Origin of the sequence: Metabacillus sp. FJAT-52054 (assembly GCF_037201815.1) — a bacterium.
Lineage (GTDB): Bacteria > Bacillota > Bacilli > Bacillales > Bacillaceae > Metabacillus_B > Metabacillus_B sediminis.
This window is the reverse complement of the sequence record NZ_CP147407.1, coordinates 1,949,226-2,410,598: the sequence shown is the minus strand read 5'-3', so window position 1 is coordinate 2,410,598 and position 461,373 is coordinate 1,949,226. Positions and strand designations below refer to the sequence as shown.

General features: G+C 43.2%; 474 protein-coding genes, 1 other RNA gene, 5 pseudogenes and 3 riboswitches (2 of these 483 running past the window's edge). Of the genes and pseudogenes, 337 read left to right on the top strand and 143 right to left on the bottom strand.

The genetic code is table 11. From position 1 onward, the window contains the following. The 21 genes from WCV65_RS12635 to lysA all read left to right on the top strand — a co-directional run. Positions 1 to 480, top strand: the final stretch of a protein-coding gene (locus WCV65_RS12635) for an endonuclease Q family protein (protein ID WP_338776913.1). The gene continues 687 nt to the left of window position 1, outside the view; only the last 480 of its 1,167 coding nucleotides appear in the window; its start codon lies beyond the left edge, outside the window; it ends in the stop codon at positions 478 to 480. Between the two features lie 311 nt (positions 481 to 791). After that, positions 792 to 3,212 (top strand): alkaline phosphatase PhoX, encoded by a 2,421-nt coding sequence (locus WCV65_RS12630; protein WP_338776911.1) that lies wholly within the window; start codon positions 792 to 794, stop codon positions 3,210 to 3,212. A 258-nt stretch (positions 3,213 to 3,470) separates the two neighbouring features. Beyond that, on the top strand, positions 3,471 to 4,121 hold the full coding sequence (gene spoIIM / locus WCV65_RS12625) for a stage II sporulation protein M (protein ID WP_035404218.1): 651 nt from the start codon (positions 3,471 to 3,473) through the stop codon (positions 4,119 to 4,121). Between the two features lie 113 nt (positions 4,122 to 4,234). Continuing rightward, complete coding sequence (locus WCV65_RS12620; protein ID WP_035404220.1) at positions 4,235 to 4,699, top strand: Fur family transcriptional regulator; 465 nt, start codon at positions 4,235 to 4,237, stop codon at positions 4,697 to 4,699. A gap of 124 nt (positions 4,700 to 4,823) precedes the next feature. Next, positions 4,824 to 5,051, top strand: coding sequence for a YqzK family protein (locus WCV65_RS12615; RefSeq protein ID WP_035404222.1), 228 nt, complete (start codon positions 4,824 to 4,826; stop codon positions 5,049 to 5,051). A gap of 6 nt (positions 5,052 to 5,057) precedes the next feature. Then, positions 5,058 to 5,948, top strand: a complete 891-nt coding sequence (gene xerD, locus WCV65_RS12610; protein ID WP_338776909.1) for a site-specific tyrosine recombinase XerD — start codon at positions 5,058 to 5,060, stop codon at positions 5,946 to 5,948. A 191-nt stretch (positions 5,949 to 6,139) separates the two neighbouring features. Further along, positions 6,140 to 7,324 carry a phosphopentomutase gene (deoB, locus tag WCV65_RS12605; RefSeq protein ID WP_338776908.1) on the top strand — a complete coding sequence of 395 codons (1,185 nt, stop codon included), beginning with the start codon at positions 6,140 to 6,142 and terminating at the stop codon, positions 7,322 to 7,324. Positions 7,325 to 7,337: 13 nt separating this feature from the next. Beyond that, positions 7,338 to 8,174, top strand: a complete 837-nt coding sequence (locus WCV65_RS12600) for a purine-nucleoside phosphorylase (RefSeq protein ID WP_035411269.1) — start codon at positions 7,338 to 7,340, stop codon at positions 8,172 to 8,174. After that, positions 8,171 to 9,475, top strand: a complete 1,305-nt coding sequence (locus WCV65_RS12595) for a pyrimidine-nucleoside phosphorylase (protein WP_035411266.1) — start codon at positions 8,171 to 8,173, stop codon at positions 9,473 to 9,475. The genes WCV65_RS12600 and WCV65_RS12595 overlap by 4 nt, the downstream gene beginning before the upstream one ends. Before the next feature lie 269 nt (positions 9,476 to 9,744). Next, positions 9,745 to 10,905 (top strand): D-alanyl-D-alanine carboxypeptidase family protein, encoded by a 1,161-nt coding sequence (locus WCV65_RS12590; RefSeq protein ID WP_338776906.1) that lies wholly within the window; start codon positions 9,745 to 9,747, stop codon positions 10,903 to 10,905. 95 nt (positions 10,906 to 11,000) lie between these two features. Further along, a complete protein-coding gene (spoIIAA, locus tag WCV65_RS12585) occupies positions 11,001 to 11,354 on the top strand; it encodes an anti-sigma F factor antagonist (protein WP_035411260.1) in 354 nt (117 codons plus the stop codon). Further along, positions 11,354 to 11,794, top strand: coding sequence for an anti-sigma F factor (gene spoIIAB / locus WCV65_RS12580; protein WP_035411257.1), 441 nt, complete (start codon positions 11,354 to 11,356; stop codon positions 11,792 to 11,794). The genes spoIIAA and spoIIAB overlap by 1 nt, the downstream gene beginning before the upstream one ends. Before the next feature lie 11 nt (positions 11,795 to 11,805). Continuing rightward, a complete protein-coding gene (gene sigF, locus WCV65_RS12575) occupies positions 11,806 to 12,564 on the top strand; it encodes an RNA polymerase sporulation sigma factor SigF (protein ID WP_035411255.1) in 759 nt (252 codons plus the stop codon). 309 nt (positions 12,565 to 12,873) lie between these two features. Then, positions 12,874 to 13,491, top strand: coding sequence for a stage V sporulation protein AA (locus tag WCV65_RS12570; protein WP_338776903.1), 618 nt, complete (start codon positions 12,874 to 12,876; stop codon positions 13,489 to 13,491). Further along, complete coding sequence (locus tag WCV65_RS12565) at positions 13,481 to 13,903, top strand: stage V sporulation protein AB (protein ID WP_035411249.1); 423 nt, start codon at positions 13,481 to 13,483, stop codon at positions 13,901 to 13,903. Before WCV65_RS12570 ends, WCV65_RS12565 begins: the two co-directional genes overlap by 11 nt. A 13-nt stretch (positions 13,904 to 13,916) precedes the next feature. Continuing rightward, positions 13,917 to 14,372: a stage V sporulation protein AC gene (spoVAC, locus tag WCV65_RS12560; protein WP_035411247.1), complete on the top strand. Its 456-nt coding sequence runs from the start codon at positions 13,917 to 13,919 to the stop codon at positions 14,370 to 14,372. Positions 14,373 to 14,384: 12 nt separating this feature from the next. Beyond that, positions 14,385 to 15,404, top strand: coding sequence for a stage V sporulation protein AD (gene spoVAD, locus WCV65_RS12555; RefSeq protein WP_035411244.1), 1,020 nt, complete (start codon positions 14,385 to 14,387; stop codon positions 15,402 to 15,404). Continuing rightward, positions 15,404 to 15,754, top strand: a complete 351-nt coding sequence (spoVAE, locus tag WCV65_RS12550) for a stage V sporulation protein AE (RefSeq protein WP_035411241.1) — start codon at positions 15,404 to 15,406, stop codon at positions 15,752 to 15,754. The genes spoVAD and spoVAE overlap by 1 nt, the downstream gene beginning before the upstream one ends. Before the next feature lie 9 nt (positions 15,755 to 15,763). Next, positions 15,764 to 16,342 carry a stage V sporulation protein AE gene (locus tag WCV65_RS12545; protein WP_035411238.1) on the top strand — a complete coding sequence of 193 codons (579 nt, stop codon included), beginning with the start codon at positions 15,764 to 15,766 and terminating at the stop codon, positions 16,340 to 16,342. Beyond that, positions 16,320 to 17,795, top strand: a complete 1,476-nt coding sequence (locus tag WCV65_RS12540) for a spore germination protein (protein WP_035411235.1) — start codon at positions 16,320 to 16,322, stop codon at positions 17,793 to 17,795. Before WCV65_RS12545 ends, WCV65_RS12540 begins: the two co-directional genes overlap by 23 nt. A gap of 253 nt (positions 17,796 to 18,048) precedes the next feature. Beyond that, positions 18,049 to 19,365: a diaminopimelate decarboxylase gene (gene lysA / locus WCV65_RS12535; protein ID WP_338776896.1), complete on the top strand. Its 1,317-nt coding sequence runs from the start codon at positions 18,049 to 18,051 to the stop codon at positions 19,363 to 19,365. A gap of 70 nt (positions 19,366 to 19,435) precedes the next feature. Here the strand turns inward: lysA and WCV65_RS12530 are convergent, their stop codons facing one another. Then, complete coding sequence (locus WCV65_RS12530) at positions 19,436 to 20,320, bottom strand: DUF1002 domain-containing protein (RefSeq protein ID WP_035411229.1); 885 nt, start codon at positions 20,318 to 20,320, stop codon at positions 19,436 to 19,438. Between the two features lie 231 nt (positions 20,321 to 20,551). Between WCV65_RS12530 and WCV65_RS12525 the strand changes: the two genes are divergently transcribed. Both WCV65_RS12525 and WCV65_RS12520 read left to right on the top strand, forming a co-directional pair. Then, on the top strand, positions 20,552 to 20,989 hold the full coding sequence (locus WCV65_RS12525) for a peptidylprolyl isomerase (protein WP_035411225.1): 438 nt from the start codon (positions 20,552 to 20,554) through the stop codon (positions 20,987 to 20,989). Positions 20,990 to 21,138: 149 nt separating this feature from the next. Further along, positions 21,139 to 21,735: a CAP domain-containing protein gene (locus WCV65_RS12520; protein WP_338776892.1), complete on the top strand. Its 597-nt coding sequence runs from the start codon at positions 21,139 to 21,141 to the stop codon at positions 21,733 to 21,735. Positions 21,736 to 21,978: 243 nt separating this feature from the next. Here the strand turns inward: WCV65_RS12520 and WCV65_RS12515 are convergent, their stop codons facing one another. Next, positions 21,979 to 22,665, bottom strand: a complete 687-nt coding sequence (locus WCV65_RS12515) for an HAD-IA family hydrolase (protein ID WP_338776890.1) — start codon at positions 22,663 to 22,665, stop codon at positions 21,979 to 21,981. A gap of 119 nt (positions 22,666 to 22,784) precedes the next feature. Beyond that, a riboswitch (FMN riboswitch) is annotated at positions 22,785 to 22,929 on the top strand. A 141-nt stretch (positions 22,930 to 23,070) separates the two neighbouring features. Between WCV65_RS12515 and ribD the strand changes: the two genes are divergently transcribed. The 5 genes from ribD to WCV65_RS12490 all read left to right on the top strand — a co-directional run bounded on the left by ribD (position 23,071) and on the right by WCV65_RS12490 (position 27,034). Further along, entirely contained in the window at positions 23,071 to 24,165 is a 1,095-nt protein-coding gene (gene ribD, locus WCV65_RS12510) for a bifunctional diaminohydroxyphosphoribosylaminopyrimidine deaminase/5-amino-6-(5-phosphoribosylamino)uracil reductase RibD (RefSeq protein ID WP_338776888.1), read from the top strand. After that, positions 24,166 to 24,816, top strand: a complete 651-nt coding sequence (ribE, locus tag WCV65_RS12505; protein WP_338776886.1) for a riboflavin synthase — start codon at positions 24,166 to 24,168, stop codon at positions 24,814 to 24,816. 26 nt (positions 24,817 to 24,842) lie between these two features. Continuing rightward, complete coding sequence (locus WCV65_RS12500; protein ID WP_338776884.1) at positions 24,843 to 26,036, top strand: bifunctional 3,4-dihydroxy-2-butanone-4-phosphate synthase/GTP cyclohydrolase II; 1,194 nt, start codon at positions 24,843 to 24,845, stop codon at positions 26,034 to 26,036. 22 nt (positions 26,037 to 26,058) lie between these two features. Next, positions 26,059 to 26,526, top strand: a complete 468-nt coding sequence (gene ribE / locus WCV65_RS12495; protein ID WP_338776882.1) for a 6,7-dimethyl-8-ribityllumazine synthase — start codon at positions 26,059 to 26,061, stop codon at positions 26,524 to 26,526. 142 nt (positions 26,527 to 26,668) lie between these two features. Beyond that, the gene (locus WCV65_RS12490; protein WP_035411204.1) at positions 26,669 to 27,034 is read left to right on the top strand and encodes a GNAT family N-acetyltransferase; all 366 of its coding nucleotides are present in this window, start codon (positions 26,669 to 26,671) and stop codon (positions 27,032 to 27,034) included. A 36-nt stretch (positions 27,035 to 27,070) separates the two neighbouring features. Here WCV65_RS12490 and WCV65_RS12485 read toward each other — a convergent pair whose 3' ends face one another. Both WCV65_RS12485 and WCV65_RS12480 read right to left on the bottom strand, forming a co-directional pair. Then, the gene (locus WCV65_RS12485) at positions 27,071 to 27,604 is read right to left on the bottom strand and encodes a DUF309 domain-containing protein (RefSeq protein WP_338776878.1); all 534 of its coding nucleotides are present in this window, start codon (positions 27,602 to 27,604) and stop codon (positions 27,071 to 27,073) included. Positions 27,605 to 27,701: 97 nt separating this feature from the next. Next, positions 27,702 to 27,797, bottom strand: a complete 96-nt coding sequence (locus tag WCV65_RS12480) for a YjcZ family sporulation protein (protein ID WP_082883685.1) — start codon at positions 27,795 to 27,797, stop codon at positions 27,702 to 27,704. A gap of 179 nt (positions 27,798 to 27,976) precedes the next feature. On the opposite strand from WCV65_RS12480, the gene WCV65_RS12475 reads away from it, so the two are divergent. From WCV65_RS12475 to WCV65_RS12395, 17 genes and pseudogenes are all read left to right on the top strand, one after another. Further along, positions 27,977 to 28,747, top strand: coding sequence for a segregation/condensation protein A (locus WCV65_RS12475; protein WP_338776872.1), 771 nt, complete (start codon positions 27,977 to 27,979; stop codon positions 28,745 to 28,747). Continuing rightward, entirely contained in the window at positions 28,744 to 29,334 is a 591-nt protein-coding gene (scpB, locus tag WCV65_RS12470) for an SMC-Scp complex subunit ScpB (RefSeq protein WP_269449381.1), read from the top strand. The genes WCV65_RS12475 and scpB overlap by 4 nt, the downstream gene beginning before the upstream one ends. 200 nt (positions 29,335 to 29,534) lie before the next feature. Beyond that, the gene (locus WCV65_RS12465; RefSeq protein ID WP_035411196.1) at positions 29,535 to 30,023 is read left to right on the top strand and encodes a YpuI family protein; all 489 of its coding nucleotides are present in this window, start codon (positions 29,535 to 29,537) and stop codon (positions 30,021 to 30,023) included. Between the two features lie 205 nt (positions 30,024 to 30,228). Continuing rightward, a complete protein-coding gene (locus WCV65_RS12460; protein ID WP_231889895.1) occupies positions 30,229 to 31,338 on the top strand; it encodes a D-alanyl-D-alanine carboxypeptidase family protein in 1,110 nt (369 codons plus the stop codon). Continuing rightward, complete coding sequence (locus WCV65_RS12455; protein WP_035411193.1) at positions 31,331 to 31,924, top strand: nucleoside recognition domain-containing protein; 594 nt, start codon at positions 31,331 to 31,333, stop codon at positions 31,922 to 31,924. The genes WCV65_RS12460 and WCV65_RS12455 overlap by 8 nt, the downstream gene beginning before the upstream one ends. Next, entirely contained in the window at positions 31,924 to 32,454 is a 531-nt protein-coding gene (locus tag WCV65_RS12450; protein WP_035411190.1) for a spore maturation protein, read from the top strand. The genes WCV65_RS12455 and WCV65_RS12450 overlap by 1 nt, the downstream gene beginning before the upstream one ends. Positions 32,455 to 32,552: 98 nt before the next feature. Beyond that, entirely contained in the window at positions 32,553 to 33,287 is a 735-nt protein-coding gene (locus tag WCV65_RS12445) for a pseudouridine synthase (RefSeq protein ID WP_338776862.1), read from the top strand. 161 nt (positions 33,288 to 33,448) lie between these two features. Beyond that, positions 33,449 to 33,604: pseudogene (locus WCV65_RS12440) on the top strand (undecaprenyl-diphosphate phosphatase); the annotation flags it as partial. A 483-nt stretch (positions 33,605 to 34,087) separates the two neighbouring features. Then, positions 34,088 to 34,612: a thiol-disulfide oxidoreductase ResA gene (locus WCV65_RS12435; protein ID WP_338776860.1), complete on the top strand. Its 525-nt coding sequence runs from the start codon at positions 34,088 to 34,090 to the stop codon at positions 34,610 to 34,612. Positions 34,613 to 34,628: 16 nt separating this feature from the next. Then, entirely contained in the window at positions 34,629 to 36,293 is a 1,665-nt protein-coding gene (locus tag WCV65_RS12430; protein WP_338776858.1) for a cytochrome c biogenesis protein ResB, read from the top strand. Further along, positions 36,280 to 37,455: a c-type cytochrome biogenesis protein CcsB gene (ccsB, locus tag WCV65_RS12425; protein WP_338776856.1), complete on the top strand. Its 1,176-nt coding sequence runs from the start codon at positions 36,280 to 36,282 to the stop codon at positions 37,453 to 37,455. Before WCV65_RS12430 ends, ccsB begins: the two co-directional genes overlap by 14 nt. A gap of 370 nt (positions 37,456 to 37,825) precedes the next feature. Beyond that, a complete protein-coding gene (locus WCV65_RS12420; RefSeq protein ID WP_035408553.1) occupies positions 37,826 to 38,548 on the top strand; it encodes a response regulator transcription factor in 723 nt (240 codons plus the stop codon). Next, complete coding sequence (locus tag WCV65_RS12415) at positions 38,545 to 40,368, top strand: ATP-binding protein (RefSeq protein WP_035408555.1); 1,824 nt, start codon at positions 38,545 to 38,547, stop codon at positions 40,366 to 40,368. Before WCV65_RS12420 ends, WCV65_RS12415 begins: the two co-directional genes overlap by 4 nt. Next, positions 40,365 to 40,946: a cob(I)yrinic acid a,c-diamide adenosyltransferase gene (locus WCV65_RS12410; protein ID WP_338776851.1), complete on the top strand. Its 582-nt coding sequence runs from the start codon at positions 40,365 to 40,367 to the stop codon at positions 40,944 to 40,946. Before WCV65_RS12415 ends, WCV65_RS12410 begins: the two co-directional genes overlap by 4 nt. 162 nt (positions 40,947 to 41,108) lie before the next feature. Then, positions 41,109 to 41,654 carry an RNA polymerase sigma factor SigX gene (sigX, locus tag WCV65_RS12405; RefSeq protein ID WP_035408790.1) on the top strand — a complete coding sequence of 182 codons (546 nt, stop codon included), beginning with the start codon at positions 41,109 to 41,111 and terminating at the stop codon, positions 41,652 to 41,654. Then, a complete protein-coding gene (locus tag WCV65_RS12400) occupies positions 41,635 to 42,864 on the top strand; it encodes a hypothetical protein (RefSeq protein WP_338776849.1) in 1,230 nt (409 codons plus the stop codon). The genes sigX and WCV65_RS12400 overlap by 20 nt, the downstream gene beginning before the upstream one ends. A gap of 103 nt (positions 42,865 to 42,967) precedes the next feature. Continuing rightward, complete coding sequence (locus tag WCV65_RS12395) at positions 42,968 to 43,780, top strand: histidinol-phosphatase (RefSeq protein WP_338776846.1); 813 nt, start codon at positions 42,968 to 42,970, stop codon at positions 43,778 to 43,780. A 124-nt stretch (positions 43,781 to 43,904) separates the two neighbouring features. Here WCV65_RS12395 and serA read toward each other — a convergent pair whose 3' ends face one another. After that, entirely contained in the window at positions 43,905 to 45,476 is a 1,572-nt protein-coding gene (gene serA / locus WCV65_RS12390) for a phosphoglycerate dehydrogenase (RefSeq protein WP_338776844.1), read from the bottom strand. Positions 45,477 to 45,679: 203 nt separating this feature from the next. Beyond that, positions 45,680 to 45,814: riboswitch (FMN riboswitch) on the top strand. Positions 45,815 to 45,959: 145 nt separating this feature from the next. Here serA and WCV65_RS12385 point away from each other — a divergent pair. Next, positions 45,960 to 46,535, top strand: a complete 576-nt coding sequence (locus WCV65_RS12385) for an ECF transporter S component (protein ID WP_035408792.1) — start codon at positions 45,960 to 45,962, stop codon at positions 46,533 to 46,535. 50 nt (positions 46,536 to 46,585) lie between these two features. On the opposite strand, the gene WCV65_RS12380 is transcribed toward WCV65_RS12385, so the two are convergent. Further along, complete coding sequence (locus WCV65_RS12380) at positions 46,586 to 46,834, bottom strand: ferredoxin (RefSeq protein ID WP_035408566.1); 249 nt, start codon at positions 46,832 to 46,834, stop codon at positions 46,586 to 46,588. A 268-nt stretch (positions 46,835 to 47,102) separates the two neighbouring features. On the opposite strand from WCV65_RS12380, the gene WCV65_RS12375 reads away from it, so the two are divergent. From WCV65_RS12375 to fni, 20 genes are all read left to right on the top strand, one after another. Then, positions 47,103 to 48,140: a helix-turn-helix domain-containing protein gene (locus WCV65_RS12375; protein WP_338776842.1), complete on the top strand. Its 1,038-nt coding sequence runs from the start codon at positions 47,103 to 47,105 to the stop codon at positions 48,138 to 48,140. 7 nt (positions 48,141 to 48,147) lie between these two features. Beyond that, positions 48,148 to 49,632 carry an ATP-dependent DNA helicase RecQ gene (locus WCV65_RS12370; protein ID WP_338776840.1) on the top strand — a complete coding sequence of 495 codons (1,485 nt, stop codon included), beginning with the start codon at positions 48,148 to 48,150 and terminating at the stop codon, positions 49,630 to 49,632. Next, positions 49,613 to 50,200 carry a CPBP family intramembrane glutamic endopeptidase gene (locus tag WCV65_RS12365; protein ID WP_338776838.1) on the top strand — a complete coding sequence of 196 codons (588 nt, stop codon included), beginning with the start codon at positions 49,613 to 49,615 and terminating at the stop codon, positions 50,198 to 50,200. Before WCV65_RS12370 ends, WCV65_RS12365 begins: the two co-directional genes overlap by 20 nt. A gap of 4 nt (positions 50,201 to 50,204) precedes the next feature. Next, complete coding sequence (locus WCV65_RS12360) at positions 50,205 to 50,939, top strand: LysM peptidoglycan-binding domain-containing protein (protein ID WP_338776836.1); 735 nt, start codon at positions 50,205 to 50,207, stop codon at positions 50,937 to 50,939. 104 nt (positions 50,940 to 51,043) lie between these two features. Further along, positions 51,044 to 51,502, top strand: a complete 459-nt coding sequence (locus WCV65_RS12355) for a YpbF family protein (protein WP_338776834.1) — start codon at positions 51,044 to 51,046, stop codon at positions 51,500 to 51,502. Beyond that, a complete protein-coding gene (locus WCV65_RS12350) occupies positions 51,465 to 52,295 on the top strand; it encodes a metallophosphoesterase (RefSeq protein ID WP_338776832.1) in 831 nt (276 codons plus the stop codon). Before WCV65_RS12355 ends, WCV65_RS12350 begins: the two co-directional genes overlap by 38 nt. A 100-nt stretch (positions 52,296 to 52,395) precedes the next feature. After that, complete coding sequence (locus tag WCV65_RS12345; RefSeq protein WP_035408582.1) at positions 52,396 to 53,313, top strand: MerR family transcriptional regulator; 918 nt, start codon at positions 52,396 to 52,398, stop codon at positions 53,311 to 53,313. A 122-nt stretch (positions 53,314 to 53,435) separates the two neighbouring features. After that, on the top strand, positions 53,436 to 54,023 hold the full coding sequence (locus tag WCV65_RS12340; protein WP_035408584.1) for a genetic competence negative regulator: 588 nt from the start codon (positions 53,436 to 53,438) through the stop codon (positions 54,021 to 54,023). A gap of 243 nt (positions 54,024 to 54,266) precedes the next feature. Continuing rightward, a complete protein-coding gene (locus tag WCV65_RS12335; RefSeq protein WP_035408586.1) occupies positions 54,267 to 55,538 on the top strand; it encodes a Glu/Leu/Phe/Val dehydrogenase in 1,272 nt (423 codons plus the stop codon). 131 nt (positions 55,539 to 55,669) lie between these two features. Further along, positions 55,670 to 56,641, top strand: coding sequence for a YpdA family putative bacillithiol disulfide reductase (locus WCV65_RS12330; RefSeq protein WP_338776830.1), 972 nt, complete (start codon positions 55,670 to 55,672; stop codon positions 56,639 to 56,641). Next, a complete protein-coding gene (locus tag WCV65_RS12325; protein ID WP_035408590.1) occupies positions 56,638 to 57,609 on the top strand; it encodes an asparaginase in 972 nt (323 codons plus the stop codon). Before WCV65_RS12330 ends, WCV65_RS12325 begins: the two co-directional genes overlap by 4 nt. Positions 57,610 to 57,693: 84 nt before the next feature. Continuing rightward, positions 57,694 to 58,347, top strand: a complete 654-nt coding sequence (prsW, locus tag WCV65_RS12320) for a glutamic-type intramembrane protease PrsW (RefSeq protein WP_338776828.1) — start codon at positions 57,694 to 57,696, stop codon at positions 58,345 to 58,347. Positions 58,348 to 58,637: 290 nt separating this feature from the next. Beyond that, entirely contained in the window at positions 58,638 to 59,567 is a 930-nt protein-coding gene (sleB, locus tag WCV65_RS12315) for a spore cortex-lytic enzyme (protein WP_035408595.1), read from the top strand. A 15-nt stretch (positions 59,568 to 59,582) separates the two neighbouring features. Then, complete coding sequence (gene ypeB, locus WCV65_RS12310; RefSeq protein ID WP_338776825.1) at positions 59,583 to 60,932, top strand: germination protein YpeB; 1,350 nt, start codon at positions 59,583 to 59,585, stop codon at positions 60,930 to 60,932. Between the two features lie 132 nt (positions 60,933 to 61,064). After that, positions 61,065 to 61,724, top strand: coding sequence for a flagellar brake domain-containing protein (locus tag WCV65_RS12305; RefSeq protein ID WP_338776822.1), 660 nt, complete (start codon positions 61,065 to 61,067; stop codon positions 61,722 to 61,724). Between the two features lie 209 nt (positions 61,725 to 61,933). After that, positions 61,934 to 62,107 carry a YpfB family protein gene (locus WCV65_RS12300; RefSeq protein ID WP_338776820.1) on the top strand — a complete coding sequence of 58 codons (174 nt, stop codon included), beginning with the start codon at positions 61,934 to 61,936 and terminating at the stop codon, positions 62,105 to 62,107. 80 nt (positions 62,108 to 62,187) lie between these two features. Then, positions 62,188 to 62,859 carry a (d)CMP kinase gene (gene cmk, locus WCV65_RS12295; protein WP_338776818.1) on the top strand — a complete coding sequence of 224 codons (672 nt, stop codon included), beginning with the start codon at positions 62,188 to 62,190 and terminating at the stop codon, positions 62,857 to 62,859. 5 nt (positions 62,860 to 62,864) lie between these two features. Further along, positions 62,865 to 63,446 carry a lysophospholipid acyltransferase family protein gene (locus WCV65_RS12290; protein ID WP_035408604.1) on the top strand — a complete coding sequence of 194 codons (582 nt, stop codon included), beginning with the start codon at positions 62,865 to 62,867 and terminating at the stop codon, positions 63,444 to 63,446. 150 nt (positions 63,447 to 63,596) lie between these two features. Further along, the gene (gene rpsA / locus WCV65_RS12285; RefSeq protein WP_035408798.1) at positions 63,597 to 64,745 is read left to right on the top strand and encodes a 30S ribosomal protein S1; all 1,149 of its coding nucleotides are present in this window, start codon (positions 63,597 to 63,599) and stop codon (positions 64,743 to 64,745) included. A 12-nt stretch (positions 64,746 to 64,757) separates the two neighbouring features. After that, positions 64,758 to 65,810 (top strand): type 2 isopentenyl-diphosphate Delta-isomerase, encoded by a 1,053-nt coding sequence (gene fni, locus WCV65_RS12280; RefSeq protein ID WP_338776813.1) that lies wholly within the window; start codon positions 64,758 to 64,760, stop codon positions 65,808 to 65,810. Positions 65,811 to 65,870: 60 nt separating this feature from the next. Here the strand turns inward: fni and WCV65_RS12275 are convergent, their stop codons facing one another. Beyond that, the gene (locus WCV65_RS12275; protein WP_066098912.1) at positions 65,871 to 65,999 is read right to left on the bottom strand and encodes a YpzI family protein; all 129 of its coding nucleotides are present in this window, start codon (positions 65,997 to 65,999) and stop codon (positions 65,871 to 65,873) included. A 388-nt stretch (positions 66,000 to 66,387) separates the two neighbouring features. Between WCV65_RS12275 and WCV65_RS12270 the strand changes: the two genes are divergently transcribed. From WCV65_RS12270 to WCV65_RS12240, 7 genes are all read left to right on the top strand, one after another. Further along, positions 66,388 to 66,834: a hypothetical protein gene (locus WCV65_RS12270; protein ID WP_338776810.1), complete on the top strand. Its 447-nt coding sequence runs from the start codon at positions 66,388 to 66,390 to the stop codon at positions 66,832 to 66,834. A 354-nt stretch (positions 66,835 to 67,188) separates the two neighbouring features. Further along, positions 67,189 to 68,499: a ribosome biogenesis GTPase Der gene (gene der / locus WCV65_RS12265; protein WP_035408800.1), complete on the top strand. Its 1,311-nt coding sequence runs from the start codon at positions 67,189 to 67,191 to the stop codon at positions 68,497 to 68,499. A 36-nt stretch (positions 68,500 to 68,535) separates the two neighbouring features. After that, positions 68,536 to 69,573 (top strand): NAD(P)H-dependent glycerol-3-phosphate dehydrogenase, encoded by a 1,038-nt coding sequence (locus tag WCV65_RS12260; protein ID WP_035408610.1) that lies wholly within the window; start codon positions 68,536 to 68,538, stop codon positions 69,571 to 69,573. A gap of 309 nt (positions 69,574 to 69,882) precedes the next feature. Continuing rightward, positions 69,883 to 70,086, top strand: coding sequence for a DUF2768 domain-containing protein (locus tag WCV65_RS12255; protein WP_338776808.1), 204 nt, complete (start codon positions 69,883 to 69,885; stop codon positions 70,084 to 70,086). An 18-nt stretch (positions 70,087 to 70,104) separates the two neighbouring features. Next, on the top strand, positions 70,105 to 70,821 hold the full coding sequence (locus WCV65_RS12250; protein ID WP_051860706.1) for a hypothetical protein: 717 nt from the start codon (positions 70,105 to 70,107) through the stop codon (positions 70,819 to 70,821). 182 nt (positions 70,822 to 71,003) lie between these two features. After that, entirely contained in the window at positions 71,004 to 72,482 is a 1,479-nt protein-coding gene (gene spoIVA / locus WCV65_RS12245) for a stage IV sporulation protein A (RefSeq protein WP_035408616.1), read from the top strand. A 282-nt stretch (positions 72,483 to 72,764) separates the two neighbouring features. Then, on the top strand, positions 72,765 to 74,114 hold the full coding sequence (locus tag WCV65_RS12240; protein ID WP_338776805.1) for an ArsB/NhaD family transporter: 1,350 nt from the start codon (positions 72,765 to 72,767) through the stop codon (positions 74,112 to 74,114). Positions 74,115 to 74,147: 33 nt separating this feature from the next. On the opposite strand, the gene WCV65_RS12235 is transcribed toward WCV65_RS12240, so the two are convergent. From WCV65_RS12235 to WCV65_RS12225, 3 genes are all read right to left on the bottom strand, one after another. Continuing rightward, positions 74,148 to 74,807, bottom strand: a complete 660-nt coding sequence (locus tag WCV65_RS12235; protein WP_035408620.1) for a hypothetical protein — start codon at positions 74,805 to 74,807, stop codon at positions 74,148 to 74,150. Between the two features lie 33 nt (positions 74,808 to 74,840). Beyond that, the gene (locus WCV65_RS12230) at positions 74,841 to 75,842 is read right to left on the bottom strand and encodes a DUF2642 domain-containing protein (protein WP_338776802.1); all 1,002 of its coding nucleotides are present in this window, start codon (positions 75,840 to 75,842) and stop codon (positions 74,841 to 74,843) included. 124 nt (positions 75,843 to 75,966) lie between these two features. Beyond that, positions 75,967 to 77,070 (bottom strand): CotH kinase family protein, encoded by a 1,104-nt coding sequence (locus WCV65_RS12225; RefSeq protein ID WP_338776800.1) that lies wholly within the window; start codon positions 77,068 to 77,070, stop codon positions 75,967 to 75,969. A 160-nt stretch (positions 77,071 to 77,230) separates the two neighbouring features. Between WCV65_RS12225 and WCV65_RS12220 the strand changes: the two genes are divergently transcribed. The 31 genes from WCV65_RS12220 (at position 77,231) to ypjB (ending at position 109,617) form a co-directional block, all read left to right on the top strand. Then, positions 77,231 to 77,695, top strand: coding sequence for a hypothetical protein (locus tag WCV65_RS12220; protein WP_338776798.1), 465 nt, complete (start codon positions 77,231 to 77,233; stop codon positions 77,693 to 77,695). Positions 77,696 to 78,070: 375 nt separating this feature from the next. Next, positions 78,071 to 78,349 carry a non-specific DNA-binding protein Hbs gene (gene hbs, locus WCV65_RS12215; protein ID WP_035408626.1) on the top strand — a complete coding sequence of 93 codons (279 nt, stop codon included), beginning with the start codon at positions 78,071 to 78,073 and terminating at the stop codon, positions 78,347 to 78,349. Between the two features lie 260 nt (positions 78,350 to 78,609). Then, the gene (gene folE / locus WCV65_RS12210; RefSeq protein ID WP_035408628.1) at positions 78,610 to 79,179 is read left to right on the top strand and encodes a GTP cyclohydrolase I FolE; all 570 of its coding nucleotides are present in this window, start codon (positions 78,610 to 78,612) and stop codon (positions 79,177 to 79,179) included. Between the two features lie 30 nt (positions 79,180 to 79,209). After that, the gene (mtrB, locus tag WCV65_RS12205) at positions 79,210 to 79,437 is read left to right on the top strand and encodes a trp RNA-binding attenuation protein MtrB (protein WP_035408631.1); all 228 of its coding nucleotides are present in this window, start codon (positions 79,210 to 79,212) and stop codon (positions 79,435 to 79,437) included. A gap of 173 nt (positions 79,438 to 79,610) precedes the next feature. Next, positions 79,611 to 80,426 carry a heptaprenyl diphosphate synthase component 1 gene (locus tag WCV65_RS12200; protein ID WP_051860708.1) on the top strand — a complete coding sequence of 272 codons (816 nt, stop codon included), beginning with the start codon at positions 79,611 to 79,613 and terminating at the stop codon, positions 80,424 to 80,426. 2 nt (positions 80,427 to 80,428) lie between these two features. Next, positions 80,429 to 81,139, top strand: coding sequence for a demethylmenaquinone methyltransferase (locus tag WCV65_RS12195; RefSeq protein WP_338776795.1), 711 nt, complete (start codon positions 80,429 to 80,431; stop codon positions 81,137 to 81,139). A gap of 24 nt (positions 81,140 to 81,163) precedes the next feature. Continuing rightward, a complete protein-coding gene (hepT, locus tag WCV65_RS12190; RefSeq protein WP_035408637.1) occupies positions 81,164 to 82,126 on the top strand; it encodes a heptaprenyl diphosphate synthase component II in 963 nt (320 codons plus the stop codon). Between the two features lie 94 nt (positions 82,127 to 82,220). Beyond that, entirely contained in the window at positions 82,221 to 82,670 is a 450-nt protein-coding gene (gene ndk / locus WCV65_RS12185; RefSeq protein ID WP_197491558.1) for a nucleoside-diphosphate kinase, read from the top strand. Between the two features lie 120 nt (positions 82,671 to 82,790). Next, complete coding sequence (locus tag WCV65_RS12180) at positions 82,791 to 83,558, top strand: protein-glutamate O-methyltransferase CheR (protein ID WP_338776792.1); 768 nt, start codon at positions 82,791 to 82,793, stop codon at positions 83,556 to 83,558. A gap of 93 nt (positions 83,559 to 83,651) precedes the next feature. Beyond that, entirely contained in the window at positions 83,652 to 84,824 is a 1,173-nt protein-coding gene (aroC, locus tag WCV65_RS12175; RefSeq protein WP_338776790.1) for a chorismate synthase, read from the top strand. Then, positions 84,824 to 85,915, top strand: coding sequence for a 3-dehydroquinate synthase (aroB, locus tag WCV65_RS12170; protein WP_035408648.1), 1,092 nt, complete (start codon positions 84,824 to 84,826; stop codon positions 85,913 to 85,915). Before aroC ends, aroB begins: the two co-directional genes overlap by 1 nt. Further along, entirely contained in the window at positions 85,912 to 86,280 is a 369-nt protein-coding gene (aroH, locus tag WCV65_RS12165) for a chorismate mutase (RefSeq protein ID WP_035408651.1), read from the top strand. The genes aroB and aroH overlap by 4 nt, the downstream gene beginning before the upstream one ends. A 306-nt stretch (positions 86,281 to 86,586) precedes the next feature. After that, a complete protein-coding gene (trpE, locus tag WCV65_RS12160) occupies positions 86,587 to 88,125 on the top strand; it encodes an anthranilate synthase component I (RefSeq protein ID WP_338776788.1) in 1,539 nt (512 codons plus the stop codon). Further along, positions 88,097 to 89,113, top strand: coding sequence for an anthranilate phosphoribosyltransferase (trpD, locus tag WCV65_RS12155; protein ID WP_035408656.1), 1,017 nt, complete (start codon positions 88,097 to 88,099; stop codon positions 89,111 to 89,113). Before trpE ends, trpD begins: the two co-directional genes overlap by 29 nt. Continuing rightward, positions 89,106 to 89,864, top strand: a complete 759-nt coding sequence (gene trpC / locus WCV65_RS12150; RefSeq protein ID WP_035408659.1) for an indole-3-glycerol phosphate synthase TrpC — start codon at positions 89,106 to 89,108, stop codon at positions 89,862 to 89,864. Before trpD ends, trpC begins: the two co-directional genes overlap by 8 nt. Continuing rightward, positions 89,861 to 90,514: a phosphoribosylanthranilate isomerase gene (locus tag WCV65_RS12145; RefSeq protein ID WP_338776787.1), complete on the top strand. Its 654-nt coding sequence runs from the start codon at positions 89,861 to 89,863 to the stop codon at positions 90,512 to 90,514. Before trpC ends, WCV65_RS12145 begins: the two co-directional genes overlap by 4 nt. Continuing rightward, positions 90,492 to 91,721, top strand: coding sequence for a tryptophan synthase subunit beta (gene trpB / locus WCV65_RS12140; protein WP_156505822.1), 1,230 nt, complete (start codon positions 90,492 to 90,494; stop codon positions 91,719 to 91,721). Before WCV65_RS12145 ends, trpB begins: the two co-directional genes overlap by 23 nt. Next, positions 91,687 to 92,487 carry a tryptophan synthase subunit alpha gene (gene trpA / locus WCV65_RS12135; protein ID WP_035408664.1) on the top strand — a complete coding sequence of 267 codons (801 nt, stop codon included), beginning with the start codon at positions 91,687 to 91,689 and terminating at the stop codon, positions 92,485 to 92,487. Before trpB ends, trpA begins: the two co-directional genes overlap by 35 nt. 15 nt (positions 92,488 to 92,502) lie before the next feature. After that, complete coding sequence (gene hisC / locus WCV65_RS12130; RefSeq protein ID WP_338782275.1) at positions 92,503 to 93,582, top strand: histidinol-phosphate transaminase; 1,080 nt, start codon at positions 92,503 to 92,505, stop codon at positions 93,580 to 93,582. A gap of 357 nt (positions 93,583 to 93,939) precedes the next feature. Continuing rightward, a complete protein-coding gene (locus WCV65_RS12125; RefSeq protein ID WP_338776785.1) occupies positions 93,940 to 95,043 on the top strand; it encodes a prephenate dehydrogenase in 1,104 nt (367 codons plus the stop codon). Positions 95,044 to 95,054: 11 nt separating this feature from the next. Further along, positions 95,055 to 96,338 (top strand): 3-phosphoshikimate 1-carboxyvinyltransferase, encoded by a 1,284-nt coding sequence (aroA, locus tag WCV65_RS12120; RefSeq protein ID WP_338776783.1) that lies wholly within the window; start codon positions 95,055 to 95,057, stop codon positions 96,336 to 96,338. 436 nt (positions 96,339 to 96,774) lie between these two features. After that, entirely contained in the window at positions 96,775 to 97,671 is an 897-nt protein-coding gene (locus WCV65_RS12115) for a hypothetical protein (RefSeq protein WP_338776781.1), read from the top strand. 15 nt (positions 97,672 to 97,686) lie between these two features. Next, a complete protein-coding gene (locus tag WCV65_RS12110; protein WP_338776780.1) occupies positions 97,687 to 98,958 on the top strand; it encodes a tetratricopeptide repeat protein in 1,272 nt (423 codons plus the stop codon). A gap of 74 nt (positions 98,959 to 99,032) precedes the next feature. Further along, complete coding sequence (locus WCV65_RS12105) at positions 99,033 to 99,572, top strand: ReoY family proteolytic degradation factor (protein ID WP_035408680.1); 540 nt, start codon at positions 99,033 to 99,035, stop codon at positions 99,570 to 99,572. 170 nt (positions 99,573 to 99,742) lie between these two features. Beyond that, positions 99,743 to 105,391: a type I pullulanase gene (gene pulA / locus WCV65_RS12100; RefSeq protein WP_338776779.1), complete on the top strand. Its 5,649-nt coding sequence runs from the start codon at positions 99,743 to 99,745 to the stop codon at positions 105,389 to 105,391. Between the two features lie 106 nt (positions 105,392 to 105,497). Next, on the top strand, positions 105,498 to 105,950 hold the full coding sequence (locus WCV65_RS12095) for a DUF2487 family protein (protein ID WP_035408683.1): 453 nt from the start codon (positions 105,498 to 105,500) through the stop codon (positions 105,948 to 105,950). 144 nt (positions 105,951 to 106,094) lie between these two features. Then, entirely contained in the window at positions 106,095 to 106,601 is a 507-nt protein-coding gene (locus WCV65_RS12090) for a ubiquinol-cytochrome c reductase iron-sulfur subunit (protein ID WP_035408685.1), read from the top strand. A gap of 3 nt (positions 106,602 to 106,604) precedes the next feature. Beyond that, entirely contained in the window at positions 106,605 to 107,279 is a 675-nt protein-coding gene (locus tag WCV65_RS12085; protein ID WP_035408687.1) for a cytochrome b6, read from the top strand. A 45-nt stretch (positions 107,280 to 107,324) separates the two neighbouring features. Beyond that, positions 107,325 to 108,092, top strand: a complete 768-nt coding sequence (locus WCV65_RS12080) for a c-type cytochrome (protein WP_338776774.1) — start codon at positions 107,325 to 107,327, stop codon at positions 108,090 to 108,092. 71 nt (positions 108,093 to 108,163) lie between these two features. Next, a complete protein-coding gene (locus tag WCV65_RS12075; protein WP_035408817.1) occupies positions 108,164 to 108,757 on the top strand; it encodes a DUF1405 domain-containing protein in 594 nt (197 codons plus the stop codon). 71 nt (positions 108,758 to 108,828) lie between these two features. Continuing rightward, positions 108,829 to 109,617 (top strand): sporulation protein YpjB, encoded by a 789-nt coding sequence (gene ypjB / locus WCV65_RS12070; RefSeq protein WP_035408694.1) that lies wholly within the window; start codon positions 108,829 to 108,831, stop codon positions 109,615 to 109,617. A 90-nt stretch (positions 109,618 to 109,707) separates the two neighbouring features. On the opposite strand, the gene WCV65_RS12065 is transcribed toward ypjB, so the two are convergent. Continuing rightward, positions 109,708 to 110,577 (bottom strand): YitT family protein, encoded by an 870-nt coding sequence (locus WCV65_RS12065; protein ID WP_035408696.1) that lies wholly within the window; start codon positions 110,575 to 110,577, stop codon positions 109,708 to 109,710. Between the two features lie 139 nt (positions 110,578 to 110,716). Between WCV65_RS12065 and WCV65_RS12060 the strand changes: the two genes are divergently transcribed. From WCV65_RS12060 to WCV65_RS11975, 18 genes are all read left to right on the top strand, one after another. Beyond that, the gene (locus WCV65_RS12060) at positions 110,717 to 111,049 is read left to right on the top strand and encodes a nucleotide pyrophosphohydrolase (RefSeq protein ID WP_338776771.1); all 333 of its coding nucleotides are present in this window, start codon (positions 110,717 to 110,719) and stop codon (positions 111,047 to 111,049) included. Positions 111,050 to 111,052: 3 nt separating this feature from the next. Then, the gene (gene dapB / locus WCV65_RS12055; protein ID WP_338776770.1) at positions 111,053 to 111,853 is read left to right on the top strand and encodes a 4-hydroxy-tetrahydrodipicolinate reductase; all 801 of its coding nucleotides are present in this window, start codon (positions 111,053 to 111,055) and stop codon (positions 111,851 to 111,853) included. A gap of 13 nt (positions 111,854 to 111,866) precedes the next feature. Beyond that, a complete protein-coding gene (gene mgsA, locus WCV65_RS12050; protein ID WP_338776769.1) occupies positions 111,867 to 112,289 on the top strand; it encodes a methylglyoxal synthase in 423 nt (140 codons plus the stop codon). Further along, the gene (gene bshB1 / locus WCV65_RS12045; RefSeq protein WP_338776767.1) at positions 112,279 to 112,959 is read left to right on the top strand and encodes a bacillithiol biosynthesis deacetylase BshB1; all 681 of its coding nucleotides are present in this window, start codon (positions 112,279 to 112,281) and stop codon (positions 112,957 to 112,959) included. The genes mgsA and bshB1 overlap by 11 nt, the downstream gene beginning before the upstream one ends. Beyond that, on the top strand, positions 112,956 to 114,092 hold the full coding sequence (gene bshA, locus WCV65_RS12040) for an N-acetyl-alpha-D-glucosaminyl L-malate synthase BshA (protein ID WP_338776765.1): 1,137 nt from the start codon (positions 112,956 to 112,958) through the stop codon (positions 114,090 to 114,092). Before bshB1 ends, bshA begins: the two co-directional genes overlap by 4 nt. A gap of 4 nt (positions 114,093 to 114,096) precedes the next feature. Next, the gene (locus tag WCV65_RS12035) at positions 114,097 to 115,302 is read left to right on the top strand and encodes a CCA tRNA nucleotidyltransferase (RefSeq protein WP_338776763.1); all 1,206 of its coding nucleotides are present in this window, start codon (positions 114,097 to 114,099) and stop codon (positions 115,300 to 115,302) included. Continuing rightward, positions 115,278 to 116,267, top strand: coding sequence for a biotin--[acetyl-CoA-carboxylase] ligase (locus WCV65_RS12030; RefSeq protein WP_338776761.1), 990 nt, complete (start codon positions 115,278 to 115,280; stop codon positions 116,265 to 116,267). Before WCV65_RS12035 ends, WCV65_RS12030 begins: the two co-directional genes overlap by 25 nt. A gap of 296 nt (positions 116,268 to 116,563) precedes the next feature. Continuing rightward, positions 116,564 to 117,403 carry a 3-methyl-2-oxobutanoate hydroxymethyltransferase gene (panB, locus tag WCV65_RS12025; protein WP_035408714.1) on the top strand — a complete coding sequence of 280 codons (840 nt, stop codon included), beginning with the start codon at positions 116,564 to 116,566 and terminating at the stop codon, positions 117,401 to 117,403. Further along, on the top strand, positions 117,400 to 118,260 hold the full coding sequence (gene panC / locus WCV65_RS12020) for a pantoate--beta-alanine ligase (RefSeq protein WP_338776759.1): 861 nt from the start codon (positions 117,400 to 117,402) through the stop codon (positions 118,258 to 118,260). Before panB ends, panC begins: the two co-directional genes overlap by 4 nt. A 24-nt stretch (positions 118,261 to 118,284) precedes the next feature. Then, entirely contained in the window at positions 118,285 to 118,671 is a 387-nt protein-coding gene (panD, locus tag WCV65_RS12015; protein ID WP_035408721.1) for an aspartate 1-decarboxylase, read from the top strand. Between the two features lie 129 nt (positions 118,672 to 118,800). Continuing rightward, a complete protein-coding gene (gene dinG, locus WCV65_RS12010) occupies positions 118,801 to 121,596 on the top strand; it encodes an ATP-dependent DNA helicase DinG (RefSeq protein WP_338776757.1) in 2,796 nt (931 codons plus the stop codon). A 203-nt stretch (positions 121,597 to 121,799) separates the two neighbouring features. Next, positions 121,800 to 121,970, top strand: coding sequence for a YpmA family protein (locus WCV65_RS12005; protein WP_066098909.1), 171 nt, complete (start codon positions 121,800 to 121,802; stop codon positions 121,968 to 121,970). A 12-nt stretch (positions 121,971 to 121,982) separates the two neighbouring features. After that, positions 121,983 to 122,504: a PepSY domain-containing protein gene (locus tag WCV65_RS12000; protein ID WP_338776751.1), complete on the top strand. Its 522-nt coding sequence runs from the start codon at positions 121,983 to 121,985 to the stop codon at positions 122,502 to 122,504. A gap of 14 nt (positions 122,505 to 122,518) precedes the next feature. Beyond that, a complete protein-coding gene (locus WCV65_RS11995) occupies positions 122,519 to 123,703 on the top strand; it encodes a pyridoxal phosphate-dependent aminotransferase (protein WP_338776749.1) in 1,185 nt (394 codons plus the stop codon). 123 nt (positions 123,704 to 123,826) lie between these two features. Continuing rightward, positions 123,827 to 125,119 (top strand): asparagine--tRNA ligase, encoded by a 1,293-nt coding sequence (asnS, locus tag WCV65_RS11990; RefSeq protein ID WP_338776746.1) that lies wholly within the window; start codon positions 123,827 to 123,829, stop codon positions 125,117 to 125,119. 202 nt (positions 125,120 to 125,321) lie between these two features. Further along, on the top strand, positions 125,322 to 126,023 hold the full coding sequence (locus WCV65_RS11985; RefSeq protein ID WP_338776744.1) for a DnaD domain-containing protein: 702 nt from the start codon (positions 125,322 to 125,324) through the stop codon (positions 126,021 to 126,023). A 38-nt stretch (positions 126,024 to 126,061) separates the two neighbouring features. Further along, entirely contained in the window at positions 126,062 to 126,727 is a 666-nt protein-coding gene (gene nth / locus WCV65_RS11980) for an endonuclease III (protein WP_338776742.1), read from the top strand. Then, a complete protein-coding gene (locus WCV65_RS11975; RefSeq protein ID WP_338776741.1) occupies positions 126,717 to 127,247 on the top strand; it encodes a YpoC family protein in 531 nt (176 codons plus the stop codon). The genes nth and WCV65_RS11975 overlap by 11 nt, the downstream gene beginning before the upstream one ends. Before the next feature lie 27 nt (positions 127,248 to 127,274). Here WCV65_RS11975 and WCV65_RS11970 read toward each other — a convergent pair whose 3' ends face one another. Beyond that, positions 127,275 to 129,896, bottom strand: coding sequence for a PBP1A family penicillin-binding protein (locus tag WCV65_RS11970; protein WP_338776739.1), 2,622 nt, complete (start codon positions 129,894 to 129,896; stop codon positions 127,275 to 127,277). Positions 129,897 to 129,949: 53 nt separating this feature from the next. After that, positions 129,950 to 130,552, bottom strand: a complete 603-nt coding sequence (gene recU, locus WCV65_RS11965; protein WP_338776736.1) for a Holliday junction resolvase RecU — start codon at positions 130,550 to 130,552, stop codon at positions 129,950 to 129,952. 79 nt (positions 130,553 to 130,631) lie between these two features. Between recU and WCV65_RS11960 the strand changes: the two genes are divergently transcribed. From WCV65_RS11960 to WCV65_RS11950, 3 genes are all read left to right on the top strand, one after another. Further along, positions 130,632 to 131,669: a DUF2515 family protein gene (locus tag WCV65_RS11960; protein ID WP_231889894.1), complete on the top strand. Its 1,038-nt coding sequence runs from the start codon at positions 130,632 to 130,634 to the stop codon at positions 131,667 to 131,669. Between the two features lie 308 nt (positions 131,670 to 131,977). Further along, on the top strand, positions 131,978 to 132,232 hold the full coding sequence (locus tag WCV65_RS11955; protein WP_035408738.1) for a hypothetical protein: 255 nt from the start codon (positions 131,978 to 131,980) through the stop codon (positions 132,230 to 132,232). 37 nt (positions 132,233 to 132,269) lie between these two features. Further along, positions 132,270 to 132,632 carry a DUF1798 family protein gene (locus WCV65_RS11950; RefSeq protein WP_338776731.1) on the top strand — a complete coding sequence of 121 codons (363 nt, stop codon included), beginning with the start codon at positions 132,270 to 132,272 and terminating at the stop codon, positions 132,630 to 132,632. A gap of 282 nt (positions 132,633 to 132,914) precedes the next feature. On the opposite strand, the gene WCV65_RS11945 is transcribed toward WCV65_RS11950, so the two are convergent. Beyond that, positions 132,915 to 133,073, bottom strand: coding sequence for a hypothetical protein (locus tag WCV65_RS11945; protein ID WP_338776729.1), 159 nt, complete (start codon positions 133,071 to 133,073; stop codon positions 132,915 to 132,917). A gap of 169 nt (positions 133,074 to 133,242) precedes the next feature. On the opposite strand from WCV65_RS11945, the gene WCV65_RS11940 reads away from it, so the two are divergent. Further along, the gene (locus WCV65_RS11940; RefSeq protein ID WP_338776727.1) at positions 133,243 to 133,698 is read left to right on the top strand and encodes a YppG family protein; all 456 of its coding nucleotides are present in this window, start codon (positions 133,243 to 133,245) and stop codon (positions 133,696 to 133,698) included. 186 nt (positions 133,699 to 133,884) lie between these two features. Here the strand turns inward: WCV65_RS11940 and WCV65_RS11935 are convergent, their stop codons facing one another. Continuing rightward, on the bottom strand, positions 133,885 to 134,037 hold the full coding sequence (locus tag WCV65_RS11935) for a hypothetical protein (protein WP_338776725.1): 153 nt from the start codon (positions 134,035 to 134,037) through the stop codon (positions 133,885 to 133,887). A gap of 73 nt (positions 134,038 to 134,110) precedes the next feature. Then, the gene (locus tag WCV65_RS11930; protein ID WP_338776723.1) at positions 134,111 to 134,551 is read right to left on the bottom strand and encodes an Hsp20/alpha crystallin family protein; all 441 of its coding nucleotides are present in this window, start codon (positions 134,549 to 134,551) and stop codon (positions 134,111 to 134,113) included. 200 nt (positions 134,552 to 134,751) lie between these two features. On the opposite strand from WCV65_RS11930, the gene WCV65_RS11925 reads away from it, so the two are divergent. The 13 genes from WCV65_RS11925 to WCV65_RS11865 all read left to right on the top strand — a co-directional run bounded on the left by WCV65_RS11925 (position 134,752) and on the right by WCV65_RS11865 (position 149,453). Then, positions 134,752 to 135,252 carry a PTS glucose transporter subunit IIA gene (locus WCV65_RS11925; protein WP_338776721.1) on the top strand — a complete coding sequence of 167 codons (501 nt, stop codon included), beginning with the start codon at positions 134,752 to 134,754 and terminating at the stop codon, positions 135,250 to 135,252. Positions 135,253 to 135,529: 277 nt separating this feature from the next. Next, the gene (locus WCV65_RS11920; RefSeq protein ID WP_156505820.1) at positions 135,530 to 137,830 is read left to right on the top strand and encodes a DEAD/DEAH box helicase; all 2,301 of its coding nucleotides are present in this window, start codon (positions 135,530 to 135,532) and stop codon (positions 137,828 to 137,830) included. Continuing rightward, positions 137,799 to 139,076, top strand: a complete 1,278-nt coding sequence (locus WCV65_RS11915) for a ribonuclease H-like domain-containing protein (RefSeq protein ID WP_338776718.1) — start codon at positions 137,799 to 137,801, stop codon at positions 139,074 to 139,076. The genes WCV65_RS11920 and WCV65_RS11915 overlap by 32 nt, the downstream gene beginning before the upstream one ends. Positions 139,077 to 139,395: 319 nt before the next feature. After that, on the top strand, positions 139,396 to 139,620 hold the full coding sequence (locus WCV65_RS11910) for a CotD family spore coat protein (protein WP_082883677.1): 225 nt from the start codon (positions 139,396 to 139,398) through the stop codon (positions 139,618 to 139,620). 56 nt (positions 139,621 to 139,676) lie between these two features. Continuing rightward, complete coding sequence (locus WCV65_RS11905) at positions 139,677 to 140,225, top strand: DUF1273 domain-containing protein (protein WP_338776715.1); 549 nt, start codon at positions 139,677 to 139,679, stop codon at positions 140,223 to 140,225. Between the two features lie 251 nt (positions 140,226 to 140,476). After that, positions 140,477 to 140,773 (top strand): cell division regulator GpsB, encoded by a 297-nt coding sequence (gene gpsB, locus WCV65_RS11900; protein ID WP_035408751.1) that lies wholly within the window; start codon positions 140,477 to 140,479, stop codon positions 140,771 to 140,773. A 97-nt stretch (positions 140,774 to 140,870) separates the two neighbouring features. Next, positions 140,871 to 141,263, top strand: an RNA gene (gene rnpB, locus WCV65_RS11895) — RNase P RNA component class B. Positions 141,264 to 141,398: 135 nt separating this feature from the next. Continuing rightward, positions 141,399 to 142,541 carry a class I SAM-dependent RNA methyltransferase gene (locus WCV65_RS11890; protein ID WP_338776714.1) on the top strand — a complete coding sequence of 381 codons (1,143 nt, stop codon included), beginning with the start codon at positions 141,399 to 141,401 and terminating at the stop codon, positions 142,539 to 142,541. Positions 142,542 to 142,598: 57 nt separating this feature from the next. Continuing rightward, positions 142,599 to 142,793, top strand: a complete 195-nt coding sequence (locus WCV65_RS11885; RefSeq protein ID WP_035408755.1) for a hypothetical protein — start codon at positions 142,599 to 142,601, stop codon at positions 142,791 to 142,793. 473 nt (positions 142,794 to 143,266) lie between these two features. Beyond that, on the top strand, positions 143,267 to 145,204 hold the full coding sequence (locus tag WCV65_RS11880; protein ID WP_338776711.1) for an ATP-dependent DNA helicase: 1,938 nt from the start codon (positions 143,267 to 143,269) through the stop codon (positions 145,202 to 145,204). 288 nt (positions 145,205 to 145,492) lie between these two features. Continuing rightward, on the top strand, positions 145,493 to 146,995 hold the full coding sequence (locus WCV65_RS11875) for a carboxypeptidase M32 (RefSeq protein ID WP_338776710.1): 1,503 nt from the start codon (positions 145,493 to 145,495) through the stop codon (positions 146,993 to 146,995). Positions 146,996 to 147,357: 362 nt separating this feature from the next. Beyond that, positions 147,358 to 147,459: riboswitch (purine riboswitch) on the top strand. A gap of 105 nt (positions 147,460 to 147,564) precedes the next feature. Then, complete coding sequence (locus WCV65_RS11870) at positions 147,565 to 148,149, top strand: xanthine phosphoribosyltransferase (protein ID WP_338776707.1); 585 nt, start codon at positions 147,565 to 147,567, stop codon at positions 148,147 to 148,149. Further along, positions 148,146 to 149,453 carry a nucleobase:cation symporter-2 family protein gene (locus WCV65_RS11865; RefSeq protein WP_338776704.1) on the top strand — a complete coding sequence of 436 codons (1,308 nt, stop codon included), beginning with the start codon at positions 148,146 to 148,148 and terminating at the stop codon, positions 149,451 to 149,453. The genes WCV65_RS11870 and WCV65_RS11865 overlap by 4 nt, the downstream gene beginning before the upstream one ends. A 62-nt stretch (positions 149,454 to 149,515) precedes the next feature. Here WCV65_RS11865 and WCV65_RS11860 read toward each other — a convergent pair whose 3' ends face one another. Beyond that, entirely contained in the window at positions 149,516 to 149,929 is a 414-nt protein-coding gene (locus WCV65_RS11860; protein ID WP_051860713.1) for a chemotaxis protein CheX, read from the bottom strand. Positions 149,930 to 150,079: 150 nt separating this feature from the next. Here WCV65_RS11860 and WCV65_RS11855 point away from each other — a divergent pair, with 150 nt between their 5' ends. The 10 genes from WCV65_RS11855 (at position 150,080) to WCV65_RS11810 (ending at position 159,656) form a co-directional block, all read left to right on the top strand. Beyond that, entirely contained in the window at positions 150,080 to 150,625 is a 546-nt protein-coding gene (locus WCV65_RS11855) for a GNAT family protein (RefSeq protein WP_338776700.1), read from the top strand. Positions 150,626 to 150,943: 318 nt separating this feature from the next. Next, positions 150,944 to 152,044: a 3-oxoacyl-[acyl-carrier-protein] synthase III C-terminal domain-containing protein gene (locus WCV65_RS11850; RefSeq protein ID WP_338776697.1), complete on the top strand. Its 1,101-nt coding sequence runs from the start codon at positions 150,944 to 150,946 to the stop codon at positions 152,042 to 152,044. Further along, positions 152,041 to 152,589, top strand: a complete 549-nt coding sequence (locus WCV65_RS11845) for an isoprenylcysteine carboxylmethyltransferase family protein (protein WP_338776695.1) — start codon at positions 152,041 to 152,043, stop codon at positions 152,587 to 152,589. Before WCV65_RS11850 ends, WCV65_RS11845 begins: the two co-directional genes overlap by 4 nt. Before the next feature lie 284 nt (positions 152,590 to 152,873). Beyond that, positions 152,874 to 156,449: a dynamin family protein gene (locus WCV65_RS11840; RefSeq protein ID WP_338776693.1), complete on the top strand. Its 3,576-nt coding sequence runs from the start codon at positions 152,874 to 152,876 to the stop codon at positions 156,447 to 156,449. 180 nt (positions 156,450 to 156,629) lie between these two features. Further along, entirely contained in the window at positions 156,630 to 156,896 is a 267-nt protein-coding gene (locus WCV65_RS11835) for a DUF2533 family protein (RefSeq protein ID WP_035408780.1), read from the top strand. A 58-nt stretch (positions 156,897 to 156,954) separates the two neighbouring features. After that, positions 156,955 to 157,092, top strand: a complete 138-nt coding sequence (locus WCV65_RS11830; RefSeq protein WP_197491556.1) for a hypothetical protein — start codon at positions 156,955 to 156,957, stop codon at positions 157,090 to 157,092. A 118-nt stretch (positions 157,093 to 157,210) separates the two neighbouring features. Continuing rightward, a complete protein-coding gene (locus WCV65_RS11825) occupies positions 157,211 to 158,104 on the top strand; it encodes a 5'-3' exonuclease (RefSeq protein ID WP_338776690.1) in 894 nt (297 codons plus the stop codon). A 145-nt stretch (positions 158,105 to 158,249) separates the two neighbouring features. Then, the gene (locus WCV65_RS11820) at positions 158,250 to 158,741 is read left to right on the top strand and encodes a hypothetical protein (protein WP_338776689.1); all 492 of its coding nucleotides are present in this window, start codon (positions 158,250 to 158,252) and stop codon (positions 158,739 to 158,741) included. After that, positions 158,713 to 159,252 (top strand): hypothetical protein, encoded by a 540-nt coding sequence (locus tag WCV65_RS11815; protein WP_338776687.1) that lies wholly within the window; start codon positions 158,713 to 158,715, stop codon positions 159,250 to 159,252. Before WCV65_RS11820 ends, WCV65_RS11815 begins: the two co-directional genes overlap by 29 nt. Before the next feature lie 134 nt (positions 159,253 to 159,386). After that, entirely contained in the window at positions 159,387 to 159,656 is a 270-nt protein-coding gene (locus tag WCV65_RS11810; protein WP_035413563.1) for a DUF6123 family protein, read from the top strand. A 65-nt stretch (positions 159,657 to 159,721) separates the two neighbouring features. On the opposite strand, the gene WCV65_RS11805 is transcribed toward WCV65_RS11810, so the two are convergent. Beyond that, positions 159,722 to 160,111 (bottom strand): reverse transcriptase-like protein, encoded by a 390-nt coding sequence (locus WCV65_RS11805; RefSeq protein ID WP_035413570.1) that lies wholly within the window; start codon positions 160,109 to 160,111, stop codon positions 159,722 to 159,724. Positions 160,112 to 160,267: 156 nt separating this feature from the next. Here WCV65_RS11805 and WCV65_RS11800 point away from each other — a divergent pair, with 156 nt between their 5' ends. Both WCV65_RS11800 and WCV65_RS11795 read left to right on the top strand, forming a co-directional pair. After that, positions 160,268 to 160,924, top strand: a complete 657-nt coding sequence (locus WCV65_RS11800; protein WP_035413561.1) for a reverse transcriptase-like protein — start codon at positions 160,268 to 160,270, stop codon at positions 160,922 to 160,924. A gap of 15 nt (positions 160,925 to 160,939) precedes the next feature. Continuing rightward, complete coding sequence (locus WCV65_RS11795) at positions 160,940 to 161,116, top strand: zinc-finger domain-containing protein (RefSeq protein WP_066099115.1); 177 nt, start codon at positions 160,940 to 160,942, stop codon at positions 161,114 to 161,116. A gap of 162 nt (positions 161,117 to 161,278) precedes the next feature. Here WCV65_RS11795 and WCV65_RS11790 read toward each other — a convergent pair whose 3' ends face one another. Beyond that, a complete protein-coding gene (locus WCV65_RS11790; RefSeq protein ID WP_035413559.1) occupies positions 161,279 to 161,545 on the bottom strand; it encodes a DUF2564 family protein in 267 nt (88 codons plus the stop codon). Between the two features lie 191 nt (positions 161,546 to 161,736). Between WCV65_RS11790 and WCV65_RS11785 the strand changes: the two genes are divergently transcribed. Continuing rightward, positions 161,737 to 161,913: a hypothetical protein gene (locus tag WCV65_RS11785; protein WP_156506007.1), complete on the top strand. Its 177-nt coding sequence runs from the start codon at positions 161,737 to 161,739 to the stop codon at positions 161,911 to 161,913. A 61-nt stretch (positions 161,914 to 161,974) separates the two neighbouring features. On the opposite strand, the gene cspD is transcribed toward WCV65_RS11785, so the two are convergent. Continuing rightward, complete coding sequence (gene cspD / locus WCV65_RS11780) at positions 161,975 to 162,175, bottom strand: cold-shock protein CspD (RefSeq protein WP_035413557.1); 201 nt, start codon at positions 162,173 to 162,175, stop codon at positions 161,975 to 161,977. Positions 162,176 to 162,494: 319 nt separating this feature from the next. Between cspD and WCV65_RS11775 the strand changes: the two genes are divergently transcribed. The 3 genes from WCV65_RS11775 to WCV65_RS11765 all read left to right on the top strand — a co-directional run bounded on the left by WCV65_RS11775 (position 162,495) and on the right by WCV65_RS11765 (position 164,119). Then, positions 162,495 to 162,647, top strand: a complete 153-nt coding sequence (locus WCV65_RS11775; protein ID WP_156506006.1) for a hypothetical protein — start codon at positions 162,495 to 162,497, stop codon at positions 162,645 to 162,647. A 75-nt stretch (positions 162,648 to 162,722) separates the two neighbouring features. Continuing rightward, positions 162,723 to 163,424: a class I SAM-dependent methyltransferase gene (locus WCV65_RS11770; RefSeq protein WP_338776679.1), complete on the top strand. Its 702-nt coding sequence runs from the start codon at positions 162,723 to 162,725 to the stop codon at positions 163,422 to 163,424. Further along, positions 163,424 to 164,119 (top strand): AIM24 family protein, encoded by a 696-nt coding sequence (locus tag WCV65_RS11765; RefSeq protein WP_338776677.1) that lies wholly within the window; start codon positions 163,424 to 163,426, stop codon positions 164,117 to 164,119. The genes WCV65_RS11770 and WCV65_RS11765 overlap by 1 nt, the downstream gene beginning before the upstream one ends. A gap of 34 nt (positions 164,120 to 164,153) precedes the next feature. Here the strand turns inward: WCV65_RS11765 and WCV65_RS11760 are convergent, their stop codons facing one another. The 3 genes from WCV65_RS11760 to metA all read right to left on the bottom strand — a co-directional run bounded on the left by WCV65_RS11760 (position 164,154) and on the right by metA (position 167,489). Beyond that, a complete protein-coding gene (locus tag WCV65_RS11760) occupies positions 164,154 to 165,146 on the bottom strand; it encodes a metal-dependent hydrolase (RefSeq protein ID WP_338776675.1) in 993 nt (330 codons plus the stop codon). A 62-nt stretch (positions 165,147 to 165,208) separates the two neighbouring features. Then, on the bottom strand, positions 165,209 to 166,369 hold the full coding sequence (locus tag WCV65_RS11755) for a diglucosyl diacylglycerol synthase (protein WP_338776673.1): 1,161 nt from the start codon (positions 166,367 to 166,369) through the stop codon (positions 165,209 to 165,211). A gap of 196 nt (positions 166,370 to 166,565) precedes the next feature. After that, on the bottom strand, positions 166,566 to 167,489 hold the full coding sequence (gene metA, locus WCV65_RS11750) for a homoserine O-succinyltransferase (RefSeq protein WP_338776671.1): 924 nt from the start codon (positions 167,487 to 167,489) through the stop codon (positions 166,566 to 166,568). A 177-nt stretch (positions 167,490 to 167,666) separates the two neighbouring features. Here metA and WCV65_RS11745 point away from each other — a divergent pair, with 177 nt between their 5' ends. The 14 genes from WCV65_RS11745 (at position 167,667) to WCV65_RS11680 (ending at position 179,500) form a co-directional block, all read left to right on the top strand. Beyond that, on the top strand, positions 167,667 to 169,352 hold the full coding sequence (locus WCV65_RS11745) for a formate--tetrahydrofolate ligase (protein WP_338776669.1): 1,686 nt from the start codon (positions 167,667 to 167,669) through the stop codon (positions 169,350 to 169,352). Further along, positions 169,352 to 169,876 carry a hypothetical protein gene (locus WCV65_RS11740; protein WP_051860618.1) on the top strand — a complete coding sequence of 175 codons (525 nt, stop codon included), beginning with the start codon at positions 169,352 to 169,354 and terminating at the stop codon, positions 169,874 to 169,876. Before WCV65_RS11745 ends, WCV65_RS11740 begins: the two co-directional genes overlap by 1 nt. Continuing rightward, positions 169,873 to 170,370: a glutathione peroxidase gene (locus WCV65_RS11735; RefSeq protein WP_338776667.1), complete on the top strand. Its 498-nt coding sequence runs from the start codon at positions 169,873 to 169,875 to the stop codon at positions 170,368 to 170,370. Before WCV65_RS11740 ends, WCV65_RS11735 begins: the two co-directional genes overlap by 4 nt. A gap of 75 nt (positions 170,371 to 170,445) precedes the next feature. Further along, entirely contained in the window at positions 170,446 to 171,033 is a 588-nt protein-coding gene (locus WCV65_RS11730) for an HD domain-containing protein (protein ID WP_338782274.1), read from the top strand. Positions 171,034 to 171,107: 74 nt separating this feature from the next. Further along, positions 171,108 to 172,235 (top strand): conserved virulence factor C family protein, encoded by a 1,128-nt coding sequence (locus tag WCV65_RS11725; protein ID WP_338782273.1) that lies wholly within the window; start codon positions 171,108 to 171,110, stop codon positions 172,233 to 172,235. Between the two features lie 156 nt (positions 172,236 to 172,391). Next, the gene (gene ilvD / locus WCV65_RS11720) at positions 172,392 to 174,107 is read left to right on the top strand and encodes a dihydroxy-acid dehydratase (protein WP_338776665.1); all 1,716 of its coding nucleotides are present in this window, start codon (positions 172,392 to 172,394) and stop codon (positions 174,105 to 174,107) included. A 103-nt stretch (positions 174,108 to 174,210) separates the two neighbouring features. Then, positions 174,211 to 174,645 carry a BrxA/BrxB family bacilliredoxin gene (locus tag WCV65_RS11715; RefSeq protein WP_035406176.1) on the top strand — a complete coding sequence of 145 codons (435 nt, stop codon included), beginning with the start codon at positions 174,211 to 174,213 and terminating at the stop codon, positions 174,643 to 174,645. 22 nt (positions 174,646 to 174,667) lie between these two features. Further along, positions 174,668 to 175,486 carry a class I SAM-dependent methyltransferase gene (locus WCV65_RS11710; RefSeq protein ID WP_338776663.1) on the top strand — a complete coding sequence of 273 codons (819 nt, stop codon included), beginning with the start codon at positions 174,668 to 174,670 and terminating at the stop codon, positions 175,484 to 175,486. A 28-nt stretch (positions 175,487 to 175,514) separates the two neighbouring features. Continuing rightward, the gene (locus WCV65_RS11705; protein ID WP_338776661.1) at positions 175,515 to 175,643 is read left to right on the top strand and encodes a YuzL family protein; all 129 of its coding nucleotides are present in this window, start codon (positions 175,515 to 175,517) and stop codon (positions 175,641 to 175,643) included. Between the two features lie 252 nt (positions 175,644 to 175,895). Next, on the top strand, positions 175,896 to 176,450 hold the full coding sequence (locus tag WCV65_RS11700) for a YpjP family protein (RefSeq protein ID WP_338776659.1): 555 nt from the start codon (positions 175,896 to 175,898) through the stop codon (positions 176,448 to 176,450). Between the two features lie 18 nt (positions 176,451 to 176,468). Beyond that, a complete protein-coding gene (locus WCV65_RS11695) occupies positions 176,469 to 176,999 on the top strand; it encodes a phosphatidylglycerophosphatase A (RefSeq protein WP_338776657.1) in 531 nt (176 codons plus the stop codon). An 83-nt stretch (positions 177,000 to 177,082) separates the two neighbouring features. Next, on the top strand, positions 177,083 to 177,856 hold the full coding sequence (locus tag WCV65_RS11690) for a TerC family protein (RefSeq protein WP_035406185.1): 774 nt from the start codon (positions 177,083 to 177,085) through the stop codon (positions 177,854 to 177,856). Positions 177,857 to 178,223: 367 nt separating this feature from the next. Continuing rightward, positions 178,224 to 179,018: a thymidylate synthase gene (locus WCV65_RS11685; protein WP_035406188.1), complete on the top strand. Its 795-nt coding sequence runs from the start codon at positions 178,224 to 178,226 to the stop codon at positions 179,016 to 179,018. Beyond that, positions 179,015 to 179,500 carry a dihydrofolate reductase gene (locus WCV65_RS11680; protein ID WP_338776651.1) on the top strand — a complete coding sequence of 162 codons (486 nt, stop codon included), beginning with the start codon at positions 179,015 to 179,017 and terminating at the stop codon, positions 179,498 to 179,500. The genes WCV65_RS11685 and WCV65_RS11680 overlap by 4 nt, the downstream gene beginning before the upstream one ends. Before the next feature lie 98 nt (positions 179,501 to 179,598). Here WCV65_RS11680 and WCV65_RS11675 read toward each other — a convergent pair whose 3' ends face one another. Together WCV65_RS11675 and WCV65_RS11670 are read right to left on the bottom strand one after the other, a co-directional pair. Beyond that, positions 179,599 to 180,240 carry a hemolysin III family protein gene (locus tag WCV65_RS11675; RefSeq protein WP_035406194.1) on the bottom strand — a complete coding sequence of 214 codons (642 nt, stop codon included), beginning with the start codon at positions 180,238 to 180,240 and terminating at the stop codon, positions 179,599 to 179,601. A 15-nt stretch (positions 180,241 to 180,255) separates the two neighbouring features. Continuing rightward, positions 180,256 to 182,283, bottom strand: coding sequence for a sigma 54-interacting transcriptional regulator (locus WCV65_RS11670; RefSeq protein ID WP_338776648.1), 2,028 nt, complete (start codon positions 182,281 to 182,283; stop codon positions 180,256 to 180,258). A 169-nt stretch (positions 182,284 to 182,452) separates the two neighbouring features. Between WCV65_RS11670 and iadA the strand changes: the two genes are divergently transcribed. Beyond that, complete coding sequence (gene iadA / locus WCV65_RS11665) at positions 182,453 to 183,625, top strand: beta-aspartyl-peptidase (protein ID WP_338776645.1); 1,173 nt, start codon at positions 182,453 to 182,455, stop codon at positions 183,623 to 183,625. Between the two features lie 139 nt (positions 183,626 to 183,764). Here iadA and WCV65_RS11660 read toward each other — a convergent pair whose 3' ends face one another. After that, the gene (locus WCV65_RS11660; RefSeq protein WP_338776643.1) at positions 183,765 to 183,983 is read right to left on the bottom strand and encodes a hypothetical protein; all 219 of its coding nucleotides are present in this window, start codon (positions 183,981 to 183,983) and stop codon (positions 183,765 to 183,767) included. Positions 183,984 to 184,118: 135 nt separating this feature from the next. Between WCV65_RS11660 and ilvA the strand changes: the two genes are divergently transcribed. From ilvA to ypmT, 8 genes are all read left to right on the top strand, one after another. Next, the gene (gene ilvA, locus WCV65_RS11655) at positions 184,119 to 185,393 is read left to right on the top strand and encodes a threonine ammonia-lyase IlvA (protein ID WP_338776641.1); all 1,275 of its coding nucleotides are present in this window, start codon (positions 184,119 to 184,121) and stop codon (positions 185,391 to 185,393) included. A 15-nt stretch (positions 185,394 to 185,408) separates the two neighbouring features. Continuing rightward, positions 185,409 to 186,059 carry an SOS response-associated peptidase gene (locus WCV65_RS11650; protein ID WP_338776639.1) on the top strand — a complete coding sequence of 217 codons (651 nt, stop codon included), beginning with the start codon at positions 185,409 to 185,411 and terminating at the stop codon, positions 186,057 to 186,059. A 91-nt stretch (positions 186,060 to 186,150) separates the two neighbouring features. After that, complete coding sequence (locus WCV65_RS11645) at positions 186,151 to 186,402, top strand: DUF2535 family protein (RefSeq protein WP_035406211.1); 252 nt, start codon at positions 186,151 to 186,153, stop codon at positions 186,400 to 186,402. A 328-nt stretch (positions 186,403 to 186,730) separates the two neighbouring features. Continuing rightward, a complete protein-coding gene (locus WCV65_RS11640) occupies positions 186,731 to 187,573 on the top strand; it encodes a DegV family protein (RefSeq protein WP_338776636.1) in 843 nt (280 codons plus the stop codon). 34 nt (positions 187,574 to 187,607) lie between these two features. After that, positions 187,608 to 188,195, top strand: a complete 588-nt coding sequence (locus WCV65_RS11635) for an SCO family protein (RefSeq protein ID WP_338782271.1) — start codon at positions 187,608 to 187,610, stop codon at positions 188,193 to 188,195. Positions 188,196 to 188,388: 193 nt separating this feature from the next. Beyond that, positions 188,389 to 189,177, top strand: coding sequence for an SGNH/GDSL hydrolase family protein (locus WCV65_RS11630; protein WP_035406217.1), 789 nt, complete (start codon positions 188,389 to 188,391; stop codon positions 189,175 to 189,177). A 10-nt stretch (positions 189,178 to 189,187) separates the two neighbouring features. Continuing rightward, entirely contained in the window at positions 189,188 to 189,766 is a 579-nt protein-coding gene (locus WCV65_RS11625; RefSeq protein WP_338776633.1) for a YpmS family protein, read from the top strand. Positions 189,767 to 189,918: 152 nt separating this feature from the next. Next, the gene (ypmT, locus tag WCV65_RS11620; protein WP_035406223.1) at positions 189,919 to 190,134 is read left to right on the top strand and encodes a protein YpmT; all 216 of its coding nucleotides are present in this window, start codon (positions 189,919 to 189,921) and stop codon (positions 190,132 to 190,134) included. A 244-nt stretch (positions 190,135 to 190,378) separates the two neighbouring features. Here the strand turns inward: ypmT and WCV65_RS11615 are convergent, their stop codons facing one another. Further along, complete coding sequence (locus WCV65_RS11615) at positions 190,379 to 191,140, bottom strand: DUF4397 domain-containing protein (protein ID WP_338776630.1); 762 nt, start codon at positions 191,138 to 191,140, stop codon at positions 190,379 to 190,381. 174 nt (positions 191,141 to 191,314) lie between these two features. Here WCV65_RS11615 and WCV65_RS11610 point away from each other — a divergent pair, with 174 nt between their 5' ends. Then, a complete protein-coding gene (locus WCV65_RS11610) occupies positions 191,315 to 192,121 on the top strand; it encodes an alpha/beta hydrolase (protein WP_035406227.1) in 807 nt (268 codons plus the stop codon). A gap of 89 nt (positions 192,122 to 192,210) precedes the next feature. Here the strand turns inward: WCV65_RS11610 and WCV65_RS11605 are convergent, their stop codons facing one another. The 3 genes from WCV65_RS11605 to WCV65_RS11595 form a co-directional block, all read right to left on the bottom strand. Continuing rightward, positions 192,211 to 192,468, bottom strand: coding sequence for a hypothetical protein (locus tag WCV65_RS11605; RefSeq protein ID WP_035406230.1), 258 nt, complete (start codon positions 192,466 to 192,468; stop codon positions 192,211 to 192,213). A gap of 139 nt (positions 192,469 to 192,607) precedes the next feature. After that, positions 192,608 to 194,203, bottom strand: coding sequence for an MDR family MFS transporter (locus WCV65_RS11600; RefSeq protein WP_338776625.1), 1,596 nt, complete (start codon positions 194,201 to 194,203; stop codon positions 192,608 to 192,610). A gap of 39 nt (positions 194,204 to 194,242) precedes the next feature. Then, positions 194,243 to 194,671, bottom strand: coding sequence for a MarR family transcriptional regulator (locus WCV65_RS11595; protein ID WP_156505941.1), 429 nt, complete (start codon positions 194,669 to 194,671; stop codon positions 194,243 to 194,245). 190 nt (positions 194,672 to 194,861) lie between these two features. Between WCV65_RS11595 and msrA the strand changes: the two genes are divergently transcribed. Both msrA and WCV65_RS11585 read left to right on the top strand, forming a co-directional pair. Continuing rightward, positions 194,862 to 195,818 carry a peptide-methionine (S)-S-oxide reductase MsrA gene (gene msrA, locus WCV65_RS11590; RefSeq protein WP_338776617.1) on the top strand — a complete coding sequence of 319 codons (957 nt, stop codon included), beginning with the start codon at positions 194,862 to 194,864 and terminating at the stop codon, positions 195,816 to 195,818. A gap of 734 nt (positions 195,819 to 196,552) precedes the next feature. After that, positions 196,553 to 198,544, top strand: a complete 1,992-nt coding sequence (locus WCV65_RS11585; RefSeq protein ID WP_338776615.1) for a hypothetical protein — start codon at positions 196,553 to 196,555, stop codon at positions 198,542 to 198,544. A 707-nt stretch (positions 198,545 to 199,251) separates the two neighbouring features. Here WCV65_RS11585 and WCV65_RS11580 read toward each other — a convergent pair. Then, the gene (locus WCV65_RS11580) at positions 199,252 to 199,968 is read right to left on the bottom strand and encodes a glycosyltransferase (RefSeq protein ID WP_338776612.1); all 717 of its coding nucleotides are present in this window, start codon (positions 199,966 to 199,968) and stop codon (positions 199,252 to 199,254) included. 200 nt (positions 199,969 to 200,168) lie between these two features. On the opposite strand from WCV65_RS11580, the gene WCV65_RS11575 reads away from it, so the two are divergent. The 11 genes from WCV65_RS11575 to WCV65_RS11525 all read left to right on the top strand — a co-directional run bounded on the left by WCV65_RS11575 (position 200,169) and on the right by WCV65_RS11525 (position 210,541). Then, the gene (locus WCV65_RS11575) at positions 200,169 to 201,233 is read left to right on the top strand and encodes a glycosyltransferase family 4 protein (protein ID WP_338776610.1); all 1,065 of its coding nucleotides are present in this window, start codon (positions 200,169 to 200,171) and stop codon (positions 201,231 to 201,233) included. A 504-nt stretch (positions 201,234 to 201,737) separates the two neighbouring features. Continuing rightward, complete coding sequence (locus WCV65_RS11570) at positions 201,738 to 202,094, top strand: hypothetical protein (RefSeq protein WP_035406246.1); 357 nt, start codon at positions 201,738 to 201,740, stop codon at positions 202,092 to 202,094. A 692-nt stretch (positions 202,095 to 202,786) separates the two neighbouring features. After that, positions 202,787 to 203,875 carry a UDP-N-acetylglucosamine 2-epimerase (non-hydrolyzing) gene (gene wecB / locus WCV65_RS11565; protein WP_035406249.1) on the top strand — a complete coding sequence of 363 codons (1,089 nt, stop codon included), beginning with the start codon at positions 202,787 to 202,789 and terminating at the stop codon, positions 203,873 to 203,875. Continuing rightward, on the top strand, positions 203,868 to 204,854 hold the full coding sequence (locus WCV65_RS11560) for a polysaccharide biosynthesis protein (RefSeq protein ID WP_035406250.1): 987 nt from the start codon (positions 203,868 to 203,870) through the stop codon (positions 204,852 to 204,854). Before wecB (WCV65_RS11565) ends, WCV65_RS11560 begins: the two co-directional genes overlap by 8 nt. Further along, complete coding sequence (locus WCV65_RS11555) at positions 204,855 to 205,685, top strand: SDR family oxidoreductase (RefSeq protein WP_338776605.1); 831 nt, start codon at positions 204,855 to 204,857, stop codon at positions 205,683 to 205,685. Further along, the gene (locus WCV65_RS11550) at positions 205,678 to 206,568 is read left to right on the top strand and encodes an NAD-dependent epimerase/dehydratase family protein (protein WP_338776603.1); all 891 of its coding nucleotides are present in this window, start codon (positions 205,678 to 205,680) and stop codon (positions 206,566 to 206,568) included. Before WCV65_RS11555 ends, WCV65_RS11550 begins: the two co-directional genes overlap by 8 nt. 225 nt (positions 206,569 to 206,793) lie before the next feature. Continuing rightward, positions 206,794 to 208,008, top strand: coding sequence for a glycosyltransferase family 4 protein (locus WCV65_RS11545; RefSeq protein WP_338776601.1), 1,215 nt, complete (start codon positions 206,794 to 206,796; stop codon positions 208,006 to 208,008). A 13-nt stretch (positions 208,009 to 208,021) separates the two neighbouring features. Further along, positions 208,022 to 208,579, top strand: coding sequence for a hypothetical protein (locus WCV65_RS11540; protein ID WP_035406264.1), 558 nt, complete (start codon positions 208,022 to 208,024; stop codon positions 208,577 to 208,579). A 37-nt stretch (positions 208,580 to 208,616) separates the two neighbouring features. Continuing rightward, positions 208,617 to 209,534, top strand: a complete 918-nt coding sequence (locus WCV65_RS11535) for an NAD-dependent epimerase/dehydratase family protein (protein ID WP_338776598.1) — start codon at positions 208,617 to 208,619, stop codon at positions 209,532 to 209,534. Positions 209,535 to 209,625: 91 nt separating this feature from the next. Next, on the top strand, positions 209,626 to 210,318 hold the full coding sequence (locus tag WCV65_RS11530) for a DUF1796 family putative cysteine peptidase (protein ID WP_338776596.1): 693 nt from the start codon (positions 209,626 to 209,628) through the stop codon (positions 210,316 to 210,318). A gap of 106 nt (positions 210,319 to 210,424) precedes the next feature. Continuing rightward, positions 210,425 to 210,541 (top strand): YjcZ family sporulation protein, encoded by a 117-nt coding sequence (locus tag WCV65_RS11525; RefSeq protein ID WP_082883834.1) that lies wholly within the window; start codon positions 210,425 to 210,427, stop codon positions 210,539 to 210,541. Between the two features lie 41 nt (positions 210,542 to 210,582). Here the strand turns inward: WCV65_RS11525 and WCV65_RS11520 are convergent, their stop codons facing one another. Next, on the bottom strand, positions 210,583 to 210,969 hold the full coding sequence (locus WCV65_RS11520) for a hypothetical protein (RefSeq protein ID WP_338776592.1): 387 nt from the start codon (positions 210,967 to 210,969) through the stop codon (positions 210,583 to 210,585). A gap of 378 nt (positions 210,970 to 211,347) precedes the next feature. Here WCV65_RS11520 and WCV65_RS11515 point away from each other — a divergent pair, with 378 nt between their 5' ends. From WCV65_RS11515 to WCV65_RS11430, 18 genes are all read left to right on the top strand, one after another. Then, positions 211,348 to 212,811 carry an NAD(P)/FAD-dependent oxidoreductase gene (locus WCV65_RS11515; RefSeq protein ID WP_035406272.1) on the top strand — a complete coding sequence of 488 codons (1,464 nt, stop codon included), beginning with the start codon at positions 211,348 to 211,350 and terminating at the stop codon, positions 212,809 to 212,811. A 212-nt stretch (positions 212,812 to 213,023) separates the two neighbouring features. Next, the gene (wecB, locus tag WCV65_RS11510; RefSeq protein WP_338776588.1) at positions 213,024 to 214,142 is read left to right on the top strand and encodes a UDP-N-acetylglucosamine 2-epimerase (non-hydrolyzing); all 1,119 of its coding nucleotides are present in this window, start codon (positions 213,024 to 213,026) and stop codon (positions 214,140 to 214,142) included. 18 nt (positions 214,143 to 214,160) lie between these two features. Next, positions 214,161 to 215,267, top strand: a complete 1,107-nt coding sequence (locus WCV65_RS11505) for a glycosyltransferase (RefSeq protein ID WP_338776586.1) — start codon at positions 214,161 to 214,163, stop codon at positions 215,265 to 215,267. Further along, on the top strand, positions 215,254 to 216,786 hold the full coding sequence (locus WCV65_RS11500; RefSeq protein WP_338776584.1) for a glycosyltransferase family 2 protein: 1,533 nt from the start codon (positions 215,254 to 215,256) through the stop codon (positions 216,784 to 216,786). The genes WCV65_RS11505 and WCV65_RS11500 overlap by 14 nt, the downstream gene beginning before the upstream one ends. Positions 216,787 to 216,902: 116 nt before the next feature. Then, positions 216,903 to 217,889 (top strand): biotin synthase BioB, encoded by a 987-nt coding sequence (gene bioB / locus WCV65_RS11495; protein WP_338782269.1) that lies wholly within the window; start codon positions 216,903 to 216,905, stop codon positions 217,887 to 217,889. A gap of 239 nt (positions 217,890 to 218,128) precedes the next feature. Continuing rightward, positions 218,129 to 219,469 (top strand): aspartate aminotransferase family protein, encoded by a 1,341-nt coding sequence (locus WCV65_RS11490; protein WP_338776582.1) that lies wholly within the window; start codon positions 218,129 to 218,131, stop codon positions 219,467 to 219,469. A 3-nt stretch (positions 219,470 to 219,472) separates the two neighbouring features. Beyond that, positions 219,473 to 220,174 (top strand): CoA transferase subunit A, encoded by a 702-nt coding sequence (locus tag WCV65_RS11485; protein ID WP_338776580.1) that lies wholly within the window; start codon positions 219,473 to 219,475, stop codon positions 220,172 to 220,174. After that, positions 220,147 to 220,803, top strand: coding sequence for a 3-oxoacid CoA-transferase subunit B (locus WCV65_RS11480; protein ID WP_338776578.1), 657 nt, complete (start codon positions 220,147 to 220,149; stop codon positions 220,801 to 220,803). Before WCV65_RS11485 ends, WCV65_RS11480 begins: the two co-directional genes overlap by 28 nt. A gap of 13 nt (positions 220,804 to 220,816) precedes the next feature. Continuing rightward, a complete protein-coding gene (locus tag WCV65_RS11475; protein WP_035406290.1) occupies positions 220,817 to 222,097 on the top strand; it encodes a peptidase in 1,281 nt (426 codons plus the stop codon). A gap of 50 nt (positions 222,098 to 222,147) precedes the next feature. Then, a complete protein-coding gene (gene gabT / locus WCV65_RS11470) occupies positions 222,148 to 223,416 on the top strand; it encodes a 4-aminobutyrate--2-oxoglutarate transaminase (protein WP_231889935.1) in 1,269 nt (422 codons plus the stop codon). Between the two features lie 178 nt (positions 223,417 to 223,594). Beyond that, positions 223,595 to 224,428 (top strand): putative beta-lysine N-acetyltransferase, encoded by an 834-nt coding sequence (ablB, locus tag WCV65_RS11465; protein ID WP_338776575.1) that lies wholly within the window; start codon positions 223,595 to 223,597, stop codon positions 224,426 to 224,428. Between the two features lie 74 nt (positions 224,429 to 224,502). After that, the gene (ablA, locus tag WCV65_RS11460) at positions 224,503 to 225,915 is read left to right on the top strand and encodes a lysine 2,3-aminomutase (protein WP_338776570.1); all 1,413 of its coding nucleotides are present in this window, start codon (positions 224,503 to 224,505) and stop codon (positions 225,913 to 225,915) included. Continuing rightward, the gene (locus WCV65_RS11455) at positions 225,905 to 226,180 is read left to right on the top strand and encodes a YokU family protein (protein WP_035406298.1); all 276 of its coding nucleotides are present in this window, start codon (positions 225,905 to 225,907) and stop codon (positions 226,178 to 226,180) included. The genes ablA and WCV65_RS11455 overlap by 11 nt, the downstream gene beginning before the upstream one ends. Before the next feature lie 79 nt (positions 226,181 to 226,259). Next, positions 226,260 to 226,481: a YozE family protein gene (locus WCV65_RS11450; protein ID WP_035406302.1), complete on the top strand. Its 222-nt coding sequence runs from the start codon at positions 226,260 to 226,262 to the stop codon at positions 226,479 to 226,481. A gap of 103 nt (positions 226,482 to 226,584) precedes the next feature. After that, a complete protein-coding gene (locus WCV65_RS11445) occupies positions 226,585 to 227,580 on the top strand; it encodes an ATP-binding cassette domain-containing protein (RefSeq protein WP_338776566.1) in 996 nt (331 codons plus the stop codon). Between the two features lie 15 nt (positions 227,581 to 227,595). After that, positions 227,596 to 228,384, top strand: coding sequence for an ABC-2 family transporter protein (locus WCV65_RS11440; protein ID WP_338776563.1), 789 nt, complete (start codon positions 227,596 to 227,598; stop codon positions 228,382 to 228,384). Between the two features lie 9 nt (positions 228,385 to 228,393). Next, positions 228,394 to 229,185, top strand: a complete 792-nt coding sequence (locus tag WCV65_RS11435) for an ABC-2 family transporter protein (protein WP_338776561.1) — start codon at positions 228,394 to 228,396, stop codon at positions 229,183 to 229,185. Between the two features lie 98 nt (positions 229,186 to 229,283). Beyond that, the gene (locus WCV65_RS11430; protein WP_035406416.1) at positions 229,284 to 229,964 is read left to right on the top strand and encodes a hypothetical protein; all 681 of its coding nucleotides are present in this window, start codon (positions 229,284 to 229,286) and stop codon (positions 229,962 to 229,964) included. Position 229,965: 1 nt separating this feature from the next. Here the strand turns inward: WCV65_RS11430 and WCV65_RS11425 are convergent, their stop codons facing one another. Beyond that, entirely contained in the window at positions 229,966 to 230,112 is a 147-nt protein-coding gene (locus tag WCV65_RS11425; protein ID WP_338776559.1) for a hypothetical protein, read from the bottom strand. Between the two features lie 134 nt (positions 230,113 to 230,246). Between WCV65_RS11425 and WCV65_RS11420 the strand changes: the two genes are divergently transcribed. Continuing rightward, a complete protein-coding gene (locus WCV65_RS11420; protein WP_035406311.1) occupies positions 230,247 to 230,435 on the top strand; it encodes a YozD family protein in 189 nt (62 codons plus the stop codon). On the opposite strand, the gene WCV65_RS11415 is transcribed toward WCV65_RS11420, so the two are convergent. Then, complete coding sequence (locus WCV65_RS11415) at positions 230,432 to 231,520, bottom strand: DUF2515 family protein (protein WP_338776557.1); 1,089 nt, start codon at positions 231,518 to 231,520, stop codon at positions 230,432 to 230,434. The two genes, WCV65_RS11420 and WCV65_RS11415, sit on opposite strands and share 4 nt — an antisense overlap. A 104-nt stretch (positions 231,521 to 231,624) precedes the next feature. Between WCV65_RS11415 and WCV65_RS11410 the strand changes: the two genes are divergently transcribed. The 9 genes from WCV65_RS11410 to WCV65_RS11370 all read left to right on the top strand — a co-directional run bounded on the left by WCV65_RS11410 (position 231,625) and on the right by WCV65_RS11370 (position 237,288). Then, complete coding sequence (locus WCV65_RS11410) at positions 231,625 to 231,792, top strand: hypothetical protein (RefSeq protein ID WP_338776556.1); 168 nt, start codon at positions 231,625 to 231,627, stop codon at positions 231,790 to 231,792. A 2-nt stretch (positions 231,793 to 231,794) separates the two neighbouring features. Then, positions 231,795 to 232,544 (top strand): protein kinase, encoded by a 750-nt coding sequence (locus WCV65_RS11405; protein WP_338776555.1) that lies wholly within the window; start codon positions 231,795 to 231,797, stop codon positions 232,542 to 232,544. Between the two features lie 11 nt (positions 232,545 to 232,555). Next, the gene (locus tag WCV65_RS11400) at positions 232,556 to 233,326 is read left to right on the top strand and encodes a sporulation protein (RefSeq protein WP_035406317.1); all 771 of its coding nucleotides are present in this window, start codon (positions 232,556 to 232,558) and stop codon (positions 233,324 to 233,326) included. Positions 233,327 to 233,535: 209 nt separating this feature from the next. Continuing rightward, positions 233,536 to 234,150, top strand: coding sequence for a phosphatase PAP2 family protein (locus WCV65_RS11395; protein WP_338776551.1), 615 nt, complete (start codon positions 233,536 to 233,538; stop codon positions 234,148 to 234,150). Between the two features lie 70 nt (positions 234,151 to 234,220). Beyond that, positions 234,221 to 234,535, top strand: coding sequence for a YodL domain-containing protein (locus tag WCV65_RS11390; RefSeq protein ID WP_035406320.1), 315 nt, complete (start codon positions 234,221 to 234,223; stop codon positions 234,533 to 234,535). A gap of 187 nt (positions 234,536 to 234,722) precedes the next feature. Continuing rightward, a complete protein-coding gene (locus tag WCV65_RS11385; protein WP_338776550.1) occupies positions 234,723 to 235,088 on the top strand; it encodes a hypothetical protein in 366 nt (121 codons plus the stop codon). Positions 235,089 to 235,157: 69 nt separating this feature from the next. After that, on the top strand, positions 235,158 to 235,862 hold the full coding sequence (gene deoD, locus WCV65_RS11380) for a purine-nucleoside phosphorylase (protein WP_338776549.1): 705 nt from the start codon (positions 235,158 to 235,160) through the stop codon (positions 235,860 to 235,862). 131 nt (positions 235,863 to 235,993) lie between these two features. Then, positions 235,994 to 236,776, top strand: a complete 783-nt coding sequence (locus WCV65_RS11375; RefSeq protein WP_082883836.1) for a M15 family metallopeptidase — start codon at positions 235,994 to 235,996, stop codon at positions 236,774 to 236,776. An 11-nt stretch (positions 236,777 to 236,787) separates the two neighbouring features. Further along, positions 236,788 to 237,288 carry a mismatch-specific DNA-glycosylase gene (locus tag WCV65_RS11370; protein WP_338776548.1) on the top strand — a complete coding sequence of 167 codons (501 nt, stop codon included), beginning with the start codon at positions 236,788 to 236,790 and terminating at the stop codon, positions 237,286 to 237,288. Positions 237,289 to 237,529: 241 nt separating this feature from the next. Here the strand turns inward: WCV65_RS11370 and WCV65_RS11365 are convergent, their stop codons facing one another. From WCV65_RS11365 to WCV65_RS11355, 3 genes are all read right to left on the bottom strand, one after another. Beyond that, entirely contained in the window at positions 237,530 to 237,775 is a 246-nt protein-coding gene (locus WCV65_RS11365; protein WP_035406428.1) for a hypothetical protein, read from the bottom strand. Positions 237,776 to 237,878: 103 nt separating this feature from the next. Next, positions 237,879 to 238,577 carry a class I SAM-dependent methyltransferase gene (locus WCV65_RS11360; protein ID WP_338776547.1) on the bottom strand — a complete coding sequence of 233 codons (699 nt, stop codon included), beginning with the start codon at positions 238,575 to 238,577 and terminating at the stop codon, positions 237,879 to 237,881. 71 nt (positions 238,578 to 238,648) lie between these two features. After that, positions 238,649 to 238,921, bottom strand: a complete 273-nt coding sequence (locus WCV65_RS11355; RefSeq protein ID WP_035406332.1) for a hypothetical protein — start codon at positions 238,919 to 238,921, stop codon at positions 238,649 to 238,651. A 258-nt stretch (positions 238,922 to 239,179) separates the two neighbouring features. Between WCV65_RS11355 and WCV65_RS11350 the strand changes: the two genes are divergently transcribed. The 3 genes from WCV65_RS11350 to WCV65_RS11340 all read left to right on the top strand — a co-directional run bounded on the left by WCV65_RS11350 (position 239,180) and on the right by WCV65_RS11340 (position 242,806). Next, positions 239,180 to 240,571, top strand: a complete 1,392-nt coding sequence (locus WCV65_RS11350; protein ID WP_338776543.1) for a S41 family peptidase — start codon at positions 239,180 to 239,182, stop codon at positions 240,569 to 240,571. 150 nt (positions 240,572 to 240,721) lie between these two features. Beyond that, complete coding sequence (gene wrbA / locus WCV65_RS11345) at positions 240,722 to 241,330, top strand: NAD(P)H:quinone oxidoreductase (protein ID WP_035406434.1); 609 nt, start codon at positions 240,722 to 240,724, stop codon at positions 241,328 to 241,330. Between the two features lie 231 nt (positions 241,331 to 241,561). Further along, on the top strand, positions 241,562 to 242,806 hold the full coding sequence (locus WCV65_RS11340; protein WP_338776539.1) for a pyruvate kinase: 1,245 nt from the start codon (positions 241,562 to 241,564) through the stop codon (positions 242,804 to 242,806). Positions 242,807 to 242,914: 108 nt separating this feature from the next. Here WCV65_RS11340 and WCV65_RS11335 read toward each other — a convergent pair whose 3' ends face one another. The 3 genes from WCV65_RS11335 to WCV65_RS11325 form a co-directional block, all read right to left on the bottom strand. Then, positions 242,915 to 243,691, bottom strand: a complete 777-nt coding sequence (locus WCV65_RS11335) for a 3-hydroxybutyrate dehydrogenase (protein WP_338776536.1) — start codon at positions 243,689 to 243,691, stop codon at positions 242,915 to 242,917. Positions 243,692 to 243,768: 77 nt separating this feature from the next. Further along, positions 243,769 to 245,055: a GntP family permease gene (locus WCV65_RS11330; protein WP_338776533.1), complete on the bottom strand. Its 1,287-nt coding sequence runs from the start codon at positions 245,053 to 245,055 to the stop codon at positions 243,769 to 243,771. 128 nt (positions 245,056 to 245,183) lie between these two features. Next, entirely contained in the window at positions 245,184 to 245,807 is a 624-nt protein-coding gene (locus tag WCV65_RS11325; RefSeq protein ID WP_338776531.1) for a nitroreductase family protein, read from the bottom strand. A 150-nt stretch (positions 245,808 to 245,957) separates the two neighbouring features. Between WCV65_RS11325 and WCV65_RS11320 the strand changes: the two genes are divergently transcribed. The 4 genes from WCV65_RS11320 to WCV65_RS11305 all read left to right on the top strand — a co-directional run bounded on the left by WCV65_RS11320 (position 245,958) and on the right by WCV65_RS11305 (position 247,768). Next, entirely contained in the window at positions 245,958 to 246,263 is a 306-nt protein-coding gene (locus WCV65_RS11320) for a winged helix-turn-helix transcriptional regulator (protein WP_338776528.1), read from the top strand. Between the two features lie 14 nt (positions 246,264 to 246,277). After that, positions 246,278 to 247,018, top strand: a complete 741-nt coding sequence (locus WCV65_RS11315) for a glucose 1-dehydrogenase (protein WP_338776526.1) — start codon at positions 246,278 to 246,280, stop codon at positions 247,016 to 247,018. A gap of 15 nt (positions 247,019 to 247,033) precedes the next feature. After that, positions 247,034 to 247,396, top strand: a complete 363-nt coding sequence (locus tag WCV65_RS11310) for a DUF2188 domain-containing protein (RefSeq protein ID WP_338776524.1) — start codon at positions 247,034 to 247,036, stop codon at positions 247,394 to 247,396. Positions 247,397 to 247,480: 84 nt separating this feature from the next. After that, positions 247,481 to 247,768, top strand: a complete 288-nt coding sequence (locus WCV65_RS11305; protein ID WP_338776522.1) for a hypothetical protein — start codon at positions 247,481 to 247,483, stop codon at positions 247,766 to 247,768. Positions 247,769 to 247,968: 200 nt separating this feature from the next. Here WCV65_RS11305 and WCV65_RS11300 read toward each other — a convergent pair whose 3' ends face one another. Continuing rightward, a complete protein-coding gene (locus WCV65_RS11300) occupies positions 247,969 to 248,433 on the bottom strand; it encodes a hypothetical protein (RefSeq protein ID WP_035406359.1) in 465 nt (154 codons plus the stop codon). Positions 248,434 to 248,556: 123 nt separating this feature from the next. Here WCV65_RS11300 and rarD point away from each other — a divergent pair, with 123 nt between their 5' ends. The 4 genes from rarD (at position 248,557) to bshB2 (ending at position 250,926) form a co-directional block, all read left to right on the top strand. Next, complete coding sequence (gene rarD / locus WCV65_RS11295; protein ID WP_338776520.1) at positions 248,557 to 249,495, top strand: EamA family transporter RarD; 939 nt, start codon at positions 248,557 to 248,559, stop codon at positions 249,493 to 249,495. A gap of 18 nt (positions 249,496 to 249,513) precedes the next feature. Further along, on the top strand, positions 249,514 to 249,789 hold the full coding sequence (locus WCV65_RS11290; protein WP_035406364.1) for a hypothetical protein: 276 nt from the start codon (positions 249,514 to 249,516) through the stop codon (positions 249,787 to 249,789). 102 nt (positions 249,790 to 249,891) lie between these two features. Beyond that, entirely contained in the window at positions 249,892 to 250,242 is a 351-nt protein-coding gene (locus tag WCV65_RS11285) for a YojF family protein (protein WP_338776517.1), read from the top strand. Between the two features lie 18 nt (positions 250,243 to 250,260). Continuing rightward, entirely contained in the window at positions 250,261 to 250,926 is a 666-nt protein-coding gene (bshB2, locus tag WCV65_RS11280) for a bacillithiol biosynthesis deacetylase BshB2 (protein ID WP_035406370.1), read from the top strand. Between the two features lie 41 nt (positions 250,927 to 250,967). On the opposite strand, the gene WCV65_RS11275 is transcribed toward bshB2, so the two are convergent. Continuing rightward, positions 250,968 to 252,335 carry an MATE family efflux transporter gene (locus WCV65_RS11275; protein ID WP_338776516.1) on the bottom strand — a complete coding sequence of 456 codons (1,368 nt, stop codon included), beginning with the start codon at positions 252,333 to 252,335 and terminating at the stop codon, positions 250,968 to 250,970. Positions 252,336 to 252,633: 298 nt separating this feature from the next. Here WCV65_RS11275 and cdaS point away from each other — a divergent pair, with 298 nt between their 5' ends. From cdaS to WCV65_RS11165, 22 genes are all read left to right on the top strand, one after another. Beyond that, complete coding sequence (gene cdaS, locus WCV65_RS11270) at positions 252,634 to 253,257, top strand: sporulation-specific diadenylate cyclase CdaS (protein WP_051860628.1); 624 nt, start codon at positions 252,634 to 252,636, stop codon at positions 253,255 to 253,257. A 77-nt stretch (positions 253,258 to 253,334) separates the two neighbouring features. Continuing rightward, positions 253,335 to 254,657, top strand: coding sequence for an NCS2 family permease (locus WCV65_RS11265; protein ID WP_338776515.1), 1,323 nt, complete (start codon positions 253,335 to 253,337; stop codon positions 254,655 to 254,657). Between the two features lie 157 nt (positions 254,658 to 254,814). After that, on the top strand, positions 254,815 to 256,038 hold the full coding sequence (locus tag WCV65_RS11260; protein ID WP_338776514.1) for an MFS transporter: 1,224 nt from the start codon (positions 254,815 to 254,817) through the stop codon (positions 256,036 to 256,038). 2,215 nt (positions 256,039 to 258,253) lie between these two features. Then, positions 258,254 to 259,303 carry a LysM peptidoglycan-binding domain-containing protein gene (locus WCV65_RS11255; RefSeq protein ID WP_338776513.1) on the top strand — a complete coding sequence of 350 codons (1,050 nt, stop codon included), beginning with the start codon at positions 258,254 to 258,256 and terminating at the stop codon, positions 259,301 to 259,303. 152 nt (positions 259,304 to 259,455) lie between these two features. Continuing rightward, on the top strand, positions 259,456 to 260,034 hold the full coding sequence (locus WCV65_RS11250) for a superoxide dismutase family protein (RefSeq protein WP_338776510.1): 579 nt from the start codon (positions 259,456 to 259,458) through the stop codon (positions 260,032 to 260,034). Positions 260,035 to 260,154: 120 nt separating this feature from the next. Next, positions 260,155 to 261,024 (top strand): MoxR family ATPase, encoded by an 870-nt coding sequence (locus WCV65_RS11245; RefSeq protein ID WP_338782264.1) that lies wholly within the window; start codon positions 260,155 to 260,157, stop codon positions 261,022 to 261,024. 9 nt (positions 261,025 to 261,033) lie between these two features. Beyond that, entirely contained in the window at positions 261,034 to 262,956 is a 1,923-nt protein-coding gene (locus WCV65_RS11240; protein WP_338776508.1) for a VWA domain-containing protein, read from the top strand. Positions 262,957 to 263,509: 553 nt separating this feature from the next. Beyond that, positions 263,510 to 266,359 carry a 2-oxoglutarate dehydrogenase E1 component gene (sucA, locus tag WCV65_RS11235; RefSeq protein WP_035406670.1) on the top strand — a complete coding sequence of 950 codons (2,850 nt, stop codon included), beginning with the start codon at positions 263,510 to 263,512 and terminating at the stop codon, positions 266,357 to 266,359. A gap of 13 nt (positions 266,360 to 266,372) precedes the next feature. Continuing rightward, a complete protein-coding gene (odhB, locus tag WCV65_RS11230) occupies positions 266,373 to 267,653 on the top strand; it encodes a 2-oxoglutarate dehydrogenase complex dihydrolipoyllysine-residue succinyltransferase (RefSeq protein ID WP_338776506.1) in 1,281 nt (426 codons plus the stop codon). Positions 267,654 to 267,815: 162 nt separating this feature from the next. Beyond that, positions 267,816 to 268,232 carry a hypothetical protein gene (locus tag WCV65_RS11225; protein WP_338776504.1) on the top strand — a complete coding sequence of 139 codons (417 nt, stop codon included), beginning with the start codon at positions 267,816 to 267,818 and terminating at the stop codon, positions 268,230 to 268,232. A 243-nt stretch (positions 268,233 to 268,475) separates the two neighbouring features. Further along, entirely contained in the window at positions 268,476 to 269,285 is an 810-nt protein-coding gene (locus tag WCV65_RS11220; RefSeq protein WP_338776502.1) for a protein phosphatase 2C domain-containing protein, read from the top strand. A gap of 80 nt (positions 269,286 to 269,365) precedes the next feature. Continuing rightward, the gene (locus WCV65_RS11215; RefSeq protein ID WP_338776500.1) at positions 269,366 to 269,569 is read left to right on the top strand and encodes a DUF6501 family protein; all 204 of its coding nucleotides are present in this window, start codon (positions 269,366 to 269,368) and stop codon (positions 269,567 to 269,569) included. Between the two features lie 67 nt (positions 269,570 to 269,636). Continuing rightward, a complete protein-coding gene (locus WCV65_RS11210) occupies positions 269,637 to 270,407 on the top strand; it encodes an STAS domain-containing protein (protein WP_338776498.1) in 771 nt (256 codons plus the stop codon). Positions 270,408 to 270,601: 194 nt separating this feature from the next. Next, a complete protein-coding gene (locus tag WCV65_RS11205; protein WP_338776496.1) occupies positions 270,602 to 271,597 on the top strand; it encodes a LacI family DNA-binding transcriptional regulator in 996 nt (331 codons plus the stop codon). A gap of 280 nt (positions 271,598 to 271,877) precedes the next feature. Further along, on the top strand, positions 271,878 to 272,675 hold the full coding sequence (proC, locus tag WCV65_RS11200; protein ID WP_338776494.1) for a pyrroline-5-carboxylate reductase: 798 nt from the start codon (positions 271,878 to 271,880) through the stop codon (positions 272,673 to 272,675). A gap of 447 nt (positions 272,676 to 273,122) precedes the next feature. Beyond that, a complete protein-coding gene (locus WCV65_RS11195) occupies positions 273,123 to 273,320 on the top strand; it encodes a cold-shock protein (RefSeq protein WP_035406654.1) in 198 nt (65 codons plus the stop codon). A 618-nt stretch (positions 273,321 to 273,938) separates the two neighbouring features. Further along, complete coding sequence (gene proC / locus WCV65_RS11190; RefSeq protein WP_338776492.1) at positions 273,939 to 274,778, top strand: pyrroline-5-carboxylate reductase; 840 nt, start codon at positions 273,939 to 273,941, stop codon at positions 274,776 to 274,778. Between the two features lie 18 nt (positions 274,779 to 274,796). Further along, positions 274,797 to 275,921 carry a glutamate 5-kinase gene (gene proB / locus WCV65_RS11185; RefSeq protein WP_035411285.1) on the top strand — a complete coding sequence of 375 codons (1,125 nt, stop codon included), beginning with the start codon at positions 274,797 to 274,799 and terminating at the stop codon, positions 275,919 to 275,921. A gap of 18 nt (positions 275,922 to 275,939) precedes the next feature. Continuing rightward, positions 275,940 to 277,202: a glutamate-5-semialdehyde dehydrogenase gene (locus WCV65_RS11180; RefSeq protein ID WP_035411288.1), complete on the top strand. Its 1,263-nt coding sequence runs from the start codon at positions 275,940 to 275,942 to the stop codon at positions 277,200 to 277,202. A gap of 265 nt (positions 277,203 to 277,467) precedes the next feature. Then, complete coding sequence (locus WCV65_RS11175) at positions 277,468 to 278,319, top strand: Cof-type HAD-IIB family hydrolase (protein WP_338776487.1); 852 nt, start codon at positions 277,468 to 277,470, stop codon at positions 278,317 to 278,319. Between the two features lie 22 nt (positions 278,320 to 278,341). After that, entirely contained in the window at positions 278,342 to 279,367 is a 1,026-nt protein-coding gene (gene cobT, locus WCV65_RS11170; RefSeq protein ID WP_035412001.1) for a nicotinate-nucleotide--dimethylbenzimidazole phosphoribosyltransferase, read from the top strand. A 401-nt stretch (positions 279,368 to 279,768) separates the two neighbouring features. Next, positions 279,769 to 280,134, top strand: a complete 366-nt coding sequence (locus tag WCV65_RS11165) for a helix-turn-helix transcriptional regulator (RefSeq protein WP_035411293.1) — start codon at positions 279,769 to 279,771, stop codon at positions 280,132 to 280,134. Between the two features lie 15 nt (positions 280,135 to 280,149). On the opposite strand, the gene WCV65_RS11160 is transcribed toward WCV65_RS11165, so the two are convergent. Further along, positions 280,150 to 280,725, bottom strand: a complete 576-nt coding sequence (locus tag WCV65_RS11160) for a DUF2179 domain-containing protein (RefSeq protein WP_231889980.1) — start codon at positions 280,723 to 280,725, stop codon at positions 280,150 to 280,152. Positions 280,726 to 280,938: 213 nt separating this feature from the next. Here WCV65_RS11160 and WCV65_RS11155 point away from each other — a divergent pair, with 213 nt between their 5' ends. From WCV65_RS11155 to WCV65_RS11135, 5 genes are all read left to right on the top strand, one after another. Next, entirely contained in the window at positions 280,939 to 282,255 is a 1,317-nt protein-coding gene (locus WCV65_RS11155; protein WP_338776479.1) for an MFS transporter, read from the top strand. A 95-nt stretch (positions 282,256 to 282,350) separates the two neighbouring features. Further along, positions 282,351 to 283,226 (top strand): DMT family transporter, encoded by an 876-nt coding sequence (locus WCV65_RS11150; RefSeq protein ID WP_035411300.1) that lies wholly within the window; start codon positions 282,351 to 282,353, stop codon positions 283,224 to 283,226. A 76-nt stretch (positions 283,227 to 283,302) separates the two neighbouring features. Continuing rightward, a complete protein-coding gene (locus WCV65_RS11145) occupies positions 283,303 to 284,226 on the top strand; it encodes a ketopantoate reductase family protein (RefSeq protein WP_338776477.1) in 924 nt (307 codons plus the stop codon). Positions 284,227 to 284,270: 44 nt separating this feature from the next. Then, entirely contained in the window at positions 284,271 to 284,636 is a 366-nt protein-coding gene (locus WCV65_RS11140) for a DUF393 domain-containing protein (RefSeq protein ID WP_035411306.1), read from the top strand. Between the two features lie 575 nt (positions 284,637 to 285,211). Then, positions 285,212 to 286,048, top strand: a complete 837-nt coding sequence (locus tag WCV65_RS11135) for a VanW family protein (RefSeq protein WP_338776475.1) — start codon at positions 285,212 to 285,214, stop codon at positions 286,046 to 286,048. Positions 286,049 to 286,149: 101 nt separating this feature from the next. Here the strand turns inward: WCV65_RS11135 and WCV65_RS11130 are convergent, their stop codons facing one another. Further along, the gene (locus WCV65_RS11130; RefSeq protein ID WP_338776473.1) at positions 286,150 to 286,902 is read right to left on the bottom strand and encodes a (S)-benzoin forming benzil reductase; all 753 of its coding nucleotides are present in this window, start codon (positions 286,900 to 286,902) and stop codon (positions 286,150 to 286,152) included. A gap of 75 nt (positions 286,903 to 286,977) precedes the next feature. Between WCV65_RS11130 and WCV65_RS11125 the strand changes: the two genes are divergently transcribed. Continuing rightward, positions 286,978 to 287,622, top strand: coding sequence for an SGNH/GDSL hydrolase family protein (locus WCV65_RS11125; RefSeq protein WP_338776471.1), 645 nt, complete (start codon positions 286,978 to 286,980; stop codon positions 287,620 to 287,622). 156 nt (positions 287,623 to 287,778) lie between these two features. Here WCV65_RS11125 and WCV65_RS11120 read toward each other — a convergent pair whose 3' ends face one another. Next, positions 287,779 to 288,165, bottom strand: coding sequence for a sporulation protein (locus WCV65_RS11120; protein WP_035411313.1), 387 nt, complete (start codon positions 288,163 to 288,165; stop codon positions 287,779 to 287,781). Positions 288,166 to 288,403: 238 nt separating this feature from the next. Here WCV65_RS11120 and WCV65_RS11115 point away from each other — a divergent pair, with 238 nt between their 5' ends. The 6 genes from WCV65_RS11115 (at position 288,404) to WCV65_RS11090 (ending at position 292,439) form a co-directional block, all read left to right on the top strand. Continuing rightward, positions 288,404 to 288,694 carry a putative quinol monooxygenase gene (locus WCV65_RS11115; protein WP_338776469.1) on the top strand — a complete coding sequence of 97 codons (291 nt, stop codon included), beginning with the start codon at positions 288,404 to 288,406 and terminating at the stop codon, positions 288,692 to 288,694. A gap of 92 nt (positions 288,695 to 288,786) precedes the next feature. Further along, the gene (locus WCV65_RS11110; protein WP_338776467.1) at positions 288,787 to 289,401 is read left to right on the top strand and encodes a TetR/AcrR family transcriptional regulator; all 615 of its coding nucleotides are present in this window, start codon (positions 288,787 to 288,789) and stop codon (positions 289,399 to 289,401) included. Between the two features lie 73 nt (positions 289,402 to 289,474). Continuing rightward, on the top strand, positions 289,475 to 290,131 hold the full coding sequence (locus WCV65_RS11105) for a peroxiredoxin-like family protein (RefSeq protein ID WP_338776465.1): 657 nt from the start codon (positions 289,475 to 289,477) through the stop codon (positions 290,129 to 290,131). Positions 290,132 to 290,191: 60 nt separating this feature from the next. Then, positions 290,192 to 290,866, top strand: a complete 675-nt coding sequence (gene rpiA, locus WCV65_RS11100) for a ribose-5-phosphate isomerase RpiA (RefSeq protein WP_035411323.1) — start codon at positions 290,192 to 290,194, stop codon at positions 290,864 to 290,866. Positions 290,867 to 290,877: 11 nt separating this feature from the next. Continuing rightward, positions 290,878 to 291,840, top strand: a complete 963-nt coding sequence (locus WCV65_RS11095; RefSeq protein ID WP_338776463.1) for a quinone oxidoreductase — start codon at positions 290,878 to 290,880, stop codon at positions 291,838 to 291,840. 74 nt (positions 291,841 to 291,914) lie between these two features. Beyond that, entirely contained in the window at positions 291,915 to 292,439 is a 525-nt protein-coding gene (locus WCV65_RS11090; RefSeq protein WP_338776461.1) for a DUF6241 domain-containing protein, read from the top strand. Here the strand turns inward: WCV65_RS11090 and cls are convergent. Together cls and WCV65_RS11080 are read right to left on the bottom strand one after the other, a co-directional pair. After that, positions 292,431 to 293,642, bottom strand: a complete 1,212-nt coding sequence (gene cls / locus WCV65_RS11085) for a cardiolipin synthase (protein ID WP_338776459.1) — start codon at positions 293,640 to 293,642, stop codon at positions 292,431 to 292,433. The genes WCV65_RS11090 and cls overlap by 9 nt on opposite strands. 125 nt (positions 293,643 to 293,767) lie before the next feature. Beyond that, the gene (locus tag WCV65_RS11080) at positions 293,768 to 294,760 is read right to left on the bottom strand and encodes an LLM class flavin-dependent oxidoreductase (protein WP_338776457.1); all 993 of its coding nucleotides are present in this window, start codon (positions 294,758 to 294,760) and stop codon (positions 293,768 to 293,770) included. Positions 294,761 to 294,896: 136 nt separating this feature from the next. On the opposite strand from WCV65_RS11080, the gene WCV65_RS11075 reads away from it, so the two are divergent. The 4 genes from WCV65_RS11075 (at position 294,897) to WCV65_RS11060 (ending at position 299,956) form a co-directional block, all read left to right on the top strand. Next, the gene (locus WCV65_RS11075; RefSeq protein ID WP_035411334.1) at positions 294,897 to 295,622 is read left to right on the top strand and encodes a YqcI/YcgG family protein; all 726 of its coding nucleotides are present in this window, start codon (positions 294,897 to 294,899) and stop codon (positions 295,620 to 295,622) included. Between the two features lie 129 nt (positions 295,623 to 295,751). Continuing rightward, a complete protein-coding gene (locus WCV65_RS11070; RefSeq protein WP_338776453.1) occupies positions 295,752 to 297,227 on the top strand; it encodes a TerD family protein in 1,476 nt (491 codons plus the stop codon). Positions 297,228 to 297,270: 43 nt separating this feature from the next. Continuing rightward, positions 297,271 to 298,353 (top strand): PQQ-dependent sugar dehydrogenase, encoded by a 1,083-nt coding sequence (locus WCV65_RS11065; protein ID WP_338776451.1) that lies wholly within the window; start codon positions 297,271 to 297,273, stop codon positions 298,351 to 298,353. A gap of 1,063 nt (positions 298,354 to 299,416) precedes the next feature. After that, entirely contained in the window at positions 299,417 to 299,956 is a 540-nt protein-coding gene (locus WCV65_RS11060) for an N-acetyltransferase (protein ID WP_338776449.1), read from the top strand. A 261-nt stretch (positions 299,957 to 300,217) separates the two neighbouring features. Here the strand turns inward: WCV65_RS11060 and WCV65_RS11055 are convergent, their stop codons facing one another. Both WCV65_RS11055 and WCV65_RS11050 read right to left on the bottom strand, forming a co-directional pair. Continuing rightward, the gene (locus WCV65_RS11055; RefSeq protein ID WP_338776447.1) at positions 300,218 to 301,819 is read right to left on the bottom strand and encodes an APC family permease; all 1,602 of its coding nucleotides are present in this window, start codon (positions 301,817 to 301,819) and stop codon (positions 300,218 to 300,220) included. A 489-nt stretch (positions 301,820 to 302,308) separates the two neighbouring features. Continuing rightward, positions 302,309 to 302,746: a DUF2512 family protein gene (locus WCV65_RS11050; RefSeq protein WP_035411352.1), complete on the bottom strand. Its 438-nt coding sequence runs from the start codon at positions 302,744 to 302,746 to the stop codon at positions 302,309 to 302,311. A gap of 175 nt (positions 302,747 to 302,921) precedes the next feature. On the opposite strand from WCV65_RS11050, the gene WCV65_RS11045 reads away from it, so the two are divergent. The 3 genes from WCV65_RS11045 (at position 302,922) to WCV65_RS11035 (ending at position 304,623) form a co-directional block, all read left to right on the top strand. Beyond that, the gene (locus WCV65_RS11045) at positions 302,922 to 303,947 is read left to right on the top strand and encodes an LLM class flavin-dependent oxidoreductase (RefSeq protein ID WP_338776444.1); all 1,026 of its coding nucleotides are present in this window, start codon (positions 302,922 to 302,924) and stop codon (positions 303,945 to 303,947) included. Between the two features lie 23 nt (positions 303,948 to 303,970). Next, positions 303,971 to 304,273: a heme biosynthesis protein HemY gene (locus WCV65_RS11040; protein WP_035411357.1), complete on the top strand. Its 303-nt coding sequence runs from the start codon at positions 303,971 to 303,973 to the stop codon at positions 304,271 to 304,273. Between the two features lie 62 nt (positions 304,274 to 304,335). Then, complete coding sequence (locus WCV65_RS11035) at positions 304,336 to 304,623, top strand: DUF3219 family protein (protein ID WP_338776440.1); 288 nt, start codon at positions 304,336 to 304,338, stop codon at positions 304,621 to 304,623. A gap of 13 nt (positions 304,624 to 304,636) precedes the next feature. Here the strand turns inward: WCV65_RS11035 and WCV65_RS11030 are convergent, their stop codons facing one another. Then, positions 304,637 to 305,632, bottom strand: a complete 996-nt coding sequence (locus WCV65_RS11030) for an LLM class flavin-dependent oxidoreductase (protein WP_338776438.1) — start codon at positions 305,630 to 305,632, stop codon at positions 304,637 to 304,639. A gap of 165 nt (positions 305,633 to 305,797) precedes the next feature. Between WCV65_RS11030 and WCV65_RS11025 the strand changes: the two genes are divergently transcribed. Next, complete coding sequence (locus tag WCV65_RS11025; RefSeq protein ID WP_338776436.1) at positions 305,798 to 306,127, top strand: PadR family transcriptional regulator; 330 nt, start codon at positions 305,798 to 305,800, stop codon at positions 306,125 to 306,127. After that, positions 306,124 to 307,314, top strand: a complete 1,191-nt coding sequence (locus WCV65_RS11020; RefSeq protein WP_338776434.1) for a DUF2812 domain-containing protein — start codon at positions 306,124 to 306,126, stop codon at positions 307,312 to 307,314. Before WCV65_RS11025 ends, WCV65_RS11020 begins: the two co-directional genes overlap by 4 nt. Positions 307,315 to 307,355: 41 nt before the next feature. Here the strand turns inward: WCV65_RS11020 and WCV65_RS11015 are convergent, their stop codons facing one another. From WCV65_RS11015 to WCV65_RS11005, 3 genes are read right to left on the bottom strand one after another with little or no spacing between them, the layout of a single operon-like run. Further along, positions 307,356 to 308,303, bottom strand: coding sequence for a DNA-3-methyladenine glycosylase (locus WCV65_RS11015; RefSeq protein ID WP_051860808.1), 948 nt, complete (start codon positions 308,301 to 308,303; stop codon positions 307,356 to 307,358). Further along, the gene (locus WCV65_RS11010) at positions 308,263 to 308,820 is read right to left on the bottom strand and encodes a methylated-DNA--[protein]-cysteine S-methyltransferase (protein ID WP_338776430.1); all 558 of its coding nucleotides are present in this window, start codon (positions 308,818 to 308,820) and stop codon (positions 308,263 to 308,265) included. Before WCV65_RS11010 ends, WCV65_RS11015 begins: the two co-directional genes overlap by 41 nt. Further along, on the bottom strand, positions 308,817 to 309,398 hold the full coding sequence (locus tag WCV65_RS11005; protein WP_338776428.1) for an Ada metal-binding domain-containing protein: 582 nt from the start codon (positions 309,396 to 309,398) through the stop codon (positions 308,817 to 308,819). The genes WCV65_RS11010 and WCV65_RS11005 overlap by 4 nt, the downstream gene beginning before the upstream one ends. Before the next feature lie 170 nt (positions 309,399 to 309,568). Between WCV65_RS11005 and WCV65_RS11000 the strand changes: the two genes are divergently transcribed. Next, complete coding sequence (locus WCV65_RS11000; protein ID WP_338776425.1) at positions 309,569 to 310,309, top strand: TIGR02206 family membrane protein; 741 nt, start codon at positions 309,569 to 309,571, stop codon at positions 310,307 to 310,309. Between the two features lie 232 nt (positions 310,310 to 310,541). Then, on the top strand, positions 310,542 to 311,039 hold the full coding sequence (locus WCV65_RS10995; RefSeq protein ID WP_338776423.1) for an ATP-binding protein: 498 nt from the start codon (positions 310,542 to 310,544) through the stop codon (positions 311,037 to 311,039). 176 nt (positions 311,040 to 311,215) lie between these two features. On the opposite strand, the gene moaC is transcribed toward WCV65_RS10995, so the two are convergent. The 5 genes from moaC to WCV65_RS10970 form a co-directional block, all read right to left on the bottom strand. Then, positions 311,216 to 311,698, bottom strand: a complete 483-nt coding sequence (gene moaC, locus WCV65_RS10990; protein ID WP_338776421.1) for a cyclic pyranopterin monophosphate synthase MoaC — start codon at positions 311,696 to 311,698, stop codon at positions 311,216 to 311,218. A gap of 12 nt (positions 311,699 to 311,710) precedes the next feature. Next, on the bottom strand, positions 311,711 to 312,289 hold the full coding sequence (locus WCV65_RS10985; protein WP_338776418.1) for a molybdenum cofactor guanylyltransferase: 579 nt from the start codon (positions 312,287 to 312,289) through the stop codon (positions 311,711 to 311,713). Next, positions 312,286 to 312,780 carry a MogA/MoaB family molybdenum cofactor biosynthesis protein gene (locus WCV65_RS10980; protein ID WP_338782262.1) on the bottom strand — a complete coding sequence of 165 codons (495 nt, stop codon included), beginning with the start codon at positions 312,778 to 312,780 and terminating at the stop codon, positions 312,286 to 312,288. The genes WCV65_RS10985 and WCV65_RS10980 overlap by 4 nt, the downstream gene beginning before the upstream one ends. 94 nt (positions 312,781 to 312,874) lie before the next feature. Beyond that, positions 312,875 to 313,183: a hypothetical protein gene (locus WCV65_RS10975; protein ID WP_338776416.1), complete on the bottom strand. Its 309-nt coding sequence runs from the start codon at positions 313,181 to 313,183 to the stop codon at positions 312,875 to 312,877. After that, a complete protein-coding gene (locus tag WCV65_RS10970; RefSeq protein ID WP_338776414.1) occupies positions 313,176 to 314,315 on the bottom strand; it encodes an FAD-binding oxidoreductase in 1,140 nt (379 codons plus the stop codon). The genes WCV65_RS10975 and WCV65_RS10970 overlap by 8 nt, the downstream gene beginning before the upstream one ends. 176 nt (positions 314,316 to 314,491) lie before the next feature. Between WCV65_RS10970 and WCV65_RS10965 the strand changes: the two genes are divergently transcribed. The 4 genes from WCV65_RS10965 (at position 314,492) to WCV65_RS10950 (ending at position 318,364) form a co-directional block, all read left to right on the top strand. Beyond that, positions 314,492 to 314,833 carry a metal-sensitive transcriptional regulator gene (locus WCV65_RS10965; RefSeq protein WP_338776413.1) on the top strand — a complete coding sequence of 114 codons (342 nt, stop codon included), beginning with the start codon at positions 314,492 to 314,494 and terminating at the stop codon, positions 314,831 to 314,833. Positions 314,834 to 314,842: 9 nt separating this feature from the next. Beyond that, on the top strand, positions 314,843 to 315,052 hold the full coding sequence (copZ, locus tag WCV65_RS10960; protein WP_156505979.1) for a copper chaperone CopZ: 210 nt from the start codon (positions 314,843 to 314,845) through the stop codon (positions 315,050 to 315,052). 84 nt (positions 315,053 to 315,136) lie between these two features. Beyond that, positions 315,137 to 317,551: a heavy metal translocating P-type ATPase gene (locus WCV65_RS10955; RefSeq protein WP_338776412.1), complete on the top strand. Its 2,415-nt coding sequence runs from the start codon at positions 315,137 to 315,139 to the stop codon at positions 317,549 to 317,551. Positions 317,552 to 317,563: 12 nt separating this feature from the next. Continuing rightward, positions 317,564 to 318,364 (top strand): hypothetical protein, encoded by an 801-nt coding sequence (locus WCV65_RS10950; RefSeq protein ID WP_051860811.1) that lies wholly within the window; start codon positions 317,564 to 317,566, stop codon positions 318,362 to 318,364. Between the two features lie 80 nt (positions 318,365 to 318,444). Here WCV65_RS10950 and WCV65_RS10945 read toward each other — a convergent pair whose 3' ends face one another. From WCV65_RS10945 to fdhF, 3 genes are all read right to left on the bottom strand, one after another. Then, positions 318,445 to 319,485 carry a P-loop NTPase gene (locus WCV65_RS10945; protein WP_338776406.1) on the bottom strand — a complete coding sequence of 347 codons (1,041 nt, stop codon included), beginning with the start codon at positions 319,483 to 319,485 and terminating at the stop codon, positions 318,445 to 318,447. Between the two features lie 330 nt (positions 319,486 to 319,815). Continuing rightward, positions 319,816 to 320,298 carry a DUF1641 domain-containing protein gene (locus WCV65_RS10940; protein WP_338776404.1) on the bottom strand — a complete coding sequence of 161 codons (483 nt, stop codon included), beginning with the start codon at positions 320,296 to 320,298 and terminating at the stop codon, positions 319,816 to 319,818. A 13-nt stretch (positions 320,299 to 320,311) separates the two neighbouring features. Continuing rightward, on the bottom strand, positions 320,312 to 323,254 hold the full coding sequence (gene fdhF, locus WCV65_RS10935; protein ID WP_338776402.1) for a formate dehydrogenase subunit alpha: 2,943 nt from the start codon (positions 323,252 to 323,254) through the stop codon (positions 320,312 to 320,314). A 331-nt stretch (positions 323,255 to 323,585) separates the two neighbouring features. Here fdhF and WCV65_RS10930 point away from each other — a divergent pair, with 331 nt between their 5' ends. From WCV65_RS10930 to modB, 11 genes are all read left to right on the top strand, one after another. Further along, entirely contained in the window at positions 323,586 to 323,930 is a 345-nt protein-coding gene (locus WCV65_RS10930) for a DUF2294 domain-containing protein (RefSeq protein ID WP_338776400.1), read from the top strand. 18 nt (positions 323,931 to 323,948) lie between these two features. Then, the gene (gene fdhD / locus WCV65_RS10925) at positions 323,949 to 324,749 is read left to right on the top strand and encodes a formate dehydrogenase accessory sulfurtransferase FdhD (RefSeq protein WP_035411407.1); all 801 of its coding nucleotides are present in this window, start codon (positions 323,949 to 323,951) and stop codon (positions 324,747 to 324,749) included. 22 nt (positions 324,750 to 324,771) lie between these two features. After that, positions 324,772 to 325,782, top strand: coding sequence for a GTP 3',8-cyclase MoaA (gene moaA / locus WCV65_RS10920; RefSeq protein WP_338782260.1), 1,011 nt, complete (start codon positions 324,772 to 324,774; stop codon positions 325,780 to 325,782). Positions 325,783 to 326,004: 222 nt separating this feature from the next. Continuing rightward, positions 326,005 to 326,808, top strand: a complete 804-nt coding sequence (locus tag WCV65_RS10915) for a formate/nitrite transporter family protein (RefSeq protein ID WP_338776397.1) — start codon at positions 326,005 to 326,007, stop codon at positions 326,806 to 326,808. Positions 326,809 to 326,883: 75 nt separating this feature from the next. Continuing rightward, complete coding sequence (locus tag WCV65_RS10910) at positions 326,884 to 327,900, top strand: MoeB/ThiF family adenylyltransferase (protein WP_338776395.1); 1,017 nt, start codon at positions 326,884 to 326,886, stop codon at positions 327,898 to 327,900. An 11-nt stretch (positions 327,901 to 327,911) separates the two neighbouring features. Then, positions 327,912 to 329,195 (top strand): gephyrin-like molybdotransferase Glp, encoded by a 1,284-nt coding sequence (gene glp, locus WCV65_RS10905; RefSeq protein ID WP_338776394.1) that lies wholly within the window; start codon positions 327,912 to 327,914, stop codon positions 329,193 to 329,195. Then, positions 329,165 to 329,695, top strand: a complete 531-nt coding sequence (gene mobB / locus WCV65_RS10900; RefSeq protein ID WP_338776393.1) for a molybdopterin-guanine dinucleotide biosynthesis protein B — start codon at positions 329,165 to 329,167, stop codon at positions 329,693 to 329,695. Before glp ends, mobB begins: the two co-directional genes overlap by 31 nt. Then, positions 329,676 to 330,149 carry a molybdenum cofactor biosynthesis protein MoaE gene (locus WCV65_RS10895; RefSeq protein WP_338776392.1) on the top strand — a complete coding sequence of 158 codons (474 nt, stop codon included), beginning with the start codon at positions 329,676 to 329,678 and terminating at the stop codon, positions 330,147 to 330,149. Before mobB ends, WCV65_RS10895 begins: the two co-directional genes overlap by 20 nt. Next, positions 330,146 to 330,379 (top strand): molybdopterin converting factor subunit 1, encoded by a 234-nt coding sequence (moaD, locus tag WCV65_RS10890; RefSeq protein WP_338776391.1) that lies wholly within the window; start codon positions 330,146 to 330,148, stop codon positions 330,377 to 330,379. Before WCV65_RS10895 ends, moaD begins: the two co-directional genes overlap by 4 nt. Before the next feature lie 32 nt (positions 330,380 to 330,411). Next, complete coding sequence (gene modA, locus WCV65_RS10885) at positions 330,412 to 331,182, top strand: molybdate ABC transporter substrate-binding protein (protein ID WP_035411431.1); 771 nt, start codon at positions 330,412 to 330,414, stop codon at positions 331,180 to 331,182. Next, on the top strand, positions 331,182 to 331,847 hold the full coding sequence (gene modB, locus WCV65_RS10880; protein ID WP_035411434.1) for a molybdate ABC transporter permease subunit: 666 nt from the start codon (positions 331,182 to 331,184) through the stop codon (positions 331,845 to 331,847). Before modA ends, modB begins: the two co-directional genes overlap by 1 nt. A gap of 176 nt (positions 331,848 to 332,023) precedes the next feature. Here modB and WCV65_RS10875 read toward each other — a convergent pair whose 3' ends face one another. Beyond that, the gene (locus tag WCV65_RS10875; protein WP_338776387.1) at positions 332,024 to 332,518 is read right to left on the bottom strand and encodes a fasciclin domain-containing protein; all 495 of its coding nucleotides are present in this window, start codon (positions 332,516 to 332,518) and stop codon (positions 332,024 to 332,026) included. A 268-nt stretch (positions 332,519 to 332,786) separates the two neighbouring features. Between WCV65_RS10875 and WCV65_RS10870 the strand changes: the two genes are divergently transcribed. The 16 genes and pseudogenes from WCV65_RS10870 to hutG all read left to right on the top strand — a co-directional run bounded on the left by WCV65_RS10870 (position 332,787) and on the right by hutG (position 351,603). Further along, positions 332,787 to 333,161: a nucleotide excision repair endonuclease gene (locus tag WCV65_RS10870; protein WP_035411437.1), complete on the top strand. Its 375-nt coding sequence runs from the start codon at positions 332,787 to 332,789 to the stop codon at positions 333,159 to 333,161. 29 nt (positions 333,162 to 333,190) lie between these two features. Further along, positions 333,191 to 333,451 (top strand): DUF1292 domain-containing protein, encoded by a 261-nt coding sequence (locus WCV65_RS10865; RefSeq protein WP_338776384.1) that lies wholly within the window; start codon positions 333,191 to 333,193, stop codon positions 333,449 to 333,451. A gap of 52 nt (positions 333,452 to 333,503) precedes the next feature. After that, positions 333,504 to 334,448, top strand: coding sequence for a methyltransferase domain-containing protein (locus tag WCV65_RS10860; protein ID WP_338776382.1), 945 nt, complete (start codon positions 333,504 to 333,506; stop codon positions 334,446 to 334,448). Positions 334,449 to 334,677: 229 nt separating this feature from the next. Beyond that, positions 334,678 to 336,414, top strand: a complete 1,737-nt coding sequence (locus WCV65_RS10855; protein WP_338782258.1) for a Xaa-Pro dipeptidyl-peptidase — start codon at positions 334,678 to 334,680, stop codon at positions 336,412 to 336,414. Positions 336,415 to 336,652: 238 nt separating this feature from the next. Continuing rightward, positions 336,653 to 337,576 carry an N-acetylmuramic acid 6-phosphate etherase gene (murQ, locus tag WCV65_RS10850; protein ID WP_035411448.1) on the top strand — a complete coding sequence of 308 codons (924 nt, stop codon included), beginning with the start codon at positions 336,653 to 336,655 and terminating at the stop codon, positions 337,574 to 337,576. Further along, positions 337,573 to 338,430 (top strand): MurR/RpiR family transcriptional regulator, encoded by an 858-nt coding sequence (locus WCV65_RS10845; protein WP_338776377.1) that lies wholly within the window; start codon positions 337,573 to 337,575, stop codon positions 338,428 to 338,430. Before murQ ends, WCV65_RS10845 begins: the two co-directional genes overlap by 4 nt. Positions 338,431 to 338,457: 27 nt before the next feature. Then, entirely contained in the window at positions 338,458 to 339,825 is a 1,368-nt protein-coding gene (locus tag WCV65_RS10840) for a PTS transporter subunit EIIC (protein ID WP_338776376.1), read from the top strand. Further along, positions 339,822 to 340,838: a MupG family TIM beta-alpha barrel fold protein gene (locus WCV65_RS10835; RefSeq protein WP_338776374.1), complete on the top strand. Its 1,017-nt coding sequence runs from the start codon at positions 339,822 to 339,824 to the stop codon at positions 340,836 to 340,838. Before WCV65_RS10840 ends, WCV65_RS10835 begins: the two co-directional genes overlap by 4 nt. Positions 340,839 to 340,956: 118 nt before the next feature. Continuing rightward, a pseudogene (gene pbp4b, locus WCV65_RS10830) lies at positions 340,957 to 342,224 on the top strand (penicillin binding protein PBP4B). Positions 342,225 to 342,300: 76 nt separating this feature from the next. After that, a complete protein-coding gene (locus WCV65_RS10825; protein WP_338776371.1) occupies positions 342,301 to 344,253 on the top strand; it encodes a glycoside hydrolase family 3 protein in 1,953 nt (650 codons plus the stop codon). A gap of 22 nt (positions 344,254 to 344,275) precedes the next feature. Then, positions 344,276 to 345,511 carry a DUF1343 domain-containing protein gene (locus tag WCV65_RS10820; protein ID WP_338776370.1) on the top strand — a complete coding sequence of 412 codons (1,236 nt, stop codon included), beginning with the start codon at positions 344,276 to 344,278 and terminating at the stop codon, positions 345,509 to 345,511. A gap of 178 nt (positions 345,512 to 345,689) precedes the next feature. Further along, entirely contained in the window at positions 345,690 to 346,127 is a 438-nt protein-coding gene (hutP, locus tag WCV65_RS10815) for a hut operon transcriptional regulator HutP (protein WP_338776369.1), read from the top strand. Between the two features lie 92 nt (positions 346,128 to 346,219). Continuing rightward, positions 346,220 to 347,758, top strand: a complete 1,539-nt coding sequence (hutH, locus tag WCV65_RS10810; RefSeq protein ID WP_338776367.1) for a histidine ammonia-lyase — start codon at positions 346,220 to 346,222, stop codon at positions 347,756 to 347,758. Further along, positions 347,740 to 349,407: a urocanate hydratase gene (gene hutU / locus WCV65_RS10805; RefSeq protein WP_338776366.1), complete on the top strand. Its 1,668-nt coding sequence runs from the start codon at positions 347,740 to 347,742 to the stop codon at positions 349,405 to 349,407. Before hutH ends, hutU begins: the two co-directional genes overlap by 19 nt. Before the next feature lie 5 nt (positions 349,408 to 349,412). Beyond that, complete coding sequence (gene hutI / locus WCV65_RS10800; protein WP_338776364.1) at positions 349,413 to 350,708, top strand: imidazolonepropionase; 1,296 nt, start codon at positions 349,413 to 349,415, stop codon at positions 350,706 to 350,708. Then, positions 350,662 to 351,603: a formimidoylglutamase gene (gene hutG / locus WCV65_RS10795; protein ID WP_338776362.1), complete on the top strand. Its 942-nt coding sequence runs from the start codon at positions 350,662 to 350,664 to the stop codon at positions 351,601 to 351,603. The genes hutI and hutG overlap by 47 nt, the downstream gene beginning before the upstream one ends. 6 nt (positions 351,604 to 351,609) lie before the next feature. On the opposite strand, the gene WCV65_RS10790 is transcribed toward hutG, so the two are convergent. The 5 genes from WCV65_RS10790 to WCV65_RS10770 form a co-directional block, all read right to left on the bottom strand. Beyond that, positions 351,610 to 352,047: a hypothetical protein gene (locus WCV65_RS10790; protein ID WP_338776360.1), complete on the bottom strand. Its 438-nt coding sequence runs from the start codon at positions 352,045 to 352,047 to the stop codon at positions 351,610 to 351,612. A 116-nt stretch (positions 352,048 to 352,163) separates the two neighbouring features. Continuing rightward, a complete protein-coding gene (locus tag WCV65_RS10785) occupies positions 352,164 to 353,507 on the bottom strand; it encodes an amino acid permease (protein WP_338782256.1) in 1,344 nt (447 codons plus the stop codon). 364 nt (positions 353,508 to 353,871) lie between these two features. Then, positions 353,872 to 354,942: a Ger(x)C family spore germination protein gene (locus WCV65_RS10780; RefSeq protein WP_338776358.1), complete on the bottom strand. Its 1,071-nt coding sequence runs from the start codon at positions 354,940 to 354,942 to the stop codon at positions 353,872 to 353,874. Then, positions 354,939 to 356,024: a GerAB/ArcD/ProY family transporter gene (locus WCV65_RS10775; protein ID WP_338782254.1), complete on the bottom strand. Its 1,086-nt coding sequence runs from the start codon at positions 356,022 to 356,024 to the stop codon at positions 354,939 to 354,941. The genes WCV65_RS10780 and WCV65_RS10775 overlap by 4 nt, the downstream gene beginning before the upstream one ends. A 23-nt stretch (positions 356,025 to 356,047) precedes the next feature. Next, positions 356,048 to 357,544, bottom strand: a complete 1,497-nt coding sequence (locus WCV65_RS10770; protein WP_338776356.1) for a spore germination protein — start codon at positions 357,542 to 357,544, stop codon at positions 356,048 to 356,050. Between the two features lie 191 nt (positions 357,545 to 357,735). Here WCV65_RS10770 and WCV65_RS10765 point away from each other — a divergent pair, with 191 nt between their 5' ends. The 7 genes and pseudogenes from WCV65_RS10765 to WCV65_RS10735 all read left to right on the top strand — a co-directional run bounded on the left by WCV65_RS10765 (position 357,736) and on the right by WCV65_RS10735 (position 361,988). Then, entirely contained in the window at positions 357,736 to 357,996 is a 261-nt protein-coding gene (locus WCV65_RS10765) for a metal-sensitive transcriptional regulator (protein ID WP_338776354.1), read from the top strand. Positions 357,997 to 358,206: 210 nt separating this feature from the next. Continuing rightward, a pseudogene (locus WCV65_RS10760) lies at positions 358,207 to 358,686 on the top strand (DsrE/DsrF/DrsH-like family protein). Positions 358,687 to 358,707: 21 nt separating this feature from the next. Continuing rightward, complete coding sequence (locus WCV65_RS10755) at positions 358,708 to 359,274, top strand: sulfurtransferase TusA family protein (protein WP_338776351.1); 567 nt, start codon at positions 358,708 to 358,710, stop codon at positions 359,272 to 359,274. 41 nt (positions 359,275 to 359,315) lie between these two features. Next, positions 359,316 to 360,443, top strand: a complete 1,128-nt coding sequence (locus WCV65_RS10750; protein WP_338782104.1) for an MBL fold metallo-hydrolase — start codon at positions 359,316 to 359,318, stop codon at positions 360,441 to 360,443. Between the two features lie 26 nt (positions 360,444 to 360,469). Beyond that, positions 360,470 to 360,697 carry a sulfurtransferase TusA family protein gene (locus tag WCV65_RS10745; protein ID WP_035411514.1) on the top strand — a complete coding sequence of 76 codons (228 nt, stop codon included), beginning with the start codon at positions 360,470 to 360,472 and terminating at the stop codon, positions 360,695 to 360,697. Positions 360,698 to 360,747: 50 nt separating this feature from the next. Continuing rightward, positions 360,748 to 361,518, top strand: a complete 771-nt coding sequence (locus tag WCV65_RS10740) for a sulfite exporter TauE/SafE family protein (RefSeq protein ID WP_338782102.1) — start codon at positions 360,748 to 360,750, stop codon at positions 361,516 to 361,518. A gap of 44 nt (positions 361,519 to 361,562) precedes the next feature. Further along, positions 361,563 to 361,988 (top strand): OsmC family protein, encoded by a 426-nt coding sequence (locus WCV65_RS10735; protein ID WP_338782100.1) that lies wholly within the window; start codon positions 361,563 to 361,565, stop codon positions 361,986 to 361,988. 278 nt (positions 361,989 to 362,266) lie between these two features. Here the strand turns inward: WCV65_RS10735 and WCV65_RS10730 are convergent, their stop codons facing one another. Then, on the bottom strand, positions 362,267 to 362,884 hold the full coding sequence (locus WCV65_RS10730; RefSeq protein WP_338782098.1) for an acetate uptake transporter: 618 nt from the start codon (positions 362,882 to 362,884) through the stop codon (positions 362,267 to 362,269). Positions 362,885 to 363,287: 403 nt separating this feature from the next. Here WCV65_RS10730 and WCV65_RS10725 point away from each other — a divergent pair, with 403 nt between their 5' ends. The 10 genes and pseudogenes from WCV65_RS10725 to WCV65_RS10680 all read left to right on the top strand — a co-directional run bounded on the left by WCV65_RS10725 (position 363,288) and on the right by WCV65_RS10680 (position 375,030). Then, a complete protein-coding gene (locus WCV65_RS10725) occupies positions 363,288 to 364,313 on the top strand; it encodes a cyanophycinase (RefSeq protein WP_338782096.1) in 1,026 nt (341 codons plus the stop codon). 19 nt (positions 364,314 to 364,332) lie between these two features. Beyond that, the gene (locus WCV65_RS10720; RefSeq protein ID WP_338782094.1) at positions 364,333 to 366,855 is read left to right on the top strand and encodes a cyanophycinase; all 2,523 of its coding nucleotides are present in this window, start codon (positions 364,333 to 364,335) and stop codon (positions 366,853 to 366,855) included. Between the two features lie 287 nt (positions 366,856 to 367,142). Beyond that, positions 367,143 to 367,556 (top strand): VOC family protein, encoded by a 414-nt coding sequence (locus WCV65_RS10715; RefSeq protein WP_338782092.1) that lies wholly within the window; start codon positions 367,143 to 367,145, stop codon positions 367,554 to 367,556. A gap of 246 nt (positions 367,557 to 367,802) precedes the next feature. Next, positions 367,803 to 368,801, top strand: a complete 999-nt coding sequence (gene mgrA, locus WCV65_RS10710; protein ID WP_338782090.1) for an L-glyceraldehyde 3-phosphate reductase — start codon at positions 367,803 to 367,805, stop codon at positions 368,799 to 368,801. Positions 368,802 to 369,024: 223 nt separating this feature from the next. After that, positions 369,025 to 369,354 carry a PadR family transcriptional regulator gene (locus WCV65_RS10705; RefSeq protein ID WP_035411539.1) on the top strand — a complete coding sequence of 110 codons (330 nt, stop codon included), beginning with the start codon at positions 369,025 to 369,027 and terminating at the stop codon, positions 369,352 to 369,354. A gap of 13 nt (positions 369,355 to 369,367) precedes the next feature. After that, positions 369,368 to 370,234, top strand: coding sequence for a pentapeptide repeat-containing protein (locus tag WCV65_RS10700; RefSeq protein ID WP_338782088.1), 867 nt, complete (start codon positions 369,368 to 369,370; stop codon positions 370,232 to 370,234). A 12-nt stretch (positions 370,235 to 370,246) separates the two neighbouring features. Continuing rightward, a pseudogene (locus WCV65_RS10695) lies at positions 370,247 to 370,651 on the top strand (ATP-binding cassette domain-containing protein); the annotation flags it as partial. Further along, positions 370,648 to 371,025 (top strand): annotated as a pseudogene (locus WCV65_RS10690) (ABC transporter permease); the annotation flags it as partial. The pseudogenes WCV65_RS10695 and WCV65_RS10690, both read left to right, overlap by 4 nt. A 465-nt stretch (positions 371,026 to 371,490) precedes the next feature. Then, entirely contained in the window at positions 371,491 to 373,812 is a 2,322-nt protein-coding gene (helD, locus tag WCV65_RS10685; RefSeq protein ID WP_338782086.1) for an RNA polymerase recycling motor HelD, read from the top strand. 225 nt (positions 373,813 to 374,037) lie between these two features. Further along, on the top strand, positions 374,038 to 375,030 hold the full coding sequence (locus WCV65_RS10680; RefSeq protein ID WP_338782084.1) for a VanZ family protein: 993 nt from the start codon (positions 374,038 to 374,040) through the stop codon (positions 375,028 to 375,030). 779 nt (positions 375,031 to 375,809) lie between these two features. Here WCV65_RS10680 and WCV65_RS10675 read toward each other — a convergent pair. From WCV65_RS10675 to WCV65_RS10660, 4 genes are all read right to left on the bottom strand, one after another. Beyond that, complete coding sequence (locus tag WCV65_RS10675) at positions 375,810 to 376,784, bottom strand: rhodanese-related sulfurtransferase (protein WP_338782082.1); 975 nt, start codon at positions 376,782 to 376,784, stop codon at positions 375,810 to 375,812. A gap of 146 nt (positions 376,785 to 376,930) precedes the next feature. Then, the gene (gene fetB, locus WCV65_RS10670) at positions 376,931 to 377,722 is read right to left on the bottom strand and encodes an iron export ABC transporter permease subunit FetB (protein ID WP_338782081.1); all 792 of its coding nucleotides are present in this window, start codon (positions 377,720 to 377,722) and stop codon (positions 376,931 to 376,933) included. Continuing rightward, a complete protein-coding gene (locus tag WCV65_RS10665) occupies positions 377,712 to 378,344 on the bottom strand; it encodes an ABC transporter ATP-binding protein (RefSeq protein WP_338782079.1) in 633 nt (210 codons plus the stop codon). The genes fetB and WCV65_RS10665 overlap by 11 nt, the downstream gene beginning before the upstream one ends. 113 nt (positions 378,345 to 378,457) lie before the next feature. Beyond that, positions 378,458 to 379,873, bottom strand: a complete 1,416-nt coding sequence (locus tag WCV65_RS10660) for an alanine/glycine:cation symporter family protein (protein WP_338782077.1) — start codon at positions 379,871 to 379,873, stop codon at positions 378,458 to 378,460. A 148-nt stretch (positions 379,874 to 380,021) separates the two neighbouring features. Between WCV65_RS10660 and WCV65_RS10655 the strand changes: the two genes are divergently transcribed. After that, the gene (locus WCV65_RS10655; RefSeq protein WP_338782075.1) at positions 380,022 to 380,348 is read left to right on the top strand and encodes a hypothetical protein; all 327 of its coding nucleotides are present in this window, start codon (positions 380,022 to 380,024) and stop codon (positions 380,346 to 380,348) included. A gap of 170 nt (positions 380,349 to 380,518) precedes the next feature. Here WCV65_RS10655 and WCV65_RS10650 read toward each other — a convergent pair whose 3' ends face one another. The 4 genes from WCV65_RS10650 to WCV65_RS10635 all read right to left on the bottom strand — a co-directional run bounded on the left by WCV65_RS10650 (position 380,519) and on the right by WCV65_RS10635 (position 386,172). Then, positions 380,519 to 380,890, bottom strand: a complete 372-nt coding sequence (locus WCV65_RS10650) for a DUF1499 domain-containing protein (protein WP_051860816.1) — start codon at positions 380,888 to 380,890, stop codon at positions 380,519 to 380,521. A gap of 105 nt (positions 380,891 to 380,995) precedes the next feature. After that, the gene (gene parC / locus WCV65_RS10645; RefSeq protein WP_035411568.1) at positions 380,996 to 383,428 is read right to left on the bottom strand and encodes a DNA topoisomerase IV subunit A; all 2,433 of its coding nucleotides are present in this window, start codon (positions 383,426 to 383,428) and stop codon (positions 380,996 to 380,998) included. Between the two features lie 3 nt (positions 383,429 to 383,431). Then, the gene (gene parE, locus WCV65_RS10640) at positions 383,432 to 385,396 is read right to left on the bottom strand and encodes a DNA topoisomerase IV subunit B (protein WP_035411570.1); all 1,965 of its coding nucleotides are present in this window, start codon (positions 385,394 to 385,396) and stop codon (positions 383,432 to 383,434) included. A gap of 368 nt (positions 385,397 to 385,764) precedes the next feature. After that, the gene (locus WCV65_RS10635; RefSeq protein WP_066099109.1) at positions 385,765 to 386,172 is read right to left on the bottom strand and encodes a CoA-binding protein; all 408 of its coding nucleotides are present in this window, start codon (positions 386,170 to 386,172) and stop codon (positions 385,765 to 385,767) included. 155 nt (positions 386,173 to 386,327) lie between these two features. Between WCV65_RS10635 and plsY the strand changes: the two genes are divergently transcribed. Together plsY and WCV65_RS10625 are read left to right on the top strand one after the other, a co-directional pair. Further along, complete coding sequence (plsY, locus tag WCV65_RS10630) at positions 386,328 to 386,921, top strand: glycerol-3-phosphate 1-O-acyltransferase PlsY (protein ID WP_035411579.1); 594 nt, start codon at positions 386,328 to 386,330, stop codon at positions 386,919 to 386,921. A gap of 115 nt (positions 386,922 to 387,036) precedes the next feature. Then, positions 387,037 to 388,158: a CapA family protein gene (locus WCV65_RS10625; RefSeq protein WP_338782072.1), complete on the top strand. Its 1,122-nt coding sequence runs from the start codon at positions 387,037 to 387,039 to the stop codon at positions 388,156 to 388,158. Positions 388,159 to 388,178: 20 nt separating this feature from the next. Here the strand turns inward: WCV65_RS10625 and WCV65_RS10620 are convergent, their stop codons facing one another. The 7 genes from WCV65_RS10620 to WCV65_RS10590 form a co-directional block, all read right to left on the bottom strand. Next, positions 388,179 to 388,811: a response regulator transcription factor gene (locus WCV65_RS10620; protein WP_338782070.1), complete on the bottom strand. Its 633-nt coding sequence runs from the start codon at positions 388,809 to 388,811 to the stop codon at positions 388,179 to 388,181. Beyond that, positions 388,808 to 389,857 carry a sensor histidine kinase gene (locus WCV65_RS10615; protein WP_338782068.1) on the bottom strand — a complete coding sequence of 350 codons (1,050 nt, stop codon included), beginning with the start codon at positions 389,855 to 389,857 and terminating at the stop codon, positions 388,808 to 388,810. The genes WCV65_RS10620 and WCV65_RS10615 overlap by 4 nt, the downstream gene beginning before the upstream one ends. Next, positions 389,854 to 390,525: a cell wall-active antibiotics response protein LiaF gene (gene liaF, locus WCV65_RS10610; RefSeq protein WP_338782066.1), complete on the bottom strand. Its 672-nt coding sequence runs from the start codon at positions 390,523 to 390,525 to the stop codon at positions 389,854 to 389,856. The genes WCV65_RS10615 and liaF overlap by 4 nt, the downstream gene beginning before the upstream one ends. Before the next feature lie 126 nt (positions 390,526 to 390,651). Next, positions 390,652 to 391,299 carry a PspA/IM30 family protein gene (locus WCV65_RS10605; RefSeq protein WP_035411592.1) on the bottom strand — a complete coding sequence of 216 codons (648 nt, stop codon included), beginning with the start codon at positions 391,297 to 391,299 and terminating at the stop codon, positions 390,652 to 390,654. A gap of 18 nt (positions 391,300 to 391,317) precedes the next feature. Continuing rightward, positions 391,318 to 391,668 (bottom strand): flagellar basal body rod protein, encoded by a 351-nt coding sequence (locus tag WCV65_RS10600; protein ID WP_338782064.1) that lies wholly within the window; start codon positions 391,666 to 391,668, stop codon positions 391,318 to 391,320. A 396-nt stretch (positions 391,669 to 392,064) separates the two neighbouring features. After that, a complete protein-coding gene (locus tag WCV65_RS10595; protein WP_035411595.1) occupies positions 392,065 to 392,682 on the bottom strand; it encodes a class F sortase in 618 nt (205 codons plus the stop codon). Further along, the gene (locus tag WCV65_RS10590) at positions 392,657 to 393,457 is read right to left on the bottom strand and encodes a DUF4397 domain-containing protein (RefSeq protein WP_338782062.1); all 801 of its coding nucleotides are present in this window, start codon (positions 393,455 to 393,457) and stop codon (positions 392,657 to 392,659) included. The genes WCV65_RS10595 and WCV65_RS10590 overlap by 26 nt, the downstream gene beginning before the upstream one ends. Positions 393,458 to 393,798: 341 nt before the next feature. Between WCV65_RS10590 and WCV65_RS10585 the strand changes: the two genes are divergently transcribed. Continuing rightward, complete coding sequence (locus WCV65_RS10585; RefSeq protein WP_338782061.1) at positions 393,799 to 394,098, top strand: HesB/YadR/YfhF family protein; 300 nt, start codon at positions 393,799 to 393,801, stop codon at positions 394,096 to 394,098. A gap of 10 nt (positions 394,099 to 394,108) precedes the next feature. Here WCV65_RS10585 and WCV65_RS10580 read toward each other — a convergent pair whose 3' ends face one another. From WCV65_RS10580 to WCV65_RS10545, 8 genes are all read right to left on the bottom strand, one after another. Next, complete coding sequence (locus WCV65_RS10580) at positions 394,109 to 394,411, bottom strand: hypothetical protein (protein WP_035411605.1); 303 nt, start codon at positions 394,409 to 394,411, stop codon at positions 394,109 to 394,111. Further along, positions 394,411 to 394,836, bottom strand: coding sequence for a YbgC/FadM family acyl-CoA thioesterase (locus WCV65_RS10575; RefSeq protein WP_338782060.1), 426 nt, complete (start codon positions 394,834 to 394,836; stop codon positions 394,411 to 394,413). The genes WCV65_RS10580 and WCV65_RS10575 overlap by 1 nt, the downstream gene beginning before the upstream one ends. Positions 394,837 to 394,983: 147 nt before the next feature. Next, positions 394,984 to 395,220, bottom strand: a complete 237-nt coding sequence (gene tlp, locus WCV65_RS10570; protein WP_035411609.1) for a small acid-soluble spore protein Tlp — start codon at positions 395,218 to 395,220, stop codon at positions 394,984 to 394,986. Positions 395,221 to 395,249: 29 nt separating this feature from the next. After that, positions 395,250 to 395,393 carry an acid-soluble spore protein N gene (locus WCV65_RS10565; RefSeq protein ID WP_035411612.1) on the bottom strand — a complete coding sequence of 48 codons (144 nt, stop codon included), beginning with the start codon at positions 395,391 to 395,393 and terminating at the stop codon, positions 395,250 to 395,252. Positions 395,394 to 395,448: 55 nt separating this feature from the next. Further along, entirely contained in the window at positions 395,449 to 395,574 is a 126-nt protein-coding gene (locus WCV65_RS10560) for an FbpB family small basic protein (protein ID WP_066099097.1), read from the bottom strand. Positions 395,575 to 395,642: 68 nt separating this feature from the next. After that, complete coding sequence (locus WCV65_RS10555) at positions 395,643 to 396,152, bottom strand: TlpA disulfide reductase family protein (protein ID WP_035411614.1); 510 nt, start codon at positions 396,150 to 396,152, stop codon at positions 395,643 to 395,645. A 126-nt stretch (positions 396,153 to 396,278) separates the two neighbouring features. After that, the gene (acnA, locus tag WCV65_RS10550; protein ID WP_035411618.1) at positions 396,279 to 399,005 is read right to left on the bottom strand and encodes an aconitate hydratase AcnA; all 2,727 of its coding nucleotides are present in this window, start codon (positions 399,003 to 399,005) and stop codon (positions 396,279 to 396,281) included. A 305-nt stretch (positions 399,006 to 399,310) separates the two neighbouring features. Then, entirely contained in the window at positions 399,311 to 399,577 is a 267-nt protein-coding gene (locus tag WCV65_RS10545; RefSeq protein ID WP_035411621.1) for a hypothetical protein, read from the bottom strand. Positions 399,578 to 399,694: 117 nt separating this feature from the next. Between WCV65_RS10545 and WCV65_RS10540 the strand changes: the two genes are divergently transcribed. The 5 genes from WCV65_RS10540 (at position 399,695) to WCV65_RS10520 (ending at position 401,400) form a co-directional block, all read left to right on the top strand. Further along, entirely contained in the window at positions 399,695 to 399,841 is a 147-nt protein-coding gene (locus WCV65_RS10540; RefSeq protein WP_066099099.1) for a small acid-soluble spore protein P, read from the top strand. Positions 399,842 to 399,933: 92 nt separating this feature from the next. Then, positions 399,934 to 400,320: an Hsp20/alpha crystallin family protein gene (locus tag WCV65_RS10535; protein ID WP_338782054.1), complete on the top strand. Its 387-nt coding sequence runs from the start codon at positions 399,934 to 399,936 to the stop codon at positions 400,318 to 400,320. Positions 400,321 to 400,476: 156 nt separating this feature from the next. Then, positions 400,477 to 400,710 (top strand): spore germination protein, encoded by a 234-nt coding sequence (locus WCV65_RS10530; RefSeq protein ID WP_338782251.1) that lies wholly within the window; start codon positions 400,477 to 400,479, stop codon positions 400,708 to 400,710. 46 nt (positions 400,711 to 400,756) lie between these two features. Then, the gene (locus WCV65_RS10525; protein WP_082883912.1) at positions 400,757 to 400,912 is read left to right on the top strand and encodes a DUF2639 domain-containing protein; all 156 of its coding nucleotides are present in this window, start codon (positions 400,757 to 400,759) and stop codon (positions 400,910 to 400,912) included. A gap of 62 nt (positions 400,913 to 400,974) precedes the next feature. Then, a complete protein-coding gene (locus tag WCV65_RS10520) occupies positions 400,975 to 401,400 on the top strand; it encodes a DUF2621 domain-containing protein (protein WP_338782052.1) in 426 nt (141 codons plus the stop codon). Positions 401,401 to 401,435: 35 nt separating this feature from the next. Here the strand turns inward: WCV65_RS10520 and WCV65_RS10515 are convergent, their stop codons facing one another. From WCV65_RS10515 to WCV65_RS10505, 3 genes are all read right to left on the bottom strand, one after another. After that, positions 401,436 to 401,921 (bottom strand): cytochrome c biogenesis protein CcdC, encoded by a 486-nt coding sequence (locus tag WCV65_RS10515; protein ID WP_035411630.1) that lies wholly within the window; start codon positions 401,919 to 401,921, stop codon positions 401,436 to 401,438. A 142-nt stretch (positions 401,922 to 402,063) separates the two neighbouring features. Further along, positions 402,064 to 402,423 carry a response regulator gene (locus WCV65_RS10510; RefSeq protein ID WP_035411632.1) on the bottom strand — a complete coding sequence of 120 codons (360 nt, stop codon included), beginning with the start codon at positions 402,421 to 402,423 and terminating at the stop codon, positions 402,064 to 402,066. A 102-nt stretch (positions 402,424 to 402,525) separates the two neighbouring features. Then, entirely contained in the window at positions 402,526 to 403,230 is a 705-nt protein-coding gene (locus WCV65_RS10505; protein ID WP_035412074.1) for a cytochrome c biogenesis protein CcdA, read from the bottom strand. 241 nt (positions 403,231 to 403,471) lie between these two features. Between WCV65_RS10505 and WCV65_RS10500 the strand changes: the two genes are divergently transcribed. Then, complete coding sequence (locus WCV65_RS10500; protein WP_082883931.1) at positions 403,472 to 403,636, top strand: aspartyl-phosphate phosphatase Spo0E family protein; 165 nt, start codon at positions 403,472 to 403,474, stop codon at positions 403,634 to 403,636. A gap of 58 nt (positions 403,637 to 403,694) precedes the next feature. Here WCV65_RS10500 and WCV65_RS10495 read toward each other — a convergent pair whose 3' ends face one another. The 7 genes from WCV65_RS10495 to WCV65_RS10465 all read right to left on the bottom strand — a co-directional run bounded on the left by WCV65_RS10495 (position 403,695) and on the right by WCV65_RS10465 (position 408,770). Continuing rightward, positions 403,695 to 403,898 carry a hypothetical protein gene (locus WCV65_RS10495; protein ID WP_035411638.1) on the bottom strand — a complete coding sequence of 68 codons (204 nt, stop codon included), beginning with the start codon at positions 403,896 to 403,898 and terminating at the stop codon, positions 403,695 to 403,697. 358 nt (positions 403,899 to 404,256) lie between these two features. Beyond that, the gene (locus WCV65_RS10490; protein WP_035411641.1) at positions 404,257 to 404,478 is read right to left on the bottom strand and encodes a YneF family protein; all 222 of its coding nucleotides are present in this window, start codon (positions 404,476 to 404,478) and stop codon (positions 404,257 to 404,259) included. A gap of 85 nt (positions 404,479 to 404,563) precedes the next feature. Next, a complete protein-coding gene (gene sirA / locus WCV65_RS10485) occupies positions 404,564 to 405,010 on the bottom strand; it encodes a sporulation inhibitor of replication protein SirA (RefSeq protein WP_338782045.1) in 447 nt (148 codons plus the stop codon). 156 nt (positions 405,011 to 405,166) lie between these two features. Beyond that, positions 405,167 to 407,176, bottom strand: coding sequence for a transketolase (gene tkt / locus WCV65_RS10480; protein WP_338782043.1), 2,010 nt, complete (start codon positions 407,174 to 407,176; stop codon positions 405,167 to 405,169). A gap of 108 nt (positions 407,177 to 407,284) precedes the next feature. Continuing rightward, positions 407,285 to 407,515: a DUF896 domain-containing protein gene (locus WCV65_RS10475; protein ID WP_338782041.1), complete on the bottom strand. Its 231-nt coding sequence runs from the start codon at positions 407,513 to 407,515 to the stop codon at positions 407,285 to 407,287. Between the two features lie 266 nt (positions 407,516 to 407,781). Further along, positions 407,782 to 408,441: a recombinase family protein gene (locus tag WCV65_RS10470; protein WP_035411654.1), complete on the bottom strand. Its 660-nt coding sequence runs from the start codon at positions 408,439 to 408,441 to the stop codon at positions 407,782 to 407,784. Positions 408,442 to 408,449: 8 nt separating this feature from the next. After that, positions 408,450 to 408,770, bottom strand: coding sequence for a LysM peptidoglycan-binding domain-containing protein (locus WCV65_RS10465; RefSeq protein ID WP_035411657.1), 321 nt, complete (start codon positions 408,768 to 408,770; stop codon positions 408,450 to 408,452). 151 nt (positions 408,771 to 408,921) lie between these two features. Between WCV65_RS10465 and lexA the strand changes: the two genes are divergently transcribed. After that, the gene (gene lexA / locus WCV65_RS10460) at positions 408,922 to 409,545 is read left to right on the top strand and encodes a transcriptional repressor LexA (protein WP_338782040.1); all 624 of its coding nucleotides are present in this window, start codon (positions 408,922 to 408,924) and stop codon (positions 409,543 to 409,545) included. Positions 409,546 to 409,645: 100 nt separating this feature from the next. Then, positions 409,646 to 411,079 carry a hypothetical protein gene (locus WCV65_RS10455; RefSeq protein ID WP_338782039.1) on the top strand — a complete coding sequence of 478 codons (1,434 nt, stop codon included), beginning with the start codon at positions 409,646 to 409,648 and terminating at the stop codon, positions 411,077 to 411,079. 36 nt (positions 411,080 to 411,115) lie between these two features. On the opposite strand, the gene cysI is transcribed toward WCV65_RS10455, so the two are convergent. The 11 genes from cysI to hflX all read right to left on the bottom strand — a co-directional run bounded on the left by cysI (position 411,116) and on the right by hflX (position 423,648). Then, positions 411,116 to 412,828, bottom strand: coding sequence for an assimilatory sulfite reductase (NADPH) hemoprotein subunit (gene cysI / locus WCV65_RS10450; protein WP_338782038.1), 1,713 nt, complete (start codon positions 412,826 to 412,828; stop codon positions 411,116 to 411,118). A gap of 16 nt (positions 412,829 to 412,844) precedes the next feature. Then, a complete protein-coding gene (locus tag WCV65_RS10445) occupies positions 412,845 to 414,656 on the bottom strand; it encodes an assimilatory sulfite reductase (NADPH) flavoprotein subunit (protein WP_035411667.1) in 1,812 nt (603 codons plus the stop codon). Between the two features lie 299 nt (positions 414,657 to 414,955). Then, entirely contained in the window at positions 414,956 to 415,252 is a 297-nt protein-coding gene (locus WCV65_RS10440) for a putative quinol monooxygenase (protein ID WP_035411670.1), read from the bottom strand. Positions 415,253 to 415,298: 46 nt separating this feature from the next. Then, the gene (locus WCV65_RS10435) at positions 415,299 to 415,928 is read right to left on the bottom strand and encodes a nitroreductase family protein (protein WP_035411672.1); all 630 of its coding nucleotides are present in this window, start codon (positions 415,926 to 415,928) and stop codon (positions 415,299 to 415,301) included. A gap of 43 nt (positions 415,929 to 415,971) precedes the next feature. After that, positions 415,972 to 416,412, bottom strand: coding sequence for a MarR family transcriptional regulator (locus tag WCV65_RS10430; RefSeq protein WP_338782037.1), 441 nt, complete (start codon positions 416,410 to 416,412; stop codon positions 415,972 to 415,974). A gap of 369 nt (positions 416,413 to 416,781) precedes the next feature. Continuing rightward, positions 416,782 to 417,804 (bottom strand): Gfo/Idh/MocA family oxidoreductase, encoded by a 1,023-nt coding sequence (locus WCV65_RS10425; protein WP_338782036.1) that lies wholly within the window; start codon positions 417,802 to 417,804, stop codon positions 416,782 to 416,784. Positions 417,805 to 417,887: 83 nt separating this feature from the next. Next, a complete protein-coding gene (locus WCV65_RS10420; RefSeq protein WP_338782035.1) occupies positions 417,888 to 418,742 on the bottom strand; it encodes an alpha/beta hydrolase in 855 nt (284 codons plus the stop codon). Positions 418,743 to 419,079: 337 nt separating this feature from the next. Then, entirely contained in the window at positions 419,080 to 420,414 is a 1,335-nt protein-coding gene (gene glnA, locus WCV65_RS10415) for a type I glutamate--ammonia ligase (RefSeq protein WP_338782034.1), read from the bottom strand. A gap of 59 nt (positions 420,415 to 420,473) precedes the next feature. Then, positions 420,474 to 420,872 carry a MerR family transcriptional regulator gene (locus tag WCV65_RS10410; protein WP_035411682.1) on the bottom strand — a complete coding sequence of 133 codons (399 nt, stop codon included), beginning with the start codon at positions 420,870 to 420,872 and terminating at the stop codon, positions 420,474 to 420,476. A 232-nt stretch (positions 420,873 to 421,104) separates the two neighbouring features. Then, positions 421,105 to 422,373 (bottom strand): methionine gamma-lyase family protein, encoded by a 1,269-nt coding sequence (locus WCV65_RS10405; RefSeq protein WP_338782033.1) that lies wholly within the window; start codon positions 422,371 to 422,373, stop codon positions 421,105 to 421,107. Beyond that, positions 422,374 to 423,648 carry a GTPase HflX gene (gene hflX, locus WCV65_RS10400; RefSeq protein ID WP_035411688.1) on the bottom strand — a complete coding sequence of 425 codons (1,275 nt, stop codon included), beginning with the start codon at positions 423,646 to 423,648 and terminating at the stop codon, positions 422,374 to 422,376. A 142-nt stretch (positions 423,649 to 423,790) separates the two neighbouring features. On the opposite strand from hflX, the gene WCV65_RS10395 reads away from it, so the two are divergent. Beyond that, positions 423,791 to 424,414 (top strand): trimeric intracellular cation channel family protein, encoded by a 624-nt coding sequence (locus WCV65_RS10395; RefSeq protein WP_338782031.1) that lies wholly within the window; start codon positions 423,791 to 423,793, stop codon positions 424,412 to 424,414. 29 nt (positions 424,415 to 424,443) lie between these two features. On the opposite strand, the gene WCV65_RS10390 is transcribed toward WCV65_RS10395, so the two are convergent. The 31 genes from WCV65_RS10390 to WCV65_RS10240 form a co-directional block, all read right to left on the bottom strand. Continuing rightward, a complete protein-coding gene (locus tag WCV65_RS10390; RefSeq protein WP_035411693.1) occupies positions 424,444 to 425,262 on the bottom strand; it encodes a carbohydrate ABC transporter permease in 819 nt (272 codons plus the stop codon). Then, the gene (locus WCV65_RS10385) at positions 425,259 to 426,194 is read right to left on the bottom strand and encodes a sugar ABC transporter permease (protein ID WP_231889985.1); all 936 of its coding nucleotides are present in this window, start codon (positions 426,192 to 426,194) and stop codon (positions 425,259 to 425,261) included. Before WCV65_RS10385 ends, WCV65_RS10390 begins: the two co-directional genes overlap by 4 nt. A gap of 16 nt (positions 426,195 to 426,210) precedes the next feature. Further along, a complete protein-coding gene (locus WCV65_RS10380) occupies positions 426,211 to 427,479 on the bottom strand; it encodes a sugar ABC transporter substrate-binding protein (RefSeq protein WP_338782027.1) in 1,269 nt (422 codons plus the stop codon). Between the two features lie 235 nt (positions 427,480 to 427,714). Beyond that, complete coding sequence (spoVK, locus tag WCV65_RS10375; RefSeq protein ID WP_338782025.1) at positions 427,715 to 428,671, bottom strand: stage V sporulation protein K; 957 nt, start codon at positions 428,669 to 428,671, stop codon at positions 427,715 to 427,717. Positions 428,672 to 428,900: 229 nt separating this feature from the next. Beyond that, complete coding sequence (hfq, locus tag WCV65_RS10370) at positions 428,901 to 429,125, bottom strand: RNA chaperone Hfq (protein ID WP_035411703.1); 225 nt, start codon at positions 429,123 to 429,125, stop codon at positions 428,901 to 428,903. Between the two features lie 39 nt (positions 429,126 to 429,164). Next, on the bottom strand, positions 429,165 to 430,106 hold the full coding sequence (gene miaA, locus WCV65_RS10365) for a tRNA (adenosine(37)-N6)-dimethylallyltransferase MiaA (RefSeq protein ID WP_338782020.1): 942 nt from the start codon (positions 430,104 to 430,106) through the stop codon (positions 429,165 to 429,167). Positions 430,107 to 430,184: 78 nt separating this feature from the next. Beyond that, on the bottom strand, positions 430,185 to 430,604 hold the full coding sequence (locus WCV65_RS10360; RefSeq protein ID WP_338782018.1) for a YmaF family protein: 420 nt from the start codon (positions 430,602 to 430,604) through the stop codon (positions 430,185 to 430,187). Positions 430,605 to 430,673: 69 nt separating this feature from the next. Next, on the bottom strand, positions 430,674 to 432,515 hold the full coding sequence (gene mutL, locus WCV65_RS10355) for a DNA mismatch repair endonuclease MutL (RefSeq protein WP_338782016.1): 1,842 nt from the start codon (positions 432,513 to 432,515) through the stop codon (positions 430,674 to 430,676). A gap of 22 nt (positions 432,516 to 432,537) precedes the next feature. Continuing rightward, positions 432,538 to 435,135, bottom strand: a complete 2,598-nt coding sequence (gene mutS / locus WCV65_RS10350; RefSeq protein ID WP_338782014.1) for a DNA mismatch repair protein MutS — start codon at positions 435,133 to 435,135, stop codon at positions 432,538 to 432,540. A 186-nt stretch (positions 435,136 to 435,321) separates the two neighbouring features. After that, positions 435,322 to 435,861, bottom strand: coding sequence for an outer spore coat protein CotE (locus WCV65_RS10345; RefSeq protein WP_035411710.1), 540 nt, complete (start codon positions 435,859 to 435,861; stop codon positions 435,322 to 435,324). Positions 435,862 to 436,750: 889 nt separating this feature from the next. After that, the gene (locus WCV65_RS10340; protein WP_035411711.1) at positions 436,751 to 437,179 is read right to left on the bottom strand and encodes a RicAFT regulatory complex protein RicA family protein; all 429 of its coding nucleotides are present in this window, start codon (positions 437,177 to 437,179) and stop codon (positions 436,751 to 436,753) included. After that, positions 437,176 to 438,711, bottom strand: a complete 1,536-nt coding sequence (gene miaB, locus WCV65_RS10335) for a tRNA (N6-isopentenyl adenosine(37)-C2)-methylthiotransferase MiaB (protein WP_338782011.1) — start codon at positions 438,709 to 438,711, stop codon at positions 437,176 to 437,178. Before miaB ends, WCV65_RS10340 begins: the two co-directional genes overlap by 4 nt. A gap of 164 nt (positions 438,712 to 438,875) precedes the next feature. After that, on the bottom strand, positions 438,876 to 440,051 hold the full coding sequence (locus WCV65_RS10330) for a glycine C-acetyltransferase (protein ID WP_338782009.1): 1,176 nt from the start codon (positions 440,049 to 440,051) through the stop codon (positions 438,876 to 438,878). 19 nt (positions 440,052 to 440,070) lie between these two features. After that, complete coding sequence (gene tdh, locus WCV65_RS10325; RefSeq protein ID WP_338782007.1) at positions 440,071 to 441,111, bottom strand: L-threonine 3-dehydrogenase; 1,041 nt, start codon at positions 441,109 to 441,111, stop codon at positions 440,071 to 440,073. 637 nt (positions 441,112 to 441,748) lie between these two features. Then, a complete protein-coding gene (locus tag WCV65_RS10320; RefSeq protein WP_338782005.1) occupies positions 441,749 to 442,165 on the bottom strand; it encodes a VOC family protein in 417 nt (138 codons plus the stop codon). A 142-nt stretch (positions 442,166 to 442,307) separates the two neighbouring features. Beyond that, positions 442,308 to 443,174, bottom strand: coding sequence for a 2-oxoacid:ferredoxin oxidoreductase subunit beta (locus WCV65_RS10315; RefSeq protein WP_338782004.1), 867 nt, complete (start codon positions 443,172 to 443,174; stop codon positions 442,308 to 442,310). Next, the gene (locus WCV65_RS10310) at positions 443,174 to 444,913 is read right to left on the bottom strand and encodes a 2-oxoacid:acceptor oxidoreductase subunit alpha (RefSeq protein ID WP_338782003.1); all 1,740 of its coding nucleotides are present in this window, start codon (positions 444,911 to 444,913) and stop codon (positions 443,174 to 443,176) included. The genes WCV65_RS10315 and WCV65_RS10310 overlap by 1 nt, the downstream gene beginning before the upstream one ends. Before the next feature lie 115 nt (positions 444,914 to 445,028). After that, entirely contained in the window at positions 445,029 to 445,946 is a 918-nt protein-coding gene (locus WCV65_RS10305) for a membrane dipeptidase (RefSeq protein WP_338782002.1), read from the bottom strand. 122 nt (positions 445,947 to 446,068) lie between these two features. After that, positions 446,069 to 446,329, bottom strand: coding sequence for a stage V sporulation protein SpoVS (gene spoVS, locus WCV65_RS10300; RefSeq protein WP_010193268.1), 261 nt, complete (start codon positions 446,327 to 446,329; stop codon positions 446,069 to 446,071). Positions 446,330 to 446,512: 183 nt separating this feature from the next. Further along, on the bottom strand, positions 446,513 to 447,307 hold the full coding sequence (locus WCV65_RS10295) for a TIGR00282 family metallophosphoesterase (protein WP_035411726.1): 795 nt from the start codon (positions 447,305 to 447,307) through the stop codon (positions 446,513 to 446,515). 245 nt (positions 447,308 to 447,552) lie between these two features. Next, positions 447,553 to 449,112, bottom strand: a complete 1,560-nt coding sequence (gene rny, locus WCV65_RS10290) for a ribonuclease Y (RefSeq protein WP_035411728.1) — start codon at positions 449,110 to 449,112, stop codon at positions 447,553 to 447,555. A 351-nt stretch (positions 449,113 to 449,463) separates the two neighbouring features. Then, a complete protein-coding gene (gene recA, locus WCV65_RS10285; RefSeq protein WP_035411730.1) occupies positions 449,464 to 450,504 on the bottom strand; it encodes a recombinase RecA in 1,041 nt (346 codons plus the stop codon). A gap of 320 nt (positions 450,505 to 450,824) precedes the next feature. Beyond that, positions 450,825 to 452,078, bottom strand: a complete 1,254-nt coding sequence (locus tag WCV65_RS10280) for a competence/damage-inducible protein A (protein WP_338781987.1) — start codon at positions 452,076 to 452,078, stop codon at positions 450,825 to 450,827. Positions 452,079 to 452,096: 18 nt separating this feature from the next. Further along, positions 452,097 to 452,675 (bottom strand): CDP-diacylglycerol--glycerol-3-phosphate 3-phosphatidyltransferase, encoded by a 579-nt coding sequence (pgsA, locus tag WCV65_RS10275; RefSeq protein WP_035411734.1) that lies wholly within the window; start codon positions 452,673 to 452,675, stop codon positions 452,097 to 452,099. A 76-nt stretch (positions 452,676 to 452,751) separates the two neighbouring features. Further along, on the bottom strand, positions 452,752 to 453,636 hold the full coding sequence (locus tag WCV65_RS10270; protein WP_035411736.1) for a RodZ domain-containing protein: 885 nt from the start codon (positions 453,634 to 453,636) through the stop codon (positions 452,752 to 452,754). An 18-nt stretch (positions 453,637 to 453,654) separates the two neighbouring features. Then, complete coding sequence (locus tag WCV65_RS10265; protein ID WP_338781984.1) at positions 453,655 to 454,446, bottom strand: YmfK family protein; 792 nt, start codon at positions 454,444 to 454,446, stop codon at positions 453,655 to 453,657. A gap of 331 nt (positions 454,447 to 454,777) precedes the next feature. Then, complete coding sequence (locus WCV65_RS10260) at positions 454,778 to 455,044, bottom strand: DUF3243 domain-containing protein (RefSeq protein WP_035411740.1); 267 nt, start codon at positions 455,042 to 455,044, stop codon at positions 454,778 to 454,780. An 86-nt stretch (positions 455,045 to 455,130) separates the two neighbouring features. Beyond that, positions 455,131 to 455,850, bottom strand: a complete 720-nt coding sequence (locus tag WCV65_RS10255) for an SDR family oxidoreductase (protein ID WP_338781983.1) — start codon at positions 455,848 to 455,850, stop codon at positions 455,131 to 455,133. Positions 455,851 to 455,908: 58 nt separating this feature from the next. Next, positions 455,909 to 457,207, bottom strand: a complete 1,299-nt coding sequence (locus tag WCV65_RS10250; RefSeq protein ID WP_338781982.1) for a pitrilysin family protein — start codon at positions 457,205 to 457,207, stop codon at positions 455,909 to 455,911. Beyond that, the gene (locus WCV65_RS10245) at positions 457,200 to 458,489 is read right to left on the bottom strand and encodes a pitrilysin family protein (protein WP_338781981.1); all 1,290 of its coding nucleotides are present in this window, start codon (positions 458,487 to 458,489) and stop codon (positions 457,200 to 457,202) included. The genes WCV65_RS10250 and WCV65_RS10245 overlap by 8 nt, the downstream gene beginning before the upstream one ends. A 367-nt stretch (positions 458,490 to 458,856) precedes the next feature. Next, positions 458,857 to 461,373, bottom strand: partial view of an MMPL family transporter gene (locus tag WCV65_RS10240; RefSeq protein WP_338781980.1) — the 3' portion only. The gene runs 603 nt beyond the window's last position; only the last 2,517 of its 3,120 coding nucleotides appear in the window; the start codon falls outside the window, past its right edge; it ends in the stop codon at positions 458,857 to 458,859.

The window sequence follows — 461,373 nt, the reverse complement described above, 5'->3', positions numbered from 1 at the left end:
ATGGAACCTTCCTTTAAAGAATTACTGCTGGCTCTTAAAAATGAGAAGGGGAGAACGATCCTTGCAAATTACGGTCTTAATCCGCTTCTCGGAAAATATCACCACACTGTATGTGAAGGCTGTGGTGCAGTCATGACCAATGTAGTCACAGTCTGCCCAAAATGCCACTCAAAGAAAGTCGTGAAGGGCGTCAGTGACCGACTAAAGGAACTTGCAAATTCACCTGGAAATCTAGACATGCGTCCGCCATATATCCACCAGGTACCTCTTCAATTCATACCAGGAGTGGGACCGAAAACGCTAATGAAGCTGAAAGACCATTTCGGTACAGAAATGGATATTCTTCACCGTGTTGCGAAGGATGATCTTGCTCGTATTATTCCTAAAAAGATAGCAGGACTTATCGCTGACGCAAGATCTGGGAAGCTTGCTGTATTAGGCGGCGGAGGCGGTGTGTACGGCAGAATTGATCAAACGTAAATAAGGTAAGCGAAAAAGGCAGCCGGTGCAAAATGATCCGGCTGCCTTTTTGCATCGAATTTAGAGAGTGTCCCTGACTCCTTAAGGAAGGTCCGCATTATAGCTCCTTCTATCTATTCATTTTCCCTTCGTGATCATTGAATTTTTTACTCTAACCACGATTTTTCATGATTTTGAGTTTAAGAGATTAAAAATAGGCTGTTATGCTGATTGAAAATTTAGATAAAATTATACAAAAGGTAACAAAAAATTTACAATCCTTTGATTAAATGAAGGGTGTAAAGCATTTACATACTTTTAGGGGGATGGACATGAAAAAAAGAATGGCAGCGGCACTGACTATTAGTTTAATGGTACCGGTTTTCACTTCTGCGGGAGCTGCAAGCGGACCAGTAACAGTAAAATCGGTTGAATACAAAGGCATGCAGGCACCAAAGACGATTCCTGAAATGGTGGACACTTATACAAAAGCATCCATCGAAGTGACATACAGCAACGGCCTAAAAGAAAATTACCCGCTTTCTTATAACCGCCTCTTCAAATCTGAGGACAAAGTGGCTGTGAACAAAGGAGAAATGATTGCTGCAGGCGCTCCAATCGATGTGAATGGAAACGTCATTATGGATAACAGCGTTGAAGGAAAACCGACTCCTTACGTTTCCGATGCCCCTGATTCCAACAGCATGCTGCGTGTAGGAAATGAAATTTATATGATTACGCACTATGAATATCAAACATTTGATGCTGCAGGTAAATCAGCATATGGCCTGGTGCCGGCGTCCATGTCCCTTTCAAAAATGAAGCAGGATCCAAAAACGGGGAAATTAACTCCTGAAAAAGTGGAGAAAATCGATTTTTCTGATGTGAACGGAATCTGGATTCCCTGCAACGGGTCTCTATCTCCGTGGGGCACACATTTAGGATCAGAGGAATATGAGCCGGATGCCAGAAGCTTCGAAGATACAAAATCCAAAACTTATGCACAAACAGCCAGTTTCGCTAAGCTTTACTTCGGAGATGAAAAGAAAGCCAACCCATACTACTATGGTTGGATTCCTGAAATTACAGTGAAAGAAGGCGGAGAGACTGAAGTGGTTAAACACTACAGCACAGGCCGCTTTTCACATGAGCAAATGACGGTCATGCCTGACTACCGCACGGCGTTTTTCGGTGATGACGGCGGGAATACGATGATGTTTATGTATGTAGCCGATAAGGAAAAAGATCTATCTTCAGGAACACTTTATGCGTCTAAATTCAAACAGACTGGAACCGAAAATGGGGGTTCCGGTGACATGGAATGGATTCGCCTGGGCCATGGAACGGATGCCGAAGTGAAGCAGATCATCGACAGCGGTACAAAATTTAGCAGTATTTTTGAAGTTTCCGATACACCGAAAGAGGGCTTCACAGCAGTTAAAACATATGCAAATGCAAACACTGAATACCTGAAGCTGAAACCAAATATGGAAAAAGCAGCTGCTTTCCTGGAGCCCCGCCGCTATGCAGCCATGATGGGTGCTACTTCCGAATGGAATAAAATGGAAGGTTTGGCGTTCAATCCAAAGGAAAATAAAGTATATGTAGCTATGTCTGATGTGTCTAAAACAATGGAGAAAGATGCAACAGGAAAAGAGCCTGCAGATCATATCCAGCTGCCGAAAATTAAATCCGGTGTAACCTATGAATTAAATCTTGCAGAAGGACAAAAAGATCAGACTGGCGCACCGATTAACAGTGCCTATGCAGCTAAATCGATCAATGGTCTTCTGACTGGTGAAGATATGACTCAAGCGGACGCCTACGGAAATACGGCGAATCCTGATAAAGTGGCTAATCCGGATAACCTGACGTATTCAGCTGAAATGAACGCCCTTTTAATTGGGGAAGACAGCGGAATGCACACGAACAATTTTGTATGGGCATATGACCTTGACAAGAAAAAACTTGAGCGTCTTTTATCGGTTCCTGCCGGTGCAGAAGCGACAGGTCTTCGCATGATTGAGAACATGATGAATCACTCTTATATGCTAAGTAATTTCCAGCATCCAGGGGATGGATTAAAAGACTTCCCGATCACTGCGGTGAACAAAGATCAGCTGATTGCCGAAATGGAAAAACAAATCGGGATTAACAAAACGGGGGGCGTAGGCTATGTCGATGGTTTCCCATCCGTTAAAGCCGGCAGCGTCGCTGTCCACAACTATCCGATTGGCCGTATGAACGTGAATAAACCGGTACAAATGTATAAAATGGATGCCTCGGGCACAATGACAAAAGCAGCTTCTCTTAAAAAAGGATTCTACCGGGTATACGGAGAAATGAAAGATTACTATAATGTCGGCGGCAGCTATTATGTGAAAAAAGACGAAGCAGGGGCCGTTTATAACGGAAGAATCCTTCTTAAATCGTCAATGGAGATGTATTCAGCTGACGGAAAAGTATTTAAAACTCTTAAAGCTGGAGAAGCCATTCGAGTGTACGGTATGGAAGACGGCAAATATAACGTTGGCAATGGCTACTACGTAAAGCAAGACCGCAAGGCTTTGTACTACGAAGGAATGGTTATGCTGAAGAAAGACGTTTCTATAATGAAGGATGGAAAAACCGCTAAAACGCTGAAAAAAGGCAGCATGGCGCGTGTTTATTCTGTAGATGGCAACAAGCTTCACGTTGGCGGAGGCTATTATATTGATGCAGATAAAGCCTCCATCGCTTATATGAAAAACTAAATGTCCGACTTAGGAAGCCTCTTAAGGATTAAATTCCTTAAGGGCTTTTCTATTTTTTTAAAAGCGTGCCGTTACGAATTGCTGGCCGGAAAGAAAAATGGACACCCAGCCGTTATGAAAGGTACGTGCACGGATGCTTAAATGACATTCTCCATCCGCCTACATATATGGCAGTAAAATTTGCGAAAGCCGCTTTTCTTGCATACAATCCTTTCAGCCGCATAAACTCTATTAAATTAAGGTTGGGAGGACATGCATATGAAAAAACAGCCGATGAAAGTATTCATCGCGAATCACATAAAACAGCAATCATCCATTTATTTATTTGTATGTGTACTGTTCATGATGGGGGTTATATTCGGCGCGATCATTGTAAACAGCATGACCTTCACACAGAAGGAAGACTTGTTTTTTTACCTCAGCCGATTTTTTGGACAGGTTACGGACGGAAAAGTTGCAGATTCCACCGAAATGTTTCAGCAAAGCTTTATGCACAACATTAAATATCTCGGGTTAATTTGGATTCTCGGTATTTCCATTATTGGGCTTCCTATTATTCTCATTATGCTGTTCCTGAAAGGAATGGTAGTCGGATTTACCGTCGGTTTTCTTGTTAATCAAATGGGCTGGAATGGGTTCGTCCTCTCGTTTGTTTCCATCCTGCCGCAAAATATTCTGATCATTCCGGCCTTTATCGTGCTGAGTGCTGCAGCCATCTCTTTTTCTCTTAAACTTGCCATGTACTTATTAAATAAAAAGAGAAATCTGCTTGACTCTCCGCTTCAATCCTTTTCGAAGTACGCAGCTGTGTTTGCAGGAATCATGGTTATGATTGCTGGAGCATCTGTGCTGGAAGCATTTGCTTCTCCGGAACTTATGAAGGCTGTCGTGCAGCTTGTTAATAAATAATAGTTATTTTCTTTTTATAATTATTATAAAGTTCTAATTGTAATTATTTTAGTTGGAACCCTTTCGCTCTTCTGCTATAATGGTTGAGGAAGCGGCGAGGGAGGAAATCGTTCATGGAAAACCGCATTGACCGGATAAAAAAGCAGCTCCATTCTTCTAGCTATAAGTTAACGCCACAGCGTGAAGCGACCGTTCGGGTTTTGCTCGAACATGAAGAAGACCATCTGAGTGCCGAAGATGTTTACCTCCTCGTTAAGGAAAAATCTCCGGAAATAGGATTAGCAACGGTCTATCGGACGCTTGAATTACTGACTGAACTGAAAATTATCGATAAAATAAACTTTGGTGATGGTGTATCCCGTTATGATTTGCGAAAAGAGGGAGCAGCTCATTTTCATCACCACTTAGTGTGCATTGAATGTGGAGCAGTAGCTGAAATTGAAGATGACTTGCTTGAGGATGTAGAAGAAATCGTGGAAAGAGATTGGAAGTTTAAAATAATGGACCACCGTCTTACCTTCCACGGAATCTGCGTAAAATGCCAGCAGAAAAAAGAAGATCAGGAACAAAGCGAATAAGAATACATAAGACCTTTCCCTACACGGAAAGGTCTTTTTTCTTGCCTTCCGTGTCGTATAAAAGCAAGGCGTTCCGGCATATAATGAAGTATCAAAAAAATGAGACAAGACTTCGGAGGGCGTCATGAAACGATATTTGCAGACGGGACTGGACATGTTTAAAGTATTCATCGTCTTTACTGGATTTACGATTCTCTTCTACTATGCTATTATTTGGATTAACTTAGAGTATCAGGATTACCATCGGTATGATCCTCCTGAAGGATCGGCGCTGAAGGTAACAAAGATGGTTGAGAATCAGCCTGATCAATGGCTGAACCGTCTTTTCTTCTTTTATTCAGATGGGGAGTAGAGGAATGTGAATGATCAGCTGAAAGATTTCATTCATTATATGGTCGTAGAACGGGGTTTATCGCATAATACCGTTGTATCCTATGAAAGAGATTTAAAAAATTATCTTCGTTTTTGGGCTGGGCAGGAATTGGACAGCCTGAATAAGGTGTCAAGAGTCCACATTATCCATTTTTTAAAGATGCTAAAAGAGAGCGGCAAATCGAGTAAGACCATTGCACGTCATATTGCTTCCATAAGGGCTTTTCATCAATTTCTGCTTCGTGAACGAGCTGTTGATCAGGATCCTTCTGTCCATATTGAAACACCACAGGTTGAACGGACCCTTCCTAAAGTTTTATCCCTTGAGGAAGTTGAGAAACTGATGGACACGCCGCTCATGAATTCCCCCTTTGGATACAGAGATAAAGCGATGCTTGAACTCATGTACGCAACAGGAATACGTGTCAGTGAGATGACGGAGCTTAATTTAGCAGATGTGCATTTGGAAATGGGCTTTATCCGCTGCTTTGGGAAAGGAAGCAAAGAGCGCATCGTGCCGATTGGACGTACAGCGGCCGGTGCCATACATGATTATTTAGAAAAAGGCCGTGTCAAGCTTGCCAGCAGAAAAGAAACGACGGACGCTCTTTTTCTGAATCACCACGGCAAACGCATTACCAGACAGGGTTTCTGGAAGAATCTTAAGAAAATTTCTCTTGAAGCTGGGATTCAAAAGGAATTGACACCTCATACATTAAGGCATTCATTTGCAACGCACCTGCTCGAGAATGGAGCAGATTTGCGGGCTGTACAGGAAATGCTTGGCCACGCAGATATTTCAACTACACAAATTTATACACATGTGACAAAAACCAGATTAAAAGATGTGTATCAGCAGTTTCATCCAAGAGCGTAAACCCCTTTCTTCGGAAAGGGGATTTTTTATGGCCAGGGAATAGTTGTCATTCTTCTCGAAATTATAGGAATACTGCTTATATACGGGATTAAGATTGTCAGGCAGTTTGTAACCGGTTTATAATGAGGTTGTCAGACTTCTGACAGGATGGCTTCGTAAAGAATAAATCCCGATTTTGAGGAGGGTTTCGATTGAGTAACTATACATATAAAAGGGTGTTTGTTGTAGTCCTTGATTCAGTTGGCATTGGGGAAGCACCGGATGCAAAAGACTTCAACGATGAAGGCGCGGATACTTTAGGGCACATAGCCGAACGTATGAACGGCCTGAATATGCCGAATATGGCCAAGCTCGGGCTTAGCAATATTCGAGAAATAAAAGGTATTCCCGTTCAGGAGCAGCCAAAGGCTTTTTATACGAAAATGCAAGAGGCTTCAAGCGGTAAAGATACAATGACTGGGCACTGGGAAATCATGGGGCTGAATATCACTGAACCATTCCAGGTTTTTCCTGAGGGGTTTCCAAAGGAATTGACCGATCAGCTTGAAAAGGAAACAGGCAGAAAAATTATTGGAAACAAGCCGGCTTCCGGTACAGAAATTCTGGATGAACTGGGAGAACAGCATGTGAAAACGGGAGATTTAATTGTATACACCTCCGCTGATTCCGTGCTGCAAATTGCTGCTCACGAAGAGATTGTGCCGATTGACGAATTATATGATATTTGCGAGAAGGCAAGAAAGCTGACAATGACTGAACCTTTTAAATTGGGACGGGTCATTGCAAGACCGTTCATCGGGGAACCAGGCAAATGGACAAGAACATCAAACAGACATGATTACGCGTTAAAGCCATTTGGCAGAACGGTATTGGATGAGCTGAAGGATGCGGATTACGATGTGATCGCTATTGGGAAAATTTCCGATATTTACGACGGAGAAGGAATTACAGACTCCATCAGGACGAAATCAAACATGGATGGAATGGACCAATTTATTGATGTGATGGATCGACCATTTACTGGAATCAGCTTTTTGAACCTTGTGGACTTTGATGCATTGTTTGGCCACCGCCGCGATCCTGAAGGATATGGAAAAGCACTCGAGGAGTTCGATGCCCGTCTTCCGGAGGTTTTTGGAAAATTGACAGAAGATGATTTGCTCTTGATTACGGCAGATCATGGCAATGATCCGATCCATCACGGAACCGATCATACGAGAGAATACGTTCCATTATTAGCCTACAGTCCGCGGATGACACAGGGTCAGGAAATACCGGTTAGAAAAACATTTGCTGATCTTGGGGCTTCCATTGCAGACAACTTTAAGGTGAAGATGCCTGAATACGGAACGAGCTTCTTAAAAGAGATAAAATGAGGAGGGCTAAGCAGTGAATCGAAATGAAATGAGCAGTGCAGCGGAGTATATTCAAAAGAAAATCGGACAGGCGCCGGAGATCGGGCTAATCCTTGGATCTGGCCTTGGAGTTCTGGCAGATGAAATTGAAGAGCCGGTTAAAATTCCATATGGAGAAATACCTGGTTTTCCTGTGTCCACTGTAGAAGGGCATGCAGGCCAGCTTGTATACGGAAAGCTGAGAGGCACAACCGTTATTGCCATGCAGGGCCGGTTCCACTTTTATGAAGGGTACGATATGCAAAAAGTTGTCCTTCCGGTACGTGTGATGAAGCAAATTGGAGTTAAGACGTTGATTGTTACGAATGCAGCGGGCGGTATTAACGAAGGATTTGAACCGGGCGACCTCATGCTAATCAGCGATCACATTAATAATATGGGGACCAATCCTTTAATTGGTCCGAATGATAAAGAATTTGGTGTTCGTTTTCCTGATCTTTCACAGGCATACAGCAGAGATTTGCGTGCTTTAGCGAAGGAAACGGCAAATGAGCTGAACATTAAAGTACAGGAAGGTGTTTACGTAGCCAATACAGGTCCGGTTTATGAAACTCCTGCAGAAATAAAAATGCTTAGAGTTCTTGGCGGGGATGCAGTAGGAATGTCGACTGTTCCTGAAGTAATTGCAGCTCGCCACGCTGGCCTTGATGTGCTGGGCATTTCCTGTATATCCAATATGGCTGCCGGGATCCTGGATCAGCCGTTATCTCATGATGAAGTCATTGAAACGACAGAAAAAGTAAAATCAAGCTTCCTTAGCCTTGTTAAAGGGGCAGTTGAAAAAATTTCGAAAGCAGGTGCGACAGCATGAGAATGGTAGATTTGATTCAAAAGAAACGCGACGGCAAGCTCCTTGCAAAAGAAGAAATTGAATACGTAGTGAACGGATATAAAAATGATACCATTCCTGATTATCAAATGAGCTCCTTTTTAATGGCTGTTTATTTTAAAGGAATGACAAAGGAAGAGGTGTCCTATTTAACAGATGCGATGGTTAACTCAGGCGAAACGGTTGATTTATCAGGCATTAAGGGCATTAAAGTAGATAAGCACTCTACAGGAGGAGTAGGCGATAAGATTAGCTTGATTGTGGCTCCTCTCGTTGCTTCTGTTGGTGTTCCTGTTGCGAAAATGTCCGGCAGAGGTCTTGGACACACTGGAGGAACCATTGATAAACTGGAAGCCGTTGAGGGCTTCAGTGTGGAATTAAGCGGCAAACAGTTTATCGATAATGTTAACAAGCACGGAATTTCCATCATTGGGCAGTCCGGTGACCTGGTACCTGCGGATAAAAAAATCTATGCACTGAGAGATGTTACAGCAACCGTTGATTCCATTCCTCTAATCGCAAGCAGTATCATGAGTAAAAAGATCGCAATGGGCGCGGATGCCATCGTGCTTGATGTAAAAACAGGCGCGGGTGCTTTCATGAAAACACTGGATCGTGCAAAAGATCTGGCTTCCACAATGGTAGAGATCGGCAGCCACTTAAACCGTAATACAATCGCAGTCATTACGGATATGAATCAGCCGCTTGGATATGAAGTGGGCAACGCGAATGAAATCAAGGAAGTTATTGAGGTCCTAAAAGGCAAAGGTTCAGAGGATTTGATTGAAATCTCAATGGCAATCGCTGTACAAATGTCCATTCTTGGCGGCATTTATCAAACACAAGAAGAAGCTAGAGCAGGGCTTAACGAGGCAATTGAGTCAGGAAAAGCTTTGGAAAAATTCAAAGAATTTGTAAGCTCCCAAAACGGAAATGCTGATCAAATTGATTCAATCGATTTGCTTCCGCAAGCACAACATCATGTGGAAGTAAAATCAAAGCAATCCGGCTACGTAAAAGACATTGACGCAGAGGCTATTGGAGTAGCAGCCCTTCTTTTAGGAGCTGGAAGACAAACAAAAGAAGACAAAATTGATTATGCTGCAGGCGTTTCCTTGAAAAAGAAGGCTGGAGACGAAGTTGCAGAAGGGGAAGTAATCGCTATCCTTCATTTCAACAAAGATGATCATCAGCAGGCAATGGATACATTATACGATGCATTCTCCTATTCAAATGAAAAGCCTGAAAAACGCCCGTTTGTATATGAAATCATTTCAAAATAACCGTTCGGTAAAAGAGGCGAGGATCACTCGCCTCTTTTTTGTATTTGTGAAATACAGCATTCAATAACCCTTCATTATGCTAAACGGCTTACCTAAAAGGAAAGCCGTTTTTTTTATGTTGTTCAGGAAATGAAGTAATGCAGATCAGTATTCCTGGAGAATCTGGTTCCGCTCCCAACCCTTGAGGTGAGAAGCCTTAAAGAATCAAATTGTATAAATTCCCTCTTATTGGACAAAATGGAGTGTATCTTAATTGGGAGGGTTTGGAAATGAAAAAAAGTTTTTCCATGCTATTAATTGTTTGCTTCCTATGTATGACTGCACAAGGAGCATTTGCAAAAGAAAACAGCCTGAATTTGGCGCCGCAGGCAAAGTCTGCTGTGCTTATTGAGCGGGATACAGGCAAAATCCTCTATGAAAAAAATAGTGATGAACAGCTTCCGCCGGCAAGTATGACGAAAATCATGACAATGATTCTTATAATGGATGCGTTTGATAAAGGAAAATTAAAGCTTACTGACAAAATCCGTACAAGTGAATATGCAGCGTCAATGGGAGGATCACAAATTTTCCTTGAGCCGGGCGAAGAAATGTCGGCAGATGAAATGCTGCGCGGAATTGCGATTGGATCAGGGAATGATGCCTCCGTTGCTATGGCTGAGCACCTAGGCGGTTCAGAGGACGGATTTGTTGAGCTGATGAATAAAAAGGCAGCTGAACTCGGGCTTAAAAACACTCATTTTGAAAATACAACCGGCTTGCCTGAAAAAGGCCATTACAGCACAGCGCATGACATGGCAGTCATGGGGAAAGAACTCTTGAAATATGAAAGCATCACGAAGTATACAGGAAAGTATGAAGATTACTTAAGAACAGACACAGATAAGAAATTCTGGCTTGTTAATACGAACCGGCTTGTGAAATTCTACCCTGGAGTAGATGGAGTGAAGACCGGATTTACGAATGAAGCGAAGTATTGCCTGACAGCTACTGCGAAAAAAGGAAACATGAGAGTCATCGCAGTCGTAATGGGCGCTGAAACGCCTAAGGACCGGAACAATCAGGTTACGAAGATGCTTGATTATGCTTTCAGTCAATATGAAACCCATCCGCTTTACAAGAGAAGTGAAGTAATCGGTGTTCAGAAGGTGAGCAAAGGCAGCGATCAAACCGTAAATCTGGTAACATCCGAGCCCATCTCTCTTTTAACGAAAAAGGGAGAAAATACGAAAACTATTACAAAAGAAGTAATCCCTAAAAAGAATTTGGCTGCGCCTTTGAAAAAAGGTGATGTCCTTGGAATGCTTGTCCTTAAAAAGGACGGAGCGGTTGTAGCGAAGAGCCCTCTTATGGCAGAAAAGGATATTAAAACTGCAAGCTGGTGGTCCTTATTCAAACGGGTCATGGCTGACTTCACAAAAGCTGGCTAATTGTGCCGAAAGCCCACTAGTTTTGTCAACGGGCAGGAAAACGCATAAGGAAAAACGAAAGACTCATACAAGCACTGAACAAGGAGGAATTGCAGATGAGTCTAGCCGTTGAACTTAGCGTTCGAGAGTCCGTGCTGTGCATTCGTCTATCGGGTGAATTAGATCATCACAGTACTGACGAATTACGGTCAAAGGTAAATGAAATATTAGAAGAGGGCCAAGTGAAGCATATCATCCTGAATCTTGGGAATCTCATGTTTATGGACAGTTCAGGTCTTGGTGTCATCCTGGGCCGTTATAAGCAAATCAAGCAGCTCGGAGGAGAAATGGTGGTATGCTCGATCTCGCCGTCCATTCAGCGCCTCTTTGATATGTCGGGTCTGTTTAAAATTGTCCGTTTGGAAGAGGATGAAGAAAAAGCGCTTCAGACACTGGGGGTGGCTTCATAATGAAAAATCAAATGGAGCTGCAGTTCTCGGCCCTCAGCCAAAATGAATCGTTCGCAAGGGTGACCATCGCTGCATTCATTGCCCAGCTTGATCCGACTATGGATGAGCTGACGGAAATTAAAACCGTCGTATCCGAGGCAGTCACTAATGCAATTATTCACGGATACAACAATGATCCGAGCGGCATCGTCTATATTACAGCTTCTCTGGAAGAAGAAGTTGTCCAATTGACGATCCGCGATGAAGGCATGGGCATTCATGATCTGGAAGAAGCGCGGCAGCCTCTGTTCACTACAAAACCTGAGCTTGAACGGTCCGGAATGGGATTTACGATAATGGAAAATTTTATGGATGACATTCAAGTAGAATCTGCCCCTTCTCTAGGGACATCGGTTAAATTAACAAAGCATTTATCAAAAAGTAAAGCTTTGGTTAATTAAGGAGACGAGCCATGGATGTGGAGGTTAAGAACGAACAGAAGAACGTTCAGTTAAAAGACCACGAGGTGAAAGAGCTGATTCTAAAAAGTCAGCAGGGTGACCAGCAAGCGAGGGACACAATCGTACAGCGCAACATGAGACTCGTCTGGTCGGTCGTCCAAAGATTCTTAAACCGGGGCTATGAGCCGGATGATCTTTTTCAGATTGGCTGCATCGGATTGCTTAAATCAGTAGACAAGTTTGATTTGTCCTACGATGTCCGATTCTCTACGTATGCAGTGCCGATGATTATCGGTGAAATTCAGCGCTTTATACGGGATGACGGAACGGTAAAGGTCAGCCGGTCGCTTAAAGAGCTTGGAAATAAAATCAGGCGTGCAAAGGACGAATTATCCAAAACATTGGGCAAGGTGCCGACAGTCACAGAAATTGCCGCTCATCTTGAGATTTCACCTGAAGAGGTTGTTTTAGCACAAGAAGCTGTCAGAGCTCCTTCCTCCATTCATGAAACCGTCTACGAAAACGATGGGGATCCCATCACATTGCTTGATCAAATAGCCGATCATACCGATTCAAAATGGTTTGATAAAATTGTCTTAAAGGAAGCAATCGAGGGCCTTGATGAAAGAGAAAAGCTGATTGTGTATTTAAGATATTATAAAGATCAGACTCAATCGGAAGTAGCAGAACGGCTTGGGATCTCGCAGGTTCAAGTGTCGAGATTGGAAAAGAAAATATTAAGTCAGATGAAAAGTCTGATGGGCGGATAGCCGTGAAAAAAGCGAATCCTTCGGGTTCGCTTTTTTATTTTGGCTCTGCTAAAGCCTGGTGTTGATTTATAACACCAGGTAATTGGGACGGGAAGCGTTCGCCCGCTGGCTGCAATCAACAGCCAAGTTTAACAGAGCCATGATTTTGAATGTAGGCTTATGAAGGAATTGCAGGTTGTATTTAAAAGCAAGTAAACCAAAATGGGTTTATTAAATGGTAATTTGTGTATATAACGACTGTCTGCATGTTTGAAAGACGTACATAGCATACTACTTATACACTGAGTATCATCATGGGATGTGAAGAATGTGGCTAAAACGGTTTACATAAGGCTGAGGCATCGGATTCAAACGGCCCCTGAGACGTCCTTAGTTTTAGCGGATCTGGCTCAGGTGATTGATTCGGAGGAAGATTCTTCATTAAAAAAACTGGATGTATATAAGGTGTCGGCAAGTGACCGGAATATGGTCGTTGTGGACGTGATGCACGTCATTAAAGTGATTAAAAGAACGGAACCCGATGCAGAAATTCAATCCATTGGCCCAACGCAAACGGTTGTGGAAATTGTTTACGAAAAAAAGAAAAGGAAGCTTATCTATTTAATTCTAGTATGGATGCTTCTGTTTGTTGGGGCCGCAATGGCCATCATCAATTTTCACGAAGATGTCAGTATGCAGGCGGTGCATCAAAAACTGTACTTCATGCTGACAGGCGACAGAATTGAAAAACCGCTTCTGCTGCAAATTCCTTATTCGATTGGTTTAGGTTTGGGAATGATTTTATTTTTTAATCATGTCTTTAAAAAACGGATTAATGAAGAACCAAGCCCTCTGGAAGTCGAGATGTTCAAATATCAAATGGATTTGGATCAATACGTTGCGATGAATGAAAACAAAGAGAGTGTGAAAAAGCTGCATGATCATTAGCATGCTCTTCATTATTTTTTTAGGTTTATCCTGGGGTTTTGCTGTCGGTGCAGGGTTTGTCGCGTTTCTCGCGGTTCTTGGAATTATACCAAGACTAAGCCAGCTGACAAAAACGATGGCTTTTATTCAAACGTACGAATGGAGTGTAGTTACGGGTGCAGCAGCAGGCGGATGGATCAGTTTAAGAAACACGGTTTTACATCTTCCTGCATTTTTCTCCGTACCTATTGGTTTAATGGATGGTATGTTCATTGGCCTTTTAGCAGCAGCCCTAACTGAGGTGCTGAATGTGCTTCCGATTCTTGCAAAACGAATCGGTATGGCTGAACAAATTCTCATCATACTTATGGCCATTGTACTTGGTAAGGTATGCGGATCACTCTATCATTGGATATTTTTTGTGGATCAATAAAGGAGGAAGCTACATGTCAAAGCTGAAAGATCATTATTCAGATAACATCAAGGCCTATCAGCCAAAACCAAACTACTTTCTAAATTGTTTAAAAGCATTTGTAGTCGGCGGGATTATTTGCGTCATTGGCCAGGCCATCAGCAATTTCTATATGACTTTTTTCAATTTCACAGAGGATACGGTCGGCAACCCTACAGTAGCCACCTTAATCCTTATTTCATCCTTGTTAACGGGAATCGGGATTTACGATCGAATTGGTCAATTTGCAGGGGCAGGATCTGCAGTTCCGGTTACCGGATTTGCAAACTCAATGACGAGCGCCGCACTTGAACATAAAAGTGAAGGATTGGTGCTTGGTGTCGCAACGAATATGTTTAAGCTAGCGGGAAGTGTCATTGTATTCGGTACAGTAGCCGCTTATATCGTAGGAATTATCCGATATTTCTTCGGACTGCTGATAGGATCGTAAGGAGGAAATGTCATGAAACTGACTGGAAAGCAAACATGGATTTTTCAAAATAATGTATATGTCACCTCCGTCGGCACGGCTGTCGGTCCAAAAGAAGCAAAAGGCCCTCTTGGAAATCTGTTTGATGAAACACATGATGACCTTCATTGCGGGGCAGACAATTGGGAGCTTGCTGAGCGCAAGCTGATGGAGCAGGCAATCGGCCATTCACTCAGCAAAGCGGGCATAAAAGAAGATCAGGTTGATTTCATGCTTGCGGGAGATTTATTAAATCAAAATGTAACCTCCAACTATACGGCTCGGCATCTTGGAATTCCGTTTATTTGTATGTTTGGTGCTTGCTCTACATCTATGGAAACGACAGCACTTGGGTCTTTGCTCGTTGATGGAGGATATGCAAGCAAAGTAATCGCGGCCACTAGCAGCCACAATGCCACAGCCGAGCGTCAGTTCAGAAATCCTACTGAGTACGGCGGACAGAAGCCGGGTACATCCACCTCAACCGTAACAGGATCTGGTGCCATGCTTATTACAAACGAACCCAGTGAAATCCGGATTACAGCTGCTACAATTGGGAAGGTGCAGGATCTGGGAATAAAGGACGCCAATGATATGGGTTCTGCTATGGCTCCGGCAGCCGCTGATACGATACAGAGGCATTTGGAAGATATGAATCGTACACCGGAAGATTATGACTTGATTTTAACAGGTGACTTGTCAGGAGTAGGGAGTCCGATCCTGATCGATCTTCTTAAAGAAGAAGGCATTCAAATTTCCTCAAAGCATCAGGATTGCGGTCTTCTTGTGTACCGTCCTGATCAAAATGTATTTTCTGGAGGAAGCGGTTGTGCGTGCTCTGCTGTAGTTACCTACAGTCATATCTTTAATGAAATAAAGGCTGGGAATCTGAAACGTGTGCTTGTAGTGGCAACGGGTGCTTTGCTTAGCCCAACCATGATTCAGCAAAAGGAAACAATTCCAACAATTGCTCACGGGGTCGTTTTTGAAAGAGCTGCGGGAGGGATGGCGTAATGGAGTATGTACTTGCCTTTGTTTGCGGAGGATTGATTTGCGTGGTTGGTCAAATTCTTTTGGATAAATTCAAACTGACCCCTGCCCATGTTATGAGTTCCTTTGTTGTGATCGGGGCGATTCTCGATGGGTTTGGGATCTATGATAACTTTATCGATTTTGCCGGTGCCGGAGCGACTGTGCCGATCACGTCGTTTGGACATTCCCTGCTGCATGGAGCGATGGAGCAGGCGAATGAGCATGGATTTATCGGGATTGCGATGGGAATATTTGAGTTAACATCAGCAGGTATCTCATCTGCGATACTTTTCGCCTTTATCGTAGCGGTTATTTTTAAACCGAAGGGGTAGGATGCACTCATGAAAAGGAAGGTCATATTGGTGACAGATGGAGACGTGTACGCGGCCAAGACCATCGCCTATACAGCGGAGCAAATAGGCGGGCGCTGGATTTCTCAGTCCCAGGGAAATCCATCTATACTCACCGGGAAAGAATTGGTCGCTTTGATCCTCCAAACACCATATGATCCGGTCTTTGTTCTATTTGATGATTGCGGAATGCCTGGTGAAGGTCCTGGTGAGAAGGCGATGCTTTACGTGGCAAAACATCCGTCTATTCAGGTTCTCGGGGTTATCGCAGTCGCTGCTAAGACGAGGCAATCAGATTGGGCAAGAGTTGATGTGTGCATTGACCGCGATGGGGAGCTGACAGGGCATGGAGTGGATAAAAGCGGGATTCAGGAACTTGAAGACGGAAGAATCAACGGCGATACAGTCTACAGCCTGGACCGGCTCGATATCCCGATTATCGTTGGCATCGGAGATATTGGAAAAATGGCCAGAAGAGATGATGTTGGAAAAGGGTCGCCGATTACAATGAAGGCGGCTGAACTTATTTTAGAAAGGAATGGGATAGATGCCTGGAAACATAAAGAGTGAGTCCCCGATTTCACCGAAACTATATGAAAATGAAAATTATTTTAAAGAGTTCGTCGGGATGGGAACGAGCTTTGACCTGGGGGTAAGGAAATTTACCATCATGGGCAAGGGAGTCAATCTTTACTATGTAACGGGTCTTTGCGACTCCCAGTACCTGATGCTTTTGCTGACGGCTCTTTCTGAAATTAATGATACGGACCAGGATCTGGATAAGTTTAAGGAAATTGTTGAGAACCGTCTTGTGCATCAGCAGGTAACGAAAGTACAAACCATTCAAAAAACAGTTACAGAAGTTCTGTCAGGCCTTGTTGCCATTATGCTTGAGGGCGCTGATTATGCGCTTGTGGTCGATGTAAGGAGCTATCCTGGGAGAAACCCGGAAGAGCCGGATACGGAGAAGGTCGTCAGGGGAGCAAGGGACGGTTTTGTTGAGAATATCATCGTCAACACCGCTTTAATCAGAAGACGGGTCCGCGATGAGCGGCTAAGGTATGAGTTAATTAAAGTTGGAGAACGCTCTAAGACGGATGTATGTGTCGCATACATAGAGGATATTGCAAGCAAAGACCTGGTTGATTTGATCAAGAAAGAACTGAAGGAAATTCAAGTAGACGGAATTACGATGGGAGATAAAACGGTTGAAGAGTTTCTTGTGAAACAGGGATTTAATCCATTTCCGATGGTCCGGTACACTGAAAGAGCAGATGTGGCTGCGAACCATTTAGTAGAAGGTCATGTGATTGTCATCGTAGACACTTCTCCAAGCGTCATCATAACTCCTACCACTCTCTTCCATCACGTTCAGCATGCTGAGGAATATCGCCAGGCTCCTGCAATCGGTACATTTTTACGGTGGATCCGTTTTCTGGGCATCTTATCCTCGACATTCCTGCTGCCTTTCTGGTTTCTGTTTATCCTGGAGCCTTCGCTGCTTCCAAAAAGCTTATCTTTCGTAGGACCAAATGAACAAACGAACATTCCTGCCGTTGCTCAAATCTTTTTAGCGGATTTTGGAATTGAATTCCTGCGGATGGCAGCCATCCATACTCCGACAGCACTATCGACAGCAATGGGATTGATTGCGGCTGTATTAATCGGGCAGATTGCTATTGACGTAGGGTTGTTTGTCCCTGAAGTTATTTTATACGTTTCGATTGCAGCAATCGGAAGCTTTACTACTCCAAGCTATGAACTAAGCGTTGCCAACAAGATTGTCAGACTTTTGCTCCTTGCCGTAACTGCTATTTTTCATGTAAAAGGATTTATAATTGGTGTGACCGCCTTTATCTTGTACCTTGCATCAACAAGAACACTGAATACTCCATACCTGTGGCCGTTTCTTCCATTTAATGCTTCCGCATTTAAACAAATTGCAATTCGAACCTCTGTGCCGGGAGCGAAACTGCGGCCGAGCATCGTTCATCCTCAGGACATTATGAGACAGCGTAAATAAAAATGAGCATTGAATCCTGCCAATAATTGTGATAATGTATGTTTAATTCTTTTAAGGGCTTTTACAAAAAGCAGTTGATAACCATATGTTGTTGGCTGCTTTTTTTCTTTATCCCGCCTCAAGACTTGAGAAAATCGGCGGTTGATAGACTGCCCGTGAAAGCCCGATTGGTTCAGCCCGCCGTATAGGGGGATGAAGAAACCTTCTTTATCGGGGGTTTCACTTTAATGCAGATAGAAAGAGGGAATGAACGGTGTATCTACACGGTACGAGCAAAATTAACAATTTGGGTCATCTCGAAATCGGCGGAGTCGACACAGTCGGGATTGCCGAGCAATATGGTACGCCTGTATATGTCTACGATGTGGAACTGATCCGTAAGCGCGCCCGTCAATTTAAACAGGCGTTTGAGAACGAAAATGTCAAAGCACAGGTAGCTTATGCAAGTAAGGCATTCTCGTCTGTTGCCATGTTTCAGCTTGTACAGGAAGAAGGCCTATCCCTGGATGTCGTATCTGCAGGCGAACTTTATACAGCTTTACGAGCAGGCTTTTCTCCGGATAAAATTCATTTCCACGGAAACAACAAGAGTGAAGAAGAGCTCAAAATGGCGATGGAGGCAGGCATTGGCTGCATCGTTGTCGACAACTTTTATGAAATCCATCTCATAGCTCAGCTTGCCAAGGTACATCAGCAAACAGTATCGATCCTCCTGCGGGTCACCCCAGGTGTGGAAGCCCACACTCACGATTACATAACAACTGGCCAGGAGGATTCCAAATTTGGTTTTGACCTGCAAAACGGGCAGATTGAACGGGCGATGGAACTGGTTCTTGCCGACTCTAGCTTTAATCTTTTAGGGGTCCATTGCCATATTGGATCTCAAATCTTTGATGGGGCTGGATTTGTTCTGGCTGCAGAAAAGATTTTCAAAAAAATAAAAGAGTGGAAGGAGACTTTTGGCTTTACGCCATCAGTGGTAAACCTTGGCGGAGGCTTCGGAATCCGCTATACCTCTGAAGATGAGCCTCTTCATCCTGCTTCGTACGTTGAACAAATGATTCAAGCAGTAAAAGCACAGTCCAAGCTTCTTGAAATGGACATTCCGGAAATATGGATTGAGCCTGGCCGTTCGCTAGTAGGGGATGCCGGCACGACTTTGTACACCATCGGGTCTAAAAAAGAAGTTCCGAACATCCGCGAATACATTGCAGTTGACGGCGGAATGAGCGATAACATCCGCCCGGCCCTGTACCAGGCAAAATACGAAGCCGCCCTTGCTAACCGAATGAAAGATGTCTGTTCAAAAGAGGTTTCCATCGCCGGTAAATGCTGCGAGAGCGGTGACATGCTGCTATGGGATATCGAACTTCCTGAAACCTCTGCTGGTGATTTGCTGGCCGTTTTCTGCACAGGTGCTTACGGATATTCAATGGCGAACAATTATAACCGGATTGCCAGACCCCCAGTCGTATTTGTTGAAAATGGGGAAGCTCAGCTTGTTATCAGAAGAGAATCCTTTGAGGATTTGCTGAAGCTTGATCTTCCGCTGTCAGCGAAGGTAAGGTAATTGGCTGTCCCTGAAAATAAGCAAGAAAGCCCCCAGGCGGTATGCCTGGGGGCTTTCTGCTGAAATTTTATTAAGCGTTTTGCTGACCGCCGGTGAAAATGGAGACAATAGCGTTCCACAGGGCAGCGAAAAATTGAATAACCTGGTCAATAAAGTTTTTACCTTCCTCAGAATCAAGGAATTTCGTAATCTTTTCTTTCGCCTGATCCAGCTGCTGGCTTACTTGATTCCAATCAATATTGGCATCTTTCATTTTATTAAACAATGAAATTAAGCTATTGATTTCCTCATCAGATAAGGTAATGCCAAGTTCTTTAGCTGCATTCTCAATCATCGTGCGAAGCTCTTCATCGTTTGCCGGCACACCGTTTTTAGCAACTTCTTCTTTCACTTTCGCCATGAGAGCAGAAGCATTTTCCTGGCCATGTTTTTGGCCAAGTTCAGAAGTTGTGACCAGTTCTTCGTTTGCTACTTGCTTAACATCCTCAGGAATCACTTCATTCGAGCTCACTTCATAAGCTTTAATTAAACCTGTCAATGCGGCGGTTCCGGATACTTCAATTGGTGCAGTTACCTGAACCGTCGCATCCTTTACACCAGCCGTCATTAATGCATTCAAATACATTTCATCTGTAATCACATTGATGTTTTTCGTTTTTACTTCAAGGCCCGATCCTGCCTTTTCAATCGTAATCGATGAAGAGGAGAGAGCTTTTGTTCCAATTTGGCTTTTCGGAATATATTGGCCAAGATATTTATGTTCTTCTTTGTTTGAAACTGTAACCGTCTGAGCATTTTCAGGTGCATTCAAATCCTGCAATACGGTTTGTTTTTGCTGCGGAGTCAGATTTTCTCCAAGTGTAACGATAACATCCCCGACAGCGGCGTCTGCCAGTCCAATCTGGGGAACGGCGATCATGCACGCGGCAATCATCGCTGCAAATACTTTCTTCAAGTAAATACCCTCCTTTAAAGGTAAAAAGATCTTGCGGGTCACCACACCATTATAGCCGTTTTCAATTGGACGTCATAGCATATTTTTTTCCAGCCTCTATTTTTCAGCTTAGTATGGGACTTCAAAAACGTTAGACGGAATGAGGTCCGGAAAAGTTTCAAGTCCGTCTTTTTTAAGAAAGTCACCTTTTGTGCTATAATATGGCTGATTAACTCTAAAGGAGAGATTACAATGGCTAAAAAAGGATACATACAAATGGAAAACGGAGAAAAAATCGAATTCGATCTTTTCCCGGCAGAAGCACCAAACACAGTGGCGAACTTTGAAAAATTAGCGAACGAAGGATTTTATAACGGTGTAACATTCCACCGCGTAATCCCTGGTTTTGTTTCACAAGGAGGAGATCCTACTGGAACAGGTGCCGGCGGACCTGGCTACAGCATTGATTGCGAAACGGAAGGAAATCCGCATAAGCACGAAGAGGGAAGCCTTTCAATGGCACATGCAGGAAAAAATACAGGCGGAAGCCAGTTCTTCATCGTACATGAGCCGCAGCCTCATCTAAACGGAGTTCACACCGTTTTCGGTAAAGTAACATCAAACGTTGCGGCAGCGAAAGCCATGAAAAACGGCGACAAAATGGAAAAAGTAGAAGTGTTCGAAGCTTAATTTTGCAGGAGTGAGGGGCGGATAGCCTCTCTTTTTTTTGTCTTTTTACCAATTATTGATGATTGATAGGGCCGGCGGAATGTAATTTAATTAATAGAGTATTCAGCTGATTTACACAAAAACTACATACTTCTTTAGGGGGAAATCTTGTGTTAAAGAAAATCATTCCATCTGCTTTGGCTTTATCCTTAATTTTGCCTGCCGCCGCTTCTGCAGCAAGTACATACACGGTTGTAAAAGGGGATAGTCTATGGAAAATAGCCGCGAAAACAAAGACAGGCGTATCTGAATTAATTCAGGCCAATCCTCAGCTTAAAAACCCGGATCAGATCAATGCCGGCCAAAAAATTAATATACCTGCAAATGCGGAGGCATCCACTGAGGCAGAAGTGGTTTCCCTAGTTAACAAAGAGCGGGCGAAGGCTGGCCTAAAACCTCTTGCAGCAGATTGGGAGTTAGCCAGAGTAGCAAAATATAAATCTCAGGATATGCATGATCTCCGTTATTTTGATCACAACAGTCCTACATACGGAACGCCTTTTAACATGATGAAAAGCTTCGGCATCAAATATAAGACTGCTGGAGAGAACATTGCACAGGGCCAGACCAGCGCTCAGGCTGTTATGACAGCGTGGATGAACAGTTCAGGCCATAGAGCCAATATCCTGAATGCTTCCTATACTCATATCGGAGTCGGCTATGTAAAAGACGGAAACTATTGGACTCAACAATATATCAGTAAGTAAGAGAGGGCTGTTTACCTCTCTATTTTTTTTTTTTTTATGAGGATATTTGTTGAAAAGTCGATATATCAAAATTTCGGCCGATATATTTAAATAATAGACGATAAAATAAAATAATAGCCGATATAACAGAGTAATAGCCGATAATATAAAATAATAGCTGATATAACAGAATAATAGCCGATATATCATTATTACGGCCGGTATACGCCCAAAAGCAGCCTGCCAGCTCAATATTTCTTCTTGTTACATGCTGAATTTGAATTTTCCATTTATCTTTTCCACCAAATTTGGAATTTCATCAAGCACATCGATTGCATAATCAGCCGAACCATCTCCATTTCTGCCGTTTCTCTTCCAAATCGTTTTCATGCCTGCTTGACGGGCAGCTTTTACATCATTCTCGATATGATCTCCGACAAAAATGCTCTCTTCCGGTAACACATGTAATTTCTCTAATCCTCTAAGAAAAATTTTCGGATCAGGTTTTTTGATGCCTTCCCACTCAGAAAGTAAAATGACCTTAAAATACTCTTCGATTCCAAGTGCTTGAATCGTACGCAGCTGAAACGCTCCGTACCCATTTGAAATGATTCCAAGGGAATAGGCAGATAATGAACGAAGCATAGAATCAAGATGACAAAAAGGAACACAGCTTACGTGAAAAAATTCAATGTAATCGCTAAAGAGCGCTTCCCATGAAATACATTGGATATCAAATTCTTCTGCAAGCTGCTGATAAACCTTGTCTTTCCACACGTAACCTCCAGCATCCAATTCAATAAACCTTTTGCAATAGTGCTCTTTCGAAATTTTGTCCTGGTCTTGGAGAAGCCGGTCATATTGATGATCTGCAAACTTCTCAACAGAGGCATCTCGGTTCAGCAGGGTATTATCCAAATCAAAAAGAATAGCATGTATCAACCTTGCCACACCCTTTCATCATGAACTTTTCAATGAAAATAGCAGAATTCCTTCTTTTCTTATCAGCATTACAATTGCAAAAATTTCAACTAAAGGCTAAAATGGCTTCAAGACAATTAAATAATTTGATTATCCTTCGGGGCAGGGTGGAATTCCCTACCGGCGGTGATGAGGCGCAATGCTTCAAAGTCCGTGACCCGGTGGCGCATGCCAGCGGTGGATCCAGTGAGATTCTGGAGCCGACAGTTAAAGTCTGGATGGGAGAAGGATCGAACGTGCTAATGCAGACACGGGTATTGCAAATTCTGAAAATATGAGTTTGCGGTACTCTTATTTGATATGCCTTCGTGACTATTCCAGCCCCGGAAACCATTCCGGGGCTTTTTATATTCAAAAAAAAGGGGGGGAGTAAACATGCGGGATGAAGTGTTTATGAGGCTTGCTTTAGAGCTTGCACAGCAAGGGATTGGACAGACATCTCCAAATCCTGCCGTAGGGGCTGTGGTTGTGAGTGACGGGAAGGTAGCCGGAATCGGTGCCCATCTCAAGGCTGGAGAAGCGCATGCAGAGGTGCATGCCATTCAAATGGCTGGTGAAAAGGCGAGAGGCGCAGAAATTTATATTACGCTTGAGCCCTGCAGCCATCATGGAAAAACACCGCCGTGTGCTGAGCTTATCATCGGGTCCGGAATAAAAAGGGCAGTGATTGCCTGCCAGGATCCAAATCCTCTCGTAGCAGGAAATGGGATAGCCCTTCTTGAAGCCGCCGGGATAGAAGTAACGAAAGGCGTCTTGGAAAAAGAGGCATCAAATCTGAACAAATTTTTCTTTCATTACATACTCACAGGAACACCTTACGTCACCTTAAAAGCTGCATCCACAATGGATGGAAAAACAGCAGCCAGATCGATGGACAGCAAGTGGATTACAGGCGAACCTGCAAGAGAGGATGCCCATCGCTACCGGGAGATGCATGATGCGGTTTTAGTTGGGGTCAACACGGTTCTTTTTGATAATCCCAGCCTGACTTGCCGATTGGAAAAACCAAAGAAACAGCCCATCCGGATTATTCTTGACAGGGAACTGAAGACCCCTCTAAATTCACAAGCAGTAACGGACGGACAAGCGGAAACATGGATCGTTGCGTCTGAGCAGGCTGATCCAGGGCGAGCTTCCGCACTTAAAGATCTAGGGGCAATCATAATTTCTGTACCACGGGCGCATTCATTAGAAGACATCCTAAGAGAGCTTGGAGACCGGGGAATTACGTCTATTCTCGCTGAAGGCGGTTCAGAAATACATGGTTCCTTTATTAAGGAAGGCTGCTTTAACGAAATGGTTTTATATATCGCACCCAAGCTGCTTGGGGGTAGAGAGAGTCTTTCTATTTCCGGCGGCCCCGGATTTGAATGGATGAAGGATGCAATCGATCTTGAATTTCAGGAAACAGCCGTTTTGGGGAAAGATATAAAAATCACCGCAATACGTTCATGGAAGGAAGGGGAATAGATGTTTACCGGTATTGTAGAAGAGCTTGGGACGGTAGAGAGAATTGCCTCAGGCGGGAAAATGATGTCTTACACCATCAAAGCGTCTCTTGTTCTTTCGGATGTTAAACTCGGTGACAGCATTTCTGTCAATGGAGTCTGTTTGACAGTCACGAGGTTCACAAAAAATGACTTCACTGTGGATGTGATGCCGGAAACCGTCAAAGCATCAAGTATCCATCAGTGGAAAAGAGGAACACCGGTTAATCTGGAGAGAGCCATGAGTGCTAACGGGAGGTTCGGCGGGCATATGGTGAGCGGCCATATTGATGGAACGGGCGTTATTGTCTCGAAAAAACAGGATCAAAACGCAGTATACTTCGAAATCGATACGGCCTCTGAGATTACAGACACTCTGGTTATGAAAGGGTCGATTGCGATTGATGGCATCAGTTTAACCATTTTCGGCTTGGAGGATGGGAAGGTAAAGGTCTCAATTATCCCACATACCTTGTCTGAAACGGTCCTTGGAAGCAAGGAAGCTGGGGATATGGTGAATGTAGAGTGCGATATCATCGGGAAATACGTACGAAAATTCATGGCTGCTTCCAAGCCTGATTCTTCCAGAGCACCGATCTCTGAAGGTTTTCTTGAAATGCATGGGTTTAAATAACTGTAACTGAACTGGAGGCATGCTGGATGTTTCATTCAATTGAAGAAGCACTTCATGATTTAAAATTAGGGAAGCCGGTCATTGTAGTTGATGATGAAGACCGCGAAAATGAAGGCGACTTTGTCGCGCTTGGTGAAATGGCCACCCCTGAGGTAATAAACTTAATGGCTACATATGGAAAAGGTTTGATTTGCACGCCGATGACGGAAGACCGGGCTGAAAAATTGAATTTGAAACCCATGGTCGAGCGAAATACTGATCCGCATGGGACGGCTTTTACCGTTAGCGTTGATTATAAAACAACGACTACAGGCATAAGTGCGTTTGAACGATCAGAAACAATCCGGGCGTTTTTGAGCCCGGATGCAGAGGGACATGATTTTAAACGGCCTGGCCATGTATTCCCTTTAATTGCAAAAGATGGCGGGGTTCTGAGAAGAGCTGGTCACACGGAAGCGGCTGTCGATTTGGCAAAACTTTGCAGTTCTGAACCAGTCGGAGTTATTTGTGAAATTATGAGTGAAGACGGTTCAATGGCCCGTTTGCCGGAGCTTGAAAAGCTTGCTGAGAAAATGGATTTGAAAATTATTTCTATAGAAGATCTTATTTTATATAGAAACCGCACAGACCGGCTTATCCATAGAGAGATTGAAATCAATTTGCCCACAGAATTCGGCAGCTTTAAAGCAATCGGCTATACAAGCGTAGTGGATGAGAAGGAGCATATTGCCCTTGTAAAAGGAACGATTGATCCTGAAAAACCAACGCTTGTACGGGTGCACTCAGAATGCCTCACGGGAGATGTGTTCGGTTCCCGCCGCTGCGACTGCGGTCCTCAGCTTCATGCAGCGCTTGCTCAGATTGAAGAAGAGGGAAGCGGTGTTCTCCTTTATATGCGGCAGGAGGGCAGAGGAATTGGCCTGCTCAATAAAATGAGAGCCTATAAACTGCAGGAAGAGGGTTATGATACCGTCGAGGCGAACGAAAAGCTGGGATTTGGAGCAGATCTTCGCGACTACGGCATCGGAGCCCAAATATTAAAGGATCTTGGGTTGAGAGAACTGCGTCTTTTAACAAATAATCCGAAAAAAATTAAAGGTCTGGAAGGCTATGGGATGAAAATTGCTGACCGTGTGCCAATTCAAATGCCGCACAGTAAAGAGAACGAAAAGTATTTAAAAACAAAGCACGGCAAATTAGGACACTTGCTGAATTTTTAAAAGAAATGGGAGGACGAGGAAAATGACAAAGATTTATGAAGGCAACTTAGTAGCAACTGGGTTAAAAATAGGAATTGTGGTTGGAAGATTTAATGAATTTATTACAAGCAAGCTATTGGGCGGTGCGCAGGATGCTTTAAAGCGGCACGGGGCAGAGGACGAAAATGTGGACATTGCCTGGGTGCCTGGAGCTTTCGAACTGCCGCTTATTGCTAAAAAAATGGCGGAGTCAGGCAAGTATGATGCGGTTATTACCCTTGGAACTGTAATCCGCGGATCGACGAGTCATTATGACTACGTCTGCAGCGAGGCGGCGAAAGGCGTGGCAAATGCTTCGGCAGCGAGCGGCATCCCGGTTATATTCGGGGTACTCACAACCGAAACAATCGAGCAGGCCATTGAACGTGCCGGAACGAAAGCTGGAAACAAAGGCTGGGAAGCGGCGGTTTCAGCCATCGAAATGGCCAATCTTCTTAGTTCATTCGAATAAAATTGGCGAAAAGTGTTTAAAATAGCGGAAATTCTGTTTATAATGTTACTTGGAGTGACTCAATTATTCATTCATTATAAGATTTCCAGAATTGCTATTATCGCTCTGCTTGCAGAGCCATTTCGCTAATCGAGGGGTACTTATGCTAATTCGCTTTAAGAAAAGCTTTGAAAAGATTGCGATGGGATTATTATCTTTCATGCCAGCTGAAAAAGAACTGAAAACTCTTCAGCAGACCATAAAGAGCTATGAAACAGAAAAAGACTGGCAGCTGTTTTTATGGAAAGAAGAAGAGGATATTATCGGTGCACTTGGTGTTCATTTAAAAGAAAATGACGAAGTGGAAATTCAGCATGTTAGTGTGAATCCTTCCTATCGGCAGCAGGGAATCGGTAAAAAGATGGTCTTGGCTCTTAAAGACGTCTATAAGAATAAGACGATTGTTCCGAATGAACATACACAATCCTTTTTTGAAAAATGCCGGGAGACTGGCCAGGAAGAATTGTAAAAGCAGAGGGTCTTCTCCTCTGCTTTTTTTGTACACTTATTCGAATCCTCTGCGTGTTTTTTGTCTCTCGGCGAGCTGGTTTAGCCTTTCTGCAATGACGTCAGAGCGGTCACGCAGCTTGTGCCGGTTAATCATGCCTTGATCCTTTAAATCACTTAACGACTGCCATTCCATTTTTTTCGCTTCCGACAGAACCTTGCATTCATGCTCAAGCTTCAAATCTGAAATTGGCAAGTGGATACTCGTGTAAGGTACGCCCTTTTGAATATCCGAGAGCCTTTGGGAAAGAAGATTTGCGAGGACTTCTTCCTGTAGCCCGAGCTCTTCCATGGATCCAGGATTTTTCTTAATGAAATTTATCGAATTTGCAAGCAGCCGTTCTGCTCCTTTAAAGTTTCCTCTTCTATGATGGTATAGACTTACAGCGATTTGAATGAGGCTGACCCATACGGGATCCCGTTCAGAAGCAGGCGCTTTTTTCCAGAACTCCTCAAGCAATTCATGACACTCAAAATAGTCTCTGTCTCCATGAAAATGAACAAGATACTCTATGTAAGCTTTAGGATACATTGCCATCACTCCAGTTTCTGATTGCCAAAATTGTATCATAGATCAGATTTCCATTAAAACAAAAGAAAGCGCCTGCTCGGCGCTTTTGGAATCATCATTAGTACAGCCAAGCCGCTCCAACAATAATTAGCAAAATGAAAAGTACTACAATCAAAGCAAATCCGCCGCCGTATCCGAATCCTTTTTCACCCATTTTTATTTCCTCCTTCAAAATCATGCTCTTTTCCTTCGTATCATATGTGCGGATGCCTCAGTTGTCTGGGCGTTCGCCCGGATGAATTAAAAAAAGATCATTTTTCGATTCTTGCTAATTTTGTATTGGACTATATGTTGGATTGTTCTATACTATAGGATAGCGCAGTTTATAGAAGGATGTTGGTGAAATTTAATTTGGAATATCAAGTGAAAATAGATGCATTTGAAGGGCCATTAGATCTTCTTTTGCACTTAATTAACAGACTGGAAATTGACATATATGATATACCTGTTTCGCAAATAACAGAGCAATATTTGCTCTATATACACACAATGAAAGAGCTTGAACTGGATGTCGCATCGGAGTACCTTGTCATGGCAGCAACCCTTCTTTCGATTAAAAGCAAAATGCTTTTACCGAAACAGGAGGAAGAGCTTTTCGATGAGGAATTCGGATTGGAGCCTGAAGAAGATCCCCGTGACGAACTGATGAGAAGGCTGATTGATTACAGGAAATATAAAGAAGCCGCCATTGAGCTGAAATCCCGTGAAGAGGAGAGAGCGCTTGTTTACACAAAGCCGCCAAGCGACCTAAGTGAGTTTGCACAGGAAACCTCTCCTGATAGGACTCCTCTCGATGTTTCCGTTTACGATATGCTGAGTGCTTTTCAGAAAGTGCTGAGAAGAAAGAAGCTGCAAAAGCCGCTTCAGACAAAGATATCCAGACAGGAAATTCCAATTGAAAGACGGATGAATGAAATTCTTGACGATTTAAAAACCAGACCAGGCCGCCGAAACTTCATGGAATTATTCCCTGATGATTCGAAAGAATACCTGGTTGTAACGTTCTTGGCTGTATTAGAACTGATGAAATCGCAGCTTATTATGATTGAACAAGAAGGAAACTTTTCAGATTTATATATTACAGGGAGTGGAAAAAGCAATTGACAGGAATCATCCAGTGGAAATCCATCGTAGAAGCGCTGCTCTTTGCTGCAGGAGACGAAGGGCTGTCCGTTAAACAGCTTATGAATGTATTGGAAGTTGAAGAACCTATAGTCAAGGATATCATGAACGAACTTATGCAAGAGTACGAGATGGAGGAGCGGGGCATTGAGATAGCCGAAGTGGCTGGTGTCTATCAGCTGACGACTAAAAAAACGCATGCGCCATACCTGAAGAAATTGGTGGAAACCCCCGGAAGCCAATCCCTTTCTCAGGCAGCTTTGGAGACCCTTGCCATTATCGCATACAAACAGCCGCTTACCAGAGTGGAGATCGAGGAAGTACGCGGCGTGAAAACAGAGAGGCCTCTTCAAACTTTAGTGGCAAAAGCGCTCATTAAAGAAGTGGGGAGAGCGGAAGGTACAGGAAGAGCCATCCTGTACGGCACTACAGGCGATTTTTTAGAATATTTTGGACTGAATTCTATTCAAGATCTTCCGCCTCTGCCGGAGGACAGTGATGAAAATGTTCAGGAGGAAGCAGACCTGTTTTTCGAAAAGTTCAGCCAGACGATGGAAGAGCTAAAATAAGCAGATTAAATAGTCAGAAAATATGGTACTATTAAAGGGAAGAACATGTAAGCTTGTGTAAACTAGTTTAAACAGGGTATACATAAATAGAAAACTAGAGTTTTTATTTCAAAATAAGCATGAATCAACAAAAAAAGAGATATGTATGATTACAAAGACAGCCTGCTGAAAATGATTGCTTTGAGAGGACGTGAATAGAATTGGGTAATTCAATGGTAAAATTGCAAACGGAGCAAACAGCCGATTTTCTAAAAACAGTGGTTTTCGGACTTTCGAAGCATTTAAATTCGGTAACCACCGATTCAATGCTTGAAGAAGAGCCTGGAGACCGCCTTTTTTATGAAGAATTGCTGAGTAACTTCCGCCGATTGACCGTATTCTGCGAAGAAGGGCTTGAGGCCTGCAGCATTATTACGCAAACCGAACCTTTCCGTAAGGCTGCGGCCGAAAAAATCCTCTATAGGGTTTACCATCAGTGCATTGAGGAATTTTTCCAGCCTAAACATGATGTATGGTATGAAGACAGCCGTTCAGCCTATACCGGAAAGAATGCCATTAAATTCAGACAGCCGGTTCCTCTTTCTGTGAAGCAGCTGGTTGCTGAACTGGAAAGCCAGTTCCAGCAGACGCGGGAAGAATTGGAATATTACGAAACAGATTACCGGACAAAAATGATGCAATCGAGATGAACAGCCTGTTAAGGGCTGTTTTTTTGCTTTTTAAACCATTCTCCTGATCAGGAAACCCCGCAGCCCGCGATCCTCACCTCAGACAGAACTTTCAATGTCATAAGTCATCTTCCGCCGCATAAACTTGTACAAATAAGGACAAGGGACGTGGATGCAGATGAAAGGAATGAAAAAAATAATAGCCGCTGTATTACTTTTGACAGTGATGATTCCAGGATTTGCACGAGCTGAAGTGTCTAAAACGGCAAATGTCAGTGCTAAAAGCGCGATTCTTATAGAGCAGGCAACCGGCAGAGTCCTTCTTTCCAAAAACGAAAACGAAAAGCTCAGAATAGCGAGCATTACAAAAATAATGACGGCAATTCTTGCGATTGAATCAGGAAAGCTGGATGATGATGTGACCGTCAGTTCCAGAGCGGTTTATACGGAAGGATCCTCGGTATATTTGCAGGCTGGGGAGAAAATAAAACTCCGTGAGCTTGTATACGGATTAATGATGAGATCCGGAAATGATGCGGCAGTTGCAATTGCAGAACATGTAGGTGGGAGCCTTGAAGGCTTTGTCTATAAAATGAATCAAAAAGCGGAAGAAATCGGGATGTCTAATTCGGAATTTGCGAATCCTCATGGACTGGATGATCATGAAAATCATTATTCGACTGCTTATGATATGGCGCTGCTTATGAGATACGCCATGAACAATCCTGTTTTTAGAGAAATCTCAGGGACTAAGATACATAAATCGCCAAACCCGGAGGAGAAGTGGGACAGGGTTTGGAAAAATAAGAATAAGCTTCTGACTAGCCTCTACCAATATTGTACGGGCGGAAAAACCGGCTACACAAAGCGGGCTAAACGGACTCTCGTCACCACTGCATCTAAGGATGGATTAGATTTGATTGCGGTTACCATTAATGCCGGTGACGACTGGAACGATCATATCGGAATGTATGAATATGGATTTGATCATTATGATTTATATAAAGTAAAGCCTAAAGGTGATTTAGGATCACTCAATGACACCTTCTATCAAAATAAAGCGTTCATTCAACGGGATGTATTTTATCCTCTTACAAATGAAGAAAAGGATTCAATCCGGACAGAAGTAAGGTTGCAAAAGCCTGAAAAATCATGGAAGGATCCGGAAAAGGTTCCTGCCGTTGTCGGTCAGATGAAAGTTTTCGTGAAAGATGAATCTGTATTGAATGTGCCAGTCTATTATGATAACGGTCATACAAGAAAGCCGGAAACTTCTCTCTGGGAATCCGTCAAACGACTATTCTTTGCTCTGGCAGGGGCTAATACGGATGGTTAATTATATATGGGTGGGTATGATTGTTATTGGAATTGTTTACGCTTTGTTCAATGGTACAATGGATCTTGTAAATGCAGCCATTTTCCAAGGAGCTAAAAATGCGGTAACTATCGCTTTTGGCTTAATCAGTGTCCTCGTCTTCTGGCTGGGACTTATGCGGATCGCCGAAAAGGCGGGTCTATTGGAGGCGCTTGGGAAGCTGTGCAGACCGGTTGTTAAAAAAATTTTTCCTGAAGTTCCCCCCGATCATCCGGCAATGGGATATATTCTCTCTAATACGATGGCGAATATGTTCGGGCTTGGAAATGCGGCAACTCCGCTTGGGATTAAAGCGATGGAGGAACTAAAAAAACTAAATCATGGAAAAGAAACTGCCAGCCGGTCCATGATTACGTTCTTAGCTGTAAACACATCAAGTATTACTCTTGTGCCGACGACGGTAATAGCAGTAAGAATAACATATGGCTCCGCTAACCCCGCCGACATCGTTATGCCAACGCTGATTGCTACCATTATATCCGCAATCGGAGCATTGCTGATTGACCGGTATTTTTACCATAAACGAAAGCGGAAAGGGGGAGCCTGATGGAATGGATCAGCCTTCTGTCCTTATGGCTTATTCCGTTGATTATCGCCTTTATCCTTATATATGGTACCTTCAAGAAGGTTCAGACATATGAAGCATTTGTTGAAGGCGGAAAAGAGGGGATTGAAATTTCCTTCTCTATTATTCCGTATCTCGTAGGCATGCTCGTCGCCATAACCATTTTCAGAGCATCAGGGGCCCTCGATTTTTTATTAGATCTTATTAAACCTGCTCTATCCATAATCGGCGTACCTTCAGACATTGTACCGCTTGCTTTTATCCGTCCAATTTCCGGAACAGCTGCATTAGGTATGACAACCGATTTAATTTCAAGCAATGGTCCGGATTCGTTTATTGGCAGATTGGCAGCAGTTATGCAGGGAAGCACAGATACGACACTTTATATCTTAACAGTCTATTTTGGAGCGGTTGGAATCAGGAAAATGGGAGACGCTCTTAAAGTTGGCCTTCTTGCAGACCTGATAGGTGTAATCGCCTCCATTGTGGTCGTATCGCTTTTATTTCCATAAATTTAACCCCAGCAGAGAAACAGGGGTTATTTTTTTGTCTCTTTGTGTGCTTGTTTAATGGACGGGAAACAAGTAAGATGTACAAAGAGGTGAATAGTATGGAACGATTGCAAAAAGTGATTGCTCACGCGGGAATTGCATCAAGAAGAAATGCGGAGCAGCTAATATTAGACGGCAGAGTGACCGTCAATGGAAAAACCGTAAGAGAACTTGGCATTAAAGTATCAGGAAACGACAGGGTTGAAGTGAATGGAGTTCCTTTGCAAAAGGAAGCACCCGTCTATCTTCTTTTATATAAACCAAGAGGCGTAATATCTGCAGCGCAGGATGATAAAAACAGAAAAATTGTGACAGATTTCTTCCCGTATATTCAAGAACGGATCTATCCGGTCGGCCGACTGGATTATGATACCTCCGGCTTGATTTTGCTGACAAATGACGGAGAATTCGCGAACCTTTTAATGCATCCGCGTTATGAAATCGATAAAACGTATGTAGCAAAAGTTCAGGGAATTCCGCCAAGAGGAATTTTAAAAACAATGGAAAAGGGCGTTAAGCTCGAGGATGGAATGACCGCTCCGGCAAAGGTTAAAATGCTGTCCCTTGATAAAAAGAAAGAAACCAGCATTGTAGAAATTACCATTCATGAAGGCCGCAATCATCAAGTGCGCCGCATGTTTGAAGCAATGGGTCATCCAGTGACTAAACTGAAAAGAGAAACGTATGCCTTCCTCGATCTGAAGGGCTTGAGTACTGGCGACTCTAGAGAGCTTACTCCGCATGAAGTGAAGCAGCTTCGTGCTCTTGCAGAGACAGGGAAAGTTGGTTTTTAAAAAACAGCACCGTTATTTCAAACGGTGCTGTTTTTTTTATTGGAATTATTTGAAAAAAATTCTATTTTAGTATATAGATAGAAATAGAGGATTTTTTGGATCCTTTATATTTTCGAGATATGATAAGGCAAATGATTGGATGCAGCCAAAAGGAGATCATTATGAACGATATATTGATAGGGATGATCATGGGTTTCGTAGAAGGCATGGCAGAGTTTCTGCCGATTTCCTCAACCGGACATTTAATATTAACTGGACATTTATTGGGATTTGAGGGAGTGCGGGCAACCACTTTTGAAGTATTTATTCAGTTCGGGGGCCCGCAGGATGCGGGTCAGTTCTGCGTTGCGGCAGGACGCCGCGCTCTTAGCAGAACTTCCTTTTAAGAGAGCGCCCCTCGGTTGAGAGCTCCACCGTCTAGTCCCTCGAGGTCATAAGCTGCTCAACCTGCGGATGGATTGAGAAGCAGGCTTCGTGCCGAGAGAAGAGGATTCTTTTAAGAACTGGTTTGGACTTAGTTTCAGACTTAGTTTCTGTGTCTAGCTCCGGGCGCTAACCCTTGGGCCGCTTCGCTCTCTCGGGCCCGCAGGACGCGGGTCAGTTCTGCGTTGCGACAGGACGTCGCGCTCTTAGCAGAACAACCTTACTTGGCGCCCCTCGGTCGAGAGCTCCACCGTCTCTCAGGGCTGAGCAAGCGCCCTCCGCTTTTCTTTTTTCACACAACCTTCAAACAAATGATTTTGAGAGCGTTTACGTAGTGATATAATGATAGGAAATAGATACATAATAGGGGAGTTTTTATGGAGAAAAGAAAGAGGCTGGTTCTGAGGAGTGCAATTCTCTTTGTGCTGGCTGCGGCTTTGGCTTATACGCTGTACTCCAATTTTTTTGCCAATAAAGAGAGGGTGAAGGTAGGGAGTGAGGCACCGGATTTTGTCGTAACGGATCTGAAGGGTGAATCCCATCAGCTTTCTGATTACAGGGGCAAAGGAGTTCTTTTGAATTTCTGGGGAACGTGGTGCGAGCCGTGCAAAAGAGAAATGCCATATATGGATAATCAATATGAGCATTATAAAAATTTAGGTGTTGAAATCATTGCTGTGAATATAGCGGAGTCAGACGTAGCTGTAAACAGTTTTGTTAAGCAGTATGGATTGACTTTCCCTATCGGCATTGATAAGGATAGGCAGATCCTTGATGAATACGGAGTTAAACCGCTGCCGACAACGTTTCTGATTGATAAAACTGGAAAAGTTACCGATATTGTAAAAGGTCAGCAAACAGAACGGAATATAAGAGATATGATGGAATCTATCAAACCTTAGACAGGGAGTCATGCACATGGAAGAATTGAAGTGCGAGTGCGGACACATCAATCCTCCCGGGACCCTGCTATGCGAGTCCTGCGGAAAGCAGCTGGCAGATTACGAGAATCCGGTCACCGATTCCGGTCCTCTGCTTGACATGAGGTACGATGGCAGTGCGAGAAGATCTCAAACGTACAGAACAACATGGATTGATAAAGTGTGGAACTTTTTTTCATCGGTGAAGGTCGGGGTTTGGCTAATCGTTCTTACATTGGCAGCTTCGGCAGTCGGAACAGTTTTTACTCAAGTGGAATATATTCCTTCCAATGTCCTTCCGGAAGATTATTACAAAAACGAATTTGGCGTACCCGGAGAAGTCTACTACATGCTTGGTTTTCATAATCTTTATGGCTCCTGGTGGTACATTTCCCTGATTGCCTGTCTTGGAATTTCATTAGTTGTAGCAAGTCTTGATCGTGTGATTCCTCTTTACCGGACGCTTAACGTGCAGGGAATCACGAAAAATACAGCTTTTTTAAAAAGGCAGCGTTTATATGGTGAACGGGTTCTTGATAAGGATAACGATCTGCAAGCTGTCAAAGCAAAGCTGGAGAAAAAACGGTATAAAGTCATGACTGAGAACGGAAATTTAATGGCTGAAAAAGGACGATTCTCCAGATGGGGTCCGTATGTTAATCATGTGGGACTGATCATTGTTTTAATTGGTGCAATGCTAAGGTTTGTACCCGGGATTTACGTAGATGAAAACATGTGGCTTAGAGAAGGCCAGGTTGCAGCCATCCCCGGAACAGATGGGAAGTACTTTCTTAAAAACGAAAAATTTACAATCGAAACATATGAATCCGGTAAAGAAAAAGCTGTATTCCAGAAAGCCATTAATGAAGCAGGTGAGGGAAATGTGGCGAAAAATTTCCAAACAGATGCCGTGCTTTATGAACGAGTCGGCGATGCGCTTCCCGGTGAGAAACCAGAGCTTAAGGAAGTAAAGCGGGATGCGATAAAAGTGAATCATCCGCTTCAGTTTGAATCATTTGGTTTATATCAAAACAGCTATTCAACAGGAGCATTAAAGGAATTAAAATTTAATCTATTAAACAAAGATTCAAAGCAAACGTTTGGGCCAATTACAGTGGACCTGGATGAACCTGAGTCAGAGTATGATCTTGGGAAAGGATACAAAGTCGAGGTCCTCACCTACCTGCCGGATTTTTATATGAATGAGGAGGGGAAACCAGACACAAAATCCCGGGCACCAATCAATCCGGCTTTTGTATTTAATATGATATCCCCGGAAAAACCTGAAGGAGAGGTAAGCTTCGTCGGAATTCAGATGAATTTGGAGCCAAACGGCGAAAATAAGATGGCAATGAAATTTGCCGGTGTTGAGACGACAAGCCAATCCCTCCTTACAGTTAAAAAGGACATGACCATATGGGTCATCGCTCTTGGCGGTTTGATCTTTATGATTGGCGTGTGCCAGGGAATGTACTGGAACCACCGCCGGATTTGGTTTAAGAGAGAGAATGGCATGATGATGGTGGCTGGCCATACGAATAAAAACTGGTACAGTTTGAAAAGAGAGATTGAGGATGCAGTAGAAGGAACGTCCTTCCCGGCGCCTTGGGATCAAAAAAATAGCGAGATACGAAGTGGAGGGGTTGGAGTTGGCGGAAATTAGCAGCGGATTTTTATTTGCAGCTTTCATTTTATATCTTGTTGGGACCTTTCTTTTCGGCGGATCCATAAGGGATAAACGCCAGACCGCAGCGGGGCCGAATCGGTGGGCGAAAGCAGCAGTGGCGGTTACGGTCACTGGATTCGCTGCCCAATTGGTTTATTTCATTACCCGGTGGATGGCTTCAGGTCATGCGCCTGTCAGCAATATGTATGAGTTCACCACTTTCTTTGGAATGATGCTGGTTTTAGCCTTTATCATTATCTATTTTATGTATAAGGTTTCAATTCTTGGATTGTTCACTCTCCCGATTGTCCTATTAATAATTGCTTACGGGAGCATGTTTCCGTCCTATGTCACTCCGCTGATTCCTGCATTGCAGAGCCAGTGGCTGCACATTCATGTTACAACGGCTGCTCTTGGACAGGCTATTTTAGCCCTAAGTTTTATAGCCGGCCTTATTTATCTTCTGAAAAACGTAGATCAGTCAAAGCCGTCGAAAAAAACATTCTGGCTGGAAGCAATCATGTTTATTCTTATTATGACTCTTGGCTACATACTGATCACAACCGGCTTCCGTCTCGCAAACTATGAAACGGAATTTTCTTGGATAGACAAGCGGGGCCAGGCAGATACAATGGTGTACCATTTGCCGGCAATCGCTGGTCCGCATGAGTGGAAGCTTGCGGCAGAAGGAGCTATGAAGCCGCTATTTTCCTTGCCTGCCATCATCGATGGAAGTAAATTCAATACTGTGTTGTGGTCTTTGCTTGCCGGTATCATCCTTTATGGATTATTCAGGCTGATTGCGAGGAAAAGAATATCAGCTGTTCTTCAGCCCTTAACGAGAAAAGTCAATCTTGATTTAACAGATGAGATTGGCTACCGTTCTGTTACCATTGGATTCCCGGTGTTTACGCTTGGGGCGCTCATATTTGCTATGATTTGGGCCCAGCTTGCCTGGAACCGCTTTTGGGGATGGGATCCTAAAGAGGTTTGGGCTTTGATAACATGGCTTTTTTACGCCGCTTACCTTCATTTGCGTTTATCAAGGGGCTGGCATGGTGAGAAATCAGCGTGGCTTGCTGTAATTGGCTTTGCCATCATCATGTTTAATCTTATTTTTGTGAACATGGTTATCGCGGGACTTCATTCATATGCATAATCGTAAAGGGGCCGGTACTTCATTGAACCAGTCCCTTTATGTTTAGATCTGTTCAATTTGGCTGTTGATTGCAGCTAGCCGGCGTTAGCTTATCCTTGGGCGGGCTGCTTGAGCCACCAAGCGCTATGCGCCTTCGGGGCCTCACGCCTTCCGCTCCAATCAACAGGTATTAAAAATTAACTCGAATTTAAATGGTTTTTACGATTGATGCTGCTAGCCTGTTTGGCGAATTGCAGCACAAAGAAAGCTGCATTAAATTAAAAAAGCCTTTTTTATTATGTAAAAAGGCTCTTCGTTGCAGGAGTGGTATGTTAATTAGTATGATGAACACATACATATCCGAACTGAAGTTTTAAAGGAGGAAGTAATGATGGAAGAAATGATCAACGGAAAAATTTTAGTAGTGGATGATGAAGACCGAATTAGAAGACTTTTGAAAATGTATTTAGAACGGGAAGGCTATACAACAGAAGAAGCTGAAAATGGGGACGAAGCGCTGGAGTTAGCCCTTGCAAATGATTATGATCTGATTTTGCTTGATCTAATGATGCCTGGGATTGATGGTGTTGAAGTATGCCGTCAGCTTCGTGAAAAAAAAGCTACACCAGTGATTATGCTGACTGCAAAGGGCGAAGAAGCTAACAGAGTACAGGGGTTTGAAGTAGGGACGGATGATTACATTATTAAACCGTTCAGTCCGAGAGAAGTCGTTTTGAGAGTAAAGGCCTTATTGAGGAGATCTTCTTCTACAAGCTTCTTAAAAACCGAAACAAAGGCGAAAAACGTCATTGTCTTCTCACACTTAACGATTGACCATGACGCTCACCGTGTGACGGCTGACGGAAAAGAAGTCAGCCTTACACCGAAGGAATACGAGCTGCTTTATTTCCTTGCCCGGACTCCGGACAAGGTTTACGACCGTGAACAGCTGCTAAAAGAAGTGTGGCAGTATGAGTTTTTTGGAGACCTGCGAACGGTTGATACGCACGTGAAGAGGCTGAGAGAAAAATTAAACAAAGTATCACAGGATGCAGCAAAAATGATTGTGACGGTTTGGGGAGTAGGCTATAAATTCGAGGTTGGCAATGAATGAGACTTTGGCGCAGTGTAGTAGGTAAGCTTTGGGGAACCATACTTCTGCTCGTTGCGTTCGTCCTTCTCGTTCTGACGATTCTCTGGTTTGAATTCATTGAAAATTATCAGACCAATCAGGCAGAGAGCGAATTGTCACAAATGGCAGACAAAATATCAGGTATTTTAGAAAATCATCAAGACATCCATGATTCTGCGGAGCTTGCCCGGTCCATCGCCCTTGAGCTTTCCGATGAAAAGACAGGAATCATGATAGTGGATGAGAACGGGAAAGCATGGTATTCCTCAAAGGGGAATGGCAGTAAGCAGCCTTATATCAGCCTGGAGACGATTAGGAATGACCGTGAGCTTTCTGCCGTGTTAAAAGGAACCGGAGAAAGCATGAAAACCATCACAGCAGATGAAGAAACAGGCCATAAAAAAGAAAAGGTTCTTCTTCAGGGAGTGCCATATCAGTTATCAGAAGGGGAGCACGGTGCTGTTTTTGTATCGCAATCCTTAGCATCAATCAGGGAAGCGACTGCAAGCACAACACGCTACACTTTCATTGGAGCTGCGGTAGGACTTATTTTGACAACGGTTTTCGCTTTTTTCCTTTCGACAAGAATTACCTATCCGCTTAGAAAGATGAGAGAGGCCGCCCTTGAGCTTACAAAAGGGAAATTTGATAAAAAAGTTCCGATTTTAACCGGGGATGAGATTGGGGAGCTCGCAGCGGCTTTTAATCAGATGGGGCGCCAGCTGAAATACCATATTAATGCCCTGAATCAGGAGAAAGAGCATTTAACAAGCATTCTCAGCAGTATGGCAGATGGAGTGATCACCTTAAATATAGATGGGACCATTCTCGTCACGAATCCCCCTGCTGAACGGTTTTTGCAGGCCTGGTATTACGAGCAGCAAATGGATATAAAAAGCGGGGAAGAGCTTCCTCCTGAAGCAAAAGAGCTATTTAGAAGAGTGGTGAACACAGAGAAAGAACAAGTGATTGAACTGACGCTTCAAGGGCGATTCTGGGTGATGGTCATGGGGCCTTTATATGATCAGGATTACGTCCGCGGTGCGGTAGCTGTGTTAAGGGATATGACAGAAGAACGGCGTCTTGATAAGCTGAGAAAAGACTTTATTGCAAACGTCAGCCACGAATTGAGAACCCCGATTGCTTTGCTTCAGGGTTATAGTGAAGCGATTGTCGATGACATAGCGAGCACAGATGAGGAAAAGAAGGAAATCTCAAAAGTCATCTATGAAGAATCTCTCCGAATGGGAAGGCTCGTTAATGAGCTGCTTGATCTTGCGAGAATGGAAGCCGGGCATGTAACCCTTCTCTATGAAGACGTACATGTATCTGAGCTGGTAAATAAGATTTCAAGGAAATTCCAGGGCATGGCCCGCGACAAAACGATTGAGTTGTCCACTTCACTTAACATAGAACATGACACGTTTGTGATGGACTCCGATAAAATAGAGCAAGTGCTCACCAATCTTGTGGACAATGCCATCAGACATACGGATGAAGGCGGGAAAGTAACGTTTTCTGTTCAATCAGCTGACAAAGGTCTAAGATTTGATGTGACGGATACTGGAACAGGGATTCCAGAAGAAGATCTTCCTTTCGTATTCGAACGGTTTTATAAAGCGGATAAGGCAAGGACAAGGGGCAGGGCCGGGACAGGACTTGGTCTTGCTATAGCCAAGAATATTATTGAAGCCCATCATGGAACCATCACGGTTCACAGTAAAATACATGAAGGAACAACGTTTACGTTTTACTTAACAAAAGCAGATGAAACACAAATGAAGGGGGAGACGGATTCGTGAATTTATATACGAGAACGGGAGATAAAGGCCAGACCAGTCTTGTCGGGGGAAGAGTAGACAAAGACGACATTCGCGTGGAGGCTTATGGAACGCTGGATGAGCTGAATGCGGTTGTCGGCCAGGCAATGACATTGCTCACGGATGATAAATTTGAGGATATTTATAACGAGCTGGAAAAAGTCCAGCATGAGCTGTTTGATTGCGGGGGAGACCTTGCATCTGTACTGAGTGCGGAAAAGCGCAAAGATAAAACGAATCCGGAAATGATTTTGTTTTTAGAGGAGAGAATTGATGAATATGTGAAAGAAGCTCCACCACTGGAACGGTTCATTTTGCCTGGCGGCACACAGGCGGCAGCCGTTATTCATTTGGCTAGAACAGTGGCCAGAAGGGCTGAACGAAGAATCGTCACGCTTCAAAAGCATTCTGAAATCAATGAAGATGTCCTGAAATATGTGAACCGGCTGTCAGACTATCTTTTTGCGGTCTCCAGGGTAATCAACTTTCGATCCGGAACAAGTGATGTAGAATATGAAAGAAGCGCCATCGTTTTTAGAGGGAAAAATAAAGAATCGTAAATTTTTGTGAAAAAGGAAGGAAGCACCTTCCTTTTTTTTGTTGCAAAGGTATAATTTTTACTGTAATCATATATTTCAAATATTACAGATTTACAGCACCTGGCTATAGGTGTAACTTTTAAAATGTCTGAAACGACTAAGCAAATGAACGGAGGGGTTTCCATGGAAGAAGCCTTTCAGACTTTATATGAAAAGTATCATCAGGATTTGTTCCAATTCCTTTTTTATATGGTGAAAGACCGTGAGCAGGCGGAAGACCTTGTTCAGGAGGTTTATATCCGCGTTTTGAAATCCTACGATAAGTTTGAAGGCAGAAGTACTGAAAAAACTTGGCTGTTCTCCATCGCGAGGCATGTTGCAATCGACTGGTTCAGGAAGCAAAAAACCATTCGCCAGCGTTTGGTTGAAAAGTTTGACTGGGATACAAATCAAGTGAAGGATCAATCTCCCATGCCTGATGAAATAGCATTGCAAAACGAGCAAATTCAATGGATTTATCAATCACTTGATGCCTGTACACTGGATCAGCGGGCGGTCATAATTATGAGATACATACAGGGTCTTTCCATACAGGAGACTGCTGAAGCGCTTTCATGGTCAGATAGCAAGGTGAAAACCACCCAGCATCGGGCCATAAAGGCATTGAAAAAGAGCATGGCTCATCTCAGCGAGAAGGAGGGAGCAAATAATGAAAAAATCCGAGTATAATGAAGAGCACATACAAGAGCTGCTGTCAAAGCTTCCTGAAATAAGAGATAAACGCTCCCGGGATGAAGTGTATAAAAGGGCATCGGAAAGCCGTCCTTTTAAACAAAGGAAAATTTGGATTGGCCCTTTAGTTGCAAGCTTTGCAGCTCTATTTATATTAGCGGTTATTTCCCCCTTTTGGATCAGTCAGTTTCAGTCAGGCGGTTCGGGTAATGACTCACTTCAAATGACGGAAGAAGATAAAGGAGCATCCTCCGGGGAGCCGGCTGATGAAAAAGAAAGTCTGGCACAAGACAATCAAGAGACGGCTGAACGGAAGAAGCCTGCAGATTCTTCACCTAAGACAGCTGTTCCGGAAAGCAAAGAAGAAAAAAAGGCAGAACAACGGCCGGCTCCCCCTGTAGAACCCAATGTTACATTTACAGCAAAAGAAGATCAGCGCGATCAATCACTTGTCCTCGCTTATTCTGACAGCAGTGCCAATTATACAATCCCTGTAACACTTATATCATCCGGGGGCTCTATTCAAGCTGAACAATTTAATGAGCTGCGTGCTTTTTTTGATGAAGAGAAGTGGGGTTTATCTGATTACTTCCAGGACATCGAGATTAGAGAGTCGGAAAATCCTCAGCATATTGAAATTCACATGAGCGAAAACCGAAAAATCCTCAGCTCATCGGATGCACTTTTAGCCGAAATCATCCAGGCTTCATTCGGTGGAAAAGGGTATACCGCAGCAGAACTGTATACAGGGGACAGTCCAGGTATTGACATGGGTCCATTGGGAGTATTGAATGAACTCGAGCTCCATCCATCTGATAAACGAGCATTTTTTAAATATGAGAATCAAAGCAAAAAGTCTCTTTTTGTTAAGTCCAATATATCCTATGATTCCTTCAGCGATGCCTATACGGATATGACTGAAAATATCGGCAGCGGGCTTCAGTCTGTTATGATAGAAGGCGCCAAAATTGAGAATGTTCAAGAACAGGGAAATGAACTTATTTTAACTTTTAACACATTTGAATTTCAGAACAATGAAGACACAGTCTTTATGCTGGAAGCGCTGCTTCTCACTGCAAAAGAATTCAATTTTGAAACGGTCTCGTTTCAAAATATAAACTTAGATAAAGTAGGGACACTTGAGGTTGATAAGCCAATTACAGTCCCATATGGCCCAAATCCAATTCAAATTGAAATGAAGAAATAGCAGCTATCTGCTTGCCTATAGAAATTGTCGAAAAATTCACCATTTTTCTTAACTCTCTCCCTTTAATATGTTAAAGTGAAGAAAGAAAAAGGGAGGGAACACTATGCTGACTGATTATCATAATCATTTAGAACGAGGAACACTCACTTTAGACTACTTAAAAAAATTCACCGATGAAGCAAAACGAAAGAACATTGAGCATTTTGGGATTTCGGAGCACGCTTATCATTTTTATCAGACCGCAGATATATTAAGCAATCCCTGGGTCGATGAACGAAGATTTTATGATATGAACGATTACACCTCACTTTTCCAGGAAGCCGAAAAGGCTGGGATTGATGTAAAAATGTCCATCGAAATGGATTATACACCAGGCAAACATGAGGAAATGGAGCGTTTTATCCGCCAATATGATTTTGATTATGTAATTGGCTCCATTCATTGGGTAGACGACTTCGGCATTGATTTGAAGGAGTTCATTCACGAGTGGGATAAGCGGGATGTATATGATACATACAGAAAATATTTTGACCAGGTCGTAACCCTCGCAGAGTCGAATCTATTTGATATTATCGGACATTTGGACTTAGTGAAAATTTTTAACTACGTTCCTGAAAAAGAAGAATTTTTACTGGAGCAATATGATAGAGCTGCAGCAGCCCTTTCCAAAAGCAAAACTTGTGTGGAAATCAGTACAGCGGGATTAAGAAAGCCGACAGGCAAGCTTTATCCTGATGAAAGACTGCTGAAAATGTGCTATGAAAAAGGGGTGCCGATTGTCCTTTCATCTGATGCTCATCAGCCAGAGGATGTAGGGGCTAATTACGATCAGGCGCTTGCGCTTGCAAAGGAAACCGGCTATGAAACCATTGTGACGTTTTCCAAGGGTGAAAGAACCGTTGTACCAATTGGATAAATCAAAAAGGGGTCTTCTGCGGAAGACCCCTTTTTAATTGGCTATGTTAATGCATAATGTTGATTTTTTGAAGCCTGTACCTGCTTAGCTGCAATCAACAGCCAAGTTAAACAGAGCTAATTAATTAAAGCTCAATGGCTTTTACAAACACGATTTCATCAAGCTCAGTCAAAGCGGATAATATAGGCTGATCAAGCGGACGGTCAAACGACAGCATCATGATGGCTTCACCGCCTTTTTCTTTCCGCCCCACCTGCATCGTGGCGATATTCACGGAATGATTGCCAAGGATTCTTCCAACATTTCCGATTACTCCCGGAACATCGGTATGCTGAATATAAAGCAGATGGCCTGATGGATGAAAATCAATTGAAAATCCGTTGACCGATACAATTCGCTCTCCGAAATGGGGGATAGAGGTGCCTTTTATCTCTGAAGTGGTTTGTTCCCCGTGAATGGTAACCTTCATGCTATTAGAATATCCTGAGTTTTGATCGGACACTTTTTCAATAAATTGAATGCCGCGTTCTCTTGCAAGCACTCCGGCATTCACCGTATTAATATTTATGTCCATGCGCTGTTTAAGGAAAGAGGCAATCATACTTTTCGTCACATAGGCCGTTTCAATTTCAGCAGCCGTACCCTCGTATTCAATCGTAATGCTCTGAACCGGCTGATTCATATATTGTGAAAGAAAAGATCCGATTTTTTGCGCCAAAGAATCATAAGGAGCTACTTTCTGATAAGCTTCGTCAGACATGGCAGGGAGGTTAATAGAGGTTGTTACCTGCTTCCCCTGAATAAATAACAGCACTTCCTTTGATACCTGATAAGCAACATTCAGCTGCGCTTCTTTTGTAGAAGCGCCCAGGTGGGGTGTTGCTATGACCTGTTCAAATTCTAGAAGGCGTGTATGCTCGGGAGGCTCGACTTCAAATACGTCCAGCGCCACTCCACGCACATGACCGTTCTCGAGATATGTACACAGCGCATCTTCATCAATGATGCCTCCCCGGGCACAATTGACAAGGTAAACCCCTTTTTTCGTTTTGCTGATCGTTTCTTTATTCAAGAGACCTTTCGTTTCTTTTGTCAGCGGGGTATGAACGGTAATGATGTCCGCTTGAGTAAGAAGCTCTTCAAAGTCATGTTTTTCGACCCCGATTTTTTCAGATCGCTCTTTCGTCAAAAAGGGATCGAACACGGCCACTCTCATCCCAAATGCCTTCGCCCGTCTAGCAAGCTCCGTCCCAATTCTTCCTAGTCCCACAATACCCAGCATTTTACCGTGCAGTTCGCTTCCTACAAAGGAAGACCGTTTCCACTCCCGGTTTTTTACAGACATATTTGCCTGTGGTATATGCCGGACGAGAGAGGCAATCATCGCAAAGGTATGTTCGGCAGTTGAAATCGTATTCCCATCAGGTGCATTAATGACTATAATGCCTTTTCTTGTAGCCTGATCGACATCAATGTTGTCAACACCGACTCCTGCTCTTGCGACGATCTTTAACTTTGGCATTTGATTCATCAATTCTTCCGTAACTTTCGTAGCGCTTCTAACAAATAGTGCATCATATTGAGCCAAATTTTCTTCTTCGGATACGTTTTTTTGAACGATTTCTATATTATTCGCTTCAAGCAGCGGTTCAAGACCATCTCTGCTTATTGGATCTGAAACAAGAACTCTAAACATAAAGCATCTCCTCCGGTTGCAATTTGTTAGATAATTTATCATATTGAGAATAGTGTAACAATACAAATCAGTGCGGTAAAGGGTGAAAGCGGTTTCTTGGGCGATATTTTTTTCATGAAGATTGAAAAAGTGGCTTACAAGACTTTTTCCTATACAAATGATGAAAAAGCCGATATACTTACTTGGAATACAAATTAAATATGATCATTCTTCGGGGCAGGGTGTAATTCCCTACCGGCGGTGATGAGGCGAAAGTCTCTAAGCCCGCGAGCCTGATAAGGGCAGGATCTGGTGTGATTCCAGAGCCGACAGTATAGTCTGGATGGGAGAAGATGGTGGCTGAACGCTGAAAAAATATGTATTTTTTCACGTTTATTCAGATTGCACTTTAACTCCCTCTGTCCAAAACGGCAGGGGGTTTTTTGGCAAATCAGAACAGCCCTTCTTTTCAAGAGAGAGATCATGAAAAGGAGAGAAACAGATATGGTTCAAAACAAACTAAGAAAAAGAGTCATTACAGCAGTATTAAGCAGCATTGCATTTTTGCTGATGATGCTCGAAATCCCTTATCCGGGAAGTGCATTTTTAAAAATTGATTTCAGCGATCTTCCAGCTCTGGCGGCGCTGATTTTATTCGGACCGGGTTCGGCGATGGCGGTGGAAGCACTTAAGAATATTTTGCACTACTTCATTCAGGGCAGCGGAACAGGCGTACCAATAGGGGAAGCTGCGAACTTTGTTTCAGCAGCATTGTTGATTTTGCCCGCATGGTTTTTTTACAAAAAAAATCAGACTGTGAAAGGCCTGTTGATTGGGATGGCATCCGGAACAATTGCAATGGCAGTTTTGATGTCGGTATTTAACTATTATGTGATCCTTCCGGCTTACACCTATTTCTTAGGGGCGCAGCAAATGAATGCGGAACAAATTTATCAATTCATCATTCTGGGAATTCTCCCGTTCAATCTTATAAAAGGTATTCTGATTTCTGCTATCTTTACAATGGTCTATGTAAGAATGAAAACCTGGTTTGAACAAAAATCCATCCAAACTGGATGATACAATAAAAAAACCCCCCGGCTTAATCGGCCGGGGGGTTTTTTTGAACTCTATTCGAATTTAAGTGCGTCGCCTTCAAATGGCTCATCAGCCACTTTAATGGAATCTGTAGGACAGCCTTCGTAAGCGTCCATCATATCTTCCTCAAGTACGTCTGGAATTTCAACGATTCCCTGATTTTCATCAAGTGTAACGAATGCGATACCTTCATCATCATAATCATAAATATCCGGTGCTGCTGCTCCGCAAGCTCCGCAAGCAATGCAAGTGTCTTTATCAACGATTGTATACTTTGCCATGTAAAATACCTCCTGGATCATTCTTAGGACTAAACGGATAAAGGTCCGATAAACCACATTTTTTGGATGTGAAGTCCTTAACTTATACCTATTGTATAGGTGTTGTATGAACTTTTCAATAAAAAAGTCGATGAGAATTCTTATCATAACAACGTTTCTAATCCTTACCGTACCCTTTTGCTTAAGCTTTAAACATCTCAGGCCGATAAAAAATCTGCTAGAATATAATCAAGTATTGTCAGAATCTGCGAAGCGCTGGTGATTAAATATGGTAGTGACAGGATATTCATACATTTGTCTTTTGTGCCTGGATCGTTTTAACGGGGAGAGATCTTTTTCCGCTATTTATCATCTGTTGAGAGGGAAAAAGACGTCCCAAACCCTTCAGGATATGCAGCTGTTTGGGCTTTCGGGTTTTTTTTCACTTTTTCCGCAGATCAACAGAGAAACGATTGAAGATGCATGCAGGAGCCTGGAAACGAAAAAGTTAATTGGGAACAACGGGAAATTAACATCATCTGGGAAAGAAGCCTTGCATCATTCCTTAACAGCCATGCCGATTCCAAAAGAGCTGAACAGCTGGAAGCATGGCAGGGGAGGCAGGGAGGCTTGGGTCAGATTATCACTGCTGATCCAGACCGTAACCCATTTGATTCGTAATAAGTCGCGGTTCCTGCCCGTAACCTCTGATGAAGATGCGCAGCAGTGGATAAAATCATTTTTGGCAGAATCAAATTCAGACAGAGCAGGTCTTGCATTAAAATTAAATGAAGAGCTGAATTTATTTCTTTCAGGCAAACAGGATTTCATGGCAGAACTTTTTGTCTATAGGCTCACAACACCTGAGCGGGCTGGATTGACCTATGATCAGCTGGCAGAGAAGCTTGAGAAGGACCCGGTATACTTGGAGTTGTGTTTCTGGAGCTTAATGCATGATTTACTGGAAAATGCGGTGGCCTCAAACGCTGTATTGCTCTCAAAACTTAGTAGGGAGGTGCCCGATTCCCTACCCCTCACGCAATCTGCCAAACGAACATATATGCTGCTTAAACAGGGGAAAAGCAAGGAAGATGCCTGTAAAATCAGGAACCTGAAGATGAGTACAATAGAAGATCATCTTGTAGAAATTGCCATGCAGGACCCAAGCTTTAACATCAATCCTTATCTGCTTCAAGTCGAAAAAGAGGAAATAGCAGAAGCCATTGAACATTTGAAAACCAAGCAGCTTAAAAATATTAAGGAACATTTAGATCATAAATATACCTATTTTCAAATCAGGCTCGGAATGGCTGTCGCAAAGAGGTGAAATACAATTGCTGAATTTAAATGCTGTATTAAAAAAGCACTTTGGGTTTGATGCCTTCAGGGAAGGGCAAAAGGAGATTATCGAGGACCTTGTCAATGGAAGGGATGTTATTGCCATGCTCCCGACTGGAGGAGGAAAATCTTTATGCTATCAGCTTCCGGGATACATTCTGGAGGGAGCTGTAGTTATTATATCTCCATTGCTTGCTTTAATGGAGGACCAGGTTGCCCAGCTTAAAATGAATGGGGAAAAACGCGCGGTTGCCCTGAATAGTTTCTTATCATTTGATGAGAAAAAGTCAGCTCTTTATCATCTGCCTGAGTATCGGTTTATCTTCCTTTCTCCCGAGAGCCTCAAGCATGAAAGGGTTCTGAATGCGCTGAATAAAATTCATATCTCGCTGTTTGTAGTCGATGAAGCTCATTGCATTTCACAATGGGGTCACGATTTCAGACCGGATTATTCATTAATCGGCCAGGCAAGAGGGAAGCTGAATAAGGCTCCTTGCCTTGCTATGACAGCAACTGCAACCAAAGAAGTTCTCAAAGATATACATTTATCTTTACATATGACAGATCCTATCCGGCACGTATATTCAGTTAACCGGCCGAACATATCAATCATGGTTAGTGAAGCAAGAGGTCTTGAGGATAAACTCAATCAATTATCAGAGCTTGTTGGCAGGCTGGAAGGGCCGGGGCTAATTTACTGCGGGGGGAGACAATGGAGTGAAAAAGCAGTTTCATATTTGAAAGAAAAAGGGTTTAAGAGAATTGCCTTCTATCATGGAGGTATGGAAAATGAACAGCGGATGCTGATTCAGCAGCAATTTATTAATGGACAGCTTGAACTCGTCTGCTGTACAAATGCTTTCGGAATGGGTGTGAATAAAAACAACATCCGTTATGTCATTCATTTTCATATACCTGCAAGAATGGATGCATATATGCAGGAAATCGGAAGAGCGGGGCGCGACGGACTGCCAGCTATTGCAATTACCTTGTATGATCCTGAAGATGTGCAGCTGCCTCTTTTTATGATTGAAAAAGAATTCCCTGCACGTGATGAATTGCAAGCTTATCTGTCTTCAAAAGAAATCGATCCATCCTTTAAGCTTGAGATTGAGGAAACACATGAGCGATTTATTCTTCATCATGCTGAAAAGCTTAAGAGTGAGAATTGGGAAGTAAAAGTGGATCAAATCTGGAAAAAAATTCAGGAGCGCCAGCAAAATAAAACCGAAAAGCTATGGAATATGATAAAATGGTATTCGACAGAAACGTGCAGAAGAAGCGGAATCCTGGCACATTTCGGTGAAAAAAGCGATTCTCCATCATTTACACGCTTCTGCTGTGATTCGTGCGGAATGGACATTGAAGCCTATTATGGCCAGACCAAGGCTTCATCCGGCTATGAAACGGCAGAGGGATGGAAAAACGAACTTAAAATGATGTTTAAAGTGAGTGAACCGATTGTTCAAAAGACAAAATGAACTGATTCATACACTGACAGACCGTCAGATGATTCAGCAGCTTTATCTGACTCAGCTTCTCTTAGCTATTACCGGCCTTGCTGGCTCCTATTTATTTCTGGGAGGCTGGTTTGTCCCTGCTGAGAAAATGAATTTTACATTTATGGGTCTTGCGGCCGGAGCAGGAGCTGCAGCAGCTGTTATTTTATTGGATTTAGTGGTAATGGGAACAGCTCCCCAGGCTTGGTATGATGACGGGGGAATTAATGAAAAGCTTTTCAGAAGCTGTTCCATTCCGCATATTGTATTAATGACTGCCATTATTGCCTTTGCGGAAGAATGGTTATTCAGAGGCGTTTTACAAACAGAATTCGGATTGATTGCTGCAAGCTTGTTTTTTTCCATCTTGCATATTCGCTATCTATCAAAATTTCTTTTATTTATAATGGTTACGGCAGTCAGCGTTCTGATAGGTATTTTATTTGAACTTACAGACAATCTGCTTGCTGCTGTCACTGCCCATTTTCTGATTGATTTAGTGTTTGGTATTCAAATCAGATTAAAGTATCTAAATAGAGGTGAATCTTAACCCCATGAACAGGAGAATGAATTCCTCCGGAAGAAACGGTCAAATAAAGGAGCAATTGGCTGCAGATAGTAAAGAAAAGAATGGCCAGTATCCTTCAAGAAGTGAGATTCACAAAACCAGGCGGCGTGCGAAGAAAACCGGGAAAAAAGTAGAACTAAAATATCCGCTTATCAGCTTATTGGCGCTATGTTTTATCCTTTTGCCCATATTATTCCTGTCATTTACATACTATTATGAAAAAGATGGAACGACTTTGGATAACGGGCAGAAGCTCAAAGATTACGAGTCGATTATTATTGATAATAATCGGTCAAATAATGAAGCTCCTGAAAAATCTGAGCCGGTAAGGGAAACAGACGAAAGCAGTTCTCCGCAGGATGCCCAATCATCTCAAGATACCGCATCTGCTTCCGGGACTGAGGAGGAAGTGGAAGATCCAGGAGAGACAGCGGGCCCGCAGCAGCAGGAAACGCCTGAAGAACCCGCTGTACCATCTGAAGCTCCGGATTCTGCACCCGCCGAAGGGGAAAAAACCTCTAAAACGGCAGACCCTGCAGCAGATGACAAGCCAGCCGGTAAAGTAGTTGAGCATGTGGTGAAACCTAAAGAAAACTTATATCGCATTTCGCTTAAATATTTTAAAAGCAGGGAAGGCGAAGCCATTATTAAAGACTATAATCAGCTCTCAGCCAATGAGGTATATGCGGGACAAGTGCTTGAAATTCCTTTGAAGCAGTGATAATCTTCGTTCAAGTGAACGAAGATTATTTTTGTCTCCTCTTCTTCATACCCTGTCCCCTTTTTGAATAAATATTAGAAAAGTCCAGAGGCAGGGTGATTAAGATGGAAAAAGCGATTGAGCAGCTTGAGCCGATCACGGATGAGCCGACAAAAAAAATGCTCCAAAGTTTAGTTGATAAAAAGAGAAAGTTTGAAAATCTGAAGAAAAAAGTGCTGAGCCTTCAGCTTGCTGCATTCGTATGTATGATTATTTTTATGGTTTATTTTTACAATGTGATTGTCCTGACAAGCGACAACAGTCTTTCCATCGTGGTGTCCCGTTTTGTCGACGAATCTTTTCATCTATATTTTATCGTAGCTATAGCGGGTGCTTATGCAACAGCCCTTTACTTTAAAAAGAAGGAAGTCAAAGCTGAAACAGAATATCATGCTTTACGGTGCGAGGTTATTCGGAAAAGCGGAGAATTATGGCCGCAGCCATATCATTGGAAGAAAAGAACGTCCGTTTTTCAAATGATGAAGAATGAATTTGATATTAATCTTTTTTACGAAAGCAAATGAGCGGAAATCAGGTGATTACATGATTTATCTAATAGCTGGGGCTGTTCTGGTTCTCTTTATGACTTCTGTCATGTTTATAAAAGCTCATGGAAACCGATTGGATAGACAGAAGCTTAAATTTCAAGATTTTCCGAGCGGGCATGGCGAATTGAGTATCCTTTTCATTTCCGATATCCATAGAAGAAGGGTTTCAGAGAGATTGATGGCGAAATTGCCAAAGAAGCCTGATCTGGTTTGTATTGGAGGAGATTTAACAGAAAAGGGAGTGCCGCTTGAAAGAATTCGCCGTAATTTACGGAGATTAGGAGAAGAAGGGCCAGTTGTTATGGTCCTCGGAAATAATGACCCGGAATGTGACCTGCTTGAGCTGAAGCGTTTATTGAAAGAGGAGAATGTTAAGCTCCTTGAAAATCAAGCGCACTCGATTCCTTCAATATCCGAAAAAAAGATAAGCCTCCTTGGCGTTAGCGAAATAAAGTTCAGGTGGGACAGGCTCGACCAGGCGTTAAAGGAATCAAAAAACGCAGATTTCCGGATTTTGCTTTGCCATAACCCTGATATTGATAAACAAATAAATAAAGAGCACGGCATCCGGCTTGTTTTATCAGGACACACGCATGGCGGACAAATAAGACTGTTCGGATTCGGATTATATGAAAAAGGAAAGTTACATAATAAAGCTTACGGAGCCCAGCTTATCAGCAATGGATATGGCACTACCCAGCTTCCATTTCGACTTGGTGCACCTGCAGAAGCACATTTTATTACCATTACAGCAGATAAAGTTGATTAACAATACTTATACAAAGTTTACACAAAGTGTTCATTTCGATATAATTTAAAAAAGAAGTTTTTGCATATATGTTTTATTGTGCGGTGATGGAGGATAAACAATGCCGAATCCAGAAGAAGGTAAATATAATATTAAAGCTGTTTCAAAAATGCTGGGCATTCAGCCGGGAACACTCCGGGCATGGGAGAGACGATACCAGATGATCGCTCCAGTACGGAACGAATCCGGACACAGATTGTATACAGAAGACCACATTCGAATTCTAAAATGGCTGATCAGCAAAGTGAATAAAGGATTTTCCATCAGTCAGGCTGTTAACTTACTCGAAAATACGGGCCTTCCGGTTAATGACGGAATGATTGAACCTGAACAGACTGCAGACCGCTCTGTTGAGCTTATGGACGATTTGCTTAAAGCACTGCTTTCTTTTGATGAAAATCTGGCACATGAACTGATGAACCGAGCTTTTAGTCTTTATTCGATTGATAAAGTGATGATTGATATACTTGGGTCTGTGCTCGCCAAGGTCGGGGATTTGTGGGAGCAGGGGAAGATTACAACGGCACATGAACATTTTGCGACCTCCTTTTTGCGGTCAAGGATTGGAATGATCCTGCATACTCTGCCAGTGAATGGTCTCCTTCCGAAGGTTATCGCTGTGTGCGGACCGGGAGAATGGCATGAGATGGGGCTGCTCATTTTCACCCTTTTCCTGCGCAGAAGAGGATTTGAAGTAATCTATCTAGGTTCAAGTATAGCAGAGGACGATCTTCCAATTGTGCTGGAGGAAGTGCATCCCAAATTTTTGTTTCTCGCCTGCACACTTGAAGAAAATGTTGAACGGACGCTTAAAACCGTTGATGTTCTGAAAGGTAGGTTTCCAGATTTGCAGGTGGGACTTGGCGGGGGAGCGTTTCAGTTTATGGATGAAGAAAAGAAGAGCTCCTATAAGGATTGTCTGCTCGGATCAACCAATCATGAGTGGGAAATATGGTTGAAGGAAAAGCTTGCGATGTAGGAATGGAATAAACTTGTCTATTTTTCGCTGCCGTTGTAAACTGTTAACAAATTAACGAACCATCTTACTTGTAAAACATAGAATAATTACATGGTAAGGGTTTTACGGCAGGAGGGAAAGAGATGCGTTTGGAGCGCCTTAATTATAACAAAATCAAGATATTTCTTACGATTGACGATCTTATGGATCGCGGTCTGACTAAGGAAGACCTTTGGAAGGATTCATTCAAGGTGCATCAGCTCTTCAAGGATATGATGAATGAAGCAAGCCTTGAACTTGGCTTTGAGGCTCACGGATCTCTTGCTGTGGAAGTTTTTTCTCTCCAGGCTCAAGGGATGGTTGTTATCGTTACAAAAAGCAATGAAGATATAGAGGAAGAAGAAGAAGATTATGCGGATGATTATATTGAAATGCAGGTTAAGCTCGATGAAAGCATCGATATCGTTTATGAATTCCATGCTTTCGAAGACCTGATTCAATTGTCAAAGGCATTGAAACAAATAGGTCTTACCCAAGGAGCCGTATATTTTTATAATCAGAGATATTTTCTTCATCTTGATGATTATGCTCCTGCTCAAATAGAAACGGTGATTGCCGTATTAGCGGAGTTTGGGAGTTCCACTACACTGACTTTGCACAGGCTGCATGAATATGGAAAGCAAATTATGAAAGAAGAAGCAATCAATCAGCTTACTAAGTATTTTCATTGACTTAAGGCCGGCCGCTCTCTAATTCGAGGGAGCGGCCGGTTTTTCATTTCAATTTAAAGGTATTATCAAAAGGTCTGAAAATTCAATAAAATAACCGTCATATATGCTCTTGCAACCGCTCGCAAATTCATGCCAAAATTTCCCCCAAAACAGCCATTATGTCTTTGCATAACTACAGTGAAGGTGTATACTATTGTCTGAAAGGCCGTCTATATCAATTGATTGACATTAGGAGGTTTACTTATGGTAGCCGAGAAAAACACCGAGAGTAACCATGAAAAGCATGATGTGTTAAAAGCGACACAAACGGTGATACATAAAGCCCTGGAAAAACTGGGTTATCCTGAAGAAGTTTATGAACTGCTTAAAGAGCCTATTCGTATGATGACTGTGAAAATTCCTGTACGGATGGATGACGGATCCGTAAAGATTTTTACGGGATACCGGGCTCAGCATAATGATGCAGTCGGTCCTACTAAAGGCGGAATTCGTTTTCATCCAAATGTAACAGAAACCGAAGTTAAAGCGCTTTCAATCTGGATGAGCTTGAAGTGCGGAATTGTTGATCTCCCTTATGGAGGCGGTAAAGGCGGAATTGTCTGCGACCCAAGAGACATGTCCTTTAGAGAGCTTGAGCGTTTAAGCCGGGGGTATGTAAGGGCCATCAGTCAGATTGTTGGACCGACTAAAGATATTCCAGCACCGGATGTATTTACAAATTCTCAAATTATGGCTTGGATGATGGATGAGTACAGCCGAATTGATGAATTTAATTCTCCGGGGTTCATTACTGGAAAACCACTTGTGCTTGGCGGTTCACATGGACGTGAATCAGCAACAGCAAAGGGTGTAACCATTTGTATATTTGAAGCAGCTAAACGTAAAGGGATTTCCCTTGAGGGTGCCCGTGTTGTAGTTCAAGGCTTTGGTAATGCAGGGAGCTTCCTTTCCAAGTTTATGCATGATGCAGGCGCGAAGGTAGTTGGAATATCAGACGCGTATGGCGGCTTGTATGATCCAGAGGGGCTTGATATTGATTATTTATTGGATCGGCGGGACAGCTTTGGAACCGTTACGAAGCTTTTCAATGATACGATTACAAATAAAGAATTGCTTGAGCTGGATTGCGACATTCTGGTTCCGGCTGCAATCGAAAACCAGATTACAGAAGAGAACGCCCATAATATCCGCGCTTCCATTGTGGTTGAGGCTGCAAACGGTCCTACAACCCTTGAAGCCACTCAAATCCTGAACGACAGAGGTATTCTTCTTGTTCCGGACGTGCTGGCAAGTGCAGGAGGAGTTACCGTGTCCTATTTTGAGTGGGTTCAGAATAACCAAGGCTATTATTGGACAGAGGAAGAAGTCGAAGAAAAGCTTGAAAAAGTAATGGTGAAATCATTCAATAACATATATGAAACAGCCCAAAACAGAAGAGTGGACATGAGGCTCGCAGCCTACATGGTCGGTGTCCGAAAAACAGCTGAAGCGAGCAGATTCAGAGGCTGGATCTAATCCGTTGCAAGCCTTGAAAAAATCTCCTATCATTAGATAGGAGATTTTTAATTGAAGAAAAGTTCAATGAACAGAGATTAATGGGAACACTTCTCTGAAACAGGTCCTATCTATACGGGAGTGAGATGGTTATGCGAAATGAAAAAGCTTTAATTGTCGGCGGAGGTCCATGCGGATTAGCTGCCGCTATAGCATTAAAAAATATTGGGATTGACCCGGTTGTGATTGAAAAAGGGAACATTGTGAATGCCATTTATCATTATCCAACCCATCAGACATTTTTCAGCTCAAGTGAAAAGCTTGAAATCGGAGATGTCGCATTTATTACGGAAAACCGCAAGCCGGTTCGAAATCAGGCACTTGCTTATTACCGATCCGTAGTGAAAAGAAAGGGCATCCGTGTTCAGCCTTTTGAAAAAGTAGAGCATGTAGAGAAGATGGAGAATGGATTCTTCGCAGTGGAGACTTCCAAAGGAAGATATGGTGCAAATTATGTCGTTATTGCGACAGGTTATTATGATCATCCCAACTATATGAACATTCCAGGCGAAAATTTGCCGAAGGTTTTTCACTATTTTACTGAAGGTCATCCTTATTTTGATCAGGACGTAACTGTGATTGGCGGGAAAAATTCCAGTGTTGATGCGGCCTTAGAACTTGTAAAAGCAGGGGCAAGAGTAACGGTTTTATATAGAGGCAGCGTTTATTCTAAAAGTGTAAAACCTTGGATTTTGCCTGAGTTTGAAGCTCTTGTCCGGAATGGCGCAATTACGATGGAATTCGGAGCATGTGCAACTGAAATAACTGAACATGAAATCGAATACACCGTTGGAAATGAAAAGAAAAGAATTGAGAACGATTTTGTTTTCGCGATGACAGGCTATCATCCTGATCATCAATTTTTAAAAAGAATGGGCATAAATGTGGATGAGGAATCAGGAAGGCCAATTTATAACCCGGAGACGATGGAGACGAATATAGAGGGTCTCTATATTGCGGGAGTACTGGCTGCAGGCAACAATGCGAATGAAATATTCATTGAAAATGGACGATTCCACGGGGGCCTTATTGCTGAGAATATAAAAAAGGGGGAAAATGAATGAAGAAGAAAGTGCTTCTTTTAACAACGGGAGGAACAATAGCCAGCAAGGAAATATCAGAAGGCCTTCTATCATCAGGAGAGCTGTCAGGTGAAGAGCTTGCTGCTCTTTGCAGACTTCCTGAAGACATTGAAGTAAAGGTTATTGATGTTATGCAGCTGCCAAGTATGCATATTACGATGGATAAAATGGTTTCGCTGAAAGAAGTGATAGAACAGGAATTTCAAGATCCTCAAGTATCAGGCATCGTGGTTACCCATGGAACGGACTGCCTGGAGGAAACGGCTTATTTTCTCGACTTGACGATTAAAGATCAAAGACCGGTTGTGATAACAGGCTCGCAGAAGGCTCCGCACGATGTAGGAACGGACGTATATTCAAATTTACGGAATTCCATTTATGCAGCGGCCAGCGATTCTCTCGCGGATGCAGGTGCGGTTGTTGTATTTAACGAAAGAATTTATTCAGCTAAATATGTTAAAAAGGTGCATGCATCAAACCTGCAGGGCTTTGAATCATTTGGGTATGGGTATATGGGAATTATCGATAATGACCGGGTTTTCATTTATCAAAAACCGATTCGCAGAGACCAGCATCATCTCGTACGGAAGTTTCCTAGGGTCGATATTATAAAATCCCATACAGGTCAGGATGGACTATTTATACAAGCTTCTGTACAGGCTGGTGCGAAAGGGATTGTAATTGAAGGAGTAGGCAGAGGACAAGTCACTCCGTTTATGGTTCCGGCAATCGAAGAGGCATTAAAAGAAGGAATAACGGTTGTTGTTACAACAAGCGCCGAAGAAGGGAAAGTCCATCCAACCTACAGTTACTCGGGCAGTGCAGAGGATCTTCAGCAAAAGGGTGTTTTGCTCGGGGGGGACTATGACAGTAAAAAAGCGCGAATCAAACTAGGGGTATTATTATCAAGTAAAGGATTCGCTGATCAGGGAGATTTTGAAAATTTCTAAGTTCGGAAAGCATGTTCAATTGCAGCTGTACGTGTTACGATATAACTGGATGCAATTGACAAAAATTGAAAAGAGGCTTTCTGTATGATTGCGGCAGTATCGGCAGGAATTGCCCCTGGTCTGGCAATATTATGCTATTTTTACTTAAAAGATCAATTTGATAAAGAGCCTGTATATATGGTAGTTCGGGCATTTATTTTCGGTATGGTCCTTGTTTTCCCGCTTATGTTTATTCAATACATAATAGATGTAGAAAAAGTATTTTCAAACGATTTTATTCGTATCTTTTTTGCGTATGGCTTTTTAGAGGAATTCTTTAAATGGTTCATTTTATTTGTTGCCATATACCCCCATGTGCATTTTGACGAACATTATGATGGAATCGTTTACGGAAGCGCGGTTTCTTTGGGGTTTGCGACATTGGAAAACATTCTGTTCCTTTTTGCCAACGGTCTTGAATTTGCAATGGGAAGAGCTTTTTTTCCAGTCTCAAGCCATGCGCTGTTTGGTGTTATTATGGGCTACTACCTAGGGAAAAGTAAATTCACACAAAATCGTAAGAAAAAAAAGAAATGGCTGGTGCTTAGCTTAACATTGCCGGTAATTTTACACGGATTTTATGATTACATACTGTTCACCTACAAATTCTGGCCTGTTATCATGCTGCCGTTTATGCTGATTCTTTGGTGGTTTGCTTTGCATAAAGCTAAGCAGGCGAGACTTGCCAGACATATATAATGTTCAGGAGTCCGGTACTTTTCCGGGCTTTTTTTGTTGTATGACGAAAAAGGTTAGATTCCACTCACATAGACATTCTGTTTTTAAAAGCTGCTTTAGCTGCCTCAGCAGGCCATTCTAAACAGTCCCCAAATATGAATGACCCAAATTGAAATAGCAAACATTATTTAAAACAAATTGTATCACTTAAAGTATCCCATTATATCCCATCCCGAAGATCATGAATAAAATGCCATTCACTACAAAAAATACATATAACAAAAATCATCCATAACTTAGGAGGCAGCATCATGAACAGAATACGTTTTGCATGGATGGTACTTTTATCAGTTACCTTCATATTAACGTCGTCTTACGTGTATTCGGATCTACCAAAATCAAAAGCATTTACGCAGCAGGTCATTCAGCGGGGAGCAGTCGGCAATGATGTCATTGAATTGCAGGCGAGGCTTCAGTATATAGGGTATTACCACGGAAAAATTGATGGAGTGTATGGATGGAGCACTTATTGGGCTGTAAGGAATTTTCAGCATGATTACGGTCTTGAAAATGTTGACGGGCTTGTTGGACTGACAACAAAGCAAAAGCTGGTTAACCAGTCTGATTTTAATGACCAATTTGTTCATACACAGCTTTCGAAAGGAAAAGACTTTACTCATTATGGCGGGATTCCCCTTGAAAAACAAACCGGTCCTTCCAAAAAACTCAGAACCCAAATGAGAGCTAAAAATCAGGGGAATGGTCAAAAGCTGGCTCAAAATCAAAAGGGCGGCGGCCAAAAGCAGAAAGCTCCAAAAGGAAATCAAAAACAAACTGCACAGAAACAGAAATCAAACAATACGGCAGTTAATATGCCTGCAGGATACTCTCAAAATGACCTTCAGCTGATGGCGAATGCTGTTTATGGGGAATCAAGGGGAGAATCCTATGTAGGACAGGTAGCTGTTGCGGCTGTTATTTTGAACCGCATTGACAGCCCGACATTCCCGGATACAGCAGCTGGCGTTATTTTCGAGCCAGGTGCATTTACGGCTGTAGCAGATGGGCAGATTTGGCTTGAACCGAATGAACAGGCTAAGAAAGCGGTTCTTGATGCGATAAACGGCTGGGATCCCACAGAAAGCGCTTTGTATTATTTTAATCCTGATACAGCTACAAGCGGATGGATTTGGGGCAGACCGCAAATTAAAAAAATCGGAAAACATATTTTCTGTAAATAAGAAGGGGGTTTACCTGTGATACGCGGAATACTTATTGCGTTTCTTGCAATCGCCGTTATTGGAACCGGATATTGGGGCTACAAAGAGCATCAGGAAAAAAACGCGGTCCTTATCCATGCAGAGAACAATTACCAGCGTGCGTTTCATGATTTGTCCTATCAAATGGATGAGCTTCATGACAAAATCGGAACAACGCTTGCCATGAACTCAAGGGAATCTTTATCTCCGGCACTTGCTGAAGTATGGAGAATCACTTCAGAGGCTCATAATGATGTAGGACAGCTTCCTCTTACCCTTCTTCCGTTTAATAAGACAGAAGAATTCCTTGCAAGCATAGGAGATTTCAGCTACAGAGCAGCGATTAGAGATTTGGAAAATAAGCCATTATCAAAGGATGAGTATGCATCGCTTCAAAAGCTTTATGAAAAATCTTCTGATATTCAAAATGAGCTGAGAAATGTTCAGCATATGGTTATTGATAAAAATCTGCGGTGGATGGATGTGGAGCTTGCATTGGCTTCTGGCAAGAAGCAGCAGGACAATACCATTGTAGATGGATTCAAATCTGTAGAAAACAACGTAAGTGCCTACTCAGAAACCGACTTTGGTCCGGGCTTCACTTCTATGAAAACGATGGAAAAGGGTTTTGAACAGCTTAAGGGCAATGACATCACACCTGAGCAGGCAAAACAAAGGGCAAAAGAGTTTGCGTCTACTGAAGTCGATAAATTGAAGGTTACACAAAGCGGAAAGGGCGCGGGATTCGAATTTTACAGTGTATCGATGTACGATAAAAAGCATAAAGCAGATTTGTACATGGATATTACGAAAAAAGGCGGTTATCCGATCTGGCTTATACAAAGCAGAAAGGTGAATGAAGAAAACATCAGCTTAAATGACGCCTCCAATAATGCCGTATCCTTTTTAAAAGAACATGGCTTTGAAGCTGAGGATCTCGTATTGAATGAGAGTGCGCAATATGATTCGATCGGTGTATTCTCTTACGTTCCCAATGAGAATGGAATTCTGCTTTACCCGGATACACTAAAGATCAAAGTTGCTTTGGATGACGGACAGATCATCGGATTTTCTGCAAAGGATTTTCTAGCCGCGCATAGAAAAAGACAAGTCCCAAAACCTGAATTAAAAGAAAATCAGGCGAGGGAAAAAATTAATCAAAAAGTCATGGTGCAGGAAAGCAGACTTGCTGTTATTACAAATGAGCTCGGTGAAGAGGTTTTATGCTATGAATTTCTCGGAACCATTGATGACGATACGTTTAGAATGTTTATCAATGCAAGCACTGGAATGGAAGAAAAAGTAGAAAAACTTAAAAATGCGGAGCCCATTTTTAACGAACTGTAATGGTCTGATTATGCTTCTGTCGTAATTAATCCGATTGAAAAAGGAAAAGTCGAGACTTTTCCTTTTTCTTATTCCATGATTTAATAAAGAGTGGGAACAAAATAGAATATACGATTTGAAAAGAGTGATGAAATGCTTGAGATAGGGAATGTGATGACACTTGAACCGCTGGACCAGTCTGGCGATGTGTATAAATGCAAAATCGTATCAATGGACGAAGGCACGATATCAATTGATTATCCTCTTAATGAAAGTACAGGGAAAACAGCCTTTATTATGAACGGCACGCTTCTTACCTGTCTGTATGTGGCCTCCGATCAAAATCCTTACAAGTTCGAAACAGCCGTTATGGGCAGAAGAAAAGAGAACATTCCCGTTATCCTCCTGAAAAAACCTGATAATCGAGACGTTTTGAAAATACAAAGAAGACAATACGTCCGAATTGATTCAGATGTAAATGTCGCTGTCCATTCTCCTGCAGAAGCCTTTGAACCATTCGTGACCGTTACATCCGATATAAGTGCGGGAGGAGCAGGTATCATTATTCCGAAACATACTGAACTAAGCGAGAAAGAGCAGCTCATAGTATGGATGTCTCTTCCCTTGCAGGATGGAACGATTAGCTATGTTAAGGTCGACTCGGAATCTGTCCGGATTTTAGAGGATTCTTCAGGGATCAAAAAAGCTACGATTAAATTTATCAACATGACTGAAACCGCACAGCAGAAAATTGTTCGTTTTTGTTTTGATCAGCAAATTCTTCATAGGAAAAAAGAAGCTGCCGCTGAATAAGTTCATTTCCTTAGACCGATACTTTTTAAAAAGGCTATGCTAAGCATGATGTTGATTTTTAACACTGTTCATTGAAGCGGAAGGCGTGAGACACCGAAGGCGCAAAGCGCATAAGAGGCTCACCGCCCCGCGAAGGTAAACGAACGCCTGCAGTGGAAATCAACAGCCTGATTTGACAGAGTCTTAAAAAGGTCAGGTGTGAGCGGGATATGAAACGAGCAGAAAGAATGTTAATGAAATTGATTATTTTTCATCTGGCCGCATTAATTGCTGCACAGGCGTTCATGCAGCAGCCCGCGGTTAAGCCGTATGTATCTAAAGCAATCCGGTATGAGGGCGTAAACAGGCAGACAGTCAGTGAATGGCTGGAAACATTTAAATAATCACGTGTGCAGATGACCGGTCTGCATTCTTTTCTGCTGCGGACTGCAATGAATCTATTACTCTTAGAAGGAGATTGAACATGAATAAAAGACTATCGGTAGCAATAGATGGACCTGCCGCAGCAGGCAAAAGTACTGTCGCTAAACAAGTAGCCAGGGACTTTTCGTATGTTTATATAGACACAGGGGCAATGTACAGAGCCCTGACTTTTAAAGCAATCAGAAATAAAAAAGATCCTGAAAATGAGGGTGAATTGATGGAACTGCTTCACTCAATGGAAATCACTCTTGTGCCGGAGGGCTCAAATCAGCTTGTTCTGATCAATGGGGAAAATGTAACGGAAGAAATTCGGACAAGTGAAATAAGCAATCAGGTTTCGGCCGTTTCCATGCATCGTTTGGTACGGGAAGAAATGGTCAGAAGACAGCAGAAAATGGCTGAAGCCGGGGGAGTGGTCATGGATGGCCGTGATATCGGAACTCATGTCCTTCCGGAAGCAGATGTAAAAGTGTTTCTGCTTGCTTCCGTCGAAGAGCGGGCAAAGCGCAGACATGAAGAAAATCTGCTTAGAGGGTATGAATCAAGCATCGATCTTTTGGCCAATGAGATTGCGCGCCGGGATAAACTGGATTCCGAAAGAGAAGTGTCTCCATTAAAGAAAGCGGAGGATGCTGTTGAAATCGATACGACTTCACTCAGTATAGGCGAGGTTGTAGACCGCATTAAAGAATTGATGATAGAGAGGCTCTGATAACAATGTCCTTATACCAGTTTGGAAAAAACCTTGTATTAGTTTTATTTAAGCCAATTTACAGAATGGAAGTACATGGGAGAGAGAATTTTCCCAAATCAGGCTCCGTTCTGTTATGCAGCAATCATATTGACAACCTGGATCCCCCGATCGTCGGTGCCTGTACACCCCGCATGGTCCATTTTATGGCGAAAGAAGAATTATTTACTATTCCTGTATTAGGGAAGATTCTCCTGAAGGTCGGAGCTTTTCCTGTAAAAAGGGGATTGAGTGACAGGGAAGCACTGAGAAAAGGACTAAAAGTTTTAAAGGATGGAGAGGTTTTAGGATTGTTTCCTGAGGGAACAAGAAGTAAAGACGGCCAGCTTGGAAAAGGACTCGCAGGAGCGGGATTTTTTGCTCTTCGGTCAGATGCGCTCATTGTCCCTTGTGCAGTCGTTGGGCCGTACAAACCTTTTAAGAAAGTCCGTATTTATTTCGGAAAACCTCTGGATGCCAGTGAGTACAGAGAGAGAAAAGTCACTGCGGATGAAATGACAATAGTCATAATGGAACAAATCAGAGAACTGCTCGAAAAACATCGTTAATCAAGAGTTTTGACTTGACAAAAAGTAGCATTTATTAGAAGTTAGTACAAAGAGGGGTTTTCATTTCATTCGTTTGTCGAATGGAATACCATACATATTATCAAAGTTGTGCAGGTTTTGACCAAGGAGGTAAATGGAATGGTAGATGAAATGAACAATGGGGAAATGAATAACGTGGAAGTAGCTGTACCTGAAGTTGGGGATATCCTTAAAGGTACGGTAACGAAGGTTGAGGAGAAGCAGGTAATTGTTGAAATTGACAATTACAAGCACACGGGCATTATTCCAATCAGCGAGCTTTCCAGCCTTCACATTGAAAAAGCTTCTGATGCAGTCAAGGAAAACGACGAACTTGAACTAAAGGTTTCCAAGGTTGAAGAAGAAGCCATTATTTTATCCAAGCGTGCAGTAGATGCAGACAAGGCTTGGGACGACCTTGAGAAGAAGTATGAAGAAAAAGGGATTTTCGAAGCTGAGATCAAAGACGTTGTAAAAGGCGGACTTGTAGTGGATCTGGGCGTTAGAGGATTTATTCCGGCATCACTTGTGGAAACTCATTTTGTAGAAGATTTTTCAGACTACAAAGGGAAAGAACTCTCCTTAATGGTAGTAGAGCTGGACCGGGAAAAAAACCGCGTCATTCTCTCCCACAGAGCTGTTATTGAAAAGGAGTCCTCGGATAAAAAACAGGAACTGCTTGAATCCCTTCAAGCGGACCAGGTTTTGGAAGGAACCGTTCAGCGTCTGACAGACTTTGGAGCTTTTGTTGACATCGGTGGAGTAGACGGACTCGTTCATATCTCCCAGCTTTCCCATACACATGTGGATAAGCCATCCGATGTAGTTGAAGAAGGTCAAAAAGTATCTGTTAAAGTCCTTTCAGTTGACCGTGATAATGAGCGTATTTCACTATCGATTAAAGAAACATTGCCTGGGCCATGGTCGCAAATTTCTGAAAAAGTGAAAGCTGGAGATGTTAAAGACGGTACCGTCAAGCGCCTCGTAAGCTTTGGAGCTTTTGTTGAAATATTGCCTGGAGTAGAAGGACTTGTTCATATTTCTCAAATTTCCAACAAGCATATTGGCACACCTCAGGAAGTTCTTGAAGAAGGACAGGAAGTGAGTGTGAAAGTGCTGGATGTAAATGAGAATGAGCAAAGAATTTCTCTCAGCATGAAGGAGCTTGAAGAGCCTCAAAAGGCAGATGAGAACGATTATAAAAATTATCAGCCGAAAGAAGAATCAACAGGATTCTCATTGGGCGATATGATTGGCGATCAGTTAAAAAAACTTAAATAATGGTGATGATTCTTGAGCAGAGCTAAACGCAAACTAGATCATATAAATCATGCTTTGACTACCGGACAAAGCAGGCAAAATGGGTTTGATGATATAACGTTTGTTCATAAAAGCCTGCCGGACACATCCGTTGAAGACATTGATATGTCGGCAAGGATAGGCGAACTTTCTACAAGTTCGCCTATTTTTATCAACGCGATGACCGGCGGAGGCGGGGAAAAAACCGAACAAATTAATGAGGCCCTATCAACTGCAGCCGCTGCATTTGGCATGGCAATTGCAGTTGGCTCACAAATGGCGGCAATCCGCGACAAATCAGAGCAGCCTTCCTACGAAGTGGTGAGAAAGGTGAATCCGAAGGGAGTCATTTTTGCGAACCTTGGAAGTGAAGCTAATGCAGATCAGGCAAAGCGTGCGATTGATATGATTGAAGCAGACGCCATCCAGATTCATTTGAATGTCATACAGGAGCTGGTTATGCCTGAGGGTGATCGGGACTTCAAAGGTGCATTGACTAGGATTGAAGAAATTGTCCGTCATGCCGGTGTACCGGTTATTGTCAAAGAAACTGGTTTTGGAATGGATTGGGATACGGTCCTTCAATTGAAAAACGCAGGCGTATCAGCCATTGATATTGGCGGATACGGCGGAACGAATTTTTCAAAAATTGAGAATGCCAGACGGAACAGAGCATTGCACGCATTCAATGGCTGGGGTATATCGTCTGCGATTTCTATAGCCGAAGGATCAAATGCAGCAAGGGGCGAGGTGTGTATCCTCGGATCCGGGGGGATTCAGGATTCTCTTGATGCGGCGAAGGCCATTGCTTTAGGTGCTTCCGCAGCAGGGATGGCAGGAATCCTTCTCTCCGTTTTTACTGAGCATGGAGAAGAAGGTCTTCATGAAGAACTCAGGCTGCTGCACGAAGAGTTCAAATGGATCATGTGTGCGCTGGGAACGAAGACGATAAAAGAGCTGCAAAACGCTCCATTAGTCATTTCCGGTGCCTCCCATCATTGGCTCTCTGAGAGGGGATTTGAAACCTCCTCATACAGCCGCCGATAAAAAAAGCCCTCGCCAGACATGCTCTCTCAATGAGAAGCATGCTGGCAAAGGGCTTTTGTTTTAATTTCTTTCTCTTGATTGTTCAGTACTTTCAAGGCTTGTAGCGCCCTTGTTTTCCAATTTTTGATCACGGTCGGATTCAACTCTTCTGCTTTCCTTCAATTTCTTCTCTTGACGGTCTTTTCCCATACATACACCCCCTGACTGCAGACTTTGTTAAGACTGACTGATGACTCTGGTTCCCTTGTTGCTCATGATCCTCTTAGCAAAAAGTGCTGAGTCCTCAAGAGAAAATCTACAGACAGGTTTAACAAGCCTATTTTTAAATAGTTTGCTTCAAACTTCATCTTTCAGTCATTAAATTTGATTAAAACCGGCTGATCTTTTCCATAATGATAGAGATGGGAGAGGATTTTTTATGCAGGGGATATTATTTTACTGGATTTCTTGGGCTTTATGGATTGCGTCATCGTTTTTAATGAATAAATCGAATCTCAGAACTTTTTTTTCTTTTTACCTTCTCCTGCTTATTATTTCCGCGGGATTTCAGATATCTTTGCCAGATGGTGAAATGGGAGTGGCTTTTTTACTTCTTTACATCGGCGCATGCGGATTGGCAGCTAAATATCGATTGCATCGATCTTTGCGGTTTATGATTGGGGCACTTGGAATTGCATCTGGATATGCCGGGTTAAAGCTTATGCAGCTTTTTGATCCGGTGTGGTTTACAATCAGTCCGTTCTTATTGTTATTTCTGATCATTTTTATAGCCGTGGGATTACTGGGTACATCCTTTTCAGGTAAAATGTGTTTGTTTTTAATTGGAATTTGCAACGGAGAATTACTTTATGAATTAATCATCCTTCCCGTTTCCGGAGCAGTAAGCATAGGCCAGGATACGTTTCTGGATTTTTCATTACTTGGAATGGGCGGCTTTCGTATTTGGGGTCTGATGGAACGTTATGTAAACTTCGGTAACGCCTACGGAAAGCCAAGTAAGAATAAGCAAAGCCGGAACGTCTGAAAAAGCAGACGGGAAAAAAGAACTTTACAGGATGTACGAACTTAAATTGTTAAATACGAGAAAAGCTGATATGATAGGTTTGGACGCCCTTCTTCGGAATTTGATGGAAGGGTTTATTTCATCACGTTTTTCGGGCTTACAGGAAACAAAATAAAGCGGCTGCCCTATAAAGCCCGGACCCGCATAAACAAGGTACAACCTATGTGTGACCATAATTAAACGCGGACATCACCTTAATGAAAATTGAAATGATATGATCGTATTAATAATAAATTAAATGTTTAATACAAGCAGAATAAGCATGCCTTTGAGCAGGCTGTCATGCAGGATCGTGTTGGAAAGGATGTAAAAGATATGCCAAAACCAGTAGTTGCAATAGTAGGGAGACCAAACGTCGGTAAATCAACTATTTTTAATAGAATTGTCGGAGAGCGGGTTTCCATTGTAGAAGACCGTCCAGGAGTTACACGGGATCGGATATACAATAAAGGAGAATGGCTTAATTACGAATTTAACATCATTGATACAGGCGGAATCGATATTGGCGATGAACCGTTTTTAGCCCAAATCAGGCACCAGGCAGAAATTGCGATTGATGAAGCAGATGTCATCATCTTCATGACAAACGGCAGAGAAGGGGTTACGGCAGCTGATGAAGAAGTTGCTAAAATCCTCTATCGAACGAAAAAGCCTGTCGTACTGGCTGTAAATAAAATCGATAATCCGGATATGCGTGAAGCAATGTATGATTTCTATGCACTCGGCTTTGGCGATCCGTTCCCAATTTCAGGATCTCATGGGATTGGCCTTGGAGATATGCTGGATGATGTCATTAAGCATTTTGCCGGAATCAGCCAGTCGGATTATGATGAGGAAATTATTAAGTTCAGCTTGATTGGCAGACCGAATGTCGGAAAATCATCGCTTGTTAATGCTATGCTCGGCGAAGAGCGTGTAATCGTCAGTGATATTGCCGGCACGACTAGAGACGCAGTGGATACAACATTCAAGCATAACGGCCAGGAATACGTAATTATCGATACGGCTGGAATGAGAAAAAAAGGAAAAGTCTATGAATCCACAGAGAAATACAGCGTCCTGAGAGCACTGAAAGCAATTGACCGCTCTGATGTGGTTCTTGTAGTCATCAATGGGGAAGAAGGAATCATTGAGCAGGATAAGAAAATTGCCGGATATGCCCATGAAGCGGGAAAAGGCATCATCATTGTTGTGAATAAATGGGATGCTGTTGAGAAAGATGACAAAACAATGAAAACGTTCGAGACAAATATTAGAGAGCATTTCCTTTTCTTAAGCTATGCCCCTATTATTTTTCTATCGGCTAAAACGAAACAGCGGATTCATACGTTAGTTCCCGAAATTGTAAAAGTAAGTGAAAACCACTCTCAAAGGGTTCAGACAAATATTTTGAATGAAGTTGTCATGGATGCTGTCGCAATGAATCCAACTCCTTCTGATAAAGGTAAAAGGCTGAAAATTTATTATGCTACTCAAGTTGCAGTCAAACCGCCTGCTTTTGCTGTTTTTGTTAATGAACCTGAATTAATGCATTTCTCCTATGAGAGATTTTTAGAAAATCGGATCCGTGAGGCCTTCGGATTTGAAGGAACGCCGATTAAGATCTTCTCCAGGGCACGTAAATAATTGATCGGCATATAAAGGGCAGGGGGGGTATGTAAGATGGAAAAGATTGCAGTACTTGGTGCAGGAAGCTGGGGAACGGCTCTTGCTTTAGTTCTTGCTGATAATGGACATGATGTGAGGCTATGGAGCCATAGGCAGGAGCTTGCAAATGAAATCAATACGCAGAAGCAAAATAGCAAATATTTGCCTGATATCATACTTCCGGAAGGAATTACTGCATACCACAATCTTCAAAGTGCATTGGTTGATGCACGGACGATCGTGGTTGCCGTTCCTTCAAAAGCCATCCGGGAAGTTCTTGCGAATGTAAGGGAGCTAATGAAACAGCCGGTCACAATGGTCCATGTATGCAAAGGTATAGAGCCGGATTCGCTTAAGCGGGTATCAGAGATTATTTCAGAGGAAATGCCGGCTGAAATATTAAAGGATCTTGTTGTATTATCAGGACCGAGTCATGCAGAAGAGGTTAGCTTAAGACACCCTACAACAGTGACCTCTTCCTCTAATAATGTCCAGGCTGCTGAACGCGTTCAGGAGCTGTTCATGAATCAGCATTTCAGAGTCTATACGAATCCGGACATGATTGGTGTGGAAATAGGCGGTGCGTTAAAAAATGTAATTGCGCTCGCAGCAGGCATTACGGATGGCCTGGGCTATGGAGATAACGCGAAAGCCGCTTTAATTACAAGAGGGCTTGCTGAAATTGCCAGGCTTGGCAGTGTCATGGGAGGAAACCCGCTGACCTTTTCCGGATTAACGGGAATCGGGGATCTAATAGTTACTTGTACCAGTGTCCACTCGCGTAATTGGAGAGCGGGCAATATGCTCGGTAAAGGCCATGATCTCAACGAGGTTCTGAACAGCATGGGAATGGTGGTCGAAGGTGTCCGTACAACAAAAGCTGCCCATCAGCTTGCTGAAAAGTACCAGGTTAACATGCCAATTGCTGAAGCGCTTTACAATGTTCTATTTAATGGGCATTCACCAAAAGAAGCCGTGGATTCATTAATGGGCAGAGGAAGAACACACGAAATGGAAGACCTTGTTAACATTATGGAAAATCGTTTGCAATAGCCATGCTACTTATTGCGGGGGACCTGCATATTATATCTGGAGATTCAAGGCTCAACCTATTCCTCTCAGATAAGCCCGATCACCCTCGCATGAATAACTCATAAATATGGGCATTTGAGGATGCAGACAATCATTGAATCGCATATCATAAATCGAAGCATTTGAAGAGTTGTTTCTCTTGACTGGGTTCATTAGTCTGTTTCCCCTAAGCTGAAGTAAGGAAGCCCCCTCTTTACTTCAGTTTCTATTTTTTGATAATTTGGACAAGTGTAATTGTAACCGCTCACAACGCTGCTGGGAGGGAAAAGAATGACGCCTGGTCTTTTAAAAATGTGGATTGCTTTATCATCAATCGCTTTTATGTTTGTTGCTGTTTTCTCTATCTACATAAGCAGATACAAGATAAAGAGTGGAATAGTGAAGATACTAATTTCAGCAGCTGCTTACTTTTTTATGATTGCGGCCGGTCTGCTTATGATTTTTGTCGTATTCAGCGGTCCAGTATCTAAATAGGACTGTGAGGTGAAGGAAATGAAGAAATGGGCAGCACTCGGATGGATTGGCATGCTGGTGCTTCTTAGCGGATGTTTGTACCCTCAGGCAGAGCTTACACAAAATCAAATTCCATATGAAGATCAGCTGGAAAGCGTCCAAAAAGCCGTCAAGGATTACAGGGACGACACAGGGGGGCTATTGCCCATTAAAAACAAGGATATGAAAACGCCAATCTATGAAAAATATCCAGTTGATTTTTCAAAATTGGTACCAAGTTTTTTGCCGGAGCCTCCTGGAACATCCTATGAAAATGGGGGGATCTATCAATACGTACTTATAGATGCGGAAAAAACCCCTACTGTTAAGCTCATCGATCTTCGGATGGCCGAAGAGATTAGAGATCTGCGCATCAGGCTGAGTGCCTATACCCAGTCCAAGCAGTACCCTCCTTACAAGGAAGTCCTTGAGTCCGGCGTGTTCACCCTTGACTACACAAAGCTTGGACTTAAAACTGCCCCGGCAGTTACGAGTCCATTTACAGGAAATCAGCTGCCTCTTCTGATAGGAAGCGATGGAGAAATTTTTGTGGACTATCGGATTGACCTGCAGAAAAAATTGAAAGAAACCGGGAATCACCCTAAACCTGATGAGGACATAAGAGGGCTCCTAGTCCAGGATTCGGTGTTTGTACCTGCGTTTTCAAAACCTTACACGGTAAATGAAAAAAATGAACCTGTTTTTATGAAGAATTAAGGAATGAACCCTTCTGGAGACCCATAGACTCCGATAGAAGGGTTTTTTATTTTGAGGAACAGGATAGAAAATTTTTCTCAATCAGGCATAAACAATTAGGACAACATCATAAATATAAAGTGTCCTTAACAATGTGAAAAAAATCGGGGTATCCCAATATAGCTAAACCGGGAGGGGATCGCTTGGAAAAGGTAGATATTTTTAAAGATATTGCTGAACGCACCGGCGGTGATATTTATCTTGGCGTTGTCGGAGCAGTTAGAACAGGAAAATCTACATTTATTAAAAAGTTTATGGAATTAGTGGTGCTTCCAAACATCGGCAGCGAGGCGGACAAAGCGCGTGCCCAGGATGAATTGCCTCAAAGTGCAGCCGGAAGAACCATTATGACGACAGAACCAAAATTTGTACCGAATCAGGCTGTCAGCGTCCATGTGGAGGATGGCCTGGAAGTGAACATCAGGCTTGTAGACTGTGTCGGGTACACAGTCCCCGGTGCAAAAGGGTATGAAGATGAAAACGGACCAAGGATGATTACGACTCCTTGGTATGAAGAGCCTATTCCTTTCCACGAAGCTGCTGAAATCGGGACACGCAAAGTGATTCAGGAACATTCAACGATCGGTGTGGTCGTGACAACGGACGGATCAATTGGAGAAATTCCAAGAACGGATTATATCGAAGCAGAAGAACGCGTCATTGATGAGCTGAAAGAAGTGGGTAAACCGTTCATTATGGTTATCAATACAGTTCAGCCTTACCATCCTGAAACAGAGAGACTAAAGGCGCAGCTTAATGAAAAGTATGATATCCCTGTGCTTGCGATGAGTGTAGAAAGCATGAGAGACAGCGATGTCATGAATGTCCTGCGAGAGGCCCTTTATGAGTTTCCTGTGCTTGAAGTAAACGTCAATCTTCCGAGCTGGGTCATGGTGCTTAGGGAAAACCACTGGCTCCGCGAAAGCTACCAGGAAGCGGTTAAGGACACAGTAAAGGATATTAAGCGATTAAGAGATGTAGACAGAGTCGTGAGTTTCTTCAGTGAATATGAATTTATTGAACGGGCAAGTCTTGCCGGAATTGAAATGGGGCAGGGGATTGCGGAAATCGATTTATATGCACCGGATTATCTTTACGATGATATCCTTCGTGAAGTTGTGGGAGTGGAGATCAGAGGGAAGGATCATCTTCTCCAGCTTATGCAGGATTTCGCTTACGCAAAGGCAGAGTACGACCAGGTTTCAGATGCGCTGCGTATGGTGAAGCAAACCGGATATGGTGTAGCTGCTCCTGCATTGTCAGATATGAGTCTTGATGAACCGGAGATAATCCGCCAGGGTTCGAGGTTTGGGGTGAGGCTGAAAGCGGTCGCTCCATCTATTCACATGATTAAAGTGGATGTTGAATCAGAATTCTCACCGATTATCGGAACAGAGAAGCAAAGTGAAGAGCTGGTCCGATACTTAATGCAGGACTTTGAAGATGATCCGCTTTCCATTTGGAATTCAGATATTTTTGGACGATCACTCAGTTCCATCGTTCGAGAAGGAATACAGGCGAAGCTTTCTCTAATGCCGGAGAATGCAAGATACAAGCTGAAGGAAACGCTGGAGAGAATTATTAACGAGGGATCAGGCGGACTGATCGCGATCATTCTATAAAAGCACCTGACCCGTCCAATTAGGAGACGGGTTTTTTTGTGTTTATTTACATATAAGACACTTAGCCAGTAAATAAAAAGCCTTGATTTAAGGAGATCTATCCGAATAGGAGGGGGACTTTGCAGGCAATTGCCAAGTCGGGCCAGCTGCCTCACGCGGGTTCAAGCGGATTTCTGCTGCGTTAGGTATTCATATCAGACAAAAAGAAAGTGGCCTCATATAAATAGAGTACGGATGATGGGAAAAGACAAGCGTTTAATAAATAGAGAGAGGAGGAAAATAATGATCGTTACACCCGGCTTTGCCGCTGCAACCATTGTTTTCTTTTTTACCATGATACTCGTTATAACAAGGCCGATGAAATTGAATGAAGCTGTTTATGCATGTGCAGGAGCAATAACCGTTATGCTTTTAGGGATTGTATCCTTGGCAGATATAGCGGAAATATACTTTAAAATTGAAGATGCCTCGATTACCATTATTTCTAATTTCATTCTCGCTCTGATTCTTGATAGAATTGGATTTTTCCAGCTTGTGGCAGAGTATCTGATTCGATTATCCAGGAATTCAGGACCAAGACTTTTCTGGCTGACAGCTGGACTTAGCTATTTAATGACACTGCTCTTTAATAATGATGGATGCATCTTAATTCTAACCCCGCTGCTTATTAAATTGCTTAATGCCACCTCTTTTAAGAAGCATGAAAAATTTCCGATTCTCTTAACAAGTGCCCTTGTAGCTACTGCTTCCAGTGCACCAATAGGAGTCAGTAATATCGTAAACTTAGTGGCACTCAAAATTATCGGCATGTCCCTGCATGAACACGTATGGATGATGTTCCTGCCTGCTACGCTTGGGGTTGTATTTTTAACTTTTCTTTTGTACGGATTGCTGCGAAAGAGTATTCCCAAAACATTTGTCTCAAAACCATTCTCTCCGGATTCAAACCGATTTCATCATCCCCTCAAACCCCTTAATTCAGCAAAAATCAATCCTAAGCACGTTCTGATGATCTGCTCCTTTATTCTTGGGATGAGAATTATTTTAATAAGCAGCTCTATGCTCGGTTTATCTTTATCCTTTCTTTCCATTGCAGGAGTGCTGCTTCTATATCTGTTCACTCGAAAAACGTATCAGATATCGATGAGACGAACGCTAACGAAGGCTCCATGGCACGTGTTTCTATTTGCGTTTGCTATGTATATTCTGATTTATGGTTTAAACAATGTGGGAATAACAGCTGAATTGACAAAGTATATGGCCGATATGATTAAAAGTATGCCTCTTGCCGAATCTTCAATGACAATTGCACTTGTTACAGCAGCTCTGTCAAACCTGATAAACAATCATCCGGCATTGATGCTAATGATGATGGCGCTATCAGACCTGCATCTCAATCCAATAATTCTTAAAGCTTCGTATATGGCGATTATTATCGGCAGTGACATTGGTTCTCTCGTAACGCCGATCGGAACGCTTGCCACATTGCTTTGGCTGTATATTTTAAAAGAAAACGGGATCAAAATTAAGTGGAAGAGCTATATGAAAGTAACACTGCTTGCTATTCCATTAACTGTAGTGGTAACCGTTTTCTTCCTGCTTGGCTGGATATATCTCAACATAAATATGTAAAACCAATGAGATTTTCTCATTGGTTTGTGTTTTTTATGGCAAATGAGCTGCCTTAACGTGGCTGATTTTCAGATAAATGGGCTGTCCGTCTGCTTTTATCAGTTCCATCATGTTTTGTTCGATGTTTTTGAGAAGTCCTATTTTTTCAGGATTTTCTGCTAAATCAAAAACGAGCATCTGGCCGGTATATTTCTTTAGCTGCTCTTCTAAATTCCGATTTACACTTAATCCTGCAATCGTAACAGGCAGCTCCTGGCTGTTTAATGTATAGGGAGTAGTATTAGCGGGATATGGAATCAGCCACTTCAAATGATGAAGGGAAATCAGTACATTTTTGAAGACAGGTGAATAAAAAACCAGATAGTCATTCAACACATTCGTAATATATCCATGCAGAGATTTATTGCCGGTCACGTAAATTTCTGCAAATATTCCCTTCGCCTGATTCAGCGTTTTGCGGTAAGAAATCTGTTCATCAGACTTTACCGGTTTTTCTGGAATTTCACCTTCAAAACTCTCCATTTCAGATGTCTGCTGGATGCTGTGAACGTGCAGAAGGGGGATATAAAGGTGCTGAGTGCCGTTGAATAAAACGATGATATCCAGTCCTGCGTCTACTAAGTGTCCTAAAAATTTCACTTTGCCGGTAATTTCTGCTTCAACCGGTTTTCCGATCAGCTGTGTGTAAGTCAACGGTCGCTCCTCCTTGCAGTTATTGAGTGCTGCTTATCTTTTCCAATGGAAATCCACTGTTTTCGTTACTTGAGTATACACTCTGTCGTAGCTGCGTTCGCGGACCGGTTCACTTTTCTCGTTCGCTTCCTGGTTGTTTTTATTTGAGTCCTGGGATTTGTTTTCATTTTCTTCGTTCCCATTTTGATTTTCTTCTGCATTGCTTTCTTCTTCATTGGACATTTTGGCTTTAATGCTGCGAACGTGTCCTGGTTCAATAACGATGGATTCTTTTTTTCCTTCCAAGACATATCTGCCGCGGCCCTGCTCATACAAGGTTCCTTCTGCTTTTTCAGGACCGCCGCTATGAATGGCTATTTCAGATCCTCTGAGTGCTTGAAACAATCTGTCGTAGCTATGTGCAAGAAAGTATTCATCCTCACAGCCGCAATCCTCTTTTCCTTCATTTTCCTGCTCGTTTTCTTGTTCTTTGCTGATAATGCCTGCAAGGCTTTTAATATGATACATGCTGATATAAAGAACATCTTTTTTGGATTTTACAATGACAAAGTCACTTTTTACGTCCAAAATTGTCCCTTTTACAGAATCTGGTCCGCCCTGATTGATTTGAACTTCTTCGCCTTCATGCATGCGAAGCAGGCTGCGGAAATTGCGAGAATAGTAATAATCAGGAATTTCCTGTGCTTTCACGTCTTCTTTCTGTGCTTCTGCTTCTTCCAATCTTGCTTCAGCTTCAGCAGCAGCTAATCTTCTTTCCGCCTCTTCGGCTGCTAATTCTCTTTCTGCTTCTTCAGCTGCAACTGCTCTTTCATCCGCTTCTTGTTCTGAATTGGATTCTGCGGTCACGCTTTTAACGTGGTGAAGCTGGTAGTAAACAACCGGACTTTTAGGACCAGGTTTTTCTACGGCTAAAACGAGGAAATCTGTACCTAAATCAAGGAGCGTCCCTTTTTTGGCTTCAGGGCCGCCGCGGTTAATTTTCACTGTTTCGCCCACATAGGATTTCCAGTATCTTGAGTTTTGCTTTTGTTTCATCATTCTTCCTCCTCGGAAAATGTCCATAGTAGTTATTTATAATGCATTTATACTCACCCATGGCATAAGTTGAACCAAGATTAGAACCCAAATTTAGCAAAACAGCAGCAATTGGTTCTGTTGCCTACTTCCATCCTCTGTTGGACAATTCCCTGGATAAAAAATCGTTTCTAGCCTGAATAAAATCTTTAATAAAGCGTGGCTCCTGTCTAAATTCCTGTACATATTTCCCGACATAAGGATCTCCTTGAACTTCTGGTTCCAATTGGGCAAACAGATCATCAATCATTGGAGTAATTGTTTTGGTAGTAAATGTTTGATCCAATAAACTGTTCATAAGCCCTGCATAAATATTTTTAAAAGATTCGATGGCCAGGAGTCTTGCAGACAGTGTATTGTATCCCTCAATTCTGACGTATTCAGCTCCCATATCGGTCCCATTCACGTCTCTTCCAAAGGTTGCATCATAATCCCAGGGGATAATAATAAATTGATTGGTCTGTTCATCCAGCAATAGTGCGTAATTGTGGACAAAACCGTCAAAGTTTTGCAGGCAAACGACACCTGCCAGCCAAGACAAGTACTGACGGACATTTATATATTCAGTAATTCTTTTTTCAAATTCCTGATGTGTGGCCGTATTTACAAATACAATAAATTCAGTTAGCCTCATTAGCGCTGATTTATTGCCTGATTTAAGTTCATATCCCTGAAGCAAGTTTTTTTTCAGCGACTTATCAAGGTCACTGTGAAGAGAAAAGTTAGCGTCTCCATCAATTGCATAGATGATGGAGCACGGATTAAGCCTGTGTTTTTCTGCGAAATCTTCATTTACAGACTCAAGTTTCAAATAAATTCCTTCGTATTTTCCATTTATATAAAATTTTACATATTCCCAGTGAGGGACAATCAGTCCGATTAAATCCAGGAACTTAAATGACAATGCATTTCTCATAAAAGAAGGATCGTAATATTCAGCATTTAAATGGAATTCACTTTCTCCCTTCACCTTTTTCCTTCCTGCATGATTAATAAAATATGATTTTTTCTTCGCTTTCCTTGTATGTGCTCCCCTGTATGCTATTTCGGCATGAACCTTTATTTGATCCTGAAAGACAAGTGTAGCAGGGAGAGGTTCATCGTTCCACAAATCTCGTCTAAGTTCAGTCAAATGACGGGGAGTGATGGAACAATTCAGCTTTTTGATGGATGCTTCGGCAGAGTTCATATTCATCACACCTTTTTGATGGTATGCCATCTTATGCAAAGACAACTAATCTTTGTTAAAGGGCACGAGTATATTTTCAAAGTGTGGGACAACAAACCAAGCAATCGCAGACGCTGAAGCGTATTCTAGAGCATAAAGAATAAAGGGGGTTAGAAAATATATGACACAACATGATATTTTTGATGCTCATCAGCTTGCTTTAGAAAATGGTCTTGAAGGATTTTTGTTTCAAGATCCCTCTGAAGCAGAGGTAGAAGAGATGTTAATGATGCCTCCGGGAAGAAGCCGCCGTTCCGGCAGAGGATCACGCAGAGGCAGCCGCCGCTCAGGCAGAGGTTCACGCAGAGGCAGCCGCCGCTCAGGCAGAGGTTCACGCAGAGGCAGCCGCCGCTCAGGCAGAGGTTCGCGCAGAGGCAGCCGCCGTTCCGGCAGAGGTTCGCGCAGAGGCAGCCGCCGTTCCGGCAGAGGATCACGCAGAGGCAGCCGCCGTTCCGGCAGAGGATCACGCAGAGGCAGCCGCTGCTCTGGCAGAGGTTCGCGCAGAGGTACAGCCCGCCGTTCCGGCAGAGGTTCAAGAAACAGAAATCCATGGGTTTGCCGTTCTATTCGCAGAAGCGGAAACTAACATTAGGTTTTGAGAAAGGCTGGTATAACAGCCTTTCTTTGTTATTTACATAATATGGAAAACAGGCTGGGAAATGCCTTATAATGCTCATAATCCCTTTAATATCAACGAATTTCATCGTTATTTCTTGCTAAGGCAAATTAATTATGATAATCTACTAACAGCATTTAGAGAATAATTTCTCTCTAATGGTCAGATTTGCCTAAAATATGCGCTATTTAAGCGGAAAATCATTGAATTCTCTTTTGGTATCCGTTAAGATAAGCGTGTTAACAGTAAAAGCTTGATTTAACGTATATTTCAGGCGATTTCTGTGAAGAAATGTAATAACAGCTTAACTGTTATTCTACCCATTCTTGGGAGGAGGTGAAAGGCATGAACAAAACAGAACTAATCAATGCAGTAGCTGAGGCTAGCGAACTATCCAAAAAGGACGCGACTAAAGCAGTTGAATCCGTTTTCGATACGATTCTTGACGCGTTGAAAGACGGCGATAAAGTACAACTTATCGGTTTTGGTAACTTCGAAGTTCGCGAGCGTGCAGCCCGTAAAGGTCGCAACCCGCAAACAGGTGAAGAGATTGAAATCCCGGCAAGCAAAGTGCCTGCTTTCAAACCAGGTAAAGCTCTTAAAGATGCTGTTGCTGGCAAATAATTAGCACATTCTTTTATTTGTGTATGGCATGAGCAAATACATACACGTTTCTTCACAGATGGCCCCTTTTTAAGGGGCTTTTCATTTGTTTTCTGCAAAGTTGATGGGTATCGTAATCCCAAGACCAGCAATACATAACTATTCATATGCTGCAGAGCATCCAGGAAGGGTCTAGCTTTTGCTTTTAAACTCTTTGATGTGCTAAAATCTGAATAAAACGAACGAAAAAAACTTTTGACATGTAAGCAGGAGGCAGCTAAATGAACGAGATTAACCACGGGAAAATTGAAGAAGCTGTAAAACTAATCCTGGAAGCGATTGGAGAAGATCCAAACCGCGAAGGGCTGATGGATACCCCTAAAAGGGTAGCCCGCATGTATGCGGAAATTTTTTCAGGCTTGAATGAAGACCCTTCTGAACACTTCAAAACGATCTTCGGGGAAGACCATGAAGAACTCGTCCTTATAAAAGACATCCCATTTTACTCAATGTGCGAACATCACCTTGTCCCTTTTTACGGTCATGCCCATGTTGCCTATATTCCAAAAGGCGGCAAAGTAACCGGACTGAGCAAAATGGCCAGGGCTGTTGAAGCAGTTGCAAAGCGCCCTCAGCTGCAAGAGAGAATTACGTCGACTGTAGCAGACAGCATTTTAGATACGCTTGATCCGCATGGGGTTATGGTTGTAGTAGAAGCTGAGCATATGTGTATGACGATGCGGGGTGTCAAAAAGCCAGGTTCAAAAACGATTACTTCTGCAGTCCGAGGGGTATTTCAAAACGATCAGGCAGCAAGAGCAGAGGTACTTTCCCTCATACGCAGCTCTTAATAATTTTTAATAGATGGGCGGTAAAGCAGAATGAAAAATCCGGCAAATGATTTTGTGGTCATTAAAGCGATCGAAGACGGTGTCCACGTTATCGGACTGACACGAGGTTCCGATACACGCTTTCACCATTCAGAGAAATTGGACAAAGGCGAGGTAATGATTGCCCAATTTACAGAGCATACATCTGCAATAAAAGTACGCGGAAATGCAAAGATTCTGACCAGCCACGGAGAAATGGAAAGTGATCCCAGAAAATAGGCGGCGCTTAAACAGAGAGCAGGCTTCAAGGCGTGCTTCTCTAAGCGCTTCAATGGACGAATACTTATTTAGGGATGGTTAGGGCACAATATGCTATAATTAAATGTGCCGGTCTTGACTTTTACGTCTTTGCTAGCATGTCGAATGGACGATTAAATGATTAGGGGACAAGGGTGATTTCTTTGCAGAACATCTATGAAACTTTGGCGGAATTAAAAGAGCGGCTGGATTTGAAATTGAGCCATCCGTATTTGGCGCGCTTTTTATCTTCACCTGTAGTGGATGAAGATAAATTGCTTCTATTCTATGCAATTTTAGATGAAGCTCCTGTAACAGAAGAGGAAAAGAAAAATTATACGGTCACAGCTATGCTGGTCCAGATTGCCCTTGATACCCATGATAAAGTATCGACTTCTGTTCATGTAGAGAAAGGGCAGTTTTTTAAACGGCAGCTTACTGTCCTGGCCGGGGACTATTACAGCGGCCTTTATTATGCTCTTCTGGCAGAAATGAATGATGTCAGGATGGTTCGAACGTTAGCAACGGCGATAAAAGAAATCAATGAACATAAAATAAGGCTATATGAGGCATCAAACATGGATATTGAAGAAGCGGTAAAAAGTATGATTGTAATTGAAACAGCACTTTGCCAGCACCTTTCAGACCATTTTGGTATTGACCTATGGAAAGCGGTCTCCAGAAAATTCCTTTCATATAAACGCCTTTCCGCTGAGAAAATGAAAATGGTATCCGGCAGTTCATTGATGATGAAGAAATATTCATCAGAAAAAGGACCCTTTCAGGATGTAGAAACAATTCGGACGGACTTAATAAAACGTTGCAATTTTTATTTTGATGAGGCGGTTTCACTTGTTGAGAGAAGCCTTGAAAGCTCACATACCATGAAGCAGGCTTTGCTTGGCAGGCTTGAAAATATGAGATTTCATGAGGATACCTTATCCACTAAGCTTGCGGAAGAAGGGTTTTAATAATGCAGCAGTCAAAAGAAGAACGGGTACATGGGGTATTTGAGAAAATTTCCCCGCATTACGATAAAATGAATTCAGTAATCAGCTTTCAGCGCCATGTTGCCTGGCGGAAGGAAACCATGAAACGCATGAACGTACAGTCCGGGGAAAAGGCGTTGGATGTTTGCTGCGGTACAGCAGACTGGACTCTTGCTCTTGGTGAAGCGGTTGGTCCTGAAGGGGAAGCAGTCGGGCTTGATTTCAGCCAGAATATGCTTTCAGTCGGTCATGAAAAAGTAAAGAAATCCGGAATGCAGCAAGTCTCTCTCCTTCATGGCAATGCGATGAAGCTTCCGTTTCAGGACTCAACATTCGATTATGTAACCATTGGATTTGGATTGCGCAATGTTCCTGATTACATGACCGTCCTTAAAGAAATGCAGAGGGTGGTAAAGCCCGGCGGAAAAGTGGTTTGTCTGGAAACCTCACAGCCTGAAATGCCTGGATTTAAACAGCTTTATTACACTTATTTCCGATACGTAATGCCAATGTTTGGAAAGGTGTTTGCAAAGAGCTTCAAAGAATATTCCTGGCTTCAGGAATCAGCTAGAGACTTTCCTGGAATGAACGAGCTTGCTGACATGTTCAGATCAGCAGGACTGGAAAAGGTAGAAGTTAAGCCTTATACCGGTGGAGTAGCTGCGATGCATATGGGCTCCAAACCTGTTAAATAACACACTTGATTGTTGGTGGATTGAATGAAATTTAAAAATTTATATACCTTTTTAAACAAAGATTTGGATGTGATTGAGCAGGAGCTTGAAGATGTGGTTCAATCCAGTTATCCGATGCTTAGCGAAGCAGGACTTGATATGCTCCAGGCAGGCGGAAAACGGATACGTCCGGTTTTTGTTCTCCTTTCGGGAATGTTCGGTGACTATCATATCGACAAAATCAAGCACGTTGCTGTGGCACTTGAAATCATTCATATGGCTACACTCGTTCATGACGACGTTATTGATGATGCTGAACTCAGAAGGGGAAGACCCACAGTCAAAGCAAGGTGGGACAATCGAATTGCCATGTATACCGGGGATTATTTGCTTGCAAAATCACTTGAACAAATGACGGCACTCGAAGATCCGCTCGCACATAAGATTCTCTCTAAGACAATTGTCGACGTTGTCATCGGAGAAATCGAGCAGCTTAAAGATAAATACCGATACGAACAGACAATGAAGGATTATTTGAAGCGAATAAAAAGGAAAACCGCCATATTGATTGCAACAAGCTGTCAGCTTGGGGCTATATCTGCCGGAACAGATCCACAGCTTCATAAAAAATTGTATTGGTTCGGCTATAATGTAGGAATGTCTTTTCAGATCATTGATGACATTCTTGATTTTACTTCCTCTGAAAAGCAGCTCGGAAAGCCGGTAGGAAGCGACCTTTTGCAAGGGAATATTACACTCCCTGTGCTGATCGCGATGGAGGACCGGAATTTAAAAAATGAAATTATGAAAATAAGCTCTGACACAAAGCCTGATGAAATCAAACCGATTATTGACGCCATAAAAAAATCAGGTGCGATTGAAAAATCATATGATGTAAGCAATCGGTATCTTAACAAAGCTTTCGCATTGCTTAATGAAATGCCCTCCAATAAGGCGAGAAGTACAATGCACTCGATTGCGAAATATATTGGGAAAAGAAAAATTTAACCCATTTCTCCACTCCTGATTGTAAATTACCATTAAAAATGGTACGATTCTAAAGGGTAAATGAAAACCCATACATAATTTGACGGGGTGGAGAATTGTGGAAAATACTTTTTTGATGGTCAAACCTGATGGTGTTCAAAGACAACTAATCGGGGAAATTTTGCAAAGGTTTGAAAGAAAGGGCTTTCAATTAGCCGGAGCTAAATTAATGCAAATTTCTCAGGAGCTTGCTGAAGAACACTACGGGGAACATAAGGGGAAAAGTTTTTATAATGAGCTGGTAGAATTTATTACTTCCGGTCCGGTTTTTGCAATGGTATGGCAAGGGGAGAATGTCATCGAAACGTCCCGCCAGATGATGGGCAAAACAAATCCGAAGGAAGCACTTCCAGGCACCATCAGAGGGGATTATGGTGTGATTGTCGGGAAGAACATTATTCATGGATCTGACTCGCCTGAAGCTGCTGAAAGAGAGATTGGTCTTTTCTTTAAGCAGGAGGAGCTTGTTGGATACGAAAAACTAATGAATAGCTGCATTTATTAATTTTTGCGGTCAGCCTGCCAGGCTGGCCTTTTTTTGTTTACTCCTCCCATTTTGAACTCATTTTACGCTATACTCATTTTAAAGAATTTACAGAGAATTAAATACAGGAGAATAGAATATATGGATGAATACCAGCTTTTTGCAAAGAATATTTATCAGCTTACAAGGATTGATCTTAGTTTATACAAAGAGGCACAAATGAAAAGACGGTTAACCTCTTTATATGAAAAGAAAGGGTATGCCTCCTTTACCGTTTATTTTCAGGAACTGAAAAAAAGTGACGCGCTTCTGCTTGAATTTCTGGATCGGATGACGATTAATGTATCCGAATTTTTCCGCAACAGCAAGCGCTGGGAAGTGCTTGAGAAAAAGGTTCTTCCAGAGCTTTCAACGGATAGAACCAAGCTTAAAATTTGGAGTGCTGCCTGCTCAACAGGTGAGGAACCATATACTATTGCGATGATCGCCAAGAATAATGGGATAAAGGAACCTTGGATCCTTGCAACGGACCTCGATGATAACGTTCTTGCGAGAGCAAAGCTTGGGTTATATGCAGACAGGGCGATTAAAGAGGTTCCGGAGCTGATAAAAAGGAAATACTTTCATTCACTGGAGGATTCATTTGAAGTGAAGGAAGATATTAAAAAAATGGTACAGTTTAAAAAGCATAATCTTCTTTCAGATTCCTATGAGAGCCAGCTCGATCTGATTGTATGCCGTAATGTGCTGATCTACTTTACTGAAGAGGCAAAAGAAATCGTATACAGTAAATTTAGCCAATCTTTAAAAAGAGGCGGATATTTATTTGTAGGGAGCACGGAACAAATCTTTCATCCAGATAAATATGGCTTTGAGTCAACAGAGCCGTTTTTCTACCGCAAAAAATAGGAAGATGCTACTTTTTATAAAAAATCTATGGTATAGTGTCTTATAATAAATTTATACATAAAAGCGTTAACGCGTTGAAGGGAGAGTCCGTCGATGAGATATTTAACATCAGGTGAGTCACATGGACCGCAGCTGACAGCAATTCTTGAAGGAATTCCGGCAGGTCTGCACCTGACTGCGGAAGACATCAATCATGATTTGGCCCGAAGGCAAAAAGGGCACGGCAGAGGCCGGAGAATGCAAATTGAAAAGGACCAGGTGTTTATTGCCGGCGGCGTGAGGCACGGGAAAACGCTTGGTTCTCCTATTGCTTTGATCGTTGAAAATAAAGACTGGAAGCATTGGACAAAAATTATGGGTGCTGAGCCAATTGAAGAAAATGAAGAAGCTGAAGTCAAGCGGCAGATCAGCCGTCCGAGACCCGGGCATGCAGATTTAAACGGAGCCATTAAATACGGGCACCGTGACATGAGAAACGTGCTGGAACGTTCTTCTGCGAGAGAAACAACGGTCAGGGTAGCTGCTGGAGCGGTGGCAAAGAGAATTCTGGAGGACTGCGGGATTAAAATTGCCGGGCATGTCCTTGAAATCGGCGGAATACGCTCTGAACATGCACCGTTTTCCAGCGTAGACGAATTAATTGCTAAAACAGAAGATTCTCCTGTCCGCTGTGCGGATGAAAAGGCAGCAGTTAAAATGATGGAAGCCATCGATCTGGCTAAAGAAAATGGAGATTCCATTGGAGGAATAGTAGAAGTAGTCGCAGAGGGCATGCCTCCCGGTGTAGGAAGCTATGTCCATTACGACAGAAAATTAGATGCGAAAATTGCTGCGGCTATTATGAGCATAAATGCTTTCAAAGGTGCTGAAATCGGCATTGGCTTTGAGGCGGGAAGGCTGTTTGGAAGCCAGGTTCATGATGAAATTGCCTGGGATGAGAGCCGTGGCTACTACAGGAAGACGAATCGTCTTGGGGGTCTTGAAGGCGGCATGACGACTGGTATGCCGATTATCGCCAGAGGTGTTATGAAGCCGATTCCGACGTTGTACAAACCGCTGCAAAGCGTCGATATTGAAACAAAAGAGCCTTTTTCTGCGAGTATAGAACGATCTGACAGCTGTGCTGTTCCAGCAGCAAGTGTTGTAGCTGAGGCTGTCGTTGCCTGGGAGCTTGCAGCGGCAATAACAGAGCAATTTGGTCAGGACCGTATGGATTTGATCAGGGAAAATGCTGAGAAAATGCGGCAGCGTGCGAGGGAATTTTAATGGAATCCGTTATGGTAGCAGCTGGTGAATTGTCTTATCCAGTACTGATTGGGAATCAAGCCCTTGAGCTGTTGGATAAGGTGCTGGCTGACGGGGGAACAGTTCCTGAAAAAATTCTTCTGATTACAGATGATACGGTACACAGACTTTACGGTAAACAGGTTAAAGAAAGGCTTGAAAAAATTTCTCCTGTTGCAATGTTTGCTGTCCAGAGCGGTGAAGAAGCAAAATCTTTTGAACAGTATTACGCGATCCTTACATATGCACTGGAAAAAGGCTTGGACAGGAAAAGTATGATTGCAGCACTCGGAGGAGGGGTTGTAGGGGACCTTGCGGGTTTTGCTGCCGCTACCTTTATGAGAGGAATTCCTTTTATACAAATTCCCACCACCCTACTTGCCCATGACAGCGCTGTTGGAGGCAAAACGGCTATTAATCATCCAAAAGGCAAAAATATGATCGGTGCATTTTACCAGCCAAAGGCCGTTTTTTTTGACCCTCAGTTTTTAGAAAGTCTCCCTGCTGAGGAAATGCGGTCTGGGATGGCTGAAGTAATCAAGCATGCCATGATTGCTGATGCTTCCTTTCTTTCATGGCTGCAAAAAGATCTTTCAGCTGTAGTGAATCCAAATGCAGACCAGCTTGCCACGATGATCAAAGAAGGAATAAAAATAAAAGCGGGAATTGTTTCTCAGGATGAAAAGGAGACGGGTGTCAGGGCTTATTTGAACTTTGGTCATACGCTTGGCCATGCTATTGAGGCAGCGCTTGGCTATGGCAGAATAACGCATGGAGATGCCGTAGCTGCAGGAATGCTTTTCGCCAGCTGGCTAAGTGAAAAAGAGCTTAATGCCGACCTGTCTGCTGGTGAGCTAAAGGATTGGTTCAAAGAGATTGGATTTCCAGTTGCTGTACCGGAAGAGCTTTCTTCTGAAGAACTGATGAATTTTATGCTCAGTGACAAAAAGACGGCATCCGGCAAAGTAAATATGGTGCTCCTGAAGGAAATCGGAACACCTGTAATCCATTCGTATCTTCCTGAGAGACTTCAAGACTTGCTGGAAGAATTCCGAAAGGAGGAGATTGTTTGATTAGAGGGATTAGAGGCGCTACGACATCTCCTGACAATACAAAGGAATCGATTTGGGCCGTATCTGAACAGCTTTTCAGGAAAATAGCCGCAGATAATCATATCGTTCCTGAAAACGTATCAAGTGTCATTATTACGGCAACGAAGGATCTTGATGCTGCGTTTCCTGCAAAGGCACTAAGGGAATTAGATGGGTGGAAGCATGTACCGGTTATGTGCATGGCAGAAATCGCCGTCCCTGGAGCCTTGGAAAAATGCATCCGCGTTATGATAAACGCAGATACAGAACTGAAGCAGGATCAGGTACAGCATGTTTATTTAGAAGGAGCTGTGGTGTTAAGACCGGATTTGCTTCCATCGCAGTAAACTCTTCAGCGTTGACATAGCATCGCAAACGTACTAGAATATTCAATAAGTTCAAGAGAGTAATTAGTTGAGAGCAAGAGCAGAGAAGAGTTTAGGGTAGCTGAGAATGAATGAGTATAGCTGAGGAATCACTTTCTTGTATATGATTCGGACTATGCTGCCCAAAGACATACATATGTATGTTTTTGGGCTTATTTTGTTATAGGCGGTATGCTTATATTATTTCGCATACCCAAAATGCATAGCCGGTCAAAAAACCTCCGACTCATCCCATTCTCCTCTGCAAAATTAGAGGAGGAACCAGGAATGAACCATTCAGATTTACCCTCATTTTTACATGATGCAAAAGACTTCCGGACAATCCCGGTCGTCCACACCTACAAAATTGATACATTAACTCCCATTCAAATTTTTAATGCTTTAGAAAAACAGGCAGTTTATATATTGGAAAGCAGCGATCGTGAATCCAGCTGGTCCAATTATTCATTTATCGGGTTAAATACAGTCTTTACCATAGAAGAAAAACAAGGACTATTTACAATCCGGGACAAAAACGGCTGCAGTAAATATGAGTCTTCCAGTTTTTCAGATGTGTTCAAGAACCTTGATGATTCACTGCAAATTAAGCTTCCCGAGATTCCCATCCCATTTAAGGGAGGAGCGGTTGGCTGTATTGGATATGATTCCGTCAGTCTTTTTGAAAAAGTTAAAAAGCATCCCGGATTGAATCCGGCAGAGCCAGTATGCAGCCTTGCTGTATGCAGCACATATATAGCATTTGATCATACCGAGAATCAGCTGTACATTATCGAATTTTCCTTTTTGAATGGAAAGGAAGAAGAGGCAGAGCTCATTTCCAGGTATCAAAAAGCAGATGCAAAAATCAATAGCATTCTGAAGGAGCTTGAAGAGAATAAGCCGCTGAAAGAAATGTTTTTAAGCTATGATCATAGGTCAAACGTTCGTTTTGATGAGGTCCAATCAAACATGAAAAAAGAAGAATTCATTGAAAAAGTCGAGAAGATTAAAAAATATATTGCTTCAGGCGATGTTTTTCAAACAGTCCTCTCCCAAAGATTCGAGGTCCCGATCCAGGCAAATGGATTTGATTTATACAGAATTTTGCGAAAGGTTAATCCTTCTCCCTATCTCTTTTATTTAAAAGCAGACGGGATTGAAATCGTGGGAAGCTCTCCTGAGCGATTGATCCATGTTCAAAACGGCCATTTAGAAATTCATCCGATTGCAGGTACAAGGAAGAGGGGGAGAAATGATCAGGAGGATGCTGCCCTGGGAGAAAGCCTGCTCGGTGATGATAAAGAAAAGGCGGAGCATCTGATGCTTGTTGATCTTGCAAGAAATGATATTGGCAGAGTAGCAGCCTATCATTCTGTTAAAACCGAAAACTATATGGAACTGACGTATTTTTCCCATGTTATGCACCTGCTTTCCAAAGTGACCGGACAGCTGAGGGAGGGGATCCATCCGACTGATGCATTGCTTGCTTCGTTCCCTGCAGGAACGGTTTCCGGAGCACCGAAAGTGAGGGCGATGGAAATCCTGCAGGAACTTGAGCCCACCCCAAGAAATCAATATGCCGGGAGCATTGCTTATATCGGGTTCGATGGCAACATTGACTCATGCATTGCCATCCGTACAGCTGTGGTGAAGGGCAATAAAGCCTATGTCCAGGCGGGGGCAGGAATTGTTGCTGATTCTGTGCCGGAAAGCGAGTATGAGGAAACACGAAGCAAGGCAAGCGCATTGATTAAAGCAATCGAGCTGGCAAACGATCATTTTGGCAAGGAGGTCCGTTATGAAAAACATCCTATCACGAGCCGTTGAAGGTACATTTTTTACGAGACTAGAGGCGAAAGAGGCCATGCTTGAAATCATGGAGGGGCAAGCCACACCAAGCCAGATTGCCAGTTTTTTATCCATCTTAAGATTAAGAGGAGAAACCGTGGAAGAAATCATCGGCTTTACTGAGGCGATGAAAGAAAAAATGATTGTGATCCACGGATTGGAGAGTGCCGTTGATACGTGCGGAACGGGAGGGGATCATGCCTCGACCTTTAACATATCCACGTCTGCTGCCATTGCAGCTTCATCTTTCGGGGTGAAAGTAGCCAAACACGGAAACCGTTCATTCACCTCCAAGAGCGGGAGTGCCGATGTACTGGAAGAATTGGGTATCAAGCCTCTGGAAACCCCTCGGGAGGCAGCGGCAGAAGTGGAAAAAAACCACATGGGATTCCTGTTTGCCCCCCTGTACCATACGTCGATGAAGCATGCAGTTAATCCGAGAAAGGAAATTGGGTTTAGAACGGCCTTTAATCTTCTCGGGCCGCTCGCTAATCCGGCGAATGCTTCAAGACAGGTGATTGGGGTATTCTCAGATCGTTATGCGGAACTGATGGCTAAAGCGCTATGCGAGCTTGGAACCGAACATGCCCTGCTGGTAACGGGAGCAGACGGACTTGACGAAATTACGATCACAGATGAAACGAATGTATTGGAAGTGAGGGGCGGAGAGATATCACGGTATACAATATCTCCTGAGGAATTTGGAATGGAGCGCGGGAATCCGCTTGACTTGAAAGCAGCCAATCCGAAGGAAAGCGCCTCACTTATATGCCAGGCATTTCAAAATAAAGGGCCTGAAGCCGTAAAGGACATTATTTCCTTAAATGCAGGAGCTGCACTTTATACAGCCGGATATTCCGGCAGTCTGAAAGAAGGGGTCCGCTTATCCAAACAAGCCCTCATATCCGGTAAGGCACTTGCACAGCTAGAGAGACTGCAAATGAAAAAGGAGGAGAAATATGCTTAGCCAAATCCTTGACCATAAAAAAACAGAAATCCTTGCCTATCAGAAACCAGAGGATCAAAAGCTCCCAAAGCGGCCGTTTTATCAAGCGCTGAAAAATCCGAAACGAACGATCGGACTGATTTCAGAAGTGAAGAAGGCTTCTCCTTCAAAAGGAATTATAAAAGATCTTTTTTCTCCTGAAATTCATGCAAAACAATATGAGCTTGGAGGGGCCGACTGTTTGTCTGTGCTGACTGACAGCAAGTTCTTTAAAGGGGAAAACAGCTATTTGAGTCTTGCAAAGCGTGAAACGAGCTTGCCGGTTCTAAGGAAGGATTTTATCGTGGATCACATTCAAATAGAAGAGTCTGATCTTATCGGTGCTGATGCCATTCTTCTGATTGGAGAAGCGCTGGATCCTTCCTTGCTTGCGGAGCTGTATCATCATGCAAAAGAGCGCGGGATGGATGCTTTAGTAGAAGTCCATTCTGTTCAGATTCTCGAGAGAATTTTAAAAGAGATCTCGCCTGAGCTGATCGGTGTAAACAACCGTGACTTGACCACATTTCAGACAGACATCAGAAGAGCAGGGGAATTTACCGGTTATATCCCAGACGGGTCATTATTAGTAAGTGAAAGCGGAATTCATACAAAAGCTGATCTGGATGCAGTAAAAGAATTCGGTGCACATGCCGTTTTAGTTGGAGAGTCGCTCATGAGGCATCAGGATCAGGAGCAAGCAATAAGAATTCTGTTTGGTGAAGCAGAATGAAGCGTCCGCTCCTTAAGTATTGCGGCAACAAAAGCAAGGAAGATTACAGACTGTCAAGCCAGTCAAAAGCGGATTTCATTGGATTTATTTTCACCGAAAGCAAACGGAGAACCGAACCTTCTGAAGTAAAAGAATGGATAGACGAGTTTGGGAAAAACGGTAAGAAGCATGTTGGAGTTTTTGTGAACCCAGCGCTTGAAGAGGTTGAGGAAGCATGCCGAATCTTGAATTTAGATGCTGTTCAATTTCATGGAGAAGAATCCCTTCCTTTACTGGAAGAGTTTAAACAAAGGAACAGCCAGGAAATATGGAAAGCGATCAGGCATGATGAGTCTGCATTGACAAAGATGGCTCAATATGGACCCTGTACAGATGTATTTTTAATTGACAGCCATGTAAAGGGCTCATGGGGCGGAACGGGAGTGGCCTTTGACTGGTCATTAGCCGGGAGGTATTTAGAGCAAGCAGAGCAAATGGGCAAACCGTGTTTCATTGCTGGGGGTGTTGCCCCTGATAATGTTCAAGACCTTTTAAGGACGGAACCGGCAGGAATTGACCTTGCAAGCGGAATTGAGCGGAATGGAAGCAAAGATGCAGAACTGCTGAAAAATTTTGAGAAGAGGGTGTTTGATTATGTATCCGGACATTAAAGGAAGATATGGAGATTTTGGAGGGAAATTTGTTCCTGAGACGTTAATGGAACCGCTTGAAGAGCTGGAAAATGCCTACCGTGAAGCAGCTGCGGACCCCGCATTTAAGGAAGAATATGTGCATCTTCTTAAGGAATACTCAGGAAGACCCACAGCGCTGACATTCGCTGAAAATCTCACGAAATCAATAGGCGGAGCGTCCATCTATTTAAAACGTGAGGATTTGAATCATACAGGAGCACACAAAATTAATAATGCAATCGGACAGGCGCTGCTCGCGAAAAGGATGGGCAAGAATCAGCTAATCGCAGAAACTGGTGCAGGCCAGCATGGAGTGGCTGCCGCTACGGTCGCAGCAAAGTTTGGTATGAAATGCAAAGTGTTTATGGGTGCTGAAGATGTTGAAAGGCAGCAGCTGAATGTCTTCAGAATGGAGTTGCTCGGAGCCGAAGTTGTGCCTGTTCACTCGGGGAATAAGACCTTGAAAGATGCAACAAATGAAGCAATCAGATACTGGGTGCAGCACTGCGAAGATCATTTTTATATGATTGGCTCTGTAGTTGGTCCCCACCCATATCCTATGATTGTAAGAGATTTTCAGAAAGTGATTGGAGAGGAATCCAAAAAGCAATTTGCAGAAAGAACGGGCGGGCTGCCAGATAAAGTGATTGCTTGTGTAGGAGGGGGAAGCAATGCAATCGGCATGTTTCATCCTTTCCTGCATGATGATGTCGAACTTATTGGGGTGGAAGCCGCAGGTAAGGGAATCGATACACCGCTTCATGCAGCGACCATTACAAAAGGAACGAGTGGTGTAATCCATGGCTCCTTAACCTATCTGATTCAGGATGAATTTGGACAAATCATTGAACCGTATTCCATTTCAGCAGGACTTGATTATCCGGGCGTCGGTCCTGAACATGCCCATTTAGCTGACACAGGAAGAGTTCAATATATTTCCGCTACAGATCAGGAGGCTCTTGATGCACTCCACAGGACCGCTAAAGAGGAAGGGCTGCTTGCAGCCATTGAATCGGCGCATGCGCTGGCGAAGGCGTTTATAATCGCTGAGACGATGTCACCGGAACAATCCATTCTCGTATGCTTGTCCGGACGCGGAGATAAAGATGTTCATACCCTTATGAAAGCATTGAAAGGAGAAGTGGATCAAGATGAATTACTTTCAGTCTCTTCTGGATCAAAATAAAAAACTATTCATTCCTTTTATAACAGCAGGCGACCCTGATGCAGAAGCCACTGTTGACCTCGCCCTGGCTCTTCAAAAAGCAGGAGCATCAGCAATTGAGCTTGGCATTCCTTACTCTGATCCGCTTGCAGACGGGCCTGTTATACAGCGTGCTTCAGGAAGAGCGCTAAAACAGGGAATGAATATTGTAAAAGCAATGGAACTTGTACCTCAAATGAGGGAAAATGGAGTAGAGATTCCTGTCATTCTGTTCACTTATTACAATCCTGTGTTACAATTGGGGGAAGAAAACTTTTTCGCTTTAATGCGCGAAAATAATGTGGATGGTCTGCTCATTCCGGATTTGCCGTTTGAAGAAAATGAGCGGATCCGCACCCGCTGCAAAGCTGAAAATCTTTATTTTATCTCAATGGTAGCCCCGACATCTTCTTCCCGGTTGAAGAAAATTGCACAGGCATCGGACGGATTCCTTTACTGTGTTTCTTCTTTAGGGGTAACCGGCGAGCGGAAAACGTTTGATCAAAACGTGTTTCAATTTATTAATGAGGTAAAAGCTGTCTCGCCGATTCCAGTTGCAGTGGGATTTGGGATTTCCTCAGGTGAGCAGGCCAGAAAAATGAATGAAGTCGGTGACGGCGTTGTTGTGGGAAGCTCTATCATTCGCAAGCTCGAAGAACTTCACGATCAGCTGCTGTCTGAAGCTGACCGCAATGAAGCCCTTCAAAAGGTAGAAGCCTTCGCCAGATCATTCGTTCAATCTGTCTAGGGAGAGGTGTTTGTGATGGAAGTAAAAAGCCAGCTGCTTGATTTAAAACCTTATCAGCCGGGCAAACCAATTGATGAGGTTAAGAGAGAATACGGTCTTAATCATATTGTGAAATTGGCCTCTAATGAGAATCCATATGGGTATTCCCCTAAAGCAAAGGAAGCCATTGAAAGGGAACTGAGCCAGCTTGCTCTTTATCCGGATGGATACAGTACGGAGCTCCGCGAGAAACTTTCGGCACTTCTTCGAGTGGATAAAAATCAGCTTATTTTTGGCAATGGGTCAGATGAAATTGTGCAAATCATTTGCAGATCCCTGCTCGATCATCAGTCCAATACGGTCATGGCTACACCAACCTTTCCTCAGTACCGGCATAATGCAGTCATAGAAAATGCTGAAATCAGAGAGGTGCCTCTTAAAGGGGGAGAACACGACCTTGATGCGATGCTTGCTGCCATTGATGAATACACGAAGGTTGTCTGGGTATGCAGCCCGAATAACCCGACAGGAAACTATGTGGATCAGAGCCGCTTAGAGTCATTCCTTGAAAAAGTGCCAGCCTCTGTGCTCGTTGTTCTTGACGAAGCGTATTATGAATACGTAACGGCAGAGGATTTTCCGAATTCGCTTCCCTTACTGAACACGTACGAAAATGTCATGATTCTCCGGACGTTTTCAAAAGCCTACGGACTTGCTGCACTAAGGATCGGATATGGAATTGGCTGCAAAAGCCTGGTTCAGAAAATTGAGCCGGCAAGGGAGCCCTTTAATACAAGCAGAATTGCACAGGCTGCAGCACTTGCAGCACTGGATGACCAGGAATTCATCGAGAGCTGCCGGATCCGAAATAAAGCCGGTTTGCAGCAGTATTATGCTTTCTGCGAAGAAATGAAGCTTGCCTACTATCCTTCTGAAGGAAATTTCATCCTGATTGATTTCAGCCGTGATGCGAATAGCTTGTTTCAGCAGCTGCTTGAGCGCGGATATATTGTCAGATCAGGTGCCGCTTTAGGGTTTCCAACCTCATTGAGAATTACCGTGGGGTCTGAGGAACAAAACCGTGAAATTATAGATTTATTAAAAACGATGCTCTAAAGAGGCATGAAGCTTCTTTTGCGTTTTAAAAAAACTCTTTTCTAGAGCGGGATGTTGTTTTTAACTCCTGCTGATTGGAGCAGAATGCGTGAGACTTCCTGCGGCAGCAAGCGGGACTGGTGAGACCCCGAAAGAGGATATCGCGGTGGAAGCTCAGTGCCCGCGCCGCAGCAAGCAAATCAGCAGCCAGGTTTCATAGCTTTTATAAAAGACTGCTGTTTTAAATAGCTTCTTTAAATGAATCCTGTTTAGGCTGGCGGGAGCGGAAATCAGCCTGACAAAACAGCAAAACTTGCGAAAGCAGCTTTCTAAAATGATCATCATCAGATTTCTCACCTTACGTTAGGATGTGCCGATATGAGAAACAATCTGTTTTTTATTGGACTTGGCCTCATTGGCGGGTCTTTAGCAATGGCGGTAAAAAAAGAACATCCCTCTTGCAGAATTGCGGGGTATGATATTGAACCTGAACAAGCCCAGCTTGGTGTAACGCTGGGTGTGATTGACGAGGCTGTTCTCTCAATTGAGGATGGTGCAAAGCATGCAGACTGTATCATACTGTCTGCACCGGTTCAGCAAACATTGCTAATCATGGATCAATTGAGCAAGATGACTTTGAAAAAAGGAGTCATTATTACGGATGTAGGCAGCACGAAAGAGACGATTGCCCTTCATGCGAATAAGATTTTTACTGAAGATATGATTTTTATAGGCGGGCATCCTATGGCTGGTTCACATAAGTCTGGTGTTTCAGCGGCAAAAGCCCACCTTTTTGAAAATGCATTTTATGTGCTCTGTGATTCAAGCGAAGAGCATGCTCCATACATAGAAGAATTAAAAACCCTATTTGCTGGAACAAAAGCAAATTTTGTCATCATGAATCCTAAGGAACACGACCTGATAACAGGTGTAATCAGTCATTTCCCGCATATTATCGCTGCCGGGCTTGTCCATCAGGCCGTTCAGCACGAAGAAGAAAATCCGCTTACGAGAAGGCTTGCAGCCGGCGGCTTCCGTGATATTACGAGAATTGCTTCAAGCAGTCCGGCAATGTGGCGTGATATTTTGCTTCAAAATAAAGAACATATGCTGCAGCTTTTTGATAACTGGCTTCAGGAAATGGAGCGGGTCCGCGATTTTCTTAAATGGGAAGACAGCAGTGCGATTTATCAATATTTTAATGAAGCAAAGGAATTTCGGGACGGGCTGCCGGTCAAACAGCAGGGAGCCATTCCGTCCTTCTATGATTTGTATATAGACGTACCTGACTATCCTGGTGTGATTTCAGAAATTACCGGATACCTTGCAAAGGAAAAAATAAGCATTACCAATATTAGAATTATCGAAACGAGAGAAGATATTAACGGAGTCCTGCGGATTAGCTTTCAACGGGAAGCAGATCGTGAACGGGCAAAAAATTGTATTGCAAAATACACAAGCTACGGAACGTTTTTTGGCTAGGAGGAAATGACATGAAACTACATTCGAGCACAGGATTACAGGGCGAAATTCATATCCCTGGCGATAAATCCATTTCACACAGAGCCGTTATGTTTGGTTCAGTTGCAGAAGGAAAAACGGTTATTACGAATTTTTTAAACGGAGCGGATTGTTTAAGTACCATTTCCTGTTTTAAAAAAATGGGGGTGGACATAACCGTTGACGGGACAAATGTAGAAGTAAACGGCAAAGGGTTTGAAGGTCTTCAGGAACCGGCTGATATTCTCGATGTCGGGAACTCCGGCACAACTACACGCCTCATTCTTGGACTGCTTGCCGGTACACCCTTCCATTCCTGCCTGATTGGTGATGAATCCATCGCCAAACGCCCGATGAAAAGAGTAACAGAGCCTCTTAAGCAAATGGGCGTCTCTATTGACGGAAGAGATCATGGGAACTTTACACCAATCTCCATAAGAGGAGGCAGCTTAAGAGGCATAACATTTAAATCCAATGTAGCAAGTGCCCAGGTGAAATCCGCCATTCTTCTTGCCGGCCTCCGTACAGAAGGAGAATTAACGAGTGTAACAGAGCCGCATAAATCAAGAGATCATACGGAACGAATGCTGAAATCATTTGGTGCAGAAGTCGAAGAAAATGGCTTAACCGTGTCCATTAAAGGCGGACAGGCGCTTAAAGCTGCTCAAATTGAGGTGCCTGGCGATATTTCTTCAGCTGCGTTCTTTTTGGCTGCGGGAGCGATCGTGCCAAACAGTAAACTGATATTGAGAAGGGTGGGCATCAATCCGACCCGTTCCGGAATATTGGAAGTACTTGAGCAGATGGGTGCTGCAATCAAAGTAACCGAAGTGGAAACCGCTTCGTTTGAGCCAATGGCAGATCTTGAAATTCAAACCTCTGACTTAAAAGGAACGACCATATCCGGTGAGCTGATTCCAAAATTAATCGATGAAATTCCAATCATCGCTTTAATGGCTACTCAGGCAGAAGGAAAAACGATCATTAAAGATGCGGAAGAATTAAAGGTAAAAGAAACCAATCGCATTGATACAGTGGTTCATGAATTGAAAAAACTTGGAGCGGATATTGAAGCGACAGAAGACGGGATGATCATCAACGGAAAAAAACCATTAACCGGGGGGGTTGAAGTTTCCAGTCATGGAGATCACCGGATTGGAATGATGCTCTCTATTGCAGCCTGTTTAACTGAAAAAACAGTTGAACTGGGACAGGCTGAAGCGATTAACGTATCATACCCAGGATTTTTTAATGATTTAGCACGGGTCAGTCAATAACAAAAGCGGGAGCACTGGCTTCCGCTTTCGTTATTGTTTTAAAGTAAGCATGGTGTTGATTGGAGTGGAAGGCGTGAGACTCACTTGGGAGCAGCGGGCTGCTTGAGACCTTGCCTGTGCAAAGCGGCGAGGAGGCTCAAGCAGCCCGCGCAAGGATAAGCGAACGCCTGCTAATGGCAATCACCATCCAAGTTTATCAGAGCTAAAAAATAGGTCCTTGTAAATAAGCTTCAACTGAGGGGACTATTATCCAGATCCAGCGCCTAGCCAGATCTGAGGTTATAAGTTTATTAGCCTGATGGTCAGTTCGGGAAAGTGACAGGCCGCTGCACCTTGAACAGTACTTTATTCTTCAAAGGGCTTGTCCTTTAGTTCTGATCATAATTTTTCTTTTCTCCGCATAGCTTGTCTTAAAAGGGGCTGCAGGAGGAAACGGATGGCGTATATTATCGATCAAGTTACATTATGGAATGAAGGTAAGATGCGGCGTGTTTCAATCAGTGTAGAAAAGAACCGGTTCAGGCTGATCAGAGATGATTTAAAACGCAGCCTTTATCCCCGAATGAATCTGGAGGAATACATCATGACTCCAGGATATATCTTCCTGGATACAATGGAGGAAGGACACTCGTTTTCAGCTTATAAGCAGCATATGACTGGCCTCACAGCAAAAGGATGCACCGCTATTATTTCCGCTGTTTCTGTTTCAAGGAAGCGTGAACTTGAAGATAAAGTGAAGAAGCGTCGGCAGCTCCTTGTTAATTCTTCTGCTGACTATTATCTTGCCGTCACTTGTCCGTTAAAGGCTCTTACCCCAACCTTAATTTTTGAGCTAAAGAAACAAGGAATTGCCATTCTGTTTGCAGAAATCAGCTCTGATCTCCCATTTACTCAGTTTAATTGGCAAATGCTGAGGGATTCTCTATATTTAAATTCAATTACGATAATTCCAGTCTGGAAAAGTGAGGAACCAAAAGCAGAGAAGCAATGGTATCAATTTATGAAGAAAATCGGCATTCCTGTTTTGCCCCATGCACTTGCCCCCTTGAAGCCCTTGCCTGCAGCCGACTTGATGAAACTCGGTATCTACCCTGAAAAGGGACTGATCAGGCCTGATGGAGACGTGGATTATAATCTATATCGGAAAACCTGCTTAAGCGATTCGGTTGAAACGATTCCGCTTCTCGATTATGATAGTCATATTCCAACCATAACAATCCACAGAGGCAGGGTGGTGAAGGCACTGGATCGTATTTTTTTTCATCCTGGCAGAGGAGAAGAAAGGCACATTTCAATACGGTCCTCATTTGCCCGCACCCTGTCACTTATATAGAAAGGAACATGCCACATGGCAATCTCTTTAGAAGAAGCAATTAACCTGGTAGAACAAGGAGAAGCTGAGGAAGGATTGAATAATCTTTCCAAGCTTCAGACTACCCTGCATGATGAAGAAAAGTTTCTTCTTGCGGACAAGTATTATGAATGGGGACTTCCGGACAAAGCTTTGGATTTGCTGGCAGATCTACATCTTTTATATCCTCAGGAAACGGATATTTCCCTTTTGATGGCAGAAGCCTACATTGATATGGAACAGGAAGATGAAGCCATCTCCATTCTCGATCAAGTATCAAAGGATGATCCAGCCTATCCGCAGGCATTGCTCCTCCAAGCCGATTTATATCAGCTACAGGGACTGCAGGAGGTTAGTGAAAGTAAACTGAAAGAAGCTAAGAAGCTTCTTCCTGATGAACCCCTGATTGATTTTGCTCTAGGAGAATTTTATTATCATAGCGGAGACGATAAAACCTCGATTTCATATTATGAAAAAGCAGCACTCTCAGCTGAAGTTTTTGCAGGAGTCAATATTAACCAAAGATTAGCCGATGCTTTGAGCGGATCAGGTGAATTTGAGGCCGCAATGCCGTATTATGAAAAAACAATCAATGAAAAGATAGAGCCTCACTCTGTCTTCGGCTACGGGCTGGCTGCACTGAGGGCAGGCCAGACAAAAACCGCAATTCAGCAGCTTGAGAATTTAAAAGAGCTGGATCCAGGCTTCTCTTCTCTTTATCTGCCGCTCGCAAGGGCTTATGAAGAAGAGGGGATGCTGCAGGAAAGCCAGGAAACGGCTCTGGAAGGCATTAAAGAAGATGAGTTTAATAAAGACCTCTATTTATTCGCCGGGAAGATTTCTTTAAAAAATCAGCAGCCGGATAAGGCAGTCCAATTGCTTCGTGAAGCAGCGGCCATTGATCCAGGCCACGCAGAAGCGGTTCTTACTCTGGCCAATATTTATCTTCATCAGGAACAATTTCAGGCAATCATTGATTTGCTTACAGAAGTGATGAAATTTGAAGAAGAAGATCCGCAGTATTTTTGGCTTCTTGGCAAAAGCTACAATGAAACCGAAAATTTTTCACAGGCATTAGACTATTATGATCGCGCATATAAATTTTTTAAAGACCAGACCGATTTCCTTGAAGAATACGCCCGTTTCCTATTGGAAGAGGGAAATCGCCAAAAAGCGATGGAATTATTCAGAAAGATTTTATCTCTTGACCCTGCGAATGTCGAAATTGAAGCCTTATTGATGCATTTGGAAGACGAATTAAAACAGTAGTCAGGCAGGATTTTGATTTCACTGTGTTGAAATTTTTAGTATAAAGAAACGTTCTTGCAGAGGAGGGAACGATAATGATGACCCCTGTTTCTGTCCACGAGAAGAAGGATTTTATCAGATGGTTTTTAAACCATTACCAGCTAAAACGGAGAGAATGTGTATGGATTCTGAATTACCTGATGAGCCATGATTCCCTGATGGAAAGAGTCCATTTTGTAGAACAGGCCCAATATTGTCCCCGAGGAATCATCATGTCTACTCATTGTGTGGAAGAAGTTCCATTCCGTTTCTACAAAGAAAATGTCATGACGACAGATGCTGAAAAATCGTTTCATGATATTCGGCTGAATCGGGAGGAAGAGCTCTATATTCAAATTAACTTCAGATCAGCCTATCAATCCCCTCAATACGCGGCTGTAATGGAAGGGAATCCTTTCATGCCCAAGCACCTTAACGGCAATGAGAAAGATCGCATCATTGCTGAACGGGTACTTGAGAGCGCAATCCAAACTTACCAAAAGGATAAACTCCTGCAAATGATTGACGATGCGCTGGACCGGCATGACGAGCATGCTTTCAAGGATTTGACGAGCAGGCTGAATGCACTAAAATAAGCTGAAAGTCCTCAATTTTTGAGGGCTTTTTTTCTTGCTATTTCTATAAATGGTAAAATATTCTCAATTTTCTGCACGCGATTGATTTTATCTAATTAACGTGTGAAAATTAGGAATGAAACCGTTTGCAGAAGCGATCGGTTTCATAGTCCGAACATAGGGGGAAGGAAATGAAAGGGAAATTCAAGGGAATCATATCATCATTATTAGCCGTGCTGCTTGTACTAAGTACATTCATCAGCACACCTGGGGTTTTTGCTCAATCCAAATTGCAAACGGTTGCATTAGGGGAGGCGGCAGATCAGACTCAGCAGAATTACAGCTTCACGATAAATTATTACAGATATGATGGAAAGCCTTTGAATTGGGACTTATGGGTTTGGGAAGACGGGAAAGATGGCAAAGAAGTAGACTTTACCGAAGTGAAGGAAGGTTTTGCCCAAGCCAAGATTGAAGCATCCTCAAACAAAATCAATGTCATTGCTAGACCTGGAAATTGGACCTCGCAGGAAATGACCCGGACGATTCAAATTCCTGAAGGACAGCAGTCAGCCGAAGCTTGGATTGCTGAGGGAGATCCGGCTGTATACTACAGCAAGGAAGAAACAAATGTTGGCGAAAGGCTGACATCAGCATTAATGGATTCGCTTGATCGAATCATAGTCAGTTCCTCTCATTCCTTAAAAGATGAAGACCTGAATCAGTTTAAACTGGTTGATGAAACAAATGGCAAGGAAATAGCAGCACAAGTAAAAAAAGTGAAAGACAATCAGGTCATGCTCCTAATCGCTGATGCAAATTCAATTGATGTTAGAAATGCGTATGCAGTTAAGAGCACACGTTTTGGAACGGGAAAAGTAACCGTTAGAAAAGCGCTGGATGATAAAAAATTCTTTCACAGCGGAAACGATTTGGGAGCGTCATATACTCTCGGAAAAACAGACTTTAAAGTGTGGGCACCGACAGCTAAAAAAGCCAGTGTTGCCCTGTTCGACACCCAGGGTACATATACAGATCAGGGAACAGTTAATCAGCACTCCAATGGAAAAGAAATAGCAATGAATCGAGCAGACAATGGAGTATGGTCTGTCGAAGCACCTGGTGATTTAAACGGTAAATATTATATGTACAAAATCGAATTCTCAGACGGCAAAGTGAACTATGCGGTCGATCCTTATGCAAAGGCAGTCAGTGCCAATGGACAGAGATCGGCTATCGTAAGCCTTGATGAAACAGATCCTTCCAATTGGAAGCCAATGGACAAGCCGGAGGTAACAACCCCTGCTGATGCATCTTTATACGAATTGCATGTCAGAGATTTTTCAATAAACAAAGATTCAGGCATGAAAAACAAAGGGAAATTCAAAGCTTTTACAGAAACCGGAACGAAGAACAGAAATGGAGATCCGACAGGGATCGATCATCTTGCAAAATTAGGTGTAACTTACGTACACTTGCTCCCTTCTTATGATTTTAAAACAGTGAATGAATTAAAGGTAGACGATCCTGCTTCAAGTGATCCGAAATTTAACTGGGGCTATGATCCTCAAAACTTTAATGTACCGGAGGGCTCTTACTCAACTGATCCATCCAATCCTAAAACCAGGATCCTTGAGTTCAAAGAAATGGTCCAGGCTATGCACAATAAAGGCATCAGAGTTGTTATGGATGTCGTATACAACCATACATTTGAAATTGAAAATGGGCCTTTCAATAAAATTGTACCAGGATATTTTTACAGAACCAACGACAATGGAACCTACACAAATGGAAGCGGAACCGGGAATGAAGTAGCATCAGAAAGACCGATGGTCAGAAAGTATATTAAGGATTCCGTTAAATATTGGGCGGAAGAATACGGGGTAGACGGCTTCCGCTTTGACTTGATGGGTCTTATCGATGTCAATACAATGGAACAGCTGACTAAAGAGCTGAAAGAGCAAGTGGATCCGACGATGCTTGTTTACGGGGAACCATGGCAGGCAGGGGGATCACCGCTTGCTGAAAGTCTCCAAACGACAAAAGGGGCCCAAAAGGACCGGGGATTTGCGGTCTTTAATGATAATATCCGCGGAGCGATCAAAGGCGGAAGTGATGACGCGTCAAAAGGATTTGCTACTGGTGAAAAAGGCAGAGAAGAAGCAATCATTACCGGAGTAAGAGGTTCCATCACTGACTTTACGAATTCACCGATTGAATCCATCAACTATGTCACCGCTCATGACAATTTGAATTTGTGGGATAAAATTATTAAGACACAAGGCCTTGAAGAAAAAGAAGGCTTTGTCAATATAAAAGATGGAAAGCTTCAAGGTGAAGATGCGGTTAAATATAAAACGGTGGAAGATGCAATAGCAGCTGCTGCCCCGCATCATTCAGTCAGCAAAGAGGATGAGCTTGCAAATGAGACAGTAAAGCGGTCCCTGCTTGCGAACGGTATAGCCATTACCTCTCAAGGCATTCCGTTTATCCATGCAGGAGACGAAATGCTCAGAACGAAGTATGGAGATCATAACAGCTACAAAAGCCCTGATGCCATCAATCAAATAAATTGGAATGATGTGTCGGATTTCGATCAGGTTAATGCGTATTATGAAGGATTATATAAACTAAGGAATAATCATCCAGCATTCAAACTGACAGAGAAACAGCAGGTAGAAGCGAATGTTGAAATTCTGCAAAAGCAGGATAATGTGGTTTCCTACAAGCTGAAAAACCATGCCAACGGTGATAAGTGGAAAAACATAGTGGTCATTTACAATGCGAATACAGAATCTAAAAAGGTGGCGCTGCCTTCTGCTCCTTCAGGCTGGAAATCGGTTGTTAACCATAAACAGGCAGGTACAAGCGTTATTGAGCAAATAAATGGAACAGAGGCCAATGTTCAGCCGCTTTCCATGATGGTTTTATATGATGAAGAAAGAACAGATTCGTTGACTCCATCCTCGATTGCAATCAATACAGGCAATTTGTATATGGATATGAATGAATCACGTATGCTGCAGGCCCAAGTAAAGGATCAGTTTGGCGGGTATATGACTAACCAGCCGTTAACCTGGTCCAGCGCGGATGAAGCAATCGTTCAGACGGATTCACGCGGTAAACTAACAGCTAAAAAGACAGGGAAAACTGAAATTACTGCATCAAGCGGCACACTTAAGAAGTCCATTACCGTAACGGTAGCTGACTTGCAGCCGGCATCAATCGAACTGCAAGGAAAAGATTCAGTGTATGAATCAAATTCTATCCAGCTTCAAAGCACGGTTAAGAATCAATTTGGTCAGGTAATGGGAGAAAAAGCGCCAATTGAATGGACGACCTCCAATCCGAAGGTAGCTTCTGTTTCCTCCTCGGGAGAAGTTACCGGGCTAAGTGCAGGGAAAGCAGTAATTACAGCTAAAACCGGATCCGTTTCAGCACAAAAGCCAATAGAAGTTAAGAAATATGTTCAGAGATTCGTAGAATTTACGTATAAGAGAGCAGATAACCAATATGATGGCTGGAACATTTGGACATGGCAAACAGGTGTTGAGGACGGAGAAAAGCGTTTCTCCAAGGTTACAGAAAACGGAGCGGTAGCAAAGTTCCCAATCGGACCGGATACAACAAAAATTGGTTTTGTATTAAGAAAGGGAACAGACTGGGCTGAGAAAGACGCCTATGGACAAGATCGATATATTGAAGCGGATTTATCTCAATCTGTTACGAAAGTTACGGTAACGAGCGGCGTCGGAGCCTTTGAAACGGTTCCTCCTGTGAAAGGGCCTATTCTTGCAAATGGAAAACTTACCTTCATCTACAGGGATCAGGAGCTCTATGAAACAAGTTCTCAAAATCAGATAGAACGTGTACAGGTAAAAATAAACGGTAAACCTTCGGTAATGGTGTACGATGAAAAGAACCAGTATTTCACCTACACACTAGAAGACCTTAAAGAAGGAAACTATGAATATACCTTTCTTGTGACAAAGAATGGTCAAACTACTGAAATGAGCGACCCTTATAATACCGATGAGAACGGTAAATCGATGATTAAGTACGTCGTGCCTAAAATAAAGGTTACAGCATCCGCATTCCCTAAGAAAATATCATCCAGAGAGAATGCAGTGATTTCAGTGGCTGCCGCGGCTGGAGAGGATGCTAAAGTAACGGGAATGACCATTGATTTGCGTGCAATAGGCGGTTCTGAGAATACCCCAATTGACCCAGCTCTGAACGAAATCAGTGTTTCTGTCAAAGACAGTATCACAGCAGGTGTAAAAAAATTGCCGGTAACTGTAAAGGATCAATATGGAAACACCCATAAAGGTCAGGCACTGCTTGAAGTGAAACCGATTCAAGTGTCAGGTTCAGGCAAAAATCAGTTCGACTGGGATGAAGCAAGGATTTACTTTATGCTGACAGACCGTTTCTATGATGGAGACCCATCGAACAATGATCCGAATAAAGAAAACTATGATAGGAAACATCCTGAAACCTATCATGGAGGTGATCTTGCCGGGATTACAAAGAAGCTTGATTACCTGGAGGATATGGGGATCAATACAATCTGGATCACACCAATTGTCGACAATGTGGACTGGAATATCCGCTCGGGCAAAGAGGGCCCTCAATATGCATACCACGGATATTGGGCAAAGGATTTCACTAAGCTTGATGAACACTTGGGAGACGTGAAGACTTTCCAAAAGCTGATTGATAAAGCACATGATAAAGGAATCAAAATTATGGTGGATGTGGTGCTGAATCATGGCGGCTATGGATTGAAGGATGGCGGCGGTAAAAATATCCGCAATTACCCAACGATTGAAGATTCCCTTCGCTTTAAAGATATGTTCCGGGATGGAGGAACAGATGTCATTAAAGGCGAACTGGCGGGACTCCCGGATTTTAAAACGGAAGACGCAGCTGTGAGAAATCAAGTGATCAAGTGGCAGACAGACTGGCTGGAAAGAGCGAAAACGAAACGGGGAGACACGATTGATTACTTCCGCGTGGATACGGTTAAGCACGTAGATCAGACGACCTGGAGTGCTTTCAAAAATGAGCTGACAAAAATCAAACCTGATTTCAAGCTGATTGGAGAGAATTTTGGAGCAAGTGCAGATAATACTGGCGGGTATCTGAACAGCGGACAAATGGATTCCCTTCTTGACTTTGGCTTCAAATCAGAAGCGGCTTCGTTTATACAAGGAAAGATTGATGAAACGGAAGCAAATCTTGAAAAACGCGACAGGATGATTAATAACACAGCGGTACTTGGGCAATTTTTAAGCAGCCATGATGAAGATGGCTTCCTGATCACCCATGCAAAAGGGGACATTTCAAAGCAAAAAATTGCGGCATCTCTTCAAATAACGGCAAAAGGACAGCCCGTCATCTATTATGGAGAAGAAATCGGACTATCGGGTAAACACGGCGGGGATTTTGATAAGGGCGAATTCAATGAAAACCGCTATGACATGGCATGGAATAAAATTAGCGGGAATGATTTAACTGTCCATTACGCCAAGCTTCTTCAAACGAGAAAGCATTATTCTAAAGTCTTTGCAAAAGGAAGCAGGGAAAAAGTATCCGGCAGCAATAAAGACGGCTATCTCGTATTTTCAAGAAAATATGAGGGGCAGGAGCTCCTGGTAGGAATCAATACGACCAATCAGATAAAAGAGGTCACCCTGAATATGGCCGATAAAAACTTTCCGTCTGTAAAAGACTTGTACTCCAATAAAGATTATAAAAAAATGCCGGATGGAAAAGTAACAGTTAAAATCCCGCCTAGGTCTGAAGGAGGTACAGTAATTTTAACGAAATGGAAGTAATTAAAATTTTCTAAAAATATTGTCAAAAATCGTGTAATATATAGACAATGGGGCATGTCTCCATTGTCTTCTTTCTTCTCAATATTTCTAAAAGGGGGTGTACATCTTGAAATGGGCTGCCAATGATGCGCTGGCATTAGAAAAAGAAAAGCAATACATAGACACCCTGGTTGTTCCACTGATTCCTGCGGGACTTGCTCCTTCTATGCTGGAAAATATTCAGGCGGGCGAATTTGCCATGCTGCTGTCTGAAGAGCTGGAAAGGCAGCTTAGAGGCAGAATCATGCTAAGTCCTCCATTTACCTACCTTCCACAGGAAGAACATGCATTAATAAGACTGATGGAGTGGAAAAAAGATGCGGAAGCTGATTTTAAGCACATTGTCTTTTTAACGACAGATTCAATATGGAAGACAGCAGGCGGCGATCTTCAAAAAAATGTAATCTGGATTCCGTCGATTCCGCTCCAAAATCTGGATCGTGAAGTGACCGGCCAGCTGCTGGAAAGTCATTTGCAGCAAATTATGAACATTTTATTACAATTTTGGAATTGTAAATGAAAACACTATCATTATACTTTTTTCCATAAAAGGATGATATTGACCCGTTTGAGAGATTGATATATCATTAGAATGTCCTAGTACTATAAATTTTTATAACCTTGCATCCAGACTTCATCTATAGGGGATAGAAGGGGGAAAAAAATGAGCGAGAGAAAACATGGGGTATCAAGAAGGCAGTTCCTTAACTATACGCTCACAGGTGTAGGCGGATTCATGGCCGCAGGAATGATTATGCCGATGGTTCGCTTTGCCCTTGACCCTGTTCTGCGGCCCGTTGCAGGCCAGGATTTAGTTCAAGTGGTAAAAGTGGATGAAATTACAGCAGAACCAAAACGATTTAATTTCAAAATCAAGCAGGTCGATGCTTGGCACAAATCCGATGAACCGCGTTCTGCCTGGGTCTACAAGGACGATAAGGGAGATATCATCGCTTTATCGCCAGTATGTAAACACTTAGGCTGTACCGTCAGCTGGAATGGGGATCCAGAGAACAAAAACCAGTTCTTCTGCCCATGTCATTACGGACGTTATGAGAAAGATGGAAAAAACGTTCCAGGTACACCTCCGCTGGCTCCTTTGGACGTATTTGAACAGCAGGTCAAAGACGGCTACTTGTTTCTCGGTAAAGCCAAGAAGAGAGGAGCGTAGCAGATGCTGAATAAAATTTACGACTGGGTGGATGAGCGTCTGGATATTACTCCTTTATGGCGGGATATAGCCGACCATGAAGTGCCTGAACACGTCAACCCTGCCCATCATTTTTCTGCGTTTGTTTATTGCTTTGGAGGATTAACCTTTTTCGTAACGGTCATTCAGGTATTATCCGGAATGTTCCTGACAATGTATTATGTTCCGGATATTAAAAATGCCTGGGAATCTGTCTATTATTTGCAGAATGAGGTCGCATTCGGACAAATCGTAAGAGGGATGCACCATTGGGGCGCGAGTCTCGTCATTGTCATGATGTTTCTCCATACACTTCGGGTGTTTTTCCAGGGAGCCTATAAGAAGCCTCGCGAATTGAACTGGATTGTGGGTGTTCTGATTTTTTTCGTTATGCTCGGTCTTGGATTTACAGGTTATTTGCTGCCCTGGGATATGAAAGCGCTTTTCGCGACGAAAGTAGGCCTTCAGATAGCAGAGGCCACACCGTTTATCGGTACTCAAGTGAAGGTGCTTCTCTCCGGCCATCCTGAAATTGTCGGCGCGCAGACGCTGACAAGATTCTTTGCGATTCATGTATTCTTCCTTCCGGCCGCATTATTCGGTCTGATGGCTGCCCATTTTCTGATGATCAGAAAGCAGGGAATATCCGGACCGCTTTAAAAAAGCAGTATCTACTGCAGAACCATCTAAAAAGGAGGGGGATTCATGCATCGCGGAAAAGGCATGAAGTTCGTCGGGGATTCTCGTGTTCCTGCCGTAAGAAAACCGAACATTCCGAAAGATTACTCGGAGTTTCCTGGGAAAACTGAAGCATTTTGGCCGAATTTCCTTTTAAAGGAATGGCTGGTTGGAGCGGTCTTTTTAATTGGATTTCTATGTTTGACAGTTGCTCATCCCTCACCGCTGGAACGGGTGGCGGATCCGACTGATACAGGATACATCCCGCTTCCTGACTGGTACTTCCTATTTCTCTACCAGCTCTTGAAGTATACGTACGCATCCGGTCCATATACGGTTCTAGGTGCAATGATCATGCCGGGAATTGCGGCTGGTGCATTGATTCTTGCTCCGTTTCTTGATCCCGGTCCTGAGCGCCGGCCTGCAAAGAGACCTGTAACTGTAGGAATGATGCTCCTTGCAACCGCTGCGATTATTTTCCTGACCTGGCAGTCGGTTTCGACGACCAACTGGGAAAAGGTAGCGCAGCAGGGAAAAATTCAGGCTGAAGCCAAAATCGATACGAACTCAGAAGGATACAAGGTATTCCAGGAGCAGACTTGTGTTTCCTGCCATGGTGATAACCTTCAGGGCGGAGCAGCTGGTCCATCTCTTGTTGATAACGGATTAAAGCCTGAGGATATTGCCAAAATAGCTAAAGAGGGCCGCGGCGCAATGCCTGCCGGCGTATTTAAAGGAACGGATGAGGAATTAAAGGTTCTTTCCGAATTCGTTTCAAAAGTTTCATCCAAGTAAAAAGCTGACAATCTGTCAGCTTTTTTATATGATGAGAAAGGTGAAATTTAATAGAAATGAGAGCTGTTCAGATGAAGACGATATTTTATGTATTAGCCGGAAAGCCTTTTTTATTTTTATTGTTTGCTGTCAACCTGCTTGGTACGCTGTATGGGTATTATTGGTATACAGGTCAGCTTGTGATAACGGCTCCGCAGTTCCTGATTTTTGTTCCGGATAGTCCGACTGCAAGTCTTTTCTTTACAATTGTTATCCTGTATTATCTTTTCGGAAAAAGGTCCCCTTTAATGGAGGCGCTGGCAGTTGTCACCCTTTTTAAATATGGAATATGGGCAACCGTGATGAATTTGCTTTTACTGATTACGACGGGAGAACTGGAACCAGCCGGCTACATGCTGATGGCTTCGCATATGGCGATGGCGATTCAGGGACTGCTTTACATTCCGTTTTACCGATTTAAGCTTAGGCACCTAATCATAGCGGCTGTATGGACATTGCACAATGATGTAATTGATTATGTGTTCGGACAAATGCCGATCTATTACTCGCTGATGGATTATTTGCCAACGATTGGTTATTTTACATTCTGGCTTAGCATCCTTTCACTTGGGATTGCCTACTGGTATGTGATAAAAGAAAAAAGATGGAAGCTTAATATCCATTAAAGGTTATTCCCAGTGGTCTAATCTTGTCCCTCCTTACATATTTTTTACTAGATGATTTGGGGGGGACAAACATGAAAAGATGGGTAGTATGCTTGACGATCCTGCTTCTCCTTTTCTCAAGCACTGAGGCAAAAGGAGAAGAGACTGATAGATGGAACAGCTTATCCGAGACATCTTACAGCGCCTTCCAGCTGGCTAAGCAGGGAAGGACCGATGAATCTTTGCAAGTGCTGAAATATTTTGCCAAACAGTTTGAAAAAAGTCCGGAGGCAAGGCAGGCTGTATCTGGACAAACAGTAAGAACGATTTCTGCCGTTCATGGGAATGCACTGGAAAAGCTTGAGGATCAGCAGGCAGATCCTGAATCTAAAATGAGGGCTGTTACCCAATTCCATATGGTTGTGGATGCGGCATTTACAGAAAATGAGCCGCTCTGGAGTTCAATGGAAACGAGCATGATGACCTCATTCAATCATTTAAAAAAGGATGCCGAAATTGGAGAATCGACATCGTTTGAACAGGATTGGAATGAATTTCTTACTTTATATGAAACAATCTATCCTTCTGTATCCGTGGATGTCCCTCCCAAGCAAGTAAGAAAGGTTGAGGCACTGATATCGACAGTTGGAGAGGGGTTAATGGAAAACGGGACGGAAGAAGAGAGGATTAGTCAGCTTACATCAATGGAAGCCGAATTTAAAAATCTGTTCGACCGAGTTAAGGATGACGAGGCCGATCCTTCCCTGATTTGGGTGATTATTACGACTGGAGGAATGATCATTCTGACTCTCACGTATGCAGGATGGAGAAAATTTCGTGGGGAAAAGGAAAAGCAGGTGGAAAGAGAGCGCGATAGGTAAACAAAAAAGGAAAGCAGCCGAGCCCGGCTTGCTTTCCTTTTTTCTTCATTCATGGCTCCAGGGCCAATCCAAGATCCCTTACGTACACGATTACTTTTGGATCGGATTTTTTTCGCTGTCGAGTGTAAAGCCTTCTCCGAGTACGTCATGAACATCCGTTACAGCTACAAAGGCATGCGGATCGACAGAAGTGATAACCAGCTTGAGCCGGGCAATTTCATTCTTGTCCACAACACAGTATAATACATCCATAGCATTCCCTGAGTAAGAACCCTGCCCTTTAAGAATGGTGACCCCTCGATCCATTTCTTCTAATATTCTTTTGGAAATTTGCTGATTTTTAGATGAAATGATGGTCGCGCCTTTAGCACCATATGCTCCGTCCTGCATAAAGTCGATGACCCGGGCGCCCACGAAGACGGCAACAAGCGTATACATGGCTCTTTTTAAATCCAAATACGTCAAAAGAGATACTCCGATAACGCATACGTCAAAAAGGAACATGGTTTTACCCATGCTTATTCCTTTATATTTCTGGACAAGGCGAGCAATGATATCGACTCCGCCGGTTGTACCGCCGTAGCGGAAAATAATACCCAGACCGACCCCGATAAATACGCCGGCAAACAGGGATACAAGCAAAAGGTCATCAGAAAGGTGGAGATTAAACTGATACCTTTGAAAAATCCAGAGGAATAAGGATAAGCTCACGGTTCCGATCATTGTATAAATAAAAGAAACCCTTCCCAGGAGTTTCCATCCTATGAAAAATAGAGGAATATTCAATACTAAATTAGATATGGATGGATCAATCGTAAAAATGAAGTATAGAAGAAGTGTAATTCCTGTAAATCCTCCTTCAGCCAATTCATTCTGCATGTTAAAATGAACTAGCCCAAAGGCAAAAATGGCAGATCCGAGCAGGATGAAAAGGATGTTGCGAATGTTCAATCCGTTCAAATTATATCAGCTCCCAAAATCGCTTATGATGGCGATAATATTATAGTTCACCAGCGGCAAAACGGCAAATCAGGCAGAATTTGATTTCAAGATGATATAATTGGAAGAAGATAAATACATAAAGAAAGCGGGAGTCCTCATGAAAGAAAAAACAATGAAAGACATACAAAAGGAAGTGGATACCTACATCGGACAATTCAAAGAAGGCTACTTCAGTCCGCTCGCAATGACTGCAAGGCTTACGGAGGAACTGGGGGAGCTTGCCCGTGAAATCAACCACAGATTTGGAGAAAAGCCGAAAAAATCATCAGAGGCAGATAAAGCAATTGAAGAAGAGCTTGGAGATGTACTGTTTGTGCTGGTGTGCATGGCGAATTCCCTTCAAATCGATTTGGCCGAAGCACACGATTTAGTTATGAAAAAATTTGCTGTCCGCGACCGTGACCGCTGGACAAAGAAAGAGGAGCTTTAAAAAATGGATTCAATTAAAGTTGTTGTAGCAGGACCCCGTGGAAGAATGGGAAGAGAAGCCGTTATTTTAGCAGAAGAAACTTCTCATTTTGAATTGGCGGGAGTATTGGACCGTAAAAACGGCGGTGAAAAACTGAACGAAATTGCAGAAGGGTTTTCAAGCAGTGCTCCCATTTATACCGATTTAAAAGAATGTTTGTTTGAAACTAAAGCGGATGTACTGATTGATCTTACAACACCGGAAACCGGAATGCTTCATGCTAAAACAGCCCTTGAAATGGGTGTCAGACCTGTAGTGGGGACAACCGGATTTACTGAGGATAACTTAAAGGAATTGCAGGAACTGTCGGAAGCAAAAGGCCTCGGTGTCATTATTGCGCCGAATTTCGCCGTAGGGGCAGTGCTGATGATGAAATTTTCCCAAATGGCGGCTAAATACTTCCCGGATATCGAAATCATCGAACAGCATCATGACCAGAAGCTCGATGCTCCATCCGGTACCGGAGTCAAGACAGCTGAGATGATTTCTGCGGTAAGGGAAGAGAAAAAGCAGGGCCATCCGAACGAAAAAGAGACACTTGCTGGCGCGAGAGGTGCTTCATATAACGGTATCAGAATACATAGTGTCCGGCTTCCGGGACTTGTTGCCCATCAAGAGGTTTTATTTGGCGGAGAAGGCCAGACATTGAAGATCAGGCATGACTCATATGACCGGAAATCTTTCATGTCAGGCGTCAAACTCTCATGCGAACAAGTAATGAAGCTCGATACACTGGTTTACGGTCTTGAAAATATCATTGAATAGTGAGGGATAGCTGATGAAACTTGCACTGATTGCCCATGATAAAAAGAAGAATGATATCGTTCAATTTTCTACCGCCTATAAAAGTATTTTAGAAGAACATGAGCTGTTTGCTACCGGAACGACTGGCTTGCGCATCATGGAAGCGACTGGTCTATCCATTACAAGATGCCAGTCCGGCCCGCTGGGAGGGGATCAGGAAATCGGAGCGATGATTGCAAGAAATGAAATGGATATTGTCATCTTCTTCCGGGATCCCTTAACTGCACAGCCGCATGAACCGGACGTTTCCGCTCTTATCCGGTTATGCGACGTTTACGCCATCCCGCTCGCAACCAACATGGGAACGGCAGAAATTTTAATTCACGGTCTGAATAGGGGAGACCTGACGTGGAGAAAGGTTATTCATCAGCGAGAAGGAGAGTTAGATGAGTCTTGAGAAATTAGATATTCTGGCATTTGGCACTCATCCTGGAGATGTTGAGTACGGGATGGGCGGAACGCTTGCGAGATATGCTGACAAACAGATAAGAACCGGTATTTGTGATTTAACGGAAGCAGAGCTTTCCTCAGAAGGAACTGTGGCGGAACGGAAGAAGGAAGCGACTGCTGCATCCGAGGTGCTCGGGGTGAATAAGAGGATCTTTCTGGATCTCCCTGACCGCGGATTGTTTGTTACCGCCTCCTACCTGGACCGGCTCATTTCCGTTATTAGAAAATACAGGCCGGAGGTAGTATATTGCCCTGCGGATAATCCGGATCATCCAGATTTTGAAAGCTGCGCAAACCTTGTAAAAGAAGCAGTTTATTCAGCGGGAATTCATAAATACGAAGACAGCTTCCGCTTGCCTGCTCATTCTGTACACCATGTTTATCAATATATTACCGCTCCTTTCCAAAAACCGGATATGATTCTCGATATTTCAGGCACAATCAGCAGAAAAGAAGAAAGTTTAAGAGCCTATCACAGCTGCATGAATCATGCATACATAGATCTCGCATTTACAAGAGAGCAGCTTGCAGGAAAGGCTGCAGGACTGGCCTTTGCGGAAGGTTTTAAAAGTCCGAAACCAATCGAATTGAATGAATTGCCAGGTGAACATAAATGAAAAATAAACTTAAAATCGGCATTACCTGTTACCCATCTGTCGGGGGTTCAGGAGTTGTGGCAACAGAACTAGGGAAGCTTTTGGCTGAAAAAGGCCATGAGATACACTTCATAACGTCAAGCATTCCATTTAGATTGAATAAAGTGTACAGCAACATTTACTTTCACGGAGTAGAAGTCAATCAGTATTCTGTTTTTAAAAATCCTCCATATGATCTTGCTCTTTCAAGCAAAATGGCAGAGGTTGCCGAAAGGGAAAAGCTGGATATCCTGCATGTTCATTATGCAATCCCTCACGCGATATGTGCTTTTTTGGCAAAGCAGATGACAGGCGATCATCTGAAAATTGTAACCACTCTTCATGGCACGGACATTACCGTACTTGGGTCGGACCCGTCCATGGCCCAGCTGATCCGTTTCGGGATTGAAGCATCTGACCGGGTAACAGCTGTTTCAAACGCACTCGTCCAGCAAACATATGACCTGATTGCTCCCAAGCAGCATATCGAAACCGTTTACAATTTTATTGATGACAGGGTTTATTACAAAAAAGATGCTGCTCATTTAAAGAATGATTACAAAATAAAAGATCATGAGCGTGTCATCATCCATGTATCGAATTTCAGACAGGTTAAACGTGTGAAAGATATAGTTAAAACCTTTGCCCTCATTGCAGATCAAGTTTCTTCGAAGCTGCTGCTTGTAGGAGACGGACCGGAAATGTCAAGTGTCTGTGAACTGGTCCACTCAATGGGCTTGAGGGAAAAGGTTCTGTTTTTAGGAAAACAGGAGAATTTGGATGAGCTTTACTCAATCAGCGATATTAAACTGCTTATGTCTGAGAAAGAAAGCTTTGGATTGGTTCTTTTAGAAGCGATGGCGTGCGGGGTTCCATGTATCGGAACGAACATCGGGGGAATTCCGGAGGTTATTTCCGATGGGGAGAATGGATTCATTGTTGAGGTTGGGGACATTGAAAAGGCAGCAGAAAAAGCAGTCGCCTTACTAAGCAGCCAGGATTTGCACAGCAGGTTTTCAGAGCAGGCTATGACAGCGGCAAGGGAAAATTTTAAAACCGAGCAGATTGTGGAGCAATATGAGGATATTTATTACGGATTGCTTCAAGGGGATTGAACCGATGAAAAAGGAATTTCTAGATGCGCTGCCGATTATTCACGCACTTGAAAAAGAAGGGTATGAGGCTTATTTTGTAGGGGGTTCAGTACGGGACCTTTTGCTTGGCAGGGACATTCATGATGTGGATATCGCTACTTCTGCAGCACCGGGAAAAGTGCAGGAGATTTTTTCTAAAACGGCAGATGTCGGGGCTGCCCATGGAACCATTATTGTGCTCCATGAAGGGGAGCCTTATGAAGTTACGACATTTCGTACAGAATCAGACTATGAGAATTTTCGCAGGCCGGAGACAGTTCAATTCGTTACTTCGCTAAAAGAGGATCTAAAACGAAGAGATTTCACGATGAATGCGATGGCTATGGATAAAGACGGAAATCTTCATGATTATTTCAACGGGAAGGATGCCATTCGGGATAAGAAAATAGAAACGGTTGGAAATCCTGAAGACAGGTATACGGAAGATGCGCTCAGGATGCTAAGAGCACTGCGCTTTTCAAGCCAGCTAGACTTTGCCATCACCCCGGATTCGCTGGAGGCAATCAACCGTCTGGCAAGTTTGATGAAACATATTTCAGTCGAGCGGAAATTAATAGAGTTTGATAAGCTCCTTAAAGGAAAGGCTGCTTCCGCCGCTTTAGATTTGCTTCAAAGCAGCGGGTTAATTGAATTTATGCCAGGATTAGGGAAAGGAATTCACGGCTGGGAAACGTTCATAGCCAGGACGCTTCCACCTGCACTTGGACTGCCGGAAAGGTGGGCACTCCTTCTTTTTGACCTTGAGGTGGAGCAGCCGAAAGAATTTCTAAAGCAATGGAAGATGCCTGTTAAAAGAATGGACAAGATCCATTCTGTTTATTTATTTCTTCGTAAGAGGCTGAAAAACCAGTGGACAAATTTGATGCTGTATGAAGCGGGTGCAGAAACAGTCTGTCTTACTGAGGCAATCTGTGAATCCCAGCATGATTGGATCCAGAAAACAGGTGCTGAAAAGGCGGCAGCTGACTACAGCCGGCTGCCGATCCACTCCAGAGCGGATTTATATATAAATGGGAATGAGCTTTTGCAGATAGCAGGCAATGAGCCGGGACCATGGGTAGCAGATGCGCTGCACGCAATTGAACTGGAAGTGCTTGAAGGACGGCTTCACAACTCCAGAAACGAGATTGAGAGGTGGTTTCTCCGTTGGAGCAATCAAAAAGGAATGTAAAGCTAAGGCTATTGGAGGCATTTGCCGAGTCGGATCAAGAGTTCGTTTCAGGGCAAAAAATCAGTGAAGTACTTGGATGTTCCAGGACAGCTGTTTGGAAGCATATCGAAACACTGAGAAAAGAAGGCTATGAAGTGGAAGCGGTCAGAAGAATGGGATACCGTCTGATTAAAAAGCCGGAAGCATTGAGCGCAGCAGAAATACAGTCCTCACTGAGCACCTCATTTATGGGACAAGCCGTACATTACGAGAAATCGGTCCCCTCTACACAGAAAATCGCACACCAGCTTGCGGGTGAGGGTGCTTCTGAGGGGACCATCGTCATTGCTGATGAGCAGACAGAGGGACGCGGCAGGCTTTCCAGGGTATGGCACTCCCCTGTAAATACAGGGATTTGGATGAGCTGTATCCTAAAACCTAAAATTCCGCTCAGCCAGACCCCTCAGCTTACACTTTTAACAGCTGTAGCCATCGTACAGGCCATAGAAGAAACAACTGGAATTCTGCCTTCAATAAAATGGCCAAATGATATTTTAATCAATGGAAAGAAAGCTGTAGGGATCCTAACAGAGCTGCAGGCTGAAGCAGATTCTGTTCATTCTGTCATCATTGGAATGGGGATTAATGTGAATCAGGAGGCAAGGGATTTTCCCGATGCGCTGAAAACCATTGCTACTTCTTTAAAACTCGAAGCGGGGAATGACATATCCAGAACCTCGCTTATTCAAGCCATCCTGTATAATCTTGAGCAGCTTTATACAGCTTATCTGTCTGCCGGCTTTCATCCGGTCAAGCTGCTTTGGGAATCGTATGCGGTTAGTCTGGGACGTGAGATAAAAGCAAGAACTCTGCAGGGAACCATTTATGGAAAGGCGCTTGGCATTAATGATGAAGGGGTCCTCCTGCTTCAAACCGCAGATGGTACGGTTGAAAAAATATATTCTGCAGATATTGAATTATCCTAGAGTGAAATAAATTGATAAATTATTGCGTTTTGATATACTTAACTCGGGTAGTATCCGTTTTCAGGGAACTGCACCGCAAAAGCAGCAAACCATTTTGATTACGATAATTTAGTCTGCCTTGATCCGAAGGACTGGGACAGAGGAATGATCCAGCGAATTTGTTATTGTCCATTCCTTCTTCTCATGTATAGAAGAAGGAATTTTTATGTTTTGGATCCCTTTGTTCCTCTATAGGTAAAACCCCTTCAGCAGGGAGTGGATTCCTGCAGATACGGGGAAAAAAGAGGAGGGAAATGATGAAAAGCAGAGCAGATTTTCAAAAAATGAAAGAAACGGGCGAAGCAATTGCTATGATTACCGCCTATGATTATCCTTCTGCTAAACAAGCGGAAAAAGCAGGAGCGGATATGATCCTTGTCGGTGACTCGCTTGGAATGGTCGTGCTTGGGTACGATTCAACCATTCCTGTTACGATGGAAGACATGATTCATCATACAAAAGCTGTTAAAAGGGGTGCTCCTGACACCTTTGTCGTAACGGATATGCCTTTTATGAGCTACCATATATCAAAAGAAGATACCCTTCGTAATGCCGCAGCACTCATGCAGAAAGCTGGCAGTGATGCTGTTAAACTTGAAGGGGCAGATGAAGTGGCCGGTTTAATTCAGGCTTTAACAAAAGGCGGAATACCTGTTGTAGCCCATCTAGGCCTGACCCCCCAATCAGTAGGTGTCCTGGGAGGATATAAAGTTCAAGGCAAAACGGCGGAAGCGGCAGCAAAATTACTAGAAGATGCCTTGCAATGCCAGCAGGCAGGGGCCATCGCGCTCGTGCTTGAATGTGTGCCGCGCCAGCTTGCCGCGCTCATCCAGCAGGAGCTTTCCATTCCGGTCATCGGAATTGGAGCGGGAGCTGAAACTGCCGGTCAAGTACTCGTTTATCACGATGTAACAGGATACGGTGTGGAGCGCGTTCCGAAGTTTGTAAAACAGTATGGACGCGCTGATGAAGAAATGCAGCAGGCAGTCACTCAATATGTATCGGATGTAAAGGGCCGCACATTCCCTTCAGAGGAGCACACATTTACTATGAATGAGGATGTACTCGATGGTCTTTACGGAGGCGTTTCAAAATGATTGTCAAAACTAAAGTGAAAGAAGCAAAAGAAATCATTTCAGCCTGGAAAGCAGAGGCCGGCGGTTCACCACTTGGCTTTGTGCCAACGATGGGATTTTTGCATGAAGGACATCTTGAACTGATTAAAACAGCCAGAGCGGATAATGCCAAGGTGGCTGTCAGCATATTTGTTAATCCAACACAATTCGGACCGAATGAAGATTTTGAATCGTATCCAAGAGATCTGGATAGAGATTTGGAATTGGCCCGTATGGCCGGAGCCGATCTTGTGTTTGCCCCGGATCCTGCAGAAATGTACGGACCTGCACCATTTGTTACAATGAAAGCTGCAGCCAGGACGGACGTACTTTGCGGCAGGTCAAGACCCGGACATTTTGATGGGGTTGTAACGGTATTAACGAAGCTATTTCACATCATGCAGCCTGACAAAGCATATTTTGGAAAAAAAGATGCCCAGCAGGTGGCTGTTATTAAAGGCCTTGTCGATGAATTTTTCTTTCCGCTGGAAATCATCCCGGTTGAAACGGTAAGGGAAGAAGACGGACTTGCAAAGAGTTCCAGAAATGTTTTCCTGACGGCAGAGGAGCGATTGGAAGCACCCAAAATTTATAAAAGCCTGCAGGCCGGCCGCTTATTCTCCGAGAAGGATCATCCAAGTGCGGAGAAAATCAGAGCATACATTTCAGCCTCTTTACAAGATATAAAGGGTGCAGAAATCGACTACATCGAAGTCCTGCAATATCCAGAGCTGATTCCGGCTACAGATCAAAGCAGGGAAATGATAGCGGCAGCAGCTGTTAAGTTTTCCGGGGCAAGACTAATTGATAACCTGATTTGGACCCGCAGTGAAAAATAATAACCATTCGGAGGAGATTATTATATGTTCCGCACCATGATGAATGCCAAAATACATCGTGCCCGTGTTACAGAAGCCAACCTGAATTACGTGGGAAGCATTACGATTGATGAAGATCTGCTGGATGCGGTTGGAATGACCGCTAATGAAAAAGTGCAAATTGTAAATAATAATAATGGAGCCCGCTTTGAAACATATATCATCCCGGGTCCGAGAGATACCGGAGTCGTTTGCCTGAATGGAGCAGCAGCAAGGCTTGTTCAGGAAGGGGATGTCGTTATTATTATCTCCTATGCGATGATTGCGGAAGAAAATATTCCTATGCATACGCCTAAAGTAGCCATTATGGATGAGAATAACCGCATCGTTGAAATGCTGGGAACAGAGCCTGCATCCACCATTCGCATGTAAATGAAATTATGCTTGTGCATCAGGCCGGCCGGTGTTAAGCCGGCCTTTTTTCTTTCGCCTTGTACTTGAGCGTTTTCGTGCGGTTAATGATACAATGTACTGGAATGCAAGCTGATTGAGGTGTCAATAATGGAGCATCGGCGTTACGTCGTTTTAGATGTTGAAACAACAGGAAACTCTCCTAAAAAAGGAGAGAAAATTATACAATTTGCAGCAGTGGTTTATGAAAACGGAGAAATTACAGACCGCTTTATGAGTTATGTAAATCCGCTTCAGCCCATCCCTGCCTTTATAGAATCGTTAACTGGCATAAATGATGAAATGGTGGAAGACGCCCCCGTGTTTTCTGAGATTTCAGAGAGGGTATACCGAATGCTTGATGGGGCTTTTTTTGTTGCCCATAATGTACATTTCGATTTGTCATTCGTACAGGCAGAGCTTCAGCAGGCAGGGTATCCCCGGTTTATCGGCGGGCTAATGGATACGGTTGAGCTATCGAGAATGGTTTTTCCTTCATTCGAAAGCTACAAATTATCAGAGCTTTGCAGAGAACTCGACATTCAGCATGACCGTCCGCATCAGGCAGACAGCGATGCTGAAGTTACCGCCCGTATTTTTGAAATCATTTTACAAAAATTAAAGACCCTGCCCGTCACGACTTTAAAAAGCTTAAGAAAGCTTTCCGATGTGTTTATCAGTGATTTGCATGAAATTCTCGATGATTTGATTGAGGAGGGGGAGGACTCTCCTTACCAGGAGGGAAGTCAGGAAGTTGAATTGTACGGCACGCTCGCATTTTCCGATGTTTTCACGAAGGCTTATACCAAGGAGAGTCTGCAAAAAAGTGAGATTCCTGATTTCCCTGAGCTTTTGCACTGCATGCAAACCGAACTGTCTTCTTATGAAGAGAGACCTCAGCAGCAAATCCTGATGACCGGGATTTACGAAGCACTCTCCAATTGCGAGCATATGGTTGCGGAAGCACCTGCAGGGAGCGGTAAATCACTTGGCCTCCTCGTGCCGGCTATGAAGTATGCGTTAGAAAATGGAACGAGGATTGTTTATAGCACGCATACGAACACCTTGCAAAATCAGCTTATCGACCGGGACGTCAAACTTGCGTGCAGGATTCTTGGCCGTCCTGTTTCTGCAGCCATTTTGAAAGGTGAATCCCATTACCTATGTCCGCACAAATTTGAACTTTCTCTAATGGAGACTGATGATAATTATGACTCTAATCTCGCTAAAGCCCAGATATTAATCTGGCTGCTCCAAACACAGACCGGAGATGCGGATGAATTGAATCTCCCATCAGGCGGAAAGCACTTGTGGATGAGGATTCATCACGATAACTTGTCCAGCCACCCTAAAAATCCTTACCGGGAACGTTCTTTTTACCATCTTGCCAGGAAAAAGGCTGAGCATAGCACAGTCATCATCGTCAACCATGCCCTTCTTTTGAATGATGCCGCAGCCGAAAGGAAACAGCTTCCTGAATTTGAAGAACTGCTGATTGATGAAGCCCATCATCTCGAGCGGATTGCGGGTGATCAATGGGGATTCAGGCTTGAATATGTAACGATGCACTCATGGCTGCAGCGTATCGGCCATTTATATTCCCGTGATCTGCTGGCCTCTGTAGCTGACTGGTTTGAGCAAGAAAGTGAAATCGGGTATGATTATTGCCTGGAAATGGATGTTCTCTTGAAGGAGTTCGCGGATGAGCTGAATGACTTTTTTACAAACCTTCATGCGTATGTGCTAAAAAAGAAAAACAGCTCAGGCAACAGAATTTCCTTTTCCATTGCAGAGGACACAGATCAAAATCCATACTGGCTGTCCATCGAAGAGCTTGCAGACCGAATCAGATTTTACATGCACGATTTGCTGTCCATTATGAAAAAGCAGCAGCAGCTTTTAAAATCGGCAAGTCTTCCGCTTAAAACTCAAGCTAAGATGAATGAATACTTCTCCTTTGCGGAACGGTTTAAATATGCAAGCGAAGCCATAAGCCATCTTTTTTCAAACGGCAGCAATGATGCAGCCTTTTGGATTGAGGCAGAAGCAAAGGGAGCAAAAAATGCAGCCATTCTGTGCAGCAGGCCTGTTGATCTATCCGATCAGCTTGCCAATGCTCTTTTTGAAAAGAAACGTTCGATCATTCTTGTATCCGGCACATTGTCAGTCAATGGCTCCTTCAAGCATGCGATCAGGCAGATGGGTTTGGAGGATTTTTATCCGAAACAGCTGATGCTTCCTTCCTCGTTCAATTACAGAAAACAGGCAAAGCTGCTGGTCCCGTCAGATATTCCCGGTATTAGAGATGTTTCACAAGAGAATTATACAAATGCTGTAGCTTCTGCCATTTCAGCATTTGCACCCGGTGTTAATGGGAAAATACTTGTTTTATTTACTTCATATGACATGCTGAAAAATACATACAGCCATTTAAAATCAGTTGAGGAAATGACCGGCTACACCATTTTAGGACAGGGAGTCGGTGCAGGCAGCAAGGTTAAACTGATTAAATCGTTCAGACAGGCTGATAAGGGGATCTTGCTTGGAACGAATAGCTTCTGGGAAGGAATTGATTTTCCAGGTGAGGAGCTAAAAGCCATTATAATGGTCAGACTGCCTTTTGATCCGCCAGATCAGCCGGTAGTTTCAGCCAAGGCGAGGAAACTGGAGAGTGAAGGAAAAAACGCTTTTTACGATTACTCTTTGCCTGAGGCCATTATCAAATACAAACAGGGCTTCGGCAGGCTGATTCGCACCCGGGATGACAAAGGCCTATTAATAGTGCTGGACCGCCGGATTGTCTCTTCCCGCTACGGGAAATACTTTCTGAGTGCAATTCCTGATCTTGAAGTTCATTATAAACCAATGGCAGAGCTTTCCCATCTTGCTGCAGATTGGCTGAATTAAAAAAAGGACTGGGATGGGTTCAAAAAAGAACCGGGTCGCCAGTCAATAAAGGTGTGGGTTTGGGAGAAATTATTTTCACTTGATGGAACGGTTATTGTTATAATGGGAACATGTACAACAATCTACGCTGTTGTATTGTTATTGTGTCCTTGCATCGGATACATATTAGTTACAATATTTGTGGCGCGCAGGAGGAATTTGTTATGGAAAGTAAAATTGAAATTCTCTCGACAGTTAAAGTAGAACACTCAGATGATCTTTACAAAATCGTGGATTCTTTAAACAGGACGCTTAAACGGGAAAATCTCATGTTTGGACTGGCACTTGCCGAAGAAGATAAAACCCAAGCCGTATTCACGATATACCGGACTTAATGGAGCCTGCTTATGAGTAAAAAATGGCTAATATTATTGATTGCGGCTTTGGCTGGAATCGCTGCAGGCTGGTTTGTGTTTTCTTCTATTCAGGCAGGTGTGAATGATCTTAAAAAAGGGCACGATACCGCTAAACAGGCAGTCCTTAATCAAGGAAGTCTTACCTCCGTAACGAAAGTAACCACATTTAATGGACCCAATACTGGTTCAGATGGAAAACCGGTTTCCTATTATGCGGTTCATGGGAAAGATTCAAAAGAAAAAGATGCTGTCGCGCTTATTCATTCAAATAAGCTGGGTGAAAAGCCGGTCATGGCGGTTTTATCAGAAGGGATCTCCATGAAAGAAGCAGAAAAAATAGCAAAAAAAGAGAACTCACCAAAAAAAATGTTTCGCACAAAAATGGGCATTCTCCAAAGGGATGGCAAACAAATCCCTGTCTGGGAAGTGAAATATATCGACAGCTATGACAGGTATACATATGATTATATTGATTTTAAAACAGGCAAGATGTTGCACATTGCAATTAAATAGGAGGGACTTAAAGAATGGAATTAGCGAAAAGAGCGGCTTCATTAACACCTTCAACCACATTGGCAATAACTGCAAAAGCAAAAGAACTTAAAGCTGCAGGACATGATGTGATCGGACTTGGAGCCGGAGAACCGGATTTCAATACTCCGTCAGCTATTATTAAGGCAGCAGTCTCTTCTATGGAAGAGGGATTCACTAAATATACACCGTCCGGCGGGCTGAAAGAACTAAAGGACGCTATTATCGAAAAGTTTAAAAAAGATCAAAACCTGGATTATGCACCAGCGGAGATCATTGTTTGCACGGGTGCAAAGCATGCTCTATACACTTTGTTTCAAGTCATTTTAAATGATGGGGATGAAGTAATTGTCCCTTCTCCATATTGGGTAAGCTACCCTGAACAGGTAAAGCTTGCAGGCGGGGTGCCTGTCATTATTGAAGGAACAGAAGAAAATCAGTTCAAAATAACCCCTGAGCAGATCGGCCGGGCAGCAAACAGCCGAACGAAAGCCGTGATTATCAATTCTCCGAGTAATCCAACAGGAATGATTTATACGGAAGCCGAGCTTAAAGCAATTGGTGAAGCATGCGAAAAACATGGCCTCCTGATTGTTTCGGATGAAATTTATGAGAAGCTGATTTACGGGGACGCAAGCCATGTTTCCATAGCGCAGATTTCGCAAGCATTAAAAGAACGTACGATTATCATTAACGGTGTATCGAAATCCCACTCAATGACAGGCTGGAGAATCGGGTATGCAGCTGGTCCTAAAAACATTATCAGTGCTATGACGAACCTGGCAAGCCACAGCACATCCAATCCTGCGTCCATGGCTCAGTATGGAGCAATCGAAGCGTACAGAGGCTCGCAGGAGCCCGTGGAAGAAATGAGAAAAGCCTTTGAAAGCAGATTGAATGAGACGTATGAACAGCTCATTCAGATTCCCGGCTTTACATGCATTAAGCCACAGGGCGCTTTCTACCTATTTGCTAACGCAAGCGAGGCTGCAAAAATTACAGGCCATGATTCAGTAGATGCATTTGTTGAAGCACTCCTTGAAGAAGAAAAGGTAGCGCTTGTCCCAGGATCGGGATTCGGATCCCCGGAGCACGTCAGATTATCGTATGCGACTTCCCAGGATCTCCTGACTGAAGCCATTGCCAGAATCAAGCGGTACACAGAGAAAAATAAAGCATAAAAGAAGGGCGGTGAACATACCGCCCCTTTATGATGAACTGCCCTTATTGACCTGCTGTAAGTGAGGTTAGTATAATAGAACACATACATATTCGGACAAGACGTCCGTGGAGGGAATACTGAATTGAAAACAACTATTTCACAAGTACACAAATACACAGGTAAAGAAGTTACAATTGGAGCTTGGATCGCGAATAAACGTTCAAGCGGGAAGATTGCCTTTTTGCAGCTGAGAGACGGAACAGGCTTCATGCAGGGCGTCGTAGTTAAAGCTGAAGTGCCAGAAGAGGTCTTTCAGAAAGCCAAATCAGTTACACAGGAAACGTCCGTATATGTAACAGGCATCATCAGAGAGGACGAGCGTTCTCCTTTCGGATATGAAATGGGTGTTATCAATGTAGAGATCATCCATGAAGCAACGGATTATCCAATTACACCAAAAGAGCATGGAACAGAATTCCTGATGGATCACCGTCATTTATGGCTTAGATCCAAGCGCCAGCATAGCGTAATGAAAATAAGAAATGAAATTATCCGTGCAACCTATGAATTTTTCAATAAAGAGGGATTTGCAAAAGTTGATCCTCCAATTCTGACAGGAAGTGCACCGGAAGGGACTTCAGAACTTTTTCATACGAAATATTTTGATGAGGATGCTTACCTTTCCCAAAGCGGTCAGCTGTACATGGAAGCAGCAGCGATGGCACTTGGCAAAGTCTTTTCGTTTGGTCCGACATTCCGTGCTGAAAAATCCAAAACACGCCGTCATTTAATCGAATTTTGGATGATTGAACCGGAAATGGCTTTCTACAAATTTGAAGATAACCTGGTTGTCCAGGAAAATTACGTATCATTTATCGTACAAAGTGTATTGGAAAATTGCAGCCTGGAATTGACGACATTGGGAAGAGATATTTCAAAACTCGAGCATATTAAAGCGCCATTCCCAAGAATTACGTATGATGATGCTTTGAAAATGCTGCATGAAAAAGGATTTGAGGATATTCAATGGGGAGATGATTTCGGTGCGCCTCACGAAACAGCAATCGCCGAAAGCTTTGACAAACCTGTGTTTATCACTCATTATCCGACGTCTCTTAAACCGTTTTATATGCAACCTTCAAAAGACCGTGAAGACGTCGTTCTTTGTGCAGATTTGATTGCACCGGAAGGGTACGGAGAAATTATCGGCGGATCTGAAAGAATCCATGACCAGGCTCTTCTTCAGCAGCGCCTGGAAGAACATGGGCTGGAAAGCGACGCCTATAAATGGTATCTTGAACTTCGTAAGTACGGCTCCGTTCCGCACTCTGGCTTCGGACTAGGTTTAGAACGGACAGTAGCCTGGATCAGCGGCGTGGAGCATGTTCGCGAGTCCATTCCGTTCCCAAGACTGTTGAACCGCTTGTATCCATAATTGATGCTGTAAACAAGAGTCTCCAGTATTGGAGACTTTTTTCAGCCATTTTTACCATTGCCTTGTTTAAGAATGCCGCTTGAGAAAGAAGGTAAAGCGGGAATTTTATTGAGGCACAGACAAAAGGACAGGTGATGGAATACCTGTTTATTCTGTTCCCTGTACTCAGTTTGTTTTAATCATCATCAAAAGGGGGGATATGATGAAAAAAGAACAGTTCATATCCATTCAAATGGAGGGATCTTTATCGATTCCCGGCATTTTATTTTTAAATTATCCAAAGCTTGGGCTCTCAGAACCTGAAATGATGCTCATCTTTCAGGTACAGCTGTTTATCCAGCAAGGCAAGCTTTTTCCAACACCGGATGAACTGGCTGCCAGAATGTCTGCCTCATCTCCGGATTGCTCCATGATGCTAAGAAGCCTCATTCAAAGAGGATTTTTAAAAATAGAGGACGAAGACATTCAGTCGGTCCGATTTGAAAAGTACTCTCTTGAGCCGCTTTGGGATAAACTGTACCGTTTCCTTACAGAAGCTAAAATTGAGCAATGTGAGCCTGAAAAAACGGAAGAAAGTCTTTATTCCGTTTTTGAACAGGAATTCGGCCGGCCACTATCACCATTTGAGTGTGAAACGCTCGGTATTTGGATGGACCAGGATCACCATGATCATGACATTATAAAAGCTGCCTTGAGGGAGTCTGTGATCTCAGGCAAGCTTAATTTCCGTTACATCGACAGAATCCTGTTTGAATGGAAGCGAAATGGTATCAAAACAATTCAACAGGCTAAAGACCATTCCAGACAGTTCCGTCAGGGCCAGGGGAAAGGCAGAAAGTCTGAACAGCAGACAGACGAGCCTTATCAGCGGAAGGTTCCTTTCTATAACTGGCTTGAAAATTAAAGCACAATCAATGTGACATGCTGAAAAGAGGTTCTGCCATGCTTACAAATATTCAAATGAGAGAAGCACTTGATACGATGGGGGAGCTGTTTCCTGATGCTCATTGTGAATTGGTTCACGCCAATCCTTTTGAACTGGTGATCGCTGTTGCTCTTTCTGCACAATGTACAGATGTTCTCGTAAATAAAGTAACCAAAAGCCTTTTTCAAAAATATAAAACGCCTGAAGACTATCTGGCTGTGTCCTTAGAAGAGCTTCAAGAAGATATCCGTTCGATTGGATTGTATCGGAATAAAGCCAAAAATATCCGTAATTTATGTTCAATTCTGCTCGAGCAGTATAATGGAGAAGTTCCCAAAGTTAGAGATGAATTGATCAAGCTCCCTGGAGTAGGCAGAAAAACAGCTAATGTCGTTGTATCTGTTGCATTTGGTGTTCCTGCCATCGCGGTTGATACGCATGTGGAGAGGGTTTCTAAAAGACTTGGATTCTGCCGCTGGAAGGACTCTGTTCTGGAAGTAGAAAAGACGCTTATGAAAAAAATACCGGCAGAAGAGTGGTCTGATACACACCATCGGATGATTTTCTTCGGCCGTTATCACTGCAAAGCACAGGCCCCTAAGTGCGCGGAATGCCCATTGCTGCATATGTGCAGAGAAGGCGGGAAACGGTTGAAAAAGGGGCTTATACAATATGCCAAATAAGCTTTATCCAATACCTCAAGGCTTTTTGCTTTCTCCTTATATGAATGGCCCGGACGTTTATATGGATTTAGCCCGGTCTCCGCTTGAAACAATTAGGGAATTTCCTCTTGCGTTTGATCTCCTATATGAGTTGAAAGAACCCATCACATGGAAACCGTGGGAACAGGATGCTGAACCAATTGATTCCTTGTTTGCTGAATGGGGGCGGAAAAGGGAGGAGCAGAAGGAGCGGTTCCAGCAAAATAAAAGAGCAGATGCTGCTCTGATGGGATATTCCTATTGTGCTTTTATAGCATGTCTGCACTGGATTAATGGCCAGAGTGTTTCCTCATTAAAGCCTGATCTCGTTCACTTGGGCATAAAACCTGTTAATTCAGTAGAGAGACTTCAATATATACGTGAAAATCCTCTTCAATTCCATTCATTTATTCAATTGAAAGAGATGTTTGCAGAATTAGAAAAAATGCACAAGAAGAAACTGCTTCTTTCAACATTTAATAAGGAAAAGCCGCTTGGATGACCAAGCGGCTTTTCTGTATTTTGTTATTTAATTATTTGGGTTGCCGTCATCACCGGTTCCGCCAGTGCCGCCGGTTCCGCCGGTGCCTCCGGTGCCGCCCTGTCCGGGAGGAGGGGTGCCAGGCTGACCGGGCTGCTGGCCATCCTGACCGCCGGTGCCTCCGTCATTTCCGCCGTCAGTTGGCGGCTCTGTCGGAGGCGGTTCTTGTCCTGGAGGAGGCTCCTGACCAGGAGGCGGTTCCTGTCCTGGCGGCTGTTCGCCATCCGCAGGGGGCTCAGCTGGTGTTTGGCCGTCTTGATCAGGGGCCGGTTCTTCCGCTGCCGGAATGGTCACAGATGCCGCACCAGGCTCGCTTCGTGTATTATCGTTGTCTCTAATCGCTGTAACCTGGAACTGATAGGTTGATCCAGGCTGCGGATTAGGAACAGTAAAAGACGAATCTTTCGTGCTCGTGATCACCTGTGAAGGGCCTCCGTCCTGTGACTGAGTCACCTCAAACGTTACATTTGTTTTTTCCGCAGAATCATATCCCCATGTTAGGGAAATGGCATTGGCTGCCTGATCAAAATTAACGGAAACCTCTGGTTTAGAGACACCTTGAGGCTGTTCTGGCTCTTCCTCAGGTTCAGGTTCCTGATACTCAGAGGAGCTCTCTGAAGGCTCTGTCCCTTTAACAAAATACTCCGTTGTTTTTTGGCTTTCTGGTGTATATGGTCCTGCTTTTATTGCAGGTTCTGATCCATTATTTAATACCTCTACTTCAGACACGCTAGCCGGTTTTTTAAATTTCGAATCATCGTCAGAACCGACTTCGGACATGACTGATTTAAAAACTTTTTTAGCAAAAGCTTTTTCTGTGTCAGACATCGTTTCATTTTTCCCCGTCCAGACTGAAATAGTAGTAGAAGGGGTATATCCTACGAACCATGAATCTTTCGTTTCATTCGTTGTTCCAGTTTTCCCTGCGATATCCAGTCCCGGTACATCAGCAGCCTCTCCAGTACCGCTGTTTACGACAGAACGAAGCATATCTGTAATGATAAACGCTGTTGCGTCACTCATTGCTGCTTTAGGTTCCGGAGCTAAATCCATTTTGGTTCCATCCTGAAATTCAACGGATTGAACAACGTGCGGTTCAATATAAATTCCGCTGTTTCCGAACGCACTGTAAGCACCAGCCATTTGTAAACTGGATACTCCTCGGTCAAATCCGCCAAGTGCATATGCTTCTGTATAATTCTGTTTTTCAGGCATACCCAGACCTACTGCAAATTCCTTTGCTTTATCCAGTCCAACCTCTTGCAGCGCTTTTAATGCTGGAACGTTATAAGATTCTTTCAGTGCTTCACGAATGGATACTTTACCGTGATATTGATCGTTATAATTTTTAAACGGCTGTCCATTTTCATATTCATACTTTTCATCAATGAGCTGCTTATACGTTGACCATTTCAAATACTCCACGGCAGGACCGTAATCCAGAACCGGTTTAATGGTCGAACCCGGCTGTCTGCGGGATTGCGTTGCGTAATTAAAATCACTTTGAGAGCCCTTGCCGCCTAAAGCCTGAATCTCCCCAGTCTGTGTATCAAGCATCGTCAATCCAGTCTCAAATTTTTCGCTTTCGGGCACATTGATTTCATCGCCCTGCATCAAGGCATTTACATATTCCTGTGCTTTTGTATCAATGCTTGTATAAATTTTTAAACCGGATGAACTTACCTCAACATCGGTTTTATCTTTAATTTCATCCGTAATTTTATCAACAAATGCTTTGTACGGATTTTTGTCTTCCTTAGGAGCGGCAATACCAGCTGTTACATCAGCTTTCTTTGCCTGATCTGCTTCTTCCTGAGTGATAAACCCGTGTTTTGCCATCAGGGAGAGGACCGTATTTCTCCGCTCTGCAGCACGCTCCGGTTCAACACGCGGATTGTAGTTATTTGGGGCCTTAACCATCCCTGCAAGCATGGCTGATTCAGCTAATGTTAAATCTTTTACGTCTTTACCGTAGAAGTTTTCTGCTGCTTTGCCAATTCCATATGTGTTGCCGGTGTAATAAAGCTTGTTTAAATATAACTCCATGATTTCCTGCTTTGAGAATTTCCGTTCAAGCTGGAATGCGAGCCATACTTCCTGTACTTTACGCTCTACGGATTTTTCGTTTGTAAGCAAGTAATTTTTGATAACCTGCTGGCTGATCGTACTTCCGCCTTCCGCTCCGAAGCCTTCTTTGAAGTTGGCAAGAACTGCTCCGCCGAGCCTGATAAAGTCGACCCCGCTATGCTCGTAAAATCGGGCGTCCTCCGTTGCAAGAAAAGCGTTTTCCACATTCTTTGGAATATCTTTATAAGCGACGTATGTCCGCTTTTCTTCTCCGCCGATTTCGAATATTTTTTTGTTGTTTTTATCAAATACTTGAGAAGTATAAATGGATTTCAATTTTTTCTCGTCCAAGGAAGGGGATTTTGCAACAATTACACCGAAGGCAACGCCTCCTGCGATCATTAAAACAACACATGCTGCTAATAATCCAAGGACTATTTTTTTCCACAAAGGCCCGTTTTTACGGTTTTTAGGATTTTTTTGCTGTTTGGCGGGTTTTGAGGCCCTTCTTCGTTCTTCACGACTTTGATAATTATCTGACATTTGATCTCTACCTTTCGCTGCAAAACATGATTGTATTTTAACCATGTACTAAACTAATTAAAATAAAGAGCATCTAAAACGTTAATGTAATGAATTCTAGGGCTGAAGCCTAGTGGTATTAAGATGGCATGTTCCTCAATCTCAGCTTTTGTAATGGATTTGCGGCCGCCATTTTCTTTGCGTTCCCAAAATCCGATTAAATGGCTGGCTGGAAGCAGAAAGATTTTCCCGAAGGCTGATAAAATCACGAAGCAAATGCCGTCTTGTGCCAGAACCTGCTTCATATGGGTAATTTGATGCTCGTGAAAATTCTGGAGCGGGAAGGAGGACGGGTTTTTCGTCTCTTTCGCTTCAAAATCCAGGTATCGTCCTTTGTAGATCCCATTGTAATCCGTAGTAGAGGATTGTTTAAAATAAGCCTCCTTTATGACAGCTGCGCTTCTGCGGGGGTAATCCACATTCACAATCTGAACAGGCGTGGGCTTTTTGTGGACAACGGCTATTCCCCTATGCAGATAAAACTCGTTTGTTTCATTTAAATCTTCCTCAAGGGTCATCCCCCTGTTGCTATAAAGTGGATTGCTCCGTTTTTTTGCAGGATCCTTCTCTTTTTCCACCGGTGAATATATTTTACCGTTAGGATACCGATAAGTCATATTTCCCCTCCCATGGCAAAGACTATATCCTATCATATCAGAAAATTGATCCCTCGCATAAAAAAATGAGATATTTCCCATGATTGCAAGGCTGGGAAAAGGGAACGATAGGAACCGGGGTGACGGCATGGATTTTGAAAAAATCGATCAGCATCAGGCAAGTTTATTAACGGCTGAGATTAAGAGGCGGCTCAAGCGCGCTAATTACGACAATATCTCCAGAACGAATGCGTATTTTCATTACTACTTAAGAAATCCTGAAATTCAATGGTCCCTTCTGGCAAGCATGGTATCAAGAAACGCAGGCTATAATATGACCGATTTGCACTCATCCTGTTATGTGGCTGCCCTTGATGAAAGATTAAGAAGAGAGCTTTTTTTGACCTATGAGGATGCAAATTGGCTGATCTTCTCTGATGCATTTCCTCAGCTTCTGATCTATGAATACTCAAAAATAATGGACTGCCCGCTTTTTCCTCTTCTGAAAGCTTTTTCTGTTTCGCCGTTTATGATCAGGGAATGGCAAATGTTTTGGGAGAGTCAGGATATAGAGAGAATTTTAACCTCGCTTATTATCAATGAACAGCACCTGATCCACCGCCCGGTTATCCACCATCCGGTATTTAGAAGAGAAGTCTTTACATCATTCGTATACCGCTTTCAGGATGTGTTCCATTTTTCAACCGTTCTTTTTCCTACGTTAAAAGGGGAGTTATTCGGTTATTCCGTTTATAACTTTAAAAGAAAAGCCTCTAGGATTGAACTGGGCAAAAAGCTCGCATGGCTTCTTTTTCAAAGCAGATGGAAGGATGACTTTCTCTTATTTGCCTCCAGTGTTCCTCATACAGGATCAAGGTTTGATTATGAGAAGTATTTCCCTGATAAAAGAATACGGCAAACGCCAATTTTAAGAATGGCATTCCCTGCTATACCCCATCATATAGACGCTTCAAAGCGAAATTGGTTTCATGGTCAAAATTTGAACAAATATTACTCTGCCCCGGTTATCAGAGGGCGAAGTGAACTGACGGATTGGCACAGGAAAAAACGGAATCAAATGAAGCTGATTTCATCGCTTAAGGAGTTCTGGGAGGTCCAAAAAAAGACAGGGAAGTAATCCCTGTCTGCTGCGGTTATACAGATGGACGGTTCGGTCCATCCAGTTTTTTGTCCCCGGTTTCACGTTTACCCTGTTCTTTCTTCTGATCAAAATTCGGCTTGTTTTTTGTCATGTTTGCACCTCCTAGCATGTATTGTTTACCTTTGGGTGATTTTCATTCTCTTTGTCGCGATTACGAATGTCGAATAGAAGTGAATGGAGGAAACTTGCTTCTTTGTTTGACGAAACGCTTCTAGTTTTGTCAGCTGGGAAGGGAGGCGCAGGAAAAGATCGAATTTTAATAAGCATGAAAGGAGTGATCGGACATGGGGAAATTAATTGACCGCAAAGAAATTGAGGATCTTCTTAAAGACATTGAAGAGGATATGGCAAGGCTGGAAGAAAAGATGGGATCATCGATCCGGACGGAGAGTCTAAGCAAAGAGCAAGCTGTGATTGCCAAAGCAAATAACGTGGCGGATTTAATGGATAATATCGAATATACAGCACGTCTTGCTTCGGCTGAGAGGAAATGGCCGATAGAGGGCTCCTTTGTTCTGAATACATCGTTTCATTCATAATCACGTTCTGCTATGATATTTAAAGAGGTGAACCTGTTTGAATATCGAATTAGAATTATCCTATAAGCTAAAACAAATAAATGAAGAATCCCTTGCAAGATTTTTAGCAGGAAAAGAAAGTGAAACAGCTTATGATTTTTACGCACACATAAAGCCTGTATTTGAGGAAGGATCTAATATTGCGAACGATTGGAAGGATCTCCTTGCTGAACGGTATAAAACCGATCGGCCTAAACACATCCATCCATCTCAGCTGGAGTCTACTGTAGAGATTATCCAGCAGCAAATTCTCCAATCCTTTGATCCGAAAGCAAAATCCCTCCGTTATAAAAACACAAAGGAATCCGTTGATTATGTCGTCAACTCCGTCATTGAGTGGCTTGAAAAATCCAAACCTTAAAAAGCTGGCCTGATGCCGGCTTTTTGCATTTCAGTCCAAAAAACGCATGAGGGGAGTGCAGGGTCGTATGGGAGTACAGACTAAACAGCAGCGTCCATGAAGGGGCTGTCCAGAAAGCAGCTTTCGGGTTTTGAAAATGGACTCGTTTAGGCAAAATTTAAAACCCGCTCACAATCAGGAAAGGAAAACAAAACCCGGAAATGCTCAATCTGCACTTCCGGGCCTCTAAATTATTCTAAGCTGGGCTTCTTAGAACGCTCAACTTACCTTTAAACTAGAACTTCACTCTTTTATCTCAACTGGACGGTCGCCTTCACTGGCTACTGGCTCTATGGCGTATCCTTTGCTCTCATCCTGTTTCGGGGGAACGTTTTGTCCGTATTCCGGCTGTTCGGTTTCATGTCCTTTTTGCTTATGGTTAAAATGCTGTCCTCTGCCCATTTCATCTCCTCCTTCCTGAGTAGTATGCGGATTTCCCTTCTGTGTTATGAGTAATGATCTTCCCAAGAACCTTTACGATGAATTTGAATAAACTGGTTATTAGCCCAATCCGTCCGTCTTTCATCAATTGAATTGACATGCGGGAACAAGACTAGGAGGGAAGTCATTTATGTTTTATCCATATGATACAGAAGGCAGTGAAGCGCCGAATCCAAGAATCAGAAGGAGACGCTCAAGCAGAGAAGCATCCTGGGGAAGCCAGATGCCGGTCTATCAGCAGCATGCATATCCATACGAAGCCTATCAGCAGGCAAATCCTTGTTATCAGCAGCAGCTATATCAATACCAGCCAGTCCAGCCCGGGCTTCCGTATATGCAGAATCTTGCCCAATACACTCCGAATACAGCCTTTCAGCCTCAATCTCCATACCCTTATCCATATCCGAAGCAAGGACCCTTTCCAAAGCAGCCGCAGGCCTCAGGTATGCAAAACGTTATGTCTCAATTCAAAAAATCGAATGGACAATATGATTACAATAAAATGATGGATACTGCCGGGCAAATGATGAGTGCCGTTAACCAGATGAGTTCCTTATTCAAGGGAGTGACAGGTTTTTTCAAATAGGAAATGGCAATCCGGCTTTCCCAGCTGAATTTTGGAAAGCCGGAACTAATGATTAATGCTTCTTATATTCCATTTCACGTGCTAATTTATTCAGGACTTCTTTATAAGACAAGCCTGAATTAGAGTTAGCTCTTTTTACTTTTTCAGCATCTGTGTCTGAATAACTCTTTAGCATGGATGGCTTTTTCATCGGCCTGGCTTACCCTTGACTGTTTCCATCTGTTCAGAGGGCTTCTCATTTCCAATCACGGCTCCAATGGAAGGGGAGGGGGAAGGTTCGGCTATTAACCGATCGTTCAGCTGTTTAAAATCCGGCATGTTCTTATTATAATTTGTCATATAAATTCGCCTCCTTGACATAGTATTTGCGGATCCTTTCCCTCCATGCAAAAAAAAAGACGCGGGGGACGCGTCATTTTTTGGGCATACGAATCATCAGCTTTCCTTCATGCAAGGCAGTAATCATCTGACTGTCATCCGCTTCAGCTGGCAGATAAACCGATCTTGAAAAATGGCTATATGTGGTTGAGTGTGAATAATAGGCTTTCTCACTGGAAGCAGAGTGCTGAACTTTATGATCAATTTCAAGGGTCAATGTGCGGCCGTTTACTTCAATATCGATATCATTCATGGAAACAGGCGGCAGACTTGCTTCGACAATCACTTCATTTTCCGTTTGGAATGCCTGCATATCCATATAAGGAAAGGATGCGTTTTGAAGGAGAACTTCTTCAAACTGTCTTAAAAAATGCTTTACAGGCGAAGAATGAAAAAAATGGTCTACAGCCTTGGAAAGATCCAGGTCAAAACCAAGTAATTCCGGCGTCTGATTTTTGTTGTTTTTATCATCCATTTATCTCAAACCTCTTTTCAATGGGCTATCTTACTATATGCAAAGAATGAAAAAAGGTTATAGATTGTATCCGGCAACGCTTTATGCTTTAATAATCCTGTACATACACGTTTTTCGGACTGTCCGGTGCTCTTCATGTGTTTATTTGCAGAATTCCCGGGTATGTTTAATAAGGACCATTCCGGTAGGAGGAATTGAAAATGTTCAAAAAACTTTTTGGAAAAAAAGAAGAAATTTCAAGAGATGAAACGGTTTATGCTCCAATGCAAGGAAAGCTAGTCCCTCTGGAAGAGGTTCCGGATCCGGTGTTTTCTCAAAAAATGATGGGTGATGGAGCTGCTATTATTCCAGCAGAAGGAAAAGTAGTTGCCCCTGTAAATGGTGAAGTGATTCAGCTGTTCCATACAAAGCATGCGATTGGTCTTCGCTCAGAAACAGGGATGGAACTCCTGATTCATATCGGACTTGAAACGGTCAGTATGAATGGAGAAGGTTTTGAAGCACATGTGAAAGAAGGGGACAAGGTTTCTGTTGGAGATCTTCTTATTTCATGCGATCTTGGACTCATCAATGAAAAAGCATCAAGCACCATCACTCCGATTGTCATAACAAATGGCGACATACTGGAATCCGTGGAAAAAGCTGATGCCCAAGAAACCGATCTAGGCAAAACAAAAATTTTCGAAGTGAAAGCAAAATAAAATATAGCCGAGGCTCCCTGAAATGGGGCCTTTTTTTATAGGTAAGGCTCGGTAAAACATGGTGTTGATTGGAGTGGAAGGCGCGAGATTCCTGCTTAGAGCAGCTGGACAGATGAGAACCCGCAGTCGCGAAGCGAGGAGGAGGCTCACCGCCCGCCCAAGGATAAGCGATCACCTGCTAGCTGCAATCAACAGCCAGGTTTAAAAGCGCTATAAGAAAAAAAGGGTATGAAAACGAACGTGTATTCGATACAATAGCAGGAAAGAGGTGATCGTATTGTTTAAGAAAAAAACGATGGACCAGCTTGTTGAATGGCTGAAAAAGGATGAAGCGTTTAAAGAAAAAATTGTTCACTGGAGAACGCTTGAACCGCGTGAGGCGAAAATGGCTCCTATGCCGGAAGATGTGCATCCAAAGCTGCTTGAGGCCCTTCATTCGAGAGGGATACAGGAACTCTACACTCACCAAAGCACAGCGTATGCAGCAGCTAGAAATGGAACGAGCTTTGTTGCGGTCACTCCTACAGCTTCGGGGAAAACCCTTTGCTATAACCTCCCTGTTCTTCAAAGTGTGCTGGAAAAATCCGAAAACCGGGCCCTTTATCTCTTTCCGACAAAGGCATTGGCCCAGGATCAAAAAAGTGAAATGAATGAACTGATTCAGTCTATGGATGCGTCTATAAACTCTTATACATATGATGGAGACACTTCGCCTGCCATCCGTCAGTTAATTCGCAAGGCGGGACATATCGTCATGACGAACCCGGATATGCTTCATTCTGCGATATTGCCCCACCATACAAAATGGGTCTCATTGTTTGAAAATCTGAAATACATTGTAATCGATGAATTGCATACGTACAGAGGCATTTTCGGCAGCCATGTTGCGAACGTGATCAGAAGGCTTATGCGTATTTGCAGGTATTATGGAAGCGAGCCAATCTTTATATGCACATCAGCAACCATCGCGAATCCGAAAGAACTTGGCGAGAGGCTTACTGGAAGCAGGATGGAGCTGATTGACAACAATGGAGCTCCATCAGGAAGAAAACATTTTGTATTCTATAATCCCCCAATTGTAAACAAAGCAATGAATATAAGGAAAAGCGCTACACTTGAAGTCCGCGATCTTGCCGGTCATTTCCTGAGCAATGGCATACAAACTATCGTATTTGCAAGAAGCCGGGTAAGGGTGGAAATTATTCTGACGTATTTGCAGGAGCTGATTAAGAAAAAATTAGGTCCAAAAACGATCAGAGGCTATCGGGGCGGCTACCTTCCGAAGCAAAGACGGGAAATTGAAAAGGGGTTAAGGTCCGGTGAGATCATTGGCGTCGTCAGCACAAATGCACTGGAGCTTGGGGTGGATATCGGACAGCTTCAGACATGTATTATGACGGGATATCCAGGAACGATTGCAAGTGCCTGGCAGCAGGCAGGCAGAGCTGGAAGACGTCATGGAGAGGCCTTTATTGTCATGGTGGCAAGTTCAAACCCCCTGGATCAGTACATCATTCAAAATCCGGATTACTTTTTTGAGCAGAATCCTGAAACTGCAGTCATTGATCCTGATAATCTCATTGTCTTAGTCGATCACATCAAATGCGCGGCATTTGAGCTTCCTTTTAAAGAACAGGATACATTTGGAGCTTCTGATATTACGGAGATCCTCGAGTATTTGGCTGAAGAACATGTACTCGTTCAGAACAGGGGGCAGTTCCATTGGATGAATGCCTCGTTTCCTGCACACAATATCTCGCTCCGGTCCGCTTCCCAGGAAAATGTGGTCATCATTGATCAGTCGGATATTTCAGCAGTCAAAGTGATTGGTGAGATGGACAGGTTCAGCGCTATGACGCTCCTTCATGATGAAGCGATTTACCTGCACCAGGGAATTCAATTTCAGGTAGAGCTTCTCGATTGGGAGGAGAAAAAAGCATTTGTCAGAGAAGTGAAGACCGATTACTATACAGATGCGAACCTTGCTGTCCAGCTTAAGGTTTTAGAAACCGATTTAACCGGCTCCAAAGGGGAGTATGAAACTGGATTTGGAGATGTAGCTGTACAGGCAATGGCAACTATTTTCAAAAAAATTAAATTCGATACGCACGAAAATATCGGATCTGGCCCGATCTCATTGCCTGAAGAAATTCTTCATACCAATTCAGCCTGGCTCAGCTTGAAGATGGAGAACCGGGATTGGACAGAGGACCGGGTTGAAGAGGCTTTAATGGGAATGGCAAATGTTTTTCGCCATATTGCACCTTTAAAGGTCATGTGCGACCCATCAGACCTTCACGTCGTTCCCCAGGTAAAAGCATCTCATAACGAGCTCCCGACTGTTTTCCTCTATGACCGGTATCCCGGTGGAGTGGGGCTGTCAAAAAAGATTTTTGAACAATTTCATGAACTTGTGGCCGAAAGCCATGACTTGATTTACGCATGCCCATGCGAACAAGGATGCCCATCCTGTGTTGGCACGGATGGGAGCATGGAGTCACAAAAGCTGGATACGCTCACTCTTTTGAAAGATTTGAGGGAAAACCATGTCATTAAAAAACAAGTTAAACCGTCTTAAAAACCATATCATCTCCGAGGCGCCTCCTGAACAGCCGTCTCTGCCTGTGAAACCGGAACCAGCGGGAGATGAAAATAAGTCAGAATTAAAAGCGGTAAAATACGGGGAGGATTACTGCCTGCTCCGTGAAATTTCTTATCCGCTTGATTATCAGCATGGATTGTACAAATTGCAGGACTGTGCTGATGCGGTAAAAAGGTGGAATGAGAGTTCCTTGAATCATCCACTTTCAGCCAAAGGACATCGTACGGAGGATTTATTCTTTTTCGATACGGAAACAACTGGGCTTGGCGGAGGAACGGGAAACATGATTTTTCTGCTTGGGCATGCTTCGTTTTCAGAAAATGAAGTAACAGTCCGGCAGCACCTGCTGCCAAAACCGGGACATGAAGTTGCCCTATATAAGGATTTTTTGAAATATGTAGATATTACAACCCTTGTAACCTATAATGGTAAATCATTTGATTGGCCCCAGGTAAAAACAAGGCATACCTTAATCCGCGAGTTTGTCCCAGAGCTTCCGTCGTTTGGCCATTTTGATCTTTACCATGCTTCAAGAAGGCTGTGGAAGCATAAAGAGTATGCATTGAAGCTTGTGAATGTCGAATCGGAAATGCTCCATATCAAAAGGGAAGACGATGTGCCCGGTTATTTGGCGCCGATTATTTATCAGCACTATGTCCAGACACAGGATGAATTGGTGCTGGAAGGAATTTTAAAGCACAATGAACTTGATGTACTGACACTGATTACACTTTACACACATTTATCAAACAGCCTTTTAAATATCGGGTCCGGTCAAGCTGGAGATGAAATTGAGCAGTATGAAGTAGCAAGATGGTATGAAACAGCAGGGGAGCACTCGGCGGCATTAAAGGAGTACGAAGCAATTGCACTAAGGGGCGATAAAAAGTCCTTTGACGCAAAGTACAAGCTGGCGCTTAAACGGAAGAAGGAAAAAAATTGGCCGGCAGCCGTTCAGGCATGGGAAGATATTGCAGCAAATGATTCAGGGAAATTAAAAATTGATGCCTCTATCCAGCTGGCAATGTATTATGAGCATGCTGATAAAAACAATGATCTCGCCTTAAAGTGGACAGAAGCAGCCATGGCGTCCGCGAAAGAACTTAACAGGCTGGCGAAGCTTCCTGCCATAGATTCCATTTTAGCGGAGGGAAATAAGCGCAAAGAACGGTTAAACAGGAAATTATTACGAAATTATTCCCCGGGCAAGCGCAGGAATTGAGAAATTCCGCCAAATTTTTAACATTTGTGTGACATTTTCAAACAAGTCAAAACAATAATTGTAGAACGGTGCTGAACCATGTAAAATAGATGACTGTAAGCCAATCATCTGTTAGGAGAATGCTCAATGCATAAAGGTGTTTTCTACCTGTTTTTTGTTGTTTTGCTTGTTACGGTCTATGTTTTTACTGCTTTTAAAGAAACGTTTTACGCTTATCTCTAATTTGTACAAAAAAATAGGTATTTGTAATAGTACATGTATACTCCCTTTCACATAACTTGTATGGAAAGCAAGATATTTATCTAAGGGAGTGGAGAAAATGTTTGGAAGAAGACCTTGTATGATGCCGCCTATCGTGCACCCTACTCAATGCTGTGTGCATAATACCTATTCAACTACGGCAGTGCCCCATATCCATCCTCAGCACACTACTAACGTTAACCATCAGATGTATCAGCATTTGCACTATCATCCGCAAACGCAATCTGCTGTGAACGAGGTATCCCACCAGCACTTTAACTGCAGCGGACCGGGACCGCGCTAAGATTCAGGAAGGAGCTGACATCATCAGCTCCTTTACTTATTCTACAGGTGATAAAGATGAAAACAATTGCGATCACGGGATATAAGCCGCATGAGCTTGGTGTGTTTTCAAAAAGCCATCCGGCAGTTTTTTACATAAAAAAGCTGATTGAAAAAGAATTGAAGGTTCTTTTAGATGAGGGGCTTGAGTGGGTCGTAATCAGCGGCCAGCTCGGTGTCGAGCTGTGGGCAGCAGAAGCGGTCATCGAACTGAGGCTCGAGTATCCTCAGCTTAACCTTGCCGTCCTTACACCCTTTTTAAATCAAGAGGAAAAGTGGAAGGAAGCAAACAAAGAACAATATGAACGTGTTCTTATGGAGGCGGATTTCGTCGACAGCATCACGAAGCGTCCATATGAAAACCCAAAGCAATTTATCATGAAAAACCATTTTTTTATTCAAAAAACGGACGGATTGCTGCTTATTTACGATGAAGAAAAACCAGGCTCTCCTAAATTTATGCTGGAAACCGCCCGTAAAATGAAATCCGCAAACGAATATACCATTAAGGCCTTTACCTTTTATGATCTTCAAAACATAGTAGAGGACCTTCAGGATGAAGAATAATTCAATTACTAAGGCTTACCTAAAAAAGGATGAGCAGGCTGGAGAAGCGTGACAGGCGACGAGCATACCCGCCGCCAATGAACAGAGTAGCAGGAACAAAAACCCAGCCATAACCACAGCAAATTCTAATTCCCTGCTTCAAAGTTTGCGAAACAAGCCTTTGTTTAAAAACATACTTTATTGGGGAAATTGACATTTGGAAGGATTTCTGAAAAAATATGAAGTAACCATTTTCGATCGGGGTGAAAGAGATGCTTTCTGACAAAGTGAAGCTGACGGCCAAAGAAATACTTGAAAAAGAATTTAAAACCTCTGTAAGAGGATACAGACAAGAAGATGTGGATAAATATCTTGATTATATCATCAAGGATTATGAGACATTCCACCAGGAAATAGAAGAGCTTCAACAGGAAAATCTTCGATTGAAGAAGCAGCTTGAAGAAGCATATAAAAAGCAGCCTGCACAAACCAATACAACGAACTTTGACATTCTGAAAAGATTGTCCAACCTTGAAAAACATGTATTTGGAAGCAAGTTGTACGATTAATACATACAAAAGACGATCTTCCAAAATCAGCTATTGATATTTGTATTATAACCCGTTATAATTTACATTGCTGTTAACAGCGGCTAACTAAATAATGACGTTCAGGTAATCGCTGCAGTCTTTAGGGCTGCAGAGGAAAGTCCATGCTCGCACGGTGCTGAGATGCCCGTAGTGTTCGTGCCTGGCGAATTCATAAGCCAGGGTAGTCTGGAATTTCTGGACTAACGGCGGGGAACGAGCCTAAGTTCCATTTGGAATATGGCTTTAATACTCTGAAAGTGCCACAGTGACGTAGTCCTGCAAGAAATTGCAGGAGTGGAACGCGGTAAACCCCTCGAGCGAGAAACCCAAATAATGGTAGGGGCATTTTCCTGGAGAAATTGAACAAAGGGAAAGACAGAGCAGTTTGTCTCTGTAGATAGATGATTGCCGCCTGAGTACGAGGCGACAGCCGTTTGCAGTACGAAGGAACAAAACATGGCTTATCGAACGTTATTAGGTAAAAGTTATCCACTATATGATGAATGCATGGCTCTCCTTGTGACAGGAGAGCTTTTTCGTTACAATATGTACGGGCGCACGTCGAATCGGCGCCGCCATTTCAAAGGAATGGGGAGCTGCAATAATGAAGGATGTTACTCTGATCGCCACCTCCGCTATGGGGCTTGAAGCGCTTGTAGCCAAAGAGGTAGGGGATCTTGGATATAAACACGAAACGGAAAATGGGAAAGTTATTTTTAAGGGTGACGCCAAAGCAATCGCGCGTTCCAATCTTTGGCTTCGCACGGCGGACCGGATTAAAATAAAGGTTGGAGAATTTAAAGCTGAAACGTTTGATGATCTTTTTGAACAAACAAAAGCCTTAAACTGGGGCGATTACATACCGGAGAACGCCGAATTTCCGGTTATCGGGAAATCGGTCAAGTCCAAGCTGTTTTCTGTACCCGATTGCCAAAGCATTGTTAAAAAAGCAGTCGTTGAAAAGCTAAAGAAGCATTATAAAAAACAATCCGGCTGGTTTGACGAAAACGGTCCGCTTTACCGTATTGAAGTTGCCCTGCATAAGGATATCTGCACACTTACAATTGATGCATCAGGTACAGGACTGCATAAAAGAGGTTTCCGGATCGGGCAGGGAGAAGCACCGTTAAAAGAAACGCTGGCAGCTGCTCTTGTGATGCTGACGAATTGGAATCCTGATAAACCCTTTGCGGATCCTTTCTGCGGTTCCGGAACGATTCCGATGGAGGCAGCTTTAATTGGTCAAAACATCGCACCGGGCTTCAATCGCGAGTTCGCGTCAGAGCAGTGGGACTGGATTGGAAAAGACTTATGGAGAGAAGCTAGAATGGAAGCTGAGGATCTGGCAAATTATGATCAGAAGCTTGAAATTTTCGGCAGTGATATTGATCACAGGATGATCGAAATTGCGAAAGAAAATGCGGAAGAAGCCGGTCTGGCTGATTTAATTCAATTTAAACAGATGCAGGTTAGGGACTTTACCTCTCCTTTGGAGTACGGAGTGGTTGTCGGTAATCCTCCGTATGGCGAGCGTTTAGGTGATAAAAAGGAAGTAGAGCACATGTACAGGCAGATGGGACAGGCATTCAACGGAATTGACACCTGGTCTGTTTATATGCTTACGTCCCATCCTGACTTCGAAAAGTTTTATGGGAAAAAGGCAACAAAAAAACGAAAGCTGTTTAATGGTTTTCTTCGAACGGATTATTATCAATTTTGGGGTCCTAGACCTCCAAGAAACGTATAAAGTGTCTGTGCCCGGCATAAACTGCAAGTATCTGTGCAAAAAGGAGTGAAGCCGTTTATGCTGGGCAATGAAGAATTTCAGCGGATCACGAATGCGCTGAACCGTTCGTTTGAACACTTGTCAGACCAGTCAGCTGACAGTGCAGCAGTCCAATCCATTGGGACAGCAAGGGAAGATTTGCTTCACGCAATCTCCCACGCTTCTTCACTGGAGAGGAAACTAATCATTCATACTTTGTATGATAAGAATTGAGCTCGCTGAGAGGCTTGATTAAATCATCCGCACCCAAGAGGAACCAAGCTTAAGGTTCCTCTTTTTGACTGTTAAGGGGATGATTCGATGTGGATTAGGATTAGCGGGTGGTGCCAGTGCCGTTCTGCTTCAACGCACCGGGGGACAGAGGCATTATGCGTCCAGCCCTTATGTATCAAGGCTTTGAAGCGAGGGTGCCTGAGCTTTAGTACAGTAAAATTTGAGGGGACAGGCGCCTGCCTGTGGCACCGCTCCATATGAGACATACAGCGGGATTTGATGGAGTAAAAAAGCGGACTTGAAAGGCTGACGGAATCATATGGGTCCGTATTCAGGCGTTTGGGAAATGAAAAATGGACTCAATGTGAATTAGTATTCCAGGGTGTATCTCCGTCTAGCTCATCAGTTGCAGGGCAGAGAGCTGCATGGTACAATTAGAGTTCTGAATTCATAAAGAGGAACGGTGTATATACATGAAAACTGCCCGATTGCCATTTCCTATATCTAAAGATGAAACGTTCTATGAAGGATTATCCAATTGGATTGGTGACGTTTTTTATGACATATTGCCCGAAAAGGGTTTTGATTTACGGGATGAACAGATTTTTATGGCTTTTCAGCTTGAAAGAGCCTTCAAAGAAAAGAAAACGATTTTTGCTGAAGCCGGTGTCGGAACTGGAAAAACACTAGTCTATTTGCTTTTTACGATTGCCTATGCGAGATATACCGGTAAGCCTGCCGTTATTGCTTGTGCAGATGAAACGCTGATTGAGCAGCTTGTTAAAGAAGAAGGCGATATCCGTAAAATCGCTAAGCATTTGGATTTGACTGTAGATGCCAGATTAAGTAAATCGCAGGATCAATATTTGTGTGCGAAAAAGCTGAAAGACACGGTAGAAAAAGAAGACAACGAAAAATTCGATCAAATACACGAAGAATTGCCGGACTTTGTCTATCAGCCAAGCGGCTTGCAGCGCTACACTCCATATGGCGACCGGAAGCAGTATCCGGATGTATCGGATAATGAGTGGAAACGTATTTCCTGGGATCCCTTCCAGGACTGCCAGACCTGTGAGCTGCGGCAGCGCTGCGGTTTGACGCTTTCTAGAGACCATTACCGCAAAGCGGCAGATCTGATTATCTGCTCCCATGATTTCTACATGGAGCATGTGTGGACGGCTGAATCAAGAAAGCGGGAAGGGCATTTGCCGTTTCTTCCTGAGCACAGCAGTGTCGTATTTGATGAAGGGCATCTGCTGGAATTTGCAGCACAAAAAGCGCTGACGTACAGGGTAAGAAAAAGCACGCTTGAAGCAAGCCTGGAACGCCTCCTGCAAAACGAAATCAGAGAAGAATTTGCGAACCTAGTAGAAGATGCACTCATGATCAATGATGAATTTTTCAGTTTGCTGGATGATTCTTCTGTGAAAGCAAACGATTCGGAACGCTATGAAATTATAAGCAGTGCTAAATTAAAGCAAACAGGCATGCAGCTGCAGTCTGCTCTCGAGCAAATTGGCGAAGCCCTTGTATTTGAAGGTGAACTCTATACAATTGACCCATTCGAGCTGAAGATTGCAGAAGAAACGCTTGAACAGATGGAATACTCTTTTCAGTTATTCAATAAAGGAAACCACGCCGTTTCATGGACCGAAAGCCAGGGCGCAGACCTTTGCCTCGTCATTATGCCGAGGACCGTTGAAGAAGTGCTGAAGGAGAAAGTATTCAGCAGCAATAAGCCGGTCATTTTCTCATCTGCAACTCTGTCAAGCGGAAAATCATTCGATTATATGGCAAGCAGTCTTGGAATATCTGACTACCTTTCCTTCACTGTGGATTCTCCTTTTGACTATGATGAACAAATGGAGCTTTACATCTATAATCAGGAAACCGCTGAAGCAAAGCTGGACAAAGTCAAAAAATCGTTAATAAAGAGTCAAGGGAAATCATTGATTCTTTTCCCTTCGTTAAAAGAATTGAATTGGTTCAGGGATCGTTTAGATCCTGGTCAGTTCAGCTTCCCGATCTACTTTGAAGGCGATAACGAAATAAGCGAAACGGTATCAAAGTTTCAAAGAGATGCAAGCTCTGTACTATGCACGGTAAACCTGTGGGAAGGTCTTGATGTACCAGGCGAATCGCTATCAAATCTCATCATCTGGTCATTGCCATTCCCTCCAGCTGATCCGGTATTTGAGTCGAAACGAAACCACTCGAAAGATGCATTCACCCAAGTGGACTTGCCATATATGATTTTAAGGCTCCGGCAAGGTCTTGGACGGTTAATACGTTCAGGATCCGATTCAGGCTCAGCTTGCATATTCATTGATGAAGGACAATCAGCTGAAACACTTAAAGCCATACATGAAGTCCTGCCGGTTACACCTAAGATGGATAGGGAGATTGGCTGACAGGGACGGAGCATGAGTCTAATAACACGATAGGAAAAAATCCAAGGGCGCTCGCAGTATGAGTGATCTTGGATTTTTTTTATTTTGCTCATAACGGCTTTTAACAAGGCGCAAAGTTGCGGGATCAGCCAGAAGCTCTTAAAAACGGAGATTGCTGCCTCCTGTAAAAAAGGTTAAAAATAAGCCGAACCAATCTCTTCTGCCTGAGGAATAGATTGACATCCTTTTCTTTTTTCGATTAATCTAAAAGTGGGAATTTTCCAGCAAGAATAAGAGGGGGATACATAGATGAACGAGAATGCAATAGAAATTCGTTTTTACGATCTGCTGCAAAAAATAGAAAGCTATAATGAGGCATTGAATGTCATGTTTTGGGATCTGCGCACCGGAGCACCGAAAAAAGCTGTCGATCAGCGGTCAAAAACCATTGGCGTCCTTTCATCTGAAGTCTTCCGTTTGAAAACTTCAAATGAAATGAAAGAATTGCTTGATCAGCTTAGTATTCAAGAAGAGCTGTCAGTGAAAACATCGGCAGCCGTAGAAGAATCGATGAAGGAATATAAAAAGTATGAAAAGATTCCTGAAAAAGAATACGCCGAGTACGTGATGCTTCAGACAAAGGCGGAGTCTGTCTGGGAGACTGCGAAGGAAACGTCGGATTTTTCATTGTTTGCTCCATACCTCGAGAAGTTAATTGAAGCAAACAAGAAATTTTTAACGTATTGGGGCTATGAAGGAACTCCTTATAATACTTTGCTTGATTTTTATGAGCCTGGCATGACGACGGACATTCTGGATCGTGTTTTTAATAGCTTAAGAGAACGCATTGTTCCTCTTGTTAAAAGGATTGCAGGTTCAAACAAACAGCCGGATACATCATTTATTTATCAAACCTTTCCAGTAGAAGGCCAGAGAAAAGCGAGCGAGTTTTTCCTTAAAGAACTAGGCTATGATTTTTCAGCAGGCCGTTTGGATGAAACAGTTCATCCGTTCCAGATTTCCCTGAACCGCAGTGACGTAAGGGTTACAACGAAATATGATGCGAATGACTTCCGCACCGCTATTTTCGGTACCATCCATGAATGCGGGCACGCCCTATATGAACAAAATATTTCTGCCGATCTGGAAGGCACGCTGCTTTGCAGCGGAACATCCTATGGCATCCATGAATCACAGTCGCTGTTTTATGAAAATTTCGTAGGACGGAGCTTTGGTTTTTGGAAAAGGCACTATGAGACACTTAGAGAATTCTCACCAGAGCAGCTGAACAGCGTTTCTTTAGAGGACTTTTACTTTGCTATAAATGAGTCAAAGCCTTCTTTAATCCGAATAGAGGCGGATGAACTGACGTATCCGCTTCATATTATGATCCGATATGAAATTGAGAAGGAACTATTTAACGGAAATCTGGCAGTAGCGGATCTGCCGCGCGTTTGGAATGAAAAGTATGAGGAATATTTAGGGGTGACCCCTCCTAATGATGCAAAAGGAGTGCTGCAGGATGTCCATTGGTCAGGGGGCAGCTTCGGCTATTTCCCTTCCTATGCACTTGGCCTCCTGTATGCAGCGCAAATCCGCGAATCCATGCTAAAAGACCTGCCGGACCTTGAAGAACGGATAGAAAAAGGAGAACTTTCCGGTATTCTTGCCTGGTTGTCTGAACGCATCCATCAATACGGAAAAACGAAAAAACCGCTGCAGCTTCTGATGGAGGTGACAGGGGAAGAACTCAACCCTACCTACCTGATTGACTTTTTGGAGGAAAAATACACGAAACTATATTCACTTTAAACAGCAGGGCTATCCGAAAAGACCTGCAGTGAGGAACGGTATTAAAAGCACACCCCCCGGGAAGCTGTTTGAGCATTCCGGGGAGGTGTGTTTTTATATAGGTGCTTTGAATAATTATTGGAGTGGAAGATTTGCAGCTTTTGCAAAACGCTCACCGCCTGCCCGGCTGGCTGCAATCAGCCTTTTAAAACCCTTTCTAGAGGACCGTTCACACCGCAAATGGACAACGCGGGTGTGACATCTCATCCTTCCTGCTTTCCCGCAGGGTTCCACAAAAAAGTTTTTAGAAAAAGCGAACAATTTTAATACTCCATACTTTTTTGTTCGTAAATCTTTTCATGTTCGACAATTAATGCTATAATCCAAAGTAATTCAATTGCACTCATATAATCGCAGGGATATGGCCTGCAAGTTTCTACCGGATTACCGTAAATGATCCGACTATGAGTAAGCGAACGTGCGGATCAACCTGAATGCTATTCAGGTTTCTATAGGCATTGCTTACTTCATAGTAGGCGATGTCTTTTTTTGTATACATCGCCTCAAACGAATAGAGAGGGGTTACACACATGCAGTTACTAAAACAAAAAATAAAAGATGAGGGCACCGTTTTGAATGAGCAGGTCCTGAAAGTAGATTCCTTTTTAAATCATCAGATCGATCCTGTCCTAATGCAGGAAATTGGAAAAGAATTTGCAGACCGGTTTAAAAAGGAAGGAATTACGAAAATCCTGACACTGGAGTCCTCAGGAATCGCCCCGTCTGTCATGACAGGATTGTTTTTGGGTGTACCAGTTGTTTTTGCTAGAAAAAGAAAATCGCTCACATTAACAGAAAACCTGCTAACGGCAAGTGTATACTCTTTTACAAAACAAGAGGAAAATCCGATTGCGGTCTCAGGCAATTACCTGAAGGCTGGTGATACTGTCCTGATTATTGATGATTTTCTTGCGAATGGACAGGCCGCAAAGGGGCTAATGGAAATCACGGCGCAATCGGGTGCAAAGCTTGCCGGAATTGGAATTGTGATAGAAAAAGCGTTCCAGGATGGCGGAGCAGAATTAAGGAATCTGGGAGTGAAAGTGGAATCCCTCGCAAGAATTTCTTCTCTTGCAAATAGGGAAGTGACATTTGCAGAGGAAGTGACGATATGAAATTAACGGCAGGTAAAACGGCATCCCTGGCGATGCAGCATGTTTTAGCCATGTATGCGGGTGCCATGATTGTACCTCTGATTGTAGGGAGCTCACTCGGCCTAAGCGGCCAGCAATTGACGTATCTCGTTTCTATCGATATTTTCATGTGCGGGGTGGCGACACTCCTCCAGGTTCTTTCGAATCGCTTCTTTGGAATTGGACTTCCAATCGTCCTTGGCTGTACATTTACAGCTGTAGGTCCGATGATTGCCATAGGTACTGATTACGGAATTTCCGCAGTTTATGGAGCTATATTGGCATCAGGATTGTTTATTTTAATCTTCGCAGGTGCTTTCAGCAAGATTGCCCAGTTTTTTCCGCCGGTTGTTACGGGTTCAGTTGTAACGATTATAGGAATTACTCTGATCCCTGTAGCGATGGGAAATATGGCTGGTGGAGAAGGCAGCAAAGATTTTGGTGCTGGTTCAAATCTTGCACTTGCATTTGGCGTACTGCTGCTCATCATTTTGCTGTTCCGTTTTACAAAAGGATTCATTCGCTCCGTCTCGATCTTGATTGGACTAGCCGCGGGTACCATTGCGGGTTCGTTTATGGGAATGGTCAATTTCCAGGCAGTACATGAAGCATCCTGGATATCTGGGCTGCAGCCGTTTTATTTTGGAGCACCATCCTTTGAATGGGCCCCGATTGTCACGATGATTTTGGTGGCGATTGTAAGCATGATTGAATCAACGGGTGTTTATATCGCAGTAGCGGATATATGTGAAAGAGAAATCGATGAGAAGGATTTAGCAAAAGGATACCGTGCCGAAGGAATTGCTTACCTTCTTGGCGGCTTATTTAATGCCTTTCCTTATACGGCTTATTCACAAAATGTAGGACTGATTCAGCTTTCAGGAGTGAAAAAAAGAAAAGTTATTATGACGGCTGGCATCATGCTTGCCCTGCTGGGACTTGTTCCTAAAATTGCAGCCTTTACAACGATTATTCCATCACCTGTACTCGGCGGAGCGATGGTTGCGATGTTTGGGATGGTCATAGCATACGGGATTAAAATGCTATCGAGAGTAGACTTTTCTTCACAGGAAAATTTGCTGATTATCGCCTGCTCTGTTGGCATTGGTATGGGAGTAACCGCCGTTCCGGATATGTTCTCGCAGCTTCCTGAAGCTTTCAAAATACTTACAAGCAACGGGATTGTTGCAGGCAGTGCTGCTGCAATTCTCCTTAACCTGCTGCTTAATGTCCGCCCTGTGAAAAGCAAAGAGCAAGAATTTGAAGCACGGGTGCTGAATAATTAAAGCATGTCATGAAAAAAGATCCCAGCTGTTTAAGCGGGATCTTTTTTGTATGCCAGTCATGTTCAAAGGCTGCTTTCAGAAAAAGAAACTTTTAGGGGTCCTTCCTGTTTGTGGCTATAAGGATTGAACCCCAATGTATCTTCCAGCAGCCTAGGCGGAGTGATATCCAGTTTCATTCCTTTTGAAGAAAGATTGGTGGCCATTTGTCCGGCTACCATATTCGCAAATTCTCCAATAAAAGATGACAGCATTTCACCTTCGAGTGCCATACCGTAAAGCTTCAGTCCGAAATCTTTGAAAACATCTTCATTGCCCTCAATAAGCAGGCTGCCCTTCACTTCACCGATGATGCCGACCTGAACAGCGGCGGTTGAGAGACGGCTGTTTTCCAGTTCGTAATGAAAAGTACCGGGGACCATTGTTTTTATTGATTCAAACGTACTAGTTATAATGAGGTTATAAGTATATTCTGTCATAAAAATAGTTCCTCCGGCTTATATTTTCGAATTCATCATACCACAGAATACGCTCGGAAGAATACGGTTTTTGAAAGTATTTGTCGAACGATGTATAATAAATCATTTACTCGATGGCAAACATAAAAAAGGGTAAGGAGCTGATGAACCATGCTAAAGGAAGAAAAAACCAAGAAATTTACAGCGAAGGACGGCCGGACCGTAATCATCCGTCCAGTTGTCCTTGAGGATGCCGCACAAATCATCAAGGCAGCGGAGAGTGTCGTCCGGTCTGGTGTTTACATACAAAAGGAACAGGTTAGAACACTTGAGGAGGAACGGGAATTCATTAAAGAAATTAAGGAAAAAGATCATATGTATGCTGCTATTGAATTAGAGGGTGAAGTCATCGGCATTGCAAGAGTCCTCAGAGGTGAACTAAAAATGAAGAGACATACCGGTCTTTTCCGTACATGGCTGACAAGTTCAGCGCAAGGGTTAGGCATCGGAAAGGAAGCGATGAACTACACGCTGGAATGGTGCCAAGCTCATCAGCTTCATAAGCTTTGTCTTACAGTGTTTAAGAGTAACGAGGTGGCAGTGAAGCTATATGAGAAAACAGGCTTTGTTATAGAGGGCGTTCAAAAGGATCAGGTCTACTTAAATGGAAAATACGATGATGAAATCCATATGGCTTATTTTTTTGAAAAATACTGAAAATATTTAAAACGGGGATTTTAAGAATCGGGTTAAACCTGATTCTTTTTTTGAATGAGTATGACAGGTATTGGAAATAGTATCCTTAATTACTTAGAACTTTTTACGAACAAACGGCTGACTTTTCATAGCAGAAACTCGTGAGCCTCCTCGCGCTTGGCGGCAGCGGGATCTCACCTGTCCCGCTGCTCTAAAGCTAGGAGTCTCACGCCTTCCGCTCCAATCAACAAGTGATAAAAATCAGCACCAGGCTTTAACAGAGCCTAAGAAAATAAACCAATGGTCAACAAAGAGATTACTTAAAAGGGTGTGCAAACTATGGGATACATACTTTCCTGCGGTACATCCATACCGCCATATCATGTAGATCAGGAAACCGGCGCTCAATTTGCGGAAAAAATGTTTGAAGGATCTTTTAAAGATCTTCCAAGGCTTTTAAAGGCGTTCCAAAATGGAGAAATAGAATCACGTCAATTTGTAGAGCCGTTGGACTGGTATACAAGTGACCATGATTTTGAGGATAAAAACAGCCGCTACATCAAGCACTCTGTTGAACATGGTGTTCATGCGGTTGAAAAAGCGCTCACCAGCAGGGAATTTTTGCATAAGCCTTTGGACTATTCGGAGATAGATGCTATCTTCTTCATCTCAACAACCGGTCTGTCCACCCCAAGTATCGACGCAAGAATTATAAATAAGCTCCCATTTAAAGAAAATATCAAGAGAATTCCAATATGGGGACTTGGCTGTGCAGGAGGCGCTTCCGGCTTATCCCGGGCTCTGGACTATTGCAATGCCTATCCCGAGGCTGCCGTTCTCGTTTTAGCTGTTGAATTGTGCAGCCTGACTTTTCAGCGGGGAGACTTAACGAAAAGCAATCTAATCGGTACCTCCCTTTTTGCAGACGGAATTGCGTGCATGCTAGTTGCGGGAAACAGATCGCATGCAGTCAACAACTCGAAGCTTCGTTTTATTCCGAAATTGGAGGCGTCCCGTTCAGTTTTCATGAGAAACTCAGAGGAGGTCATGGGGTGGGATGTTCAAAATGATGGACTCCATGTCATTTTTTCACGTGATATTCCATCGATTATTCAAGGGTGGCTTGGACCAAATGTCCGGACGTTTTTACAGGAAGAGCAAACTGAACCGGAGCAAATTGGAATGTTTTTGGCTCACCCTGGAGGAAAAAAGGTGCTCGATGCGTATTTAAAGACATTGAATCTTGATGAAGACGCGATTTCCCATAGCCGGGACATCCTAAAAATGCACGGAAATATGTCCTCCGCTACCGTTTTTTACGTGATTGAAAAAGCAATGAAGGATACGTACCGGGAAAAACCGCAGCTCTCCCTATCAGGCGCTTTAGGTCCTGGCTTTTGCGCAGAGCTTTTGCTGATTAGCTGGGAGGAAACGTCATGACGGTTCTTATCATTCTTTTTGTAATTGTTTTGCAGCGGATCTCTGAACTGATCATAGCGAGATCAAATGAAAAGAAGCTTAAAAGCCAGGGAGGAATCGAATACGGTCAGGAACATTATCCCTACATGGTTTGCATGCATGCTGCCTTTTTGCTTTCGCTCATCGCAGAAGTGCTGCTCCTTCACAGAACGATATCCCCGATATGGATGGTTTTCGTTCCGGTCATCTTTTTTTCTCAGGCAATCCGCTACTGGGCGATTGCTTCCCTTGGTATCAGGTGGAACACAAAAATTATTTTAATGCCAGAGGAACAGGTGGTCATAACAGGCCCTTATCAATATTTCAGGCATCCGAATTATGTAGCGGTAACAGCTGAAATCCTCTTTTTCCCGCTTCTTTTTCAAGCCTATGGGACAGCGATTCTGTTTACCATATTAAATGTGATGATGCTCTCCGTTCGAATTCCGGCCGAAGAAAGAGCATTAAAAGCGCATACAAATTATCAATCCGCTTTTCGCCTCATGGACCAGTCAGAAACTGAATAGCTATTGAATTCTCTTACCATTCATGATATCGTGAAAGTACATGAAAACAGTTCTCAATTAGATGGCGGAGGTAATTCGTATGCTTTTTACAATGATTGCTGCAACTATTATTCTTTATGTGACCTTAGCTAAAGTGATTATGAAAAAAGTAGATGCCGGTTAAACGTGAACTGCCTTAAGGGCAGTTTTTTTGTGCTGCGAAAGCTTTTTTAGAAAAATAGATGCCGATCCGTTAATTTTTCAGTAAAATAGAAGGAAAAGAACGTTCAAAAGGGGTATTTTCAATGGCTGTATCTCAGCAGGATTCTGCAATAAAACCGCTCATTGCCATTCAAACCGAAATGAGCCATTCAAATGATTTCACATCGGCTTCAAAGCTCGATGACCTGATTGAAAAATCAATCAGCAGAGAAAAACAAATTGCTTTTACAGGGCATTTTTCTGCAGGTAAATCAACACTGCTCAATACACTGCTTGAAGAGGAGATTTTGCCGGCAAGTCCGATTCCGACAAGTGCGAACCTCGTTTATATCAGGCGCGGAAAAAAAAGAATTATGCTTGAAACACATGCAGGTGAGCAGGTTGAAGCAAATCCCGATATGGAGCTCGAAGAACTGCAGCAGTATGCTAAAGAAGGAGATCAAATTGCCAAAATACATATTTGGAAGCCTTCTCAGCTTTTGCCTGAAGCGGTTGCGCTAATTGATACACCGGGTGTAGATTCCAATGATGCATCCCATATGGAATCAACGGTTTCCGCCCTTCATGCGGCTGATTATATTTTTTATGTAACAGACTACAACCATGTTCAGTCGGAAGGTACGCTTGAATTTTTAAAGCGGCTGATTGAAGACGGGCAGGAAGCGGCTTTGATCGTGAATCAAATTGATAAGCACCAGGAAGAAGAGCTTCCTTTTACGCAATTTAAAGTCCGAATCGAAGAGAGCTTCCAGGAAATCGGACTAATGAGCAGCAGAATTTTTTACACCACGATGAAAGATCTCAATCATCCGGATAATGAGCTTGAGCAAGTGAAAAAAACAGTTGAAAAGCAGCTTAGCGACAGGGATAAGCGGAGTGAATCGGCTCAAGGAAAGCTGGTTATTCAAGCCCATATCCGCTTTCTTGAAAATCAGGAGGGCGTTAGGGCTGAAGAAAAAGCGGCTGCAGAGGCCCGATGGAAGCAGCTTTCGGAAGAGCACCAGGCAATTCAATTGCAGATGGAGATGAAAAAGCAATCGATAACGGCCGGATGGACGAACGCAAAGGCCGAAATAGCGAAGGTTCTCGCTAATGCCAATATCACTCCTTTTGAAATGAGGGAGCAGGCAAAACAGTACGTGGAAGCAAAGAAACCAGGCTTTAAGGCAGGGATGTTTTTTGCGAGGAAAAAGACCGGCGAAGAAATCGAAAAGAGAACAGGGGATTTTTCAGCAGCTTTAAAGGACCTTGTTTCTTCGCAAATTGACTGGCACTTGAAAGATATTTTATTAAAAACGGTCAGAGCGCTGGATTTACAGGACAGCGGCATAGACGAAGAGGTTTCCTCGTTTGCTACAGCAGACTTAATGGATATAGCAAACAGCTCCCTGCAGCCTGGTGCTGATGCCACACCTGAATATGTGATGAACTATACAAAAATATTGGCTGAAAATGTGAAGAATGCTTCTAAAAAGCAAGCTCAAACGATTTTAGACAGCATAATGGAAAAAGCTATGCGCATTTCTGCAGACAATGAGCAATTGCAAAGGCAGCAGCGCCTGAAGGACGAAATGGATGATACAGATGAAAAGCTATTAAAAATCATTAAGATTATCGAGCAAAGAGACTATCTTCTCAAAATTCTGCGTCATGAACTGCCTGCAGAAGCGGATCAGAACGAATGGCAGCTTCAGAAAAAATCACGCACAGCAGGAAGTCAAATACCTGTTAAAGAAAAGAGGAAAAAGCAGGTACTGATTGACGGGAATTCCGGTAATGAATACTCTTCTGAAACGGCTTCGGTAAATACCGAACGTGTCATTAAACATGCCGAAGAAATGGCGGCAGCTGCCGGCCGGGTAAAAGGGCTTGAGGGAAGGCAGCAGTTAATTAGTGAGAAATCCAGCCGGCTTAAAGACCGGACCTTTACCATCGCGCTGTTTGGAGCTTTTAGTGCAGGCAAGTCTTCAGCGGCAAATGCTCTTCTGGGAGGAAAAGTGCTGCCATCCTCACCAAATCCAACGACTGCAGCCATAAACAGAATTGTTCCTGTTACAAACGAGCATTTACATGGAAGCGTTGCGGTAAGGAGGAAATCTGTTGGGCAGCTAGTGTCTGAAATAAAAGAAATGATTCCAGACTTCTCCGCTGCAGGCAATCAGTATTCAGGACTTCTGGAAGCGATCACGCGTGCATTGTCTGACAGCAGACTTGACGATTCCAAAAGGGCCGTATTGACCATATACAGTGAAGGCCTCATAAGAAATGAATGGGGAGAAGAAGCTGTTCATTGGACAGATGTGGATCATTTTTCTCCCTTTGTATCTGAGGAAAGCCTCGCCATTTTAACAGAAGAAGCGGTTATTTACTATGATTGCCCGCTGACGAGGAGAGGAATCACACTCGTGGATACCCCGGGAGCTGATTCCTTGAACAAACGGCATACGAATGTTGCATTTCAATTTATTAAACAATGCGATGCTCTGCTGTATGTGACCTATTACAATCATCCATTTTCTAAAGGAGACAGAGAATTTATCCAGCAGCTTGGAAGGGTAAAAGACTCCTTCTCGCTTGATAAAATGTTCTTCCTGATCAATGCCATTGACCTGGCTAAAAGCAATCAGGAGGTTGACCTTGTCAAAGACTATATTGAATCACAATTTTTAGAAGAAGGGGTCCGCCGTCCCAGGATGTACGGAATTTCCAGCTTGCATGAATTAGCAGGGACACCGATGGACGTGCAATCGGACTATGCTCACTTTAAGAAGGATTTATTTCATTTTGTTGAGACAGATCTGGTTCAAACGGCGGTTTCATCATTGAAGGGCGAAATGCACGGAATGCTCCGACAGCTATCCTCTTATATCGAAGAATCAGATAAGAGCGGGGATGAAAAAGCAGCGGCGCTAAACGAGAAAAAACAGGAACTGTCAGAAGCCATGCACTATTTGGATAACGGAAGCCGCGAGAACTATATCAAGAAGGTCAATCAGGAAATTAAGGAGCAATGTTACTATTTAATTCAGCGAATGGGCCTTCAATTTTCTCAAATGTTCCGGGAGCACTTCCACCCTGGTATTTTCAACCAGGATGGAAGCGCAAAAGCCATTTTACATGTGCAAATGGATGAGCTGATTCAAGCGGCTGATTACAGACTTGTACAGGAACTGCAGGCAATCACGCTAAGATGCGAAAATACGGTAAAACAGCAGATGACGAATATGGCCGAAAAGCTCTCAGCGGGCCTTTCGTCCATCATGAAGCTGGATGGACTCACTGCGCCTGAGTTTCAGCCGATCGAAACGCCGCCGGTATCAGGGGTCCTGACGCAATCCGCTTCCGCCTATCAGCGCGAGCTCAGCATGTTTTCGAATACGAAGGCTTTCTTCGAAAAAAATGAGCGCACAAAAATGAGTGAAGCAGTATGGGAAACACTTCACAAAGAAATGTCATTGCGATTAGCTGAACGGGAACAGGAATTTGCTGATTTTTATCGTTCCAGTCTGATGGAAATGGCCCAAGTGCTTACAGAAAAGCTGCGAATGGACGCTGAAAATTACTTCAGCGGTTTACAGGAGCTTTATCTGGACGGAAGCTCGGCTGAACAGCTGAAGAAGGCATATAAAGAATGCACCGAGCTTTATGAGGCAATATGAGCAGGTATCACTGCTGCGCATCCTGTAAACATTTTCTTGCAGAGAAAGCGGTGGATGGCAAGGGAATGAAGTACTTTTGTAAAAGGCTCGGATTTGAAACAAAACCAGACTATACATTTCATTGCTGGGATCCAAAGAATGAAGTGATCAAGCTAATGGAAAAAAGAGGAGAATCAGCTGATGGAAGAAGTTCATAAAGCAATAAGCAGGCACTCGCAGGGACAGCATGAGGAAGTTCGGACATTTATCCAGCTAGATGCATCAAGAGAACAAAAAATAGAAGAAGCAATCACTAAATGCGAAAACAAACAGCCTTTTTCAGTATCTAAAATTAACGAAATAACAATCAAAATGAACACGATGGCAAAGAAAGTGAATCTTCCTCTCCGCCAATCGGTAACACCGGAAATGGTAAGGGAGTTCGTGGAAAAGAAGAATAACGGGTAAGTTTCATCCTCTTTTTGCACATGATAAAGCTTGATCACCCATGAAAGGCGGTCCGGCAATGGGCAAAACGAAGCCAGCTAATTCAAATGCAATGGCAAATAACAACGCCAAAAAGAAAAACGGTTTTGAACACGAATTTGCATCTTATGCAGAAGCAGAAGCGGCAAAACTGGATAGCTCCAAAAAAAGAGACTGAATCCTAACGGGTTCAGTCTTTTCTGTGTAGCGTTCCTCTAAAGATTCCTTCACTTACCGTTTCGCAGCATGGCTTAGATATGGTAGGATAATGTTATGTAAATAAAGGAGAGAATACGATGGAACGAAAAACAGACCTATTACTTGTAGATGGAATGGCACTATTGTTTCGGGCATTTTTTGCCACATCTGTCCATGGCAATTTTATGATAAACAGCAAAGGCACTCCAACAAATGGTGTCAGCGGCTTTTTAAAGCATCTCCTGATGAGCATCGATGCGTTCAAACCTGAGCAAGTCATATGCTGCTGGGATATGGGCAGCAAAACCTTCAGAACAGAATCCTTCCAAAACTATAAAGCAAACCGCAGCGAAGCGCCAATTGAACTTCTTCCGCAATTTGAAATGGCGAAAGAAGCCGCCGCATCACTTGGAATTCCGAATATCGGCGTACCGGGTTACGAAGCGGATGACTGCATCGGGACCATTGCGTGCCAATTTAAATCCTCCATGAATATCACAATTCTCACTGGAGACCGCGATCTCCTGCAGCTTCTTGATGATAATGTGGAGGTCGTCCTCCTTCAAAAAGGCATGGGACAATATTTAATTTACAGCTCCGAGCTGTTTCAGGAGGAAAAAGGCATTCACCCGTCCAAGCTAATCGATGTAAAAGGGCTGATGGGAGACTCAAGCGACAATTACCCAGGTGTAAGAGGAATCGGCGAAAAAACAGCCTACAAGCTCATCCAGGAGCACACTTCCATTGAAGGCATTCTCGAAAGCCTCCACATGCTGACACCATCGCAAAGAAAGAAAATTGAAGAAGACATAGAAATGCTCCACCTTTCCAGAAGTCTCGCTGAAATTCATTGCGAGGTTCCGCTGGAGCTTGCCATCGAAGAAGCCGTTCTGAACATCGATCTTGCGATGGCCCAGCAATGGCTGCTGCATGCTGAAATCAGAGGTATTGATAGTCTCATCAAAAGAGCGGCTGAAATGAAAGCTGTCTAATCGGAAGTTACATAAAGCCTGCCGGCAAAATCGGCAGGCTTTATGTTTGTTCGAAGAATGCGGGAAACTCCATAAACTGTGCTTTGATGAGGAAACCTGATGCCGGGACGGAAAAAGGGCCGTTGCCAGGCAAGAATGCCAGGCATTGCAGGGAAAGGGAGAGGTTGCCAGGCAAGAATGCCAGGCATTGCAGGGAAAGGGAGAGGTTGCCAGGCAAGAATGCCAGGCATTGCAAGGAAAGGGGGAGGTTGCCAGGCAAGAATGCCAGGCATTGCATGGAAAAGGGCTGATGCCAGGCAAGAATGCCAGGCAAGAATGCCAGGCATTACAGGGAAAGAGGGATGTTGCCAGGCAAGAATGCCAGGCATTACAGGGGAAAGGGGCCGATGCCAGGCAAGAATGCCAGGCATTGCAGGGAAAAGGACTAATGCCAGGCAAGAATGCCAGGCATTACAGGGAAAGAGGGATGTCGCCAGGCAAGAATGCCAGGCATTACAGGGAAAAAGGGATGTTGCCAGGCAAGAATGCCAGGCATTACAGGGAAAGGGAGAGGTTGCCAGGCAAGAATGCCAGGCATTGCAAGGAAAGGGGGAGGTTGCCAGGCAAGAATGCCAGGCATTGCAGGGAAAAGGGCTGATGCCAGGCAAGAATGCCAGGCAAGAATGCCAGGCATTACAGGGAAAGAGGGATGTTGCCAGGCAAGAATGCCAGGCATTACAGGGAAAGAGGGATGTTGCCAGGCAAGAATGCCAGGCATTACAGGGAAAAGGGCCGATGCCAGGCAAGAAAGCCAGGCATTACAGGGAAAAAGGGATGTTGCCAGGCAAGAATGCCAGGCATTGCAGGGAAAAGGACTAATGCCAGGCAAGAATGCCAGGCATTACAGGGAAAGAGGGATGTTGCCAGGCAAGAATGCCAGGCATCACAGGGGAAAGGGGCCGATGCCAGGCAAGAATGCCAGGCATTACAGGGAAAGAGGGATGTTGCCAGGCAAGAATGCCAGGCATTACAGGGAAAAGGGCCGATGCCAGGCAAGAATGCCAGGCATTACAGGGAAAAGGACTAATGCCAGGCAAGAAAGCCAGGCATTGCAGGGAAAAGGGCCGATGCCAAGCAAGAATGCCAGGCATCACAAACAAACCATATAATCCCCGTTATTCAGCAATTAACAGAAACCCCAACCCCAAACAAATGTTCACAATTTTTATCTGGAATTTTGGAGAAAATTGGCGTAAAATTTGAGAAGGTTACTATTTGCTTTGTAAGGGCGGGATGTCAGGGTATGACTTGCGATCTAGCAGAGTATCTCGATCGTTTATATGCGAAAGGCTTTAAATTTGGGGATGAGACCATCCGGTTTATTTATTTTGGAAAAAGCTATACCGGTGCGGTTGATAGTCAGGTTATTTCCGCTATAGAGCTGACGCTTAAAATTCAGAAGTCGTTTGAAGGATCTTTTTTCATGTCACTTCTTGAGATCTTTGTAGAGGGAGAAGTAATGACGAAAGCGATGGCCCTGGAAAAGGTGCGTTCGCTTCGGCTGCTTGTATAAAGCAGAAAAGCCTGCTTTTTATAAAGCAGGATAAAGAGGATATGTATTCAGTCAGCTAACGCTGGCTATTTTTCATTTTTTCGGATGCCTTCCTTTGCTATCCGGTCGGCAGGGTTGACTTTAGAAGGGATCCATTTAATAAAAAATAAATCGAGTTGATCAATCAGGCTTTCTGCTTCTGCTAATAATGGGGCAAACAGCTTGTTTTTAGCATATCGATTCTCGGCGGCCCGTTCGACCAGCTGGGAGTCGGTTCGGAATGAGACAGTTTTGTACTTCTTTTCCACGCATAGCTTCAATCCAAGGATCAAGGCGTGGAATTCTGCTTCATGATTGGACATCGTACCGAGCGGGTAGGAGAAGGACTCAGCAGCGCCATTTCCTTTGATAACAATTCCAGCACCGGAAGGGCCTGGATCGCCGGCACTGGCTCCATCAATATACACTTCAATCATCGGAGTCATCCTTTCAAGGAAGAAATGCTTCTGCATACATTTCTCATACAAAGCATGTTAAAATGTAAAAATGCGGCATGCAAAACACTTTCATAGTGTAGCATAAGAATAGTAAATACGTTATAAAATTTTTAAGCTGTATGCAGGAGGCGCAGGATGAGAGTCAGGATTAATTGGACGTATCAATCCCCTAAAAAGCAAACCGCATTGTTTCAATCAGATGAATTGGATGCCGATTTAGCGCTTTTGCTTTCTGACGATTTGGAACGGACGGGAAGAACTAAAACCATTGAGTTTGAGGATAGCCGGGGAGTAACCTGGACAAAGAAGGAAATGCTTAAATTAATGGAAGAGCTTGAAGAGGAACCTTCTTCTGTCATCGTTTATTTTGATGGAAGTTTTGATAAAGATACAGGAAAAAGCGGTGCCGGAGCTGCGATTTATTATAAAATCGGCAAAGAAAACTACAGGGTTCGAATTAACAGAACTCTTGATGAACTAACCTCGAATAATGAGGCAGAATTTGCGGCATTGCTTCTCGGAGCCAATTATCTTGAGGAGCTCTCGGTCACGGGACAGAATGTGCAATTTAAGGGCGATTCACTGGTCGTCATCAATCAGCTGTCAGGAGAATGGCCCTGCTATGAGGAGCAGCATCAAGTCTGGATTAATCGAATTGAGGAAGTGTTGTCTAAGCTGAAGGTGACGGGTGACTATGAATCCGTCCCAAGAAAAGAGAACAAGGAAGCTGACCAGCTGTCCAAACAGGCGATTCAAGGTATGGATGTTACCAGCCAGATTAAATTGGATTAATTGGAGTGGGCTAGAATGAATAGAAAACAAAAATTGGATGAAATAGGGGAGCTTTTAGATACGTATTGCGTGGATTGCCTGCTGAAGCAGCATTTCCGCAAAGAATATGGGAAAACCTTCGCCCATTCTTTTTGCATCAGTCAATGCACGGTTGGTTTAAAGCTAAAGGAGCTGGGTGAAAAGCTTTCTTAGTATGAGGCTCTGATAAAGGCGCAGTTTAACCTTGGCGCTTGATGAAAAATGCTTTCTCCTGAAAAATGTGGAGGAGGCTTCAGAGGAACATTTAACGTTGAATCAAAAAAGGTCTGACAGAGATACGCTGTCAGACCTTTTTTGTTAGACTCGATCGAATCGTTATTTTTTAGCTTCGTTTAGCTGGTGCTGGCACTGATCCAGCAGCTTTTTTTGGTTTTCAAGAAAAACCTGGTCAACTCCGGTCAATTTAACTTGTTCAAGGTGGGATCTCGCATCCTCAATAGATTTCTGCGCCTGGCTCAAGCTTTCAGGATCCATACTCATCGTGCTTGAGCCGGTCATTTTTTGTGAAGCCTCAACGGCAAGCTCAAGCTGGGCAAGGTCGTTTAATCCGCTTACCGGTTTCTCATTGCTAAATTGCTCCATATTGTAAGCACCTCCAGCCAATAGGATGAGGCTTAGTTGAAAAAATTATTCAAAATCGTGACATAATGAGTGCAAAAGGTAAAGAATCCTGTTATATTCGTTATAACGGATAAAAATAGTTCATAAGAACGAGTTTTTGTAAAAAGAAGGAACGTACTGGATCCGAACTTAGAAGGGAGCTTAAAGGGAGAGTGAAAAATAAACACCTTGAAGAGCATATCAGGCAGGCATTCATCGAGATATATCAGGATCTGGACAAGCTGGTTTACATTGCGAACAATGCCAATGTATTCAATCATCTGGAAATAACACGTGTAGAGAAGAAAATTAAACAAAATGTAAAAGCAATTGAATATTTGATGAAATAAAAAGAGACCGGATTAGTTCCGGTCTCTTAAAATCTATTGGTCGTTCATGATCCGGATTGAATTACAGTTTTGTAACGTTTGAAGCTTGAGGTCCGCGATTTCCTTCAACAATTTCGAAAGAAACTTCTTGACCTTCCTCTAGTGATTTAAAGCCATCTCCTTGAATAGCAGTGAAGTGAACGAATACATCTTCTCCGCCTTCAACTTCAATGAAACCGAATCCTTTTTCGTTGTTAAACCATTTTACTTTACCATTTTGCATATTACATAATCCTCCTAATTTCTGTAGCGCAATGAGAGCGCTATAAAAAGTATTCACCATTATGCCAAACGCATGAAGTATCCATTTCTAAGCTTAATTCTCACACTTAGCCTAATGATGTTTTTAATATACAAAAAAATTACGGAGCCGTCAAGAAGGGTGGAAACATTTATACAAAACTTTCTGAAAGTTTTGTAAGTATATTGGATCATTCCTGGCATCTCTTTTCTAATGCTTTGTAAATCGGATAGTTCCGCCCGAATGAATTGCAGGTGATCGCTCATACTAATAACAAAGCGGCAGAAAGGACGAGATGAAAATGAATAAAGAAAACAAAGAAGAATCCTATATAGCGAACGAGAGGATTGAGGATGCACTGAAAAATGATTCTAAAGTCCGTACTCATGGAATGTATAATGTCGAAGCGGCGCCTATGGTTATTAGCGAAGAGCCGGAGAAAAAGCAGCAGTAAATGCTGCTTTTTCTTATGCTGCAGAGGGAAAAGGACAAGGGCTGGAGAAAGGATAGGAGAGAGGATGATCAGCTAATGGAACATGTAAACGAATTTAACTGGAGCAAGGAAGCAGAAAAACTTTGGAACTCCAATTCCGGTAATTGGCATTCCAGAAGCCGGGGCATGTGGGAGAAAGGAAGCAGAAAAGAGATTATTCCCTTCTTCTCAAAACATGTTGATCTTGCAAGACTGATTCTTGATATTGGATGCGGAGATGGATATGGGACATTAAAGCTTGCACAGCTGGGCTATAAGGTGAAGGGGATCGACTTTTCGCCAGAGATGATTTCCATTGCGAAAAGGGAGGCGATTCATAACAATCTTGAGTTTGAGCAAGGGAACGTGATGAACTTGCCGCTCGAAAATGACCATGCAGACGCGCTCCTCGTCATTAACTGTCTTGAGTGGGTACAGGAACCGAAAACTGCACTCTTGGAGCTGATGCGGGTCCTCAAACCAGGGGGACTTGCGTGCATAGCAGTTTTAGGACCGACCGCAGGGCCTAGAAGCAATAGCTATTCTCGGCTGAATGGGGAGCCGGCCATATGCAATACAATGATGCCGTGGGAATTTACAAGGCTTGCGGAAGAGAATAAATTGAAACTTATCGATCAGCATTCCGTATATAAGGATGGAGTTAGTCAGGAGTTGGCCGCGCCGCTGAGTTTAGAATTAAAGCAAGCCCTTTCCTTCTTAACTCTTTTCATGTTTATAAATGAAAAGGAGATGAAGTAATGGAAGACCGTTATTCAATTACCGAATTTATTTCCGCCTCGAAGCAATCGGAGAGAAAGCAAGGTTTTTTTGAATTGGAAACTCCAAGGATGCTTGAAGTGAATCTTGACGGACTTGTGTGGTCCAAAGCGGGATCTATGATCGCATATAAGGGACAGATCAAATTTGAAAGAGAAGGCATGCTGGAGCACGGTATGGGGAAATTTTTAAAAAAAGCTTTTACCGGTGAGGGTTCTTCGCTGATGAAGGCAAACGGTACCGGTCAGCTGTATTTAGCGGATCAGGGGAAAAAGATTACCATTCTTTCATTAAACAATGAATCAATAACCGTTAATGGCAATGACCTTCTGGCATTTGATCCTGCGATCAATTGGGATATAAAGCTGATGCGCAAGGTTTCCGGCATGCTTTCGGGAGGACTTTTTAATATACATTTAAGCGGGACAGGGCTCATAGCCATTACCTCTCACTATGAACCTCTCACTCTTTTTGCAGAGCGGGGAAAGCCGGTCTTTACGGATCCGAATGCAACTGTCGCTTGGTCCGGCGGTCTCCAGCCTGGATTTGTTACGGACGTCTCCTTAAAAACCTTTCTAGGCAGGGGAAGCGGTGAATCGATTCAAATGAAATTTGATGGAGATGGATTTATTGTCGTACAGCCTTTTGAAGAGATCTATTTGAGTCAGCAAAGCTGATGAAAAAGAAAAACCGTGCAGGGAGCACGGTTTTTTAATGTGAAACAGATTCATTTAAAGACCCCGGGTTATCAAGGGTTTGGACATGATGCAGCCAGCCGGTTGCAGATTCTGAGATGTTTCCTTCAAGGTCTAATTTAACGATAGCCATGTACGGATAATGGTTTTTTGTTCTGTATCGTACGTCGAACCATCTGACTTCATATCCGTCCGATCTTCTCCAGAACAACGGATGAGCCATTTCTGCGTTCACTAGAAAGTGCTGTACATTCCAATCCTTTAAAGATTCTTGTATAACAGGGGAAGTGAGGTCATCTTTTTCAAATCGATGGATCCACTCAATTTTTCCGTTTCGATATTCTCCTGTTATAAAAGCGGCTGGTGATTCAGCACATACATTCCAAATTCCCCATCTGATGGTCGGAATGGCTTTTATCTTTGTATATTCAGGCGCAAGATCGGAGGCAGCTTTTCTCTTTACCGACTTTGATGCAAAGGCGCGCTGCACGATATATCCAATCATTAGGAAATAAATGATGGCAAAAACGGTTCCGGGATGAAAGCCTGCACCCCATAATCCAAAGCCGATTACATGAAGAAGCATAATAAATGGATCAAAAATGTAAATGGCATCAAAGGTAATCCACTTTTTCAAGAACGGCCTGCCTGCCTGTGTGCCATAAGAATTAAATAAATCCACAAAAACATGAATGACGACGGCAGCAAGTGTCCAGCCAAAAAGGCGTAATGCTGAGATTTCAGGGAAAAAAGGCCATATGCAGGCAGTCAGAAGGATTCCCCATATAAATAAGGCAGGTACAGAATGGGAAGCTCCGCGATGATGCCGCAGATACATGCCTTGTCCTTTGGCAAGCTTAACTGCGTAATCAAAATCAGGGGCATTCGAACCCAGCAATGTTCCTGCTAAGACGGCTTGTGCTAGGGCGGGATCGCCGGCCACTGCCGGATCAAGTGATGCGAGGCCGGCAAGTCCGAATCCCATTGCAATATGTGTGCTCGTATCCATGGTTTCCCTCCGTGATGCAAGTATTTTCCCCCGCATCCAGAAGCCAATGAAGAAGGGCGAAATTAATAATTTACTGAACCCTTCATCTTTTTCTCATTCTCTTTCGTAATCACGACGGCTTCTTCCATGATGTCATGCAGGATTGTATCAGCAGAACTTGCAATATGAAGTTTCTTCATGTTCCTGCGCATACTGGAAAGAAGGTGCTCATTATTCATAAGATAATCGACGCTGTCCTGTATTTCTTCATACTTGTTCACCACGACGGCAGCACCGCTGTTTTCAAAGAAAATTGAATTCTCTTTCTCCTGTCCCGGCACTGGCTTATAAAGAATGACAGGAAGACCTATAGCAGCTGCCTCACTTAGAGTGATACCCCCGGGTTTCGTGATCATACAGGAAGAGATGCGGAACAGCTCATCCACCCTCTCAACATAGCCAAGGGCCTTAATCTGATTCGGGTAGGCGTTGGCTAGAGGTGTAAGGCTGTCTTTCAGCACCTGGTTTTTCCCGCAAACAACGATGGTTTGCAGCTGATCATGCTGGAGAAAGGACTGGCACAATTCCCTGACGTTTTTCAGAACGCCATGGGCTCCTGCCATAATAAGCAAGGTCTTTTTATTAGGATCAAGTCCGTATTTCGCAATCAGCTGATCATGATTCAGTTCTTCTTCAAACTGAGAGCGGATTGGGATGCCTGTAACTTTAACAGCAGAAGGCTGAATCCCCAAGCGGACGATTTTTTCCTTTACATGGTGGTTAGCTACGTAATATTTATCAATATTTTCGTGCACCCAGATTTTGTGGAGGCAGAAATCGGTTATGACGTTAAATGTCGGAATGACGGTGCCGGTTCTCCTCCGGTACTCAGGTACGACAATCATCGGAAAGGTATTGATAATGATATCAGGGTCTTCCTTCAAAATAATTTCATGAAGTCTTTTGTGGCCCATTTTGTAATACAGATTCATCATTCGTTTATTATACATTTTATCTACGCCATAGTAGAACAAACGATAAAACTGCTTTCCGATTGAGAAGCTTTTTAAATACAGATACTGGGTTATTTCCGAAAAAACAGGATGTGATTCATTATAAAGATCACAAACAATCACATCTTCAATCCCCAAATTTCTGCAATGATTCACCAATGTGTTTGCCACCTGAACATGCCCATTCCCATACTTGGCCGTCAGAATCAAAACCTTTTGTTTGGATCTCAACGTATTCACCTCAATCAAAATAAAAAAACTCTCATTCTATTTTTAGCTCTATTCCTATTCAATTTACTATATAGAGTAACATATTCCTATCTTGCTTTTTATAAAATTAATGTTAAATCTTTGTTATTTTCAGCTATTCTAGTATTCATTTTAACAAATACAGGAATTTCGTGGAACATCTTTTTAATATTTCCCTTTAATTCCCATCTCTATCTTTCCAGATATACGGGGTTTCCTGGTAGACGTAATAGTTCAGCCAGTTGGAGAAAAGAAGGCTTGCATGTGATTTCCATCTGAATAATGGGCCATTCTCAGGCTTGCCGCCTTTATAGTAATGGAGCGGCTGGCTAATCGGTATTCCGCGTTCAAGGTCTCTTTTATATTCTTCATCAAGCGTATGAGCATCATACTCCGGATGTCCGGTTAAAAACACCCGCTTACCGTCTTTGGACATCAGCAGGCATACGCCGGCTTCTTCGGATTCAGAAAGAATGAGAAGATCTTTATGGGAGACAGCCTGGTCTTTTGATATATCTGTATGCCTGGAATGGGGAACATAGAATTCCTCATCAAACCCGCGTACGAGTTTTTCTGATGGAGCACTGACTGTATGGGGGAAAATTCCGAAGCATTTATTTTTCAATTGAATTTTTTCTACGCCATAATGATAGTAAAGTCCCGCTTGGGCTCCCCAGCATATATGAAGAGTTGAGGTTACATGCTCTGAGCTCCAATTGAAAATCTGCCGCAATTCATCCCAGTAGGATACGTCCTCAAATGGAAGCTGTTCTACAGGAGCCCCAGTCACAATCAGTCCGTCAAAGCTCCGGTGCTTAATATGTTCAAACGTTGTATAAAATTCTTCCAGGTGCTGAGGCTGAACATTTTTGGATTTATGAGTTTTCATATGCAAAAACGTGATGTTCACTTGCAGCGGAGTGTTTCCGAGCAATCTTAGCAGCTGCGTTTCAGTCTTTTCCTTCTGCGGCATGAGATTCAAAATCAAAATATCAAGCGGACGGATATCCTGAGCTGCAGCCCGCATTTCATCCATTACGAAAATATTTTCTTCCTCAAGTATCGCTTTAGCCGGAAGATTTGAGGGGATATTAATGGGCAAGGAAAACACTCCAATCTAAAAGGATGGTGGCCGGGCAAGAAACGATCCGGCATTTTTCTCTCATTATAAAACACTTCAGCCATTTTGGGCTTATGGTTTATGGTACAATGTCAGATGTTTAGCTTATAGAGTATGAAATAGTTGATTATTCGAGAATTTTGGAATGGAGATGGTTTTTTGGCTGCTGAAACGAATGGTAAATCTGATATTGAGATCGCTTCGAAATCCAGCATGAAACCGATTGCTGATGTAGCGTCATCGATCGGCATACTAGAAAATGAAATTGAATTATACGGTACATATAAAGCAAAGCTGTCTGATGCCCTTTTAAAAAGACTCAGTACAGCACAGGATGGAAAATTGATCCTTGTTACATCCATTAATCCTACACCTGCCGGAGAAGGCAAGTCAACAGTGACAGTAGGCTTAGGTCAGGCGCTCAACAGGATCGGCAAAAAGACCGTGATCGCTATGAGGGAGCCGTCACTTGGACCTGTCATGGGACTAAAAGGAGGAGCAGCGGGAGGCGGTTACTCCCAGGTGCTGCCTATGGATGATATAAACCTTCATTTTACTGGCGATCTGCATGCCATTACAGCTGCAAATAATGCTCTTTCTGCTCTTATCGACAATCATATCCATCAGGGAAATGAGCTGGAGCTTGATCCTGGCAAGATTGTCTGGAAAAGAGCACTGGATATCAATGACCGGGCTCTTCGCAATGTTGTCACAGGACTTGGCGGAGCATCGAACGGTTTGGCAAGGGAAGATCAGTTCGATATTACAGCTGCTTCTGAAATCATGGCTGTTTTGTGTATGGCAGAAAATATTCAGGATTTGAAACAGCGGCTTTCCAGCATTGTGGCTGGATACACAAAAGATAAACATCCGGTTACGGTTGGAGATCTTGGTGTTGAAGGAGCGCTAACGCTTTTACTGAAGGATGCGGTCAAACCAAACTTAGTTCAAACAATGGAACATACCCCGGCTTTAATACACGGAGGGCCATTTGCTAATATAGCCCACGGCTGCAACAGCCTGATTGCCACAAAAGCAGCGCTTAAATTGGGAGAATATACAGTAACAGAAGCGGGATTCGGTGCAGATTTAGGTGCAGAAAAATTCCTGAATATTAAAGCGCGTGCCGGAGGACTAAAACCAGCGGCTGTTGTGATAGTTGCAACCATCCGGGCACTGAAAATGCACGGGGGAATTGCGAAAAATGACCTGCGTGATTCCAATCCGGAGGCTATGATAAAGGGCTGTGAAAATCTGCAAAAGCATATTGAAACCATTCAGGCATTCGGTTTGCCATATGCGGTAGCCGTTAACCGATTCACAGCGGATTCAGATGAGGAAATCCAGGCCTTGAAAAAATGGTGCGAGGATCTTGGCCATCCATGTGCGTTAACCGAGGTATGGGAAAAAGGAGGAGAAGGAGGAGTGGAGCTCGCGGAAATCGTCACTCGTCTTGCTGAAAGCGCCTCCGCTTTCTCCCCGCTTTATTCATCTGATGCTCCATTTAAAGCAAAGGCAAAAGCGATTGCGGAGAAGGTGTATGGCGCAGACGATGTCCTGCTCACTTCCAAAGCAGAGAAACAGCTGGCAGATATCGAAGCAAACGGCTGGGGGGATTTGCCAGTTTGTATGGCGAAAACACAGTATTCTCTGTCAGATGATCCAAAAAAGCTGGGCCGGCCAGACGGTTTTTCGATTACGATAAGGGAAATAAAACCATCAGCAGGTGCTGGCTTTCTTGTCGCGCTCACGGGAGACATCATGACGATGCCGGGCTTGCCGAAAAAACCGGCTGCTTTACACATGGACGTAGATGAAAATGGCTGCGCGAAGGGATTATTTTAATGTTTGATCCAACTGTTTTTGATAATTTAAAGGTTGTGCTTGAGGGAGCTGTTTATGACCTTGATCTTGAGGGTTATATTGAAGTCAATTCGAGAAATGATCTAGTCAACCTGGCTGATATGTCAAGATGCTGGAATATTGGGTTTCAGGAAACCGGACTGCAGGAGGGAGCTGCTGCAGAAATAGAACTGTCGATAGTGGCCGATCAGCTTCAGGCAGAATGGAAAAAAACAACTTCTTATGCGGGGTGCCGGCTTCGAATTCATTATACGCTTCCGGCGGCTGCCGATGAGAACGGCATGGCAGTGCTTACGGCAATCAGGGAAATATGGGGTGCAGATGCTATTGTTGAATCAGAAGTATCTTTTGATCCGTTTGCCAGTCAAAAAATGCACAGACAAACGTTTACGCTCTCCTTCAGCACGATGATTACAGAAGAGCATGCAGGAGATCTTGAGAGACTTGCAGAATCTGTATTTCAGACTCTGAAAAGAATAAATGATGAAAAAGGAGCCGGGATATGAGCATTTATGAATTTAAGGCTGAAACGATTAAAGGGAATGAGCAATCACTTTCCGACTATGAAGGCAAGGTGCTTTTGATTGTGAACACTGCAAGTAAGTGCGGATTTACTCCGCAATTAAAAGGTCTTCAGGAACTGTATGAAAAATATTCCACTGACGGACTTGAGATTCTCGGGTTTCCCTGCAATCAATTCATGAACCAGGAGCCGGGAAATGAAGAGGAGATTGAAGCGTTTTGTGAACGAAACTATGGGGTGAATTTCCCGATGTTTGCAAAAATCAATGTCAACGGGAAGGATGCTCACCCCCTATTCAGCTATTTAACAAAAGAGCTGCCGGGCATGCTCGGTTCTGAGGGAGTGAAATGGAACTTTACGAAGTTCTTGGTTGACCGGAACGGCATGCCGGTAAAGAGATTTTCTCCGAACACGAACCCTCAGGATATAGAAGAGCCGATTAAGCAGCTGCTTTCTGAGCAGCCGGCTTCCATATAAGGATAAAGCGGCTGATCCCTTCAGATCAGCCGCTTCTATTAAGGATGTGAAGGGTTGGATAAACGAGCGATTGTAATGGATGCTGAGCGATTTGTGAAGAAACATCTTGATAAGGAAGGATCCGGTCACGACTGGCTGCACATTGAAAGGGTAAGGAAGCTTGCATTAAAGCTTGTGGAAGAAACAGAAGCAGATGCATTCATTGTGGAACTCGCAGCCTTGTTTCATGATCTTTCGGACCGCAAATTAGCTGATGACAAAAGAATGAGCAGACTGGAAGTCGAAGATATGCTCATTGCATTATCGGTTTCAGAAAATGATCGGTCTCAAATCATGCATATCATAGATACCATTTCATTTAGGGGAACAGGCAGGACCGTCCCTGAAACGATTGAGGGGAAAATTGTCCAGGATGCCGATCGGCTGGACGCGATGGGAGCGATTGGTATAGCGAGGACTTTCGTTTATGCAGGAAGCAGGGGCACACCGATTTACGACCCGGGGGAACAGACTAAAGGAGATTCTGCCATTCAGCACTTCTATGATAAACTTCTGAAGCTAAAAGGACTGATGAATACAGAAGCAGGCAAAATGAAGGCGGAAGAGAGACACAGATTTATGGAGTTATATCTCGACACTTTTTATAAGGAATGCGAGAGGTAGGCTTTGATTGTGAACACACCTGTTCCGCTATGTTAGAATAAAGAAAAATGTGCGATGCAGGAGGGTTAGCTGTGCTGAATATTAAAACGATTGAACCAACACCGAGTCCCAACACAATGAAGATTATCTTAACGGAGGAGCTTCCGAAAGGGACAAGCAATAATTATAAAAAGGATCAAGCTGAACATGCTCCACAAGTGATCCAGGATATTCTGCAAGTAGATGGGGTTAAAGGAGTCTATCATGTAGCCGACTTTTTGGCGGTTGAACGCAACTCCAAATATGATTGGAAAGACATTTTATCAAGCGTCCGGGAGTGCTTCGGAGAAACTCCATCAGATGGTACAGGCCGCGGGCTCATGGAAGAAGCTTTCGGAGAAATCAAAGCATCTGTACAAATGTTTAATGGAATCCCAATGCAGGTAAAGCTGACAGATGGTTTGGAAGAGAAGCGGTTTGCGCTGCCTCAAAGATTTCAGGATGTCATTTTTAATGTCCAGCAGCATGCATCGAACGTCGTGCTTGACCGTGAGTGGAAGGATCATGGTGTCCGGTATGGGGACATGGAGGACATCGGAAAGGATATCGTTGATGAACTGTCTGCCTCCTATCACGATGATCGACTGAAAAGAATGGCTCAGCAGCTGATCAATAAAGAGGAAGGGGTTCAGCAAGTCAGCCGATCTTCCTATAAAGTGACAGCTGAAATGATGGATGAGCCGGAATGGACAGGCCGGTATGCCCACCTGGAACAAATGAATCCTTCATCAGAAGATTTGGAAGTGCTGGAAAAAGCACTATATGATGAAAAGGCATCAATCAGAAGGCTTGCTGTCGTGTATCTTGGAATGATTGAAGATCCTGCTGTTCTGCCGCTTCTCTGTAAAGCGCTTGAGGATAAATCTGTTACGGTCAGAAGGACGGCGGGGGACTGTTTATCGGATATTGGAGACCCGAAAGCCATTCCGGCAATGGTAATTTCACTTGGAGATAAAAATAAGCTAGTCCGCTGGCGTGCAGCTATGTTTTTATATGAAGTCGGTGACGAGCAGGCTCTCCAAGCTTTAAAAGAGGCACAGGATGATCCTGAGTTCGAGGTCAGTATGCAAATCAAGCTTGCAATCGGAAGAATTGAAGGCGGAGAAGAAGCGATGGGTTCCGTCTGGAAACAGATGACTGAGAGCAGGAAAGCAAGTGAATAATTCAAATATTGACAAGGCGCACCTATATACAAAGGGTGTGCTTTTTTTCATTTCAGTAAAATAACAATTAATTTAAAATTTTAAGAATATTATTGCAATATGACTTGCAAAGTTCTATAGTAATACACAATCAATTATTGCAGGAGGGAAGCTGAAATGAGCAAAGTTAGCAAAGATCTAAGAATTAAAAGCAGACAGCTGAGTGAGGACCCAAAAAGAGCACCAAACCGCGCCATGCTTCGTGCAGTCGGTTTCCAGGATGAAGATTTTAAAAAACCGATGGTCGGTGTAGCAAGTACGTGGAGTGAAGTGACACCTTGCAATATACATATTGATAAACTCGCGATCCGGGCAAAAGAAGGAATTAAAGAGGCAGGCGGAGCAGGTCTCATCTTTAACACCATCACTGTATCTGATGGAATTTCTATGGGTACCGGCGGAATGCGCTTCTCCCTTCCTAGCAGGGATGTCATCGCTGATTCGATTGAAACGGTCGTAGGCGCAGAAAACCTCGATGCCTATGTTGCAATTGGCGGGTGTGATAAAAACATGCCGGGCTGCCTCATTGCGATGGCAAGATCTGAAGTTCCATCTGTATTTGTATACGGAGGCACAATTAAACCAGGTAAGCTTGACGGGAAAGATATCGACATCGTATCTGCGTTTGAAGGAGTCGGACAGTACAACAAAGGCGATATTGACAGGGAAGAGCTTCATAAAATTGAGTGCAGCGCATGTCCGGGTGCTGGATCCTGCGGCGGAATGTATACCGCGAATACAATGGCTTCCGCAATCGAAGCGCTTGGAATGAGCCTTCCTGGAAGCTCTTCAAACCCGGCGGAGTCTAATTTGAAGCTTAGCGACTGCTATGAAGCGGGAGAAGCTGTCCTCCGTTTGCTGGAAGCTGACATTTATCCGAAAGACATCATGACGAAGGAAGCCTTTGAAAATGCGATCACCCTCGTAATGGCTCTAGGCGGATCCACTAATGCCGTCCTTCATTTATTAGCGATTGCCAACGCCGCTGATGTGGATTTGAGTTTGGACGATTTTGAACGTATTCAGAAAAAAGTTCCTCATATTGCAGATTTGAAGCCAAGCGGCAAATATGTCATGCAGGATCTTCATGAAGCGGGAGGCGTACCTGGAGTCATGAAGCTGCTTCTTGAAAATGGATACCTGCACGGTGACTGTTTGACCGTAACAGGGAAGACCATTGCCGAAAACCTGAAAGAGATGGATGATCTTTATGAAAATCAAAAGGTTATTGTTCCTCTTGAAAAGCCGCTGCGCGCAGACGGCCCACTTGTCGTTATGAAAGGGAACCTGGCTCCGGATGGAGCGGTAGCGAAGGTTTCCGGCCTTAAAGTTACAAGCCTTACTGGACCTGCAAAAGTATTTGACAGTGAGCAAGAGGCAACAGACGCTGTACTTGAAGGCAGGGTGGTTCCCGGAGATGTCATTGTCATTCGCTATGAAGGTCCAAAAGGAGGACCGGGTATGCCGGAAATGCTTTCTTTATCGGCGATTCTAGTAGGAAAAGGGCTGGGAGAATCGGTGGCCCTGCTTACAGACGGACGATTCTCCGGTGGAACTCATGGTCTTGTCGTGGGCCACATTGCCCCGGAAGCCCAGACTGGAGGCCCGATTGCTCTCTTGAAAACAGGAGATCTTGTAACGGTTGACAGCGGGAAAAGAGAGCTGACCATGCATGTTTCGGAGGAAGAGCTTCAAGAAAGGAAATCAAGCTGGTCCGCACCTGTTCAAACGTTAAGAGGAGTCCTTGGGAAATACGCAAGAACGGTTTCCTGTTCCTCTAAAGGAGCTGTAACCGACCTGTTCGAACCATTAAAGGAACATGTCAAGCTCTAAACGTTTGCCACCGTCATTTTTCTATAGTATTCTTGAACTCAGACAGGGAAAGAAGGCCATTTTTACCGGCCTCCCTAAGCGACAGTTCAGGAGGGTATAAAACATGTCTATGGCATATGAAGAATACATGCGTCAAATGGTTAAACCGATGAGAGCTGAATTAACAAGAGCCGGATTTCAAGAGCTTCTTACTGAAGAAGAGGTTGAAAAATACATGGAATCGGCTGAGGGAACAACGCTCGTCGTTGTGAACTCCGTCTGCGGATGTGCGGCTGGACTGGCAAGACCGGCCGCAACTCAGTCAGCATTAAATGCTGACAAAAAACCGGATCATCTTGTTACGGTTTTTGCAGGACAGGATAAGGATGCAACAGCTAAAATGAGAGAGTACTTTGAAGGAATTGAGCCTTCTTCTCCTTCTATGGCTCTTTTAAAAGGGAAAGAAGTGGTTCATTTTATCCCGAGACATGAAATTGAAGGTGCTGCAATTGAAGAAATCATGGCAAATTTAGAGCAGTCTTTTGAAAAGCACTGCTGAATAAGATTGAATGGGATGGCTGATGGATGCAGCCATCCCGATTTTTATATTAAAAGAGGTTGAAAATGTGATTATTACGACAGTTATGAAAAATTTTAAAGAAGCAGAAATCATGGCAAGAGTACTGGCCATTTCATTGAATAGTCAATATGTCCCAAGAAACAAGAAGTCAATTTCCTCCCTTCTGGAAAATGAGGAAGCGGTACTGGTGGTAGGCACGGAGAGAATGGAGCTTTACAGTACACCAGGCGAAAAGCCGTTCTTTTTCCATCCGAATTCCGCTATGTTCCGGGTTAAAAGACTGCTTGGCGGAGAGTGTGATCCATTTGTTGAGGCAGCCGGGATCCGGGAAGGAAATACCATACTTGATTGTACACTGGGATTGGCATCTGACAGCATCGTTGCCGCCTATGCTGCCGGAGAAAAAGGAAAGGTATGCGGGATAGAGGGGAATAAAGAAATGGCGCTGATTGTAGGCGAGGGGCTGAAGAAGTGGGAAGCCGGCAATGAGGACATCTCAAAAGCGATGAAAAGAGTGGAGGTGGTTCACGCCGATCACCTCAAATTCCTTCGAACGTGCGCAGACCGCTCCTTTGACATTGTTTATTTTGATCCCATGTTCGAAGAGGCGCTATCCTCCGAAGGAATGGTGCCTTTAAAGCAAATTGCCATCCATGATGATTTGAGCGAAGACGTAATCGCTGAAGCAAAACGGGTAGCGAAGGAACGGGTCGTTTTAAAAGATCACTGGACGAGCACCAGGTTTGAAAAATGGGGCTTCAGCCAGATTAAACGCCGTTCAGCTTCCTTTCACTTCGGAGTTTTAGAAAGAGAGGATTAGGCGAAACTAAGACTCGGAGGTGAAGGGAATGTCACGCAAAAAAGCGGATCCGTCTAAAGCACAGCTTGGATCACCCGAGACGGAAGGCCAGGGCACGACCAATCAGGAAGCAGGAAAACAAAAAAGCTCCGCAGCATCAAAAGCAAAGAAAATGTAAACAGCTTATGCACAGAGAAAGCCCGGATCAACTCCGGGCTTTTAATCTGTTATTTCCATAAAAATCATGTAAATGAGGGTAATGAAACTTGCAGCGATCAGCAGAGCTTCGTACATAACAAGCCTCCCATATCTTAATACATTTATTGTAAAGGAATTACGCTGGCAATAAAAGCGTTTTCTTTAACTTAATAAGGAGAATTGTCTAGGGCTATGATAGAATAATAGAGAATATACTTAGGAGAGGAAAACCATGAATAAATGGCTTAAAAAATCGCTCGTAGCCTTGTTCTCAATTGTCACACTGGGGATGGTTTCGCCTCCCGCTGTGCTGCTCGCAGAAGAGAATTCTCAAGACTTATCTAAAACCATTATTCCCGAGCAATCAGATTCCCACAAATCGCAAATTATTGAACCGAATATCCAATATTTTAAACAAATGGCCAAAGAACAAACGCATCAAAAATTCGGGGACAGAATTGGCCCGGTAATTGAATCGGAATTTGACACGATGATCCTGCCGAAAATCGAAGAAGTAATGGAAAGAGAGCTGACATTAGAAGAATCCTCAAATCTTGTAATCAGTGAGAAACCCGGTTCAGGGAGAAGCGAAAAAATCTTTCATATTTACGACCGGAATTCCGGTAAGGATGTAATTCGTTTCCACGTCCGTGTGGATCATCCTCCAGGGGATGGCTACTGGTTCAATTTTCATTACCATTTAAGCAGAGATTCATTTGAACAGCATCATGAACTGGGCAGCATTTATTGGGATCGGAATACACCACCCGCTTGGATGACTCATTAAAAAGGGGCGATCAGTCTAATGGCAAAATACACGATGAAAGAAATGACCTCAATTACAATCGATATGCTGAAAGACAGGGGAGTAACGATAGCTGATATAGCTGATATCGTTTTCCGTCTTCAGCAGCGCTACATCCCGGCTCTTACCCATGAAGACTGCGTATATAATGTAGAGCGGGTGCTTAGCAAAAGGGAAATCGTGCACGCCGTTTTAACCGGACTTGCTTTGGATGAACTGGCCGAAAAGAAATTACTGCCGCAGCCATTGCAGCATCTCGTAGAAACGGACGAGCCATTATATGGAATTGACGAAATCATCCCCCTTTCAATCGTAAATGTATATGGTTCCATCGGACTGACCAACTTTGGATTTCTTGATAAAGAGAAGTTCGGGATTATTAAAGAGCTAGATGAGCATAAAGAAGACCGGGTTAATACATTCCTCGATGATATTGTGGCCGCATTGGCTGCAGCGGCCGCGAGCAGAATGGCCCATCGAAGCCGTGATAAAGAAGAGGAAGACCAGTCAGAGCAAATGATTGGAAGCTAAACTGGTTTTTACTTAACAAGAGATTATAAATCTTGTATACTAGTTAAAGTATTGCTCGAATCCTAGGAGGTTTTGTCGTCACAATGAATGAGATATTGAATGCTTTTGTAGACACGTATGCCCAGTTTTTTAACTGGCAGATGTGGGGCGAAGTACTGACAAGCCCTACAAGCTGGGGATTAATTCTTACCCTGGTCATTTTAGAAGGGCTGTTATCTGCTGACAATGCGCTTGTTCTTGCAGTTATGGTCCGCCCGCTTCCTGAGGAGCAAAGAAAGAAAGCACTTTTTTACGGTTTGATCGGAGCTTACATTTTCCGTTTCATAGCGATCGGAGTCGGAGTATTCTTAATCCAGATAACATGGGTCAAGCTGCTTGGTGCAGCGTATCTCGCTTGGCTTGCTATTAAATACTTCATTGATAAACGCAATGGGTCTGAAGGTGATGATGCCGAGGATGCAGCGAAGCTTACAAAAGGCAGCATTTTTACCCGTCTTTTTGGACAGTTCTGGGGAACGGTCGCAGCAGTTGAACTTATGGATATCGCTTTCTCCGTGGACAGTGTTCTTGCAGCATTTGGTGTAAGTGATCAAGTATGGGTTCTTCTTCTCGGAGGTATGCTTGGAGTACTCATGATGCGTGGTATCGCAGGAGTATTTGTTAAACTGATTGAGAGAATTCCTGAACTTGAAACTACAGCATATGTGCTAATTTTGCTTATAGCAGTGAAAATGGCTATAAGTGAAGCCGGAGTACACATGCCGCACTGGGTATTTTTTGTCTTAATCATCGTAATGTTCATTGGAACGTTCATTATTCATAAATTGAAACACAACCGTCAGGAAAAAACAAATTAAAGAAAAGCGCCGGAAGTGATCATTCCGGCGCTTTTTTAATGGGATAAATATGGTGAGTTTTAACACCACTGGATTAAAGCGAGCGCCTGCAGTGGAAATCAGCAGCCAAGTTTAACAGACCTAATGGAAAAAATATAGAAAGAGAATAATCAAACCACCACTGACCAGCCCATCGGCTACCAGAAAACGAGAGCTTCCCATGTACTCAATGACTTTATCGACTTCTTCCTTTGCAGGTCTTTTTCGCATGATGTCACATCCTTAGCCGTTTGATGAATACTATTCATCCTGCACGAATTTGACCCCTTCCATACTTCATAATATGTTAAAATGAAGAATCGAATGTTAAGAAAAAGGAAGTGACACAATGAAACAGTATTTAGATCTTTGCCGGCATGTGCTGGAAAACGGAAAAGCAAAAGGCGACAGGACGGGGACGGGAACGATCAGTACGTTCGGCTATCAGATGAGGTTCGATCTAAGCGAAGGCTTCCCAATGGTTACAACGAAAAAGCTGCATTTGAAATCAATCATTCACGAACTGCTGTGGTTCTTAAAAGGCGACACAAATGTTGCCTACCTTCAGGAAAATGGTGTGAGGATATGGAATGAGTGGGCAGATGAAAATGGGGAACTGGGTCCTGTGTATGGAGCGCAGTGGCGTTCATGGGCAGGTGCTGGCGGCGAAACGATTGATCAGATTGCGAACGTCGTTCATGATTTGAAGCATAATCCCGATTCAAGACGGTTAATCGTCAGCGCCTGGAATCCGTCTGATATCCCGAATATGGCATTGCCGCCATGCCATTGCCTGTTTCAATTTTACGTTGCGGAGGGGAAGCTTTCATGCCAGCTTTATCAGCGTTCGGCAGATGTTTTCCTCGGTGTTCCTTTTAATATCGCTTCCTACGCACTTCTCACAATGATGATGGCCCATACATCGGGTCTCGAGTACGGAGAATTCATCCATAGCTTTGGAGATGTTCATATTTATCAAAATCACCTGGACCAGGTAAATCTTCAGCTTGGACGAGATCCTAAACCTCTTCCGCATATGAAGCTAAATCCTGACGTGACATCCATTTTTGATTTTACATACGAGGACTTCACACTGGAAAATTATGAAGCCCATCCTCATATTAAAGGAGCTGTCAGCGTTTGATTTCATTTGTTTTTGCTATGGATGAACAGCGTGCAATCGGCAAGGATAATGATCTTCCATGGAAACTGCCGGCTGATCTGGCTCATTTCAAGAAAATAACATTCGGATCTGCTGTTGTTATGGGCAGAAAGACGTTTGAATCGATGGGAAGCAAGCCTCTTCCCGGCAGAAGAAATATTGTCGTTTCTTCAAATCCTGAATTCGTTGCCGATGGATGCGAAATTCTTCAATCTGTAAAAGAAATCCCTCTTCTTGAAGAAGAGGGGGAAGAGCTGTTTGTCATTGGAGGAGCCAGAATATTTGAAGAAATGCTTCCGCACTGTACGAAGATGTATGTGACCATTATTCATCATACGTTTGATGGAGATACATTCTTTCCTGAATTTGACGAGAGTGAATGGCGCACGACTTCAAAAGAACAGGGAATTAAGGATGAAAAAAATCCGTATAATTACGAATTTTTAACCTTGGAGAAAAACTAAGAAAATCCCGCATCGATGACTTGGATGCGGGATTTTTGTGTGCGGGGTATGACAAGTAAGGAAGGTGCGAAATCATTCCTGTTACTTGTTTTTAGCCATTAAATAAACGGCACATCCACAACATAATACAAAACACAGAAAAACATCGAAGCACTGCCGCCGAGTACAAAAAGATGCCAGATGGCGTGGTGATAGGGTATTTTCCTCCATACATAAAAAATGGAGCCGACAGTATAGAGAATTCCTCCAAGTAGAAGAAGCATGAATCCTTCCACCGACAGGTACTCATAGAGCGGTTTTGCTGCAATAATCACGAGCCAGCCCATAAGAATGTAAAATAGTGTGGACAACACAACAAACCGGTCTACAAAAAAGATTTTAAACACTACGCCGGCAATCGCAAGGCTCCAGATGATGATAAGCAGGGACCATCCAAAGGTTCCCCTGAGAGGGCCAAGAAGGAGCGGGGTGTAAGTTCCGGCAATCAAAATATAGATGGCGGAGTGATCTAATATGGCGAAAATGTGCTTCGCTTTTTTATGCTGGATGGCATGAAGCAGTGTCGAGAATAAATAAAGCAGAATCATCGATGCTCCGAAGATTGAAAAGCTGACCACACTGATTGTATCCCCGTACCATACAGCAAACAAAATCAAGTACACCAAAGCGGGAATGCTGAGCAGCACACCGATGCCGTGGGTAATCGCGTTGGCAATCTCTTCCTTTATTGTAAATTCCATTCGTTCCAGCTCCTTTTAATGGTTTCCGAGATGAGATTTCAGTGAATGGAGGAAATCCATTCCCTCGAGAGTAATTTTCGTGCCTGCCCTTCCGCGCCCTTTCGTCACATAGCTGTGCTTTTCAAGAAAGTCAAGCCTATGGCGGACCTGCTGTGCAGTAAGGGGGTGAGAACCTGCTTTGCTGATTTCTGAAATGATTCTCCTGCTAGCCGGTTCTCCGTTTTCGTTTGAAATACGGATCGTTTCGAGGATAAACACAAATTCCTGTTTATCCATAAGGGTAAGCTGAAGCGGGGCTGCTTCTTTTTCTTTTTTCTTTTGCTTTTTGACCGTTTTCCCAGGAAGATCGTGAAGCTGAATGGTTTTTCCGTCAGAGACGGCAAGCATGTAATCTATCGAATTCTTTAATTCTCTTACATTTCCTTCCCATTCTTCCTTCATTAACATATCCATTACCTTTGAGTCCATCCGTGTGACGGCTCTGTTTCTTTTCAAAAATTCTTCTGCAAGAATTGGAATGTCCGATTTTCGTTCTCTAAGAGGCGGAATTTGAATGGAAAAAACATTTAACCGGTAGAAAAGATCAGCCCGGAAATCCCCATCCGCCATTTTTTCTCTTAAATTCATATTGGTGGCTGCAACAATCCTTACGTCGACCGCAATATTCTGGGTTCCGCTTACTCGGCGGATTTCTTTTTCCTGAAGAACACGAAGCAGGCTCGCCTGGAGGTCACCTGAAATATCTCCGATTTCATCCAGAAAGAGGGTGCCTCCGTTTGCTTGTTCAAACAGTCCTTTTTTTCCGCCTTTTTGTGCCCCTGTAAAAGCTCCTGCCTCGTAGCCGAATAGCTCGCTTTCAAAAAGGGAAGCTGAGAGAGCACTGCAGTTAACGGCTACAAAGGGGCCGGAACGTCTGCCGGAGCCGTTATGTATCGCTTGTGCAAACAGTTCTTTACCCGTCCCGGTTTCTCCTTCAATCAAAACCGGCAATTCAGAAAGCGCCAGTTTCTTAGCTGTGCCGATTGTATCCAGCATGCTTAAATGGCTGCCGATTATTTGATCAAAGGTATACTTGGCCGTAAACCCCTTTTTCGCCCATTCTGCTGCCGCAGAGTTGATTTCTGAGGCTTTGCTGACCCTGCTGATGGTAGCAGTAATGATCCCATTCGTTTCATTCCGGTAAATGGCCGCTTCCATTCCATTAATGCTGAAAAGCTGAAAGGGTTCAATCCCTGTTACTATATAAGAAATCACGTCTTGATCAAGTCCTGAGAGCTGAATGGCTTTACCGGCGACATCTGCCCGGTCAAGCTGGAAAATGGACTCGCACACGGAGTTAAATGCCGTAATCACGCCGGAGGCACTGACACCAATCACACCTTCACTTACATGATCAACGACAAGCCGCAGATTTTTTTCCGCTGCCAAAGCTGAAGTTTTCGCTTCGGTCAAAAGCCGCTGCTGACTGACGGCGTGTTTCATCTGGCGTTCTGTTAATATAGAGTTCAAATAAGAAAGTTCAAAACGATTCGCCAGCTCCTGAATAGTAGGGGATCCGATTAGACGTACTCCTATATCCAATTTAGGTGCTGAATGAATGGGTGCATGAATCATTTCGCCTGGAGAAAGAATCAGGTCTGCATCAAAAGTGGTTTCTCCTTTTTTAAAAGGAACAAATTCGACGTGCTGTATGCCAAGTTCTATAAGCTGATGAATCAGCTCAGCTGCTGATTCAAGTGTGTCGCTGACGACAAGAACTTTGGAGCCTTCGGGCAGCAGCAGCAGCGTCTCCAGTTTTTCAACATTGATCGTTCGAATCGCCTCTAGGATTTCGGAGTCACATGTAACGAATGGTTCAAGTTCCTTTTTTAAATCTGGAGATGAAATTAAAATCGGACCTTCAGCGAAAGTGTCAGGCAATCCTTCATCTATAGAAAAGGATTCAATCGAAATCAATTCATTAAAAAGTTCAAGGAGCTGCCCGTGAAGAGCTTTTCTCGTTTGTTCAGTTCCGGTTACTAAAAATAATTTGTCTGGATTCAATGGCATTCGCTCCTGTCGCGTAACTATAATAGCATTATAACACCCAATTGGAACTAATTGAACCCAATAAAAATAAAATGAGCAGAATGAAATGATTTCCCGAGAGGATTACTTCATGGCATGATTCTTGCTTAAGGATAAATAGAAACGATATGAAGGAGGAAAAGATTTGCTTAAATTAATCAAAAATGGAGAGCTATATGCTCCTGAATATTTAGGAAAAAAAGATGTGATCACTGCCGGCGGTAAAATAGCTTTTATAAAGGAACCTGGATTTTCTTTTCCAAGTGAATACCTGTCAGAAACCATTGATGCAGATGGTCAGGCGGTATTTCCCGGGTTTATTGATTCACATGTACATATTATGGGCGGCGGCGGAGAAGGCGGCTATAAAACAAGGACACCGGAACTGCAATTAAGCTCCGCTATCAAGGGAGGCGTGACTGCAATAGTCGGGGTGATCGGGACGGATGGAACCACTAGAACCATGTCCGCCCTGCTTGCGAAAGCAAGGGCATTGGAGGAGGAAGGCATCTCCTGTTATGTTCACACCGGCAGCTACCAGATCCCAGTTAGGACGCTTACAGGCAAAATTGAAGATGATTTAATTCTCATTGATAAAGTCATCGGCTGCGGCGAAATTGCGATCAGTGATCACCGCTCATCCCAGCCTGAATGGAAAGAGATGGCAAAGATTGCTTCTGCTGCCAGAATCGGCGGTATGCTGTCAGGAAAAGCAGGAATCGTCAATGTTCATATAGGCGATGGCAAGGGCAAGCTGGATTTACTCTACAAGGTTTGCGAAGAGACGGACATTCCAATCAAAACGTTTCACCCTACCCATATCAACCGTAATCCTCATTTGTTTGAGGCGGGCATTGAGTTTGCCAAAAATGGAGGGCTTGTTGACTTTACTACAAGCACCATTCAGCGATTTCTGGACCAGGGAGAAGTGAAATGCAGCAGGGGTTTAAAAAGGATGCTTGATGAAGGGGTGCCTTTGGAGAACATCACCTTCACATCTGACGCCCAGGCAAGTCTTCCGGAGTTTAATACAGACGGGGAGTTGACGGGTTTGCAAATTGGAAATATTACCTCTCTTTATAATGAAGTAAGAGACGCAATCCTAATAGAGAACGTCCCGGTGGAAAAAGCAATTCAAGTAATTACCTCCAATCCAGCCTCCATCCTCAAGCTAACCCATAAGGGCAGGATAGCTGAAGGCATGGATGCCGACCTCGTACTAGCTGACAAAGAGAGTCTTCATATCAAAACGGTCCTAGCGAGAGGCCAGGTAATGATGAAGGAGGGGAAGGTCTTAGTAAAGGGAACATTTGAATAAGTATTCCCGCTGCTGCTTATGTGAAAAGCAATAATGATTCATATTATGGGACTGTTGGGGGAGACTGGGGTTTTATTCGGTCCAGCTGACAGCCCATAACAAAAGTCCCCCTATACTGGATAAGGGGGACTGAATTCATTCAGTCTGCTGATATACGTCTAATCGCCTGTTTCAGCTCCTCAGGATCTTCAAAATCTTCCGGATTCCAGTTTTCTTCTACCCACTGGATCAGCTCTTCTTTCGTGTTGAATCCTTGACCGCTCGTGTCGGCGCTACGAATCATATACAGATTGCTATTAGGATCTGCTTCAATGAGGCAAGGGATGGCGCTTGATTTGCTTTTAAGCAAATACTCCATAATTATTCCTCCTCTATATTTGGATTTTTCCCATTTTCTAAGGTAATCAATCTTGAATTACTGGAAATGACTTTAAATTTTGAATATTCGTGATATAATGGCAAATTAAATAGAGGTATAGAAAGGAATTTTGCCATGAACCCGTTAGCTCTCCAAAAACAATCGTCCATTGTCCATGTGGAATCGATTCTAAAAGCCCATCATCTACTAAAGGAAGTGGTGATCCATACCCCGCTTCAGCTGAATCGTCCTCTTTCTGAGAAATATCAATGCAATGTCTATCTTAAGAGGGAAGATCTCCAGCTTGTCCGGTCCTTCAAAATTAGAGGGGCCTTCAATAAGATGAAAAGCTTGAGCAGCAAAGAACTTGAAAATGGGGTTGTATGTGCCAGTGCCGGAAATCATGCACAGGGAGTCGCTTATTCCTGCAAGACGCTTGGGGTTCAAGGGAAAATTTTTATGCCAAGCACCACCCCGAGGCAAAAAGTGAATCAGGTGGAAAAATTCGCAAATGGCTGTGCTGAGATTATTTTGTGCGGAGATACGTTTGATGATTCCTATCATGAAGCTGTTAAATGCTGTGAGGAAGAGGGCCGGGCGTTCATACATCCGTTTGATGATGAAGAGGTCATCGCAGGTCAAGGTACAGTCGCTGTTGAAATTTTGAATGATACGGATGTGCCTATTGACTTTGTTTTTGCAAGTGTCGGCGGAGGGGGGCTGATTTCCGGTTTAGGTACATATTTTCAGGCAGTTTCACCGAATACGAAAATTATGGCGGTCGAACCGGAAGGCGCTGCATCCTTTACTTCAGCGAAGTCATCCGGTGAGGTGGTCACCCTGCCGAAAATCAGCAAATTTGTAGATGGAGCTGCCGTTCAGCGGATGGGAAAGAAGACATTTGCCATCGCCAATGGCTTTTGTCATGAAACCGTGCTCGTGCCTGATGGGAAGGTGTGCACGTCCATTTTGGAATTGTATAATGATAATGCCATTGTGGCCGAACCTGCCGGTGCATTGCCGATCGCCGCATTGGATTTTTGCCGCGATGAAATTAAAGGGAAAAATGTGGTATGTATTGTCAGCGGCGGGAACAATGATATTGGAAGGCTGCAGGAGATCAAAGAGAGGTCAATGATTTACGAAGGACTGCAGCATTATTTCATCGTGGATTTTCCGCAGCGGGCAGGGGCTTTACGAGAGTTTTTGCATGACGTACTCGGTCCTTCTGATGACATAAACCGTTTTGAATACACAAAGAAAAACAATAAAGAGAACGGTCCAGCTCTAGTGGGGATCGAATTAAAGGACAAAAAGGACTACTCAACCCTGATTGCCAGATTGGATTCCAAGGGATTCCATTACACAGAAGTCATTAAGGATGAACAGCTGTTTAACTTACTAATTTAGCCGGAGGCAGCAAATATGTGCGGAAGATTTACACAAACGTTCGATGAGGATGTTTTTGAATATTTCCCTGTTCTTAATCATTCAGATATAACCGTTGAAAGAACATTTAATGCGGCCCCCTCTCAAAAGCTTTTAGCCATTGCCGGCTCAGATGGGAGCTATAAGGCCGGTTATTTGAAGTGGGGGCTTGTGCCCTCCTGGACGTCAGCGCTTAAAGGTTCAGGAATTATAAATGCGAGAGCGGAAACCGTTGCTGAAAAGCCCAGTTTTAAGCACCTCATCGAGAGAAAAAGATGTTTGATTCTGGCAGACAGTTTTTACGAATGGAAAAAGACCGATACTGGAAAAAATCCATACCGTTTTCTGCTCCGTTCAGAGGAGCCGTTTGCTTTTGCAGGCTTATGGGACAGGTGGCGTAAGGACGGGAAGGACCTCGTTACATGCACGATTCTTACAACGAAGGCCAATGAACTTGTTCATGAGGTGCATGATCGAATGCCGGTTATTTTTCAGCACCGCACCGCTTTCACCTGGCTTGATTTAAGCAAAGAGGATGCGCTTGAAAACCTTCTTCCCATTCCTGAAGAAGAAATGAAAGCCTATCAGGTTTCATCAATGGTTAACTCGCCAGCAATAAACGAACCGTCCTGTACGTTTCCTGCTTGAAAATTTTTAAAGCTGTGAGCATAATTTGACAGACTTCGATAGGATAATGGAGTATAATAAAGCAAACGGGTGAAAAAGAGGATTGATATTTTTGCTATTCAAAAGCCTAGAGTTCAAACGGTTGGATGGACAGAAGGTAAAGGTTATTGAGATACCGGTAATGGGAAAAGACCACAGTTATGCTTTCCTGATTCAGGCAAGACTGCAGGCATATCTGACAAGGATTAATGCAGAGCCAGAACCGAAAAGCGTCTATTCTTTCCGCGATTATCTCAAAAAGATTTTAAAATGGCCGGATTATGAAGCAATCTTTCAATCTGAAGTATTACAGAATAATGCCTAGGGAGATCTTAACAGATCTCTCTTTTCTTTATGAATACTTATTGACCAAAAACGATGCAGGCTGGCTGGACCGGGAACTGCACACCATCTGCAGGCAACTGTGCACCGGGGAATTCTGTGCCCACCGGAAACGCGAACAGCATCCAGGAGATCCTCTAATATAGAAGCGTAGATTGCCAAAAAAGTTTTCTAAAAAAGGTAAATCTTTTAGTTAAGGATTTTTTATGACGATTATAATCAATAAACCCTTAATTTTTAGTGTTTTTTATTGAAACCATTTGCACAATCTGTATAATACTTGTTAATGAGAGAGATAGGGAAGTGACAAGATGAAAAAAATTGTGATTGTAACCGATTCAACAACAGATCTTGATCAAAGCATGATTGAAAAATACAAAATTGAAGTAATTCCGTTAACCATACATATAGATGGAGAGACGTACACGGATCGGGTGGATATTACACCTGAAGAATTTATGATAAAAATGGCGGCTGCAAATGAATTGCCGAAAAGCTCACAGCCCGCGATCGGAAAGTTTGTCGAAACTTATACGGAGCTACTTAAAACGGCAGATCAAATCATATCGATTCATTTAACCTCAGGGATGAGCGGAACGTTTCAGACTGCAGAAAGCGCAGCTGCAATGGCAGGCGGGGATATTACAGTGATCGATTCTCAGTTTATCTCAAAAGCTCTTGGGTTTCAGGTAATAGAAGCGGCGAAAATGGCTGAAAGCGGATCGTCTAAAGAAGAGATATTAGAACGGATTTCCTCGATTAAGGAGGCGACGAGACTTTTTGTCACGGTTGATACCCTTGATAATCTTGTAAAGGGCGGCAGAATCGGAAGGGGAAAGGCTATGATTGGTTCCCTGCTGAATATAAAGCCGATTGCAAGTCTGCAGGATGGAGTGTATACTCCAGTTGCAAAGGTGAGAAGTCATTCTCAAATTGTCAAATACCTTGCTAAGCAATTTGGGGAAGATTTAAAGGGGAAAACGGCAAAGGCAATCGAAATCGCGCACGCAGACGCCTCTGATCTCGCCCATAACCTGAAGGAAGCGCTCCTTCAAATCCGTCCGGATCTGCCAATTGATATTTCGTTTACGACTCCAGTGGTTTCTACCCATACGGGACCGGGTGCTATTGGATTTATGTATTATACGGAGTAGAGGCTGACCTGATCCCATATTGAAAATGCAGGAAGTGGTTTATTTGAAAATAATACGTTTAATATGGCTCGCTGCGGCTTTTATTTTGCTATCGGGGTGCAGCACTGCTGCTTCCGGTTTTAAACCCATTTCATCTGTAGAAAATTTTCATTATAAGGACCAGGAGGGGGAGTCTTTCGGTCTTCCTGAGCTTAAAGGAAAAATCTGGGTAGCGAACTTTATTTTTACGAGCTGTACGACGGTTTGTCCGCCAATGACGGCCCATATGAAGAAAATTCAAAGTTTGGGGGCCGAAGAGAACATCCCGTTTGAGATCGTTTCATTCAGTGTAGATCCGCAGATTGATACACCTGAAAAGTTAAAATCGTTCGGCAGCCAGTTTGGCACCTCATTTGAAAATTGGCATTTTCTAACGGGATATTCACAAAAGCAAATTGAAGAATTTTCCCTTAAAAGCTTTAAGACTTTAGTAAAAAAGCCGGAAAATGAGGATCAGGTTATTCACGGCACCTCCTTTTATTTAATAAATAAAGAGGGACAGGTCGTTAAATCTTACAGCGGGGTGGAAAATCCTCCATACGAAGACATCATTCAAGATATGAAGAGGCTGCAGCAGCTTTAACCCTGCATGTCTCTTTTTTTAGTATCGGGATGTTTAAGGTTTTTTAGCTGAACATGATGAGGCTGATTGAGAGTTTGCAGAAACATCCTTTTATATAGGCAAAACCATTGAACAGGAAGTGTAAAAATCGGTATGCTTATAACATAGAGTTGATGGAAATGACTAAATTAACTCGAGGAGGGACCGAAAAAAGATGAAAAGAATCATACTCTTACTGATGTCAGCTCTGGTCCTTCTGGCTGGATGCGATCAGTTCACTTCAAAATCACAAAAACCCGCTCCTGAAAAAGCAGAGGTTAAGAAAAAAGAAAAGCCTCTGGAGGAAGTGAAAAAAGCGGATTTAACCATAACAGGAATTGGTGATTCACTGACGGCAGGAGTCGGAGATGACACAAAAAATGGCGGGTATGTGGGGATTGTTAAAACAAAGTTATCCGGATTGAAAACAACAAATTCCATTGCAGTTAACAACTATGCGGTGCACGGAAACCAGACTACGGACTTAATAAAGAAATTAAATAAAAAAGAAGTACAAAATGCGCTGGAACAGTCGGATATAATATTATTGACCATTGGCGGGAATGACATCATGAAGGTTGTGAAGGAGAATATATTTAATTTGACCCTGCAGCCCTTTGAAAAAGAGGAGTCCGGCTATGAACAGCGGTTAGCTCTTATTTTTCAAACGATTAGACAATATAATCCTGATGCGAAGATCGTATACTCAGGGCTCTATAATCCTTTTAAGTTTGTGCTGCCGCAGCTATCTGAAATTGACCTTGTAGTAAACAGATGGAACGAAGCAGCAAAAAAATTGATTGAAGCCGACGGAAATGCTGAATTCGTCCCAGTGGCAGACCTTTATGAAAGCAAAGATGATGGACTTCTTTATAAAGATGCGTTTCATCCAAACACTCAAGGGTATTCATTAATCGGAGAAAGAGTTTTTGAAGCGATTATGAGAAACGATGGATCGAGATAGGAGGCCGCAGATGAAGAAGAAGTGGAAATGGGCGTTTATTCTTTTGCTTGCCATTAATGCAGCGGCAATTGCAATTGCCGCTATCTTGCTTTTTGCGCCGGCAGATTCAAATGCTCCAACCCAAAAGGATATTAAAGAAGGCAAAGCTGTGGCCCTCAATGTTGGTGCCAAAAAAGAAGCGCTAAATCAGCTCATTGATCATTATTTGAAGGAAGAAGCGAATGCCGATCAGTACAATTACAAAGTCTATTTAGATGATAAGGTCTATTTTACAGGCGCGATCAGGGCATTCGGGAAGGACATTAATGCGAAGATTACGTTTTCTCCCGTCGTGAAAAAGGATGGAAATTTGAGATTAATTGTTGAGGATCTTTCAATTGGACAGCTGGATGTTCCTGTATCATTTGTATTGAATTATATTAGTACATCCTACACCCTTCCGGAATTTGTTCATATTGATGAAAGAAATCATTCTATCGACGTAGACCTTTCGGAAATTCAACTAAAAAACAATTATCGTGCTAAAGCGGTAAAGTTTGATTTGAAAAATGATGAAATCCGATTTGACTTGTTTGTCCCGCTAAATTAACGAGGAATGGGTTGACGAAATAGGACATTTGCCTGATAATATTAAGCTAAGAATGTAAATTTTTTATGACAGCATTTACGATAATTTAACAATAGATAGAATAAGAGCAGGAACCGGCTCCCTTTGCAGTCATAAAAGGATGGAGGATAAGCATGGATCAGAGAAAATACATATTAGGCAGCGTTATTTTCCTATTGGTCGGCCTATACTTTGCAGGAATTGCGGGAATTCAATTTATGGATGAAAAAGTAGAAGAGAACATGGACATTGTGTTTACGAATATTGCATACAGTGCGTTGTTTTTCTGCATTACCGTTTATATGCTTCACTTAAAAGACGAAAAAACAAAACGAACAGACGAAAAATGAGAAGGCGGATCGCCTTCTCATTTTTTATATTCAGATAAGAAGCATTATGCGGCAAGCAAGAAAAGGATAATTAGAGATATGCTCAATTTCTTTGTAAAACGCATGTCAGCTCCCCCTTTAGCGGTAAAAGTTAAATGATTGCTCCTACAATCATAATAGTAAAATTCAGAGAGGAATTGGATGCTTTAACCGTTTTATAAAATAAACTTTACAAAATTCATAATCTGTTTACAATCATATCCTATTACCCGATTACCATCATTGCCTCAAGCGGAGGAGTTCCGTTCGCGAGCCCAAGAGCAAAAATTGTGTAGGCGGTATCGGATTTAAATTGGACTTTAGGAACATTTAAGGCTACAGTATCCGTTCCCGCTATTCTTACTTCAAGGTCAATCTTACCCGCAGGCACTGATTTGTATGGAGTAGCTTTAGTAAAGGAGACATTTGAAAAAAGCACGTCACCGTTTTTGACTGCCACATCCACCGACGGGGCATCAGGGGATAAGTGAACGAATTTTACCTTTGTTTCCCCTGCTGAAACAAATGGGCGGTCTACAATAGGAATCAGCTTTAATTTTGAAAGCATTCCGCTGGCTGCAAGTGTATACGTAATTCCCGGCATCAAGAGAAGATTTTCAGATAGCACTGGGGCGGTTTGATTGCCTGCGGGAAATAGATCAATTCGGTACTGCCCTCCAGGAACTTGCAAATAGTCGCTAATCTGTTTAAATGACACATTTGAGAGCACTAATCTCCTGTTCACATAAACATCAACAGCCGGAGCATCAGGCGAGGCGTGAAGTACTCTGATCATGGTCATGCCGGGGGCGATCGCAGCCGGACCCTGAGGCTGGCCTGCTGCGGTCCGGGTATGCATGGCAGACTGCAGAGCCTGGATATGCTTTTGATAATACATAATATGAGCTTGGGGATTCCGGTATTTATAATAGCAAGCATACAAATCATACACTATTGCCTGCCACAAGCTGTTTTGATCATTTGCCATCTGAAACACTCCCATTCTGTAAATTATCTCCAGTCAGTCTTGTAATATAAGATATATGATCTCATGCGTAATATTATTATGTTAACTGAAGGTTTTATTTGTGCTCTATTCACCTATATGACGTTTGAACAGATAGTATTAAGGAAAAAAATACGTAAGAAGGGGAGGATGATGATGAACCGGTATGAATTAACAAAAAATGAGCGGACGATTACATATGTTGATGAAGGAGTAGGAGATCCTGTTATTTTCCTGCACGGATTTTGCGGGAGTGCGGATTATTGGAAATATGTCATACCTGAAATGGCTGAAAAGCACAGGGTGCTTGCGGTCAATTTAAGAGGGCACGGCGGATCGAGTACAGAGAAAGAAAGCTATGGAGTCGAAGAAATGGCGGATGATATTAGACTTGTTCTGGATGATTTGGAGATTCAGAGTGCTTCTATTTTCGGACATTCGCTTGGAGGATATGTTGCTTTGGCTTTCGCTGAGAAGTATCCAGACCGGGTCACTTCGTTTGGTCTTGTCCATTCCACAGCATACCCTGACAGTGAAGATGCAAGGCGGGGCAGGGAAGCGGGAATGGAAAAAATCGAGAAAGAGGGAATAAAACCTTTTGTTGATGGTTTGGTTCCTAAACTATTTGCTGAACATAACAGGACGGGAGAGGAAGCTGATTTCGCTAAGCAAATCGGGTATCATACGCCGACTACAGGTGCAATTGCTTCTCTTGAAGCCATGAAGAACAGACAGGACAGAAGAAGGATTATTGAAATCTCAGATGTACCTGTACTTTTGCTGGCTGGAGAAAAGGATGAAGTAATAGCTCCGGAAAAAACCTTTACAGCAAATGGCCCTCATATTTACCAGTCCGTACTGAATGGAGCAGGCCACATGGGAATGCTTGAGGAACCTGAAACGTTTGTGAAGGTGCTAAAGGATTTTCTGGAAAACTTTGTCCATCCAAAACCGAAGGAATGATTGATACTTACTTTTGAAGTGAGCGAGAGTAACAACTGAAAGGTTTGCGATATCAGCCAAATAAGAAGACTGCCTGGGCGGCAGTCTTCTTATTTGTGATTTGAAGGGTGGCTTTCGGCAAATTTAATAAAGGATTGTTCATCTTCTATCAGGCCGCACGACCCGCATTGAACACGCTTTGATGTCCCTTTGTAAGGAAGATGGAAAGGATCCAGTGAGGACGAATCATATTGCTCCATAATTTCTCCAGATTGGGGATTCAATTTAACAGCTTGCGGGTTCTGCTCTAAAATGTGATACCTTGAGCGGTTGGTTTTACAGTTCGGACAAAGATACGGCGAAGTCATGAGAGCACCTCCATGCTTGAATATCTTTATCTTTTCTCAAAAGGAAAATATTATTCGAAAAGTAAATGTTCAATCCTTAGAAATACTTACGATCCATAAAAAATCCCCTGCAGCAAATGCGCAGGGGGTTTTCTATATTTTACGATTCATTAGCCGCAAATTTTTGTTCTTCTTTTTCTTTTTCTGCTGTTTCATCCTTGTTGCTCGTTCTCAGCGGAATTTGCTTAAGGAACAAGGTTAAAGCAAAACCAATGGCGATGACCGCTGAACAGATGAGAAATACATTCGTAAGGCCTGTTTCCAATGTGTGCCGGACACCATTAATCAACTGGGTGATGGCATCCTGATACTGTGGAGGAATGGACGATTGAATTTTCTCGAGTTTAGCATGATCCATCAGTACCTGCGGATTCATCAGCCCCTCAAGTTTTTCTGAAGGGAGGCCTGCTGGTAATTCAGGCTTCTCTGCATGGTGCATACTGTTATTTAATACAAGTCCCATAATCGCAACCCCTACAGTTCCTCCCGTTTGTCTGAACAGCTGGGAGGAAGCGGTAGCCACTCCAAGATACTGGTGGCCAACAGCGTTTTGAACGGTCAAGGTAAAGATCGGGAAGCTCATCCCAAGACCTGCCCCAACAATGATGTTATTGATAACAGCAGTGGCAATCCATGTATTTTCATCCATTAAGGACAATGAGAACATTCCTGCTGACATAACCGCCAAGCCGACTAGAGCATAAATTTTGTATTTTCCTGTTTTTGTGATGAGAGATCCAGTGATGCTGCTCGCAGCCACCATGGATAGCGTCATCGGCATCATGATCAAGCCTGATACAGCGGCCGATACACCCATTACTCCCTGAATGAAGAACGGAACATACATAACAGCTCCAAACATTCCGGCGCCTAAAATAAATCCTGCTAAGTTAGACAATGTGAAAATTCTGTTTCTAAACAGTTCCAATGGCAGAACGGGGCTTTTTGCACGCTTTTCTGCAAAGACGAAAAGTATGAGAGAGACAAAGGTTAGTGCAAATAGTCCAATAATCTGCACGGAGGACCAATCATAAGTCGTTCCAGCCCATGTGAAGGCAAGGAGCAGCGGGACGATAACCGATGTCAGCAAAATGGAACCGATGTAATCAACGGATTCTGCCTGCTTTCTCGGTGTGCTTGGGAATAGTGCCATAATGCAAATAAAAGCTAGGATGCCAAAAGGAAGGAATACCCAGAACACCCACTGCCAATTGGCATTATCAACGATCCAGCCCCCGAAGGTTGGTCCGAAAACACTTGCCAATCCAAAGACAGAGCTCAGGATTCCCTGCCAGCGTCCACGTTCTCTTGGGGAGAAAAGGTCACCGACGGCTGTAAAGGAAGTGGACATAATCATACCTCCACCAAAGCCCTGTATTCCCCTGAAAATGATAAGCTGAACCATGGTTTGAGAAAATCCAGCCATAAGCGACCCTGCCATAAAAACTGCAATTCCGATCAGAATAAATGGCTTCCGTCCATAAATATCAGACAGCTTTCCAACCAGAACGGACGTTATGCTGGAAGTCAGCATGAAAATCGTGAAGACCCAGCTGTAATATTCAAAGCCGCCAAGTTCTGCCACAATTTTCGGCAGTGCTGTACCGACAATGGTCTGGTTTAATGCGGCAAATAGCATAGCAGCCATTATCGCGATCATAATCGTCACTTTTTTGCGGTGATCTAAATGTTCCATTTTGTTTTGTTCCTCCTATGAGCGCTTTGCGTTGGATTGTTATTCAAAGTCTTTATCAATTTTTTTAAATAAGTGCACAAATGTTTGAAGTTCTTCCTGATTCAGGCTTCCGAACCGTTCAAATAAATAGTCGGTTTTCTTTTTTTCAAGCTCCATTAATTTTTTTGTCCCTGCATCCGTAATGCCGATATGAATAATTCTGCGGTCAGATTCGGCTCTGGAGCGTTCTATTAGCCCTTTGCCGACGAGTGAATCCGCCATAGACGTAATATGGCTAGCTGAAACATCAAGCTTTTTGGAAAGATCAGATGATTTTAATGTTCCGTCACAGTGAAGTGATTTTAATATGAAGAATTCATTTCTTGAGATTTCTTTTTCCAATATGCTGTTAACGCCTTGGCGAAGCTGGCGGAATACCCTCCTCAGCAGGCCTTCCATTTCATAAAGAAGCTCTTCCTTATCGTTCAAACGCTCTCCCTGCCTTCTTGAAAAAAATACTTAAGTAACTGAACTATTAATTAGATTAAGTATTTTTTCTCTTCCTGTCAAGAATAATAAACCGGTAATCTTTACAGGCCCGTCCATATGTTAAGCAAGTTTCTTTTCCTGGCGATGGCAGGTGGTATAATAATGGTATGAATATAAAGCGAGGTGTCTAATGATGAAACAAACAGAATTGGCGACTTTTGCCGGAGGGTGCTTCTGGTGCATGGTCCAGCCTTTTGATGAGATGCCGGGAATCGAGCGGGTTGTCTCAGGCTACACAGGAGGCACTGTTGAAAATCCCACCTATGAACAAGTATGCTCCAATCAGACAGGTCATTATGAGGCGGTTCAAATAACTTTTCAGCCCGACGTTTTTCCATATGAAAAGCTTCTTGAACTTTTCTGGCAGCAAATCGATCCGACTGACGCGGGCGGCCAGTTCTTTGACCGCGGTGAATCCTATAAAACCGCTATTTTTTATCACAGCGCAGAGCAGGAGCGCCTTGCTGAACAATCGAAGGTAAAGCTTCAGGAGAGCGGGAAATTCAGCAAGCCGATTGTAACAGAGATTATACCGGCATCGGTTTTTTACCCGGCTGAGGAGTATCATCAGGATTACTATAAAAAAAATTCAGCTCACTATAACCGTTACAAAACAGGTTCAGGCAGAGCAAAATTCATAGAAGACCATTGGAAAAACAACGATGGAAAAAAAGACATTATTCAATCGCTGACTCCTATGCAATATGAAGTCACACAAAATAATGGAACAGAGCCTCCATTCCGAAATGAATACTGGGATAACAAAGAAGAGGGCATTTATGTAGATATCGTTTCCGGAAAACCTCTTTTCAGTTCAACAGAACAGTACGATGCAGGGTGCGGCTGGCCAAGCTTTACAAAGCCGATTGATGAAGAGGAAGTTGATGAAAAAATGGATTTCACCCACGGTATGGTTCGAACCGAGGTGCGAAGCAAAACGGCTGATTCCCATCTGGGCCATGTGTTTAACGACGGACCAGGACCGAATGGACTAAGGTATTGCATTAATTCCGCAGCATTGAAGTTCATACCAAAAAATGAGCTGGCTGAAAAAGGATACGAACGATACAGTGTTTTATTTGATTGATGAAAGAAGGCTGCCGGTTAACCCGGCAGCCTTTGCTTTTTCAGAGAAAAAGTCTTTCTTTTTCTTCCTTCTGGCCAGTTCCCTGAAAATACAGATTTAACCAGGTTTTTTAAACCCATCTTTCATTTGCACATACATATTCCGTCACTGATTAATAGATTAGATTAGTATATATTGCAAGTAAGGAAAGATCGCTTCCATTAGTTTAGTTCCAATGAATAAATTGTATATGCTCTAATTTTCTTTGAAAACACCTCTTCAGGCAGTATTAGCTTCTTTCTCAGTTATTTTTCCCATCATTCCATCATCTGCTTACGATTACTGCGTTTTATTGTTTGACGATACCAGAGTTAAAAACTCGATTCGGTTGTTAATAATGAGATTATTTAAAGTGGAGTTGGCGAAAGTTACGTTCTAATCTGTTCAAAATGCAATATATTTGATGTTCAGATTGAAAATAATTGAAATTAAAACACGAATATAGTTAAGCCTTTAAGGACTCGTGAGGTTAATTATGGAGATGCTATCCACTCATCTTTGAAGAATGTTCAATTAAGTAATTGAGTGAAAAATCCGCAAATTTACTAGGTCATTTACTAGAAACTAAATTTCTATAAATAAATATAATGCATAGATCAGTATGCTTGAATTACTAGTATCAAAATAAGTTGCTGCACCTTTAAACTGGAATACAGGACTTAAGGAAAAACTAATTTTAGGGGGTATTTGCATTTATGGCCACCTTATCAACAGGCCCAATAGAAAACAATTCGGTGGGAGGGATTAGACCTAGCCAACAGGTTACAGTAAAAATTGACAACCGTGACTCTGTGAACAACTCTACAATACTCATTCAAGGATATACATTAAACGGGACGAGAATATTATATGTAAGCGAATTATTTAGTGTAAATCCGAATCAGGTTGTGACAAAAACCTATTTTGCTGATGTTGAAGGTTTTGAATTTATCTTTAATATTTCAGGACTTGGAGAAGGAGAAACGGAAGTCTCTGTGTGGGGGAAAAATTCTTCAGGCCAGCTTGTAGCTGCTCACAGACTAGTCTCGGACGAGCTAATAGGCACACAGCAAAATGTAAGTGGAGTGACGGGTGCAACGGGAGCGACAGGTCCAGCTGGTCCAGTGGGAGCAACAGGTCCAGCGGGAGCGACCGGAGCAACAGGCACAGCCGGAGCAACAGGTACAGCCGGAGCAACCGGAGCAACAGGCACAGCCGGAGCAACAGGTACAGCCGGAGCAACCGGAGCAACAGGCACAGCCGGAGCAACCGGAGCAACAGGCACAGCCGGAGCAACAGGAGCCACAGGCACAGCGGGAGCGACCGGAGCAACAGGCACAGCCGGAGCGACCGGAGCAACAGGCACAGCCGGAGCGACCGGAGCAACAGGCACAGCCGGAGCGACCGGAGCAACAGGCACAGCCGGAGCGACCGGAGCAACAGGTCCAGCGGGAGCAACGGGAGCAACAGGTCCAGCGGGAGCGACCGGAGCAACAGGCACAGCCGGAGCAACAGGTACAGCCGGAGCAACCGGAGCAACAGGCACAGCCGGAGCAACAGGAGCCACAGGCACAGCCGGAGCAACAGGTCCAGCGGGATCAACCGGAGCAACAGGCACAGCCGGAGCGACCGGAGCAACAGGTCCATCCGGAGCGACCGGAGCAACAGGTCCAGCGGGAGCAACGGGAGCAACAGGTCCAGCGGGAGCAACGGGAGCAACAGGAACAGCGGGAGCAACGGGAGCAACAGGAACAGCGGGAGCAACCGGAGCAACAGGCACAGCGGGAGCAACGGGAGCAACAGGTCCAGCGGGAGCAACGGGAGCAACAGGTCCAGCGGGAGCAACGGGAGCAACAGGTCCAGCGGGAGCAACGGGAGCAACAGGTCCAGCGGGAGCGACCGGAGCAACAGGCACAGCCGGAGCGACCGGAGCAACAGGAACAGCGGGAGCAACGGGAGCAACAGGTCCAGCGGGAGCGACCGGAGCAACAGGCACAGCCGGAGCGACCGGAGCAACAGGAACAGCGGGAGCAACGGGAGCAACAGGAACAGCCGGAGCGACCGGAGCAACAGGAACAGCGGGAGCGACCGGAGCAACAGGTACAGCAGGAACGACCGGAGCAACAGGTCCAGCGGGAGCGACCGGAGCAACAGGTCCAGCGGGAGCAACGGGAGCAACAGGTCCAGCGGGAGCAACGGGAGCAACAGGTCCAGCGGGAGCAACGGGAGCAACAGGTCCAGCGGGAGCAACAGGAGCAACCGGAGCAACAGGTCCAGCGGGAGCAACGGGACCAGCGGGAGCTACAGGAGCACCAACGCTCGGCTTTAGTAATAATACAGGAACAATTACCGTATTTCCGCCATTGAATACTGAAACCGTTGTTGCGAGCGTAACAACTTCAGTATTAGCTGGCCAGAATATTAAAATTGATTATGCATTATCGTATGAGTTGGTTACGACCGCCAATAGTACGTTTACTGTTGAATTTAGAATATATAGAGATGCAACCCTTATTAGTACAAGAATTATGAATCGAGCGATCACTTCAGCAGGTGTTCAAAGATTTGTTATTGCTAACACTTATGTAGATACTGCTCCAGCTGCAAATCCTGCTTCCGTTTACCAGGTTCGTGTCATTCAGACTCAAGCAACGAATGTGACGACTGGAGCAGCAGTTAACCGAGATTTAAACTTGATTAAATTCTAATTAAAGAATTAAGATGCCTTTTAAATCTTTCCCCTGTAGGATTGACCCTTAGAAAAAGGGTCATCTTATAGGGTCTTTTTGTGGAGAAACCAATGGGTCTAAAGAGATGGAAATAAAAAAATAGCGATAAACTCATATCTCAAATCTATCCACATAAGTAATACTGGTCCCTATATAGGATAACGTTAAGAAGACAGGACAGTTCGACTAATAAGCTAGTTTTGAGAAGTGAGTATGATTCTAATGCATTGAAACTCATCTGGAAGAAAACGGTGAGCGCTGATTAAGGAATTCTAGATGCAGACAACAAAGACGGAATTCCCCTTAGTGGAGAAGTATAATCGGCTGGGAGCGAATCATTATTTACTACCAGCGGAATACGAACTGCTAAAAAGATGCGACTATCTGAAAGGAATCTGACCAAAAAGAGAAAACACTCCTCTAAATATTTCGTCTGATTCGGAAAGCCATTGTAAAACCTGAAAATCCTTGAAGAAACCAGAAATATAGAGATATATGACGATCAAAAAAATGATGACCCCTGTATAAAGCAGAAATCATCTTCTTTAAATATCTACCTTTTTAAATAAGTGTCCTTGACAAGGGATACAGATTTATAATTACTGTTTGGTCTAATGATGAAAAAACACAGAGTTCAGTATCAAGGATATTAAAAAAGGTGAAATATAAAAACTGCGATTCTTTTCTCAAAATGGATGATATAAATGCATCCAAAGGAGTGGACGGTACTTGCTTTCAAGTTGAAATACTTCCGAAAGGATCTGGGGCTGATATTTTCTTGTACCCGCTTCAATATGCGTGCGGAATTGGATGAGGATTTCATCGATATAATGCAGATCGTAGCCGGCAAGAATCATCCTAAACCACATATCATAATCATGGGTGTACTTCCATTGGGGGTCAAAATAACCGACCTTTTCGAAGCATTCTTTTTTCATAAGGATGGTACAGCCGTTAACTGGATTTCCCTGGAGAAAAAATTGGGGCACCTCTTTTAAATCGGCAGTAAACCGCTTTCCGCACCAGGGAATCAATACCGTATTATTTTCATCGATGTAGTCATAGTTGGTAAAGCTGAAGTCTGCCCCATGCGTTAGCATATAAGTCATTTGCTTTTGAATTTTTTCTGGCAGGAAATAGTCATCCGATGACAGCCAGGCAATGTATTCTCCAGAAGCTGTTTCAATCCCCTTATTCAGCGCAGTAGCGGTTCCTCCATTTTCTTTTCTTATATAAACAATCCTGTCGAGGAAGGGTGCTAATTTTTCCATATGGGCAGTTGATCCATCGTCCACAACGATGACTTCTATGTTCGGATACGTTTGGTTCAGAGAACTCTGAATAGCCTGTTCTACATAAGAACAATTGAAAAACGGGATGATGATCGACACTTTTGGAGTCATTATATAATCTCCCTTACATCATTTTGCTGTGCTTCAATCCACATGATATGAAAATTCATCAAATCGGTCAGGACATCCATCCAGTTTCATAAAAAACTGATAAAATAGCTCATTCCAATCTCAGCATTTGAACATAGAAATGAAAAGGAATAGATAAGTGGTCCGAAGCCTGGAAATATTGAAGAGAAAGGAATTTTAAAATGGATATACTTTTCATTTATTACGTGCCGAGCGGCGGTGTAGAAACGCTGAACAGGCAAAGATCGGCAGCATTAAAAGCGGCAGGGATCCAGAGTCATTTTTTGTACTATAGGATGGAAAGAACGCTTGTAAATGATCATGAAGCCCCCTTGCATATTAAAAGTGACGAAAATGAAATAAGGAGTTTAATTGAATCAAACCGTTTTGATGCAATTGTCGTGACGTCAGATTATCTCCTTCTTCCAAAGATCCGCAGCTGGGGATACACGGGAAAGCTGATTTTCGAAATTCAGGGTTTAGGATCACAGGAAACGGCAAGGACTGTACTCACTTATGCCATTTCGTACATTACCCCGTCTGCAAACTGCATTCTAAGCTCCAAAACCCCTCATATCATGCAAATGCTTGGTGAACTCTATCCTGGATTTCCTGCTTATTTTATGGACAATTGCTTTGATGCAGAGCGATTTACCCACCGGACCTCTGCAGCATCCGTTAAGCCGATTATAGGATGGATTGGACGATTGGAAGATAATAAAAATTGGAGAGAATTTCTATTAATCGCCCATCTCTTTTCCAACGCTTTTTTTCTGGATGCAGACTTTTATATGTTCGAGGATCATACACTTTCCGCACCTGAAGAAAGAGCGCAATTCGATGCTTTGAGGAACATGTTGGGTCTTGAAAGCAAACTTACCGTTCTTTCAAATATACCGAACCAGGAAATGACGGAATACTTTTCCAGAATGGCGGATTCAGGAGGTTTTCTCTGTTCGACCTCCAAGGTTGAAGGATTCGGATACGCGATTGTAGAGGCGATGAGCTGCGGCTGTCCGGTTTTATCTACTAATTCGGATGGGGTACAAAGCTCCATTATTCATAACGTGACTGGGAAATTTTATACACTCGGGAACATCCATGAGGCTTGTTTAGAAGGGCTGGAATTGATTCAAAATAAAGAGACAAGGGCACGTATACAGGCATCTGCATTAGCGCATATTAAAGAGCATTTCAGCAATCAAAAGTACAGTCAGAGCTTTTTGGAGATGCTGTGCAGCATTTGAACGCTTTAATGGAATAAATGAAATAATCAGCGTTCATTGACTTATTTCGTGAACGCTTTTTCAAGTTTACACAGTTGCTGAAGGTCTAGTGATATTTAAAATTAATACATAGAACTTTTCTTGGTATATCCCATTAATGCGAATCCTTTGCTGACAAGTCATACATATTTAACCCCCTTTAAGACAACCAGGAACAAAAAGGCTGTTCTGATCAATTGAGTATCCTTAAAGATTATTAGAACAATACTTGGTTTATTAAGAAATATAAATGGGAGTGTCAAATCAATAAATAAGGAAAGAGACTACTAGTTTGATAGGACAAATACGTAAGCCATATTTGAGCGGCTGAATAACATAGAAGTGTAGGTGCTGATGAGTTGGATCGTTGAGGGGATGGGGAGAAACATAATGTTCCAACCTTTGCTGCAGCCAGTTACATTATCGTGCCGAAAGTAATGATTTCTCCTATTGGACAGGTTTTATATTTTGCAGGGAGGTTGTTGGATGGCTATTTTATCAACTGGGCCAATTGAAAATAATGCGGTGGCAGGAGTAAGACCTACTCAGCTTGTAACGGTGAAAATTGCCAATCGTGATGCTGTCAATTCTTCAACGGTATTAATTCAGGGCTTTAAATTAACTTCGACAAGAACACTTTATGTTCTGGATCTGATTTCTGTTGCGCCAAATCAAGTGATCTCAAAAAGTTACTTTGCCAATATAGATGATTATGCTTTTGTCTTCACAACTGGAGGTATGGCTGAAAGATCTACTCAGGTATCAGTATGGGGGAAAGATGCAGACGAAAACCTTGTATCTGCCCACAGACTTGTATCAGATGAGATTTTAAATCAAAATTAAAAAATATTACGGTTTTATTTTTACTGAAATGTGAGAATTTATGATATGCCGCGGTCCTCATCAGTGATGTTACACAATTGCAGCAGTGAAAGAGATTTTTCGGTTAGACACACTGCTTCTCAGCAAGGATAATTCTGAATTTTAATTATTCAATTACAGCATGATCATTTTAAGCTTTAATCCATGCATGTGCCGAAATAAGAACAAAGGCAGCATGTATTATTTAATAAACTTATAAAGGCTGCATGAATTAGATGCATCCTTTTTTTGTGTTCCATTTTAATGATCAGTAAGAACCTAATTTTTTTTTATTAAATTGGCTTTGTTAAAGCATTATGTTGATTTATTAACACCTGTTGATTGGAGTGGAAAGCATGAGACTTCAGCGGGAGCAGCAGGACAGGTGAGACGCAAAGCGCAGAGGAGGCTCACCGCCTGTCCCGCGGAAAGCGAATGCATGCTAGCTGCAATCAACAGCCAAGTTTAACAGAGCTATTAAATTAAGGATCCCCAAACGGAACGACGTTCTTCTTTTAACTCTATTATATTAGGCAAGTGGCTGTTTTCAAGAAAATGAGATCTTTCCAATAGACTTGCCTATGCATGGCCGATTCATCGAGCATATCTTAGAAGGAATGCACTAGGAGGAGAGTACACGCGCGGATTTACAGCGGATTAGGAGGCTATAGAAAGTGAATGTCGTAACGATTCTAGGCACCAGACCGGAAATCATCCGCCTAAGCCGGATCATTCCGAAATTGGATAGGCTAGCGAAAAAGCATATTGTCGTTCATACCGGCCAGAATTTTACAGAGGAATTAAGCGGGGTTTTCTTTAAAACGCTTCAGGTGCGTACCCCGGATTATCAATTATTTAATCAGCAGCTTACAGTTGGGGAACAATTATCTGAAATGTTTAAAGGTCTTGAGGCAATCTTTTTAAAAGAAAAACCGGATCGAATTCTGATCCTGGGTGACACGAACAGCGGCTTGTCTGCTATTTTAGCAGAGAGGATGGGGATACCGGTGTTCCACATGGAAGCAGGCAACCGCTGCTTTGATTTGAAGGTACCAGAGGAAAAGAACAGGAAAGTGATTGATTCCATATCTAGCATTAATCTCCCTTATACAGAGCAAAGCAGGGAGAATCTGCTCCGGGAAGGGCTTCACCCCCGGAAAATCCATGTTACGGGAAACCCTATTAAAGAAGTTCTGGATCATTATAAGGAAGAGATCATAAAAAGTCCGATATTAAATCAATTAAACTTGCAGAAAAAAAATTATCTTTTGGTAACCATTCACCGCTCAGAGAATGTTGATCACCCGGAACGGTTAATTGAAATATTTAAAGGGGTGAATGAGACTGCAGCTAAACTGAATGTAAGAGTTATATGCAGTGTTCATCCACGAACGGAGACGCGTTTGAACCAAGCAAGCCTGGTTATGAACCCCCTCGTTGAATTCTACAAGCCCTTTTCCTTCTTTGACTTTGTTCAATTAGAAATGCATGCCAAATGTGTACTAACAGATAGCGGCACCGTTCAGGAGGAGTGTTGTTTATTCCATGTACCTGCGGTAACTATTCGGGATACAACGGAAAGACCGGAAACTGTAGCGTGCGGAAGCAACATGCTGTCTGGAATCGATGCCGCAAGCATAACCGCTTCTGCAGAAACCATGATGAACTTGCCAAATAAGTGGAAGATTCCTGAAGAATATCTCCGTGAAAATGTATCAGACACCATTCTAAAAATTATATTGGGAGGAAATTCTTGTGTTTAATAACCAAACCATTTTAGTCACAGGCGGTACAGGATCGTGGGGGCATGAACTGGTCAGGCAGCTGCTGGAGTTCAGTCCGAAGGAAATCCGGATTTTTTCCAGAAACGAATCAAGTCAATTTACGATGGGTCAGGAATTTAAAGGGCATAGCAATATTTCCTTTGTGATAGGAGACATTCGGGATAAAGAGGCCATTGCTGAGGCAGCAAAGAATACGGATTATATATTTCATCTAGCGGCTTTGAAGCATGTTCCGATTTGTGAAGCACAGCCTCTTGAATCGCTGAAAACCAATGTGCATGGAACCCAAAATGTCATTGAAGCGGCGATTGCAAATAAAGTCCGGTCGGTTGTCTATATCTCTACTGATAAAGCCTCTGATCCATCCAATTTTTACGGTTTTTCAAAGGCTATGGGAGAGCGTCTGATTATCAATGCAAACACGCTTAATAGCGGAACAAAATTTGTGTGCATTCGGGGTGGGAATGTACTTGGGACAAATGGCAGTGTCATTCATGTATTCAAAAAGCAAATTGCAGAGTCCAAAAAGGTAGGGATTACGGATCTGAAAATGACGAGATTCTTCCTTACGCTTCAAGATGCCATTGCACTTGTCTTTAAAGCGGTAAAAGACAGCGTTGGCGGTGAAATCTTCGTTATGAAAATGCCGACTTGCCGAATACTCGATCTCGCTGAGGTATTAATTGAGGACTCCGGTGTGAAAAATGTCCGCATTGAAACAACAGGAGTGAGGCCTGGGGAAAAAATTCATGAGCTCCTGCTGTCCAATTATGAATGCTCCTACTCCATCGTTTACGATGATGAATACTATGTGATCTTGCCCTCTATTCATATAAACGGAATGAAAGAACGCTATGAAGGCTTTGAACCCGTCAAACTTGAAAACTATGATTCAAGTGACGGATTAATGACCAAAAAAGAAATAAGAGCCATGCTTCAGAGAGGCGGTTTTCTATAAATGCGAGTTCTGATTTTAGGCGGGGCGGGAATGGCTGGCCATATAATCAGAGATTATTTTTCCGAAAAACCGACCTATCAGGTGTTCTATACAACAAGAAACATTTCAGATACTAAAGGGATCTTTTTAAATATTAATAACGCTAACAGTGTGGAAGAAATCATTGATTATCTCAAACCGGATTTGATCATCAACTGCATTGGATTACTCAACCATATCGCGGACGAAAACCCTCTTGCTGCTCTTCAGGCAAACAGTATTCTTCCGCATCAGCTCGAAAAATTGCTTTCCCGGCAAGGAGGAAAGCTGGTTCATATTAGCACCGATTGTGTATTCTCCGGAGAGAAAGGCCGATATTCAGAGAAGGACACTCCTGACGGCACATCATTTTATGCACAGTCTAAGAGATTAGGAGAGATCCACAGTGATCGGCACCTTACCATTCGGACTTCGATAATCGGTCCGGAATTGAAAGATAATGGAATCGGTCTCTTTGCATGGTTTATGAAGCAAACAGGGGAAATTCAAGGGTATGAAAAAGTTATCTGGAACGGGGTTACCACTCTGGAACTGGCGAAAGCCATCGAATATTTGGTTGAAAAGAAGACAGCCGGTTTGTATCATCTCGGTTCAAAAACGCTGCTATCTAAAAATGAGCTGCTTTTACTAATCCAAAGAGTTTTTAATAAAACGGATGTAAAAATTATTCCGGATAGCAAGATCATACTAAATCGAACCATCGTGAGCACACGATCAGATGCTGTTTATCCGCTCCCTTCCTATGAAACCATGCTGATTGAACTTAAGCAATGGATGGAAAGCCATGAGTAAAACCATCCTGATAACAGGTGCAAATGGATTTACAGGGATGCACGCCTGTCAGTATTTCTCTGAAAAAGGCTACAACGTTATTGGAACAGCGAGAAGGCCTGCTGAAATAGGTAAAAAGGTGAATTTGATTCTCTGCGATTTAGTAGAAGAAGCATCTGTTCAATCATTAATTAAACAAACCCAGCCTGATTATCTTTTGCATTTAGCGGGAGTAAGCCACGTAGGGAAATCATGGGAAGATCCTGTGGGTACTTTAAAAACAAACGTCCTTTCCACCCTTCATTTACTCGACGCCATTCATAAAGAAAAAGTGGACTGCAAAAGTGTCATTACAGGGTCTGCTCTGCAGACAGACCCCGGAAGTTTAAAGTCGGTTCCCCATCCTTACAGCTTCAGTAAAACCATCCAAACCCTCTGCACGATAGCATGGGGGACGTTATACCAAATGGATGTTGTGATTGCGAAGCCTTCGAATTTAATTGGACCTGGAAATTCATCAGGAGTTTGCTCGGCTTTTGCTCAAAAGATTGTTCACATGCAGCATAATGGAGCAGATCATGTGCTTAACATCGATACCCCTCTTGCGGAAAGGGATTTTCTAGATGTGAGAGATGCTATTGGAGGATATGAAGTATTATTTGAAAAGGGTGAGTCAGGAGAAACGTACGATGTATGTTCGGGCCGAACCCGAACGATTAAAGAAGTAGCTGAAACGTATCGGAAAATTTCCTCCTTCCCATTCAAAATTAAAACAAAAAAAGATGTTCCCTCAGATCCTGCTGAACTCGGCAGCCCGTCTCGTTTAAAGGAATTGGGTTGGCGTCCTCAATATATGTTCGAGGATACGCTTGCAGATACTCTCCAATTCTACTCCCAGTCCTAGTGTCCAGGCATTTGGCTTAAAGGTCAGATGTCTTTTTCTTTCATTAAATTTCTTAGTATCTCTTCCAAGGTTAAACGTTCCAATCACTATCCGCAGGTGTCCATAAGCAAGCAACCCATATTGTATTCAAAGGGCTGAAAAATGGTGTCATTTGCAGATTGCCTTCCATATCATGTAAGCAGCAGGACTAGACGGTTATTAAATTTGGTATAGGAGCTGAACCTCATGAAAATATTACTGGCCACTTATTGGGCCATCCCCCATTTAGGCGGAGTTTGGAATTACATGGTCCAAACGAAAGGCTATTTGGAAGCGCTTGGACACGAAGTAGACATTCTGGGCTACGGTGCAGATAATACGTTCATTCACCTCGTGAACAAAGACCGAAGAGTGGAGAAAAACGACTTGATGCCAGTCCTAAATGTAAACGTTACTCCGGAAAAGTATCCGGAAATTTTTGCGAATAAATTAGTAGAATACACAGAATTCCAGAGGTACTGCTATGAACTGGCAGCTGTCTATTTAGGGCTTGAAGAATATGACATCATTCATACCCAGGATGTCATAGCAACCTCGTGCATTAGCCGCGTAAAACCTCAAGCAACCCCGCTTGTAGCCACACTTCATGGATCTGTCGCACACGAGATCCGCCATCAGCTGAAAACCATTCACAAATCCTCGAATTCTTACCTGGCTAAAGCTTATTATGATGAATTGGAAAGCATGGGCGGGTATACAGCCGACTTGACGATTGTAGCGAACAACTGGCTTAAAAACATCCTGCAAAATGAGTTTGCGATCCCCGAAGAGCAGCTGAAGGTCATGCACTATGGCTTTAATATTCCGGCATTTGATTCAGGGCTGAATCAGAAAACCGATGTGACGAAACCAGAAGGAAAAAAGGTCATCATGTTTTCAGGAAGGCTTGTTGAATTAAAAGGTGTTCATTACCTGCTGGAAGCTCTTGCAAAGCTCATGGAGAGAAATAAGGACTGGATTTGCTGGATTGCAGGCGATGGGGATAAAAAAGGGGAATTGGTCATTCAGTCAAAGGTGCTTAGTCTCGGAGACCATGTAAAGTTTCTTGGAGTGCGGGATGATTTGCCTGCACTGCTTAAGCAAACAGATATCTTTGTTCTGCCAAGCTTGATTGAAAACCAGCCGCTCTCACTGATTGAAGCACAGCTGGCAGGGAACGCAATTGCAGCAAGCAATGCTGGCGGCTTGCCTGAAATGGTCGAGGATGGAGTGACAGGATTGCTGTTTCCAGCAGGTGACTCAGATAAACTGACAGATGTTTTACTCGATATGGTAACGGATGATGAGCTCCGAACAAGATTGGGGACAGCTGCGAAAGAGTGGGCAAGAATCCACTGGGATCTCAGTACAGGGGTCAGAAAATTGACGGATATTTATGAAAGCCTGACAAAAAACGGATAAATGAGGTGTAAACATGGGGAATGAAGGAATTGGTTTATTGAAAAGACAGCAAAGAATGACAGTGCTTATGAATTCATTGACGGCTGTTAAAACATCTGGTGAACTGCAAGTTGTTTCCGGTGACCTAGAGAATTTATCGGCTTTGCTTAAAGCAAGGCTTGAAAGAAATAGATCGAGAACCATAGATCCGGTTTCTGAAGCAAATCCTGATAAGTTGATACCAGCCGAGCTTCAGGAAGCATCAAAATTAAATATGGGACTCATGAAGGCAAATCCTGAATTAAGGGGATTTTCAGCAGCCTTAAAAGACTATATCAGCGAATTAATTTTAAGATCAATCCGAAGCAAATGGTCTGCAAATATAAGACCGGCTGTAGCTGCAGAAACAATGGAATCATCGCCGATGGGTATAGCAGAAAGTTTACAATCTGTATTTGAAAACGCGGTTTTCCCTTCTGAGCTCCCTGTTAATATGGGCATATGGAACAAAATAGCTTCTTCGCTTCCTGAAGGATACCAAATTCCTAATCCAAAAACATACAGCGTCATTGCAGATAATCTCGTTAAATAACCAGGTATATTAGAATTCAAAAAAAGGAGAACCGCTCATGAAGGCTGTTGTTACAGGGGGAGCCGGCTTTATTGGCTCCCATCTTACAGAAGCATTAGCAGATCTGGGATTTGAAGTCCATGTTTTGGATTGGACAGAAGCAGAAGTACCTGAAGCCTTAAAAAAAGATCATGTCGTCTATCATGCACTTGATATTTGCAGCAGAGAGGCGAGGGAAATGGTTGTTTCCATTGATCCATCCTTCCTGTTCCATTTGGCTGCTCAAGCAGATGTCGGAATTTCAATTGAAACTCCGCTCTATGATGCCTGGATTAACGTAAACGGGACCATCAACATGCTGGACGCATGTAGAGAAACCAGCTGTTGCAAAATCATTTTTGCTTCTACTGCGGCCGTATACGGACTTCTCGATAAAAAAGAGATCTGTGAAAAAGATCCCGTGAATCCTGAATCGAATTACGGACTTTCAAAGCTTACCGCAGAATCCTATATTCGGCTTTATCAAAAACTTTACGGCATCCCTTATACCATACTTCGATACGCAAATGTATACGGACCAAGACAGCTACCGAAAGGAGACGGCGGGGTAGTCGCTGTATTCATGAAGAACATCCTCTCCTCGGGATCAATATCTGTACATGGAGATGGCGAGCAGACCAGGGATTTTATTTTTGTTAAAGATGTGGCCGCGGCAAATATTGCAGCCATGAAATATGGAAACAATGAAACAATCCAGATCAGCACAGGCGAAACATACAGCATTAATGAATTAATCCAATATTTAAAAGCGAGCCAAAGTGACGGATTTGTTACACAATATTCAGCCGTACGCAAAGGAGATATCAAGCACAGCTGTCTAGCAAATGAAAAGGCCCGGAACCTATTGAAATGGATCCCGGCATATGGGCTGGAACATGGGCTGAAAGAAACCTATTTATACTACAGCTCACTTTAGGACAAATACCCTCTCTAATCACAGTCCAGCTGAATAAGATACTCAATGAAACACTATACATTCTCAAAGGCTAAAGGAGGAAAGAGGTAACATGAGCTTAGAAGAAAGTTTAAGCAAAATAAAAGGATCCTATGATGCAGTCATCAGTTTAGGTGATCTGTGTCTGGGTTCCATTCAGCTTAAAAAAAGCAGTCTGAGAAATTTTTCAGGTGTATTGGATTGGATGGCATCCCCATTTTTAAGGGATGTAAACCGTTTGCTGAAAAATAAGTTTATCGGTTTTTTTGATGAGGCCAATCTAAGAATTATCGGGTATGCAGCGGATGACATTATCTGTGTAGCAGACGACGGATATAATTTGGTTTCCAACCATGACTTTATGACCGAAGATGGGAATACATTGACCCACCTAGGTTCCTATAAAGATGTTATGGACAAATACGACCGCAGAATTCAGCGGACCCTTGAAAAATTTGCTTCGGCAGACAGAATCCTTTTTGTGAGAACAGAAGGATCGTATGAGGATGCATGGGAGCTTCAGAATATATTATCCGAGATTGTAGCGAATGACTTTCGTGTTTTGATGATCAACCATACGGATGTAAAAGAGATGACAGACAGCTTCTGGGGACTTGAGAAAATCTGTGCCGTTGAGCTTCCTGAGGCGGATAAATGGAACGCAAACGACCAGTTATGGTCTGAATTATTGAAGGAAGTAACACTTACTGACAAAAACAGTGCAGACCTTGAATCCAATCCCGGCTTGGAAACAGAATCCGAATAAAATACTGCATCCGGGAACAAAACAAAAAAATAGGCAAATGCCTAAACCAAACAGCCTGGGTCCTGCATAGGCTATCATTGACTAAAACAATTGGAGGGATTGCTTTATGTACGGTTACCCAGGATATGGATATGGTCATGGCGGTTATGGAAGCAGCTTCGTTCTCATCGTTGTATTGTTCATTTTGCTGATTATCGTAGGAGCTGCCTACATCGGCTATTAATTTGCTAGAAGGGCCTAACGGCTCTTTTTTTATGGGCTGTTTTAGGAATGCAGATGCTCACCATAATGGTTACCTTCAGCTTTTGTCTGCCTGCCATTTTTCACGTATTTCTGTCCGATGATCCACCCGATCTGCCCGATCGCTGCCGTTTTTAGTCTGTAAAACGGCATAATCTGTCCAATGACGATGCGAAACTGTCCGTTGTCTCTGAGAATTTGTCCGTGCGGAATAATCTGTCCAATCACAGCCAGATTCTGTCCGATGAAAGTCATAATCTGTCCGATGACGCGTCGAAACTGTCCGTTGTCCCTGAGAATCTGTCCGCACGGAATAATCTGTCCGATCGCCGCCAGATTCTGTCCATGAAAGTCATAATCTGTCCAATGACGCGTCGAAACTGTCCGTTGTCCCTGAGAATCTGTCCGCACGGAATAATCTGTCCGATCGCCGCCAGATTCTGTCCATGAAAGTCATAATCTGTCCAATGACGCGTCGAAACTGTCCGTTGTCCCTGAGAAACTGTCCGTGCGGAATAATCTGTCCGATCGCCGCCAGTTTTTATCCGATTAACCGCATAATCTGTCCGTCCGACTTTATTGATCTGCCCGCCACCAGGTATTGTGCTTCCATCACACTGATCAGATTTTGTAAATACTGTCCTTTAAATGATTTGCTCCGTTACATATCAAAACACGAACATTAATTATTTATTCTTGTAGAATAGTTCGCTTTATTTGTTGACGGAAGCGGTTTACTTTGGTATATTTACCAAGGATGTTTGAAAAACGATAACGGAGGGATTTTCCTTGAGCCGTATATATGATGTGATTATTGTAGGAGCAGGACCAGCGGGTATCTTTGCTTCATATGAACTTTCCAATTTAATGCCGGACGCAAAGATCCTGCTGATTGATAAAGGACACGATATTTATCGGAGGAATTGTCCGATTCTTCAAAAAAAAATCGAAAAATGTCCGCCTCCTGCTGGGAAAAAGGACTTCTCGGGATGCCTCCCTGCTTGTTCAATAACAAATGGTTTTGGCGGAGCGGGAGCCTATTCTGACGGAAAATTTAACATTACAAGTGAATTCGGGGGCTGGATGACGGATTACCTTTCCGAAAGTACAGTAATCGACCTGATTAAATACGTAGACCAAATTAACTTAAACCACGGGGCGGCTGATACGATAACCGATCCGCTGACAGATAAAGTGAAAGATATCGAGCGAAGAGGGTATGCAGCAGGATTGAAACTTCTTAGAGCCCAGGTCCGTCATCTTGGAACTGAACAAAACCTGGAAATATTGAAAAGCATTTATGAATTTCTTTCCGTGAAAATTAAGATGCAGTTCAAGACAGAGGTAGAGGATTTGATTACAGTCAAGAACAATGGCGGCCATCATGTGAAGGGGATCTTGCTGAAAAACGGAGAAGAAATTTTGGCAGACAAAGTGATTGTGACTCCAGGCCGGGATGGATCAACATGGCTTGGAGGCATGCTGAAAAAACGCCGGTTATCCATGATCAGCAATCAGGTGGACATTGGTGTACGGGTTGAAACATCCAATGTGGTCATGCAGGAAATTAATGAGCATTTGTATGAAGGGAAATTTATCTTCAATACTTCGGTTGGCACGAGAGTACGGACTTTTTGCAGCAATCCGTCCGGACACGTGGTTGTTGAAAATCATTCGGGAACGATGCTTGCTAACGGACATGCATACAAGGATCCAAAGCTTGGAAGCAGCAACACGAACTTTGCACTGCTTGTATCCCATAAGTTTTCAGAGCCGTTTGATCAGCCGAATGAATATGCACATGAGGTTTCCAGGCTTGCGAACAGTCTTTCAAGCGGCGGGTTGATTGTACAAAAATATGGAGATATCTTAAAAGGCCGCCGATCAACGGCAAACCGGATTAAAGAAGGATTTATAGAACCGACTTTAAAAGAGGCAGTACCGGGTGATCTTGGCCTCGCGCTTCCATACAATACGATGAAAAGTCTGATTGAAATGACTGAAGCTCTGGATAAAGTGACGCCTGGTCTTGCTTCTGAACATACTCTCTTTTATGGAATTGAAGCAAAATTCTACTCTGCCCGGCCTAAGCTGAATGACCGCTTTGAAACCGAAATCAGCGGTCTTTATGTAGGCGGCGACGGAGCAGGGATTACAAGAGGACTTGCACAGGCAGGAGCTTGCGGCGTATGGATTGCCAGGGATATTGCCAGTAAAAAGGAAGCACCAAGAAAAGAAGAAGTATTCGCCTGAACTTTAGTGGCTGCCGGTATTAATCCGGCAGCTTTTTTATATTTTATGGGGCACACGCACTTAAAGCTGCGGGTGTATTTTTTGTATTTCATCCCTTGATTTTGAGTTCAATAGGCATTCACAAGAGTCGACCTCTGGCAGTTTTTCATAAGATATTTAGAGTCTTTAGCGAGTTACGGCCTGCTTTCAACTAAATGAAGAAGGAGCGGCTTATGAAGGTAATGACGGTTTTTGGAACAAGACCCGAAGGTATCAAGATGGCTCCTTTGGTAAATTGTCTGAAGAATGATCCCCAAGTTAACCATGTTTGTGTAAATACCGCTCAGCACCGTGACATGCTGGATCAAGTGATGGCTATTTTTCAAATAAGCCCGGATTATGATTTTAATATTATGAAACAAATTCAAACACCGGAAATGATCAGTACAGCCATCCTTACCAGGCTGTCCAAGGTTCTTGATCTTGAAAAGCCGGAAATCGTACTTGTCCATGGCGATACAACAACAGCGTTCATCAGCAGCTATGCTGCTTTTATGAAGCAAATTCCGGTAGGACATGTGGAAGCCGGTCTAAGGACAGGAAACCGGTATTCCCCTTTTCCGGAAGAAATGAACCGAAAGCTAATTGACCAGTTAGCGACTTACCATTTTGCTGTCACAGAAAGCAATAAACAGAATTTGATGAATGAGGGAATCTGCGAAAAAGATATACTCGTCACAGGAAACACCGTGATTGATGCATTGCTTGAAGCAACGAATAAACCTTTTCAATTTTCGCCTCCGCTTGTAGATATTGTAGAACGGAGCGGCAGAATTTTGCTGATGACGACACATCGGAGAGAAAATTTGCAAAAACTCCAAGGGGTCTATGAGGCCATTAATCAAATTGTTCAACTGTATCCCGATCTCCATGTGATTTTCCCCGTTCATAAAAACCCGCTCGTCCGCAAAGCAGTCGAACAATCTCTCCACTTCAATGACCAGATCCATATTACTGAACCGCTTGACTACCTGAGCTTTGCCCATCTGATGAAAGCCTCTTACCTTATTTTAACGGATTCCGGCGGTATACAGGAAGAAGCTCCAGCTCTCGGCAAGCCCGTATTTGTTGCACGGGAGAATACAGAACGACTTGAAGGAGAAAGAGCGGGGACTATTAAGCTTACAGGCTTAAATTCAGCCCGGATTGTAAAGGAAATCCGATTGGTCCTGGACGACGAAGGGGCTTATCAAAAAATGGCACAGGCAATCAATCCATATGGAGATGGATTTTCAAGCCAAAGAATTAAAGATTTTCTTTTAAAAGCATACCGTTCACAGGGCGGACTATAACGGAGGCGCTAAAATTCAATGGTAACGATCAGTTTATGTATGATTGTAAAAAATGAAGAAGATGTTATAGGCAGATGCCTGGAATCAGTTAAAGATCTGGTTGATGAAATCATCATTGTCGATACAGGTTCAACAGATCAAACGAAAAAAATCGTTTCATCGTTTACAAAAAAGATCTATGACTTTAAATGGATAGATGACTTCGCTAAAGCCCGAAATTTTTCATTTAAAAAAGCAACAAAGGAATACATCCTTTGGCTTGATGCTGATGATATTTTTTTAGAGGAAGATCGAAAGAAATTAGGCCAATTAAAAAAGAATCTTGACCCGTCTGTTGATTCCGTCTCCATGTTTTATAATTTGACCATGGATGAAAATGGGAAACCTGTCATGAGGCTGAGAAGAAATCGTTTAGTAAAAAGAAGCAAGGGGTTCAAATGGATTGGTCCTGTGCATGAATATTTGGAGGTGGGCGGGCACATTATTACGAGTGACGCGGCTGTAACTCATGCCAGCATTCATCATGATTCCGACCGGAACCTGAGAATCTATGAAAATCGATTAAAACAAGGAGAAAAGTTTTCTCCGAGAGATTTATATTATTTTGCTAATGAATTAAAAGACCATCAGCAGTATAAAAGAGCAGTGGAGTATTATGAGAAATTTCTTTCTGACGGTAAAGGATGGATTGAAGACAATTTAGCAGCATGCGGCAAATTAGCTGATTGCTACCATGAATTATCCAATCAGGAGAAAATGATATACAGTGTGCTTCGCTCCTTTAAATATGAATCTCCCAGACCGGAATTCTGCTGCAGGCTGGCCTATACGTTTTTTGAAAAGATGGATTACCACTCAGCGATTTATTGGTATAAGCAAGCAGCAGCGATAGGAGTATTAGCTTCTTCATGGGGGATGCAGAATCAAGCCTACGCCGACTGGATTCCGCATATTCAGCTCTGTGTTTGCTATGACAGGCTTGGTGATTATAAATTGTCCCAATACCATAATGAACAAGCAGGGTCTATCCGCCCGGAAAATCCGCAATATTTGCATAATAAACGTTACCTTGAGCAGGTTTTCGCTCTTCAGAACAAAAAGGAGAGTCATAATGAGCAAGAATAAAGTGCTGATTGGCAGTCCAATTCATCAGAAACCGGAAATTCTGAGTGAATTCCTTTACTCATTAGGTCATTTAAATCAGGATGATACGGAACTCAGTTTTTACTTTATTGATGACAATAAGGATCCTGAATCCACCCGCCTTCTTTACGAGTTTCAGCAAAAGGCTAAACGAGTGAAAATTGAGCGCTCATCCTATTCAGATGTTTATGTAAAGGACCACTCCACTCATTATTGGAATGAACATCTTGTTTGGAAGGTAGCCTCTTTTAAAGATAGCATGATCCAGTATGCCGATCAGCAGGGATTTGATTATTTGTTTTTAGTAGACTCTGACCTGCTGCTATATCCAGAGACCATATCCCATTTGGTTAAACAGGAGAAAGACATCCTTTCTGAAGTATTCTGGACTAGATGGCAGCCGGATTCGATGGAGCAGCCGCAAGTATGGCTATCTGATGAATATACGCAATATCAGAAAGGAAGAGGGGATCAGCTTTCGGATGAGGAAGCTACTACCCGTTTTCATGAATTTATCAGCCAAATGAAAGTGCCGGGTGTTTATGAAGTAGGAGGACTTGGTGCCTGTACCCTGCTTTCCAGAAAAGCTCTTCAAAAGGGTGTCGGCTTCGGTCAAATTTATAACCTTTCATTTTGGGGAGAAGATCGGCATTTTTGTATCAGGGCTGCAGCAATTGGCTTTAAGCTTTATGCAGATACGCATTATCCTCCTTATCATATTTACCGTGACACGGATTTAGAGGGAGCAGATGATTTCTTTTTAAAGGCTCACAAGAAAACCAGGATCAGGATTAAATCAGAGTATAAGCCCAAACTGACTTTATCTATGATTGTCCGGAATGAAGAAAATAGGTTTTTAAAGGAAGTATTGGAGCATCATGCTTCATGTATTGATCATGCCGTTATTATCAACGATGGAAGTACGGATCGGACCCTTGAGATATGCAAGGAGAGTTTAAGCGACGTCCCCTATGTCATCGTCACAAATGAAGCATCCAAGTTTCATAATGAAATCGAATTACGTAAACAGCAATGGGAAGAAACCATTGCCACAAATCCAGATTGGATTCTGAGCCTGGATGCAGATGAATTTTTTGAAGACGGATTTTGTGAGGAACTCAATAAGCTGATGCATAACAAGGAATTCGATTTGCACTCCTTCAGGCTATATGACTTTTGGAACGAAACCCATTATCGCGAGGATCATATGTGGAGAGCGCATCATGTGTTCCGCCCGTTCCTATTAAAATACAGACCTGGATTTTCATACAAATGGAAGGAAACTGCTCTGCACTGCGGGCGAATGCCTGAAAACGTTTTTCAGCTTCCAAACGCTATATCTCCTATCCGAGTGAAGCATTTCGGATGGTCCAGAGAGAAAGACCGTCTTGAAAAATTCAAAAGATATTTAGAACTGGATTCTAATTTCCACTATGGGGTAAAGGAGCAATATGAGTCCATTTTGGATCCGCACCCTAACTTAATCGAATGGAAGGATTAATACAAGGAGGCTGCCGATAAAAGGCAGTTTTTTAATGTTAACGCATATCATAAATAAGTTGACATATGGAAAGTCTTTTTTTACGATTATGAAGCAGAGGGGGAATGGAAATGAAAATGAATTGGATTGAAAGAGCCAAGAGTTTGATTGAAATGAATGATACATTAACAACAGAGGAAGCTATGCTAATATTGCAGTCGGAGGACGATGACCTGCTTGAACTGCTGCAAGGAGCTTTTCACATCCGAAAGCACTTCTACGGAAAAAAAGTGAAGCTCAACATGATCATTAATACGAAATCCGGACTGTGTCCGGAAAACTGCGGCTACTGCTCCCAGTCATCTGTTTCGTCAGCGCCTATCGAAAAATACAGAATGATGGACAAGCAGTCGATTATCGATGGGGCGAAGAGAGCCTTTGATCTAAACATAGGAACCTATTGCATCGTCGCAAGCGGGAGAGGACCTTCGGAAAAAGAAGTGGGTCATGTCGCTGAAGCTGTCAGAGAAATAAAAGAAACGTACGGACTCAAAATTTGCGCTTGCCTCGGAATCCTTAAACCCGGTCAGGCAGAAAGGCTTAAAGAAGCAGGAGTTGACAGGTACAATCATAATGTCAACACTTCTAAAGAGCACCATGAGCAAATCACAACCTCACATACATATGACGACCGTATTCAAACCGTTCAATCGGTTAAGGAAGCCGGCATCTCTCCTTGCTCAGGAGTGATCATTGGCATGAAAGAAAGTCTGGAAGATGTGATTTCTATGGCCTTTCAGCTAAAAGAGCTTGATGCAGACAGCATTCCTGTGAACTTTTTGCATGCCATTGACGGCACACCGCTCGAAGGAACAAACGAACTCAATCCGCGCTACTGTCTCAGAGTGCTTGCCCTGTTCCGTTTCGTAAATCCTTCAAAGGAGATTCGGATATCAGGAGGAAGAGAAGTCAATTTGCGCTCACTGCAGCCTCTTGGATTGTATGCGGCGAACTCCATTTTCGTCGGAGATTACTTAACGACGGCAGGCCAGGAAAGTTCCAGCGACCATAAAATGCTAGAGGATCTAGGCTTTGAAATTGAATGGCCGGCAAATACCATATAATCAATTGATTTGAATTTACCCCGCCGGAGCATGCAGCCAGCGGGTTTTTCTGTTTGTCTTCACCATGTAAAGAAAAGCAGCTGGGCATAGAAATAGAGACTGATGGGCCGAACCAGGTCCATATTCAGTCTTTCATCCCCGTACTCTCCCATAAAATCCGCCCAACCTCCTGAAATAAACAGCAGAATTCATACATACAATGTAAAAATAGATGGTTTGGCGATCGGGAGGGATGAAGGGTGAAGAGGAGTTATCTGATAAAGCCTCTTGTAGACGAGCAGCTTCCGGAAATTGCTTTTGGGAGGGGCGTTTATTTATATGGTGCGGATGGCAAGGAGTATTTGGATGGATCGTCAGGTGCGATTACGTGCAGCATTGGGCACGGGGTACGAGAAATTACGGAAGCAATGAATGAACAGGCGAAAAAAGTTTCATTTGTGTACCGTTCCCATTTTACAAGCAAGGCAGCCGAGGCGCTGGCGGAAAAGCTTGCAGAGCTGCTGCCGGGCGATTTAAATTGGAGTTTTTTCGTAAACAGCGGGTCTGAGGCCGCGGAAACGGCAATGAAGATGGCGATTCAGTACTGGCAGGAAAAGGGGAGGCCGTCTAAAACGGCTATTCTATCACGCTGGCGGAGTTACCACGGAATTACAATGGGGGCCCTGTCACTTTCCGGATACCCTGAGCGCCGGGTGAGATTTACGGACCACCTTGCCTCAAATCCGGATGTTTCAGCGCCCTATTGTTACCGGTGTCCCTACCAGCAAGCCTATCCATCTTGCAATCTCATGTGTGCGGATGATCTGGTGCGTTCAATTAGGAGAATGGGAGACGAAAATATAGCGGCGTTTATAGCAGAACCAATTGTTGGCGCGGCTGGAGCATGTCTCACTCCGCCGCCTGGATATTATGAACGACTCCGGGAGATTTGCGACCGGTATGATGTCCTGTTTATTGCGGATGAAGTGATGACAGGGATGGGAAGAACCGGAAAGGTACTGGCTACTGAACACTGGGATTGTCTTCCTGATATAGTTGTGCTTGGCAAAGGGCTGGGTGCGGGCTACAGTCCAATCGCCGCCGCCGTTGCCTCCGATAAAGTGATGAAGCCATTTCAGGAAGGCAGCCGTGTGATCATGAGCGGGCATACGCATAGCGGGAATCCCCAGTCAGCGGCAGCCGCCTTAGCGGTACTGAAATATATGGATAAGCATAGCCTTGCTGAACAGGCAGCAAGGCAGGGCCAGCATCTTAAGGAGCAGCTAAAAGACATGCAGTCATCATTCCCTTTTATAGGAGAGGTGAGAGGAAGAGGGCTTTTAATAGGGATCGAATTAGTGAACAATCCCAATGACATGACTCCTTTTCCAAAGCACCTGAAGGCGGGGGCCAAATTGGTGGAGCTTGCATTCAGAAACGGCCTTATTCTGTATCCTGCAAGTGCGGGAGTCGATGGCGGGGACGGAGATGCGGTGATAATTGCTCCGCCGCTCACCATTACGATTCAGGAAACAGCGGAGTTGCTTAAGCGATTTAAAAGAACGTGCATCCAATTTAGTCAATGGCAAAAGGAGGGGTAAGGGATGGAGGAATACAGTAAGATCCGTCAGGCAGAGGAAGCGATAAAAACAGTCAAAGACGGGACATCGCTTATGATTGGCGGGTTCGGCGGAGTAGGTTCGCCCCCCCTCCTTATTGATGCCATTTTAGAAAAAGGTATCCGGGATCTTCATATTATCTGTAATGATGCAGGATTTCCTGATATCGGAGCGGGCAGGCTGATTACGGCGGGGAGAGCAAGGAAGCTGACGGCCTCCCACATTGGATCAAATCCGATTGCCGGAAAACTGATGACCGAGGGGAAGCTTGAGGTTGAATTTTCGCCGCAGGGGACACTTGCTGAACGAATCCGCGCCGGAGGTACAGGCCTTGGAGGGATTTTAACAGATATTGGTTTGGAAAATGAATACGTGAGGAATGGTAAGCAGCTGATTGAGTCAGGAGGGAAATCGTATCTCCTGGAAACGGCCATCCGAGCCGATACAGCTATCCTGCATTGCGGCAAAGCAGATAATTGGGGGAACCTCAGTTACTGCAAAAGCGCACGTAATATGAATCCGCTTATGGCGATGGCTGCTGATTACACGGCCGCGGAGGCAGAGGAACTGGTAAACGCCGGGGACATGAATGGGGATGAGGTTATCACGCCTGGTGTGTTTATCCAGACGGTTGTGCAAAGCAAGGGAGTGAATTGGAAATGGGTATGGGAAGAGAAACAAAGCTGAGCATTGCCAAAAGGGCTGCACAGGAAGTGGAGAAGGGAATGGTGCTTAATTTAGGCATTGGAATTCCTTCACTCGTACCGAATTTTTTGCCTATGGACTTTCCGGTCATGATCCAGGCAGAGAACGGAATTTTGGGGATGGGCCCCGAGCCTCCTACAGGCGAGGAAGAGTGGGAGCTCTGCAATGCGGCGGGTTTTCCGGTTACTGAAGGAAAAGGGATATCCTACTTTGATTCTGCAGCGGCATTTGGGATGATTCGCAGCGGCTGCATTGATATGACCATACTGGGGTCTCTTGAGGTGAGTTCGAGCGGTGACCTCTCCAATTGGATTGTACCCGGAAAAACGATTCCCGGAATGGGAGGAGCGATGGAGCTTGCTCAAAAAGCGAGGAAGGTTCTCGTGGTGATGAGCCATACAGACAAGCATGGCCGGCCTAAAATAGTGGATCAATGCTCTTTGCCGATAACAGCTCAAAAATGTGTCAGCCGGATCATTACGGAAATGGCGGTACTGGATGTAACAGATTCAGGACTTATGCTGACCGAGGTTATGGAATCTTTTTCCGTTGAGGAAGTCATCCGCAAAACGGGGGCTTCGTTAATTATTTCACCTGAATTACAAGCATAGGAAGGATGATTGCATGGATCAGGAGCAATTGGCGATTTGCCAGTGGCTGGATAACAATCAGCATCGTGCGGTTAAATTGCTGCAAAAGTTAGTGGAGCAGCCAAGCACTCAGGGAAACGAAGCCTCTGCCCAGGCGATTGTTTTGGAAAAATGCAGACAGATCGGGCTTGAAATTGACATATGGGAGCCTGGAGGAAAGAAACTGAAATCGCACCGGCATTTTTATTCAACTAGGTCGAATTTTAAAGAAAGTCCAAATATTGCCGCCGTCCTAAAGGGCAGCGGAGGCGGAAAATCACTGATCTTCAACGGCCACATCGATGTTGTGCCTGAAGGAGATTTGGAGCAATGGGATCGAGAGCCTTTCTTTCCAAAGCTTGAGAATGGCAACGTCTATGGAAGAGGAACCTCAGACATGAAGGGCGGAAACGTCTCGATGCTGATGGCGCTGGAAGCGATTTCTAGATGTCAGACTTCTATTAAAGGAGACATTATTTTTCAAAGTGTGATTGAAGAGGAAAGTGGCGGAGCAGGTACATTGGATGCCATTTTAAGGGGCTGGGAAGCGGATGCAGCCATTATCCCTGAGCCGACCAATATGAAAATTTTCCCAAAGCAGCAGGGCTCGATGTGGTTCAAAGTAATTGTGCACGGTAAATCCGCTCACGGCGGTACGAGGTATGAAGGAGTTTCAGCCATTGAGAAGGCGATGATGGTCATGAACCACATTCGGGAGCTCGAAAAAGTGCGTAATGACCGGATTACAGATCCTCTTTATGCGTCCACACCTATTCCCATACCAATCAATATTGGAAAAATAACCGGAGGCAACTGGCCATCCTCCGTCCCGGACCGTGTCATTCTCGAAGGCAGATGCGGTGTTGCACCTAATGAACAAATGGAAGAGGTCCAACAAGAGATGCAGGAATATTTAGAGCGGCTGGCTGGGTTTGATCCATGGTTCGCTGATCATCCCGCAGAGCTGCAGTGGTATGGAGCCAGGTGGCTTCCAAATGAGCTGGAACCGGATCATCTGCTCATTGACTGCCTCGTTCAAAGCTTTAAGGAAGTGACAGGGGAGCAGCCGGTTATGGAGGCTTCACCATGGGGGACTGATGCGGGTATGATTTCAGCAGCAGGCAGCATACCCTCGATTGTGTTTGGGCCCGGCATCACGGAAACTGCTCATCATCCAAATGAGTACATTCCGGTGAAAAATGTCATTCAGGCTGCGAAGGTAATGGCTCTCTTTGCTTTAAAATGGTGCAGAACGTCGAAGGGGGAGTCAAATTGACAAAATTCATTTCGCTTCATGCTGCTTCAGGCAAAGCGACTGAGAAGCTGATGGAACGAAGAAAACAGCACGTTCCGAGAGGACCTTTTCATGTGATGAACAAGTTCATCACTCACGCTAAGGGGGCTCAGGTAACCGATGCGGAAGGAAATACGTACCTGGATTTTGCAGGAGGAATCGGGACATTAAATGCCGGACACTGTCCGGATGGAGTCGTGAAGGCGCTGAAGGAGCAGCTTGATTTGTTCATTCATCCGAGCTTTCACGTCCTGCTTTATGAATCGTATATTGAATTGGCCGAAGAGCTGAACCGGCTTACACCGGGGAACCACCATAAAAAAACCTTCTTTTTGAACAGTGGAGCCGAAGCAGTCGAAAACGCAGTGAAGATTGCGCGAAGAGCTACCGGACGGAGAGCTGTTGTTTCCTTTGAAAGAGGATTCCATGGGAGAACCTATATGGCCATGGGGCTTACGAGCAAGGTGAAGCCATACAAAAATGGTTTCGGCCCATTTCCTCCTGATATTTATAAACTCCCATTCCCTTATTACTTTCATTCAGTTGGGCAATCCAAAGAAGAAATTGACGCGCAGGCAATTAAGCAGCTTGAAACGTTTTTTTTGACCGAGGTTCCCGCGGAAGATATTGCAGCCATTATTATGGAGCCGGTTCAGGGCGAGGGAGGCTTTGTCATTCCCTCCGCTTCCTTTGTCCGGCAAGTGAAGCAGATTTGTGAAGAAAGCGGCATCCTATTTATCGCGGATGAGGTCCAAACGGGATTCGGCAGAACGGGAAAATGGTTTGGAATCGAGCATTTTGGGGTGGTTCCGGACATTGTGACGATGTCAAAATCGATCGCTGCCGGTTTGCCGATCAGTGCCGTGACGGGCAGAGCGGAGCTAATGGATGCACCTGAAATCGGGGAGATTGGCGGCACATACGGGGGAAGTCCTCTTGGATGCAGAGCAGCTCTAGAGGTTATCAAAATGATAAAAAGCCAAAAGCTTCTTGAACGGTCGGAAAAGATCGGCGAAACCATAGAAATGTATTACCGGAAATGGACAGAGGAGTTGCCGTTTATAGGAGAAGGAAGACGGCTTGGAGCTATGGCGGCTGTAGAAATAACGGAACTGGGCAGCCAGAAGCCTGACAAACACCAAACGGCCAATCTGCTGAAGAAGATTCATGAGCGAGGGGTTATCTTAATGAGCGCAGGACTATACGGCAATGTCATCCGCTTCCTTTGTCCGCTGGTCATTTCTGATGAAGAATTAATGGAGGGTCTTGAAGTAATAAACAGCGTGCTATACGACACCTGAGCCGCCTTTTTAGGGTGGTTCTTTCATGGAGAGACTGGGTCTAATCCTGCCATTCCAACTGCTGGGATAGAGTGGAACAGACATCAGAAAACGATGCTGCTGCTTGAATTAAAGCGCCTTCCTGCTCTTTTTCTGCAGGACAGCCAGTCAAAAGCATGTTAATTGGGGGATAACTCAAATGAAAGAGGTCATTGAGGCTGGATTGAAAGGAACTGCAGCGGTTGTTTTTGATGATTACAATGAACGGTGCAGGGTCGACGATTATGCAGGGAATTTTTCCTTTTTGTATGAGACGCTTGTTAAAGAATGCAAAAAAAGGTCCGTGAAAAAATTGATCTGGAAGGTAAAGGCTTCGGACTGCTTTCCGGCACTGGCATTAGGAATGGAAGCGGAAGGTGCAGCGGGTTCATTTTTTAGGGGAGAGCCATGCTGGTTTTTTTCAAAATATTTCTCTGAAACCAGGAGAAAAACCGATGAATGGGTAAACGAAGACCGTTTACTTGAGGAGGTTTTCCATAAGACCCCTAATCGGGGCATCCCGCTGCCTCCCGATGGCTTAAGAGAAGCAGCGCTTACGAATGCAGAGGAGCTCGCTTCTTTTTATGGAGGAATTTTCGATGTTTATCCTGTCCCTATTACGGAACCGGATTATATAAAGAAGTCAATGAGTTCGTCTGCTTATTTTATGGTCGTGGAGGATGCGGGGAAAATCGTGAGTGCGGCTTCCGCTGAAATTGACGCGAACCACTTGAATGCGGAAATAACCGATTGCGGGACGCTGCCTGCCTTTCGTAAACAGGGGCATCTTCAGCATTTGATATATGCGCTTGAGGAAAGGCTTGTCAAAAACGGCATTTATTCTGCTTATTCATTATCCCGCGCAAGATCCTTTGGAATGAACCGGTCCTTGCATCAATGCGGCTACACATATGGAGGACGGCTTGCGAATAATTGCTACATTTATTCTTCTATTGAAAATATGAATATATGGTGGAAGGACCTTTCAAGGTAAAGCGAAGCATCTGGTAGGCAACTTTGTGTATGTATCTGCATCTATTGTAGGTAAAAGCAAGAGGGGGGAAATCAATGGCTCAGCAGCTCTATGCACCAAACAGGCACTGGAAGGATATCAGTCTATGGAAGGACGTCCCGGAAGAAAAGTGGAACGATTGGCTATGGCAGCTCACCCATACAATCCGAACGGCAGATGATTTAAAGCAGGTCATAAACCTGACTCCTGAAGAAGAGGAAGGGGTTCGGATATCAGCGAAAACGATCCCTTTAAATATTACGCCCTACTATGCCTGGCTCATGCATCAAGATAATCCTAAATGCCCGATCCGGATGCAATCCGTACCAATCGGAAGCGAGCTGAATAAAACGAAATATGATTTAGAAGATCCGCTTCATGAAGATGAAGATTCACCTGTGCCGGGTCTTACGCACCGGTATCCCGACCGTGTATTATTTCTTGTCACGAATCAATGCTCCATGTATTGCAGGTATTGTACAAGAAGGAGATTTTCCGGACAGATCGGAATGGGTGTTCCGAAGAAGCAGCTGGATGACGCGATTGCTTATATCGCCTCTGCCCCGGAAGTAAGAGATGTGCTGATTTCCGGAGGAGATGGGCTTTTAATCAACGATAGTATTCTGGAATACATTTTGAAGAATTTACGGGCAATACCCCATGTTGAAATCATTCGGATCGGAACGAGAGCCCCGGTTGTTTTTCCTCAGCGGATTACAGAAAATCTATGCAATATACTAAAAAAATATCATCCGGTTTGGCTGAATACGCATTTTAATACAAGCATTGAAATCACGGAGGAGTCCAAAAAGGCGTGCGAAATGCTCGTAGATGCAGGTGTGCCAGTCGGCAATCAGGCAGTCATCCTGGCGGGGATCAATGACAGCGTTCCGATTATGAAAAAACTTATGCACGACCTCGTGATGATTCGCGTAAGGCCGTATTATATTTATCAGTGCGACCTTTCAGAAGGGATTGGACATTTCAGAGCTCCAGTATCAAAGGGACTGGAAATTATCGAAGGATTAAGAGGACATACGAGCGGATATGCGGTCCCAAGCTTCGTTGTCGATGCACCTGGCGGAGGCGGAAAGATTACCCTGCAGCCAAATTACCTCATTTCTCAAAGCCCCACTAAAACAGTGCTTCGCAATTTCGAAGGAGTGATCACGTCTTATCCTGAACCTGAGAATTATGTACCTGGAACGGCAGACGAATACTTCGAATCCATATATGGAAACATGGATTCGAAAAAATCGAAAGCAGGTATTGCGGGCATCCATGAGGAGGCTCATCTCACGCTTACACCTGTCGATTTAGCGAGGCTGAAAAGAAGAAACCAATACAGCAGCAATCCGGCACACCAATCCCTGAAGGATAAACGTGAAAAAAGAGATGAACTGAAGGAGAAAAAATACCAGGCACAGCAGCATAAAGGCAAAGCACAGGGTGAGCAAGATGACGTGTGAATGGTGCGGTTCTGACAAAACGAAAACGGCTGAACTTCCTGTTTACTGGGAATTGCCTGATGGAACGAGATCGATCGAGATTACAGATGCCCCATCGGTTATTTGTTTAGCCTGCCAAATGGTCTATCAGGAAGAGACGGTCGTGAAGGAAATAGAAAATCAGCTCTTCCTGATCCGGACATCAAATCTTGGGGATACAATTGACTATAAACAGCTAATGGCAGAGCCAAGAATTTTAAAGAAAAACTACTTTGACTTCAGTTAGCATGAAACCAGAAAGATTGACTCCCTCTCTGAACAGGATATAATAAAATCCAATCAGCCAATTTAGCGGGGGAGAATGTATGAAGTCTTTTTATCACTACCTGATGAAATTCAGGCATCCTAAACCGAAGGATGAAATCAGCCGCTTTGCAAATCTTGCCTATATGGATCATAGTTTTCCAAAATCATCCGATGCTTATCATGAGATTTCCGACTATCTGGAACTCAGCGCAGATTATATGGAGAATATGTCGGTATTTGATGAAGCCTGGGAACTTTATAAATCGGAAACAGCGAGATAATCCGTCGTGAGACCGCAAATTTGCGGTCTTTTTTCGTTTACAATAAAAGGAACAAAACTTATAATTTGTAAGCGTTAACAGAAAGTGTGTTCGGGGGGATTAGATGATTCACGTAACAAATTTAGAAAAAGAATATTTACTAGTAAAAAGGGATCCTGGCTTAAGAGGTGCTTTTAAATCACTTTTTAACCGAAAGTACGAGAAAAAGACAGCGGTTAAGGGTGTCAGCTTTCATATACAAAGAGGAGAAATGGTGGGGTATATCGGCTCGAACGGTGCCGGGAAATCTACAACCATTAAAATGCTCACCGGAATCCTGACTCCATCCTCTGGAGAGGTAAAGGTCAATGGAATCATTCCATATAAACAGCGGAAAGAAAATGCAAAGCAGATTGGAGCTGTATTTGGTCAGCGAACACAGCTTTTTTGGGATATTCCGGTCCGTGAATCATTCGATCTGCTAAAAGAGATTTATGAGGTGCCGGAAGAGCAATTCAATGAAACGATGGAGCTTTTTACAGATGTTCTGCAGCTGGATGCCCTGCTTGGAATTCCCGTAAGGCAGCTTTCTCTTGGGCAAAAAATGCGCTGTGAACTGGCTGCGGCCTTCATCCACCGTCCTGAGGTTGTGTATCTGGATGAGCCGACAATCGGATTGGATGTAGCGGTCAAAGTGAAAATCCGGAAATTCATTCGGGATATGAATGAAAAGTGGGGGACGACGGTCCTGCTCACGACCCATGATATGCAGGATATTGAGGAGATTTGCAGCCGGATTATCATAATCGATCAAGGAACGATTTTGTATGATGGAGGTCTGAACGAAATCAAGGAGCGTTTTTCAGCAAAAAGAGAGGTTCATTTTGAGCTGGATCAAATGCAGCCGTTTGCACTTCCTGAACCACTTCGCCATCTTGCAGATTGGCGTCTTGAGGAAGGCGAATCAATGAACAAAGCGATCGTATCCTTCTCAAATGACCAAATAAAAGGATCAGATGTCATTGCTGAAGTATTAAAAGAAAACAAAATAACCGACTTATCGATTCAGGATCCCAAAATTGAAACCATTATCGAAGAAATTTACAACCAGGGGCTTTAAGGAAGGTGAGTAAAAATGAGAAAATACTGGATGTTTGCTAAATCCTCTATGCAAATCAGTGCTGCATACAGCGCCTGGTATTGGGCGAGCATGGCCACCGTCATCTTAAAGCTGCTGATTATGTTTTATTTCTGGCACGCAGTCTATCAAAATCAATCTTCAATTGGACAGCTGACTTTAAAGGAAATGCTTACATATATCATTGTCGCAATGTTTGTGCAGGGATTTGTTTCAGGAGCAGGAAACGAACTGGCAAGGGAAATTAAGCAGGGGCAAATCGCAGTCGAATTAATGAGACCGTATCATTATCTTTTTAAAATGATTTTCATGGATTTTGGCCAAAAAGCATCCTTTTTCATTAGGGAAACGATTCCAATGGGGCTTATTGCCTTTTTCGTTATTCAAATAAATCCGCCAGGCAGTCCGTTGCAATTGATCTTTTTTCTAGCCAGTGCAGCCCTTGGATTGTGGATTGGAACTTTTTTTGACATGCTAATCGGAATCCTTGCATTTTGGACGGTAAATATATGGGGGGTACAAGTGTTGAAGGAAGGTGTCATTACTTTTTTTTCGGGAGCGCTGATTCCGATCACACTCTTTCCTGCATGGCTTCAATCGATATCCTTTGCTCTGCCGTCTCAGGCGATGGTTTTTTCACCGGTTGCCATCTATACAGGACAGATTACCGGTATGGATATTTATTGGACGATTGCTGTTCAGGCGATCTGGGCTGCAGCACTTTATATTTTGCTTAACGTGCTATGGAACCAGGCCATTAAAAAAGTGACCATTTTCGGCGGATAGGAGGCTGGGATGAAAAGATACGCAAAGCTTTATTATTTGTTTGCTAAAAATCATATAAAAGTGATGCTTGAGTATAGAATTGATTTTTTGATTGGAATGGTTTCTGTCGCGTTGCAGCAAGCTGCCGGGGTGTTTTTTCTGGCAGTCGTTTTTGGCCATATTCAAGAATTAAATGGATGGTCGTTCTATGAACTCCTGTTTATTTATGGGATTGCGGCGAGCGGAAGGGCGATCCACCATATCTTCTTTGATAATTTATGGACGCTTGGCTGGCAATATATTAAACCCGGCCAGCTGGACAGACTGCTGATTCGTCCGATTAATCCCTTTTTTCACGTATGTGCAGACAGGCTGCAGCAAGACGGCTTCGGACAGCTGCTGATCGGATGGATTATACTTGGAACGGCAATCCCGCATTTACACCTTTCCTGGGGTCTTTTTGAATTCATGATGCTCATTGTGCTCGTCATTTCGAGCGGTGTCATCTTCGTAGCCATTAATTTATTTTTTGCTTCCCTGTCTTTTTGGATGACAGACAGCATGCCGGTCCTGTGGGCAGTTTTTAACCTAAGCGACTTTGCTAAATACCCTCTGACTATTTACCATAAAGGACTGCAGTTTTTCCTGACGTGGATCATACCTTACGGATTTACTGCCTTTTTGCCGGCAGCATGGTTTCTGGACCGGGAAGGCTATGCTTCGGTTGCCATTAAAGCCCCGGTCACAGCAGCCGCTGCGATGACAGTTGCCTATTTGTTTTGGCTGCTCGGATTGAAAAATTATAGCAGTACCGGAAGCTGAAAAATCAAACCGTTCGACCCTGTGTGAACTGCCCATGCGAATACGAAAGACCCGCATATACTATCATAACTTTTCAGAGTGCGGGAGTGAGAATGGGCATGACCTCAAAATATCCTAAGTATAAAATGGGAGAAGTCGTTGTAATCGTTCTATATGGAACAGTTGGCACCGTAACAAATGTTTATAAGCTGAACCAGTCCTTCCTTTATGAGGTCAACCATGGGGATGTTCTTTTCTTTGAGAGTGCCCTTTCTTTCTATAAAGAATATGAAGGCAAAATTTTTGAAATTGAACGGATTGAAGTAGAATACCAATTTGCGATCGGCGATCTCGTCCATGTAAGCGGGTACGGAAATGATCTCTTTAAAATTGTTGGATTAAGAACGGAGATCTGGAGATACCTCGAGGATGGATGGGAGGACATGGTATATGAATTGATGAGGGTGGCTGACGGGGAATGGCTTGAAGCAGCTGAAGAAGAGATGGTGCTTGTGATGAGCAACAATGAGGCAGAAAAATCTCTTCATCAAATTATGCTCATGCTGAACAAAGAGGGTGCAGAAAGTGAAGCGCAAGAGGAGGCTTCGGGCACTAAATCCAGCGGACTTTCTTATTCTCTCGAAAAGCCTGAAAGAAAGAGAGAGCCAGGCCAGCTGATTAATGACCTGCTGGATATTTACAACGACTATAAACTGCTGTATATGCAGTTTGGAGATTCAGAGTACAAGGAAATGATGCAAATGGTCATGGACAGTCTCAAACGGTTCAAGTCCAATTAATTCACAAGGAATTCAGCAGCATGACCGCCATGTTCCATGTGATAAAAGGCAGACAGCCAATTATGGCAACTGCAAATAATACACGTACGCCTGCAGCCAAAATATGATCAAATTGTTCTCCATCGGCCCATTCAATAATCCTGTTCATTTATTTTCCCCCTCATAAGCTTGTCCTGTCAAAAAGATATGCAAGGGAAAGCTGCTCTATTCCAAAAAAACTTGTTCTAATTCAGACATAAGCTTGCTCTTCTTTTCATATGAAATAGAAAGGGGGGCGAGATAATGAAAGAAATGGAAGTCGTGATAGATACAGAGGAAATTGCAGAATTCTTCTATTCGGAATTAACAAAAAGAGGCTACATACCGGGCACAGAAGAGCTGGAAGTCCTAGCGGATATCATGTTTGATTACCTTCTCGTCAAATGCATCATTGATGAAAATTTTGAAGATGAGCATCCCCCATTGGATTAGCGGAACAATTTTTTGCTAATGGCTGAAATCGGGGCGAGCTTCAGAAGATCGGCCATCACTTTATTCGTTAGATCCTGTAGTTTTTCCGTTTCCGGAAGCTCAAATCCTTCAGGAATTCCAAGCTGCAAAAGCCAATCTTTCTCTATACTTTCCGGCCCTGGGATAATAGGCCAGGCATCGGCAAGATAAGGACTTGTGAGTCTGAATGGGTCTCTGGATGATGAAAACAAATGCGGCCAATAGTCGCTTCTTGAACCTGTGTGGGCGGAAGATTTGCAGTAAGCTAATATAGACTCGTGAATTTTCCGGTGATGAAAAAGTATGTGGTACAGTTTTTTTCCGGTCCTGATCCGCTCCGAAAGGGATTGAAAGCCGGTTACCGTTATTCCGGCAAGAGAATGTTGCTTTTGTTTATGGTGTTTTTTATATGGAAAGAGTATATTCGTTAATCCCCATTTCTCCTGAAACGAAAATTTTAGATTACTAAAGATGGACGCAGACTTGCCTGACAGGATGTTTTCCTCAATCATGGACTGCTCATTTGTAATAAGGGCTCTTGTAAGCAAAGCGGAATTACCGGTTTGAAAAAAGCAGGACCAAATCGGTTCCATAAACGCGGAAACGCGGAAAGCGGGCAGGAGATGAAAAAGGTCCCTGTTCCTTTTTTTGCTTTCTTCATATAAAAGAAGCTGTGGATAGGCATCGAGAAAAATGGCTGCATTGATTATCTCAAGGATCTGAAATAAATCGTTTTTTTCGCTTTGGTGAAGTAAAGGACCTATGTAGGATGATTTCAGATCTGTCATACTGTATCCTCCGTTTCTTGAAACAAGATGCGCGAGCAGCGCCCAATGTACCTCCGGATACTGGGAATGAAACATGAGATAACTTTGAGTGCGTGTCAAATTTGACACGTTGCAAATAGCTGTTTCACTTTTGATTCTCTGGATCACGTCTCTTTCATCACCCGCAGTAACGAAAGGCTGCTGCTTTGCATGTACCTTTTTTTGGAGAGCAGTGTACAGGCTTTCTTTCTCTTCTTCAAGTATTCGAAAGCGGTTTAATGCCGTCTCGGACCTCTTCATGGATTTTTCCTCCTAACCGGCTGCGCTGCACTAAAATATTGTATGATAAATATGAAACTTAGGTTCACTCTGCTCCGTATTAAGAAATAGAAAGGAGAATGATGATGATAAAAAAAATATTAGATTCTCTTTTATCCAAAAATAATAAGGATAAGCACGGTTCAAGCAGCGGATACAAGCGAGGAAAATTTGGGCAGCATCCGTCAAAGCATGGCCACCATTATTATAAGAAAAAGCACCGCTCAAGCGGCTCCCGTTCATATAGCAGCTGAAAATGAACGCAATCGAACTCAAAAAGGGATTTGTGCTGAAAGGTAAATATGAGATCGAGTCTAAGACGGGGGAAGGCGGCTACGGAATCGCCTATAAAGCCCGGAAAATCAATGACGGCGGCACAGTGCTTATTAAGCAGGCTAGAAACCGAAAGCGCAAAACAAGTCATTCCTTTGAAATGGAATCCTTAATTCTTCGATCCTTAAAAAATATACAAATTCCTGAGCTGTATGAGCAATTCGTTGTCGACCGGCATATGTATCTTGCAATGGAATTTAAAAATGGGCGAACGTTTGAAGAATTGATTTTTGATGAGGGTCATGTGTATACAGAAGAGCAGTCTATAGCTATTCTTGCAAAAATCACGGCAATTTTAGCCTCTATTCATGAGCGCGGAATTGTGCACAGGGATTTACGGATTCCAAATATTTTGCTTGATGGCCAGGATATTCATATTATCGATTTTGGTCTGGCTAGAAACATAGGGGATAAACAAAAATTCAGTTTCTTTAAAAAGAAAAAGAGATACAGAGAGATCTCATTTATAAGCGATTTCTATGCTTTAGGGCACTTTCTGCTTTTCTTGCTTTATTCCGGCTACTCTGCGAGAGAGGAGAAGGAAAAGCCCTGGGAAGAGGAATTGAATATTGATTCAGGAACCCGGCTTATCCTGCGAAGAATGCTTCAGATTGATTCTCCGTATGAAAGAATAGATGAGCTTCAAAAAGATCTTCATAACCAAAGAAATTAGGAGGAGTCAGTATGTCTTTTTTTAACAAAGTATTTGCAAGCGTTGGAATTGGTGCAGCGAAAGTGGATACCCGTCTGCATGACGTAAATGTAAGGGCAGGGGAAGATGTTCAGGGAATTGTCGCGATTAAAGGCGGTAAAACAGAGCAGGAAATTGCGGAAATTTACCTTTCCGTCATGACCAATTACGTTAAGGAATCAGATGACAAAAAATACACCCAGACAGCGGTTATTTCAAAAGTGAAAATTAATGAACCGTTCGTCATCATGCCGGATGAACATAAAGAAATTCCGTTCCGCTTTGTATTGCCGTCAGATACTCCTGTTACATACGGTCAGTCAAAAATTTGGATTCACACAGGCCTTGAAATTAAAAATGCGGTTGATCCGACTGACCAGGATGCCATCCATGTACACCCGGGTGCTCTCCAGCAGAAAATTTTTGATACCCTTGGTGAGCTTGGATTTCAGCTGAGAAATGCAGAAAACGAAGCGGCATCTGCAAGATTAAGAAGGCGGCTTCCATTCGTTCAAGAATTTGAATTTTTCCCGTATCAAGGTCCATTCAGAGGGAAATTGGATGAGTTGGATGTCGTTTTTACCGATGTGACGGATGAACGGGTTGAAATGGTCCTTGAAATTGACAGAAAAGCAAGAGGGCTGTCCGGTCTGTTCTCAGAAATGCTTGAAACAGATGAAACAGCTGTTAGAATGTCGGTAACAAAACATGATCTTCCCCAGCTGACTGGTATTCTTAAACAAACGATCCAGCGTTTCAGCTAAATGACAGGCAGCTGAGCTAACTAAGCTCAGCTGTTTTTTCTTTTCGCAAACAGGCTCTATCCTATTTGGCGGGGGTGCCCAAACAGTTGCTAAAATATTGCCCGGAAGCTTGTTTTGCCATTCATTTGGGGAAACTGGCTTTTTTGTTTTACTGATGCGAAAATATGGGTAACGTAGATGAATACTGTAATAGGAAAGGTCGCATGTACATGAAAGACATCAGGAATACAGCTCTTTTGCTCATAATCTTTATCGTGCTGGCTGCTATTTATGACTCAAGCTGGTATACGCCTGCCGATCAGTGGATGGTCAAATTTTTTGAATACAACCGGGCTTCATGGTACACAGATTATTTTATTTTCTTTACCGAATTTGGTTCAGGAAAAACGATTTTTCCTTTATTGATTGTCTTATCCATCCTTCTTGCCTATAAAAAGCGGGCATTAGAAGCAATGTTCTTATTCATATGCTTTACTGGCTCAAGGCTGTTTAATTGGCTTTTGAAAAATGGATTTGACAGAGAAAGACCATCGTTCAATCCATTAATGGAAGAAAATACGTACAGCTTCCCAAGCGGCCATGCCATGAACTCAGCTGCTATTTTTGCATTTTCCGGTTACCTCCTTATCCGGTTCTTTCCGAAATACCGCCCGATTATTACAGCGGTTATGATATTCTTTGTTATCAGCATATCAGTCAGCAGAGTGTACATCGGCGTTCACTATGTTTCGGACATAACCGCGGGTATCTGTGCAGGTCTGATCTGGTTTATTGCCCTGAAAAGATTATATGAACGCGCCAGTCATAATTTTCGACAAAAATAGTTTGGTTTTGCTGAAGGACTTTCGGCATCTTATCGCTAATACATAGTGAAAATGATGCGGAGGGATTCAGATGAAAGATCAGCTGCTTATGGTAAAAAGAAAACTGCGCATGATGGACATATCTATTTTTCAGACTCAGGTCTCAGGTGATACAAAAGGCTATAAGCTGGTGTACAGTTTTAAAACCGAAGCGAAAGATCATCAAGATGCTTTGGAGAAAACCTTTAGACTATTTAATGTTCATGATACGGTTCCGGCTGATTATACCGCCAGATTTATACAAACAGGCGACATTCTGTTTATAGATGAAGGCAGAAGGGGTCAGGAATACTATAGGCTTCATTCTGGAGGATGGAAAAAGATTAATCGTATTCATGTGAGGTAAGCAGAACAAGCAGCGAATTTTTTATTCGCTGCTTGTGCACATTATAGATGATAGCAGGAGCCTGAATTTCTTCAGCCGGCCGCCTGTTCATGTCCGTATGCAGTTTAATGGCCGGAACTTAATTGCATTGACGCGTTTTCTGTGTGTATAACCCATCTGTCTACCTACAAAAAAAGGGGATTTTGTAATGCTTCTCACGATCATTTGCATACTTGGTGCCATTTCAACGCTTTCAGCCCTCTTAGTCAAAAAGGAACTCGAAAAACTGTTTTATAAAGGCAAAAGCCAGTTTTTTTTTCATCTGCTCAACCTTTATTTCGTCAGTTTGCTCATTAGCTTCTCTGAAATTGTTTTCTTTCAAAAGTTTCATGATTTTAACGGATTCTCCATGTATTTCTTTGAAATGGTTAAGATTTCTATGGTATACCTTCCATTTTACTTTTTCTCTGTCTGGATTTTCGAGAAATATATAAAAAGCATGAAAAAGTACGTTGCAAGAGGAAACGTACTTGTCATAAAGCCTAAATACCTTTCTCGAAAACAGCTTCCATAGTTTGTTCAATCAAAGTACAATGTGGATATAGCAGAAGATGCTACAGTTGCAATAGAGGAGGATTTTTACATGAGCGTACATATAGGAGCTAAAGAAGGACAAATTGCGGAAACGATCCTGCTGCCAGGAGACCCGCTGAGGGCCAAATACATTGCAGAGACATTCCTTGATAATCCGGAATGCTATAATGAAGTCCGCGGGATGCTAGGGTTTACAGGCACTTATAAAGGGGAACGGATTTCGGTTCAGGGAACAGGAATGGGCGTTCCGTCGATATCCATTTATGTAAATGAACTAATTTCAAGCTATAATGTTCAGCAGCTGATTCGTGTGGGCACATGCGGAGCAATTCAAAAGGACGTTAAAGTTAGAGACGTCATTCTCGCTATGAGTGCATCTACTGATTCGCAAATGAACCGCATCACTTTTGGCGGAGTGGATTATGCTCCAACTGCAGACTTTGATCTATTAAAGAGAGCATATGATGCAGGAATCGCGAAAGGACTTCAGCTCCGCGCAGGAAGCGTATTTACAGCGGATATGTTCTACAACGAAAATGCTGAGCTGGAGAAATGGGCAAGATATGGAATACTCGCTATAGAAATGGAATCCTCCGCACTATACACAATTGCTGCAAAATTTGGACGGAAAGCATTATCTGTTCTTACGGTAAGCGACCACATTCTGACTGGTGAGGAAACGACATCTGAAGAGCGTCAATCTACGTTCAATGAAATGATTGAAGTAGCCTTGGAGGCTGCTATTCAAAAATAGAAGCAAGTGAAGGTGCCCTCAAAAGGGGCATCTTTTTAATTGGCAAATATAGTTTTTTTCTTTTTTGGTAATAATGATACAATGGACTTTGCTGAAAACAGAAACTTTACAATCTAGGGTGGTAGTAAGACATGAAAAAAAGGCTCGCCTATGCTATTGTACCGCTGGTTATTTTCTCAGGCGCATGCACATTTCCAATGGCAGATAACAAACAGGCTGAAAAAGTGGAACAACCTTCTTCAAAAACCAAAAGCGAGACCTCTGATGTAATGGTACTCGAAGGAAAATATTTTAATGCGATTGAAGCGGTGAATGGGAAAAAAGTGATTTCTAATCCTGATAATCTTCTCGTTTTAGTAAATAAGCACAACACTCTTCCCGGACATTATGAACCTAAGGATTTGACTGTCCCTAATGTACCGTTCTCGTTCGGTGATGCCGACATTCCCCAGAAATATGTGAGAGAACCGGCCGCCAGGGCTCTTGAATCGCTATTCAAGGGTGCAAAGGACAGTAATTTGGAATTATTTGCGGTTTCGGGATACCGTTCCTATGATAGACAGGAAAATATCCTAAACCAGGAAATTGCAGCTAAAGGGGAAGAAAAAGCGGAGGAAGCTGTTGCATCCCCAGGCCAAAGTGAGCATCAAACAGGACTTGCAATGGATATTTCCAGCAAAAGTGTCAATATGGAGCTTGTGAAGGAATTTGGAGATACCCCTGAAGGCAAATGGGTCAAAGAAAATGCTTATAAGTACGGTTTTGTTGTACGTTACTTGAATGATAAAGTTGCGGTTACGGAATATAAATTTGAACCGTGGCATTTAAGATATGTAGGGAAGAAAACGGCTAAAACTCTTCATGACAAAAACCTGACCCTTGAGGAATATTTTGACCAGGTAAAAAAATTATAGCAGGTGAAGAGATGGAAAGACCGATGGATTTGCTTGATTATGGCTTGAAGATTCTTTTTACAGGATTTAATCCAAGTATTCAATCGGGCTTGACTGGACATCATTATGCGAATCGGACAAACCGTTTCTGGAAAATTCTTTTTGAAGCAGGTCTTACGGACCGAATTTATCAGCCGGAAGAGGATTATACTCTTTTGGAAAAAGGGTTCGGGTTTACAAACATTGTCCACAGGCCGACAAAAAATGCTTTGGAGATTACGAAACAGGAATATGCAGAAGGCAGGCTGGAATTAATGGATAAAATAAAAATCTATCAGCCTGGCATTGTATGTTTTGTGGGAAAAGGTGTATATCTTCAGTACAGAAGTGCGAAAAAAGCTCCTTGGGGATTCCAGAAAGATCCGCTAATCAGCGGAGTAAGGGAGTTCGCTGCACCTTCTTCAAGCGGACTTGTACGAATGAAGACCGAAGAAATTGTTTCCATTTACAAAATGATCAGTGAGCATATTTAAAAAAAGAGACTGAATTCAGTCTCTTTTTTCTTAAGCTCTATTAAACTTGGCTGTTGATTTTTGCTACAGGCGTTCGCTTACCCTTGGGCGGGCGGCGAGCCTCCTCCTGGCTTCGCCGCTGCGGGGTCTCACGCCTTCCGCTCCAATCAGCAAAGTTAAAAATCAATATGGAAGCTTACTATTCAATGAATAAGGTACATAAAAAGGCCCCTAATCGGGCCCTTTTTATGAGACGATCCAATTAGAAGAAAAGCAAACTGCCAAGAGCAAATCCAGTAATAAAACCTAAGCCGATTCCATAAGCAGGGTAATATGGATAATATCCATAGCCTCCACCATAAAAGCCCATTCCGAAAGCTCCGCGCGGACGCGGGCCATTTGGCTGGATGTAAACCCTGCTTCGTGTTACGTTGACAATTCTCCCTGTGTGTACATTGCCGAAACGGTCATTGATTCGCACATTCTTGCCATGATGCTGACAGCACATATTATAATAGTTTTGACTCAAGTGGGATCCCTCCGTTTTTAATCCTTACCTTGTACCTTATGAACGAAGGGGGGAAATAGTTTGTACGAATATCCCGGTTGTCTTATTTATTTGCTAAAAACACCCGGTAGCCTAGGAAAGTGCCGTATTTTTGCAGCATTTCCTGATGTCTGTTTAGAATCTGAAATGTGGCCGGCTCCACTGTATCATCCATATCGACATCATGATTAGGCTCTTCATCATCGAATGTGAAATCCTCTTTTGCCAAGCTCCGTATATTTGTAAATCCGCTATTTTCAAACCGCGAAACCCACTCATCCTCTGTTTGAAGTGCTTGAAATCCATAAAATCCGGTTATTTCTGAGAAAGATGCTGGATCGGCAGGCTTTTCAAGGGTGACCTCCACAGCGACCAAAATACCTCCATCAGTGAGGACGCGTCGGCATTCATTTAATGAGGCATTCAAATTTGTAAAGGATAGGACGGATTCGCACAATACTGCTTCAAACCGGCTGCTGTCAAAACTCATTTGTTCCAGACTGCCTTGAACAACAGGAACGGAATCACCAGACAGCCGTGTTTTGGCTTTTTGGACCATTCGCTGATCGGCATCAATACCTGCAGCATCATATCCTAATCCGGAAAGATAGAGAAGAGTCTGGCCAGTGCCGCATCCAGCGTCCAATATCCGGCACGGAAAGGGAAGATTCAATTCTGAAAGAACTTGTTTGGTGAGCTGCAGACCGCCTGGATGGGCTCCTGCTATGCCTAATGATGAAATCATATTTAAATAGTCTGGCAATTTAAGATCTCCTTTGCATGGAAGAATTCATTTACTTATTCTTACCTTATGCATAGGGAGAGTCATGTGTCTTAGCAGCTTCTGAATAAGGAATATTGCGCGAGCATCCTGTTAAGTTTGGATTGAATTAGAGCGGACAGCTCTGATCTGCAAATTGTCTGAAGGGTTATGCTTATATTAAGGGATTGAATGAAAGTATCGATTTGTTTTTGTACATAGCTTAAAACCTGATTTTCATAGAAGAGGATTTTTCTTTGTATTTTCTCATTCACTTCATTCAATAATGAAAATGAGAAGCTGATCATTTTTCTGTCTGTATCCATCATGAAGTCATTTAGAAGCATGATGACCGCCTCCTTTATTTAACTTTGTCTGTTGATTTCCGCTGCGTTCGATTGCTTAGCGCCTGCAGGGTCTCACGCCACTGCTCCAATCAATTTGACTTGTAATAAAATTTACACAAAATTTACAAAATAATCATGAGAAAGGTGTCGAAACATTTAAATTATTTTTTTAGGACTATAAAAGATTTCCTTTTGCTGTTTAGTTGACGTTTTTACGGCACTCGGACATAATAAAATTCATAATGAGGTGATGATAAATTGAACAAAAATGTAAAGCTGCTGTTAATCATCCTTTTAACAGCCGTTATAAGCTCAGGATTGACTTTGACTTTGGCCAAGCCAGAGACAATTGTGCAGGAAAAAGAAGTGCAGCAAAACCCGGATTTTGCAAAATTAGTGGATACATATGAAAAACTGGAACAAAAATATTATCAGAGAACAGATAAGGTGAAAATGATTGATGGTGCAATCAACGGAATGGTGGAATCCCTTGGCGATCCTTACAGCGCTTATATGAATGCAGAGGATTCGAAGAGCTTTAATGAGACAATTTCCTCTTCCTTTGAAGGAATTGGGGCAGAACTCCAGGAAATTGATGGACAAGTCATGATTGTTTCCCCTATTAAAGGATCTCCTGCAGAAAAAGCAGGTTTAAAGCCGAAAGATAAAATTGTTAAGGTAAATGGGAAAAGTGTTAAGGGCAAGACCGTTAATGATACGGTCGCCTTAATAAGAGGAGAAAAAGGAACAGCGGTTAAAATCGGTATTGAACGCGGCGGCTCCCATGAGCTTGAATTTTCAATCACGAGAGATGAAATTCCAATTGAAACGGTTTACACAAATGTTACGGACGACAACATTGGCCGCATCCAGATTACCACTTTTTCAGAAAGAACAGCAGCTGACTTCAGCAAAGCAGTTAAGGATCTGGAAGAAAAAGAAGTAAAAGGAATTGTGATTGACCTCCGGCAAAACCCAGGCGGTTTAATGGATCAGGCAATCAAGATGAGCGAAATGTTTATACCTGAAGGAAAAAACATTCTTCAGGTTGAAAACAAGGATGGCTCCAGAGAAGCATACCGCTCAGAAAATAAAAACCCTATTACCATTCCTGCCGTAGTGGTAGTCGATGAAGGAACGGCGAGTGCAGGCGAAATTATGGCCGCAGCTCTGAACGAGTCTGCCGATATTCCTCTTTTCGGTGAAAAAACATTTGGAAAAGGGACGATTCAGACAGCAGAAAAATACAAGGATGGTTCTTCCATTAAATTTACCATTGCAAAATGGCTTACACCCGGAGGGACATGGGTTCATAAAAAAGGAATTGAACCAGGTGAAAAAGTTTCTCTTCCTGCGTATGCAAAACTTCCATATTTAGATCCTTCCAAGATGCTGAAACAGGGTGACGCATCAAAAGAAGTCAAAACGGCACAAGCCTTCCTTAATGCTCTAGGGTACAGCACAGAAGAAAACGGAGTATTTGATTCGAAGATGAAAACAGCTGTAATGAACTATCAAAAAGATTACAAGCTGAAACAAACCGGAACGATTGAAAAGGATACGACAGTATCGATGCTGACTTCTTTACAGGAGCTCATTAAGAAACATGATACGCAAATGAACAAAGCAATTGAAGCTTTAAAAAAATAATGAAATGGCCCCTGCACATAATGCGGGGGTTTTTCTATTTTTGGAAGTTATTATTTGACGCATAGAGTGCTTAACCCGTATACTTTATTTGAATCTGAGATGTTTGATGCTGAAGCAATTCCTGTATTCCAATTAAAGGAGAGATTCAACATGTCCAATGTAAACGTTGCAGTTATTTATTACAGTTCCACTGGTACAAATTATCAGCTGGCTAAATGGGCAGAAGAGGGTGCAAAATCTTTTGGTGCAGAAGTTAAAGTACTAAAGGTGAAAGAACTTGCTCCAAAAGAAGCAATTGAATCAAATCCGGCATGGAAAACACACCTTGAAGAAACAGCTAATGTTCCGGAAGCGTCACTCGCAGATCTGGAGTGGGCAGACGCTATCATTTTCAGTGTGCCAACGCGGTTTGGAAACGTTCCGTCACAAATGAAGCAGTATTTGGACACTACAGGGGGATTATGGTTCCAGGGTAAACTTGCCAATAAAGTGGTTAGTGCCATGGCATCAGCAAGCAATCCTCATGGAGGTCAGGAGCAAACCATTTTGAGCCTGTACGCGACCATGTATCATTGGGGAGCCATCGTAGCAGCACCTGGCTACACCGACCAATCTGCATTCACTTCCGGCGGAAATCCATACGGAAACAGTGTGACAGTAGGACAGGACGGCAGAATTCAGGAAGACGTTGTGGAAGCTGTCAAACATCAGGCCAGACGTACGGCAATGATCGCAGCGGCTGTGAAGAATGGACTATAATAAAAAATAGGGGCATTTCCAATAGCCAAACCTTAAGAAAATCTGAATCGTTAACCCAAGAATACTCAATGCATGAGTATTCTTGGGTTTTTCTTTGGTTCAAAGATCTCCCGCAATCAGTAAAACGTTCTGTTTTACCAAAACAGCTTTCTGGACAGGCGTTTATTCATTTCCTTCACGCTCCCGCATACAATGGAATTATTGGAATTGAGGATAGATGGAGTGATATACGTGGAATCTGAACAGGTCGAAAAAGATCGCCTATATAGTTTAAAATCTATGCAAGCTTACTTAAAAGCCAGATCTCCCAAACGGGGAGAAAAGACGATTCCCGCTCTGACAAGTTCAGGGTCTTTCATTAAAGATGAGGAAATGAGCGAGAAACTTATCGAAAAGAGAATGGTATCTCTTTTTAAAAAGAGCGGTCATTCAATCATGGTAACGATGGATAAAAGCCTGCAGGAGGCCGAGATCGCAGGACTTCTGGAAAATGGCATGGACATTGCACGAGTTAATTGCGGCCATGACGGAGTAAAGGAATGGAAGGAAATCATTGAAAGAGTAAGGCGAGCCTCCAATATGACTCATCTGCCATGCAGAATCTATATGGATTTAAGTGGTCCTAAAATAAGAATAACCAAACTCCCAAATAACCTCTCGACCGTCAAAATGCAGTCCGGCGAGGCAATTCGCATCTCTTTAGCCGAATCTGAAAAGATGGCCGGATTGTTCTCTACCAATATGCCAAAAGCCTTCCGTAATGCAAGAAAAGGGGATCGGCTTTTAATAAATGATGGGAAGATACAAGGCACCATTGCATACAAGACGGAGGATCTCATCGTCGCAAATGTTCATCATTACTTAAAAAGGAGTGTCTCTATTAAGGTAAATGATGGCATTAATCTTCCGGATTCGTTATCTTTTCTTCTGCTTCCGGCTATGTCTGAGAAGGATATAAACGAGAGTGCGTTCATTTTCCGCCATGCGGATATTGTGGGTCTTTCCTTTGTCCATACGAAAGAGGATCTGCAGTTTCTAAAAAATTTAATGCTTGAAAAAACAGGAAAAATCCTTCCGATTACAGCGAAAATCGAGACCGAATATGCTGTAAAAAATCTTCCTTCTATTATCTCAGAAGGGCTTAAACATGAAGGCTTTGGGGTGATGGCTGCAAGAGGGGACCTTGCTGTAGAAGCAGGATTTGAAAAGCTTGGACGGCTTCAGGATGACCTAATGAGTCTTTGCTTTCATTCTCAGATACCGCTTATTTATGCAACCGAGGTTTTGGCTTCGCTTGCCAAAACCCGATTGGCAACCCGCCCAGAAATTGTTGATGCCCACCGGTCTTTTAAAGCTGCATGTACCATGCTGAATAAAGGCCCTTTTATCGCAGATGCGGTCAGCATGCTGAAAGGAATAGAGGAAGACCGTAAAGAAAGACTGGAGTTTATCGAGTCTCATGAATTAAAGAACTAAGATTCTTATGGAGGGCTGGAAGAAGCAAATCATTTATATCCGGGTACTGCAAGGAAAAAAAGAAGACCTTTGCGTAAACTTCGCAAAGGTCTTTCCTTTAATACGTTATTATTGAGCTGTATATCCGCCATCAAGCACAACAGCTTGACCTGTTACTCCGCGAGCTTTATCGCTAGAGAGGAAAATTGCATAATCAGCAATTTCTTCAACGCTAAGCAGACGTTTTTGCGGTACTAACGGGTAGATGACTTCTTCCAGAACTTTTTCAAGTGGCACATTACGTGTTTTAGCCAAGTCCTGCATTTGCCCGCGCACTAGCGGAGTATCAACATAACCCGGGCAAAGAGCATTAACCGTGATGCCTTGTTCTGCTCCTTCAAGCGCTGCAACCTTAGTTAGACCAATTACGCCGTGTTTTGCACTATTGTAAGCGGCTTTACCTGCGAATCCTATAAGTCCGTTAATGGAAGACATATTAATGATCCGTCCGAAGCCTTGTTTTTTCATATGAGGGAACACATGCTTAATCGCCATGAATGGGGCAGTCAGCATAATTTTAACTAAAAGTTCGTAACGCTGTGTTGAGAATTCCTCAATTGGTGAAACGTGCTGCATTCCTGCGTTGTTAATAAGAATATCCAGTCTTCCAAAGTGTGAAATGGTCTCATCAATTGCATTTTTCAATTCTTCTTCGTTTGTTACATCACATTTTAGGCCCAGAGTTTGCTTTCCATTTTGTGCCAGAGTTTCTGCTGCTTTTTTAACGCCTTCTTCATTAAGGTCTGTCAAAACAACTTTAGCGCCTTCTGCAGCAAATTTTTCCCCTATTTCATACCCAATTCCTTGTGCAGCTCCAGTAATAAAAACAACTTTATTTTCGACCATGTTTATTTCTCCTCCTATTATTTAGAAATTTATTTAAAATTAGAGAGTTATGCTTTAGAACTCCTAATTTCATGCAATTAGTAAATACCTGCAGATGCAAGCAATATCGAAACAATCAATGCGATTATTGGAATAATCAATCCTACGACCGCAACATCCATATAGGATTCTTTATGCTTTAGTCCCGTAACCGTAAGCAATGTCAATAATGCTCCATTGTGGGGCAGAATGGAAGCTCCGGAAGCGACGGCAGCAATGCGGTGAAAGGCCTCGGGCGCAATGCCTGTTGATTGTGAAAGCTGATAATATTGATCACCTAATGCCTGAAGAGCAATTCCCATTCCTCCGGAAGCGGAGCCTGTAATACTGGCAAGCAGCTCAACAGCAATTGCTGCAGAGATTAGAGGATTCCCTCCAAGGCCCATAATCATATCTGTAATGTTTGAAAAACTAGGAACTGCGGTTACGACGGCTCCAAATCCAACAGCAGCACTCGTATTAATAATGGCCATAACCGAACCTGCAGCTCCGCCGTTAATTGCACTTATAAACAGCTTCATTTTTTTCAAGCTCAAAAGCATGATGATGATGATGCCGATCAATAGCGATGGCAGGATATCGAGCTTGATGACATTTAGTGATAGAACAACTGCTATCAGCGGGATAATGGATATATAGGGATTAGGCAGGTTGGAAGGATCTACTTCCTTTACGTCATTGCCGCCTTTAGGCTCTGTGTATCCTTCTCCCTTTGCCTGCAGCTTTTTACCGCGCCAGGCGAGATAGAAATATCCACAGACTGCCATAATGAGCCCTGCGGCAATCCCTGTAACCGGCCCCGCTAAAGGAGTCGTCTTAAAGTAATCGGTAGGAATGATGTTCTGAATTTGCGGTGTTCCCGGTATTGCTGTCATCGTAAAAGTAAAAGCACCTAAAACGAGTGTTGCCGGGATAAGCTTCCTTGGAAGGTCTGCTGCTTTAAACAATGCAACCGTTAACGGGTAAAGAGCAAACACGACAACAAAAAGGCTTACTCCGCCATATGTTAAGACAGCTGCACCGATTAGTACTCCGAGTATGGCTCTTTTTTTCCCAATGAAATCGGTAATTTTATAAGCAACAGCCTGAGCCATCCCTGTTTCTTCCATTAATTTACCGAATACTGCACCAAGCAGGAAGACAGGGAACCATTTTTTTGTAAAGCCTACAAAGCCCTCCATATAGGTTTCGGTATAGGCAGGCAATAAATCCAGCCCTTCAATCCCTGCGACAAGCAAGGATATGAGCGGTGCTATCCAAATAATGGACCAGCCAAAGTAGGCAAGCACCATCAGCAGAATTAAACCGAGTATGATACTAAACATAAGCACTATCTCCTTGTTCCAATATAGGTATATGATTCCTCAAATCCGTCAAAAGTATTGAAAAAAAACGGGAAAAAGAATAATGGCAAAATGAAAAGCGGGTGGGAGCCCGCTTTTCAGGTTTGTGACTAGAGCCAGACGGATACTTGATCCAGTTTGATTCTGTCACTTTTATGAGCAGGTTTTGCCGCTTTTCCGATGGAAATCAGCATAACCGGTACATATCTTTCTGATATTTTAAATTCTTTGATTAATTCTTCGCCGTTAAAACCGCCGATTGCACATGTGTCGAAACCTTTAGCTTTTGCTGCTAGCATAAGCTGCATAGCTGCTAGGGAAGCATTGCTGTAAGCGGCATCACGGGCATATACAGGGTTTGTATAAGCACCATTGATTTGGCCTGCAAGCGTTTCCTTAATTTCTTTGGACATATGACCGGCATCTACAAGCGGATTGTATACCTGGTCTGTGTTTTTATTTGCTTCCAAGTCGCCTAAAATCGCAACAACTGCTGAAGATTCAACAATTTGATTCTGGCTGTATGCAATTGGCAGAAGGCGTTCTTTTGATTCTGCGCTATGGAATACTAAAAAGTTCCAGTGCTGCAGGTTCCACGCTGATGGAGCTTTAATAGCAGATTCCAGGATCCCGTTTAAATCTTCTTTAGATATGGATTCGGATTTGTCATAATGACGGACGGATGTGCGTTCACCCATTAGGGTCAGCAAATCATCTGCAATGGTTGTTGCCATGGTGTAGCCTCCTTTTGTAAAATGATGGATTTTCGTTTATAATGGACAAAAAGTAACACACTCACTTATTGTAAGTTTGTCGAACGTTGTCTATCATAAAACGTTGTTCAAACAATTGTCAAGAATGAGGCTTGAAAAGGTGGCGATGTTATGGAATTTTCAAATTGTCCGCATATTGAATTTGCTTTTAAGCTGCTTGGTAAACGATGGAACGGAATGATTGTCCACGTGTTAATGGACGGGCCGAAGCGTTTTAAAGATCTCTCTGAAATCATTCCTAGTATTAGCCAAAAAATGCTTGCTGAACGATTAAAAGAATTGGAAGCCGCTGATATGATTAAGCGGATTGTATATCCTGAAACTCCTGTAAAAGTGATTTATATGCTGACCGAAAAGGGTATGGCATTAGAGAACGTTATGAAGGAAGTTCAAATATGGGGCAATCGTTATTGCTAGGAGGTCGCTCAAAGATGGAAGCAAAAACAGTTATTGTAACCGGAGCATCAAACGGAATTGGAGAAGGGGTTGCACGAGCTTACTGCAAAGAGGGATTCAATGTTGTATTAGCTGATTATGATTCCGATAAGGGGAAAGAACTGGAAGCTGAATTACTAAAGCAAAACGACAACGTATTATTTTTAAAAACAGATGTCAGGAATTCTGAGGATATCATTGGCTGTGTGGAAGAGACGGTACGAACATTCGGCGGAATCGATGTTTTGATTAACAACGCAGGAGCAGTCGCGTTCGAGGATCCGCTTGAACTATCCGTGGATGATTGGGATAACATTCTTTCCACAAACCTTCGAAGCGTATTTTTATTTTCAAGAGAGGCAGCTAAGCATATGAAGGACCGAACCGGGGGTTCCATAGTCAACATAGCTTCAACAAGGTCACAAATGTCAGAGCCTCACTCAGAGGCCTATGCAGCATCAAAAGGCGGAATCGTGGCCTTGACACATGCCCTGGCAGCTTCGTTTGCGGATTATTCCATCACTGTAAATGCTATTTCACCAGGCTGGATTCACACAGGTAATTTAGAAGATCTAAGAGAAGTTGATCATTCCCAGCATCTGTCAGGAAGAGTCGGTGAGCCTTCTGATATAGCAGGTGCCTGTCTTTACCTCACTCAAGCTTCAAACAGCTTTGTAAATGGTGCGAACCTTGTCATAGATGGAGGAATGACTCGTAAAATGATTTATGAGCATTGAGGAGGGAGCTTAACCATGCCTTGGAGCAAGCAGGACTATCCGGATTCAATGAAAAACCTTCCTGACAAAACGAGGGAGAAGGCCATCGAAATTGCCAACGCCCTGCTGGAGGATAAATATGATGAAGGCAGAGCAATTGCAATTGCAACTTCTCAAGCAGAGAAATGGGCAGACGGCAGAGAAGAGCCTGGCCAAACATATAAACTTCACAAAAGAGAAGAAAAATGGGTTCTCGAGAAGGAACATAGCAAAAGGGCAAGCTTCTCTTTTGATACAAAAGCAGATGCCCTAAGTAAAGCAAGAGAGCTGGTTCATATTCAAAATGCTTCCATTATGATATACAAAGAGGATGGATCCCGGGATCAGTCAATTAATTAATATCCCTGGTGGGTAAGGGCCCATTCGTTGTCCATGCTAGGTGAATAACCTATGAGTGCAGGCTAACGAAGAGGAGGAATAAACGTGTACCCTTATATGATGCGCGGAAATCCCGGAGGCCCAGGTCCTGGCCCTTACCCGAGGTTTATCCCGTTCGGATTTCCATTTGTCGGCGGGCTGGTGGGAGGGCTGCTGGGCGGTGCAATTGTCGGCAGTTTGGCTCGTCCCCCCTATCCGTTTTATGGCGGCGGTTTCTACGGCGGTTATCCTGGCGGCGGTTTCTACGGAGGCTATCCCGGCGGAGGATTTGCTGGAGGCTATCCAGTGGGATTTGCCGGAGGCGGCTACCCCGGCTACCCAGGTGCGTATTGACCTGTCTACCCTTAATAAGATAGAAGGTATGCCGCTTTCATGCAGGAAGGCGGTTTTTTCCTGTTTAATTAGGTGGCTTTCCACAAATTTTCTATGCTCAACATGCTGCCCGTGGATATCCCAAGCCAATGCAAAAAGCCAAGCGTCATTGGAGACTGGGGCAGTGCGTCCTAATCCAAAGAAAAGAAGCTGATGGCGTTTCAGCTTCTAATGTCACCTTCCGGAATATGAATTTCTGTAACATTTAAATCCTCGTTCTTAATAAATGACAGTTCCAGTTCTTCATCCTGATAGGTCGCTTTTGTTCCTTTTCTGCGGACCAGAAATGGAATTTGAAAGGTTTTTCGCTCTCCTTTTTCAGGGAAATTCTCAAGCGTCAGCTGATGACTGTTATGCTGAATTTTGACATCTCCTGCTATCTTTGCGGGAATTTTTATTTTAAAGTAAATCCGATCTGTGGCCTCATACCAATTTTCAGACGGCGGCGCTTGTTTTTCTTCTCTGTTTTTTGAGAATTGGTAAGGAAATCCGCCAGATTGATCTTGGCCAAAAACCTGCCCCATTACCTCCTGAACGTAATTTTCAACCTGGTTAGGATTCATGCTCTTAAAGAAATCGGGCATTTTCTGCTGATTAAACGGATATTGTTTATTCCATGGAAACATCTAATCATCCTTTCGTTTAGGCGGGCGATAATGCAGTATATGCGGAGTCAAAACCTTTTGCTTGTGAAGGTTCAGGAGGGAAGAGTATAATGTGCATGGAGTAACAGGGAGCGTGAATTAAACTTGCACGAACATGTAAAGCATGACAAAACCGGAATCCTGCTGACGGCCGGTTCTTATTTTTTGTGGGGAATTCTTCCGCTATACTGGAAAGCAGCTGATTCAGTCAGTTCAGAAGAAATCCTGGCACATCGTATTTTCTGGTCTTTTATTTTTATGCTATTGGTTTTAACAGCCGGTAAAAACTGGCCGGCAATGATCCAAACACTGCGGAATATGAAAAAAAGGCCGCTTTTAATCGGATCTCTTATCTTGTCTTCCTTGCTCATAAGCGCAAACTGGTTTGTATACATTTGGGCCGTGAATAACCATCATATTTTGGAAGCCAGTCTTGGATATTATATTAATCCATTAATCAGTGTCCTTCTTGGAATGATTTTTCTGAAAGAAAAGCTGAATGGATGGCAAAAGCTTTCTTTCATCCTGGCACTTACTGGTGTCCTAATCTCAGGCTTTCACTTTGGAAGCTTCCCATGGATTTCAATGATCCTCGCTTTAAGCTTCGGGTTATATGGTCTTACAAAGAAGGTTACGAAGCTGAATGCTTCCATTGGATTGACCTTTGAAACCCTAGCCGTTTTACCTTTTTCAGTAATGTATCTGCTGCATCTTTCACAGACAGGGAAATCATCATTTCTGGCTGGAAGTCTTTCCGTTGATCTGCTGCTGATCGGCGCTGGAATCGTAACCGCTATTCCGCTGCTTCTTTTTGCAACCGGGGCACAGAGAATACCTCTTTACATGACGGGGATTCTTCAATACATTGCTCCTACCTTAACACTCATAGCAGGGCTAACCATCTTTAATGAAACCTTTACACGTGTAGATCTAGTTACATTCACGTTTATCTGGTCTGCCCTTGCCGTTTTTACACTTTCCAGCAGCAAAGCAGCCAGAAGCGTCCACCTTAAAAGAATGAAAAATCGTTCAGCGGATATATAAAATAACGGGGGTGGTAAAATGGAGGATAAGCACCTGCTCGACTGTTATCGGAAAATATGGCACAATCGAAAGCTGGATTCTGATCTCCCTGAAAGAGCTGCACTCGAAGATGCGATGAAAAGAGATCTGCTCGATGAAGGAACCCATCCAAGGGTTAGAAAAAGCCCTGATCAGAAATTTGACATTTCGATCAGCAGGGTTATGGACTCCTCATTAAAAGAAGAGGAGAAAATGGAGCTTGCTGCGGGCTACGCTGCTGTGCTGGCAATATTAAAAGAAGGGACCTCAAGTTAAAGGGTTCAGGCTTATTGCATCGGTGAATTCTGAATCATCCATTCGCTAGCCGAAGCATTGCGAACACAGCCATAAGAAATGATTAATAAAAGGAGCTTTAGTATGAAACCTATTATACCTAATGAGATTCAAGAATACCTGGATCAGCATGCAAATAAAGAAGTATACATTCATCTTGAAACGACAACCGGCGCATACAATGCTCACCAGAATGAAAACAGCATGACAGTCGTGGCATTCATCCGAAACGCCAAGTTCCGCTACTCACTTGCTAAAATCACCGGTTTTGGACCTTTCAGAGTAGGATTGAAAATGGAGGAAGGCTGGACTTATGCAGAAGGTTTAACGGATTTTACAGTAGATGAACAAAACCGCTTGATTCTTGCCGGTCATCACCCTGACGGTAAACTTGCCATTGCGCTGCAAATCAGTACTGTGCCATTTCCATCTTAATAAAAGGAGTTTTTTAATATGAGTGAACATGTGTTAGTTGTATTGCCGCATCCTGATGATGAATCATTTGGGGTTGCCGGTTTAATTGCTTTAAAACGAAAAGCAGGGGTTCCTGTTACATATGCATGCGGAACGCTGGGAGAAATGGGCAGAAATATGGGGAGTCCATTATTTGCTAACCGCGAGACGCTGCCTCTAATCCGAAAAAGGGAATTGCAGGATGCATGCCGGGCCATGGGTGTTACGGATTTAAGAATGCTTGGCATGAGGGATAAAACACTTGAGTTCGAAGATATTGATCTTTTCGCTGACCGCATTGAAGCGATCATTCAAGAGGTAAAACCGACACTGATTGTCACGTTTTATCCGGACCATGGGGTTCATCCAGATCACGATGCTACTGGCAGAGCAGTTATCCATGCACTTAAAAGAATGCCTGCTGAAGAACGTCCAGTGACATACTGCCTGGCTATAACGAAAAATAGAGAAGACGTTTTAGGTGCTCCGAATGTAATACTGGATATAAGGGAAGTAGCTGAAACAAAAATGGAAGCATTAAAAGCACATCGTTCGCAGACAGAAGGCTTAATAAGGCAAATGGAAGAAGACTTTAAAAAAGGCGTCCCTCAAGTCATGAACTGGTTTGAGACGGAAACCTACTGGCATTATCAATGGAACGAATAAGACATGAAAAAACCAGCCCGGACATTCAGGACTGGTTTTTATTATTGAAAATTTTTCGAAGGACGATCCTGAACAAGTTTTTGGGTTCTTCCAAGTCTCAGTGAAAGCCCGATTGCCCCTGAAGCAAGACCTGCGATTAGGCCAATCCAATATCCAAATGCTTGAAGGCTTGTATATTGGGCCAGGACATATCCCAATGGAAGCCCGATTGCCCAATAAGAAATCAGGGCAGTATAAAAGGTGAATCGAACATCTTTATAACCTCGCAGGGCTCCTTGAATCGGTGCCGCAATTGCATCCGACATTTGAAAGAAAACCGCATAGATCAAAAATGTTTTTGTTAATTGGAGAACCTCAGCATTTTCGGTATAAATCGAGGCAATAAAATCTCTGAAAAAGAAAATGACGGCTGCAGTTATAAGCGACAGGCAAATTCCCATTAAAATTCCGAGATAACTGTACTCCTTTGCATCCTTCCATCTTTTTGCACCCGCTTCAAACCCGATTACAATCGTTAATGCCATTGAAATCGACAGTGGAATCATGTATAGGAATGATGCGAAATTCATTGCTGCCTGGTGTGAGGCAATTGTGACTGTATTGTATTCGCTCATAAACAATGTCACCGCCGCGAAAATACTTGTTTCAAAAAAGATGGCAAATCCGATTGGCATCCCAATCGCTAAAATTTCTCTCCATTTTTGCAACGAGACTTTATAAAAATTCGAAAAGAGGGAAAAAGAAGCGAAGGAAGGGTGTTTGGTTAAAATAATGATCGTTATAATCGCTGTAATCCAATAGGTAATACATGTAGCAACTCCGGCTCCGGCTCCCCCAAGCTTGGGAAAACCAAAATTGCCGAAAATAAACAAATAATTTAAGACAAAGTTTACTGGGAGTGCTGTCAGTGTAATCCACATGGAAATACGCGTCATGCCGAGCGAATCAATAAAACCTCTGAGGACTCCGTAAAGAAAAAGCGGCAAGGTCCCGAAGGAAAGGGCGATTAAATAATTTTTTGCGATTGCTTCCACCTTTCCTTCCAATGGGAGAAAGGAGAGCAGTGGGCCAAGAATAAAAGATCCAGCCGCAATAACAAGAACCGTCATGAAAATGGACAGGTAAAGACCCTGAATGACGGTAAAAGGTATGTCTTTTGTCTTTTTAGCTCCTGCAAGCTGTCCGACCAAAGGTGTAATCGCCATAAAAATTCCGCTTAGTCCCGTATAAACCGGAACCCAAATACTTGAACCAACTGCCACTCCGGCAAGGTCCTCCGGACTAACCTTGCCTGACATCGTTGTATCAAGAAAAGTCATAGAGTAAAGACCAAGCTGGGTAATAAGAATAGGAAGCAGGATGATGCTGAATTGCCTGAATTTTTCTGAATATGTAGGTGCAGAATGCATAGGTTTACCTCTTCTGTTCATTGACATAATGAAGGAATTATATCATGAATCCGAGGAACGCTACTGCTTTTGTTTATGGTTTTTTGAAGAATTACCTTTGAACATCCGGTAATAAAAACACCCAAGAATGACTGTACCTGATAGAGAAAAAACATATTGGAATATTTTTGCTATCGTCATCACTTATGCTCCTTATCAATATCTTTTAAACGGTATTAGTATGTACCACCATTTTCCATTCGATTCGCTTTCATGTTTAGACGCATAAGGCTTATCCTACAATAAAGGAGCGAAATGTATGAGCAAACCTGAAGAAATTGTCATTATTGATGATATAAAGAGCAGCATTGAACGGAATTTGACCGAAATTATAGCCGGCTCTCAAAAAATTCTTGGGGAACTTGGTAACAGTGAAAGCTGTCTGTTATGTGAACTGGATGAAATCAATGGCCGCTTTCAAATGATTCAATCATCGGCATCCACCTTCTATCTTCAAGTGTATCTGTCAACCTATACTGAAAGCTTCCATGCTCTTGCATCGGCTATGCAAAATTTGTCAAATAAACACCATGGAGGATTAATTATCGTGGAGAGAGGGGAACCGGTTGCTCCTTATATCCGAAATGGGGTAAACGTGCAGGCGGAGCTGTCTGCTTCTCTGGCTGAAAGTATTTTTTATCCTGGAAATCCTCTTCACGACGGGGCCATGCTCGTAAAGGGAGATAAGATTGTATCCGCCGCCAATATTCTTCCATTGTCTGAAATTTCATCAGGCGGAAGCAAACTTGGAACGAGACACAGAGCTGCTATTGGCTTGACGGAAAAAACGGATGCTGTCGTGCTGATTGTTTCGGAGGAAACAGGGAAAATGTCATTTGCAAAGGATGGAACGATTTATCCGATAAGTACAAATAATCTTTAAATTGCAACCTTTGATAAAGTTCTTTCATCGCTTTTAAATGTGAGATATAATGGCGGATATGTTTTATTTGAGGAGGTATGAGGTTGAACAGGCTACTTGATCAATTTTTTAAATTAACAGAGCGCAAAACGACCGTAAAGAGAGAATTTCTTGCTGCCCTTACGACATTTGTGACTGTAAGCTATATTATCCTTGTAAATCCTGTGATTTTATCTGAGGCAGGCATTCCGAAAGAAGCAGCCCTCGCTGCGACCATATTCGGTATTGTCATTACAAGTATGATTATGGGATTATGGGCAAATCTCCCAATTGTAATCGGACCCGGCATGGGACTTAATGCATTTTTTACATATACCGTTGTTTTAAAGCAGGGACTTTCATGGGAAACCGCTCTCGGCGCCGTATTTATTTCGGGTCTATGCTTTTTCCTTCTTTCAATCTTCGGAATCAGTGAAAAAGTTGTTAAAGCCATACCTAAAACACTTAAAGCATCCATTACAGCCGGAATTGGATTATTTATCGCTTTCATCGGATTAAAAAACGGCGGAATTGTTGTCCCGGATGAAGCCACTTTTGTTGCTTTAGGGGATATGACGAATATTGGAACGATCCTTGCCATTTCAGGAATCGTTCTCACAGCCGTATTAACTGCGCTGAATGTAAGAGGCGGAATTATTTTGTCCATCCTGATCATCTCGGCAGCATCGATGGTGCTGGGAAATTCACCATCACCTCAAGGCATTTCTGATTTTCTTTCCTTCCAGATCCCGTCGATTGAACCGACGTTTATGGCAATGGACCTTAAAGCTGCCATCGGTTACGGAATCCTTTCCATCATCTTCTCTTTCACGATTGTGGAACTGTTTGATACCCTTGCAACCCTCATTGGATTGACGAAAAAAGCAAATCTGACCGATGAACATGGCAACGTTCCTAATATGAACCGCGCTCTAACAACAGGAGCATTTGGAACAATGGTAAGTGCTGTGCTGGGAAGTACGGCGATGAACACTTACGTAGAAAATGCCACCGGGATAGCAGCAGGTGCAAGAACTGGCTTAAAGGCGATTTTCGCTGCCCTTTTATTCCTGCTTACACTGCTGTTCGCGCCGCTTATTCAATTTATTCCGAGTGTCGCCACAGCACCTGCGCTCATCATCATCGGAGCTTTTATGCTGACAGAGCTGAAAGAAGTAGACTTCGATGATTTAACAGAATTGATCCCGGCGTTCCTTGCATTAATTATGATGCCCCTCACTTACTCAATAGCTGAGGGAGTGGCCTTTGGATTTCTTTCTTACACGCTGATCAAACTCTTCACGGGACGTGCAAAAGAACTGCATTGGCTCATGTATCTGATTTCAGCAGCATTTATCGTTAATTTCTTTTTAATCGGCTAAAAATACAGGGCACGCCCTGTATTTTTTTTGTTGTTAGAACACTTGGCAGAACTTAATTATTTGAAGGAATTTGCGCTTTTATATTTAAAATTTCGGGTGGCGAAATACTTTCGCTGGTGCTATAGTTAATGCATCATACAAAAAATGGAGATATCATATGTGGAAAAATAAAAATGTTTGGATTGTTTTAGCCGGGGAGTTCATTGCCGGTCTTGGTTTGTGGATGGGAATCATCGGAAATCTGGAATTTATGCAGACCTATATTCCTTCCGATTTCTTAAAATCACTTTTATTAATAGCAGGACTTTTAGCAGGTGTGGCTGTAGGTCCGATGGCCGGCAGAATGATTGACAGCCGGTCAAAAAAGAAGGTTCTTATTGTTTCAGGAATTGGACGAATGCTCAGCGTATTCTTTATGTTTGCAGCCATTTCCTATGGCTCTGTCTGGCTTATGCTCTTATTTTTAATTGGCATTCAAATCTCTGCAGCCTTTTACTTTCCTGCTCTGCAGGCTGCCATCCCATTAATTGTTAAAGAACAGGAACTGGTCCAAATGAATGGTGTTCACATGAATGTCGCCACTCTTGCCCGGGTCATCGGAACGGCACTCGCCGGTATCCTTCTCGCTTATTTAAGCCTGAGTATGCTATATGCCATGTCCATGGCGGCTTATGGAGTTCTTCTATTTGCCACATTCTTTCTGAAGTTTGAAGAAGATGAAAAAAGCATTCAGAATCGTAATGGCAAACAGGGGGGATTTTTGGAGGTAATGCCGATTTTAAAAGCCTCTCCCATCGCGCTGACTGCCCTGGTACTGACCATTATTCCCATGCTCTTCATTGGCGGCTTTAACCTCATGGTTATTAACATTAGCGAGCTGCAGGACAGCACAGCTGTAAAGGGACTGCTTTACACTGTGGAAGGACTAAGTTTCATGCTGGGAGCCTTATTTGTTAAAAAGCTGTCTGACCGTTACAACCATGTAGCGTTAATGATTTTGTTCTCTTTTGTAACCTCAATAGCTCATCTTTCGTTGTTTTTCAGTGACCATTTTTGGATGTCGCTCGTCTCGTTTGGCTTATTCGGATTAAGCGTCGGCTGTTTTTTCCCGATTGCTTCTACGATCTTTCAAACAAGAATTGAGAAGGAATATCATGGGCGCTTCTTTTCTTTCCGGAACATGCTGGACCGAATCATGTTTCAGGTCGTGCTTCTAGGAACAGGGCTTCTTCTTGATACCATCGGTCTGCAATACATGGTAGTTGTGTTCGGAGCAGGATCACTTGCTCTTGTGCTGATCTATGGCAGCAGCCAGTTGAGAAATCTGGGCAAGCAGGATGATACTATCTCATTTTCCGAGCAGAAAAAAGCCAGCAGCTGAACAGTCTATTACAGACTGTTTTTTTTTGTTGTTTAATATCTTTAAAAGTACTCAATTGGTAGCGGGCGCCAGAGGACAAGCTTAAAAAATTGAATGACTCTAAGCACATGCGCGCTTGCTGCCAGTTTCAATTGCAGAAATGAAGGGAAGAAGAGGGAAGGGCCATACAGAGTGTCCGATATCGATGCGAATGAGCGATATATAAGGTGCAGCGTCCGATATATGGGCGCGAGAGTCCGATATCCCAGACTGAGTGAGCGATATCCAATGCGGAGTGTCCGATATCGATGCGAATGGGCGATAGATCAGGTGCAGTGTCCGATATATGGGCCGGAGCGTCCGATATCCCGTACTGAGTGAGCGATATCCAATGCGGAGTGTCCGATATCGATGCGAATGGGCGATATATAAGGTGCAGTGTCCGATATATGGGCGCGAGAGTCCAATATCCCGTACTGAGAGAGCGATATTGATGCGAATGAGCGATAGATTAGGTTCAGCGTCCGATATATGGGAGCGAGAGTCCGATATCCCGTACTGAGTGAGCAATATCCAATGCGGAGTGTCCGATATCGATGCGAATGGGCGATAGATCAGGTGCAGTGTCCGATATCGATACGAATGAGCGATAGATCAGGTGCAGTGTCCGATATATGGGCCCGAGAGTCCTATATCCCGTACTGAGAGAGCGATATTGATGCGAATGAGCGATAGATTAGGTTCAGCGTCCGATATATGGGAGCGAGAGTCCGATATCCCGTACTGAGTGAGCGATATCCAATGCGGAGTGTCCGATATCCAATGCGGAGTGTCCGATATCGATGCGAATGAGCGATATATAAGGTGTAGCGTCCGATATATGGGCGCGAGAGTCCGATATCCCGTACTGAGTGAGCGATATCCAATGCCGATTGTCCGATATAGATGCGAATGGGCGATAGATCAGGTGCAGCGTCCGATAACTGTGCGCGAGTGTCCGATATCCCGTACTGAGTGAGCGATATCTAATGCCAAGTGTCCGATATAGATGCGAATGAGCGATACATAAGGTGCAGTGTCCGATTTATGGGCCAGAGAGTCCGATAACCGGTACTGAGTGAGCGATATCCAATGCCGAGCGTCCGATATCGATGCGAATGGGCGATAGATTAGGTGCAGTGTCCGATATCCCGTACTGAGTGAGCGATATCCAATGCCGAGTGTCCGATATCGATGCGAATGGGCGATAGATCAGGTTCAGCGTCCGATAACTAGGCGCGAGTGTCCGCTATCCCGTACTGAGTGTCCGAAATCCAATGTCGAGTGTCCGATATATGGGCCCGAGTGACCGATATCCCGTACTGAGTGAGCGATATCCAATGCCGAGCGACCGATATCGATGCGAATGGGCGATAGATCAGGTTCAGCGTCCGATAACTAGGCGCGAGTGTCCGATATCCCGTACTGAGTGAGCGATATCCAATGTCGAGTGTCCGATATCCATGCGAATGGGCGATAGATCAGGTTCAGCGTCCGATAACTGGGCGCGAGTGTCCGATATCCCGTACTGAGTGAGCGATATCCAATGCCGAGCGTCCGATATCATCGCGAATGGGCGATAGATTAGGTGCAGTGTCCGATATCCCGTACTGAGTGAGCGATATCCAATGCCGAGTGTCCGATATCGATGCGAATGGGCGATAGATCAGGTGCAGCGTCCGATAACTGGGCGGGAGTGTCTGATATCCCGGCCTGAGTGAGCGATATCAAGAGGCGAGAGTCCGATATCGATGCGAATGACCGATAGATCAGGTGCAGTGTCCGATATATGGGCCCGAGCGTCCGATTTCCCGTACTGAGTGAGCGATATCCAATGCCGAGTGTCCGATATCGATGCGAATGAGCGATATGTCAGGCGCAGTGTCCGATAGATGGGCCCGAGCGTCCATTATCACGGATCGATTGAAGTGAAATCACTAGTCTAAGCTTGCCGGTCCACTGATCTGCCACTCCTCATTTTTTTCCGACAGCAATGAGTATTAACATCAAAAAACTCATTTTCTCTGCAAAATTTCTCTTTTTAAGTTAAACAAATGTAAAAACAGCCGATATATATAAAGATTGCTGTCAAATATCAGCCAAACTATTACAAAAAATACTTATTATTTACAAAATTAGTAGTTTAAGTTAGTGATCTGAAGTAAAATAAATGGTGAAAGTAGAGGAGGCTCTGTAAATGAATCATAAAGTACTTGGATTGACGGTAACCGCAGTGGCAGGTGCTTCATTTTTTGCAACCGCTGCTTCTGCAGAGAGCGTAAAGGTAAAAAGCGGTGATTCGCTTTGGAAGATCGCGAATCAATACAAAATTTCCCAAAAGGCACTTAAAGAGGCCAATCAGCTGAAAAGCGACACGATTTTTGTTGGGCAGGTTCTTCAGATTCCAGGTACAGGAAATCAAAACCATAACGGCAGCGCAGAGCCGCATAAAGCACAAGCTGCACAAAATACATACAAGGTCTCTAAGGGAGACTCCCTTTGGCTGGTTGCCAGAAAGTACGGGATGACTGTTAATGAATTAAAAACTCTAAACGCACTCAAAAGAGATACAATTTTTCTTGGACAGGTTTTAAAAATTAATTCTAATTCTAATCCTGTGAAACCGGCGGTTACTCCGCCAGCCCCGCCTAAAACGCCTGTTTCAGAGGATAAAGACACGAGCATTCAGAATACATACCAGGTGAAACCAGGAGACTCTCTTTGGAAAATAGCTAATCGATTTAATTTAACCATCGCTGAATTAAAGGTCTCAAACCAGCTGAAGAGCGACACACTTTATGTAAATCAAGTACTTAAGCTAAAAGGCGAGGTAAAGCCAGAATCCAATCCAGCTCCCTCTGCCCCAGATAACAGCCAAGAAGACACAGAAATAAAAGAAACGATGATTAGAGAAGCCGAACAATTGATGGGGATTCCATATAAATGGGCTGGCAATACTACTTCAGGTTTCGATTGCAGCGGATTTGTCTATTACGTGCTGAATAAAGTAACTTCGGTATCCCGTCTCAGCGCTGCGGGCTACTCCAGTATCATGAAGCCAGTTTCGGAGCCTGCCAGAGGAGATTTCGTATATTTCACCACTTATAAGGCAGGACCTTCGCATATGGGAATTTACTTGGGTAACGGTGATTTCATCCACGCCAGCGGATCTCAGGGAATTACTGTCTCTAATTTATCCAATGCATATTGGAAAAGCCATTATCTTGGAGCTAAGCGCTACTTTTAGGGAGCCGCTGGCTTCTTTTTTTTGTAGATCTTTTCTGATTGCATCAAAGGCAAGTGCATAAATGCTTATATAACCTCCTAAAACCGGGTTTGCATGCCAAAGCATTTGGAGAAAATGCGAATGAAAGGCAAAACAATGAACGGAGGAATCGTATGAGCAGAATAGGTAAAGCTGGAATCCTTTTGCTGATGGCAATATCTCTGTATGGATGCTCGAACGGAATGAGCGAGCATCACCATCCGGAAGCAAAGGGACTGGAAACTGCAGCTGAAAAAACAGTTAAGGAAATTAAGGTGTCTATGATCACTTCAAAAGGAGAGCCTGCCGGAAAAGCCGTTATTTCAGAAACAATAAAAGGTGTAAACGTTCATCTTGAAGGAGTGAATCTTCCCCCCGGCAAAAGGGCGATCCATATTCACGAAACAGGATCATGTAAGAAGCCAGACTTCAGTTCAGCTGGGGGACATTTAAATCCATTTACTAAAAAGCATGGATTCCTAAATCCGCATGGACCCCATGCAGGAGACATACCGAACATCACCATTGGTTCAGACGGGAAGATTACTGCAGATGTAACCGCACCTCTTGCCGAATTTTCACAGCTGCTTGATGAAGATGGAAGCGCTCTAGTGATTCACGAGAAAGAAGACGATTATAAAACCGATCCGGCCGGTAATGCGGGTGCTAGAATTGCCTGTGGTGTGGTGAATAAAGAGAATCAATCAATGTAATGAGAGGAATCTTTATCCGGCCAGTCAGCCGGGTAAGGATTTTTTGTGATGGACGTCTTTTTTCTGTATACTAATATAAGAAAATGAGACGCTGAAAAGAGGTTTGATTATATGAATGAAATGAAATTAAATTTGCCTGAAGCCATTCGGGCTAAAATACAAAGAACATCTGCATCATCTGAAATGGATGCTTCACTAATTGGCGGAGGAGGATTCATCACAGGAGATTCCTCTATAATTGAGGACGCCGTCATCGCCCTGGCCCTCGGAAAAAATGTCCTGCTGAAAGGGCCGACCGGATCAGGAAAAACAAAGCTGGCAGAGACGATTTCTTACTTATTCAACCGATCTATGCACAGCATAAATTGTTCCGTCGATCTTGATGCAGAAGCGCTATTAGGCTATAAAACAATCAGCACAGCCGGAGGAAGCACGTCGATTGAATTTGTTCCGGGACCCGTAATCAATGCAATGAAAAAAGGACATTTCCTGTACATAGATGAAATCAACATGGCAAAACCTGAGACTTTGCCCATTCTGAACGGGGTTCTCGATTACCGCAAAATGATTACAAATCCATTTACTGGCGAAGTGGTAAAAGGATCCGAAGCATTTGGAGTAATCGCCGCGATTAATGAAGGGTATGTAGGAACGGTTCCTTTAAATGAAGCATTAAAGAATCGTTTTGTTATCATTGATGTTCCATACATCCAAGGGGAAGAGCTCCGTCAAATTATTACGAATCAATCGGGACTCGAGGATCCGATCCTGATCAATTTATTTGTCAGGCTTTCAGCAGATTTAATTACTCAGGTTAAAAATGGACAGGTATCAGAAGAAGCTGCTTCCATACGAGCTCTTCTTGATACGTGCGATCTCGCTGCATTTATCCCTCCCATGCGCGCTATTGAGCGCGGAATTGCAGAAAAGGTCGAGGATGAACGGGAAAAAGCGGCTATCCGCAATATTGCAGAAACGTTATTTGAGTGAGGCCTGCTTATGAGATTTATAAAATTCAATGATAGCCAAATTGATTCCTTCCTTTTTATGGAACTGTCAGATCTTGCAAAAACGCTCTCTAAAAATCCGGAACTGGAGATGGAGTATGCTCCGTACTCTTATTTGAATCCAGCTGAAAATAAAATCTATCTGACCCATTTTTGGGATCACCGGCCTGCTGAAGATCAGATTAGCGGGCTGAAAAGTGATGTTTACCTTCATGCTACAGGGCACGTTTTTCACAGCAGCCCTCAAGAAACGGATGATTTTATTAAGAAGACAAAAAGACTATCAATTCCTGAGTTTGCGAAGCAGCTTTTTTCACTGCTTGAAGATGTCCGAACCGAAGAAATCATCAAGAGGGAACGGCCGGGTACAAAGAAGTTTTTTAAACGCCGCACAGAAATGTACAGGATGTATTTCCGCTCTCAGCTGACCATTCACCTTGAGCGGAATATTAGAACGGATGCACTGTTTAATGCGTTATTTTTGAAACTAACTGCTGAATCTCCGCTAGAGACGGTCCCGGCTATAAACGAAGATTTTGAAAGAATGCTGCCTTTTCTTCAAAGGGAGCTTGAATATGCTTATGAAAGTGCAGGCACAGCTCAGACTGCAGCTATTGCTCTCAGAATTAGTGAAACCATAGAAGAATTCCTGGAAAAGGATATGCTCAATACATACTTTTTTCTTCCTGAACATGGTTTTGAAGAGGGGACAGGACTTACCTTTAAGGAGCTGAAAAGAACAAACAAACTGGATAATGATGATTCTCTTGAGCTTGACCGTAAAGAAGAAAGGGACGTCCATGACCAGGAAATGCCGACGTGGCACAGGGAGACAAGCAAGGCGACAGACAGTTTTCTTCAATATGATCTCGAACACGGTTCCAAAACGGACTTAATGGGAAATGGTCTGCGAGAAGGTGAGGACGGGGATCAGGCCATGGGGACCGTGCAAGGATCGGCCAGAGAATCGAAGAAACATAATTATGCCCAATCAGAGGTTCTTGAAAACCGGCAGGATGGAAACACAAACGGCAGCCAGAATGCATTTGGCAAAGAAAATAAGTTTGCTTTTGCAGTCCAAAAAACACCGGACCCTTCTTCTGCTGAGCACTATCAGCAATACAGCGGGAATAAAGCCATTATTTCTCATTACCAAAAAAAATTGAAGCAGATGATTCAAAAAACACTTGAGCACAAAAAGACCAATCCAAGAACAGATCTTCATACCGGAAGACTTGGCAAAAAACTGCTGCGGTGGATCACAGACGATAATCCCAGACTTTTTTATAAAAAGCAGGAGCCTTCGATCCAAATAGATGCGGTCTTTACTCTATTAGTCGACTGTTCTGCATCTATGCACGATAAAATGGATGACACCAAGCTTGGCATAACCCTTTTTCATGAAGCACTGAAATCAGTAGGAGTCGTTCATCAGGTAACGGGGTTCTGGGAGGATACGAATGCTGCATCTGCAGTCAGCCAGCCTAATTATTTTCACCGCGTCATTCCATTCCGCAATTCGTTAAACAAGAGTTCAGGTCCTGCCATCATGCAGCTGAATCCTGAAGAAGATAATAGAGATGGCTTCGCAATCCGTCATATGACGAGGGAGCTGTCGGCCAGACAGGAAAAACAAAAGTTTTTGATTGTTTTTTCTGATGGAGAACCGGCTGCAATGGATTATGAACAAAAAGGAATTGTAGATACGCATGAAGCGGTCATTGAGGCACGTAAAAGAGGAATTGAAGTAATCAACATTTTCCTGTCCAATGGGGAGGCAGAGGAAAGCCAGGTTAAAACCATTCAGAACATTTATGGAAAATTCAGCATCATAGTGCCGAATGTCAGTGATTTGCCGGATGTCCTGTTTCCTCTTTTGAGAAAGCTTTTGAAGAAAAGCATTCAAAGCCTGTGAGTGTTCCATATAATAAATTGTTTAAACGGGCGCATTATTCATTCATGCGCCAATCTGCAAAAAAGGATTCCAGTTAATATAGGAAGAGGGCACCTGGAAGGATCCATGGTGCCTTTTTCTGATATTTTCCTGCTTTGGCTGATTTGGAGCAGGGAGCGTGACGGCTCTGGAATAGCGGGTTGTATTCAGCCGTTAGACAGAAATCGACAATATATCATGAAAATATTTGTCTTATGAAAACCTGATTTCACCACCCGACATGCTTACACTCCAGCTAAAAGGGTCAGCGGGCAAAGGGAAAACTCTGCTGTATAAGGAAATCAGGTAATATACCTGCATCTGCTTCCAGATTTACACGATTCGCCACAATTTTTTGTTTTTCAATATTATTTACAATTTTCGATAGATAATTGTTGGAAAGAATAAATGGTAGTGTTAAAATATCTATGGAAGCGTTTTAACTAATTTACATAAAACGCGGTCAGCATAAATATATACCAGAATAATATCCTATTATTTACATTTGGTAATTATTAGTTGGGGGTAGTGTGAAATGTCGCAAACCAAGTCAAAGCTCAACGTTACATGGGAAGACTTCCATGGCCCTAACCTTGGCTATGTCATGGATCTGTATGATCAATTTTCTGAAAATCCTGAATCGGTCGACGCTGATTTGCAGGAACTATTTCAACATCTAGGCCACCCGCCGGATAAAGGATCCGCTGCATCAGTTCAGGCAGCTCCAGTTTCCAAGCAGTCAATTGCGGATTTCGGTCCTGAAAAAATCGTCAAAATTGCTTCAGCTGTAAAATTGGCTGAGGATATTCGTACGTATGGACATTTAAATGCTTCCATCTTTCCAATCGAAGGAATGGGCGACAGACAGGATCTGTTAAGCATTGAGGCATACGGTCTTTCAGAAGAGGATTTAAAAGAAATTCCCTTTTCTGTATTATGCGAAGACGCTCCATCCAGCGTAAAGAACGGATATGATGCCATTCTTCATTTAAAAGAAAGCTATAAAAAATCATTGTCTTTCGAATTCGATCATGTTCACCGCTTCGAAGAAAAAAATTGGCTGAAGCGCATGGTGGAAACGGGAGATTTATTTAAACCGCACTCCAAAGAAAAACGCAAAGCACTGCTTAAAAGGCTTTTCGAGGTAGACGGATTTGAAAAATATCTTCATAAAACATTTGTAGGCCAAAAAAGATTCTCCATTGAAGGATTGGATATGCTTGTACCGGTTCTAGATGAAATGGTTCAAAATGCAGTTGAGAACGGAACGAAAACCATCAACATTGGTATGGCGCACAGAGGACGACTTAATGTTCTTGCACATGTGCTTGGCAAACCGTACGAAATTATCTTCTCTGAATTCCAGCATGCACCAAATAAAGACCTTGTCCCTTCTGAAGGTTCGACAGGCATTAACTACGGCTGGAGCGGAGATGTAAAATATCATCTTGGCGCAGACAGACAGATCAAAGAAGAGAATATGGTGAGAGCCCGAATTACCCTTGCGAATAATCCGAGTCATCTGGAATATATTGATCCAATCGTTGAGGGATTCACAAGAGCTGCGCAGGAAAACCGTGAGGTCAGCGGATTTCCGGAAATCGATACAAGCAAAGCTCTGGCTATTCTTATTCACGGTGATGCAGCGTTTCCTGGTGAAGGGATCGTAGCTGAGACATTAAACCTCAGTCAGCTTAAAGGCTATCAGACCGGGGGTACTATTCATATTATCGCCAATAACATGATCGGTTTTACAACTGAAAGCTCGGATTCGAGATCCACACGTTATGCGAGTGATTTGGCAAAAGGATATGAAATTCCAATCATTCATGTAAATGCGGATGATCCTGAAGCGTGTCTTGCTGCTGCCTATCTGGCATCTGAATACAGACGCATTTTCAAAAAAGATTTCCTTATTGACCTAATCGGCTACCGCCGCTTCGGACATAACGAAATGGATGAGCCGATGACGACTCAGCCCCAGCTTTACAGCAAAATTAAAGCACACGAAACAGTGAAGGCACTTTACTCCAAATCTTTAACGGATGATCAGGTTCTTTCTGAAGAAGAAGTAGCTGCCCTAGAAGAGGAAGTACAGAACAAGTTTGAGACCGCATATAAAAAAGTGCCTGACAAAAAGGTGGCACAGGTACATGAGATCCAGCTTCCGGAAACGATTTCTCATGGAATTCCGCAAATCGAGACGGCTGTTGACATCAGTGATATCCGTTCCATCAACCGTTCACTCGTTGAATGGCCTGAAGACTTTAAAGTGTTTGGGAAGCTGCAGCGGATCCTCGAACGCCGTGCAAGTGTGCTTGAAGAGGATCACAAGGTAGAATGGGGACTTGCTGAAGCTCTTGCATTCGGTTCCATTTTGCTTGATGGCACACCCATCCGGTTAAGCGGACAGGATTCAGAGCGGGGAACCTTCGCACAGCGTAATCTTGTATTGCATGACAGCGAAACAGGAAGCGTGTATTCACCGCTTCATCAGCTTGATCAGACGAAAGCATCCTTCGCGGTTCATAACAGCCCGCTTTCTGAAGGCTCGGTCATCGGTTTTGAATATGGCTATAACGTATTCTCTCCTGAAACATTAGTCCTTTGGGAAGCCCAATACGGAGATTTCGCGAATGCTGCTCAAGTATTCTTTGACCAGTTTATCTCTGCGGGCCGTGCAAAATGGGGCCAAAAATCCGGCCTCGTGATGCTGCTTCCGCATGGGTATGAAGGACAGGGACCAGAGCATTCAAGTGGAAGACTGGAACGCTATCTTCAGCTTGCCGCTGAAAACAACTGGACAGTAGCGAACCTTACAAGTGCTGCCCAATACTTCCATATCCTAAGAAGACAAGCTAAAATCCTGCAAATGGAGGAAGTCAGACCGCTCGTGATTATGACTCCGAAAAGCCTGCTTCGCAATCCGAACACGGTTTCGGATGTTCAGGAACTGAGCAGCGGATCCTTTAAAAAGGTGCTTGAGCAATCAGGGATGGGCGGAGAGCACAAGGCTGTTACACGCGTTGTTCTTTGCAGCGGAAAGCTTGCCATTGATATTTCAGATAAAGTACGCCAGTCAGAAGAAAATACAGATTGGCTTCATGTTCTAAGAGTGGAAGAACTTTATCCATATCCGCAAAAAGAAGTGGAATCCATTTTGTCCAGATATGAGAATCTTAAAGAAATCATCTGGGTTCAGGAAGAACCTCAAAATATGGGTGCATGGACGTATATCGAACCTAAACTTCGCGAATCAGCCCCATCAGGAGCTGACGTATCCTATATCGGCAGAACAAGGAGATCCAGTACTGCAGAGGGAGATCCAACTGTTCATAAAAAAGACCAGGAACGCATCATAACACAGGCGATTACACGAAACTAAGGGGGAAATGATCATGGCTGAAATTAAAGTACCGGAACTGGCAGAATCAATCTCGGAAGGAACCATTGCACAATGGCTAAAGCAGCCTGGTGATTTTGTTGAGCAGGGTGAGTATTTGCTTGAGCTTGAAACAGATAAAGTCAATGTAGAATTGACAGCAGAACAATCCGGAGTATTAAAAGAAGTACTGAAGGACGCTGGGGATACCGTTCAAGTAGGTGAAATCATCGGAACGATCGATGAAAAGGAAGAAGCGGGCGGCGTACAAAGTGCAAATGAAGGCAGTCAGGAACAAGCTGAGCTGAAGCCAGAGAAAGAAGAATCCAAAAAAGAAGAACCAAAAACAGATCACATTCCATCAAGAGAAAGTGAGCCTGTTGTCCAGGCGGACACGAAAAACCGTACAATTGCTTCTCCTGCTGCAAGAAAACTTGCGAGGGAAAAAGGAATTGATCTCAGCTCTGTAAATGCTTCCGATCCTCTTGGAAGAGTGCGCAAGCATGATATCGAAAACCATCAAAACGCGCCTAAGCAGCCTCAAGCTGCTAAACCTGCTGAAAAAGCTCCTCAAGCTCAGGCAGATAATCCGGCTAAACCGGTTGAGCGTGTGAAAATGTCCCGCCGCAGACAAACGATTGCGAACCGTTTGGTCGAAGTTCAGCAGACGGCTGCCATGCTTACAACATTCAATGAAGTAGATATGACAGCTGTCATGGATGTTAGAAAGCGCCGCAAAGACAAATTTTTCGAGCAGCATGACGTCCGTCTAGGTTTTATGTCATTTTTCACTAAAGCTGTAGTTGCAGCCCTTAAGCAATTCCCGCTCTTAAACGCAGAAATTCAAGGCACGGAACTTGTGCTGAAAAAATTCTACGATATTGGTATTGCTGTAGCTGCGCCGGACGGTCTTGTCGTACCTGTAGTCCGTGATGCTGACCGCATGAGCTTTGCAGGAATTGAAGGGGAAATTTCCAACCTGGCAAAAAAAGCAAGAGACAACAAGCTTGCCCTGAACGAGCTTCAAGGCGGAACATTTACCATTACAAATGGCGGAGTTTTTGGCTCCCTGCTTTCCACTCCAATTCTGAACGCACCTCAAGTAGGGATCCTTGGTATGCATAAAATCCAATGGCGTCCGATTGCACTTGATCATGAAAGAATGGAAAACCGCCCAATGATGTATATCGCCTTATCATATGATCACCGTATTGTAGATGGAAAAGAAGCGGTTAGCTTCCTTGCTACAGTAAAAGAATTGCTTGAAGATCCTGAGTCTCTTCTTTTGGAAGGCTAATAAGAATCTTCATAGAAAAATGGCCTGTTCCGCTCGGAATAGGTCTTTTTCAATTTTGGCTGACCTTCAATACATGCTATATTAATATGGGCACGGTTTTAAACAGGTTAGTTAATGCCAGTTGCTTTTAGATGCCAGAACCATGAAGCGGAGGGGCCATGAATGATTCAAACGATGATTCAAGGAGCAGTAGAGGGGAAAACGAGAATTAAGTGTGAATGGAAGAATGAGCTCGCTAAAAGAGGAGAAAGTGAATTTTCTCTGTATCTTATTCAAGCTGAGAAAAACGAACAAATTTTCGAGATTCTGTTTTCCTATTTTACTGACTTTCAGAAGAAACGCACGGATGATTTAGAGGCTTTCCTTTCTCAATTATTGAATAACGGATGCCCGGCAGTTTTTTTGAATATGACAATCCAGTCCTTTAGAAATGCAATTGCAGCTGTCATTCTGGATGAGAGCATTTTTGCAGTTGATATCCATGCATTTTACACAACGCTCAATGAATGGCTGGACGCTGTGGTCAATCTTATTGCTCATTTATCAGAACAAAAGGATCGGCAGGGGGATTTTCAATAGGGTAATTGCGATATTCTAATAATTTCCTAGCTGTGATAAACGCAGCTGTTAGTTTCTGCTGCAGGAGTTTGCCGCTAAGCGAGACTGCAGGTCTTACGCATCCAATCCAATCAACCGATTTTTTAAAAAAGCTCAATGCTGGAACATAGCCAGTTTAATGTCAAACCGCCGCGCATTCATCACTTTTCCATTATATGCTATACTGGAAAAGCAGAATAACGGTTGAAATAGGAGTGATTTAAGATGGATCTATCCATATTGAGTCATAAAAGTCCAAGTAAGAAAGAAATTGAAGATGCTTTTTTTGTTTCAGACGATTGCCTGACCTTTGGTGTTTTCGATGGGGTTACGCCGATGACGGATGAGTTGTTTCAAAATGAACACAATGGAGCTTATCTTGCTTCCCATATGCTCGCCTCCACCCTTGCTCTCCCAATAAACCAAAATAGAAGTTTAATAGAATGGCTTGCTGAAGCAAACGCTCTTCTTCTTCAAAAAATGGAATCTGCTGCTTTGGCAATTGAGGAAAGGCATTTAAGATGGGCATCCTGTGCGGCTGTTTTAAGAATTACAGGAGAACAAGCGGCGTTTATACAATGTGGAGACTGCATGATTTTAAAGGAAGATCATCATGGGTTCGTTACTCCGCTTACGATTAACTCGGTTGAAGGCATTTCAGAAAGAGCCAGACTAGTACGGGAAAGAAAAAGAGCAGAAGGACTTCATATTCCTCCTGAAAGCTGGTTTCTTGATCATCCTCATGAAAGGATGAAAGATCACCGGCATCTGGCAAATCGAACCGGAGGATATTCTGTTGTGAACGGAGATCAGGAGCTCATTGATTTTATTCAGACCGGGGAAGCGGATATTAAGGGTATTAAGAGCCTTTTGATAATAAGTGACGGTTTTTTTCATCCTGAGTGGAGTCTCCGTGATGTGCATATCGAGATTTCGAAACTTGGTCTTGAATCGTATGCAGAAGCGTTAAGATACCTGGAACATATAAATGGCCTCCCGCATGATGATATGACTGGAATATTCATTCAATTTTAATGACCCGGCAGTTTGCCATGCAGCTGAAATAATAATAAACTATACATAAGAAATACATATTTTGAAGGAGCGGAACAGCGATGAATCATCTTAATTGGCAGGATAAAAAAACGATAAAAAAAGTGACGTGCATTCACACAGATGCAGAGAAATATATCGTAAACCGTGCATTAACAGCAGGCAGCACATATGAAGTGAAAAATGAAACTGAGGAATTTTATTTTGTCGTGGACAATTCAGGCAAAGTCAGCGGATTTTACAAGGATTATTTTAAAGAGGCGTAATACATACATATACCCTCTTCCTCCTGAAAAAGGAATAGCCCATATATGAAAGTGAGGGATTGGGAAGTTGGAGCTGAAGAAGGATTTACTGGAAGGGATACATTCGATTGAACTTCTGAATCGTGTAGGAGAGTCACTAATTTTAACAGATGATGAATTAAATATTACATGGTTTAACGAATGTGCTGGGGATTTATTAAATACCGTCGCCCCGCATATGAACCTTGAGGATGCAGATTCGTTTATGGGGATGAATTTGAAATCCTTTCACAGGGCAGATCAAATCCGGATAATTGAACATGGTCCTTTGCCGTATACTTCGACTATACACCTGTTTCAAACCTTCTCTGCACATATCGTTGTTGACAGGCTTCCGGAAAGCAGGGGGTATATTCTTACCTGGAAAGATGTAACCGATTACGAAAACGAATTGCTTTCTGGAAGGAAGCTAATGGAGGAATTATACACGCCAATCATAGGTACTATGATTGATCATACATTTCTTGCGGCTATTACTGGTTTTTTATCCGAGCAAAGGATAGAACACATGACAGGGAAATTATTGTCCTTTGCTGGTGCTAATCAAGCAGAATACATACTTTTTGATTTCTCGGAAATGTATTCTGTACCCGATGAGGCTGTTATTGATAAGCTGGAGCAGCTCGTTCAGGCACTAAATCTAATGGGAACAGAAGCCATTTGCGTAGGATTAAAGCCAGGCATGGCCCGGCAAATGATCAGCAGGGGATACGGACTTTCCATAAAAGCATTTCCTTCGTTTAAACAGGGAATGGGATATGTGTTGAAAAATCTTGGATACACCTTGGTTAAATCATAATTTTTCATAAAAAAACATTTTTGTGGATTTTAAGATGTTAAATCGATTGTAACGTATATCTCTTGGTTCAGGGTATTTAGTACATAATTTAATTATGTAAACAAAAGACAAGTGATGGATGCTTGTCTTTTTCGCTGGTAATGATATAAACTACATGACTATGAGAAGATATTCAAAGAGGGGGAGGGGATTATTTGAGAACGACCATATCCGATATTGCCAATATGGCCAATGTATCCAAAAGTACCGTCTCTAGATATTTAAATGGCGGCTACGTAAGCGCGGCAACAGCCCAGAAAATTCAAAATGCTATTACTGAAACAAAGTTTGAACCTAATGCGTTTGCTCAAAGTTTGAAACAGAAAAAGACAAATTTTATTGGAGTTATTATTCCGAGGCTTGATTCTTATACGATGACCAAGATGCTGATGGGCATTGATGAAAGACTTAAGGAGCTTGGGTTTCAAATGCTTGTTGCCAATACCGATCAGGTTCAGGAGAGAGAAATCGAAAATATTTATGCTTTTGCACGGCAAAAAGTAGCCGGTATCATTTTAATGGCTACAAAAATTACAAAAGAACATCATGGTGCATTTGAGGATGCGGGCATTCCTTCCTTAATCATTGGGCAGGAAAGCAACTATTATCATTCCATTATTCATGCCGATTATGAAGCAGGATATGACCTTGGGAAATTTGTTTATAAAAAGGGACACAGGAACATTTTGTTTATCGGGGTAAGTGAACAGGATGAAGCGGTTGGCCAAAAAAGGAAACGCGGTTTTATGGATGCTTTGAAAGACAGCGGTCCCCATTCAGTAAAGGCTTTGGAAGCGGACTTTTCAATGGAAAAATCCAGACTGGAAACAGATAAAGCTTTAAGTGAGGGTTTACCGGACATTATCGTCTGTTCTACAGATAACATGGCACTTGGCGCAATGAAAGCTATACAAGAAAAGAAACTTGCCATTCCAAGAGATTTATCTGTTGCGGGATTCGGAGGATACCGGATATCCGAAATGGTTCATCCTGGCCTTACCACGGTCAGTTTTCACTATTTTGATGTTGGATTAAATGCTGCATATTCTATCGTCAGTCTCATTGAAGGAAGAACCATTCAGAAAAAAATGGTATCAGGATATGAGATCATCAGCAGAGAGAGTGTAGCAGCCATCAAACCAACGATTTGAGCCCATTTCAGGGCTTTTTTTTAATGGTATTTCATAAATATATTTATGAATATAAAGTTATGCACAGCGAATGATTGACTGTGGAAAAGGGTTAGTTATAAAGAACATGTTTGATCCTGTTGTACTTATGTTTGCTGTAAGAAGGAAAGATTGCAATACAGCTGAAAACTGTATTAATGTTTTTAGTTGATCTGTATTAATTTTAAGAAATAATGACCGATAGACACTTTCATGATATAATTTTTTCAACTATTACTAATGTGAAGAGAGAGTGGAATGAGTGGAAAAGCCGACTATTTTATTTATTGGGGCAGGCCGAATGGCAGAGGCCATTATTGCTGGTTTACGAGCAAAAAAAGAAAATGAAATAGAACGGATTATCGTTTCAAACCAATCGAATATCATGAGGCTGGAAAGGCTGAAAAAACAATATGGTGCAGAAACGGTCTTTCAATGGCAGGAAAAAATTCACGAAGCAGACACCGTCGTTCTGGCTATGCCACCTGAAGAACATGAGGAAGTTTTTATGAAGCTTCGAAGCCTTGTCAGCGGGCAATTGATCGTGACAATCGCCGCTGGAATCGGTCCATCAAAAATGGAGTCGGCTTTGCCCGAATCAGCAGTCAGCTGGATTATGCCGAACACGGCATCATCTATCGGAGAAAGCATGTCTTTGTACTGCAAAGGGAAAAAGCCGCTTAATGCCCTGCAGGAAAAAAGTCTTAAGCTGCTTCTTGATGCAATTGGACAGGCTGAAGAATGTACGGAGGAAGAAATTCATCATTTAACAGCAATTACAGGAAGTGCGCCTGCATTTGCTTATTTGTTTGCTGAAGTGCTGATTGAGAAAGCAAAAGAATATGGGATTTCTGAAAGCAAGGCGGAAAAGCTTGTCACTCAGATGATCTCCGGTTCAGCTGCTATGCTGATGGCAAACGGAAATCCTTCTGCTTTAAGGGAACAAGTAACAACTCCTGGAGGATCTACAGCTGAGGGAATTAAAGTATTAGAAGAGAGGAAATACAAAGAAATGATTCAAGATGCAATTACTGCTGTTAACAGGAAATCGTTATCTTGAATTGTCTGGCCGTTGTTCTGCGCTAACAAGCGAAGATCATCGGCCTATTGACATTTTCAGGATTCAGGTATATAATTAATTTTGATCGACTCGATGTTAGACTTGAGAGTACGTTAAGTACATTTAGCTATTAGAAATAAACGAAGAAATATCTTTTTTCACCGCATTCTTTCCCTCCAAGAGCTTATCTTCAGTTTATCTGCTTAACAAGAAACCTTTTTCAAAATGATGTTTTTGGTTTATCCAAACAACTGATTCATACTGGCACGGCCTAGGAGCCGTAAGGATGAAAGAGAGGCAGGGCTTTCGTTGTTTTGGTTTTTGGAGATTTATTCTCCAGTCTAAGAAGCCGCTTCATAATCTCACGTATTGCGGAAATTGCGAGTAATAAAAGCTGCCTTTTATGGGTAGCTTTTTAGTTAGAGGTATAAAAGGAGGGTTTTGTTCTTGTATAATAAAAAACCGGTTGAGGAAATTATTACAAAAGATACGAAAATCTGGACTTGTACAGCTGACAATTGCAATTGCTGGGTTCGGGATAACTTTAAAAGCAGTGATGAGCCGTTATGCCCGATCTGTAAAAGCCCAATGGCTACCCAGACAAAAGAGCTTCAAGTAGTCGACAATCCATGCTCATCCTTTTAATTTAAAATAAACGGCCAATTGGCCGTTTATTTTTTTTTGCCATTTTTTAAGAATAGGCTATGTTAAAGCATGGTGTTGATATTTTACACCTGTTGATTGGAGTGGAAGGCGTGAGACTCCGAGCTAAGAGCAGCGGGACAGGTGGGACCCCGCAGGCGCAAAGCGGCGAGGAGGCTCACCGCCCGCCCAAGGATAAGCGAACGCCTGCTAACTGCAATCAACAGCAAAGTTTAACAGTGCTTAAGAATAAAGAGAATCTCGGTAGGAAGTATGGAAAGGTAAACGGCTGCCCTGCTGAAATCTTAAGCTGAAATCAACTGGAAGAGCGGTCGCTAAATATCAGAACATTAAGAATTAAATAGGAATTTGCAAGCGCTTACTCGTATGTGCATCATATAAATACTCGGTTATTAGAGGATTTTTGCCGCCTTGACACTATTTGCGGTCATGTTACGATAGGTAACGTTAATTAATTATACGAACAAAATGCGAACAGTGAAAACAGCGTAAATGTGCCTTAAGAGAAATGGATCGTAATCCGCTTTACCTTAAAAAAATCCATTCAATAAAATCTTGTTAAAAGTTGATTTAATTAGGTGCAAACAGGGGGTCAATATTATGAAGGAAATAAAAATTGCATTTATAGGGGCAGGATCTATGGCTGAAGCCATGATATCGGGCATAACGGAATCACGCACAGTAAAAAGGGAAAATATTTATGTAACAAATAGAACCAATCGTGAAAGAAGAGAAGAGCTAGTTCTAAAATACGGAATACAAGCCATGCATACAGAAGAACTGCCATATGAAGAAATGGATGCATTTATCCTGGCTATGAAGCCTAAGGATGCAGAAAAAGCTATGAAGCCGCTTAAAGAAAAAATTCAGCCGGAACAAACCATTTTGTCGGTTCTCGCGGGAATATCCAATCAGTTTATTGAAGCATGCCTTCACGGCGGACAGCAGGTAATCAGAGTGATGCCAAATACATCGAGCATGATAGGAGAGTCAGCCACAGCGTTATCGCCAAGTCCGAATGTTTCAATGGAAAACGTTTGGATGGCGGAGGAATTAATGGCATCTATTGGAAAGGTATTTGTAATAAAAGAAACCCAGATGGATTTATTTACCGGAATTGCAGGCAGCGGTCCCGCTTACTTCTATTATTTAATGGAAAGCATTGAAAAAACAGCAGAAGAAAATGGAATGGACCCTGAAATGGCCAGGAAAGCAGGAGCCCAGACAATTTTAGGGGCAGCGAAAATGATGATGAGCAGGGAGGAAACACCGGCACAGCTTAGGGAAAACGTTACGTCTCCAAATGGAACCACAGCAGCCGGACTTGAAGCCTTTAAATTTAACGGAGGCGGCCATGCAATCGCACAAGCGATTTTATCAGCCGCTGAACGGTCTAAAGAAATGAGTGAACAATTAGAGGAAGCGATTTTGGTTAAGTAATCATAGGAGTGATCACAGTTGACTAATAAAAAACGCATTGTCATTAAAATTGGAAGCAGCTCTTTAACCAGTCTTCACGGAGAAATCAGCAGAAGGAAGCTGAAAAGAATTGTAGAGGAAGTTGTGGAATTAAAGGAAGAAGGACACGAAGTTCTCCTCGTATCTTCAGGAGCAGTAGCGGCAGGATATCGCAAGCTTGGCTGTGTAGACCGGCCGACGGCATTAACAGAGAAGCAGGCAGCAGCATCCATTGGTCAGGGCCTGCTGATGGAGGCGTACTCGGAATACTTCCTGTCCCATGGATATGTGGCTTCCCAAATTCTCATAACGAGAAGTGACTTTTCTGATGAGAAAAGATATATGAATGCGCGAAATACATTAAAAATTCTGCTGGATCGAGGCATTGTTCCGATAGTAAATGAGAATGATACAGTCACAATTGACCGGTTGAAGTTCGGAGACAATGACACTCTCTCCGCTAAGGTGGCAGGGTTAGTGGATGCAGATCAGCTCATCATCATGTCGGATATAGACGGATTATATGATAGTGATCCCAGGAAAAATCCGCATGCAGAACTTCTATTAAATGTGCATGAAATCACATCCGAGATTGAGGATTCTGCCGGTGATCCAGGGACCGGTGTAGGAACAGGCGGGATGAAGTCTAAAATTGAAGCATTTAAAATCACGATGGCTTCAGGAATCCCGGCTTTTCTAGGGAAATCGGGAATAAAAGGATTGATTGGGGATGCAGTCAGCGGTACTGCTAAAGGAACCTATTTTAATCCAAGCATGGCAGGTGACGGTTTGGATCACCGCAAGCAATGGATTGCCTTTAATTCAGGACCAGAGGGAAGCGTAACCGTCAATGATAAAGCAAAAACCGCTATAGTAGAGCATTCAGGTGAACTGCATGCTCAGCACGTCTTAAACGTATCAGGCCGATTTAAGCATGGTGCCGTTGTGAGACTTAAAGATGATCGGGGAGAGGAAATAGGACTCGGTATCGTCAACTATTCATCTGAACAGCTTTCAAATTTCCGAGGCTTGGATGTAACAGGAATGGATGGGAATGCAAAAGCAATAGTGGACAGCGAAGGCTTAGTCTGCCGGCTGGATTTTCCTATGCCAGCGGGCGTATAATCTGATGGGAGGAATTGGATGACTTTATTAATGGAAAGTCAAACAGTAGAGGACCAGGCGATTAAGGCAAAAAAAGCAGCAAATGTTTTAAAGATGCTGGATACGAAAACGAAAGACCGTGCTTTGGAAAAACTCGCTGATGAATTAGAAGCTAACATCCCGTACATTCTAGACGAAAATGCAAAAGATCTTGAGGCGGGAAGAAAAAAAGGGTACGACGAAGCGTATATGGACCGTTTAAAATTGAGTGAATCAAGAATCAAAGAACTTTCCGGGGGGCTTAGAAAGCTTATCGATCTTGAAGATCCTGCAGGTATAATACAGGAAAAGTGGGAGCTTGATAACGGACTGTCGGCTGAAAAAGTTTCCGTTCCTTTAGGAGTAATCGGGATGATTTATGAAGCCAGACCAAACGTAACAGCCGATGCTGCAGGGCTTGCGCTTAAATCAGGCAATGCGATTGTGCTAAAAGGCGGTTCCTCTGCTCTTTACTCCAATCAAGCGATTGTAAATATTCTGCATCAGGGATTATCCAAAACGGACATTCCGGAAGACGCAGTCCAGTTTATTTCAAGCACAGACCGTAAAGCAGCACAGGAGCTATTTACAATGAAAGAATACATTGATGTTCTCATTCCGCGCGGAGGCGGAGCATTGATCCATGCGGTCGTGGAAAATGCTACTGTACCTGTGCTGGAGACAGGAGTCGGCAATTGCCACATTTATGTCGACAAACACGCAGATAGTGAAAAAGCATTATCCATTATCGTGAATGCTAAGACAGACCGTCCTGCTGTTTGTAACGCTGCTGAGACGATCATTGTTCATAAAGAATGGCTCTCTGCTAATAAAGACATATTGAATGAGACACTTAAGAGAAATAAGATTAAAGTTCATGCTGATCAAGCGGCAATGAATGTTTTGGATGGAGCCGCCGCAGCCGGAGAGCCGGACTGGGCAGATGAATATTTAAGCTTGGATGTTGCAGTGAAAACAGCTGAAAATATGGAGGATGCGATTCATCATATTGACCGGTATGGAACGAAGCATTCCGAAGCAATCATTACAGAGGATGCAGATTCCGCCGAAGAATTTCTTAACAGGGTGGACGCAGCGGCTGTTTATCACAACGCTTCAACACGGTTCACTGATGGGAGTGCATTAGGCTTTGGAGCAGAGATCGGCATCTCGACACAAAAGCTCCATGCAAGAGGTCCGATGGGTCTTCCGGCATTAACTACGACAAAGCTCAAGCTTAAAGGGAATGGTCAAATCAGATAGCATCCGCCAGCCGGTTCCATTTTCGGAGCCGGCTATTTTAAATGGTTGCTGTTCTTAAATCGTTTTTTTGAACGAAAACGATTTGGTCCATTGGCTTAATTTTCCTCTACGCTGACAGCGGGCAGCCCGCTGCATAGAACAAATTCCAATCTCAGCAGCCAAGTTAAACAGTGCTTCAAAATAAAGCAAAGTCATGACGAACGAGCATAATACGTGTAAGATAGATATGCAGCAAGGAAGATTGAAGATAAAGGAGACATACATAATGAAACTGATTGCAATTGACTTAGACGGAACGCTGCTTTCATCGCAGCTGGAGATTTCTGATGTGAATCGAAATGCACTATTAAAAGCGCAGGAAGAGCATCATGTCATGATTTGTTCCGGCAGGGCACCAGAAGATATTCAGGCAGTTTTAAAGGAATTTAATTTGCAATGTGATCTTGCCGGGAGCAATGGGACAGTTGTTTATTCGAAAGGAAAACTCCTATCGAGGGTATCGATCAGCGAAAGTGCAGTCAAGGAATCGGCAGCTTTGCTTGATAAAAAGAATGTACCGTATAAACTTTATACGAGCGAAGGCATCTACGTCCTGAACAGCTGGGCTGAACGGACAACCGCCGCATTAGAATCACTGGATGGCAAGCATTCCATATCAGAAGCTGAATATAAAAGAATTACGGAACAGCCAAAAGCGGATGGAGCTGTAAAGCTCTTTGATTCTGTTGAAGAATTATTGAACAAAGAAGGACTGTCTATTCAAAAATTCTTTATCTTAACCCTTGATCAGGCTTTAAAGGAGGAGCTGCTCCCAGCCCTTGAGAGCATCGACGGTATTGCCCCGACTTCTTCTGGTCCGAATAACCTTGAAATCATGAATCCAGACGGCCATAAAGGGCAGGGACTTCAAATTATGGCTTCCCATTTAGGTATTAAAATGGAGGACACGGTTGCGATAGGAGATAATTTCAATGACGTCCCTATGATGGAAGCTGCGGGATTATCCATTGCTATGGGAAATGCAGATCCGGATGTGAAGAAACTTTGTGACAGAGAAACTCTTACCAATAATCAAGATGGTGTAGCACACGCCATCACTCATTACATAATGGGCTGAATGGGAGAGAGCGGCGATGAACATGGCATTCAATATCAAACCAATTGACCGGCTTTCGGGTGAAAAAGCAAGCGAGCATATCAATCAGCTAACAAAACCCCTTGGAAGTTTAGGAAGGCTTGAAAGTCTGGCTGTTCAGCTTGCAGAAATAACAGCCAATCCGTTTCCTTCCGTTTGTCCGCCCGGCGTCCTTGTTTTCGCAGCCGACCATGGCATTACAGAAGAAGGAGTTTCTGCATTTCCTTCAGACGTTACGGCGCTTATGGCTGTAAATTTCAGCAGCGGAGGGGCAGCCATTAACGTTTTTGCAAGAATGATTGAAGCTCAGATGACGGTAGTTGACATAGGGATAAAAGGACATCAGGTTTTCCCGGGAGTTCAAGCTTGTAAAATCCGTATGGGAACAGCTAACTTTGTCAGAGAAAAAGCCATGTCTGAATACGAGGCTGAGCAGGCAATCTCGACCGGCAGGGAGCAGGCTGCGGCAATGATCCAATCAGGCGTGAAGTGCCTCATCCCAGGAGAAATGGGAATTGGGAACACCACCTCGTCAAGTGCTCTTCTTGCTGCCATCACAGGCCTTGATGTTCACGCCATTACAGGCTATGGAACGGGGATTGAAGAAAAGAAGAAAGCTCGCAAATCCGAGCTAATCACCATTGCCCTTGAAAAGCACCGTCCCGATAAAGAAAATGCCCTTGAATTGCTCTCAGCAGTAGGGGGACTTGAAATCGCCGGAATGTGCGGAGCAATCCTTTCAGCAGCTGAACACAGGATCCCAATCCTTTTGGACGGATTCATCTGCACGGCGGCAGCGTGTCTTGCCGTTCTCATTTCTCCGAATGTCCGTGACTATTTAATTGCAGGCCATTTATCGGAAGAACCAGGACACAAGAAAGCACTCGAGTGGCTCGGTCTGGAACCTCTATTAAAGCTCCAGCTTAGGCTTGGGGAGGGAAGCGGCGCAGCGCTTGCCTACCCAATTGTAAAGGGAGCAGCAAAAATGCTCTGTGAAATGGCAACTTTTGAACAAGCAGGAATAAAATAAGTCAATAAATCTTGAAACTGCCGGACTTGTTCCGGCAGTTTTTTTTTGTGGAATTTAATATAAAATCATTATGTAAATTAAAACAAATAGAATCATGTTCTAAATAATCAATTAGATGTCTTTTCCAATGAACATTGTTCTAAAAGAAAAAGCATGGCTATGTTAAAGCATAATGTAAATTTTTAAAACCCTGAAGCTTGAAGCGGAAAGCGAATGCCTGCAGTTAAGTTTAATTGAATTAATAACCAACAAAAACCATTCTAAATAAACCATGTTCTAAATAATCACTTTAAAACCAAAATCCGTAATAAAATGTAAAAAGAATCATTTTACAAAATGGGAAAGGGAAATCATGTTCTATTAGCGAAAGGAGTAGTATGCTTTCAATAGGAGGGGACAGAATGAAAGAATCAAGAAACAGCAGCGGTTTCCTGCTTAAACAGCGGGCATTTCTTAAATTATATATGATCACACTGACAGACCAGAAAAGGCTTTATGGGCTTAAGCTGCTGGATAATATGAGAGATGAATTCAGAAGATTTGGCTATAAGCCGAATCATTCTGAAGTATATAAAGCTCTTCATGAATTAATTGATGATGGCGTATTAAAGCAGGTGAAGAAAAAGAAAGAGGGAATGAAGCTTCAGGAAGTTGTATTCTACGAATTTCGGGATTTTGACGCTGCGATGCTCTATAAAAAGCAGCTTAAGGTTGAACTTGAGCGATGTCAAGGGCTAATTGAAAAGGCGATTAAAGATAATTTTTAAAAACAAACGGGCGATTCATTGAGAATCGCCCGTTTTTGCTTGTTCCTGATTTTTTTCACTGTTAAACTTTTTAGCTCTTTTTTTCATGGAATTAACCATGTAACCGCCTTTAAATGATCTCAATTCATAGGAAGTCATAAACGCCTTCGGTTCAATTTCTTCTACAATTTCCATAAGTTCCTGCTCTCTTGATCGTTTGGAAACAATATCCAAACGGTAGCGCATGGAGTTTAAGCCTTGTCCGGTGAAAACCGTAACTCCGAAGCCGGCGTTTCTTAGCGCATGAACTAATTCGTCAGAACGCTCATTAAGATTAACGTGGTGGGTAACATAGCCGATTGCCAGCCTGTTTTCAAGTTTGCCGCCTAAATACAGCCCAACGCTGAAGCCCAGAACATAGGCAATAATGTTATAAATATTAGAAAGGTCCTGAAAAACAATTCCAAGTGCCACGATGTAAATCGCAGCTTCCATTAATCCAACGCCAGCGGCAGCTCTCGTTTGATTTTTAACTAAAAAGATCGTCCGAAGAGTAAGGATTGGAACATATAAAATCTGCAGGACGAAAATCAAAAGCGGCTGTAAAAGCAAAAAGAAAACCCCATTTCTATAGAAGTACATTTATGCAATAAGGACAGTATAGTATGTTTGCCTGTACATGAAAAGACAATTTTAGAATTTGTATTTAATCATTATGTTCCCCTGATTTAACATTGAAAACCATTTGAGAATAAAAAGGGTAGCAGGATAGGGAGCGGGGAAGGTTAATAGGGGTTTAACAGGCAAATGAAGGAGAGGATTTTCATGGGTGATGCAGCGATTCAAAGACCGAAGGGGAAAAATACGAGATGGGCGATTTCCTCCCTCTTATGCAGCATAATTATCCTTAATTATTTTGACCGGGTTGCGATCGCGGTCGCGGCGCCTGAGCTGCAGGACAGCTTCAACCTGTCCGCTACAGAGATTGGTATTGTTTTTTCCATATATAATTATGCTTATACTATGATGCAGCTGCCTATAGGAACAATGCTCGATAAATGGGGAGTATCATGGATTACAAGAATCGGTATGGCGGTATGGAGCATATTAACCATCATTTTCGCATTTATAAGCGGAAAGCTGCTCCTTTACCTATTAAGGTTCTTAACTGGAATCATGAGCGCTTCTGCTTTTCCGGCTGCTTCTAAAGCCACGGCAAACTGGTTTCCATATCATGAACGGGGTCTGGCAAATTCTTTATTTGATTCCGCCGCAAAATTTTCGAATGTACTTGGAGGACCGCTAGTTGCTTTATTAATTACATTTTATGACTGGCGCACTGCCTTTTTGGTTTTAGGAATCATAAATGTCATCTTCACACTTATTTTTTGGAGCTATTACGACGAGCCTGGCAGACATAAAACCATTTCAGAAGAAGAAATCAATTATATTCAAAAATATGGAGCAAATGCTTCAGATATCCCGGTTCACCGGGCAAAAGACGTATGGAAAAAGCTTTTTACCAGCAGAAAGGTATGGGGAGTCACCATTGGTTTTACCGGATACGGGTATACATTTAATCTTTTATTGCTATGGCTCCCTACTTATTTTAAAGAAGAATTCCAGGTTGACCTCTTATCGTCCTCTTTGCTGACCGCTATTCCATGGCTAATTGCTTCTATAACGGGAGTAGCGGTGGGAGGATGGCTCGTTGACCGGCTGATTCAAAAAGGGCATAAATCGAATCGGGTTTACAAAGGTATCATTATAATCGGAATGCTGATTGGTTTTTCATTTCTTGGCGCCATTCTTACCAGCAATCCGATTCTCTCCATGGTATTTATCTCCATTGGCCTTGCCGGAATATCTGCCACGGCACCAATCGGATGGACAATTGCATCCAAAATTTCTCCACCGGGTGCACAGGGGCAGACAAGCTCTATCGTTAACTTCTCGAATAATTTATTCGGAGGAATCATGGCGGCTGCCCTTACCGGATACCTTGTAGATAAAACCGGGTCGTTTCATTTATCTTTCATGATTGCAGGAGCGGTTCTTGCAATCGGACTGTTCTTTTATACGATTGTCCTGGGAGATATAAAAACGGTTGAATTTGGTGAAACGGAAAAAGAGAGCAAGTGAAGCCATTGGGAGGCCATTATGGAATTGGCGATTTTGTGCTGAACAAACGTTAACAGCATATATATAAGGACAGGTCTTACTCTGGAGGTATCGTGTTGCGAGAGGGATTTGTCTTTAAGTTATATGCATTAGCGGCAGTTGCTTTTTGGGGGATTTCTTTTGTCTCCAGTAAATCCTTGCTTCAGAACCTGGATCCTTATACAATCGTGGCGTCAAGATTCGGACTGGCTTCTTTACTTCTTGGACTGGCAGGTGCCGTTTTTAATATCCCTTTAGCTATCAGATTGAAACATTTACCCCAGCTTGTAATCCTCGGTGTTTCCGGTGTGTTCATTCATCAGTGGATTCAAGTGCTGGCTCTTCAATACATTGATGCCGTTTCCGCTGGCTGGCTGATTGCCTGTTCCCCTGTTTTTACCGTCATCCTATCGGCCGCACTTTTAGGGGAGAACATGACGAAAAGCAAAGGGTTCGGAATGGCTGCCGCCCTCGCAGGTGTACTTTTTGTCGCTTCCAGTGAGGGATTTAAAGCTTCATCTAATGCAGGTGTTGCATTAATGGTGCTCAGTACACTTAATTGGGCAATTTACTCCATCTTATTAAAAAAGTTATTTGTGCCTTACCCAATAATCACGATTGCGTTTTACACAAGTGTCATTGGTTCTCTGCTGATGCTTCCGTTTACGATAAGAAATGGGGGCTGGCATGCTTTAGTTACAATGCCTGATCATCAATGGGCGCACCTTCTTTTTCTGGCAATCTTTGTTTCTGCAGCCGCCTATTGGTTTTGGGGAAAGGCGTTATCAAGGATGAATGCCTCAAGCGTGGCCGCTTTTCTGTATATTGAGCCTCTATTTACCTTGGCTGCAGGAGCAGTCCTCCTGCAAGAGAGAATGGCAGTTTCAGCACTAATAGGAGGGGCTATGATTCTATTTGGTGTCTATTGGATGAATAAGAAACTGCCAGCTTGAATATAACCAGATACTTTCCTGCTTTTTCTCTGTTCATGTATAATTTGAGTAACGGGATTAAAAGAGGAGGTATCCAATGAAATTTTTAGTTGTTGGAGCAGGAGCTGTGGGGGGATATTTTGGAGGAAGACTCGCCGAAAATGAACAGGATGTAACGTTTCTTGTACGGGAAAAACGGAATCGGCAGCTTGCTGAAACAGGCCTGATTATAAAAAGCGTTCATGGTGATTTCAGCTTTCAGCCAGAAACCATAACAAGCGGAGATCTGGGAACATACGATGTGATCCTTCTTAGCACAAAAGCCTACCAACTTGATCAGGCAATATCCGATATTGCACCGTACGTTCGGGAAAATACGGTCATTATACCGATGCTGAACGGGATGAATCATATACATAAGCTGAAAGAGCGGTTTTCTGATCATCAGGTTCTAGGGGGTCTGTGTTTCATAGAGTCTGATCTATCATCGGAAGGTTTCATTATTCAGACCAGCCAGACCCATCGTTTCGTTTTTGGAGAATGGGATGGGAGCATGACGGAAAGGGCCCGGGATGTCGAGCATGCATTTAATGGAAGCAAAAGTGATTCAAAAGCAAGCCGCTTAATTGTGCAGGATATGTGGGAGAAATACCTCTTTATCGCGGCTATGTCCAGTGTAACCACACTTTTCAGACAGCCGATTGGGCCAATTAGAGAAGTGCCTGAATCAAGAGAATTTCTAGCAAGGCTGTTTAAAGAATTGGAATCTGTAATGAGACAGGCAAATGCACCTCTGTCAGGACAAATTACAGAGAAACATATGCAAACAATCGATCAGATGAGCTATACAATGAAATCTTCTATGCAAAGAGACATGGAAAAACACGGGAATGTTGAAGCAGGACATCTGCAGGGATATCTTTATAATATGGCAAACGAGACAGGTATTTCAGTACCGAATTTGCATGCTGTTTACTCAAATTTAAGGTTATATGAAAAATCCAGGGAATCCTCGTTTTAAGCTGCTTCACATTGTGGTAATGAACAGGTATAGGAGGAGATATTTTGAAGCATGTCGTGTTCTATGATGCGCAATGTCCATTATGTTTTCATTTGAAAAAATTCCTTTCCTCATTAGACTGGCAATGCAAAATCAAATGGTCTTCTGTACAAACGATAGAAGAAACTCCCTTTGCATTCCTGAGAGATCGTCCTTTACTTGAAAAAATCCATATGATTACAAGAGATGAAGAGGTCTTAGCCGGAGCGCATGCATTAAGGGAGATTTTTCTTGCCATGCCGCTTACAAGGCCGCTTGGAATCATTATGTATATTCCATTCGTGATAAAAGCAGCAGAGATTATTTACTCACAAGTTTCTACGAGCCGGTTCAAGTGGTTCGGCCGATACAGCCAGCCCCGGTATGAATGATTTGAAAAGTGAAGCTGGACGATTCAGTCACTGATATGATTAAGCTGAATCGTGACACAGCTTCTTTTTTCTTTTTTTTCCTCTTTCTATCTTAAGCCTAATAGTTTAGTTTTTTGGTGAAAATGGTACTATATACACATGTGTCATTTCTCTTAAGTGGTAAAATCTATAGGTGTTCATTCCAAAATTTATTTGATTCATCCAAGGAATGGATTTAATTTTCTCTTATTATTAGTATCTATTAAAGCCTGATGTTGATTACTGGAACCTGTTAATTGGAGTGGAAAGCGCGAGACTTGATCTTTTGAACAGCGGGACAGGTGAGTCCACGCACTCGCGAAGCGAAGGGGAGGCTCACCGCCCGCACAAGGATATGGGACCGAGTGCTAATTGCAGTCAACAGCCAAGTTTTAAAGCTTTTTATTAAAATATGAAACATTTTCCATGGTTTAAACGTTTTATAGGGGAGCTAGAAATAAATAGTGAATTGGGAGAGAGAGCAATTGTTAAAAAAATCAGCCATTGTGTTAGGACTATTGTTTGCTGGAGGATGTTCAGCAGCAGGGGGGGGCACAGTGGAAGTAACTAAGCCAGAAGATTTAATGACAAAAGAGACCGTTCTTGAAGCGAAAGATTTCAGCCGCAAAGTGGAGTTAATTGATTCCAGAACAAATGATGTTCTTTATACGTATGATTCCTCGAATGGTGATATAGATGCCGATTCAATCGCAGATGATCTAGCAAAGAAAATTGATCAGCCTATGGTGCCGGCAAAGTTAGGTGCTAACGGACAATTTTCAGCCGGGCAGAAAAGAGTGGTCCTGGATGAAGAAAAAACATCCGGCATGCTTCAAAATTTAAGTGCTTACGAAAGCCGAATTACGCTTCCGATTGAAGAAAGTGTACCGAATGTGAAAGCAGAAGACATCAGCGGGATTACGAATCAGGTAATCGGTGAGTACAAAACAGATTTTAATCCAGCGGTTAAAGGCCGGGTCCATAATATTAAATTGTCATCAAACGCGATTAATAACATTGTACTTGGTCCTGGAGACCGCTTTTACTACAATTTAATCGTTGGCGAAAGAACGGAAGCAAGAGGCTTTCAAAAAGCTCTTGAAATCGTAAATAAAGAGTTTGTAGAAGGGGTTGGAGGAGGAATCTGCCAGACATCCTCGACACTTTATAACGCAGTAGAAAATGCAGGACTCGAAATTATTGAGCTGCATCACCATTCCAAACAGGTTGGATATGTACCGAAAGACAAGGATGCGACGGTTTCGTGGGGCGGACCGGATTTCAAATTTGAAAACAGCAAGGATTTTCCTGTCTTGATTCGTTCGACAGTTGATGAAGTAAATGGGGCCATGACCATTCAAATATTAAGTGCAGTAAAGATGGTAAAAAGCTAATAATGAAGAAAGAACCCGCTAAATTAAGTAAGCGGGTTCTTTCTTTGTTTCATTCGGAAAAGGATGATGTCCTTTCACTTCCTTTATTAAGAGAAGTTGGTTCAAGCATCACGGATATCCATAATCACTTCGCTTCCGAAATGATCGTCAAAGAGTACCGTCAGCAGTTTCTCTGCGGCAAAAGAAGGCGAATAAAGCTTTCCTTCTTCCTTTAATTTTATAAATCGGTTCTGCTGCGGAAATTTGCCTTCTTCTAAACTGCGTATGTGCTCCTGCATACTCGTATCAACGACACCCGGAGCAATGGAAACACATTTAATCCCATTTGTTCTTTGTTTTTGTTCTTCAGCGATACAGCGTGAAAAATGATCTAGCCCGGCTTTAGAAGAGCAATAGCTGCTCCAGCCTTCATAGGACTTCCTGGCTGCTCCTGAGGAAATATTCATAATTCTTTTTTCTGCAGGGATATCAGCCGTTCTCTTAATAAATTCGGAGGTTAATACCATAGGAGCAATAAGGTTAACCGAGATATTCTGTACCATTTCACCTGCTGATGCAAGCTCTGCTGGCACAACGGGCTGTACAGTACCGGCATTATTCAGTAAATAGATGCCTTGCAGATTCTCAAAGCGAATGGAAGAGAAAATATGTTCCATAAGATCCGGAATCGATTCTGCATTTGATAAATCTGCTTCAATTTCTAAGAAAGGAGCCTTTTTCTCTTCAGCTTTCTGTTGGAGAAATTCACTCTTTGATCTTGATAGACAGATAACGTGATGTGCTGTATTCAGCAATTGAGAGGCCAGCTCTTCCCCAAGACCTCTAGATGTACCTGTAATGATAAAAGTTTTCATGAGAATGCCTCCAGGCTGTTATGATAAAATGATAATCATACAATTGCTAACACTATATCGCATCAAAAGGAGCGAATGCCAGTGTTTGTTCATAAAAACTTGCCAGTTGGAAAAATCGTTTTTATCGGAGACAGTATTACGGATTCCGGCCGGAAGTCCGATCCTGTGAACCTGGGTCATGGATATGTGCGGTTAATAAGAGATTATTATGTATTAGAAGGGCTGGGCTCCAAAATCGAGGTATGCAACAGGGGAATTAGCGGCAACCGAGTGACGGATCTTGCATCACGCTGGGAAAAGGATGTTATTAATGAGAAGCCCGATTTTCTTACAATTTCAATTGGGATAAATGACGTCTGGAGACAGCTCGATCAGCCAGGTATGAAACAGGTGATGCCAGATGATTTCAGAAGAATCTATGAGCAAATTTTAGACGAAGCAACAGCAAAAACAAAAGCTCGTTTAATTTTAATGGAGCCTACAGTAATTGAAGAAGATCTTCAATCTGAAGGGAATAGGAAGCTCATTCCATACATAAATACGGTAAAAGACCTTGCATTGAAATACAATGCAATTTTAGTTCCGGCCCACCAGGCGTTTACTGAAGTGCTTCACGTCAATGAGAGAGTCCCTTTAACAACAGATGGAGTGCATATGACTTCCACCGGTAATCTGCTAATGGCTAAATCGTGGATTGAATCGGTTAGTCAAGTTATATAATAAAAAGGCTAAGTAATAAATCCTGGTGTTGAATTTTGACACCTTTTGATCGGAGCGGAAAGCGAGTGCCTGCTAACTGCAATTAACAGCCAAGTTTACCAGATAATAAAAAACGGGAAGTCCGATTTGACAGCTTCCCGTTGGAGTGTGAACATACTATTGTGGTATAACCCTGATTTCATCATGATCGAGACTGTCCGTCCCATTTTCAAAAATAAGTTTCGTGACAAACTTGTAGGTCGTCTTTTCATCCGTCAAAGGCAATTGCTCCGGCAATCTGCATTTAAAAGAGATGGCCCTATTCTCTTCTGCCATCACTGTGGAAGCAGTGTATATACAGTTGTTTAGGATATGAGTTTCTTTTCCATTAAGGGTTTGAACAAGATCGGATTCAATTCTTTTTAATTTTTGTTCAATGGTTCCCCCATAAATATCGTAGCGCCCATTAATGACGTCACCCTGTTTATAGATTTCGCTGTCTAGTACTAAATCAATTTTAGCTGCGCCAATCCCAAGACGGGACATCCATTTTCTTAATAGCATATTGTCAACCTCTCCATTTTCATTCGATATGATGTATACGAGGCAGTGATCATAAAGGTTTCGTCTTTTTTGATTTCTAGTCTGTCTACCAACAGCATATCAAATTCTCTATTCATGATAAACCGAACGTTCTGTGACAAAAACTGAAGCAAATAAACGACATCATCTCCATTAAATCCAAGTGTGATGTTACACGAATAATCTAAAATAGTTTGCGTAATTAAGAGGAGGGGCCGCAATGATCAGCATTACAGCTTATATGAATGTAAAACCGGGGTACCGGGAAGAGTTTCTTGAAAAAGTACAGCAGGTAATTGAACATACAAGAGAAGAAGAGGGAAATGTCAGTTACCGCCTATATGAAGAAACAGGCAATTCCAATCAATTTGTGATGCTCGAGCAATGGAAGGATCAGCACGCCATAGACGTTCACAATCAATCTGACCACTTCCAGAATTTTTTCGCAGCAGCTAAAAAAATACTTGCTGAACCTCTCACATTAAAGCGATTTATTAATGATGATGATTAACACTAGCCCGATCCTTCTTGGATCGGGTAATATTATGGTGTCATATTTACAGACCGCTGGTCGGTTTTTATAATAATGAGGGGAGGGATGTCATGAAACAGCTTGCGAGACGTATTCGATCAGAGCAAAAGATTACAGAATCGGCTAAACAGCTTATTGCAGAAAAAGGGTGCCCTCAGACAACATTTGCTGAATTAATGAAGATAACAGGCCTGTCAAAAGGTGCAATTTATCATTACGTGTCAAGCAAAGACGATTTGATGGCAAAGGTTCTGCAAAATCTTTTGGCAGAAAGCAATGACCGTTTTTTTTACAAGCTGTCTGAAGGCCAAAAATCAATGCTGGATCCAGCAGACGTATTGGCGGAACAGATCAGGGTAATGGAAGATGCAGAACAGATTATCGGAAAGATTTTTGTCTATTTGGTTTCTCGCACAGATCATCAAACTGCACGGGATGCCCTTGATGATTTTTATGACAGTCTCTATCAATTCGCATTGCTATGGATTCGTTCCGGTCAGCAAAATGGGACAATCCCAATTGAGCTCAATCCTTCGAAGGCGGCGGAGTTGTATATGCTGCTGCTTGACGGCTTCAGGCTGAGGTCCACTCTTTATCAATCCGACTTTACACTCAACTCTGATGAACTTTCTGCGGTTTTGAGCCAGCTTTTCAGCAGGAAGGATTTGTTATCATCGTCCAGTTAAGCATATAAGGAGCAAGTCTGGCCAAAACTTGATACGATGGTTTCAAGTTTAAGGAGATGAAGGAGGATTTGAAATGGCTGAAGTACAGTTGCGTGAAGACTTTAAAGAATATTTGGAGCAGTTCAAGAAAAATACTCCTAAAGAAACACGGGAGAAAATGGAGCAAGCGATTCGGGAGCTTGAGAATTCTCAAGAAGGAAAGGGCCTTCAGGTTGGTGATCAAATTCCTGATTTCGTTCTGCCGGATGCGAATGGCAAGGAAATCAGTATAACGGATATCCTGAAAAAAGGACCTGCTGTTATCACATTTTACAGAGGCGGATGGTGTCCATATTGCAATATGGAGCTTAAAGCTTATCAATCCATTTTGGATGAAATTCATGAAGCGGGAGCTGAGCTTGTAGCCATCAGTCCGGAAAGTCCTGATGCATCACTCAGCACGAAAGAAAAAAATGACCTGTCCTTTCATGTTTTAAGTGATCAAGGAAATAGGACGGCACAGGATTTTAATCTTGTTTACCGTATGCCCGAGTATTTAATTGAAATTTATAAGGAAAAGGGATTGGATATTCCCGGACACAATGGAGATGAATCCTGGAGTATTCCTGTATCCGCTACCTTCATTGCCGACCAAAACGGAAACATTATCTATGAATATACGAAAGCCGATTACAAAGATCGGGCTGAGCCTTCTGAAATTCTTGCTCAATTAAAACAGATCAATTACTAAATAACGAAGCTGTCTTTACTTTTTGAATATGGACGCTTTATAGTGGGGCTGGTGTATGGCATGAATGAGAAAAAACAAGCAGGTGAATATGCTGCAGGCTTCATAAAAGACGGAATGACGATTGGATTAGGGACAGGCAGTACAGTATATTATGCATTGGCGAAAATCGGTGAATTTATTGAACAGGGAATGACACTTAAAGGTGTCGCTACTTCCACTGCCACTGCGAGGATTGCTAACAGCATGCACATCCCTTTAATCGATTTGAATGACACAGAAAAAATTGATCTGACAATTGACGGCGCTGATGAAATTGATCCTAAATTCAATGGGATTAAAGGGGGAGGAGGCGCTCTTCTCCGTGAAAAGCTTGTAGCAAATGCTTCGGATAAAATCATTTGGGTGGCGGGCCACACGAAATTGGTACAAAAGCTGGGGAAATTCCCTCTGCCTGTTGAAGTCCTATCGTTTGGTTCAAACCATACGGGACGGCTTCTTGAAAAGGAACATTTACATCCGATCCTGCGCAAAACCAAGACTGGAGAGACATTTTATACAGATAGCGGAAATGTCATATATGATTTGCATTTGGATGAGATTGCAGAGCCAGGAAAGCTGGCTGAAAGGCTAAAACAATTTACTGGCGTTGTGGAGCACGGGCTTTTCCTTGCACACCCGAATGTAGTGATTACGGGAACAGGCGGAAGTGTGGTCATCCGTGAGAATAAAAAATAAGGAGATTTGGCATGAAAGCATTAGTGTTCGAAGAATTTGGAGGACCAGAGGTATTAACGTATAAAGAGATTGACAAGCCTGTTTTAGAGACCGATGAAATTTTGGTCCGCATTGAAGCTGCTGGCTTAAACTTTGCAGATGTGTATAGAAGAAAAGGGAATTATCATTTGGCAGGCAAGCCGCCTTACATTCTCGGTTATGAGGGAGCGGGTATTGTTGAGGATGCAGGGAATCATTCCGGAATCAAACCGGGTGACAGAATTGCGTTTGCAGATGTTCCTTATGCAAATGCCGAATATGTTGCGGTCCCTGTTGATAAGGCGATCCCGATCCATGACGGTATCACATCCGACACAGCCGCATCTGTCCTTTTGCAGGGATTGACCGCACAATACTTAACGAGAGACAGCTATCAGGTAAAAGAGGGGGATGTAATTCTCGTTCATGCTGCAGCCGGCGGTGTCGGCCAAATTTTGGTTCAAATCATTAAAATGATGGGTGGAAAAGTGATTGGCTTAACCTCTTCTGCAGAAAAAAGAGAGGCCGCGTTAAAAGCAGGGGCAGATGAAGTATTTCTATATCATGAAAATTGGACGGAGAAAACGATGGCCTATACAAATGGAATAGGTGCAGATGCCGTATATGAGTCTGTCGGCTCCACCCTAAATGAAAGTTTCGCTGCCATCCGAATTGGCGGGACGGTCATTTTTTATGGAATGGCCGGCGGTGATCCTCTTCCTGTTGATCCGAGGATGCTGATGGATCAATCCAAGACCCTGACAGGCGGAGATTTATGGAATGTCCTCACTTCAAAAGAAGAACGCGTAAATCGTTCCTCAGAGCTCTTTAATTGGATACTAGATGGGCATATCCGCATTCAGCCTCCGCTTTCATTTCCAATGGAAAAAGGTGCAGATGCTCATAGACTTCTTGAGAGCCGCAAAAGCACCGGTAAAATTTTACTTAAACCATAATAATTGAAACCCTCCCATTCATTTACATAAAACATGGAAAAAGTGGTACAATCAGGATTGAGGGAGGGGTTTTCATGCCTGAAAAAAGGACCGAAAAAAGAGCCGCTAAAGGAAGGCTGTCCATCATTGCGATTTCGGCAGCATCACTAGGTTTAGCAGGGACTTTATTCTTTTATTTGTACGGGGAGCCTGTTCAAAATCAGGAGCAGCATGCAAAAGCAGCAACCGATCAAAAGGGTTCAGCTTTCCATTATTTTTCGGCTAGCAGGGAATGGGATGATGCCGCATTTCAGCAGGTCCTTCATTACATGTCCCATCAAAAAATAGCTGCTCATAATAATGAAAAATGGGGAGCCATTAAAATTACAGAAAATCGAATTGGAACTTTAGCTGACCTTTTAGATAAACATTATACCGAGCTGGAGCATGCAGATGTTTATAAAGATATTTTGTCGCGCTGGGAATCCGGTGATTTCTCTCATGCTGTATTGGATCACAACTCCATTTGGACTATCCAGGGAGGGACCATTGGAAAGGCAACCCGTCTGCTGTCTTCTGAAGAAGAGGAAAAATATATTAAAGATGAAAACTTAAAATAGCTCGTAAATCCATTCAGGGGTACGTTCAAGCATTTTTTCCCAGAACGGTATTTGATCATACATGTCTTCTGTAAGGATGCGGCTTGAGGAGAAATCCTTTCGCAGCTCCTTTTTTGTTTCTGCAATAAATGATTTGGAATAGAAGAAACAGTTCGCTTCATCATTTATAAAAAGGCTCCGTTTATCCCAGTTGGCTGTGCCGATGTCCGCCACATAATCATCAATAACCATGACTTTTCCGTGAAAAAATCCTTTGCGGTATAAATAGATGACAGCCCCATTTTCGAGAAGCTTCTTCGTTCTTGGATAGCTTGGCGGTTTCGTATACCAGTAGTCAGGCTTATCAGGTATCAGCAGTTCAATCTTAACCCCTCGTTTTAATGAGGCGAGCAAGGACTTCATCAGCTCATCAGTTGGTATAAAATAGGGAGTAGCAATCATAATGCTGCTTTTGGCATTATGGATCATGCCTATTAATTTCTTTTCCAGATCATCACCAGTTGAGAAAACAAATTGGTAGCGGTCAGAGCCTGTACTATGGGTTTTTGAGATGGGAGGCTGAATGGTTTTTCCCGTGTCTTCCTTCCAGTCTTTTAAAAACTGTTTTGTTATTTCTTCAGAGCCAGAGCCCGTCAGCCGAACGTGATAATCTCTCCAATACCCAAACCTTGGATCATTTCCAAGATACTCTTCCCCGATATTAAATCCGCCAATATACGATAACCTTCCATCGATTACAGCGATTTTACGGTGATTGCGGTGATTTAAGCGATAAAAAAAATGCTGGTAGGAAAGCGGCCTGCTATTGGCAAACTGCGCGCCGCTTTTTTCAAGTTCTCGGATCATCAATTTTGTGATGTCATTTCCGCCGATTGCATCAACTGAAAGTTTCACATCAACACCTTGCTCCGCTTTTTTTTGAAGAAGAGCAAAAAATTCTTTGCTTACGGCATCATCCCGGATGATAAAGAAGTGGATATAAATAAAGCTCTGCGCCTCCTCAATGTCTTTATAAAGAGAACGAATCAGGGTTTTTCCGTCAGTAAAAAGACTCGCATCTCCGGTTGAAATAGGAGACGCGAGAATCGGATGCTGCCTATTATAGGATTCTGCCCCTGATTTCACATCGTTTACGGCTGTATAGGCAATGCCGGTTAAAGCGGCGGCAGATAAGAATAGAATGATTATGATTTTCTTCAGCACACAGAAAACTCCCCGCCTAAGCGATTCCTTAGTCGATCCATTTAAAAAGGAATTGAAACCCGCATCAAGGTTTTACATTTTAGGGTTAGTATGTCACCTGATTTAATCTGCATGCGCGTTACTCATTATAAAAATAGCTCTGCAAGTCTTGAAAAGGAGTGCTTTTTCTGGTCAAAAGAATAGACATTCGTCAAAATCATGATTTCATCCGTTTCGTACTGATCGGATAACTCGTTCATTGCTTTCTTCACCTTATCAGGTCCGCCAATGATCATTCTCTTTCGATTGATTGCCATTCTTTCACGGTCTGCCGCAGATCGAACCACTGACTTGGCTTCTTCAATGCTTGGTACCCGGCTGTCGAGTCCTTTTTCTACTCGGAGAAGCCATAAATCCTGACTATATGCAAGTTCCTCGGCGTGATCATCGTCTTTCCCGCAAATGACGAAAACGGCTGCCAGAGACTGAGGGGATGCGGAAAATAGAGAAGGGACAAAATGTTTCCGATAATCCCGGAAAGCTTCCCGTCCTCTATCCGGCTTAATAAAATGGCCGAACACATAATTCAAACCAAGCTCTGCTGTTTGCCGTGCACTGTTTTCCCCCAGTCCCAGAATCCAAACCGGAGGGATGGATTCGGGAAGAGGAGCAGCCTTGATTCCATGGAATGGATGGTCTGATGGTAATGAATCGGTTATATAATAAATAAGATCCTTCAGCTGCCTTGGAAATTCACTCAAGTCTCTTGCCGCACCATCCAAAAGCGCCTCTCTAACCTTTCGTGTGCCTCCGGGTGAGCGGCCGACGCCAAGATCAATTCTTCCGGGGAATACAGCTTCAAGCTGCCGGAAGTTTTCTGCTGCTTTGTAGGGACTGTATTGAGGAAGAAGCACGCCGCCTGAGCCCACTCTGATCCTTGAGGTTATGGAAGCGATATACGACATCAGAATTTCTGGAGAAGTGCTGGCAAGTCCCCTTGTCCCGTGATGTTCCGCAAACCAGTATCTGGTGTATCCGAGGAATTCTGCATGCTGAGCAAGCTCAGCTGTCTGCTGAAATGTTTCGGTAACGCTCATGTTTTTAGAAACCGGAACCTGGTCGAGTATGCTAAGTTTCATAAATGGTTCATTTCCTTCAACTTGTTTTTTTACAGGATGCCACAACAGAAAGTCTTTACGCAATCGGAACGCATTCATTGTTTCTCTTTTTTCTTAACAGGGAATGGTATATGGAGTATTTTAAAGGAGGCTTATCATGCAGACTATTTCATCTTTTCTTTTGACTAAGGAGGATATGACGAATCCCGAAGTTGTGCCTCAATGGGTGATCGATGAATATCAAACCTTTCATGGCGTAGTTACAGACGCAACTTTTCCTTGCTATTTCGGAATGAAAGCCGAAAAAAAGGGAGAACTGCGGTATGCATACATAACAAGAGAGGATTGGTCAAACCTTCCTAAGGCCGTTGAGCAGTTTTTGACCCTCTTTAAAGAACCACCTTATACACGCCACGGTCTATTTGTTTTTATGGAACCTGAAACAGAGGAAGGGGAACTTGATTTATACAGGAAACGTTTTTGGGACATTTTGCAGTACCTTCATGAACAGGATCCGAAGCCATGGCCGGTGGATGCACCTAAGGATCCAGATCATCATTTATGGGATTTTCATTTTAATGGAGAGCCATTTTTCATTTTTGGAAATGCGCCTGCTTACAAGCAGCGGAAAACGAGGCACCTTGGAAACAGCCTCGTATTGGGTTTTCAGCCAAGAATGATCTTTGAAGGTCTTGAAGGAACGGAAAAGGGAGGCATCATGTCCAGGGAAAAGGTGAGAGAAAGAGTAGAGAAGTGGGATCAGCTTCCGACACATCCTGACATTAGCCATTACGGTGATGTCGATCATAATGAGTGGAAACAGTATTTCATTGGAGATGATATTGAACCGATTAGGGGGAAATGCCCTTTTTCTCATAAATAACGGATTACTGAACCAGCAGACTGCATGCTGGTTTTTTTGTTTGGGTCTATTGTAATAATTTGGGGATGGAATGAAATAATGGTAGAATGGTAGGGAGAATATTCGTTATGAAGAAAGGGAGAGGTATCTGTGGGTGTAAGCTTGAGAAAAGGGCAGAAAGTGGATTTAACTAAGACAAACCCTGGTCTTTCTAAAATCGCAGTCGGTTTAGGATGGGACATTAATCAGATGGGGGGCTCTGCATTTGATTTAGATGCATCAGTCTTTCTGCTTGGGGAAAATGGAAAGGTCCCTTCAGATAACGACTTTATTTTTTATAATAATCCAAACGGTGCGTCTGGCTCCGTTCTTTATTGCGGAGATAACCGGACTGGCGCAGGAATGCAGGATGATGAACTAATCCGTATCGATCTAAACCGCGTCCCGCATAATTTTCAAAAAATAGCATTTACGATAACGATTCATGACGCTGCTGAAAAAAGACAGAACTTTGGTCAGATTTCTAATGCCTATGTCCGCATTTTCAGTGAAGATACAGGGATGGAGTTCATCCGCTATCAGCTTGGCCATGAGTTCTCAGTGGAAACAGCGATCGTTGCAGCTGAGCTTTACAGACATCAAAATGAATGGAAATTCAATGCAATTGGAAGCGGATTTGGCGGCGGGCTATCAGCGCTATGCAGAAATTTTGGAGTGACCGTAGATGATGAACCGGCTACTCAGAACCATCCTCAAGGATCAGAATACATACAGCCGAACCATCCGCCGCAGGGATCAATCCAGCAGAGCTACCAGCAGCAGAATGATTTTAGCCAAAACAGAGGCTATTCTTCCGGCGTTTATCAAGAGACACCGGGTATCAGTTCAAATCCATACCAGCAGGGGAATCCATCTGCACAGACATATAATGGAGCACAGGGCTACGGAATGAATCAGCTATCTTCCTACGCAGGAGGTCAGGTTCAAACTGCAGGCAGGACCACTTCTTGTCCAAGATGCCAATCCCAAAATGTGTCAGCCGGCAAGAAAGGCTTTGGAATCGGTAAAGCAGCATTAGGCGGGCTCGTCCTTGGACCGGTCGGATTGCTGGGGGGATTTATCGGCGGCGGCAAGGTTCAATTCAATTGTAATCAGTGCACATACAAATGGTCTCCGGATCAGAAGGATTTTGCAGCATGGGCGAATGAGCAGAAGCGGAATGCACAAGAGCTGCTGCAGCGCTTTAAAAGCCAGGATGTTATGGATGCGATTGTAGCAGGATGTGCATTGGTAAGTTTGGCAGATGGGCATATTTCTTCAGCAGAGCGGCAAAAGGTAAACGAGTTTTTTAATAATAGCCAGGAACTGCGTGTGTTTGATACAGCGAAAGTGAATCAGCGTTTTAACCATTTTGTGATGAATCTTGAAAGAGATTGGATGACTGGGCACGCAGAAGCAATGAGAGCTCTTGGAAATGTAAGAAGCAAACCTGAAGTGGGAAGGCTTGTTGTGCGTTACTGTGTCGCAATCGGTTTTGCAGATGGAAACTTTGATCCTTCAGAAAAACAGGCAGTAGCAGATATTTGCAGAGAGCTTGGCTTGAATCCATCAGAATTTTTATCGTGAATATCTTGACCTGAAAACCAGGTTGATTAAAGGAGAGGTATGGTTGAAGAAAATTTTTTCTTTCTGCTGTCTCTTTTTATTGATATGGCTTGTTTCCTGTTCGAGTCGCAGTGATAAGTCTGCAGAAGCTCCCCAGACGGATGCAAATGCCGGCAAGAAGGCGGAAATAATTGCTGAAAATCTCGATGTCCCATGGTCCATCAATAAGAGCGGAGACACTATTTTTCTATCTGAAAGAACAGGATCGATTGTCAAAATCGAGAATAAGAAGCAGATGAGAATGAAAGTAGAGCTAAAGGAGCCTCTGGCAAAGGTGCCGGAAGCGGGGCTATTAGGCTTTGTCCTTCACCCCGAATATAATGAGAATGGGAAAGCATTTGCTTACTACACTTACGAAAAGCAGGGAATGATCCTGAATCGCATTGTTAATCTAGTGCTTGAGGGCGATTTCTGGAAAGAGGATGAAACTCTTTTAGACAGCATACCCGGCGGGCAGTTTCATCAGGGCGGCAGATTAAAAGTCGGCCCGGACGGCAAGCTTTATGCTTCCACGGGAGATGCTACAAAGGAAGAGATGGCCCAGAATCCGGATCTGATTGGCGGAAAGATCCTCCGATTGAATTTGGACGGCTCGATCCCGGATGATAATCCTTTTGACAACTCATATGTTTACAGCTATGGACACCGAAATCCTCAAGGTCTTTCATGGAGTGAAGATCATGTCCTTTACAGCACAGAACATGGACCTGATGGATACGATGAAATTAACCGGATCGAACCGGGTAAAAATTATGGCTGGCCTACTATTACAGGAAGCCAGAAGAAAGCCGGAATAACAGCTCCCCTTATTCATTCTGGAAAGCCTTCTTGGGCTCCATCAGGTTCAGCTTATTCAGCCGGAACTCTTTATTTCGGTGCGCTGGGCGGTGAAAGTGTAAAATCCTATTCAATTCGCTCCGGAAAATTAAGAACGGCCATCCATGGATATGGGCGAATCCGGGATGTGTTTATCGAAGGAGAAAAGATGTATTTTGCCACCAACAATACGGATGGGCGAGGCGTACCGTTTAAGAAGGATGATAAGCTTTACAAATTGAACGTAAATCAAATCTCTGATTCAAGCTGAATTCATGGTGTCTCCATAAGAAAACGGACTGCTTAAAGCATAACGGGTTCGGTTTTCGAGTACAAAAACTTAATTCGCACACTAATAAGCAGTCCAATTTCAAACTAAATCGGACTGCTTCTTTTTTTTTGTTGAATATTAAGGTTTTCTGTGACTTTGTGGGTGTTTTAGCACCCGAATTCACACCCCTTTTAGCAGAGTGACTAAAATTCTCGTCAGTGTGCTAATTCTTATGCTAATTGTTATGCGAATTGGTGTGTAAAAAATTGTAATTTATTTTTAGGTATTTATGTTTAAAGAGGAGCTTATATAACAAACGTAGCAGGATTGTTGAATAAGGAATTTGAATAAAATAGGACTATGCGTATAAGGGATGGGTAGATTGTAATAACTTCTGGACGAAATGAAATGATAAAAGCTTTAAAATTAATTGTTATCCCATTGTTAAGAGAAAGAGGATTTAAAGGTTCTTTTCCACATTTTCTGCGAGTTTTAGAAACCCGTATTGATCTCATTTCTTTTTTCTTGGTTCTGTTAAAGCCTGGTGTTGATTTTTAAAACCTGTTGATTGGAGTGGAAGGCGTGAGACTCTCTCGGAAAGCGAACGCGTGCAGCGGAAATCAACAGCCAAATTTAACAGAGCTTTTTTCTTTGATAAATATAGTGGTGGTTTTATTGTTGAAATAGGAGCGTCACCAGTCAATGGTTTTACCATCAAATCAGGACTACATTTTCCACCTAATAAAGTAAACACTACTCACCAAGTACCTTGTACTCGTCTTGAACCAACTGAAGACCACGACTCTTATAGATATGACGAAGACCCTGTTCAACATTAAATTTATGAAGTCTTAGCATATGAGGTTGCTTCTCTTTTACCTAAAGCTGAAGAGTGGTGGAATTCGGATAAAATAGCTCGTATTATTAAGAAAAAGACCAAACAACAAGGTGACATAAATTTTGATTAAACATATATCCCGTTATTAAACTATCGGGTGCGATTCTGCATCAAAAGTTGTGCTTTTTATTAGTATAATTGTAGCTGTACATTGGAGGTGTATGGATGAAAATAAGAATAGTTACTAAAGCAGAATATAGTTTTATTGAAGACTTTGTATATGAGATATTCAAAAATACCAATTATTCGGACGGAGTAGCTGAAAAAGCTTTAGTAAGAGAGATCCGAGAAAAACACTATTACATTCCCCTGCTTGATTTAGTTGTTGAGGAAAGAGGTGTGATTATAGGACACTGCATCCTCTCAAAACTTCCAATTAGTAACAAGTATGAAAATGAAATATTGATGTTATCACCAGTTTCAGTAGCAATTAATCATCAGCGTCAGGGTGTAGGTAAGTATATGTTGGAGGAAGGAATTGAATTGGCTGCAAAAATGGGATATAAGGGAATAATTGTTGAAGGAGATTATCGTTACTATCAACGCTTTGGATTTAGAACATCAACTGAATTTGGAATATATGCATCAAAAAAAAATCTTCCACCTTCTGAGGAGAATTTGATGGCTATGGAGTTGTGTGAAAATGGTATGGAAAACATTTCAGGTGAAGTGGATTATTCAATTTATGATGCCTTGAGACATTGATAGGTAAGTTCGCATGTTACTCTTTAAGTTTTAGTATCCTTTGAACTAAAGGATGTTTTCTTTAAGCAATGATCTTCCGCAATCGGGTGCTAATCTTCAACAAAGTAATACGGTGAAAAAAGCTCGAGGCGTAATGACTCCGAGCTTTTTTGTGTACTAATTTCACCGCTAAAAGGTCTGCTAATTCAGCTGCGAATTACACTGATAATTAGAATTTTGCACTTTAAAACCGATCCCATTACTTAAAGCAAGGCCGTTTTTTTATGGGCTGGCAGGCTGAACTTGGTTTGCAGCATCATCGGTTTCGTCATCATCTATCAAGGCTTCAGGCAGGCCTGAATATTTGGCCCAATAGAAGATCCCAAGTGATCCTATTGCAATCAGGATCAGGTCGAGCGGGTTTGATAGTATTCCAAGTCCTCCTCCGAAAGATCCGGTATAAGAGAAAACCAGCATCATGACATAGTATCCGATAAGCCACCAAGACGATTTAAGCTGCTGAGCCAAACTGACTTCACGGGTTGGAACATATTTAGAAAATAACAGATAAACAACAAACATGACGAGCTGCGATGCAAGAAGCCATGAGATCGTTGTCCAGCCTGACCAATACACAATATAAGAGGCAAAAATGAATGAAAGAGGGGCTATCACACTCATTCCTCTAAGCTTAAAGGGCTTCTCAAGATTTTTGGCGTTTACTCTGAAAGTGGCGGATGAGATCGGTGCAATCGCATAGGACAGGATTAATGCGACAGAACACACGTTGACTAGCGCATTCCAGGAAGGAAACGGAAGAGTCCAAAAAACGGAAAGACCGAATGACAGCCACAGTGATGATCTTGGGATACCTGTTTTTTGATCGATTTTTGAAAAGATTTTAAATAGTGTTCCGTTTCTTGACCATGCATACACGAGGCGTGCCGTGGTATTCATAAAGATATTCCCGTTACCTCCCGGTGACAATATGGCGTCAAATACAACAAGGAAAGCAAGCCATCCCAGTCCGAGAACGACAGCAATATCTTTAAATGGCAATGCAAACTCTTTTTGAATGTTCTCCCAGCCGGAAGACAGCATGTCCGTTGGAATCGCACCAATAAACAGAACCTGCAGGGCTGTATATATGGCTGCTGATAAAATGATGCATAAAAACAATGCAATCGGAATATTTCGCTGCGGATTTTTCACTTCGCTTGCGACCGATACAATTGGATGCAGGCCGAGATAGGCGAACATGACTCCCCCGGTAGATATGGCTGCCTGAATCCCGGTAAATCCTGAAGGAGCAAATCCAGCTGCCGAGAGGTTTGCAGATTTAAAGTAGAAAATAAGCACAGTGATAATGGTTAATGGAACGAAATACTTAAAAATTGAAATGATAATATTGGATTTGGCAAATGTTTTTACACTCCAATAATTTAATAAAAAGAAGAGACACAGCAATCCGAATTGAAGCAGCCATCCAGCAACAGTTGGAGATTCTGAACCATTAACCGTTAAACCTGGAAACCAAAAGGCAACATACTGTCTTACAGCCGTTACTTCAATGGAAATGAGACTTGTATACGCAATAATGGTAATGAAAGAAATCATATAACCGACCAGGTGCCCATGCGAATAAACCGGATACCGAATAATCCCACCCGTCCTTGGCAAAGCTGCTCCAAGCTCGGCATATACAAATCCAATCAGTAAAATGATGACTCCTCCGATTATCCAGGAGAAACTTCCGGCTGGGCCTGCTTTGGAAGCGACATTGCTTACTGCAAACAGCCAGGCAGACCCAAAGATTGCTCCAAGTCCTATTAGTGTTAAATCAAGCAAAGAGATGGTTTTCTTAAATTTTCCCTGATCCGCCATGCAAATCCTCCTCATAACAGCATATCTTTCTTTTATTGTGTTCTTATATAAGCATATATATCCTTTTAAAAATGGATAAAACAAAAACCGCATGCTGTGTCACATGCGGTTCTATCTGGTATTTGGATTTTTTAGCATAGGATAGGAACAGGCTAGAGTGTATGGGGGATCATTAGGCTTTGGATTTATATAAATGGCTGACGGCTTTTAAGATGAACATCTTTTCTTTGACCGAGAGCATTTTCCAGCTCCCTGCTCGAATAACCATTCTGCTCCCTCCTTAAAATCGGATTGTTATCTATTAAATACCGTCTTTTGCAATGAATAAAACCTTTAAACACTCTGCAAATTCCGCTAATCCTTTTGCTGTTTGTGAAAAATATGAGTATTTTTTGTATTTAATTGATGAGTAGAGGGGCATTTCGTCTAGTTCATGCAAGACTTTGGTCTCAAAACCTGACTGGATATAGGTGAATATGACGAAATAAATTAATCTTTTTTATTTTTTTCCAAAGGATCCAGTTCTTTTGAAAATTCGGTTCCAAAAGCTGCATGTCCCGTACGGATGGATCTTCTCTCTGCAATCTGCATCCGTTCAAGTAAAAAGAGGTGTACGAATACCTCTCCAGCTGTAAAGATGACAGCTGAGATCCCGCTTCCCCACGCAATTTGCAGATAGTTTTCATACAAAACAGAACCAAAAATCCACACCCCAAGGTAAACAGTGAAAAATTCGACTATGTACGCTGATCGGTGTCCCAATGCAGGCAGTACGACTCTGTCTCCAAGCAAATAGGTAGCAAGGGCTGCAAATAAACTAAAAGAAAGAATATCTGTAATGTTCGCATCAAAGAATAAATCCAGACCAATAGCAAAGGCAATGGCTGCGATAATAAATTTAACGGCAATGACAGCAAGCTGATTCATTTTTCTCACTCCTTTTACTAAAGTTTTGTCACAATTGGGAGCAAACATACATGATTGGCCGGCTGTGTGCAAATTATTCGAGTTTTTAAAGGACATATAGTAAAGTTGTCCTTATGATTTGAAACTATAAGAAACCCTTCCATATATAAGGAATCGTGACTAAGGAGGAATACGTGTGTTTAAACGGAATTACGCAGATGAAAAGAATAAACAGCTGCATGAAATTAAGCTTTCTGTCCTGGACCTTGCACCTATTGTTTCTGGAAGCCATGCAGGGGAAGCTTTGGGCAACTCGCTGGATTTGGCGCAGCATGCAGAAAAATGGAGATACAACCGCTATTGGCTTGCTGAGCATCACAATATGAGAGGGATTGCCAGTTCAGCGACAGCAGTCGTGATTGGTCATATCGCGCAGGGAACTTCAACCATCCGGGTCGGCTCAGGCGGCATTATGCTTCCTAACCACGCTCCGCTTGTCATTGCTGAACAGTTTGGAACACTCGAGTCACTCTTTCCGGGACGAATCGACCTTGGATTGGGAAGAGCACCCGGAACCGATCAGCTGACAGCACAGGCCTTAAGAAGAGAGCTAAAGGGGAGCGCGGAGGATTTTCCTGAACAAGTGGAGGAGCTGAGAGCATACTTCAATCCGACAGAATACAGCCATGTAAAAGCGATTCCCGGTGAAGGATTAAATATTCCGGTATGGCTGCTTGGATCAAGCGGCTTTAGTGCCCATCTTGCCGGTCAGCTTGGATTGCCATTTGCGTTCGCCAGCCATTTTTCACCGGATCATACGACTGAAGCCTTAAGAATCTACAGGAATCATTTCCGTCCTTCCGACGTTCTGGATGAACCGTATGCTATGGTTGGAATGAATGTAGTAGCGGCCGACAGCGAGGCACAGGCGCAGTATTTGTCTACTTCTATGAAACAGCAATTTCTCAATCTTGTCAGGGGCCGTCCGGGCCAATTGAATCCTCCGGTGGATGATATGGATGATTTGTGGAATGAATATGAAAAAGCGTCCATTCAGCAAACACTGCGTGCTTCAGCAATCGGTGATCCTGATCAAGTGAAGGCGAAGCTTCAAAGCTTTTTAAACGAAACCCAGGCAGACGAGATGATGATTACGGCTAACATTTTTGACCATCAGGCACGATTGCGCTCTTATGAAATTGTTTCACAGCTAATGAAATAACCATCAGTGAAGGAGATCAACTTATGGAATGCAAAATAAATCGAAATGCAGCAAAAGTGCTGAAAAGAATGCTTGAAAGTGAAGAAGGACAAGGGAAAATGATACGGGTGTTCATCACGGAAATGCACGGGGACCATGCCCATTATGATGTAAAACTTGATACACCGACTGAACATGATGAAATTGTGAAAACAGATAAAGATATAGACATCCTAATGGACAGCCGTGAAGAATTTTTGGACGGAGTATGGATCCAGTTTTTCTTCGTCCCTCAGGAACGATTTGAAATCATCAATAAAAACAAAGGATGGCATAACCATCATTAACCAATAAAGGAGAGTTCTTTTATAAAGAACTCTCTTTTTTATCAGGAATAGGAGTGATTGTCATGATTATTAATATAAATGAACGGTCAATTGAAGGAACAAACTTCATCCATGAGGAAGTGAATGGATCCCATTTAATCAGCTTCCATTTTAGAGTGAAAAGCGGGCAGGATTATCATGATACAACAACTTTGCTTTACAAAAATGATTTCGAAGTGAAAGTGCCGGAAAAAGACCTTTCCTTTCAAGCCGTGATTAAACAATATTCAACCTCTGCTGTGAATTTATATGAAGAGAACGCAGTAGGAGATTATTTTCTTGAATTGATAGAGAAAAAGGCCGGGAAGTGACCCCCCGGCCTTTTTAATATCCAAATTCATGAGCAATCAGCTTATAAGAATGGAGCTTGTCGGCTTCTTTGTGAGTAATGGTGATGATCATCAATTCATCCGCATCATAGTCTAATGCAAGTTTTTCTAGTTTCGCCTTTACATCAGGCGGGCTGCCGATAATCTGCAGGGTTTTCATTTTTTCTAGCTGTTCTTTTTCTTCCTGAGTAAGCACATAGGCCTCAGCTTCTTCGAAAGAAGGGACCCCCTTCCTGCCTTCACCCTTCGCAAGCATCATTTGCCACACTTGGTTGCTTAAAGCAATTTTCTCTGCCTCCTCCCGGGTTTCTGCACATATTACAGCAGCAGCCAGTAGTACTTCAGGTTTTGATTTATGACCGCTTGCATGGAAAGCATCCTTGTACGATTGGATGATTTCCGGATCTGTACCTCCCATGAACTGTCCAAATACATAACCTGTTCCGCCTTCCGCTGCCATCTTTGCACTCTTCCTGCTCGTTCCCAGTACAAAAACATCCGGAGGAACGGGAGGCAGCGGGGCAGGCTGAATCGTTGAAAACATATGGTTTTCTGGAAAGTCTCCTCTAATAAAATGCAGAAGATCGTTATAAATATCAGGAAGCTGTCTAACATTTTCAAGGAAATTTCCGGACAGGGCTATGGACGCTTCAGCAGAGCCTCCCGGCGATCTTCCAATACCGAGATCAATACGGTCAGGAAAAAGAGTAGAGAGAAGATTAAAGGTTTCTGCCACTTTAAAAGGTTTGTAATGAGGCAATAAAACCGCTCCGGCACCGAGCCGGATCGTCTTCGTTTTCCCTCCTATGTATCCAAGCATGACCTCAGGTGCCGAACTCGTCAGCCCGGTGAAATCATGATGCTCGGCAATCCAATATCTTTTATATCCCAATCCTTCGCCATATTGGGCTAAGCGAAGGGATGCTTCCAGTGCATCTTTCGGTGTTTTTCCGGACGATAGGGGAGATTGGTCTAAAATACTGAGTTTCATTGCAAACCTTCTTTCTGAAAACCTAGTTGATCATTTAATCTTACATCAGCTTATTTTTAATACAAAGTTTCTGCTTTTAAATGGTTATAATTAGAAAAATATCCATTGTTTAATATGTCGCGTCGTGATATAGTCATGTTATGACATAGTCTTAGAGGTGTTCATTTGGAAATAGATAACGTCTTAAAAAAATATACCCCCATGACAGAAACCGCATTCTATATTCTCCTTTCTTTAACAAAGCCCAGGCATGGTTATGGGATTGTAAAACATGTAGAAGAAATGACAAACGCTAGAATCCGTCTTGGTTCCGGAACCGTTTATGGAACTCTGACAAAGATGCAAAAGGATGGGGTCATTACCTTATTTGCGGATGAAGACAGAAAAACGGTGTACGAAGTGACTGACACTGGAAAAATACTGATGGCAGCTGAAATCAAACGGCTAAAGGAGCTGCATCAAAATGCCATAAATCATGAGGAGAAATTCGAATGAAAAAGGTATGGAGACCGTTTTGGAGCTATGATATTCAGAAGACAGAACAGATGATTTCAGAATTGGGTCAAGAGGGTTATTTACTTGTCCGCATGAACCGATGGAAAAGGTGTTTCTTTTTCGAGAAAGGGATGCCGGCAGCCCTTTCCTGCCAGATTGGATATAGTCGTTTAAAAAACGAGACCCTTTCTGAAGGGCTATTGGAAGACGGATGGAGAAAAGGAGTTCAATCCGGCCGCTGGTATATAGCTGTTAATGAAAAACAGCCTATGCTGCTAAAGACTTTTCCTTCCCGTGAAGGGATCATCAAACGAAGCCTGCAGTGTAAATACCTCTTCGCCAGTATCCTGATTTATTTATCCGTCATTGCTATTTTCATCGCATCTATGTTTAGTGTTTCTTTTTTCCAAAATACTTCTGTAGAGGTGGAGGAGAGTCCTCTTTGGTTCATCCCCATAACAGCTGGGGCATTAGCAATCATACTTGGTATGTTTTCTGTTTACTCTTTTCTTAAGCTAAATAAATTGATAAAAAGTTTCAGTGAAAACCAGGATCCTTCGAAGCGTAATGAAGCATTTAGCAAAGAGAGAGAAAAACATCTGATTAATAAAAGAGAACTAATAGTTAAAAGAAAAATTGGCTGGATGTATGCTCCTGATCAACTTGAGAAATGGCTTGAGGAAAAGGAGAGGAAAGGATTCCATCTATATCGTGTAAGCAGGACAGGAACTGTTTTTTACTTTAAGAAGGGCAATCCCCGTCAAGTTCGCTATTGTGCCGACTATCAAAACATTTCGAACGAACAATACTATGAAATGCACAGGGATGCAGGTTGGAAAAGCGTATTTACCTCCAAATCGTCTTTGCAAAAATGGACTATATGGAGCAGAGAATATGGTGCACTTGAGGAAAGGCCCAACTTATACAGTGATAAGATTCACCGGTTAAAGCATGCACGGAAAATCGTTTTTTCTTATAGTCTTTTGTTTCTGCCTATTACGTTCGTTTATTTATTGAATTTAAGTATTTTTATTTCAAACGGGTCTAATTTCGGGTTTAGGGGATTAAATGCGTTGAATACCGTGATGTATACCATCTGTATTTTTATGTTCGGTTCCTTTGTTTTGAGAACATGGCTTTATTATGGAAGGTTGAAAAAAAGTTCTGCAGGTCAAAGCCATCAGTAAAAGCCAAAGTAAACCCAATCCAATATGGATTGGGTTTACATCTATTCTTTTGACAAGCTCCTCCAAAAATAAAAAACAGCATAAGCCTCCCACGGTGACCAGGGTAAAAAGATTTCTTCCATTTCCTCTCTCGAAAGTTTTCTCTCTTTAAATCCTGCGTTCTGCAAAGCTTTGTTAAGAGCCGCATCTCCAAAAGGAAAGCTCGAGGATATCCTGAGACATCTCATCATACAATAGTTTGCTGTCCATGGACCGATCCCCCGGATGGACAAAAGTTTTTCTTCTATTCCCTTTACATTCCGATCTCTCAGAAGATTTTCTTTCGTTATCTTTCCATCTGCAATCAGTTTGGCGATCCCGATCACATACTCTGCTTTTTTTCCTGTAAATTGAAGCTCCCGCAGGTTCTCTGCGGAAAGTGAAGCTATGGTTTCCGGAGCAGGAAAGGTCCAAAAAGCCTGTTCAGCCCATACATGCTTCTCACCGTATGCTTCAACCAATCTTTTCTTCAGTGTATAGGCAAAAGCCAGATTGATTTGCTGTCCGATTACAGCCCAGGTCAATGCTTCGAACAAATCAGGAACCCCGATTATCCGAAGACCCTCAAATTTCCGAGTGAGAGAACCAAGAATTGGATCGTTATTTGCTATCTGATAAAAAGGGTCGAGATCTGTAGTGAGATCGAGCCAGTCGGCGGTATATTCGGCAGCCTTACGATGCATGCTCTCGCTTTTATCTGAACCATCCACTATTTTGAGCTCAAGAAAAGAATGACCGCTTTCCTTTATCCTGACAAGAATTTTCTGCTGGTCAATAACGAGAACCTTATAGATTTCTCCGCTAACAACTTGATGAAGGCATTCCTGGGTAGACCTGGTTAAGTAATGAAGCGTTTCTTTGTAGCTGAAATATTTCGGCACCTGGATGATCATGGATTCAGACTCGGCGCTAAAATTGAAAACGGGCATGTCCTTTGATGCTGAAATCATGATAATCCTCCAATCGGAGAAGGCGTTCTTTCATATGCAGTCCGCCCCTGAACCCGGTCAAGGTATTGTTAGAGCCGATCACTCGATGGCAGGGTACTGCGATCGGAACGGGGTTAGCGCCATTTGCTGTTCCGGCTGCCCGGACTGCCTTTTTATTTCCGGCAGCTTCTGCAAGCTGGGAATAGCTGCGGACAGCTCCATAAGGGATGTTTAACAATGCGTTCCATATAGCCTTTTGAAAAGTGGTTCCGTATAAATCGATAGGAAACTGAAATCCTTTTCGCTCTCCGTTTAAATATTCCATAAGCTCTTGAATGTAGACAGCTGTTTCTTTTGGATTATGTTCTAATTTTGAACCCGGAATTTTTAAAGCAACCCAGTCTTCTAAAGTTTCAAAAGATTCTCCCGGCCATGTCAGCCTGCAAACGCCATAATCGGTCGCAGCAATATAGAAAGGGAGAGGGTTGAAAGTTTCATGTGAAAATTGACTCCAGTAAACAGGCACGATTTCATTCATTTTAAACGTTCCCCTTCTTCCGCCATTTTTTCTCTGTATTCCTGAGGGGTGCAGCCTGCTATCTTTTTAAACACAGATGAAAAATGCGGTGGATTTGAAAATCCTGTCTCAGCTGCAACTTCAGCGATGGCTTTTTGATCTGCCAGCAATAGCTTTTTTGCCTCGCTCATTCTGTAATTCATCAAATATTTGGATGGGGTCAAACCTGTGACACGTTTAAATACTCGCAGGAGATGATACGGACTTATGGCTAATTGCAGGGCCATGGTGTTTAATGTTAATGCTTCTCTATATTGATGGTGAATGAGCTCCTTTAATTTTTCAGCCAGTTCTGCATCAGGACCATGCAAGCCTGAAACCTCAGGCTTGCACCGTTTGCACGCCCGGAATCCTGCATCGATTGCTTCCTGGATGCTTCCGTACACCCTGACATTTTCTCTTTTAGGTGTCCTCGAACGGCAGGAGGGCCGGCAGAAGATTTTGGTTGAGGTGATTCCGACATAGTATAAGCCATCATATTTCGCAGTTCTGCTTAAAATCGTTTCATAGATTGCTTCAAACAGCTCCTGTTCTTTCACACTCATCACTCCTTTATAGGAAAATTATAAACCAATAGAAGGAAGCCGATAACGATTTATGAATAGGTAAGCAAGAATATGACAGCAATAGACTTCCAAAAAAGGGGTCTCCCATCCTTTAGAATAATGATAATATGAAAGGGACGTCATACTTTGATGGAGAAGGAAAAATGAATCTATTCGGAAACAATCAGGAGGATTTTCCTTTTGCTATGTTCGGCAGCAGTCATATTGCTGCTTTGGCTGTGCTTCTCGTTTTATTGATTGTTTTATATGTTTTTAGATCAGTGCTTAAAGAAAAAAAGATGAAACCCTTAGAGATTGGCTTAGCTGTCAGCTTAGCTGCGGTTGAACTTCTTTATCACGTTTGGCTGATTGTTAATAACAATTGGGAAGTAAGACATGCACTTCCGCTCGAGCTTTGCAATATCAGTTTTATTCTGACTGTATTGCTGCTGCTTACAGGGAGCCGTCTTGTGTATGAAATCCTGCTGTTTATCGGATTAATGGGAGCGTCTCAGGCTTTGCTGACTCCGGTGCTCTCAATCGATTTTCCGCATTTTCGTTTTTTTCATTTTTTCTATACGCATACGTGGATTATCGCCGTTCCGCTCTACTATACATGGGTGAAGGGGTATCGGCCTACCATTTATTCGGTTTTAAAAACGGTTGTATTTCTAAATATCCTGCTTCCGATCGTCCTTTTTGTAAACCGCTATACGGGAGGAAATTACATGTTCCTTGACCATAAGCCGTCCAGCGGAAGTTTGCTCGATCTGCTTGGACCCTATCCCTGGTATATTCTTTCTCTCGAAGGAATAGCCGCAGGTATGGGACTCGTGCTTTGGCTGGTTTTTAGAGAGAAAACGGGGGCTGAAGGAAAACGTGCAGAGGCAGGGTCATTCGATTAGATGAAGAACCTCTAATCCAAAAAGGGTTAGGTATGGCTAATAAAGAATTTGATGGTAGCGACATTATTTATTGAAGGTAGATCAAGTTTGAAATGCTTGTTAAATATTTAAATAATAGTATGAGTCATTTTTCTCCCTTTTCAATTTCCGGATATATTAGAGACCATTTCTAATGATAAAAATACATAAAGCGGAGCAACAGCCGATATAAAAAGATTGGGGACTAAAAAATATGAAACAATCGGGGACGCTATATTTTTTCTGTGGAAAAATGGGCGCAGGAAAATCAACTAAATCAAAACAATTGGCGATAGATAAGCATGCGGTACTGTTGTCAGAGGATGAATGGCTTTCGTCTCTTTATCCCAATCAGATCGTCTCATTTGAGGATTATCTGAAATATTCAGCGAAGCTCAAGCCATTGGTGAAAAAGCATGTCCAAAACATTTTAAGTGTCGGTACAGATGTCGTAATGGATTTTCCAGCCAATACTCAAAAACTGCGAAAGTGGTTTTTGGATATTGCGGCAGAAATCAACGCAAGCCATCAGCTAATTTTCCTTAATCTAACGAACGAGCAATGCTTGCATCAAATTGCAAAAAGGCGTAATGAAGAACCCGAAAGAACAGCTTTTGACACGGAAGCAGTGTTTATCAATGTTACTAAATATTTTGAAGCACCGGAAGCATCAGAGGGTTTAAATATTTTAGAGTTTAGCGGAAAAGAATAACCAGAAGTTCATAGGATCAGAAATAATGTTAAAAAACGCAGAGGATCAAGCAGCCTCTGCGTTTTTCTGTCTGATTTTATTGACGTAAACTATGCCATTTACCTTTATAGTAGCTTTGTAAATTCGGTTTTCTATTTCACGACCAAATTACTCAGGCTATTTCCAATGGGATCCGTTTAAGAGCGGATATAATCGCCGCTCTTTCCACCTGTTTTTTTCAGCAGGGAGGTTTCCTTAATGACCATGCTTTTATCAACCGCTTTGCACATATCATAAAAAGTAAGCGCAGCAATGGATACCGCGGTCAAGGCTTCCATTTCAACGCCCGTTTTACCGTCGCACTTTACTTCTGCCTGCATAATCAGCTCGTAGCCTTCCTTGATTTTCAAATATTGAAAGTCAAAGTCCGTGCCCTGCAGATGAATAGGGTGGCACATCGGAATAATCTCCGCTGTTTTCTTTGCGCCCATAATCCCAGCAATCTGAGCCACCTGCAGCGGATCGCCTTTTTTAATGGATCCCGCTTGTATCGCTTCATAGAGTTCAGGGGATAAAGTAATGACAGCTTGAGCAACTGCCGTGCGGTTTGAGCTGTCCTTATCTGATATATCCACCATTTTTGGTCTTCCTGATTCGTTCCAATGCGTGAAAGAACTCATAAAGCTTTCCTCCTAATAATCCTTATTCCAGTCCTTGGCATGATTAATGTTAATAAAAGCAGGATCATCCTCAGGAAATGGAATCGTTAATACATGTAAATCATTCAGAAGATGCTCAAGCTTGTGTTCATCAGCTGCCAGCATTTTCTCTTGATTTTCAATGGTTCTTTTATGATACAGGGCCATTAATGGCTGTATGCGTCCGCCCTGAACCGGTACGACCGCATCTGCTTCAGAATCATTGGCAAAGCCAATCATTTCTTCCACAAATTCTGCTGTGACAAAAGGGATATCGCATGACAGAATGAAAAACCAATCTGGATCATCGATCCGGCTCATTACATTATGGATGGCATACAAGGGCCCTTGATAGGAAGAAGACTCTTCCTCAACAATCAGCCGGACATCCTCACGCTTAAACTGTCCGACAAGCTCTTCATTCGTCGAAATCACAAGAGGGGAGAGGTGATTTTGTTTTAATGCATCCAAACTATGTTCATAGAAAGGTTTACCATTATGCAGCTCGAACATTTTCGGTTTGCCAAATCTTGAAGACCTGCCGCCCGCGAGAACTACGCCAGTAATTTTCATGGACGGTTTAACTCCTCTGTGAAGTGCTGAATGGATGGAAGAATGAGCTTTGACATTCCGAGTTTTACTGCGTTTTCTGAGCCGGGCAGTACATATACAGCACGGCCGTTTATGCTTCCCGCGGCAGCTCTGCTGAACATGGCCTTTGCACCGATTTCTTCGTAGCTCAGATTCCTGAAAAGTTCCCCAAATCCTTTCATTTCCTTGTGAAACAAATTAGATACTGCTTCATATGTAACATCTCTTGGACTGAATCCTGTTCCCCCTGTAATGATAATAGCCTGGATGGCAGAACGTTCGCACCAGCCCGCTATTGCAGCGCGGATTGATAAAACGTCATCCTTAACAATTGTATATTCCTCAACAGGATGTCCATTCGCCTCTAAAATTTCCCGGATGGCTGCTCCGCTTATGTCATTTTCTTTTGTACGTGTATCGCTTACGGTCAAAATGGCCGTTTGCACCGAAATAGACTGATTATGCCTATGCACGTCAATCTGCACTCTCCTTCTGTAAATCACTATATATCCACTTTAGCAGACTTAGGGAAGAATTACATCTAAAGCCCTTGCCGCCAATGCTGCTTCATCTGTTCTTCTTTTTTCGCTTATCGATTTCTTCTGTCACAACAAATGCAAGGTCTTCATTGCCAAATAAGGAAAGCACTCCAAGCAGCGTATCGTCTTCAATGACTCCTGCTTCTTCCTTAGAAACAGTCAATTCCAAAGCATCTTTTAACGCCTGATTATCCGCTTGCTGCGGATAGGCGGCTAGATACAATTCTTCAGGATTGAGATCGTGATTAACGCACCATTGAGCAAAAACAAGAATCATCATTTTTTCTTCATTTTGATAGTTTTGAATAATTTGTTTTTCTAATTCTTTATTACTCAATGCTTTCACTTCCTTCACTCTTCATCGCTTTATTCAAAGAATAGAGCTGCAAGTCTATTTCAAGGTGTTCATTAAGTGCCAGATTCGCTAGCTGTGAACCGAGGTATGGACCCATCGTCAAACCGGAAGCACCTAATCCATTTGCGGCTAGCAGGCCTTTCCATTTAGGCACGGCTCCTATAACCGGCAGGAAGTCTTCGGTAAAGGGCCGAAAACCAACCCGCCCTTCAAGAAAGCGGCCATCGCTCAAACCAGGAGCGGTTTCCGTTGCTTTACTGAGAACTTCATGAATACCGCCTGCTGTTAAACGGGTATCGAAGACATCGGTGTTTTCATGAGTGGCACCAGCCACAATTCGCCCGCCATCAAAAGCAAGAATATATTGCGTGCCCGGCGGCATGACAACCGGCCATTGATCAGTCTGCTCACCAGGAAGCTCCAAATGGACAATTTGTGCTTTTTGAAAATATACCTGAAAGGATATGCCTAATGGTTTAAACAGGGAGGAAGCCCAGGCTCCCGCACATACAATCACCTGATCTGATCTATAGGAATGCCCATTTACAATCGCTCCGGTAACAGCATGATCCTGATGCATAAGGGAAGCATCGCCTGCAATAACTTTGGCACCGTGTTTTTTGGCAGCGCTCAGCAAAGCATCCCTTATTCCGCGCCCGTCCACCCGGGCAGCTCCGCTTACATGGAGACCATAGTATTCATTGCCAAGAGGAGGGAAGAGCTCTGAGATTTGCGATGGGTTCATCCGAGTCAGCTCTCCGATTTCAGGGGCATCCTCTTTTCGTTTCAGCGCACGTTTTTCCATCGCCGCTATTTTTTCTTCATCTTGATGGATGCTGATGGCACCGACTTTTGAATAGCCTGTATCTGTTTCTCCATCAGCTTCAAGCCCCTCAATCAGTTCCGGATAATAGCGGGCGCCGCTTTTGGCCAATTTGTACCAGGCCTGATTTCTGCGCTGTGAAAGCCAGGGACAGACTATACCTGCAGCGGCTCCTGTTGCCTGACCTTCATCGAGCCGGTCAATAATGACAACCTCTGCTCCTTTTTTAACTAAGTGATATGCGGTGGAAGCACCTAAAATGCCAGCCCCTATTATGATAAATCTTTTCATCTTCTGCACCCTTTTATGAAATCGTGTAATAGTAGGTTCATTTTTCGTACTTGCTATTATACCATTAGCTATTCCGCTCTCCTAAAACTTCTTTCAAAAAACCGAGTTCTAAACAGCACAATTGCATACCCCATAAGGGTATGGTATATTAAGGGCAGATAGCAGGGGGTGGAACGATGGAAGAAGAACAAATTCACGCAGGCGAAAAGGAAGCTGAGCATTGTGCAAGCTCCGGCCGGAAAAGCCATCATTCGGAATTAATGAAAAAGAATTTAACGTCCCGTCTTAACCGAGTTGAGGGGCAGGTACGGGGAATTAAAAGACTGATTGAAGAAGATACGTACTGTGATGATGTCATTACCCAAATCGCCGCCACTCAGGCTGCTTTAAATAGTGTAGGAAAGCTATTGCTCGAAGTCCACATGAAAACGTGCGTAGCAGAACGGATCCAGGCTGGAGACGAAGAGGTTCTGGATGAAGTGCTCTTAACGATTGGAAAGCTAATGAAAAAAGGATAAGGGGAGATTATTGTGATAACCACTCTAACAGTTAAAGGAATGAGCTGCGGACATTGTGTAAAAGCAGTTGAAGATAGCGTAGGAAAGCTTGGCGGGGTGTCCTCTGTAAAAGTCTATTTAAATGAAGGAAAAGCTGAAGTAACTTATACACCTGAAAAGGTAAGTCTGGAAGAAATCATCGAAACGATTGATGATCAAGGATATGAGGCAGCAGAATAAGACAGGGAGTACGTGCTATTGTCTAAGTAGCGCGTCTCTTTTCAGAAAAAATATACCCCTATAAGGTATAGGAGGCGGGAAATCTTGAGCAGGCAATTGAAAGAAACAAATATTGGAATCAGCGGAATGACATGCGCTGCCTGTGCAGCCCGTATTGAGAAAGGCCTTAAAAAACTGGATGGAATAGAGGAAGCGAATGTAAATCTTGCGCTTGAACGATCTTCTATTCAATACGATGCAAAAACAGTCAGCCTCTCTGAAATACATGCAAAAATTAAAGATCTTGGATATGAACCAGAAGGGATAAAAGATGCCTTTTCCATTACAGGAATGACCTGTTCCGCCTGCGCAGCCAGGATTGAGAAAGGACTGAATAAAACGCATGGAGTTTATAAAGCATCCGTGAATCTGGCCACGGAAAGTGCTTCGGTCGAATATAATCCTGCTGATACTGGACCAAAGGAAATTATTAACAGGATTGAAAAACTGGGATATGGGGCCGCAGTGAAGAAGGAAGATAAGGAGGCAGGGGACCGGCGATTAAAAGAAATTCAAAACCAGCAGGGGAAATTCTTGTTTTCTATGATTCTGTCCATTCCGCTGCTTTGGGCAATGGTCAGCCATTTTTCTTTTACATCCTTTATTTATTTGCCCGATATGCTGATGAACCCTTGGGTTCAGCTTGCGTTCGCTACACCCGTTCAATTTATTGCCGGTGGGCAATTTTATAAAGGCGCTTACCATGCATTAAGAAATAAAGGCGCCAATATGGACGTTCTGGTGGCCTTGGGTACTTCCACAGCTTATTTATACAGCCTGTTCATAACGTTTAAATCAATCAGTTTACAGGAACATATACAAGGGCTTTATTTTGAAACAAGCGCCATTCTCATTACCCTCATCCTGCTTGGGAAAATGCTTGAAACGCAAGCAAAAGGCCGGTCATCCGAATCAATCAAAAAACTGATGGGGCTGCAGGCCAAAACAGCTTCCGTTTACCGGGATGGGCAGGAGATGACGGTTCCGCTTGAAGAAGTTGTAAAAGGGGATCTTGTTTTCGTTAAACCGGGAGAAAAAATTCCGGTTGACGGTGAGATTATCGAAGGCCGAACGGCAATAGATGAGTCCATGCTCACAGGGGAAAGCATCCCCTCAGATAAAGCAGCCGGGGATTCAGTATTCGGTTCGACGATAAACAAGAACGGATTCATTAAGTTCCGCGCTGCCAAAGTAGGAAAAGAGACGGCTCTCGCGCAAATTATTAAAGTGGTGGAGGAAGCTCAAAGTTCAAAAGCACCTATCCAAAGGCTTGCAGATCAAATTTCCGGTGTATTTGTTCCGGTAGTATTAGGATTGGCTTTTCTCACATTTTTAGTTTGGATCGTCTGGATTAACCCTGGTGAATTTGCTTCTGCCCTGGAAAAGCTGATTGCGGTCCTTGTAATCGCCTGTCCATGTGCTCTTGGTCTTGCGACTCCAACCTCCATTATGGCCGGTTCAGGGCGCGCGGCAGAATACGGGATTTTGTTTAAGGGCGGAGAACATTTAGAAGCTGCGCACAGGATTGATACCGTTTTATTAGATAAGACGGGAACAGTAACGAACGGTACTCCTGTTTTGACCGATGTAAACATCATTTCGGAAAATGAAAATCAAGTTTTATCCATTCTTGCTTCAGCAGAGAATCAGTCAGAGCACCCGCTGGCAAAAGCCATTACAGATGGAATCAAAGAACGGGGAATTCCTTTAGCAGAGGTTCAGGAATTTGAAACGATTCCAGGGTATGGAATCCGTTCAGCTGTGAACGGAGATATCGTTTTGGCTGGAACAAGAAAATTTATGGAAGAAAATGGTATAGAAATCTCTCAGGCAATCCCTTTAATGAAGAAATTAGAAGGGGAGGGCAAGACCGCCATGCTGATTGGCATTAACGGTACGTATGCAGGGCTGATTTCAGTTGCAGATACGATCAAAGCAAATTCAGCAGAAGCAGTGAAGAGATTGAAGGACATGAATGTAAGGGTAATCATGGTTACCGGAGATAACGAGAGAACTGCCAAGACTATTGCCGCTCAGGCAGGAATCGATGAAGTGATTGCAGAGGTATTGCCGGAAGAAAAAGCTGCGGCTGTGAAAAGACTTCAGAAAGAAGGCAAACGGGTGGCCATGGTGGGAGACGGAATAAACGATGCACCTGCCCTTGCTTCAGCTGATATCGGCATGGCAATCGGCACCGGAACAGATGTGGCGATGGAGGCAGCCGATATCACCCTCATACGAGGGGATTTGAACAGGATTGCTGATGCCTTATTCATGAGCCGAAAAACGATCCGCAATATTAAACAAAACCTGTTCTGGGCATTTGGCTATAACGTAATTGGAATTCCTATCGCTGCAGCAGGCTTCCTTGCTCCATGGCTTGCAGGTGCAGCAATGGCATTTAGCTCAGTTTCAGTCGTTCTTAATGCACTTCGACTCCAGCGAGTAAAGCTAAAATAATGGAGGCAGATTATGTCGATCATAACAAAATGGGTTGTGGCAGCCGTTTTGATTGCGGGAGCAGTAACCGGTGTGTATCTTATGGTGCAAGCTGCTTCGGGTAAACCTGAAGGGAGAAATCACTCTCATCAAGAGGCCAATCCTCATTCAAGTCACGATAACCTTAACGTCCACTCAAAAGAAATTCAAGCGGCAGTTACGTTTCAGGATAATCGCATTGTAATCAGGTTAAAAGACAATGAAGGGAAACCATTTGACAAACTAAAGGTCAATCACGAAAAAATCATGCACCTCATTGTAGTAAGTGATGATTTGAAGAAATATCACCATATTCATCCCGTCAAAACGGCAGATGGCACATTTGAGGCAGAACAAAAGCTTTCTGACGGAAACTACAAGGCATTTGTGGATATCAGCCCTGAAAATGCGGAGTATGAGGTGAAGCCGCTAGGATTCCATATCGGTACTTTAAATGGAGTGAAAATCCCATCGCTGCAGCCGGAAAACTCATATAAAAAGACTGCAGGGGACTATACGGCTGAGATGAATCCCCATGAACTGAAAAGCCAGGAACCGGTTACGCTTGCATTTTCATTTAACAAAGGGGAGCCGGAACCATATCTTGGCGCTGCAGGACATGTCGTCATTCTGGATGAAAAAGGGGAAAAGTACGTACATGTTCACCCGGCTTCTGAAAAAGAGACAAAGTTTGAAACGCAATTTGAGAAACCGGGGATATATAAGATTTGGGCAGAATTCAAGTTTGAAGGGAAGGTTCATGTTTTCCCTTATACAGTTAAGGTGGAAGACTGATAGAGAAAAAGCAAGAAGCTGGAAAACTTCTTGCTTTTTCTTTTTGTTTATTCTCAGTATGAACACAGTTAGTTCTTTTGTTAAAGTATGAAATGTTCAGCAAGGCTTCTAAACATTTCTCCGGGAAGAGATTCTTCTTGATAAAGTCCTTCAGTCAGTCTGTCATCAGGCTGTCCAAAAGGTATTCTTGCGATGACTTCCGTTTGCAGCTGTCTGGCAAGCATTTCTCCGCCATCTTTCCCAAACAAATATCTTTTCGTGCCATCTGATTCTTCCAGGTATGCCATGTTTTCTACAACTCCGGCGATTTCATGCTTCGTATGCTGAGCCATGATTCCAGCTCTTGATGCTACTAAAGAAGCGACCACATGAGGAGTGGTAACGATAACTTCCTTGGCCTGCGGGATCATCGCCGCTACATCGATGGCCACATCACCGGTTCCGGGCGGAAGATCAAGGAGCAAGTAGTCAAGTTCCCCCCAATGGGTGTTTACCAGGAAATTTTTAATCCATTTATTCAGCATGGGACCGCGCCACATCACAGGGTTGTTTCCATTCGCAAAGAAGGCCATGGACATGATTTTAATACCATAGCTTTCTACCGGGATTGCGGTCTGATCAATCATTGTAGGTTTATCCTGTACTTGCAGCATAGCGGGAATGCTGAATCCGTAAATGTCTGCATCAAGAATGCCGACTTTTTTCCCCATTTTAGCCAGTGCAGCTGCAAGGTTGATCGTAACGGTAGATTTGCCGACTCCGCCTTTCCCGCTCGTAATGGTAAGGAAGGTAACCCCTGAATCCGGGCGGAGCATGGCTGGCATGCCGTTATCAGCTGTCGTTTCGTTTTTCAAAGATTGTGTTAATGCCGCTCTTTCCTCGGGAGTCATAGATCCGAATTCGATCGTAACCTTGGATGCGCCAATTTTGTAAAGGGCATTTTCGATGTCTTCCTGAATTTTCGCCTTTAATGGACAGCCTGAAATCGTTAAAACGACTTGCAGCTGGATATGGTTTCCCTCCAGCCGCACATTCCTTATCATGTTTAACTCTACTAAGCTTTTATTCAATTCAGGATCGTTTACATGCTTTAAAGCATTCAGAATTTGTTCATTTGTCATTTTTTGATCAGTCCTTACTGAGTCAGATTCTATACTGGAGACTGCTGTAAACAAGAATAATAATGGCAGGTTTTCGCATGCATGAGCAGGGCAAAGGAGAGGATTCGCTGCGCTACACGCCTGAAGACTCTCATCTGTCCCGCTGCTTCCTCGCGGGTAGTCCATCATTTGTCAGACAAAATCGTCAGACAAACGGGGCAGTCCGTCACTTGTCAGACAAAATTGTCAAACAATCTGAGAAATCCATCACTTGTCAGACAAAATCTGGACTCTCACGCCGCCATTGAAAAAGACTGAAAAGAAGCTCAAGGCGTCTTTTCAGTCAGTAAGTTATTTCTCTTTCAGATCTTTTCCCATTCCACGGAGGAAATGGAGGCCGAAGCCGATTGCTCTATTAATATCAGGATCGCTCAGTGTTTTTAATAAATCCATGACGGTTACCTTTTTTTCAGATTCTAAGTATTTGCTTCCTGCATCCATACCGGCAACAGCACTGTTTAATAGCTTGGAAGTTTGTTCGGGATCTGCTTTCATCAATGCTCCAGTTGCACCGAGCAAGGTATTGAGAAGGTTGGTAACTGGTTTGCGTGAAACCTGTCCAAGAGCTATTTTTGCAATTTCGTCTTTGGCTAGAAGCATATGGTCCGCTGCGTCAAGAACGCCGATGCTGTTCAGCTCACTTGCTATTTCCAGCATTTTTGTCAAAGCTGTTTCATTTTCAGCGAGCAGTGTTTTTAAATCATTAAGCTTTTGCTGTTTAACTTCTTCCTCGCTTAATTGAGGTTTTCTGATTTCTGTAATAGGAGCTGCCAATGGTATTCCCTCCTTATTTGTCCGTAGTCAGATGAACATAGCCTGGGCGAGCCCATTTTCGTTCTGCTTCAACTCCGTTTTGAGGATAGCGTTTTTTATTTCTTGGATTTGTGCTTGGCAATGGCATCTCGCGTTTTTCTCCCAGCACTTCCATCCTTACTTTTGTCTGTTTATAGGCAGGCGTATTGGTTTCTGTATCATAAATCGGCCCTGTTAAGAAGTTGACTGCTGTCTCTTTATCGACTGAATTCATCGGAAGGTAGATTTCTTTTCCTTTAACCCGATCCGTGATCAGGACACTCAATTTTACGGCTCCAAATGGAGAAACGAGGCGAACCACTGAACCATCCTCCACTCCGCGCTCTTTAGCTAGGGCAGAAGAGACCTCTACAAATACCTGCGGAACCTTAGCTTGAATTCCTTTGGATTTGTTCGTCATATTTCCTTCATGGAAATGCTCGAGCATCCGGCCATTGTTGATATTCAAGTCATACTCATCAGGGAACTCAGCAGGTGTCACCCAGTCAGAAAGGGCAAACCGCGCTTTTTTGTCCGGGAAGTTGAAGCCGTCTGTATAAAGAAGCGGCGTACTTTTCCCATCAAAGCTGCCCCACAGGAAGCTGTTCCAGCCTTCAAGCACTTCGTAGCTTGCATCGCCGAACAATGGAGACAGGGAAGCCATTTCAGCGAAAATATCGCTTGGGTGCGTGTAATTCCAGTTTGCGCCTAGACGGTTGGCAATTTCTTGGACAATCCACCAATCCGGCTTGGAGTCGCCAAGTGTTGGCAGGGCTTGATACAATCTTTGAACCCTACGCTCCGTGTTGGTGAACGTTCCATCTTTCTCTAAAGAAGGCGCCGCAGGCAGAACAACATCTGCGTATTGGGCTGTTCTGGAAAGGAAGATGTCCTGAACAACAAAGAACTCAAGGCTTGAAAGAATTTCATCAACATGATTGGAATCGGCATCTACCAGTGCCATATCTTCTCCGACCAAGTACATAGCTTTCATTTTGCCGGCACCAATGGACCCCAGCATTTCAATGTTATTCAATCCAGGGGTACTGCTGATTTTCACACCGTACGCTTCTTCAAATTTTGCGCGGGCAGCTTCATCGGTTACGTGCTGATAGCCTGGAAGCCAGCCTGGCAGCGTACCCATGTCACAAGCGCCTTGAACGTTGTTATGTCCGCGAAGAGGGTAGGCGCCGGCACCAGGACGGCGATAATTTCCTGTTGCAAGCAATAGATTGGAGATAGCAGCAGAAGTATGGGAACCGCCGGTATTTTGTGTGACGCCCATTCCCCAAAGCACGCATGTGCCGTCAGCATCGCGAATCATTTCGGCAATTTCAATCATCTGTTCCTTCGTAATGCCCGTCCATTTCTCAGCATACTCAAGCGTGTAACGTTCAAGTACTTCCTTGTACTCATCAAAGAAATTCACATTTTCATCAATAAAGCGCTGATCGTGCCAGCCTTGATCCATCATGTATTTCGTTACCGCCATAATCCACACTTGATCCGTTCCTTGTTTCGGGCTGATAAACAAATCGGATCGTTCAGCCATCTCGTTTTTCCGCAGGTCAGAAACGATTAGCTTCTGGCCATGAAGTTTATGGGCGCGTTTAACCCGTGTTGCAAGAACCGGATGTCCTTCAGCCGGATTGGCGCCGACGATGATGACGAGGCCTGCTTTCGCAATATCCTTGATGGTACCTGCGTCTCCGCCCATTCCTACTGTACGGAATAATCCGTCTGTGGCAGGGGATTGGCAGTAGCGGGAGCAGTTGTCCACGTTGTTCGTTTCAAAAACCTGACGGGCAAGTTTCTGGATTACGTAGTTTTCTTCGTTCGTAATTTTGGAAGATGAAATCAGACCTACGGAGCCTTCCCCGTGCTTTTCTTTAATCGTTCCAAGTCTGCTTGCGACGAGGTCAAGGGCTTCCTTCCAGCTTGCTTCTACGAACGCGCCGTTTTTTCGGATAAGCGGTTTCGTAATACGCTCTTCGGAGTTCACGAAATCCCATCCGAATTTCCCTTTGACACAAGTAGAAATGGCATTAACCGGTGCATCATCAACGGGCTGCACCTTGAGTATTTTACGGTCCTTCGTCCAAACTTCAAATGCACAGCCGACTCCGCAGAAGGTGCAGACCGTTTTGGTTTTCTTTGTGCGAGTGTCTCTCATCGCAGCTTCTGCTTCCGAAATAGCGAAAATTCCGCTGTATCCGGGCTCAACCTCTTTTACGAGATCAATCATAGGACTGAGCATATCGCTTTTAAGTCCTGTCATGAAACCGGCTTCGCCGAGCATTGATTTTTCCATGAGCGCATTACATGGACAGACTGTTACACATTGTCCGCAGCTGACGCAGGATGAATCATTGATGGCTGCACCATCATCCCAAATGACGCGGGGACGGTCTGCCTCCCAGTCAATGGAGAGGGTCTCATTCACCTGCAGATTTTGACACACTTCGACACACTGTCCGCAGGCGATGCATTGGTTGGCATCATAGCGGTAAAATGGATGGGACATATCCACGTCATCCAGATCGACTTTAGGTGTATACGGATATTTTTGATGCTCGATTTCCATGAATTCAGCCGTGTTATGCAGCTTGCAATTTCCGTTGTTGTTATCGCATACGGTGCAGTAGAGCAGGTGATTTTCTAGAATACGGTCCATCGCTTCTGTCTGGGCTGACTTTGCTGCACTTGAATCCAATTCAATATTCATACCGTCAGATGCACAGGTTGCACATGACCGGACAAGCTGGCCGTCCACTTCCACGATGCACGTATCACACGTCTGGATTGGATCCACTTCAGGCACATAGCAAATCTGCGGATGCTGAATCTGCTGTTCGTTTAAGATTTCAAGAATGGAAGTCCCCGGATTGGCTTCGTATTCGCTTCCATTAATTTTCACGCTAATCTTCGAATCACTCATTATTTTGCCCCTTCCTGAATTTGGACATAAAAAAACCACCATGATTGCATGAGTCCAATTATTGGACAGCACACAATACATGGTGGAATAATTTATTAGCAGATCTTGCTAAAGAACCAGTCCAAGCCATTTCGTTATCATAGGCGATAAAAACACAGCAGCGCACTACTGCATCTCCATCAATATGGCTATTATAGACCCATTTTTCAAAAGATACAATACACCTTGAAACAATCGGGGGCTCCAATGCAAGGCTCTTTTATTTTTTGAATCTTTGATTTATGATAGACCAATTGATAAAGTTTGCTAGAGAAATAGAGGAGATGGATTCATGCCAAATGTCATTCATGAATTTAACGATATGATCAGAAAGCTTCGCAAGGAATTATTCGGGAAGGGGCCTGAACGGATTCACACCGTTTTTGTAGAGAACATGGCGGTTTCAACCCTTTATGGAAATCTGACTCCAACCGAACTGTTTCTATCCAAAACACAGGAAGGCAAGGACATGATTCATGCAGCCAGAACAAAAATGATTCAGGATGTATATTCAGCAAGTCCTCCTGAAGGGATGGAAGAACTAATGGGGGCAAAGCTTGTGCATTTATTCTCCGACATAAAAGTGGAAGAAAATATGGCAGTATCTGTATTTGTTTTTGATAAGAATATTATGTAAACCAAGGAGGGTTTCCTATTGGAGCCAATCCAGATAAAAAGAGAGATTATCCGGGTTTCAAATGGCAGATCAGAGTGCCTGGAGGATACAGTGGTTACCGAATTTCCAGTAACGGTGAAAGTGAATGGAAAAGAACTTGTGACAATGGTCTGCACTCCGGAATACGTGGAAGACATGGTTGCCGGTTTTTTGGCATCTGAGGGTGTAATTCGCAAGTATGATGACATTAAAGAGATTTGGATGCAGGAAAAAGAAGGGTATGTTCATGTGAAAACAGACCATATCAATCCCTATTATGAAAATTTTCAAAGTAAGCGCTATATTACTTCCTGCTGCGGGATGAGCAGACAGGGATTTGTCTTTGTCAACGACGCACTTACCGCCAAAAAAATGGACGGAGTCCGGGTAAAAGTAACCCCAGCAGATTGTTTCAGACTGATGGAAGACATGCAGAAATCTGCTCAGACATTCCAAAATACAGGCGGGGTGCATAATGCTGCATTATGTGATGTAAATGGAATGATTTTAAGCAGAATGGATATCGGGCGTCATAATGCCCTTGATAAAATATATGGTTATTGCTTGAAAAACAAAATATCGATTGAAGACAAGATCATTGTATTCAGCGGCCGCATCTCTTCAGAAATTCTGCTGAAGGTTGCAAAAATCGGCTGTGAGATGGTTCTCTCCAAATCAGCACCGACAGAGCTTGCGCTAAAGCTTGCTGATGAACTGGGCATTACGGCAGCAGGCTTTATCCGAAATGAGTCAATGAATATCTATACGCACCCTGAACGGATCAAGCTGGATGAACAATGACTTGGAAGGAGAGGGAACAGCTATGAAAAACAGTGTAACCGATACACTTCAGCGTCCGCTCCGGGATTTGCGCCTTTCTGTAACGGACCGCTGCAATTTTCGGTGCAGGTATTGCATGCCTGAAGAAATATTCGGTCCGGATTATTCGTTTTTATCCTCGGATCATATCTTATCCTTTGACGAAATGGAGCGGTTGACAAAGCTTTTCGCTTCGCTTGGAGTGGAGAAAGTCAGAATAACAGGCGGCGAACCGCTTTTAAGAAAAAATCTTCCCGGGCTGATCGAACGTCTTGCAGTCATTGACGGGATAAAGGACATCGCGATTACTACAAATGGATCTCTCTTGAAAAAGCAGGCTGGAGCATTAAAGCAAGCTGGTTTGCACCGGGTGACAGTAAGCCTTGATTCACTTGATGAAGAAAGATTCAGCAGCTTAAACGGGAATAGAAGCAGTGTAAAAAGGGTACTGGAGGGTATTGAGGCTGCAGCAGATGCAGGCCTTCAAGTGAAAATTAACATGGTTGTACAAAAAGGGAAGAACGACCAGGATATCATTCCCATGGCAAGATATTTTAAAGAAAAGCAGCACATTCTGCGGTTTATCGAATATATGGATGTGGGAAATACGAACGGCTGGAAAATGGACGAGGTTTACTCCAAGCAGGAGATTCTGAATAGAATCGGACAAGTCATGCCGATCGAGCCTCTTTCACCGAATTATACAGGGGAAGTGGCAACTCGATACCGGTACTTGGACGATGGACAGGAAATCGGTGTGATCTCGTCGGTTACAGATTCATTTTGCTCTGCCTGTTCGAGAGCGAGAGTATCTGCTGAAGGGAAACTCTATACGTGTCTTTTTGCGGCGGACGGGTTTGATCTGCGAAATCAGCTGAGGTCAGAAAAAAGTGACCAGGAGCTTCTCGATATCCTTTCCTCCCTTTGGAATCACCGGAAAGACCGGTATTCGGATGAACGCAGGGAGGGAAAAACCTCCGGATCAAAAGTAGAAATGTCCCATATTGGCGGCTGACTGAATAATGCTGTATAGCTTTCTCATCATTTTTTTGATAGGATATGATTGTTTGAGCAATAATGGAAGATATGCAAGACCTGCATATTTTTTATTATGGGAAAAATGATGAATGATTTTGCTGTATGGGATTGCAGCAGGATTTGGCAGCATTCTTAAAGCCCCTTCTTTGAACGGGCTATATGAGTGCTGCCTTTTTATTTGAAGATGGGAGAGAGTAGAATGGCATATCTTAAGCCGCAGCAGATTGCAGAAAAAACGATTGAAGCAGGGGTTAACAAAACCAGGCTGCCAATGCCCGTATTATGGATTCTTGGATTTCTCGGGGGAGCTTTTATCTCATTTGGGTTTCTGCTCGATATCCGTGTAATCGGAAATCTTCCGGCTGAATGGGGAAGCTTTGCGTCCTTGCTCGGAGGAGCTGTTTTCCCGGTAGGTTTGATGCTGATTGTCCTTGCCGGCGGGGAACTAATCACAGGGAACATCATGTCTGTATCCATGGCGTTTTACGCGAAAAAGGTTTCCTTGAAGGACCTTGGTTTGAATTGGATTTTGGTTATCCTCGCCAATTTTCTCGGCGCCTTATTTGTTGCCTACTTTTTTGGGCACGTTGTCGGATTAACAGAGGCTGGGCCCTTTTTGGACAAAACCATAGCGATTGCCGGAGCGAAACTTGATGAATCCTTTGGTCAAACCCTCGTTTCCGCCATTGGATGCAACTGGCTTGTATGTCTGGCTATCTGGCTGTCAACAGGAGCAGAGGACGTCGGGGGAAAAATTTTAGGAATCTGGTTTCCAATCATGGCCTTTGTTGCCATCGGCTTTCAGCACGTTGTCGCGAATATGTTCCTGATTCCGGCTGCTATATTCGCAGGACACTTTACTTGGATGGATTACTTCAGTAATTTTGTTCCTACTTTAATAGGGAATATAATAGGCGGTGCTGTATTTGTAGGAATGGCTTACTTTACGGCTTATTACAAGCAAAAAATGGATTCATCGGTTCCATCAAGAAAGGCCTCATAAGAAAAAAAACAGGACTGACTAGGAGACTAGTCGGTCCTCGTTTTCAATTTAAAAAGCAAAAGGGGGGCATGGAACGTGGACGATCGCTATTCAAGACAGCATTTGTTCGCACCTATAGGAAAACAAGGACAGGATCAGATCAGCAAGAAGCATGTGCTGATTGTTGGAACCGGAGCTCTCGGAAGTGCAGCGGCTGAAATGCTTACCAGAGCAGGTATCGGGAAGCTTACATTAATTGATCGTGATTATGTGGAATGGAGTAATCTTCAGCGCCAGCAGCTGTATGAGGAAAAGGATGCCAGAGAAAAGATGCCAAAGGCCCTTGCGGCAAAAAACAGGCTGGCCCGGATCAACACTGATGTTCATGTAGAAGCATATGTAGAAGATGCTGCACCTGGAAATTTGGAACCGCTGCTTCATGACATTGATTTGATCATTGATGCGGCTGATAACTTTGATATCCGTTTCGTGTTAAATGATTTATCCCATAAGTTCCGTATTCCATGGATTTATGGTTCCTGTGTTGGGAGTTATGGCGTGACCTGCACCATTCTTCCCGGAAAAACCCCATGTCTTAAATGTTTGCTGGAGCGGATGCCTCCATCAGGAGCAACGTGTGACACAGTCGGGATTATCAGCCCTGCAGTACAAATCACGGCAGCCTACCAGACAGCCGAAGCCATGAAGATCCTAGTAGAAGATATGGATCATCTAAGAGAGACGTTTATCAGTTTTGATTTATGGAATAATCAGCATTTTTCCATTAAATTTGATAAAGTAAAGAAAGAGAATTGCCCGACCTGCGGATCAAATCCTTCATACCCGCATTTAAAATTTGAGAATCAGACCAAATCAGAATTGCTGTGCGGAAGGAATACGGTTCAGATCCGTCCGCCAGAACCCATTTATCATAACCTCGATGAGCTTGAAAAACGGCTGAGTGTTCATGGAAAGATTGAACGGAATCCGTTCCTATTATCCTGCACGCTACAAGGGCACAGACTGGTGATATTCCAGGATGGCCGTGTCTTCATACATGGGACAAACAGTATACAGGAAGCGAAAAAATTGTATTATCAAATCCTTGGTTAGGAGGATCCGTGATGATTGAAAAACGAACCCCGATTCCTGTAGGGGATGCAGTAAATAGAGTAATGAAGTTTGCGGGAACCGGAAAGATTGAATCGGTTCCGCTCCAACAGGCATACGGCCGGTTTCTGGCGGTGGATTTGATTGCAGACCATGATATTCCGGCCTTTGACCGCTCCCCCTACGATGGTTTTGCGATCAGATCAGAGGATACCCTAGGAAAAAAAAGGGTAATGCTTCAGGTTGCCGGCGAGATTGGTGCAGGTTCGCTGCATACAAAACCGGCAGAGCCTTTTGAAGCGGTCAGGATCATGACGGGAGCTGCCATACCGAAAGGATTCGATGCGGTTGTCATGCTTGAATTAGTCAAAGAACATACGAAAGAGGGAAAGAAACTTATTGAACTGAACCGTGCCTATAATAAAGGTGACAATGTATCCTTCAAGGGTGAGGATACACAGGAAGGAACGGTTCTGGTCAAAAAAGGAACGGTAATTAATGCCGGGATATCAGCCTTGCTTGCTGCGTTTGGCTATCATCAAGTTCCTGTATCCGTAAAACCGGTAATTGGGGTTATTGCTACAGGAAGTGAGCTGCTGGAAGTGGAGGAAGCGCTTGAGCCCGGGAAAATCCGCAACAGCAATGCTTATATGATTCTTTCACAAATTGAAAGGGCTGGCGCAGAAGCTCTTTATTTTGGAAAGCTTAAAGATGATTTTGATTCCTGCTATAAAACCATCCAAAAAGCGATGGAGCAGGTGGATTTACTGATCACCACAGGCGGAGTGTCAGTAGGGGATTATGATTACCTTCCAGCCATTTATGAAAAACTTAATGCCGCTGTCCTTTTTAACAAGGTCGCCATGAGGCCGGGCAGTGTAACAACGGTAGCGGAGGTCAACGGGAAGCTTCTATTTGGTCTGTCCGGTAATCCGTCAGCCTGCTATGTTGGATTCGAGCTTTTTGCCCGACCAGTCATCAGAAAATCGCAGGGAAATAAGCAGCCCCACCTTAAGAAAGTAAAGGCGGTTTTAGGAGCCGATTTCAAAAAAGCGAATCCTTTCATGCGCTTTGTACGCGGGCGCATTGATTTTGAAGAGGATGGACGGATTTCCGTCACACCATCCGGATTCAACAAATCCAGCGCGGTTTCCTCTCTGGCTGATGCAGATGCGTTTATTTTACTTCCGGGGGGAACGAGAGGCTATGAAAAGGGCATGCTCGTGGATGCTCTTTTATTAAATGATGTGTCGGGGAGTGAATGGCCATGGGAAAACATTGTGCCATCCTACAGATAACAGGCTATCAGAACAGCGGAAAAACGACACTAATGAAAAAGCTGATAGCCCGGGCGGCAGACCTAGGGCTCGCAGCCGGTTCACTTAAGCATCATGGACACGGTGGAACCCCGGATCTTCCTCTAAAAGACAGCACCGAGCATTTTAAAGCTGGTGCCATTGTATCAGGTGCCGAGGGTGAAGGAACTCTTCAGCTATCTGTAAGACTAGAAAATCATAGACTAGATAGATTGATTGAGCTTTATTCTTTTTTTGATCTGGATGTATTATTCATTGAAGGCTATAAAAAAGAGCCGTTTCCAAAGGTTCTATTAATGAGCAAAGAGAAGGATTTCCCTCTTTTTCATGAACTCCAGGGCATCATGTGTGTCATTTCAAACCGCTCCATTCAAAAAGAGCATTTTCCCGGGGTAAAGCATTTTTTCATAGATGAAGAAGAATTGTATCTTGATTTTTTAATGAAAGAAGTGGCCAAACAAAATGGAAGAGACGTTATTTAGCTTAACGGAAGAACAGATTAAAACAGAGGAATTGATTCAAAAGGTCGCAAGAAGAGAAGCTGGCGCAATCACAACTTTTATTGGAACGGTCCGAGAGCTAACCAATGGGAAAAGAACACTTCATCTTGAGTATCAGGCATACGAACCGATGGCTGTCAAAATGCTATCGCAGATAGGCGAGGAAGTCATTCAAAAATGGCCGGATGCCAAAATTGCGATTACTCACCGGATCGGGCGCCTTGAAATCTCAGATATTGCGGTGGTTATTGCTGTTTCCTCCCCGCACAGAATAACAGCATACACAGCAAATGAATATGCCATTGAGCGGATTAAACAGATTGTGCCGATTTGGAAGAAAGAATTCTGGGAAGACGGGACGATGTGGGTCGGGGACCAGCTTGAAAAACAGGCATATTCAGAGGGAAAGCCGCCGGAGGGAGGAAACGCTTTATGATTAAGGTTTTACTGTTTGCAGCAAATAGAGAAAGCATAGGCAAGGAACAGGTTGAAGTGGAAAAATCGAATATTTCGGTAAGTGATTTAAAGAAAGTACTGGAATCCGAGTATCCAGGATCCTCATTTCAGCATGCCATGGCAGCAATCAATGAAAGTTTTGTTCCAGATGATGAGATTGTGAAAACACGGGACACAGTCGCTTTTATTCCGCCAGTTAGCGGTGGCTGACAACTTTAGATAAAAGACAAGGGTGAATACATATGAAAACATTCATGCTGATGGCATCAATGGCGGCCATAATTGCGTTGAGCGGATGCTCTTCTTCTGCTGAAAAAGGCAAAACTGAATTGACGGTTTCCGCAGCAGCCAGTTTAAAGGATGTCCTGACCGAGCTTCAAAAGGATTTCAATAAGAAGCATCCAAGCATTCAGGTTTCCTTTAATTATGGCGGGTCGGGAGCGCTCCAGCAGCAGATTTCTCAGGGTGCCCCTGCCGACTTGTTTTTTTCAGCTGCTGAAGATAAGTTCGATGTGCTGCAAGAGGAAGGGAAAATCGATAAACAGCATGCAACCGACTTAGTTGGAAACGAAATTGTCCTCATCACGAGCAAGGATTCTAAAATCGGTGCATTCCAAAATCTGGATCAGTTAAAAGGAACTTTTGCTATGGGAACACCGGAATCTGTACCTGCCGGACACTATGCGAAAGAAACCTTATCAAATCTCGATCTATGGGACAGCCTCAAAGAAAAAGTTGTTTACGGTAAAGATGTGAGACAAGTCTTAAATTATGTTGAAACAGGAAATGCGGAGGCGGGGATCGTTTATAAAACGGATGCTTCTGCATCTAAAAATGTGAAGGTCGCAGCCGTTCCTCCTGAGGGATCCCATTCTGCCATCATTTATCCGCTTGGAATTTTGAAAGAAACCCGCCATCCAGAAGAAGCGGAGAAGCTTTATACGTATCTGACAAGCAAGCAAGCAATGAAAACCTTTCAAAAATATGGATTTTTGAAGGCTGAGCAAACGTAATGGACAGTTCTTTTTGGGAACCAATCCGCCTTTCTATTGAGATCGCCCTTATCTCAACTTTATTTGTTGGTTTTACAGGAATACTTGCCGCCGTCATAATGGCAAGGAAATTCTTTCGAGGAAAGGTCATCATCGAAACCCTCCTATTGCTTCCGCTCGTTCTTCCGCCATCTGTAGTTGGCTTTCTGCTGATTGTTATTTTTGGCAGCAGAAGCCCGGTTGGACAAGCAATTATTTCCTTATTCGGTTCTCCTATTATGTTTACTTGGTGGGCAGGAGTGATTGCTTCCGCAGTTGTGGCATTTCCTCTCATGTACCAGTCTGCTAAAACAGGACTGGAATCAATTGATCCGGATATTGAGGACGCGGCGAAAGTGGATGGTGCCAGCCAAGGCAGGGTGCTTTTGCATATCTCCCTTCCTTTGGCAGCAGGCTCGATTGTAACTGGCTTATTACTAAGCTTTGCGAGAGCTCTGGGTGAATTTGGAGCAACCTTAATGTTTGCAGGTAATATTCCGGGAAAGACACAAACCGTCCCGACTGCTATCTATATGGCAATTGACTCAGGAGATATGGAGCTCGCCTGGATGTGGGTGCTCTCTATTATTGGAATCTCTTTTTTTATGCTGACAGCTGTATCCATTACCAGAAGCAGAATCCGCTAATTGGCTGATTTCAGCAGGGTGCTCTTGGCATACCGGTCTGCTGTGCTACGGGTAAGAGCCTTAAACACGTGTTGGTAAGTTCTAATTGGAATTGGAGCCAACAAAAAAAGAGCACCTTTTCTTTAAGAAAAAATGCTCTCTGATCGTACTCATTTTCATATATAGTTCTTCTGGCTTTAAGGCACCAGTACTGTATCGATTACGTGAATAACCCCATTAGATGCCTCTACATCCGGATTTACAACAGTGGCATTATTCACCTTTACAGGATCAAGCGATATCGTTACGTCTTTGCCTGCAAGGGTTTTTACCTTCATTCCGTTTTTGAGGTCACTCGACAATACTTTTCCTTGAACGACATGATAAAGCAGAATATCTTTTAAGTCTTTTCTGTTTAATAGTTCTTCTGCAGTAATGTTCAAATCCTTCAGCAGCTTTTCAAACGCCTGATCTGTTGGAGCAAATACAGTATACGGACCAGTACCTTTAAGCGTTTCAACCAATCCTGCTTTTTCAAGGGCGGCAGCAAGTATTTTAAATTCTCCTGCTTCTGCTGCCGTATCAACAATATCCTTATTCCCTTTTGTATTCTCTAGCGCTAAAATGCCGGGCGAGCATGAAAGGGCCATTATAAAAGTCAGAAAAAACCCAATAATTATCTTCTTTTTCATTTGAAATCCTCCTTTTATCATAAACTTTAGCTTGTAGAGAACTTACCCTCGACCTATCGAATTGTAAGCACCAAAAGTATTATTTATCATTTCGTTATTTTTATTCCAATTGATTAAAAGGATTTTTGACATGCTTTTTTTCGTGCAATCTTTTCTAATCGGATTCAAGTACGCTTGCTGGTAAGGGAGTGGATAAGTAGCGGATGTTATGAGATAATACAAAAGTTAAAGAAACAAACTATTCAACAGAAGCAGGAAGTGAATTACGATGATAAAAATCAGTATGCCATCACCAGACTTGGTGTTAAGAAAAAATGATCAAAAAGGAAATCCCGGAGAAATAGACATTATCAGCAAATATGGGTTTACCGACTACCTTAAAATCCCAAGGGACAAAGGCGGAGTTTTCATGTTTTACAACCTGAATGATGAATTGCTATTCGTCGGTAAAGCAAGAAAGCTAAGACTGCGCATCAAAAAACATTTTGAAGACAACGTTTCAGCTGTTAAGGATCACCGTGACGAGATTGCTGAAATTGCAATCTGCTATGTAGAGGATCCGGTTGAGCGCGAGATCTATGAGACGTATGCCATCAACAAGGAAAAGGCAAAATACAACGTAGATAAGGTTTTCTTTAATTAAAATCGCAGCCATTTTTAGGAGGAAAGCCCATGGATAAGATTGAAGTTGGAGATGTTTTGCTGTTGGAGGATGAGAACGGCGAGGACCAGGAGCTAGAGGTGCTTGCAACAGCCGAAATCGAAGGAAAACAATACGCAGCTGTCAGTTTTTCTGAAGAAATTGAAAAAGAAACGACTGAAGAAATCGAATTGTTCTTTTTGAGAGTAGAAGAAGATGGGGAACTGTCCGAGATCGAAAGCGACGAGGAATTCGAAGTCGTAACATCTGCGTTTGAAAGCCAAATAGGATAACATCTTAAAAGAGGGGGCAACCCCTCTTTTATCAATTAAAGGATGAGATGCATTGGAAACAACTGAAACCTATGTCTACACTTATACATATAGCCGTGAAGAAGAATCGCTGTGCATGCTGGAATTGAGATCGCTTTTCGGTGAGGAAGTCCCAGGGCACTTATTTAAAAGCAATCGAAATATTTCAATAGGAAGAAGTCCTTTTATCAGGGAAAAGATTGATGTTTTATACGAGGGGAAATCACTCGAGGAAATTAAAGAACAAATTCAGGCAATCAAGCTTGGGGAAGAAACATTTAAAATAATCTGTGTAAAACAGAGCCTGCTCGCCGGCGGTATGCCGATTGATTACGAAAAGCGAAGAAATATCGAGTATGATCTCGGTCACAGTATTGATGCCGAGGCGGATGTACGCAAGCCCGATCATACATACGGACTTGCTGCTATTGGAGACAGGTGGTATTTTGGGACGTATGAGCGCAGTGAGGCTATGTGGCTGAAGCATCTTAAAAAGCCCCGTCAATACTCCACCGCTCTAAGTACGAGAGTTGCAAGAGCTCTCGTAAACATTGCGGTCCCGGATCCTGAAGGGCTTTCGGTTATTGATCCATGCTGCGGAATCGGGAATGTACTGATAGAGGCTCTATCCATGGGTGTGCATATCACGGGCAGAGACATTAATCCCTTGGCTGTTACAGGTGCCAGAGAAAATATTGCCCACTTCGGATTTGAAGCAGATGTAACCATCGGCCCGATTGAAGAAGCATCAGACCACTATGATGTAGCGATTATTGATCTTCCTTATAATCTTTATACACATATTACAGTGGAAGACCAGATTTCAATCATTAAGAATGCGAAGCGGATTGCAGATAAATGTGTGTTTGTTACAATTGATCCGATCGATGATTATATAAAAGAAGCAGGTTTAGAGATTGTGGATCGCGGTCTGGCGGTGAAGAGCCGGTTTTCCAGAGAGATTCTGGTTTGCAGATAGAAACAGTTGCAAAATATGCAGCTGTTTTTTTTTCGGGATTTAGTTCAAAAGAATGAAACTTAATATATCCTCTGCGACTTTAGTTCTGACTCCTCATGTATCTTCAAAATCCTACAAATTTTTCAATGCCGGTTTAGTAGAATAATAGCCACTGGTAGATATAGGAGGGAGAGATGAGGGGTTGAAAAAAGCAATTCGTATTCTTGGCTGTTCAGTACTATCTGTTTCTATGCTAATGGGTGCTAGCCCGCCTGGCAATGGAGGCGTTCAAAACGTTTTGGTGAGGGATGGGATGACTCAGCCGATTTTTTCTATGGAAGAGGCCATTACGGAAACTGTTTTCGTCGAGGTTCCGCTTGACAGTGACAAAGATGGAAAAAGGGACAGAGTCCATGCTGATATTATCCGTCCTAAGGAAACAGAAAAAGGACTGAAGGTACCGGTCATTTTTGAAATGAGCCCTTACAGGGCAGGTTTGAACGATGTGCCTGTCTATGACGTGGACCATGAGCTGAATGCAGGGAAAAAGAGCGGCGGGATGTCAAAATTGGAAGCACCAAAAGCTGCTGATTTTCCGGGCTATTATGACAATTATTTTGTTCCAAGAGGATATGCGGTCATTTTGGCGGAAAGCATTGGGACAGGTCAGTCTACAGGCTGCCCTTCAACTGGGGATTATCGGGAGGTCCTTGGCACCAAGGCGGTCATTGACTGGCTGAATGGAACCGCAGATGCTTTTGATGCCAAAGGAAATAAAATCAATGCCGACTGGACTACAGGGAAAGTCGGAATGACGGGTGTTTCCTATAATGGAACTCTTCCAAATCCAGTGGCCGCAACAGGTGTTAAAGGACTTAAAACGATTGTTCCTGTTGCAGCGATTTCCAGCTGGTATGATTATTACCGCAGCAATGGCGCGGTAACCGCTCCTGGAGGCTATCAGGGTGAAGATACAGACAATATGGCAGAGGCTATTTTGACCAGAGAGGATCCAGAGGTTTGCCGTCCTGTAATGGAAGAGCTTACAGAAGGGCAGGACCGGGAATCGGGAGATTATAATGCGTTTTGGAAAGCGCGTGATTATGCAAGCAAAGCTCACAACGTGAGAGCGAGTGTCCTCGTCGTGCACGGATTAAATGACTGGAACGTTAAAACGAAGCAGTTTGCCCAGTGGTGGCAAGCGCTCGGCACTTACCATGTTCCGAGAAAGCTATGGCTCCATCAGGGAGGCCATGCTAATCCTTATTCCTTTAGAAAAGATGAATGGCTCACAACACTTAACAAATGGTTTGATTATTGGCTTTATGATGTAAAAAATGATGTGATGAAACAGCCGATGGTTGATATTCAGCGCGAGGACAAGAGCTGGCATACCGAATCCAAATGGCCTGCAAAGAACACCTCAGACACGAAGCTGTATTTTTCAAAACAAGCTGAAGGTGCAGGATTGATTGGATTACAGACATCTAAAAACGAGAATTCCATTCAAACATTTTTGGATGACGCGATGAAAAAAGCAGATGAACTTGCTGAAAATCCAAATGAGGAAAATGAAAACCGGCTTGCTTTTATGACGGGGGAGCTGAATAAACCGCTGCGGATCAGCGGTACACCGAAGATTACGATTCAAGCATCGCTAAGTAAGCCTGCTGCGAACCTCACTGCTTTACTAGTGGATTATGGACCTGACAATCAGGCAAATATCGTAACAAGAGGATGGATGGATCCGCAGAACGTTCAATCCTCCTCAAAATCCAAGTCTTTGATTCCTGGAAAATCCTATTCATTCAGCTGGAGCATGCAGCCTGATGATTATGTATTTGAAAAGGGGCATAAGCTAGGCATTGTCATTCTCTCTAGTGATTATGAATATACAATCAGACCAAAAGCAGGCACGAAATTTGAAGTGAATATGTCTAAGAGCCATCTGATTTTACCAGTTAAAAAAGGGGGAACAGGATTGTAATTTCGGCGAAAGGACTGGCAAAGGGTGCATATAACTCCAATGCCGGTCCTTTATGCTTTTTTGATAAGGATAAAAAGTGTCAATTGTCCAATGTTTTGAAAGCTAATATACCAAAACTAAAACAAAATTTCACTTTAACTAAAATATAATTGAAATAAATATTTAAATCAGCGTATAATCATGATAGGAAATGAATATTGAGAATACTAACGGTTCAAATCAGGAGGTAACAAGTTCGATGGAAAAGCCTTTAAGACAACTAACGACTGAAAAACGCAATGAGCTTTCGATGAATATTGATACTGCGAATACAGCAGATGTATTAAAAATCATGAATGCTGAGGATAAGAAGGTTGCAGAAGCCGTCGAAAACGTTCTACCTGAGATCAGCAAAGCAGTAGAGTGTGCAGTGGATTCCTTTTTAAAGGGGGGAAGGCTGATTTACACCGGAGCTGGAACAAGCGGAAGGCTAGGAATTCTTGATGCGGTTGAATGTCCGCCAACGTTCCGTACATCACCAGAACAGGTAAGGGCTGTGATGGCAGGCGGGGAAGGAGCTTTTCTGAAGGCAGTGGAGGGTGCAGAGGATTCTCCGGAAGAAGGAAGAAAGGATCTTATGTCTCTTAATCTCACAGCAGCGGATACCGTTATTGGCATCGCAGCAAGCGGGAGAACGCCATATGTAGCCGGTGCTCTTGAATATGCCAGCGAAACGGGTGCCCATACGATTGCGCTATCTTGCAATGAAGACGCTTTCATTAGCGGATATGCTGAGCATCGGATTGAAGTGATTGTCGGACCCGAAGTGCTGACTGGATCAACAAGGCTAAAAGCAGCGACTGCACACAAAATGATCTTGAATATGATTTCTACCGCTTCAATGATCAGAATCGGGAAGGTGTACGAAAACCTGATGGTCGATGTGAACGTGAGCAATCACAAGCTTAAAGAGAGAGCGATTTCAATTATTGAAACCGTCACCTCGGTGCCCTACGAAACGGCAAAATCAATGCTTGAATCAGCCGATCTGCAAGTCAAAAAGGCGATTGTGATGATTAAAACCAATTCAGATGCTGAATCGGCACAGAAGCTGCTGGATCTCTCAGGAGGAAACGCCAGAAAAGCAATTACAGCATTTGCTGAAAAGGATCTTTCTTCATGACGAAAGGCGGTTTATCCATTATTCAGCAAACGATTGAACGTCTTCCGGAATCGGAGAGGAAGATCGCACAATATATCCTCGACAATCCGCATGAAGCCGTAAACAGTACCGTAAGCCAAATCAGTGTTTCATCAAATGCGAGCGGGGCTGCTGTCGTGAGATTATGCAAATCGCTCGGATTAAAAGGCTTCCAGGATTTAAAGCTTCGAATTGCTGGAGATCTTCTGAAGCCTGTCGAGCAGGGCTACCGTGATATTGAACCGGAGGAGCCGCTCTATTCAATCGCCATGAAAACAGCAAGCAACAGCATTCAGGCGATTACGGATACGTCTGAAATTCTGAATTACGATGAGCTGGAGAAAGCAGTTCAGCTCCTGACAGAAGCGAAAACTGTCCATTTTTATGGAGTGGGAGCCTCAGGGATTGTAGCTGCGGATGCCCAGCAAAAACTGCTTAGGATCAATAAAAATGCCACCGCCTTTGCAGATTTGCATTTAGTTGCCACTTTGATTGCCAATGCGGATCAGAACGATGTGGTATTTGCGGTTTCTTATTCAGGAGAAACATCTGAAATTCTGCGAATCTTAAAACTCGCGAATGAAAAGGGGGTGAGGACGATTGGCCTTACACACTTCGGCCAATCCAGAATGACAGCATTATGCGATGTATGCCTTTATACATCGAGTTCGAACGAAGCACCTTTTAGAAGTGCAGCAACTTCCTCAAGGCTGTCCCAGCTCTACTTGATTGATGTCCTCTTTTTAGGGATGGCAGCCAATCAATACGGTGAAACAGTTCAGTATATTGATCATACGAGAGAAGCCATTCGTTCAATTACCAAAAAAGAAAAATAGAACAACTTCATTGGGGGAGGGTTTTTGATGGGTAAAATGGATAAATCCAGTTTACTGGCAGCAGAAATACTGGAAAAATTGGGAGGTAAGGATAACGTTATCTCCTATGCTCACTGCATGACACGACTCAGAGTAAAGGTTCAGAATGATTCTCTGGTAGACAGAGAAGGGATAAAAAGGATAGATGGCGTTTTCGGCCTTGTAGAAGAGGATACCTTTCAAATTATTGTCGGTCCCGGCACCGTAAATCAAGTTTCACAGCAATTTGGAAGACTGACAGGTGAACGTGAGGAGCTGGATTTAAAGAAAGCAGCTGCATCGAACAAAGCTGAGATTAATAAAAAGAACGCAACTCCATTCAAACAGTTTCTCAGAAAAATTTCCAATATCTTCATTCCGCTGATTCCAGCACTTGTTGCTTCCGGACTCATAACTGGTATTTCCAAAGCCATTATTCAGGCTGGCTGGCTGGATGAAAAATCGCAAACGGCACTTATATTAACTGCAATTGGAAGCGGTTTATTTGCTTACCTTGGGATTCTTGTCGGTCACAATGCAGCGAAGGAGTTTGGCGGATCCCCGGCACTCGGAGCACTTGCAGGTATTCTGATCATCAACCCGGCAATAGCAGGCATTTCCCTCTTTGGTGAGAATTTGCTGCCTGGCCGCGGAGGTCTCGTTGGGGTCTTATTTGCCGCTATCTTTATAGCGATTGTAGAGCAAAGAGTCCGCAAATTTGTTCCGAAGTCACTCGATATTATCATTACCCCGACCATTGCACTGCTCGTAACCGGATTGGTTACGTACATTGTGTTCATGCCTGTAGGAGGCTGGATTTCTGAAGGCATCACAAAAGGATTGCTCACTGTGTTAGATGTAGGAGGTCCTGGAGCAGGATTCGTTCTAGGCGCCACATTCCTGCCGCTCGTCGTTACCGGTCTTCATCAAGGATTGACTCCCGTTCATTTGGAATTGATCAGTTCAATTGGCGATGATCCGCTGCTTCCGATTCTGGCAATGGGTGGAGCTGGCCAAGTAGGTGCTGCATTTGCTATTTTTGCTAAAACAAAGAAAAAACGTTTGAAACGGGCGATTGGCGGAGGTCTTCCTGCAGGGATGCTTGGAATCGGCGAACCCTTAATTTTCGGTGTAACCCTTCCACTAGGCAGGCCATTCCTTACCGCATGTCTAGGAGCTGGAGTAGGTGGAGCATTTCAGGCGTACTTTAATGTAGCGACAACAAGCATTGGCGTTTCCGGGCTGCCCCTCGCCTTTCTGATTCCGCTTAACGAAATCGTGCTTTACTTGATTGGGCTGCTGATTTCTTATGCTGCGGGATTCCTTATCACTTATTTCTTTGGGTTTAAGGATGAAATGGCAAGTGAATTCGCATGATTGGGATATCCTTCTATCTGCATGATGAATGTGCAGAAGAACGAATCAGGGAAGCGGGGAGACTGGGGGTAAAGCAGGCCTTTACCTCCCTGCACATCCCGGAGGATAAGGGAGATCTCGCAGGAAAAGCGAAACAGCTTCTTCAAACAGCCAAGGAAGCAGGTGTTCAGGTTTTTGCAGATGTATCTGCAGGAACTCCTGCCAAGCTTGGTGCAGCCTCGATATATGATCTGAAAGATCTTGGGGTAAACGGACTTCGGCTTGATGATGGATTTGGATTAGAAGAAATGGCGGAGATCAGCCATGAGTTTTCGATTGCCATCAATGCCAGTATTCTTTTTGAAAGGGAGCTTATGGATCTGCTTTCCTGCGGGGGCCTGCCAGAGTCCCTTTTAGCATGGCACAATTTTTATCCTCGGAGAGAGACTGGGCTGGATGATTCTTTTTATAAAAAGCAAAACCTCCTTTTTAAACAATACGGGATTCCAACCGCTGCCTTCATACCTGGCAGAGGAGAAAAGCGGGGACCATTATTTGAAGGCTTGCCGACATTGGAAAAACACCGTGCGGCAAATCCTCTGCATGCAGCAATTGAGCTGGATCAAATGGACACAGATCATATTTATATCGGAGATGCCGATTTTGGGGGAGAGCTTCTGGAGGATCTCTTGCTTTACTCAAAGGAAAACACAATAAAACTTAGAATCTCATCAACTCTCAATTTGAATGAGAAGTATGAGGTAAGACCGGATCTTTCAAGGGATGTCATTCGTTTGCTGCACACAAGAACAAACCGATCTATACCTCCGCTGCCAGCCGGACCAAGAAGCAAAGGGGCCATTACGATGGATAACGATTTATACGGCAGATACCGCGGAGAAGTTCAGATTGTTAAACACGACTTGCCAGGGGATGAACGGGTCAATATTATCGGCAGAATTTCAGCTTCAGAGCAGCCGCTGCTTGAGCTGATTCAGCCCGGACAGACTCTGCTGCTAATAAAAGACTCATAGAATAAGTGACAAGGGGATGGGGAAATTGAAACGAAAAACAATAGGTTCCTTGCTGACGATTGCAATGATTGCACCGGCCGCTGTTCCTGCACAGGCGCTGAACACACCTCCACACACGATACAGGCGCAGGCGCATCAAAAAGCCTCTACACTTGAACAGGTAAAGAGACCGGAAGAAGCCGGTTTTTCCTCATTTGGACTAAAGAAGGTGGACAAGCTGATTCAGGATGAAATCAGCCAGGGTTTCCCAGGGGCCGCTCTCATTGTTATTAAAGACGGCAAAATCGTGAAAAACGAAGCCTATGGCTATAAAAAGAAATATACCGGTCTTGCACTTTTAGAGCGACCGGAAAAGATGAAACGGGATACCTTGTTTGACCTTGCTTCCAATACGAAAATGTATGCGGCAAATTTCGCCCTGCAGCGGCTTGTATCGGAAGGGAAGATTAATCTGGAGGACAAAATTCAAACGTATATACCGGAATTCCGTGATCAGGAAACCGATGTGATCAAAGGGAAGAATACTTTAAGGATCATTGATGTCCTGCATCACACAGCCGGATTTCCGCCTGACCCGCAATACCACAACCCGAACGTATCCAAAAACCTATTCTCGCAGGACCGGGATCTGACCATAAAAATGATTTCGAGAACACCGCTGACCTATCAGCCCGGAACAAAAAACATCTATAGTGATGTTGACTATATGCTGCTTGGACCATTATTGAGAAAGTAACCGGAAAACAGCTTGATGAATATGTGGAAAAACACTTATACAAACCTCTTGGACTGAAAAACACCGTTTTCAATCCTCTTTTAAAGGGATTCAAACCGAAGGATGCTGCTGCAACAGAGCTTATGGGGAATACGCGCGATGGTGTAATTGATTTTCCGAATATTCGTAAATATACCCTTCAGGGTGAAGTGCATGATGAAAAAGCATTTTACTCAATGGGTGGGATGTCAGGGCATGCCGGGCTGTTTTCCAATACCCGGGATATGGCAGTTCTGCTTCAAACCATGCTCAATGGCGGAAGCTACGGCAATCAGCAGCTATTCAGCAAAAAAACAGCCAAAGAATTTGTCCAGCCATCTTCAATGAATCCCACATACGGACTAGGGTGGAGATTGAATGGCAATGAAAGCATGGAGTGGATGTTCGGAACCTATGCGAGTGACAAAGCTTTTGGCCATACAGGCTGGACAGGTACCGTGACCATCCTGGATCCAAAGTACAACCTGGGAATAGTTCTCTTAACAAATAAAAAGCATTCACCGCTCGTGGACCCTGCTAAAGATTCGAACACTTTCCAAGGATACCAGTTTCAGACTGGAAAATATGGAAGTGTTGTAACAGCTGTCTATGAAGCGATGCTGAAAAAGTAACAGGATTCCTAACTCTTTTAGAAAGCGCTTACTTAAAACGTTCTATGTAAATACTAAACCTAACAAGGAGGACTTTATGAAGAAAACCCATCTTTTAACGTATGGTTTGATCTCCGCTCTCATGTTGACTGCATTTTCAGGATTGAAGCCTGATGCAAAAGTAAAAGCAGACAATGTCAGCACTCCTTCAGCTGCGGAAGAAATAGTGGATGGAATGTCGCTTGAAGAAAAGGTCGGCCAAATGCTGATGCCTGATTTCCGCAACTGGCAGAAGCAAGGGGAAAGCAAAATGACCGGCTTAACCGAAATGAATGATGAAGTCGGAAGCATCATTGAGAAGTACCATCTTGGCGGCGTCATTTTATTTGCCGAAAATGTAGTGGATACTGAGCAGACTGTAAGACTTGCAGATGGTCTTCAAAAAGCGAGCAAGAACATCCCGCTTTTTGTCACGATTGATCAGGAAGGCGGCATTGTGACAAGACTGCAATCGGGAACGAATCTGCCAGGAAACATGGCACTCGGTGCAGGGAGAAGCTTGAAAAATGCCTATAACACAGGAGCGATTGTCGGGAAAGAGCTTCATTCCCTGGGCATCAACGTCAATTTTGCTCCATCTCTGGATGTAAATAATAATCCCGGCAATCCAGTAATCGGGGTCCGCTCCTTTGGCAGCAGCCCGGAGCTGGTTGCTTCCCTCGGCCTTCAGACAATCAAAGGCCTGCAGGATCAGAACATGGCTACGACGGCAAAGCATTTCCCGGGACACGGGGATACAGCAGTTGATTCCCATTACGGTCTTCCGATGGTCACACATGATAAAGAACGATTAAAAAAAGTAGAATTGTATCCTTTTCAAAAAGCGATTGATGCCAACGTCGATATGATTATGACTGCACATGTTCAATTCCCTGCGATTGACGATACCACATACAAAAGCAAAAAGGACGGCCAGCAGATTATGGTTCCTGCGACACTCTCACGCAAAGTGCTGACAGATTTGCTAAGAGATGAAATGGGCTTTAAGGGAGTCGTTGTTACTGACGCACTGAACATGAAAGCCATCGCTGATAACTTTGGCCAAAAAGAAGCGGTAATCCTCGCCATTAAATCCGGCGTGGACATTGCTCTGATGCCAGCACCGGTTACGTCAATTGCAACAGAAAAGAATTTGACAGAAGTATATAACGGGGTCATAGATGCAGTAAAATCCGGAGATATTCCAATGAGTGAGATCGATGATTCCGTTGAACGGATTCTCGATTTGAAAATGAAGCGCGGCATCTATCAGCCTGAAGGTTCGAACCAGGAAGATGCACTGGAAGCCAGGATTGCCAATGCCAAAAAAATGGTCGGCAGCATGAAGCATTACCATTTAGAAAAGAAAATGGCATTAGACGCGGTGACGCTTCTGAAAAATGAGGACAAAACCCTGCCGTTTAAACCGAAAAAGAATGAAAAAGTTCTGATCCTCGCACCATTCGAAGATCAGGCGGAAGCTATGAGAAGGTCCATTAACGAGCTGTACTCCAAACAGAGAATAAACAAAGTACAAGTGGAAAGTCTGATTTTTTCCGGAAAAGTATTTGATCAAGAAACCGCTGAGAAAATTGATGAAGCGGATTATGTCATTACCGGTTCTTATGTCGTGAAAAATGATCCGGCCGTTAATGATGGGGTTATTGATGATACGGTGACAGATTCAACCAAATGGGCAACTGTTTTTCCAAGAGCGGTTATGAACTACTCTCAGAAAAACAGCAAAAAATTTGTCCTGATGAGCCTGCGCAATCCTTATGATGCCGCTAATTTTGAAGAAGCGAAAGCGGTCTTGGCTGTTTACGGTTTTAAAGGATATACAAACGGCCGGTTCCGTCAGCCGAACATTCCAGCAGGAATTGAAACGATCTTCGGATTATCTGAGCCTAAAGGAAAACTGCCGGTCGGCATTCCTTCCGTTACCCATCCAAATGACATTCTTTATCCATACGGATACGGTTTAAAATTCAATGGAAAACCACTAAAATAAGCAAACGGGAGAGGACTCGCTTATGAAAAAAATACTATTCGCCCTGATTGCCGGAATACTGGCAATCGGGATGGCTACATCGGTGGATGCTTCCCTTTTCGGACATAAAAAAGAGAAGAAGGTACTTACTGGCGCTGAGCTGCTGCTGAAGGAACAAAAAAGCCTGATTAAAGGGAAGCGTGTAGGCCTGATCACAAATCCTACCGGAGTAGACCGGAATCTTACAAGCGTTGTCGATCTGCTTGCACAGGATAAAGACATTAAGCTGACCGCTCTTTTTGGTCCTGAGCATGGGGTGCGGGGAGATGCGCAGGCTGGCCAGTATGTTGAGTATTACATCGATGAAAAGACAGGAGTGCCGGTATACAGCCTTTATGGACAAACGAAAAAGCCAACACCTGAGATGCTCAAAAACGTGGATGTGCTAGTCTTTGACATTCAGGATGTCGGCTCCCGCTACTACACATACATTTACACGATGGCTTATGCGATGGAAGCGGCGAAAGAAAACAACATTCCGATTATCGTTTTGGACCGGCCGAACCCGCTTGGCGGAATCCAAACGGATGGACCTGTTCTTGAACCGGCTTTCTCTTCATTTGTAGGCAAATACCCGATTCCTTTAAAGCACGGGATGACAGTTGGAGAACTGGCCAAGCTCTTTAACAGTGAATTTCAAATCGGTGCTGACCTGAAAGTAGTGAAAATGAAGGGCTGGAAGAGAAGTATGGACTTTGATGATACCCATCTTCCATTTGTCATGCCGTCACCGAACATGCCGACACTTGAAACCGCCATCGTTTACCCGGCAACAGGCATGATTGAAGGAACCAATCTTTCAGAAGGCAGGGGTACTACGAAACCATTTGAACTGATTGGTGCACCTTTTATAAATAGCGATAAACTGGCTGGAAAACTGAACAGCTTGAAGCTGCCGGGCGTATCGTTTAGAGCAGCATCTTTCACTCCAACGTTTTCAAAGCACACCGGCAAGCTTTCACACGGGGTACAGCTCTACGTGACCGACCGGAAGAAGTTTAAAGCAGTCAAAACGGGCTTATCCATTGTGAAAACCGTAAAAGACATGTATCCGAATGATTTTCAGTTTTTAGCAGCCGATAATTTTAATCTTTTGCTTGGAAACAGCTGGGTGAAGGATATGCTGTTAAAGGGAGCTTCTGTTGAAGAGATCGAGAAGAATTATGAAGAGGAAAGAACAAAATTCTTGGATATTCGGGAGAAATATTTACTGTATTAAACTGGAGGACTCCTTAACGGGGTCTTTTTTTTCATTTGTCTGCTTCACCATTATGTGGCGAGAATCTCTAACTCGCACAGAAAATTTTTCATACTCGATTGACAGACAGAAACGCCTAGACATAGAATGAAAGAAGATAGTAGTGAATAGAGAAAATTCAGACAAAATGAGGTTGACTATGACTCTGGAAGCTCAAATTGGGAAATACGCTTTGCTTCTGGCATCCCTGACCGATGAGGAATTGGCTTTTCTAAAACCATCTTTTCATAAAATAAGGTATTGCCAGGGCAAAGTGGGATCGATGAATATGCAAAAAGTCATCGCGGCAGTTGAAACCGCCGCAAAACGGAACGAACTCATTCTTGATAACTGCTACCGGGAAACTCATGCGCTTTATCATGCTGTTTTAGAAGGGATTGAAGGGGTTACCCGGGGTCAGCCTTCCATTGGCGAGATGAGCCGGACGGTAGGATTGAGGTTTGCCATTGTAAGGGGCAGGCCATATGCAGAAGAATCAGAAGGAGAATGGATTGCGGTCGCATTTTATGGAACGATCGGCGCCCCTATAAAAGGGCTCGAACATGAAACAGCTGGTCTAGGAATTAATCATATATGAAGAAACATTGCCTATAGTTCATAAGTCATGAGGAGGCGATGATGGTGTTTTGCATGCCATTGTCGTCTCTTTTTTATTTAGGAGGGATGAAGATGGTGGTTTTAACGGGTGAAACGTTAACTCTTGATGACATCAGGAAAATCTGCCTCGAAGGGGAACGAATCGTTCTCAAGCCGGAAAGCATGCGTAAAGTAGAACAAAGCAGAGAAGCAGTTTTGAAAATTGTCTCAGATAAAAAGACGGTTTATGGAATCAATACGGGATTCGGCAAATTCAGTGATGTTGTGATTGGTGAGGATGATGTCAATGAGCTGCAGCTGAACTTGATTCGCTCGCATGCATGCGGGGTGGGAGATCCGTTTCCGGAGCAGGTTTCAAGAGCGATGGTCCTCCTGCGATTAAATGCACTGTTAAAGGGTTTTTCAGGAATCCGTCCCATTTTGGCAGAGCTGCTCGCTGAACTGCTCAATCAGCACATTCATCCGGTCATTCCGCAGCAGGGATCTTTAGGTGCTTCAGGCGATCTTGCACCGCTCTCCCATCTAGCCCTTGTCCTAATCGGAGAAGGCAAGGTTTTTTATTCTGGAAACGTGTGTAAAGCTTCTGAAGCCTTTCATCATACAGGCCTTTCACCGCTTATATTGGAAGCGAAAGAAGGTCTCGCATTAATTAACGGAACCCAGGCGATGACCGCAATGGGGGTGATCAGCTATCTCGAGGCAGAACAGCTTGCCCTGCAAAGCGAAATGATCGCATCGCTTACAATGGAGGGTCTGGAAGGCATTATGGATGCCTTTCACCCTGCCATCCATGAAGCGAGAGGATTTCCGCAGCAATCAGCCGTCGCGGAACGGATGAGAAACACGTTAGCTGGAAGCAAATTAGTGACAAGGCAGGGAGAAAAAAGGATGCAGGACGCTTATTCATTAAGATGTATCCCCCAGGTGCACGGAGCTTCCTGGCAGGCTCTGGATTATGTGAAAGAAAAGCTTGAAATTGAAACCAACGCAGCAACCGATAATCCATTGATTTTTGACGGCGGCCAAACGGTGATATCAGGAGGTAATTTTCACGGACAGCCCATTGCCCTGGCTATGGATTTTATGAAAATCGCGATGGCGGAGTTTGCGAGTATTTCAGAGCGGAGAATCGAACGGCTCGTGAATCCTCAGCTCAATGATTTGCCCCCCTTTTTAAGTGCTCAGCCCGGACTTCAATCTGGTGCGATGATTATGCAGTATTGTGCTGCCTCGCTCGTCTCAGAAAACAAAACACTGGCCCATCCGGCAAGTGTGGACTCCATCCCGTCATCCGCGAATCAGGAGGACCATGTCAGCATGGGAACCATTGCTGCGCGCCACTGCTTCAGCATCATCCAGAATGTACGGAGAGTGCTTGCCATCGAGTGCATTTGTGCGCTTCAAGCCGTTCAATACCGGGGGATTGAACGAATGGCGACTGCTACAAGAGTCTTTTATGATGAAGCAAGGGAGATTGTCCCATCCATCACTCAAGACCGGGTATTTTCGGAAGATATAGAAAACATGACAGAATGGCTAAAAAAAAATAAAGCCGGATGGACAGCTTTAAACGAAGGAAGGGAGTTTGAGAGATGGAAACAAAACGCGTAATCCGTGCAAAAAAAGGGCTTAAACTCGAATGCAAGGGATGGGAGCAGGAAGCAGCCTTAAGGATGCTTTATAACAACCTCGATCCGGATGTCGCTGAAAAACCGGAGGATCTCGTCGTTTACGGCGGAATCGGGAAAGCGGCTCGCAACTGGGAATCATTTGATGCGATCGTTCACACGCTCAGAAGATTGGAAAATGATGAAACGATGCTCGTCCAATCGGGTAAACCTGTAGCCGTTTTTAAAACACATGCTGCAGCACCAAGAGTACTGCTGTCAAACTCCGTCATCGTTCCAAAATGGGCAAATTGGGACCACTTCCACGAGCTCGACCGAAAAGGACTGATGATGTACGGTCAAATGACCGCAGGAAGCTGGATCTATATTGGAACGCAAGGAATTCTGCAGGGAACGTATGAAACCTTCGCCGAAGTCGCCCGCCAGCATTTTGGGGGTTCACTTAAAGGAACGCTCACCTTAACAGCTGGACTTGGCGGAATGGGCGGAGCACAGCCTCTTGCTGTAACGATGAACGGCGGTGCCTGCTTGGCGGTTGAGGCGGATCCGGAACGCATTAAAAAGAGGATTCATACAGCCTATTGCGATAAAATGACATCCAGTCTGGATGAGGCAGTAGAATGGGCCATGGAAGCTAAAAAGAAAGGAGAGGCTTTATCCATTGGAGTTGTGGGAAATGCAGCAAGCCTTCACCACGAGCTATTAAACCGAAACATCCATTTTGATATAGTCACGGACCAAACCTCTGCACATGATCCGATCAATGGCTACATTCCTGAAAATTACTCGCTTCAAGCAGCAGCTGAATTAAGAAAAACCCATCCGAAGGAATATGAGAAAAAAGCTTCGAAATCGATGGCTAAACAGGTTGAGGCGATGCTTGAATTCCAGCGAAGAGGTGCCATCGTTTTCGATTACGGGAACAATATCAGGCAAGTGGCCAAGGATGAAGGAGTAAGCAATGCCTTTGATTTTCCAGGGTTCGTTCCTGCCTATATCCGCCCCTTATTTTGTGAAGGAAAAGGCCCTTTCCGCTGGGCTGCCCTTTCAGGGGATCCGGAAGATATTTACCGGACGGATGCTCTGATTCAAGAGCTGTTCCCGGAAAATGAGCCGCTTCTCCGCTGGATTGATATGGCACAGGAAAAGGTGGCATTTCAGGGGATTCCTTCGCGAATTTGCTGGCTAGGCTATGGAGAGCGAATGAAAATGGGGCTTGCCATCAATGATCTTGTCCGGAGCGGGGAATTAAAAGCACCCATCGTGATAGGCCGTGATCATTTGGATTGCGGATCCGTTGCTTCCCCAAATCGCGAGACAGAAGCGATGAAGGATGGGAGTGACGCAGTGGGAGACTGGGCGATTTTAAATGCTCTGATCAATGTTGCGGCAGGCGGTTCATGGATTTCGGTTCATCACGGAGGCGGTGTTGGAATGGGCTATTCTCTGCATGCGGGCATGGTTGCTGTGGCAGATGGCACCGGGCTTGCGGAAGAGAGACTTCGGCGGGTTCTTACTACAGATCCGGGGATGGGCATTGTCCGCCATGCTGATGCAGGGTATGACAAAGCTATTGAAGCTGCAAAGGAAAAAGGGCTGGATATTCCGATGATCCATCATGCAAAGGGGTGACCACGATGACACATGACCTGATTCTATTTAACATTGGACAATTGCTTCTGCCTGAAAGTAACGGAAAGCCATTGAAAGGAGAGGACATGAACAGGCTTCGTGTCTTAAACAGCGCAGCTATTGCCGTAAAAGATGGTCTTGTATCCTGGATTGGCTCTACTGAAGAAGCCGAAAGATTGCTTGCTCATGAAAAAAGGAATGCAAAGGGAAAAGTCGTCTCACCCGGTCTTGTGGATCCGCATACTCATCTCGTATTTGGAGGGAGCAGGGAAAATGAGCTCGCGATGAAGCAAGCCGGCGTTTCCTACTTGGAAATCCTTGCGAAGGGGGGAGGAATCCTCTCAACAGTCCATGCAACAAAAAACGCATCCGCAAAAGTACTATTTGATAAAGCCGCTTTTCATTTGGAACGAATGATTTCATTTGGCGTTACAGCCATTGAAGCAAAAAGCGGCTACGGCTTGGATGATGAAACCGAGTTGAAGCAGCTGAGGGTGATAAAACAGCTTCACAACAGCTACCCGATTCGCCTAGTATCTACGTTTCTGGGGCCTCACGCCGTTCCTGCTGAATATAAAGGAAGGGAGGACATGTTTCTTGAGAAGATGATTCAGCTTCTGGATGTCATAAAAGAAGAAAAGCTCGCCAAATTTGCAGATATCTTTTGTGAAACGGGAGTGTTCACAATTGACCAGTCGAGACAATTTTTAATGAAAGCGAAGGAAAAAGGATTTGGTTTGAAAATTCATGCCGACGAAATCGACCCGTTAGGCGGGACGGAGCTTGCGGTATCCTTACGTTCAGCCAGTGCCGATCACCTTGTTGCCGCCTCAGATGAAGGCATCGCTTGCTTGGCTGATAGTGATACGGTAGCCGTGCTGCTTCCCGGAACCACCTTTTATTTAGGAAAGGATCATTACGCCCGAGCCCGAAAAATGATAGATGAAGGGACAGCTGTCGCCCTCGCGACTGATTTTAATCCTGGAAGCTGCGTAACGGAAAATCTTCAAATGATCATGTCGCTTGCTGCCCTTAAGCTAAAAATGACAGCAGAGGAAATTTGGAATGCGGTGACCGTTAACGCCGCTTATGCTATTGGCCTTGGTGGAAATGCAGGAATAATAAAAGCAGGAAAACGAGCTGATTTCGTCATTTGGGATGTCCCGAATTATCACTATATTCCTTACCATTTTGGCGTAAATCATGCAGAAAGTGTATATACCGAAGGAAAGAAAAGATGGGAGAAGGTGCGCCGTGGATCCATTCAGCTTTCTTCAGCCAGGGAAGGCCGCAATCTTTAAAGATCGGTTTGTTACGAAAGTAAATGAAACTATACTTCCTTATAAGGAGGGGATGACAGGGGATACAGGTCTGATCGGAATGCCGTTTTCCAAGTCTTCCATTTCGTTGTCACAAGCATCCGACGCTCCTCAAGCAATCCGGTCCTGCATGAGTCTATACTCTACTTTCTCAGGGGAACGAAACAGGGATTATCGCAATCACAAAATACTGGATTTTGGAGATGTTTTGACTCACCCTACCAATCTGCCGGAAAGCTTAAAAAGAATGTATGTAAGCGTTAAGGAAATGATCAACAAGAAGTCATGCTCCCGGTACATTTTGCTGGGCGGCGATCATGGGGTAAGCTATCCGGCCATCCGGGCTTTTAAGGAATTCTTCGGTACAATAGGCATCATCCAATTTGATGCCCACCATGATGTGCGGAACCTTGAGGATGGAGGGAGGACAAATGGTACGCCATTCAGAAGTCTGATAGAAGAAGGAGTCATTGAGGGGGAGAATTTGGTTCAAATCGGCATCCGGGATTTTTCCAATGCAGCGGTTTATAACGAGTATATAAAGGATAACAATGTCTCTGTCTATACGATGGGGGATATCGATCGGACCGGGATTCTCCCTATCGTAGAAAAAGAGGCAGACAGGCTAGCGGAAAAAGTGGACGTTATCTACCTTTCTCTTGATATGGATGCAGTGGATCAGGCGTTTGCTCCCGGCTGTCCGGCCATTGGCCCGGGGGGATTAACGAGCAGGGAGCTTCTTTCAGCGGTTTCTGCAGCCGCAAAGCATGAGAAAGTACGGGCAATGGATATTGTTGAAATCGATCCATCCAAAGATTTCAGGGATATAACGAGCAGACTTGCGGTGCATGCCTTGCTGAGGTTTGCCTATAGGTAGAAGCGGTTAGGCTTCTTTCATGCGCGACATGACGGATTCATAGCCGCCGCCCGGATAAACCCATTGCCCAGAGTTTGAGTTCCCGTTATCGCTCCATTTTCCTTTATAGTATGCAGGAGAGCCCTTTTCATCGCCCCATATGATGAGCGTTTCCTGATTAACTTCATATGTGTATTCAAACGAATTTCCATAGTTGTCAAACATTCTGGATTTTATGTGTTTACCCGGTGTCTCTTCACCAAATTCTTTCGTATAGCCGATTACTTCCATCCCTTTTATAACCCGGCCGTTATGGACCAAGTCAAAATGCTGAACAAGAAAATAGCCGCCCTCCATCCATGAATAGACAACATGACCACTGATGCTGGAACCGGAGATATTCCAGGCTCCTACAAGCTTTTCAAGGCTTTTGAGGCCCTCATAAGGGTTATGTGAGTCTGCCATTTCAAATCCTCCTTCTATTTGATTTGATGTTCCTCCCTTAACGTAACACGATAGGATGAAAATACTCAAAAGGCTCAGAAGCCAGCTTACTGCCGCTGATCTGAGCCTTTGCCTTATCAACTTTCGTTTATATGTTTGCTCCGCATTCCATAATAAATGGGGAGACCCAGAGCAGTGATTGCCAGTCCGCATAGTGCGAGCACGGTCTGAGTTAAAAGGGTATTAATGACGATGAATAGCCCTCCAAGTATGGAAATCACCGGTAAAACAGGATAAAGCGGGACCTTATATGGCCGGACAAGTTTCGGCTCCCGCTTTCGCAGGATGATGACTGCCGCAAATGTCATCGTGTAAAAAATCCAAATGACAAAAATGAGCATGTCTGTCAGCGTGTTGAATCCGCCAATAAACATCATGATGATCGCAATCAGAAGGATGAAAAGTCCTGAGTTATATGGGATTCGGCTTTTAGAAGATAGTTTTGCAAACCACTTGCTGAATGGCAGTTTGTTTTCCATAGCCATCGCATATGGTACACGCATTCCTGTCATGACATAGCCGTTAATGGAACCAAATACGGAAATAAGAATACCGATACTGACAAGTTTTCCGCCCATCGAACCGAAGATGAGCTCTGCAGCATCTGAAGCAGGCGTATCCGTTCCTGCAAGAGATGCTGCAGACATCACCATTAAGAAGGCAACATTGATAAGCAAATAAATGGCCATAACCGCGGATAAACCTAAAATAATCGCTTTCGGTAAATCCTTTTTCGGATTCCTCATTTCCCCTGCGATATTTCCAACAAGTATCCAACCATCATAGGCGAACATGGTAGCAAGCAAACCTGCCCCAAGCGCGGTTAGAAAAGAAGATTGCTCCGGTCCTGGTTCAACAGGAAACAATTGAAAGGATACGCTCCCTTCATGAAGCAGACCAAAAATAATGATAAGGGCTAATGGAATCAATTTGCAGATGGTGGCCACGGTTTGAATCCCGCCGGCAGCCTTCGCTCCAAGAAAGTTGAGCAGCGTTAAAAAGATGGCGGTTGCGGCTGCGATCCCGACGATCAGCATTTTATGATCATTTGCAGCTAAACCAAACAAACTGACTGTTTGTGTTCCAAATATGATAGCCAATGCTGCAATATTAGCGGGAAAATAAATGACAGTTTGAGCCCATCCAAGCAGAAAGGCTGTTAAATTTCCATATGTACGCTTTAAATAGGCCATCATTCCGCCTGTTTCAGGAATGGCTGCAGATAGCTCCGCTGCTGTCAGCCCTGCACAAATTGTTAGAACGCCACCGATAAACCAGGCGAGTAATCCTAAGCTTGCCGAGCCGGTTGAACTATATACTGCGGTCGGCTTAAAAAATACACCAGCTCCAATTACAGTACCGATTACTGTTGTTAAAGCGGCTAGAAAACCAATTTCCTTCTTTAGCTGCTGCTGCAAAATAACCACTCCTAATTCCGTCTCTAATGGATTATTTTGTGAAAAAAATCACAAAAATATTCAAAAAAAATAAATTATTGCATCTTTATCCTATAAAGTGATGCGTGTCAAATTCTAGCATAACTAGGGTTATGAAACAATGGCTGAAACGAAGCTGCAAAATAATAAACAAATCTCTTCGCTTATAAGAACAAAAAAGAGACCGGCTTACATAGCGATGGTCTCAAATTCTAGCTGAAGCTAATATTCAATTAGCAAGCATCCGAAGGTATTCATCTGCTGCATATCGGAAATTATACCTGTCCAGGTTGTCTGTGTTTACTGCCGCTATAAGAAACGCATAGGATTTAGTACTTAAAAATATGAGCTATTCCATGATTCCCGCATGAATAATGGTGACCTGTACGTTTACGCGGATTGGCATTTTTGCATACTGATCTCCCCATTTTTTATTTGAAAATGTCCGGCTTTGCATGGCTTTCCGTTTGAATCCGATCGGATCGACTTGACTCTCCTGAAAGGATTGGATCAGTTTTTCCATTTGCTGTTCAATTTGCTTCCGCGTTGTTTTTTCTATTCCGCTGATGATGGTCTTGTTTGTCATCCTAAACCCGCCGCCCTCGGAAATTCTTCCCTTTACTTTTAAGGTAAGCTCTGCCTCGTAGGATCCATTCCTCTTTTTTACGGTTATCTTAGGTTTTGACAACAGGTTTTCAATGGACAGCTTTTTATTCTTATAGCTGACTTCAAGGATGCCTTTTCGAATCTTATCTGCCGCCATTTTTAAATAATAAGCATCCTCCGTATTTATCTGCTGTACAAGCCTGTCATTTTTAAAAACCCCGACTCCGATAATTTTCAAGCGGGCATCCGATTTTTGAAGGATTGGCATATAGGCATCAAGACCTTTGCCGTAGTAACGGTATAAGAACCCATGCAGATTTATCCTGGGCATATCCTGTTCCATGCTCTGCTGAATTAAATCAAAAATATAATTGGAAGTAGGCACACTGCTGCTGTATTTTGTACTGATCATTTTTTGAGAACTATCCTTTGCAAGGGCTAAATAAATGTCCCTCCCAATTTCCGGATCACGCTGAAGGTTATCCAAAAGGTCCGATATGCCTTTTTCCGCGAGTTTCTGATTAAACAGAACAACCCCGACCCGACCGATAACAATTGGCTTTGTGGATTCATTCTGAAGCTTTTGCCTGATCTGTTTGCTTGTATATCCAATAGCGGAAAAGACTTCATCGGTCGGAAGGGATTGCTGGCCTGGGGGTATCGAGGTGGATCCTCCAGTTCCCATAATTTCATCATCGCTGACATAATCATAGCCGATCGTCTGTATAAGCTGGAGCTCTTCAAGTATTTGCTGCTCTGGAGTACATCCAGCCATAAGGATAAAAGATAGAAAAAGGATAAAACCTCTCCTCATTTTGAATCCCTCCATTTATGAACGGCCAGCTGACAGATGTAAATAAGAGGAATATACATATAAGCCAGATAGAAACCAATCGTATTGGCCATGAAATTCAGCTGGTCAATTTGCGCCCGTTCTGTGATTAAAATCGCGCAAATCAAGACTGCCGCCGCGGCTCCTTTTAAAGATACTCTTTGAGTAAGGGGAGTAAACCGGTTGATGGCCCGGCTGGCTGCCCATAGCCCGAGCGCAATATTAGGCAGAACGATAAAGAGCCATGCTGCGATTCCGATGTATTCAAACCGTTCGATAATAATCAAATCAACAATTTTCCATAACGTTAGGGTCGCCCAAATCGTGGTGCGGAGCTGATCCTGATCAAAGTACACGAAGGAGGTCAAAATAGTCAGCAAATAAATACCGATGGAAGCGAGTACCCCGAAATATGCCCACTTCTCCGATCTCTTTCCATCCTTGATAAATGGAAAAAAGATCAGCAGTGTTTCATACCCCAGATAATTCAAGGTCATCGTTTTCGTTGCCTCCATAATGTCAGAAAAAGAATGCGAGAATATAGGGAGTAAATTTCCTATATGAGCTTCTTTTAACGGGAAATACTTTACAAAAAGAAGCGGAATCCCATAAATGACACTTAAGAAACAAATCCCTGTGACCACCCGGAATCCTCCTGAAACAAAGGAATAAGCGAGCAGCAGGATCAATGAAATGAAGACCCAATGGTATGTCTCAGGAAACATCCATACCTGAATGACCTCAACGTATGTTCTCAGATTTAAGAGGACCAATAGCAAAACATAGGCGGCAAATGCCGTATTCAAGACATTTCCTATACGTTTGCCGAAAATCTGGTGGTGGACAGAAATAATATCATTTCCATTTTTAATTAGAATTCTATAGCAGAACCAGACAACAGCAGCAATGGATAATCCTGATATAATGACAGAAATCCAGGCATCATAACCTGCAGATTTTGCTATATAACGTTCAAATCCTAAGACAGCTACACCAATTTGCTGTGAGTGAATGATGTAAAAAACAAAAAAGGGGGAGACTTTTTTGCTCTCTGGCGGCAGCATCTTGCTCAAAGATGACCCCTCCTTTATGATTCTTCAATATCCGGTTTTCGCCGCTTGGATGGGCCCTGAAATCTCACTGGATTCTGAGAGCGCATTTGCACCGGTCTGGTACTTTGAACACTGAAAGGGAGTCTGAAAAGGGAATCTTTTAAATCTCTCCATCTTAATGGATATACTGGGGCGATATATGGCCTTCCGAATGACGTAAGACTTAATATGTGACAGATGAAAAAGCCAAAGCAAAGGAAAACTCCAAAAATCCCCCAAAGCTGAGCACATATAATAAACGGAAAGCGGATAAGCCTAATCGTATTCCCCATCTGATAAATGGGGGTTGTAAAGGAAGCCAAGGCAGCGAGTGAGACAATAATAAGCAGGACGTTGCTCGTTAACCCTGCTTCAACGGCTGCCGTTCCAATAACAATACCGCCCACAATACCAATTGTCTGTCCGATTTTTTGAGGAAGTCTTGCTCCAGCTTCCCGCAGCAGTTCAATCGTTAGCTCAAGGATAATAGCCTCGATGATCGGCGGGAATGGAATTCCGCTCCTGGAAGCGATAAGAGGATCCAGGAGATTGGAAGGAATCATTTCATAATGATAGGTGAGGACTGCTACATAAAGGGAAGTTGAAACAACGGAAAAGAAAACCGCAAACAAGCGGATCATCCGAAAGACAGATGCAATTGGCCAAGGGAGAAAATAATCTTCAAATGCTGAAAAAAACTGAATGAGTGTCGTTGGACAAATCAAGGCATGAGGTGATCCATCAACAAAAATAGCAATTTTCCCCTCTGCCAATTCGCTTGTTACCCGATCCGGACGTTCTGAATCGATCATTTGCGGGAACGGAGAGGTGCTATTGTCTGAAATCAGCTGCAAAATAAAAGAACTGTCAGCAATCTGGTCGAATTGAATTTCTTTTATCCTGTTCAAAACCTTTTCGACGTTTTCCTGGTTAGCGACTTCGTTTAAATGAATGACTGCAATTCGGGTTTTTGAAATGGATCCTGCCTTAAGTTCCTGGACAATGAGGTTCCTTGTAGGCATTCTTTTGCGAACCAGGTTTAAGTTACTATCCAAGGACTCCACAAATGCTTCCTTTGGTCCAATCACACTGTATTCTACTTCCGGCTGGCCAACAGGCCGCTTTTCAATGGCAGGAGCGGCAATCACTAGAGCTTCTTTACCCGGTGCTGCCGGAAGGATTGCTATATGGCCGCGCATCAATAATTCTTCTATTTTAGAGAGATCAGCAGTAATAACTGAAGAATCAATTGGAATAGCTGACTGCAGTCCTGCGAGGCTGAGGTTTTGACTTGAGCTTTTTAAATAAGGCAAAATACACCGATGCAAAATATTATTATCAACAATAGGCTTAAAATAATAGACACTGAAATCAGAACCGCCTGTCTGCTCTGAAGCGAAATCCGAAGACCTTTTGCAGCTTTCAATCAAGCCATCAATCGTTTGAATTTGATTGCCAGAATGAGCCTGATCTTGATTTGAATGGTTTTCCATAAAAAATCTCCTTATTAACGCTGCTCATAATAGTTTGCAGAAAATAGAGGGAAATTATGCAAATCAGCTCAATATGGAAGATGGGTAGTACACACCTGCTGCCTATGGTTTGACACGATACCCAGGCAGGTATAAAATTAGCTATCATAAAGACCTGATACGGTAAAGGGAAAGAAAGGGAGGACTTAATGATGGAGTACGATAAAAGTATTTTAAATCGATTAAAGCGAATAGAAGGACAGATAAAAGGTGTTGCGGGCATGATGGAGCAGGGGAAAGACTGCAGAGAAATTGTCACTCAGCTGTCTGCCGCCCGCAATGCAATTGACCGCACAATGGGAGTAATTGTTAGCCAGAATTTAGAGGAATGTGTAAGGGAGAATATTGCCAAGGGAGAGAGCACGGATCATTTAGTTAAGCAAGCAGTTGAGCTCCTGGTTAAAAGCCGGTAAGAATTTTAAGGATTGACAGACTGCTTAATAGTCTGTAATGTAATACCCAAGGGGGTACCAACCCCTATATTTTTTTATAAATTTATATACCCCTATAGGTATGTGAGGGTGATTTTAGAACTGCTGTTTTAATATCAAACAGCGATCTGCGAAAGAGGTATTGAAAAATTTTTATATACCCCTATAGGTAATTTCGGAGGAGGAATGGTTATGTCAGAAAAAAAGAAAACCACCATTGTATTATTCAGCGGTGACTATGATAAGGCAATGGCCGCTTACATCATTGCAAATGGTGCAGCTGCTTATGATCATGAGGTAACGATCTTTCATACATTCTGGGGACTGAATGCTCTCAGGAAAGATGAACCGTACAACGTGAAAAAAGGATTCTTAGAAAAAATGTTTGCGAAAATGATGCCCCGAGGTGCGGACAGGATGAGTATATCTAAAATGAATTTTGCAGGCATGGGTCCAAAAATGATCAAACACGTTATAAAAAAACATAATGCAATGACTCTTCCACAGCTGATTGATATGGCTCAGGAACAGGAAATCCACCTTGTTGCCTGCACAATGACAATGGATCTCCTTGGGCTTTAGCAGGGAGAACTGCTTGAAAACATTGAATATGCCGGTGTAGCTGCTTACCTTGGCGAAGCGGAAAACGGAAATGTAAATCTATTTATCTAATATTATTAAGGGGGAATTTCCATGAATTCTATTAAATCAGATGTTTTATTGGATGCGAAAGGTCTTGCCTGCCCCATGCCGATTGTCAAAACGAAAAAGGCCATGACAGGACTTGAATCTGGACAGGTGCTCGAGATACAGGCAACAGATAAAGGGTCAAAAGCTGATTTAAAAGCATGGGCCGAGAGTTCTGGCCATCAATATATCGGGACGGTGGATGAAGGGAATGTATTAAAGCATTTTCTAAGGAAGGCAACAGATGAGGATTCGGAAAAACGGTTCTCCAGAGTAATCAATAACGAGGAACTGCTGCTTAAATTGAGTAGCGATTCCAAAGCCTTAATCTTGGATGTTCGGGAAGAAGCAGAATTTGCTTTCCGCCATATACCCAACGCAATATCGATACCCCTAGGGGAATTAAAGGAACGGTTAAGGGAGCTTGACCATAAATCAGCAATTTATGTAGTATGCAGGACCGGCAGCAGAAGTGATATGGCGGCGCAGCAGCTCGCATCGGCTGGGTTTATAAACGTATATAATGTTGTTCCTGGCATGAGTAAATGGATCGGTGAGACAACAGGTCTTTAATAAAAAAATTTGTGGAAATTAATACAGTGGGGGGTATTTAAATGCCATACAATCCGATGACAGCCAAAGAAGTTGCGAAGAAAGTAATCGATAAGGAATCCCTTTTTATACTCGACGTTCGGAACCAAAACGATTACAGTAATTGGAAAATCGAGGGTGGAAACTTCCAGTATCTTAACATTCCTTATTTTGATCTTTTAGATGGCGTTGAGGGGATTTTGGAAGGGCTTCCTGAAACTAAAGATGTGCTTGTCGTTTGTGCAAAAGAAGGATCCTCTCTCATGGTAGCAGATATGCTTTCTGATGCAGGACGAAATGTGTTTTATCTGGAAGGAGGCATGAAGGCATGGAGCGAGCACTTGGAACCGGTAAAAGCTGGTGACTTGCTGGGGGGAGGAGAAATTTATCAATTTGTACGGCTCGGCAAAGGGTGCCTCTCTTATATGATTCTGTCAAACGGTGAGGCGGCTGTTATTGACGCAACGAGGATGACAGATGTTTTCACAGAGTTCGCAAGGGAGGCAGGTGCCGAAATCAAGCATGTATTTGATACTCACCTTCATGCAGATCACATTTCCGGCGGCAGAAAAATTGCTGAAAAATCGAATGCGGCATACTGGCTCCCTCCCAAGGATGCAGGGGAAGCTGCGTTTTTGTATCATCCTCTTAAGGATGGTATGAAAATCAAAATTGGCAGCACGGAGATGAGTATTGAGGCCTTGTACACACCTGGCCATACCATTGGTTCCACATCCTTTATTATTGACGGTATGTATCTATTATCGGGTGATATCCTCTTTATCGATTCCATCGGCAGACCGGACTTGGCAGGTCTTGCAGAGGATTGGGTTAGTGACTTAAGAGAGTCTCTATATACAAGGTATAGAAAGCTCTCTGAGGATCTGCTAGTCCTGCCAGCCCACTTTATGCAGATTAGGGAATTAAACAAAGATGGATCTGTTGGCAAAAAGCTAGGAACATTAATGGAAAAAAATCATGGTTTGAATATCCGTGATGAGAAGGAGTTCAGAGAACTTGTTACAGGAAACCTTCCTCCTCAGCCGAACGCCTATCAGGAAATACGCAAAATGAACATGGGTAGAATCAGCCCGGATGAAGAAACGCAGCGGGAAATGGAAATCGGACCGAACCGCTGTGCCGTTAGATAATAGATAAAAAAAGGAGAGAAGATTTCATGAATTCACATAAAGTGCTTGATGCAAAAGGGCTCGCTTGTCCAATGCCGATCGTGAAAACAAAAAAAGCGATGAATGATTTAGAGAAGGGTCAGATTTTAGAGGTTCACGCTACCGATAAAGGGGCAAAAGCGGATCTCGCTGCCTGGACTGCATCAGGCGGACATGAATTATTGGAAACAGCCGCTGAAGGAGAAGTTCTAAAGTTTTGGATTCAAAAAGGATAAAGAAGAGAGGGACCTGAAAGGGTTCCTCATTTCTTAGGGAGGAACCAAACATGGAATTTATCCTTGTTATTTTTCTAATTGGAATGGCGGGAGCCTTTATTTCTGGCATGCTCGGAATTGGGGGATCCATTATTAATTATCCAATGCTTCTCCTCATCCCTCCACTTATTGGAGTTCACGGCTTCACGGCACATGAGGTATCGGGCATAAGTGCCATACAGGTGATGGCTGCGTCCATCGCCGCGGTATGGTCCTATAAAAAAGGCAGCTATTTGCATAAGCCGCTGATTGCTTATATGGGAAGCGGCATCCTTGCCGGAAGCTTATTGGGGAGCTTTTTATCTATTTACATGTCAGAAAACGGAGTCAATATGATTTACGGCGTCCTAGCTTTAATTGCAGCCTTAATGATGTTTATTCCCAAAAAAGAGGGGAATGATTTCAAAGTAGATGAAGTGGATTTTCATAAGGGGATTGCTGTTGGTTTATCGATACTTACAGGGATTGGCAGCGGGATTGTGGGTGCTGGCGGAGCCTTTCTTCTTGTGCCGATTATGCTGTCTGTGCTAAAAATACCGATTCGGGTTACGATTGCTTCCTCTTTGGCCGTAACGTTTATTTCTTCCGCCGGAACCACTGCAGGCAAAATGGTCACTGGACAAATTGATTACTTTCCGGCTTCCATACTTGTGATTGCAAGTTTGCTTGCCGCACCGCTTGGAGTAAAAGCAGGCCAAAAGATTTCGGCTAAATATCTTCAAGCAACCCTGGCCATCCTTATAACCGCTGCGGCTATTAAGATATGGTCCGGACTTTTTTAAAATATAGAAAGAGAGCCATACTATTGGAAAAGGGAGCTGAATGAATGAAAACGACCATAACATGGGACGGGAACCTTGCGTTTGGCGGTCTATCGCCATCCGGACATGAAATCAAGATGGATGCAGGACAGGAAACAGGCGGAGTAAACAGCGGGCCGAGGCCAACAGAGCTGCTGCTCCACGCAGTAGCCGGCTGTACAGGAATTGATATCGTCCTGATTTTGAAAAAAATGCGTCTGGAGCCTGTTAATTTTCAAATGGACGTTGAAGGTACACGAGCTGATGAGCATCCGAAAAGATTTACGGACCTTCACATCCATTACGCCTTTGAAGGAGAGCTTCCGGAAGAAAAAGTGGCTCATGCCATCCAGTTATCTAAAAATAAATATTGTTCCGTTTCCCATTCCCTTAATGCAAATCTTTCTGTTAGCTACTCCATTAATGGAAAACAAGGGAACAAAGGATTATAAGAACATTTGTTCCGCATTCGAAAAAAGGGCATTTTTTATAAAAGGCTATGTTAAAGCATGGTGTTTATTTTAAAACACCTGTTGATTGGAAGTGGAAGGCGTGAGACTCGTGAGGGAGCAGCGGGACAGCTGAGATCCCGCAGGCGCAAAGCGGCGAGGAGGCTCAAGCAGCCCGCCCAAGGATAAGCGAACGCCTGCTAACTGCAATCAACAGTTAAGTTTAACAGAGATTCATAACGAAAACAGTCTCTCCCAGAAACGGAGAGACTATTTTTTCGTTATTTTTTAAAAATGCCAAACGGTTTTCCGACCGGCAGAAACTCTCGTCCAAAATGGGGGTTTAATACTGCAGCAGCGGATCCGTAAAAGGACACAAGTGCGATCAGCATTTCGGAAACTGCAGCAAGCATATGTGTCGCTTCATGCATGACTCCAAAAGTGCTTAAAGATAACCCAATAAATAAGAAATCAATAAGAACGAAAATAGTAAATAGCACTTTGTGGGTTTCCATAGCCCCGACTGTCATGAATAAACTAAAAATCAAATATCCGACAAAGGCCATACCAAGCTGCTTCGAATCAACCCCGGAAGCCAGTTCGTCTCCGAAAACACCAAGCTGCATAAGCCATGAACCAGCAACACCAAGCCAAAACAGGCCAAATGCTCCGAATGCCGTTGAACCGAAAGTGTTGTTGTGCTTTGCATCCTGAACGCAGGCAAACAACTGAGCAAATCCTCCAAGGAATATTGCCCAAGGGATAATAAAGGAAAGTCCTTCCGTTAACCCGAGTTTTTGTGATGAAGCGACTAGTGTTACCATAGCGAGTCCAAAAAGACCAATTGCCGAAGGATCGGCCGTTGAAATTTTTACTTGCTGCACATTCTGATTGTTCAAGATGAACCTCCTAAAAATTAATACATACTTGAACAAAATACAGGATTCAAAGAGGGGTGTCAATTTAATTTTGAAAGAACGGAAATAGTAATCGTTTACATCTTGCTCTTGCTTACAATTATAGAAATTCTTCCTCATTTGCCATCCAAAAAAACAATTGGGTTTAATCCGATGATAAAAAAGAACCAATTAAAACCCTGGATTTACTATTTTTAGAATTTTTAGATATTTTACTCTTTTACATCTTAAACACTAAATTTTTTCTCCCCTCTTTTTTTCAGGCTTCTAGAGCTCCTCGACAATTAAATAGTGGAATCGGACCAAAATTTGGCATGATTTTTGCATGTTTTAAGATTGAAAGTGAAAGGAGCAAGTAAAATTTTAATGATGGGGAGCTGGAGAAATGAACAAATTTGTGAAGTCGTGTGTAGCGGGATGCTTACTAGCTTTATCTGTGCAAGGAATATCTGCGCAGGCCGCAGCGGGTGACTATTCGTATTACAGCTATGGAAACACCGGCAACGTATCCGCTGTCACTTCGTATGGAATGAACCTGATGGGCGGCGGTACAGATGTTGATGAAGCCATGCTATGGATGGCCAGGAAAGCCAATCGTGGAGACTTTGTGGTGATCCGGACTTCTGGAACAGACGGCTATAACCAGTATTTATACGATTTGGCCCAAACCAATAACGCCAAGCTGGATTCGGTTGAAACGATCCTTCTGAATAACCGCTATGCTTCTTCCGATTCATTTGTTTTAGATAAAGTCAGCAAAGCGGAAGCGGTATTTTTCGCAGGAGGAGATCAGTTCAATTATACGGATTTCATCAAGAACACTCCGCTGGAAGACGTGATCAATCAGCTTATCCAAAAAAATGTTCCGATAGGCGGAACAAGTGCAGGACTTGCTATCCAAGGTGAGTTTATCTATGACGCTAAGAACGGTTCGGTCTATTCAGATGAAGCACTGAACAATCCAAATAACCGCTACATGACATTCACACGTGATTTCCTGGCGAATCGTTATTTAACAAGCACCATAACCGATTCACATTTTGAACAGAGAGACCGGATGGGAAGATTTATTGGATTTTTATCAAGAAATGTATCAGACGGATGGACGAGTCAGGCAAAAGGCATTGCGGTTAATGAACAAACGGCTTTGCTAGTAGAAAACGACGGTACAGCAAAAGTGGTGGCACAGCCAGGCGGAACGAAGCAATCTGTTTATGCAGCGAGAACCTCCTCTTCTCCTTCAAGTGGCTATGGAAACCCTTTAACCATCAGGGATGTGAACGTCATCAAACTGCGGCCGGGCAATACGTTTAATTTGCAGACATGGTCAAGTTCCAATGGATATTCTTATAAGCTGTCTTCTCAAAACGGAGTCTTAACATCTTCGAGCGGTTCACTATACGGAAACTAAAGAATAAGGGGGACGTGTCATGAAAAAAAGGTTCAGCCTATTTGCTGCCGCCTGTTTATTTGCATCAACAATGAGTTTACCGGCAGCGAATGCAAGTCAAATCGCGAGCAATTCGATTAAAGGAAGTCTTGTTATTACCGGCGGGTCTCTAGGGAGCAGCAATGCAGCCGTCTATCAATCTTTTATTAAACTGGCAGGCGGAGAAAACCAGGCAAAAATCGGGATTGTTCCGGCAGCAAGCGGGAAACTGAAATCTTCGAAAGACTTCAAATCGGACCTAGAGAAATATGGGGTAAAGTCAGAAAACATTGAGGTTCTTCCCCTGTCCAATCACGATTTCAGCGATACGGATTTTGATGAACTCAAATGGAAGAACAATGTGAATAACAAAGAACTGGCAGATCAAATCAAAAACTTTACAGCGATTTGGTTTGTTGGCGGCGATCAGCTTCGCATTACCGAGACCTTAACAGATAAGAAGGGGAAAAATTCAAGCGTACTTGATGCGATTTGGACGATGTATAAAAAAGGCGGTGTCATAGGAGGAACAAGCGCCGGGGCGGCCATTATGAGTGATGTCATGATTACGGGCGGTGATAGCCTCGGAGGATTGAAGGGAGAATTTACAGAGAAAGATGAGCCCCTTCAAAATAAAGAATATGAAAAAGTTTATATTGAAAAAGGACTCGGATTTTTTCACTATGGAATCGTCGATCAGCACTTTGATGAAAGAGCGAGACTTGGCCGGCTTGCGGCTGCCGCTGTTAAATACGAAAAGCGGAAGGACCTGTATAACTCGTATGGAATTGATGAAGATACTGCCCTGATTGTTCATAACCGGGAGAAAAAAGCCGAAATTGTCGGACGAGGCGGCGTAACCGTCATTGACACAAGCAAAGCAAAACCTGCAAGCAAAAAAGTCCATCCGGTTAACAATGTTTCCGTCAGCTTTCTATCACCAGGAGACCAAATCAATCTTCAAACGAAGGAAATGACCATCAATCCGGATAAAGACGCGACGAAAGGCAATGAATACTATGAGTTCAAACCTTTGGATGCCACAGGATTATTGACGCCATATGGAAGATTAAAGCCGTATCTGGCCTATTCTCTGACGGATAATTCATCCACTCAATCTGTAAAAAGCTATTTGTATGACAGCAAAGGGAAAGGCTACGCCTTAACTTTCAGTAAAACAGCATCAACAAATGGATACTGGGGCTACCAGGACGGTCAGAAAGATGATTATTCCATCACCAATGTAAAGCTTGATGCCGTTCCGGTTTCGGTCAAGTTTAAGAAAGATAAAACGGCCTTTAAAAACTATAAACCATCAAATTTCAAGGTTCCAGACAAAGTAAACCGCGGAGATATTTCAGGTAATCTCGTTATAGCTGGAGGTGCACTCGGTTCAAGCAATGAAGCCGTTTATAAGAAGTTCTTAGATCTTGCCGGAGGAAATTCAAAAGCGAAAATCGGGATTATTCCTGCTGCGAGCGGAAGCTTAAGTTCTTCGAATGCCTTTAAAAAGGATTTAATCAAATACGGGGTCAAAGAAGATCAAATGAAGATCCTTCCTATTTCCTCCCACGATTTTAAAGGAACAGCAGAAGATGAATCCAAGTGGGAGGAAAACAGGAACAGTGATGAAACAGCCGCAGCTATAAAAGAACTCAATGCCATTTGGTTTGTCGGAGGTGATCAAACGTCCATCACAGAAGCGTTATTCAATCCGGATCAGACGGAATCCAAAGCCTTATCTGCTATATGGGACATATATAAAAAGGGAGCTGTTTTAGGCGGAACGAGTGCCGGGGCAGCGATCATGAGCGACGTCATGCTTGCAGGCGGAGGCAGCCTGGATACCCTATCAAAAGGATTTACTGATACGTACAACGGAATGGAACAGCAGGAGGGAGGTCCCGCATATTTGGAGAGAGGCCTCGGCTTTTTCCAAAATGGGATCATTGATCAGCACTTTGACAATAAATCGAGACTTGGCAGACTGATTGCAACAGCGTATGACAAAGGGGACCGAAGCCAGCTTTCCTATGGAATTGATGAAGACACGGCTATGGTGGTCAATAATAAAGAACAAAAAGTGGAAGTCGTTGGACGGGCTGGATTAACAGTCGTTGATTTATCGAAAGCAGAGAAGAAAAAAGGCCATTTTAAGAACATTGCCATCTCGGCGCTTGCAGAGGGGGATTCGGTGGATTTGAAACAAAAGACATTTGCCATCAGCCCGCATAAAGACTCAACCAAAGGCTATGAATACGGGGATTTCAAAGCCGCTCCCCATTCAGGAGTCCTTACTCCGCACGGCACTTTAAAGAACTATCTGTCCTACAACCTGGTGGATAACAGCGGGGAGAATATAGTAAAAAGCTATGCATTCCATCAAGGAAAAGGAGTCGAACTGGTCTTCCGTAAAACAGAAACTACGGATGGGTTCTGGGGATACAAAGATGGAGGAAAGGACGATTATTCGGTAACCAATGTAGTACTGGATATACATCCTGTTTCTGTTCGATTGAAGTAACGATTATGAGAATCAATCCTTAGCGGGATTGATTTTTTTTGCGAGCCAAGCATTGTATAGGCTAAATCCATATTGGCCGGTATTAAGAGACCTTTGAGTGAGTAAGACGGCTAATTTCAGAGCTATAATGAGGAGAATCCACCTTCCGCCCTTGAAGCCACGTTTGTTTCAGCATCAGTGTATTTCTTTTGGGAATTGGTACTCAAAGCTTAAAGATACGGACTTCTGCTATAATTCAGGAAAAGATTAAACTATTAGGTAATAGGAGCGAAAAGGGGGTATGGGAGATGAAGATTCATAGAATGGATCATGTAGGAGTAATCGTCAATGATCTATCAGCTGCCAAGGAATTCTTTCTCGATTTAGGTCTTGAAGTGCAAGGGGAATGGAAATCGGATGGAGAGTGGATGGGGTTACATGACGTTAAAGCAGGATGTATAGGGCTGGGGACGCCCGACGGTCAGGCATGGATAGAGCTAATCAAATACAATACACCATCAGATCAGCCGCCTCTTGCAAATACTCAGGGTATCCTGCACATTGCGTTTGCTGTGGAAGATATTGAAGCCGTTGTGGGCAGATTGAAAAAGAAAGGAACGGAATTCATCAAAGAAATTCAAAACTATGAAGATAGATATAAGTTATGCTACTGTCGCGGACCTGAGGGGATTATTGTAGAGCTGGCGGAGCGAATTAAATGAAATGCCGCTTTTAATTGCTTATACACAAATCATACTGGAGGGGAAAACACCGGCTGCTTTTCAAGTACCGGCGTTTTCTCATCTTCTTTTCCGTTGTAAGCGGTTTATAAAAATAGTAAAATTTGAACAGATTTTTTTCAAACTGTACTAAAGCAATGTTAAACTTATTCATAGAATCACCTTTTTACAGAAAGCTATCGCTCTTATGACAAAAAACCGTACATAAAATGTAAGGAGGAGTTACTTGTGGTATACCAAGCAGCGGAAAACCGCTATGAAAAAATGAAATATAACAGATGCGGCCAATCAGGTCTGCTCCTGCCGGCCATTTCCCTTGGACTGTGGCATAATTTCGGAGGCGTTGACCCATTTGAAAATGGCCGGGCGATGCTGAGAAGAGCATTTGACTTAGGGATTACCCATTTTGACCTTGCCAACAATTATGGTCCCCCGGCTGGATCTGCTGAAGAGATGTTTGGAAGCGTTTTAAAAGCAGACTTTGCCCCATACCGGGATGAAATGATCATCTCAACTAAAGCGGGATACTACATGTGGCCTGGTCCTTATGGAGAATGGGGATCTAAGAAATATTTAACAGCAAGCATTGATCAAAGCTTAAAACGGATGGGCCTTGATTATGTCGATATCTTTTACTCCCACCGTCCGGATCCGAACACGCCGCTTGAGGAAACGATGGGTGCCCTTGATTCGATTGTGAAGCAAGGAAAAGCGCTGTATGCAGGCATCTCCAGCTACAGTGCAGAAGAAACAGCCGAAGCAGTAAACATTATGAATAGACTTGGAACCCCCATCTTGATTCATCAGCCGAGTTATTCCATGCTGAACCGCTGGATTGAGGACGGACTTCAGGATGTACTGCATGACAATGGAGTCGGGTCTATTGCATTTTGCCCTTTGGCACAGGGACTGCTGACGAAGAAATATTTAGAAGGCATTCCGGCTGATTCAAGAGCTGCCAAACCGAGTGGGGCGTTAGGGGAAGAAGCAGTAACGGATACCGTGATTGAAAGTGTAAAAGAACTGAATGCACTTGCTGCTGAACGCGGACAAAGCCTTGCGCAGATGGCTTTGGCATGGGTCCTTCGCGGCGGGAAAGTGACTTCTGCTTTAATTGGAGCAAGCAGGGTCAGCCAAATTGAAGAAAATGTGGCCGCACTGGAGAATTTAGATTTTACAGATGAAGATTTAACGAAGATTGATTCGATTTTGTTAAAAAGCGAATGAATTTTGTTCTAAATGGAACAGCAGGCATTTTCAAGCCTGCTGTTATTTTGTTTGTATAAAGCAGATGTAATGTGAAGGAAAGATTACCTACTAAAGGAAATTATCTGAAAGTCCAGAAAAAGGATCAGAATAATAGTGAGTGAATTGACAAAGTAATATATTTTACAAACTACCTTGACAATCACAGTAGTGTGGCATATCATGCAAATATGGAGGTGATTGTATGAGCGAAAAGAAAATCACATCCGACTTGCTGCGGGGACATACGGATACGATGATTTTACGGCTTTTGAACGAAGCTGACCGCTACGGCTATGAGATCGTCAAGCTGATTGCAGAGCGATCGGGTGGTGAGTATGAACTAAAAGAGGCTACGATGTATTCAAGCGTCCGGCGCCTTGAGGCGGACGGTGATATCGAGTGGTATTGGGGCAATGAATCTCAGGGGGGACGGCGGAAATATTTTAAAATTACCGAGAAGGGCAAGGCGGCTTATGACCGGAACAAAAGCAACTGGGAGTATGCAAAACGCGTACTTGAAAACTTATTATAGGAGGCTTGAAGGGATGAATGAGAAACTGAACAACTATTTGGACGGTGTTTTCGCGCCGTATGATGGGGTAAAGAGTGTGACTGAATTGAGGGAAGATCTGCTTTCTGATTTGCAGGAGCGGTTCCGCGATCTTAAAGCCGAGGGCAAGGACGATGAGACAGCGTTTCAGATTACCATTGACAGCATCGGCGATATTGAAGAAACGGTTCAGGAGGTAGCTAACCTAACCCGGTCGCTAGAAAGGCAGGTTGTAACAAACTTTAGCGCGAGTAACCTGTCAAAGAGTGATTTTGCGGGCGTTACCGCTCATAAAGGGCAATTTAACGGCAGTGCGCTTCATGGTTCAAATTTTTCTGGCGCAGATCTAACCGGCAGCTCGTTTAAAGGCAGCGATGTTCGTGAAGCAAATTTTGATGGCGCAAATCTGACCGACTGCAGCCTCTCCGCCCTGGACCTTAGGGATTCAAGTTTTAAAAGATCAATCCTTGTACGCACAAACATCAGTAAATCTGGACTTAACGGAGTAATATTCAAAGATGTAACCATGACCGATGTGATATTGTCCATGACGGACCTGAGAAAAACAACCTTTGAAAACTGTATCTTTGACGGGGTGGACTTCAAACAATCGGATCTGCGGGGTCTGAGTTTTGACGGGCAAACGTTTATTGGGGTCAATTTTGGCAAGGCGGCGGTAAACGATGTTTCGTTTAAAGGAGCGACACTTAGGAACGTATCTTTTCTTCCGGGTTTTACATTGACTAAGAAATATTACCGTGCCATTAAAACCATCTGCTTTGAAGGCGCTATGATGGATAAGTTGACCTATGCTTCACTCAAAGGGATAGAGGCTGATTTGTCAAAGGTTACAGTCAGATAAGGAGGGGTAAATATGCAAAACAATTCCATCCAAGTAAGAGGACTGAAAAAGTCTTATAGACAGCTTGAAGTTTTGCAAGGCGTAGATTTCGAGGTGGAAAAGGGCAGTATTTTCGCCCTGCTTGGCTCCAATGGTGCAGGTAAAACAACAGTAGTCAAAATCCTCACTACGCTGCTCACACATGACAGCGGAAGCGCCACAGTAAACGGATTTGATGTTGCGCTAAACCCCGAAAATGTTCGGCAGGGGATCAGTCTTACTGGTCAATTTGCCGCCGTTGACGAGATTTTAACAGGACGGGAAAACCTGATCATGATTGCCAAGCTGCGTTACCTCACAAATCCGCGCCAGATTTCGGAAGACTTGCTTAAGCGCTTCAGTCTGTCAGACGCGGCCGACCGCAGGGTCTCAACATGGGATTTCGATCACCAGCGGGAATCCTCTCATGGCTTGCAGTAGCAGGCATCCTTGCGCTGTTTACCCTTGCATTAACATGGGTGGCAGCGATTGCCGGACTGTCCGCAAAATCAGTCGATGGTGCAAGCGCCTTTTCCTACCCAATTATTTTCCTTCCTTTTATCAGCTCAGCGTTTGTGCCGACTGAGTCGATGCCGCCAATCGTTCGCGCATTTGCCGAAAACCAGCCTGTCACCTCAATCGTGGAAGCGATTCGTGCTCTGCTTTCTAATCAGCCGGTGGGCAATGATATATGGGTCGCCCTTGCATGGTGCGCCGGGATTTTGCTGGCAGCCTATTTCTTTGCAATGAGAGTGTACAAAAAACGAGTGTGAAATTGATTTAAGAAGCAACAAGCTATGCAAGCTCAGCTTTTTATAAAATTTAAATATGGATTAAGGAAAACGCCAAGCCGGGAGACATAATTATAGGTTTGGCGTTCATTTTTGTTATAAGATCCTAATGGGAGTGAAGGTTACTCACTAACCCCCATGCCATGAGGAACGTGTCAGTTTTCGCTGCAAAACATAAAAAAAGCCTGTGTTCTTAAGGTCAATCCTAAGAAATCAGGCTTTTTACTGTAATTAAGCTATTTCATATATGCGCGCTTCCTGCAAAAGACATATTTTCATCATAGAGAGCATAGGGAAAACACATTGATAAACAGGAGAAACTATGTTAGATTTAAAGGGATATATCGTCAAAATTATTTTAGTGTAAATTATCCCTATAATAATTATACACTAAAATTCACTTTCCAGTCAACCCCTATTTTTAGGAAAGGAGTGTTTGGTACGAATATGGATATTCGCCAGGAGCAAGAACGGGTGAACCGTGTAATGGAGACCATAACAGATCAAATGAATCGATTGGAGGCCGAAACTTCGAGGCGCCGAAAGGAAGTAGTGGATATCCGTAAACACTTTTGGGATGAAATTAAACTGAATCTTGATACGTTTGACGATTATCTCGAGACCATTATCGGCTTGAGGCAAGAGGCTCAAGCTTTATCCGTTAGCCAAAGCACCCACAAGCATGCATCTAAAAGGTTAACTGCGCTGGAGCGTATGAAGGAAATTCCATATTTCGGGCGGATTGATTTTATGGAAGAAGGTACTTCACTTGCGGAACGAATTTATATCGGCATTTCTACACTCACGGATCCAAGCGGAGAACATTTCCTTATTTACGATTGGAGAGCACCCATCTCAAGTGTCTACTACGATTGCGCGCCAGGACCTGCCGCGTACGCTACACCTGGAGGTGACATAAAGGGCGTACTTGAGAAAAAGTGGCAATACCTCATTCGCGGCGGCATGATTGTATCGATGTTCGATACAAGTCTGACAATTGGTGACGAAATTTTACAGCAAGTGCTCGGTAAAGGTACTGACAAACAAATGCATAGTATAGTAGCTACCATTCAACAAGAGCAAAACCGGATCATCCGGCATGATCGCGGGAGGATGCTTATCGTACACGGCGCTGCAGGAAGCGGTAAGACATCAGCTGCTCTGCAGAGGATTGCGTACCTGCTTTATAAATATAGAGAAATGCTAAATGCCGATCAAATCATTCTTTTTTCACCAAACTCGATGTTTAATAGCTACGTATCGAATGTATTGCCGGAGCTCGGGGAAGAGAATATGCAGCAGGCTACCTTCCAGGAATACTTGGACTACCGTCTGGAAAGGGAATTTCAAATAGAAAACCCATATGATCAGCTGGAATACGTTTTGACTGCAGCGGATAACCCGTTGTACAAAACGAGGATATCAGGAATCCGGTTCAAGGCTGCTGCTCATTTTTATGAGGCCATTCAATTATACAGGGAGTCGCTCGAGTCATCAGGAATGATTTTTAAAGAGTTATTTTTCAGAGGGAAGCCGCTAATTACTGCAAAACAAATCGTAGAAAGGTTTTATACAAGCGACTCCACGCTTCGTTTTCACAACAGGCTTGAGAAATTGAAGGATTGGCTCATGAAGCAAATAGATGAAGCCGAGAAGCATGAACAGATGAAGCCATGGGTTCAGGAGGAAATCGAACTGCTTAGCAATGAGGAGTATCATAAGGCGTATACTTATTTAGCCAAAAAGCGGGGCTATACAGGCGAGTCTATTCATGATTATGAGATGGAGCCTAAATTGCTGGCCCGCTTAATTGTCCGCCAGAAGTTAAAGCCTTTGCGAAAACGGATTAAGGCTTTTCGTTTCGTTAACATCAAGGAAATCTATAAACAGTTTTTTACCGATCCGAGCAAGATCAACCAATGGATGGATGGGGAGGCACCAGAAGAATGGGCGGATATTTGCCAATTGACAGTGAGAATGCTGAATGAAAATAGACTATTATACGAGGATGCTACTCCATATTTGCTATTGAAAGAGCTCATTCAAGGCTTTCAGACGAACAATTCGATTAAACATGTCATTGTCGATGAGGCGCAGGATTATTCTCCTTTTCAGTTTGAATTTATTAAACGATTATTTCCTTCAGCAAGAATGACTGTACTCGGTGATTTTAATCAAGCCATATTCACTCACGCAAACGAAATGACTGATTTTCAAACGCTTACCAGCTTATATGGCCCTGATGAAACCTTTGCGATCAATTTAACCCGCAGCTACAGATCCACGAAACCAATCGTCGAATTTACACGCACACTCGTACCGAACGGCGAAGAAATTACTCCTTTTGAACGCGATGGCGGGAAACCGGAATTGACCCAAGTATCCAATCCATCCGATTTACATCTCTCCATAGCTTCCAAAATTGCAGAATTGCGGAAACAAAAACGCGGCACTATAGCAGTTATTTGCAAATCTGCCGCGGAAAGTACAGCTGCATACGAGTCTTTGAGCGGGATAGATGGAATTAAGCTTATGAAGAGCGGGTCGATGGACTATGAGCAAGGCGTTATCGTGATCCCGGCGTATTTAGCAAAAGGAATCGAATTTGACGCGGTTATTATTTATAACGCTTCAGCGGACGTATATGGGAATGAGAGCCTGCGGAGACTGTTTTATACCGCATGCACAAGGGCAATGCATGATTTGCAGCTGTACAGTGTTGGGGAACCGAGTCCATTTCTATGCGATTTTAAGCCAAAATATCAATAATGCAACGCGAAATAAAAACGGATATAAAGAAGAATTCACTTTTATATCCGTTTTTATCTTGCGGGAGGTTAGCTCAACAAGAATTAGTAAAACAGAGTTGTTAAAAACTGAAACTCGACAATTGGAACTGTTTATTAATGTTATAATTGGAAAATGTGAGAGTGTGTAAGGGTCATTACGGAGTTTCAGTTTGCTTGTCTCTGCGGAAAAGGAAGGATTGTAATTATGTATCAAGGAAAGTTACGAAAAATAGCGATTGTATTGTTAACATTATATACAGCTTTGATCCTCTATTTCTTGTATCTTGGTTTCAATAGAGGTTCCCTGGGGCAAGAATCCAGCTTGCGATTTAACCTAATACCTGGAGCGATTCAATTGCATTACCCAATGGGAAGAGACTTGCAAAATTGGTTTTTTCAGTTTGGGAATTTTGTAGCGTTCATACCTTTTGGGATTATCATTCCACTCCTGTTTCGAAGTAGTTTTAGACGCTTTATAACCTTTTTTATTTTGTCTATTACAATACTTGAAATCCTACAAATGTTTTCCGGTTTGGGAGCTTTTGATATAGACGATATCATAATCAACTTATTAGGTGCTGCGGTAGGGTTTGCGGCACTTCAAATAGTCACCGGTGACCGAGATAAACCAAAAGGGATTTTCAAAATATTCGTAATGGCTATGGGACTTGCCCTTTGTACTGTTATAATTATTGGCGGTATCAATAATTATCTAGAAAAAGGGGGAGGGAAAACCGCAGCTCTGAATGAACTGATCGTAAAAGATGGGTCTGTAAATTGGGACGAAAGCTTGGCCAGCTTTACAGTAGACCGAAAAAAGGTTACGCCTCAAATAAATCTGTATAGTAGGAATAATACGAAAAACAATGAATTCACGTATCACTTAGATGGCAAATATAAAAACATATCAGGCTATGTCGCCATACCAGACGATGTAATTAACGATGCAAAAACAGAAGGTAGTGACATAGAATTCATCAGTAGCGGAACAGTCATTTATTCGTTAGAGTTATCATTCACTGGCGAGGAGAATTTTCAAATCCCTTTAGATGGCGTAACTGACCTTACCATAAAAGTAATTAACAAAGATCCAAATCCAATTACAAATGCTGTCATGTGGGATATTACTCTTACAGAGGTAAACTCAGGTCAAAAAGTTATAAACACTATAAGAGAAAAAATAAGAGCATTATACTAACAAAAACCTGACTTCGAATGAACACTGGGGTAAACCCGGTGTTTTATAATTTTTTAAGTTAACATAATATATATTCTAGTCAGTTCTATAAATAATTCATTTTTTGTCTCAATACCTAAGTATACTTAAGATAATGAGACAAAACGAAATTTTACACCCAATTTTTTATCCAGTTCAATATCAATCAGTATCTTTTTTTACAATCTATTTATAATTAAATCTGTCTTTGATTGATTCTTTAATTTTTATCTGCTTATTATTCGTCTGAACTGTCCTGCAGCCATCCATTAGGATCATACAGATTTTCTCGCTGAGCCGCTTTAATCTGGAAATTCCCTTCAGTAAATCTTCCAGTTTAATGACAATATCACCATTTAAAAAATTTCCGTTTTAGTATCCAGCTATATAACCCTATATGAAATTTTCAACCTGCAGTTTGCTATATATAAATGTTCCCGCTTTTTTCCTTATTAATGCTCCAGGATTCTGAATGCATGTGCCGGAATTAAGCACAGCTGTCAGATCTCAGCAGCCGTTTAGGATCCCAAAGTGTAAATCCGGTAAAAAGGCCAGCCATTTCAATTGCTGATCTTTTCATGTGATTCTCAGAACTTTTTCATCATTTTAAACACATAATTATATATTGTTGGAAGGCGTTTATCAGCGTTCTCCTTCCTCTTCCGTTGCCATATAAGATATGAAAACTTCAAAATATGCTGCAAACTAAATAAAAAAGCCTGCAGAAATTTTAAAAATTCCTGCAGGCTTCTTTATTTGATTCAGCTCATCACTGGCATAGTATTCTCTTGCTTTAGCTCTTCCAGTTTACGGCGAATATCGTCTTCGCTCAGGTTGTGTGCCTCTACATAAAGGTTACGCGGGTGTACAAGGCATTCTTCAGAGCAGCTGCGGTAATGCTTTTCTTCATTTTCTACGGAAGCTAATATTTGCTTGTTGCAGACTGGGTTTGCACAATTTGTATATCTTTCACATGGTTCGCCTGTAAAATAGTCTTTACCGACGATTACATGCTCTTTGCGGTTAACCGGAACACTGATGCGTTCATCGAAAACATAGCATTGTCCATCCCACAAATCACCTTGAACTTCAGCGTCCTTCCCGTAAGTGACAATTCCTCCGTGAAGCTGGGCAACATCCTCAAATCCTTCTTTCAAAAGGAAACCGGAGAACTTTTCACAGCGAATTCCGCCTGTGCAGTAGGTAAGGATTTTTTTGCCTTCCAGCAGCTCCTTATTTTCGCGAATCCAATCAGGAAGCTCACGGAAAGCGTGAATATCAGGCTTTATTGCGCCTCTAAAATGTCCTAGATCATATTCATAATCGTTTCGTGCATCAAGAACTATGGTATCTTCCTGCTGTAAAGCCTCATGGAACTCTTTAGGACTGTAATACTTCCCGGTAATTTCTTTAGGATTCACATCATCCTCAAGACGCAGCGTCACCAATTCATTTCTCGGGCGAACGTGCATCTTTTTGAATGCATGCTGATCGGCTTCATCGATTTTAAAGACCATATCGGCAAAACGGGGATCGTTTTTCATTGCATTCATATACGCTTCCGTTTGCTCGAATGAGCCGGAAACCGTTCCGTTGATCCCCTCATTTGCTACAAGAATACGGCCTTTAAGCTCCAGCTCCTTGCAGAATGCTAAATGGCTTGCAGCAAACTCTTCAGGGTCTTCTATCGTTACATAGTTATAATACAGCAATACTCTGTATGGTTTGGTTGACATATATTATCACCTGTCTATTTATATTTGCAAGATATAAATGCTCGAGGTCAGTTTATCTTAGCAACAGTATATTTTAAAGGTTTTTTTCTATTTTATCAAGTTTTTTTCTATTCTGAAAAAGAAATATGACGGAGTCCCTGCCGGTTCTAGTCCTCTTTGTAAACAAGCTGGGCTCTTTTGTTAAAAAACAGCTTTGTCCCAAGCTGGATGAAAAGAATCACGCACAGTGCCGTACTGCCCGTAATGCTTAACAAAACAACAATTTGGTACTCAATAGCAACAAGAGGACTTGCACCTGCAAGAATTTGTCCAGTCATCATGCCTGGTAGAAAGACAATTCCCATTCCGAGCATGTTGTTCAATGTGGGCAAAATAGCGGAATCAAATGCAGAATTGACAATCGATTTCGAAGCATCCTCAGGCTTAGCTCCGAGCATCAGCGCTCCTTCTACATAATTCTTTTGTTTCCTCATGCCTTCTGTCATGTTCTTCACCCCTAATGTAATTCCAGTCATGGAGTTTCCGATGATCATTCCCGCTATCGGAATGAAGTAACGCGGTTCATACCATGGTTCAAAGTGAACCACGACAAAATTGAAGAACAGAAGGCTTGCAATGGATCCTGAAAACATGGAAATGGCGATAACGGATTTCATTTTTTTGGATAAGTATTCATCGATTTGCCGGTAGATATTAATAATAGCGAAGGTTTCCATAATCAAAACAATCAGAATGGATATAAACGGATTTGGTTTTTCAAATATGTATGTGAGGATGTAGCCTACTAAAATTAGCTGCACAGACATTCTTGTAGTGGCTATAATAATTTTCCACTCTCGTCTGATTCCTCTTCTCTTCGCAATGGCAAGAAGCAGTACAATAAACCCGTACGCAGCAATGAGTCTCCATAAGTCGATATTTATCATGTTATCCTTCATTTGTCTTGTCCCTTTTTTGCTTTTTTAATGTGATGATGGCATCACTGTATTTCTCTGCAATTTCATTAGAATGGGTGACCATAATGACTGTCTTTCCTTTTACGGCTTCTAGAAACGTCCGAACTATTTCATCCTCGGTGCCTTCATCCAAAGCGGAAGTAGGCTCATCCAGCAGAAAGCACTCAGGTTCCATTAAATACACGCGAGCCAGCGCAAGCCTTTGTTTCTCTCCGCCTGATAAATCTTCAGCGGATTGATCCAGTTCCTTATCCAGTTTTACAAGCGCTAAGACATTTTTAAGTGCATCCGTTGAAGCGGGCATTTTTTCAGAAAAGATTCTTCCAATCTGCAGATTGTCCTCAACCGATCCTTCAAAAATAACAGGCTGCTGGGCAAGCATGACCACTTCCCTTCGATGGGTTATGGCGTTTACCTCACTAACGTCACTGTTCTTATATTGAATTCTCCCGCTGTCGGGTGATAGAAGAATATTCAGCATTTTCAGCAGAGTAGATTTTCCCGCGCCGCTTTCTCCAATAATGCTTGTTACCTTTCCTTCTTCCATCTCCATATGGCTGATGGACAGTATGTCTTTATATACAAGATTTGAAATCTGAAACATTCCGTGACCTTCTTTCTTCCCGCTCTTTCTGCTTATTCTAAAGCATTTTTCCACTCTTTTGCGAAAGATAAACTAAAAGAGCGCTGTTTTATCATAACAGCGCTCTTCAGTCTTTACTTATCCAGTCGATTTTCATTCCATGCTTCAATGTTTTTCAAGCCCGGCACTGACTTTTCTGTAAATACCGGTTCGATTCCTTCTCTGCGCTGTTTCAGATAATGATTCATCACCTTTACCGCAATTCCAGCGAGCAGAGTAATGGCTACCAGGTTAACGATTGCCATCGTGCCCATAAATACATCAGCAAGATCCCAAACAAACTTGAAGCCTGAAACGGATCCAAAAACGACCATAATAAGAACAGCTATTCTGTAAACCAAAAGCCAGTTCTTGTTTGTATTCATGAATTCAATATTCGTTTCACCGTAATAATAATTCCCAATGATTGAGCTGTAAGCAAATAAGAAAATACTGACTGCAACGAAAATCTGCGCCCATCCTCCAATATGATGGCTCAATGCTGCTTGTGTAAGCTGAATGCCTTCCAAGTCTGCATTTGGTGTCAAATCATAAAGAAGAATCATGAATGCTGTTGCGCTGCAAACCATTATCGTATCAAAAAATACACCAAGGGATTGAATAAAGCCCTGTTTTGCCGGATGAGATACATGTGCGGTGGCGGCCGCATTAGGTGCGCTCCCCATCCCCGCTTCGTTGGAAAACAATCCGCGTTTAATTCCTTGCATCATTGCTGCACCAATAGCTCCGCCTGCTGCAGAGTCTAAGCCGAATGCAGAAGAGAAAATATGCCCGATGACTGCAGGCACCTGTGTAATGTTTATGATTACGACGAACAGTGCGACTAAAATATACAGTCCTGCCATAACCGGTACGATCAGCTGAGTAGCAGCCACAATTCGCTTTAGTCCCCCAAAAATGATAAACGCTGTGATGATAACCAAAACACCGGCCATGACCGATTTGTTTACATTAAATGCGGATTCGAATGCAAGAGAGATTGTGTTCGCTTGGACGGCATTAAAGATAAGTCCGAAACATAGTGTGATCAAAATGGCAAACAGAATGCCCATCCATCTCTGCCCAAGGGCCCTCTCCATGTAGTAGGCTGGACCGCCGCGGTACTGATCCCCGTCTTTCACTTTATAAACCTGAGCAAGCGTGCTTTCAACGAATGCAGTTGCCATTCCAATTAGCGCTATAAGCCACATCCAGAAAACCGCTCCAGGACCGCCTAATGCGATGGCAATAGCTACACCGGCAATGTTCCCTGTTCCTACCCGTGAAGCGGCACTTATAAAGAATGCCTGCAAAGAAGAAACTCCTTTGCCTCCTTCGCCTGAAGTCATGTTTTTATCACCAAGCAGTTTAATCATTTCTCCAAAATGGCGAAATTGAACAAACTTTGTACGAATGGTAAAAAATATTCCTAATATGATGAGCATATAAATTAATAATTTACTCCAAAGTAAATCAAGATACCCATAAAATAATCCGTTGATAAATTCCATATAAAGCCTCCAATATGTATTTTCATGTCAGAAAACCTAACATGACCTGATTTATTATATCAAATGAATAAGCATTGTCCAGATTTTTTTTCTTTCCAACCCTCTTGTATCATGCTAGAATACCCATATTAGGAGGTGATGGGACGCCATGTTTCGTTATACGGTTATTCTTTTCATGTTTACCCTATCGGCACTCCTCATGACAAATGTTCACTTTCAACATAGTGACGGAGCTTCACATAAAATGATTGAAGAAGGATCCATTCAGATTAGTGAGCCAGACCTGCATGCGGCAGATCATGATAAGGTTATTCCGTATCCGGTTCATTCTTATTCCTTATTAGCTGCTCAAGTTGTTTTCCTGACCAGTCTAATGATCCTTACAATAAAAAGGAAAAGTCAGCTCCAGTATTTTCTCATGGCTGTCTTCTATCAGTCTTCTTATTTTCGAACATTCGCGCGCATTCATGCATAGGCAAAAATCTATGTAAAGGGGGCAAACCGAATGTTCTGGTTAAGAGCAATCATGGTTTCCGGATTTTCTTTAACAGCTGCTACTCTGCTGTTTTATCAAGGAAACGAAATCATTCACGCGTTTATGAATCTATTTACAGACAAATAATTCATTACAGAGAGAGCGGCACGTTAAACGTGCTGCTTTTCTTTTTCCTTAAAGCTCTGTAAAATCCGCTCCGCTCTCTTCCGATTCACACCGAAGTCTGAATACCCCATTCTCGATGAGGATTTGATGTGAACCTTTTTGTTTTCGGCATCAAACCAAATTTCTACATCGTCCTTAAACCTTAGCCATTTCGTTTGGAAAATACAGCGGATGTAAACCGTATCCTCTTCTTCAATCGACACCCTGTCCATGGATAGCAATAGCTCCTTCATAATTGACATAGCTTCTCCTTCTGTAGAGGAGTATGAAGCTGGATGGATGTGCAGGGGCTTTTCCTGATTAAAAGTAGAAACGCAGTTTTTTGAGTTTTTCTTACACGCATGAATTCGATTCATATCGTTCCCTCCCTATCGTTCTTCTCCATTTATTCCCTTGCGGCAGAGGAAGGAAACTTCAGCCAAAAGAAAAGCCTGAGATTCAGTCTCTCAGGCATTCGGTATCTATTCTGTTATCCAGCCGTTCGTCCAAATTTCTGTAACGGTGCCGGCTTCGTGCTCATCCACAGCGAACGAACCGTTGCTGTAGCGGTCATTGTTGCGGTAAGAGCTGGATCGCACAGACTCAACAAGTCCTTTTGCGGTTTTCAGGTAAATCATCACATCTTTATTCGTCAGGAAGGATCCCATCAGGCGATGAGGATTCTTCTTAAGCTCTCTCAGCATAATCAGGCCGCGCTTAGCCCGTGACGACCGCTCAAATTCTGCAGTCAGGTCCATTCGTTTTACAGCGCCTCTCTGGGTCACAACAAGAATGGATGGAGCTGTATTCTTCTCAAAAATCTGACCGCTGATTACATAATCGTCCGGCTTCAGGCTGATTCCTTTCACTCCCGCTGCCCTCGCACCTACTAAACTAACTTCCTCTTCGCCAAACCACAGACCGTATCCCACGTGTGTGGTGAGGAATATCTCGGATTGGCCATCGGTTAAGTGCAGATCAATCAGCTCATCATCTTCTTTTAAGTTAAGGGCGACGAGCGGTTTTGAATATCGCTGCGCCTTATAAGCCGTAAGCTCTGTTCTTTTCACCATGCCGTTCTTCGTGATGAACAGCAAATATTGATGTTCCGTGAATTCTTTAACCGGTATCGCTTTCAATATGCATTCGTTCCGGTCAATTGGAATGATATTGGCAATATGCTGCCCCATGTCCTTCCAGCGGATATCAGGAAGAGAATGAACCGGACAATACAGGTAGCTGCCTTTGTTTGTAAAGAGAAGCAGAACATCCTTTGTATTCATCTCAAGCTGGGAGATCAGCCTGTCTTTTTCCTTCATTCCGAATTCCTGGCTTCTTGATGCGGAGAAGGAACGCTGGCTCGTCCGTTTGATATAGCCATCCTTTGTCACGGTGACGATCACATCTTCAGACGCAACCATTACTTCAAGATTGATTTTAATCTCTTCAATTTCTGCTTCAATAATCGATCTGCGATCATCGTGATAGGTTTTCTTTAGTTTTTTCAAATCGGTCTTGATTACTTGAAATAGCGTTTTTTCATTGTTCAGAATTCCTTCAAGCTCAAGGATTTTGCGGTCAAGCTCACTCGCTTCTTCCCGAAGAGCGGTAATGTCGGTATTGGTCAGACGGTATAGCTGCAAGGTTACAATGGCTTCTGCCTGAGGCTCGGTAAAGCCGAAGGAAGCAATCAGGTTTTCTTTTGCATTCTTTTTATCTGTTGATGCACGAATAACCGAAATGACCTGATCCAGGATGGAAAGAGCCTTTATAAGGCCATCCACGATGTGGTGGCGCTCTTTTGCTTTCCTCAGCTCATAAACAGACCGGTTCGTAATGACTTCCTTCTGATGGGCGATGTAGGCATCCAGGATGGAGGGAAGCGTCATCAGTGTCGGTCTTCTTCCCGCGATGGCGACCATATTAAAATTATAAGGAATTTGCAGATCGCTGTTTTTGTAAAGATAATTCAGGACGCCGGCAGCATTGGCGTCTTTTTTTAGTTCAACAACAACACGCAGTCCGGTACGGTCGGTTTCATCGCGAACCTCGGAGATGCCTTCCACTTTCCGTTCAATCCGGAATTCATCCATTTTCTTAACGAGATTCGCTTTGTTAACCTCGTAAGGAATCTCAGTGATGACAATTTGCTGACGGCCGCCCTTAAGGTTCTCTATTTCTGCTTTACTGCGGATGATGATTTTGCCTTTTCCTGTTTCATAGGCTTTTTTAATACCCTCAATCCCCTGGATGATCCCGCCTGTAGGAAAATCCGGTCCTTTAATGACTTCCATCAGATCGTCAACGGTGCACTCTGGATGATCAATGCGTTTAATGACAGCATCAATGACTTCCCCTAGGTGATGAGGAGGTATTTCTGTCGCATAGCCAGCTGAGATCCCAGTTGAACCGTTAACAAGAAGGTTCGGATATTTCGCAGGAAGAACGACGGGTTCTGCGCTTGTATCATCAAAGTTCGGAATAAATTCTACTGTTTCTTTATCAATATCTCTTAAGAGCTCAGAAGCGATAGCAGAAAGACGGGCTTCTGTATAACGCATCGCTGCAGGCGGGTCACCGTCCACACTTCCGTTGTTTCCGTGCATTTCCACTAACAGGTTCCGCACTTTCCAGTCCTGGCTCATCCTCACCATGGCCTCATATACGGAGGAGTCTCCATGCGGATGGTAGTTCCCGATAACATTACCGACCGTTTTAGCCGATTTTCTAAAGCCTTTTTCCTGGGTGTTTCCTTCTGCATACATCGCATAAAGAATCCTTCTTTGCACCGGCTTTAAACCATCTCGGGCATCCGGCAGGGCACGATCCTGAATAATGTATTTGCTGTAACGTCCGAAACGGTCGCCTAATACTTCTTCTAATGGCAAGTCATGAAATTTTTCTGTTTGTGCCATAGATTAATCCTCCTCTGCGACCGACAAATTTTCATTTTCCAAAATGTTGCTTTCATCTTCCAGGCCAAACGCAACATTGCGCTCAATCCATTTTCTCCGCGGCTCCACCTTGTCACCCATTAACGTTGTAACACGGCGCTCGGCTCTTGCTGCATCATCAATTCTCACCCTGATGAGGGTCCTTGTTTCAGGGTTCATCGTCGTTTCCCACAGCTGGTCAGCGTTCATTTCGCCAAGACCTTTATAACGCTGGATGATGGTTCCGCGGCCGACTTTTTTTTGAACCACTTTAAGCTCTTCATCTGACCAGGCGTATTCTGCTATTTCTTTTCTGCCGGTGCCTTTGCTCACCTTGTAAAGCGGAGGAAGAGCGATAAAAACCTTCCCGGCTTCTATAAGCGGCTTCATATACCGGTAGAAAAAGGTGAGAAGAAGCACTTGAATATGCGCTCCGTCTGTATCGGCATCCGTCATAATGACCACTTTATCGTAATTAATGTCTTCAACCATAAATTCGGCACCGACGCCGCCTCCTATGGCATGAATAATGGTATTGATTTCTTCGTTCTTAAATATATCCTGAAGCTTTGCCTTTTCCGTATTGATGACTTTTCCTCTTAAAGGAAGGACAGCCTGGAACTTCCGGTCCCGTCCCTGCTTCGCAGAGCCGCCGGCTGAATCTCCCTCCACGAGGTAAAGCTCATTCCTCTGCGGATTTCGGGACTGTGCTGGTGTCAATTTTCCGCTTAAATTCGTTTCAGAACGCTTTCTTTTCTTTCCGCTTCTTGCCTCTTCCCGGGCTTTACGGGCTGCTTCCCTTGCCTGGTACGCTTTAATGGATTTACGGACGAGCAGGGTGCTCGTTTCCGGATTTTCCTCAAAGAAGTAGGCCAGATGCTCAGAAACAATGGCATCAACAGCTGATCTTGCTTCGCTCGTACCAAGCTTGCCCTTCGTTTGTCCTTCAAATTGCAAAAGCTCTTCCGGAATTCTGACAGAAACAATTGCGGATAATCCCTCGCGAATGTCAGACCCTTCCAGGTTCTTATCCTTCTCTTTTAAGAGTCCTGCTTTTCTGGCATATTCATTGAATGCCCGGGTCATGGCAGTCTTGGCTCCTGCTTCGTGTGTGCCGCCGTCTTTTGTGCGGACATTGTTGACAAATGAGAGAATATTTTCGGAATATCCATCGTTAAACTGGAATGCAAACTCCGCTTCAATCCCGTTTTGAGTGCCCTCGAAGGACACCACCGGATTGAGAGAGTCTTTCTCTTCATTCAGGTATTCAACAAAGGCTTCAATTCCGGTTTCGTAAAAATACGTTTCCTCCAGCTGATCCCGCTCATCTTTCAGCTGAATTTTAAACCCTTTCAGCAAAAAAGCAGATTCTCTTAAGCGTTCGCTTAGAGTTTCAAAATTATAGACCGTTGCACTGAATATGATCGGGTCCGGCTTAAAGTGGATTGTCGTACCGGTTTTATTCGTTTTCCCCTTTTTCTCCAGGGTCGTGACAGGCTTGCCGCCGTTTTCAAAACGCTGCTCATAAATAAAACCGTCCCGGCAAATGGTGACAGTCAGCCATTCAGACAGAGCGTTCACAACGGATGCCCCTACACCGTGAAGTCCGCCGCTCGTTTTATAGCCTCCCTGGCCAAACTTACCGCCGGCATGAAGAACGGTTAAAATGACCTCCGGGGTGGGTTTTCCCATTTTGTGCATACCGGTAGGCATTCCCCGTCCTTTATCTTTAACGGAAATGCTATTATCCTTGTGGATGATGACAGTGATTTCATCTCCATAGCCTGCAAGGGCCTCATCCACTGAGTTATCTACGATTTCATAAACAAGATGATGAAGCCCTCTGCTGTCGGTGCTTCCAATATACATTCCCGGCCGTTTTCTGACTGCATCCAGCCCTTCCAGCACTTGTATAGCATCATCGTTGTAGTCAAATTGCTGCTTAACCAAAGACTTGAACTCCTTTCAACCATCCGCTATCTTTCTCTCTTCACGAGAACGTGTGTTTCTATATTGTATCGCATGATCCGCTCTTTAGACAAGGTATGCCCTCCTGAGCATGGATCAACGCTTTATTTCATCCCTTTATTAATTAGAAAAATTTACATGAAAGGAATGTGTCCAAGCACTATTTTATCTTTTCCGCTGTATTTCGCAAACCTAAATTTGTCAGGAGCAGTGAATTTTCTTGAAAAAGCGATGAAAATGGATCTGTTTTATGAGGGAAATTGCTGCAGTTTTTCATGCTGAATGCAGGAAAAGGGAAAAAATGTGAGTAATGAGAAAGAAGGCCGCTCCATTGGAGAAGCGGGACTTCGTTATTTCGTCAGAGCATGTTCGACTTTAATGCAGCGGTCCATGATGACCGTGCAGCCTTTTTCCTTCAGCTTATGGTATGTCTCTTCATGAGCAACACCAAGCTGGGCCCAGAAGACCTTTGCATCAATCTGCAAAAATTCCTCTGCAACCCCAGGCAGAAATTCAGATCTTCGGAATACGTTCACGATATCTACCGGTCCTTCAATGCTTTTCAGATCAGGTACCGCTTTTACGCCAAGAGCTTCATCAATTGTGGGGTTAACCGGAATAATTTCATAGCCGGCTGCTTGCATTGCTTTGCTGACCATATAGGAGGTTCGGTTGGGGTCTGAGGAAAGCCCTACAACTGCAATTCGTTTGCTTGATTGTAATATTTTGCGAATCTCGTCTCTTGAAGGATTTTCAATCATGTATGCTCACTCCTTTTCTTATATTGTATAGAAGATTCAAGACTTTAAGCAAACGTAAGGTGAAAGAGATTTTCACTGGATGCTAGTTGAATAGCGCTTGTCATGATAAACTATAAATAATTACAGTAAGAATTAAAGGAGTCCGGAAGTTCATGATTATTGCGCTTATTATCATTATTGCTTATTTGCTTGGTTCCATTCCTTCTGGTCTCATTGTTGGAAAAGCCGGATACGGGATAGATATCCGGGAGCATGGGAGCGGGAACCTCGGCGGAACCAATACGTTCAGGACGCTTGGTGTAAAAGCGGGCTTGATTGTGACCCTCTCAGATATTTTAAAAGGAACAGCCGCCGCTTCCGTTCCTCTATGGTTCGGGAGTGAATTTCACCCGCTGCTTGCCGGAATTTTCGCTGTCATAGGACATATGTTTCCGGTATTCGCGAAATTCAAAGGCGGAAAAGCGGTAGCGACTTCAGGCGGGGTCCTCCTGTTCTACGCACCCGTTCTCTTTATCACGATGCTCGCCTTTTTCTTTATTCTTCTGCTGCTGACAAAGTATGTATCCCTGTCCTCCATGCTTTCAGGACTGTATGCTGTTGTCTTTTCTATTGTTTTAGGAGATGTATGGCTAATTGCGATCACGTGTGTCATGACCTTTTTCGTCATCTATAGACATCGGGCAAACATTAGCCGAATCCGAAATGGCACAGAGCCTAAAGTCCGTTTCGGAAAAAAAGCAGTGTAGCCTTAAGCTGTCCTTCAATGGGACAGCTTTTTTCTGCTCTTTTATTTCCATAGATGTTCCGATATGATTAAACTAGAAATATTCAGAAATCTAACAAAGATAAGGAATAACGGCCATGAAAAAAATACTAATAACCTGCTTGTTTATACTTGTTTGCATGACGGTATCTGCGTTCTTGTTATGGAACCGAAAAAGTGAGAAGCCGCGCCAAATTACGAAACAGCCCTCCAATCATTTATCTATTCCCTATAAGCCTTATAAAGCAGAAGCCACCCTTTCTGCTGCAGGTGATTTTCTTCTTCACAGCCAAGTCTATACAGACGCCCTAACTGGTAAAAATAAATACAATTTTAACCCGATGCTTGAAGAGATTCGTCCCTTCTTTGAAAATACAGATCTCGCATATATTAATCAGGAATCCATCCTTGGAGGTGCTTCACTCGGTTTGTCCTCCTACCCTTCGTTCAATTCGCCCTATGAAGCTGGAGACGCTCTAATAAATGCGGGAATCGATATCGTGAATATGGCGAACAATCATGCACTCGATAAAGGTCCTGCAGGCATCTATAATGCGATTGCATACTATGAGAAAAAGGGGCTCCCTTACATTGGAGCCTATAAAAATTCAAGAGATTCCCTTACTCCGAGAGTCATTAATAAAAATGGAATTAAATTTGGATTTGCAGGCTATACATATGGTACAAATGGAATTCCAGTTCCTTCAGGAAAGCGCTTCCTTGTTAATTTGATAGATGTTGAAAAAATGAAGAGGGAGACGAAAGAAATAAAATCTTTATCTGATTTTGCCATTATCAGCGTACATTGGGGAGTGGAATATCAGCGGTTTCCGAATGAGGAGCAAAAGCGGATTGCGGCGATCCTGGCTGACGCAGGTGCAGATGTCGTTATTGGACACCATCCTCATGTCCTGCAGCCGATGGAATGGATTGAGAACGAGAACGGGCATCGAACGCTCGTTGTTTACTCCTTAGGGAACTTTCTGTCCGGTCAGCAAGGAGAATATAAAGATATCGGCGGTATTGTCCAAATTCCATTTACAAAAGAATCTACAGGTACATCTGTAAAGAAATTCGTAGGGGATCCTGAATTCATTCCCACCATTGTAACCAGCAAGAACAAGAAACAATATCGGGTGAAGGTATTGAAAAGAGTCAACCCAAAGCTCAACCATTCCATTGAAAATCACGTGCTCACGCCTCTTAAAACAAACAAATGAGCCTGGCAAAGGGCTCATTTTTATTGAATCAATTCATTTTTGAATGCATAAATGACCGCTTGGGTACGATCATGGACCTCCAGCTTACTTAAAATATTGCTCACATGGACCTTTACTGTTTTCAAAGCAATGTATAACTCATCTGCCATTTCCTGATTGGATTTCCCCTGAGCCATTAAAAGCAAAATTTCCATTTCCCTTGCTGTCAGCTCATCATGAAGGTGCGAGCCTTGGGGCTGCCTCATTCTCTGCATCATTTTTCCGGTTACCTCCGGTTCAAGGATGAACTGCCCCTTATACGTTTCGCGGATGGCTCTCGCAATTTCGCTCGCCTTTGAGGTTTTAAGCATGTAGCTTGCAGCACCAGCCTGAAGAGCGGGGTAAACTTTTTCATCGTCCAGAAAGCTCGTTACGATAATGACCTTTGCCTCTGGCCAATCTCCGATAATTTTACGGGTTGCTTCAATCCCGTCCATTTCCTTCATAACAAGATCCATTAAAATGATGTCAGGCTTTAGTTTAAGGGCAAGTTCGTGAGCTTGGAGCCCATCCTCTGCCTCCCCTACAATTTCAATATCCGCCTGAGCGTTTAAATAAGAAGAAACCCCAATTCGGACCATTTCATGATCATCTGCAAATAAAACGCGTATCACAACGTCTCTCCTCCCGTTTCCTGTTCAATCAGCGGAATTCGTACTTCTATCCGTGTTCCTTTATTCGGCAGACTGATAATTTTAACAAGTCCCCCGAGCTCTGCTGCCCTTTCTTTAATATTCTGCAAGCCGTAGGAGCCGGTTTTTGCCTGCTCTACATCAAAGCCGATCCCGTCATCGGTTATCCTTAAGATGGCCATCTGCTCCCTTCTGATAAGCAGCACATCAAACTGTTCCGCTTTCGCATGCCTTAGTGTATTGGAAACAGACTCCTGCAGGATCCTGAATAAATGATCCTCCACCCCTTTAGGGAGTTTGAAAGATTCCAGTTTCCATGTCACCGTCATTGGAACTTTATGTATGAGCTCTGAAAGAAGTTCCTCTACTCCTTCTTTTAAAGTTTTTCCCTTCAAGGCAGCGGGACGGAGATGCAGGAGCAGCGCCCTCATTTCAAGCTGGGATTGATGGATCATTTGCTCTGTCAGCTTCATTTGCTTTCGGGTCAATTCCGGGCTGCTTTCCCCCTCATTGATTGCCGACATCAGCATGGAGGCGGCAAATAGCTGCTGACTTACGGAGTCATGCAGTTCCCGGGCCAATCTTTGTCGCTCCAGGGAAACCATCGCCTGTACCTGTTTTTCATGATCAACAGCTTTTTCATTGGCAGACTTTTGAAAGATTTTTATTTGTTCCGTTTGCTGCTTGTTCAGCCTGCCCAGTCCATCCCATATTTGCTGCAGCTCAGGTAATGAAGGCTTCTCAAATTCGGCGTTTGGATGTTTCCCGCTCTGGAGTTCCTGCAAATATAAGTTCATCATGTGAAGCTGTCTTTTCAGGCCGAATCCTGAAAAAAGTCCATAGCAGGCACCAGCCAGCATGCAAAGCAGCAGTGCGAACAAGATAAATGGAAGGTCTCCAATTTCTCTTTCCCACAGACTGGACCAATTATCGGGAGGGAACGTCATAAACCAGACGCTGAATAAGGCGATAAACAGAATGAGGGAAAGAATGACTCCTGAAAAAATATGGCGGAGCAGTGTGCTCATTTGCGTCTCACCTCGATATCCCCAACAAGGAAAGAGGTGCAAATCTTAAGTTTTTCCTTGGCATCCTTATAAGCCTCTGTTTCAAGAAAAATCGTTTTATTCATCTTTCTGGACTCTTTGTAATCCAGGACGTTTACCGCTCCTGCCATGACAGAATGTTTCAGAGAAACTTCTAATTCATAGGGAATATAAATTTGAACATTTCCAATAAACCCGCGGATAAAAATGACGGCCTCCCCTTTTGGAAGCACCGTATTGGATAAATCAATCACGGTGTCGCCAATACCTGTTTGAATGTTAACGTCCTGCCATTCATAAATGTCTTCAGGTGTCTGCTGCCTTCCAAAAAGAATATTACTGAGAAGCGGCTTCTCCATGACAATACCCTCAACCGGATCCTTATCAAGCCGGATTGCGCTCTCAGGTACTATCATCTGAGGTTTTTTCTGGCTCTGTACATACTGGTAAATGGCATATCCGAGCATCGCCAAAACTAAAAATTTAAAAGCAAAGGTATTCAGGAGAGTTAAGGTAAAGGAGATAATTCCAAACCAAAAGAGTAATTTCCCTTTTGAACGGGGCATTTTTTTTCGCCCGAAGTAGATGCATCCAATGGTGATGACTAGAAAAAAGACAGATCCTCCATCATGAAATGTGAACTCCAGCACTAAAAGGGCGATCCCGATAAGCAGGAATAAGTTAATGGTTTCGGTTTTTAGTTTGTCAAAAATGGCGATCGCCTCCTTATTGTGAAAAAGGCGCAGTACTGCGCCTTTTTAGGATACCACGTTTATTTAGGATGGAGAATTCGTTTTTTGTAAGTTGAATCCTTTTTCAAGTGCCTCCGTTTTAGCATCAATTGTACTTCTGTAGTAGTTGGTTTGAACCTGGTATTCAAGGCGGTCGATATATCGTTCCATTTCTTCAAAACGGCTGGATGAAGCCATTGATTCTTCTGAAGACTTCAGCACTTTATTCATTTTCGACTGAGCCCTTGCTGTGTTTTCCCTGCCCATTAATTCCATTCTTCGTAAATTCATATCCTTAAGTTTATGTTTCATTTCTTCGTATCTTTGTTCAAGCTGTTCAAGCTGAGCGGATGTCTCCCGTAAGGAATTAGTTAGACGCTGCTCCCGGTCCGTATACTGCTCATATTCTTTTTCAGCAAATTGCTTTAGCTCTGATTCCCCTGCCTGATCAGCGACTTCCGCCTGGTGTTTCCTTTTAGCCGCCATACGGGTCGCTTCTTGAAGCTCTCTTTTAAATTCGTCTTTCAGCTTATATTGCCTTTCAACAAGCCCTCTTACTTTTTCCGTTTCTTTCTCGCATTCTCTTAAGTATTGATTGAGCATAGCAATTGGATTTTTCTCCTCTTTTTGATCAAGGATTTCATGCAGATCAGCTGTAATGCTTTCTTTTAATCTTGTGAACAAATTTGACATGTTTTTTTCCAGCCCTTCTTATTTGGATTTATTGATTTCAGACCATTGACGTTCAAAGTTGACAAAAGGATCATCTGAACGGTTTTCACGTTCCTGCTGCTTTCCTTTTAAGCTTTTAACAATCTTGATGAATGCGTACAATGCAGCCAGGCCGATAATCGCCGGAAAATTCGAAAGCGATGCACTCAAAGCAATGAGACCGGCTATTGCCCAGATGATTTTCTTACCCGTAGAATCTGTTTTCATAAATCCTTTAAATGCAAAGTACAATATAGCGGCGCTAATCGCCAAACCGATGATATGCCCTGTATTGGCAAGCAGTATTATACCTGCTATAAAGGCAGCCGCTATCAATCCCGCTCTTTTCATTTTTTCATCTCCCTTCATGTATCTAGCTTACCTTCCCTGCCGTTTTTCTATAATGATCCCTGGCCATATTTTAGTGTAAGACTTGAGGCGTAGCCCGAGTTAGACCTTGGCTGATTGCTGTTATTACTGGTTGTTTTTTTATCATTATGATTATTTAGAACATAGTTTTTTTAGACATTCTAAAGGTGAATTGCTCCTGAAAATCTTCACTGTAGAAAAGGGTAGAAATTTCTTAAAGTGACTTACCGGACTGCCGTTTACCATATTTTTCAGCAAATCCGTTTATGCGCTGCAGTTCAACGGGTTAAGGAATAACGGTTTATAAAAGACTTGTATTAAGCCATCTCCTTTTGTACTAAGAAGAAAAGCCTTCTTCCAGTTGGAAGAAGGCTTTGTTCAGCTGTTTTTTAGTTTTGTATAAACAACAAGCCGTTCAAGGTGTGTTTTTTTGCGTTTGTCAAACGTTCCGGTGCACGTAATCAGATTGAGTCTGGGCTCATTCGTCCGGCCGAAAATGGATTGAATCGGTGCACGTTCATAAGGGTATGATTCAACCTTTTCAACAACAAACGTGCGGCTTTCTCCATTTGCATCCAAAACGGCTAATTCATCTCCGCTTTTCAGTTTTTTTAAATTGAAAAATACGGCTGGTCCCGTTTTGTTATCGACATGGCCGGCTATGACGGCATTGCCGGATGCACCAGGACGTGCCCCTTGCTTATACCATGCTGCATTCTGATCATCCTTTGGAACATCCATTGTTCCATCGCTTAAAAGGCCGGCTTTCTCAACCTTTGCATTGATTCCCAGTGCAGGAATTGATAGGGTTACGGGCGTTAAGCCTTCCTCAGGCTTTCGAACAGGTGCTTGAGAGCTTGAGGAAGCCTTCAAAGATTTAGTTTCAATCGGTATGGTTTTACCCGGCTGAGGCATTCCTTCTTTTTCCTGAACTCCGCTGCATCCAGCCAGGAAAAGAATCAGAGCAATGTTACTGAGTGCTTTTTTTCTTACCATAAATAACAAGAGCTCCTAAACCCGCGGCTGCTGCAAAAATGGCCCAAGGTGCAGCGGAATGCTCATTTTCTGATGTTCCCCCCATACCAGTTTTCGGCATTCCGGCAGGCATCATTGGATCTTCCAGGACGATGGCATCAAGTGCCGGATCCTTTTTAGCAAAACCTACAGCCAGAACGGTATACGTCATGTTCTCCTTCAATTCTGTCCCAGCCAGGTCAAGAACGGAATCCTTTGAACCCGCTGCTCTTACTTCCAGATCATAGCTTCCTGGATCAACTTCCATATAATCTGTTACTCCTTTAAATTCTGCTTCCGGGAAAAGTACATCCCCATCTTTAACAGCAACATCTACTGCAGGTGCATCAGGAGAAAAATGGCCTACCCGGATTTTAGATTTGCCATCCGTAACCATTGTATCGTCATTCAAAATTTTCAGTTCAAGATTATCAAGTGTGTTAATAGCTGCAGCTGTATACATTTTTCCTGCTTCAACAGTCAGATCAGAGGTGATGACCGGTTTTCCCTCTTCCACAGTTCCTGCTGCGAAAATTTCGACTTTATGGTTTCCGGCAGGCAAAGCCATAAAATCCGTTGCATCCTTGAATTTTGCTCCTTCAACTACTGTGTTTCCATCTACTGTTACATCAACCGCCGGTGCATCAGGCGAAGCATGTACAATCCGAACCATCGCATTTTTTGATTCCGCTGCCAGTACTGAAGTCCCCATTAGTGCAAATACCATGATAATGACCATCATCGCTAATTTTTTCAACTAGAATCTCTCCTTTTATTTTGGTGTAGTCCGGAAATTAATTGCAACGGCCCTCCTCTCTATTATTTATGTACAAATCTTATACAATACTTGTACGTTTAGTCAAAACATAACATGCTTTGACAGCACATTCCGATTATTACTGATTTTTTATTATTAATTGATTATTTAGAACATAGTTTTTTTAAAAAATGTTTTACACTGCATCCTTATTTAACTGGTTATTTAGAACATTGTTTTGTATGAATGAATCATTTTCGGAGGCTTTGATCGATGAATGGTTAGCCAATCAGGCTAAAATTAGCTTATAATAAATGAATATCAGATAAAGGAGTGCTGGCATGAAAATCAAAGTGAATAAAGAAGCAGCTAAATGGTACCAAGATGAACTGCGTTTACAGGCTGGAGACTCCGTTCGGTTCTTTGTCCGCTACGGCGGTTCAAGCACCATACAAAAAGGATTTAGTCTTGGAGTAGCAAAAGAGGATATAGAAGATGCTGGTGCATCCATAAAAGCTGAAGGAATTGAATTTTTCGTCAGCGAACGGGATTTATGGTACTTTGACGGAAATGATCTGCTGGTCGAATTTGATGCTGAAAGGAAGGAACCTATTTTTGACTACGAAAAAGCCGCAGACTAACTGCGGCTTTTCATTTCAACTTAAATTTTTGTATGGTTTCGTCCATACCGTAATGTTTTAGCACGTTTAGCTGTGTTCTGCCCATTAAATCAAAATGAGGGTAATCACTTCGGCGGTCAATCCATTCTGCTTGTAAGCCAAATTGTTTTCCCCACTCTGCAAGTTTGGTCAGATCACTGCAACCTGCTTTCGTCACGGAATGGGAAGCCGGAAACCGGTCATCATACCAAAAATGAGTCAAAAAGGCGATTTCTTTCCTTAATACCGCTTCCTTCCAAATTTTCAGTTCACTTCTTTTAATTCCAAAAGCCATTAACGTTCACTTCTTCGAGCCCTTTTATAGGCTTCATCCCAGTCCGGAAAGAATTTTCTAATGTTAATAGGCCTGAATGATTCCTTCTTGACGCATACATGAGAGGACGCTGCTTTTATTGCAAGCTCCCCATCGGGAGTGAACATTTCATATCCGTAAACCACTTTAACACCGCTATATTCTTGAACCCATGTATGTATGATTGCCTTTTGGCCGTATTTTAGAGGCTTCTTATATTCGATATTTATATCAATGACAGGGGAAAGAATTCCTTCTTCTTCCATGTCTGCATAGGAGAACCCTAAATCTTCTATAAGTTTTGTGCGTCCGATCTCCATCCAGACTAAGTAGTTGGCGTGATAAACAATTCCCATTTGATCCGTTTCTGAATAGCGTACTTCCACTTCTGTTTTTGATGTGAACATCGTTTTCTCTCCTCACTGCTGCTGACTGATTGCCTGTTTATTCTATCATGACAGCGAATCTTGAACAAAAAATGAAGCTTGATGTGCATTTAGCACATTGTTTTATTAATAAAAATAAAGAACCGGCAATTGCCGATTCTTTATTTTTCACTTTGTCTCATACCCATTTTCACGTGCCTGGGCTTCGTCCTGAATTTCGGTTCTCATCGCAGCAATCGAATCTTCTCTGCGTTTGTTCTTTTCTTCAATCTCCCTGCGGTCTTTCTCATTCGCCATAGCGAGAGAGTCATGTGATTTTTCAATATTTTGTATGGTGTTCTGAACCATATCCTGCAGCTTTTCTACGTTATCTGAACGGTCATCCGGATTTGATTTGTAGCCCATTGCTCTCACCCTCCGCATTTGTATTGTCATTATTCCCCTTTTGTTTGAATAACCTGGGGATGCTGGCCTGATTTATCCTGCATTTGCTTGCCTTTGTTTCCTCCGAACCCTCTTGACTTTGTGCCAATGTGATCGGGATTAAATTGTTTTGATTTATTGTTGGAATTGGTCATAAAAATAGCCTCCTTCCGATTATTATCTTTTCCGGCTGAAGGCACTTTCATGAATTTATTTTTCTGTAAAACGCTGTTCAAGCTTATCTTCAATTTTATCTAGGAATGCTTCATCTTTTAATAGTTCTTTTTTGTTTTCCATCACAAGTTCCTCGAATGACAGCTTTTTGACTTTTCTCAAAAGCTTACACCTCCATATGTATTAGCGACAGTATAGCCGATTTACTCGCCGCCTATACGTGGAGGGATTCAAGACTGGACAAAATTTTTGAGGGTTTTATAATCCACCATGCTTCTTTGGACTTTCTGAATGACCCCTTTCTCATCCAAAAAATAGGTGGTCGGGTAGCTGAATACTTTATATTGTGTCAGCACATCTGCTTCAGGATCCATTAGAACAGGAAATTGCATCTTTTGATCCTCAACAAATTTTTTAACAGAGCTCTCGTTGGCTTCAGAAACGGTATAATTAACGGCCAGGATGACAACATCCTTATCGTATTCAGCTGAAATTTCCTTCAATTCAGGAATTTCTTTTTTGCATGGCGGGCACCAGGTTGCCCAAAAATTGAGAATGACTTTTTTTCCTTTATAATCGGAAAGCTGAACGCTGCCTCCATCAAGCTGAGGCAATGTGAATTCAGGAGCTGTATTCCCCTTCTCAAGTCCTACTGGCGGTTCTTTTGGCCATAGCGCCTGCCAAACAGCGAAAAGGATTAAAACCGCTAATATGGACAGCGCTGCAATGCGTTTCATCATGGCTTTTCCCCTCTTCGTCCCATTTATCTTTTATATGTATGCATTTATTTTACTTCATAATCCGTAAAAAGGACAATCCGCAGGAACAGAAAAAGACAGCCAATTGGCTGCCTTTTTACGTTTAATTTATGCTTTTAGCTTGCCGCGAAGGACCATTGGAAGAATCCCGCCGTGGCGATAGTAATCAATTTCAACTTCACTGTCAAAACGGACAAGTGCTTCGAATTCAATGGAGTTTCCTGCTTCATCTGTCGCACGCACTTTTACGTGATCGCGAGGTTTAACGGATTCTCCAATTGATACTTCAAATACTTCTTTCCCAGTTAAGCCAAGTGAATCAGCGCTGTCTCCTTCTTTAAATTGAAGAGGAAGAACGCCCATTAGCACAAGGTTGCTTCTGTGGATCCGCTCGTAGCTTTCCGCGATCACTGTCTTGATTCCAAGAAGCGTTGTTCCTTTTGCAGCCCAGTCACGGGAGCTTCCCATACCGTAATCCTTGCCTCCGATGACCATGAGGCCGGTTCCATCCTGCTTGTATTTCATGCAAGCCTCATAGATGGATGTTACTTCGCCTGTCGGCCAGTAAGTTGTATAACCGCCTTCTGTGCCTGGAGCGATTTGATTGCGGATCCGGATGTTTGCAAACGTTCCGCGCATCATTACCTCGTGGTTGCCTCGGCGTGAACCGTAGGAGTTAAAGTCTCTTGGTGAAACGCCTTTTTCCTGTAAATAACGTCCTGCCGGCGTATCCTTGCCGATTGAGCCAGCCGGGGAAATATGATCCGTTGTAACAGAATCTCCGAACTTACCTACAACTCTCAGAGCTGTCAGCGGTTTAACAGTGCCAGGCTCTGGAGACATTCCCTCAAAGAATGTAGGAGCTTGAATATACGTAGAATTTTCATCCCACACATACTGTGCTTCATCTGTTGTTTCAATTTCATTCCAGCGGGCATTATCGTCAAATACGCGGTTGTATTCTTTACGGAATAGCTCCGGTGTAACAGTTTTTGCCACGACTTCTTTAATTTCTTCTGAAGTTGGCCAGATATCGCTGAAGAAAACGTCGTTTCCATCCTTGTCTTTACCTAATGAATCATTTTGCAGGTCAACGTTAACCGTTCCTGCAAGTGCGTAGGCAACGACTAGCGGAGGAGATGCCAGGTAGTTTCCTTTTACTAATGGATGGATCCGTCCTTCAAAGTTACGGTTTCCGGAAAGAACAGATGTAATTAACAGATCAGCATCTGCAACAGCCGTTTCGATCTCCTCTGCCAGAGGACCGGAATTTCCGATACAAGTCGTACAGCCATAACCAACTGTGTTAAAGCCAAGCTTCTCAAGGTAAGGCATTAGGCCGGAATTATCAAGGTAGCCCGTCACAACTTTTGATCCCGGTGCAAGAGATGTTTTGACATAAGCAGGCACCTGCAAGCCTTTTTCGACGGCTTTTTTCGCCACTAAGCCTGCACCAATCAATACATACGGATTGGAAGTATTCGTACAGCTTGTGATAGCAGCAATTGCAATCGCACCCGTTTTCATAACCGTTTCTTCTCCGCTTGCAAGTTTAACGGTTACTTCTTTGTCCATATCCTTTGCCTCAAGACCAAAACCTTGATTTCCGAAAGGAGCGGACAGGTGGGAATGGAATGTTTCTTTCATTTGGGAAAGAGGAATCAAATCCTGCGGACGCTTTGGACCGGAAAGATTTGCTTCAATTCCGCCAAGATCGATTTCTACAACATCTGTGAAAATCGGATCTGCTTTATCTGGTGTATAGAAAAGATCATTTTCTTTGGAATAAGTTTCAACTAAATCAATTTGATCTTCATCGCGGCCTGTCAAACGAAGATAGTTAAGCGTTTCTCCGTCAACCGGGAAGAATCCGCAGGTTGCACCGTATTCAGGCGCCATGTTTGCAATTGTTGCACGGTCAGCAAGTGGAAGTTCCGGTACACCCGGGCCGTAGAATTCTACGAATTTCCCTACCACACCTTTTTGGCGAAGAACTTGTGTTACTTTTAGCGCTAAATCAGTAGCCGTTGTTCCTGATGGCAATTTGCCGGTTAATTTTACACCGATTACTTCAGGCACAGGGAAGTAAGATGGCTGGCCGAGCATTCCTGCTTCTGCCTCAATTCCGCCTACACCCCATCCAAGTACACCGATTCCGTTAATCATCGTTGTATGGGAATCCGTACCGACTAAGGAATCCGGATAAGCAACTGTTTCTGAATCCTTTTCTGCCGCGTGGACAACGTTTGCCAGATACTCAAGGTTTACCTGATGGACGATACCTGTTGCTGGCGGTACAGCGCGGTAATTATCAAATGCTTTTTTAGCCCAGCTCAAAAACTTATAGCGTTCTGCGTTGCGCTGGAATTCAAGCTCCATATTGAATTGAAGTGAATCTTCTGTTCCCGCTTTATCAACTTGAACAGAGTGATCGATAACAAGATCTACTGTAATTTCAGGATTGATTTTGTCAGGGTCGCCGCCCATTTCAGCCATTGCTTTACGAAGGGATGCTAAATCTACAACCGCAGGAACTCCTGTAAAATCCTGAAGGATGACGCGGGAAGGCTTGAAAGGAACATCGATATCCTGCTGTTCGCTTGTTCCCCATTTTGCAAGGTTTTCAACGTGTTCTTTCTTAATAACATGTCCGTCTACCTGTCTTAGCACAGATTCCAGAAGAACCTTAATGGAATAAGGCAATTTTGTAACCTGCCCGATTCCTGCCTCTTCAAGCGCTTTCAAAGAGTAGTAATGATACGTCTTGCCTTTTAAGTCGAAGGTTTTACGTGCTTGAAATACATCTTGATTATTCAACTGCTGCTGTTCCGTCATGTGTTACTCCCCCTTAAAGCTGTTATCGACTCTACGTGTCGAAAACGGTTACCATGAACCGTTACAAACTTCACAATTCAATCTTAATACAACTTTATACATAAGTAAATATCAATGATGTTATTGAAGATTATAAGAATTTCTTATAGATGTGATCATTCATTATTTTCGCACAATATAAAATTTTGTGCTTCATGATTGACTCCCGAATGGTTCTGCTTTCTAAAAGCTTTAGGAAACAAAATCAATAGACATGGTTAACAGAACCAAAAAAAACCACGGCCGCGGCTGTGGTTTTTTAATCATTATTTTTCATCCTCTTCATTCATTCCCTGAACAATCTGGTTTATATCCTTTTGAAATGTCTCCAGCTGGCTGCGCTGATGCTCAGAAGCAACCTCCAGTGCATTTTGGATTTGTTGGTTCGTCTCATTGATTTCCTCTTTTAAATGGTTAAGCTCTGAACCATAATCCTTGCTCTCTGAATTTAATGTTTCGAAATGACTCTTTGTTTCCGTGGCCTCCTGCTGTGCTGCCTGGAATGCCTGCTGTTTATTCTTATGGTATGGCATCATCATTACTCCTTTATCTGGCTTTTTTTCTTCCCCTATCTTTTCCTTTGGCGTTAAATGTATGCACGTATACTCCATCGAACCAAGCAAAAGCTAACAGGAAAGGAGGAGATTCATTTGACCAATAAAAACACAGGCAAAGATATGAGAAAAAATGCTCCTAAGGGAGATCAGCCGGGACAGCCTGAACCGCTTAGCGGCTCTAAAAAAGTAAAAAACAGAAACCATTCCCGCCAGAAGCATAATAGCGGACACGATATGTAATTTTCTTACCCTCCACTTGGGCTTATTCATTCACTAAAAACCTGCTGCTGAATAAAAATAGTGAAAGGCATCTTTTGGAGGGTATGATTAAAATGAATGATCCAAAACGGTCCGGCGCCTCTGATTTTGAAGGACTGGATCAATGGCTCGCTCAGTTTTTAGATGATCCTTTTTCAAGTGGATTTGATGGTTCATTCCGCACCGATGTTTATGAAACAAGCGACCAGTACATTATCGAAGCTGATTTAACCGGACTTCCATTAGAAAAGATTTCTGTTTTAAAAGGGAACAGCAGCCTCACAATCAAAACACTGTCCTCTAAAAAAGAAGCAATGGTTTTTCTTCCATTCTGCCTGGATAAAAGAAAGATGACTGCTTTATACGCCAATGGGATCCTAGAGATCATGATTCTGAAAGAAGAACAGCAACTACCGGCATCCTCAAATAATAAGCTAATCATCATCCCTGAACAGAGATAGCCATCTCTGATTTTTTTTGTTTAAAAAATGATCCTCAGAGGCATGCGCCCTTGGCAGCACTTAAATGCACCCGTTTGTTACATATAGACAAGCGCTTATACATTCCGCTCAGCCTGTACATATACTGCTAAAAACAGGAGCGATCAAAACTTGGGTGTGTATATAAAAAGTCTCGTCATTAATGAAATATCCGGAGGAGTGGTTCATTTCGGAAATGCGGTAAACGTTGGACCGATTACTGCTTCAAAATCGGTGGAAGGCAGCGGGAGCGGTACTGCTGATGATTCCTCTCAGTCCCCTGCAGCCCAAATGTCCTCAAACGGTTCCCTATCCGCTACTGCCACAATGAATGCAGGTTTAAACGCTCAGCGGCAAAGCCGTTCTAATTGAATCGCCATAAGCATATCCTCTTTGAAAAAGAAATGGGGTTTTCATTATGGCATACAGGGGTTCGAAGGGCTGGTACATTTCAGAGCTTAAGAAGGCAGGAATTACGAAGCATCCAATCGACCGAAAGAAACTTGAATCGTATAAAACATATGTAATCAGAAAGATCTGGCTTACTGCGCTTAATGGAAATGAAAAAGCTTGACCTCTTCCCATTCGTTTTCATGTATAATAAAAGCATAAATGGAAACAGTTGGGGTGAACAGGATGCTTGACGGCTGGTTTCAATGGTTTATCGTGTTTTGGGTATTTTTCCTGATTGCGATGCTCTCGATTGGCGGATATTTTATGTTCAGAAAGTTTTTAAAACGCCTGCCGAAAGAGGACGGAAAATCAATTTTGGACTGGCAGGATCATTATATTCAAAAATCCCGCCATCTGTGGGATCAAAGTCAAAAGGACCTGCTAGAGGATTTAGTTTCACCTGTACCGGAACTTTTCAGAGATGTGGCCAGGGAGAAAATCGCCGGCAAAATCGGCGAGCTTGCCTTACAAGAAAAAGCACCAATCATTACACAGGATCACGTCATAAGAGGCTATATACTGGCTACACCTAAGAGGGACCATAAGTTTCTGATTAAGCATCTAAAACAAAAGCAAATCGATTATCAGATGTATAAGACGATGTTTTAAATGATTAAAGCTGCACCCTGCAGGGTACAGCTTTTTTACGTGGCTTGTGTATTTGGCGGATTGATCTGATTTTGGATTTTTTTAAAAGACATATACATGGCAATTCTCCAAGGCACAATCATTCCAAATGCAAGCAGCCAGAACATTCCGCTAAGAGCACCGACATCAATAGAAAGGCTCAAAAATGACTTTAACCCAACACGGAGTGCCAGCAAACCAATTAAAATAAAAGCAAATGCCTTCGATCGCTTTAAATAAATTTCATTGTCGCGAATTTCAAACTTGCTCGTTTTAATGAGAAATATTGAAAAAAACATTCCCGCTAGAATGGCCTCCCAAAATTCTGCAAGCGTTACATGGAAAAACGGAAAAATAAACATCAAGGCACCTGTACTCATGAATAATGGCGGAAGGATAATTTTCTTAGCTGATGCAGGCTTCCTTGAAGCGCGCATTCTTACTACTAATACGATCGTTCCCATTACAACCGCCATTATCGTAGAAATGACTAATAAATCCATGGTTCATCATCCCTCATATTTTGATTCTTCTATTATAAACCAATTTACTCAAAGTTAACATATGACAAAGGCTTGCCGGACATGCTAGTATTTCAAGAAATGAAAAAACCATTTAGATTCATTCTAAATGGCAATGTATAGGTTAGCCCAGTACCCGCTCTACCGCTTCAAGAACCCGGCTGGAGTCGAAGGGCTTAATAATAAAATCTTTGGCTCCCGCTTCAATCGCCTCTACAACCATTTTCTGCTGGCCCATAGCAGAACACATGATTACTTTTGCGGCCGGAAACTCACTCATAATCTCTTTTAATGCATCCAGCCCATTTTTCTCAGGCATTGTAATATCAAGTGTTACAAGATCCGGGAGCAGTGCCTTATATTGACTGACCGCTTCAATGCCATTTTCGGCTTCCCCTGCTATGGTGTGACTTGCTCCTTCAAGTACATTAGTCAATGTAACTCTCATAAATTTGGCATCATCAACGATCAGAATCCTCGCCATGTTACCCCTCCCTAAAATGCTTCGCCTTCATCTGTAATCTATTATAACAGAAAGAAGAGGAAAAAGTAGTAAATTTGACTTATTTTTAAAATATTTATAGGTCTAAAATCCTGTAAAACCTGTCAATTTTGTAAAATAGTTGATAATAGCCGCCATACCATCGAAGAATAGGAGCAATCCCATTGCAACCATAATCCCGCCCCCTGCTTTCATAAATACGGCAGTATGCTTTGAAATCCAATGCATCTTTCCGATAAAAAAAGCTAAAACAAAAAAAGGGACAGAAAAACCAAGCGTATAGCTAATCATATACAGAAGCGCTGATTCCGGCTGTGAACCGGCTAAGGTCATCACCGCTGTCAAAATCGGACCGACACATGGAGACCATCCAGCAGCAAATCCAAGCCCAATCAAAATTGACCCCGCATACCCTGCAGGCCGATGCTTGAACTGCAGTCTCCGCTCTTTCATAAGGAATTTTGGAGATAAAACTCCAAGCGTGACAAACCCCATAAAGACAATCAATATCGCTCCCAGCTGCCGAAGTAAATCCTGATAGTTAATAAAAAAACTCCCAATCATGGACGTACTGAACCCAAGTGCCACAAAGATAATGGAAAAACCCAGCAAGAAAAAGCCTGTATGAAGCATGCTCTGTGTTCGGTGCATTCCCTGCTCCGATTTCAAATCCTGAACAGAAACTCCCGTTATGTATGATAAAAACGCCGGATAAACCGGCAGGCAGCAAGGTGAAACAAAAGAAAGGAACCCCGCTCCAAATGAAAGCATCGCATTTACATCTGCCATCCTCATCCTTCTCTCTTCAATACCTTTTTTTAAATGTACCACATCCGGAATGAATACGAATAAATATTTCATTTTATGTCATTCATATGTCAATTTTCTTACACTTAATTCGACTAGGTTTTAGGATGCTATTAAAAAGCTTATAATCAATGATGACAATTCCATCAAAACCTATAACTTTTTTCCAAACAAAATGCAGCAGTTTACATAGAAAGGATACATCGCAGTGACAAAGAAGGATATGCTTAAAGAAATCGAACGCAAACGAGAAGAACTGAATGAAATCGTCTGTAAAAACGGAATGAGTTCAACGGTCACCATTCAATACAGCCAGGAACTTGATAAAATGCTGTATGAGTATCAGCAGATTATCCTTCCTCAAAACAATCAGCGTTATATGCATTAACAGGGAAAGGGAGTGGCGCAACAGGGCGGTCATTCCCTTTTTTAAAGCAGATTTTCCCCTACCTAATATCTTCCGGTTTTTTTCTGATCCCATAAAACTTTACAATTCCTGCGCTGGTAACTTCCTTTGCGTATACCCGGACTGTGTTGCTATTGACTGTAATGAAATCCGATAGCATCATAAGCTGAGCGATTTCTAGATCAACCTTATCATGGAATGCGTCATTTTCATCGATAATCATTTCAATCCTTACCTGCGGCATATTAAAAACCTCCTCCTTCATCTACTATTCGCCAACTAAACGGAAGGACCTTTAAGTTTTCAATTCTGCATTTTGAAGGTGGACGCTTTCCGAAAAAATGTTGCCGATATCACTACTCACACAAGCAAATCACTTCTAAAATCTGTTGGCTGTCCACCTCTGCTCTGATATCTGGCCAATATAAAAAACCGCCTTCTACTGGTTTGATGGCCAGCATAGAAGCGGTTCGGTGTTTGATTGATGAAAGATCAAGCATACATTAGTCAAATTTCAGATGAATGGCTCACTCTGCATGACAAATCTGCAAAATGCCAGGAGTGACTATCGTTAAAGCACTATAAACACCAGCTGAAATACCTTATTTAATCTGCTGACTGTTCATCGCTTTCATCATTTGATTGATTTTTTTCTGGGATGGTTTCATTCCCATTTGCATCATCATCATACGAAGCATTTGTTCATTGATTGGCGGATTCTTTTTCAAATAGCTCATCATGTATCTGCGAGCAATAAAGAAGCCCAGCGCCACGCCGCCCAAAAGAGCAACTATGATCAGTGTTATGCCTAGCCATAAAGCCATGGTAGTTCCTCCTTCAAGTTCTCTCGTTTACAGTCTACTAAACCCTTCGATATTATACAATAATTCCTGCATAATTTCTGCTTTTTTAGACAAATTTTCTTTCAGATATCGGGTTCAGCCATCCATATCGCTGGGATTGGAAGTCCATCGCGAGAAAACAGGGGTCCATTTTCCTAAGAATTTCAAAAAATATCGTCTCCGCTTCATAGCTGCCTTGAGCATCGATTTCCAAATATCGGTCTTTTATAAGCAATGTTGCCTGTCCGGCCTCACCATTAAGAATGATTCTGTGCAAGTGGCCTAACTGCCGGTAGCCTTTTCTCATCGTTAAGAACCCGGTTAACAGCTGATGAATTTTTTTGGCCGGGATGGCTTTAGAAATATATTGTACCTGGCGATCCAACAGGTCGTACGAACCGTCATGAATGCTTGTCCATTGAAAATTTTGAATCAGGTTAAAAATCTTCGACTCTTTGCCAAAATAATGGCTTGCGAATTCTTCTTCTATTAAATAAACATAGTAATGCCTCATACTGAACCCCTCCTGCCGCTGCACGCTCTTTATCTTTATTATACGGAATGACTCATGATGAAGAGTGTCTTAATGCGGAGAGAGGATTCACTATTTATGTCGAATCAGAGTTCGGCAAATGAAAGGGAGCCTGCACGATGCAGGCTCCCTTGCTGGTTATTTATTTAGCAATGCTTTAACGCGTGCTACGATATTTTCAGGAGTGAAGCCAAACTCTTTCATAATCGTTTCTCCTGGTGCAGATGCTCCGAAACGGTTAATTCCAAGAACGTCACCTTCATCACCCGTGTACCTTTCCCATCCAAGCGGAGAAGCCACTTCAATCGCCAAGCGCTTTTTAACATCCTTAGGAAGGACGGATCGCTTGTAATCTTCAGTTTGTTCTTCAAAACGTTTCCAGGAAGGCATGCTCACAACAGAAGCATCGATTCCCTCTTTAAGAAGCGCTTTTTGGGATTCGACTGCAAGACCCACTTCAGAACCGGAAGCAAGCAGGATAGCATCCGCCATTTCTTTTTGTGAAGGTGATACAACATATGCACCTTTCTCCACACCAGTGCCGGACAATTCTGCAGAGTGCTCGAGCGTCGGAAGATCCTGTCTTGATAATACAAGAGCTGTCGGACTGGTTTTGGCTGTTACAGCGAGCTTCCATGCAGCAGCCGTTTCATTTCCATCCGCTGGTCTGATCACATCAAGATTCGGCATCGCTCTTAATGAAGCCAGCTGTTCAATCGGTTCATGAGTAGGTCCGTCTTCCCCTACCGCAATGCTGTCATGAGTGAATACGAATGTTACAGGCAGGTTCATTAAGGAAGCCAGGCGGATAGCAGGACGCATGTAATCGGAGAATACGAAGAACGTTCCTCCGAATACCTTTAATCCCCCGTGTAAAGCCATACCGTTTAGTGCCGCACCCATAGCAAATTCTCTTACGCCGAACCAGATATTGCGTCCGCTGTAATTGGCGGCAGTAAAATCTTCTACGCTTTTGATTGTCGTTTTATTGGATCCCGCTAAGTCAGCTGATCCGCCGAAAAGATTTGGAACATTTTTAGCGATTGCATTAAGCACTTCACCTGAAGATGCTCGGGAAGCAAGACCTTTTCCTGTTTCATAAACTGGAATATCTGCATCCCACGCTTGAGGAAGTTCTCCTTCAATTGCGCGAGCAAGCTCCTCAGCAAGCTCAGGATACTCTTTCTTATAGCTTTCGAAAAGGGCATTCCACTCGCTTTCTGCTTTCATGCCATCTTCTTTGATCGTTTTTGCAAAATGATCATAAACTTCGTCCGGAACATGGAAATCTTTATCAAATGTCCATTTGTAAGCATCCTTTGTCAGCTTTGTCTCTTCCGCTCCAAGAGGTGCCCCGTGGACGCCTGAAGTACCGGCGCGGTTCGGTGAACCAAATCCGATAGTTGTTTTGACTTCAATCAGGGTTGGCTGATCTTCATTTTGCTTCGCTGCAGCAATAGCCCGGCCGATTTCATCTGTATCGTTTCCGTCTTCGACACGGAGCACCTGCCAATTCATTGCTTCAAAACGCTGCTGAACATTTTCGCTGAATGAACGGTCAAGATCGCCATCAAGAGAAATATCGTTTGAATCATAAAGGACAACCAGGCGGCCAAGCTTCAAGTGACCTGCAAAAGAAGCAGCCTCAGATGAGATTCCTTCCATTAAATCGCCGTCGCCGCAAATCGCAAATGTATGGTGATCGACTACATTAAAAGAGTCTTTATTGTATGTATGTGCTAGGTGACGTTCTGCCATAGCCATTCCTACCGCCATTGCAATTCCTTGGCCAAGCGGTCCAGTCGTTGCATCTACACCAGCTGTATGTCCGTATTCAGGATGTCCTGGAGTTTTGCTTCCCCATTGACGGAAAGATTTCAAATCCTCCATAGAAACATCATAGCCTGAAAGGTGAAGCATGCTGTAAAGAAGCATAGAGCCATGCCCGGCAGAAAGAACAAAACGGTCACGGTTGAACCAGTTTGGATTCTCTGGATTTTGTTTCATATAATCTGTCCACAGTTTGTAAGCCATTGGGGCAGATCCCATAGGCATTCCCGGATGTCCGGAGTTTGCTTTCTCAATTGCATCAATAGATAGAGTCCGGATTGTAGCAATGGACAATGAGTCAATAGTAGATAATGTCATTATAGACCATCCTTTCGTTTGAACAATTTACCCTCTTATCATATCCGTACAGCTCAAATAGTACAACCAATAGGCCTGTTTATATTAAACAGGCCAGTTATCGAACTTTTAATGAAGTCCTTTATTCTTCTCATTTTTCAATTTTTGAGGGGTTACGTCATTACCCTCCGGATCGACCACGGTCACATTTTTCAAAGTGTTCTTCATGGAACTTCTAAAGGTTTTCAGGTACTCTTCCCGCAAAGCCTTTTGCTCCTGCTGTTCCTGTTCTGTTAACCCTTCAGCTTTGGATTTTTTTGAAAGAGCATTAATTCGATCAATTTTTACTTTAGAAAGCATAATCATTCTCCTTTTTAAGCCTGTATAACTCCTGTACGTTTCGTGATCGAAGACTTTTTCCTATCATTTTGCTGTTATGAAATTAATATGATGGCTGTTTACTGCTGCAGCATGCCCACCATCCTTAGAAAGGGAAATTTACAGAGCACCTGTCCAAAAAAAAACATGTTCTTATATAATGGGCTTCACTTCGCACGTAACTTACGGATAATGTTAGATAGTGCAATCGTACAAAAAAGAGCAAAAAAAGGCAACTAAACAGATTATTAGGTCTGTTCAGCTGCCTTTTTCTCTTCCATGTATTCCTGGAACCTTCTATGTACTGTCGCTTTTGATACCGAATAGCCGAAGCCTCTCAGCGTGGCTGCTATATCTGCAAACGTGAGCTTACTATTCCTTAAACGAACGATTTCCTCGATTGGAACTTCAATTTTATCTTTTCTTCCTCCGGAGACAAGATCGGTTAAGTTATGCTGCGGCCGATATCCCTTTTCAACCGCACGCTTCATTCCGCGCCTAATTTTCATATTATGGATCTTCCTCTGATATTCTTCGACAATGCTGACAATTTCAAGAACCATTGTATCCGCTTCTGACAGCTGCAGTTCGCCCTGCTGTGCGATTGTAAACACTTTCACCTGTTCTTTGTATATACAGTGGAGAATGGCCATTCTGGCGCTTCCCCTCCCAAGTCTCGTTTCATCCTGGATCAGAATTGCTTTTGCATCTTCTTTTTTTATCGTGTCAAGAAGCTCGAGAATTCCTTCCCTCTCAATCTCATAGCCGCTTGCCTTCTCCATGATGATCCGGACGGGTTCCATTCCGTTTTGAACCGCTAAAGAAGTCAGTTCTTCCTCCTGTCTGAGAAGAGAAGTTTCCTGTTCGTCTTTTGCTGTACTGACTCTGCAATAAATAACCGCCTTCAAGTAAACACCTACTCTTCTGAAGCAATAATATGGGTTTCATGTTTGTAAAGATCATTCTTTTTCACTGGAATAAAAACGGTGTCACCAGGTTTAATTACAATAGTAGATAAATTATTTTCCTTATCCACCCATTCCACAAACTCTGTCTGAGACATTCCGTGCTTGTCCTTCAGTGTTTCTGCCAAATCCCATAGTGTATCTCCTTCTCGGATTTCTATTTTAGCATATTCATCCAGTGTTTTGCCGCTTCCCGTACCGGCTGCTGCAAATAAAATACCCCCGACAAGAACGAAAAATGATGCTATGAGTGCAAATGTGCTTTTTGACATGTTAACCCCTCCAGAATGTTTGTTCGCTTTTTGATATTTTTATTATAATACGAACAAACGTTTTGGGTCAAGCGTTTTTCGAACTTATGTTTGTATTTTCAGGTAAATGATGCTATAATCACTATAAATTACTTACTCTGAGGTGCTAAGGATGAGCAAACTATCAAAAAGGCAACAGGACATTCTTGAATTTATTAAACAGGAAGTCAAAAGCAAAGGGTATCCGCCTTCCGTCCGTGAAATTGGCCTTGCTGTCGGTCTGGCATCCAGCTCTACCGTACATGGCCATCTTGCCAGACTTGAAAACAAAGGCCTTATACGCCGAGATCCTACAAAGCCAAGGGCTATCGAAATTTTAAATGAAGATCATGGAATGGAAATTCCGAGAAACGAAGTGATTAACGTTCCGATTATCGGGAAAGTTACGGCAGGGCTGCCGATTACTGCTGTGGAAAATATTGAAGAATACTTTCCGCTCCCTGAACGGCTTGCTTCACCTGATGACCAGGTTTTTATGCTTGAGATTGTCGGGAACAGTATGATTGAAGCGGGAATATTAGACGGAGACCTTGTTGTAGTAAGACAGCAGCAATCCGCTAATAACGGTGATATTGTCGTTGCCATGACCGAGGATGATGAAGCCACAGTAAAACGCTTTTTTAAAGAAAAAGATTATATCAGGCTGCAGCCGGAAAACTCATCAATGGAACCCATTATTTTAAGGAACGTGTCCATACTTGGCAAAGTGATTGGAGTATACCGTACAGTGCATTAACGAGCTTGTTCAACTGGACAAGCTTTTTTTCATTCAGATTATAATGATAGAATAAAGGCTGTATAATGTGCTATACAATCAGCATCTGGAGGAACCATTTATGTCCGACAATCAAAAGGAGCTTCAATTAGATGAAGCCAGCAGTCAATTTATTTTTCCCTTCTCTTTAAAACATACAAATGTGATGAAGATCCAGCAGCAGCTGGAGAATAGCGGTTACCGCTTCTTCCATCTGGACGCAAAAGAAACAGAAAATGCATATTACGGTCCCGGGCAGTCCGTTTCCCATGATAATATGGACCAATACTTTTTGCCGTTTATTGAAAACCTGTTATTTGTTCATGAGCCGGCAAAAGAATCGCTCAGCCGGTTTTCAAAGTCTGTTCAATCACCAATCCGGTTATTATTCGGTGAGGATCAGCGTTCATATGAAGCAGAAGTCCTTTCTGCTGATATTTTTATCTGCCCTTTTGAAATTGGTATGATCTCGATTCGGACCCGGTTTACTCAGTCTCCCCTAAAGCTTTCTGAAGTGATGGACTTTCAAAATCAGTTCCGTGTTCTGGATCCAAAGCTTGTTGAAAAGAAAAATCTTAGGGTCATGACTAAAAATTCATCCTATGACAGCATTCAGGATTACATATTTAAAGAAGTCGCACCCGGCATTGTCCCTTTTATCGAAACAGGAGTGAACAAGTCCTCTTATTTCGGGAGTCTTCCGTATTTCGTGGATGAAAGAATGTATATTGTCAGTACGCTGGTCACACGTGAGAATCACGTGACAAATGAACATCTCTTCCGATCGGGGCAGGTAAATGGTTATGATTCAAAAGGAAATCCGTTTATTTCCGCTAAAAACCCAGAGTACATAGATCATTATGCAAAGACCCACACTTACAGCAGGTGGGCTCCTCAGACAAACTATGTAATCAGCGATCATGCCTTTACATGCCTTACCCAGCAGGGCGAACATGTACCCATAATTAAGTCTGAAATGTTTGGCCAGCATTATTACAACTTGCTCCTTCACTTCTTTTACAAAATGGTTCTGCTTAAACTTTCCTATCAATACTCGCTGCTGTACAGACGGAATAAAACGAATGAGATTGAACAGCTAATTCAAACGATTACCGAGTTTTCCGGCAAATATCATTTTAAGGAAATAAGCAGCCGCACAGAAGGACAGGAATTGGCTTTCTTAATGAATAATGTGTTTCATATTTCGACCTTATATGACGAAGTAAAAAAAACGCTCGACAGCTTGTTCAGAAACCAGGAGAAAATTTCAGCTAAACGAAATAATTATTTATTGTTCATTTTAACGACATACACGGTTATTTCCGGAATTTATGGGATGAATCTTGTGATAGAGGACTGGAAAGGAAAAATCGATTGGAGATTGATGACTCAATACTCGGTTTTTGAGTATATTGCGTTTGGAGTAGCCATTAGCGGAATCCTAATGGGAATTGGCTTGGGTGCAGGAGCGATTTTCAGTCTTGGCAGAAACTTTTTTAACCGCAAAAAACGATGACTCCAATCCCGGGGTCATCGTTTTTCTGTTTTCTTCTCAATTGTGAAAGTTTGTTCCATCTGTTGTTGCAGAAATAATTCCCGCACGGACAACATAATCTCCGAAGTGTTCCCCATCTTCCCGTTCTTTGGCATAACGCGGCAAGATGTCACGAAGATCATTCAGTATTTCTTCTTCTCCAATGTTTTCTTTGTACATTTTGCTTAAGCGGCTGCCATCGAAGGCTGCTCCAAGATACATATTATATTTCCCCGGAGCTTTGCCAATAAATCCAATCTCCCCGAGGGCATGCCTGGCACAGCCGTTCGGGCAGCCAGTCATGCGGATTGTTATTTCTTCATTGCGCAAACCGTTTTCATCAACAATCCGCTCAATTTTATCGATTAAGACCGGCAAATAGCGCTCCGCTTCCGCCATTGCAAGGCCGCATGTAGGCAGGGCCACACACGCCATTGAACTTCGACGGAGTGCGGAATAATGCTTGCCGTCCGTTAAACCGTATTCGGCTATTAACTGATCGATTTGCTTTTTCATCTTTTGCGGAACATTTGCAATGATTACGTTTTGGTTAGCGGTTAGCCTAAAGTCTCCTGAATGCACTTTCGCAATTTCACGAAGGCCAGTCATAAGCTTATAATTTTCGAAATCGGCTACACGCCCGCCTTCTACAAACAGGGTATAGTGCCATTTGCCCTTGACCCCTTTTACCCATCCGTAGCGGTCGCCGTTGTGATCAAAATGGTAAGGTTTTGCATCCTGCAGGGTCCAGCCCAATCGGTTCTCTAGTTCTTCTTTCACTGCTTCAAGTCCAAGACGGTCTACCGTGTACTTAAAGCGGGCATTTTTCCGTTCTGAGCGATTTCCATAATCCCGCTGGATCGTGATAATTTTTTCAGCCAGCTCTACTATTTGATCAGGTGTGCAGAAGCCAATTGTTTTTCCCAGCTGAGGATAGGTTTCTTTATCGCCATGGGACATTCCCATCCCTCCGCCAATCAGGACATTGAATCCAAGAAGCTTCTCCTCTTCAACAATCGCGACAAACCCCAGATCCTGTGAATACACATCGATATCATTGGACGGCGGAACCGCAATTCCGATTTTAAATTTACGGGGCAGATAAAGAGGACCATACATTGGTTCAGCTTCTTCTGCCGTGCCCGCTACCTTCTCTTCATCAAGCCAAAGCTCATGATACGCTCGTGTACGTGGAAGGAGATGTTCACTTAATTTTTTGGACCATTCGTAAACCTCTGTATGAATCTCAGATTGTTCAGGATTCGGATTGCACATGACATTCCGGTTTACATCACCGCAAGCAGCAATCGTATCCATCAGAGATGCATGGATATCCTGAATCGTTTTTTTCATATTCCATTTTAATACTCCGTGCATTTGAAAGGTCATGCGCGTGGTCAGCTTCAAAGTGCCATTGCCGTTCCTTTGAGCCAGGTCGTCCATGACAAGCCACTGAGCGGGAGTAGCAACTCCGCCCGGCAGACGAACACGGAGCATAAATTGATAGGCCGGCTCCAATTTCTGTTTTTGGCGTTCATTGCGGAGATCCCTGTCATCCTGCAGGTAGCTGCCGTGAAATTTCATTAAGCGGTTATCATCATCCGAAATTCCTGCACTGATCGGTTCAAGCATTGATTCCGCAAGGGTTCCGCGCAAATAGTTGCTATCATCCTTAATACGCTCCACATCGCTCGGAGTTCCTTCCGGTGCTTTTAATATTCGATTGCCCATGTGAAAAACTCCTTTCCTAATAAACATCCCGCTGATATCTTTTATCCTGCTGCATTTGAGCCAAATACTCTTCTGCTTTTTCCTGACTCAAACCGCCTTCCTTTTGAATGATTTCCAGTAGTGCATTATGGACATCATGCGCCATATTCCTTTCATCACCGCAAACATAAACAGCAGCACCTTCCTGCAGCCAATTGAACAGTTCCCGGCTCCGCTCAAGCATACGGTGCTGAACATACACTTTTTCCTTTGTGTCTCTTGAAAATGCCACATCCATTTTTGTTAATAGACCATCTTTCATCCATTTTTGCCACTCTGTCTGGTAAAGGAAGTCTGTTACAAAATGCTGATCTCCAAAGAAAAGCCATGATTTCCCTTCTGCTTCTTTCTCTTCCCGCTCCTGCATAAACGATCGGAATGGGGCAATTCCTGTCCCTGGACCTACCATAATGATCGGTGTTTCGGGATTGGCGGGCAGCTTAAAGTTTTGATTGGGCTGAATATATACCGGCAAGCTGTCTCCCGGCTGAAGCCTTTCCGCACAAAGAATGGAGCATACTCCGTTTCGTGCGCGTCCATGAGACTCATAGCGCACAGCCCCGATTGTTACGTGAACCTCATCCGGGTTGGCCGCCAGGCTGCTTGCAATAGAATAAAGTCGTGCAGGAATTTTTCGAAGGACGGAGAGAATCTCTTGTGCCGGAACAGCCCACGGTCCAAAATCACGCAGCAGATCCAGCAAATCACGTCCTGTAAGGTACTCTTTTAGTTCCGCTTCCCGGCCAGGTGAAAGCAGTTCTTTTAAATCCTGACATCCTGTAATTTGTGCAGCTTGCTCAAGCAGCGGCTTCGTTAGGACGGTTATTTCATAGAAAGAAGTGAGCGCATCCTTTAATGAACGCACATCCCCCTGTTTGTTTACTGTAACCATTTCATCCGGTGCCCAGTTCATTTCGCTGATAATCAAATCTGCCAGAGCAGGATCATTATTAGGGTAAATCCCAAGACTGTCCCCCGGTTCAAAGGAAAGACCGGAGCCCTCGAGTGATAATTCAATGTGGGTCGTTTCCTTATTGGACCCCCGTCCGTTTAAATTTATACTTTCAAGAATTTCCGCATGAAATGGATTCGTTCTTGAATAATTCGTTACTGCAGCCGGTGTAGCAGCTGAAGAATCCGGCACTGAGGCATCACTTCCCTGCAATCCTAAAAGACCATTAATGACCCCTTCCAGCCATTCAGCTGCAGGCTCATCATAATCCAGATCGCAGTCCACTCTTGGATGCAGTCTTTTGCCGCCCAGCTCTTCCAGCTTGCTGTCAAATTCCTTTCCTGTCTGGCAAAAGAATTCGTAAGAACTGTCACCCAGGGATAGAACGGAATAGTTCAAATCCTCAAGCTTCGGTGCGCGTTTCCCATGAAGAAATTCATGGAGTGACAGCGCATTATCCGGCGGATCGCCTTCACCATGTGTGCTGACCACAATCAGAAGGTTTTGAATTTTTTTTAGCTGATTTGGTTTGAAATCGTTCATGGAAGCTACGGTTACTTCAAAACCCTTCTCCTTTAAGGTCTTGCCCCCCGCTTGCGCCAATCCCTGCGCATTCCCCGTCTGGGATCCATAAAGGATGGTCACGTTTTTGGAGATGGTCTGGACAGCAGCCTGAGCTGGAACTTCAGCTGCAGCAGCCCCTGGAGTACTGGCAGCTGAAGCCGCAAGATAGCCTGAAATCCAGTTTTTTTGTGAATCAGTTAATGTTGGCAATAGCTGGTTCAGGAGATCTGCCTGCTTTTGATCAAAAGGGCTGTTTGTTACTTGAATATGCAATGAACCCACCTCATCATTTCATCATATTTCGATTATACCTATGTATTAAGTCGGTTTTTCACTTAAAATAAACCAGCACGCTTTTTACCTTGGTTAGCAGTATAAATATCTTATCTAATTTTACAGAAAATTAGAGCATTAGTAAAATATTTTTAAATAATCGGAGTTATTAATATTGTTAATAGTAAAAGTTCTATTCCTCTCGTCTAATTGAACCATCCTTTTTCAACAATTAGAACGGTAATTGCAGCAATCAAAAACCCCTTACAGCATTATGCCGTAAGGGGTTTTTGAGTAAATTAGCGCTGAAGAAGGCTTCCTTCATAGCTTTTTACATCAAGCGGTGCCGTTAAAAACTCTTTTGCTTTCCCTACAAACCCAACAAAATGGGCACTTTCTCCATGGGTTTTCACAGCAGCCATATCTTCCCAAACTTCTACCATTGTATAAGCGTGCTCCTGATCCAGATTTTTCATCAGACGATAAGAGATGCATCCATTTTCTGCCTGTGAAGCTTTCACCAATGTTTCAATTTCTTCAAGAAAAGCTGCTTCTTTATCCGGTCTAACTTGAAATCCTGCATGTGTAATAATCATTTTTTTGTCCTCTTTTCATTTAATTTTTTCTATGCATGAATGGCGGTTATCTCCACTCCGTGATCTTTTCAATCGGTAAACGCACTGATTGGTAGCCCTGATCTGCCGCTTTCCCAATGGAAAGAAGCATAACTGGATAGTAACGCTCTTTATCCATTCCGAATACATCGGCAATTTGATCCTTTTCATAACCGCCGATTGGATTCGTATCGTAGCCGTGTGCACGTGCAGCAAGCATCAGCTGCATTGAAACAAGGCCGGCATCAATCAAATTCATTTCCTTTAGTGATTCAAACGAGCTTGCTTCAAAAAACCCTTTAATCTGCGCTACTTGTCTGTCTCTGACCTCAGCAGGCATATGTCCCTCAGCTACTGCTTTATCGTAAATTTCATCCATATATTCATCACTCTTCATATCAGCGAAAACAGCGATCATTGCAGCAGATGTCTCGGTTTGCACCTGATTAAACTTCGCTAGCGGAGCAAGCTTCTTCTTGCCTTCTTCTGAATCAATGACCATAAAACGCCATGGCTGCATATTTACAGATGATGGAGCGAGCGTTGCTTCTGTCAGAATCTCCGTCATTTCCTCCCGGCTGATTTTCACTGATGGATCGTAATTGCGAATGGAACGGCGTCCAGTGATAATTTCTTTAAAATCGTTCATTTTAGTCATGATTTATTTCTCCTTTATGAGGGGTCTAGTTGATATTCATTCATTAGTATTTCATATTCTCTACATTTTCTTGAATCCGGGTAAGCATTTCTAAAAGAAGCGTTCGTTCCTCCGTATTAAAACCATGTAAGACATCCGAAACAAACCGCTGTTTTTCTTCTTTATATGCGGCGATTTTCCCGCGCCCTTCTTCGGTCAGGCGTACATATGTGAAACGATTGTCTTCAGGATTTTTCCGGCGGATGATCGTACCCTTTTCTTCAAGCTGCTTCAAATGCCTGGTTACAGCAGCATTGTCTATATTTACTTTTTTTTGCAGTGTGCTCTGATTAATTTCCTCTGTTTCATACAGTTTTAGCAAAAGCTCCAATCGGGACTGGCTGACTCCTGTACATGCTTCGAATTTCGGATTTGTCCGTTTGTTGATTTCATATAATCGGAAAACAATCTCTTCATCTTCGGCTCGCAAGTTGGACAAACGCATCCCCCTCCTTTCACGCAATGAATATAATTGACCTATCAAATATAAGATGATATTTATAATGAAGTCAAGAAATTAACCTGGCCATATTTAACTCACTATTGTGGTGAAACTTATAATTGATAAGTCAACTATTGAGCTATCAACTATATTAAATCATCGATACATTGATGTCAAATTATTCGTTCCGTATGCATGAAACATTAACTTTTTTATCGGAATACCCTCCTTTTATTCAAAGCTTTGTTAACTTAGCTGTTGATTTCCGCTGCAGGTGTTTGCTTCAATCAACAGGTGTCAAAAAATCAACACCATGCTTTAACATAGCCTTATTCAATAGAAAAAGGCTTCTTAGGAAGCCCCTTTTTTAGATTATCCTTGATGCGCGCCTTCTTTTAGTTCTTGTACAGAAACCGCTCTCGCTTCCTTACTTGAGCGGGCTGCCGCTTCGTTCATCAGAGTTAAATTCAGCACATCGTCTTTTGTAATCGCCGGACTTTTTTTCCCTTCGATATCCATTACCCATTGCTCCATCGGCATAGGAAGAGGTTTCGGAAGATCATCAGGGGTAATCCACTCTCCTTGTGTTAAGGAGGCACTATTCATGCGGACCTTGTTATCTTCTATAAGAAGAGCTCCGTCTGTTCCGTATAGTTCCAGCTGGAACGGGCTTGCTGCTGAAACAAACCCTGTTTCTATTATTCCTAGAGCACCTGATTCATACTCTACCGTCACAGCGGCATTATCATCCACTCCAAGCCCAAGAGTATGAAGGAGCTTAGCAGAAACGGACACAGCGCTTCCAGCTAAACGGTATGTCAAATAAATGGGGTGTGCACCAAGATCAATTAGCGCTCCTCCGCCGCATTGTTCTTCGCTGAAGAAGTGCGAGGGCAGCCAGCCGGATGGTTTCCCGGGAATAGATATTGCTCCATCATGCGCCAGTCTGCACCGAATGGATGTTAACCTTCCAAGCCAGCCTTTCTCGACTGCCTGCTCTGCATATAAAAAGTAATCTGCCGAGAGTCTGGGAAGCGAAACCATAAGTTTTACGTTTGCTTTCTCCACCGACTCAAAAATCTCTTCGCAATCCCGCAAGGAAACGGCTAAAACTTTTTCAGAGAAAATATGCTTTCCGTATCCCGCAGCAGCCATGATGACTTCTTTATGCATGGTTGTCGGAGTACTAACGATCACTGCATCAATATCGCTTCTTTTCAAAACAGAATCTAAATTGGCTTCAAACGGAACACCAAGCTCCTCTGCCCACTTCATACCCCTCTCCTCTTCTTCGTCCCAAACGGCTTTAATTGAAATGGACTCATTATTCAGTGCCTCTTTCGCATAATCATCAGCATGCACATGCCATCTGCTAAGCATTGCAACATTCAGCATTTTATTCACTCCCGTAATCGTCATTTTTTACAGCCTTTGTACATGATCTTTGCTAAATTTTACACTTGAGTGTATCTAAAACTTTAATTCTCTGTGGAGCGGCTGCTCAAGGCAACTATGGCGCTGATTATCACTGCCCAGTCATCACTGTGAATTTCATGTCCGGTGCCTTCAAGTGCAATAAATTCAGCATTCGGAATGGCCTTCGCAAGCGCCAGGCCATGCTCAATCGGAAGCGCGGGATCCTTTGTTCCGTGTATAACCACTGCAGGTGCCGTTATCTCACCCATTTTGTCAAAGTAATGATTACCGCCCTGCAGCAAGGCATAATTAAATCGGCTTGCAATTTGTCTGGCCCGTTTTAATTCTTTTTCGGCCAGTTTCTCCATTCGATTTCTCTCAAAAGGCTTAGAACCTGATAAGGTTTTCCAGCCTCCTGCAAGGTAGTCGATAGCTGCTTGCCGGTCGTTCCAATCAATGGAACTGCTGCTGGAATGATAATCTAAGATGCGCTGATCCATCTCAGGCAGCTTTTCCTGTTCCCTTCCAAACACACTGGAAGCAATTGCTGTGAGTGATAGAATTCGTTCAGGATATCGCAAAGCAAGAATTTGCCCAATCATACCGCCAAGCGACATTCCAGCAATATGAGCCTTTTCAATGGAATAAGCATCCAGTACACCTGCTGCGTCATCTGCCAGGTCCGTAATCGTATAATTTGACGTTCCTGGCTCGTAAACCGTTGATTTTCCTAAATCACGATTATCATACCGAATGACGAATCTTCCTCGTCCGGCTAGCTGAAGGCAAAAATCTTCATCCACCCAATCCATGGATGTCATGGCTCCCATAATAAGAAGCACCGCCGGGTCATTTTGGTTACCAAAACTCTCTGTACATATTTCTATATCTCGAACATCTACTATTTGTTCACTCATTGTTATCCCTCCTTGTTTTATCATCACATCGCCGGTTTTTGGGCGCAGATCAATAAACTCTAGTTCGGAGTAGTTGGCCTGCACCGTCAATTATCTATGTTTAATCCACTTGATAATCATGACAAGGCCTCCTTTTATAGGATGTTAAGGGTTTCATACCCATTTCCACTATATCACAATCTGCAAAAGTCAGTTTCTAAATTCTTCTATATTAGTAATGATCGTTTTTAATAAGAAAGAGATCATGTAAACGATTACGAAAAGGACTGCAGACTCGCCTGCATGGGCAATGATAATAAAAAGCCCCCTGATACCGAAGTATCAAGAGGCCTCCTGATTAATACATGCTCATATATTGTTCGCGTTCCCAAGGGTGGACTTGTGTGCGGAACATATCCCATTCGATTTCTTTCGCTTCGATGAAATGTTCGAACAAGTGGCTTCCCAGAGCTTTCACGATTGTATCATCCGTTTTAAGGTTTTCAAGCGCTCCAGCCAGTGTGGAAGGAAGATCCACGATGCCGTTTTCAAGGCGCTCTTCTTTGTTCATGACATAGATGTTGCGGTCAATCGGTTTAGGCGGAGTCATGCTGTTTTTAATTCCGTCCAATCCTGCTGCCAGAAGAACAGCCATAGCCAGGTATGGGTTTGCTGCCGGATCTACGCTGCGTACCTCTACACGGGTAGAGATTCCGCGGGATGCCGGAATACGGATCAGCGGGCTTCGGTTGCGTGCGGACCATGCAACATAGCAAGGAGCTTCATAGCCTGGTACAAGGCGCTTGTAAGAGTTCACAGTCGGGTTTGTAACAGCTGTAAAGTTAGGCGCATGCTTGATAATTCCAGCGATGAATTGACGAGCTGTATCGCTCATCTGCAAATCTCCATTTTCGTCGAAGAACGCATTCTTCCCTTCTTTGAATAGAGAAAGGTTGCAGTGCATTCCAGAGCCGTTTACACCGAACAGCGGTTTAGGCATGAATGTCGCATGCAAACCGTGTTTGCGCGCAATTGTTTTTACGACTAATTTGAACGTTTGGATATCATCACATGCTTTTACAGCACTTGCATATTTAAAATCGATTTCATGCTGCCCGGGTGCTACTTCGTGGTGGGAAGCTTCGATTTCGAATCCCATTTCTTCCAGCTCAAGCACGATATCACGGCGGCAGTTTTCACCAAGATCTGTAGGAGCAAGGTCGAAGTATCCGCCTTTATCATTCAATTCAAGAGTCGGTTCGCCTTTTTCATCCAATTTGAAGAGGAAAAATTCAGGTTCAGGTCCAAGGTTGAAATCCGTAAAGCCCAGCTCTTCCATTTCGCCAAGGATCCGCTTAAGATTTGCACGAGGATCTCCATCAAATGGAGTGCCATCCGGATTATAAATATCACAGATAAAGCGGGCAACTTTTCCTTTTTCAGAAGTCCACGGGAAAATGACGAACGTATCAAGATCCGGGTATAGATACATATCGGATTCCTCGATGCGCACAAATCCTTCAATAGAAGATCCGTCAAACATCATTTTGTTATCAAGCGCTTTTTCAAGCTGGCTTGCCGGGATTTCTACATTTTTGATGGTGCCCAGTATATCCGTGAATTGAAGACGGATATACTTTACGTTGTTTTCGTTTACTAACTTAACGATGTCTTCCTTGGTATACTTTGACATAATCATTTCCTCCCAATTCAAATGCAAATTTATAGTAACAAAATATGGTGCTCACAGAATTAATGAAAGAACCTGGACATGTCTCCCTGACGCAAATTCGGTCTGTTGAAGTTTCCTCCCTGTGCCATTTCGGCTTTAAGGAGCTTCCTCAGCTCTTCGTCAGTTAAATCAGGCTTCTCTGCTTTAACAGGTTCTGCCTGCGGGACTGCCGGAATTTCTTTCCTGGAAAATATTTGTTTAATGCCCGCGAGATTTACGCGCTGCTCAATGAGGCTTTTAATCTCTAAAAGCTGATCTACATCATTGAACGAGAACATCCGGCGATTGCCTTCTGTCCGGGCAGGGAATATCAATTCATGCTCCTCATAGTAACGGATTTGTCTTGCAGACAATTCCGTCAGCTGCATGACAATCCCTATAGGAAACAAAGGCATTGAGCGTCTTATGTTATCACCCATTCCTTTTCCTCCTTACTGTTTCATAAGGCTATTATATGCAATGTTATATTATGTGTCAAGAATATGTAAGGAAATATGACATTAGGATTCTTTTACCCTATCGAACTGCCAATATACGGTTTTTCTCTGGGTCTATTGAAGAAGCCTAATCAGCAGCTATTGCCGTTCGCTCATCACCCTCGGCGCTTGCATTGATCCCGCAAACCAAAAAAAGAGCGGAATATCCGCTCTCTCAAAAGGCAATTAACTTTTTCTCCAGCAAAAAATCTAATGCCGAGCTAACTGCGATCTTCACATGAGAATAAGTCAGACCGCCCTGCACATAGGCAGTATAAGGAGACCTAAGCGGGCCGTCAGCTGACAATTCAATGCTTGCTCCCTGTATAAAGGTTCCTGCAGCCATAATGACATCATCCTCATAGCCAGGCATATAGCTTGGATATGGGGTAACATGAGAATTGATGGGAGAGGCAAATTGGATAGCCTGGCAGAAAGCAATCATTCTGGCAGGATTGTCAAATTGAACAGACTGGATTAAGTCTGTCCGAACCGCATCCCATGATGGCGATGTTTTTAATCCCGCTTTTTCCAGAACAGCTGCAGTAAATACAGCTCCCTTCAGAGCTTGCCCGGCAACGTGAGGAGCAAGGAAAAAGCCCTGGTACATTTCCTGAAGACTGTAAAGGGAAGCACCAGCTTCTGCTCCGATGCCCGGTGAAGTCATTCTGAAAGAACAGGCTTCAACAAGCGGTTTTTTCCCCGTTATGTAGCCCCCTGTCTTGGCAAGGCCTCCTCCGGGATTTTTAATAAGGGAGCCAGCCATTAAATCAGCCCCAACGTGGCAAGGCTCAAGCTCTTCAATAAATTCCCCGTAGCAATTGTCTACAAAAACAACCAGCTCCGGATTGATGGCTTTCACAAATTCAATCATTTCCTTGATTTCTGAAATGGTAAAGGATGGACGGCTGGCATAGCCTTTTGATCTTTGAATGCCGATCATTTTTGTCTTTCCGGAAATTGCGCTTTTCAACGCCTCAAAATCAGGTGTGCCGTCTTCCTTTAAATCCACGTGCTGATAATCGATTCCAAATTCCTTTAAAGAACCAATCCCTTCGCCCCTGATTCCGACAATTTCTTCAAGCGTATCATACGGCCGTCCGGTCATATAAATCAATTCATCCCCGGGACGGAGCACTCCAAACAAAGCAATGGAAATAGCATGCGTTCCGGAAATAATTTGAGGACGGACAAGTGCCGCCTCTCCGCCGAACACATCTGCGTATATTTTTTCAAGGGTGTCCCGTCCGTTATCATCGTATCCATAACCGGTAGACGGAATAAAATGAGAATCACTAACTTTGTGCGCCTGATAGCTTTGCAGGACCCGGTATTGATTCGCTTCTATTCGTTCATCAATGCTCTTAAGCACATCTGCGATTTGAGCTTCTGTTTCCCTAATTAGCGGAGAAAGCTTCTCCCCGTGTTTTAATTGCTTCAGCATTTACCATTCATCCTCATCTGCTAATTCTTTTGATGGAAGCTTAGAATCTCCTTCTTGAGCATATCCGCTGATTTCATAAGCTTCTTTTTCTTCATTAAATGAAAAGGACTGTACAATTGTATCGCGCTTCAGCTGAGAGATCAGTCTTCCCTCGTCTGGAGGCAGCTCCATTGAGTATGGAACCATTTCATTTTTTACCTGTTCCTCAATTTTCATTTTCAAGTCATCAAGATCCTGTTTATTCAATGCGCTTATCACGATATATGGATCGGCTGTATTTGGTGTGAATTCAGGCAGGATTTTATCTTTTTTATTATAAATTGTCAGTCTTGGAATGGAGCTCGCTTCCAGCTCCTCAAGGAGTTTGAAAACGGTTTTCTCATGATTGATGCTGTCCTCGCTGGATGTATCGACTACATGCAAAATTAAATCGGCTTCTTTCGCCTCCTCCAAGGTGGATCTGAAGGCAGCAACAAGTGTAGTCGGCAAATCCTGTATGAACCCCACCGTGTCTGTTAAAAGGGCTTGATAGCCGCTCGGCAGCCCCATTTTTCGGGTCATCGGATCAAGCGTAGCGAAAAGCAGATTCTCTTCAAAGCTATCGGATTCAGTCAGCCTGTTAAACAACGTAGATTTCCCGGCATTCGTATATCCGACCAGTGCGATTTGAAACGCCTGATTACGTTTGCGGCGCTCACGGTAACGGGCTCTGTGGCTAATGACCGTTTTCAGCTGCTGTTTGATTTCTACCATTCGTTTATTAATGTGGCGCCGGTCTGTTTCGAGCTGTGTTTCACCAGGTCCTCTTGCTCCGATTCCGCCGCCCTGCCTTGATAAATGAATACCTTGTCCGGAAAGCCTCGGAAGCAGATAATCAAGCTGGGCAAGCTCAACTTGCAGCTTTCCTTCCCTTGTCTGTGCGCGCTGTGCAAAGATATCCAAAATCAGCTGGGTCCGGTCAATTACCTTTATTTCAAGCTCTTTTTGAAGGTTGCGGATTTGACTTGGCGATAGCTCCCCGTTAAAGATCACCACATCAGGTTCAAGTTCTTCTGTAAGGGATTTTAATTCCTCAAGCTTTCCTTTTCCTATGCAGGTTGCGGGGTGAAGACGGTCCCGTTTCTGGGAAATGTCCGCTAAAACGCTGCCCTGTGCTGTTTTTATAAGGGATTTAAGTTCCTCTAAAGAATAATAAAATTGTTCGTCCGATACAAATGGAAGCTGGCATCCGACGACAATTGCCTGTTCAGGCTGTGTTTTTGAAAGATCACTCAATCTGCATTCCTGCCTTTTCCTGTTTCTAATGATAAAATCTATCATACCATTTTTTGATTGTATTTGAAAAAAAATCATTGATTTTAAAGGAAACACCGCTTAAAATCTATACGGTTGCACTATGGTTTAAGGAGAAGTTTATATGACGTGGGAAGTATTAAGTATTATTGGCACGGTTGCCTTTGCGATCAGCGGCGCAATTGTTGCCATGGAAGAAGAGTATGACATTTTAGGTGTTTATATATTAGGCATTGTCACAGCCTTTGGCGGAGGAGCCATCCGGAACCTTTTGATCGGTGTCCCGGTTTCAGCCCTTTGGGAGCAGGGCCTTTACTTTCAAATCGCTCTCTTTTCCATCACACTGGTTTTTGTTTTTCCGCAATTTCTAATGAAGCATTGGAATCGCTGGGGCAATTTTACGGATGCAATTGGATTATCAGCATTCGCCATCCAGGGTGCCCTGTATGCTGCGAAGATGGAGCATCCTCTTAGCGCCATCGTTGTAGCGGCCGTTCTTACAGGAAGCGGTGGCGGGATTGTCCGCGATATGCTAGCCAGAAGAAAGCCTCTCGTTCTCAGGGCAGAAATTTATGCGGCATGGGCGATCATTGGCGGATTTGTTATCGGACTCGGCTGGGCCCGCTCCCCATTTGAATTGTATACACTGTTTGTTTTTATAACCCTTTTCAGAATTTTTTCCTATATGTTTCACTGGAAGCTCCCAACCCGAAGTATTTATGGGGAGAAAACTCATTTAGAACAATAAAAAAAGCGCATTGGCTGCGCTTTTTTTGTTTATTCTTTCATACCTGAAGTAGCCATTCCTTTCACAAATTGCTTCTGGAAAATGAGGAATACAATCAAAATTGGAATCATGGTCACGACAGACATGGCAAGAAGGCTTCCCCAGTCAACTCTGAATTCCCCTATGAAATTTGCCAAGGCAAGCTGAATGGTGTATTTAGATGGATCACTGATGACAATAAGCGGCCAGATAAAGTCGTCCCATCTCCACATGAAGGAGAAAATCGTCAGGACAGCAATTACAGGCTTTGCAATCGGCACGATGATCGTCCAAAAAATTCTCCATTCTCCGGCTCCATCCATTCTTGCCGCTTCCAGCAGATCATCCGGTACCGTCAGCAAATATTGACGGATCAGGAACACTCCCATAGGAGTAGCAGCGGGAGGAATAATCAGCCCAAGCAGATTATTATAAAGCCCGAGCTTGCTAATCACCGTAAAGATCGGAGTCATGATGACCTCTATTGGAATCATCAATGTAGAAAGGAATAAAAACAAAATGAGTGTATCTCCTTTAAAGCGAAACTTGGAGAGCGCATACCCAGCCATTGTATTGATCAGCAATGTCAGGATTGTGGCGGATACCGCTACAATGGCACTGTTAATAAAATACAGTCCGAAATTCCCTTTGCTGAAGGCAGCCGTAAAATTTTCAAATGAAAGCGAATCAGGCAAAAACTTCGGCGGCCATGAATACAAATCGATCGGCCCCTTAACAGAAGAAATAAAAATCCACAGTACGGGGGCAATGAAGATTAAGGCAAGTAGGATCAAGGCAAGATATGTAAAAAAACCTGCTTTCTGTGTCAATCGATTTTCCCTCCTTCTGCCCATTTAAATTGGATCAGCGTGAAAATACCAATCAGCAGGAACAAGATAACCGACATGGCACTTGCATAGCCGACTTCACTTTTCGTAAATCCGAACTCAAAAATATATTGAACAATCAGGGTTGTTTCCTTTGCAGGTCCGCCTCCTGTAAGGGAAAAGATGAGCGGATATGCCTTTACCGATTCTACGATCAGCAGCATAAAAACAAGAAGGCTTGTAGGCTTTAAGAGCGGGAGTGTAATTTTCCAGAACAGCTGGCTTCTGTTTGCTCCGTCGATCTGTGCAGCTTCATAGTAGGAAGCTGGAATGCTTTGCAGCCCGGCAATAAAGATGACCATAAAGAATCCGACACGGGCCCATACAGTCGCTATTACAATGGTAATCTTCGCTATAACCGGATCCGACAGCCATTTAATCGGTGGAAGGCCGCCTGCTTCAAGCAGATACGTAATCACTCCAAAGCTGTCTCCAAATATCCATTTCCAGGACAGGCCGACGATGATGAAAGAAATCATGGTCGGCCAGAAGATAATGGCTCTGAAAAGACCTCGCGCCTTCATTTCCTTAATCATCAGCATGGCGATCCCCAGGGAAATCGCGAAAACGAGCGGTACGACAAGCGCTGCGTAGATTAGCGTATTCAGCATGATTTTCCAGAATTCTGCGTTATTAAACAATCGGATATAGTTTTCCAGGCCTGTAAACTTCATATCTGATACGCCATTATAGCTTGTAAACGAATAAACAAGTCCCATTAAAGCAGGAATGATTATGAATATTAGGAAAATTAACAGATTTGGAAGAACAAATAAATAAGGAGCAAGCTTCTTTTTTCTTTGCGCTTTTTTCATCGTCTCTACGTTCGTTTTTTTTATTGCCATCGGCATGGCCTTTGATTTTTCTACTACCATTATTCAGCACCCTCCTCTATGGCTGTTTTTTGTTTTGTTCTATGGTGTCATCGAAGATTTTAGCCACTTCATCGAGAGCCTCCCTTGGAGTGGATTCTCCTTTTAGAGCTTTCGCAATGCCGGTTGTTAAATCCCCGGCATTTTTATTCATGACCTGCTGATTTGACCAGTCTTTTGCTGCCTGTGGAGAAGTGTTTTTAAACTCATCCGTAAACACATCAAACATATGATCATCGAGCGGATAATTCAGTTCTTTGTTATCTTTTCTGGCACTTAGGAATAAAGACTTTTCAATATACTCTGCATTTACTTCCTTAGTTGATAAATATTGAATGAATTTAGCGGTCTCTTTCTCAACTCCGGTATTCTTTAAGCCCATTACATACTTTCCTCCTGGAACGGAAGACCGCTTCTCATCTTTTGGCAAATAAGTCACACCCCATTTAAAATGGGTAATGTCCTTATAGCTGCCCATCATCCAGTTTCCAGCTAAATGGACCGCGACTGTACCTGAGCGGAACAGGTTATTCGGGTTCTCGCCGCCAAGCCATACGGAATCCGGGATAAGGCCTTCCTTATGCATGTTCCTGAAGTCAGTTAGCGCTCTTACAGATGCGGGGCTGTTTACCGCTGCCTTTGTCAAATTTTCATTAAACAAGCTGCCGCCGTACTCATACATCATGGTCGACCAGCGGTGTCCTGATGAATCCCAGACCATCGGATAGCGTGCGTCCCCTTTTTCTTTTACCTTTTTTAAAGCTGCAGTGAACTCATCCCACGTCCAAATTTCCTCCGGAGTCTGCGGAACCTTTACTCCCGCTTTTCTAAAAAGATCCTTGTTGTAATACATTCCATTGGCTGTTACATCCATGGGGGCTGCAATAATTTTTCCATCAATGACATAAAAAGGTTTGATGGAATCCTCAAACTGACTGATGAATTTCTCCTGATCTCCTACATAATCAGTTAAATCAATTGCATAATCAGCAAATTCATATGTATCATTTATCCGAACCAATGCCGGCGGTTTTCCGCCTGCTATCATTGTTTTTAATTTCGTTTTAACATCCTTGAAGGCAATTTCCACCAGATTGATGTCAACATCCGGATTCTGCTTTTCATATTTTTTGATAATTTCCTTCATGACTTCTCCTTCTCCGCCATCAGAGAACCACATGAAATCAAGCTTTACTTTTCCTTCTCCTGATTGACCGCATCCGGCAAGCGAGAGCACGATTGCAATGATGATGATTTTCGCAGCGCTGCCCCAGTTTCTCTTGATCAAAGAGCTCCCTCCTATCTGTTTAAATATTCCGACTTCAATATCCGTCAATTGTTTAAAGGCGCAAATCCCCTTTAAACATTTACCCCTTTTTATAAAAATAAAACCTATTAATCTCCATTTTTTTCACTATTTCGACTTTATCAGGAAACTAGAGCAAGCGCCTTTGCTCCGCCAAATGCTTCTCATCCAATCTCAACGCTAGTAAAACCGCAACTGAACCATAATAAAAAGCCGCTCAAAGCGGCTTCTCTTCCCGAACGATCAAATCCTGAGCTTTAATCGTTATCAATTCATCCCGATTGTATTTATCAGCCATTAACAATCTCATAGCCTGCGCTCTAATTGATTTTTCGATGATATTCCTTATAAACCGGCCGTTGCTGAATTTTGATGGCTGTGTCATGCTCTTAACGGACATTAAATGATCTCTCAGCTTCCATTCCGCTTCCCGGCTCCATACATATTCCCTCTCCTCAATCATTCTTTTGGAAATATCCATCAGCTGGTCAACTGAATAGTCAGGAAAATCAATAACGAGCGGAAATCTGGAATGCAAACCGGGATTGATTGCAAGAAATTGATCCATTTCTTTGGAATAACCGGCAAGAATGAGGATAAATTCATGCTGTTTGTCTTCCATGTGCTTGACGAGGGTGTCTATTGCTTCTTTACCGAAATCCTTCTCTCCACCCCTTGCGAGGGAGTAAGCCTCATCGATAAATAAAATCCCGCCAAGCGACCTCTTAATTAATTCTCTCGTTTTTTGAGCGGTGTGCCCGATATATTCTCCTACTAGGTCCGCCCTCTCTGCTTCAATCAAATGCCCTTTGGAAAGCACGTTCATTTGACAGAACAGCTTTCCGATCAGCCGGGCGACCGTAGTCTTTCCAGTTCCCGGATTCCCTTTGAACATCATATGAAGCGCCTGTTTTCCTGCTTTTAGCCCTTGTTCCTCACGCTTTTGGCTGACAAAGATCCAGGCGTAAATTTCTTTTATATTCCGCTTCATTTCTTCCATACCTACAAGTGTGCCCATTTCCTCTTCAATCTGCCTGAGAATGGCGTGCTTAAAATCCGTTTTAGGCAGAACGAGGTCATAGCCCTTGCCTTCCGATTCCTTGCCTGCTTTCGTCTGGCCATTTAGGATAATATTGATTTGTCCGTTATTTTTATAAGTAACTGCCTGATCCATGAGAGTCACCTCAGCTTTCTATGTTACTATACGCCCGGAACGGCTCTGCCGTGACAAATGCCTATTATTGTTCACGCATGAACCGCAGGACTCCCCCTGTTTTTTTCATTTTTTTTTGAAAACGCCTGATCTTCTTATATGTATTCATCAACGGGTCATGTACAACCACTGGAAATAGGCAAAATAAAAACCGCATACACTGCTGTATGCGGCCCATTTGAATCACTGATTATTCCGTTTCAAGCTGAATGTTCTTTTGCGGTGCAAACGTTGAAATTGCATGCTTATAAATCAACTGCTGCTTGCCTTCAGTCTCAAGCAGTACAGTAAAATTATCGAATCCTTTTACCAGCCCTCTCAGCTGGAATCCGTTAAGAAGGAAAACAGTGACAAAAATTCCGTCCTTGCGCAGCTGGTTCAAAAATTGGTCCTGAATATTGATTGCTTGTTTCATGATATGTCCTCCTCATTTCTCTATATGGTTACTATTCGATTAAAGATGAAGCTTTCCTGCTATATATGTAAAAATTTCGTCAAGCTTCTGTTCGGATTGGGCCGGAGGAGTCATATCGTACCATTTGACGTCCATTCGATTCCGGAACCATGTAAGCTGGCGTTTTGCATATCTCCTCGAGTTTTGCTTTAGCTGCTCAACAGCTTCTTCTAAAGAGATTTCACCATCAAGATACCGGTAGATTTCTTTATATCCAATCGCTTGAACAGCCTGTCCTGTTTTCAATCCATCTTGGTACAGGCCTGTCACTTCCTCAAGCAGTCCTTCATCAAGCATCTTATCAACCCGCTGGTTAATTCGATAGTACAGGGTTTCACGGTCCATCGTCAACCCTATAATTGCAGATTGATAATGTTCCGCCCGGTACTCACTTTCCAACTGGTCTGTCATGGTTTTCCCTGAGGCATGAAAAATTTCTAAAGCTCTGATCACTCTTCTCTGATTGTTCGGATGGATGCGTTCAGCCGATTCAGGGTCCGCTTCTATTAGAAGCGAGTGGATATACTCTGCCCCTTTTTCCTCTGCCATATTTTCCATACGAAGACGGAATTCAGGGTCTGAAGGCTGCTCTGAAAATTGATAATCATACAGCAGTGACTGGATGTATAACCCAGTTCCGCCAGCCACAATCGGCATTTTCCCTCTTGAAGCAATATCTTCAATACTGGCTCTCGCAAGCTTCTGAAAATCCGCAGCTGAAAAGCTCTCGTCCGGATTTTTTATATCGATCAGATGATGGGGGATGCCCTCCATCTCATTCTGGCGTATTTTGGCGGTCCCAATATCCATTCCTTTATATATCTGCATCGAATCGCCGCTGATAATCTCTCCATTCAGCTTATGGGCAGCTTCGAGGCTAAGTTTCGTTTTTCCGACTCCAGTTGGTCCAATAATGACGATTACTTTTTGTTTTTCCTGCATTTATATATCACTCTCTCAGTATCTGCACGTGCATTCTCAAAGCTAGTATAGCATGAATCCCAATCAGATACGTAACCATTATGGCCATAACGGATTCCATCTATACCAAGCCGGCTGATCGACACCGACCGGATTCCCTGTCATTCCATCAAATAAATGAAAGTGGCGTTCAATACCGCCTTCAGCATACTGCACGCCTCCGGTAGTCATGCCTGGAGGTTTATTATAATTGAAGTACGTTCTGCCCGACATACTATGGTAGTGCGTTCCATCCGGCAGCGGGATGGCTGGCCCGGTTTTGCCGTAGAAACGGTGATAGTGCCCTTCATCAAATGAACTGATCCCGCTGAAAAAATGAAAATGCCCATCAAAAGCGTTTCCATTCACCGGCTTTGTAAAACCATCCATTACATGCGTATGGCCCTCACTTTCAGACGTTTCGATCAAAAACACATGACTGTGAGACGGAAAATCCGGCGGAGCAAAAACCACCCTCATTTATAACCTTCCTCCTCTGTTCACTTTCTTTCAGGTTATACAGAGGAGGGATGCGCGGTGACGGAGAATTCACATAATCCGCTTAAACATTTTTTCCATTTCATACGTGGTAAAGTGGACAATGACCGGTCTTCCATGCGGACATGTAAAAGGATCTTCCGTCCTTCTTAATTCCTCCAGAAGAGCTGTCATTTCATCAAGCCTTAAGTAGCGGTTTGCTTTAATGGAGGCTTTGCAGCTCATTAAAATTGCCGCTTCCTCCCTCAGTTTTTTGACGTCCGGCTTTTTAAGGTCCAGAACTTGCTGAATCATTTCTTCAATGACGAATTGCTCTCTGCCCGAAGGAAACCACTGAGGATGCGAACGGACAATATAGCTGCTCCCGCCGAAAGGCTCAAGAAACACTCCCACTTCAGCAAGAGCATTTAATGACTCCCCGATCCGCAGCGCCTCATCATGGGAATAATGCAGGGTAATCGGCACGAGCAGCTCCTGCACTTCCTTCTCCATGCTCCCAACTTTTTCACGAAAATATTCATATTTTATCCGTTCCTGGGCCGCATGCTGATCGATCATATAAAGACCTGTTTCATTCTGGGCGAGAATATACGTCCCATGCATCTGGCCAATTGGATACATCGGCGGAACTCTCGGCTCTACTCTGGAGCTTTCTTCATGAGTCTTCTTATCAGGAAGAATTTTTTCATGGACTGTTTCTTTTACCATTGAGGTAAAATCATGGTCAGTTTCAGGCACTGTCTCAGGCTCAGCCGCCCTCTCCTCCAGAACCTGCTGCTCTTCCATTTGAATGGGAGTTCGAAGTGTTTTTTCAGCAGATCTGTAGGATTCATCAAATGATATAATCTGCTGCTCATCCATTCTCGGCGCCGGCTTTGCTTTATGAGGCTGCGATTCGGGAATGAGTGTTTTTTTGCGGAAAGCCGCTTTTATCCCCTCGGCCACAAGCTCATACAGCTCCGCTTCCTTGCTTAGCCTTACCTCCATTTTAGAAGGATGAACATTAACATCAACGAGCAGGGGATCCATCGTAATAGTTAGAAACGCAATCGGATACCGGCCAATTGGGAGAAGCGTATGGTAGCCCTCCATGATGGCTTTTGCCAGCGCGTAATTTTTAATATACCTGCCATTAATGATCGTTGAAATGTAATTTCTTGATGCCCTTGTCACTTCTGGAAGGGCTAAATAGCCTGTCACTTGAAAATCAAGGGATTCCAGTGAAATCGGCACCATTTTCTTCGCGATCGATAATCCGTAAATGGAGGCAATCACCTGCCGGACATCTCCGTTTCCATTCGTATGGAGAATGGTTTTGCCATTGTGGGTGAGCCTGAAAGAAACCGATGCATTGGCCATCGCCAGACGGTTTACTGTATCCGTAATATTACCGAGCTCGGTATGGACGGTTTTCATATATTTGAGACGGGCAGGTGTGTTAAAGAACAGGTTGGAGACCGTAATATCGGTTCCCTTTCGGCTTGAAGAAGCCTCATGCTGCTCTACTTTTCCCCCTGTAAGTTTTAAATATGATCCCTCATCCTGTCCATTGCTTGTTTTCATCTCCACATGGGAAACAGACGCAATACTCGGAAGGGCTTCACCTCTGAAGCCCAGTGTCCGGATGCGGAACAAATCATTTTCATCCTTAATTTTGCTCGTTGCATGGCGGTGAAAAGCGTTTAAGCAATCCTCAGGCTCCATTCCGTCTCCATTATCAATAATCCGGATAGAGCCAAGGCCCGCTTCTTCAATGTCAATCTCGATGACCGAACTGTTTGCGTCAATGGCGTTTTCCACCAGCTCCTTGACAACAGAAGCAGGACGCTCCACTACTTCACCAGCCGCTATTTTGTTGCTGAGCTGATCATCAAGCAGGACGATTTTGCCCATGTTGGATCAACTCCTTTCTTTTTTATCTTGCGTTTTTTTGAAGTTCAAACAGTTTATTCATCGCTTCGAGCGGTGTCATTTCCAGGATGTTTAAATTGAGCAGGGCATCTCTAAGCACCCTGTCTGCCGTTTCCTCTTTTTTCTGCTTTTTAGCAGGCTTGTCAGACGTGAAAAAGGACAGCTGTGCCTCTTCTTCCTGAACAGCAGACTGCTTTTCAGGCTCCCTCGTTTCCACTTGAGTCTTCGGCTGATTTTCGAGCTTTTCTAAAATCTGCTGAGCTCTTTTAATGAGATCAGGAGGCAGTTCCGCAAGCTCAGCAACATGAATTCCATAGCTCCGGTCGGCTGCGCCTTCAGAAATCTTATGGAGAAAAACAACCTTGCCATTACGCTCAACTGCTCTGACATGGACATTGGCTAGCAATTTCAGAGGCTGGTCTAAAACCGTGAGCTCATGATAATGAGTGGAAAACAGCGTCTTCGCTCCAATGTTGTCATGAATATATTCAATCATTGCCTGCGCAAGAGCCATTCCATCATATGTCGATGTACCGCGGCCGATTTCATCAAACAAAATAAGGCTGTTTTTCGTTGCATGCACAATCGCGTTTCTCGCTTCCAGCATTTCTACCATAAATGTACTTTGACCTGAGATCAGATCATCTGCTGCCCCGATTCTTGTGAAAATCTGGTCAAAAATCGGCAGCACCGCTTTTTCTGCTGGAACGAAACACCCAATCTGGGCAAGAATTGCCGTTAATGCTACCTGCCTCATGTAGGTGCTCTTACCGGACATATTGGGACCGGTAATCAGCAGCATGCTTCTGCCGCTGGCATCACCCATCCGGCAATCGTTGGGCACATATTCCTGAGACTGCAAAACCTTCTCAACAACCGGATGACGGCCCCCTGTCACTTCAAGCCTGTCATCAGAAAAAGAAGGCTTAATATAGCGGCGTTTATCACTGACCGTTGCAAAGCATTGCAGAACATCCAGTTCGCTCATGCATTTAGCGAGTGTCTGCAATCTCGGAATAAACGTTCGCACCTGTTCCCTAAGCTCATTAAAAAGCTGGTATTCAAGCTCTGCCATGTTTTCTTCCGCTTCTAAAATGAGTGCCTCTTTTTCTTTTAAATCCGGAGTAATAAACCGTTCTGCATTGGTCAGCGTCTGCTTGCGTTCGTATAGACCTTCAGGCAAATGCTGCAGATTGGCTCTCGTAATCTCGATATAATAGCCAAATACCCGGTTGAATCCCACTTTCAAAGAACGAATCCCTGTTCTTTCTCTTTCACTCGCTTCCAGCTCGGCAATCCAGGTTTTCCCGTTTTTACTTGCATCACGGTACTGATCGAGCTGTGCGCTGAATCCTTCTTTCATCATGTTCCCCTCTTTAACAGAGACTGGCGGCTGCTCAACAAGAGCCTGCTCCAGCAGGTTCTTTAGCTCATCACAAGGATCAATGCGTTCTGCCAGTTTATTGGAATATGAATGGTCCAGGGATTGAACGAGAGCTGCAAGCATCGGAACTTGCTGCAGCGATTTTTTCAGCTGAATCATGTCTCTTGCATTTACATTCCCGAAAGCTACTCTTCCGGCCAGACGTTCTAAATCGTATACTTCCTTCAAGCCTTCTCTAATATCTTCACGCTCAAAAAACCTTTCCAAAAGAACCTGAACCATTTCATGCCGCTCTTCAATCTTTTGCCTGTCAATAAGCGGTCTGTCAATCCATTGCTTCAGCAAACGCCCGCCCATGGCCGTTTTCGTTTCATCCAGAAGCCACAGCAATGAACCTTTTCTGCCGCTGCTGCGGATCGTCTCCGTCAGCTCAAGATTCCTCTTGGAATATAAATCCATTTTAAGGAAATTCTTCAGCTCATATCGACGGACAGCCTGTAAATGATCCAGGCTCCTCTTTTGAGTCCGGATAATATAATGATAAAGCCTCGCGAAGGACCTCTGCAGGTTGAGATCGTGAATCCGGGCGAAAAGATCTCCTGGAATCTGTGCCGGCGAATCATTTGTTTCAACGGATACAGCCACATTGCACCGGTCTTTCATCAACTTTATATACTGCTCAGGCAGAGTGCTTTCAATCACAGCCTCCTTAGCTCCAAGCGAATACATTTCATTAAGCGCCTCATCAAACCGGCTCGCCATCGTTACACTGTTTTCACCAGTCGTTAAATCGGTTACTGCAAATCCAAAGCCATCCTCGAGCTCCGTCAGACTAACAAGGAAATTGTTCTCTTTCTCTGAAACGCCTTTGCCGTCCATAACCGTCCCGGGTGTGATCAGCTGTACAACTTCTCTCCGGACGACACCTTTTGCCTGTTTAGGGTCTTCCGTTTGCTCGCATATTGCCACTTTATAGCCTTTAGCAATCAGCTGTTCTATGTAATTCGGAGCAGAGTGATGGGGAACACCGCACATTGGAATTCTGTCACTGCTCCCGCCGTCCCTGCTCGTTAATGTTATTTCAAGCTCCTGAGAAGCACGAATGGCATCCTCAAAAAACATTTCGTAAAAATCACCTAATCTAAAAAATAAAAAGGCATCCTCGTAATCTGCCTTAATCGTTAAATATTGCTGCATCATTGGCGTGTAAGTAGCCATCTAAATCCCCCATTGCCTAATCCTAATCAAAAACAATCTTAATTATAACACACTGGGCCACCCCCAATACATGGATAAGAACTGTTAAAAAGGATCAGAACAAAAGCGCTGGAGATGGACGAAGATTCACTCAGCTAAAACTATCCTTACCAACAAAAAAACTAGGAAGGACACCCTCCTAGTCTTTTACTCTTCTGCTTCTCCAGCTAAAAACTCCGGATTCAAATCTTCAAATTCATCCTCTAAATCCTCTTCCCACTCATCATCCTCGCAGCCGTCAGGATGAACAGCCACACATACCTTCGTCTCACCGATTACTTCAGCCAGCACTTCCCGTTCAGCCTGAACAATAATCTTATTGCCATTTGGAGAGATGGTTACCTCCAGGCAGTTCGGCTGCTGAAGAACCTTAGCACATACTTCATGCTCATCATCAATAAAATGATTATCTCTGTATTTTAGTTTTACAACATCCACATATCTGACCCGCTCAGTCACAACTTCTGTCTTGGTGTTATCATCGTATGAATACCAAACGTTAATGTCATAAGTACCTTCAACCTCGACTGTTTTACCAACTTTATGGGGTTCATATTTATGGTTGATAATCCAGCCGCCCAAAATACTTGTAGGTCTTTGAGACGGGGAGATCGTGTGCGTGCATTGTGTGAACTTTCGTCCTTTCGCAACAACCGCTTTTGTGATAATTTCTCTGAATTCAGACATTCAAGCATACCCTCCTCAATCAATATTCGTTCCATCGTATGCTGGGCTAATATTGATATTGCTTTAATTTACACGAACCCGCAGACAAGGGTCTGCTTAGTCCATGACGTTCCTATTTCATATGTATGCATGAGCCCAAAAAAATGTGCCTTTTTTTTAAAAGCGGAAGCGGCTGTTTAGCTGTGAAAGACGGTGGAGCTGGAACTGACAAAGTCGCCCTTTGACTTTGACTGGGCCAGTGAAGCGGCCGAACAGCTAGCCGCTGGAGCTGGATAGAGAAACGGAGTGCAGAGAACATAGATATGTATGAGCCTGAAAAGCGGAAGCGTCAACTAGTAAGGAGGTTCTGCTAAAGACGCGGCCTCCTGCCGCAACGCAGAACTGACCTGCTTCCTGAGGGCCTCCGACCGAGGGAGCGAAGCGTCTGAAGGCCTAGCGCCCGGAGCTGGATAGGGAAACGTAGTGCAGAGATCTTAGATATGTATGGGTCTTTAAAGCGGAGGGCGCTTGTTTAGGACTGAGAGATGGTGGAGGTGTATAGGGGGACTATAATTAGGTGGTGCACCATAAACCGGCGAATGACGCATTAGATGGATGAAAATATTAGACGGATCAAGTCAGCAATTATCCTTAATTAGTCAGCAATTATCCTCAATTTGTCAGCAATTGCCCTCAGCTAGTCAGCAACTCTGCCTGTTTGCGTCACAATTATACCAAGTCACCAATCACAAACGGGTCTGCTAAGCCCATTTAACCTCTTTTGTATCCTATGCACCTTTACCTGAATTGTTCTTTATGAGATTTTGATTGTTACCATTCAAAAAGGAAAAATAAATAGATAAAAAAAAGACTGCCGGTTCTCACGGCAGTCTCCTCATCATTATTCCATTCAGCAGCTTCCACCCGGACTGTTTTTCAGCTTGGATCCCGTTTCGCCGGTTAGCAGGTCGCCGTCTGTGCTTTCAATGATTTTATCCGTTACCTGATTAGAAATCGTATTTGCCACGAGCTGAAGTAAATCGTTCACTTCAATTTGTGAATCCTGGAATTCCTGGATGATTGGCAGCTGATCCAGTTCTTCCTGGATGCTGTCAATCTTGTCTTCTATTTGCTTTAATGCTTCAGTTTTTCCGTAATGCTGGAAATTGACAGCCTGTTTTTGCAGGCTTTTTATGCTTGCGATCATACTGCGCACTTTTTCGTTTTCATTAAGCTGTGCCTCGGCTCTTTTGAAAAAATCGACTTCCTCTGTTTCGGAAATCATTTGTGCAAGTTCCTTTGCCCGGGATACAATATCATCCTTTGAATAACGTGTCATCTTCCGTTCACCTCTATAGCTTCTTCTGCCATCTCACCGTCCAGCGACCATGTTTTGGCTTTCGTAACTTTTACTTTTACGATTTGGCCAATAATTTCTCTAGGTCCCCGGAAGTTGACGAGCTTGCTTTTTTCTGTGTAGCCGGCTAATACATCAGGGTTATTTTTGCTTTCCCCCTCAACTAATACTTCGACAACATGCCCTTCATATTCCTGCATTTTCTTGGCAGAAATTTCATTTACTAGGCTATTCAGACGCTGAAGACGGTCTTTTTTAACACGCATCGGGACATTATCCTGCATCTTGGCAGCAGGTGTGCCTTCGCGCGGAGAATAAATATAGGTGTAGGCCGCATCAAACTGGATTTCTCTATAGATGGACAGCGTTTCTTCAAATTGTTCCTCAGTTTCATTTGGAAAACCGACAATGATGTCTGTTGTTAAAGTTGCATTTGGCATCGCTGTTTTTATCTTTTTCACAAGCTCGATATAATGTTCGCGAGAGTATTTGCGGGCCATGAGCTTCAGCACATCTGAGCTTCCTGACTGGATCGGCAAATGAATATGATCGAGAAGATTTCCGCCTTTTGCAAGAACTTCAATCAGCCTGTCATCAAAGTCACGCGGATGGCTTGTTGTAAAGCGGATTCTTGGGATATCGATTTTATGAAGTTCATCCATTAAATCTCCCAGCCCGTAATCCAGGTCCGAAAAGTCTTTGCCATATGCATTGACATTCTGTCCAAGGAGTGTAATTTCTTTATAACCCTGTGCTGCAAGCTGGCGAACTTCCTGGATAATTTCCTCAGGACGGCGGCTTCGTTCTTTTCCGCGCGTATAGGGAACGATACAGTACGTGCAGAACTTATCACAGCCGTACATAATGTTTACCCATCCCTTAATGGCACCTTTCCTGACTCGCGGAAGGTTTTCAATTACATCTCCTTCTTTAGACCAAACCTCAATGACCATTTCTTTGGACATATATGCTTCCTTCAGGATGTGAGGAAGACGGTGGATGTTATGCGTTCCAAAGATCATATCGATATGAGGATGCTTTTGCAGTATTTTATTAACAACGGACTCCTCTTGGGACATGCATCCGCATACTCCAACGAGCAGACCAGGCTTGTTAAGTTTTAATGGTTTTAGATGACCGATTTCACCGAACACTTTATTTTCAGCATTTTCACGGATAGCGCAAGTATTCAAGAGAATAACATCCGCATCCTCAGTGGAATTTGTCGCTTCATATCCGAGTGCAGTAAAAATACCCGCCATCACTTCTGTATCATGTTCATTCATTTGGCAGCCGTATGTACGGATATAAAATTTCTTTCCGCTTCCCATCCCTCTGAATTCCTCTGAGATCGAAAAATCATTTTTATATTGAATGTCTTCTTTGCCCCGTTTTTTTGCATCCTTTAAGGAAGGTGGCATATAGACCGCTTGAAAATATTTGCTGTAGTCTTTTTCAGTTTTGTTCGTTTCAGGCGTAACCTGGTTATTTTCTTCACGCTGTTTTTCATTCATGGAGAGTGCTCCTTTCAAATGCCGCTTTTATCTGTTGTATCAGCCAACGACTGATTACATTAAAAACAAGTTATCAATACTAAAGTATAACTTCTAACTGGCGTGCATACAATAGAAGCCGCTTTAAATACAGAAAAAAAGAGAGGATCGCTCCCCTCTCCCGCTTAAAGAATGTTCAATTCTTTTGCCGCTTTTTCAAAGAGATTCAAAGCTTCCTGAAGCTCTTCCTTTGAATGCTGAGCCGTTACGATTGTCCTTACGCGGGCTTGGCCTTTTGAAACGGTCGGAAAGGCGATACCCTGTGCAAATACACCGTATTCAAGCAGCTTATCAGAAAACTGATGACATTTCTTTTCGTCTCCAACAATTACAGGAGTAACCGGTGTTTCGCTTTTGCCTGTGTCAAAGCCGAGTTTCGTTAATCCATCTTTAAAGAACGTTGCATTATCCCAAAGCTTTTCAATGAGTTCCGGTTCTTCTAGAAGCACATTGATCGCTTCGATGCAGGCTGCTGTCACAGCAGGAGGATGCGATGTACTGAATAAAAACGGACGGCCTTTATGGATGAGGTAGTCAATCAGTGTTTGTGTACTGGCTACGTAGCCTCCAAGCACTCCGATCGCTTTACTTAATGTTCCAACCTGAATGTGAACACGGCCATCCAGACCAAAATGATTAACGGTTCCTCTCCCATTCTCTCCAAGAACACCTGAAGCATGTGCGTCATCAACCATGATCAGCGCATCATATTTTTCTGCGAGTTCAACGATTTGAGGAAGCGGAGCAATATTGCCGTCCATCGAGAATACACCGTCCGTTACAATGAGACGGACACGGTAATCCGCAGATTCTTTTAGTGCACGCTCAAGATCCTCCATATCGACATGCTTGTATACATTGCGGGCTGCTTTTGTCAGGCGGATTCCGTCTATAATGGATGCGTGGTTTAAAGCGTCCGAAATGACAACATCTTCACCTGTTAGGATGGATGACAGCACACCTTGGTTCGTCGTAAACCCGGATTGGAAAACAAGTGAGGCTTCTGTATGCTTAAATGCTGCAAGTTTTCTCTCCAGCTCTTCATGCATGGAAAACGTACCGGCAATGGTCCGGACGGAGCCTGTGCCAGCCCCGTATTTTTCAGTGGCTTCAATGGCTGCTTTACGAAGCCTTGGATGGGAGGTAAGACCAAGGTAGTTGTTGGATGAAAGCTGAATCACTTCCCTGCCGTCAATAACTACTTTTGAGCCCTGCTCCGATTGGAGCGGAATGAGTTTACGGAATGTTCCCTGTTCTTTCATTTGATCAAGTTCTGCTTGCAAATATTCAAAACCTTTCATTAAAAACCCTCCTATAAAATTATGGATTCAATACGACTTTCCCGCATTTCCCCTGGATCATCAGTTCAAAGCCTTCTTCAAATTCCTCAAGCTTCAGATGATGAGTAATCATCGGCTCCACATTTACCTGCCCGGATTTCAGCAGGCTTGAAACCTGCTGCCATGTTTCGTACATTTTACGTCCTGTGATACCTTTGACCGTTATTCCCTTAAATACAATATCATTCGTTACATCAATCTGCACAGGCTGTACAGGCAAACTTAAGATGGAAACGCGTCCTCCGTTCGTAACCATTTTAAAGCCTTGATCCATCGCAACAGGATGACCCGACATTTCGCAGACCACATCCACTCCATTGCCGTTCGTCAGCTCAAGAATTTTTTGCAAAGGATCGGTTTCCCCTGAATTAATGGCAGTCGTCGCTCCCATTGCAGCAGCGAGCTCGAGACGGTAGTTGTTTAGATCTAACGCAATGACCTGTGATGCTCCAGCAGCTTTTGCAACGCCTGCTGCCATAATGCCAATTGGTCCGCATCCGATAATGGCAACGGTTTTGCCAGCTACATCGCCAGAAAGAACAGTGTGGACCGCATTGCCCATCGGCTCCTGGATGGATGCGACATCCCAAGGCATGTCCTTCGGGTTTTTCCAAAGATTGGAGGCTGGAAGGGCCACGTATTCTGCGAAACAGCCATTCGTATCCACTCCGATAATCTTTGTTTCTTTGCATATGTGAGCATTTCCAGTTAAACACTGCGGACATTGGCCGCATACTAAATGCGTTTCAGCAGATACGTGGTCACCAAGAACCACACTCGTCACCTTGCTGCCCACCTCAATAACTTCACCGGAAAATTCATGGCCAAAAACATAAGGCGGTTTTACCCGGCTTTGCGACCACTGATCCCATGTATAAATGTGAACATCGGTTCCGCAGATTGAAGTCGCTTTTACTTTTATCAGAACTTCGTTTTCTTTTATTGCTGGAATATCCACCATTTGCAGCTGTGCTCCATAGCCTTCATGGTGTTTAATAAGCGCTTTCATTTTTCCATTCATGGTGAACACTCTCCCGTTCAATGAAACTGTAACTACAATGAAATTCTATCATTACAGCGAAGAGGAAGTAAAGATGTCAGTCCACTCCATACGGACACATGAACACACCTAATAAAATTTTCGATATTTTTTTTCTTTTCAAAAAGACTATTTTTAAATTAAACTGTTGATATTTGAAAAACGCGAACGATTCCTCTTTTAGTAGAGATGCAATCATAGTTCGGAGATGATTCACCTATGGATTGAAAAAAATGGATGAGGCTCACTGATGCTTTGAATGACTCCTCGTTCAAAAATTGATTCTATCGAATTGCCTCCAACCTGAATCCAAACTCCGCACCTGTTCGACCCTGCCTGACGCCATTGCAGCATGGACTTTGATTTTAGCGGAGACCACGATGACGTGAATCGGCATGAGGCGACCGGCTGCACCATGGAAGACGGAAGAAGAGTGAATATTGCTTTCGTCGATCCATTGAATGAGACGCAGGTCATTTGAACGTGCTACGCGGAAAGCTCCAATTCCGCCATTATAAAGCCTACACCGAATAAGACTCTTCATAGCGAAGAAGACGCCGAAGAAGATGCCCGGCGTCTTTCTTTTTGAATAATAGTGCGACCTTGCTCTCCGTTAGCCTTAGCCTTGTGCCGCATCCATGTTCATATAGTTAATGGCCCACAGATGGCCGTCCAAGTCCACGAAGCCCCAATGATACATGAACCCATGATCTTCAGGATCAGCGTGTAATTTCCCGCCCAAGGAGACCGCGGTATTCACGATTTCATCGACCTTTTCCCGGCTCTCGAAGGCCAATGCGATCGTCATCTGCGCATACTTGCTCGTATCGACGGATTCCTTCTCAGTGAGCGTATTAAAGAATGCTTGATTGATCAGCATGACCTGCTGGTTGTCGCCGATCACGATGGCTACCGAATTCTCGTTCTCAGGGAATTGCGGGTTGAGCTCGAATCCGAGTCCGGTGAAGAACGTTTTCGATTGTTCTACGTTTTTTACAGGCAGGTTGAAACTCGTGAATGCGGACGTTAATGCCATTTTCAAAACACCTCTTCATCAAATTAGTTTGTGTTCATTTATGTCTTCGTTAAATGCAACAATCAATTGGTCTAAAATGGTCTAATATCAACATTAGAGGTAAACATAGTGTTCAAAAAAAATAGCGCCTAAAAAGACGCGTTCACATAAATTCAGCAGTCAGCTGCTCAAATTGAGCCTCGCTTATTTCTAAATCAGCTTTGGAGAGCGGCTGCTTACTGTAACCGTGAATCATCTCCTGGTAAGAGGCTTTGTTCTTATCCTGATAAATCAGCCCGGTAACGAGACCGTTGTACTCCATAACCGTCTGCATGGCAGAAATTCGATTTGAAGGATCATAATTTTCGACTGTGTTCAATTTTGTTAAGTTTTCTTTAAACCAATCATACGTGTTCACTTTATTGTAGGTGACGCATGGGCTGAACACATTAATGAATGAGAATCCTTTATGCTGTATTCCCTGTTCAATCAGCGCGGTTAAGTCTTTCAAATCAGTTGAAAAACTCTGTGCTACGAATGTTGCCCCGGCCGTAAGAGCAAGCTCTATTACAGAGAGCGCCGATTCAACGGATCCCTGGGGAGTGCTTTTCGTAACGAAGCCAGCTTCGCTTCGGGGAGAGGTCTGTCCCTTTGTCAGACCGTAAATCTGATTATCCATCACAATATAGGTAATATCGATGTTTCTGCGAATGGCATGAATGGTATGTCCCATCCCGATGGCAAAACCATCTCCGTCTCCTCCGGAAGCAATAACAGTCAAATCGCGGTTCGCCATTTTGACCCCCTGGGCAATTGGAAGGGAACGCCCATGGATTCCATGAAAACCAAACGAATTGATATAACCGGAAATCCGCCCAGAACATCCAATTCCCGATACAACTGCCAGCTGATCCGGCTCAAGGCCGGTATTAGCTGCCGCCCTCTGTATAGCAGCCTGTACAGAAAAATCTCCGCAGCCCGGGCACCAGTTTGGTTTTACATCATTTCGAAAATCCTTAAAGGTTGCCATTAGATCAGCTCCTTGCATTTGAAATACACTTCATTAGGAAGAAATGGATTGCCGTCGTATTTTAAGACAGACGCCAATTTTTCAGCGCAGCCCGTGTTCATTTTAATAATATTGGCAAGCTGTCCGGTCGCATTGTTTTCGATGACTAGTACTTTTTTTGCAGATGCAGTCAAAGAACGAAGCTCATTGGCAGGGAAAGGATGAATCAGGCGTATATGTGCGTGATTGGCTCGGATGCCTTCCGCTTCAAGGCGCTCCATCACTTCCTCGATGACTCCCCTTGTCGAATTAAAGCCTACTAGCAGAACATCCGCCTCGGCATGCTTGATCTGTTTATGAATAGGGTTTGGGAAAAGCAGGCCTTCCATTTTACGAAGGCGTTTATCCATTTGGACCTGCCTGTTAGATGCCACTTCCGATGGTTTTCCCGTTTCATCGTGTTCAACACCTGTAACGTGGTGCAGGGCATTCTTCATGCCTGGCAGGACTCTTGGTGAAATACCGGACTCTGTAACTTCATATCTTTTAAAGTAGCCTTTTCCATCACCCTCAGGAAGGCTGTTTTCATTTGCAAGGGCACCCCTTCTTATTTGAACCTGATCAAATTCAAGCGGCTCAACGGACTGTTTGCCGAGTGAGAGCTGCAGATCGGACAGGATGATGACTGGACACTGATATTCTTCGGCCAAATTAAATGCTTCTACTGTATCGTAAAAAGCTTCCTGTACCGTACTTGGCGCCATAACGATTTTTGGAATCTCCCCGTGTGTTCCATAAATCATCGCCATTAAATCAGACTGCTCCTGCTTTGTAGGAAGTCCGGTACTTGGTCCTCCTCTTTGCGTATCCACAATCACTAACGGGGTTTCGGTAATCCCCGATAATCCGATGGCTTCCATCATCAGAGATAACCCTGGACCAGCTGAAGCTGTAAACGTACGCGCGCCTGCATAATTTGCCCCAATTGACATCGTACAGGCAGCAATCTCATCTTCTGTCTGGATGACTGCTCCGCCGTATGCGGGGAGCTTTTTTATTAAATACTCCATGATTTCGGATGCTGGCGTAATGGGATAAGCAGCCATAAAACGAGCTCCGCCGGCAAGAGCACCAAGGGCAATCGCATCGTTGCCAATCATAAACATCCTTTTTTTCCGGTCTGTCTTTTCAAGATAAAGATCGGTACGATTATACTGCAGTTCCTGCTTTAAGAAGGAAGCTCCTTTTTGAATGGCGTTCATATTCATTTCAACGATTTTCTGGCCTTTGCGCCCATACGTTTCCTCCACCACTTCATAAAAGTCATCCGGACTTAAATCAAGGATGGTGCTCGTTGCTCCAATGGCGACCATATTTTTCATCAATGATGTGCCGAGTTCAGCCGCAAGTTCCGTAAAAGGAATTGCATAAAGGGTAACGGAATCCTCATCTGGGATTACCGGACTGAATTTAGTATCAGCTAATACGATGCCGCCTTTTCTTAGCTCACTGAAATTCACATCAATTGTTTCCTGATCAAAAGCTACCAATATATCGAGCTCGTCTGAAATCGCCCGTACCTGAGTTGTGCTGACCCTTATTTTATTGTTCGTGTGGCCGCCTTTTATGCGTGATGAAAAATGCCGGTAGCCATATAGATAATAGCCGAGCCGATTCAATGCAATGGAAAAAACCTCACCTGTTGATTCAATTCCTTCCCCCTGCTGTCCGCCTACTTTCCATGAAAGCTGCTTCATCATTTCCCGTGCACCCCTTTAATAAGCTTCTCCTCAATTTGTAAATATGTAGTAAACGCTTTCCATTTTAGACTGACTGGCATCATATTACAATAAGTTTTTTAATTTTTTAGAATATTTAAAAAGGAATTCTGCTCGCAAAGTTATGAAAAGCAATTCCTCTCGCCACATTAGCGGGATATCGCTTGTATATTTCATTCAGCAGGTTATCATACTGCTCATATCCGCTAAGGCCTGGAACGGTATCACTTATTCCATCAAAGTCTGATCCCAGTCCAGCGTTCTTCTCCCCGCCTAAAGAGCAAATGTGTTCCAAATGATGCAGCAGCAGGCTGATGCTTGGATTTTCACCTATAAAATCCGGAACGAAGGTAATTCCAATTGGAGCATCCCGCTTGATGAGTGCCATGATCTGGCTGTCCCGCAAATTTCTCGGATGAGGCCGCAGTGTATACGCATTCGAATGGGTCGCGGCGACATGCTCCCCAGCTTCCATAACGTCCCAAAAGCTTCGTTCACCTAAATGAGAAACATCAATCCACGCTTTTTGCTTATTTAAGGAGTAAACGAGTGATTTTCCGAGCAGGCTTAGCCCGGCGTCTCGCTTTTCAAGAGCCCCGTCGGCAAAAAGGTTAGCATAATTCCAGGTTAGATTATAAATTCTGACCCCATGCTCCTGCAGCAAGGAAACCCGGTCCAGCTGATTTCCAATACAGTCGCAGCCCTCCAATGAGAGGATGATGCCAATTTCAGCGTTTTTAAGGTTGTCTATTTGCTCCTTTGAAGTTAAAAGCTTAAATTGCGGATATGACTTTAAAATCAATTCGTTCAGAATGCGGATTTGAGCCAATGCTGCCCCAAACTGCTGATCAGCGGGCAGAGTCGGAGGTATATAGATAGCAAGACATTGAATTTTTGCGTGGAATTCGGTAAGTTTTTTCAGATTTGTATGAAGTCCGCTGCCATCCCAAGGATTGATTGAAGGGTCAAGCCAAAGCTTCAGCAGCATGTCGCAATGCGCATCAAAAATTTTCATTCAGCCATTCCTCCGGATGCTAAAAATAAGAGGCTGCCCGATTCGCAGGCATGTCCCTGCCGCTGCCGCAAAAAGACGGGCAAAAGCGGGAATCCTGGGCCGGTCAGCCTCTATTTTATCAATCAGCGCGGTTCTACAATTAATTTAATGGCAGTCCGTTCTTCGCCATCAATCAAAATATCTGTAAAAGCCGGAATACAAATTAAATCAACTCCACTCGGGGCTACAAAACCTCTGGCAATTGCTACGGCTTTTACCGCCTGATTAAGCGCTCCCGCTCCGATGGCTTGAATCTCAGCGCCTCCGCGTTCACGCAATACTCCGGCAAGCGCTCCAGCTACGGAATTAGGATTAGACTTAGCTGAAACTTTTAATATTTCCATTACTGTTTTCCCCCTTATTCATTACCAAGGATCTTGAGCGATCATTGGAACAACCGTTGTTGGATCTTGTTCAAATCGCATCCCCTAAGACTTTGAACAAAAAATGGCTAATCATTCCATTACTACATATATTCACTAGTGTGGAGCGTTATTCCTGCCTAAACAGCTGTTTTTTCAAAAAATTCAATCAAAATAGGGGTGATCGTCATTAATCGCAATCCTTTTTATCGATTGAGCCATTCCAGTTCTGCTGTCAAGCTTAACTACAACTCCGCTAAGCTGGGTGCGGCCCTCTGCTACCTCGAATCGCGTTGGGAGACTTGTTAAAAATCTCCTGATAACCGGTTCCTGTTCCACACCGAGTATTCCATCATACGGCCCTGTCATGCCGACATCTGATATATAGGCAGTGCCTTTTGCAAGAAGGCGCTCATCAGCAGTTTGAACGTGAGTATGGGTTCCCACTACTGCAGAAACTCTTCCGTCTAAATACCAGCCCATTGCCTGCTTTTCACTCGTCGCTTCAGCGTGGAAATCGACGAAAATATACGGAGTTCTCTTTCTTGCCCGTTCAACCAGCTCGTCAGCCTTTCTGAACGGACAATCAATAGCCGGTAAAAAGGTACGGCCCTGCAGATTAATAACGGCTATTTCTTTATTACCCATTTTTTGAAAAAACATGCCATTTCCAGGTGTACCTTCAGGATAATTAGCGGGTCTGATTAGGTTCGGAGTCTTATCTATGTAATCCGTAATTTCACGTTTATCCCATGTATGGTTACCCATCGTGACTACGTTAGCTCCTGCCTGGATTAATTCATGGAAATTTTTTTCAGTCAATCCTTTTCCGTGCGCTGCATTTTCACCATTTACAATAACGGCATCTGGCTTGTAAGTAGACTTCAAGCGAGGAAGATACGTTTTAAGCATCTCTCTTCCGGGAGAACCTACGATATCTCCAATAAATAAAATATTCATATTAAACCGATTCCTTTCATGTTTGGGGTATTCCGTCTATGCTTTCCGGGTTGTCTCTTTCCGCTTACTTACGCATTGAATGGTAGAACAGAGATAAAGAATAAAAGCGTCCTCCTCCGGACGCAGTGAATCTGCTGCTCATGATTTCTCTTCAAAAAGAAAAAAAATAAAGCGGCGCAATGCACCGCTTTATTTTGCCCATATGTGCAGTCATCCAAAACAAGGATACTGTGCACACTGAGACTTTATTTTGCGTATTCAACGGCTCGCGTTTCTCTGATCACTGTAACTTTAATGTGTCCAGGATAATCAAGCTCTTCTTCGATCCTCTTGCGGATATCCCGTGCCAGTCTGTGGGCTTGAAGATCATCAATCGTATCCGGCTTCACCATAATTCTGACTTCACGGCCTGCCTGGATGGCGAAGGACTTCTCTACACCTTCATACGATTCAGAGATCTCTTCAAGCTTCTCAAGTCTGCGGATATAGTTTTCAAGTGTTTCGCTGCGCGCACCTGGTCTTGCAGCAGAAAGTGCATCGGCTGCTGCTACAATCACAGCAATAATTGAAGTTGGTTCCTGGTCACCATGGTGGGATGCAATACTGTTGATAACAACAGGATGCTCCTTGTATTTTCCAGCGAGCTCCACTCCAATTTCAACGTGGCTTCCCTCTACCTCATGGTCAATTGCTTTACCGATATCATGAAGAAGTCCTGCTCGCTTAGCAAGCGTGATGTCTTCTCCAAGCTCGGCAGCCATCAGACCGGATAGATGTGCTACCTCCATTGAGTGCTTCAGTACATTTTGACCATAGCTTGTTCTGAACTTCAAACGGCCCAGAATTTTGATCAGGTCAGGATGCAATCCATGAACTCCAACTTCAAAGGTTGTTTGTTCACCGACTTCGCGGATGTACTCATCAACCTCGCGGCGGGATTTCTCAACCATTTCCTCAATCCGTGCCGGGTGAATACGTCCGTCCTGAACAAGCTTGTCCAAGGCAATTCTCGCCGTCTCCCTGCGGATTGGATCGAAACCTGAGAGAATCACCGCTTCAGGAGTATCATCGATAATTAAATCGATTCCTGTAAGGGTCTCAAGCGTACGGATGTTACGTCCTTCACGGCCAATAATGCGGCCCTTCATTTCATCATTCGGAAGGTTTACAACTGATACAGTTGTTTCTGCCACATGATCAGCAGCACAGCGCTGCAGTGCAAGAGAGAGAATCTCTTTTGCCCGTTTGTCTGCTTCTTCCTTCGCACGTGTCTCACTCTCTTTAATAAGAACAGCGAGATCATGGGAAAGCTCGTTTTCAAGCTTGTCAAGAATGATTTGTCTGGCGGATTCCCTTGTTAAGCCTGATACACGTTCAAGCTCTGTTTGCTGCCTGCGAACCATCTCATCCACTTTGCTTTCCGTCTCTTCAATATGTTGTTGTCTTTCAGCCAGAGAGTTTTCCTTGCGATCCAGAACAGCTTCTCTTTTATCAAGAGAATCATCTTTTCTGTCAAGGTTTTCCTCTTTTTGCAATAACCGGTTTTCTTGTTTTTGTAGCTCGTTTCGACGATCACGAATTTCTTGTTCGGCATCTGTACGAAGCTTGTGAATTTCATCTTTTGCTTCAAGCATCGCTTCTTTCTTAGCTGCTTCAGCTTCGCGTTTTCCATCTTCAAGAATCTGCTCGGCGGCACTCTTTGCCCCGGCAATTTTCGCTTCGGCAATCGATTTGCGAACAAAATAGCCAACAACTACACCTACGATAAGGCCAAGCAAAATGGAGATGATTAGTGTTGCGTCCATTATCTCACCTCCTCTTGCTATGAACATTTCTTGCTCGAATAATGTGTCGGCACGTACATTGTTTCATTAGGTCTCAATATACTGCACAAGTTTTCTTTAGGATGATTTTAGTTAGCAGCTAAAGGCAAGCCAAATGGTTGCTTTAGCCAAAACCATCAAGGTCTTTGTTAAAAAATACTAAAAATAAAACAAAATACACAATTTCATTGTATAGTTGTGAAAAATACTTGTCAAGCCAGTCATCCTGCCCTTTTTGCCCGCTTCCTGCCGGATTGTCTGATTTTCATTTCTGTAAACAGAAAAAAAGAGGGAGAACATCCCTCTTTCCGCTGCTTTTGCATTGAATCTTACTTAATCTTCCAGTTCAAACAGTTCCTCTTCCTCTTCAGGAGGAGCTTCTGCTGTTGCATCGAGATTGTAGTGATCTCTAATTTGCTGATGGATGACAGAAGCGATGTTTGGATTTTCTTTCAAAAAGATTTTAGCATTTTCACGGCCCTGGCCAAGACGCTCTTCATTATAGGAATACCAGGATCCGCTCTTCTGAACGATATCAAGGTCCGTTCCCATATCGATAATTTCCCCTTCTCTGGAAATCCCCAAGCCATACATAATGTCTACCTCTGCCGTTCTGAACGGTGGAGCCACTTTATTTTTTACAACTTTGATTTTTGTTTTATTTCCCATTACGTCATTGCCTTGCTTAAGCTGCTCAGCACGGCGGACTTCCAGACGGACAGAGGAATAGAATTTTAACGCGCGTCCCCCGGGAGTTGTTTCAGGATTTCCGAACATAACGCCAACTTTTTCACGGATTTGGTTAATAAAGATGGCAATTGTCTTGGATTTGCTGATTGCGCCGGACAGCTTTCTTAGAGCCTGTGACATTAGACGCGCTTGAAGACCTACATGGGAGTCTCCCATTTCCCCTTCAATCTCCGCCTTTGGCACAAGGGCAGCAACTGAGTCAATAACCAGAATGTCTACTGCACCGCTTCGCACAAGCGCTTCTGCGATTTCAAGAGCCTGTTCGCCGGTATCTGGCTGCGACAGAAGAAGTTCGTCTATGTTTACGCCAAGCTTTTGCGCGTAAACGGGATCAAGAGCATGCTCAGCATCAATAAATGCAGCTTGTCCTCCCTGACGCTGAACTTCAGCGATTGCATGCAGAGCTACCGTGGTTTTACCAGAACTCTCTGGCCCGTATGTTTCAATAATACGGCCGCGCGGATATCCGCCTATTCCCAGTGCAACATCCAGTGCCAGCGATCCGCTCGGCACAGTGGAAACTTTACGGTCCGTCTGCTCTCCAAGCTTCATAATGGAACCTTTACCAAACTGTTTTTCTATCTGTTTAAGCGCCATATCAAGGGCGGCTTGACGATCATTCATGTAACGTTCCTCCTCTAATCTTTAACCTATCATTACTATATCTCTTTTTATATCATTTGCCAAGAAAAAAGTCGAACACTTATTCGTTTTTTTGGTATATCGTGTTTGGAAATCGTTTTTTTCCTTAGGGAAAAATAGATTTTTAGGAGGCGTATTTTTAGTAAAAATGCATTTTACGCACATGGGGCAGGATGGCAAGAGCTGTTTTCCGCACAAGGGATGCCTGCTTCCCGCTCAGAGGGCGGTAAGCATACAATACTGGTTTCTGCCTTAGCAGAATAGGAGAAAACCGCAATTTGCCAAAAAGAAAAACACACAGCTCAAAGCGCTGTATGTTTTTCAAGGTGTTTCATCAGGAGCCTGCAGCCGTACTTGACGGATCTTTTTCGGATTCCGTCTCTGCTGCCGGCGAGCTTCAGTTCATGGACCTCCGTCTGAGCTTCGGAGGCGATCCCGATATAAACGGTTCCGACAGGCTGGTTATCCATCGGTTCCGGGCCAGCTACGCCTGTAAAGCTGATTCCGATATCACTCTCTGCCAGACGGCGGATGTTTTCGGCCATTTCCTTCGCACACTGCCCGCTCACTGCACCGTGGTTTTCAAGAGTTTCAGGCTTGACGTTAAGGAGGTTTTGCTTCACAGAGTTGGAGTAGCATACAATCCCGCCCTTCAGCACACTTGAAGTTCCTTTAACTGTAGTGAGCTGTTCTGAGAATAATCCGCCCGTCAAGCTTTCGGCAGAAGAAATCGTGATTTTTCTCTCAATAAGACGGTCCGTCACTTCCTGAAGAAGGCTTGTGCTCTCATACCCGTAAAAATAATCGCCTACCCGTGCATTAATGGTTTGCTCCAGCTCATTCAAAAGCTGGGTTGCTGTCGTAGCCTCTTTATGTCTCGCGGTCAATCTCAGCGTTACTTCGCCATCTCCTGCCAAGGGAGCGATCGTCGGGTTAGTCTGACCGTCAATCAGGTCCTCAAGGTCTGCTTCAAGCTGTGATTCGCCAATGCCGAAATACCGGAGCACTCTGGACATGATTTTTTCCTGTTCGCCAAGCAGCTCCAATAGATAGGGCCGGGCATAATTGGAGAACATCGGCCTCATTTCAGACGGGGGCCCCGGCATGAGGATATACACAATTCCATCCGCTTCCAGAGCCATCCCCGGTGCCATTCCCGTATCATTTTTCAAAATATGCGACCCTTCAAGGACGAGTGCCTGTTTCCTGTTATTTTCAGACATCGCCCGGTTTACCTTTTTAAAATAATCCTCGATTGATGCCATGGCATCGTTATCTGTAACCAATTGGACATGTAAATGCGAGGCAATGGTTTCCTTCGTTAAATCATCTTTTGTAGGTCCAAGGCCGCCCGTGAAGATAATGACGTTCGATCTGGTCTGAGCCGTTTCAATGGCTGCTTTCAGCCGGCCTGCATTATCACCGGTTACTGTATGGTAATACGTATTAAAACCCATTTCTGCAAGTTCACTGGAAATAAACTGGGCATTTGAATTGACAATTTGTCCGAGAAGAAGCTCGGATCCTACGGCAATGATTTCAGTTTTCGTATTCATAGCAAGCTCCTTTTTCTTTTATTTAGAGTTTAATAAAGCATTTTTGTTTTTAGCGAAATAGTCCCAGCCTGAAATAATCGTAAAGAAGACAGCCACCCAAAGTGCAAATTGGGCAAAAGGAATATGTAATGGTTCAAACGGAAAGTTGTTAAGCAAAAGAGCAGAAATTGCGATGATTTGAGTCCATGTTTTGATTTTGCCAAGCGAGTTAGCCGCTACTACTTCTCCTTCATTGGCAAGAATCAGTCTGAGCCCGGTAACTGCAAATTCTCTGCTGATAATGATAATAACCATCCAGGCAGGCGCGAGCCCCATCTCAACAAGGATAATAAGTGCTGCAGAAACAAGCAGCTTATCTGCAAGCGGGTCCAAAAACTTCCCAAGGTTTGTTACAAGATTGTACTTCCGTGCATAGTAGCCGTCGATCCAATCTGTAACGGAAGCGAGAATAAACAGCAGGGCGCCCGTGAACTGTGAAGCAGGCATTTCAGTTCCTAAAATCGATACCATTCCCCAATCGAAAGGATACAGCATAATAAACATAAACACCGGGATAAGCAAAATACGTGAAACCGTGATTTTATTAGGTAAATTCATTTTTTTCTACTCCTTCATCCGGGATCTGCATCTGGGAGATACCCTGCAAACTTTTGATAAATGGCAAGAAAAGCCATCAGGATGATGACTTTTCTGCTTTTGTATACGTAATGGTAATGGATTGAGTCATCTTTTTAGAAGGGTCTATTACGTATTTCAGAGGTTCACCGTTTACTTTAATGTCTGTATTCGGCATGTTTCCAATACGTATTTTCACTTCATTTTCATTGCTTGCATCAATTTTTTGCGATTTGCCGCTGTTCAGCACGCCGGAAAAAAAAGATTTGCCTTTACTGTTTTTGACGCCAATCCAAGTAGATCCTTTTGCTGAGATTTCGATTTCCAGTTTCTCTGCTCCGGTTACAGCATAGGAGGAAGAAGCTGAACCCGTTTCTTTGCCGCTGATCGCTTGCTTTGGTGCAGGCGGTTCTACTTTGGCAGGTTCTGGCTCGGGAGCGGGCTTTTCTTCAGCTTTTTCATCCGTATCCTTGTTTTTCAAAGATTCATCCATCTTCACTTCTGAACTGATTGATTCTGACTTAGGCTTAGCGGGCTCTTCACTTCCGCTGCTGTTTTGATTCACCATCCAAATAACGACTGCAGCCGCTACAATCAGGAGGATAATCAGAAGTTTGGGGAGCAGGTCAATGGCTTTTGATGCACTCTCTGGTAGCTCCCTTTGCGTTTGCACCCTTGAAAGCTGGCCTGGAAGTTCATCCTGGCCGCTGTCCGGAACATCTTTTTTGTAATCTTCAAATAGCTGATCAGGATCCAATCCGACTGCTTCAGCATACTGCTTAATAAAAGCACGCACGTAAAATTGGCCAGGCATTATTTTATAATTGCCCTCTTCAATTCCGATCAGATATCTTTTTTGGATCTTCGTCATCGTTTGCAGATCGTCCAATGTTAATTGCTTTTCTTCCCTCGCTTGCTTAAGGCGATTTCCTAATTCACTCAACCGTAACACCTTCCATAATTAAAAATCAAATCCAGAAAAAGCCGACTGATCGAGCATTTGCGGCTCTTCAGCGTCTTCATATGTAATTTCTTCATCCGGGTCATTGCGAAGCTCAATGACATAATCAAAGTCTTCCAAAGTATATTCCGTATTCTGGACAAACACATCTGGGTGTTCCACAATTTTTGTTGCGGAAAGGCGCATTATTTCACGTACAAGCTGCAAATGCCGTTCTGTCCCTCTCCGGGTTGAAACAATTCCATCAATTATAAACAAATTATTGGCATCGTATTCATCAGCGATGAGCTGGCTTCGAAGCGTTTGTTTTAAAAGGGTTGAGGATACAAAAAGCCACCTTTTATTTGCGCACACACTTGAAGCTACGATCGATTCCGTTTTCCCCACTCTTGGCATACCGCGGATTCCAATCAGCTTATGGCCGTCCTGCTTCATCAATTCCGCGAGAAAATCCACAAGCAAACCGAGTTCATCCCGAACAAATCGGAAGGTCTTTTTATCATCTGCATCACGCTGTATATAACGTCCGTGTCTGACGGCAAGCCGGTCCCGAAGCTTCGGCTTCCTTAATTTAGTCACAGTAATTGTATCCATTGTATGTAAAATCGATTCAAGACGTTTAATCTGGTCGTTATGTTCACATTTTAGCAGGAGTCCACGACGGGAGTCGTCAACACCATTAATTGTCACAATATTTATGGAAAGCATACCCAGCAGGGAAGAAACATCCCCCAGTAAACCAGGCCGGTTTTTCTGAATTTCATATTCCAAGTACCATTCTTCCTTTTGCAAGGAGAATCCCCCTTTCGATTGAGGCGAAATGTACCTATAAGTTTATAATAAAGCATTTTCTCGTAATAAGAAAGAATAATTCCCTAAACCTCTTAATGCAGGAAGAAGCTGGCTAAGGATCTTCCTGATAAAATAACCCTTACAGGTGATTTCCCTTCAGGAACTTCTTCTTAAACGGGATATTCGGACGAGAGTTCAAAACTTCATACATGAGAGGTCTCATATAACCCCGCTCTTTTAAATGAGCTCATATCGCTCCAATCTGCAAATGGAGAAAAATCAGCACCATAACCATGCCAAATAAAAAAAAGAGAGGCAGCGCCTCCCTTTTTTAGTGTGTTCCTTCAGTTCCGTTGTTGCCGACAAGCTTCACCATCATGTTCGCAATTGCATGCTGCTCTTCTTCACTTGCAACGCTCCATAAATCAGCAAGAACTTTTTCCTGATCATTTTTGGAGTCTACTTGGTTTGCAAGGTATCCGCCGATTTCATAAGCAAGTCCAGAAACCGTTTCACGGCTCATTCCGCTGTTTTCAGCATGATGAAGACGATCTCCAAGGAAATTCTTCCATGAATCCCAATTATTCAATACGGACATTGTTCATTCCTCCAGTCCAAAAAATTGATTACAAGGTTAGTTTTGCTGATTTGAATGTTTTTATGCACCATCCCCCGCTTTTTTCCTTAATTCCATCCGCCATTCACAGAGAGGATGTGACCGGTTATGTATGAAGATTTTTCTGATGCTAAAAAACAGACGGCATCTGCAATTTCTTCCGGCCTGCCGATTCTGCCAGCAGGAATGTCATCAGCCATTTCGCGCAAATCTTCTTCAGTGAAGCGGCTTAGCATGCCGGTGTCTACAGCTCCCGGAGAAACTGCGTTTACGCGGATGCCGCTTGGTGCAAGCTCCTTTGCCAGCGCTTTTACGAATGTGTTTTGACCGCCTTTAACCATTGAATATAAAACTTCGCAAGAGGCTCCTTTTTCTCCCCAAATGGATGTAATGGCAATAATGGACCCTTTTTTTGCAGAAACCATATTCGGTATTAAGGATTTAGCCAGAAGAAACGGACTTGTAACATGAAGCTGGACCTGCGCTTGAATTTCTTCATCATCCAGATCCGTTATAAGACCATAAGGAGCCGTTCCGCTGGACAGAACAAGGAGCTGAATCGGATGGGTGATTTTACCGAGCAGCCCGTTTACTCCGTCTTTTGTGGACAAATCACCCTGTACCGGCAGACAGCTGATACCTTTGTTCTCAAGCTCCTTTTTCAGGTGCTCCGTCTTCTCCTTGCTGCGGTGATAATGCAAATACAAATTCCAGCCTTCATCCGCGAGCTTGGCGGCAATTTTGGACCCTATTCCCCCGCTCGCTCCAGTAATAAGCGCATATTTCAACTCTGTTTACCTCCTTGCACAAGAATACCGGCTGATGTCAGCCGGTATTCAAAAAAAATTATTTGTCTTCCTTTTTTGGAACAACCGTAAAGACGGTCATTTGCTTTTCATCTGCGAACTGTTGTAAAAGAGCATCCGCATCCTGCTTTGTTATCTGCTCGAGAACCGGTACAACATCAAACAGGTTCATATCATTGAATGCATAGCGGGTGAATTGATTGGCAATGTACTCAGGAGAATTGACGGAACGCAGAAATGCTCCAATCCTTTTTTTGATCGCTGTATTCAGCCGTTCCTGATCCACGCCTTCTTCCCTAGCCTTGAATAAAATTTCTTTTGTTTGCTTGGCAAGCTCCTCGGGCTGATCGGTGTCTCCGCCAATCATCGCAAATCCGAAGGTCTCCTCTTCCGTGTAATCATAGCTGAAGGTATCATCTATTAACCCGTTGCTGTACATGGTTTGAAAATGACTGGAGCTTTTCCCGAAGAGCACATCAAGCACCAGGTTAGCCGTCAATTCTTTTTTAAGAAGCTCTTCCCCGGATAAACCGGTCTCTTTTGCCTTGATGCCAACGAGACATTTCGAAGACTGAACGTTCATTGGAAGCTTTTCGTCCTTTTTATCCACCTCTGCTTTTTCAGAGAGTTCAGGACGCTTAATGGTTTGAGGCTCTTCAAACGTTTTCTTTTTCTGATTTTCTCTAACCTGCTTTAAAACACGCTCAGGATCAACCGGGCCGGTAACAAAAAGCAGCATATTGCTCGGATGATAAAACGTATGGTAGCACTCATACAGCAAATCCTTCGTGATATGAGAAATAGATTCAACTGTACCGGCGATATCAATTTTCACAGGATGCTTTTCATACATGTTTTCAATTAATCCGAAATATAAACGCCAGTCCGGGTTATCATCATACATGTTGATTTCCTGTCCGATGATTCCCTTCTCTTTTTCTACTGACTTTTCTGTAAAATAAGGCTCCTGAACGAAATCAATTAACGTTTCCAGGTTTTTCTCGGCATCTGATGTGCTTGAGAACAAGTAGGCGGTTCGTGTAAACGATGTAAAGGCATTAGAGGATGCCCCTTGCTTGCCGAATTGCTGAAAAACATCCCCATCTTCTTTTTCAAAAAGCTTATGCTCAAGAAAATGCGCAATTCCATCCGGAACCTTTTTCATTTCTTCCTGTCCAAGAGGCACAAATTCGTTATCAATGGAACCATATTTGGTGGTAAAGGTTGCATAAGTCTTATTAAATCCTTTTTTGGGCAGTACATAAACATTTAATCCATTGTCCATTTTTTCATGATACAGCTCTTCCTGAAGCTGCTCAAACTGTATAGGCTTACCCATTGTTTTGTGCCCCCTTTCCTTTAAGAAAATAAATGGTATCCAGCTCGATTTTAGAAGCTGATTCCACTACCTCTTCTTTCGTTACATGGCTGATGCCATCTAATAGCTCATCAAATGTACGTTCAGAGTTGGCTGCAACATTCTGATACAGAATTTCGCTTAGTCCATAGCTCGTATCGATGGTTTCCAAAAGCTGATTTCTGATGACGCCCTTTGTCTGATTCAAGTCATCATCCGTAAAATCGCCGTTCTTCATCGCTGCCATCTGCTCTTTAATAATGGAGACAGCCTGATCATAGTTACCCACTTCAATACCTGACATGACCATTAAGAGACCTTTATGGGATTCAACCCTTGAAGCAGCATAGTACGCAAGACTTGCTTTTTCCCTTACATTTATGAACAGCTTGGAATGAGAGAATCCGCCGAATATCCCATTGAAAACCTGAAGTGCAAAATACGAATCATCGTTATACAAGCAGTTGGTCCGGTATCCGATATTTAATTTCCCCTGCTTAACGTCTTCTTCTTCAATGACCTCTTTTTCCTCAACATGCTGCTTGCTTGCTTGTTCGGTTTCAGGATAGGCGTGGGTGTTGGCAGAGAAATCAAAATATTTCTTTACCATTTCCCCCGCAGCAGCTTCCTTAAAATCTCCAATCAGGTATAAATCAAGCTTATCTTCTTTAAGGACCTGCTGGTAATACTCATAAACATTTTCCGCAGTCAGATCATCAGCCTGATCCTTCTCTCCGTTTACATGCAGAGCGTAAGGCTCATTTTTGCACATTTCCTGCACGAGCCTAAGATTGGAATATCTCATTTTATCATCGTAAGCAGCCTGGATCCGCTGTTTAAGTGTCCGTATTTCTTCCTTTACTATTCCATCATCAAAAGCGCTGCCCTTTAATAGCGGGCGCAGCAGGATATCCGACAGAAGGCTGATCGCCTCTTCAAGCAATGGCGTTTTCTCGGATAAAAATTTTTCATTGGCTACTTCCATCCGAAACGTGATAATTTGATTTTCCCCTTTTTTAGAAAGGTCCGCGAACAGGGATGCTCCATAAAGTTCATCCAGATGATTTCGCAGTTCGCCAGTGGTACGGAACCTTTCAGTTGCCCTTTGTAGAATAAAAGGAAGAATCGCTCGTTTTGTCACATTTTCTTTTTTAAGGGGGGCCATCATCTTTAGGACGAGGGTGTTCGTTTTGTATTTATCCGTTTTTACGGTATGAACGGTGATTCCATTCAGTTTTGTTTGCTTTTCCTGAAAAAAAGACATACATTCACTCCTCAGTTTAAGGATTATCCTTTGTAGTTTAGCCTTTTTTGTTTTAAATGAGTCCATTCGTACCAGTAATTATACCAAGTAGAGGAACATTTAGGAAATGAGGAGACTTTGTCTTTAAATATACGCACGATTCGTATCGGCTTTAACTCAAATCCGTAAAAGAGCCTGCTTCCTTTGTTTAGAAATAATTTGCTCATAGCTGATTCCCGCTGCTTCCTCAAAAGACGCGCATCTCCCTCTCCAATCAGCCTATCCTTATTGTACAAAGTACCAATACCACAAAAAACAACCCCCTGGGCTGCATTTAAAATGCGTCCCAGGGGGTTGTTTTCAATACAAGTCCCTCAACAGGACAATATTAAGATTCACGTTTTCCCATAAACGGCCACCAATTGGCCTTATCAAATGTCCTGACCATAACAGGAACAAAGATTGGCAGGATGACAAAGGCATACAAAATCAATCCTGTCAGTACGAGGGTTGCAATCTGCAGCAATGAAAGAACACCAGATGGCAGCATGGCAGCGAACGTACCGGCTAATATAATGGCTGCCGAAATAATGACGGTCCCCATATTGCGCATGGCAGTAATCATCGCTGATTTTACGTCCATTTCCCTATATTCATTAAAGCGGTCCATTAAGAAAATCGAATAATCAATTCCTAAAGCCATAAGTATAACAAATCCAAAGAACGGAACAGCCCAGTTGATCCCGTCATACCCGAGCAAATCTACAAAGATCCATTCTGAAATCGCACTGGATGAATAATACGTTATTAGGAGGGAGCCTACAAGGTAAACCGGCATAACAAATGATTTCAGAAGAATGATCAAAATGATCAGAATCGCTGTAATCATAAATAAAACCGTTCTGTTATAATCCGCGTCCGAAATCTGCTTTAAATCCGCATATGTGCTGGTCACACCCGAAACACCCACCGTAGCGTTCTCAAGCTTTGTGCCTTTTACAGCACGTTTCACTGCTTCTTCAACTTCATCCATTTTAGCCAAAGCATCATTTGAATATGGATTTACTTTTAAAACAACATCCATTGTTGTCAATGTTTTATCTTCTGACATATATTCATTAAATACCTGCTGAAAATCCTTATTCTTCAGAACATCATCGGGCAAATACCATCCATCTGCATTTGAACTTGATAGTCCGTCCAAGTAAGTTTCCGCCTCATTTAATCCGCCGGAAACTTGATTTAATCCGTTGACGCTGTCATTCAGGCCTTTCGTCAAAGAGCCAAGCTGTGTGGAAAACGGACTTAGACCGTTTTTCAAATCCGTCTGCCCTTCGGCAAGCATCCCCGCTCCAGCTTGCAGCTTAGGAAGCTCGCTGATGACTTTGTTTTGACCATTGGATGCAGCTTTCAGCCCATCAGATAACTTGCCTAATCCTGCTGAAAGCTGTACAAGTCCTTTTTGAAACTCTTTTTGCCCTTTATTCACTTCAGCAAGACCGGCATTCGCTTTTTTAAGTTCAGGCAAAGCTGCTTTTAGTCCTGATGACAGTTTTTCTGTCGCACCGCTTAGTCCGGTAAATCCTTTTTCCAATCCAAGCACCGTTCCATATACAAGCTGATAATCCGGGTCATTTTGAATGTTTGGATAGGCCGGATTCACAGCGAGCCTGTTCAGCGGCTCTTTCAATCCTGATAAAGCTTTCTGTGAATCTTTCACCCCTGCATCAACAGCCGTTAAACCGTCTGATAATTGACCAAGCTGTTTCCCCGCTTCTTCATAGCCTGCAAGAATGGCACTGCTTCCTTTAATCAGCTGATCCACACTGTTTTTAGCTGTATCCACTTGTTTTTTTATTTCGAGTGAACCGGCTGATCCTTGATTCATCCCATTTTCAATTTGCTCCAGTGCCGTTTCAATTTCACCGACCCCGCTCTGCAAATCCGTGGAACCTTTGATAAGCTGATCAATTCCAGAGGTAGCTTCCTTCAGTTTTGGTTCAGATCCTGACAGTTGCTTTGAGGCCTCATTCAGACCCTTCCCAATTTCCTGAATTCCATCATTTCCTTTTTGGATTCCTTTGCCAAGCTCCTCAGCCTGACTGGCTACTTCTAAATCCTCAAGTTCATCTCCAAGCGGCCTTGTTGCACTTCTTACTTTATCGATGTCTTCGATTTGATCGAGGTCCCCGCTTATTTTCTCAATGGTTGCCAGATTTTCCTTATTGTTAAGGGGCTGGTCATCCTTGATAACAATCGTTGCGGGCAAAGATTCACCCGGTCCGAAGCTGTCGGAAATCATATTAAACGCCTTTACGGATTCATATTTATCTCCTATCTCATCAAGCGAATTAAAAGAAAGGCTTCCGTCATATTTGATCAGTGCAGGAGAAATGATGGCAGCAATGATAAGCAGCGCCACGATTGGCCTTTTAAAGGAGAATCGGCCTGCCCACTCCCAAGACCGGCTTTCAGCATGCTTAATATTGCCTTTAAGCGGCCAAAACAGATTATTGCCGAGCACCATCATAAAGAAAGGAACAATCGTCACTAATGCGACAATCAGGAAGGCAATTCCTACTGCCACGGCAACAGCGGATTGATACAGCTTAAATTCCGCAAATGCGATGGACGCGAAGCCTGCAAATACGGCAAGGCCGCTGAAAATAACCGTCCTTCCAGCTGTCTTGAACGTTTTAATGATTGCCTCCGTCTTTTCTTCCCCATGGCCTAATTCTTCCTTAAACCGGCTGAGAAGCAGAATGCAATAATCTGTTCCGATCCCGAACATGACGGCAACCATAAAAATCTGCGTAAATGTCGATAGCGGAAAATTGAAATACTCCACGAAGTAAGATACAACAGACTGACTTACCAAGTAAGCAACACCTACTGTTACCAGAGG

Excerpts from the sequence above, each read along its gene's own strand:
- WCV65_RS11275 (WP_338776516.1), bottom strand. The coding sequence starts at position 252,335 with ATGCATTCTGCACCTACATATTCAGAAAAATTCAGGCAATTCAGCATC.
- mobB (WP_338776393.1), top strand. The coding sequence starts at position 329,165 with ATGGGAAAACATTGTGCCATCCTACAGATAACAGGCTATCAGAACAGC.
- WCV65_RS12035 (WP_338776763.1), top strand. The coding sequence starts at position 114,097 with ATGAAAAAGGAATTTCTAGATGCGCTGCCGATTATTCACGCACTTGAA.
- WCV65_RS11425 (WP_338776559.1), bottom strand. The coding sequence starts at position 230,112 with ATGAACAGGATTATTGAATGGGCCGATGGAGAACAATTTGATCATATT.
- WCV65_RS11685 (WP_035406188.1), top strand. The coding sequence starts at position 178,224 with ATGAAACAGTATTTAGATCTTTGCCGGCATGTGCTGGAAAACGGAAAA.
- WCV65_RS11935 (WP_338776725.1), bottom strand. The coding sequence starts at position 134,037 with ATGACAAATTATAATAAGAACATGCCGGATTTTAAACAGCTGAACGAT.
- acnA (WP_035411618.1), bottom strand. The coding sequence starts at position 399,005 with ATGACGGAACAGCAGCAGTTGAATAATCAAGATGTATTTCAAGCACGT.
- sigF (WP_035411255.1), top strand. The coding sequence starts at position 11,806 with ATGGATGTGGAGGTTAAGAACGAACAGAAGAACGTTCAGTTAAAAGAC.
- WCV65_RS11285 (WP_338776517.1), top strand. The coding sequence starts at position 249,892 with ATGAAACCTATTATACCTAATGAGATTCAAGAATACCTGGATCAGCAT.
- WCV65_RS10865 (WP_338776384.1), top strand. The coding sequence starts at position 333,191 with ATGGATAAGATTGAAGTTGGAGATGTTTTGCTGTTGGAGGATGAGAAC.
- WCV65_RS12620 (WP_035404220.1), top strand. The coding sequence starts at position 4,235 with ATGGAAAACCGCATTGACCGGATAAAAAAGCAGCTCCATTCTTCTAGC.
- wecB (WP_338776588.1), top strand. The coding sequence starts at position 213,024 with ATGAAGGTAATGACGGTTTTTGGAACAAGACCCGAAGGTATCAAGATG.
- WCV65_RS11905 (WP_338776715.1), top strand. The coding sequence starts at position 139,677 with ATGAAAACAATTGCGATCACGGGATATAAGCCGCATGAGCTTGGTGTG.
- WCV65_RS11805 (WP_035413570.1), bottom strand. The coding sequence starts at position 160,111 with ATGATTGAAGTGTATATTGATGGAGCCAGTGCCGGCGATCCAGGCCCT.
- spoIIAA (WP_035411260.1), top strand. The coding sequence starts at position 11,001 with ATGAGTCTAGCCGTTGAACTTAGCGTTCGAGAGTCCGTGCTGTGCATT.
- WCV65_RS11175 (WP_338776487.1), top strand. The coding sequence starts at position 277,468 with ATGAAACTGATTGCAATTGACTTAGACGGAACGCTGCTTTCATCGCAG.
- WCV65_RS10965 (WP_338776413.1), top strand. The coding sequence starts at position 314,492 with ATGGAAGAAGAACAAATTCACGCAGGCGAAAAGGAAGCTGAGCATTGT.
- WCV65_RS10780 (WP_338776358.1), bottom strand. The coding sequence starts at position 354,942 with ATGAGGAGAGGTTTTATCCTTTTTCTATCTTTTATCCTTATGGCTGGA.
- fdhF (WP_338776402.1), bottom strand. The coding sequence starts at position 323,254 with ATGAGTGATTCGAAGATTAGCGTGAAAATTAATGGAAGCGAATACGAA.
- WCV65_RS11575 (WP_338776610.1), top strand. The coding sequence starts at position 200,169 with ATGGATATACTTTTCATTTATTACGTGCCGAGCGGCGGTGTAGAAACG.
- WCV65_RS11485 (WP_338776580.1), top strand. The coding sequence starts at position 219,473 with ATGGAGGAATACAGTAAGATCCGTCAGGCAGAGGAAGCGATAAAAACA.
- WCV65_RS11765 (WP_338776677.1), top strand. The coding sequence starts at position 163,424 with ATGGAAGACCGTTATTCAATTACCGAATTTATTTCCGCCTCGAAGCAA.
- prsW (WP_338776828.1), top strand. The coding sequence starts at position 57,694 with ATGATTGCGGCAGTATCGGCAGGAATTGCCCCTGGTCTGGCAATATTA.
- WCV65_RS10435 (WP_035411672.1), bottom strand. The coding sequence starts at position 415,928 with ATGACTAAAATGAACGATTTTAAAGAAATTATCACTGGACGCCGTTCC.
- WCV65_RS12080 (WP_338776774.1), top strand. The coding sequence starts at position 107,325 with ATGCATCGCGGAAAAGGCATGAAGTTCGTCGGGGATTCTCGTGTTCCT.
- WCV65_RS11145 (WP_338776477.1), top strand. The coding sequence starts at position 283,303 with ATGAAATTTTTAGTTGTTGGAGCAGGAGCTGTGGGGGGATATTTTGGA.
- aroC (WP_338776790.1), top strand. The coding sequence starts at position 83,652 with ATGAGATATTTAACATCAGGTGAGTCACATGGACCGCAGCTGACAGCA.
- WCV65_RS12110 (WP_338776780.1), top strand. The coding sequence starts at position 97,687 with ATGGCAATCTCTTTAGAAGAAGCAATTAACCTGGTAGAACAAGGAGAA.
- hutH (WP_338776367.1), top strand. The coding sequence starts at position 346,220 with ATGGTGGTTTTAACGGGTGAAACGTTAACTCTTGATGACATCAGGAAA.
- WCV65_RS12595 (WP_035411266.1), top strand. The coding sequence starts at position 8,171 with ATGAGAATGGTAGATTTGATTCAAAAGAAACGCGACGGCAAGCTCCTT.
- WCV65_RS10310 (WP_338782003.1), bottom strand. The coding sequence starts at position 444,913 with ATGATGAAGCAGCTTTCATGGAAAGTAGGCGGACAGCAGGGGGAAGGA.
- hisC (WP_338782275.1), top strand. The coding sequence starts at position 92,503 with ATGGAAGTAAAAAGCCAGCTGCTTGATTTAAAACCTTATCAGCCGGGC.
- WCV65_RS10735 (WP_338782100.1), top strand. The coding sequence starts at position 361,563 with ATGAAAACGACCATAACATGGGACGGGAACCTTGCGTTTGGCGGTCTA.
- WCV65_RS12480 (WP_082883685.1), bottom strand. The coding sequence starts at position 27,797 with ATGGGTGAAAAAGGATTCGGATACGGCGGCGGATTTGCTTTGATTGTA.
- WCV65_RS11845 (WP_338776695.1), top strand. The coding sequence starts at position 152,041 with ATGACGGTTCTTATCATTCTTTTTGTAATTGTTTTGCAGCGGATCTCT.
- WCV65_RS11735 (WP_338776667.1), top strand. The coding sequence starts at position 169,873 with ATGAGCATTTATGAATTTAAGGCTGAAACGATTAAAGGGAATGAGCAA.
- tdh (WP_338782007.1), bottom strand. The coding sequence starts at position 441,111 with ATGAATGGAAAAATGAAAGCGCTTATTAAACACCATGAAGGCTATGGA.
- WCV65_RS11915 (WP_338776718.1), top strand. The coding sequence starts at position 137,799 with ATGTCATTAAAAAACAAGTTAAACCGTCTTAAAAACCATATCATCTCC.
- cdaS (WP_051860628.1), top strand. The coding sequence starts at position 252,634 with ATGAGCAAACCTGAAGAAATTGTCATTATTGATGATATAAAGAGCAGC.
- WCV65_RS11760 (WP_338776675.1), bottom strand. The coding sequence starts at position 165,146 with ATGGATACGAGCACACATATTGCAATGGGATTCGGACTTGCCGGCCTC.
- WCV65_RS10725 (WP_338782096.1), top strand. The coding sequence starts at position 363,288 with ATGAACAAATTTGTGAAGTCGTGTGTAGCGGGATGCTTACTAGCTTTA.
- WCV65_RS11815 (WP_338776687.1), top strand. The coding sequence starts at position 158,713 with ATGCCAGGCATTGCAGGGAAAAGGGCTGATGCCAGGCAAGAATGCCAG.
- WCV65_RS11420 (WP_035406311.1), top strand. The coding sequence starts at position 230,247 with ATGAAAGAAATGGAAGTCGTGATAGATACAGAGGAAATTGCAGAATTC.
- WCV65_RS11600 (WP_338776625.1), bottom strand. The coding sequence starts at position 194,203 with ATGGAACATTTAGATCACCGCAAAAAAGTGACGATTATGATCGCGATA.
- WCV65_RS11970 (WP_338776739.1), bottom strand. The coding sequence starts at position 129,896 with ATGTCAGATAATTATCAAAGTCGTGAAGAACGAAGAAGGGCCTCAAAA.
- ribE (WP_338776882.1), top strand. The coding sequence starts at position 26,059 with ATGACAAAGATTTATGAAGGCAACTTAGTAGCAACTGGGTTAAAAATA.
- parC (WP_035411568.1), bottom strand. The coding sequence starts at position 383,428 with ATGGCACAAACAGAAAAATTTCATGACTTGCCATTAGAAGAAGTATTA.
- bshB1 (WP_338776767.1), top strand. The coding sequence starts at position 112,279 with ATGAGTCTTGAGAAATTAGATATTCTGGCATTTGGCACTCATCCTGGA.
- WCV65_RS11540 (WP_035406264.1), top strand. The coding sequence starts at position 208,022 with ATGGGGAATGAAGGAATTGGTTTATTGAAAAGACAGCAAAGAATGACA.
- WCV65_RS11435 (WP_338776561.1), top strand. The coding sequence starts at position 228,394 with ATGAAAAGATACGCAAAGCTTTATTATTTGTTTGCTAAAAATCATATA.
- spoVS (WP_010193268.1), bottom strand. The coding sequence starts at position 446,329 with ATGGAAATATTAAAAGTTTCAGCTAAGTCTAATCCTAATTCCGTAGCT.
- trpC (WP_035408659.1), top strand. The coding sequence starts at position 89,106 with ATGCTTAGCCAAATCCTTGACCATAAAAAAACAGAAATCCTTGCCTAT.
- proC (WP_338776492.1), top strand. The coding sequence starts at position 273,939 with ATGAAGGAAATAAAAATTGCATTTATAGGGGCAGGATCTATGGCTGAA.
- WCV65_RS10855 (WP_338782258.1), top strand. The coding sequence starts at position 334,678 with ATGCTAATGGGTGCTAGCCCGCCTGGCAATGGAGGCGTTCAAAACGTT.
- WCV65_RS12375 (WP_338776842.1), top strand. The coding sequence starts at position 47,103 with ATGGTAGTGACAGGATATTCATACATTTGTCTTTTGTGCCTGGATCGT.
- WCV65_RS11405 (WP_338776555.1), top strand. The coding sequence starts at position 231,795 with ATGAACGCAATCGAACTCAAAAAGGGATTTGTGCTGAAAGGTAAATAT.
- WCV65_RS11985 (WP_338776744.1), top strand. The coding sequence starts at position 125,322 with ATGAAAAAAGAACAGTTCATATCCATTCAAATGGAGGGATCTTTATCG.
- WCV65_RS10420 (WP_338782035.1), bottom strand. The coding sequence starts at position 418,742 with ATGAGTGAACAAATAGTAGATGTTCGAGATATAGAAATATGTACAGAG.
- WCV65_RS11060 (WP_338776449.1), top strand. The coding sequence starts at position 299,417 with ATGAAAATAAGAATAGTTACTAAAGCAGAATATAGTTTTATTGAAGAC.
- WCV65_RS11790 (WP_035413559.1), bottom strand. The coding sequence starts at position 161,545 with ATGGAGCAATTTAGCAATGAGAAACCGGTAAGCGGATTAAACGACCTT.
- spoIIAB (WP_035411257.1), top strand. The coding sequence starts at position 11,354 with ATGAAAAATCAAATGGAGCTGCAGTTCTCGGCCCTCAGCCAAAATGAA.
- WCV65_RS10995 (WP_338776423.1), top strand. The coding sequence starts at position 310,542 with ATGAAACAATCGGGGACGCTATATTTTTTCTGTGGAAAAATGGGCGCA.
- WCV65_RS11220 (WP_338776502.1), top strand. The coding sequence starts at position 268,476 with ATGGATCTATCCATATTGAGTCATAAAAGTCCAAGTAAGAAAGAAATT.
- WCV65_RS12630 (WP_338776911.1), top strand. The coding sequence starts at position 792 with ATGAAAAAAAGAATGGCAGCGGCACTGACTATTAGTTTAATGGTACCG.
- WCV65_RS11355 (WP_035406332.1), bottom strand. The coding sequence starts at position 238,921 with ATGCTTCTAAATGACTTCATGATGGATACAGACAGAAAAATGATCAGC.
- WCV65_RS11040 (WP_035411357.1), top strand. The coding sequence starts at position 303,971 with ATGGAATGCAAAATAAATCGAAATGCAGCAAAAGTGCTGAAAAGAATG.
- WCV65_RS10280 (WP_338781987.1), bottom strand. The coding sequence starts at position 452,078 with ATGAATACGAAAACTGAAATCATTGCCGTAGGATCCGAGCTTCTTCTC.
- WCV65_RS10705 (WP_035411539.1), top strand. The coding sequence starts at position 369,025 with ATGAGCGAAAAGAAAATCACATCCGACTTGCTGCGGGGACATACGGAT.
- WCV65_RS11075 (WP_035411334.1), top strand. The coding sequence starts at position 294,897 with ATGCAGACTATTTCATCTTTTCTTTTGACTAAGGAGGATATGACGAAT.
- WCV65_RS11675 (WP_035406194.1), bottom strand. The coding sequence starts at position 180,240 with ATGGAATTTACAATAAAGGAAGAGATTGCCAACGCGATTACCCACGGC.
- WCV65_RS12090 (WP_035408685.1), top strand. The coding sequence starts at position 106,095 with ATGAGCGAGAGAAAACATGGGGTATCAAGAAGGCAGTTCCTTAACTAT.
- WCV65_RS11055 (WP_338776447.1), bottom strand. The coding sequence starts at position 301,819 with ATGGCGGATCAGGGAAAATTTAAGAAAACCATCTCTTTGCTTGATTTA.
- WCV65_RS11775 (WP_156506006.1), top strand. The coding sequence starts at position 162,495 with ATGAATAAAGAAAACAAAGAAGAATCCTATATAGCGAACGAGAGGATT.
- ribD (WP_338776888.1), top strand. The coding sequence starts at position 23,071 with ATGCGGGATGAAGTGTTTATGAGGCTTGCTTTAGAGCTTGCACAGCAA.
- aroB (WP_035408648.1), top strand. The coding sequence starts at position 84,824 with ATGGAATCCGTTATGGTAGCAGCTGGTGAATTGTCTTATCCAGTACTG.
- WCV65_RS10970 (WP_338776414.1), bottom strand. The coding sequence starts at position 314,315 with ATGAAAAGATTTATCATAATAGGGGCTGGCATTTTAGGTGCTTCCACC.
- WCV65_RS10775 (WP_338782254.1), bottom strand. The coding sequence starts at position 356,024 with ATGCTGCCGCCAGAGAGCAAAAAAGTCTCCCCCTTTTTTGTTTTTTAC.
- WCV65_RS11260 (WP_338776514.1), top strand. The coding sequence starts at position 254,815 with ATGTGGAAAAATAAAAATGTTTGGATTGTTTTAGCCGGGGAGTTCATT.
- ilvD (WP_338776665.1), top strand. The coding sequence starts at position 172,392 with ATGAGCAAAGTTAGCAAAGATCTAAGAATTAAAAGCAGACAGCTGAGT.
- WCV65_RS11830 (WP_197491556.1), top strand. The coding sequence starts at position 156,955 with ATGGGCAAAACGAAGCCAGCTAATTCAAATGCAATGGCAAATAACAAC.
- nth (WP_338776742.1), top strand. The coding sequence starts at position 126,062 with ATGCTTACAAATATTCAAATGAGAGAAGCACTTGATACGATGGGGGAG.
- WCV65_RS11315 (WP_338776526.1), top strand. The coding sequence starts at position 246,278 with ATGGAAGCAAAAACAGTTATTGTAACCGGAGCATCAAACGGAATTGGA.
- hutU (WP_338776366.1), top strand. The coding sequence starts at position 347,740 with ATGGAAACAAAACGCGTAATCCGTGCAAAAAAAGGGCTTAAACTCGAA.
- WCV65_RS11385 (WP_338776550.1), top strand. The coding sequence starts at position 234,723 with ATGCTTCTCACGATCATTTGCATACTTGGTGCCATTTCAACGCTTTCA.
- WCV65_RS12225 (WP_338776800.1), bottom strand. The coding sequence starts at position 77,070 with ATGAACTCTGCCGAAGCATCCATCAAAAAGCTGAATTGTTCCATCACT.
- bshB2 (WP_035406370.1), top strand. The coding sequence starts at position 250,261 with ATGAGTGAACATGTGTTAGTTGTATTGCCGCATCCTGATGATGAATCA.
- WCV65_RS11530 (WP_338776596.1), top strand. The coding sequence starts at position 209,626 with ATGAGCTTAGAAGAAAGTTTAAGCAAAATAAAAGGATCCTATGATGCA.
- msrA (WP_338776617.1), top strand. The coding sequence starts at position 194,862 with ATGATGAAACAAACAGAATTGGCGACTTTTGCCGGAGGGTGCTTCTGG.
- WCV65_RS11095 (WP_338776463.1), top strand. The coding sequence starts at position 290,878 with ATGAAAGCATTAGTGTTCGAAGAATTTGGAGGACCAGAGGTATTAACG.
- WCV65_RS11410 (WP_338776556.1), top strand. The coding sequence starts at position 231,625 with ATGATAAAAAAAATATTAGATTCTCTTTTATCCAAAAATAATAAGGAT.
- WCV65_RS11615 (WP_338776630.1), bottom strand. The coding sequence starts at position 191,140 with ATGGCAAATGATCAAAACAGCTTGTGGCAGGCAATAGTGTATGATTTG.
- WCV65_RS10260 (WP_035411740.1), bottom strand. The coding sequence starts at position 455,044 with ATGTCCGTATTGAATAATTGGGATTCATGGAAGAATTTCCTTGGAGAT.
- WCV65_RS12330 (WP_338776830.1), top strand. The coding sequence starts at position 55,670 with ATGCGAAATGAAAAAGCTTTAATTGTCGGCGGAGGTCCATGCGGATTA.
- WCV65_RS12145 (WP_338776787.1), top strand. The coding sequence starts at position 89,861 with ATGAAGCGTCCGCTCCTTAAGTATTGCGGCAACAAAAGCAAGGAAGAT.
- WCV65_RS10660 (WP_338782077.1), bottom strand. The coding sequence starts at position 379,873 with ATGGAATTTATCAACGGATTATTTTATGGGTATCTTGATTTACTTTGG.
- WCV65_RS12075 (WP_035408817.1), top strand. The coding sequence starts at position 108,164 with ATGAAGACGATATTTTATGTATTAGCCGGAAAGCCTTTTTTATTTTTA.
- trpA (WP_035408664.1), top strand. The coding sequence starts at position 91,687 with ATGAATTACTTTCAGTCTCTTCTGGATCAAAATAAAAAACTATTCATT.
- WCV65_RS11660 (WP_338776643.1), bottom strand. The coding sequence starts at position 183,983 with ATGGAGTATTTGCTTAAAAGCAAATCAAGCGCCATCCCTTGCCTCATT.
- dapB (WP_338776770.1), top strand. The coding sequence starts at position 111,053 with ATGGATTCAATTAAAGTTGTTGTAGCAGGACCCCGTGGAAGAATGGGA.
- WCV65_RS12005 (WP_066098909.1), top strand. The coding sequence starts at position 121,800 with ATGGAAAGTAAAATTGAAATTCTCTCGACAGTTAAAGTAGAACACTCA.
- WCV65_RS10405 (WP_338782033.1), bottom strand. The coding sequence starts at position 422,373 with ATGCTGAAGCAATTAAAACACGGGGAGAAGCTTTCTCCGCTAATTAGG.
- WCV65_RS11015 (WP_051860808.1), bottom strand. The coding sequence starts at position 308,303 with ATGATTTCAGCATCAAAGGACATGCCCGTTTTCAATTTTAGCGCCGAG.
- WCV65_RS11215 (WP_338776500.1), top strand. The coding sequence starts at position 269,366 with ATGAATCATCTTAATTGGCAGGATAAAAAAACGATAAAAAAAGTGACG.
- WCV65_RS11480 (WP_338776578.1), top strand. The coding sequence starts at position 220,147 with ATGGGTATGGGAAGAGAAACAAAGCTGAGCATTGCCAAAAGGGCTGCA.
- sigX (WP_035408790.1), top strand. The coding sequence starts at position 41,109 with ATGGAAGAAGCCTTTCAGACTTTATATGAAAAGTATCATCAGGATTTG.
- WCV65_RS10740 (WP_338782102.1), top strand. The coding sequence starts at position 360,748 with ATGGAATTTATCCTTGTTATTTTTCTAATTGGAATGGCGGGAGCCTTT.
- WCV65_RS10245 (WP_338781981.1), bottom strand. The coding sequence starts at position 458,489 with ATGTCTTTTTTTCAGGAAAAGCAAACAAAACTGAATGGAATCACCGTT.
- WCV65_RS10745 (WP_035411514.1), top strand. The coding sequence starts at position 360,470 with ATGAATTCACATAAAGTGCTTGATGCAAAAGGGCTCGCTTGTCCAATG.
- WCV65_RS11110 (WP_338776467.1), top strand. The coding sequence starts at position 288,787 with ATGAAACAGCTTGCGAGACGTATTCGATCAGAGCAAAAGATTACAGAA.
- WCV65_RS11325 (WP_338776531.1), bottom strand. The coding sequence starts at position 245,807 with ATGGCAACAACCATTGCAGATGATTTGCTGACCCTAATGGGTGAACGC.
- WCV65_RS10340 (WP_035411711.1), bottom strand. The coding sequence starts at position 437,179 with ATGACACGTTATTCAAAGGATGATATTGTATCCCGGGCAAAGGAACTT.
- WCV65_RS11300 (WP_035406359.1), bottom strand. The coding sequence starts at position 248,433 with ATGTTTCCATGGAATAAACAATATCCGTTTAATCAGCAGAAAATGCCC.
- WCV65_RS11605 (WP_035406230.1), bottom strand. The coding sequence starts at position 192,468 with ATGACTTCGCCGTATCTTTGTCCGAACTGTAAAACCAACCGCTCAAGG.
- WCV65_RS11105 (WP_338776465.1), top strand. The coding sequence starts at position 289,475 with ATGGCTGAAGTACAGTTGCGTGAAGACTTTAAAGAATATTTGGAGCAG.
- dinG (WP_338776757.1), top strand. The coding sequence starts at position 118,801 with ATGGAGCATCGGCGTTACGTCGTTTTAGATGTTGAAACAACAGGAAAC.
- WCV65_RS11835 (WP_035408780.1), top strand. The coding sequence starts at position 156,630 with ATGGAAGAAGTTCATAAAGCAATAAGCAGGCACTCGCAGGGACAGCAT.
- WCV65_RS12085 (WP_035408687.1), top strand. The coding sequence starts at position 106,605 with ATGCTGAATAAAATTTACGACTGGGTGGATGAGCGTCTGGATATTACT.
- WCV65_RS11850 (WP_338776697.1), top strand. The coding sequence starts at position 150,944 with ATGGGATACATACTTTCCTGCGGTACATCCATACCGCCATATCATGTA.
- WCV65_RS10825 (WP_338776371.1), top strand. The coding sequence starts at position 342,301 with ATGAAGAAAACCCATCTTTTAACGTATGGTTTGATCTCCGCTCTCATG.
- hepT (WP_035408637.1), top strand. The coding sequence starts at position 81,164 with ATGAAATTTAAAAATTTATATACCTTTTTAAACAAAGATTTGGATGTG.
- WCV65_RS10515 (WP_035411630.1), bottom strand. The coding sequence starts at position 401,921 with ATGGATTTATTAGTCATTTCTACGATAATGGCGGTTGTAATGGGAACG.
- panD (WP_035408721.1), top strand. The coding sequence starts at position 118,285 with ATGTTCCGCACCATGATGAATGCCAAAATACATCGTGCCCGTGTTACA.
- WCV65_RS10320 (WP_338782005.1), bottom strand. The coding sequence starts at position 442,165 with ATGGCATTAACGTCCGCATTCACGAGTTTCAACCTGCCTGTAAAAAAC.
- WCV65_RS12350 (WP_338776832.1), top strand. The coding sequence starts at position 51,465 with ATGAATTTGATATTAATCTTTTTTACGAAAGCAAATGAGCGGAAATCA.
- WCV65_RS11650 (WP_338776639.1), top strand. The coding sequence starts at position 185,409 with ATGTGCGGAAGATTTACACAAACGTTCGATGAGGATGTTTTTGAATAT.
- WCV65_RS12060 (WP_338776771.1), top strand. The coding sequence starts at position 110,717 with ATGAAAGAAAAAACAATGAAAGACATACAAAAGGAAGTGGATACCTAC.
- ilvA (WP_338776641.1), top strand. The coding sequence starts at position 184,119 with ATGAACCCGTTAGCTCTCCAAAAACAATCGTCCATTGTCCATGTGGAA.
- trpE (WP_338776788.1), top strand. The coding sequence starts at position 86,587 with ATGAACCATTCAGATTTACCCTCATTTTTACATGATGCAAAAGACTTC.
- WCV65_RS10520 (WP_338782052.1), top strand. The coding sequence starts at position 400,975 with ATGCTTGACGGCTGGTTTCAATGGTTTATCGTGTTTTGGGTATTTTTC.
- WCV65_RS12385 (WP_035408792.1), top strand. The coding sequence starts at position 45,960 with ATGGTTCAAAACAAACTAAGAAAAAGAGTCATTACAGCAGTATTAAGC.
- WCV65_RS12000 (WP_338776751.1), top strand. The coding sequence starts at position 121,983 with ATGAGTAAAAAATGGCTAATATTATTGATTGCGGCTTTGGCTGGAATC.
- WCV65_RS12355 (WP_338776834.1), top strand. The coding sequence starts at position 51,044 with ATGGAAAAAGCGATTGAGCAGCTTGAGCCGATCACGGATGAGCCGACA.
- WCV65_RS12125 (WP_338776785.1), top strand. The coding sequence starts at position 93,940 with ATGAGAAACAATCTGTTTTTTATTGGACTTGGCCTCATTGGCGGGTCT.
- WCV65_RS12340 (WP_035408584.1), top strand. The coding sequence starts at position 53,436 with ATGCGTTTGGAGCGCCTTAATTATAACAAAATCAAGATATTTCTTACG.
- recA (WP_035411730.1), bottom strand. The coding sequence starts at position 450,504 with ATGAATGATCGTCAAGCCGCCCTTGATATGGCGCTTAAACAGATAGAA.
- WCV65_RS11250 (WP_338776510.1), top strand. The coding sequence starts at position 259,456 with ATGAGCAGAATAGGTAAAGCTGGAATCCTTTTGCTGATGGCAATATCT.
- WCV65_RS12540 (WP_035411235.1), top strand. The coding sequence starts at position 16,320 with ATGCCTGGAAACATAAAGAGTGAGTCCCCGATTTCACCGAAACTATAT.
- WCV65_RS10505 (WP_035412074.1), bottom strand. The coding sequence starts at position 403,230 with ATGGCAGATGTAAATGCGATGCTTTCATTTGGAGCGGGGTTCCTTTCT.
- WCV65_RS11500 (WP_338776584.1), top strand. The coding sequence starts at position 215,254 with ATGAGCAAGAATAAAGTGCTGATTGGCAGTCCAATTCATCAGAAACCG.
- WCV65_RS11375 (WP_082883836.1), top strand. The coding sequence starts at position 235,994 with ATGAAAAAAAGGCTCGCCTATGCTATTGTACCGCTGGTTATTTTCTCA.
- WCV65_RS11440 (WP_338776563.1), top strand. The coding sequence starts at position 227,596 with ATGAGAAAATACTGGATGTTTGCTAAATCCTCTATGCAAATCAGTGCT.
- WCV65_RS12490 (WP_035411204.1), top strand. The coding sequence starts at position 26,669 with ATGCTAATTCGCTTTAAGAAAAGCTTTGAAAAGATTGCGATGGGATTA.
- WCV65_RS12290 (WP_035408604.1), top strand. The coding sequence starts at position 62,865 with ATGTCCTTATACCAGTTTGGAAAAAACCTTGTATTAGTTTTATTTAAG.
- panC (WP_338776759.1), top strand. The coding sequence starts at position 117,400 with ATGATTGTCAAAACTAAAGTGAAAGAAGCAAAAGAAATCATTTCAGCC.
- WCV65_RS12300 (WP_338776820.1), top strand. The coding sequence starts at position 61,934 with ATGAAACGAGCAGAAAGAATGTTAATGAAATTGATTATTTTTCATCTG.
- WCV65_RS12305 (WP_338776822.1), top strand. The coding sequence starts at position 61,065 with ATGCTTGAGATAGGGAATGTGATGACACTTGAACCGCTGGACCAGTCT.
- WCV65_RS11940 (WP_338776727.1), top strand. The coding sequence starts at position 133,243 with ATGTTTTATCCATATGATACAGAAGGCAGTGAAGCGCCGAATCCAAGA.
- WCV65_RS12430 (WP_338776858.1), top strand. The coding sequence starts at position 34,629 with ATGGAAGAATTGAAGTGCGAGTGCGGACACATCAATCCTCCCGGGACC.
- WCV65_RS10765 (WP_338776354.1), top strand. The coding sequence starts at position 357,736 with ATGGAGTACGATAAAAGTATTTTAAATCGATTAAAGCGAATAGAAGGA.
- WCV65_RS10750 (WP_338782104.1), top strand. The coding sequence starts at position 359,316 with ATGCCATACAATCCGATGACAGCCAAAGAAGTTGCGAAGAAAGTAATC.
- WCV65_RS12545 (WP_035411238.1), top strand. The coding sequence starts at position 15,764 with ATGAAAAGGAAGGTCATATTGGTGACAGATGGAGACGTGTACGCGGCC.
- der (WP_035408800.1), top strand. The coding sequence starts at position 67,189 with ATGCCAAAACCAGTAGTTGCAATAGTAGGGAGACCAAACGTCGGTAAA.
- WCV65_RS11710 (WP_338776663.1), top strand. The coding sequence starts at position 174,668 with ATGGATGCAGCCATCCCGATTTTTATATTAAAAGAGGTTGAAAATGTG.
- WCV65_RS10580 (WP_035411605.1), bottom strand. The coding sequence starts at position 394,411 with ATGGCTTTTGGAATTAAAAGAAGTGAACTGAAAATTTGGAAGGAAGCG.
- deoD (WP_338776549.1), top strand. The coding sequence starts at position 235,158 with ATGAGCGTACATATAGGAGCTAAAGAAGGACAAATTGCGGAAACGATC.
- spoVAD (WP_035411244.1), top strand. The coding sequence starts at position 14,385 with ATGAAACTGACTGGAAAGCAAACATGGATTTTTCAAAATAATGTATAT.
- WCV65_RS10425 (WP_338782036.1), bottom strand. The coding sequence starts at position 417,804 with ATGCTGAATGTTGCAATGCTTAGCAGATGGCATGTGCATGCTGATGAT.
- hutI (WP_338776364.1), top strand. The coding sequence starts at position 349,413 with ATGACACATGACCTGATTCTATTTAACATTGGACAATTGCTTCTGCCT.
- WCV65_RS11580 (WP_338776612.1), bottom strand. The coding sequence starts at position 199,968 with ATGACTCCAAAAGTGTCGATCATCATCCCGTTTTTCAATTGTTCTTAT.
- WCV65_RS10715 (WP_338782092.1), top strand. The coding sequence starts at position 367,143 with ATGAAGATTCATAGAATGGATCATGTAGGAGTAATCGTCAATGATCTA.
- WCV65_RS10820 (WP_338776370.1), top strand. The coding sequence starts at position 344,276 with ATGAAAAAAATACTATTCGCCCTGATTGCCGGAATACTGGCAATCGGG.
- WCV65_RS12415 (WP_035408555.1), top strand. The coding sequence starts at position 38,545 with ATGAGACTTTGGCGCAGTGTAGTAGGTAAGCTTTGGGGAACCATACTT.
- mtrB (WP_035408631.1), top strand. The coding sequence starts at position 79,210 with ATGAAAAATCCGGCAAATGATTTTGTGGTCATTAAAGCGATCGAAGAC.
- WCV65_RS10985 (WP_338776418.1), bottom strand. The coding sequence starts at position 312,289 with ATGAAAATTACTGGCGTAGTTCTCGCGGGCGGCAGGTCTTCAAGATTT.
- WCV65_RS11245 (WP_338782264.1), top strand. The coding sequence starts at position 260,155 with ATGAAATTAAATTTGCCTGAAGCCATTCGGGCTAAAATACAAAGAACA.
- WCV65_RS10510 (WP_035411632.1), bottom strand. The coding sequence starts at position 402,423 with ATGGCGAGGATTCTGATCGTTGATGATGCCAAATTTATGAGAGTTACA.
- WCV65_RS10555 (WP_035411614.1), bottom strand. The coding sequence starts at position 396,152 with ATGATGAAACGCATTGCAGCGCTGTCCATATTAGCGGTTTTAATCCTT.
- hfq (WP_035411703.1), bottom strand. The coding sequence starts at position 429,125 with ATGAAACAAGCAATCAATATTCAGGACCAATTTTTGAACCAGCTGCGC.
- WCV65_RS12460 (WP_231889895.1), top strand. The coding sequence starts at position 30,229 with ATGATTCCAGGATTTGCACGAGCTGAAGTGTCTAAAACGGCAAATGTC.
- glnA (WP_338782034.1), bottom strand. The coding sequence starts at position 420,414 with ATGTCAAAGTATACCAAGGAAGACATCGTTAAGTTAGTAAACGAAAAC.
- WCV65_RS11225 (WP_338776504.1), top strand. The coding sequence starts at position 267,816 with ATGATTCAAACGATGATTCAAGGAGCAGTAGAGGGGAAAACGAGAATT.
- WCV65_RS11390 (WP_035406320.1), top strand. The coding sequence starts at position 234,221 with ATGAAAGATCAGCTGCTTATGGTAAAAAGAAAACTGCGCATGATGGAC.
- WCV65_RS11690 (WP_035406185.1), top strand. The coding sequence starts at position 177,083 with ATGAATGAGATATTGAATGCTTTTGTAGACACGTATGCCCAGTTTTTT.
- aroA (WP_338776783.1), top strand. The coding sequence starts at position 95,055 with ATGAAACTACATTCGAGCACAGGATTACAGGGCGAAATTCATATCCCT.
- cysI (WP_338782038.1), bottom strand. The coding sequence starts at position 412,828 with ATGGGCAATCGAATATTAAAAGCACCGGAAGGAACTCCGAGCGATGTG.
- ypjB (WP_035408694.1), top strand. The coding sequence starts at position 108,829 with ATGAAAAGATGGGTAGTATGCTTGACGATCCTGCTTCTCCTTTTCTCA.
- WCV65_RS12255 (WP_338776808.1), top strand. The coding sequence starts at position 69,883 with ATGACGCCTGGTCTTTTAAAAATGTGGATTGCTTTATCATCAATCGCT.
- WCV65_RS10315 (WP_338782004.1), bottom strand. The coding sequence starts at position 443,174 with ATGGCAACCTTTAAGGATTTTCGAAATGATGTAAAACCAAACTGGTGC.
- cmk (WP_338776818.1), top strand. The coding sequence starts at position 62,188 with ATGAATAAAAGACTATCGGTAGCAATAGATGGACCTGCCGCAGCAGGC.
- WCV65_RS10360 (WP_338782018.1), bottom strand. The coding sequence starts at position 430,604 with ATGAGGGTGGTTTTTGCTCCGCCGGATTTTCCGTCTCACAGTCATGTG.
- WCV65_RS11330 (WP_338776533.1), bottom strand. The coding sequence starts at position 245,055 with ATGTTTAGTATCATACTCGGTTTAATTCTGCTGATGGTGCTTGCCTAC.
- WCV65_RS10915 (WP_338776397.1), top strand. The coding sequence starts at position 326,005 with ATGGCATATCTTAAGCCGCAGCAGATTGCAGAAAAAACGATTGAAGCA.
- WCV65_RS11545 (WP_338776601.1), top strand. The coding sequence starts at position 206,794 with ATGAAAATATTACTGGCCACTTATTGGGCCATCCCCCATTTAGGCGGA.
- WCV65_RS12485 (WP_338776878.1), bottom strand. The coding sequence starts at position 27,604 with ATGTATCCTAAAGCTTACATAGAGTATCTTGTTCATTTTCATGGAGAC.
- WCV65_RS11885 (WP_035408755.1), top strand. The coding sequence starts at position 142,599 with ATGCTGGGCAATGAAGAATTTCAGCGGATCACGAATGCGCTGAACCGT.
- WCV65_RS11165 (WP_035411293.1), top strand. The coding sequence starts at position 279,769 with ATGAAAGAATCAAGAAACAGCAGCGGTTTCCTGCTTAAACAGCGGGCA.
- cspD (WP_035413557.1), bottom strand. The coding sequence starts at position 162,175 with ATGCAAAATGGTAAAGTAAAATGGTTTAACAACGAAAAAGGATTCGGT.
- murQ (WP_035411448.1), top strand. The coding sequence starts at position 336,653 with ATGGAAAAGCCTTTAAGACAACTAACGACTGAAAAACGCAATGAGCTT.
- WCV65_RS12180 (WP_338776792.1), top strand. The coding sequence starts at position 82,791 with ATGGATGAATACCAGCTTTTTGCAAAGAATATTTATCAGCTTACAAGG.
- WCV65_RS10605 (WP_035411592.1), bottom strand. The coding sequence starts at position 391,299 with ATGTCAAATTTGTTCACAAGATTAAAAGAAAGCATTACAGCTGATCTG.
- WCV65_RS11400 (WP_035406317.1), top strand. The coding sequence starts at position 232,556 with ATGTCTTTTTTTAACAAAGTATTTGCAAGCGTTGGAATTGGTGCAGCG.
- helD (WP_338782086.1), top strand. The coding sequence starts at position 371,491 with ATGGATATTCGCCAGGAGCAAGAACGGGTGAACCGTGTAATGGAGACC.
- fetB (WP_338782081.1), bottom strand. The coding sequence starts at position 377,722 with ATGAAGGATAACATGATAAATATCGACTTATGGAGACTCATTGCTGCG.
- moaA (WP_338782260.1), top strand. The coding sequence starts at position 324,772 with ATGAAAAACAGTGTAACCGATACACTTCAGCGTCCGCTCCGGGATTTG.
- WCV65_RS11695 (WP_338776657.1), top strand. The coding sequence starts at position 176,469 with ATGGCAAAATACACGATGAAAGAAATGACCTCAATTACAATCGATATG.
- WCV65_RS12380 (WP_035408566.1), bottom strand. The coding sequence starts at position 46,834 with ATGGCAAAGTATACAATCGTTGATAAAGACACTTGCATTGCTTGCGGA.
- WCV65_RS10755 (WP_338776351.1), top strand. The coding sequence starts at position 358,708 with ATGAATTCTATTAAATCAGATGTTTTATTGGATGCGAAAGGTCTTGCC.
- WCV65_RS11550 (WP_338776603.1), top strand. The coding sequence starts at position 205,678 with ATGAGTAAAACCATCCTGATAACAGGTGCAAATGGATTTACAGGGATG.
- WCV65_RS12445 (WP_338776862.1), top strand. The coding sequence starts at position 32,553 with ATGGAACGATTGCAAAAAGTGATTGCTCACGCGGGAATTGCATCAAGA.
- odhB (WP_338776506.1), top strand. The coding sequence starts at position 266,373 with ATGGCTGAAATTAAAGTACCGGAACTGGCAGAATCAATCTCGGAAGGA.
- WCV65_RS11115 (WP_338776469.1), top strand. The coding sequence starts at position 288,404 with ATGATCAGCATTACAGCTTATATGAATGTAAAACCGGGGTACCGGGAA.
- WCV65_RS11430 (WP_035406416.1), top strand. The coding sequence starts at position 229,284 with ATGACCTCAAAATATCCTAAGTATAAAATGGGAGAAGTCGTTGTAATC.
- WCV65_RS11335 (WP_338776536.1), bottom strand. The coding sequence starts at position 243,691 with ATGGTCGAAAATAAAGTTGTTTTTATTACTGGAGCTGCACAAGGAATT.
- WCV65_RS11555 (WP_338776605.1), top strand. The coding sequence starts at position 204,855 with ATGCGAGTTCTGATTTTAGGCGGGGCGGGAATGGCTGGCCATATAATC.
- moaD (WP_338776391.1), top strand. The coding sequence starts at position 330,146 with ATGATTAAGGTTTTACTGTTTGCAGCAAATAGAGAAAGCATAGGCAAG.
- mutS (WP_338782014.1), bottom strand. The coding sequence starts at position 435,135 with ATGGCTACTTACACGCCAATGATGCAGCAATATTTAACGATTAAGGCA.
- WCV65_RS12230 (WP_338776802.1), bottom strand. The coding sequence starts at position 75,842 with ATGAAACAAAAGCAAAACTCAAGATACTGGAAATCCTATGTGGGCGAA.
- moaC (WP_338776421.1), bottom strand. The coding sequence starts at position 311,698 with ATGAGTTCTTTCACGCATTGGAACGAATCAGGAAGACCAAAAATGGTG.
- WCV65_RS11125 (WP_338776471.1), top strand. The coding sequence starts at position 286,978 with ATGCCAGTGTTTGTTCATAAAAACTTGCCAGTTGGAAAAATCGTTTTT.
- WCV65_RS11080 (WP_338776457.1), bottom strand. The coding sequence starts at position 294,760 with ATGAAACTTAGCATACTCGACCAGGTTCCGGTTTCTAAAAACATGAGC.
- WCV65_RS10700 (WP_338782088.1), top strand. The coding sequence starts at position 369,368 with ATGAATGAGAAACTGAACAACTATTTGGACGGTGTTTTCGCGCCGTAT.
- glp (WP_338776394.1), top strand. The coding sequence starts at position 327,912 with ATGATTGAAAAACGAACCCCGATTCCTGTAGGGGATGCAGTAAATAGA.
- WCV65_RS12420 (WP_035408553.1), top strand. The coding sequence starts at position 37,826 with ATGGAAGAAATGATCAACGGAAAAATTTTAGTAGTGGATGATGAAGAC.
- WCV65_RS10895 (WP_338776392.1), top strand. The coding sequence starts at position 329,676 with ATGGAAGAGACGTTATTTAGCTTAACGGAAGAACAGATTAAAACAGAG.
- serA (WP_338776844.1), bottom strand. The coding sequence starts at position 45,476 with ATGTTTAGAGTTCTTGTTTCAGATCCAATAAGCAGAGATGGTCTTGAA.
- sirA (WP_338782045.1), bottom strand. The coding sequence starts at position 405,010 with ATGAGGCATTACTATGTTTATTTAATAGAAGAAGAATTCGCAAGCCAT.
- WCV65_RS11090 (WP_338776461.1), top strand. The coding sequence starts at position 291,915 with ATGCCTGAAAAAAGGACCGAAAAAAGAGCCGCTAAAGGAAGGCTGTCC.
- WCV65_RS10440 (WP_035411670.1), bottom strand. The coding sequence starts at position 415,252 with ATGATTATTACACATGCAGGATTTCAAGTTAGACCGGATAAAGAAGCA.
- WCV65_RS10945 (WP_338776406.1), bottom strand. The coding sequence starts at position 319,485 with ATGACAAATGAACAAATTCTGAATGCTTTAAAGCATGTAAACGATCCT.
- WCV65_RS11770 (WP_338776679.1), top strand. The coding sequence starts at position 162,723 with ATGGAACATGTAAACGAATTTAACTGGAGCAAGGAAGCAGAAAAACTT.
- WCV65_RS10395 (WP_338782031.1), top strand. The coding sequence starts at position 423,791 with ATGACGTGGGAAGTATTAAGTATTATTGGCACGGTTGCCTTTGCGATC.
- WCV65_RS11955 (WP_035408738.1), top strand. The coding sequence starts at position 131,978 with ATGGGGAAATTAATTGACCGCAAAGAAATTGAGGATCTTCTTAAAGAC.
- WCV65_RS11535 (WP_338776598.1), top strand. The coding sequence starts at position 208,617 with ATGAAGGCTGTTGTTACAGGGGGAGCCGGCTTTATTGGCTCCCATCTT.
- rpsA (WP_035408798.1), top strand. The coding sequence starts at position 63,597 with ATGAACAATGGGGAAATGAATAACGTGGAAGTAGCTGTACCTGAAGTT.
- WCV65_RS11240 (WP_338776508.1), top strand. The coding sequence starts at position 261,034 with ATGAGATTTATAAAATTCAATGATAGCCAAATTGATTCCTTCCTTTTT.
- WCV65_RS11000 (WP_338776425.1), top strand. The coding sequence starts at position 309,569 with ATGAATCTATTCGGAAACAATCAGGAGGATTTTCCTTTTGCTATGTTC.
- WCV65_RS10655 (WP_338782075.1), top strand. The coding sequence starts at position 380,022 with ATGTTTCGTTATACGGTTATTCTTTTCATGTTTACCCTATCGGCACTC.
- WCV65_RS10535 (WP_338782054.1), top strand. The coding sequence starts at position 399,934 with ATGAATGATCCAAAACGGTCCGGCGCCTCTGATTTTGAAGGACTGGAT.
- hbs (WP_035408626.1), top strand. The coding sequence starts at position 78,071 with ATGAACAAAACAGAACTAATCAATGCAGTAGCTGAGGCTAGCGAACTA.
- WCV65_RS10545 (WP_035411621.1), bottom strand. The coding sequence starts at position 399,577 with ATGCCATACCATAAGAATAAACAGCAGGCATTCCAGGCAGCACAGCAG.
- WCV65_RS12360 (WP_338776836.1), top strand. The coding sequence starts at position 50,205 with ATGAACAGGAGAATGAATTCCTCCGGAAGAAACGGTCAAATAAAGGAG.
- WCV65_RS10465 (WP_035411657.1), bottom strand. The coding sequence starts at position 408,770 with ATGTCAAAAAGCACATTTGCACTCATAGCATCATTTTTCGTTCTTGTC.
- modA (WP_035411431.1), top strand. The coding sequence starts at position 330,412 with ATGAAAACATTCATGCTGATGGCATCAATGGCGGCCATAATTGCGTTG.
- tkt (WP_338782043.1), bottom strand. The coding sequence starts at position 407,176 with ATGACATTATCTACTATTGACTCATTGTCCATTGCTACAATCCGGACT.
- WCV65_RS10845 (WP_338776377.1), top strand. The coding sequence starts at position 337,573 with ATGACGAAAGGCGGTTTATCCATTATTCAGCAAACGATTGAACGTCTT.
- WCV65_RS11740 (WP_051860618.1), top strand. The coding sequence starts at position 169,352 with ATGTTTGATCCAACTGTTTTTGATAATTTAAAGGTTGTGCTTGAGGGA.
- spoVK (WP_338782025.1), bottom strand. The coding sequence starts at position 428,671 with ATGGATCAGGCAGTTACTTATAAAAATAACGGACAAATCAATATTATC.
- WCV65_RS11320 (WP_338776528.1), top strand. The coding sequence starts at position 245,958 with ATGGAATTTTCAAATTGTCCGCATATTGAATTTGCTTTTAAGCTGCTT.
- WCV65_RS11020 (WP_338776434.1), top strand. The coding sequence starts at position 306,124 with ATGAAAAAGGTATGGAGACCGTTTTGGAGCTATGATATTCAGAAGACA.
- WCV65_RS12395 (WP_338776846.1), top strand. The coding sequence starts at position 42,968 with ATGCTGACTGATTATCATAATCATTTAGAACGAGGAACACTCACTTTA.
- WCV65_RS10305 (WP_338782002.1), bottom strand. The coding sequence starts at position 445,946 with ATGAAAATTTTTGATGCGCATTGCGACATGCTGCTGAAGCTTTGGCTT.
- modB (WP_035411434.1), top strand. The coding sequence starts at position 331,182 with ATGGACAGTTCTTTTTGGGAACCAATCCGCCTTTCTATTGAGATCGCC.
- WCV65_RS10950 (WP_051860811.1), top strand. The coding sequence starts at position 317,564 with ATGTCGATCATAACAAAATGGGTTGTGGCAGCCGTTTTGATTGCGGGA.
- WCV65_RS12115 (WP_338776781.1), top strand. The coding sequence starts at position 96,775 with ATGGCGTATATTATCGATCAAGTTACATTATGGAATGAAGGTAAGATG.
- WCV65_RS11870 (WP_338776707.1), top strand. The coding sequence starts at position 147,565 with ATGCAGTTACTAAAACAAAAAATAAAAGATGAGGGCACCGTTTTGAAT.
- WCV65_RS10835 (WP_338776374.1), top strand. The coding sequence starts at position 339,822 with ATGATTGGGATATCCTTCTATCTGCATGATGAATGTGCAGAAGAACGA.
- WCV65_RS10790 (WP_338776360.1), bottom strand. The coding sequence starts at position 352,047 with ATGGCAGACTCACATAACCCTTATGAGGGCCTCAAAAGCCTTGAAAAG.
- WCV65_RS11255 (WP_338776513.1), top strand. The coding sequence starts at position 258,254 with ATGAATCATAAAGTACTTGGATTGACGGTAACCGCAGTGGCAGGTGCT.
- WCV65_RS10680 (WP_338782084.1), top strand. The coding sequence starts at position 374,038 with ATGTATCAAGGAAAGTTACGAAAAATAGCGATTGTATTGTTAACATTA.
- WCV65_RS11910 (WP_082883677.1), top strand. The coding sequence starts at position 139,396 with ATGTTTGGAAGAAGACCTTGTATGATGCCGCCTATCGTGCACCCTACT.
- mutL (WP_338782016.1), bottom strand. The coding sequence starts at position 432,515 with ATGGGCAAAATCGTCCTGCTTGATGATCAGCTCAGCAACAAAATAGCG.
- WCV65_RS11035 (WP_338776440.1), top strand. The coding sequence starts at position 304,336 with ATGATTATTAATATAAATGAACGGTCAATTGAAGGAACAAACTTCATC.
- WCV65_RS10930 (WP_338776400.1), top strand. The coding sequence starts at position 323,586 with ATGCCAAATGTCATTCATGAATTTAACGATATGATCAGAAAGCTTCGC.
- gabT (WP_231889935.1), top strand. The coding sequence starts at position 222,148 with ATGGAACGAAGAAAACAGCACGTTCCGAGAGGACCTTTTCATGTGATG.
- cobT (WP_035412001.1), top strand. The coding sequence starts at position 278,342 with ATGGCATTCAATATCAAACCAATTGACCGGCTTTCGGGTGAAAAAGCA.
- plsY (WP_035411579.1), top strand. The coding sequence starts at position 386,328 with ATGATTATTGCGCTTATTATCATTATTGCTTATTTGCTTGGTTCCATT.
- panB (WP_035408714.1), top strand. The coding sequence starts at position 116,564 with ATGAAAAGCAGAGCAGATTTTCAAAAAATGAAAGAAACGGGCGAAGCA.
- WCV65_RS10770 (WP_338776356.1), bottom strand. The coding sequence starts at position 357,544 with ATGGAAAACCATTCAAATCAAGATCAGGCTCATTCTGGCAATCAAATT.
- ribE (WP_338776886.1), top strand. The coding sequence starts at position 24,166 with ATGTTTACCGGTATTGTAGAAGAGCTTGGGACGGTAGAGAGAATTGCC.
- WCV65_RS11855 (WP_338776700.1), top strand. The coding sequence starts at position 150,080 with ATGCTAAAGGAAGAAAAAACCAAGAAATTTACAGCGAAGGACGGCCGG.
- WCV65_RS10345 (WP_035411710.1), bottom strand. The coding sequence starts at position 435,861 with ATGTCTGAATTCAGAGAAATTATCACAAAAGCGGTTGTTGCGAAAGGA.
- rpiA (WP_035411323.1), top strand. The coding sequence starts at position 290,192 with ATGAATGAGAAAAAACAAGCAGGTGAATATGCTGCAGGCTTCATAAAA.
- WCV65_RS12525 (WP_035411225.1), top strand. The coding sequence starts at position 20,552 with ATGGCTAAAAAAGGATACATACAAATGGAAAACGGAGAAAAAATCGAA.
- WCV65_RS11610 (WP_035406227.1), top strand. The coding sequence starts at position 191,315 with ATGAACCGGTATGAATTAACAAAAAATGAGCGGACGATTACATATGTT.
- miaB (WP_338782011.1), bottom strand. The coding sequence starts at position 438,711 with ATGAATGAAAAACAGCGTGAAGAAAATAACCAGGTTACGCCTGAAACG.
- WCV65_RS11825 (WP_338776690.1), top strand. The coding sequence starts at position 157,211 with ATGGAACGAAAAACAGACCTATTACTTGTAGATGGAATGGCACTATTG.
- tlp (WP_035411609.1), bottom strand. The coding sequence starts at position 395,220 with ATGGGCTACAAATCAAATCCGGATGACCGTTCAGATAACGTAGAAAAG.
- WCV65_RS11840 (WP_338776693.1), top strand. The coding sequence starts at position 152,874 with ATGGCTGTATCTCAGCAGGATTCTGCAATAAAACCGCTCATTGCCATT.
- WCV65_RS11860 (WP_051860713.1), bottom strand. The coding sequence starts at position 149,929 with ATGACAGAATATACTTATAACCTCATTATAACTAGTACGTTTGAATCA.
- WCV65_RS10385 (WP_231889985.1), bottom strand. The coding sequence starts at position 426,194 with ATGGTAGTAGAAAAATCAAAGGCCATGCCGATGGCAATAAAAAAAACG.
- WCV65_RS11800 (WP_035413561.1), top strand. The coding sequence starts at position 160,268 with ATGAGAGTCAGGATTAATTGGACGTATCAATCCCCTAAAAAGCAAACC.
- WCV65_RS12400 (WP_338776849.1), top strand. The coding sequence starts at position 41,635 with ATGAAAAAATCCGAGTATAATGAAGAGCACATACAAGAGCTGCTGTCA.
- WCV65_RS10490 (WP_035411641.1), bottom strand. The coding sequence starts at position 404,478 with ATGGCTTTATGGCTAGGCATAACACTGATCATAGTTGCTCTTTTGGGC.
- WCV65_RS11625 (WP_338776633.1), top strand. The coding sequence starts at position 189,188 with ATGAAGAAGAAGTGGAAATGGGCGTTTATTCTTTTGCTTGCCATTAAT.
- WCV65_RS12345 (WP_035408582.1), top strand. The coding sequence starts at position 52,396 with ATGCCGAATCCAGAAGAAGGTAAATATAATATTAAAGCTGTTTCAAAA.
- sucA (WP_035406670.1), top strand. The coding sequence starts at position 263,510 with ATGTCGCAAACCAAGTCAAAGCTCAACGTTACATGGGAAGACTTCCAT.
- WCV65_RS12250 (WP_051860706.1), top strand. The coding sequence starts at position 70,105 with ATGAAGAAATGGGCAGCACTCGGATGGATTGGCATGCTGGTGCTTCTT.
- WCV65_RS11120 (WP_035411313.1), bottom strand. The coding sequence starts at position 288,165 with ATGCTATTAAGAAAATGGATGTCCCGTCTTGGGATTGGCGCAGCTAAA.
- WCV65_RS12220 (WP_338776798.1), top strand. The coding sequence starts at position 77,231 with ATGACACAACATGATATTTTTGATGCTCATCAGCTTGCTTTAGAAAAT.
- WCV65_RS10615 (WP_338782068.1), bottom strand. The coding sequence starts at position 389,857 with ATGAGCACACTGCTCCGCCATATTTTTTCAGGAGTCATTCTTTCCCTC.
- WCV65_RS10295 (WP_035411726.1), bottom strand. The coding sequence starts at position 447,307 with ATGAATATTTTATTTATTGGAGATATCGTAGGTTCTCCCGGAAGAGAG.
- WCV65_RS12565 (WP_035411249.1), top strand. The coding sequence starts at position 13,481 with ATGATCATTAGCATGCTCTTCATTATTTTTTTAGGTTTATCCTGGGGT.
- WCV65_RS11700 (WP_338776659.1), top strand. The coding sequence starts at position 175,896 with ATGAATAAATGGCTTAAAAAATCGCTCGTAGCCTTGTTCTCAATTGTC.
- WCV65_RS11730 (WP_338782274.1), top strand. The coding sequence starts at position 170,446 with ATGGATGCTGAGCGATTTGTGAAGAAACATCTTGATAAGGAAGGATCC.
- WCV65_RS11455 (WP_035406298.1), top strand. The coding sequence starts at position 225,905 with ATGACGTGTGAATGGTGCGGTTCTGACAAAACGAAAACGGCTGAACTT.
- WCV65_RS12195 (WP_338776795.1), top strand. The coding sequence starts at position 80,429 with ATGCAGCAGTCAAAAGAAGAACGGGTACATGGGGTATTTGAGAAAATT.
- WCV65_RS10875 (WP_338776387.1), bottom strand. The coding sequence starts at position 332,518 with ATGAAAAAGAAGATAATTATTGGGTTTTTTCTGACTTTTATAATGGCC.
- WCV65_RS11130 (WP_338776473.1), bottom strand. The coding sequence starts at position 286,902 with ATGAAAACTTTTATCATTACAGGTACATCTAGAGGTCTTGGGGAAGAG.
- ypmT (WP_035406223.1), top strand. The coding sequence starts at position 189,919 with ATGGATCAGAGAAAATACATATTAGGCAGCGTTATTTTCCTATTGGTC.
- WCV65_RS11890 (WP_338776714.1), top strand. The coding sequence starts at position 141,399 with ATGAAGGATGTTACTCTGATCGCCACCTCCGCTATGGGGCTTGAAGCG.
- ablB (WP_338776575.1), top strand. The coding sequence starts at position 223,595 with ATGAAAGAGGTCATTGAGGCTGGATTGAAAGGAACTGCAGCGGTTGTT.
- gpsB (WP_035408751.1), top strand. The coding sequence starts at position 140,477 with ATGCTTTCTGACAAAGTGAAGCTGACGGCCAAAGAAATACTTGAAAAA.
- WCV65_RS11585 (WP_338776615.1), top strand. The coding sequence starts at position 196,553 with ATGGCCACCTTATCAACAGGCCCAATAGAAAACAATTCGGTGGGAGGG.
- WCV65_RS12325 (WP_035408590.1), top strand. The coding sequence starts at position 56,638 with ATGAAGAAGAAAGTGCTTCTTTTAACAACGGGAGGAACAATAGCCAGC.
- WCV65_RS10495 (WP_035411638.1), bottom strand. The coding sequence starts at position 403,898 with ATGCCGCAGGTAAGGATTGAAATGATTATCGATGAAAATGACGCATTC.
- WCV65_RS10720 (WP_338782094.1), top strand. The coding sequence starts at position 364,333 with ATGAAAAAAAGGTTCAGCCTATTTGCTGCCGCCTGTTTATTTGCATCA.
- WCV65_RS11050 (WP_035411352.1), bottom strand. The coding sequence starts at position 302,746 with ATGAATCAGCTTGCTGTCATTGCCGTTAAATTTATTATCGCAGCCATT.
- WCV65_RS12500 (WP_338776884.1), top strand. The coding sequence starts at position 24,843 with ATGTTTCATTCAATTGAAGAAGCACTTCATGATTTAAAATTAGGGAAG.
- WCV65_RS10410 (WP_035411682.1), bottom strand. The coding sequence starts at position 420,872 with ATGGGTGATAACATAAGACGCTCAATGCCTTTGTTTCCTATAGGGATT.
- bioB (WP_338782269.1), top strand. The coding sequence starts at position 216,903 with ATGAATTGGATTGAAAGAGCCAAGAGTTTGATTGAAATGAATGATACA.
- WCV65_RS11875 (WP_338776710.1), top strand. The coding sequence starts at position 145,493 with ATGAACGAGAATGCAATAGAAATTCGTTTTTACGATCTGCTGCAAAAA.
- WCV65_RS11505 (WP_338776586.1), top strand. The coding sequence starts at position 214,161 with ATGGTAACGATCAGTTTATGTATGATTGTAAAAAATGAAGAAGATGTT.
- WCV65_RS11370 (WP_338776548.1), top strand. The coding sequence starts at position 236,788 with ATGGAAAGACCGATGGATTTGCTTGATTATGGCTTGAAGATTCTTTTT.
- WCV65_RS12240 (WP_338776805.1), top strand. The coding sequence starts at position 72,765 with ATGATCGTTACACCCGGCTTTGCCGCTGCAACCATTGTTTTCTTTTTT.
- WCV65_RS11415 (WP_338776557.1), bottom strand. The coding sequence starts at position 231,520 with ATGAAGAGGTCCGAGACGGCATTAAACCGCTTTCGAATACTTGAAGAA.
- WCV65_RS11290 (WP_035406364.1), top strand. The coding sequence starts at position 249,514 with ATGGAGGATAAGCACCTGCTCGACTGTTATCGGAAAATATGGCACAAT.
- WCV65_RS12615 (WP_035404222.1), top strand. The coding sequence starts at position 4,824 with ATGAAACGATATTTGCAGACGGGACTGGACATGTTTAAAGTATTCATC.
- WCV65_RS11630 (WP_035406217.1), top strand. The coding sequence starts at position 188,389 with ATGAAAAGAATCATACTCTTACTGATGTCAGCTCTGGTCCTTCTGGCT.
- WCV65_RS10330 (WP_338782009.1), bottom strand. The coding sequence starts at position 440,051 with ATGAAAGGTTTTGAATATTTGCAAGCAGAACTTGATCAAATGAAAGAA.
- WCV65_RS10565 (WP_035411612.1), bottom strand. The coding sequence starts at position 395,393 with ATGACCAATTCCAACAATAAATCAAAACAATTTAATCCCGATCACATT.
- recU (WP_338776736.1), bottom strand. The coding sequence starts at position 130,552 with ATGACTTATCGGTATCCTAACGGTAAAATATATTCACCGGTGGAAAAA.
- WCV65_RS11715 (WP_035406176.1), top strand. The coding sequence starts at position 174,211 with ATGTCTATGGCATATGAAGAATACATGCGTCAAATGGTTAAACCGATG.
- WCV65_RS11525 (WP_082883834.1), top strand. The coding sequence starts at position 210,425 with ATGTACGGTTACCCAGGATATGGATATGGTCATGGCGGTTATGGAAGC.
- lexA (WP_338782040.1), top strand. The coding sequence starts at position 408,922 with ATGAGCAAACTATCAAAAAGGCAACAGGACATTCTTGAATTTATTAAA.
- WCV65_RS11365 (WP_035406428.1), bottom strand. The coding sequence starts at position 237,775 with ATGTGCTGTCAGCATCATGGCAAGAATGTGCGAATCAATGACCGTTTC.
- trpD (WP_035408656.1), top strand. The coding sequence starts at position 88,097 with ATGAAAAACATCCTATCACGAGCCGTTGAAGGTACATTTTTTACGAGA.
- WCV65_RS10430 (WP_338782037.1), bottom strand. The coding sequence starts at position 416,412 with ATGCGTTTGTCCAACTTGCGAGCCGAAGATGAAGAGATTGTTTTCCGA.
- WCV65_RS11570 (WP_035406246.1), top strand. The coding sequence starts at position 201,738 with ATGGCTATTTTATCAACTGGGCCAATTGAAAATAATGCGGTGGCAGGA.
- WCV65_RS11975 (WP_338776741.1), top strand. The coding sequence starts at position 126,717 with ATGCCAAATAAGCTTTATCCAATACCTCAAGGCTTTTTGCTTTCTCCT.
- WCV65_RS11865 (WP_338776704.1), top strand. The coding sequence starts at position 148,146 with ATGAAATTAACGGCAGGTAAAACGGCATCCCTGGCGATGCAGCATGTT.
- WCV65_RS10250 (WP_338781982.1), bottom strand. The coding sequence starts at position 457,207 with ATGGGTAAGCCTATACAGTTTGAGCAGCTTCAGGAAGAGCTGTATCAT.
- WCV65_RS10475 (WP_338782041.1), bottom strand. The coding sequence starts at position 407,515 with ATGCTTTCTAAAGTAAAAATTGATCGAATTAATGCTCTTTCAAAAAAA.
- pgsA (WP_035411734.1), bottom strand. The coding sequence starts at position 452,675 with ATGAATTTACCTAATAAAATCACGGTTTCACGTATTTTGCTTATCCCG.
- WCV65_RS10585 (WP_338782061.1), top strand. The coding sequence starts at position 393,799 with ATGAAAATCAAAGTGAATAAAGAAGCAGCTAAATGGTACCAAGATGAA.
- WCV65_RS12335 (WP_035408586.1), top strand. The coding sequence starts at position 54,267 with ATGGTAGCCGAGAAAAACACCGAGAGTAACCATGAAAAGCATGATGTG.
- bshA (WP_338776765.1), top strand. The coding sequence starts at position 112,956 with ATGAAAAATAAACTTAAAATCGGCATTACCTGTTACCCATCTGTCGGG.
- spoVAE (WP_035411241.1), top strand. The coding sequence starts at position 15,404 with ATGGAGTATGTACTTGCCTTTGTTTGCGGAGGATTGATTTGCGTGGTT.
- WCV65_RS11795 (WP_066099115.1), top strand. The coding sequence starts at position 160,940 with ATGAATAGAAAACAAAAATTGGATGAAATAGGGGAGCTTTTAGATACG.
- hutP (WP_338776369.1), top strand. The coding sequence starts at position 345,690 with ATGACTCTGGAAGCTCAAATTGGGAAATACGCTTTGCTTCTGGCATCC.
- WCV65_RS10525 (WP_082883912.1), top strand. The coding sequence starts at position 400,757 with ATGGCATACAGGGGTTCGAAGGGCTGGTACATTTCAGAGCTTAAGAAG.
- spoVAC (WP_035411247.1), top strand. The coding sequence starts at position 13,917 with ATGTCAAAGCTGAAAGATCATTATTCAGATAACATCAAGGCCTATCAG.
- WCV65_RS12455 (WP_035411193.1), top strand. The coding sequence starts at position 31,331 with ATGGTTAATTATATATGGGTGGGTATGATTGTTATTGGAATTGTTTAC.
- WCV65_RS11155 (WP_338776479.1), top strand. The coding sequence starts at position 280,939 with ATGGGTGATGCAGCGATTCAAAGACCGAAGGGGAAAAATACGAGATGG.
- WCV65_RS12275 (WP_066098912.1), bottom strand. The coding sequence starts at position 65,999 with ATGGGAAAAGACCGTCAAGAGAAGAAATTGAAGGAAAGCAGAAGAGTT.
- WCV65_RS10840 (WP_338776376.1), top strand. The coding sequence starts at position 338,458 with ATGGGTAAAATGGATAAATCCAGTTTACTGGCAGCAGAAATACTGGAA.
- WCV65_RS11925 (WP_338776721.1), top strand. The coding sequence starts at position 134,752 with ATGTTCAAAAAACTTTTTGGAAAAAAAGAAGAAATTTCAAGAGATGAA.
- WCV65_RS10575 (WP_338782060.1), bottom strand. The coding sequence starts at position 394,836 with ATGTTCACATCAAAAACAGAAGTGGAAGTACGCTATTCAGAAACGGAT.
- WCV65_RS12450 (WP_035411190.1), top strand. The coding sequence starts at position 31,924 with ATGGAATGGATCAGCCTTCTGTCCTTATGGCTTATTCCGTTGATTATC.
- miaA (WP_338782020.1), bottom strand. The coding sequence starts at position 430,106 with ATGCAGGAAAAACAAAAAGTAATCGTCATTATTGGACCAACTGGAGTC.
- WCV65_RS11945 (WP_338776729.1), bottom strand. The coding sequence starts at position 133,073 with ATGGGCAGAGGACAGCATTTTAACCATAAGCAAAAAGGACATGAAACC.
- WCV65_RS10595 (WP_035411595.1), bottom strand. The coding sequence starts at position 392,682 with ATGGTAAGAAAAAAAGCACTCAGTAACATTGCTCTGATTCTTTTCCTG.
- WCV65_RS10600 (WP_338782064.1), bottom strand. The coding sequence starts at position 391,668 with ATGAAAAGAGCGGGATTGATAGCGGCTGCCTTTATAGCAGGTATAATA.
- WCV65_RS12260 (WP_035408610.1), top strand. The coding sequence starts at position 68,536 with ATGGAAAAGATTGCAGTACTTGGTGCAGGAAGCTGGGGAACGGCTCTT.
- WCV65_RS11475 (WP_035406290.1), top strand. The coding sequence starts at position 220,817 with ATGGATCAGGAGCAATTGGCGATTTGCCAGTGGCTGGATAACAATCAG.
- WCV65_RS11995 (WP_338776749.1), top strand. The coding sequence starts at position 122,519 with ATGGAATTAGCGAAAAGAGCGGCTTCATTAACACCTTCAACCACATTG.
- WCV65_RS11705 (WP_338776661.1), top strand. The coding sequence starts at position 175,515 with ATGTCACGCAAAAAAGCGGATCCGTCTAAAGCACAGCTTGGATCACCC.
- WCV65_RS11395 (WP_338776551.1), top strand. The coding sequence starts at position 233,536 with ATGAAAGACATCAGGAATACAGCTCTTTTGCTCATAATCTTTATCGTG.
- WCV65_RS11010 (WP_338776430.1), bottom strand. The coding sequence starts at position 308,820 with ATGAATGAAATCGTGCCTGTTTACTGGAGTCAATTTTCACATGAAACT.
- WCV65_RS11265 (WP_338776515.1), top strand. The coding sequence starts at position 253,335 with ATGAGGTTGAACAGGCTACTTGATCAATTTTTTAAATTAACAGAGCGC.
- WCV65_RS10870 (WP_035411437.1), top strand. The coding sequence starts at position 332,787 with ATGATAAAAATCAGTATGCCATCACCAGACTTGGTGTTAAGAAAAAAT.
- WCV65_RS11640 (WP_338776636.1), top strand. The coding sequence starts at position 186,731 with ATGAAAAAAATTGTGATTGTAACCGATTCAACAACAGATCTTGATCAA.
- WCV65_RS12105 (WP_035408680.1), top strand. The coding sequence starts at position 99,033 with ATGATGACCCCTGTTTCTGTCCACGAGAAGAAGGATTTTATCAGATGG.
- WCV65_RS11930 (WP_338776723.1), bottom strand. The coding sequence starts at position 134,551 with ATGGATGATAAAAACAACAAAAATCAGACGCCGGAATTACTTGGTTTT.
- WCV65_RS11880 (WP_338776711.1), top strand. The coding sequence starts at position 143,267 with ATGAAAACTGCCCGATTGCCATTTCCTATATCTAAAGATGAAACGTTC.
- WCV65_RS11180 (WP_035411288.1), top strand. The coding sequence starts at position 275,940 with ATGACTTTATTAATGGAAAGTCAAACAGTAGAGGACCAGGCGATTAAG.
- WCV65_RS11310 (WP_338776524.1), top strand. The coding sequence starts at position 247,034 with ATGCCTTGGAGCAAGCAGGACTATCCGGATTCAATGAAAAACCTTCCT.
- WCV65_RS10500 (WP_082883931.1), top strand. The coding sequence starts at position 403,472 with ATGCTTAAAGAAATCGAACGCAAACGAGAAGAACTGAATGAAATCGTC.
- WCV65_RS10675 (WP_338782082.1), bottom strand. The coding sequence starts at position 376,784 with ATGTCAACCAAACCATACAGAGTATTGCTGTATTATAACTATGTAACG.
- WCV65_RS12475 (WP_338776872.1), top strand. The coding sequence starts at position 27,977 with ATGTTGGTGAAATTTAATTTGGAATATCAAGTGAAAATAGATGCATTT.
- mgsA (WP_338776769.1), top strand. The coding sequence starts at position 111,867 with ATGAAACTTGCACTGATTGCCCATGATAAAAAGAAGAATGATATCGTT.
- sleB (WP_035408595.1), top strand. The coding sequence starts at position 58,638 with ATGAACAGAATACGTTTTGCATGGATGGTACTTTTATCAGTTACCTTC.
- folE (WP_035408628.1), top strand. The coding sequence starts at position 78,610 with ATGAACGAGATTAACCACGGGAAAATTGAAGAAGCTGTAAAACTAATC.
- WCV65_RS10455 (WP_338782039.1), top strand. The coding sequence starts at position 409,646 with ATGTCCGACAATCAAAAGGAGCTTCAATTAGATGAAGCCAGCAGTCAA.
- spoIIM (WP_035404218.1), top strand. The coding sequence starts at position 3,471 with ATGAAAAAACAGCCGATGAAAGTATTCATCGCGAATCACATAAAACAG.
- WCV65_RS10625 (WP_338782072.1), top strand. The coding sequence starts at position 387,037 with ATGAAAAAAATACTAATAACCTGCTTGTTTATACTTGTTTGCATGACG.
- WCV65_RS11810 (WP_035413563.1), top strand. The coding sequence starts at position 159,387 with ATGACTTGCGATCTAGCAGAGTATCTCGATCGTTTATATGCGAAAGGC.
- wrbA (WP_035406434.1), top strand. The coding sequence starts at position 240,722 with ATGTCCAATGTAAACGTTGCAGTTATTTATTACAGTTCCACTGGTACA.
- WCV65_RS11030 (WP_338776438.1), bottom strand. The coding sequence starts at position 305,632 with ATGAAACTCAGTATTTTAGACCAATCTCCCCTATCGTCCGGAAAAACA.
- WCV65_RS12435 (WP_338776860.1), top strand. The coding sequence starts at position 34,088 with ATGGAGAAAAGAAAGAGGCTGGTTCTGAGGAGTGCAATTCTCTTTGTG.
- WCV65_RS12590 (WP_338776906.1), top strand. The coding sequence starts at position 9,745 with ATGAAAAAAAGTTTTTCCATGCTATTAATTGTTTGCTTCCTATGTATG.
- rny (WP_035411728.1), bottom strand. The coding sequence starts at position 449,112 with ATGGACGCAACACTAATCATCTCCATTTTGCTTGGCCTTATCGTAGGT.
- ablA (WP_338776570.1), top strand. The coding sequence starts at position 224,503 with ATGGCTCAGCAGCTCTATGCACCAAACAGGCACTGGAAGGATATCAGT.
- pulA (WP_338776779.1), top strand. The coding sequence starts at position 99,743 with ATGAAAGGGAAATTCAAGGGAATCATATCATCATTATTAGCCGTGCTG.
- WCV65_RS11450 (WP_035406302.1), top strand. The coding sequence starts at position 226,260 with ATGAAGTCTTTTTATCACTACCTGATGAAATTCAGGCATCCTAAACCG.
- WCV65_RS10665 (WP_338782079.1), bottom strand. The coding sequence starts at position 378,344 with ATGTTTCAGATTTCAAATCTTGTATATAAAGACATACTGTCCATCAGC.
- WCV65_RS10650 (WP_051860816.1), bottom strand. The coding sequence starts at position 380,890 with ATGAATCGAATTCATGCGTGTAAGAAAAACTCAAAAAACTGCGTTTCT.
- WCV65_RS11445 (WP_338776566.1), top strand. The coding sequence starts at position 226,585 with ATGATTCACGTAACAAATTTAGAAAAAGAATATTTACTAGTAAAAAGG.
- WCV65_RS11960 (WP_231889894.1), top strand. The coding sequence starts at position 130,632 with ATGATTGCAAGGCTGGGAAAAGGGAACGATAGGAACCGGGGTGACGGC.